Below are 355,116 nucleotides of genomic sequence, written 5' to 3'. Positions count from 1 at the left end.
ACGACGGCGATGACGACGACGGCGATGACGACGACGGCGATGACGACGACGGCGATGACGACGACGGCGATGACGACGACGGCGATGACGACGACGGCGATGACGACGACGGCGACGCGGATGACGACGACGGCGATGACGACGACGACGACGATGACGACGACGATGATGATGATGATGATGATGATGACGATGACGATGATGACGACTGATCGGCTATCGGCGATCGCGTCCTGATCCCATGCGTTCGGCGTCCTCCTCGATCCTGCTGCGGCGTATGCCGTGGGAGAATATCCTCTTGGCGGCCCTCCTGATCTTCTCGATCGGGTCGGCAGCCCAGTCGGGCGCGTTTCGTGATCTGGACAATGGTCTCAGGAGTTTCAGCTTTGCACTGAGGAGCAGCACGGCAAGCGGACAAATTCACGTCGTCGAAATGGACGCCGCAAGCGTCGCCCAGATCCAGCGCTGGCCGTGGCCGCGCAGCAATTACGCCGGTGTTGTTACAGCGCTGGATGCGGCGGGGGCCCGCTCGATCATTTTCGATGTCGACTTCTCCTCGGCTTCTGACCCGGTCGAGGATGCCACGCTGGCGCGCAGCCTTAACAAGGCCGCCGCGCAAATTATCCTTCCGACATTCGCCCAGAGCGAAAGCTTCGGATCCGATCGGCAGATCGACGCCTTGCCCATCGCCGCCTTGCGGCAGCATGCTTCTTTGGCATCGGTGTCGGTCATCCCAGACAGCGATGGCGTGGTGCGTAACATGCCCCTGGGAACGATAACCGCCGATGTCCCGCGACCCTCGCTGTCGGCGCAGGCCGCCGGGGTGGCCGGAAAAGCCGGAGAACACTTTCCCGTCGATTTCGCGATCAACCCCGCGTCGATACCCCGCTACAGCTTTATCGATATTGCCGACGGACGGTTCGATACTTCAGCGGTCCGCGGCAAGGACATCCTGATCGGCGCAACCGCGATCGAGATGGGAGATCGATACGCCACGCCGCGGCATGGCGTATTGCCCGGTGTAATAGTCCAGGCGCTTGCTGCGGAAACCTTGCTGGGCGGGATTCCCATCTTCGGGGGGTGGGAGTTCCCGTTGCTGGTCGGGGCAATGGCTGCCGCCCTGATCTTTGCGCAGAAGACCTATCGGCGCGTAGTCATGGCCTCCGGCATGGGCGCGGTGCTGCTCTTCGTTGCCGACATCGCATCGTACAGTCTCGTCAATGTGGAATTCCGGATCGTCGCGGGCCTGCTTCTGATCCTCGGGTCGGGTGTCGCACGCGCGGGTCTGTTGCTCTATCGCGATCTGTATCGCGCACAGCGCATCGACCAGGAAAGCGGCTTGCCGAACCGCCGTGCATTGCGCGAGGCCGACGGTTCACGTGAACACGCGCAGACCATCGTTGCCATGGTTGCGAATTTCGATGCGATCAAATCGGTAATCGGCGCAGAAGCCATCGGGTCGCTGATGCAGAGCCTCGCCGCGCGAATGGGTGATCAGGACCTGATATACCGCGTCGATGATCGCTGTCTGGCGTGGATTTCCGAAGAAGGTCACGAGACGCGGTTGGAAAAGCTCACCGAACTGCGGCGCGAATTGCGCCGTCCGCTCGAGGTCGCCGGCAAGCGTGTCGATCCTGCCATCGTTTTCGGCATCGCCGCGGCCGGTGCCACTGCCGAAGCTTCGCTGGCTGCCAGCACCGCGCTGGCGAATGACAAGGTGTGGCACATGCACGAGGCTGCCGAGCAGGACCTCCTCGAGCAACAGGTTTCGCTGATGGGCGAACTGGCGAACGCGATCGAGAACCATCAGCTCGAGGTGCAATACCAGCCCAAGCTCGACCTGAAGACGAACCGGATCGCCAGCGTCGAGGCGCTCGTCCGGTGGCACCATCCAACGCGTGGCTATCTCAGTCCCGACAGTTTTATTCCATTGGCCGAGAAGAGCGATCACATTGCGGATATGACGCTGTTCGTCCTGCAACGTACGTTGCGCGATCTCTCGCAGTGGCAGGCAGCCGGCATGGAGGTGAAGGCGGCGGTGAACATATCGGCGCGCCTGCTTACCTCGCAGGTCTTCTTCGAGGCGGTCCGTGCGGCACTTGCGGAAAGCGAGACCTCGGCCTCCCATCTCATTTTCGAGGTTACCGAATCGGCAACCATGGCCGATCCGTCGGCCGCCCTGCGCGCACTGGATGGATATCGGCAGATGGGGATCATGATCTCGCTCGACGATTATGGCACTGGCCAGTCAACCCTGACCTATCTCAAGACCCTGCCGATCGGCGAGCTCAAGATCGATCGAAGCTTCGTCGAGAATGCGCATGAAGACAGCAGCGATGCGCTGTTGGTACGTTCTACCGTCCACTTGGCGCACGCGCTTGGTCTGCAGGTCGTTGCAGAGGGAATCGAGACAAAGGAATGTCTCGACTTCCTGCGCGAAGTCGGATGCGATCTTGCACAGGGTTATCACGTTTCCCGTCCGCTGCCGGCGCCGGACCTCCTTGCGCTTTGCCAGCGTTACACGGGCGTTGCGAGCCTGCCCCAACGATCCGCAGCATAGGAATGATGACGATACTGATCTACGGGTATTCCCTTAGATCGGTCTCCTGCCTATAGGCCCGCTCGAGGCGATGAGCTGATTCTCTCCGCGACCCCCGCGTCTCCTGGACGCCCGGAGTGCTCATCGCCTTACCATCTTCCGGAACTGTGCGTAATATCGTTCGCAAACGCGAAACGGGCGGCTGCGAGGCCGCCCGTATGTGAGGTTCGAAACCTGCGAGCGCTGGTTCAGCTGGCCGACTTGGTCCAGGCGAACTTGGCGAAAGGTTCGTCTACCGGCGTTTCGGCGAGATGATTGGTGTAATTGCTCATTACCTTCTGCGCGAGTCCAAGAACGATCTCGAGCAATTGGCGCTGGGTGTAACCGGCGTCGAAGAACGCCTGCACCTCGTCGTCGCTCACATTGCCGCGATTGCGCACCATTGCGAGCGTGAATTCACGGAGCGCCTCGAGACGCGGTTCGGCCAGCGGGGTTTCGTTGCGCAGGGCCTCGGTGATGGCGGCGTCGACCTTCATCGAGTGCGCGATCCCGGTATGTGCCGGAACGCAGTAGTGGCAAGCATGTTCGACGTTGATCGTTTGCCAGACAACCGTCTTTTCCTCGTCATCGAAGCTGGAAGCGAGAAACAGCTCGTGCAGCTTTTGATAGCCTTCAAGCAGGCCCGGGGCTTCTGCCATCACCGCGTGCAGATTGGGGATCATGCCGAAGGCCTTTTGCGATGCGCCGAGCAGCGGCTGGCTTTCTTCAGGAGCTGTTCGCGGAGTGTGGAGCGTCAGTTCGGTCATTGAAAATCCTTGTTTGTCATCCCGTCGGCAGCCCATCTGGGAATGCTTGAGTGATTGCTCAAGATGCAATTTGAATGAACGCTCAAGAATGCCTATGTGGATTGCATGGTAAAGTTGACGACCCATGACCGGGCCGCAGCCCTTGCGGCCGGGCTCGACGCTTTCTGGCAGTGGGGTTTCCACGGCACCTCGATGAAAGACCTGGAACGCGCTACGGGAATGCATCCGGGCAGCATCTACGCAGCCTTCGGCAGCAAGCGGGGTTTCTATGTCGCCGCGCTGGATCGCTATACCGAGGACGTGCTGGCGGATTTGCGCAGGCATGCCTCGGAAGCGGCCTCACCGATCGAAGGACTTGCCGGGTTCGTCGAAGCGGTCGCGCTGGATGAAGACCGTTCGGCGCGTTCCTGTATGCTCGTCAAAACGCTGCTCGAGCATGGGGAGGGCGACGAAACGCTGCGTCGTAGCGCCGAAAGCGGCATTGCCGCGATCGAGACCGAGATCGGCAACAATCTGCGCCGCGCGCAGCAGAGGGGTGAGGCTTCAGCATCGCTTGAAGTAGAGCATGCGGCCAGACGCATACAGCTCAACATCATGGGCTTGCGCAGTTTCGCTTGCCGACCCGGCGCGAACGAGTCCGTAGCCCTCATGGCGCACGATATCGCCAGCGAGATCCGCAAGCTCAAACAAGTGCCAAGCTGAACAAAAATAGCCCTTGCTAAGTATCGGTTATTGAAACACACTGAACTATGTTTTGCGGCTCCATCAGCGGGCGAATACAGGCCGACACAGAGACGGGTAGAAAAGAGCCCAGGCTTACCTTGAATATTGCCGCGTCGCTGCGCCAAGGCGAGCAGTCGGGTAATGTTCAAGTGCTGAATATTTCGCGAAGCGGCCTTCTTCTTCGGACAGATTTTGGTCCCTTGGACGAGCAGGCAATCACAATCACCATTCCCAATGTCGGCGACATAGATGGCCGCATAGTCTGGAAGTCTTCCGATTTTGTTGGTTGCCAGTTCGATCGACCGCTCAGGCGGGCAGATCTGCTCGCAGCACGCATTCGAAATGGCGGAGCTGATGTGCTTGGGACGGAACCCATGGGGAGCCGGATCAAGCGCTTGCGAGAGGCATCGGGATTGTCCTTGGTGGCTCTTGCCGAACGGGTAGGAACGAGCAAGCCCACCGTGTGGAAGTGGGAGACGGGGAAGATGTTGCCTTCGCGAGAGTCGTTTCTCAGGCTTTGCGAAGTTCTGCGTGTGGGCCAAGTAGAACTTGCGTATGGCGAAGCCGACCGCATGACCTCGCAAGCCCCCTTGCCTGAACTCTCGCAAGGACTGCCGTTCGAAGAATTGGTGCAGCGCTATCGCGAACTGATTGCTCACGCGTTAGAATGCGAAACGGATCAGGTAGAGATTGTCATCCGCAATCGGAGTTCGGATTGACCGCTAATCGCCGGAGCCGGCCAGTGCCTGTCCAAGCACCGGTCAAGCGCTGCACGATGCTCCCCTTGTGTAACGGTAATTTCGACCGTTCTCTTCGGTTACGTCGATAGTTACGCACCAATCGCCGGCGGTCTGCATCCTCATTGTCGATAGGACTACCGGAACGTTCGCCGTGAGCGATGTCTTGCCGCGATGCCGACTGGTCGATGAACCCGTCATCTCGATTGAATATTCGACGCGCTGATCGACCGGCGAATTGCCTTCCAGCGATACTTCCGTGACATCGCCCCGCGGCTGAATGCTGAGCGTTATCGCTTTCGGCGGCTCGGATATGCCTTCGGGCATGGTGCCTCCAATGCTGGCAATGAACAGTAGGGCAGGTCCCATGGCTAACCTTCCGGAAGCGTGGTCAGCTGGTTGACGATCGCCTCGATCATCGATTGCGTTTCCACGGGCAGCTCGTTTGCACCGGAATCGGCCGTGGCAGCGGTGTCTCCGCTGTCCGGAGCGGCAAGCGTTAGCGACGCCAAGGCCTGAAGGTCGCTGTCACCAGCCGAAGCGGTCTTGCCGGTGACATTCTTCGATGCAGATGCAACGTCGCCTGCGGAACGCCTTATCGAGTTCTCGGCGAAAAGCACTTCTTCGGCAGAAAGCTTGCGGCGCTCGGGTGTGAAGTCTGCGGAACGCGTTTCCAGGCGGCGCGCGCAAAATTCCTGATCTTGCTCGGAAAGCAGCTCAGCACTGCAGCGATCAAGACCTTCTACCCTGTCGAGTTCGAGCGCGGTATCGCCATCGGAGACCTGCAATACGCTGTCAGCAGCCTCGTCGGAATTGTTGGTCTCGGCGACCTCGACCGTCGATTCCTCGCGTGAGCTGAGCTGCTCTAGCACAGGATCCTCCGCCGAGTTGCTCGCGACCTGCTCCATCGCTATTTCGGGTTGGGCCAGCAACAGGATCGCCAAGGTCGATACGAAAACCATCGATAAGCCTCCCGTCAGTTTCCACCACCATTTGTCTGTAGGACATACATCGTGCTGCCGCCAGTCTGCTCGATCGCGAGATCGGACAGTCCGTCACCGTTCTGTGCCCATTCCAGTCGGTTCGAGGCACCCAACTGGGTAGCGGTCATCGCATTGCCCGATCCGTCCTGCGACAGGCGAGCTTGGTTGTCTTCGCCATCCTGGACGAGCATCAGGCTATTCGCTTCACCGGTTTGGCTGATTGCGGCGGCTGAGTAGCTCGTCCCGGTCTCCGACTGGAAAACACTCGCCCCGTTGTTGATACCCTGTTGAGACAGGATCAGAATGGCTCGACCTTCGCCGGACTGTTCGACATCGGCGGAATTCCGGTCGCCATCTTGAGCGACGACCGCATAGTGCGGGCCATTGCGCTGGAGGATATCAACGGTATTCTCGTCCCCCTGCTGCACCATGCGCGCATAACCGCGGCTGTTTTCCTGCTCGCTCGAAGCAAGATTATCGAGGCCGATCTGGTCGATGAAGACGCCGCTGCCGGCGTCTTGCGGTACCTCGATCGGCTCGAATGCGGGAATGCTGGCAGCGGACGCGTTTCCGTTCGCGCCCGAATTGCCCTTGTTGCCACCGCAAGGATTTCCGGTGCCTTTGCCTAGTCCGGTTCCGCACGGATTGCCCGGGGGCACATGGCCGTCGGCGCCAGCACCTTGGGTTGAACTGGGATTCGCATGAGCGCTCGCGGCAGTAAGAACCGCGCTGACTACGATCGCTACCTGCAAGAATGTGCTGACTTTCATGGCGGGGTCCTGTCGTTTCGCAATTACGGTAGCAGGCGCGAGCGAGATGGGGCCGGACCGATCTGTACGCTTCGCCGGGAAGTTAGGGACCGGGCGTGCGAAGTCACCCGGCCCCCTCGGTGTGGCTCTTACGAGCCTGACTGGGTTACGACGGCGGTGTGACCGCTGCCGTTCTGGTCGATCGTGGAAAGCGCGTCCACACCACTCTGCGTTACCGTAGCCGAGTGGTCGGCGCCGGTTTGCGTGATGAAGGATTCATTGCTTTCGCCCGACTGGGTCACGTCTGCGAGACTGTCCTCGCCAAGCTGCAGAACGGACGAGAAATCCCCGTCGCCGCTCTGGCTGACCGTGGCTGAATTGCCCGAACCAACGTTGATACCAGCGGTAAAGAACCCACTGAGTACCTCGCCTTGAGTGACGACCGACTCGTTGCCGGTGCCGCTCTGGTTCACGTCGGCAGTCTGCGCTTCGCCACGCTGGGTCACCGTCGACATACTGCCGATGCCGTTCTGGGACACATTGGCGACCTGGAACGAACCGGCGCCCAGGCCCGGGATGAAGGCGCTACCGTTGGTGCCTTGGTCGACCACGGACGTGTCACCCACGCTGTCGCTTAGCTGCTCGACATAGGCGGACTGGAATCCGCCGGTTTGCGTAACGGTCGAGCTGCCGTTTTCACCAGTTTGCAGCACACCGGTGTCGGTTTCATCGAGATAGCTGCCGGCCGAATTGGCCAGGCCACCCTGCGAAACGGTCGACGTGTTGTTCAGATTGGCCTGCACGACATTGGCCTGATGGCCTCCGATCGGGTTCTGGTCGATCGTCGAGCGCTGACCCGATCCCGACTGGCTCACGATCGCGCCGCTTAGCACCGTGGCACTCTGGACGATATCCGACTCATTGTCCGACCCGGTTTGCGTGACGTCGGCCCCGTTCAAGGTGCCGGTTTGGGTCACGCGTGACGTCAGATTGGTGCCGTCCTGGGCAACGCTGGCAGTCGTGAAATCGCCGCTCTGATCGACATCGGAGAGGTTTTCGTCGCCGATCTGTCCCACGATAGCAGAGTTGCTGTCTCCCGACTGGGCAACAAAGCTTACATTGGTCGGTGCATTCGCGGGCGGCGCGAGGTTCGAACCGTCCTGCGTGACGCTGGCGAAGCTCGACGAACCGGACTGTTCGATGACCGAAGCGTTACGTGCATGCGAGCCGCTCTGATCCACGATAGCCTCAGCCGTACCGCTCTGGTTGACGATCGAGGTGTTGTAGACCCCGGCCTGCGAAACATCGGCCGAAGCTTCCGCGGTCTGGATGACATTCGACCGGTTGATGATGCCATTCTGGTTGACTACCGCATCCGCACCGTCCGCCGACTGGTCGATCAACGAGACGTTGTTTGCGAAACTTTCGCCACCACCTGCGGGCGGGGGCAGCTCGCTGCCGTCCCAGTCGCGCGGTCCCAGCGGATTTGCACCACCGCCCTGGGTAACTTCGGCATTCGCACCGGCGCTCTGCGTGATGCGGCTCGTGTTGCCGTCGCTCAGCTGCGTGGTCGAGGCATAGGCACCCGAAGCCGTATTGGTCTGGTCGATGGTCGAAGCGTTCTCGTTGCCCGTCTGGACGATCGATGCGAACGCGGGAACTGCATCCTGCGTGATCGAGGCCTCATTGGCATCGCCCGTCTGGGCAATCTGCGCATCGGCATAAACGTCCGGGACAACCGGCTGGCTCGCGGGGCTGGCGTCGCCGGTTCCGTCCGCGCTCTGACGTACGACCGTGGCCGAGTTCAGATTGCCGGCCTGGCTGACGACCGCATTCGAGAAATCGCCCGACTGATCGATCGAGACGGTGTTGTCGTCGCCGATCGATGCTACGTCCGCGACCGTGTTGTCGCCGCTCTGGACGATGTAGCTCGCATTGGCATTCCCGGTCTGGCTCACGCCTACGCGACCATCAGGGTCTGCATTCTCAAGATCGTTGTCTGGGTCGCCCACAGCGCCGTTGACGCCGGTCTGAATGACCGACGAGAAGTTGGCGTCACCGGTCTGGCTGACGCTCGCTTCGTTGAAGCGCTGGCTTTGCGAGATCTCCGAAATGCTCGATCCATCCTGGTAGACCGACGCATTCTGAGGACCGCCCGACTGAACAATGTCGGATTCGGCAGCACCGCTGACTTGTATGACGCTCGCGCGTTCATTGGTTCCGGTCTGTTCGATAGTGCTATTGGCAGTATCGGTAGCGGACTGCTGGTCTACCAGCGCTGTATTGTCCGCGTTCGACTGGTCGACGAGTGAGATCGAGTCTTCGCCTTCCTGCGTTACCGTTGCCTCGTGCCCGTTGCCATTCTGGTTGACGGTGCTGTTGTTGGATTGTGCATGAGCAGTCCCGGCCACGGCCATAGCCAAGGCAGATGCTCCGATGATCGTACGCAATTTCATAGTCCTTCTCCTCGAAAGGATGCAGGTCGCCCGTCAGGACGACCCGCATGGTCCACTTAGTTGACGATGCCACCCGTGCCGTTTTGGCTTACGCTGACCGAATTGCCGTCACCGTTCTGGCTGACGAACGAAGTGTTGTTCGCTCCGCCCTGCGTGACGCTGGTCGTATTGAAATTGCCCATCTGATTGATGGTGCTGTCGTTGAGATCACCCGCATCGGCGAGCGAAGCGCTGTTCTCGTGACCGTTCTGCTCGATCAGCGATTCACCGTTGGTGCCCGTCTGCGAGACCGAGGCGAAATTCGCCGAAACCGCTGGATTGCCGAGCGTGTTCGTTTGCGAGATCTCGCTATCGTTGCTTGCACCGTCCTGGGTGACCTCGGCCACCATGGTGAAAGCCGGGCCGCCACCGCCGGGGGCCGGTGCATCCTGAACGATCCGGCTTTCGTTGTCGAAACCGGTCTGCGTGACGGTGGCGTCTGCAAAGTTGGCGCGGCCCGATTGGGTCACGTAACTACGCAACTCGTCACCGATCTGGCTGACGTAGGCCGAGCCGAAGTTCGCCGTCTGCGTCAGCGTCGAGCTGTTGTTCGTACCGTCCTGAACGATGCCGGCCGAAACGACATCACCCGCTCCGTCGAAGCCACCAGCGGCGTTGTCGAATCCGGGCTGATTGACCAGCGAGTTGTTGCCGGAACCTGTCTGACTGACGACCGCATCGTTCTGCGAACCGAACTGCTTGACGTCCGAGAAGTTGTCGGTTCCGTCTTGCGTAACGGCAAGGCGCTGCAATTCGGTAACCCGATTGGGTGCGCCCTGTACGGCGACGCTTTCATTGTCGCTTCCGGTCTGGGCGACGCTGGCCACGCCTTCCTCGCCCTGTTGCGTGAGATAGGACCGGTTACCGATGGCGCCGGTTGCGTTCTGGCTGACGGTGGCCTCGTTGTCCTGGCCACTCTGGTTGATGAACGATCCATTGTCGTCGCCGGTTTGCGACGAGGAGGCCGAAAGGCGGGCAGGCTGTGTCGCACTGAGCTGGTTGATTTCGGCAACATTCGAATTGCCGGTCTGGTCGATCAGCGCATCGCTGCGACCGGCGCCCGCGCTGCCACGGATCTCCTGGCGGATCTGAGCAGAGTTGAAGTCGCCGAACTGGTCGACATTGCCGTTCGCATAGGTTGCGGGATTCTGGTCGATGCTCGAGAAGTTCGATGTGCCGTTCTGGGTCACGCCAGCATGGATGTCGCGATCATCGAACGCCTTGCCGACGCCGTTGCTGTTGCCGTTCTGATCGACGTAGGATTCGTTGAGATCGCCGGTCTGGTCGACATTGGCTTGTTGTGCGCGACCGTCCTGGATCACGCTCGAAAAGCTGGCGCCGTCCTGGTAGACATCCGCCTTGTTGCGGCTAGCTTCGGTGTCGGTTGTGCCGAGCTGGGTAACCTGCGAGATAGCGCCATTCCCGCGCTGTTCCACTTCGGCGCGGTTTGCGCGATCCGAATTTTCGCCATTGCCCGACTGGTTGATGGTCGACTGTGCATTCGATCCGCTCTGCAGGACCACGGCTTCGTTGAACTGGTTGGTCTGGTCGACGTCCGAGATGTTGTTTGAGCCCGTTTGGGTAACATCGGCCCCGTGATCGACGCCGCTTTGATCGATGTCACTCACATTCTGGGCCGAGGCTGGAACCCCGATCGCGAGAGCAAGAACCGATGCGCCGGTAAGGATATTATTCTTCATTTGTTTTCTCCTGGTACGGAACGGGCCGGGCGGTTTCAGTCCGCCCGGCCCATCGTGCTGATCAGCTACCTTGCGTAACCGTTGCGGTGTTGCCCGAGCCGGACTGGTTCACGGTCGAGACGTCGAAGGCACCCGTTTGCGTGACCGTTGCAGTGTTGCTGTCACCCGTCTGATCGATGGTGCTTTTGTTATCTGCGCCGCCCTGGAACAGGGTGATGCTGTTGCTGGAGCCCTGCTGGTCGATCAGGGACACATTCCGATCGCCGTCCTGCGTTGCGGAAATGCTGTTGGCATCGGCGAAGATGCCCGACGCCTGGGTGATGGTGCTCTGGTTGCTGTCTCCGATTTGCGTCAGCGCGATCGAATTTCCGGCTGCGGCACCGGAACCCTGCGCAATAAGGCTGGTGTTGAGCGTCCCCGTCTGATCGACATCGACCGTATTCGAGCCGTCACCGTTCTGCGCGTCGACAGTGGACGAATTCGCGACCCCGATCTGGGTCACGAAAACATCGTTCGGGACGCCGGTGAAGAAAGGATTGCCCTGCTGGACGACCTGTGAATCGTTATCGTCGCCAGTCTGGTCCACATCCGCCGAATTGCCGGCGCCGCTCTGCGTGATGAGCGAGCTGTTCCCTGAACCGCTCTGGTTGGCATCTGCAAACTGCTCGAAACCAGACTGCGTGGTGGTTGCGGTATTCAGCGAGCCGCCACCCTGCGTGATGTTGGCCTCGCTGCGGTTCTGCGGCGCACCCGTGCTGCCGTCACCCGTCTGGTTGATCGTGGCCGAATTGTTGGCCGCTGTTGCCAGCTGGATGATGTTTGCCTCTTCGCCACGGGCGTTGCCGCTCTGGTCGACGCGGGCGGAGCTATCCGTGCCGGCTTGGTTCACGTTGGCATCGTTGTTGCCATCGCCGAACTGGTCGACGTCGGCGTTGTTGTTGATGCCAGTCTGCGAGACGTTGGCGAACTGGCCGAAGCCACCTTGGTTGACGTCCGAGGTGTTGAACGAACCCGACTGCGAAACCGCTGCGGTGTTGCTGTTGCCATTCTGCACGATGGTCGAGGTTTCATCCGAACCGGTCTGGACGACGGTCGCCGTGTGACCACGATTGAACTGCTGGACCGACGAGTCGTTGTCGCTGCCGCTCTGGGTGACCGAGGCGGTCAGGCCACTGTCCGGATTGCCTGCGGGGGCCCCGCCGAAATCTTCCTGAAGCACGCTGGAGGTATGGCCGTTACCGGTCTGGTCAACCGTGGCGAGGAAGGTGTTCGAATCGGTATTGTTGAACGTCTGTGTGATCGTCGAGCCGCTGGCGCCATCCTGCGTTACGATCGCGTCCTGCGTCATCGAGCCGTCGCCGAATGCGTTCTGGTTGATGGTTGACGTTGCGCCGTTATCCTGTGTCACATCGGCGTTCAGGTCACCCGTCAGGTCGCCGGTCAGGGTCTGGAAAACGTCCGAGGTCGAACCACCGTTCTGGACCACACGCGCATTGGCGGAAGGGTTGAACCCACTGGTGTCGGAAGCGGTCTGCTGGACATAGGAGGTTGAGGAGTCCTGGGTGACCGAGGCGCGCATGTTCTTACCGCCATTGGAGCCGGTCTGCAGGATATCCGAAGTGGCTGCGCCGGTCTGCGTCACTGTGGCGATGAGGCCGCCGGTGTATCCCGGTCCGTCCGAGTTCTGGTCGATCGACGAAAGGTTGTCATCGCCGCTCTGGTCGACGTTCGCGGTCTGGTTGAACCCGCCACCCGCTGCGATGGTCTGATTGATGGTGGAAGTGTTCGCTACGCCATTCTGGCTGACGGTCGCATCGGGATCGTAGTCTGCAACGCCGATCGTGCCACCTTGGCCCGGCGCGACATCGGGATCATCCTGATCGATCGTCGAGCTGTTGCCAGTGCCGGCCTGAGTCACGTCGGCCGAGGCGAGAAAGGCATCCTGATCAATGGTGGAACTGTTGCCGCTGCCGCTCTGCGTGTTGGCGGCAATGTTGCCGTCGCCGTCCTGATCGATGTCCGACGTGTTCGAACCCGTCTGGTTTACGGTTGCATCGTTGCTGTTGCCGAGCTGGTCAACATCGCTGACGTTCTGGGCAAGGGCCGGGGCGCTGACTGCCAGCGCAAGGGCCGAGGCCGAGATTGCTAGAATATTCTTCATGTCGAGATCTCCAGTGAGTGGGGAAAGGGGCGGGCCCGTGTCGGTCCCGCCCCATCGTCGGTTAGAGGCTTGTGCCCTGCGTAACGGCCGCGCTGTTGCCGGTACCGGTCTGGTTCACCGTCGAGGTGTTGCCGGACGAGTACTGGTTCACGGTCGCCGAGTTGTCCGACCCGACCTGGTTGACGAGCGAAGTGTTGAGATCTCCGGTCTGCGTCACCGAGGCGGTGTTCCCCAGTCCATCGACCGTGCCGGTCTGATTGATCTCGCTGGAGTTGTCGGAACCGGTCTGGAATGCGGTGGCCGAGCTGTTGAAGCCGTCCTGCGTGATCTCGGAGGCGTTCAGCAGGCCGCCCTGCGTGACGCTTGCGAAATTTTCCGACCGGTCGCCTCCGGCGCCATTCTGGGTGATCAGCGACGACGCGCCATCGGCATCGGCGAGCTGAACGACGAACGCCTGGTCGTTCCGGGCCGGTGAGATCTGGTCGATCGTCGACGACGAGTTCACACCAGCCTGACTGACGTTTGCAAGATTGTTGAGGCCGGTCTGGGTTGAATTCGACGTGTTGTTGTCACCGGTCTGGCTTACGATCAGGTCGTTGCCCGCAGCCGATTGATACCCGACGACGGTATTGTTGTCGCCCGACTGGTTGACATCCGCAAATGCCGACTTGTTGACCTGCTCGAGGTTCGAACTGTTATTGAAACCCGACTGGGCGACATTCGCGACATGACCGCCATCCGAGTTGCCGATGATGCCGAAACCTTCATCACGCTGGAGGATAGTCGATTCATGGCTGTCGCCCGTTTGGCTGACGTTTGCCGAGAAAGTGTTCGAACCGTCGTTGTTGAAAGTCTGCGTGATCGTCGAACTGCTGGCGCCGTCCTGAAATACGACTGCGTCCTGCGTGACCGAAGCTTCACCGAAGGCATCCTGCGTGATGGTGGACGTCGCACCATTGGACTGGGTCACGCTGGCGGAAAGCTCGCCCGAGTCATCGCCACTGGCGGTCTGGTCGATGTCCGACGTCGAACCGCTCGACTGCGAAACGCTGGCGGACAAGCCAACGGCGTTCTGCCCCGATGCGGTCTGATCGATGTCAGAGGTCGAGGCGTCTTGGACGACCGTCGCGAACAGGTTGCGCGAACCGGGGTTGGTCGCCGACTGCGTCACGGACGAATCCGAGCCGTTGGCCTGCGTCACATTGGTGCGCAGCGTGCCGGTAAACCCGGGCCCGTTCGCATCTTGGTCGATCGTCGAGAGGTTCACATCGCCGGTCTGCGTCGCATTGGCGACGAGATTGAAGCTTCCGGCCGCCGAATACTGATTGACGGTGGAGGTGTTCGCTTCACCCGATTGGACCACGGTCGATTCAGGATCTTCAGGCAGGTTGATCGTGTTGCTTGTTGACGAATCCACCTGCACGATCGTGGACGAGTTGTCGCTACCGTCTTGCTCGACGAACGCGCCTGCGCCGTTCGAATCCTGATCGATGGTTGAAGCGTTGTTCGAACCGTCCTGATCGAGGGTCGCGCGGTTGTCGGCGCCGTCCTGATCGATATCGCTCGAGTTGCTGCCGACCTGCGCAACCACGGCATCATTGCCGGTGCCGTTCTGGTCGAGATCGCTGACGTTCTGGGCCATGGCCGGAGCACTGATCGTCAGCGCAGCGGCGGAAGCCGTTAGGAGCAGTACATTCTTCATGGTTGCATCACCTTTTGATTAAGGCGATAACCATCGTCGACCACGGCGCGTTCAGACGCCGGGCATCACCAGGTTATCGCAGCCTATTTCCTTGCACGTTCGAGAGTTGCCGCTCTCGCACGTGCGTTTTTTTGCGACTTATGCCGGCGCCTTATACTGCGGCGCCCATTGAACGGTTCAGGTCCTCCTGCCCTTGCAAACAGGCAACTGACACGCGGTCAGGTGCCCTCGTTCTCTTCCTCTTGCTCGATGATACGCAGGTCGGAGAGAGATCCGGCCTTGCGAACGGCGCGTTGCACGTCGCGCGCCTCGTAAATCCCGTCGCGCTCGTTGCGGTAGAGTTCCATCAGCGGTTCGGCGGCCTGCACATCTGCAAACTGCCACAGATTGAGGTCGACGCCTTCCATGATAAGCCCGAAAGTCGCCTTCTCGACTGCCTGCTGGAGCGCCACCTGGTCGGGTTCGTTGCTGGTGATTCCGGCCTCGAACTCGAGAAGCTCCTTGAAAGCAACGAACTTGTAAGCGCTTGCCCCGATCGCGCGCGAGGCGATGGTCTTCGAAGCGGTTACCGTTGTGAGGACCTCGCCCGTCCGGACGGACACGGCCCGCAGATAGACCGTTACCGTATCTTGGCGGTATTCTGTGCGACCGCCGATGCCCAGGAAGGCTGCGCCTGCGCCGCCCGTCACGGTATTCGTGTCATAGCCGACAATACCGCCTTCCAGCAGCACTCCGGCAAAAAGCAGCGCGGGCAGCGCCTGCGGATTGGTCGTTTCCTCGCCGAGGTAACGCTTGCGCATCTCGGAGATGATCTGTCGCTCCTTGAGCAGATTGTCGAGGCGTTCGCGTTCGACAATCGTGAACCATTGCCGGCTGCCGGCATCCTGCAGCGCCTTAACCAGCATCGAGCTGGCCCCCTGGGTCACTGCACGCGAGAGCGTCTGGCCGGCTTCCGTAGGCTTGAACTGGCCGGTCTGGTCGCTGAAGCCGTAGACCGCGACTGCTACCTGCCGCTGCGGTGCCGGCAATTGCTGCAACAGAACCTGCGTCTGAGTGCGCTTGGGGAAATAGGCCAACGATGTCTCGGTAGGCAGCATGTCGCGGCCGCTGCCGGTTACCGACATGCAACCGCCCAATGCGATCGGCGCCAGCAGGGCGAGGGTTGTATTCGCAAGGCAACGCATCAGTTCACCTCCACGAACAGCGGGACCACGATCCGGGTCTCTTCGCCGGTGTCGTCATTGGTAATGATCAGCGTTACCGAATCCAGCGAACGGAAGAATTCGATAGTCTGTCCACCAAAGCTCACCACGCCGCTTTCCTGCGGGTTCTCGCCGAAAATGGCGTCCACGATCTGCGAGGAGAGCGAAGACAAGAGGCGCGATTGGAGTTGCCTTGCGAAAATATCGGCCTGCGAGCTCGAGGTCGAACTGTTAGGGTCCTTTTCCTTGTTCTGGGCGTTGGCAGTGCCGAGGATATGATTCGAGTTGAATGGATTGCCGCCGAATGTCGGGCTGATAGGTTCGTGAACCAGATCCTGAGCCTGTACCGGGACGGCAAATGCCGCCGCGGTCATAGCCACCACGCCTATCGAAAAACTTCTGCCCACGTTTCCTCCCTAAAATCGAGCAAAGCACAGCATCTCAAGACCGCGTAAACCCCTACGCGGCGCAAGAATGCGAAACTGTATGTTGTCTTTTTGTGTGCGACTCGACCGAGAAGGTTGCTACCCGATTAACCGTTTCGGTTGAAGCCCTATACTTCTCGGCCAACAAACTGCTCAACTTCGGGACACATTTTTACTTCGGGGGTGATCCTAAGGGTAAACCCTAGGAAAAGCGTCGTTTTTTGGTCCGGTTCGAGCGCGCTTACCCGCCTCTCCTTCCTCGAATTTGTCGTTTTCTTACAAGGGTCGAGGGCAAAAATGTACCGTCGTTCGTGAGAGGCGACACGTTTAGTCCTGCATTCTGCGGTACCCACGGAAGCGAATCATGGCCATGTCGCTTCATCAGAAGTGTGGCCAAATTTTGCAGGAGCGAATGTTTGCTGCAATTGCGAGACAGCCTTATTGCTGAAGTAATTTATAGTGTCGAAAAGTATTTTCATGTAGATGTGTATAATATCTGGGCACAAGGGCATGCATTTCTGTTTGGGGTTATTTAGGGTCGATCGATGATCCGTCTCGGAACGAGACTCTCTCGCCCCCGTTACATTGCTGAACTTGCAACCTGTCGCAGCGCCAAGCTTCCGCGCTCGCGGCTCCTCCCGAACGCGAGAAAGCTATCTATGTCCCAGATCACCACAATGAACCCCGCAACGGGCGAAACCCTGAATGCATACGAGCTGATGAGCGAGGCGGAGGCCTTCGGCAAAATCGAGGCCGCGCACGAGGCCTTTCTCGATTGGCGGACCAAGTCGCATGAAGAGCGCGCGCCCTATCTGCGCAAGATCGCCGACGTACTTCGCGCCAATGCCGACCGTTTCGCCGAGTTGATGACTCGCGAAATGGGGAAGCTTCTGCGCGATGGGAAAACCGAGGTCGAAATCTGCGCCCAGATCTTCGAATACACGGCCGACAACGGACCGAGCGAACTGGCCGACGAGGAGCGTACCCACAGCGGCGGCAGGAAGCGCGGTATCGTGACCTATTCGCCTATCGGCGTCATCTACAGCGTTCAGCCGTGGAATTTCCCGGTCTACCAGCCGGTGCGCGTACTTGCGGCAAATCTGATGGCGGGCAACTCCGTCATCCTCAAACACGCCTCCATCTGCACCGGAAGCGGGCTGTTGCTGCGCGACCTGTGTCTCAAGGCAGGGCTTCCCGAAGGTCTGTTCGACGTCGTGCTCATCGATCACGATTTGTCCGACAAGATCATCGAGCATGATCTGGTCCGCGCCGTGACCATGACCGGCAGTGATGGTGCGGGCAGCCATATCGGCGAACTGGCTTCGAAGAACCTCAAGAAGACCGTGCTCGAGCTGGGCTCGAACGATGCGTATCTCGTGCTCGAGGACGCGGACATCGAGACCGCAGTCAAAACCTGTGTGCAGGGACGCCTCTACAACAATGGCGAGACCTGCGTCTCCGCCAAACGCTTCGTCGTGACCGACGCGGTTTACGACGAGTTCGTTTCGGCCTTCGTCGAAGCGATGAAAAACGTGACGATGGGCGATCCGACGAAGGACGAGACCCAACTCGGCCCGCTATCCAGCCGCGAACAGTTCGATACGATTGTCGAGCAGGTCAACAAGAGCCTCGAGGCCGGGGCCAAGTTGTTATGCGGCGGCGATCCCATAGATGGCGAGGGGTGCTATTATCCCGCAACGGTATTGGCCGAATGCAAGCCGGGCATGCCCGCTTACGACGATGAGCTTTTCGGGCCGGTGGCCTCGGTCATTCGCGCGAAGGATGATGAAGATGCGATGCGTATCGCGAACGACAGCCGTTACGGTCTCGGCGGCGGCATTTTCACCAAGGATGAAGAGAAGGCGATCCGCCTTGCCCGCGACCATTTCGATACGGGCATGATCCGCATCAATTCCTTCGGCGCGGCCGATCCGAATATGCCTTTCGGGGGCGTGAAGGACTCGGGCTACGGTCGTGAACATGGCGGCTTCGGGATGAAGGAATTCGTCAACGCCAAGGCGATTTTCCTGCCTTCGTGACGCGTGCACAAGTGCCAAGCCAACAGAATTACGGAGAACGACAATGAAAGTACTCGTAGCCGGTGCGACCGGAAACACGGGCCAGCGCCTCGTCCGCGAGCTGAACGACCGCGGTCTCAATCCCGTGGCGATGGTTCGCGACAGTTCGGACACTTCGGGTCTTCCCGAAGGCGTCGAGCAGCGCAAAGACGACCTCACGCAGCTCGACGATGATGTAACCAACGGATGTGACGTGGTGGTATTTGCTGCCGGATCGGGCGGGAATACGTCGGATGAGATGACCGACAAGGTCGATCGCGACGGCGCGAAGCGTTTGATCGATCTGTCGGTGGCCAGCAATGTGCGGCGGTTCGTCATGCTCAGCAGCATCGGCGCGGGTGACCCGGATCCCGATCATGAACTGGCAAATTACCTTCAGGCCAAGCACGAGGCAGACGAGCATCTCATGGAGACCCAGCTCGAGTACGCGATCCTGCGCCCGGTCGCGTTGACCGACGATGAGGGAACGGGCGAGGTCCGCCTCGGCGAGAATGTCGATCCCAAGGGAGAGGCCGCGCGTGGGGATGTCGCACGCTTGCTCGCCGATGCCGCTGAATCGCCCGAGTGGGTGGGCAAGGTGCTCCACATGGAAACCGTCGCAAGCTAGGCGCGAATTTTACCGGACATCGATAAAGGAAAGGCCCCGTCGCGCGATCGCGCGACGGGGCCTTCGAAGATCTCACCGAAGACGGGAGAGGGTCAGATTTCGGTGATGACCTCCGCTTCGGGGAGCCGCGACTTGGGCAGCGCGGCATTGAAATCGTCTGCTGCGCGGTAACCGAGGGAAACGACGACCAGCGCGCGGAAACCCTTTTCGCGCAGTCCGAACTCGGCATCGAGGGCATCCAGGTCGACCCCTTCCATCGGCGTCGCATCGATGCCCAGCGAAGCCACACCAAGCATGAACTGACCGATATTGAGATAGGTCTGAGCCTGGCTCCAGGCATCGAGATCGCCGGCTTCCTTGTGCATGTCGACAAACATCGACCGCGCCCCGTGCATCTGTTCGCGCAATGCCTGCGGGTCAGCGACGAAGCGGCCGTCGGCTTCCTCGACATCGAGGATGTGCTGCAGGTATTCCTCTTCGATCGCAGTCCGCGCGGCAAACACCACGACATGGGAGGCGTCGACGATCTTGTTGCGGTTGAAGGAATAGGCCCCCGCGGTCGCCCCGGCCACGCGCTCCTTGCCCCCGGGCGTACCGGCCAGAATGAAATGCCACGGCTGGGCGTTGGTGCTCGACGGGCTGAAGCGGAGCAGGTCGCGAATGGCTTGCACGTCGCTTTCCGATATCCGCTTGTCGGCATCGTAGAACTTGGTGGTGTAGCGGGCCTTGGCAGTGTCGACGATCGCATCGCCGGTCCGCACGAGAGGGGTGAGGGCGGTCATGATATGGGGCTCCTGAAAGCGTGTCGGAATTGCGCCCTTGCGGGCTTCCCGACACAGCTAGCAATTGCCGTTACCAATTAAACCGACGCCTTTTGGCAAACAGTATTCCGAAATCGAATATAATTGCGGGCTTTCCGGGGCGCATCAGAGCGACTGATACATCACCAACGCGTCGACCATTCCGTGCCGGGGATGGTTGAATGCCCCGGGCAGCGTTCCGACAGTCGCGAAGTCGAGCGTTTCCCATAGGTCAATCGCGCGGGTGTTAGTGGCAACCACGAAGTTGAACTGCATCGCGCGATAGCCGCGGGCACGCGCCTGGTCGAGCGAATGAAGGCACATGCGCCGGGCAATACCGCGCCCCGCTGCCGCCGGCGCGGTTATGTAGCCGCAATTACAGACGTGCGAGCCCCCGCCGCCTGCATTGGTGCGCAGGTAATAGGTCCCGAGAACTGTGCCGTCCTGCTCGAATACGAAAGATTTCCGGTCCGAGCCAAGCCAATAATCCAAAGCGTCCTCGCGTGAGATGTCAGGGTCGATCGCATAGCTTTCACCCGCGCTGAAAACCGGTTCGAGGATGGCCCAGATGGCCTCGTGGTCGGCAGGAGTGGAAGGACGGATCGGCATGGATATCAACCTCTCTGGCAGCGCGTCGCTCTTATGTCTGCCAAGGTGGATTGCGACCGATCTTCTCCACGAGGAAATCGATCAGTACGCGCACCTTGGCGGTCAGGACATTGGTCTTGGGGTAGACCAGCCAGAGCGCGGTGTCGTCTTCCACATGCCATTCCGGCAGCACCCGGACCAGCGACCCATCGCGCAACGCGCGGTCGATGTTCCAGTCGGCATGCGTGGAAATGCCCAGCCCCGCCATCGCGGCGAAGCGCATGCTGGCCCCGTCGTCGATCATGACCCGGCAGTTGTGGTCGCCACAGGAAAACTCGGCCCGCTCGCCGGAAGCAGATACCAGCGTGCGCGTACGCAGACTGCGGAACGCCATCAGCTGATGGCGATCGAGGTCTGCGGGAACCTGGGGGGTACCATGGCGTGCAAGATAGTCGGGCGAAGCGCATAGCAAGCCCGCGACATCGGCCAGTTTGCGCGCTTTCAGACTGCTGTCGTCGAGCACGCTATTGCGCAGCGCGAGGTCGAAACTGCCTTCGAGCAGGTCGAACGGCGTATCCGAGAACCGCAGATCGAGACGCAGACCCGGATTGAGCGCGAGGAATTCGGGAAGCAGCGGTGCGAGATAGAGCTGCGCGAATGTGCTCGAGGCTGCGAAGCGGATCGTGCCCTCAGGCTGCGCCTTGCCATGACCCAATGCGGCCATGGCAGCATCGCGCTGCGCCAGGATCTCGCGTGCGAAGGGCAGGAACTCCGCCCCCTCGATCGATACGGAAACTTTGCGGGTCGAGCGATGGAGCAATTCGGCACCGACTTCGCGTTCAAGCTTGGCCAGCCGTGCGCTCGCGACGGCAGGCGCAAGACCGAGATCGCGACCCGCAGCACTGATGTTCAACCTTTCGGAAGCGCGCACAAACAGACGGAGGGCCTCGGTATCCATCGATTATATCCGAATCGCGAAAACTGTAGCCTGCAATGGCGCATTCTTGGCGAGGCGTCAGTAGAATATATGTCCCCGTAGCCTTCGGAACAATCGCCCAGGAGCCTTACCGATGCGTCTTCTTACATATTGGACCACCGCCGTGATCTCGGGCCTACTGGTCGTGCCCCCGGCAATTGCCCGAGCCGAAACGCGCTATGAGGAGGTGCCTTATGAAGACATCGATTGGGGGGCGCTCAATCCAGCGCGAGGCGATGAGAGCCCTCGTGCGGGTGATCTGTGGGGCGACCGGACCGGCGAAGGTGCAACGGGCTTTCTTGTCCGCTTCGACCAGGGCTTTTCGTCGCCATCACACATTCACAACGTCACTTATCGCGGTGTGGTCATCCGCGGGGAGGTGCACAATGACGATCCGGACGCGGCACCATTGTGGTTGCCTGCTGGATCCTTCTGGGTGCAACCTGCCGGAGAAGTCCATATCACCGCCGCGCGCGCGTCCTTCAATCTTGCCTATATCGAGATCGACAGCGGGCCCTACCTCGTAGAACCCGGTTCCGAGGCCTTCGACAACGGCGAACGTTCGATCAATGTGGCGCCGTCGAACTTGGTCTGGCTGGACGGGGACGATGTGGAGTTTCTTCCAGCCGGGAACGGTACAGGCGCCGAAATGGCATTTCTTTGGCAGGATGCGGAGAATGGTGAGCGGGGCATGTTGCTCCGTCTCGCGGCGGGATATCGCGGCGAAATAGCCACCGCGCCGGGCCATCTGCGCGCCGTCGTCGCCTCCGGCAGCATCGATTACACGTCGGGGGATGCGGGGATCGCGCAGCCGCTAGGCGCGGGTAGCTATTTCGGCTCTGCGGGGAAGGCGGTTCACAAAATCGGCTGCGACACGGAGAGCGAGTGCACAGTCTACCTCCGGTCCGACGCTCCTTTCACGCTCAGCAACTGAGAGGGCGTCCGGCAATGGTAGCGCGAGACTCCGAATGACAAAAACCATCCTGATTACCGGGGCAACCGACGGCATCGGCCTCGCAACCGCCGAACTGCTTCATGCCAGAGGGCTCGATTTGCTCCTCCATGGCCGCAGCGAAGCCAAGCTGGAAAGAACCCGTGCTTTGCTGAACGGCAGCCCGGGCAGGGGACGCGTCACGACCTATCGCGCCGACCTGTCATCCGTGGTTTCTGCAAGAGGGTTGGTCGACAAGATCCTGCGTGAAGAGCCGCAACTTGACGTGCTCATCAACAACGCCGGGGTTTTCGCCATGGCCGATCCGGGTACGGACGAGGGGCTTGATGCGCGCTTCGCGGTCAACACCCTCGCGCCATATGTGCTGGCATGCGGGCTTGCCGGACGGTTAGGGCCGCAGGGCCGGATCGTAAACCTGTCGTCAGCTGCGCAGGCTCCCGTCTCGATAGACGCGTTGACGGGGCGCGAGCGACTTTCGGACGATCAGGCCTATGCGCAAAGCAAGCTCGCGCTGACGATGTGGACACGCGCGCTCGCAGCCCGGTAGGGCGAAGACGACCCGCTCCTAGTCGCGGTCAATCCCGGCTCGCTGCTGGCGAGCAAGATGGTCAGGGATGCTTATGGCATGCAGGGCAAGGACATTTGCATCGGCGCCGATATCCTCACGCGTGCGGCGCTGTCGGATGAATTCGCTTCTGCCTCCGGGCAGTACTTCGACAACGACCGCGGCCGGTTTGGCGACCCGCATCCCGATGCGCTCGACCCCGCCAAGGTCGCGCAGATGATGGACGCACTAGAAGGGCTGGTCGCGAAGTTGAGCGGCTGATCTTGGTCGCGGACATGACGATTATGCCTCGATCGATACGTGCGACAAGGGCGTCCAATTGCGAACAGGTTAACCGTTTGGCCTTGCCTTGCTGACCTCGATAGGTTCCGGGCGGCCCCCGCGTAAGAAGGCAGGCCCGAACCGGTCTGACAAGTTGCTGTCTCCATTAACGTTTTCAACCCGCCGTTTCCGGGTGATGCACAAACGGATGACCGTAATCACACGGAGAAGCCATTTACCATAGTTTGCGGCAGAGGCTGCTACACCGGGCAAAGTTGGAGGCTCGAGTGGATTTATTGCGGCATATCGACAGGATGATCGGGTTCGAATCCGACAATCCGGTTGCTGCCAAGTTCAGCCGCGAGCGGATCAAGTCGGTGCGTTCGACGATCGGCGTATATTACTTGGCGATCATTGCGCCCTTTCTGGGCATCGCGACCGTCACCTGGAATCATACCTCGACCCGGATCGTCGCCGGTGTGCTCATTGCCGCAGTCGTCCTGCGCTTCCGGCACTGGGTGTTGCCCGTGTCCGACGAACAGTCGGAAGCGCTGAACCCGGTCGCCGCGCGAATGACCGGTTTCATGGTGACCTTGCTGTCCTGCGCGCAGTCCTATTTCTATTTGTCGTTGGCACTGCGCAGTAACGGCTTGCCGCGACCCGACATGGAATGGTCGCAGATCCTCTCGCTCGGCCTGCTCGCGGCGCTGACGCAGGGTGCAGCGCTCACAGGAATCATATTCGCCTCGCGCGTCATTTTCTTTGCCTTTGTTCTGCCGTTGGTCTTGGCGGTGCTCTATCTCTTCGGCTCAGCCAACCCGCCGGCTTCGGCCTCGGTCGTTATCCTTACTGCGGTCAGCCTGTTCCTCGCGGAGAACAGCCACAGGATCCAGCTGCGCCTGTTCAAGGCGCAGTACGATGCGGACGCCGCGCTGGCGCGGATGGAACGGACTAATCTCGAACTTATCGAAGCGCGTCGCGGTGCGCAGCACCAGGCCGAGACCGATAGCCTTACTGGATTGCGGAGCCGGTTGGCCTTCATTCACGATATCGAGGCAAAGCTCGATGGCGGCCAGTGCGGCCTGCTGGCCGTGATCGATCTCAACCGGTTCAAACCGATCAACGATCTTTACGGGCACTATGCAGGCGACGTCGTCCTGCGCCAGGTGGCACGGAGGCTACAACGCGCGACGCCAGCGGGTACGGTGGTCGGCAGGCTTGGCGGCGACGAGTTTGGCGTGTTTATCGGTGGCAGTTCCTGCCTTGAAGAACTGCCCGACCTGTTGGGGACCTGCGACAGCGCCCTTGTACAGTTGCGCAAGCCCATGCGTCTGTCGAATGCGCTGGTAACCGTCGGCGGATCCGCCGGAGCATGTGTTCTCGATGGCGATGCGCCGGACGTGGGCCAAGCGCTGCGAGACGCAGATGCCGCGCTCTATGTTGCCAAGCGCGAGGGGTTGCTCACCACGAAACTGTTCGATCGCGAAATCCGCGAGGAGCACCAGCGCATTCATGCTATCGAGGCCGCATTGATGGAGGCGGCTTCGATCGATCAGATTTCGCTCGCTTACCAGCCGATTTTCAATCTGAGGACGGGCGAGCTCTCGTCATTCGAAGCGCTGGCGCGCTGGGATCACCCGGAACTGGGCCACATCTCGCCGGCGCAGTTCATTCCGATCGCCGAACGGCTGGGCACAATCCGGGGCCTCACCTTGGCATTGCTCGAGAAGGCGCTCGACTTCGCGAGCGGGTGGGGGACACCGCATCGACTGTCGTTCAATCTCAGCGCCGTGCATATCTGCAGCGCAGATGCGGCGCAGGAGATCGTGGACCTGCTGAAGCGCAAGGGATTCCCGACAGCGATGCTTCAGTTCGAGATCACCGAGACCGCCATGCTGGTCGATTTCGATGCCGCACGGCGAAACGTCAACCTCCTGCGTGAGAGCGGATGCCGCATTGCGCTGGACGATTTCGGCGCCGGTTTCGCGTCGCTGGTCTATCTGCGTGAAATCCCCTTCGACAAGGTCAAGATCGACGGCTCGCTGATAAAGCGGGCACGCGGCCAACAGGGGCGCGACATGCTGCGTGGCGTGATCAAGATGATCGCGGCGATGAAGCTCGAAAGCGTCGCCGAATATATCGCGACGATGGATGATCGCGATACGGCACGCGAACTGGGGGCCGAGTATGGGCAGGGCTTCCACCTTGGCAGGCCGCTGGACAAAGAAGCTACTCTGGAACTGCTGTCCCGGCACCGCGACGAGCCGATCGCCAACATCCATACGTTGACCAATTGGGAGTTGGCCCAGCATGAGGCGCGCATTCTCGATGCGACAGACGGCGCGCACTCCTTCCCGCGAAACGGAAGCAGATAGCTCATTGCAGGACACCGGGAGCTTCAAGGGCATGAGCACTGAAGCATAGACAGTAAGAGCGCATTGAATGGAGCGCTCCGGCAGGACCTCACTTCAAGTCTGGAGTGCTCTGTACTACGCATTCCCGCTCGACATCGTGTGGGCGAAGGTGCTCAAACGCTGCCCCCACCCAATTGCAGATGGAAACAGGCTTGGCCGACTTATCGCATATCGACGAACACGGCAGGGCTCGCATGGTCGATGTCGGCGACAAGCCGGTGACGGCGCGGCGCGCGAAAGCCAGTGGCCGATTGACCTGTACGCGTGAGACACTTGAGCTGGTACGCGCAGGAAAGGCACCAAAAGGCAGCGTCATTGCCACCGCTGAACTCGCCGGGGTGATGGCAGCCAAACGGACCGCCGAACTCATTCCGCTTTGTCACCCTCTCGCGCTTTCAAAGATCGAAGTCACCGTGACCGCTGATGACGAGCTGCCCGGCTTCGCGGTCGATGCCATGGTGCGCACCGAAGGGCGCACCGGGGTTGAAATGGAAGCGTTGACCGCGGTGTCGGCCACCTGCCTGACGCTGTTCGACATGCTCAAGGCAGTCGACAAGACTATGTCCATTGACGCGCTTCGGGTCACCGCCAAGGAAGGCGGGCGGTCGGGCGCGTGGCGCGGGGAATGATCACGTTCGACGAGGCCCTGGCGCTAATCGACAGCAGAGTCGCACCGCTGGGCTGCGAGCGCGTGTCGATGGAGGAGGCCGCCGGACGTATTCTGGCCACGGATGCAGTCGCCGCGTTGCCATCGCCGCGGCATACGATTTCGGCGATGGATGGTTATGCCGTCCGCCTCGACGAGGTTGAACCGGGCATGCCGCTGCGGGTGACGGGCAAGGTTCGTCCGGGGCAATCGGCAAATCCGCTCGCATCAGGTGCAGCCGAACGTATCTTCACCGGAGGTGTGTTACCCGAGGGCGCGAACTGCGTCATCATGCAGGAATATGCGACGCGGGACGGGGACAGCGTGCGCTTTGCCCCCGGATTCGGACCGGCGCGGCACGTCCGGCAGAAGGGCAGCGATTTCGACCGCGGCGATGTGGTGTTGCCACGTGGAACGAAGCTCGATGCCCGCTCGCTAGTCGCCGCGGCGGCCACGGATGCAAAGCAGTTGGAGGTCTATCGGCAACCAAGCGTGTCGGTTTTGGCGACGGGCGATGAACTTGTAGCGTCGGGTTCTGCGCATGAATCCGCCTATGCTATCCCCGATTCGATCGGCCCGGCGCTTGGCGCCATGATCCAGCATGCTGGGGGCAAGGTTGTTTCGCGCGGGTTTGCGCGGGATGATCTCCCCGCGCTGGAGCGATTGGCGGGTCAACTTGCGCAGGACGTCGATCTGGTCGTTGTAACCGGGGGCGCGTCGGTCGGGGAACGCGATTTCGCAAAACCCATGTTTGCGGCGCATGGCCTCGAATTGCAGTTCGACCGCGTCGCGATGAAGCCGGGCAAGCCGGTATGGTTCGGGCGCGTGAAGGATTGCTGGGTGATCGGACTACCCGGAAATCCGACGTCGGCAATGGTCACGGCGCGACTGCTGCTCGACCCTGTCCTCGGGCGATTGCAGGGGGCGGCCATGGGCCATCTCTGGCGGTCGATGCCGCTTGCGTCCGCGCTGCCCGCGACGGGCGACCGCGAATCCTTCGCGCGCGCGCGCTGGGACGCCACCGGGCTGACGGTTCTCGGCAATCAGGATAGCGGCGTACAGGGCGGTTTGGCCAAGGCGGACTGGTTGATCCGTTGTCCTTCCGATCAGAGCGAACTGGCTGCAGGAACGATGGTTTCCGCGCTGCAATTCTAGGCTGCGTACTCGGTTCAGCCCAAACGCCAACGCGCCAAGCCTTCCGCGTCGCGTTCGATCCTCCCCGCGGTGCCCACGGCCTCGCATTTCCCATCGGTCAGGAAGGCAATTGCGGCTTCGTCGCTCGCAGGGATTGCGGCCAGGGTCCGCGCGCCCGCGGGCGTTTGCGCAACGACGACGCCCGATCGCGCAGAGCCGTCACGTCCATAATGGACCGTATAGGTTTCGATCTCGGCAGGGCCGGCGTAATCCTTGTCGAGTTCGGGCACGGTGCCGCGGCGAGAATCGGCTTCGGCCTGATAGTCGAACTCCTGTGGGAAGGTTGCCCCGGTAGGCGCACCCGCCAGCAGGATCGTGTGATTATGGGTGGCATATCCGCCATTGGCGAACAACAGGCCCTTGTCCGATGTACCGCGCAGTTTCTCGACCATCGCGACCACCGCATGGCTCATGTAGTTTCCGATCGGTCCTCCGCCGAAGGTAAGCCCGCCGAACACGGTGGTCGGCTTGTCGAGCGGCCAGTCGAGCACGCGTCGCGCCATCTTGGGAACGCACGGGAAGCAACTGTACAGTTCGACATGCGCGAGATCTTCGCTGTTCGCACCGTTGAGTTCCATCGTTCGCTCGATCGATGTGGCGAGGCTGGGCGAGGCGTCATAGCGATCACGCGCGAGGAAATTGTCGCTTTCGTGCGCTGCCGCACCATAGCCCAGAAATACCAGCCGGTCCTCCGCGATGCCCCTGCGCCGCGCTTCGGCAAGCGAAGTAACAATGAAGCCTGCGCCCTGATTGACCGAAGAATTGGCGACCTGGAGCTTGGTGTAGGGGAAGGCGATCGCGCGATTGCTATCGTCGGGCGTAATGATGTCATCGGCACCGACTGGCTTGCGGAGCCACGCGCCCGTGCTGGCCGCGGCGACTTGGCTCATTGCGGCCCAGATTGTGCCGCTTTCGGCTTGTCCCTCCTCGAGCGTCTGGCCGTAGGCGGCCCGCCCTGCATTCTCGTAGAGCGGATAGACATCCGTCGGCACGACGAGCCCGTAGCTCTGGGCATAGCCCTTGCGAACGCGGTGGCTTGCATCGCGCAGCGCGTTGGGTTTGTCGCCATCCTCGCGCTTCTTCATCGCCGCAAGCTGGCCCGCGGTGCGCAGGGCTTCGCCCCCGGTCACCGCACAAATCCTGGCTTCTCCGCGACCGATGCGATTGGCCGCCTCGTGCAGCAGCAGAATCGGACTGTCCCCATTGGGCATTGCGGTCTGCATGCGATGCGCGGGCTCGATACCGAGCGTTTCGGCGACCTTCCCATCCACCGGATTGAGCTGGGGCCATGCCAATTGCGCGACCACGGCGAGTGAATCGCAATTTGACAGGAGATCGCCACCTGCGTCGGACTCGGCACGTCGCAACGCCTCCGTCATAAGACCCACCGGATCCAGTCCATCGCCCGGATGATCGGGTCGGTCGTTTATTTGACCGACACCTGCAATGACGGGCGTCAGTTCCGGATCCGCTTGCGACATTCATACTCTCCCTTGGACATCGAGCCTAGCAAGCGAGTTGCATGCTGCAACCGGATTTTCGATCCAACCGAACGCTGGCACTTCCAGCATCTTTGAGCGCAATTGAAGTTGGCATCCCGTAGAAGAAAGCGTTTCTCTCTTTCTGGTTTGGTAATCAGGGCGCTTTACTTGATCGCGCCAAGTCCTCAGTCGGATGGCGGGCTGAAATGGCACGGCCTCCAGTTTATTCAGATGGACGAAAAATAGCCCGAGGGGGGAGGTCTGCATCCACTTGTGCAATGCCTCGCTTTCACGTCTTCGCAAGTCAGGTCGAGCCGTTTCAATGCTGCAAAGAAACATTGCGCAAATGATGCTGATACTCAGCCCGCCACTGGTATGGCTGACCTATCTTGAGTTCTTCGTGCATGCGGGGGCGAATGTCGGCATCCGACAGGCATGCGTGGTCCTGACCGCAGTGTTGATGTCCGGCAGCAGCATCCTGTTTCGAAAATGGCCCTTCGACGGCTGGCCGCGTTATGCCGAGGCGCTTGCCTATGGCACTTGCGGTATCTCGGTGCTGTTGCTGATAGTCTTCCTCTGCACCTCGGGGATCGCGCTGCTCTGAAGGCCGCGTTTCCATTCCGATGCCGAAGATAGGGAATCGGCTGGGGTGGCAGGGACCTCAGCCAAAAAATTCACGCCTCGAAAACCGCAGAAATGCGTCGGACAGTCGTCACCCAACGGGCGATATGGGGCACCTACTTGGGACAGTCGGGGAGGGCAACCACAGGCGCCCAAATTGTCCCAAACCGAGTCATATCTCGGGGGGATGGGTAGCCGTCGGGGACTGTCATCGGGGTGAGCATTTTCCCGAGCGGCTCCGTCGCCATAGCCGTGGCAGCTGGTTAGAGGCCTTTTTTGCCAATCTCGTTCAGTAGCTTTCTGATGTGCTCCCGATTGATCGCCCGGCCCTGAATAGCAGTCATGCCTTCCTCTTGGCATTTCTCGACGAACCGCCGGACGTAATCCGGCACCGGCTCTTGCTCCAACGTCAACTCGAAGAGCTTATGCCGTACTTCCTCCATGTGCGTGTCGAGTTCACGCAACGCCTGGTCGACCTCATTTCGAGCTTCCTCGAGCGAGCGGTGGAGTGCGCGCAGGCAGGAGTAGTCATCGGCCGCTGCGAGCCGCCTTTCGGCCAGCGAACCCTGCCGGGTTGAAGGCAAACTCCCATCGTCTTTCCGAACTTCCATCTTTTCCAGCGCATCGGCGAAGTCGTGCATGGCCTTATCCGCCGAAATTTCTGCGGCGGCTACCTCGTCGATCAATTTCGTCCAATCGGGGAAGCCTTTCCGATACCTTTCTCGGGCAGCGGCAATGGCGGGTCCTCGTTCGTAATTGTTCTTCCGCCCACGCGGATCGATGTAGGGGCTCATGTGCTTTTCCAATCCTTTCATGAAATTACAAAACAGGTGGTGATTTTTGTTTTTGTGAAACTGCAGTCGAACTTTCCAAAACCATTGCGTGGACACTGCAGTCCCGATGGTCGCGCCCCTTCACTGGCGCGAGGAAAGGAAAACGAGATGAGTTTATCAAAACGCGCGTTGGCAAGGGCCGCGTCCCGGACCCCCATCCGCAACGAGGTCGAGAAGGTGTGGCCGGACATCGTCGAGGCCCGTGACGCTGGCGCGTCACTCAACGCCATCTTCCGTGAGCTGAAGGCCGACGGAAAGAATGTGGGCGCTGGCTACAGCAGCTTTCGCAATGCGGTCCGTTATTTCGATGAGAACCCGCCGACGACGTCGGGAGCGAAGCTCCTTGAGCAAAGGACTCAAGATCAGGCCGATACTCCGCCAGCCAAGCCATCGCGCGATCGATTCTCAGATCAGCGCCATCTGAGCGATTGGGGGTGAGCCATGACTGGTATGCAACAGCTCATTTTCATCCTTATCGTCACCAACGCCGGCGGTCAGGGCAAGACCACCCTTGCGAGGGTGCTGAAGACGCTCTTCGGGCTCGTGGGGCAACCGGTCCAGCTGCTTGATTCAGACGCCGGCAACGCCGCAGCAAAGGTGATCGACGCTTCGGCAAAGAAAATCGGTTGGGGTGTCGATACTCTCGTCGCTCCGGAGATCGTAACAGCTTGCGCGGGACAACACGTCATCCTCGACCTGGGCGCCAACGCGCTCGCATCGGCGCGAGAGATTGCGGCCCTGACGCCGGAACTGGCTAAGCGCTTCGAAGCGGCGGGCTACCGGAACGTGGCCTTCTTGCCCGTCACGCCGAACAAGCCAGGCGCTACTGAGGCTGTTCTTCATCTCGCCGAAAAGCTTCCGCCCATGCAGCGAATCTTGGTGCGCAACGATATCGATGGCTCCGGCCAGTTCGAGGCCATCGCGACCAGCGATCCCGTGGTTGACCTCAAGCATCTCCCGCCTGGTTACATGTCGTATGTCAACGAAGGCGGGCTAACCTTCCTTGACGCCGTTCAACGGCCGACACCGGATCGAACCGAGGCTGGACGCATAATCGCGGAATGGCTGCGAGATTTCGCCAAGCAGACCCAGAAACACGGCCTGTTCGTCGTTCCTGCGGCGAAGTTGGAGCTCCATCCTCGTCCGCGGGGTATCGGCCGGTTTGCCGTGAAGACTGCTGCGGCGGCAACGGATGAATCTCTTTTCAGGAACCACCGCAAAACCCGTGTGATAGAACTGCTCGACCAACACGGATGGAGCCCTGATGGTCTCAGGACGGTAGCGGATGAAATCACCGAGCGGTTCTGAGCGAGAGCTATTTGCCGAAACCAAAGTCCGACCGCTGGCAGCTCCGCGGTCGGGCCTTCCCCTTGGCAGCTCATGATCAATGTCATGACATTGCGATGACATTGATGAAGGATTTACATGAGTAATGGTAAATTACTGCTATATCATTGGTTTTAGGCGCAATACCGCTAACCTGGCGTGCGCCAAGTTAGCTTGCGTCAGTGGGATCCTGATGTGTGAAACAGACGCCGCGTGGCGTGAGCACGTGTGCTGCAAACTTAACCCCGAGCCGGAGCAGAATGCCGACCTCCCCCGTGACCAAAAATAGAGTACGTCGATCCACATGAATTTCGCAAGAAATCGGAAAAATTGAAATTTGTGTAACCAGGCTTGCTTGTCCCAAGACAATGCATGAACACCAAGACACCCACCAACCGACAGCTGGAAGTTGCTGCGGAATTCGAAGCGGCGCGGATCCGTATTAAGTTGATCCGCGAAGGCATCCTTGAGGACATCAACCAGCAATCCGGGTTATCGATGAAACCGGTTCGGCGCGGCTCCCCACTGCTTGTTAAAGAGGGTCCTAGGAAAGAGGTGCCTCGCTTCGACATACCGGCCACGCGCATCTACAGGTTCGCGACAGCTGCAGGTGTAACCTCTCTCCATTTCGCGCATCGTGGCATCGCCAAGGTGACCTATGCGATCTGCCATGATGGACTTCGCGTCAAACCCGGCGCCGCGCGAGCGCATTCAAACTACATTGAGCGCGATGGCGGGGTGGCAGAGTTTGACGCCAGGCAGGTCTGTTCTCCAGAGCAGAATGCCCAGCCATATGATGTGGAGGGATGTCGCCCGGCCCACTCCGCAACGACTTCGGGGCAGGACGAATATGTTAGGCGAACGTCTGCTATCGCGATCCAGCCGGACGGGAATCGAGCCCTAATCACGAGCATCGACGACGATGATGTCGAACGGTCAGAATTCTGGTCGGAGGTCGAGAAACACGAGCGAACCGCGTCGCCAGACAAAATGTCGTTCAGGGTATGTGATGACCAGGAATTCTGGCTCCGTGTGGCTGACGTGCCTGAATGTCCGGCCAAGCTGCGACAGAAAATCGTGGGACCGCTTGCAGACAATGCGGACAAATTCGTCATTGAAAACGGCAAGAAAACGCGGGCGTTTCTTCGCGACCAGGAGGGATGGAAAGGGCCGGGGGATGGCATCACAGCGGCAAATGACAAATCTGCGATGGCAAAATTCTCGGATGGCCGAGGCGGACGCACTCAGTATCGCAGCGAGTTCTCGCTTCCCGCCGAACTCACGCCAGAGCAGAACTTCGAGCTCCTCAGAGAGTTTACGCGCGAGTTCGAAAGGCGTCGTTTACCCTTCGTTGCCGTGATTCACCGACCAGACGAACACAACGATCCGACGAATTGGCACGGCCACCTCGTCTATTATGATCGGCCGTGTCGGAGGATCACGCAGGAGGATATCGAGCGCCTTGGGAAGCGGGGCTTCGATGTAACGGGCCTAACCCCCGGCGCCTGGGACTTCACCGTTTCGGTGCCAACTCCAGGCCGACCGGGGCGTTTTTCCTATCCCTTGCGTCAAAACAAGGTTGCCGTGGTGTCACGGTCGCAAGATTGGCCGAAGACACTGCGCGTTCGGCTCGCGCAGGTGACGAACCGGCATCTGGAAATGGTCGGCATAGCCAGGCGTGTCAGCCCGGAAACCTACAAGGATATGGGGATCGCGGCCGATCCTCAGCAACATCTTGGGACCAATCAGAGCGCCGCGGAAACGATAGGCCAGGTAACTCCCCTCGGTCGCGACAACGAAAAGACGCAATGGGAAGGCATTCAAAACGAGCTGCAGGCTCGCATGAACCTCGAGCTTGCTGAGAGCCTCAAGCGGGTGGCTACCGCTACGCCGGACCTTCGCGAAGCGCTCAAGGCCGCGCTGGATGAGGCAACACAGCTCCGAAGGCATATTCTGCTCCTCGAGCAGGAAATAGAACGAGGCAGGTCTCGTGCGGAAATGGTCGTCCAGCGTAACGAAAGGCTCCTCGCCGCGGACAAGGACAACGACGATGATGATGCCGATCTCGTGAGGAACGAACGCGCTTGGCTCGTTCAACAGGGTAAGAGGTACCTCGACGAGCTTCACGGTCGGACGAAGAACGAACAGGAGCTCTTGCGGCGCTGGCGGAAAGAGGTGGGTGAAAAGGAACAGCTCGCGGACAGCATCGAGAAGGGAGAGTGGCCCACCATTGATAGCGAGTCTGATCAGCGTACCTCGGCCAGCGATCCGATGGGGACCCGCACCGACGTAGAAGTTTCAGATGCGGCGCCTACCCCAACGCCCGCTCCGCCGACCCCTCCTGACCCCAGTGAAAAAGGGACCGAACGGAAAAGGCCTTTCCCGTCCGGATACCCCACTGATCTCGGGCTGGAGCGTTAATTCGTTCGTGGAATTTTCAGTAAGCGGCGCGGTCTCGTCGGCCTGTTAGAATTCGAATGATGACGCTGTCGCTGGGACAGCGGAGAGAAGGAAAAAGGCCTTCGGCTGTCCTCGTTCACCCAAAACGAGGAACATCAAATGAATACACCTACCACTTCGGCCGCCCTCGGTGGCGCCGACGACCAGATCCGTGTGCTGCATCGGATCACTCCGCTGGAGGATTGGCAGTCACCCGCCAACGCGAGGTCACCGTTCATGAGGATCGCGGTGCTCGACCTCGAAACAGACGGTCTTGATCCCCTATACAACGAGATCCTCGAGATCGCTGTTGCGATGATCGTCGTCGATCGGAACGGACGCATTATCGAGGTCGAAGGGGTGAGTGGCGGGCTGCAGCAGCCATCACGGCCCATTGAGCCGGAGATCGAAAGGATCACTGGCATCACCGACGCCATGGTCGCGGGAAAAAGGCTCGTCCCGCAGAAGATCGCCAAGCATCTCAAGACAGCTGATGCATGTCTCGCTTTTCACGTGGCCTTTGATCGGCGGCATCTCGAAATGCTCGTCCCGGAGGTCGGCGAGATGCCGTGGATCTGCGCCATGGCGGATGTCGATTGGCACGCCTTGGGCTTCGACGGTCGCGCGCAGGGGCATCTTCTGATGCAAGCCGGTATGTTCAATCCGGTGGCTCACCGCGCGGCCGACGACGTCGCAAGCCTGATCCATTTGCTCGCGCACGAATGCCGCGACGGACGTACGGTGATGGCCCATGCGCTTGGCGGTGCGCGATCGCCAACCTGGCGCTTCGAGGCGAGCGACCTGCCGTATCGCCTGCGAAAAGACGTGTATCGCCGCGGATATCGCTTTTCGGATCGCGGCGTGAATCACAAGCTTGTGCGCGAAGCGGACTATGACGCCGAGGTCGCGTGGTACCGCGAACTGGTGGGCCGCGATCCCACCATCGTCCCCGTCGATTGGGCCGAACGGTATCGAGCAGATTGGACCTGGGAGCCGGTAGAACGGAAGGTCGAAGTGGTGTCTTGGAGGCGCTGATTACGAGCTTCCCGGTTGAGGGAAAAGCTCCGGCCAGCATGGCCGTCACCTAAAACAAGGAACAGAATGATGAATGATACCCTAGTCGGTGGGCTACCAGCCCACCGGGCGAACGCGCTCGCCCTCCGCCTTGAACTCGGTTTGCCGAAAACCGGTACCGGGACCTCGGCGATCACCTTCGGGTGCGTAAGCGCCGCGACCCTGCCTGTCATGGAGGCTTTAGCCTGCAAGGCCGCCGAAGATCGCCAAGATGCGGTGTTCGCGGTTTACACCTCGCCGAGCGACACCTCTCCCGCCTGGTACTTCTTGGTCTTTCGAATGCTGGACGGTATCGGCCTGGTGCGGGTCGAGCCGACCTGCGTTGGCGACGAGAAGCCGCTGGTCCTCGTTACCCTGGATCGCAGCCGTCAGTTCGACATCGACGAACGGGGAGTGCTGCGAGAGGTCGCGGTCGAGAAGGTTGCAACGCGCCGGCAGGCGCGCGTCCGTGCCGAGAGCCGCATCGCGGCTGCGGTCGAAGCGGTCGGTCCCTTGCTCGAGTCCGGTGCGTGGGAGGAAACCACATTCGCCTTCCATGCCGATGGCACTGCAGTCCCGGTCGACACCGCCGCGGCCTGACCGCGTCCATGTTCACCAACCACGAGAGGGCGGCGCTTCCAGCGGGAGCGTCGCCCTTCGTGTTCTCCAGGAAGGGACAATTTCCATGACCACCAATTCCAGGCGGCACCCAGACACCCTGTGCTCGCTCGTCATCATCCGCGATGCCAGCGAGCACGCCGCGCGCTCCGCCATCCGGTCGACCGCGCTATTCACCGTCACCCGGTGCCGAAAGGCCGGCGCCCGGTTCACCGTCGATCATGCTGCGTTTGATCGGACGGCCACGCGCGCCTCGATCCTCGACGGAATCGCAGCGCGAATTCCGGGGGGCGCGACGGTAATCGCGCGGGCCTCGCGCACCTCGCGACATTATCTGCGGCACAGCTTCGCTGCAGGTGGCCCGCTTCCTCCGGCTGACCTGCAACTGCTGCAGCGCGAGCGCGCGGATCTCGACATCCTGCCGCTCGAGTGCGCCAACAGCGTGCTGGAGGAAATCGCCGCCGCGTATCGGATCGAACGCGCCGGCCCCGGCTCGAACATCCTGTCGCGGTCTCGCCATGCGCCAGACGAGGCGGAGGCCCTCTGGCTGGCCTTCCTGTGGTCCCAGTTCTCCCCGGACCAGCGAAACTCGCTCTCGACCGCATGGGAGGCGTGGAGAGCAATCGAGCGGGCCCGCCCGCTCCCCTTCTGACGAAGCGTGAAGGTGCCAACAGCTAAGGAAAGGAAAAAGCACTATGGCAAAAACGTATATCGCGCTCGACGCGGAATTCTTCTGGGACCGGGACTTGCACGAGCTGCACCGGGCCATGGACCCTGCATCGCAGCGCCGCGCGGTCGCGGTGAAACGCGTCATGGCAGCTGGAGTGTTCCAGTTCACCATCGACGATGAGGGCAGGGTTAGCACCGGCGAAATCGGCAGCTGGAGCGAGCGGGACTGGGGGGACGAAGAAGGCGTGATCCGCCAAGCCTTCGACTATCTCCGCTCGAACGAAGACAAATCGGTTCTCACCTTTGGCGGGCTTGCAGTGGATATTCCTATCCTGCTGCAGGCATGCATGGCCCACGGGCTACGGCTTCCGCCACAACTCATTGACCAGCCCGGCCGAAAAGGCCCTCGGCCTCACATCGACCTCGGCTTGATGCTCAAGGGGGGAGGCCGAACCTGGACCCACCTTAGCCAGCTCCTACTCAGAATGGGCGTGCCGTTTGACCTCGTCGCAGCGAAGCCAAGCGTGCCGCGTCCGGCCAGCGATGCTGCGTGGCAGAACCTGCGCGATCACGTCGAACTCGACTGCCTGCTGCTTGCCATTGCGAAGATCGGCTGGCTCGTCGCCCAGGGCACGAATGGACTGCGGCTCGAGCCCGCGATCATCGCGCTGGTCGAGGGCTTCCTGCGGCGGCGCCCGGACCATACGCTCGCAGGAGAATTGCGAACCTACGCCAATAGCCTGCACGACGTGATTGCCGCAGGGTTCGAAGACGCGGCCTAAGCCACAATCCTATATACGCCGGACCGGTGAAATTCAGACACCACCGGTCCGGCACATAGAAAAACCCACCGCCGCCGATGCGGAAAGGCGACGGTAACCACTTCTTAAATCATCCCATGGCAAAGCAGGGTCGCGATGCAGCGTGCCGGGACAGAACCCCGAGCCGGAGACCTTGATTCGAGTCGCGCTAACCCTGTGAACCCGCACGAAACCCGTGCGCGTTCGAATGGCGCTCGAGGTCACGAAATGACATTTTCGACATTGCTTTCCACGCCCGTGGTCTCGCTCGCCCAGCGAGGAAACCATGGCAAAGGCACCCGCCGGTAACGGCACCACAATCAAAAATTCGACGAGCGCCTGTCCGAATCTCGGCAGTGCTGCGCATACATCATCGAGCAGCGCGGGTGGTTCGTACCTTACAAAGGCGCAGGTTCGTGCAGCGATCGCGGCGATCGACACGCGGGCTAACTCAAAGCTGATGCGCGTCGCGCGATTCCGTGCCTTCACTGCCGGCATCGACGCGGACGACCTTCTGCAGGAGGCAATCCTGCGAGCGCTGACCTCGCGCAGTTGCCCCATTGAGCTGAAGATCGAACACTTTTTGATGGCGGTCATGCGCTCGATCGCCAGCGCGGTCATTGCCAAACGAGAGAGGGATGAGGGACCCTATCGTGAAGCATTCGAGCAGCTGACGCCGCCTTGCGCGCCAGACAAAGCCTACGAAATCGCCGTGCGCGCCGAGGCCTGCCGAAAAGCCATAGAGGACGTGGCCGGGAGCTCGCCAAAGACCGAAGCAGTGATCGACGGTATTGACCAAGGCCTTTGCGGAAAGGCGCTCGCCAATTTTGCGGGTGTAGAGCAGGCCGAACTGGCGACCGTTCGTCGCTTGATCAAAAGGCGAGCCGCGAAGTTCTGGAACGGTTACGAGGACCTGGATTTCGCCGCATGAGTGCGTGGTGACAAGGGATCAGCTCTTACTGGCTGAGATGGGGCCGACTGCGAACTGTAGGCCTTTTATCGCATGTTGCATGAAAACTGCCACTTGATCAGCGGCCCTAGGTTCGCGCCCTAGCGCGTCCACAATTGTCCCTAGATCTTTGACCAAATTGCAAGGGATGTTTCCTCCCCGTGATTTTCAATCCGCTTTTCCGCAAGCAAATCATAAGCGGCTCCCGGTGCTTCTAGACATTTTCTTCGATAAGGCGAATTAGCCAACTGCGGTCTTGGATCACTTTACCTTGCACCCGGTCGAACAACTCTCTCGGCAGTTGTAAAGAAAGTGTCATGCCGAGTTCTCCGGGAAACGCCCACGGACATTTGTAGCAATCGAGTTCACAGTTTTGGCACGCACGACGTTTCGCGACGTTGCATACGTTGCAAAGAGACTGCCAGTTAGATTCGTCATGGCTACCTCCTCGAATGAGCGGAACTTTGTGGTCAGCTTGCAACCCTCTCACGCCTGCTTCCACTCGGGCACCGCAGACTTGGCACGTGTTTTCCTCTCGCCTAAATAGTGCCTTTTTCTGCGCTTCCGAGAGGTAGAGCCTTGGATTTGCTGCCTTTATGTTATCGGAAAGGAGGCGATAGTGATGCTCACCATGGATATGCTTCGTTTCGATATCGATGCCTAACTCATCTCGAAGCTCTCGAACACGACGGTCGAAGTATTTTTGGCCTGTCAGTTCCAGAAGGTGCGAGGAAGCAACCCAACCACGTGGAAACTCGCCTCCCGCATCCCAAAGCGTAGACAATATCTGATACTTCACAGCACTCAGCTTGCCCTTAATCCGCTCAAGAATGAATTGATCAACACTCATGTCTTCTGAACTCCCCTCCGCGAATTTTGAGTGAGATATCAGTACTTCGTGGACGAATCTATTGCCGAATCTTTCTGGCGAAAACTGCCATTGCCCCCTTGGCCCCACAAGGTTTCTGCCCTATCTCGTGGGTACATATGGAGAACGAAATGACCCTTAGTGCTCTTGAGATCTGTGCTGGCGGAGGAGGGCAGGCACTTGGACTCGAAGGAGCAGGCTATGAATGCAGCGCGGTATTGGAAATTGACGCTTATGCGTGTCAAACCCTTCGAGACAACAGACCGAACTGGAATGTTCTTGAGGCTGATCTCAAAGAGTTTGAGGCGAAGTCATTCAGAGGCATCGACCTCTTCGCTGGCGGTGTACCTTGCCCACCTTTTTCAGTTGCCGGGAAACAGCTGGGCGCGGATGATGAGCGTGACCTTTTTCCAACCGCGCTCCGGCTGATAAGCGAATGCGAACCCGCAGCAGTTATGCTCGAGAACGTGCGCGGCTTGGCCTCAAGTCGCTTTGACGACTATCGCAAGGGTATTATGACGCAGCTCGTAAAGTTGGGTTACGAGCCGTCATGGCAAGTTCTCTATGCTAAAGACTTCGGCGTGCCGCAGTTGCGCCCACGCTTTGTCCTTGTCGCTGTGAAACAAAAGTTCGCGGAAAATTTTGCGTTTCCACTTCCTCTGGAAAATGAGTGTACGGTCGCCGACGCACTTTATGACTTGGTGGCTGCCCACGGTTGGGAGGGCGCATTCGCATGGAGGCGCAAAGCCGATAAGGTGGCTCCGACTATTGTGGGCGGCTCAAAAAAGCATGGCGGCGCAGACCTTGGTCCGACGCGAGCTAAACGTCAGTGGGCAGAGCTTGGTGTTGATGGGAAGGGTATCGCAAACACGCCACCGGATAGCTCAATGGAGAAAGATCACCTGATTAGGCTTACAATCCCGATGGTAGCTAGAATCCAAGGGTTTCCGGACGACTGGAAGTTTAGTGGCGGTAAGACCGCGCAGTACCGTCAAATCGGCAATGCATTTCCTCCCCCAGTTGCAAAGGCGGTCGGCGTTTCCATTCAGCAAGCCCTTCATGGCATCCCACGGAACTACCAGGAAGGCGATCAGATCGACTTTCCGCTTGCTGCGAACGGTTGATGGGGGGGCGCTACCCCTAGAGTTCAATATTTTTGGACTGCGGCCTCATACTCTTTCAGGGCGCCATAGATTCTGTTGAACCTCCCGATGGTGACAGACGGTGCGTCAATATTGGCTGTGACACCTTTTACATACGTGTGCGCTAGTCGATTTCGCGAAATATGTAGGGTGCCGAGTTCGCTCTCCAATTGAGCTTTGCTGACGGCACTTACCACCGATTCAAGAGCCTCCACCCCCTGAAGGCCGACCGAAGCCATCAGCATGTTCCTGAAGTGCTTCTTATAATGGAATCCATAGTTTTTATCGACCACAACAGTTTCAATGTGATGTAGATTCCCACTCTCTCTCACTGCTTTTTTGGCCAGCCGGACAACCAAATCATCTAGAGAAACCTCAATCCACCCGCAAAGTTCTATGATAGCGAGCTTGGAGAGCCATAGCGGTTCCTTTTGCGTTTTTGCCGACCGATAGCGGTGCTGCAATCCCTTTAGGGTGCGTTCGATCTCTGTTTTGGCGATCATCGCTTAGCTGGAGAAAATTTGCCTGGCCGCGGCGAAGCGATTGGTCACCTTTTCGATCTTCGAAAGTCCTTCCGCCACAGCTTCGTCGCGGAAATTATCATCGGCTCTCAGCGCGTCATAATTCGCTTTCACTTTTGCCGGTTCTTGGGCTTCTACATGCTCGATGTTATCTGCAACTGCGACCAGCATCGCTTCAAGTACGCTAGTCGGAATGCGGCCCTCGGGTCCGTTGGGGAAGATATTCTTTACGACAGCATCAATAGTGCGCTTAAAATCCTTCTCCATTTCATTCAATCGCTCCTGGGGAGGTGATTGGTTCTCATGCATGTAGTCGTTGAGAAACTTAGCAACCTGCCCCTTATATTTTCCAAGATCGTTCTTGAATGCGAAGTATCGCAAAATCATTTCCTGCTTTACGAAGCGATAGTTCTTATCAGGCTCCATGCGATTTAGCTTTCGCCAAGCTGGGTAAGTGTCCAAATCCTTTAAAAGGTCGTTCAATGGACCGCCGTAAATGCAGTTTCTGATTTCTTGATTGTTGAGTTTTGAACCTCCGGAGTTGAGCCGGTGAAAAATTGTAAAGAGATACTCTTTGTGCGCCTTCTTGCTGAAATCACATCGCAGAACGTTGATCGGCAAAGACTGATTTTCGACGCGAGAGAAAAGCGCCTTATCAGCCCCCTCAGCGTTCTTGAAATGCGCTGCGCTCTTTCCCCCGAGGCGAGGGTCGGTGTCATCCAATTTTGACAGGCGCCAGTCAGATCCTTGGAGAAATCTCGTGATCGTTGACATCCTCTGAAGTCCGTCGATCACGATCCAACGGTCCCTCTTGTAGTCCAATGCAAAGCACATGCTCGGAATGGGCAATTGCTTGATTAGCGAGTCAATAAAGCGAGTTTGGGCGCCTGCAGGCCAGACGAAATCTCGTTGAAATTCGGGTTGGATGTCGAGGATGCCCTTATCGAACATGCGATAGAGATCAGCACACGAGCGTAACTCATTGAACGCCACGATGTCGCTCGGTGGCGCTTCATTTGTGTCGTCTTCGGTGAAATCTGGATCGTCCAATTCCTCAATTTCGAGTTCTGGTTGTTCGTCCATCTAGCAAGCCTTCTCTTTCTCAGTTTCCCTGCACTCCCATCATTTTGACGAGTCTTCAAGCACATGCACAATTATTCCCACGCTCATCAAAATTGCACAAAATACCCGAAAGGACGGATGCTAGTTTTGCAATATCTCGCGTGCGACGTACGGTAGGCTTACGGGCCCAAAGATGTTGCGGGATCGGATTCAAAATCAAAAAAATCTCTGTTCGCCGACCTACAAATAAGGTGTTTGCGGTGCTTTCGCGGAACGTCAGTTATCGGGCTACGGATCCAGATCGTCTAATGCCCGATTTCAGGGCGCAGAGCCGCCAATCACCTCGTCCGAGCGGGGCGCGCGACTCTTAGCTCCTTGGGCAGCAAGTTGATCGTCACGACATCGTCCAAATGGCCGGTCACCTTTGGGATCTCCTCGACCATCGCTTTCATATTCTTGAGGGCGACCGGTTCGGAGTAAGTCGATGCTCCCTCGCCAAGTGCCTTCTGGCTATGCCCCAGAACATCGTTCCGGGCCTCCAAATCGATACCAGCCTGCTTAAGAGCGTCGGAGACGGTATGCCGTGCGGCATGCATGGCTTGGCCACGTTTAAGATCAGGCACGAACGGCCGAAGGTAGATCCACCAGATTTTGTAAAAGACGTCTCCGATTTTGCGCTTGGTTTTTCCAGACGGATACATTTCGGGGAAGAACAGGGTCTCTCCCGTATGCTTCATCGCTTCGACATATTTTAGCAAGCCGAGCCTCAGCAATTCGCTGTGAAGAGGAATTTTTCGCTTCGAGCTCTTGCACTTAATTCGGCCAGTGTCAGTTGGCCGAATGAAAATATAAGGTACGTCGTTATCTACGGTGATGTCGTCGAGCTTGAGCTTGCAGATCTCTTCCCTGCGCGCCCCCGTATACCAGACCAGCAGGAGGATGAAGAACAGGGCGTCGTGAATGATCTCACTGCCTGCCTTCAACCTGTTGCTGAGGCCAGCGCAGCCCGTCCAGGGCGGTAGACTGAAAATCGCCTCTCCCTGTTCCTTGGTATATGCGTCTCGAGCCTCTCGTTCGTCCTTTGTCTCAGGCGTGATGAACTTCGCAACGCACACTTCCAAGAGGCCAGGAACGACCGACCGCAGGTGTTTGTGCAGCCGCGCGAAATTCTGCCAGTGCTTGTTGCTAGTATTGGTGCCCAACCCGATCTGATCGGCACTGAGTTCGCCATTCTCAATCCGCTCGAGAGCACGCTCCCGGATCATCTCGAAAGTAGTTTCAGGATCCCTATCCTTCGGCGACTTTCCTATGGTCGTTGGGATAAGGTCGAACCAGCGGTCGAGCTCGGTAACGTGCTCGATGGTCACCTCGGAAAATGGGGTGCCAGTCGGCATCGCTTTTTCCAGCAGTACAGCGACCCAGCGGATGTCGCGAAGGGTCGAGTCCTGCACAATTTCGCGCTGGCGTTTGCTGCCCTCGCGCTGCTCCAGACCGCCAAACTTCTCCTTGATGAACTCCTCGGCGAACTCCCTCGGCGTCATCGCTGCACACCGCTGCTGTTCTGCATTGAGCGGAGCTGCCAAGAGGGACGAAGCGTTAGAAAACCGGCTAGCGGCGCAGGGCCCGGCTTCCTGAGGCATGACCGCCTTCGCAAACGAGGTGGCGAGAGATGCGAGCTTGGCCAGGTCATCGAAATCGACATTGTCTTTCACACGCCGGGCCGCCTCGGCGCGCGCTCGAGCGATGGCATCGATGGCAACCGGAATGCTTATGGAGTTAGAGGGAGCGCCAGCTTGTTCGAGGCGAGCCTGCGCTGTCAGGCGGAGCGATTCCGGCAGGTCGCGATGCTCGCGAAGCAGATCGCGTACACGGCACTGCATCTCGTCGTCGAATTCCGCGAAATGTTTCTCGACGAAGTCCCAGTCACGAGGAACGCCGAGCCCTTCATCGGCAATCCCCTTCCAGAGCGCCTGGAACATCGCCAGATCGGCATCGCGGTTCGACACGCTGCTCCAGGCCGGGTGCGCCTTCCAGGCAGCCTCGAGATGAACCAGTTCGTTGCGGTAGCTGCGCACTTCCTCGAGAAAAATCGTGCTGATGGCCTGCTCGTCGAGTCCGAACTTTGCCACGTTGTCCCGGAAACTCATCCTCAATCTCTCACTATAAGCGGTCATCGCCGCGGCACGTCCGCGGGCGGTGTCCAGCTCTTTTGTGAAGAGACTGAACTCCAAGCTTATGAGTCGAGAATCCGAAAAACCCAAACGGGTGAGCGAAATTTTTCGCCGCCACCAGTAAACGGCACCGCGGCGCTTGAGGTTCTGAGCGGGGGATCGGGGCATATTGGCAAGCCTTTTTCGGCCTGCTGTCATCCCTGCCTTGGGACAGCTGCTTGGGACAGTTGCTGGGGGCAACTGTGAATCCGCATTTGGAAAAAGCACGGATTTCCGTGCTTTTCGGCTGGTCTCAAGGCTAGTTGGCTGGGGTGGCAGGGATCGAACCTGCGAATGTCGGTACCAAAAACCGATGCCTTACCACTTGGCTACACCCCAGCAGTTGCGCGCCCCTATAACGTCTCGGGCGCGGAAGGGAAGGGGGGCATCGCGGATTGCGACCGACGTTGTGCGAGTTCGCTCTCGAAACGCGCGATGGTCGCGCGGTCGAGACGGTAGAAGAGCATTGCCACCGCAGCAGGCACGATCATTGCCGCCGGCACGATCGCAAAGGCAAGGTCGATACCGTATTTAGCGGATTCGCTCTGGACGGCACCTGCTTCGAAACCCGTCATGGCAAACAGAAGGCCCGGCAGCGCGGCGCCGATGGCGACGCCGGTCTTGATCGCGAACACCGCGCCCGACACGGCGAGACCGGTCATTTGCCGCCCCGTCGACCATTCCAGATATTCGGCGATATCGGTGAACATGGAATAGGCCAGCATCATCATCATGCCCAATCCGACGCCGACGAAGACCTGCGCCGCCGTTTGCGGCCACACGGCGTCGATCGGCATCAGATGGAAGGCGATGATCGCGGCGACCTCGATCGTCCCTGCCAGAATCAGGAGGCGCGACTTGTCGAAACGCCGGGCCAAGGCGGCTGCAAACACTACCCCGAGCAACTGACCGATCGCGAAGGCTGCATAGAACAGTCCGATCCGGTCGAGGAACAGGAAGATGGGCTGCCCGTCGTCGCCTGCGACATAGCGAAACCAGAACAGCGCGCTCCCGGCCCTTGAAGCGATCGCCACGGGGGTCAGCACAGCAGCCAGCGCCACCGCGATCCAGGCGGGCGTGCGAATCAGCAGCATCAGGTCGTCGCGTACGCGGCCGTTGTTTGTTGCAGGGGGAATGCGCTCGCGGCTTGAGGCAAAGGCCACGAGCAACGCTAGCGTGCCTGCCCCCGCGAGGATGAACATGGTCAGCATGATGCCGCGGCATTCGTCACCCGCGCCCAGTTCGCGTACCAGCGTGGTCGCGACGATGGCAACGCCCACTACCGCGAGAGCGGAGAAGACCATGCGATAGGCGGCGACCGATGCCCGCGTGTCCGCGCTGGGCGAGATCACTCCCATCAGTGCGGCGTAGGGCACATTTGTCGCCGTAAAGGCCAGCATGGTCAGCGTGTAGGTCACATAGGCCCAGACCAGCATGCTGCCCGGCGACAGATCGGGAGCCGCGAACAGCGCGGCGCCGCACAGGCCGAACGGCACCGATCCCCACAGCAAATAGGGTCGATACCGGCCCCAACGGCTCCGCGTTCGGTCGCCCAGCGCGCCCATGACGGGATCGGTAATTGCATCGAAGAACTTGGTCAGCAGCAGCATCAGCCCCATCGCCGCAGGGCCGACGCCGCCCAGTTCGACGAAGAAGTAGAGCAGGTAGATGTTGAAGAAGTTGACATAAAAGGACGACGCAAGGTCGCCTACGCCATAGCCGAGCTTTTCCAGCCGCCCGACGGGTGGTGCCTTTTCTGCCAACGGTTTCCCCTCTCCTCGCTCGCATCAAGGAGAGGGAAGCGCTCGGGTCGAGTCAAGCGCAAGCCGACGAACGGCTCACGGCGAGTTCAGAAGGTCTTGCCTTCGAAATCGGCCGCCGAGTGGCGTTCGAGCAGCTGTTCGTCGTCCTCGCCCCAGGCCTTGTTGACGATCCGGCCGCGGCGAACTGCGGGGCGCTCGGCAAGCTGCTTCACCCAGCGTTCGACATGGGCGTATTCGTGGATCGAGAGGAAGGTCTGCGCGTCGCCGTAGATCCCGCCGAAGACGAAGGGGGCAAGCCAGGGGAAGGTTGCGATATCGGCAATGGTGTAATCCTTGCCGCCGAGAAATTCCTGTTCTGCCAGCCGCTGGTCCGCGACATCGAACAGTCGCTTGGTTTCCATCGCGTAACGGTTGATCGGATATTCGTACTTCTCGGGCGCGTAGGCGTAGAAGTGACCGAAGCCGCCGCCGATAAACGGGGCGCTGCCCACCTGCCAGAACAGCCAGCTAAGCACTTCGGCCCGTGTGTGATCGGTCGGCAGGAAGGCACCGAATTTCTCGGCCAGATGCATCAGGATCGCACCGCTCTCGAACACGCGAACGGGTTCTGTGCCGCTGCGGTCGAGCAGGGTGGGGATCTTGGAATTGGGGTTGAGATCGACGAAGCCCGAACCGAACTGGTCCCCATCAGAGATGTTCACCGTCCAGGCGTCGTATTCCGCCTCTGAATATCCCGCTTCGAGCAATTCCTCGAACATGATCGTCGCCTTCACGCCATTGGGCGTGGCCAGCGAGTAAAGCTGGAAATCATGATCGCCGAGGGGCAATTGCGAAGTTTGGCGCGCCCCTGCGGTCGGGCGGTTGATGCTCGCGAACCGCCCGCCGTTCTCGGCGTCGTGAATCCAGACTTCGGGCGGCGTGTAGGTCGGGTCGGCCATCTCGTTCTCCTTTGCTGCAGGGGCTAGTTCACCCCTCCGTTCGTCGCAAGGTGGGGAACCGTGACAGCGCGACCAAGGTTCTTGCCTTCACCATGACCAAGCTCATCTATGTCGACGACGACCTGCCCGGTATCACCCGCAAGGGGGCAGGCAGGGGATGGGCCTATTACGATCCCGAAGGCGCGCTGATCGCCGACCCGCAGGAAAAGCGGCGCCTCAATGCGATCGCGTTGCCGCCCGCTTACACCGACGCGTGGTTCTGCCCCGCACCCAACGGGCACATCCTCGCGACCGGGGTCGATGCGAAGGGGCGCAAGCAATATCGCTATCATCCCGATTTCCGCGCCGCGCGCGAAGGCGAAAAGTTCGACAGCTGTGTCACCTTCGGGAGCCTGCTGCCATTGGTGCGCAAGCGTGTCGAGGAAGACCTGCGCGGTCGCAAACTGACGCGTGAGCGTGCGATCGGAAGCGTTATCCGGCTGCTCGATCTGGGGGCGGTGAGGGTGGGGAACGAGGGTTACGCCAAAACCAACAAGAGCTTTGGCGCGACGACCCTGCGCAAACGGCATGCGGAACTCACCGGCAAGACGCTGCGCCTGCGCTACAAAGGCAAGGGCGGGAAACTGCGCGAGGTGACCCTGTCCGATGGAAGCCTTGCGCGCATGGTGCGCAAGATGCAGGACCTGCCCGGCCAGCACCTGTTCGCCTATATCGACGAAGACGGCGATCGGCACGCGGTCGGGTCGAGCGACGTGAACGCCTATCTGCGCGAGACCATGGGGCAGGATTTCACGGCCAAGAATTTCCGCACCTGGCACGCCAGCGTAAAGGCACTGTCCTGCCTGCTGGACGGCGAAGGTACACTGCCGATGAAAGCCCTGCTCGAATGTGTGGCGGATCATTTGGGCAACACGCCCGCCGTAACGCGCAAGAGCTATATCCACCCTGCCGTTTTCGAACTGCTGGACGGGCAGGAGGATTGGCGGGCGTCCGTCCGATTGCCACGCGCGACCCGTTGGTTGACGAAGCAGGAACGCGCCCTGATCGATTTGCTGCAGGAAAGCCCGACGGCCCGCGAATTGCTCGCGGGCCCGACGGCCCGCGAATTGCTCGCGGCGTAGAACGACCCGCGCAATCTGCTTTTGCTTTTCCGCAGCCTGGGGTAGATGGGTAGCGTCGATGGTGCGGAGCTATCGCGTGATCGCCCTTGCAACGGTGTAGCGGCGGGCTCTTCTCCTCCGCAGACGGGGTCCCATCATGCATCGATTGGCCAATTTCGATGTCAGCCGCCAATTCCTGAGCCGTAGGGGCAAGATTGCTGCGCAGCTCGTCTTCGGCGGGTTGTGCGGGGCTGCCATGATTGGCCTGCGCACGCTGATCGATGTGTGGGCGCCGGGTTCCGGGCCATTCGCGCTGATTTATCCGACCGTCCTGCTGGCCACGCTCTATGGCCACTGGCGTGCGGGCCTCGTCGCGTTGGTGGTCGGTTTCTTCTGGGCGTGGTTCTTTATCCTGCCGCCTGCCGGTGCATTTGTTTTCGGTGAGCCAAGCGATCCGGCAAGGGTGGCGCTCAACGCGGCAAGCGCGCTGATCGTGCTCGTCTTCGCCGAGGGGTTCCGTCGTGCGGCGCATGCAACCATGGCCGAAATCCGCGAGCGTGCGGACCGTCGCCTGACGCTGCTGGCCGAGCTCGAGCATCGCACGAAGAACAATTTCGCGCTGGTCGCGAGCATGCTCGAACTACAGAAACGACGCATCCCCCAAGCCGAGCTGCATGCTCCGCTGGACGATGCGGTGGGGCGCGTGCGGACCTTCGCCGATGCTTATTCGGCGCTGTCGCTCGAACAATCGGACGAGCCCAATGTCTCGATGAAGCCCTATCTCGAGTTCTTGCTGAACCGGATCGAAGCGGCGAGCCTGCCACCTTCGGTCACACTGTTCCGCGAGATCGAAGACGCGGTCCTGACCCCGGAAGAGGCGGTGGCGATCGGGCTCTATCTCAACGAAGCTGTCGCCAATGCGTGCAAATACGCCTTTCCCGAAGGCGCGACGGGCACGATCGCCGTGTTCTTCAACGTAAACGGCGACGGCTGGCGGTTCACCATCGAAGACGATGGTGTGGGTGCGGATGCCTTTACGGACCCGGGTGGCGGGCTCGGCAGCCAGTTGCTCTCGGCCTTTGCCACGCAGGCGCAGGCGACGCACCATGGCGGACCGATCCTCAACGGCTATCGCACCGAAATGCGGCGCGAGAGCCAGACTGCGCTTGCCTGAGGTAGCCTAAAAGGATACCCGGCCTGAATGCACCTGGCCGGCTATAAACTCCGTCGATGGCGTGGAACGCATCAGCCGCCGCTCAGCGCGGCGCAATTCGGTGTGCGGTACGGTCAGCCCAAGCCCTGGCCCAGCCGCACCGTCTATGGCTGGGAAGCCAAGGGCAAGATCGCGCGCGCTTCGGTTCAGAAACGACTGGCCAACTTGGGCGTATGCGAACCAGCGGATTGGCTCGAGCCCGCTCCCGCCGATCATAACCGGAAAGGCCTTGCCCCCATGAGTGGCCGCGACACGCATCCTTTTTTCAACATGCATACGCATGGGTTCGTCCGCGTGGCGACCGGCACGCCCAAAGTGCGTACGGCCGATGTCGCCCATAACGCGGAAGGCATACTCGAAACCGCGCGAGCCGCGCATGATCGCCATGTCGACCTGCTGCTCTATCCCGAACTTGCGCTTTCCTCTTACGCGGTGGACGATCTGCACCTCCAGGTGGCTTTGCTCGATGCGGTCGAAGCGGAAATCGCACGGATCGTGGAGGTGTCGCGCGAGCTCGATCCGGTGCTGGTGTTCGGCGCGCCGTTGCGGCGCAATGGCCGGATCTACAATTGCGCGGTCGTCATAGCTCGCGGCGAAGTGCTTGGGGTCGTGCCCAAGAGCTTCCTGCCGAATTACCGCGAATATTACGAGAAACGCTGGTTTGCGCATGGCCGCGATTGCATCGGCCTGACGATCAAATGCGGAGCCCGCGAAGTACCCTTCGGTACCGATCTGCTGTTCGAGGCGTCGGATCTCGCGGGTTTCGTTTTCGGTGTGGAAATCTGCGAGGATTTCTGGTCGCCCAATCCGCCGGGTACGCTGGCCGCTCTGGCGGGCGCGACGATCCTGCTCAATCTGTCGGCCTCCAACATCGTCATCGGCAAATCCGACGAACGTCACATGCTGACCCGTGCGAGTTCGAGCCGCTCGGTTTGTGCTTACGCCTATTCGGCCAGCGGCCATGGCGAAAGCACCACCGATCTCGCGTGGGACGGGCAGGGGATGATCTACGAACTGGGCGACCTGATGGCCGAGAGCCAGCGTTTCGATCTCCAGCCCGAGCTCTGCGTCTGCGACATCGATACACAGCGGATCCTCGCCGAACGTATGCGCATGCAGACCTTCAACGATGCGGGCGAGGCTGCAGGGAGGCCTGAGGATTGGTACCGCAGCGTGCGTTTCGAGCACGGGCGCAGTGGGGCGGACATCGAGCTGGAACGCCCGATCCGCCGGTTCCCGTTCGTCCCCAACCGCGCGGACAAGCTGGACGAGGATTGCTACGAGGCGTTCAACATCCAGGTCGATGCGCTGATGCGGCGAATCCAGGCGACCAATCCCCGATGCCTGACGATCGGAATTTCGGGCGGGCTGGACAGCACACATGCGCTGATCGTCGCGGCAAAGGCCATGGACCGGTTGGGCCGTCCGCGAACCGATATCCGCGGCTACACCATGCCGGGCTTCGCGACTTCGAGTGATACCAAGTCGAACGCCTGGCGGCTGATGAAGGCATTCGGCATCGCCGCCGAGGAGATCGATATCACTGGCACCGCACGGTTGATGCTGGAGAATATCGGGCACGCCTTCGCCGATGGCGAACCGGTCTACGACACCACTTTCGAGAACGTGCAGGCCGGTCTGCGCACCGATTATCTTTTCCGCCTTGCCAGCCAGCACGGTGGCTGGGTGATCGGCACGGGGGACCTCAGCGAACTGGCGCTCGGCTGGTGCACCTATGGCGTGGGTGACCAGATGAGCCATTACGGGGTCAATGCCGGTGTGCCCAAGACGCTGATCCAGTATCTGATCCGCTGGACGACGCAGACCGCGCAATTCGACGAAGGCGTCGATGCGGTTCTGGCAGATATCCTCGACACGGAGATCAGCCCGGAACTGGTCCCGGCGGGCGAGGACGGCCAGATTCAGAGCACGCAATCGATCATCGGTCCCTACGAGCTGAACGACTTTTTCCTGCATCATGTGGTTCGCTGGGGGCAGCGTCCCAGCCATGTCGCCTTCCTCGCATGGCATGCATGGAAGGATTCGGAAGCGGGACTCTGGCCGATCGATTTCCCCGAAGAGGCGAAGAACCAGTACGACCTCGCGACTATCGCGGACTGGCTGGAGAAGTTTCTCAAGCGGTTCTTCGGTTTCAGCCAGTTCAAGCGCTCGGCATTGCCCAATGGGCCCAAGGTCAGCGCAGGCGGGGCACTGAGCCCGCGCGGCGACTGGCGTGCGCCTAGCGATTCGGTCGCCGACACCTGGCTTGCCGAACTGGCCGCCGCATTGCCGCCGCTGGACGACTGACATGCCCGCGCGTGCCCTGTTCGTGATGATGCTGTGCAACGTGGTGTGGGCGCTTAACGTCGTCGTCAGCAAGGTGGCGATCGTCGATCTGGGGTCGCCGCCGCTGTTCTATGCGCTGCTGCGCTCGGTCATCGTGGCCGCAGTGCTGGTGCCACTGCTGCGACCACTGCCCGCGAAATTGTGGCAGGTACTGGTGGTCGGGTTGGCGATCAGCGGCGGGTCCTTCGCGTTGCTGTTCATGGGGCTCGAGACCGCGAGCCCCTCTGCGGCAGGAGTCGTCAGCCTGAGCGGTGCGCCCATGACCGTCTTGTTTGCGATCCTGTTCCTCGGCGAGCGCGTGCGCTGGCGGCGCGGGCTGGGGATCGGGCTGGCGTTTGGCGGCGTATTGTTCGCCATGGCGGGAGAAAACCAGATGGAGACCAGCACCGGCCTGTTGCTGGTGTTTCTGTCCGCAGTGGTGGGCGCGCTCGGAACGGTGTTCGTCAAGCGTATCGACCTGCCATCGATCCGCTTGCAGGCATGGGCAGCTGTCGCGTCGGTCGCCGTTCTGCTGCCGTTGACGGCTACGCTCGAAACCGGACAGATCGCTTCGCTGGCCACCTCGCCCTATAAGCTCGCGGCTTGCCTGCTGTTCGCCGGTATCGTGGTGTCGGTCGGGGCGCACACCGCCTATTACCGGCTGATGCAGGAATACGATGCAAACATGATCGTGCCCCTGACGTTATTCACGCCGATCCTGACGATCCTGTTCGGTGCATGGCTGACGGGCGATGCAATCGGCGAACGCCTGATCATCGGCGGCGCAATTGCGCTCGCAGGCGTGGCGATCATCGTGCTGCGACCCAGCGAAACCTTCACCCGCCGCTTCCTGGTGCGGCCGCGCTTCTGATCAGTTGAGGCGCAGTGTCCAGCCGTGGCTATCGTCCACGGTGCCCTTCTGGATGCCGACCAGCCGCTCGCGGATCTTATTGGTCATCTGGCCGATCCCGCCGCTGCCGATCGTGAATTCGCCATCGGGGCCGAGCACGGTTCCGACCGGCGTGACAACCGCGGCGGTGCCGCAGGCCATCGTCTCGAGCAGGCGGCCCGTGGTGGCATCGGCACGCCACTGGTCGATGCTGTAGGGTTCCTCGCGCACCTGCAATCCTTCCTCGCGTAACAATTGGATCAGGCTGTCGCGGGTGATGCCGGGCAGGATTGTGCCGGTCAGCGGAGGCGTGATCACCGTCCCGTCGTCAAAGACGAAGAACAGGTTCATCCCGCCCAGTTCCTCGACCCATTTCTTCTCGACCGCGTCGAGGAAGACCACCTGGTCGCAGCCATTCTCGATGCCTTCGGCCTGGGGCACGAGGCTGGCCGCGTAATTGCCGCCCGTCTTGGCGGCACCGGTGCCGCCAGGCGCAGCGCGGGTATAATTGCGGCTGACCCAAATCTTTACCGGCTTGGCGCCCCCCTTGAAATAGGGCCCGACCGGCGATGCGATGAGGATGTACTTGTACTGCCGAGCGGGGCGCACGCCGAGAAAGGCTTCGGAAGCGAACATGAAAGGGCGCAGGTATAGCGAACCATCAGGATCGCCCGGAACCCAGTCGCGGTCCTTGGCAACCAGCTGACGGATCGATTCGAGGAACAGGTCTTCGGGCAGTTCGGGCATCGCCATACGGCGCGCGCTTTCGTTGAAGCGGCGCGCATTCTGCTCGGGCCGGAACAGCGCGAGCGATCCGTCCTCGCGCTTGTAGGCTTTCATGCCTTCGAAGATTTCCTGCGCATAGTGCAGCACAGCAGCCGCGGGATCGAGGCTGATTGCTTCGCGCGGGCCCAATCTCGCCTGGTGCCAGCCGCCCTTGTCGGCATCGTAGTCGATCACGACCATGTGATCGGTGAACAGCGTTCCGAAACCGGGATTGAGCAGGGCCTGCTGGCGGGTCTCGCCGGGCACGGGGGCGGGATGGGGGAGATGCGCAAAATCCATTTGCGCGCGGGTAATGGGAAGCCGCGCAAGTGGCAAGGATTTGGCGACGGGCGAGCGTTGCCGCCCTTCGCGGCGACGTGTCGGCTCGACTGGCAGCCCACAAAATGAGAAGGGCAGCGCCACCCTCGGGTGATGCTGCCCTTCGCATGGTCAGCGGCGGGAAGTGCCGCTCACGAAGTCTCTATCGGGTGTTGCCTACCGATAGTACCTCGCGCGGAAACTTGCCGACCTCTCTGCTGAACCATGAGACATCGGATCACCTCCTTTCGCGCTAGTGAGCTAAGAACCGCCGTATCACCGGGGTCCAAGACCGCGTTTCGCCGCTGATCTTGTGGATATATTTGAGTCTTCCAGAGGCTCAAAACAACCCTTGAAAAAAAGTTATCCCACGTCAGAATTGGCGTTTCTGGCTCGGGGTCGAACCCGGGCCTTTTTCGTGCCCGCAGCCGCCTCACCTGCCGGAGGGAGCGGGGCGAGCGACTCTATCAGCGGCAGGATTCGATAGCGCGGGTCACTTCGGCCCACGGCGGCAGGTAAAGTGTGGACAAGCCGGTTGTTTCCACAGCGAATCGCCCGCGGGTCACGGCCATCGCGTCGAGCAGCGGATCGCTCGCAGCGAGTGTCGCCATGACCTGCTGACTGCCGCTACCCGTTGGCGTTGCGGCAAGCGTACGATCCACGGTTTCGGTTCGAATGGTCATCGAGGTCGAACTCGCCGCACGCCCACTGCGCAACAGTGTGATGCGCCCCGCACGGCGATCGCATTTGATCGCGAACAATGCTTCGCCGCCGCGCGGTCCATACAGCGCTTCGCCTCCCGACATGTCGGCGCGATAGCTCCAGTCCCCTGCTGTGCGCGGCTCGTCGATCCAGTTCTCGGCTAGTGGTGCGGGCGGCGGGGGAGGCGGTGTCGTCTGTACAGGCTCGGGTGTCGGGCTGGGCCTCGGTGCCGGGGTCGAATCCGGTGCCGGAACGCATGCCGCGATGGTGAAGCTCAGCGCCAACGCGCCACCCAGATGCAGATAGATCGGTTTCATGCAGGCACAATGATCGCTAACGCCCATGTTTCCAATGCCGAAAAAGATGCGCCTCGATCAAATATTGGTGGACCGCGGGCTCGTGGAGAGCCGCACGCGCGCGCAGGCGCTGGTCATGGCGGGGCTGGTGTTCAGCGGCGAACAGAAACTGGCCAAGCCCGGCCAGCAATTGCCCGTGGAGGCGCCGCTCGATGTGCGCGGGCGCGATCACCCCTGGGTTTCGCGCGGCGGCATCAAGCTTGCGCATGCGATCGAGCATTTCGACCTCGACCCTCGCGGCGCGGTTGCAATGGACATCGGCAGTTCGACCGGCGGCTTCACCGACGTATTGCTGCAGGGCGGGGCGGAGCATGTCTTCGCGATCGACAGCGGCACCAACCAGCTGGCGTGGAAGCTGCGACAGGACGAGCGGGTCACCGTGCTCGAACAGACCAGCGCGCGCGTGCTGACTCCCGAAATGATCGACCGGCCGGTAACCTGGGTGGTCTGCGATGCGAGCTTTATCGGTTTGTCCAAAGTGCTCGAGCGCCCGCTCGAGCTTGCGCAGCAGGATTGCCGTCTCGTCGCGCTGATCAAGCCGCAATTCGAGGTCGGGCGCGAGGAAGTGGGCAAGAAGGGTGTGGTCAGCGACCCCGCATTGCACCGCCGCGTATGCGACGAGGTGCGCGCCTGGGTCGAGGGGCTGGGCTTTGAGGTACAGGGCATCGTCGAGAGCCCGATCACCGGCCCAGAAGGCAATGTCGAGTTCCTGATCAGCGCCGAGAGAAGCGCGCCGCGCGATTGACCTTGCGCCTCGCTTGGCACTAGTCGCTCATCAAAACCTATTCACGGAGAGAGCATGTCCGCCAATATCGCCGAAATGGAACGCCGCCGCGATGCCGCCAAGATGGGCGGCGGGCAGAAGCGCATCGACGCGCAGCACGCCAAGGGCAAGCTGACCGCGCGCGAGCGGCTCGACATCCTGCTCGACGAAGGCAGTTTCGAGGAACTCGACACCTATGTCGAACATGACTGCGTCGATTTCGGCATGCAGGACCAGAAGATCCCCGGCGACGGCGTGGTCACCGGGTCGGGCACGATCAACGGCCGGCTGGTCTATGTCTTCAGCCAGGATTTCACCGTCTTCGGCGGCTCGCTGTCGAAGCGCCATGCGGAGAAGATCTGCAAGGTCATGGACACCGCTATGAAGGTCGGCGCGCCGGTCATCGGCCTCAACGACAGCGGCGGCGCGCGCATCCAGGAAGGGGTCGCCAGCCTCGGCGGTTATGCCGAAGTGTTCCAGCGTAACGTGCTCGCCAGCGGCGTGGTGCCGCAGATCAGCCTGATCATGGGGCCGTGCGCGGGCGGGGCGGTCTACAGCCCGGCGATGACCGACTTCATCTTCATGGTGGAGGATTCAAGCTATATGTTCGTCACCGGCCCCGACGTGGTCAAGACGGTGACCAACGAGGTCGTGACGCAGGAAGAGCTGGGCGGCGCGAAGACGCATACGACCAAGACCTCGGTCGCCGACAACAGCTTCGAGAACGACATCGAGACCCTTCTCGCGACGCGCGATTTCTTCGATTACCTGCCGCTATCGAACCGCGAGGACGTGCCCGAGCGCCCGACGAGCGACGCCTGGGACCGCGAGGAGCCGAGCCTCGACACGCTGATCCCCGACAATGCCAACCAGCCCTACGACATGCATGAAGTCATTCGTAAGACGCTGGACGAAGGCGATTTCTTCGAAGTGCAGCCGGGCCATGCCGCGAACATCATCTGCGGCTTCGGCCGGGTCGAGGGGCGCACGGTGGGCGTGGTCGCCAACCAGCCGATGGTGCTTGCGGGCGTGCTCGACATCAATTCCTCAAAGAAGGCCGCGCGCTTCGTGCGCTTCTGCGATGCCTTCGAAATCCCGATCCTGACCTTCGTCGACGTGCCCGGCTTCCTTCCTGGCACCAGCCAGGAACACAATGGCATCATCAAGCACGGGGCGAAGCTGTTGTTCGCCTATGCCGAGGCGACCGTGCCCAAGATCACCGTGATCACCCGCAAGGCCTATGGCGGCGCCTATGACGTGATGGCCTCCAAGCATTTGCGCGGCGACCTCAACTACGCCTGGCCGACCGCCGAGATCGCGGTGATGGGCGCAAAGGGCGCGGTGGAGATCATCTTCCGCCAGGACCGCGACGATCCCGACAAGATCGCCGAGAAGACCAAGGAATATGAAGACCGCTTCGCCAACCCCTTCGTCGCTGCCCAACGCGGCTATATCGACGAGGTTATCTACCCGCACTCCACGCGCCGCCGCATCGCGCTGGGGCTGCGCAAACTGCGGACGAAGCAGCTCGAGAACCCGTGGAAGAAGCACGACAATATTCCGTTGTGAGTAGGACGTTTTGGAGAAATGCATATTTCTACCTGCTCTGCGGGGCGTTCCTATTTGGGTTTGCCTATTATGCGCTCGCAGTCTTTGAAGGTCGCGAGGAACCGCTTACGCTTTGGCAGGCAATTGGTTCGATAGCCTGCGGTCTGCCGCTGGTGGTTTTGGGCTTGTGGATTCTCAAGACGGGAACGGTGAACACGAACCCGTTGGTAAGCCGACGCGAGACACCGTGGTTGTACTGGCCTACACTAGCTTTTGCGGTACTGAGCGGGGCGATCTTTTCCGCTCTTGGCCTCTGGTCGCTTGTTTGAGGATTTGTGAATGAAACTCGGCCGTCTCAACCACATCGGCGTCGCGACGCCCTCGATCGCGGAATCGCTGCGCTATTATCGCGACGTCATGGGCGCGACGATCACGCATGAGCCTTTCGATCTCGAGGAGCAGGGCGTGAAGGTCTGCTTCGTCGACACGCCGGGCGAGAACGGCACCCATGGCACGCAGATCGAGCTGATCGAGCCGCTGGGGGAGCAATCCACGCTGACCGGCTTCCTCGCCAAAAATCCGGCAGGCGGGCAGCACCATGTCTGCTACGAAGTCGAGGACATCGAGGACGCGCGTCAGTGGTTCGAGGACATGGGTAAGCGGATCCTCGGTCCCACACGTATCGGTGCGCATGGCACGCCGATCTTCTTCCTTCACCCCAAGGACATGATGGGCCAGCTGACCGAGATCATGGAAACGCCCAAGGACGACGCGCACTGGTCGAACTAAGCCGCCATTCCGTCATCCCAGCGAAAGCTGGGATCGGGTGCGGACAGGCGCTACGCCGATAGCGATCCCAGCTTTCGCTGGGATGACGAGGGAGAGACAATGCTATTCTACGACAGCCCGAACCCGGCGCCCAATCCGCGCCGCGTGCGTATCTTCGCCGCCGAGAAGGGCATCGATCTGCCGAGCAAGGAAGTGTCGATCCCCAAGCGCGAGCAGAAAGCGGAGGACTTCGTCGCCAAGAACCCGCGCGGACAGACGCCGATCCTCGAATTGGACGACGGCACGGTGATCGCCGAAAGCGTCGCGATCATGCGCTATCTCGAGGCCGAGCATCCCGAACCGCCGCTGTTCGGCACCACGAGCCGCGAAATCGCGGAAATCGAGATGTGGTGCCGCCGGGTCGAGATGATCCTCATGCCGCCGGTGGGCGCGGTGTGGGTGCATACGCACCCCTTCACCGCCGCGCTCCCGGGCCGCAATACGGAGTGGGGCGAGGCCAATCGCCCGCGCGTGGCCGAGGCGATGCGCTTCTTCGACGAATCGCTCGAAGGGCGCGACTATCTTGCCGGCGACGCTTTTTCCGCAGCGGATATCCTGCTGCTGACCACACTCGATTTCGCCAAGTTCGTCGGGCTCGAAATGCCCGGTGAATGCGCGACGCTGGCCGCATGGCATGAGCGGGTATCGGCACGGCCGAGCGCGTCCGCCTGAACTCCGTTCGCTGCGCAAGCCCCTTGCGCGCAAGCGTCATCGCAGCCAAGGTCGGTGGCGAAAAGAAACCTTTGGGAGAGACGCGTGAGCTACGAAACCATCATCGTCGAGAAGGACGGCCCGCTGACCACCATCACGCTCAACCGGCCCGACCGGCTGAACGCGATGCCGCCGCAGATGGCGGATGAAATCGGCGCAGCGTTTTACGATCTGGGCGACAGCCGCGCGGTGCTGATCACCGGTGCGGGCAAGGGCTTCTGCTCGGGCGCCGATCTCGCCGCGCGGGGCGAGGGTAGCGCGCTGCAGAACAAGGGCGGGAGCCACCGTGCGCTGCAGAACCACTACAATCCGGCGATCAACCAGGTCTTACGCGCCGATGTGCCCGTGATCTGCGCGGTCAACGGCCCCGCCGCGGGCGTCGGCTGCAGCCTTGCGCTGGCGGGCGACTTCGTGCTCGCAGGCAAAAGCGCCTATTTTCTGCAGGCTTTCGTCAATATCGGCCTCGTGCCCGATGGCGGGTCGACCTGGCTGCTCAGCCGCGCGATCGGCCGCGCGCGCGCCACGCGGATGATGATGCTGGGCGAGAAGATCGGCGCCGAACAGGCAGAGGATTGGGGGCTGATTTACAAGGCGGTCGATGACGATGCGCTGCTGGCAGAGGCCAAGGCGCTGGCGCAAAAACTCGCCAACGGCCCGACGGTCGCTTACGCCACCATGAAGCGCAACATCGCCACCGCGCTCGACGGCGATCTGACGCAGGTCCTGCTCGCCGAGGCCGAGGGCCAGCGCACCGCCGGTGCGAGCAAGGATGCGACCGAGGGCGGCATGGCCTTCCTCCAGAAGCGCAAGCCGGAATTCAAGGGCGAGTAAGAGGCGGACACCGCAAGTCTTCGTCATCCCCGCGAAGGCGGGAATACAACTGCCTTCGCTATCGATAGCAATGGCATCTGGACCCCCGCCTACGCGGGGGTGAGGGCGGGAGAGAACGGTTTGCACCGCGCCCGCCCTTTCCCTGTGCATACGATTGTGGTTTAGGACCGCGCATGACCGACAAGCCGACCTATGAAGACTGGAAGCCCCTCGCCGACAAGGAAGTGAAGGGGCGCGATCTCACCTGGCACACCCCCGAAGGTATCGCGGTGAAACCGCTCTACACCTCGGAGGACACGGCCGCGCTCGACGATCCAGGCGTCCCCGGCATCGCGCCGTTTACGCGTGGACCCTACGCCTCGATGTACACCGGGCGCCCATGGACCATCCGACAGTATGCGGGCTTCTCTACGGCCGAAGAATCGAATGCTTTCTATCGCCGTAATCTTGCGGCGGGGCAGAAGGGCCTCTCGGTCGCTTTCGATCTCGCGACGCACCGCGGCTATGACAGCGATCACAGCCGCGTGGTCGGCGATGTCGGCAAGGCGGGCGTCGCGATCGACACTGTGCGCGACATGGAAATCCTGTTCGACCAGATCCCGCTCGACCAGATGAGCGTATCGATGACCATGAACGGCGCGGTCATCCCGGTCATGGCGTTCTACATCGTCGCGGGCGAGCGTCAGGGCGTGGCACAGGAGAAGCTGTCGGGGACCATCCAGAACGACATCCTCAAGGAGTTCATGGTCCGCAACACCTATATCTATCCGCCCGAACCAAGCATGCGGATCATCTCGGACATCATCGCATATACTTCGGCCAACATGCCGAAATTCAACAGCATTTCGATCTCGGGCTATCATATGCACGAGGCGGGGGCGACTGCGGTGCAGGAACTGGCCTTCACCATCGCCGACGGCAAGGAATACGCCAAGCGCGCGATGGAAGCTGGCCTCGACATCGATGCCTTCGCGCCGCGCCTGTCCTTCTTCTGGGGCATCGGCATGAACTTCTTCATGGAGATCGCCAAGATGCGCGCCGCACGCCATTTGTGGCACGATGTCATGGAAGGGCTGGGGGCGCAGAACCCCAAGTCCAAGATGCTGCGCACGCATTGCCAGACCAGCGGCGTCAGCCTGCAGGAGCAGGACCCCTACAACAATGTTATCCGCACCACGGTGGAAGCGATGGCGGCGGTGCTGGGTGGAACGCAAAGCCTTCACACCAACGCGCTGGACGAAGCGATCGCACTACCGACCGATTTCAGCGCCCGCATCGCGCGCAACACGCAATTGGTGATCCAGGAAGAGACCGGCATCACCAATGTCGCCGATCCGCTCGGGGGCAGCTATTACATCGAAAGCCTTACGTCCGCGCTGGTCGAACAGGCGCGCGCCATGCTCGAGGAAGTCGAGGCGGCGGGCGGGATGACCGAATATGTCGCCAGCGGGAAACCCAAGGCGCAGATCGAGGAAGCCGCGGCAGCCAAGCAGGCCAGCGTCGATCGCGGCGAAACCGTGATCGTCGGTGTGAACAAGTATCGCCGCGACAAGGAAGACGAGATCGACACGCTCGATATCGATAACCACAAGGTCCGCCAGAGCCAGATCGCGCGGCTGGAGGAAGTGCGCGCCAAGCGCGATGATTTTGCCTGCCGCGCTGCGCTGGACGCGCTTGCACGCGGGGCCGCCCAGCGCGAGGGGAACCTGCTTGCCCTTGCGGTCGAGGCGGCGCGTCACGATGCGACGCTGGGCGAGATCAGCCAGGCGATGGAAGACGCCTATGGCCGCTACGACACGATCCCCAAGCCGGTCCGCGGGGTCTATGCCGCCGCCTATGCCGAAGACGATCGCTACCAGCAGGTCGTCGAGGGTGTGCAGGCGGTCGAACGCCGGCTCGGACGTGCGCCCCGGCTGATGGTCGCCAAGATGGGCCAGGACGGCCACGACCGCGGCGCCAATGTCATTGCCAGCGCGTTCACCGACATGGGCTTCGAAGTCCTCTCGGGGCCGCTGTTCCAGACGCCGTCCGAAACCCGCGACATGGCACTGGAGAACGACGTCGATGCGATCGGAGCGAGCAGTCTCGCGGCGGGGCACAAGACGCTGATCCCCGAACTGATCGGCCTGCTCAAGGAAGCCGGTCGACCCGACATCAAGGTCATCGCAGGCGGGGTGATCCCGCAGAAGGATTACGATTTCCTGCGCGATGCCGGGGTCCAGGGAATCTACGGTCCGGGCAGCAATGTGGTCGAATGCGCTGCAGATGTGCTGCGTCTGTTGGGGCACAATATGCCCCCTGCCGGCGAGAACCTCGACGAGGCAGCGGAATGAAGTCCATCGCCGCAGCGGGGGCGGCTTTGGCCTTCGTCTGGGCAGCGTCCGCATCTGCGCAGCATGTGTCCGACGCCGAACCGATAACGATCGGTGAGGCGCTGACGGTCATGACGCACGACGCCGACCGGAAACTCAATGTCGTGCTCCCGCGCGGCTATGAACAGGCTGAAGAGCGCTTTCCACTCGTGCTGGTTCTCGATGGCGGGATCGGGCAGGACTTTTTCCTCTCTCTGGGTGTCGAGCGCTGGAACCAGCTCTGGGGACGGAGTGAGCCGGCAATCCTGATCGGCGTCGAGACGGTCGACAGGCAGCGCGAACTACTGCCTCCCACGCAAGTCGACGAGGAACGCGAGCGCTATCCGAGCGCGGGCGAAAGCGAGGCTTTCCGCACGTGGCTGGCCGAGACGGTCCTTCCCATATTACGCGCCCGCTATCGTCACGATGGCCGTGCGATGATCGTCGGCGAGAGCGCGGCGGGGCACTTCGTCGTCGAAACCTGGCTGGCACAACCCGATTTGTTCGATGGCTATGCTGCGCTTTCGCCCAGCCTGCAGTGGAACGACAGCGCGCTGGCAGGAGCGGCGCCGGCGGATGACGGAACGCCGCGACCGCCGCTGTTCCTCTCGCTGGCCGATGAAGGTGGCGCCACCGAGACCGGGGTGATGGAATTGCGCGAGACACTGGGTGCGCGCTTTTGCTTCGCCGATTATCGTGTATCGCATGTCCACCATTCGAACAGCCTGCACCAATTGCTGCCGCAGGCCCTGCAGTACCTTCTGCCGACCGAGGCGGATTGGCTCGGCGAATATGGCTTGACCGTGGAATGCGAAATGCGGGAAGCGGACGCCGAATGACACAGCTTCCTGCCGTCTTCGCGGGCTGGCTCGCATGAGCGCGCCGACCTCCAGCGCCTTCGTACCGATCGCGGCTATGATGTTCGCCGCGGGACTCGGCATTCCCGTTTTTGCCGCGCTGAATGCCGCGCTGGGCCAGCAACTTGGCGGCCCCGTCGCCGCAACCGCAGTGACTTTCGCGGTTGGATTCGTGATCGCCAGCGCGATGCTGGCCTTTACCGGCTTCCCCGCTGCCAGTGCCTTCACCTTCGAACGGCCGTGGTTGTGGATCGGGGCGCTCGTGATGTTGTTCTACGCCACTTCGGTGGCATTCTCCGCCCCGCGTATCGGCCTCGGCAATGCGATCTTTTTCGTGCTGCTCGGCCAGATCGTCGCCGCGGCAATCATCGATCATTTCGGCCTGCTTGGCTCCATCCAGAGTGCGATTACCCCCAAGCGTGCGCTGGGCCTGATAGTCATGGCAGTCGGCCTCTACCTAGCCAGGAAACCCGTATGACCAATATCCGTACCGACTGGAGCCGTGACGAGATCGCGGCGCTGTTCGATCTTCCGTTCACCGAACTGCTGTTCCAGGCTGCGACGGTCCATCGCGAATTCCATCCGCCCGAGCAGGTGCAGCTCTGCACATTGCTTTCGATCAAGACCGGCGGATGCCCGGAAGATTGCGGCTATTGTTCGCAGAGCGTGAAGGCCGACAGCGGGGTCGAGGCGACCAAGCTGATGGAGGTGCAATCGGTCCTCCAGCGCGCGGCGCAGGCGAAGGATCAGGGCAGCCAGCGCTTCTGCATGGGCGCCGCCTGGCGCAATCCCAAGGACCGCGACATGCCCGCGATCGTCGAGATCGTGAAGGGCGTGCGCGCGATGGGGCTGGAGACCTGCATGACGCTGGGCATGCTGACGCCGAAACAGGCGGACATGCTGAAAGAGGCGGGCCTCGATTACTACAATCACAATGTCGACACCGGGCCGGAATATTACGAGCGGGTGATCTCCAGCCGCAAGTATGAAGACCGGCTCGACACGTTGCAGAACGTGCGCGATGCGGGAATCAACGTGTGCAGCGGCGGGATCGTGGGCATGGGCGAGACGCGCGACGACCGCGTCGGCTTCGTCCACACGCTCGCCACGCTCGAACGCCATCCCGAAAGCGTGCCGGTCAATGCGCTGGTGCCGGTCAAGGGCACGGTTCTGGGCGACATGCTCGTCGACACGCCGCTTGCGAAGATCGACGATATCGAATTCGTCCGCACGGTCGCGGTTGCGCGCATCTGCATGCCGATGAGCATGGTTCGCCTCTCCGCCGGGCGCGAAAGCATGAGCGAGGCGGCGCAAGCACTGTGTTTCATGGCCGGGGCGAATTCGATTTTCACGGGCGACAAGCTGCTGACCGCGCCCAATGCGGGCGACGACACCGACGCGGCGCTGTTCGCCAAGCTCGGCCTTACCGCTCTGCAACAGGAAGAGCCGATGCGTGCAGCGTCCTGCCAAGGCGCCTGCGAACCAGCCGAATAGAGGAAACTGCCGATGACCGAACAGAAGCTGGAAACGCTGACGATCCATGCCGGGCAGGAGCCCGATCCGACGACGAAGGCGCGGATTACGCCGATCTACCAGACGGCGAGCTATGTGTTCGATGATCCCGACCACGCCGCGCGACTGTTCGGCCTGCAGGAATTCGGCAACATCTATTCGCGCATCATGAACCCCACCAATGATGCGCTGGAAAAGAAAATTGCCGCGCTCGAAGGCGGGGTGGGTGCTCTAGGCGTGGCGTCGGGCCATGCCGCGCAATTGATTGTATTCCACACGCTGATGGAGCCGGGCTGCAACATCGTCGCCGCGAAGAAGCTTTATGGAGGCTCGCTCAACCAGCTGGGTGAAAGCTTTCGCAAGTTCGGCTGGGAAACGCGCTTCGTCGATGCCGACGATCCTGCGAATGTCGCTGCGGCAATCGATGACAACACCCGCTGCGTGTTCATCGAAAGCCTGGCGAACCCCGGGGGCGTGGTCAGCGACATTGCCGCAATTGCCGAGGCTGCGCATAATGCGGGGATCCCGCTGATCGTCGATAACACCATGGCGACCCCGGCCCTTTGTCGTCCCTTCGATCACGGTGCGGACATCGTCGTCCATTCTTGCACTAAGTTCCTCAATGGGCACGGCAATGCGGTCGGCGGGCTGATCGTTGATTCGGGCAAGTTCGACTGGAAGGCGAGCGACAAGTTTCCCAGCCTGACCCAGCCCAACGGTTCCTATCACGGCGCGGTGCTCGCCGACGCGCTCGAACCGATCGGACCGATTGCATTCATCACCGCGTGCCGCGTGCTGGGGCTGCGCGATCTTGGTCCGGCGATGGCTCCGATGAATGCATTCCTCGCGCTGACCGGCATGGAAACGCTGGCGCTGCGTATGGAACGGCATTGCAGCAACGCGCTGGCGGTTGCGCAATGGCTGCAGGATCATCCCAAGGTGGCCTGGGTGTCCTATGCGGGGCTCGAGAGCGACCGCTACAAGAGCTTGGCGGATCGCTACATCGGCGGGAAAGGCGGCGCCGTCTTTACCTTCGGGCTGACGGGCGGATTTGCGGCAGGCAAGGCGCTGGTCTCGCGCGTGGCGTTGTTCAGCCATCTCGCCAATATCGGTGATACCCGCAGCCTCATCATCCATCCGGCATCGACCACGCACAGCCAACTGGATGAAGAGGAACTGGTCGCAGCCGGGGCCGGACCGGACGTGGTTCGGCTGTCGATCGGTATCGAGCATGTCGACGATATCATTGCCGACCTTGAACAGGCACTGGCGGCGATTTGACGATGCTTGTTGCCGTCCTGATGCTGATGCAAGGCGCGCCGCTCGATTGCGCGGATCCCTATACGCAGATGGCAATGAACCGTTGTGCGGTGCTCGAATTCCAGGAAAACGATGCCGAGCTCAATGCGCAATGGAAGCTTACTGCAGCCGAGATGAAGCGCCGCGATGCCGAGCCCGTCGACGACGGACGGCCGGGCTATTTCGAAACGTTGCTGGCTGCCCAGCGCGCCTGGATCGCGTACCGGGATACGCATTGTACCGCCGAGGGTTACTATGCCCGTGGCGGAAGCATGGAATCGCTGCTGGTCTCGACCTGCATGACCGACCTGACCAAGCAGCGCACGCGCGACCTGCGCGACCTGATAACCCAGTAGACAAGAATTACGGGACGAGAGATGTTTACCAAAATCCTCATTGCCAACCGCGGCGAAATCGCCTGCCGGGTCATCAAGACCGCCCAACGCATGGGTATCGCCACCGTGGCGGTCTACTCCGATGCGGATGCACGTGCGCCCTTCGTCCGCATGGCCGACGAGGCGGTTCATATCGGCCCCGCTCAGGCGTCGGAAAGCTATCTGGTTGCCGACAAGATCATTGCGGCGTGCAAGCAAACCGGCGCGGAGGCGGTGCATCCGGGATATGGCTTCCTGTCCGAGCGCGCGAGCTTCGTCGAAGCGCTGGCGAAAGAGAACATTGCCTTCATCGGTCCGCCGGCCGAGGCGATCGCCGCGATGGGCGACAAGATCGAGTCCAAGAAGATCGCGCGCGAGGCGGGAGTGAACGTCGTCCCCGGCTTCGTCGGGGAGATCCGCGATACCGACCATGCGGTCGAGATATCCAATGACATCGGCTACCCGGTGATGATGAAGGCGAGCGCGGGCGGCGGCGGCAAGGGCATGCGGCTCGCCTATAGCGAAAAGGACGTGCGCGAGGGATTCGAGGCGACCAAGCGCGAGGGCCTGAACAGCTTTGGCGACGATCGCGTCTTCATCGAGAAGTTCATCGAGGATCCGCGCCACATCGAGATCCAGATCCTCGGCGATACGCATGGCAATGTGATCTATCTCAACGAGCGTGAGTGCTCGATCCAGCGCCGTCACCAGAAGGTGGTCGAGGAAGCGCCTTCGCCATTCGTCACCCCGAAAATGCGCAAGGCGATGGGCGAGCAGTGCGTCGCGCTGTCGAAAGCGGTCGGCTATCACAGCGCGGGTACGGTCGAGCTTATCGTCAGCGGCGCGGACAAGACCGGCGAGAGCTTCTATTTCCTCGAAATGAACACGCGGCTGCAGGTGGAGCATCCGGTTACCGAGGCGATCACCGGCGTAGACCTTGTCGAGCAAATGATACGCGTTGCAGCGGGCGAAAAGCTGGCCATGATGCAGGACGATGTCGGTATCGATGGCTGGGCGATCGAGAACCGCGTCTATGCCGAAGATCCCTACCGCGGCTTCCTGCCTTCGACCGGGCGTCTCGTACGCTACCAGCCGCCGGTCGAGCCCTGGACCGACGACGGCGAAGCGAACGGCCGCCGAGGCCAGCATGGCGTGCGGGTCGACGATGGCGTCTTCGAGGGCGGCGAGGTGTCGATGTTCTACGACCCGATGATCGCCAAGCTTGTGACCTGGGGCAAGACCCGCGACGAGGCGGCCGATCTGCAGATCGCGGCGCTCGATGCGTTCCGGATCGAAGGGCTGGGGCACAATGTCGATTTCCTCAGCGCGATCATGCAGCACGAGCGGTTCCGCTCGGGCGAACTGACCACGGGCTTCATCGCCGAGGAATATCCCGAAGGCTTCACCGGTGCGCCCGCGTCGCCGCAGTTGACCAAGGTGCTGGCGGCGGTCGCCGGCGTCATCGCCACGGCCGATGCCGATCGCGCCCGGCGGGTCGAAGGGCAGCTGTCCGATGATCTCTATGCGCCCGGCGACTGGACCGTGCGTATCGGCGAGCGCGAAGAAGGTTCGACTTCGCACGAGGTCCGGCTCGAGGAGAATGCGCTGACCGTCGACGGCGAACAGGTCACGATCGAGATGCAGTACACGCCAGGCGAAGCCATGGTCGATGTGGCGCTCTACGCGAACGATGCGTCGGAGGATGCCGCGCCGGTCGAGAGTTACACTTTGCAGCTCAAGCCGACGCGCACCGGTTATGCGATCACCACGCGGGGGGCGACACATCACCTGCGCATCCTGCAGACGCGGGTCGCGCATCTTGCTGCGCACATGATCGAGAAGACCCCGCCCGATCTGTCCAAGATGCTGATCTGCCCGATGCCGGGGTTGCTGGTGAAACTGCATGTGGGCGAAGGCGAAGAGGTCCAGCCGGGGCAGCCGCTCGCCACGGTCGAGGCGATGAAGATGGAGAACATCCTGCGCGCCGAGAAGCAGGCGACGGTTAGCAAGATCAACGCCGAGGAGGGCGAAAGCCTTGCGGTCGACGCGGTGATCCTCGAACTCGAGTAAATTACCTCCTCACCTCATCCGGAAAGCGCCGCGAGAGCGTTCCTGCGCGGCGCTTTTCGCTTCGCCCTACATTCTCGGGACCAGCGGCCTGATCGCGAATGTGCCTCGCAGCAGGGCGAAGACGATCAGGCTGCGGCTTCGCCGAGTTCGAGATGGTAGCACTGGTTGTGCGGACCATTGGCATAATGTGCGAAAGCCTCGCCGGCGACGAAGCCGCGCCTGGTATAGAGCGCGATTGCCGGCGCGAACCGTTCATTGGTACCCGTCTCCAGGCTCAGCCGCGCCAGTCCGTCAGACCGGGCGATGGCGATCAATTCCTCCAAGATCGCCCGCGCGATGCCGCGACCGAGATGATCGGAATGGGTCCGCATGGATTTGAGTTCGGCACAGTTGGACGACAGGCGCTTCATCGCCCCGATGCCGACCAGCATGTCGTCATCCCACGCCCCCAGCAGTGTCACATCGGGACCGGATAGCCCGCTGACGTCGAGCGCGAAGCTGGTCCCCGGCGGGGAAACGGCGAGCATGTCGCGCTGGTGAAAGCCAACGAGATCACGCACAGCGGGATCGGCAACTCGGGCAGGGCGGATATCGAAAGCCATGCCCGGCACGATGTGCGCGGAGCTGGCCGCGGTCAATGCGCCTGCAATTGCTCGTCGAGAAAAGCGGCCACATCGGTCAGTTCTACGTCGCGCGCGAGATAGGCATCGCCGATCTCGCGCAGCAGGATGAAGGGGAGTTTGCCCGCGTCCATCTTCTTGTCATGCAGCATGTGATCGGCCAGCGCTTGCCCATCGCAATCCAGACCCAACGCTGCGATCTCGGAGGGCAGGCCCGCAGCGTCGACAGCCCGGGTGACCCGCTCGGCATCGGCCAGCGCGATCGTGCCGCGCCGCGCCGAATAGCGCGCTGCCAGCACCATCCCCAGTGCCACGCCCTCGCCGTGCAGCAGACGGTCGGAAAATCCCGTTTCGGCTTCAAGCGCATGGCCGAAGGTATGGCCAAGATTGAGCAGTGCGCGAGCGCCGCTGGTCTCGCGCTCGTCTTCGGCGACGATGCGCGCTTTCGCCGCGACGCTCGCCGCGACCGCATGTTCGGTCTCGGCGCGTGCGAGCCCGACCACCGCGCTGCCAGACTGTTCCAGCCAGTCGAAAAAGGCGCGATCGCCGAGCACGCCGTATTTGAGCACTTCGGCGTAGCCGGCGCGCAGTTCGCGCGCGGGAAGCGTGCCGAGCGCATCGGGATCTGCCAGCACCAGCGATGGCTGGTGGAAGGCGCCGATGAGGTTCTTGCCCGCAGCAGTGTTGATCGCGGTCTTGCCCCCGACCGAGCTGTCGACCTGTGCCAGCAAGGTGGTCGGCAGCTGGACGAAGCCGCAGCCGCGCTTGAGTATCGCGCAGGCAAATCCGGTGAGGTCGCCGACAACGCCCCCACCGAGCGCGAAAACGTGATCGCCGCGCTCGACTCCCTGGCCGAGCAGCCAGTCGGTTAGCCGCGCGAGACTGTCCCAGCTTTTCGACGCTTCGCCCGGGGCCACGTCGTACCAGCGAGCCTCAATGCCCGCAGAGGAAAGCGACCGGGCGAGGCTTTCTCCCCAATGTGCACGTGCGTTCGCATCGGCCACGATGCAGACATGCGGCTTGCGGATGGTAGCACCCGCTTCTTGTGCGATATTGGCCAGCAGCCCACCCGCGACGCGGACTTCATAGCTGCGTCCGGCCAGTTCGACGGGGATTACAGCCATGCGTCGATCGCCCTCAATATGCGTTGTGCGGTTTCCGCATGCGGCGCATCGTCGGTGACCACATGGATCTGCGCTTCGGCATAGGCCGCGCCGCGCCGGTCTTTCAGCTCGGTCAGGATCGTGCGCGGGTCGCCGGTGCGCAGCAGTGGCCGGCTGTCGCGCCGCGCTGTGCGTTCGACCAGTGTGTCGATATCGCAATCGAGCCACACCGCAATCCCGCGATCGATGATCAGCGCGCGCGTCTCGTCGTCGACAAAGGCGCCTCCGCCGGTGGCGATCACGCCATGGCGTTCTTCCATCAGGCGGGCGATCACGCGTCGCTCGCCGGCGCGGAAATAGGCTTCGCCGTGAGCTTCGAAAATTTCCGCCACGCTCCGGTCGGCAGCGCGTTCGATTTCCTCGTCGACATCGATGAAATCGCTGTCGAGCATCGCCGCCAGCCGCCGGCCGACAGTCGATTTGCCCACGCCCATCAGTCCGACCAGTACCACGGGGCGGTCGATCCGCCGGGCGAGTCCCCCGATTTCGGCGGAGGTAAGGCTGGTTGCATGGGTCATTGCCGCAGTGCCTAGAACTGGGCTAGGGCGCGGGCAAGGTATCAGCACTTGAAGCGGGACGCGAAAATCTTGGCGATGAGCGGGCGAAGGCTAGCAGGTCTCTTGGCAGCGGGGTTCATTATCCTGTTGGTTGCGGCGCTGATTGACGGCGGCGAGGAGCCTTTGCGCCCGATCGAGCAAGCAATCGATCTCCCGGGCGGTTCGAAATGAAAGCTGCATGGATGATCGGCGGCGCGGCACTCGCGCTCAGTTCGGCGATGGTGCTCGCGCAGGAAGCGCCGGTCGACTTGCTGCCGCCGGGCTTTGACGATCCCGCTCCCGCACCGACGCCCACACCGCGCGCCACGCGTGCGCCGACACCCACGCCGACGCAGGCTTCGCCGGGTGAAGCCGCGGATCCGGGAACGGTCAGCCAGCAGCCGGGCGAAATCGTCCAGCCGTTGCCGCTGCCTGGAGCAACGCCGAGCGCCAACCTCGATCTCACGAACCTGCCTACGCTCGAAGAACTTGAGTCGATGTCGACCGACGACCTCGACGAATTGCTGGGATTGAAGCCTAAGTTCGACATCCCCCCTGCCGCGCGGCGGTCGATGGAGCGGGTAGGATTGCTCGATGTGCAAGAAGGCGGCCTTCCTGCGGGCTCGTTGGCGCGCCAACCTGCCGGGCTGGTGCGCGCAGTCCTGGCGGGGACCACGCAGCCGATGGTCTCGCGCTGGGGCCATATTCTGTTGCGCCGCGCGCTGGCCAGCCGGCTCGCGGCGCCCGAAGGCATGAGCGCGGTCGAGTTTGCGACCTTGCGTGCGCGGGCGCTCAATGCGCTGGGCGAACACGTGGTGGCGCGCGCGCTGGTGCAGGATATCGATACGGCGAACTATTCCCCCGCGCTCACCAATGCGGCGATTGATGCCTACATTGGCAGTGCGGATATCGTGGGAGCCTGTCCTGCGGTACGGCTGGTCGAAACCCCGCGCGACGATGCGCAGTGGCAAATGCTCGCGGGGATCTGCAATGCCTATGCGGGTGAGGCGACGCGTGCGCAGAACGATCTACGCCGCTTGCTGTCGCGTACCGAGGAGGACCGGATCGACGTGTTGCTCGCGCAGCGTTTTGCCGGTTCGGCAGGGCGCGGGCGCCGTGCGGTGACGATCGAATGGGACGATACGGGGACGCTCACCCCCTGGCGTTTCGCGATGGCCAATGCGCTTGGCGAACCCGTGCCCCAAGGGCTCCTCGAGGACGCGGCGCCGGAATTGCTGCGCACTGCGGCGCTGACCCCCGCGCTCACCCCGGTGCAACGCGCGCGCGGGGCGGATATCGCTGCAAGCAGCGGCGTCCTGTCATCCTCGGCGATGGTTGACCTCTATAGCCAGATCTTCGCCGAAGAGGGTGTGCAGGGCGATGCCGCCATCACCGCCTCACGGTTGCGCGAAGCCTATGTCGGTGCCGATCCGTTGCGCCGCCTTTCGGCGATCCGTGACATCTGGTCGGGCGGCGGAGACTATTCCTACGGCCGCATGGTGCTGACTGCCTATGCCGCAGCGCGGCTGCCGGTCACCGAAGAGATTGGCGAGGAAGCGGACGGCCTGATCGCATCTATGCTGGCAGCGGGGCTCGATGGTGACGCCATGCGCTGGGCATCGCAGGTCGACAACGGCAGCGAGGCTTGGGCACTTCTGGCGCTGGCCAATCCCTCATCTGCAGCGATGGTGAGCGGCGGGGATCTCGACAGCTTTGTCGACGACGACGAATCGGCGCGCCAGCACAAGTCGCGCATGCTACTAGCGGGCCTCGCAGGACTGGAGCGCATCGCCAGCGCGGACGTCGCCCAGTTCAGTGAGCGCCTTGCGGTGGAATTTGCCGCCCCTACGCGCTGGACGCGACTGATTGATCGCGCGGCGGAGGTCGACAATGCCGCATTGGTGGCCATGCTCGCCGGCCTCGGTATGCAGGGCGAGGGCTGGGATCGCATGACCGCACGGCATCTGTTTCATATCGTGTCGGCGCTGCGCCGTGTAGGTCTGGAAGCCGAAGCCCGGATGATCGCCGCGGAGGCGGTCGCGCGCGCCTGACGTGGGCGGGCAGGGATCGTCGATCGCCGATTTTCTCGCGATGCTGGCGAGCGAGCGCGGCGCGGCCCGCAACACGCTGCTCGCCTATGGGCGCGACCTCGAACAAGCCGAGGAATTGATCGGCACGGCGCTGGAGGCCGCCAGCGCGGCGCAACTGGCGAAACTGGGAGAGGCGTGGTCGGCGCTGGCGCCAGCCACACTGGCGCGGAAGATCTCCGCTCTGCGGCAGTTCTTCGGGTTTCTCGTCGACGAAGGCCTGCGCGATGACGACCCGACGCATGCCCTGCCACGGCCGGCGACCCGGCGGCCACTGCCCAAGATCCTGACTCATGCGGAGATCGAAAGGCTTTTCGCCACCGCCGAGGCCGAGGCGCAGAGCGATTCGCCCGCCGCTGTGCGCATGCTGGCCTTGCTCGAACTTCTCTATGGCTCGGGCCTGCGGGCGACCGAGCTGGTTTCTCTTCCGCTGTCTTCGGTTCCGCGCGATGCGCCTTTTCTCACCGTCACGGGGAAGGGCGGCAAGACGCGGCTCGTCCCGATCAGCCAGCGCGCGGGCGCCGCACTGCAGCGCTGGCTCGGCCTTCGCCCGGCGGATTCGCTTTGGCTGTTTCCGTCGCGAACCGGCCATATCTCGCGAGTCAGGCTTTTTCAGATGCTCAAACAGCTCGCCACGCGAGCCGACATGGCGCCCGAAAAGCTGAGCCCGCACGTGCTTCGCCACGCTTTCGCCACGCATCTCCTCGAGGGCGGGGCGGACCTGCGCGCGCTGCAGACTCTGCTCGGCCATGCGGATATCTCTACCACGCAGATCTACACGCATGTCGATGCCGCGCGACTGGTGAAGCTGGTGAACGAGCGGCACCCGCTTGCGCATGCGCGCGCTTCGGACTAGCGCCGTGGCATGATTTCCTACCTCGAATTCGAGAAGCCGGTCGCCGAGCTCGAACAGCGTATCGCCGAACTGCGGAGCGCCGCAGAGGGCGACGACGTCGATATTTCCAACGAGCTGCAGCGGCTCGAGCTCAAGAGCGCGAACCTGCTCGCAAGCACCTATCAATCGCTCACTCCGTGGCAGAAAACGCAGGTGGCGCGGCATCCCTCGCGCCCGCATTTCCGCGATTATGTCGAGCAGATTTTCGAGGAGTTCGTTCCGCTCGGCGGCGATCGTACCTATGGCGACGACGAGGCGATCCTCGGCGGTTTCGCCAAGCTCGACGGGCGCAAGGTGGTGCTGATCGGGCACGAGAAGGGCAACGACACCGCCAGCCGGATTCGTCACAATTTCGGCATGGGCAAGCCCGAGGGCTATCGCAAGGCGATCCGATTGATGGAACTGGCGGGGCGGTTCGGCCTTCCGGTGGTCACGCTGGTCGATACCTCGGGCGCGTTCCCAGGGGTCGAGGCGGAAGAGCGCGGCCAGGCAGAAGCCATCGCGCGTTCGACGGAAGCCTGCCTCGCGCTGCCCGTCCCGATGGTGGCGGCGATCGTCGGCGAGGGCGGATCGGGCGGGGCCGTGGCATTGGCCAGCGCCGAGCGCGTGCTGATGATGGAGCACGCGGTCTATTCGGTGATCTCGCCCGAAGGCTGCGCCTCGATCCTCTGGCGTACGGCTGAGAAGGCTCCCGATGCAGCCGAAGCCATGAAGGTGACAGCGCAGGACCTCGCGGAATTGGGCGTCATCGACCGCATCGTTCCCGAGCCCGTCGGTGGTGCGCATCGCGATCCGCGTGCCGCCTCGGCTTCGCTGGGCAACGCGATCGGCGAAGAGCTCGACCAATTGGCAGGGTATGCCCCGCACGAGCTCAAGCGACTGCGTGAAGAGCGTTTCCTCGCGCTGGCGGGATGATCCCATCCGCTGTCAAGCGGGAACAAACCCCAGCTTGATAAGGTTCTCCGAGGGTTAGATGACCAGCGAGCGCACGGGCCCGGTAAAGGCCTGTGCGCGGACGCAATCGGGGAGACCGCTTTCATGACGCGCATCAAGCTTGCCGCCACCGCCACCGTTTCCACCCTCTCGCTGGCGCTTGCCGGCTGCATGGGCGGAGGAAATATCCCCAGCGCCTCTGCGCCGATAACGCAGAGCGAGGCGCAGATGGGCGCCGAAGCGCACCCGCAACTGCTCGCCGAATTCGGCGGGGCGATGAGCGGCAGCCATGCGCAGTATGTGCAGCAGGTCGGCCAGAACATCGCCGTCCAGTCGGGCCTCGGCAATGCACGTGAATCGTTTACCGTTTCGCTTCTCAACAGCCCGGTCAACAACGCCTTCGCCATCCCCGGCGGCTATGTCTACACGACGCGGCAGCTGGTCGCGCTGATGAACAATGAGGCCGAACTCGCGGCGGTCCTCGGACATGAGGTCGGTCATGTGGCGGCGCGCCACTCGCAGCGGCGCCAGGCTGCGGCGCAACGCAACACGCTGCTCGGCGCGGCCGGAGCGATCCTGTCGGGCGTTCTGCTCGGCAACAGTGGGCTCGGCCAGCAGCTCGGCCAGGCCGCGCTGCAAGGCTCGCAGCTGCTGACGCTCAAATTCTCGCGTTCGCAGGAACTCGAAGCCGACGAACTCGGGATCCGCTATCTCAATTCGGCAGGGTACGATCCGCGCGCGATGGGGACGGTCTTGCAGAGCCTCGCGCTGCAGAACGCGCTCGACGCGCGCGTGCAGGGCCGCGACAATGCCAGCATCCCCGAATGGGCGTCGACCCACCCCGACCCTGCGAGCCGGGTCCAGAGCGCGCTTTCCAAGGCCCAGGCAACGGGTGTCAGCGGCGGAATCACCAATCGCGACACCTTTCTGACCCGGATCGACGGGCTGACCTATGGCGACGATCCCGCGCAAGGCGTGGTCGAAGGGCGTCAGTTCATCCACCCGGAGCTGCGTCTCGCTTTCACCGCCCCGCAGGGCTTCTACATGGTCAACGGGACACGCGCGGTCAGCGTCAACGGACAGAGCGGGCAGGCGCAGTTCTCGCTCGCGCCCTACAACGGCAATCTGGAAAGCTATGTCGCCAGCGTATTCGGCGGCGTTAGCGAACAGCAGCAGATCCGCCCGCAGTCGATCCAGCGCACGACGGTCAACGGACTTCCCGCGGCCTATGGAACTGCGCGCGTCAATTCGGGCAATGGGCAAGTCGATGTGACGGTCTTCGCCTATGAGTTTGCGAACGACCGCGCCTATCATTTCGTGGCGATTACCCCGGCGGGAAATGCCTCGGTGTTCAACGCAATGTTTGGCTCAATGCGCCGTATCGATTCGCAAACCGCAGCCAATGTGATTCCACGGGTCATCGATGTCGTGACTGTGCGGAGCGGCGATACCGTCAATTCGCTGGCGAGCCGGATGGCCTATAGCGACAATCAGGTGGATCGTTTCCGCGTTCTGAACGGGCTGACATCCAGTGAAGGCGTCAGCGCGGGCCAGAAGGTGAAGCTGGTCGTACGCGGTCGCTGAACTGCGCCAGGCCACATCATTCATAACGGGCAACGAAAAAGGGCGGCGGGAAAACCCGCCGCCCTTTCATTTCGGACAGTGCCGAAACTTAGACGCTCGAACCGCTCATGGTGGTCGAGACGGTGTTGAAGGTCGAGCTCAGCTGGCCGCCGAGGCTCTGCATCGCGGTGATCGCGGCAACGGCGATCAGGGCTGCGATAAGGCCGTATTCGATTGCGGTTGCGCCTTCTTCATTGCGGCGCAGCTTGCGGAAAAACTTCATGATTAGTCTCCTGGTTCAGTCTTCGTACCCGGCCCAACCCACGAATGCGGTTCAGGCAATTTGCGTTCTGCAGCGAAACGGTTGAAAAAATCCTAACCGCTTTCTTCAGCCGCCCATCACAGCGGCTGCCGCGTCGGCGATGTCGGACCACAAGGTCGTCGCAACCGCACCGAAAGCCTGGATCCCGCCAATCATGGCGAGAAAGATCAGAGCGAGGATCAGCCCGTACTCGACTGCGGTGGCACCACGGGTGTCGCGTTCCAACGTGCGCAGGAATTCGATCATTGTCCGTGCCCCACTCGCTGCTTGTCTAAGCTGACGGTGACTGGTTACGGCTCGGGGAGTTAAGAAACTGTTGAGGGCGGGCACGAAAGTGAAAGAAATTCCGACATGGACCTGCGTGGCTGCGCTCGCCCTAAGCGATGGAAACGGGCGCTGGCTGATGCACAAACGGCCGATCGGCAAGCATCATGGCGGCCTGTGGGAGTTTCCCGGCGGAAAGGTCGAAGCGGGCGAAACGCCCCGGAATGCGTTGGTTCGGGAGATATCCGAAGAGCTCGGTCTGGCGCTTGATCCCGCTGCCTGCATGCCGGCATGCTTCGCCGAGGGGAAGGGTGCAACAGGTGCGGGCGAGATTGTCATAATGCTTTACACGGCGGAATGGGACGGCAACCCGGTGGCGGCATTGGAGGGCGGCGAAGTTGACTGGTTTGTGGTGCCCGAGATAGCGCGGCTGGCGAAGCCGCCGCTCGATGTCGCGTTGGTGCAGGGTTTATTCGCCAAAGCGTAATTTTGTTATTGCCAACCTTGTGGGCCCTGCCTATGTGGCGCCCTCCAAGCGCGCCCGTAGCTCAGCTGGATAGAGCACCAGACTACGAATCTGGGGGCCGGAGGTTCGAATCCTTCCGGGCGCGCCATTCTTCAAAAGCCCGCTTCCCCCTCACAGGGAGCGGGCTTTTTGATTCCCCGTTTGCGCTGATCTCCGCTTAATCTGCGGAATCCTCGAGCCAGTGCATGTCATCGTCACTGAAACCGAAGTGATGACCGGCCTCATGCACCACCACATGGCGCACAAGATCGTCCATTCGGACGCCGGTCTCGTGCCATTCGGCGATAAGGGGTTTGTGGAACAGCCAGATTCTCGGTGGCATCCGGCCGCTCTCCCATATCGATCGATCGGGCAAAGGTTCGCCCTCGTAGAGCCCCGTTAGTTGCCAGCGGTCATCCATGTCGACCGAGCCGAGTTGTGCTGGGGTGGCGAAATCCTCCACCCGCAAGATCACCTCGCCCAGCGCGTTGCGGAATTGGGCGGGCAGCGCGGCGAGCGCGGATTCGGCCATCAGCTGCATTTCTTCCCGGGAGGGCCCACGCGTTCTGTCCATCATCGGATTGATATGGGGCAGGGGACGTACCCGGCAAGAGCGGAACCCGCGCCCTGCTGACAGGTTCATTGGTCAAAGGAGATCGAACCCATGACCGACGCCACTGAAATCTTCGAGCGACTCAAAGAAGATCACGACCGCCATCGCGAACTGCTCGACAAGCTGCTCGAAACGACCGGTGATAGCCCTGATCGGCAATCGCTGTTCGAAGAGTTGACGAAAGAGCTCAAGAGCCACGCCGCCGCCGAAGAGCAAGCGCTCTATTCCACCATGCTTCGCAAGCCTCCGACCACGGGTGAGACCCGGCACTCGGTCGCCGAACACCACGAGATCGACGAGGCACTGAACGACCTCGCTGCGACCGACATGTCCGAGGGCGGCTGGCTGACGAAGTTCAAGACCTTCGAGCACCAGTATCGTCATCACATCGACGAGGAAGAAGAGGACCATTTCCCCGATTTCGAGCAGTATCTCGACAAGGACGATATGAAGCACATGGAGCAGGTCTTCGACCGGCGAAAGGACAAGGAGATGGCGGAAGCCGAAGTCACGCCGGAAAAGAAGGAAGACGCGAAAGAATAGGGCTGGCGGGGGGCAGGCGAAATGGGTGCGGACAAGAGCGGCGATCCGAGCCGTACCTCGGGTCTGGAGCCTTCGGTCGAACCGGGTGTCTGGCGTTATGCTCGAGCTTCGCGCGCGAGCGTGATCGTCGACGCTGCGGACTATTTCGCATTCATGCAGGAGGCGATGCTCAATTCGCGGCGCCGGATCCTGCTGATCGGGTGGGATTTCGACACACGCATTCATCTGCAACGTGGCAGGCGATGGTGGCAGCGCGCGTGGAAACGCGGCTATCCGGCAAGGCTGGGCAGCTTCATCGCTTGGCTCGCACGCCATCGCAAGAAGCTCGACATCCGCATTCTCAAATGGAGCGTGGGCGCGCTATCCACCATCGGCCGTGCTTCGATGTGGTGGGATCTGGCGCGCTGGGTACGACACCGGCGTATCAATTTCCGCTTCGATACCGCGCATCCCGTCGGGTGTACGCATCACCAGAAGATCGCCGTGCTCGACAACAAGGTCACGGTATGCGGCGGTATCGACATGACTGACCAGCGCTGGGATACGCGCGAACACAAGGAAAACGATCCGCGCCGCAAGACTCCGCACGGACTTCAATACGGCCCATGGCACGATGCGGCGATGATGATGGAAGGTGACATCGCCACTGCGCTGGCGGAACTGGGGGACGATCGCTGGACCTGTGCCGGGGGTAGTTGCCTGCCTGAGGTGGAGGAAGCACCCGGAAGCCCTTGGCCCGAAGCGCTCGAGCCGCAATTCGAGAATGTCGAGATCGGCATCGCACGGACGCGAGCAGCTTATCGCGACTGGGATGCGGTGAACGAAATCGAGCGCCTCTATCTCGACCAGATCGGTGCGGCGAAGCGCTTCATATATGCCGAAAGCCAGTATTTCGCCTCGCGCTCCATCGCCGAGGCGATCATCGCTCGGCTGCAGGAGGACAACCCTCCCGAGATCGTGATCGTGCATCCCAGCCATGCGGATGGCTGGCTCGAACAGCAGGCGATGGACCACGCCCGTGCCGAACTCGTGCGGGCGATACAGGAAGCGGATACCAAGGGATGCTTCACGATCTGGTCGCCGCTGACGGGCGCAACGCCGATTTATGTCCATGCGAAGATCATGGTCGTCGATGACGAGGTTCTGCGGATCGGTTCAGCCAATCTCAACAACCGCTCGATGGGTCTCGATAGCGAATGCGACGTGTTCATCGATGCGACGCGCCCCGGCAATGAGCACGCGCGTGAGGGGATCGCGGCGTTGCGGTATTCCTTGCTCGCGGAACACTGCGGTCTCGAACCCGAAGAGGTGCCCGAATTGCTCGAAAAGCACGGGTCGATGGCTTGCCTCATTGACCATGCGTGTACCGAGGGCGGACGCAACCTCGTACGATACCATCCGCCAGAGCTGAACGATGTGGAGCAGAAGCTGGCCGAAAGCGCCTTGCTCGATCCGGAAGATCCCGAGGACATGTTCGAGCCGTTTGCAAAGGGCGGCCTTTTCCGCGAAGGGAGCAAGCTCGCGCGGTTTCGCGAAAAGTTCAGGAGGATCAAGCAGACGTGAGCAGCCTAGTGGGCCCCGACGAGGACGATCCGCGCGGCAAGCCGCCGGTTCCGGAGCACGTGCAGGACGCCATTCGCACGCTTATCGAATGGACTGGGGACGACCCGGAGCGCGAAGGGCTGCTCGATACTCCCAAGCGTGTCGCGCGCGCGTGGAAGGAGTATTGCATCGGCTATACCGAGGACCCTGCGGTGCATCTGGACCGGGTATTCGAAGAGGTCGGCGGCTACAACGAGATCGTTCTGTTGAAGGATATCCCGTTCCAGTCGCATTGCGAACACCACATGGCGCCGATCATCGGCAAGGCTGCGATCGCCTATCTGCCCAATGACCGTGTCGTCGGCATTTCCAAGCTTGCGCGGGTGTTGCACGGCTTCGCCCGTCGGCTGCAGGTGCAGGAACGCCTGACCGCCGAAGTGGCCGATTGTATCTGGGAGAATCTCCAGCCGCAGGGCGTGGCGGTGGTGATCGAGGCATCGCACAGCTGCATGACCGCGCGCGGTGTCCGCACGCCGGGTGTGGGGATGATTACCAGCCGCATGATGGGGACCTTCCTCGACGACCAGCGCAGCCGCAAGGAAGTGCTCAGCCTTATGGGCTACGGCTAGGCAAGGCCGCAAAGGCAGACGCTGTCGGCCCGCAACGAAAAGCCCCGCTCGGCGCCATGCCGGTCGGGGCTTTCGCTTGCTACCGAGGCCGATGGCCCCGTTTTACATCTGGCCGAGCATGTGTTCCGCGCTGGAAACCGAGAAATCGCCCGGCGCTTCGACATTGAGCTGCGTCACGACACCGTCTTCCACCACCATCGAATAGCGCTGGCCGCGCTTGCCGAGACCGAAGCCCGAACCATCCATGGTAAGTCCCACGGCTTCGGCGAAATCGCCATTGCCGTCCGCAAGCATGGTGATGTCGTCCGATCCAGCGGCGCTCTTCCACGCGCCCATGACGAATGCGTCATTCACCGCGGTCGCCACGATCTCGTCGACACCCTTGGCCTTGAGGTCTTCCGCCTTCTCGACGTAGCCGGGCAGGTGACGCGCCGAACAGGTCGGCGTGAATGCGCCCGGGACCGAAAACAGGGCGATCTTCTTGCCCTTGAAATACTCGCTCGAGCTGACCTGCTCGGGTCCACCTTCGGTCGCCTTGACCAGCTTCACATCGGGCAGCTTGTCGCCCACCGAAATCGTCATGTTCGAAACTCCGTCTTTCCCGTCTGCGGTGTGACCTAGGATGCCGTGGGGCGTGGTGCAAGCTCCCCGTAGATCGCTGCGAACCATCGCGCGCATCCACCCGGTGGGCCGGGGCAATGTTGCTCTCCCGGTGAGGGCAGTCTAGGGGCGGCGCCATTATCCGGCTGCGACTGTCTCGCGCGTAGCCGCCTTTACCGACAGATTGAGGAACATCACGTGGCCGAATTCACCGATTACGTCATCAAGGACATTGCGCTGGCCAAATACGGCCGCGATGAAATCGCCATTGCCGAAACCGAAATGCCGGGCCTGATGGCGCTGCGCGAGGAATATGCCGACAAGCCGCTGAAGGGCGCGCGCATAACCGGTTCGCTGCACATGACGATTCAGACCGCCGTGCTGATCGAGACGCTGGTCGCATTGGGCGCCGACGTGCGCTGGGCGACATGCAACATCTTCTCGACGCAGGATCACGCCGCCGCGGCTATTGCGGCGCAGGACATTCCCGTATTTGCGATCAAGGGCGAGAGCCTGTCGGACTATTGGGACTACGTCGGCCGAATCTTCGACTGGTCGAATGAGGACGATGCGGACCGTACCGCCAACATCATTCTCGACGATGGCGGCGATGCCACCATGTTCGCGCTGTGGGGCGCGCGCATCGAGGCGGGCGAGGAACTCCCCGAACCGCAGAATGCCGAGGAAATCGAATTCCAGCGCGCGCTCAAGGCCTTCGTCGCCGCCAAGCCGGGCTACCTGACCAAGTCGGTCAAGAACATCGTCGGCGTGTCCGAAGAAACCACCACCGGCGTCCACCGTCTCTATCACCTCGCCAAGCAGGGCAAACTGCCCTTCCCCGCGATCAATGTGAACGACAGCGTGACCAAGTCGAAGTTCGACAATCTCTACGGGTGCCGTGAGTCGCTGGTCGATGCGATCCGCCGTGCGACCGACGTGATGCTGTCGGGCAAGGTCGCCTGTGTCGCCGGCTTCGGCGACGTCGGCAAGGGCTCGGCGCAGTCGCTGCGCAATGGCGGCGCGCGCGTGCTCGTCACCGAAGTCGACCCGATCTGCGCGCTGCAGGCGGCGATGGACGGTTTCGAGGTCGTGACGATGGAAGAAGCGGTCAAGGTCGCCGACATATTCTGCACCGCGACGGGCAACGAGCACGTCATCACCGCCGAACACATGAAGGCGATGAAGGACAAGGCAATCGTCTGCAACATCGGCCATTTCGACAGCGAGATCCAGATCTCGGCGCTCGACAATTACGAATGGAACGAACTCAAGCCGGGCACCGACCTGGTGAAGTTCCCCGACGGCAAGGAAATCATCGTGCTGGGCAAGGGCCGGTTGGTGAACCTGTCCTGCGCCACGGGGCACCCCAGCTTCGTGATGAGCTTCAGCTTCACCAACCAGACGCTGGCGCAGATCGAACTGTGGACCAAGGGCGATGAATATAAGAACGACGTCTATGTTCTGCCCAAGCACCTCGACGAAAAGGTCGCCGCGCTGCATCTCGACAAGCTCGGCGTGAAGCTCACCAAGCTCAGCCAGAAGCAGGCCGACTACATCGGTGTCCCGGTCGATGGCCCGTTCAAGCCGGAACATTACCGCTACTGAGCTGCACCGATCGCACGAATAGCGTGCGTGATCGCGCGCGGGGGCATTGCATCCCCGCGCGCGTCCGCATAGCTGGCGGGTGATGGAAATTTCACCCGCACTGCTGGCCGTCTTCGGCCTCCTGCTGGCATTGTGGACCGCGGGCGCGGTGTGGGTCATGCTGCGCGCCAGCACGCGCGAGCAGAAATCGGTGGCCGCACGCAAGACCGCACAGCGGCTGTCGCGCCTGATCGAAGAGGGCCCGGCCATCCCTTTGCTGGTCAGGGCAGACGGACGGATCGAGGCGCCCGAGCGGCTGGCTCGCTGGATCGGACTCGATCGCGTGCCCGAATATCTTAGCGAGCTCGCGGGTAGCGATGGGCGCGGACTGAGCGAAGATCAGGTGGACGAGCTGAACCAGCACGTCCGGCGAACGCAGAAGACCGCCAAGCCTTTCCGCATGGCGCTGACCGTTTCGCCCAGCTCGGGAAAATCGCTGGCGATGCAGGGTTCGCTGGCCGACCCGGCAGTTTCGCCCGGCGGTGCGGCATTGATCTGGATCTTCGACTTCAGCGACAGCCAGGCAGAACTTTCGCATCTACGCGAAGAAGCCGCGCGTGCGCGCGAGGATTTCGGTGCCTTGGTAGGCCTGATCGAAGCAGCGCCGATGCCGATGTGGTTCCGCGGCGCGGACATGCAGCTCCGTCTGGTCAACCAGGCCTATGTCGCTGCCGTGGGTGCGGAAAGCGCGGATCAGGTTGTTTCCGACCAGGTCGAACTGGTCGAAACGGTGAATGGCAGGACCGCTGCCGAAGTCGCGCAGCAGGCAGCCGATCGCCGCCAGCCGATCGAGCGCATCCTCAGCGCCACGATCGACCGCGCACGGCGTACCATCCGGGTCACCGATCTTCCGCTGATGGGCGAAGGGATTGCAGGCTACGCGGTCGATATCGAGGAAATGGAAGAGCAGGCACGCGAATTCCGCGCCTTCCGCGAAGCGCAACGTTCGATGCTCGACCAGCTTTCTATCGGTGTCGCGCAGTTCGATGCGGCGCATCGCATGACCTTCGCCAACCAGCCCTATCACCGGGTGTTCTCGCTGCCGCCCGGGGTGGTCAATGAGCGCACCACGTTCGAGCAGATGCTGCTGATCGCGCGCGAAAACGGCCGCATTCCCGAGGTTCGCGATTTCCCTGCGTGGCGCAACGAGCTGGCCGAGTGGTTCCAGCGCGACGAACCGCACGAGGAAGCCTGGTCGCTGTCCGACAGCACGCATCTTCGCGTCATCGCGCAACCCTTGCCCGATGGCGGTCTCGTGATGATCGCCGAAGACAGGACCGAGCAACTCGCCTTGTCGGCCACGCGCGACACGCTGCTGCGCACCCGCACGGCCACTTTCGACAATCTTTTCGAAGCGCTCGCCGTATTTGCGCCAGACGGCCATCTCGAGCTGTGGAACCGCGGGTTTCCCGGCGCCTGGGGTATCGATCCCGAAGTGCTCGACGGGCATCCGCAGGCCGAAGACCTGTTGCGCGCCATTTCACAGAACCTTGCCGATCAATCGGCTATCTCGCGGCTCAATCAGGTAATTCGCGCGGCGACACTCGATCGCCGGAAGAGCGACGGCCGGATCGAGCTGGCAGATGGCCGCACGCTCGACTTTGCCGGGGTGCCGCTGCCAGACGGGAACGGCATGCTCACCGTTCTCGACGTGACCGCCTCGCGCCAGGCCGAAGAAGCGCTGCGCGAACGCAACCGTGCATTGGAAGAGGCGGACGCGGTGATGACGCGCTTCCTTGCCAATATGAGCTATGAGTTCCGCACCCCGTTGACCTCGATCGGCGGGTTCGCCGAACTGCTGACCAGCGGCATCGCCGGGGAACTGACACCCCAGGCGAAGGAGTATGCGCAGGCGATCGCGCTGTCGGTCGGCAAGCTGACCGAACAGGTGGAGAATGTGCTGGACCTGTCGCAGTCCGAAGCGGGCCTGATGCCGCTGCGCGAAAGCAAGTTCGAACTGCTGCCTTTCATTACCCAGATCGTGCGCAAGCAGGAGCGCCGCATTCTCGACGGCGGGCTCACGCTCGATCTCAATGGCAATCCGGACAAGGTGGTGCTGGCCGATCCACACCAATTGCGGCGGGCGATCTCGCAATTGCTCGACAATGCGATCAACGGGACGCCGCGCGGAGGCCGCATCGCGATCGATATCGGTCGCAAGCGGGACGAGACGCGGATCGTCATCTCGGACAATGGGCAAGGTATGAGCCAGCACGAGCTCGCGCGTGCGCTCGAAGGCATTCGCATGGCACCCGATGGCAAGGGCATCGAACGGCGCCACGGGCTGGGCATTCCGTTGGCGCGCCAGCTGATCGAAGCGCATGGCGGTACGCTTGAGATCCGCAGCCGCAAGAACAGCGGCACGACCGCGACGATCATCCTGCCATGACGATGGCCTTGGCCTTGCCCGATCTGGCCGCGATGGACGCTTTGGGGCAGCGAATCGCTGAAAAACTCGCTCCGGGCGATGTGATCGCGCTTATCGGCACACTGGGGACCGGCAAGACCACGCTGGCGCGCGCGATCATCGCCGCGCTCGGGCATGCGGGTGAAGTGCCGTCGCCCACATACACGATCATCGAAACCTATGACGATCTTCGCATTCCTCTGGTCCATGCCGATTTCTATCGGCTGGACGATCCCGGTGAGACGGATGAACTGGGCCTCGACGACTATCGCGAAGGCGCCGTGCTGCTCGCGGAATGGCCGGATCACGCGGGCGGGTTCGCGCATGAGCCGGGTTGCCTTGCAATCGCGCTGGAAAAAGTGGGTGATGGCCGCGAGGCCGTTGTAACCCCCGGCACATCTTGGCAAAGCCGCTGGCTATGAGCGATGCGCCTTTCGACGAGATTCACCAATTCCTGAGCGGTACCGAGTGGGAAGGCGCGGAAATCGCGCCGCTCGCGGGCGATGCCAGTTTTCGCCGCTATTTCAGGCTCCGGAAAAATGCGCAAAGCGCAATGCTGATGCATGCACCGCCGCCGCATGAAGACCCCGCGCCTTTCCTGCACGTCGCTGGCTGGCTCGATGCAAACGGCATGCGCGCCCCCGCGGTCATCGCCGAGGACGCGCCCAAGGGATGGGTGCTGACCGAAGATTTCGGCGACCATCGCATGCGCGAGTGGATCGACCAGCGTCCGGAGGACGAGCGCGCAATCTATGCGGAGGCGATCGACACGCTGGTGCGGCTGCATCGTCTGCCGGCGGGGCCCTTCGCACCCTACGATATGGCGGTCTATCTGCGCGAGGCGCTGCTGCTGGTCGAATGGTATTGCCCGGCTATGGGGCTGGAAGTGGATGGCGAAGGCTATCGATCGGCCTGGGAAGCCGCGCTCGGCCCGCTGATCGAACGGCAGCAATCCGGTGTTACCGTACTGCGCGATTATCATGCGGAGAACATCATGCTGCTTGAACCCGGCGCGGCGGCGGGGACGCAAGGGTTGATCGATTTCCAGGACGCGCTTGCGGGCCATCCGGCCTACGACCTCGTCAGCCTGCTGCAGGATGCGCGCCGCGACGTGTCGCAGGAAATCGAGCGCGAAATGCTCGACCGCTATCGCGCGGCGGCCGGGCCGGACAAGCATTTCGAGGCGGATTACGCCACCCTCGGCGCACAGCGGAATGCAAAGATCGTCGGCATATTCACGCGTCTGTGGAAGCGCGACGGCAAGGCGCGGTATCTCGCAATGGTTCCGCGGGTATGGGAAGCGATGGAGCGCGATCTCACCCATCCTGCCTTGCAGCCGGTTGCCGAGTGGTTCGCGGCCAATATCCCGCAGGAAGTCCGGGATACCTTTGGCGGAGAGATCCAGTGACCGGGCTTGCCAGCGATACTGCCATGCTGATGGCTGCTGGGCTGGGCAAGCGGATGCGGCCCCTTACCGCGACTACGCCCAAGCCGCTTGTGCGCGTCGCCAGCCGCCCATTGATCGACCGCGCGCTCGATCGGCTCGAGGAGGCAGGCGTCGCAAAAGCGGTGGTCAACGTCCACTATCTCGCCGACGCGATCGAAGCGCACCTTGGCGCCCGCCAACGGCAGCCGGCCATCGCCTTCTCGGACGAGCGCGAGCATTTGCTCGAAACCGGCGGCGGAATGGTCAAGGCGGCCACCGATGGCCTGCTTCCCGACCCCTTTTTCGCCTGCAATGCCGACAGCGTCTGGCTGGACGGGCCGCGCAACGCCTTCGCAGATCTCACTGCGCGCTGGGATTCCGAGCGGATGGATGCGCTGCTGCTGGTCGTCACGCATGCCCGCGCGTACAATTTCGATGGATCGGGCGATTTCTACATGGATGGCTCGGGCCAGTTGAGGCGCAAGCTGCCGGGGCGGATTGCGCCTTTCATCTACACCGGTATCCAGCTGGTTTCGCAGCGCCTGTTGCGCGATGCGCCCGAGGGCAAGTTCTCGACCAATATCCTGTGGGATCGCGCGATTGCCGAAGGGCGCCTCTTCGGCGTCGCCTTCACCGGTCAGTGGTACGAAGTCGGCACGCCTGCGCATATTCGGCCGACCGAGGAGGCGCTCAGGGGTGGCTGAGCGGCAGCGGCCGAAGGTCTATTCGATCGCGGCGCATCGCGGGTTTGCCGATGCGCTGGTTGCAGGACTGGTCCCGCGCTATTCCGACCCCCAATTCGGGTTAGCCCGCCTGACCCTGCTGGTGCCAAGCAGCCGCGCGCGCCGCACCATTTCCGAGGCATTCATTCGCCATGCCGGTGAGGTCGGGACGCCGGGACTGCTGATGCCGCGGATGGCGGTGGTGGGCGACCTCGATCTCGACGAAACGCTTGGCCCGCTGCTCGATCCGCTTGGCGCAGCCGACATTCCGCCCGCCATCGATCCGCAGCGCCGGCTGTTCGCCCTCGCCGGACTGATCGCCGATACGCTTGGCGATGAGGCGCCCGGCGGGGCAACGCTGTTGCGTCTCGCGCGCGAGACCGGAGCCACGATGGATCGGCTGCTGGTCGAGGATACAGGTCCTGAAGAATTGGTCGGCGAGAAGGTGCTCGACCTTTTCGGTTCGTTGTCGCAGCATTGGCAGCGCAGCCTTCATATGTTTGCAACTGTGCAGGCCAAGTGGTTGGCACAGTTACAGGAATGGGGCGCACTCGACGCGGCGGCGCGACGCAATCGGCTGTTCGACTGGACTGCGGCCAGGTGGCGCCAGACGCCTCCCGAAACGCCGGTGGTCGCGGTCGGCGTGACCAGCGCCGCGCCCTCGCTCGCGAAATTGCTCCGGGTTGTCGCGGAGCTTGAGAACGGCGCGGTGATCCTGCCCGATTTCGATCTCACCATGCCGCCTGCAGTTTGGGACGAACTGGGGCGCGCGGGGAATGCGCCCGGGCCGGGTGAAACGCCCTTCGCCCGGGAAGATGCGGTGACGCATCCGCAATATCACCTCAAGCTGCTGCTCAACCGCATGGGGATGGCGCGCGAGGAAGTTCAGCCGTGGCATCGCCGGGGGCTGGCGGCTGCACCGCCCGAACGCAGCCACGCGATCGGCTCGCTGTTCCTGCCGCCCGAAGCGAGCAAGAGCTGGGTCGATCTGCCCGCGGAGAAGCGGCGTATGGCAGGGGTGCGGATCATGACCTGCGCAAACCCCGAGGAAGAGGCCCAGGCTATCGCCCTGCTGGTGCGCAATGCGCTCGAGCAGCCCGAAAAGCGTGTCGCGGTCGTGACTCCCGACCGCTCGTTGGCACGGCGCGTGGTGCATCATCTCGACCGGTGGAACATCACTGCCGACGATTCGGGTGGTCGCCCGTTGTCGCAGACCCCCGCTGGTCGGGTATTCCTGTTGCTGGCCGAAGTGATGGCCGACGGTGCCGCCCCGGTACCGCTGATGGCCTTGCTGGGGCATCCGCTGGTTGATGGCGGGATGGAGCGCGGACGCTGGCTCAGCCAGCTACGTCGGATCGAGCGCGCCTTGCGCGGACCACGCCAGGCGGGCGGGTTGGTGCCAGTCGTCCGCATCGTCGAGAGGCTAAGCGACCGGCATCCGCAAATGAACGAATGGTATGCCTTCGTAGAGAAGGCGTTGGCGCCGCTAATCGCGCTTGGCGGGGACGGCGAGCTTGCCTTGGCCGATCTTCTCGAAGCGCTGATCGCGAGCGGCGAGGCATTGTGCGGTGACAAGCTGTGGGCGCGGGAGGACGGCCGGTCGCTGGCGGCATTCGTCGAGGACCTGCGCGAATATGCGCGCGAGGCGGGCTTCAGGCTAGCTCCCGGAGATACCGGCATCGCACTGCGCGATGCGATGGAACAGCAGGCCGTGCGGCCGCCCTATGGCGGGCACGCGCGCGTGCAGGTGCTTGGCCTGCTCGAAAGCCGGATGAATCGTGCCGAGCTGGTGATTTGTGCCGGTTTGAACGAGGGCGTCTGGCCCGCCCGCGGTGCAGTCGATGCCCTCCTGGCGCCGCCGGTCCTGCGGGCCTTGGGCGTACCCGGCGGTGATTTCCGCATCGGCTTGTCGGCACATGACCTTGCCGGAGCGATGGGCGCGCCCGAAGTCGTCCTGTCCCGCTCCGAGCGCGACGAGGCGGGGCCCGCGATCCCTTCGCGCTTCCTGATGCGTGTCGAGGCGCTGCTTGGCGACTTGCTTGCGCGGCACGAGGAAACCGCCATGGTCGAGCTTGCCCGCGCCATCGGCCGGGCACCGGCTGCCGAACGCTACGCACGTCCAGCGCCCATGCCGTCGCCCGATCAGCGCGATGTCGACATTTCCGCCACCGCGCTCGACCGGCTGCTGGGCGATCCGTACCAGTTCTATGCCGGCAAGATCATGGCGCTGTCGGACCTCGACGCGCTCGATGCAGAGCCTTCCGCGCCGTGGCAGGGCACGGTGGCACATACGATCCTCCAGCGCTGGCACGAGGCGCGCGAGAAAGACGACAGCGCAAGGCTGGCGCCAATCATGGCGCAAGTGCTCGACGAGGAGAATGCCGACCCACTGATGCGCGGCCTGTGGCAACCGCGGCTCGAAGCGGCACTGCGCTGGATCGAGGAGCAGGTCACCGGCTACGAGGAACGCGCCGTGCTCGCGGTCGAACAGAAGGGGGCTATGACCTTCGAAGGCGTGCACGTGCATGGGCGCGCCGATCGGATCGACCGGCTTGGGGACGGGAGGCTCGCGATCATCGATTACAAGACCGGCAAGCCGCCAAGCGCCGCCATGGTCGAGGAAGGCTTCGCGCTGCAACTTGGCATACTCGGACTGATCGCCGAACGTGGCGGGTTCGGCGGGCTGGCGGGGGATCCGGGCGCCTACGAATACTGGTCGCTCGGCAAGGCCAAGGACGACAATCCGCATGGCTTCGGTTATGTCGAGGTTCCGCTGAAAGTCGGGCGCAAGACGTCGGGTCTCGAACCTGACGCTTTTCTTCCTACGACCGCCGATAAGCTGGCGGGGGCAATCGGGCGTTTCATCAAGGGCGACGATCCCTTCACGGCGCGCGAGAACCCGAACTATCCGGCCTATGACACTTACGACCAGCTCATGCGCCTGGACGAGTGGATCGCGCATCAGGACGACGGAGAGGACGCATGAGCGGCACCGTCTACGAACTACAGGACAAGCAGCGGCTGGCGGTCGAACCGAAGGATAGCGTGTGGCTGTCGGCCAGCGCGGGCACCGGTAAGACGCAGGTACTCTCCGCACGGGTGTTGCGATTGCTGCTCGAACCGGGCGCGGACCCTTCGCAGGTGCTGTGCCTGACCTTTACCAAGGCGGGCGCGGCCGAAATGGCAGTGCGGGTCAATGCAGTGCTCGCCCGATGGGTGCGCATGGACGAGGCGCAACTGGGGCGTGAACTCGCCTATCTCGGCGCGTCCGCCGATCCCGATACGCGCGCCCGCGCGCGCTCCTTGTTTGCCCGCGTACTCGATTGTCCGGGCGGGGGGCTGCGGATCGACACGATTCACGCATTCGCGCAATATCTGCTCGCTGCCTTCCCGGGCGAAGCTGGCATGCTGCCCGGCGCACGGCCGATGGAAGACCGCGAACGCGACCTGCTGAGCCGCGAAGTCCTGTCCGACCTCTTGGCCGGAGGATCGCCGACGGTGGTCGAAGCAATCGCCGAGATGAGTCGTCGCAAAGGCCCCGACGCCGTGCGCGGCTGGCTGATGCGCTGCGCCCGGCACATGGACCTGTGGCAGGGTAGCGGAAGCTGGCAGCCACCGATGCAGCCGCGCGTTCACCGCCTGCTGGGCATTCCCGCCGATGCCGACGAAAGCTGGATTGCCGAGGCGTGTTCGGACGAGGCGTTCGACTTGGTATCGATGCGGCGGTGCCTGTCGACGCTGGAGGACTGGGACACAAAGGGGGGGCGAGACGCGAGCGCGGCGATCAAGGCCTGGCTGGCGGCTGATACGGCCGGGCGTGCCTCGACTGTAGGAAGTTTGCACGGGACGCTGTTTACCGCAGACGGTTCCAAGGCGAAGAACCTGCATCACATTGCCAAGCGTGACCCGGAATTCGAGGAATACGCCGAGCGTGTGCGGCATTGCGTTGGCTCCGTAAACGAGCGCGCGGCTTTGATCAGCCTCGCCGGGTTCCTCGCGCCGCAACTTGAAGCCGGCCGCGCCTTCGCGCTGGCGTGGGACAAGGCCAAGGAACGCGAAGGGTTGGTCGATTTCGACGATCTGATCGCGCGTGCTGCCAGCCTGCTTGCGGATGGCGCCATGGCGGATTGGATCCGTTACAAGCTCGACCGCAGTTTCGATCATATCCTCGTCGACGAAGCGCAGGATACCAATGCGGCGCAATGGGCGATCGTGAAGGCGCTGACCGACGATTATTTCGACGGCGCGGGTGCGCGCGGTGACGCCGTGCGGACCATCTTCGCGGTCGGCGATTACAAGCAGGCGATCTTCGGCTTTCAGGGTACCAGCCCGGAAAATTTTCGCGAAGCGCGCGATTACTTCCGCGACAAGATGAATGCGGCGGCGCAGGCGGCGCGCGAGATGCGCGGCGGGCCGGATGCCCGAGGCCTCGAGGAGTACGGTCTGGGGCGCAGCTATCGCACGAACCAGCGGGTCCTCGGTTTCGTGGATCAGGCGATCGATGCGATCGGCCATGAAGCGTTCGGCTTAGACCAGCGTGGCGAGCCGCACGAGGGCAGTGGCGAGCCCGGTCTGGTTGGCCTCTGGCAGGTAGTGCGCGTCGCGGAAGACAAGGACGACTCCAGCGAGAACAAGGGGTGGCTGGCGCGCCACGATCGCCGGCTGGCGGATCGCATTGCGCGGCAGATCGCGCAATGGCTCGACCGTGACGGCGACGGCTTCACGCTCTCCAAGGGCACGCCCAGGCGGGCTACGGCAGGCGACATCATGGTGCTGGTGCAGAAGCGGCGCGACCTGGCCTCGCTGATCGTCGCACGGCTCTATCGTCATGGTGTGCCTGTCGCCGGGGTCGATCGGCTTCGGCTCGGCAATCCGCTGGCGGTCAAGGACTTGATGGCCGCGCTGCGGTTTGCAGCACAGCCACTCGACGACCTGACGCTTGCCAGCCTGCTGGTCTCGCCACTGCTTGGCTGGTCGCAGGAAGACCTGCTTGCGCATGGCTACCGTTCGAAAGGCGTGCGGCTGTGGGAACATTTGCGCGACAGCGATGACGATCGAGTGCGGGAGACGGTCGACAGCCTGCGCGAAATCCTGCGGCGAGCGGATTACGACAGCCCGCAGCAATTGCTGCACTGGATTCTGATCGGACCCCTTGATGGGCGACGCCGACTTGTCGCACGGCTCGGGCGCGAGGCAAACGATCCGATCGACGAATTGCTCAACGCAGCCAATGCATATGCCGCGGCGCATACCGCGAGCCTGCAGGGCTTCATTCGCTGGTTCGACGCCGGAGACGGCGAGCTGAAGCGCGAGGCAGGCGAGGGCGGGGACCAGGCGCGCGTGATGACGGTGCACGGCTCCAAGGGATTGGAAGCGCCGATCGTCATCCTTGCCGATGCCGCGATCAGACCCGATGGAGCGGGCGATCTGGTGCTTTCCGAGGACATTCCAGGTGCGAGCGCGCGTATGGTTCCGCTCCCTGGCCTGACCAAGGAAGAAAAGGTGGGGCCTGTCGCGACGGCGGATTCAACGGAAAGCGCCAAGGCGATGCAGGAGCACTGGCGGTTGCTGTATGTGGCGTTGACCCGCGCGCAGGAAGCGCTGTTCATCACCGGCTCGCTGGGGCCGCGCGATGCTCGCAACGGACCGCATGAAGACAGCTGGTATGCGCGGCTGGCATCGCTATTTGACGCGGACGAGGCGGTCGAAGATCCGATCTGGGGCGCGCGCTGGGAGCTGGGCGAACGGGCACCGTCCGTCGCGCTCGAACCGACTTCGCTATCGGTCCAGGAAGCCATGCCACCGGTACCGGAATGGGCCACCCGCCCGGTTGGTCCCGAGCCGCGTCCGCCACGGCCTCTTGCGCCCTCCGGGCTCGGTGAAGTGGAGGGCAGCGACCCGCCGCTGCCGCCTTCGGTAGCGGGCGCTGCCGCACGCCGCGGCACGCTGATCCATGCGCTGCTCGAGCGCTTGCCGCAACGCAATGCTACCGACCGCGCAGGTGCGGGATCGGCATGGCTTGACCGGATTGCCGCCGATCTCACGCGTGGAGACCGCGAAGAAATGCTCGAGAGCGCGCTTGCAGTGCTTCGCGATCCCGACTTCGCCGCGGTTTTCGGGCCCGATGCCCTGGCGGAAGTGCCGCTGGCCGCGACGGTCGAAGGCCAGGTGGTGATGGGGACCGCCGACCGCCTGCTCGTCACCGAAGAGGCGGTGACCGTGATCGATTTCAAGACTGCGCGCCGCCCACCCGCGAGGCTCGAAGACATTCCCGACAGCACGATGAAGCAGATGGCTGCGTATGTTGCCGCGCTGGAAATCATCTATCCGGGCCGGCGGGTGGAGGCGGGCGTACTCTATACGCAGACCCCGCAACTCTTCGCCTTGCCTGCCCAGCGACTGGCTGCCTACAAGAGCGCGTTTGCAGCGCCGCAGGAAAGTTTTGCCCTTCCACCGGTTGAGTAAACGCTACGGCGGCCCACATCGCGGGTCGAACGTTTTTCAGGAGAATACCATGGCCACCACCGCCGTCACCGACGCCAGCTTCAAATCCGATGTGCTCGAAAGCGACAAGCCCGTGCTCGTCGATTTCTGGGCCGACTGGTGCGGTCCGTGCAAGATGATCGCTCCGGCGCTCGAGGAACTGAGCGAGGAACTGGGCGACAAGGTCACCATCGCCAAGATGGACATCATGGAAAATCCCGACGTACCCGGCTCGATGGGAGTCCAGTCGATTCCCTATCTCGTCCTTTTCAAGGATGGCGAACCCGCAGCACAATTGCGCGGTGCAGCCCCCAAGGGCCAGCTCAAGCAGTGGCTCGAAGGCGCGCTCTAATCGAGCCGCGCATATAGGTCGGCCAACTCGTCCCACAGGGCGGGGCTGGCTGCACCCAGAAGGCCCGTTCGGCCCACCTCGTCGACGCGATAGGGTGAGCCGTCGGGCCTTGCTGCTTTTCCGCCCGCTTCATTGAGCCACAGCACGCCCGCAGCATGGTCCCAGGCCAGCGTGCGCTCGAATATCGACACGTCGTTCTCGCCCAGCGCCAGCCGCGGATATTGCTCCGCCGCGCAATAGGGGATGTCGACCAGATCGTAGGCAGGGGTAATATGCCGCCGCGTCGCTTCGCGCCGGGTTTCCTGCATGAAGATGAGCGACAGGGCGGCGACGGGCGGGGTCTTTCCCGTGGGACGGGCAACGATGCGTTCGCCGTCGATGAATGCCCCGCTGCCGAGATGCGCGGTGCAGAACCGTCCGGTCAGGCAATCGTAGATCCAGCCCGATCGCGCCACCCCGCCATCGGCGCGCGCGACGATAATGCCGAACGGTGGCTTGCCGCTTGCGAAGTTGCGTGTGCCGTCGATCGGATCGACGATCCAGCAGGGCTGGTCGAGACGGTCGAGGATCGACGGGTCCGCATGCGCAGTTTCCTCGCCCACGAAGGCGAGACTGTCATCGAGTTCGGCAAGGCCTTCGCGCAGCAGCTTCTCGCTGTCCTTGTCGGCCACGGTGACTGGATCGTTGCCGCCCTTGTCCTCGACCTCGCCCGAAGCGAGATTGCGGTAGCGAGGCATGATCGCCTCCGCGGTCACGCGTTGGAGCAATGCGCGCATGGCGGTGTCGAGATGGGCGTCGGCAGCACCGGTCACGAACGGTAATCCGCGTTGATCGCGATGTAACCATGCGTGAGATCGCAAGTCCAGACGGTGGCGCGTCCGTCACCCATGCCCAGATCGACGTCGATGCGGATTTCCTCGCCAGCGAGATGCTCGGCGATGGGGCGCTCATCGTAATCGGCAAGTGGCTGGCCATCGCGCGCGGCCCAGGTGCCGCCGAAGCCGATCGAAAGCCGATCGCGGTCGGCGGGTTCGCCGGCCTTGCCCACCGCCATGACCACACGACCCCAATTGGCATCGCCGCCCGCAATTGCGGTTTTCACGAGGGGCGAGTTTGCGATCGCCAGCCCGACATGCCGGGCGCTCTCATCGCTCGCTGCACCGGTGACGGCGATCTCGATGAATTTCTGCGCGCCTTCGCCGTCGCGAACTACGAGCTGTGCAAGGTCGCGGCATACCTGCAGGAGCGCGGCATAGAAGGCATCCGCGCCGGGATCGTCCCACGACGATCTGGTTGCGTGACCGGCTTTGGCCGTGGCGAAGGCCAGGACGGTGTCGCTGGTCGAGGTGTCGCCATCCACGGTGATGCAGGAGAAGCTCGCCGCGTTGGCCTTGGCGAGCATCTCCTGCAGCAGCGCGGGCGCTATTGCGGCATCGGTGAATATGTAACCCAGCATCGTCGCCATGTCCGGCGCGATCATCCCACTGCCCTTGATGAAGCCCGCCAGTTCGACACGTGTCGCCCCGATCATAGCGGATGCGCCCGCGCCCTTGGTGAAGGTATCGGTCGTGCCGATCGCGCGTGCCGCGGTTTCCCAGCCGCAGGGATCGGCCTGCAGCACCGCGGCGACGCCTTCGCGCGCCTTGTCGCGCGGCAGCGGGACGCCGATGACACCGGTCGAGGACACGAAGACTTCCTCGTCGCGGCATCCCAATGCTTTGGCGACCTGCGCCACGATCTGTTCCACCGCCTCGCGTCCACGGTGGCCGGTAAAGGCGTTGGAATTGCCCGCGTTGACGATCAGCGCACGGGCGCTGCCTTGCCTTACCTGGATGCGGCCCATCTCGACCTCGCTCGAAGCGCAGGCCGATTTGGTGAAAACACCCGCGACCGCTGTCCCTTCGGCCAGTTCGGCAAAGGTCAGGTCCGCCCGGTCCCAATCCTTGTACCCGGCCCGCGCAACGCGCAACGTAACCCCGTCGATCGACGGCAGTTCGGGAAAGGTGCGGGCGAGCGGGGAAGGCGACAGGTCCATGTTGTTCCCGATAGGCGCACTGCGGCCTTGGGTAAACGGCGAAGCGGGGTGGACGCGCGGGGTGCCACGCCCTATCTGCACGATGCAATGCTACGCCGCATTCTGACCCTTCTCGCCTTGCTTACCGGCCTTGCTGCTGTCGGCACGCCGGCGCATGCGTTGGTCCACCAAGCGGAAGCGGGAGTCGAACTGGCTTCGGGCAGCGAACGCGCGATCAAGCGTGAGGCGTGCGCACGGGTCTCTGCCGTGCGTCAGGCACTTGCTGCGCCGCGGCGCGAACCCGATTGCCGCGACGTACGTGGTGTCACGATCGTCATTCCGACCGTGCAGATGGGCAGCGACCGCGCCTACGAATAGGCGCCCATTCGCTCGCATATCCGATTGTTCGCGGCCGTGCCCAAGCGCGCGCCTGCATCCCGTCACAGAACCCATTCCGGAAGGCTCGAAGGCCCCTCTTATGTTCAATACGCTCATGAAAACCATGTTCGGTTCGTCGAACGACCGCTACGTGAAATCGATCGGCAAGATCGTCGACCAGATCAATGCGCTCGAGCCGCAACTGCAGGCGTTGAGCGACGAGGAACTGGCAGCACAAACCGACAAGTTCCGCGGGCAACTGGCCGACGGCAAGACGCTCGACGATATCCTGCCCGAAGCATTCGCCACCGTTCGTGAAGCGTCGGTCCGCGTGCTCGGCATGCGCCATTTCGATGTCCAGATGGTGGGCGGGATCGTGCTGCATCGCGGCGAGATTTCCGAGATGCGGACGGGCGAGGGCAAGACGCTGGTCGCTACGCTGGCCACCTACCTCAATGCGATCGAGGGCAAGGGCGTCCATGTGGTGACGGTGAACGATTACCTTGCCGCACGTGACGCCGAATGGATGGGGCGCCTGCATCGCTTCCTCGGCCTGACCGTGGGCGTGATCGTGCCCAATCTCAGCGAGCCCGAGCGGCGTGAAGCCTACAATTCGGATATCACCTATTCGACCAACAACGAACTCGGCTTCGATTACCTGCGCGACAACATGAAGCATGAGCGTGGGCAGATGGTGCAGCGCCCATTCAATTTCGCGATCGTCGACGAAGTCGATTCGATCCTGATCGACGAGGCCCGTACGCCGTTGATCATCTCCGGCCCGACCGAGGACAAGTCGGACCTTTACATTGCGATCGACGAGGTGGTGAAGACCTTCCCCGACGACTGGTACGAAAAGGACGAGAAGCAGCGCAGCATCCAGCTGACCGAGGAAGGCACCGAGGAAGTCGAGAAGCTGCTGATAGAGAAGGGTATTCTCGAGACCGAGAACCTCTACGACGTCGAGAATACGCAGGTCGTGCACCATCTCGATCAGGCGCTGCGCGCGGTCCATATGTTCAAGCGCGACACCGATTACATCGTGAAGGACGACAAGGTCGTCATCATCGATGAATTCACCGGTCGCATGATGGAAGGTCGCCGCTGGTCGAACGGTCTGCACCAGGCGGTCGAGGCCAAGGAAGGCGTGAAGATCGAGCCCGAGAACCAGACGCTCGCCTCGATCACTTTCCAGAACTATTTCCGCATGTATCCCAAACTGTCGGGCATGACCGGCACCGCCGCCACCGAAGCGGCGGAATTCTGGGACATCTACAAGATGAATGTGGTCGAGATCCCGACCAATGTCCCCGTCGCGCGCATCGACGAGGATGACGAGTTCTACAAGAACACGCAGGACAAGTTCAAAGCGATCGCCAAGGCTATCGCCGAGAAGAACGCGATTGGTCAGCCGGTGCTGGTGGGTACGGTGACCATCGAGAAGTCGGAAATGCTCAGCGAATTCCTCAAGCAGGAAGGCGTCGAGCACGAGGTCCTCAACGCTCGCCAGCACGAGCGCGAGGCGCATATCGTGGCGCAGGCGGGCCGTATCGGCGCGGTGACCATTGCCACCAACATGGCGGGGCGCGGCACCGACATCCAGTTGGGCGGCAACGCGGACTTCCGCATCGAAGACGAGCTTGCCGGCATGGAAGACGGCGCTGCGAAGGACCTCGAGATCGAGCGGATCAAGGCCGAAGTCGCTGCCGAACGCCAGAAGGTGCTGGACGCGGGCGGGCTTTTCGTGCTCGGCACCGAACGCCACGAAAGCCGCCGGATCGATAACCAGTTGCGCGGCCGTTCGGGCCGTCAGGGCGATCCGGGGCTCAGCCGCTTCTACCTTTGCCTCGAAGACGATTTGCTGCGCATTTTCGGCCCCGACACGCTGTTCTCGAAGATGATGAATTCGAATCTCGAAGATGGCGAGGCGATCGGTTCGAAATGGCTGTCGAAGGCCATCGAGACCGCGCAAAAGAAGGTCGAGGCGCGCAATTACGAGATCCGCAAGCAGGTCGTTCAGTACGACGACGTGATGAACGACCAGCGCAAGGTCATCTACGAGCAACGCGCGGAAATCATGGACAGCGAAGCGGTCGACGACGTGGTCGTCGCGATGCGCCACGATGCGATCAACTCGCTAGTCAGCGAAGCTTGTCCGCCGGGATCCTATCCCGAGCAGTGGGACATTGAGGGCCTCAAGACGCGGGTCGATGATGTTCTCGCGTTCGATGCGCCCATCGAGGAATGGGTCGAGGAAGACCAGGTCGAGCCCGAGATCATCGAGGAGCGGCTGGTCGAAGAGGCCGACCGCATCATGGACAACAAGATCGCTGCGGCAGACCCGGCGTTGTGGCGTCGGATCGAGAAGAGCGTGCTGTTGCAGGAGTTGGACGGGCAGTGGAAGGATCACCTCGCTACGCTCGACGCGCTTCGCCAGGTGGTGGGTCTGCGTGCGCATGCGCAGAAGCAACCGCTCAACGAATACAAGCAGGAGGCCTTCAGCCTGTTCGAAACCATGCTCGACAAGCTGCGCGAAACGGTGACCAACAAGCTGATCCGGCTCGAGCTGGTCGAACCCGCGCCACTACCGCCGGTCGACCTTCCCGAATTGCCCGATTTCCTCACCGGCCATATCGACCCGCTTACCGGGCTCGACAATTCGAACGATGGCGACGGTTCTTCCGAGCGTCCTGCGTTGTTCGGCGCGCTGGCAGGTAGCTCGCGCGCAGCGGTAGGCCCCGGCGGGGCGGTGAGCGAGAACCCCTATGCGGGGATGGATATCAGCCGCAACGCACCTTGCCCCTGCGGTTCGGGCAACAAGTACAAGCATTGCCACGGCGCGATCAGCGGCGGTGTGAATGCCTGAGTGATGGCCGGCTCCGCGGTTACTTTCCGCGGGGCCGGCGCACCATCGGTACCAGCGGCGGGCTGCCTACTCCGGGATAGATCGGTTCGCCGTGCGGCTCGAACCCGCAGGTTGCGTAGAAACCCGTGTTCGCGGGATTCGAATTCTCGAGATAGGCGGGCACGTCGTGTCGGTCGCAGGCGTCGAGCACGGGCCGGATCAAACGCCGCCCGAGCCCGGTTCCGCGCGACGTCGCGCCGACGCCGATGCTGAACAGATAGGCATGCTGGAAGCGAGGGTGCCTGCGTTCCATCAGCTCGCCGGTGCGAATTCCCCGCGTTACCGCGCGCGGGCCGCAACGCAGCAAAGTGGGCGCGAGGAATGCCGCGTAGTCCGCCAGACCGAAGCTATTGTCGCCGCCGGGCAGCATCCACATGCACGCACCCTCGTTTCCCGCAGTGTAGCAGAAGCCGCGGAGCGCGTAGATCCGCTTCGCTTGGAGCTGGAACAGGTTCTCGATGCCGGCAAAGTTCCCGAACAGCCAGAGATTGAATGGATCGTGACGAAAGGCATCGGCGGTAATCGCGCCAAGCTTGCGCGCCTGCCGAGGGCCCGCGCGGTACATCTCTTGGGGCAATGCAATGTCAGTGTCGCGCATTCGGCTCCCCCGCTGCAGGACCGGACGCTAGCCCGGGAACCGAGAGCGGTCTAGGCGGGGGGAATGGTTCCACTCGCTATCGCCTTCCTGGTCACCGCGCTGCTGTACGCCAGCGTCGGCTTCGGCGGTGGCTCGACCTATACCGCGCTGCTCGCACTGGCCGAGGTCGACTACCGCGTGCTGCCGTTGCTCTCGCTAGCGTGCAACCTAGTGGTCGTCGCGGGCAGCACGGTGCGGTTTGCGCGTGCGCGCGTCACACCCTGGGGTCGCGCGCTGCTGCTGACGGCAATCGCCGCGCCGGCAGCTTTCCTCGGTGGGCTGACCCCGATCGCCGAACAGGGCTTTGTCGCGCTGTTGGGCACCAGCTTGCTCTTTACCGCGCTGACCATGATGTTGCCCGTCGCGAAGAGGCCCGAAGGCGAAGGTGAACGCGGACGCGTTGCGCGATATGCGCCGCTTGCAGCATTGCCGCTCGGCTATATCTCGGGCTTGGTCGGAATCGGTGGCGGGATATTTCTTGCCCCCTTGCTGCACCTGGTGCGCTGGGACAGCGCCCGCGCGATCGCTGCGACCGCCAGCCTGTTCATCCTCGTGAATTCGCTGTTCGGGCTGGCGGGGCAAGTGCTCAAGGGCGGGGAAGGCAGGTTCGCCGCGGCAGTTGATCTCGGATTGCCGCTCCTGATCGCGGTTGCGATTGGCGGGCAGATCGGCAGCCTGCTCGCGCTACGCTATCTGCCGCAACGCTGGATCCGCTGGGGCACGGGCGCGCTTACCGCCTTCGTCGGCGGACGCTTGTTGTTGAATTTGTGAGAAAAGTGGCTCCCCGAGTTGGATTCGAACCAACGACCAAGTGATTAACAGTCACCTACTCTACCGCTGAGCTATCGGGGAGCAGCCCGCTGGGCAGGGGTGCGCCTATATGGGGGCGATTCCGGTTTGGCAAGCGGGTATTTGGCAGAAAAATGCACTGTCCCCGGAACGGGCCCGATTCAGACTACGAATTGCTCGGCAACGATGCGCTCGTCGAGTGCGTGGCCGGGATCGAACAGCAGAGTCAGCTCGCTATCGCGGGCGATCTCGAGCTTTACCGAAGCGACGTCGCGCAATTCGCGCTGGTCGGCCACCACCGAGACGGGACGCTTCTCGTGTTCGAGCACGCGCAGCCCGATCCGGCTGCGATCGGGAAGGATCGCGCCGTGCCAGCGGCGCGGACGGAACGGGCTGATCGGGGTCAGCGCGAGCAGGTTGGAATCGAGCGGCAAGATCGGGCCATCCGCCGAGAGATTGTAAGCGGTCGATCCGGCAGGTGTCGCCACCAGAACGCCGTCGCACACCAGTTCTGGGATGCGTACCTTGTCGTCGACGGTGACTTCGAGCTTTGCGGTCTGGCGCGTTTCACGCAGCAGGCTCACCTCGTTGATCGCGCAGAACGTGTGGGTCTTGCCGATCTGCGTTTCGGCTTCCATGCGCAAGGGAGCGATATGGTGCGGCTTGGCCTTCGCGATCCGCTTGAGCAAGGTTTCGGGATTGCGGTTGCGATTCATCAGGAAGCCGACGGTGCCAAGGTTCAGTCCGTAAGCCGGGATGATCCGACCGCGATCGAGCATAGCGTGCAGCGTCTGCAACATGAAGCCGTCGCCGCCGAGTACGACAACGGCATCGGCCTCTTCCAACGGAACCCAGTCGGCCACCGCGCGGAATTCGTCCGCTGCCGCTTCCTGCGCGCGCGGAGCATCCGAGACCAGCAGGGCCAGGCGGTTGAACTCGGACATCTTTCCGTGATCCTCCCCTTGCGGGCAGGTCATGCCCGCCGGCTACGGCGCGCTACCTATGGACGCCCGTCCCATTTGGCAACACACTCGAAATACTGATAACCCAAGACCGGTGTCACGATAAGGACGCTCGCATGGCCACTTTGCCCCAGGAACCGATCGTCGACCGGCGCGATGCGCTTACCGGACTTGCGGACCTCTCCACAGCGCGAGCGACTATCGGGCAGTGGCAGGCCGACTGGCCTGCAGACACGATTGCGTGCCCGGTTCATGCAATGCTGATTACCCTTGGTCGTATCGACACTGTCAACGTTGCCTTTGGCGAATTGGCGGGGGATGGCGCGCTGGTCGAAGTGGCGCAAAGGATCAAACATTTCGCCGCCGACGAGCTTGAGTCGAACGGGGCCTGGATCGCCGCGCGGCTGAATGGGGGCAACTTCCTGCTGGTTGCGCGTGAACCCTGCAGCCGCGAGCGCTGGCAATGGCTGGCCGAAGCGCTCGCGGATGCTATCGCGCTGCCGATCCCCAATCCGGAGGGTGGGCCGACATTGCGGCTATGGCCGCGGATTGCTCTGGTCCGGATGACTGCGGACGACGATCCCGACAGCGTGCTCGACCGGCTTTCCAATCTTGCCGAACGTATGCGCGAGAACAACCGCCGCAGGATCGACTGGTCGACCGGCGAAGTCGCGCGCGCTGGCCATTCGAACCATCAGCTCGAAGCGGACCTGCTCAACGCGATCGATCGCAACGAGATCGAGATCTTGTTTCAGCCGCAGTATTCGCTCGAAGACGACCGCCTGATCGGCGCCGAGGCATTGGCGCGCTGGGATCACCCCGAGGTCGGACGGATCGGCGGAGGGCCGCTGTTCCAGATTGCCGAACGCGCCGATCACGTCGCGCATCTGTCGCGGCATATCATCACTCGCGCGCTCGAGCATGCGCGCCACTGGCCCGAACACCTCCAGCTTTCGCTCAACATCACGCCGGCCGATCTCGGGGTGGAGAATTTCGCGATCGATTTCGCGCAGACGGCGGATCGGATCGGCTTCCCGCTGGCGCGAGTCACGCTGGAGATCGTCGAACAGGTGCTGCTGGCAGATCTCGACCGGGTCAGCCGCGTGCTCGACCAGTTGAAGCTGTTCGGCGTGTCGATCGCGCTCGACGATTTCGGCGCGGGCTTTTGCAACTTCCGCTACCTCAAGATCCTGCCGATCGACTACCTCAAGCTCGATCGTTCGATGCTGGATGGAGTGCTCGAGGATGAGCGCGACCAAGCAGTGTTGCGGGCCATCATCGCCATGGCACGGGCGCTCGAACTGGAGGTGCTGGTCGAGGGCGTCGAAGAAGAGGCGCAGCGCGATCTGATGCGCGACATCGGCTGCCGCTACTATCAGGGTTTCCTGCGCGCCAAGCCGGTTAACGCCGAGTTCTTCCTCACGCTGGCGAAGGTCTAGGCCGCCGCTTTGGCGTTTTTGCGCGACTTGCGAACTACGCCTGACAAGCCCTTGGTAAGCTGGAACAATCCATTTATCCGGCTTTCGGGCGAACCCCAAGCACGACTGATGACGAGCTTCATGTCGGGGCGCAGCTTCGCAGTGCCCTTGAGCCGGTCGACATAGGCCAGCAGCCCCGCCGGATCTGGGAAATCGTCCTGGTGGAAGGTGACCAGCGTACCCTGTGCGCCGACATCGATCTTCGCGATGTTCGCTTCGATCGCCTGATGTTTGATCTCGATAAGCCGGACGAGGTTGGCCGTAGCGGCGGGCAGGTCGCCGAAGCGATCGATCATCTCGGCCGCCAGCGCCTCGATCTCGGCCTTGTCTGCCGCATCGTTGAGACGGCGGTACAGGGCCATGCGGACCGCGAGATCGGGCACGTAGTCTTCGGGGATCATGATCGGTGCATCCACGGTAATCTGCGGGCTCACGCGTTCGGGCTTCGCCTCCAGCCCCATGTCGCCGGCCTTGGCGGCGAGTATCGCATCCTCGAGCATCGACTGGTAGAGCTCGAACCCGACCTCGCGGATGTGGCCCGACTGTTCGTCGCCCAGCAGATTGCCTGCGCCGCGAATGTCGAGATCATGGCTGGCGAGCTGGAAGCCCGCACCGAGACTGTCGAGATCGCCAAGGACCTTGAGCCGCTTTTCCGCCACCTCGGAAAGTTGGGTGTCCGCGCCATAGGTGAGATAGGCATAGGCGCGCAGTTTCGAGCGCCCCACACGCCCGCGAAGCTGGTAGAGTTGTGCAAGGCCAAAGATGTCGGCGCGGTGGATGATAATCGTGTTTGCGCTCGGCAAATCGAGCCCGCTTTCGACGATCGTCGTCGCGAGAAGAACCTCATACTTGCCCTCGTAGAAGGCGCTCATGCGCTCCTCGATTTCGCCAGCGCTCATCTGGCCATGGGCAGCAACGAACTTCACCTCGGGCACGTTCTCGTGCAGCCAGTCGGAAATCTGTTCCATATCGGAGATGCGCGGGACAACGATGAAACTTTGCCCCCCGCGATGGTGTTCGCGCAGCAGCGCCTCGCGCATAACCATGTCGTCCCATTCCATGACATAGGTGCGCACCGCCAACCGGTCGACGGGCGGGGTCTGGATGGTCGACAGTTCGCGCAGGCCAGTCATGGCCATCTGCAGCGTACGCGGGATGGGCGTAGCGGTGAGCGTCAACATGTGCACGTCTGCGCGAAGCTGCTTTAGCTTCTCCTTATGCGTGACGCCAAAGCGCTGTTCCTCGTCGACGATGACAAGACCCAGTTCCTTGAACTTGGTCTGTTTCGACAGGATCGCATGCGTTCCAACGACGATATCGACCTGGCCGCTTTCGAGCCCCTCGCGCGTCTCTTTCATCTCCTTGGCCGATACCAGTCTCGATAGCCGCCCAACTTTGAGTGGAAAGCCCTTGAAGCGATGCGAGAAATTCTCGAAATGCTGGCGCGCAAGCAGGGTGGTTGGCGCGACCACTGCAACCTGCTGGCCGTTCATAGCCGCGACGAAGGCGGCGCGCAGCGCGACTTCCGTCTTGCCGAAGCCGACATCGCCGCAGACCAGCCGATCCATTGGCTTGCCGCTTTCCAGATCGCGCAGGAGGTCTTCGATCGCGCGCTCCTGATCATCGGTTTCTTCCCATGGGAAGCGATCGAGGAACTGATTGTATGAGCCGTCTTCGACTTCGAGCACGGGCGCCTTCTTGAGCGCACGCTGCGCCGCGACCTGCATCAGTTCGCCCGCAATCTCACGGATCCGCTCCTTCAGCCGCGCGCGCCGCTTCTGCCAGGCTTCACCGCCCAGCCGGTCGAGCATCACCGCCTCTTCGCTGCTGCCGTAACGGCTGAGGACATCGATATTTTCGACCGGGATAAACAGCTTGTCGCCGCCCTTGTATTCGAGCTGGACGCAATCGTGCTTCGACTTGCCCACCGGAATAGGTTCGAGCCCGAGGTATTTGCCGATCCCGTGCTCGGTATGCACGATCAGGTCGCCCACGCTGAGTGCCTGCAACTCGGCAAGAAAGGCGTCGGCATCCTTGCGCTTCTTCTTGCGGCGGACAAGGCGGTCACCGAGGATGTCCTGCTCGGTCAGCAGTTCCATCTCGTTATTGGCGAAACTGGCCTCGACCGGCAGGATCATCGCCGCGGGCTTGCCCTTGGCCGACAGTCCGAGCGCTTCCTGCCACGTTTCGGCCAGTTGAACCGGCGTACCGGCTTCTTCGAGGATCGAGGCGATGCGCGAGCGGCTGCCTTTCGAATAGGCCGCGAGCAGCGGGCGCTTGCCGTCCTTCGCGAGCTTGGCGAGATGCTCTGCGAGAATGGGATAAACATTGTCACCGCGCGCGCGCTCGGGGGCGAAGTCGCGGCCCGAGCGGAACCCGAAGCCGACGACACCATCGCTTTCGGGCTCGTCGAATGCCGTCGCGCGGTGCGCGGGCGCTGCGGCGAGCGCCTCGCGGAACTCGCTATCGGAAAGGTAGAGCGCATCGGGCGCAAGCGGGCGATAATTGCCCTTCGCCTGTCCGGTGATCGCCTTGCGCTGGTCGTGATAGTCCGAAATGTCCTTCACGCGCTCGTCGGCGGCGGCCAGCGCGCCCTGATCGATCACCACCAGATCGTCCTTGCCGAGATGATCGAACAGCGTGGCAAGCTTATCCTCGAACAATGGGAGCCAGTGCTCCATGCCCGCCAGACGGCGCCCTTCGCTGACCGCTTCGTACAACGGGTCCTGCGTGGCATTGGCGCCGAACATCTCTCGATAGCGGCTGCGGAAGCGCTTGATGCTGTCGTCATCGAGCAGTGCTTCGCTTGCGGGAAGCAGCAGGTGCGAATCCAGCCGCCCCGTGCTCATTTGCGTATTCGGATCGAAAGTACGCAGGCTCTCCAGCTCGTCGCCGAAGAAATCGAGCCGCAGTGCCTCATCCATGCCGCTGGGAAAGATGTCGACGATCGAGCCGCGCACGGCATATTCGCCCTTGTCGATGACGGTGTCGGAGCGGCCATAGCCTTGCCGTTGCAGCAATGCGCCGAGGCTCTCGCGTCCGATTTCGGCCCCTGGTTTGAATTCTCGAACGCTTTCGCGGATCCGGAACGGAGTGAGCACGCGCTGGAGCACGGCATTGGCGGTGGTGACGACCAGCTGCGCCTTGGCCTTGCCCGCTTGCAGGCGGTGCAGCGCCGCCAACCGCTTGGCGCTGATCGACAATGCGGGACTGGCACGATCGTAGGGGAGTGAATCCCATGCCGGAAATTCGATGACCTCGAGTTCGGGCGCGAAGAAGGTTGCCGCATCGACCACACCGCGCATCGCGGCGTCGTCGGGCGCGATGAATACCGCACGGCCGCTGCTGGCCCGCGCGAGGTCGGCCATGACCAGCGGCTGCGCGCCGCGCGCAACCTGAGCCAGAGTGAGCGGCTGGCGGGCTTTGAGAATAGTGGAGAGGTCGGGCATGATGTTCCTAGCGTTCGTCCGCGCACTGCGTTCGGCACACGCAGCGATGCCCCCATCCCGGTCGGGAAGGGGGTTCGGCAATCGTGTAGGTGAAATAGGCGCTAGCGCCGGGTCGTCAACGCGGAATGTCCACGTAATCGAGCCGCTGCATCGCCTCGATCAGCGGACCCTCGAAACGCGCGGGAACGGGCGCGGTCTTGAGCGCCCAAGCCATGACATCGACGTCGTCTTCCTCGAGCAGGGCTTCGAACCAGCCCAGCTCCTCTTCGCCCCAAGCGGCGTGATAGCGATCGAAGAAACCGCCGATCATGAAATCGGCTTCGCGCGTGCCGCGGTGCCAGGCACGGAACTTGGCGCGCTGCTTACGGCCTTCGAGTGTCAGGGCTTGAACCATGGAAGCCCCATAGCCCCGAAGCGTCGCCTCGTCATCCCTGCGCATTCACTCATCCGGCGAATCTCTACCGTTCAAACGTACCCTGCGAGCGATATCGACAGCTTATCCGTACCCCCGCCCGTGGAGGGGTGACGGCACGTTTTTCGTTGGTCTAGGGGATGGCTATGCGCCCGGACATTCTCAATCCGCTGTTTGCCGAGACGGAGACACTCGACGGCGTTGGGCCCAAACTGAAAAAGCCATTGGATCGGCTCGGCCTCACACGGGTGCGCGACCTAGCTTATCATTTGCCCGAGCGGTTCGTCACGCGGCGCGCGGTGGACAATGCGGACGAGGTTGGCGAGGGCGAGCAGATCGTCATCAGGCTGACCGTCACCGAGCATCGCGGCGGCCGAAGCCCGCGAGCGCCATACCGCGTGCTGGCACAGGACACACTCGGCAATGTCCTGGCGCTGACCTATTTTGGACGCGCGTCCTATACTGCGAAGAAACAACTTCCCGTAGGCGAAACGCGCTGGGTGGCGGGAAAGCTCGAACGGTTCGGCGACATGCTGCAGATCGTCCATCCCGACCATGTGGTGGAGGAAGGCGGCGACACGTTGCAACGTTTGTGCGAGCCGGTTTACCGGCTGTCCGAAGGGCTCACGCAGCCGCGCTTGGCGGGGCTGATTGCGCAGGCACTGGGCAAGGCACCCGAATTGCCCGAATGGATCGAGGGAAGCCAGCGCGCAAAGCATGACTGGCCGTCATGGCGCGAAGCGATCGGACAGGCGCACAAGGCGGACCACCGGGATGCGCGCGATCGGCTGGCCTATGACGAACTCCTTGCCAACAGCCTCGCGTTGATGCTGGTGCGTGCGGACAATCGCAAACGCAAGGGGCAGCCGCTCAAGGGCGACGGCAGCTATCGCAGTCGGCTCGACCTGCCGTTCCCGCTTACCGGTGCGCAGAAGCGCTCGATTGCCGAGGTCGAAAGCGACATGGCGCAGGAAGCGCCGATGCTGCGCCTGCTGCAGGGCGACGTCGGGGCGGGCAAGACCGTGGTCGCGCTCCAAGCGATGCTGATCGCGGTCGAAGCCGGGACTCAAGCGGCATTGCTGGCGCCAACCGAAATCCTCGCGCGTCAGCACTTCGAAAGCTTGCGTCGCATGGCGGAGCCGACCGGCGCGCGCGTCGCGCTGCTGACCGGGCGTGACAAGGGCCGGGCGCGCGAAGCGACGCTGATGGGGCTTCTCGATGGCAGCATCGACATTGTCGTCGGCACTCATGCGATTTTCCAGGACAAGGTCGCTTACCGCAATCTTGCCACGGTGGTGATCGACGAACAGCATCGCTTTGGTGTGGGCCAGCGGCTGATGCTGGCGAGCAAGGGTAAGCGCGCGCCGCATGTGCTGGCGATGACGGCTACCCCGATCCCGCGCACGCTGACGCTCGCACAATATGGCGAACTCGATGTGAGCAAGCTGGACGAATTGCCGCCCGGGCGGCAGGCTATCGACACGGTGGTGTTGGGGCAGGACAAGCTCGGGGCACTCGTCGAGCGACTGGCTGCGCAGGTCGCCGAGGGCCGGCAAGCCTATTGGGTTTGCCCCATGGTCCGCGAAATGGACGGACCCGAGGACATCGCCGCTGCCGAAGCGCGCTACGCGGCACTGCACGAGCGCTTCGGCGACGATGTCGTGATGGTCCATGGGCAGCTCGCGGGCGAACTCAAGGATGCGGCGATGGAGCGTTTCGCGCGCGGAGACGCAAAATTGCTGGTCGCGACCACGGTGATCGAAGTCGGGGTCGATGTGCCCAATGCCACGCTGATGGTCATCGAACAGGCGGAGCGGTTCGGTTTGGCGCAATTGCACCAGCTTCGCGGCCGGGTAGGGCGGGGCAGCCAGAAGTCCTTCTGCGTCCTGCTGCATGGCGAGACGCTGTCCGAAACGGCGCAGGAACGGCTCAAATTGATGCGCCAGACGCAGGATGGTTTCCTGCTTGCAGAAGAGGATTTGCGCCTCCGGGGCGGTGGGGAATTGCTGGGCACGCGCCAGTCCGGCGACACACCGTTCACTGTCGCTTCGCTCGAACAGATCACCGAATTGCTGCCCAAGGCCTACGACGATGCGCGTTTGCTGATGGAGCGTGATGGCGGGCTGGAAGGCAAGCGAGGCGAAGCCGCGCGCGTGCTGCTCTATCTGTTCGAACGCGATTTCGGCGTGAAGACCCTGCGCGGGGGCTAGAAACCCAGACGATCGAGGTCGGCCTCTGCCGCTGGACGATAACTTTCGCCGAACAGGCGTACATGCGTCAACCACATCCACAGGCGATAGACGGGAAGGCGTGCGCGCCAGCCGGGCGACAGCTCGAGACGATCGAAGAACGCCTCGGGCGGCGCGTCGAACACCGTCATCGCTGCCACATCGACCTCGCGGTCACCGTAATAGGCACAAGGATCGATCAGCGAGGCGCGCTCGCCGTTCCAGACCACATTTCCTCCCCAAAGATCGCCATGAACAAGCGCAGCCGGCGGACTCGCCGGAATGATGTCGGCAAGCTTGACGGTCAGCGCTTCGACCCGTCGTGCCAGAGCCGGTGCGAGACCGGGGCAGTGGCACACGAGCCGGTTGTCGCGCCAGAAGGCGGCCCAGTCGGTGGTGCGTGTATTGGATACGGTTACATCGCGCAAAGCGTAGTCTTCGGGCCAGCCATAGGTTTCGTCCTGATCGGCCGAACGCAGCGGTTCGAGCGCCTGCGGAATTTCCTCCCAGGCGCGCGCGTCGAAGGGCCGCGAAGGGCCGACATCTTCCAGTACCAGCCAATCGTCTGCCTGTCCGATTACCGCCGGGGCCGGGGCTCCGAGCGTGCGGATCGCTGCGAGCATGCGCGCTTCACGGGCCACCACCGGGCCGCGTTTGGCGATGACGGTCCTTCCATCAGCCAGCGCTATCCGGCTGGCTCCGGATATGTCGCCCCCCGCCAACGGTTCGCGCGCGACGATCTGCGCGCCGCATAATTCGGCGAGTTTGGCCTCAGCCGTACTCATCGAGCAGCACCGCGAGCAATGCGCGCGCGCCCGCGTCGACTTCATGCCAGGTCACGGCAAAGCCATCCTCTTCGCCAAACCACGGATCGGCGACCTCGCGGCCCTTCTGGCCCGGTACGATGTCGAGCAGCATCGCGGTTTTCGCCTTGCCGTCCCCCGGATCGACGCGCGCGATATTGGCCATGTTCGAGCGGTCCATTCCGAGGATGTAGTCGAACCGATGGAAGTCGTCCGGCACGAGTTGCCGGCCGCGGTAGCCCGACACGTCGATACCGCGACGCTGCGCTTCGGCTATGGTGCGAGGGTCGGGGGCTTCGCCGACATGATAATCGGCAGTGCCTGCGCTATCGATCTCGGCCGCAAAACCGGCTTCCGCCGCGGCTTGGCGAAAAGCCGCTTCGGCAAGGGGCGAGCGGCAGATATTGCCGAGGCAGACGAACAGAATGCTGGGTTTGGCCATGCCTCGGGCCTAGGCTGTGCCAGACCGGTTTTGCAAGGTTTCAGATGCCCGTGCGCACCTGGTTCCGTCCGCCAGTCTTCGCATCGTACAGCGCGACATCGGCGCGCGTGAGCAAATGGTCGGCTTCGTCGCCCGCTTGGAACTCGGCAATCCCGATGCTGGCGGTAAAGGCGATGATTGCGTCTTCGCGGACCACCGGATTGCCCGCGATCGCCTGCCGCAACCTCTCGCATATCGCAGTCGCTGCAGCGAGATTGGCTTTGGGAAGGATTACGCCGAATTCCTCTCCACCTATCCGGCCGACCAGATCGCGCTTGCGTAGGGCCTGTTTGGCGCGTTTGCCGACGTCCTTGATCACTGCGTCGCCCGCCGGGTGTCCGAAGCGGTCGTTGATGCGCTTGAAATGGTCGATATCGAAGATCGCCAGGCTCAAGGTCCGGTCTGGTTTTGCCTGCGCCCGCTCTATCGCGCGATCGAGTTCCTTCATGAAGGAACGCCGGTTGGGCAACGCGGTGAGGGCATCGGTCATGGCGAAGTGCTGCATTTCGCGGCGAGCCAGACGCTCGCGTTCGAGCGCCCTTCGAACATAGATGGTGGTGACGATCGACAGTGCGAGCAGCAGCAAGCCGATTGCCGCGAGCAGGTATTGGTAGCGTTCGTTGGCGATGGCGCGGTGCTTTGCCGTCGCGGTGCGCTGCGCCAGCTCCGCGCGTTCGCTGGCCTGCAAGTCGTCCAGCGTACGCATGATTCCCTCGATAGCATCGCGATCGCTGCCGCTGCGCATGAGTTGCAGCGCATCGGCCTGGCTGCCCTCGCTCGCGCGCGCGACCATCGAGTCCACCACCAGTCGGAGGTGAGCGAGGTCCGTGCCGAGAGCCTTCACCCGCAGGACCTGTTGGGGATTGTCAGCCAACAGGCTGGCGAGTCGGGCATGCGCCATCTCCGCTTGCCGTTTCCCCGATATATGCGGCCTGAGGAACATTTGCCGGCCAGTCAGCAGGTAGCCCCTGCCACCGCGAATTTGCTGAAGCGCTGCAGAACGCAGCCGGTCGGTTTCTATGAGGACCTGCAGCGTGTGGTCCTGCCGCTGTTCGGCAGCGGCGCGTTCGACCGAGGAGCGCCATGCGCTCCAGCTTGCCCCCGCAAGCAGCAACGCCAGCACGATGACGCAGCCGATCAGGAAATAGCTGCGCCAATCGGAGCGAAATGAGCGCGCGGTAAACTGCCTGATCACCCACATATTGGCCGGTCCACTGTCATGCGGCAATTATCCGGCCGGTCTGGTTAACCTCGCGATAATGCTACACTGGGCCAATCCCGAAGTCCGATCGGAGGATATCAGCGGTTGCGCCGTCCTTCGATCAGGGCATCGACAACCCCGGGATCGGCCAACGTCGAGGTGTCGCCGAGTGCGCCATAGTCGTTCTCGGCAATCTTGCGCAGGATTCGCCGCATGATCTTGCCACTGCGCGTCTTCGGCAGGGCGGGGGTGAAATGGAGGTGGTCGGGCGTGGCGATCGGGCCGATTTCGGTGCGTACATGCGTGCGCAGTTCTGCGGTCAGTTCCTCGCCTTCGGCCTCGTCGGCATTCAGCGTGACATAGCAATAGATGCCCTGGCCCTTGATGTCGTGCGGGAAGCCGACGACCGCCGCTTCCGACACCTTGGGGTGCAGCACCAGCGCGCTTTCCACTTCCGCGGTACCCATGCGGTGGCCGGACACATTGATCACATCGTCCACCCGGCCGGTGATCCAGTAATAGCCGTCCTCGTCGCGTCGGCAGCCGTCGCCGGTGAAATACTTGCCCTTGTAAGTGCTGAAGTAGGTCTGCACGAAGCGGTCGTGGTCGCCAAAGACGGTACGTGCCTGACCCGGCCAACTGCGCGTGATACACAGATTTCCTTCGGTCGCACCGTCGAGCACTTCGCCGTCATTATCCACCAGTTGCGGACAGATGCCGAAGAAGGGGCGCCCTGCGCTCCCGGGCTTCATATCGTGCGCGCCCGGAAGGGTGGTGATCATCACGCCGCCGGTCTCGGTCTGCCACCAGGTGTCGACGATCGGCAGTTCGGACTTGCCGACATTCTCGTGATACCAGCGCCAGGCTTCGGGATTGATCGGTTCGCCGACGCTGCCCAGCAGCCGCAGCGCGGAAAGATCGTGCTTGGCGACGTGCGCTGTGCCTTCGCGCATCAGCGCGCGAATGGCGGTGGGAGCGGTATAGAAGATGTTGACCTTGTGCTTCTCGCACACCTGCCAGAACCGGTCGTGGTCCGGATGGTTCGGTACGCCTTCGAACATGACCGCCGAGGCGCCGTTGAGCAGTGGACCGTAGACGATGTAACTGTGTCCGGTGACCCAACCGATATCGGCAGTGCACCAGAAGACCTCGCCTTCGCGATAGTCGAAGACATATCGGAAAGTGGTCTCGGTCCAGACCGCGTAACCGCCGGTTGTGTGCAGCACGCCCTTGGGCTTGCCGGTGGAGCCCGAGGTGTAGAGAATGAACAAGGGGTCCTCGGCCCGCATCGGTTCGCAGGGGCAGTCGGCTGTGACATCGGCGGACAGTTCGTGATACCAGTGATCGCGGCCATCGGCCATCGCAACCTTCCCACCGGTATGGCGCAGCACGAGCACCGCCTTTGCGCTCACCTTTTCGAGCGCAGCGTCGACATTGGCTTTCAGCGGAATCCTTTTTCCGCCTCGAAGGCCTTCGTCGGCGGTCACGATCCAGTCGCTACGACAGTCTTCGACCCGACCGGCGATGGCCTCGGGGCTGAACCCGCCGAAAATCACCGAATGCACCGCGCCGATCCGCGCGCAGGCGAGCATGGCGAACGCGCCTTCGGGCACCATCGGCATGTAAATGGTTACGCGATCGCCTTTCTGCACGCCCATCGCCTTCAGCGTATTGGCCATGCGGACAACCTCGGCCTGCAATTCGGCATAGGTGATGCGCCGGACCTCGCCATCTGGGTCATCGGGCTCGAAGATCAACGCAAGTTGATCGCCGCGACCCGAGGCGACATGCCGGTCGACCGCATTGTGGCAGATGTTCAGCACACCGTCCTCGAACCACTTGATCGCTACCGGATCGAATGACCAGTCGGCGATCCTGGTCGGCGGGGTCATCCAGTCTATCCGTTCGGCCTGACCGGCCCAGAAGGCCTCGCTGTCCTCGATGCTGCGCGCATAGAGCGCCTGGTACTGCTCCAGCGTGCAGCCGGTCCGTTCGATCGCCGCTGCGGGCCGTTTCACCCAGTCCGAACGATCCTGTGCCTCAGTCATGCCGATTGTCTCCTCTTCCACGGGCAACTCTAGGCATTCGGCACGCTGCTGCAATCGCTTAGTCGGCTCTCGCAATCGCGAAGCGTAGGCGATAGGGACCGCCGCCATGAATAGATCGATCACCCTGCTGGCCGGGACGGCCCTTGCTTGCGCCCTCGCACTCCCGCTTTCCGCACAGGAAGCCAAAGCGCCGGTCATCGTGGTTACCGGCGAAGGGCTCGACGAGACTCCGGCGACGCCCGCCTATGACCAGCAGGTCATCGATCGCGAGCAACTGGTCTCGGTGCCTTCGGGGCGGATCGAGGATGCGCTGGCTTCGGTCGCGGGATTCCAGCAATTCCGCCGCTCGGACAGCAGATCGGCAAACGCTTCCGCGCAGGGCGCCACGCTGCGGGCGCTAGGCGGCAATGCCACCAGTCGCGCACTGGTGTTGCTTGACGGCGTACCGATGAGCGATCCCTTCTTCGGCTATATTCCGTTCAGCGCCATCGCGCCCGAGCGGCTTTCGCAGATTCGCGTGACACGCGGCGGCGGGTCGGGGCCCTTCGGCGCGGGTGCGCTGGCTGGCACTATCGAGATGGAAAGCGCGGGAATCGACCAGCTCGACGGTTTCGCCGGTCAGGCCCTGGTCAACGATCGCGGGGAAACCGAACTGTCGGGTAGTGCGGGTGCACGGCTGGGCAGCGGCTTTCTCGTGGCGTCGGGCCGGTGGGATCGCGGCAAAGGCTTTTACACCACGCCAGAGGCGGACCGCGTGCCGCTAAGCGCGCGGGCTGCGTTCGACGGTTGGTCGGCGCAGATCCGCGGCGTCGCACCCGTCTCAGACGAAATCGAATTGCAGGTCCGCGGGCTGGCATATCGCGATGAACGCATGCTGCGCTTCAAGGGAGCCGACAACAGCATCGAGGGGCAGGATGCGAGCCTGCGGCTGGTTGGTCGCGGCGAATGGGAATTCGATGCGCTGGCCTATTTGCAGGCGCGCAATTTCACCAATGTCGTGGTTAGTTCGACGCGGTTCGTCCCTGTGCTCGACCAGCGCAATACGCCGGCTACCGGGCTGGGCGGCAAGCTCGAACTGCGACCGCCCGTGGGGGACGCCCATGTCCTGCGGGTCGGCATGGATTTTCGCCGCGCCGAAGGTGAGCTCTTCGAGACCGCAATAAGTGCTTTCTCGGGCAACGTCACCGCGCGGCGGAATGCCGGCGGGACCAACACAGACCTAGGATTGTTCGTGGAGGACGACTGGTCGCTGGGGGACCTTGTCCTGACATTGGGCGCGCGGCTCGACCGGTGGACCATTCGCGACGGTTTCTATACCGAACGGGATGCCAGCGGTGAGCTGCTTTCGACCGACAGCTTTGCGGACCGCGCCGGATGGGACGCTTCGTTTCGCGGCGGCGTGCTTTACCGCGCGAACGATGTCGTGGCTCTGCGTGCGGTCGCCTATTCCGGGTTGCGCCTACCCACGCTCAATGAGCTCTATCGGCCTTTCGTGGTCTTCCCCGTGGTTACTCAAGCCAATGCCGCGCTTGAGAACGAACGGCTGGAGGGTTTCGAGGCCGGCATCGAACTGACCCCGAACCCCGCTGTAGCGCTGTCGCTGACCGCGTTCGACAACCGCGTGAAAAACGCCGTCGCGAATGTGACAATCGCCGAGAACCTGCGCCAGCGGCGCAATATCGACGCGATCCAGTCGCGGGGACTGGAAGCATCTGTGAGCGCAACGCTGGGGGCCTTTTCGCTTGATGCCTCGGCAGTGTGGACCGATGCCGAAGCAAAAGGATCTGGCTTTGCCGTTGCGCTGGACGGCAACCGGCCGTCGCAGACGCCGCGGTTCACGGGTGGCGCGACGCTATCATGGACCCCGGCAGACGACTGGCTGCTGTCGGCGACCGTGCGCCATGTCGGCGCGCAGTTCGAGGATGATTTGGAAAGCAATGTCCTACCAGCGGCCACGACACTCGACGCCTTCGTCCAAGTGCCGATGACGCCCGACATTGCGCTTGTGCTGCGCGGCGAAAACCTCACCGACGAGACAATCGTCACGCGCAACCAAAGCGGGTCGATCGACCTGGGCGTGCCGCGCACGGTCTGGGCCGGGGTGAAGGTCGGCCTCTAGATCCGATCGCTAGTTTGCGGAGCAGGGGGCATTGCGCCCCCTGTCGACTTATTGGGCCGCGGGCATGAGTTCGACTGCGAAGCCCCCGGCGCGCGCCATGCGCAGGTCGAGCGTGTCGCCGTGCCGCACGGTCACCTGGCGAACATCCATCGCGTGCCGATCGTGGCCCAGACCATCGGCCTGTTCGCCGTCCTCCCAGATGGTCGCGACGAAGGTGCGACCTTCGGGCAGGAAGTCGAGTGCGATGTTCGGACGACGCGGGGTCTCGTCGGTCACCCCACCGATGAACCATGCATCGCTGTCGCGGACCTGCCGCGCAATGACGGCATATTCACCCACCGCCCCTTGGAGCAGGCGGCTGTCGTGCCAGTCGACCGCGACCCGTTTGACGAAGTCGAGCGCCTGCGGATACGCCGTGATGTTCTCCGGCAGATCGGCCACCATCTGGATCGGCGAATAGATCGCGATGTAGAAAGCCAGTTGGCGCGCCAGCGTGGAGGGGATGTCGGGCGCAACGGCGTCGCGGCCTTCGAGTGAGAAGACGCCTGGCGTATAATCCATCGGCCCCGAAAGCAGGCGCGTAAAGATCAGTTCGGGAACGTGGTCGGGGCCATTCTTGGGTTCGGCCCAGGCATCGTATTCGCCCCCGCGCGCGCCTTCGCGGCTGACCCAGTTCGGATAGGTCCGGCGCAGTCCGGTGTCCTTCACCGGTTCGTGCGGATTGACCGCAATCCGGTTTGCGGCCGCGGTTTCGACGACGCGCAGGTGATGGTTCACCTGTTCCTGCCCGTCGTGCCAGACGAAGATTTCGTTACCATCGGCATCGCGCGAAATAACCCCGCCGGCGTCCGCGACATAGCCGGTCTTCACCGCGTCGATGCCGAGTTTGCCATAGAGCGCCATCGCGTCATCAAGCTGGCGCTCGTAGACATCGATATTGCCACCCGTTTCGTGATGGCCGATGATGCGCACGCCCTTCTGGCGCGCGTACCGAGCGACTTCAGCGATGTCGAAATCGGGATAGGCGGTGGTAAAGTCGTAGTCGCGGCCATTGCCGAACCAATTGCCGTCCCAGCCTAGGTTCCAACCTTCGATCAGCACGCCACGGAAACCATGCTCGGCGGCGAAATCGATATGGCGTTTGGCGTTTGCCGTCGTGGCGCCGTGTTTTTCGCCCGATGCCCAACTGCTCTCATCGAGGTGCATCTCCCACCAGATGCCGATGTATTTGTGTGGGACTACCCAGCTGACATCGCCCAGGGCGTTGGGTTCGTTGAGGTTGAGAATCAGCGCGCTTTCGAACAGGCCTGCGGGCCCATCGGCGATCTGTATTGTGCGCCACGGTGTGTTGAACGCGCCCTTGTGCACGACCTTGGGGCCGCGCGGGCTGGGGCTGAGCTGCGCGCGCAGTCGCGTGCCTTCCATCCGTCGCAGCCACATTCCCGAGTAGTCGACCAGGGCGGCTTCGTGAAACGACATATGCGTGCCGTTCTCCAGTACCATCGTGACCGGCGTGTGCACGGTGGACAGCGCGCTGATCGGCGTACGCTCATAGAGATATTCGTAGCGATTCCAGTCGCCCGCGGGGATCGACCATGCCTCGCCATCCGAGGCAATCCGGAACTCGGTCAGTTCCTCGGCGATGTTTGCCACCGGCATGCCGTCCTGTTCGGGAAACTCGACGCGGAAACCGAGCCCGTCGTCGAACACGCGCATTCGCACTGTCATTTCGCGCGCGGCCGCATCGCGCTGGCGGAAAGTCACCGCCAGTTCGTTGTGGCGGTCAGTGACGAAGCGCCGTTCACCCCAAGGCTGCTCCCACCGCGTATCCACGCTGGCGGTCTTTTCTTCGAGCACGGTGAAATCGCGCCGCATCGGGTTGCTGTCGGTGAAGATGAAACCGATCGCGGAAGGATCGATCACCTGCTCGCCATCGAAGCTGACCGAATAGGTCGGGGTTCCCTCGCCGCTGGTGTCCAGCGTCGCCACGATGCGCCCGTCGGGGGATGCGACGCTGCCAGCATGGGCCGTGGTCGGGGCCAGTATCGCGAAGGCTAGCGGGACGAAGGCGCGGAGGATGTTCATGGTTTCACCACCAGGGCTGCATGGGAAGGAAGTTCGTCTGGCGTGGCGCCGTTCACCGCGGCGATGATTTCGCCGGCGGTTTCATCGCCATCGAGTGTGCATGTCGTTTCGCCCAGATTGACGAAGAGACGCACCGTTTCGCCTTCGGCTTGCCGTTCGAGCACGAGCAAGTCGCTGCGCGCCTCGCAGTGCGTGACTGCACCATGGGTGAGCGCCGGCTGCGCCTTGCGCATGGCAATCATCTCGCGCGTGTGATGCAGCAGCGACCCGTGGTCGTCATGCTGCGTTTCGACCGCGCGCGTCACGTTATCTTCTCCAAGCGGCAGCCAGGGTATGCCGCTGGTGAAGCCGCAATAGGGCGCGCCCGCTTCCCAAGGCATCGGCGTGCGTGCGCCATCGCGGCTGAGCGTCAGCGGCCAATTGGCAATCGCTTCGGGATCATGCAGCTGGTCGAAGGGAATATCGACCTGCGTGAGCCCGAGTTCTTCTCCATAATAGAGGATGATATTGCCGCGCAGGCAGGCGAGCAGCGTCATCTTCATCCGCGCCGCGCGGTCGCGATGAGCGGCGTTCCACCAGCGACTGACTGCGCGTGGCGCGTCGTGATTTTCGAAGGCCCAGCTTGGCCAGCCTACGCCATCCTGGTCGGGCCATTCGGCCAACGCCGCGCAGATCGCGCCGGGGGTCAGTCGGTCGGCGTAGAGGAAGTTGAAGCCGTAAGCCGAATTGAGACGGGTCTCGCCCTCGGTGAAGGCCTTCATCTCGACTTCGGCTTCGTCCCCGCCGACCTCGGCAACGGTGAAGATCCCGTCATACCGGTCGGTCAGCGTGCGGATGCGTTCGATGAAGCCCGGGATGTCGGGATGCGACATATTGTGCTTCTTGAGCTGGAAATCGAACGGGCGGGTACGCGGTTTGTCCGTCGGAGGGGCGGGCGGATTGTCGCGCAGTTGCGGGTCGTGCATCGCGAAATTCAACGCATCGATGCGGAAGCCGTCGACGCCGCGTTCGAGCCAGAAGCGCATCACCTCGAGCACGGCATCCTGCACCGCGGGGTTGTGCATGTTGAGCTGCGGCTGCGAACTGAGGAAATTGTGCAGATAGTACTGGCCGCGGCGTGCGTCCCAGGTCCAGGCGGGGCCGCCGAATACGGACTGCCAGTTCGAAGGCGGCGACCCATCGGGCTTGGCATCGGCCCACACGTACCAGTCCTGCTTCGGGTTCGACCGTCCCATGCGGCTTTCGGCAAACCAGGGGTGTTCGTCAGAAGTGTGCGAATAGACCTGGTCGATCAGGACTTTGAGTCCCAGTTCGTGGGCGCGGGCAATGAGCGCGTCGAAATCCGCGAGCGTTCCGAAAATCGGATCGACACCGCAATAGTCCGCCACGTCGTAGCCGAAATCCTTCATCGGCGAGGTAAAGAAGGGCGATATCCAGATGGCATCGACCCCCAGGCTGGCGACATGCGGGAGGCGCTGCGTAATGCCCGGCAGATCGCCGATCCCGTCGCCGTTCGAATCCTGGAAGCTGCGCGGATATATCTGGTATATTGTCGCCCCCTTCCACCACGGGCGCGTGGTGGCGGTAGCGGTTGCAGTCTCGATCGGATCGGCGCGGTTCATTCGGCGATCTCCGCCACGCGGCATATCGCCCAACCGAAGGCGGGTAGGGCGAGCGGTGCGCTCCCCGGTGCGGCAACGGCGGCAGGGCAATCGCCTGCAAGCGTTTCGAAGCTGCGCGCATCGTAGCCGACCAGAACATTCGCTTCCTGCGACTGATCGGCCGTGTTGAAGGCCAACAGATATTCGCCGCCGGTTTCCGGGTCGAAGCGGCTTACCGCGAAAATTCCTTCCTTGTCGCCATAGTGGCGCACCATCTGGCGTCCGCGCGACAGTGCGGGATGCGCGCGACGAACCGCCGAGAGTCCGGCGATCTGCTCGTACAGCGGATGCGCGGCGTCGAAATTGCTCTGCGCAGTCGTCGCGTCGGTGCCGATCAGGGCGTTGTCGTTGTAGCTGGCGGTCTGCGAAGCGAACATGTCTTCGCGCGCCGCCTGGTCGTTGCCGTCGCCGACGAATCCCTGTTCGTCGCCGTAGTAGACCACCGGGCTGCCGCGCAGTGTCAGCAGCATTGCATGACCAAGCTTGACGCGCGCAAGCAGCTCTTCCTGGCCGATCTCGGGCCGGTCCCATTTCACGATCGTCGAGAAGCGACCCATGTCGTGATTGCCGAGGAATGTCGGCATGCCGAGCGCGGCTTCCTCACCGCCCTCGTAAAGCACGTCGCCGTCGAACAGTTCGTTGAGGACATGCGTTCCCTTGCCCTGTGCCACGGTTTCGCGGATCGCCTGAGCGAAAGCGAAATCGAGCACTGCGGGAAATCCGTCACGGCGCGTGTACTGCGCGATATAGCCATTGTCCGAACTATCGCGGTAGACCTCGCCGAAGATGTGGAAGTTGGGAATGCCCGCTTCGCGCGCAGTTTCGAGCATGGCGGGAACGAAGGCCTGCCAGAATTCGGGGTTCACATGCCGCGCTGTGTCGACGCGGAAACCGTCGATGCCGAAGTCGCGGATCCATGCCGCGTAAATGTCGATCATTCCTTCGACCACGCGCGGATGCTCGGTGTAGAGATCGTCGAGCCCCACGAAATCGCCGAACCGGCTGCTTTCGCCACTGAAGGTCGTGTCGCCGCGATTGTGGTAATAGATCGGGTCGTTGAGCCAGGCGGGAACCTTGATCTCGGCTTCCGCCTTGGGGACTACGGGTGTGTAGGCATAGGACGGATCGCTCAGCCGAGCGAAATTCTCGGCGCTGCGGTCGGCATCGCCCATGAAGCCGGGATTGATCGGCTCGCCCCCGATACCGCCCTTTCGCGAATAGGGATAGTCGCCGCGGCTGCGATAAACGTAGCCGGTCTCGTCACCCTCGGCATAGCGGATGACATCGGCTGTGTGGTTGGTGATGATGTCCATATAGACCTTCATCCCGCGGGCGTGCGCCGCTTCGACGAAGGCCTTGAACTCGGTACGCGTTCCGAAATGGCTGTCGGGCCGGGTGAAATCGGTCACCCAATAGCCGTGATAGCCAGCGCTCTCGGAGCCCGGGTCGCCCTGTACGGGCTTGTTCTGGAAGATCGGAGCGAACCAGATCGCGGTTACGCCCAACTGTTGGAGATAGTCGAGTCGCGCGGTCAGACCCTTGAGGTCGCCGCCATGGAAGAAACCCTTGTGTTCGGGATCGAACCCATGCGCTAGCCGGTCACCTTTGAAGCCGCCCTTGTCGTTAGCGCGGTCGCCGTTCTCGAACCGGTCGGGCAGGACGAAATAGACAATCTCCTCGCTGGGCAGGCGCTCGCGGAAGTGGGCTTCCGCATCGCCATCTTGCGGTTGCGCATGGACAACCCCTGCGAGGCCGAGGGCGATGAGGGGGAGGGCAGGTCGTATCATTATGCGGTTTCCAGTTTGCGGCGAGCCTGGTCGGCGAGCCGGCGGACATAATCCTGATGGGATGGCATGCGTGCGACGTCGCGCTCGTAGGCGCTCTTCACCGTCGCGAGGAATTGCTCGAGCTGGTCACGCGGAAGTTCGTCCGCGAGCGGGTGCCAGCCTTGCGGTTCGACGCCCTGACCAAGCATCACCTGCACCCAACCGGGCACGTCGAAGAGCTCGTCCTGGTCGCGCACGACTTTCCCGCCGGCACGGAACATCTCGATCTTTTCCGCCAGCGTGTCGGGAACCGCCATGGTGCGAAGCATATCCCAGAACGGCTGACCTTCGCGTCCATTGGCGTGATAATGCAGGATGATGAAATCGCGGATGCGTTTCATCTCAAAGGCTGTGCGGCGGTTGAAGTTTTCGCGGTCGCGCGAGCCGAACCCGGATACGGGAAGGTAGTCCAGCAACCGGTTGATCCCCGTCTGGATCAGATGAATGCTGGTCGATTCAAGCGGTTCGAGAAAACCCGATGACAGCCCGATCGCTACGACATTGCGGTTCCATGCCTGTTTGCGCATCCCGGTGGTGAAGCGCAGCAACCGCGGTTCGGCTGTGGGTTCGCCGTCGAGGTTGGCGAGCAGCGCTTCTTGTGCGGCGTCCTCACTCATATGCGCGGAACTGAACACGTGGCCATTGCCGATGCGGTTCTGCAGCGGGATGCGCCATTGCCAGCCGGCTTCGCGGGCGGTGGACCTCGTGTAGGGAAGCGATGGCTCGCTCGGTTCGCACGGTACGGCAATGGCCCGATCGCATGGCAGCCAGTGCGACCAGTCGGTCCATCCGGTCTGAAGCGTGTCCTCGATCAGCAGGCCGCGAAAGCCCGAGCAATCGATGAACAGATCGCCCTCGACGACGCGTCCGCCGTCGATGCGGACCGAGGCGATGTCACCTCCGTCGGCCCGTGTTTCGACGTGGTCGATGCGTCCTTCCTCGCGCAGGACGCCACGCGTCTCCGCATACCGCCGCAGAAAGGCGGCGTAGAGCCCCGCATCGAAATGATAGGCGAACGGCATCGGGGGCAAGGCGCTGCCCGGCTGGCGCTCGACATGGGCAAAGCGTTCTTCGCGACAGGCGATTGCATTCAACACGTAGTCGCCGATCGGGCCGCCGAATCCTTCGGCACGTGCGCGCAGCCAGTAATGCTGGAAGGGCAGCAGGCCGAGCCCGCGCCCGACCAGCCCGAAAGCGTGGAGATAGCGGCTTTCGGGCGCTCCCCAGCCGACAAACTCGATGCCCAGCTTGTAGGTACCATTGGTGGCGGCGATGAATTCGGCTTCGTCGATCCCGAGCGCCGCGTTGAAGTTGCGGATCATCGGGATGGTGGCCTCGCCTACGCCGACCGTGCCGATCGCGTCGGATTCGACCAGCGTGATCCCCCAGTCGCGACCGCAGAAGCGCGACAGCGCAGCGGCAGTCATCCATCCGGCCGTACCGCCGCCGACAATGACGATGCGATGGCCCGGCCGCGGACTGCGGGCACGGTTGGATTGCGGTTGCTCAGCCATCACCTATCCCCCACGAAAGGTTCGGGAATTCCCCGGTACTGTGCGCACCGGGGAATGACGACCCGGGGATCAGAACTTGTAGGTGAAGCCGCCCATGAAGCGGCGCCCGTAGTTCTGGTAGTTCATCACCTGCAGCGGTTCGCCCGGATTGATTGCGACGAAGGGCTCGTTCGTCAGGTTGAAGCCCTGGATGAAGAGCGAGAGGCCTTCGAGCGCACTGTCGGACTGGAAATCGTAGCCGATCTGCGCGTCGATGATCGTCTCTGCCTTCGCCCGGCGCCGCACGCGGTTCGCGCCGAAGCCAGAGAAATCGCCGAGGAAGGTCGAACGGTAGCGCATCGAGCCGCGGACCGAGAAGCCACCCTTCTCGAAATAGGCCGTGCCGTTGGCGACCCAGCGCGAATAGCCGGGGATGTCCGATGCCGGCGTGTTCGGGTCGGGCTGGATCTTCGACTTGGTGTAACTGACGCCGCCGGTCACGCCGAAGCCCTCAAGCGCGGAGACGAAGGTCTCGAACGGCAGCGTACCGGCTGCCTCGATCCCGTAGATCTCGCCACCATCGCCATTGATCGGAGCGCTGATGCGACCCTGGTAGCTGAAGGCGTAGCCTGGATCGACGACGGGGTAGCTGCTGTAATCGAACGGGAATTCTGCCGTGTAAATGTAGTTGTGCAGCTTCTTGTAAAACAGCTGCGCCGCGAGATAGCCCTTGTTGCCGAAGTACTTCTCGAAGTTGAGATCGAATGCGGTAGCACGGTAGGGGCGCAGCGAAGGGTTGCCGCCTGAACCGGTCACGATGCGCTCGATCGGGTCGACGCCGTAGCTGAAATTGACGCGCATGTCGTCGAGACGCGGGCGCTGGATTTCGCGGGCTGCGGCAAAGCGGATCACGAAATCGCTGTCGAAGCGCAGCGACAGGTTGAGGCTGGGCAGGATGTCCCAGTAATTGTCGCCGATCGTGCGCTCGATGATGCCCTGTGCGGCACCGGTGTTAACGAAGCCGGTCGAGCTCTGGTCGGTATGGATCGCCTGGACGCCGAAGTTGCCGGTGAGCAGCGCGTTGCCGAAATCGCTCTCGATGTTGCCCTGGACGAAGAAGGTCATGATGTCCTCGTCGATCGAGAACGTCTTGAACAACACGTCTTCTGCGGTGTTCGGGACGATGACGTATTCGCCACCCTCCAGCAGGTCGAGCGGGTTGTAGCTGACCATCGGGCCGAGGCCGAGATAGTCGAGATTGGTCGGCGAGAGCAGGTACTGGCTGGGTACCTGAGCCTGCAGGCGATCACCCGAAAGCTGCAGGAAGTATTCGTCGGGAACCAGCGACTTGCTGCGGGTCACGTAATCGAAACCGGCCTGGACCGAGCTGAGGAAGCCGCCGTCGAGTTCCTTCTCGATGTCGGCCTGGAACTGCCACAATTCGTCTTCGACGATCCGGTCGTTGTAATAGCCGTGCTGGCGGCCGCCCGGTGCGCCGCCGCCCCAGCCGAGCGGGTCGGTCAGCTGGATCAGCGTCGGGTCGCTGTAGTCGAGCACCTGGTCGGTGAAGAAGGTGCCGCTGGGGGTCGAGCGGAAGGTCAGCGTATCGGTTGCGCCGGTGCCGCCGCCGGGCGCAGTGCCGGCGTTCGATTCGAGGATCAGCTCGTTGCGGTCGGTGCGCGAGAAGCTGATGTCGGCATTGACGTTCCAGCCGTCTTCACCTTCGTGTTCGACATTGAGGCCACCCGAATAGAGCTTCGCCTTGCGTACGTAATTGTGGTTGTTGACCACGGCCTCGACGCCCGAGAAGGTGCCGCCGGTGATCACGCCGTCGGTCGATTCAAGCCCGGTGGGCGAAAGCGCGGCGCCCGACCATGCCAGCGGGATTTCGATGCCACGCTTGATGTTGGTGTCATCGAAATCCGAATAGAAGCCATCGAGCGTCAGCATGGTCGAGGGCGATGCCTCGTATTGCACGGTGCCGTTGATGCCGAGCCGCTTGAGGTTGGACGAAGTCACGAACGGCTTCACGCCGCCGACGATCTTGTCGCCGTCCGGACCATCAGCGTAGCCCCAGGCTTCGAATTCCTCGGTCTGGTAGGGCTCTTCGGAATAGGCGACCGAAAGCGCAAGCCCGACGGTGTCGCCGAGGAACTGGTCGACATAGGTCCCGAAGACGCGGTAGCCGAGGTCGTCCGAACCGCTGTTGAGCTTGCCGAGATCGGCATAGACCCCGCGGGCCCCGAAGGCGATGACCTGCTCGCCCTTTTCGAGCGGGCGGATGGTGCGGATGTCGATGGTGCCGACGAGCCCCTGTCCGACGAGGTCGGCCGATGGCGACTTGTACACATCGACCGAGCTCACGACTTCGGAAGGGTACTGGTCGAACTCGATGCCGCGGTTGTCGTTGGTCGACGTCTGCTGGCGGCCGTTGAGCAGCGTGCTCGAGAAGTCGGGGCCGAAGCCACGGACCGAAATGTAACCGGCACGGCCGGAGATACGCTGCGAGGTCAGGCCGGGAAGGCGGGCGATCGATTCACCGATCGAGGCGTCGGGGAGCTTGCCGATGTCCTCGCTCGAGACCGATTCGATGATCTGGTCCTTTTCGCGCTTTTCCGCGATCGCGCTTTCCAGCGAGGCGCGATAGCCCGAGACGATGATTACATCGCCCTCATCGGCCGCCTCTTCGGCGTCCTGCGCCCAGGCGGGCGTCGCCAAACCGGTCAGGGCGACCGCACATGCCGACAGGCTGACGGTTGCAGAAAGCTTGCTGCGAATTGCCATTTCAATGCACTCCCCAAGTGGCCCGGAACCCTTTGCGGTTGCCTGGGCAGAATTCTTTAGTCCCTTCGGATGCCGCGTCCCTGCAGCGTCCGATCTGAGCGCCGCATAGGTCGCTCGCTGCAGCCTGCGGAAGAGAGCATACGTATGTTGTTGCGCTGCAACTGTGCGCGATGCATATTTGCAATAGTGCCACAGGACCGCCGGTTTCCTGCGCCTTTCAGAGACTCGGCGTTGCCTGACCGCCGCCGGCTTTCTATGCAAGCTTGGGAGAGTACCCGGGGCGACCCGGCACAGGAGACGCGTGATGGGTCGCAAGCCGACGGGTCGACCGACCAGTTTCGACATTGCTTACGCCGCGGGGGTTTCGCAGCCGACCGTCAGCCGTGCTCTGCGTGGGGACAAGGCAGTCAGCGCCAAGACGCGCGCCAGGATCGAACAAATTGCCCGCGACCTCAATTACACGGTCGACAAGAACGCGTCGTCGCTGCGTAGCCAGCGCTCGAACACGATAGCACTGTTGTTCTTCGAAGACCCGACTCCCGACGAAAGCATGATCAATCCGTTCTTCCTGGCGATGCTCGGGTCGATCACGCGCGCGTGCGCGGACCGGGGGCTCGACCTGCTGATCTCGTTCCAGCGAATGGAGGACGATTGGCACGTCCAGTACCAGGACAGCCATCGCGCCGATGGGCTGATCCTGCTCGGCTATGGCGATTACACGCAATATCGCGAGCGGATGGAACAGCTTGGGCGCCAGGGGACGCATTTCGCGCGCTGGGGATCGGTTTCGAGCGACAGCAGCGGTGTCACGGTGGGCACCGACAATGTCGCGGCGGGGCGGCTTGCGGGTGAACATCTGATCGCGGGGGGGCGCAGCAGGATCGCTTTCCTGGGCCATGCCGACGACCATTATCCCGAGTTCGCAGGGCGTTATCGCGGATTGGTCGAGGCGTTACGCGGGGCAGGTCTTGGCCCCGATCCGGCAATGCAGTTCGACGCGCTGACGACCGAGGAAGAGGGGCGTTCCGCGGCGCAGGCACTGCTCGAAGGCGGGGCGCGGTTCGACGCAATCTTTGCCGCCAGCGACCTGATCGCGATCGGCGCCATGCGCGCCCTGGCCGATGCCGGCCTGACCGTCCCCGAAGACGTTGCCGTTGTCGGGTTCGACGATATTCCTGCCGCCAGCCTGACCACGCCGCCGCTCACCACGGTGATGCAGGACATCCGCGGGGCGGGGCAGGCGCTGGTCGAGACATTGCTCGCGCAGATCGAAGGGCGCGACCTGCCGCCGCGCAAGCTGCCTGGTACGCTGGTCGTGCGCCGCAGCAGCGGAGCGGCCTGACCGCGCACGTATTCGTATACGCACTTGGCGGGCGGCGGCAGCCATGCAAGCGCCCGGCGGGTGGTATCGAAACGGGCAGCAAGATCCGTTGCGACAGGGACGAGGGACTTTTCATGGATCAATTGCTGCAGCAGAAGCCGCGTCAGAATTTCGCGGGGCTGTGGAACATCAGCTTCGGTTTCTTCGGCATCCAGATCGGCTTTGCGCTGCAGAATGCCAATATGAGCCGCGTCTTCCAGACGCTGGGTTCTAGCATCGACGACCTGCCCGCGCTGTGGGTCGCTGCACCGCTGACCGGGCTGCTGGTCCAACCGATCATCGGGCATTTGTCCGACCGCACCTGGAATCGGCTCGGTCGTCGGCGTCCCTACTTCCTGACCGGCGCAATCCTGTCCGCGCTCGCGCTGTTCCTGATGCCGCTCAGCCCGGCCTTCGGTGCCCCGCTACTGTTCGCCGCGGCGATGCTGTGGCTGCTCGATGCCTCGCTCAATATCTCGATGGAACCGTTTCGCGCTTTCGTGGGCGACATGCTCCACACCGACCAGCACGCAGCGGGCTATGCGGTGCAAACCGCGTTCATCGGGGCAGGCGCGGTGGTCGGTTCGATCTTCCCGTGGTTCCTCGAACAGCTCGGGGTAAGCAATCTCGCTGCCGACGGCGGAATTCCCGACACGGTAAAATGGAGCTTCTGGGGTGGCGGGCTGGCGCTCTTCTGTGCGGTTTTGTGGACCATCGTCACCACGCGCGAATACAGTCCCGAACAACAGGCCGCCTTCGCGCATGCCCAGGAAGCGGCGCCCCAGCACCCGGTTCGTGCGCTGGCAAGCAAGAGCTATGTAGGGGGCGCGGTATGGATCGGGGCCGGCCTCGCCGTGATGCTGGCGGTCGACCGGCTTGCCTTGGAGAAGGAAGTCCTGCTGCTGGGCGCGTTACTGGCAGCCTACGGCGTCATCAGCGGCATTGGCATTGCGCTGGCCAGGCAGGGGCGCAGCGCCAATATGCTGTCGAGCATCGTCGGCGATTTCGCAGGCATGCCCGACGTGATGAAGCGGCTCGCGCTGGTGCAGTTCTTCAGCTGGTCGGCATTGTTCATCATGTGGATCAACACCACGCCGGTGGTGACCCAATACGTGTTCGGCAGCACCGACACGACCAGCGCGGCCTATAACGAAGGCGCGAATTGGGTGAACGTGCTGTTCACGGTCTACAATGCAGTGGCTGCGGTGGCAGCGCTCGCGCTGTTGCCATGGCTCAGCCGCCGCGTCGGGCAGGTGATGACGCATTCGATCTGCCTCACGCTTGGCGCCGGCGGGTTCCTTATGTTCGTTTTCGTCCGCGACGCCACGCTGCTGCTGCTCGCCGAAGTCGGCATCGGCATCGCCTGGGCCAGCATTCTCGCAATGCCCTACGCCATTCTCGCGAGCAATCTGCCGCAAGCGAAGCTGGGCATCTACATGGGGCTGTTCAACGTCTTCGTCGTCGTGCCGCAATTGCTGGTGGCGACCGTCATGGGCTCTATCATGCAGGCCTTCTTTCCCGGTGAACCGGTATGGACCATGCTGTTCGCCGCAGCGAGCTGGCTGGTGGCGGCATTGGCCATGCAGCGCGTCAAGGCGGCGATTCCCTCGTAAGGAGGCAACCTGCTCACGCTACGAGGCATCAAGGGCGCGACCCGTGACCGCCAGCCCTCCCGCTGGGTGCGGGCGGCGGGCGGCGGGCGGCCGCGGACGCGGAATGGTATCAGCGAAAGGCTAGCGGTCGAAGAAGTCGACCGCGCCGCTCCCCAGATTGTAATGCGCGCCGACCACCTTCAGCTTGCCGGTCTTCTGCGGGTCGAGCAGCAAGGGATCGGTTGTCGTGCGCAGCTGGTGCACCACGCGCGAGACATTGTTGCGGATCGCATGGTCGAGCATGTCGCCTTCGCGATCGCGCACTTCGAGCACGGCAGGAATGATCGGTTCAATCATGCGCCCGATGCTCCCGGGGAAGGTCGCGTTGTCATCGACCACGGCCTTGGCCGCTTTCACCGCGCCGCAGGATTCGTGCCCCATGACGACGATCAGCGGCACGCCCAGTTCGGCAACCGCATATTCGATCGATCCCAGCGCGACGGTGTCCACCGTGTTGCCCGCATTGCGGATGATGAACAGCTCGCCCAGGCCGCGGCCGAAGAGGATTTCGGGCGATACGCGGCTGTCGGAACAGGTAACATAGGCCGCGAAGGGCGCTTGGCCCTGCGCGATCTCCAGCCGTCGCTCACGTCCCACCGGGGCCGAGGTAGGCACGTCGTTAAGGAAGTTGCGATTGCCCTCGATCAGGAGATCGAGCGCCTCGTCGGGCGACAGAGCGGTCTTGCCGTCGATCACAGGGGCAAGCCGCGCGGGGATCGGGGCTTGAGCCGCAGCCGCGCCGACCCCGGTCGCCATGGCACCTCCCGCAGCAGCCGCACCGGCGAGAACATTGCGTCGTGACATCATTGTATGCTCCTTGAAGTCATGCATTGGAAACGAGGTAGGCGAGATAGGCCGCGTAACCGGCCAGCAGGGCCAGCGCGGGAATACGTGAAACGCCGCGGAGTAGGGTGAAGCCGAGGATGATCGCTGCGCTGGTAGCCACGAGGCCGAGGTCGACGGGAAGCAGGTCGGCGGGGATCGGCCCGGGGGCGAACAGCATGGTCGCGCCGCCGATGCCCAGAAGATTGTAGATATTCGATCCCACGACATTCCCGAAGGCGACTTCGGTCTCGCCCTTGCGTGCGGCGATTACTGAAGTGACCAGTTCGGGCAGCGAGGTGCCGATGGCAACGATCGTCAACCCGATCAGTGTCTCGGTCAGACCCGCCATCCGGGCGAGGTCGATCGCGCCGAGCACCAGCATGCGGCCGCCGGCGATCAGCACGCCGAGCCCGACCAGTGTCAGCAAGATCGGCTTGGCCCAGCCGTTGCGCAAATCGTGCAAATGCGTGTCCGTGAGCTCGAGCGCCTGCGCCCTGTCGAACGGTGCATTGTGCACGCTGACGGGTTGGGCAAGGCGCTCCTCGCGATAGCAATAGGCGATGTAGCCCGCGAGGCAGGCGAGCAATACGAGGCCCAGCGGCGCGGATCCCGCACCGCTCGCCGCCAGCGCCAGCACGATCACGCTTGCACCCACAGCAACCAGGGGGTCGCGCCAGCGATTGCGCGAGACAATCGCGATGGGTGCTACCAGCGCCGCAGCTCCAAGGATCAGCAGGCTGTTGGCAATGTTCGAACCGGCGATATTGCCCCAGGCGATGGCAGGTGCGCCCGCCAGCGCGGCCTCGATACTGGTTACCAGTTCGGGCATGGACGTGCCGAGACCGACGATGACGACCCCGATCACCAACGCGCTGACCCCTGCCTTCTCGGCCAGCGCCACAGCACCGCGGACGAGTACGTCGCCGCCAACGACCAGCGCGACGAGTCCTGCCGCGACAAGCGACAGCGCAATCGTCATGCGGCCAACTGCGTCTGCTTGCGCGGGCTCGCGAAGCGCAGCACCACGATACCCGTGATCGCCGAGACCAGCGATCCACCCAGCACCCCGAACTTGACCGCGGCGATCTGCTGCGGATCCGCGAAAGCGAGGTTGCCGATGAACAGGCTCATGGTGAAGCCGATCCCGGCGAGGCAGGACAGGCCGTATACATGGCGGAAACCGACGCCTTCGGGCAGCCTAGCCCAGCCGGCCTTCACGGCGAGCCAGCAGGCGCCGAAAATACCCAGCTGCTTGCCGATGACGAGGCCCGCCGCAATTCCCAGCGACAGCGGGGCGAGCAGCGCGTCCAGCCCTGCACCGGCAAAGGACACGCCGGCATTGGCGAAGGCGAAGATCGGCAGGATGAGGAAGGCCACCCACGGGTGCAAGACATGCTCGAGCCGTTCGAGCGGCCGCTCTTCGCCCGTCGCGATGGGCACGAACAGCGCGGTCACCACGCCCGCCAGCGTCGCATGGACACCGGATTTTAGGACGCAGATCCACAGCAGCGCGGCGAACAGGAAATACGGTATCGTCCGTGCCACGCCCGCGCGGTTCAGGAGCAGCATGGCGGCGGCGGGGATCAACGCCAGCGCGAGCGCGGCGAGATTCATGTTCTCGGTGTAGAAGATCGCGATGATCGCGATCGCGCCGATATCGTCGATGATTGCAATGGCGAGCAACAGGGCCTTGAGAGCCACCGGAACGCGCGAACCGAGCAGGGCAAGCAGGCCCAGCGCAAAGGCGATGTCGGTGGTGGCGGGGATCGCCCAGCCGCGCAAGTTCTCCGGCGAGCCAAGATTGAGCGCTACGAAGACGATCGCCGGGATCGCCATGCCGCCGATTGCAGCGATGATGGGGAGCGAGGCCTGTTTCCAGCTGCGCAGCTGACCGGTCACGATCTCGCGCTTCACTTCCAGCCCGATGAGGAAAAAGAACAGCGCCATGAGCCCGTCGTTGATCCACAGCAGCAGCGGCTTGTCGATCGCGACGAGGCTGCCTGCGCTGAACGCCACCGGCGTCGACAAGAGCTTCTGGTAATCGGGGAGGAGCGGGGAATTGGCGATCGCCAGCGCCAGCGCAGCAGCCACAATCAGGATGATGCCGCCCGCGCTTTCGCTGGCGATGAAGGCGCGCAGGCGCTCGGCGGGGCTGATCGGACTCATGATGGCTATCCCTTCGAAAATGGCGGGGTGGCGACGACTGGCCCCTGGTCTTGGGGAGGGGGGAGAGGAGCCGGTCGCCGCCTGCGGGTCAGCCCGCGAGGCTGCGCCCGTAATAGTGGCGCTGGAGCGCGGCGATCTTGTCTTTCAGTCGCAAGCGAAGGCGCTTCATTGCTTTAATGTCCTCGCTCGCGCCCACCGCTTTGGTGGTGTCGATGAGGCGGTTCAGTGCGCGATGCTCGCGCAGGAGTTTGCGCAAGTAGGGTTTCATGATCTTTTCGTCGGGCGAACTGGTCATCGCTCTCTCCTTCGTCTGTCTTCAGAAAAGGTATGAGGATCGCCTGAGCGATAATCCAATTCGAAACATTGCGGCGAAGCGATAAGTAATGCTAATGGGGCGGGATGATTACCCTCAGGCAGATCGCGATTTTCGCCAGGCTTGCGGAAACCCGCAACATGGGCGAGGCAGCGGTGACGTTGGGGCTGACGCAGCCAGCGCTGAGCCAGCAATTGCGCACACTCGAAACCCGCCTTGGCGTGAAATTGTTCGAGCGGGTCCCCAAGGGCATGCAGCTTACCCCGGCGGGGCGCGACCTGTTGGCTCCCGCGCGCAGCGTGTTGAGCGCGCAGCGCGGCTTCGAAGATGCCGCAGATCGCGCAGCGGAGCGGTTCGTCGGTTCGATCCGTTTCGGCGTAACGCCCACCATCGGCCCCTATCTGATGCCCAGCGTGATCAAGACGCTGCACCGGCGGTATCCCGATCTGCGGCTGTTCATTCGCGAAGGCATCCCCGATATCCAGCACGGCGAACTGGCGGCGGGCGAACTCGACATGGTGCTCTCGCCACTGCCGGTCGCGGGGCACGGTTTGCATGTCGAACCCCTGTTTCGCGAACGCCTGCGGATCGTCGTCCCACCCGATGATCGCTTGGGTGACCGCGTCGTACTATGCCCAGATGACTTCTCGGGGCGGACCTTCCTCACGCTCGACCATCGCCATCACTATCACCGCCAGCTCGTTGAGATCTGCACAGCGCTCGGCAGTTCGGTGCTGGCTGATTACGAAGGCACCAGTCTCGACGCGCTGCAGCAGATGGTCGGCTCCGGAGTGGGGCTGGCGATATTGCCTGAACTCTATATCCGTTCGGATGCGGGCGGGCTCGACGTGGTGCGGATCGCCGAACCCGATGGCTGGCAGGAATATCGCAGCATCGGCGCGGCATGGCGCCAGTCTGCCGCTTTCGCCGATCTCTATGCCGAGATCGCAGCGATCATCGCCGAAGAAGCTCGAGGCCGCTTGGGGGACATGTCGGCATGATCTCCCGGACGCGGTCCGGTGTCCCCGCAACCGCAGGTCCGCACCATCAAGCGATTCCCGCTTGAATGAGCTCCAAATACGAAAAAACCCAGCGTTTCCGCTGGGTTATCGTGGTCGGGGAGAGAGGATTCGAACCTCCGGCCCCTGCCTCCCGAAGACAGTGCTCTACCAGGCTGAGCTACTCCCCGACCGGATCGGCCCGGACCGTTCTGGACGGTGCGGGTGCGAAGCAGGCGCGCCCTATAGGTGTGGATTGCGATGCACGCAAGCGGGCATTTGCGACAATTTCGGGTTAGGGCGGCCCGACCTTCAGAAAGGGCGGAAGCGCGTGTCCCAGCCGCATTACGAACAGCAATATCTCGATCTTATGCGGCGTATCTGGGACGAGGGCGACCAGCGCGTCGATCGTACCGGGATCGGTACGCGCTCGGTGTTCGGCGCAATGCTGCGGTTCGACCTAACCAATGGCGCGATGCCGCTGATCACCACCAAGCGCGTTTACTGGAAGACCGCGACACGCGAATTGCTGTGGTTCCTGACCGGCGAAACCAACATCCGCCCGCTGGTCTTGCAAGGCGTCAAAATCTGGAACGAGTGGCCGCATGCCCGCTATGTCAGGGAAACGGGCGAGCCGATCGCACTGGAGGATTTCGTCGCGCGGATTGCCGAGGATGAGGACTTCGCCATGCGTTGGGGTGACCTCGGTCCTGTCTATGGCAAGCAATGGGTCGACTGGCCGACATATGAAGCGCAGGGCGATGGCAGCTATCGTGCGGGGCCGGGCATCAACCAGGTCGCTCAGGTGATCGCTTCGCTGCGCGACAATCCGGGGAGTCGGCGCCACATTATCGAGGGCTGGAACGTCGCCGAGCTCGATGCGATGGCGCTGCCGCCGTGCCACAAGACCTATCAATTCCACGTCGGCGCGGACGGCACGCGGCTGAACTGCCTGCTCTACCAGCGCAGCTGCGATGTCGCGCTGGGGCTGCCGTTCAACCTGTGGTCCGCTGCGCTGCTTACGCGGATGATTGCGCAGCAGGTCGGGCTGGAGCCGGGTGAACTGGTATGGACCGGGGGCGATACGCATCTCTATCTCAATCACGAAGCGCTCATCACCGAGCAACTGGCGCGGGAACCACGCGGTCACCCACGGCTTGAGATAATGCGGCGCCCGGACACTGTCTTCGACTACGCTATCGAGGATTTCGCAGTGCACGATTACACGCCGCACGGGCCGATTAAGGCGCCCGTCGCGGTGTGAAACGAGCCTGACTTGACCGTTTCCCATCCGTGAAATAAAATAACGCTTAAGCGTAAGATTGCGTCTGGGAGACGATTCTATGGCCGACAGGCCCGAGGGTAGTGCAGCACAGGGCGACAACCGCCCCAAGCTTTCGCTGCATGTTCCCGAACCCAAGTTCCGGCCGGGCGACACGGTCGATTTCTCGCATATAGATGTGCCCGCGGCGGGCAGCACCCCGCGACCCGACGAAGCGTGCGATCCAGCTGAAATGCGCGATCTCGCCTTCGGGCTGGTCCGCGTTCTGGGTGATGACGACAAGGCGCACGGCCCGTGGGATCCCAAGCTCGATCCCGACACGCTGCGCAAGATGCTCGGCCACATGGCGATGACGCGCGCATTCGACGAACGCATGTTCCGCGGACAGCGGCAGGGCAAGACCAGCTTCTACATGAAGTGCACCGGCGAGGAGGCGACCAGCGTCTCGGCCTCGATGGCTCTGGCGGGGGACGACATGGTCTTTCCCAGCTACCGCCAGCAGGGCATCCTGATCCAGCGCGGTTACCCGCTGATCGAAATGATCAACCAGATCTATTCCAACAAGGGCGACAAGCTGAAGGGCCGCCAACTGCCGATCATGTATTCGAGCCGCGAGCACAGCTTCTTCACCATCAGCGGCAACCTTGCCACGCAGACGCCGCAGGCGGTGGGCTGGGCGATGGCCAGCGCGATGAAGGGCGACAGCCGCATCGCCGCGACCTGGGTTGGCGAGGGCAGCACTGCGGAAGGCGACTTCCATTCGGCCTGCACCTTCGCGACGGTGTATAATGCACCGGTTATCCTCAATGTTATCAACAACCAGTGGGCGATCTCCAGCTTCAGCGGTTTCGCCGGGGCGGAGCGCACCACCTTTGCCGCGCGCGCGCTGGGCTACGGTCTTGCGGGTCTGCGGGTCGACGGCAACGACGCCCTCGCCTGCTATGCCGCCGAGCGCTGGGCAGCCAATCGCGCGCGGGCCAATGCCGGACCGACGCTGATCGAGTTCTTTACCTACCGCGCTGAGGGGCATTCAACCTCGGACGATCCCAGCGGCTACCGCAGTGCGCAGGAGCGCAGCGAATGGCCGCTTGGCGATCCGGTCATGCGGCTCAAGAACCACCTCATCGCAATCGGTGAATGGGACGAGGAGCGGCAGGAGAAGATGGACTTGGAAGCGGCCGAGCACGTCAAGAAGGTCACCAAAGAGGCCGAGGCCAACGGTATCCTCGGCCACGGCCTCCACCACCCGTTCCGCACTATGTTCGAAGATGTCTTCGAAGAGCTTCCCTGGCACCTGCGCGAGCAGGCCGATCAGGCGGTGCATGAACGCCAGACCAAGTTTCCCGAAGGACTGCCCGAGGCATGAGCGAGACCGAGACTAAGGAACTGCCCGCCGCCGAGCAGCAGGATGAACGCCGCCTCAACATGATCGAGGCGATCAACGACGCGCTGGACGTGTCGATGGGCCGCGACGACGATGTCGTGGTGATGGGCGAGGACGTCGGCTATTTTGGCGGCGTCTTCCGCTGCACCGCGGGGCTGCAGGAGAAATACGGCAAGACCCGCGTGTTCGACACGCCGATCAACGAATGCGGGATCATCGCGGTGGCAGTGGGCATGGGCGCCTATGGCCTGCGTCCGGTACCTGAAATCCAGTTTGCCGATTATATCTATCCCGGGCTCGACCAGCTGATCTCGGAGGCGGCGCGCCTGCGGTACCGTTCGGCGGGCGAATATATCGCGCCGTTGACCGTCCGTTCGCCTTTCGGCGGCGGCATCTTCGGCGGCCAGACGCACAGCCAGAGCCCCGAAGCGATCTTCACCCACGTCTCGGGTCTGAAGACCGTGATCCCGGCCACGCCCTACGATGCGAAGGGGCTGCTGATCTCCTGCATCGAAGACAATGACCCAGTCATCTTCTTCGAGCCCAAGCGTATCTACAACGGCCCTTTCTCGGGTTATTACGACAAGCCCGTGCAGCCGTGGAAGAAGTTCGACGCCAGCGTGGTCCCCGAGGGTTATTACAAGATCCCGCTGGGCAAGGCGCGACAGGTGACCGAGGGCGAGCAGCTCACCATTCTCGCCTATGGCACTATGGTCCATGTGGTCGAGGCGGTATGCCGTGAAAAGGGCGTCGAAGCCGACATTCTCGACCTGCGTACGCTGGTGCCGCTCGACATCGAGACGATCGAGGCTTCGGTCGAACGCACCGGGCGCTGCCTGATCGTGCACGAAGCGACCCGTACGAGCGGGTTTGGCGCGGAACTTTCCGCACTCGTGACGGAACGCTGCTTCTACCATCTCGAAGCCCCGGTGGAACGCGTCACCGGTTTCGACACACCCTATCCCCACAGCCTCGAATGGGCCTATTTCCCCGGCCCGATCCGCATCGGCGAGGCCATCGACAAGATCCTCAAGGACTGATCCCCATGGCGAAATTTACCTTCAACATGCCCGATATCGGCGAAGGCATCGCCGAGGCCGAAATCGTGCAATGGCACAAGCAGGTCGGTGACACGGTCAATGAAGACGAGGAATTCGTCGACATGATGACCGACAAGGCGACTGTCCCGATGGAAAGCCCGGTGACCGGCAAGATCCTCGAGATCGCCGGCGGCGAAGGCGACATGGTCTCGATCGGGTCGATGCTCGTGGTGATCGAGGTCGAGGGCGAAGTGCCCGACGATGTTGCTGAAGAAAGCCAGGCTGTTGTTGAAGCAGCACCGGCACCAGAACCGGCGCCCGCTCCCAAGGCGGAACCGGTCGAGGAACGGATCGAGGTCGAGACTTCCGATGCGTCGGACGCGAATGATGCGCTGGCAGCCGATCCCGATCCGGCACCGCAGCCCGAACCGCGCCCGGCACCCGAACCCTCCGCACCGGCCAAGGTGCTCGCTACTCCGGCAGTGCGCAAGCGCGCCAAGGATCTGGGTGTCGATCTCGCGCAGGTAAAGCCTGCCGAGGACGGACGTATCCGGCATGGCGATCTCGACCAGTTCCTGTCCTACAATGCGGGATATGGCGCTGCCGCCAAGCCCCGCGCGGACGAAGAGAAGAAGGTCATCGGCATGCGTCGCCGCATCGCCGAGAACATGGCCGCGTCGAAGCGCAACATCCCGCACTTCTCCTATGTCGAGGAAGTCGACGTTACCGATCTGGAAGTGCTCCGCGCGCAGCTCAACAGCAATCGCGGCGAGAAGCCCAAGCTGACGATCCTGCCGTTGCTGATCACTGCCATCTGCAAGACGCTGCCCGATTTCCCGATGATCAACGCCCGCTATGACGACGAGGCGGGCATCGTGACCCGTCACGGTTCGGTGAACATGGGTATGGCGGCGCAGACCGATGCGGGCCTGATGGTCCCGGTTATCCGCAATGCGCAGGCGCAGAACCTCTGGCAATTGGCCAACGAGATCGCGCGTCTGGCTGAAGCTGCGCGGACCGGAACCGCCAAGTCGGAAGAAATGCAGGGCGGCACGCTGACCGTGACGTCGCTGGGTCCGCTTGGCGGTGTGGCGACGACACCGGTTATCAATCGCCCCGAAGTGGCGATCATCGGACCGAACCGTATCATCGAACGGCCGATGTATGTGACCGGTGCGGATGGAGTGGAGCGGATCGAGAAGCGCAAGCTGATGAATATTTCGATCAGCTGCGATCATCGCGTGGTCGATGGCTGGGACGCGGCGAGCTTCGTCCAGGCGCTCAAACGCCTGCTTGAAACGCCCGCATTGATCCTCGTCGACTGAAGGCCTTTCGCAGCGCTTGCTGCGGGCCGCGACGACACAGGGCTCCCGGACCATGGGTTCGGGGGCCCTTTGCGTGTTGTCATGTGGTAAAAACGCGCAGAAATCGGCGGTTTTGCGGTAAATAGAGAAGCCGATTGCCGCTTTGTAAAAAAGTTCGAAAAAAGCAGCGAATCTGCGTTGACAGGAATCGGAGCCGCCCGTAGATGCGCGGCTCCCAAGTGGCTGCGCGGGTGTAGCTCAGTTGGTTAGAGTGTCGGCCTGTCACGCCGAAGGTCGCGGGTTCGAGTCCCGTCACTCGCGCCACTTGGGGATTTTCCTTACAAGCGAATAGGTTGTCAGTCGGTTGCAGCTGCACGCGCTGCAGCAAGCCGCCGCAGGTTCTCCTCGTGCTCGGCCTTGTCGATCCGATAGCGCGCAATGCAGAACAGCGCCGCGAGATAAATGGCCAGCAGCGCGGGTGCGTAGAGCGCGCCCAATTGCCACAACACTTCCTGCGACACGCTGGAGGGCTCGGCACCTTCGGGGAAATCGATGAACGACAGGATCAGCCCCGCGGCCAGCACCCCGAGCCCCTGCGTTGTCTTCCGCGTGAAGGTCACCGCCGCGTAATAGACGCCCTCGGATCGTCGGCCGGTGCGCACTTCGTTCGACTCTACCAGATCGGCAATCATCGAGAAGGCCACGGCCTGCACCGCGATGATGAGCGACAGGTCGACGACGTTGATCGCAAGCACCAATGGAAACAGCAGCGGATCGCCATTTTCGGGCATCAGCCCGGCAAGGCGCAGAAGCACCGGCATTGGCTGAATGGTGAAAGCCAGCAGCCCCAGCACGATAGTCGCGCGCTTCTTCCCCAGCCGCCGCGTGGTCCATGGTGCGACCAGAAATCCCAACAGGGCGGAGAGAAACACGGTGCAGGTCCAGATGAAGATCTGGAATTCGCTGAAGCCCCAGAAATAGTTGAGCATGAGGAAGGCGAGCGCGGCCGAAAGCCCGCTGGCTACCGCGAACAGCATGGTGGCGAAGAACAGCGCCACAAAGCTCTTCTCGCTCAACGTCTGGATCATTTCGCGAAAGATACGCGCGACGCTGTAGCGTTCGCCTGTCTCGACCGGTCGGTGGAGGTCGGGAATCTTGTGGTGCGTGCCGAGCGCCGAGATCATGATGGCCGCGAAGATCAGCACCGAGGCGATGATCCCGTAAGTGGCATAGGCATCGCGGTCGCGCATGCCGAGCGGACCGGTGAGCAAGACGCCGAACATGACGATCGTCATCAGGTTTCCGCCCGACCAGCCGAACAGCAACCGGTAGGATTGCAGGCTGGTGCGTTCCTCGTAATCCGCCGTGATCTCCGGGATGAGCGCCGAGCTGGGGGTCTCGTAGAAGGTGATGAAGGTGCGGATCAGAACAGCGATGAGCGTGAGGTAAAGGAACAGGCCCGTCTGGCCCCAGTCTGGTGGGTTCCAGAGCAGGAAATAGCTCAGCGCGACAGGCATTGCGGCGGCATACATGAAGGGATGGCGGCGGCCCCAGCGGCTACGGAAATTGTCCGACCAATAGCCGACCAGCGGGTCGCTGATCGCGTCGATTACCAGTGCGATCAGGATGGCAAGGCCGACCAGCCCCGGCTCGAGCCCGACGACCGTCCCGTAGAACAACAGCAGGAAGTAATCGAAGCCGCCGTTCTTGATGCCGAACGCCGCGGCGCCCGATCCATGCGCCAGCTTGAGCCAGACCGACGGCCGCGTGGCCGTGCCCTCTCCTGATGTCATGATTTTCCCTCTCCGCGGGAGAGGCTAGGGCAAGGCCCTCCGCTTGGCAATCAGCCCCAGCGTCCGGTTTCCATCCAGATCAGGAAACGGCGCAGCGGCAGCAGCCAGATCAACCCGAGCACGATGTAGATCACCGTCTGCACGAGCGTCGGCCAGTCGCCGATCAGGTCGGGTGCGTAGCGCGCGATTACCACGCCATAGACCGCCAGCACGAAGAGCAGGCCGAGAATGCCGACCGGGATGCGCCACGTGGGTTCGTTCCTCATGCGAAAGGTCCATAGATACGGGTGGGGGTTATGATCGCGGTCAACGGGATATCGTGCGGCTCGACCGGCAATGCGTCGACGAGCTGGCAATCCCATGCCAGTCCGATCGCCACTGTATCGGGGTGATCGGCCAGCCAGCGATCATAGTGTCCGCCGCCCTGTCCGAGGCGAGCGCCCTGGCTCGTGAAGCCGACCAGCGGAACGAACAGCACCTGCGGCTGTACGAGCGGTGCGTCGGCAAGGGGCTGCGGTTGCCCGTAGGGCCCCTTTTCCAAGTCGCTGTCGTCGAAGGGATCGATGAAGCGTGCAAATCGCATGGCTTCGCCGCGACCGGCGAAGCGCGGCAGGGCCAGTTCGTGACCCTGCTCGAAGAAATGGCGCGCATAGGCTGCGGTGGGCGCTTCGTAGGGATTGGCGTGGTAAAGGCCGATCGTCGCGCCCTCGGGTACCAGCGCGCCAAGCGGGGCAGGCGGTCGCATGAAGACCAGCGTCCGCATCGATGCCGGGAGCGCGGTGACATGGTCGCGGCGCGCGATGCGCAGATCCTTGCGAAGATCGTCCTTGGTCACGCTGCGTTCCTCCTGGGTGAAAGTGGCGGGACCACCATGGGTCGTTTCCGGCGAAATCCTCTGACGCCTAAAACGTCAGGTGGGTACCGTATGCCCCGATCCCACGGCCGAACCGGTGGACCAGGGCAGGGACAGCTCCCATGGATTGCTTATAGCCTCAGGGATATTCATGCGGCTCGTGCCGGGCAGCCCCGCCACCGCGCTATCTAGGATGCGCTGGTGCCGTCCTCAAGGGTCGATGCCGCATTCTCCAGTGCGGCCGCGATCCTTTCGAGCTGTCCGGCCAGCCTGTCGGCATCGAAGGCGGGCTCGGGTGGTGCAGCTTTCTGTTTGGCCTCGTCCAGTTCGTCCGCCAGCAACAGCGCCGCGAACAACAGGTTCTTCGCTTCCTGGCTCGACAGATTGGCGCCCATCGACCCGAGCTTGCCGTCGATCACCGCAGCCAGGCGCTGCACGTGTTCCTCCTGCCCGTCGGCGCAGGACACGGTATAATTGCGGCCACCCACCGCCAGAGTGACATCGCTCATTGCGGCAGGCCTTCGATCAGCGAGTCGAGCTGGGCAATGCTGTCGGATACGCGTTCGCGCAGCGCCTCGTGGCGCGCGACGAGTTCGGCATTCGCTGTGCCGCCCGGTTTCGGGGCACTGCGGGCAAGCGCCGCCTGCGTTTCGATCCGCGCAAGCGCGCGATCGATCCGGTCGAGCGCATTTCCGATACGGTCCGTAGTCATGACCGGTTCGAAATACCAAGATTGCTTCGCCATGGCAAAGGTTTGGCGTTCGCTGTTGATAAGTGGCCTGAGCCGCGCGCGGGGCGCAAAGGGGCGCGGGCGCGGGTTGACCTCGCGCGCCGCCTCCGCGAAGGCTTCGCGCGCGTCGAATCGGCCCAGTTTTCCGGAGAAATTGTTCAATGAGTCTCGCCACCGCTCGCATGGTCCCGATGGCCAACGCCATCAGGGCGCTCTCGATGGATGCGGTCCAGTCGGCGAATTCGGGTCATCCGGGCATGCCGATGGGCATGGCCGATGTCGCGACCGTGCTTTGGAGTGAATACCTGAAGCACGATCCCGCGGTTCCCGACTGGGCCGATCGCGACCGTTTCGTGCTGTCGGCGGGGCATGGTTCGATGCTGATCTACAGCCTGCTGCATCTGACCGGCTATGCGGCACCGACGATGGAAGATATCCGCAATTTCCGGCAGATAGGCAGCCCCTGCGCCGGCCATCCGGAGAACTTCCTGCTCGACGGCGTCGAAGCGACCACCGGCCCACTGGGTCAGGGCCTGGCCATGGGTGTCGGCATGGCGATGGCCGAACGCCATCTCAATGCGACTTTCGGGGACGAGCTTGTCGACCACCGCACTTGGGTGATCGCCGGCGACGGATGCCTGATGGAAGGCATCAATCACGAAGCGATCGGCCTCGCCGGGCATCTCAAGCTCGGCCGGATGACCGTGCTGTGGGACGATAACAATATTACCATCGACGGCACGACCGACCTGTCGACCAGCGAGGACATCAAGGCGCGCTATGAAGCGACCGGGTGGCACGTCGTCAGCTGCGACGGGCATGATTTCGACGACATCCGGCGCGCCATCGACGAAGCGATCGCCGACGACCGTCCCTCGCTGATCGCGTGCAAGACGGTGATCGGCAAGGGATCGCCCAACAAGCAAGGTACCAGCGCGACGCATGGCGCGCCGCTGGGCGATGACGAAATCGCCGCTGCCCGCGAAGTGCTCGGCTGGGAATCTGCCCCATTCGAAATTCCCGAAGACGTCGTGTCGGACTGGCGCGGCACCGCGGATCGCGGCGTGCAGGCCCGCGCCGATTGGCGCAACCGGCTCGAGCAGCATGGCGATCGGGACGAGTTCCTGCGCCGCATGGCCGGCGATCTCCCCGAAAGCTTCAGCCTCGATGGTTATATCCAGTCGCTGATCGACGAACCGCAAAAGGTCGCGACCCGCAAGGCGAGCGAAATGGCACTGGCGGAGATCAACGCCAATTTGCCCGATACGATCGGCGGCAGCGCCGATCTGACGGGATCGAACAACACCAAGGCGGGCGGCATCGGGCCGTTTACCGCCGACGACTACAGCGGTCGTTACGTCTATTACGGCATTCGCGAATTCGGCATGTCCGCGGCGATGAACGGCATGGCGCTGCATGGCGGGGTGATCCCCTATGGCGGCACCTTCCTCGTCTTCACCGACTATTGTCGCGCGGCGATCCGCCTGTCGGCGTTGCAGCAGGTCCGCACTGTCTATGTGATGACGCATGACAGCATCGGGCTGGGCGAGGACGGCCCGACGCACCAGCCGATCGAGCATGTCCAGTCGCTGCGCATGATGCCCAACGTCCTCGTTATGCGACCGGCCGATACGGTCGAGACCGCCGAGTGCTGGGAAATTGCCTTGCGTCAGAAGGACCGCCCAACGGTTCTCGCGCTGACCCGTCAGGGGCTGCCGCAGGTCCGCACCGAAATGGCCAGCGAGAATTGCAGCGCGCGCGGCGCCTATCGCGTCAAATCGGCGGATGCGGACCGCAAGGTCATCCTTATCGCCACCGGTTCTGAAGTCAGCCTTGCGCTCGAATGCGCCGCGCGGCTCGAAGCCGACGGGATCGGCGCGGACGTTGTATCGATGGTGTGCACGCAGCTCTTCGATGAACAGGACGATGCCTATCGCGTGGATATCCTTCCCGATGTCGCGCCGGAGCAACTTCTGCGCGTCAGCATCGAGGCGGGCACCACCTTCGGCTGGGATCGCTACACCATGACGCATGGGCTGCGCATCGGCATCGACCGCTTCGGCGCCAGCGCGCCGGCGGGCGATCTCTTCGAGAAATTCGGCCTTACTGCGGATGCTATCGTGCCGCAGATCATGAACAAATTGAACGGTTAAGCAGGAGTTTTTGCAATGTCGACCAAGGTTGCAATCAACGGTTTCGGACGCATCGGCCGCCTCGTGGCGCGCGCCATTCTCGAACGTGACGACCACGATCTCGATCTCGTCAGCATCAACGACCTGGCCGACACCAAGTCGAACGCGTTGCTGTTCCAGTACGATTCCACGCATGGCCGTTTCCCCGGCACCGTCGAAGTGGGCGACAACGCCATCATCGTGAACGGCAAGTCGATCGCGGTGACCAGCGAGCGCGATCCGGGCAATCTGCCGCATGCCGACCAGGGCGTCGACATCGTCCTCGAATGCACGGGCTTTTTCCAGAGCCACGAGCAGGCCGAACCGCACCTCAAGGCCGGCGCCAAGCGCGTGCTGATCTCGGCCCCGGCCAAGAACGTTTCGGCCACGATCGTCTACGGCGTGAACCACGAAACGCTCACCGCCGAGGACGTGATCGTCTCGAACGCAAGCTGCACCACCAACTGTCTCTCGCCGATGGCCAAGGTGCTGCATGACACGGTGGGTATCGAGCGAGGTTTCATGACCACGATCCATAGCTACACCAACGACCAGCGCATGCTCGACCAGATGCATGGCGACATGCGCCGTGCTCGCGGTGGTGCGCAGAACATGATCCCGACCACCACCGGCGCTGCCCGCGCGGTCGGCCTCGTCCTGCCCGAACTGGCGGGCAAGCTCGATGGTTCGAGCGTTCGCGTACCGACGCCCAACGTCAGCCTCGTCGACCTCGTCTTCACCCCCGGCCGCGACACCAGCGCCGAGGAACTGAACGCCGCTCTGAAGGAAGCGGCCGAAGGCAAGATGAAGGGCGTGCTCGACTATACCGACCAGCCGCTCGTTTCGAGCGACTTCAACCACTACCCGGCCAGCTCGACCATCGACAGCCTCGAAACCAGCGTGATGGAAGGCAAGCTTGCCCGCGTCGTCAGCTGGTATGACAACGAATGGGGCTTCTCGAACCGCATGATCGACACCGCCGGCGTGATGGCGAAGTTCCTCTAAAGGACGACACGATGAGCAGCTTCAGGACCCTAGACGATCTCGGTGACATCACCGGCAAGGTCGCGCTGGTGCGCGTCGACCTCAACCTGCCGATGAAGGATGGTTCGGCCACCGACGTCTCGCGCGTCGAGGCGGTCAAGCCGACCATCCTCGAACTCACCGAAAAGGGTGCCAAGGTCCTGTTGCTCGCGCATTACGGGCGTCCCAAGGGCCAGCGCTTCTCGACCATGAGCACCAGCTTCGTGCAGGGCGATGTCGAGAAGGTGCTGGATAAGGAGATCATGTTCATCCCCGAGGTGATGGGGCCCGTCGTCGAACAGTCAATCGGCATCCTCGGCAATGGCGATATCGGCCTGCTCGACAATGTCCGCTTCTGGCCGGGCGAGGAAGCCAACGATCCCGAATTCGCGCGGGGCATGGCTGTGCATGGCGACTTCTACGTCAACGATGCATTCAGCGCGGCGCACCGCGCGCATGCCAGCACCGATGGGCTGGCGCATCACCTGCCGGCCTATGCGGGCCGCGCGATGGAAGCCGAACTGAAGGCGCTCGACGCTGCGCTGGGTAATCCCGAAGCGCCGGTCGCCGCGGTGGTCGGCGGGGCCAAGGTCTCGACCAAGCTCGACGTGCTGACCAACTTAGTCGGCAAGGTGCAGCACCTGATCATCGGCGGCGGGATGGCCAACACCTTCCTCGCCGCGAAGGGTGTCGATGTCGGCAAGTCGCTGTGCGAACACGATCTCACCGACACCGCCAATCGCATCATCGACGAAGCGGCGCATGCGGGCTGCACGGTTCATTTGCCCTATGATGTCGTGGTAGCCAAGGAATTCGCCGCCAACCCCGCGTCGCTGCGTACCTGCAACGTGCACGAAGTGGCCGCAGACGAGATGATCCTCGACGTGGGCCCGCTCGCGACCGAGGCTCTGGGCGATGTGCTCAAGACCTGCAGCACCTTGGTGTGGAACGGCCCGATGGGGGCGTTCGAGACCGAGCCCTTCGACACCGCAACCGTGGCGCTGGCCAAGACCGCTGCGGCCCTGACGCAGGACGGCTCGCTGACCTCGGTCGCAGGTGGGGGCGACACGGTTGCCGCGCTCGCACATGCCGGGGTGAAGGACGAGTTCACCTTCGTCTCCACTGCAGGCGGTGCCTTCCTCGAATGGATGGAAGGCAAGGATCTTCCCGGTGTGGCGGCGCTGATCGCATGAGTGAGAACGAAGCAGTCGGCGCGAGCGGCGGGCTTGTACCTGTTACCGAGGGCGAATGGGCGGGCTGGTCGACCTGGCAGAGCGATGCCTTCGAACAGCGCGCGGGCCCGTTCTACGAACGGCGCGAGGCCGATGGTGGCATGGTCGCCGCCTTTCGCGCGGAAGAGCGCCACATGAATGGCGCGGGCTTCATGCACGGCGGCTGCATGATGACCTTTGCCGACAGCGCGATATTCACGATCGCGACCGACGAACTCGCCGGATCGCATGGCGTCACCATGCATCTCGCGGGCGATTTCCTCGACCCGGCCAGCGTCGGCCAGCTGATCGAGGCGCGCGGTGAAGTCGTCCGCGCGGGCGGCAAGACGATCTATGTCGTCGGCATGATCCGCGCCGATAGCAAGCCGGTACTAAGCTTCAACGGCATCATCCGGAAGATCACTCGCCGTTAGGGCGGTGTGCCGCGTCTGCGGATCAGCGATATTCGGGATTGGGGGCGTCGAAACGGCGGCCTTCCTGCCACAGATCGAGCGAATTGCCCCACGCGGGAATGCCGCCCGCATCCTTGAGCATGCGGGCAAAATGCATCAGGTTCCACGTCATGAAGGTGGTATTGCGGCGGGTGAAGTCGTTGTCGAAGCCTTCGTATCCCTCGCCATTCTCCTTCGGGTCGCCATAGCTGGGCCCGGGTCCGGCCTCGCCGACCCATCCGGCGTCGGCCTGCGGCGGTATCGTGTAACCGACATGCTGCAGCGAATAGAGCACGCCCATGCCGATGTGCTTTATGCCGTCCTCATTGCCGGTGACCACGCAGCCGCCGACCTTGCCGTAGAAGGCATATTGCCCCTTGTCGTTGGTCTGGCCCGAATGCGCATAGAGCCGTTCGATCAATCGCTGGCAGACCGAACTTTTCTCGCCCAGCCAGATCGGCGTGCCCACGATGAGGATATCCGCGTCCGCGACCTTTTCCCAGATCGCAGGCCAGTCGTCGCGTTCCGCACCGTGTTCGGTCATGTCGGGATAGACCCCCGGCGCGATGTCGTGATCCACCAGCCGTACCTGCTCGAGGGTGATGCCGTTGCGCACTAGGATCGCTTCGGCAACGCCCAGCAACTTGTCGGTATGCGAGCCGCCGGGGCTAGGCTTGAGCGTGCAATTGATCGTCAGCGCCTTCAGATCGGAATAATCGGTCAGATTGTCGTCGCACAGCTTTTCCTGGGTCGCATCGAGCATGAAGCATCCTTTCGCCTTTGCGCCATCTACGCGTGGGCAGGCGGATTGGTGCCCGCACGCTTGTCGGCCGTTGCGGGTCTGGTAAGCCGGGGCCATGACGGAGCGGGCGCAGACAATTAGGAATGTGGTGATCGTCGGCGGGGGGACCGCGGGCTGGATGACCGCCGCCGCGCTTGCGCGGTTGCTTGGCGGCACGGGACTGGCGATCACGCTGGTCGAATCTGCGGCGATCGGCACGGTCGGCGTCGGCGAAGCGACCCTGCCGCAAATCCGCCGATTCAACAGCCTGCTGGGGATCGACGAGCGTGAGATGATGGCGCGCACTGCGGCGACCATCAAACTGGGGATCGAGTTCCGCGACTGGGGGCGGGTGGGCGACAGCTACATCCATCCCTTCGGGCGCTTCGGGCAGGAGATCGGGTCCGCATCGTTCGTTGATTACTGGGCGCGCGCGCATGCGCGGGGGATGGTCGCGCCGATCGGCCAATATTGCCTGCCGATCATGGCCGCGCTGCAAGGCCGTTTCGAACCGCCTGATGCCAGTGGAACGCGCCAGCCCTATGACTACGCTTTCCAGTTCGATGCCGGTCTTTATGCGGCCTGGCTCTCGGAACATGCGCAATCGGCGGGCGTGGTGCGGCGCGAAGGCCGGATCGTCGATGTCGCTCGCGACAGCGAGAGCGGCGCCATTTCAGCGGTCAGCCTCGAAGATGGGGCAGCCATAAGGGGCGATCTGTTCATCGACTGCTCGGGCTTTCGCGCGCTTCTGATCGGTGAGACGCTGGAAACAAGCTTCGAGGACTGGAGCAACTGGCTACCCTGCAACCGGGCCTTCGCCGTGCCCTGTGCGAATGGCGGCGATTATGGGCCTTACACGCGGGCGACCGCGCGGGCTGCGGGGTGGCAGTGGCGCATCCCACTGCAGCACCGCGTGGGCAATGGCTTGGTCTATTGCGACGCTTTCTGGGACGATATGGACGCGGCCGAGGCCCTGATGGCCAATCTGGAGGGAGAGCCCGGCGCAGAGCCGCGCCAGCTCCGCTTCACCACCGGACGCCGCAGCGCGTTGTGGCGTAGTAATTGCGTGGCGATAGGGCTTGCGGGCGGGTTTCTCGAACCGCTGGAATCGACCAGTATCGATCTCATCCAGAGCGGCATTCTCAATCTGGTCGAGCTGTTCCCCCATACTGCCATCGAGGAGGCTGACCGGCGCGAATACAATCGGCTGATGGACCTTGAGTTCGAGCGCATCCGCGACTTCCTCGTGCTCCACTATGTCGCCAACCAGCGCGAAGAGGAATTCTGGCAGGCTATGCGCGCTATGCCCCTGCCTGACAGCCTCTCGGCACGGATAGAGGATTTCCGTGAGCGGGCGATCCTGCCCGATTACGCCGACGGCCTTTTCCAGCCGGTCAGCTGGATATCGGTATTCCTCGGTCAGAACGTGGTCCCCCGCAGATGGGACCCGCGGGCCGATGCGATGAATGCGGACGAACTGGGCAAGAGGCTGACTGCCATTCACGGTAAGATCGCCGATGACGCCGCCGCAAGGCCACTGCATCTGGACTTTCTGGAGCGGGCAGGGGCTCGTTATGTTTACAGGGCCGGGCAATGACGGGCGAATGCGGCACGATCGTGGTCGTTGGCGGCTACGAGGATATCTGGCCGGTCGCGGGTTTGCTCGCCTCGCAGCTACCGCCGCATTTGACGGTCCACGTGATCGAGCAGTCGGCATCTGCCTCTTCGCTTGCATTGCTGCCGGTGGACGATCGCTACTTCGGCGCGCTGGGCTGGGGAGTTGCCGAACTGGCCGCGGCCGGGGCGCGGTTCACGCTCGGCTTCGCGCTCGACGGACTGCGCGAGGACGGCAAACCTATCGTTGCTGCGCCCTCGGGAGACCTGCCCGCAATCGCCGGACTCGCGCTGCACCAAATTCTGCGCCGCGTCGCAGCGCAGGCGGGCGCGCTCGACCGGCTGGCCGAGCTTTATCGCGGCTTTGGCTTTTGCGCGCGCGCGGCGGAAAGCGGGAAGATGGCGCTGCCCGCCGACGGCCCCGACACGCCGCTGGCCATGCTAGGCCCGCTCGCATTACTCGATCGCGCGACGTTGGCAGAGGCGCTGGACAGGGGCTGCGCCGCGCCAAATGTCGTGCGGCACAAAGCTACGGCTATCGCGTTGGAGAGAGGGGAAGGCGAAATCGTCAGTACGGTCCGCCTGGAAGGCGGCGAGCGGCTCGAAACCGGCCTCCTGGTCGACCTTCGCCCGCTCGATCCCGACTCGGCCCGAGGTGATGCGATTCCACTGCCGCTGCTGGAAACAGCGCAGTCGCGCGGTATCGCTTTCGAACTGCGCGCGGGGCAGCCGCTGCCAGCATATCACCTGAAGCCGCGTGGTGAGGGGGACCTGTCGCGCCCCTTTGCGCTCGCGGCTCCATGGCAAGGCAATCACCTCCGCCTTGGTCCTGCCGCTGGGCAAATAAGCGGGCTGTTCTCGGCCGATAGCCGCCTGTTGCTCGCACACGCACTGCATCTGGTGCAATGCCTGCCCGCCACGCGGGATATGACCGTGGAGGCGCGCCGGTTCAACGCGCTGCATGCGCGAACGATCGAACGCCTGGGCGAACTCGTCGCCGCGCCACTGGCGTTGAACACGCGCAGCGAGCAAGAGTGGCAGGCGGTGCGCGCGAGCCCGGTTCCCGAAGCCTTGCGGCTACGAATCGACCAGTTCCGCAACCGGGGGCGGCTGCCCGAATTCGATGGCGAGATCGTCGACCGGCAGTTCTGGATCGATCTGCTGATGGCCTCCGGCGTTGTCCCGCGAAGCCACGACCGCCGCGCCGATGCCTTCGATCCACGCCAACTCGATCGCGCCCTCGGCACCGTGCGTGCCCAACTCGACCAGACCCTGCGGGAAATGTCTTCGCAGGCAGAATTCGACGCGCGCATCGCACGGGGCTGACGGACTGACCGCAATTAGTTGCCGCCCCCAGTTGCAGGGTCAAAGAACCCTTTGTATGCGGCGCAGCATACGAATTCATACCACTCTTTAGCGACGGGGTTTCCAGATGACGTTCGATGACATGAAGGCACGAATTGCCGACGGCCAGGGCTTTATCGCAGCGCTCGACCAGTCGGGCGGTTCGACCCCCAAGGCGCTCAAGGGCTACGGTGTCGCGGATGACGCCTGGACGACCGAAGACGAAATGTTCGGCCTGATCCACGAGATGCGCCAGCGGATCATCGAAAGCCCGTGCTTCGGCAATGGCAAGGTCATCGGGGCGATCCTGTTCGAGAAGACCATGGAAGGCCAGAGCGGCGGCAAGAGCGTGCCCGCGCGGCTCAAGGAGCGCGGCATCGTCCCCTTCCTCAAGGTCGACAAGGGCCTCGAGGACGAGCGTGACGGTGCGCAGCTGATGAAGCCCAATCCGGGCCTGGAAGAGATGTGCAACCGCGCGCGCGAACTGGGCGTCTTCGGCACCAAGATGCGTTCGGTGATCAAGTCGGCCAATCCGGCCGGGATCAAGGAAGCTGTGCGGCAGCAGTTCGCAGAAGGCGCGCGCATCCTGTCCTGCGGCCTTGTCCCGATGCTCGAGCCGGAATACGACATCACCGCCGCCGACCGTGCGGAGGGCGAGAAGATCATGCTCGAAGCGATCGAGGAAGGCCTTGTTTCGCTGCCCCAAGGCCAGCAGATCATGCTCAAGCTGTCGATCCCCAAGGAAGCCGGGATCTATGGCGGGCTGACCAACCATCCCAAGGTCCTGCGCGTGGTCGCGCTGTCGGGTGGCTATTCGACCGAGGAAGCCTGCAGCGAACTGGCCAAGAACCCCGGCATGATCGCCAGCTTCAGCCGCGGCTTGCTGCAGGATCTTCGCGCCACGCAGAGCGACGAGGAATTCGACGGGACGCTGTCGGGCGCGATCGACCAGATCCACGCCGCCAGCGTCGCCTGATCGCCTAGCGTCGCTCGAATACGAAACGGTAGTCGCCGGCCGGGATCTCCCGGTCGGCGGTCTGCCCCGGCGTGGCTGATACCAGTACATAGGTGCGACCCATGACCGTGTAGGGCTCACCCAGTGTAAGCGGGGCGGTCTGCACCCAGTGCGTGGCCGCGACACGCGTCGAGACGGTAATCTTGCCGGGCCAGACGCAGCGCGCATTTGCAGGACAACGGCTGTCCTCGGTCACGGCGAGCGGGGTCAGGATCGTATCCCCCGCCCAGACGGGGGCGTTGATCGCCACTGCCGTGCCCTGCCGGGCGGCATCTCCGTTCGAACGCGGCGTGTCGGGAATGATCGCGCAGGCGGCGGTCAGCGGGGCGATCAATGCGGCAGCGAGATAGGCTTTCATAGGAGTGCTAGAACGCGCCTGCGCTTTCGCATGCCTGAACAGGTGACGCGGTGCGCGAACCGCTTTAATGACCGGCACCAATGACCGATTGCCAACTCTATCTCATTTCGCCGCTCGACGTGTCGGGCGAGTTTCCCCTGCGGCTCGAACGCGCGCTCGATGCAGGTCCGGGGATCATCACCGCCTTCCAGTTCCGCGTGAAGGGCGTTGACCAGCACGAGGCGGCGCGTCTCGCAGAGCCGTTGCAAACCATCTGCGCCGCACGCGAGGTGGCGTTCATCGTCAATGACGATGTGGCACTGGCGAAACGGCTTGGCGCCGACGGCGTTCATCTGGGGCAGGGAGACGGAGACCCGCGAGAGGCGCGCGAGGAACTGGGCCGCGAAGCGCAGATCGGGGTAACCTGTCACGCGTCGAAGCATTTGGCGATGGAAGCCGGCGAAGCAGGGGCCGATTATGTCGCGTTCGGCGCCTTCTTCGCAAGCACGACCAAGCAGAGCGAACACCGCCCCGCACCCGAAATCCTCGAATGGTGGAGCACGCTGTTCGAAATACCCTGTGTCGCGATCGGTGGGATCACGCCCGAGAACTGCGCGCCGCTGATCGCTGCGGGAGCCGATTTTCTCGCCGTATCGGGCGCGGTCTGGAACGGCGACGAGGTCGCTGCGGTGAAAGCCTTCGCGGAGCAAATCGGCAAGGCATGAGTTGGTTCTGCTGAAAGGGGCGGGCGGGTCGCGCTCCTCCATCAGCAGAGGTATTCTATGCATCGCACCCTGTTCGTCGCCGCTTCTACATTCGCGCTTGTTGCATGCGGGATGCAGGGCCAGGACAATCCCGAGCAGGCCGAAACCGGCAGCGCCGCCACCGTCGATCCGAGTGGCGGCCCCGGTTACGAAACCTACAGCGACGACAATCATGCCGACAGCATGGCATCGAACGACGGTGCCATCGCCACATCCGACCGTTCTGATGAACAAATTGAAGATCCGGAAGATCGTCCGGTCATGCGCGCGCAGGTCGTTCTCGATAGGATCGGTTTCGGACCCGGTGTGATCGACGGCAAGATGGGCATGAGCACCGAGAACGCGTTGTCCGGGTTCCAGGAAGCAAACGACCTCGCGATAACCGGCAAGCTCGATGATGAAACCAAGCGCGCCTTGGCCGATTGGGACCGCATTGCGGCTACGCGAGTGGTGACGATCCCGGCAAGCTGGGGAGATGCGCAGTTCAAGCCAATTCCCAAAGATCCGGCCAGGAAGGCCGAGGCGGACAATCTCGGATACACGTCGCTGGATGAAAAACTGGCGGAGCGTTTCCACACCACCGTCGAGGTATTGCGCCAGCTCAACCCCGATGGCCGTCCTGCGGGTGTTTCACCTGCCGCGCGGTCGGGGGCGGCCCGGGACCAAGCCGATGCCCGGCCGACCGAACGACCCGGTGATGGGTATTTCAGACCCGGGCAGCAAATCCGCGTGCCGAACATCGGTGGCGATGCAATCGAACCGGGTGCGATTGCCGACAAAGGCTGGCAACAGACGTTGGCCGCGCTTGGCGTTGGAAGCGACCAGCCGGAGATCGATCGCATCGTCGTGAGCAAGTCGGCAGACACGCTCAAGGCCTATCGGGGGGACAAATTGGTCGCCATGTTCACCGTCAGCTCCGGTTCCAGTCAGTTCCCGCTCCCGCTGGGCGAATGGGACATTCTCGGCGAAGCCTACAACCCTCCCTACAGCTATGATCCCGCGGTGCTGGGGCAGGGGGACGGAGCGACCTATAAATTGCCCCCGGGCCCCAACTCGCCCGTCGGCGTCGTGTGGATCGATCTGAGCAAGGAGCATTATGGAATTCACGGCACGCCCGATCCGGAAACCATTGGCCGCGCCCAGTCGAGCGGCTGTGTTCGCCTGACCAATTGGGATGCGGCACGGCTGGCGGGAATGGTTTCGCAGCCGACACGCGTGATTTTCGAGGCGTGACGGGCTAGGCTGTACCCATGAACATCGTCGATCGCATTCTCACCATCGTCATCACCGCTACGATCACCAGCGCAATCTGGATTGTCGCGGGCGGCAGTCTGATCGAGAATGCGACCAGCGCCAGCCAGCGCGGAACGACCCGCCCTGCCGAGGTGGCACCAAGCCCCGAGACGACCGATCAGAATGCGGCGAACGCCGAAGGCGAAGGCGAAACCGTTCCGGCCACGTTGCTCGACCTCGATGCGCCCACCGCCAGCAAGACCGGGCAGCCGCGCCAGCTGGTTATCCCGGTGCAGAACATCCGTCCCTCGGACCTGACCGATACCTATAGCGATTCGCGCGGTGACAACGCGCGGCTGCATGAGGCGATCGATATCATGGCACCGCGTGGCACCACCGTGCTTTCGGCCGCCCCGGGCAAGGTCGAGAAACTGTACCGCTCGGATGCGGGGGGCAACACGATCTACGTGCGTTCAGTCGACGGGCAGACGATCTACTATTACGCGCATCTCGATGGCTATGCTGAGGGACTGCGCGAGGGACAGCGCGTGCGCCGCGGCCAGCGGCTTGGCGAAGTGGGCAGTTCGGGCAACGCGTCCGACGACACGCCGCATCTGCATTTCGCTATTCTGCAGACGACCACAGATGCGGAATGGTGGGAGCCCGCGAATGCGGTGAACCCCTATCCGCTGCTGACCGCTCGCTGATCAGCGCTTGAGCGGACCCGAGCGGTGGCAACGCAGCCGCCCCAGCTTGCCGTCGCGCCCGACCTCCTGCAGCATGCCCGAACCCAGCCGCAGCATCTGCACACCGCGCATCGGTCCGCGCGTGAAGATCACGTTCTTGCCTTCCATCAAATAGGTTCCGCTGCCGCGCACGGTGCGATAGCTCGATCCTCCAGTGATCGCGAAATCGCGCCCTTCCTGTTCGACCCACGCCGCTCCGGTCGCATCTCCGGGAAGCGCACAGACATATTCGCCCTGATCGAGCAGCAGCAGGCGCCCCTGCGCCGAAGTGGGAGCATGGGCGAGGCTGGCCGCGAGAGCGAGAAGGGCGAGGGGGCGCAAATGTTTCATGATCATGATCCATCGCGTGATATAGCGATTGCCCGCGCGATTTTCCACTCGCTTGCCCGCGCGGCTTCGCTCGGCTAAGGCGCGCGGCACATGCCGCCCGCGGGGCGGTGCGCTCTTTTACAAGTCGAAGGTAGCTTCCCCATGAAGATCAGCGGCGTGGACATCCGTCCCGGCAACATCATCGAATATGAGAACGGCATCTGGAAAGTTGCCAAGATCCAGCACACGCAGCCGGGCAAGGGCGGCGCTTACATGCAGGTCGAGATGAAGAACCTGCAGGACGGCCGCAAGACCAATGTCCGTTTCCGCAGCGCGGACACGGTCGAAAAGGTGCGGCTCGATACGGCGGATTACCAATTCCTTTACGAAGACGGCGACATGCTCGTCTTCATGGACCAGAACACCTACGAGCAGATCAACCTGCCGAGCGACCTTCTGGGCGATGCCCGTCCGTTCCTTCAGGACGGCATGCAGGTGAAGCTCGAGCTGTGGGAAGAAAAGCCCATCTCGGTCGAGCTGCCCGCGCAGATCGAAGCCGAGATCGTCGAGGCCGACGCGGTGGTGAAGGGGCAGACCGCGTCCTCCAGCTACAAGCCCGCCGTGCTCGACAATGGCGTGCGCATCATGGTTCCGCCGCATATCGAAAGCGGCACGCGGATCGTGGTCGATGTCTACGAACAGAGCTACGTCGGCAAGGCGAACTGAGCCTATGGGAAAGTCCATCGCCAGCCGCTTTGACAACATCGATGTGACCCGCAGCGTCCTGCGCGCGGTGATCATCAATGACGACGAACTGACGCTGGAGATGGACTTCTGTCTCGAACCCGAGCACGCGGATTACGAAGCGCCGGGCGCGGGCGAGGAATGCTGCTTCCACCCCGGACTGCTCAAGTTCGCGGGTATTTCCAAGCTTGGCCTCGATCGCGCCGAGCAGACGGATCCGGCACGGCGCCGGTTCGCCATCCAGTCCTTCCATATCGAGGGCACGAAGTTCGACATGGCCTGCGAATGGGGCACGATCCATTTGCAGGCACGTTCGATACGCGTCCTGACCGAATAAGAGAGTTTCCATGGCCGTTCTATCGGGTGTCATCCGCGTAATGGAGAAAGCCGCGCGCAAGGCGGGCGGTCGCCTGCGTCGCGATTTCGGCGAGGTCGAGCACCTCCAGGTGAGCCGCAAGGGCCCGGCGGACTTCGTGTCCAAGGCCGACCGTATCGCCGAACGCACGATCTATGACGAATTGCTCAATGCGCGCCCCGACTGGGGTTTCGTGATGGAAGAGGCAGGTGTCATCGAAGGCGATGCAAACAAGCCCCGCTGGATCGTCGATCCGCTCGATGGCACCAGTAATTTCCTCCATGGCATTCCGCATTTTGCGATCAGCATTGCGGTGCAGGAGCCCAAGCTGGGCGGGGGCGGCTGGGGCGATGTCACCGCTGCAGTCGTCTACAACCCGGTCACCGACGAGACCTTCTGGGCCGAAAAGAGCCGCGGTGCGTGGCTGCATGACGGTCGGCTGCGCGTTTCCGCGCGCGGCCAGCTTTCCGAAGCGCTGATCGCCACCGGCATTCCCTTCTCGGGTCATGGCGACTTCGGCGAGTGGACCAGGATTTTCGGAGCGATTGCACCGCAGGTCGCGGGCATCCGTCGTTATGGAGCGGCCTCGCTCGATCTCGCCTGGCTCGCGGCGGGCCGCTTCGATGGTTTCTGGGAAAGCGATCTGAGCGATTGGGATACCGCAGCGGGCTGCCTGCTGGTGCGCGAGGCGGGCGGTTTCGTGTCCGATTTCCGCGGCCGATCGCAGCCGATCCATGCGAAACAGGTGCTGGCGGCGAACGACACGCTGCATTCCAAGCTGCACAAACTGCTGGCGGGCGCATTGAAAGCTTGATGCGCGTCCGGGGCGCGGCTAGGTCCCGCGCTCCCGACCCGTTGCCCCTGTGGCGGAATTGGTAGACGCGCTCGACTCAAAATCGAGTTTCTTTGAAGTGCCGGTTCGAGTCCGGCCAGGGGTACCAAACTAAAACCTTGCACATCACCGGATAAACTGGGATTTCCTGCGCCGGATGATCGGGGTTCCTTCCTACCATGCAATAGCGGCGATGGGCATCACTCTCGCCATGTTCATCGCTTTCGCGCGTGGACGCATGTCGGTCGAGATTATCTCGCTGATGACGATCGCGGTGATCGCGGTCGGCCTCTATTTCTTCCCGCTGCCCGAAACCCAGCCGACCGACGGGCTCAGCCTCGCCTTCTCCGGCTTCGGCCATTACGCGCTGATCACTATCTGCGCCTTGATGATCATGGGCCGCGGGCTGGTGGTGACCGGTGCGCTCGACCCGGCCGCGCGGTTCCTCGAGCGACTGTTCAAGGTCAACCTGCAGCTTGGCCTGTTGTTCTCGCTGGTGGTGACTTTCCTGCTGTCGATGGGCGTCAACAACACGCCCGTGCTGGTTCTCCTGATGCCGATCTTCGTGCAACTGGCAATGCGCGGGGCGATGGCGGCTTCGAAGACGCTGATCCCGCTCAACGCCGCGTCGTTGATGGGCGGGATGGCGACCACGATCGGCACGTCCACCAATATCCTCGTGGTGTCGATCGCCGTCGATCTCGGCATGCCCGAAATGGGCGTGTTCCATTTCACCCCGATCGTACTGATCGCCTCGCTGGTGGCTCTGCCTTTCGTGTGGATCGTGATGCCGCGTATGCTGGGCGACAACCGGATCGAGACCGTCCACGCGCAGCGCCTGTTCGAAACGCGGCTGCGCGTAACCGAGGATTCGATCCTCAATGGCAAGCAATTGTCCGAACTCGAAACGCGTTTGCCCGCCGGGGTCGAGTTCCACGAAGTTCCGCCAGGCCTGTTGCGCCCGCAACACCGCCTGCGCATGACCGGCACGCATGAGGCGATCGAGGAGGCGATGGCCACTTTGCGCGGGGACGCGGCGCCCAGCTGGGTAATCGACCGGATCCGCCGGCGCTCGCGTGAAACCGCCATCGACATCGCCGTGGGCGAGATGATCGTCACCGCCGATTCGCGCCTGATCGGCCGGACCTTGCCCAGCTCGGGGATCGCCGATCTTTACGGCGTCGCGGTGATCGGGACGCACCGGCCCGAGCGGCTGGTGGGCGAGAAGGACCAGTTTTCCGAGGGCGGCGATCTGCGGTTCGCCGAAGGCGATGTCCTACTGGTCATGGGCCTGCCTGACGACATGGAGCATTTCGCCCGGTCGGACAGCCTGCTCCAGCTCGAAGGCATGCGCGAATTGCCCCGGCGTTCGAAAGCGACGCTCGCGGCGGCGATCATGGGCGGGTCGATCGCTCTGGCTTCGGTCGGGCTGATCCCGATCGCGATCGCGTCGCTTGCGGGTGCGATCCTGATGTTCGTGACCGGCTGCGTGCGGTTCGATCGTGTGGGCCGGGGACTGTCGGGCAGTGTCATCGTGCTGGTCGCCGCCAGTATTGCTCTGGGCCGCATCATCCTCGACAGCGGGGCCGCCGAATGGATTGGTACAGTGATGGCCGTCGGCCTCGAATACCTCTCACCCGCAGCCGCGCTCGCCGCGATTATGCTGACGATGACCTTCCTGACCAATTTCGCGTCCAATGCGACCGCAGCAACGGTGGGGACGCCGATCGCCTTCGCCATCGCTGCCAAGCTGGGCCTGCCGCCCGAGCCGCTGGTGCTGGCAGTGCTGTTCGGCTGCAACCTGTGCTACGCGACCCCGATCGCCTATCAGACCAACATGCTGATCATGGCGGAAGGCTCCTACGAGTTCCGCGACTACGTCCGCACCGGCGTGCCGCTGGTGCTGATCATGGTAACCATATTGTCGGTCGCGCTGGCAGTGACCTATCGGTTGTGAGAGCGACGCGCGAACGGTTGCGCTTCTTTGCCAAGCCCGTCTTGCTTGCAGCCTCTTGCGCGCTCTTCCTGAATCGCACCGTCCCGATTGACGCTTTGCAGATGCGGTGCCCACGGTACTGAGCCAAGCAATAGCTGATCCGTTTCACGTCACAGGGAGAGTCCACATCATGACAAAATCGATTCCCACCAGCTTTGCGGCATTGGCGATGCTTATCGCCGCGCCTGCGCAGGCCAATGCGTTGCGCGACGATCTGGCGGCTGACATGCCGGGCCTGATGGAGCTCTATCGCGATCTCCATGCCAATCCGGAACTGAGCTTCGAAGAGCACGAAACTGCCGCGAAACTGGCAGCGCGAATGCGCGATCTCGGCTTCGAGGTGACCGAGAAGGTCGGCCGGACGGGGGTGGTCTCGGTGATGCGCAACGGCGATGGGCCGACCGTGCTGCTGCGCGCAGACATGGACGGGCTGCCGGTGGTCGAGCAGACCGGACTGCCCTATGCCTCGAAGCAGACCACCACGACCGAGAACGGCGTCACCACCGGGATCATGCACGCCTGTGGGCACGACACGCATATGGCGGGGTTCATCGGTGCGGCGCAATTGCTGGTCGATCACAAGGACAAGTGGCAGGGCACGCTCGTGATGGTGCTGCAGCCAGCCGAAGAGATTGGGCTCGGCGCGCTCGCCATGCTCGAGGACGGGCTCTATTCCGATTTCCCCAAGCCCGACTATGCGCTGGCATTCCACGATGCCGCCGCGCCTGCACCCGCAGGAACAATCGGCTACACGCCCGGCTATGCGCTGGCCAATGTCGATAGCGTCGATATCACGGTAAAGGGCATCGGCGGGCATGGTGCCTATCCGCACACCACGGTCGACCCGGTGGTGCTCGCCAGCGCGATCGTGATGAAATTGCAGACCGTTGTCAGCCGCAATTCGTCGCCGCTCGATCCCGCCGTGATCACGGTGGGAAGCTTCCACGCAGGCGCCAAGCACAACATCATCGGCGATGAAGCCAAGTTGCAGCTAACGGTGCGCAGCTACTCGGATGCCAGCCGCCAGCAATTGCTCGACGGCATCCGTCGCGTGGCGCGGGGCGAGGCGATTACCGCCGGACTGCCGGAGAACATGATGCCCGAGATCACGGTCGAGGATCCCTATACGCCGTCGACCTTCAACGACCCTGGCTTCACCGAGGCGATCGCGGCGGGCTTCAAACAGCGTTTCGGTGATGAGCGGGTGATGGAATGGCCTGCGGTCATGGGCGGCGAGGATTTCAGCCAGTTCCGCCGCGCAGCGCCCGAAGATGTCCAGTCGATGATCTTCTGGATCAGCGGCACCCCGCAGCCGATGCTCGAGGCGCTCGAGCGCGACGGCACACCATTGCCGTCCCTGCATTCGCCCTTCTGGGCGCCCGATGCGGAAAAGGTGATCGCGACCGGGGCAGAAGCGCTGGCGGGCGCGGCGATCGAACTGATGCCCGCCGCAGAGGACTGAACGCAATTGGGGCGCTCCCGCAAGGGAGCGCCCCGAAAAGTGTGGCCGCCGGAGCGTTTGGGGTCGCTCCGACGGCCGTATTCTCCTCCCCAGGAGAACTTGGTGTAGTGGTCAGCCGTCCGCGGGGACGTAGGTGCCCAGGCGGTGGTGCAGGGCATTGATCCTGGCCAGCTCTTCGCGGTCTTCCGTCGCCCGTGCGTAATGCGTCAGTGCGGTGCGCAGGAGGCGGAAATCCGCGGTCGAGAAGAGCGCGCGGGCTCGGCCCGGTTCGGTCTTGGGAGCGTCGTCTGTCATAGTCGTCATCCTTCCTCTCCTTAGGCGGCAGCGAACTGGTTCATCGTGTTGTCCTTGCCGCCGGCCTTGAGGGCCGCTTCACCGGCGAAGTACTCCTTGTGGTCGTCGCCGATGTCCGAACCAGCCATGTTCTGGTGCTTGACGCAAGCGATACCCTGACGGATTTCCTCGCGCTGCACGTTCTTGACGTAACCGAGCATCGCCTGTTCCCCGAAATATTCGCGGGCAAGGTTATCGGTGCTCAGGGCAGCCGTATGATAGGTCGGCAGCGTGATGAGGTGGTGGAAGATCCCTGCGCGCTTCGAGCCATCGGCTTGGAAGGTGCGGATCTTCTCGTCGGCTTCGGCGGCGAGTTCGGTGCCGTCGTAGTCGACGCTCATCAGCTTGTCGCGATCGTAGGCGGAGACGTCCTTGCCCGCTTCTGCCCACGCATCGTAGACCTGCTGGCGGAAGTTGAGCGTCCAGTTGAAGCTGGGCGAGTTGTTGTAGACCAGCTTGGCGTTGGGCACCACTTCGCGGACCCGGTCGACCATGCCGGCGATCTGTTCGACATGCGGCTTCTCGGTTTCGATCCAGAGGAGGTCAGCTCCCGCTTCCAGCGCGGTGATACAGTCGAGCACGCAGCGGTCTTCGCCGGTTCCGGGACGGAACTGGTAAAGATTGCTGGGCAGGCGCTTGGGCGCCAGCAGCTTGCCGTCGCGGCTGATGAAGACCTGGCCGTTCTTGATGTCGCCGGCATCGACTTCGTCGCAATCGAGGAAGCTGTTGTACTGGTCGCCGAGGTCGCCGGGTTCCTTCGAATAGGCGATCGACTTGGTCAGGCCGGCGCCGAGGCTGTCGGTGCGGGCGACGATGATGCCTTCGGGAACGCCCAGTTCGAGGAAGGCATAGCGGATCGCGCGGATCTTCTGGTGGAATTCCTCGTGCGGCACGGTGACCTTGCCGTCCTGGTGGCCGCACTGTTTCTCGTCCGACACCTGGTTTTCGATCTGCAGCGCGCAGGCACCCGCTTGGATCATCTTCTTGGCGAGCAGGTAAGTTGCTTCGGCATTGCCGAAGCCGGCATCGATATCGGCGATGATCGGAACGACATGCGTTTCGTGCTCGTCGATTTCCTTGATCAGACGCTGCGTGTTGACCGCGTCATTGGCTTCCTTGGCGGCATCCAGTTCGCGGAACAGGCCGCCCAGTTCGCGGGCATCGGCCTGGTTGAGGAAGGTGTAGAGTTCCTCGATCAGCGCCGGGACCGAAGTCTTCTCGTGCATCGACTGGTCGGGCAGCGGGCCGAATTCGCTGCGCAGCGCGGCGACCATCCAGCCCGACAGGTAAAGGTAACGGCGCTTGGTGCTGCCGAAATGCTTCTTGATTGAGATCATCTTCTGCTGCGCGATGAAGCCATGCCAGGTGCCAAGCGACTGAGTGTAGTTGGCAGGATCGCGATCGTAGGCATCCATGTCCTCACGCATGATCTTCGCGGTGTAGCGCGCTATGTCGAGCCCCGTGCGGAACCGGTTCTGGACGACCATGCGGGCAGCGCTTTCGGCATCGATGGCACCCCAGGGCGCGCCATTGGCAGCGATGGTCTTGTTCAGTTCTTCGATCCGGGCCGAATAGGTCACGGGGAAACTCCTTGTCGTAATTGCATCTGTGCTTGGCCATCGTGATGCCGCATCGGCGGCCTTGCGAACAGGAAAATTGACAAACATTCTTGTGTTTGGGGCTCATTCCCGGCTAATCGGAGTGTAATGTTGTGAAGAAAGTTACAAATGGCCGATCAGTCCCTATTCGCCGGACCCGCGATCCGTCGCCTGCGCAAGCGGGAAGGCATGACGCAGGCATCGACTGCCGCGCGGCTTGAGATTTCGCCCAGCTATCTCAATCTGATCGAGCGCAACCAGCGTCCGGTAAGTGCACGCGTGATGATGCGGTTGGTCGAACAGTTCGATTTCGATCCGCGTTCCTTGCGCGCGGATGAAGCGATCGGCGGCGTCGACGGGCTCGCCCGGCGTTTCGCGGATGAACGGTTTGCCGATCTGGGGATCGACCGCGACGAGTTGCAGGAATTCCTCGCTTCGTCGCCGCAGGTCGCCTCCGCCTTCGCCCGTCTTTATGACAATGCCGGTCCCGCCGGCGGCGCAGCGGATCCGTTGGCCGCCTCGCGCGCCGAGGTGGAGCGATGGCGCAACCATTTCGCCGATCTCGACAGCGAGGCCGAAGCCATGGCCGACGAGATGCGCCTGTCGCGCGGGGATATCGGCATCGCGCTGGCCGACCGGCTGCGCGAACGCCACCAGCTTTCGGTACGGATCCTCCCGCGCGAGGTGCTGCCCGACAGCCTTCGGCGGCTCGACCTGCACGCGCGGCAGGTCCAGTTGTCAGAGATGCTCAGCATCCCCTCGCGCAATTTCCAGCTGGCGATGCAGCTCGCGCAACTCGAGTTTGCGGATGGCATTCAGGCAGTGGCTAGCGGGGCGCGTTTCGATGACGAAGCGGCCCGCGGATTATTCGCGCGACACCTTCAGGGCTATGTCGCAGCCGCGCTGATCATGCCCTATGGCCGCTTCCTGCGTGCCTGCGAGGCCACCGGATACGATCTGCCCGTGCTTGAACGACGCTTCGGGGTCAGTTTCGAACAGCTCGCGCACCGCCTGACCACGCTCCAGCGGGTCGGGCAACGTGGCCTGCCATTCTTCATGATGCGGATCGACCGTGCGGGTCAGGTCTCAAAGACGCTGGCCGGCGGCAGCACCGCGCGCTTCGTTGATTCGATCCAGACCTGTCCGTTGTGGGATGCGCATCGCGCCTTCGACCGCGCGGGCGAGCTGCAGGTACAGTTCGTCGCGCTGGACGATGCGGGCGAGCGCGAGGGCGGCTGGCTCACCATGGCGCGCACCGTCGAAGGGGCGGGCGCTCCCGGCGAAGCGCAATTCGTGGTCGCGTTGGGGATCGAGGCGGTGCTGGCCGACCAGCTTGCGCAGGCACGCGGCGTCTCGCTGCGTAGCGGCGATGCGCAACCCATCGGTCCGGGCTGCGCGCGCTGTCACCGCGAGGCGTGCAGCCAGCGTTCGCTGCCGCCAGCCGGTCGCAAGCTCGCCTTCGATCGCTCCCGTCGCGGCGTGACGCCCTTCGAATTCGAGCGCAGCTAAGCGCAGATCGCGCTCCAGTGGAACCGCTGGGCCTGCAGCGGCGTTTCCCGAGACACCAGATACGTCTCAGGAACGCAGATCCCATGACCGAAGAACGCATTACCGAAACCACCGATGCAGCGGGCAACACGCATACCACGCATACGGTGGTTACCGAGAGTGAGAAGGGCGGGATCAACTGGATCGTTGTCCTTCTGGTTCTGGGCGTGGCTTTCGTCGGAGTCGTCTTCCTGACTCAGGTCAGCGATGCGGAAGTTGCCAAGGACAATGCGATCGCCGGGGCGGCCGAGGAAGTCGGCGCGGCTGCCGAACAGGTGGGCGAAGCCGCACAGAACGCGGGCGACGCGGTAGAGAACGCGGTCAACGAATAGCGAGCGCCAGTCGCAGTAGCACCGCGCTGCGGCGCATCCGGATAATCCCCGGGGTGGTGTAAAGTTTACCGACAATTCACCCCTTTTTGCTAGTCAAGCATTCCGACACTAGCAATTGGCGAGCCCGCCCGGATGATCCGCCTGTTCAAGCACTACATTTCCTACAATGTGGTGCTGCTTTCCCTGATCGATTTGATGCTGCTCGTGCTGGCAGGCGAACTCGCGTGGCGTTTCCGCGTTGCGCAGATCGGTGCTGCCGTCGGCCATATTTCAGATCGCGCGCTGGAGATCGTGGCCTTTTCGGCCGTTATCTGGGTCGCGATGATCGCCGTGGGCTCTTACGGCCACCAGGCATTGCGCTCGATCCGTTTCGCGACCGCGCGGCTGCTGGTCGCAGTCAGCCTTGGCGTGCTCGCGATCGCGCTGATGAATTTCGTCTTCCCCGGATCGGCACTGTGGCGGTCGGTCCTGCTCTACGCAATGGGGCTGGCGATCCTGTTCCTCGTCGGCAACCGTGTGCTCACCGGGCGCTTGCTCGGGGTGGAGAACTTCCGTCGCACGGTGCTGGTCCTTGGCGCCGGCGAGCGCGCGCAGCGTCTTGAACGTCTCGCCGCGCGACCGGAAAGCGGCTTCCGGGTCGCGGCCTTCATCGCGATGGGCGATGCCGAACCAGTCGTCGTTTCGGCGGTGCGGCGCGAGACGATCGCGGATCTGGGTCGCTATGCCGATGGTCTCGGTGCCAGCGAAGTGGTCCTTGCCCTACAGGAACGCCGCAATTCGCTGCCGCTCAAGGATCTCTTGCGGGTCAAGACGAAAGGCGTCGACGTCGCCGATTTCTCCAGCTTCCTCGAACGTGAAATGGGGCGTGTCGATCTCGATACGCTCAATCCAAGCTGGCTCATTTTCAGCGACGGTTTCTCCGCCGGACGCAGGCTTTCGAGCATCGCCAAGCGCGCCTTCGATATCGTTGCCAGCCTCCTGCTGCTGGTCGTGGGTTTGCCATTGATCGGCCTGTTCGCCCTGCTGGTGAAGCTCGAAAGCGACGGCCCGGCCTTCTTCCGGCAGAAGCGGGTGGGCTTGTACGGGCAGGAATTCACGCTGATCAAGCTGCGTTCGATGCGCAGTGATGCCGAGGCGGGTGGATCGAAATGGGCGGAGAAGGACGATCCCCGCATCACGCGTGTGGGGCGCTTCATCCGCATGGTCCGGATTGACGAATTGCCGCAGGTCTGGAGCGTGCTGAAGGGCGAGATGAGCTTTGTCGGCCCGCGCCCCGAAGTGCCCGCATTCGTTACCATGCTCGACAAGGAACTGCCGTACTATGCCGAGCGCCACGTGGTGAAGCCGGGCATTACCGGCTGGGCGCAGATCAACTATCCCTATGGTGCGAGTACCGAGGACGCGCGGCACAAGCTCGAATACGACCTCTATTACGCCAAGAATTACACGCCCTTCCTCGACCTGCTGATCCTGATCCAGACCGCGCGGGTGATCCTCTGGCCCGAGGGCGCGCGCTGATGGAACTTCTCGGCGGCCTTTCGTATGTCAGCTATACCATCGGTGCGGTGGTGTGCGGGCTGGCGGCGATCTGGATCGGCCGCAAGGGCGACAGCGCGCGCGCGGACCGCACTCCTGCGGTCGTCGCTCTGGCACTCACTGCCAATTGGTGTTTTGCCGCCGCCAGTTTCGTGCCCGGCAAGCCGATCGTCGAACTGACCGAGATTGCCCGCAACCTATCGTGGCTGTTCCTCCTGTTCCGTCTGTTCGGCAATGACGGGCGTGATGAGACCCTGCGACTGGTTCGTCCCGCGGCCGCCGCGCTCGCCTTCGTCGAAGTCCTGCAGTTCCTGCTGCTGCTGATTTCGCGCAATTATGCAGTCACCCCTGAACTGGCGGCGCTCACATTCGAGACCGCGGCGCTGTTCCGCATCATGGTCGCGGTCGGGGCGCTCGTGCTGCTGCACAACCTTTATGTCGGGGCTGCCGTGACTTCGCGGCAGATCCTGCGCTGGAGCGCGGCGGCACTGGCGGGTTTATGGGCTTTCGATCTCAACTATTTCACCATCGCCTATCTGGTGGGCGCCGTGCCCGGCGAACTGTCGATCCTGCGCGGCATCGCCGCTGCGATCTTCGCGGTGCCCTTCGCCTTCGGTTTTACCGCCAGCACTTCGGATCTCGAGTTTCGCCCTTCGCGTGCTGTCACCTTCCGGTTTCTCTCGCTGCTGCTGATCGGGGGCTATCTTGCCGCCATGCTCGCGCTGGCGCGCTGGCTCGACATGCTGACGGGCGATCTGGCGCGGTTGACGCAAGTGGGACTGATCATCGCCGCCAGCGCGCTTGCACTGATCTGGATGCCGTCAAACCGCTTGCGGGGCTGGTTGCGGGTTACGGCGATCAAGCACCTGTTCAAGCACCGCTACGACTATCGTAGCGAGTGGATCCGCTTCACCAGCACCATAGGAACCACCGGCTTCGACAATATCCCGTTGCAGGAACGGGTAGTGAAGGCATTGGCGGACATCACCGACAGCCCTTCGGGCTTACTTCTGGTGCCCGATGAAGAAGGCCAGTTCGAATTGGCCGCGAACTGGTGCTGGGAGGGGGCCGAGGTTCCGCTGCAAGCGGCGCCAGCAGTGCTCGGCAAGTCGCTGGAGACAAGCGAACTTATCCTCGATTTCGACGAGGCGCGCGCCGGGATCGATCGGCAGGGCGAACTGGCGCATATTCCCGACTGGCTGCTGCATGACACGCGGGCATGGGCGGCGGTACCGTTGCTGCATTTCGACCGGCTCGTCGGCCTGGTCGTGCTCGCCCGGCCGCTCGTGGCGCGCAAGCTCGATTGGGAGGATTTCGACCTGCTCGGCGTCGTCGGGCGCCAGCTTGCGAGCTATCTCGCCGAACAGGCGGGACAGACCGCGCTGCTCGAGGCGGGTCGCTTCGACGAGTTCAACCGTCGCATGGCGTTCGTCCTGCACGACATCAAGAATTTGTCGAGCCAGATGTCGCTGCTGCTGCGCAATGCCGAGAAACACGCGGACAACCCCGAATTCCGCAAGGATATGCTGGTCACGCTGCGCAACAGTTCGGACAAGCTCAATGCACTGCTTGCGCGGCTCGGACGCTATGGCGGGGGAAGCGCTGAAAAGGCACGACCGTTCGACCTCGCTGAAATTGCGCGCGGCGTGGCCGACCGCCTGCAGCGCCTGCATCCGGTGGCTGTTCTGCGAACCGAACCGGTTGCAGTGGAGGGCAATCCCGAAGCGCTCGACCAGGCGCTTGCGCATCTGGTGCAGAACGCGATCGACGCCAGCGATGCTGAAAGTTCGGTCATGCTGGAAATCTACAGCGACGGCCTGTCGGGCAAGGTGACCGTCATCGACAGCGGGCACGGAATGACCCCGCATTTCATCCGCAACAGCCTGTTCAAGCCATTCGTTTCTTCCAAGGCGGGCGGGTTCGGCATCGGTGCTTTCGAGGCACGCGAGCTGGTGCGTTCGATGGGCGGACGGCTCGACGTCGAATCCCGCGAGGGGTTGGGCACGCGCTTCACCATCAGTCTGCCGCTCAGGGCGGCCCATTCGCTGATCGGTCGCGCACCTTCCGCAGAGAAAACAGAGGTCGTATAATGGCGGATAGCAAACCCAAGCTGCTCATCATCGAGGATGACGAAGGGCTGCAAGCGCAGCTCAAATGGGCGTATGAGGATTTCGACGTTGTGCTGGCCGGCACGCGCGACAGCGCGCTGGCGGCGCTGCGGTCCGAAGAGCCGGCGGTGGTCACACTCGACCTCGGTCTGCCGCCCGATCCCGACGGCGTGACCGAAGGCTTCGCTGTACTCGAAGCAATCATGGCGATGAAGCCCGATACCAAGGTGATCGTCGCCTCGGGACATGGTGCGCGCGAAAGCGCCCTGCGTGCCGTCGAAGAGGGCGCTTATGATTTTTACCAGAAGCCGGTCGATATCGACACGCTCGGGTTGATCGTGCAGCGCGCCTATCGCCTGCACCAGATCGAGGCGGAGAACCGGCGGCTGGCCGACAAGGTCGGCGAGGATCGTACCGTGCTGGGATCGATGATCACCGCCGCCCCCGAAATGGCGAAGGTCGCGCGCACGATCGAGCGCGTCGCGCCGACGAATGTGTCGGTCATGCTGCTCGGCGCGAGCGGGACGGGCAAGGAACTGCTGGCGCGCGGCGTCCACGATTCGAGCGACCGTCGCGACGGCCCGTTCATGGCGATCAATTGCGCGGCAATTCCGGAGAACCTGCTCGAAAGCGAACTCTTCGGCCACGAGAAGGGGGCCTTCACCGGTGCGGTCAAGACCACCGAGGGCAAGATCGAACTGGCCGCAGGGGGCACGCTGTTCCTCGACGAAGTGGGCGACATCCCGCTGCCCCTGCAGGTCAAGCTGCTGCGTTTTCTGCAGGAGCGCACGATCGAGCGCATCGGTGGTCGCAAGGCGATCGGCGTCGACACGCGGATCGTCTGCGCGACCCATCAGGACCTCGAAACGATGATCGGCGAGGGCACGTTCCGTGAAGACCTGTTCTACCGCCTCGCCGAGATCGTGGTGCGGATCCCCGCACTGGCCGAGCGACCCGGTGATGCGGTGCTGCTGGCCAAGCACTTCCTCGCGCGGTTCGCCAAGGAAATGAATCCGCAGGTCCGGGGATTTGCGCCCGACGCATTGGCCGCGATCGACAATTGGAACTGGCCCGGCAATGTCCGCGAACTGGAGAACCGCGTCAAACGCGCGGTAATCATGGCGGATGGCAAGCTGGTATCGGCCGAGGATCTCGATCTCGCGGCGGGCTCGGGTGAAGAGGCGGATATCGCGCTGAACCTCAAGGCCGCGCGTGAACAGGCCGACCGGCGGATGATCCGCCAAGCCTTGTCCCGCAGCGAAGGCAATATCTCGAACACGGCGAAACTGCTCGGGATCAGTCGTCCCACCTTGTACGACCTGCTCAAGCAGTATGATCTCAGCGCGTGATCTCCTTCCGGCTCTTGCCCTGACATTCTCCTTGTCCGCACTGGGCGGATGTGGCGAGAGCGAGGATGCACCGACCCCGATCGAGGCCGCGCGTGCCGAACTGGCGCAGGGCGACGGTGCGGCGGCGCGCATCTATCTTGATCGGGCATTGGATAGCGGCGAGAACCGCAGGAACCTCGCCGTGATGATGGGTGAGGCCGCCCTGCTCGAAAAGGACTTCGCAGCAGCGCGCGAGTGGCTCGGCCCCGGCGAATTCTCGCCCGAAAGCGCGGCGGTCGGTTTCCGTCTGCTGGGGCGACTGGAAATGGCGCAGGGCAATTTGCCTGCTGCGGGGGCGGCACTCGACCGCTCGCACCGTCTCGCGCCCGAAGACGCTGGGCTGTGGGTCGATATCGCGCGGCTGCGTTATCAAGGTGGCGAACATGTCCAGGCGATCGCGGCAGTGGACCGCGCGCTTGCGTTTGAGCCGGCGCATGCGGAAGCCTTGCGTTTCCGCGGCCAGCTTGTGCGCGACGCGCATGGCATGGAGGCCGGGGCCACCTGGCTGAGGCAGGCACTCGACCGTTGGCCCGACGAATTGGAAATACGGCTCGATCTGGCCGCCACGCTTGCCGATGCGGGCCATGCGCGCCGGGCGCTCGCAGTGTTGCGCGAAGCGGGCGGCGCTGCGGTCGATCATCCCCGCGGATTGTTCGTACAGGCGGTCATCGCCGCGCGCGGGGGCGAATTGGGCGTCGCGCGCGATCTGCTCGCGCGATCGGGTCTGCAGCAGGAAGCGCATCCGGCGGCGCAGATGCTGGGCGCGATCCTCGATCTGGATCGCGGCAACCTAGCCAGCGCGACGCTGGCGTTCGATCGCCTGTATGCGCGCCAGCCGGACAATTCCCGCATACGCGACCTGTTTGCCTATGCCCTTGCGCGCAGCGGGGCCGAGCGCGAACTTGTCCATCGGTTTGCCGCCGTCGCACAGGGTGGAACCGGCTCGCCCTATCTTCGCCTGCTGGTCGGACGCGCGTTCGAAGCGCTGGATGACCGAGCACGCGCCGCGTCCTATCTTGACCGCGCGACCGCGGCGGAAACCGGGCTCGCCGTTTTACCTGTTCGCTCACCCTCGGCGCAATTCGCAATGGGCGACCTTGGTGACGGGATCGCGCTGCGCGATTTCGTCCGGCATGCCATTGCGATCGGGGACACGAGCGAGGCAGCGCGTCGTGCGCGCTCCTTCGCTGCCCGGGTGCCCGGCTCCGGCGATGCGAGCGCAATCCTCGGCGATGCCGAACTGGCGAATGGCGATCGCGCAGCAGCGCGCGCGGCCTATGCGCGATCGGCGCGTGTCAGGCAGTCGTGGCCGCTCGTTGTGCGTCGGCTGCGGGCAGAAGAGGACGGCGCGAACGCGCGTGCGATACTGACACGTTATCTGGCCGCAAATCCGCTCCGCGCGGACGCGGCACTCGCGCTGGCGGAAGCGCTGGCGCTGGAAGGCGAATGGGAGCGTACTGCCGCGCTGCTCGATCACGCGCTGGAACTGGGAGCCGCGCGCAATCCTGCCGCCCTGGCCGCGCGTAGCATTGCAGCGCGCGAGCTGGGTGAAGCACAGATCGCGTTCGATTACGCGCTCGCGGCTCACGAACTGCAACCAATGAATCCGCTCGCGATCAGCGCGCTTCTCGTCACGCTGCCTGCCGACGATGCCGGCACCCGCGCCGAACTCGAAGCGAAGCTGGCTTCGTTGCGCGCACGTTGATCCGCTCGACAAGGCACGTCGCTCCGGGCAGGGGCAGAACATGAGTTGCCGCACCGTTCTGGCCGATCCGATGCTGCGCATGCTGGTTGCCGCGATCGCGCTCGCCGCGCTCCTGCCTGCTACGGGCGATGCGCGTTCCGCCGCGCAGATGATTGCCAATGCAGCAATTTTCGTGCTGTTCCTGCTCAACGGAATGCGCATTGCACGCCGCGACATTACAGCGGGTATCGCCAACTGGCGCTTCCTGTTGCCGCTGGTGCTGTGGGTTTTCGGGGCGATGGCGCTGGCGGGTCTGGCGCTCGCGGCGCTGGGTGGCGGGTGGCTGACGCCCGCGGTCGCCCTTGGGTTTCTCTATCTCGGCACGCTGCCCTCTACCGTGCAGTCGGCAACTTCCTACACTTCGCTTGCGGGGGGCAATGTCGCGCTCTCAGTGGTCGGTGCGGCGCTGCTCAACATCCTCGGCGTTTTCGTCACCGTGCCGCTGTTCCTTGCGCTTGGCGGAAGCGGCAGCGGGGCAGTGGGGATGGATGTCATCGGCAAGATCATGCTGCTGCTGATCCTGCCCTTTGCAATCGGGCAGATGGTTCAGGGCCGCACCGGTGCCTTCATCGCCCGATACAAGCCCAGGATTGCCTGGATCGACCGGTTTGCGATCTCGGCAGCGATTTACGTCGCCTTCTCGGGCGCGGTCGAGCAGGGCATCTGGCAACGCGTCGATGCATTCGACTGGGTGGTGATCGGCGCGCTGGTCGCGGGCTTCCTGCTGATCGGCAATTACGGCGCGTGGCTCGCGGGCGGCCTGCTCCGCCTGCGCCACGGCGATCGCATCGCCTTCCTGTTCGCGGGGGCGCAGAAGAGCGCCGCCGTCGGCGCCCCGCTGGCGACCATCCTGTTCCCGCCCGAAGAGGCCGGTTTCATCGTGATAGCGCTGCTGCTCTACCACTTCTTCCAGTTGGTCGTTGCCGCGCCGATCGCTAGTCGGCTGGCTGCGTCATCGAATCTTCAGGATGGCGCCGATTGTGCCGCACCGACCACAGGAAGCTGAGCCCGATCAGCACCGCGCCGAGCAATCCGGTGATCGTCTCGGGGATGTGGTAACGCGCCGAGAGCAGCATGATGACGCCGAGCACGATGATCGCCCAGAAGGCGCCGTGCTCGAGATAGCGGTATTGTGCCAACGTCCCGGTGCGCACCAGGTGGATCGTCATCGAACGCACGAACATCGCACCGACCGAAAGACCGAGGGCGATGATGATCATGTTGTTCGACAGCGCGAAGGCGCCGATCACGCCATCGAAACTGAAGCTGGCGTCGAGCACTTCAAGATAGAGGAAACCTCCGAGGCCCGATTTGACGATCTCGCCCGAGGCTTTCTTGGCGGCTTCGCGCGCCTCGATGATGGCCGCGATTGCATGCACGGCAATGAAGGTCACCAGTCCGAGAATGGCCGCGGTCAGGAAGGTGATTGCCTCGTCCGGCGCGAGCATGGTCGAGACCGAATAGACCAGGATGAGCACCAGTCCGATTTCCACCGCGGGTACGTTGGAGAATTTGTTGATCGTCTTCTCGATCGCGGCGATCCAGTGCACTTCCTTGTCGTTGTCGAAGAAGAAGGTCAGCCCGACCATCGCCAGGAAAGCGCCGCCAAAGCCGGCGATGCCGATATGGGCTTCGGACACGATGCGCTCGTATTCGGCCGGATTGTTGAGCGACAATGAGACTGCCTCGACCGGTCCGACCTGCGCCGCAATCGCGACGATCGCGATGGGGAAGACGATCCGCATCCCGAAGACCGCGATCAATATCCCGATCGTCAGGAAGCGTTGCTGCCAGACCGGGTCCATATCGCGAAGCACGGTGGCGTTGACCACCGCATTGTCGAAGCTAAGCGACACCTCGAGGATCGAGAGCACGACGACGATCCACAATATGCCCAGCGTGGCAGTGATCGATCCGGTGCTCGTCCAGCCATACCAGCCTGCCAGCGCGAAGCAGACGGCCGTGAAAGCGAACGAAAAGGCGTAGTAATTGCGGATGGTTTCCATGGAAGGCGCCCGATTGATCAGCCCTTGGGCTGGTAGGTCTGGTCCGGAGTGGGGAAGCTGCGCGCGCGCACTTCCTCGGCATATTGCGCGACGGTCTTCTCGATAACCGCGGCAATGTCCTCATATTTCTTCACGAAGCGCGGCACCCGATCGAACATGCCGAGCATGTCCTCGGTCACCAGCACCTGTCCGTCGCATTGCGCGGAAGCACCGATGCCGATGGTCGGGCACGAAACCGCCCCGGTGGCTTCTATCGCAATCGGTTCGAGCACGCCTTCGAGCACGATGGCAAAGGCGCCTGCATCGTCCAGCGCCCGGGCGTCGCCGACGATCTTCTTCGCCTCGGCATCGCTGCGGCCGCGCGCGGCATAGCCCCCCAACACGTTGACCGCCTGCGGGGTCAGGCCGACATGGCCCATCACGGGGATGCCGCGCTGGTTGAGGAACGCCACCGTCTCCGCCATCTGCTCGCCGCCCTCGAGCTTCACCGCCGCGGCGCCCGATTGCTTGAGCAGGTAGGTCGCGCTTTCGAAGGCCTGTTGCGGCGATTGTTCGTAGGAACCGAAAGGCATGTCGACCACCACCACCGAATGGAAGCTGCCGCGCACGACCGCGGCGGCATGGTTGGCCATCATGTCGAGCGTGACGGGAATGGTGGTGGGCAGGCCGTAGATCACTTGCGCCAGCGAGTCCCCCACCAGCAGGATATCGCAATGTGCATCAAGTAGTTGCGCCTGCCGCGCGGTGTAGGCGGTCAGCATGACCAGCGGTTCGCCCGTCTCGCCATTGGCCTTGTGCGCGCGGATCTTGGGCACCGTGAGCCGCTTCATCGGCTTGGGCGTGGGATTGGCGCGGCTCGTGCTCGTATCGAGCTGGAAGGTCGTGGACATGGCGATCCCACTAGCAAGCGCGTGGACGAGAGCAAAGCGAAGCTTGGAATTGCGCGAATTTGTGTGTTTAAGGACGCGCAAATTGCGCGCGGCAGGGGGTCGCCGCTGCTGGAGAGGAAACAGAACGATATGGTCGCCACGACGGTTTCGACGGGTGAGGGCTGGTCTTCGCGGTCCGCTTTCATTCTTGCTGCGGTCGGAGCCGCAGTGGGGCTCGGCAATATCTGGCGCTTCCCTACGCTGGCCGGAGAAAGCGGCGGCGGCGCGTTCGTTATCTTCTATATCGCCTGTGTGTTCCTGCTCGGCCTGCCGCTCGTGCTGTCCGAGATCTTCATCGGACGCGTCGGCCAGACCGATGCGGTCGGGTCGATCCGCCGCGTTGCGGCGCAATCGCAGGCGAGCCCCGGTTGGTCGGTGTTCGGCGCCATCGGCGCGCTGGCGGCTTTCCTCATCGTGGCCTTCTATTCGGTGGTTGCAGGCTGGGTGCTCTATTACGTGAGCGTGATGGGCTTGGATCTCGTCCAGGCCGTCGTGGAAGGCGATCCGCTGCGCGGCGCGCTGGCAGGTGAAAGCCGCGAGCAGATCCAGCAACGCCTTGGCGACATGTTCGCCAATCCGCTGCTGCTGATCGTGGTCCACTTCCTCTTCATGGGCCTCACATTCTACATCGTCGCGCGCGGCGTAAGCTCTGGTATCGAGAAGGCGGCGACCTATCTCATGCCGCTGTTCTTCGTCCTGCTGGTGGGACTGGTGATCTACGGTGCGATCGAGGGTGACATCGGCGACGCCGTGGCGTTCCTGTTCACACCCGACTGGTCCAAGCTGACCCCGCAAGTGATGAACTCGGCGCTGGGACAGGCGCTGTTCTCACTGTCGCTCGGTGTCGCGGGCCTGATCACTTATGGATCCTATATCAAGGAAGGCAGCGGCCTCGGGCCAACCGCCGGGCTGATCGCTATCGCCGATACCACGGTGGCGCTGCTTGCCGGCTTGATGATCTTCCCCATCGTCTTCGCGGTCGGTCTCGACCCCGCGGCTGGACCCACGCTGGTCTTCCAGACATTGCCCTTCGCATTCCAGACGATGCCGGGCGGCGCATTGTTCGGCTTCCTGTTCTTCCTGCTGATCCTCGTCGCTGCGGTGACCAGTTCGATCTCGCTGCTCGAGGTGCCTACGGCATATGGCATCGGCGAGCGCGGCTGGACCCGCCCCAAGTCGGCGGCGATCTTCGGTGGCGGGGCGTTCCTGATCGGGATCGCCTGCCTGCTGGGCTACAATGTCTGGGCCGATGTCCGCCCGCTGGGCTTCTGGAGCCTGTTCGCGGAAACCGACATCCTCGATACGGTCGACGGCTTCACCGGCAAGGTCATGCTGCCCGTCGGCGCGCTGTTAACTTCGCTGTTCATCGGCTGGAAGGCGGATGAGAACCTGCTGCGCACCACCACCGGCCTGTCGCCCTGGGCCTTCGGTCTGTGGCGTTTCTTGCTGGCGTGGTTGTGCCCGCTGGCCGTCGCCATCATTCTCGTCACCGGCCTGTTTCCGTCGATCCTCGGTAGCTGATGCAGAATCCTGCTTCCCGTTAGCCGGAAACCCGCGTATTCGGCGCGCTTCCGGCTGGCGGAGCAGGGCAGTCCTGCGGCGGGCCTGGGGAGGCCGCAGGCCGCATGATTTTCGACAGGGTGAAGCCGCTGGATGCAATCCTCGCGGCTGCTGAGAAGAAGTCGCTCAAGCGTTCGCTGGGTGGCATACAGCTGATGCTGTTCGGCATTGGCTGCATTATCGGGACGGGCATTTTCGTGCTGACCGCTGCGGGCGCCCAGAAAGCGGGACCGGGGCTGATGCTCGCCTTTGCGATCGCGGGGGCGGTCTGCGTTGTCGCCGCGCTATGCTATGCCGAGATTGCCGCCACCGTACCGGTGTCGGGATCGGCCTATACCTACACCTATGCAACGATGGGCGAATTCCTCGCTTGGACCGTCGGCTGGGCGCTGGTGCTCGAATACGCCATCGCGGCCAGTGCGGTCTCGGTCGGTTGGTCGGGCTATTTCGTCGGGAGCATTCTCGACGAGACGCTGGGTGTCACCTTGCCCAACTGGCTATCGGCCGGTCCACTCGCGCTGGGCGGCGCGGAGGGAGGGCTGATCAACCTGCCGGCAATGGTCATAGCCTTGCTGATTACCGGCCTGCTGATCATCGGCACCAGCGAAAGCGCCAAGTTCAATGCGGTGCTGGTGGCGATCAAGGTCACCGCGCTGACCGCGTTCATCGCGCTGACGCTGACCAGCCCCGCCTTCGAGGCGGAGCGGTTCAATCCCTTCCTCCCCGCAGGCGTGTTCGGCGGCTTCGGTTCAGGTCTGGGAGCGGTCGGCGCTGCGGCGACGATTTTCTTCGCTTACGTGGGCTTCGACGCGGTCTCGACGGCAGCGGAGGAAACCAAGGACCCGCAGCGCAACGTGCCGCTCGGACTGGTCGGCTCGCTGCTGTTCTGCACCCTGTTCTACATCCTCGTAGCGGCGGGTGCGATCGGGACCATCGGCGGCCAGCCGATCATGGGCCCGGGCGGGATACCGTTCCCCGCGGGGTCGGAAGAACTCGCACGCCAATGCGCGCTGCCCGCACACGCCGACGCGCTCGTCTGCTCGAACGAGGCGCTGGCGCATGTGCTGCGCCAGATCGGCTGGTCGGGCGTGGGCAATGTCCTTGGCGTGGCAGCCTTCCTCGCGCTGCCATCGGTCATTCTCGTGCTGCTGTTCGCGCAGACGCGTATTTTCTTCGTGATGAGCCGCGACGGGCTGCTGCCCGAATTTCTCAGCCGGGTGCATCCCCGGTGGCAGACGCCGCATGTCGTGACCGCGCTGACGGGGATCGTGGTGGCGGTGGGTGCGGCGTTCTTCCCGGTGGGCCAACTGGCCGATATCGCCAATGCGGGGACGCTCTATGCCTTCGCCATGGTTGCAGTGGCGGTGATGGTATTGCGGCGCCAGCGTCCCGATGTGCACCGCCATTTCCGGGTCAAGGGGCTTTGGTTCGTGGGGCCTGCGACCATTGCGGGATGCCTGTTCCTGTTCCTCAACCTGCCGGGCGAGGCGATGGTCGTGCTGCCGGCCTGGACTGCGATCGGCTTTCTTGTCTACTTCCTCTATAGCCGCCGACGCAGCCATCTGGGGCAGGGCATCGTCGAAGTGGTCGATGCCGTTGCGGGGGAAGAAACGGCCATTCCGATCCATCCGCCGCTACCGCGCGACTGAGCCTTGGCCTGAATCGAGAAAGGGCCGCGCTCCTTCTGGGAACGCGGCCCTTTTCGGGTGGAATCGGATCGGATCAGAGGTCGACTGCCTCGGCGTGGCGTTCTTCGGCTTCGTCGCGCACGGTCTGCCCTAGCGCCATTTTGGCGGTGTTCAGCAAGCCGAGGTCGCCGTCCCAGATCTCGGCATCGCCGAGGTCCATGCGCAGGAAGACGATATCGGGATCGTCCTTGCCGCCATCGTACCAGGCCTCGACGAAGTTGCTCCAGAACTGGTCGAAGCGTTCTTGGCTGGTTTCGCGCGTCAGCGTGCCATCGAAACGGGCGAAGAGTTCGTGTCCCTTGCTCTCGAAGGTTGCGGTGGCGCGGCCGAGCTTGGCGAAATCGCTCTTGGTATGGGTGAAAAACCAGATCGAGCTGTTGGCGTCCTTGTCGAGCTGCGGGCTCATCGGGACCGCGGTTGCGCTCTGACCGTCGAGCTGGAGGAAGAGGAAGGGCGAATCGGCCAGCGCCTTCCAGAACTTGGTCTTGAGTTCGTTGGGATTACCTTGCGCATGTTTCATCGGGGACTCCTTGATTGCGTGTTACCCGGACAATGGATGAAGCGCGGGTTCGGTCCCGCGGGCTGCGATGACGGGACAAATGCGTACGCCGAATTGCGAATCGGTCCGATATGGAACATAAAGAGAACAACCGAGTCGTTCCATCATGCCCCACACCGATCCTGCCTCCTTGCCAACTGCGGCGTTTGCCGATGTCGCCGCGTTGTCCGCGCAGCGCAGCGCGCGCTGGCGGCCGGGTCTCGCGGCGCAGCAGGGTCCGGCGCTGCATAGCGAGTTGTTCGCTTCCTCGCGCGAGGGCGGTGGGGCGGCAGCCGCGCTCGCATTTGCGCTCGACGATATCCGCCATGTGCCGCGTGCCGAAGGCAGCGAGGCGCGCGACCGGCGCAGCGTGTTGTGGGTCCAGACGCGCGAGGCGGCACGCCGTGTCGGGCGTCCCTATCGTGCAGGGCTGCCACACGCGCTGCAGGGACGGGTGATCCACGTGCTCGCGGAAAAGGCCGAGGACGCGTTGTTCGCGCTGGAAGAAGGGCTGCGGTGCCGCGACTTCGCTTTCGTGCTGGGCGAGATCGCGGGCAATCCCGGCGCGCTCGACTTCACCGCTTCGCGGCGGCTGACGCTGGCGGGCGAACGCCACGGCGTGCCGCTGTTCCTCGTCCGACTCGACGCCGCGCGCGACCTGTCCTCCGCCCGGATGCGCTGGGAGATCGCCTCGGCCCCGTCGCCCGCACCGCGCTGGAATCCGCAGGCGCCGGGTGCCCCGCGCTGGCGTGCCGACCTGTTCCGCGCCCGTGCGCTTGCCCCCGGCGAATGGGTGCTGGGCGAGGGCGGTGACGGCCTTGAGGCGCAGCGTCCCGCGCGAGCCGCAGACCATGACGGAGGCGATACGGCGGCCAGCTGGACCGCGGGGCTGCGCCAGCGTCCCCCGCCGCGGCGGGCATGAGCGGGGCGTCGGCGGCCTCCACTGCCCCGCGCCGCATCCTGTCGATCTGGTTGCCCTCGCTGGCGATCGACCGCTGGCGGCTGGTGATGGGCGAGCAGGCGCGCGCTCTCGTCGATGCGCCGCTGGTGCTGATCTCGGACACAGCGCATGGCCCGCGGATCGAAGCGGTCACACAGATCGCCGCCGCGGCGGGGGCGCAGCGCGGCATGATGCTCGCCGATGCGCGCACGCTGTGTCCTGCCATCGCCACCGCGCCTTCCGATCCCGCAGGCGATCTCGCCTTTCTCGAGCAACTCGCGCTGTGGGCGCAGCGCTGGGGGCCATGGTCCGCGCTCGATGCGCCCGATGGCCTGCTGGTCGACGTCACCGCGGTGCCGCATCTGTTCGGCGGCGAGACGCTGCTGCTCGAGGATGTCCGCGAAGCCTTCGCCCGTCGCCGACTGGCGGTGCGCATGGCGATCGCGCCCACCGCCGGGGCGGCCTGGGCGCTGGCGCATCATGCGCCCGACGGGACGATCGTCGAACACCATGACGATATCGAGCGCGCATTGTCCGACCTGCCCGTGGCCGCGCTGCGGCTCGACCAGGACGTGGTCACCGTGCTGCGCCGTCTGGGGCTCAAGCGGCTGGGCGATATCACCACGATCGGGCGCGATGCGCTCCAGCGGCGGTTCCGCAACCGCAAGTCGCCCGCGGCCAACCCGCTGATCCGGCGCGACCAGCTGCTCGGCCGCGTACCCGAACCGCTGCTGCCGGTCATCGCGCAGCAGGTGCCGCTGGTCCAGCGCCGGCTGATGGAGCCGATCCGTCACCGCCAGCTGCTCGACCAGGTGGTCGCCGATCTCGCGCAGGACATGGCCCGCGAGCTCGAGGGGCAGGGGCAGGGTGCACGGCGGCTTGAACTGGGGCTATGGCGGGTCGATGGCGAGGTCATCGTGCGACGTCTCGAAATGGCCGCGGCCACGCGCGATCCGGCGCATATGCTGCGGCTGTTCGCCGCACGGCTCGACGACATCGAAGCCGGCTTCGGGATCGAGATGGTGCGGCTGCGCGCAAGCTGGGCCGAGCCTCTCGCGCTGGCGCAGGGCGATATCGAAAGCGCGGCCGAGGACCACGGCACTTCGCTGGCGGCCTGTATCGACCGGCTGACCGTGCGGCTCGGTGCGCAGGCGATCAGCCGCCCGGTGCCCTTCGCCAGCCATATCCCCGAACGCGCCCAGCGCTGGCGCAAGCCGCTCGAACCCGAACCTTCCTCGCAGGGGCAACTGGCGTTCCATGCGCGCCCGCTCAAGCTGCTCGACAGCGCGGAGAAGATCGCCGTGCTCTACGCAACGCCCGACGGCTATCCGCAACGCTTCCGCTGGCGGGGCGAGGTACACGAGGTCGTCCGGGTCGAGGGGCCCGAACGGATCGCCCCCGAATGGTGGCGCGAGCGCAGCGGTGCGCGGCTGCGCGACTATTATCGGATCGAGGATGGGCAGGGACGCCGCTACTGGATTTACCGGCAGGGCATTATCGGCGACGGGCGCGGCGGCGCACCCGACTGGTACCTGCAGGGATTATGCGCCTGAATTAACATCGATGCATCATTCGACATTGGCAGCGGGTGCAGTAGAACATATAAAGAACGAATGACTGCCCAAACCATCCAGCAGAAGCTCGAGATTCTCGCCGATGCGGCGAAATACGATGCCTCCTGCGCGTCTTCGGGCACCGCCAAGCGCAACAGCATGGGCGGCCCCAATGGACGTGGCGGGATCGGCTCGACCGAGGGGATGGGCATCTGCCACGCCTATGCGCCCGACGGCCGCTGCATCTCGCTGCTCAAGATCCTGCTGACCAACCATTGCGTGTTCGACTGCCATTACTGCGTGAACCGGAAGAGCTCGAACGTGCCGCGCGCGCGCTTCAGCCCGCAGGAGGTCGTCGATCTCACGCTGTCCTTCTACCGCCGCAATTACATCGAGGGGCTGTTCCTCTCCTCGGGCATTGTGAAAAGCTCGAACCACACGATGGAGCAGATGGTAGAAGTCGCTCGTATCTTGCGGGAAGAACACGATTTTCGCGGCTATATTCATCTCAAGACCATCCCCGAGGCCGACCCCGAGATCGTCCATCAGGCCGGGCTTTACGCCGACCGCGTGTCGATCAATGTCGAACTGCCGACCGACAGCGGGTTGACGCGGCTCGCGCCCGACAAGGATGCGCGCCAGATCGAAGGCGCGATGGGCAAGGTCAAGGAGGACATCAGCGAACTGAAGGATGCGCGCAAGCGCTTCAGACACGCGCCGCGCTTCGCCCCTGCGGGCCAGTCGACGCAGATGATCGTCGGCGCCGATGCCGCGACCGATGCCGATATCGTCGGCAAGGCCAGCCGGCTGTACGACAGTTTCCGCCTGCGCCGCGTCTATTACAGCGCTTTCTCGCCGATCCCCGATGCCAGCGCAGTGCTGCCGCTGAAGCGTCCGCCGCTGATCCGCGAACACCGGCTCTACCAGTCCGACTGGCTGATGCGTTTCTACGGTTACAAGCCCGCCGAGGTGATGCAGGCGACCGAGGCGGATGGGAACCTGCCGCTCGATATCGATCCCAAGCTCGCCTGGGCGCTCAAGTTTCGCGAACAGTTTCCGGTCGACGTCAACCGCGCCACCAAGGAACAATTGCTGCGCGTCCCCGGGCTGGGGGTGAAGGCGGTGGGCAAGATCCTCGCCAGCCGTCGTCACCGGGCGTTGCGTCTGGACGATGTCGCGCGGCTGACCCAGTCGGTCACCAAGGTCCGGCCGTTCATCTGCACATTGGATTGGCGCCCGGTGCTGCTGACCGATCGCGCCGATTTGCGCAGCCTGCTCGCGCCCAAGACCGAGCAGTTGGAACTGTTCGCGGCATGACCGCGCTGCAGCATGTCAGGCTGGGGACCTATTACGTGGTCAATTTGCCCGAGCCGGACGATTTCGAGTTCTGGCGCGAACGCGCGCGTGCGCTGGTGCAATGCGAGGTTCCCCCCGACCGGGTGGCCTGGATCGAACCCGGCGGCAGCGGGAATCTGTTCGCAGCATCCTCCTCCGCTGCCTTCCCCGGGGGCGAGCGGCGGGCACCGGTTCCGCCGGCCGATGCCCGGGCGGTGCGGGCGAGCAAGCGCTTCGTGACGCTGGCGCGCAACGCCATCCTCCATTCCGATCCCGAACGCTTCGCGCTGCTCTACCGGCTGCTGTGGCGTTTGCAGGCGAACGGGCGGATGATGGAAGACAAGGCCGATCCCGATGTGCGGCGGGTGGAGGAGCTGGCCAAGAACGTGCGCCGCGACAGTCACAAGATGCACGCCTTCGTGCGCTTCCGCCTGGTCGAGAAGGAAGAAGACGGCACGGGCGGCGATGGGGCCGGGGGCGAGCATTACGTCGCCTGGTTCGAACCCGAACACCATATCCTGCGCGCCAATGCGGGTTTCTTCATGCGGCGGTTCGCGAACATGCGCTGGTCGATCCTGACACCGCGTGGATCGCTCCACTGGGATGGCGACACCATGTCCGAAGGCCCGCCTGCGCAGCGTTCGGATGCGCCGCAGGGCGATCCGACGGAGGAATTGTGGCGCAGCTACTATGCCTCGATCTTCAACCCCGCGCGGCTGAAGGTGGGGGCGATGCTGAAGGAAATGCCACGCAAATACTGGAAGAACATGCCCGAGGCCGCGCTCATCCCGCAGTTGGTGGCGGGTGCACAGCAGCGCGAGGCGCAGATGGTCGACAAGGGCAAGTCACTGTTCGACGACGAACTGGACGACCGGCCCGATACGCTGGAAGCGATCGACCGGGCGATCCATGCTTGCCGCAAATGTCCGATCGGTCAGCTCGACAACCACGCGGTGATGGGCGAGGGCCCGCGGGATGCGGCGCTCATGATCGTGGGCGAACAGCCGGGCGACCAGGAGGATCTGTCGGGGCGCCCCTTCGTCGGTCCCGCCGGGCAATTGCTCGACGTGCATCTGGAGAAGGTCGGGATCGATCGCCGCGCCGCCTATGTCACCAATGCGGTGAAACATTTCAAATATGTCCAGCGCGGCAAGCGACGGCTGCACCAGAATCCGGGCGCGAAAGAGATCGACACCTGCCGTTGGTGGATCGAGAGCGAGCGGGCGATCGTGCAGCCCAAGCTGGTGCTGGCCATGGGAGCGAGCGCGGCACGCGGCATGCTGGGCAAGACGGTCAGCATATCGCGCGTGCGCGGGACGCCGATTGCGCTGGAAGATGGCAGCGAACTGTGGGTCACTGCGCACCCGTCCTATCTGTTGCGGCTCGACGGAGCGGCACGCGAGGAACAGGCGCGGCTGTTCGATGCGGACCTTGCCGCGGTGAGGGAGCGGCTTTCGGAATTGGCCGGGTGAGCCCATGCCCGAGAACGACCTCCAGATTCCCAAGCGCACGATCGAACTCGATCCGGCTGGCATTTCGCCGCCGCCGCGCGCGCCCTATGTCGAACTGGGCATTTTCTCGTGCTTCAGCTTCCTGCGCGGCGCGTCCGATGCGGTCGATCTCGTGCTGCAGGCCCGCGCGCTCGGCTACGATGCGATCGGGATCGCGGATGCCAATACGATGGCCGGAGTGGTCCGGCTGCATACGGAATCGAAAACCCTTAAACTCAAGCCACTTATCGGTTGCAGGATAGAAACGGTCGAGGGGCTGTGCTTCCTCGCCTATCCGCGCGATCGCGCTGCCTATGGGCGGCTATGCCGGCTGATTTCCGCGGGGCGGATGCGCACGCTCGATGGCGAGTGGCAGGAAAAGGGCGCCTGCGACATCAGCCTCGCCATGCTCGCTGCGCATGGCGAAGGCGTGCAACTGGTGCTGCTGCCACCTCGCGATCTCGATCAGCGCTTTACCGTGGAGGTGGAGAGCAATGTGGTCGCCTTTCCGGCGCGGGAGCCGCGCGAAGAGACGGAACTGGAGACGGAGGATCGTTCGCGCGCCGCGCCTGCATCTTCGCGTGACATCACCGGCTCGTTCGAAGAACTCCTGCCGCATCTTGTCGTGCTGCTTCCCACGCTGCGCCATGTTGCTGCGGCTTTCCTCTACTTCGAGAACGACATCGCGCGGATCGAGCGGCTCGATGCGCTCGCGCGCGAACACGGCCTGTCGATCCTCGCGACCAACGACGTCCACTACGCCACGCCCGACCGGCGGCCGTTGCAGGACGTGATGACCGCGATCCGTCACAAGACCACGGTCGCCGCGGCAGGTCACCTGCTGCACGGCAATGGCGAACGCTATCTCAAGCCGCCCGAAACGATGGTGCGGCTGTTCGAGCGCTGGCCGCATGCCATCGCCGCGACGCGTGCATTGGCCGACAAGTGCAATTTCAGTCTCGACGAACTGGCCTATGAATATCCCGAGGAAATCCATCCCGACGGGCAGAACCCGCAGCAGTTTCTCGCGGCGGAGACATGGAAGGGGGCCGCCTGGCGTTATCCCGGCGGCGTGCCCGAAAGCGTACGCGAAACGCTCGAACGCGAGCTGGCGCTGATCGGCAAGCTCGATCTGGCGCGCTATTTCCTCACGATCAAGGATATCGTCGACTACGCCCGCGGGGTCGATCCGCCGATCCTGTGCCAGGGACGCGGCAGCGCGGCCAATTCGGCGGTGTGCTATTGCCTCGGCATCACCAATGTCGACCCGGCCAAGCATGCGTTGCTGTTCGACCGCTTCATCTCGGAAGAGCGCAAGGAGCCGCCCGACATCGATGTCGATTTCGAGCATGAGCGGCGCGAGGAGGTGATCCAGTACATCTATCGCAAATATGGCCGCCACCGCGCCGGACTGTGCGCCACGGTGATCCACTACCGCCCACGCATGGCGATCCGCGAGGTGGGCAAGGCGATGGGGCTGACCGAGGATGTCACCGCCGCGCTGGCCAAGACCGTATGGGGGGGCTGGGGGCGCGAGATCAGCGAGAAACACGCCGCGGAAACGGGGATGGACGTGTCCGATCCACACTTGCGCCGCGTTCTCAAGCTGACCGAGCAAATGATTGGCATGCCCCGACATTTGTCACAGCATGTCGGCGGATTCATCCTCACCGAAGGGGCGCTCACCGAAACCGTGCCGATCGGCAATGGGGCGATGCCCGAACGCAGTTTTATCGAATGGGACAAGGACGATATCGAGGCACTGGGCATCCTCAAGGTCGATGTGCTCGCGCTAGGCATGCTGACCTGCATCCGCAAATGTCTCGACCTGGTCGACGAGCATCACGGCCGCACGCTGACGCTGGCGGCGGTCCCGCGCGAGGATCCCGAAACCTATGCGATGTTGCGCAAGGGGGATTCGCTGGGCGTGTTCCAGGTGGAGAGCCGTGCGCAGATGAACATGCTGCCGCGGTTGCGCCCGCGCGAATTCTACGACCTCGTAATCCAGGTCGCGATCGTGCGTCCCGGGCCGATCCAGGGCGACATGGTGCATCCCTATCTCAAGCGGCGGCGCGGAGCCGAGCCCGTGGTGATCCCCGCGCCGAGCCCGCGGCACGGGCCGCCCGACGAGCTGTCGAGCATTCTCGGACGTACGCTGGGGGTCCCGATCTTCCAGGAACAGGCGATGAAGATCGCGCTCGATGCGGCGAAATTCTCCTCGCTCGAGGCGAACCGGCTGCGCAAGGCGATGGCCACCTTCCGCAGCCGCGGGATGGTCGACGAACTGCAGGACATGATGGTCGAACGCATGGTCGGGCGCGGCTACGATCGCGATTTCGCGCAGCGCTGCTTCAACCAGATCCGCGGCTTCGGCGAATACGGCTTTCCCGAAAGCCACGCGGCCAGCTTCGCGCATCTCGTCTACGTATCGAGCTGGTTGAAATGCCACTTCCCCGCAGCCTTCGGCTGCGCCCTCCTCAATTCGCAGCCGATGGGTTTCTACGCTCCGGCACAGATCGTCCGCGACGCCCGCGAACATGGCGTCGTGGTGCTGCCCGCCGACGTCAACCATTCGCAATGGAACTGTACGCTCGAACCGCTCGCGCCCGGTGACGAGATCGTGCAAAATCCATCCGATGATCGGGGACGGCAGGACCGGCATATCGCGCTGCGTCTCGGATTGCGGCAGGTCGATGGCCTGCCCGAGGCGACCGCCGCCCGACTGATCACCGAACGCGAGGAGCGGGGGGAGTACACCGACGTCACGGTATTGCGGGACCGCGCCCGCATCGCGCCTGCGCATGTCGAGCGGCTTGCCAGCGCCGACTGCTTCGGGTCGATCGAACTGTCGCGGCGCCAGGCGCTGTGGCAGGCGCGCAGCATCGTCGGCGGGGCAGACCTGCCGCTGTTCGCCGCTGCTGCGGCGCGCGACGAAGGTGCCGAGGTCGCCCAGACGCAACTCCCGGCAATGCCGCTGAGCGAGGAGGTGGTGGCCGATTACCAGACCACGCGCCTCAGCCTGAAAGCGCATCCGATGGCCTTCCTGCGCGCGAGCCTGGCCGAACGCGGCTTCGTGCGCGCCTGCGACCTGCGCGATCGCAAATTCCGTTCGATGGTCCATGTGGCGGGCGTGGTGTTGATCCGCCAGCGGCCGGGCAGCGCGAAGGGAGTGTGCTTCATAACGCTCGAGGACGAGAGCGGGGTCATCAACCTCGTCGTCTGGCCCGACCTCAAGGAGAAGCAGCGCCGGGTGGTAATGGGCGCACGGTTGATGGAGGTGCGCGGGCGGGTGGAGTACGATGACGAGGTGATCCACGTCATCGCGCATCACATGGAAGATGCGACGCACCAGCTGTACCGGCTGTCCGACGACATGCTGAATGCGCCGGTGGCGCGCGCGGACCATGTGACCTCGCCGTTGCCCGACAAGTTCAACCCGCGCGACAATCTGCGTGAGGGTGCTGCCGATCCCTATCGACCGGTCGAACCGTGGGAAGAACCGCCGCCGGGCAATCGCGAGTGCGGGTGGTTCGGTCCAAATTCGGGCGGACATCCGCGCGACGTCCGCATCGTTCCCCCGAGCCGCGACTTCCACTAAAGCGCGGCGCGATGATCGATGCCGAGAAACTCGCCGCATTCGCGCTGGTAACCGCGACCACCAGCCTCGTGCCGGGCCAGTCGATGATGTTCGTCATGGGGCAGGCGATCTGGCGCGGCGCACGTTCGGGCTGGGCGGCGCTGCTGGGCATGCAGATCGGCTATCTGCTGTGGTGGCTCTTCGCCGCCCTCGGTCTGGGAACGCTGGCCGAGACATATCCGCTGGCCTTCCGCCTGCTGGCATTCGCAGGCATCGCTTATCTCGCATGGCTTGGGCTGCAGGCCATCCGGCACAGCTTCCAACCCGACCAGGACACTGCAAACCCCCGCGCGAGCCGTCGCGTCATGCGTTCCGCGATGGCATACTGATCGCAATCGGCAATCCCAAGTCGGTGATCTACATGATCGCGATCATCCCGCCTTTCATCGATGCCTCGGTCCCGATCGTCCCGCAGATAGCCATGCTGGCACTGGTCGCGCTGCTGATCGACCTGCCCGTAGGAGCACTTTACATCGGGGCGGGGCAGAGGGTGGCCCGGGCAATGGAACGCGCCGCCACGCGTCGCTGGATCGATCGCGGGATTGGCGCGCTGTTCCTCGTGATAGCCGTGCTGGTGCTCGGCGAGTTGCTGGGGACCGAATTTTGAACCGCAGATTGTCGCGCCGGATCGGACGCTTCGAAAGCGATCGCCGCGTCGTGCTCCTGCTCGTATTGTCCGGACTGCTGCTGGCTGCTCGCACCTGGCTGGCACAGCATCCCCAACACAACCCCTGGGCGCCACTCGATTTGCGTGATCCGGTGGGCTGGGCGACAGCCAGCAAGCTGAATGCATTGCGCGACGACGTTGCCGAATGCCGCGCCGTGCTTGATCGCAGTGCCGTGGCACACGACGTGCTCGAACCCGCAGGCGAGGGCGCGTGTCGCCGCGAGGATCGCACGCGTCTCGGCGACTATCCGCTGAGCCCATCGACCCCTCCCGTAACATGCGCGACCGCTGCGGGAATGTTCCTGTGGGAGCGCGACGTTCTGAACCCCGAGGCCGAACGAATGTTCGGATCGAAAATCGAGGTGATCGAGCACCTTGGTGCCTATTCCTGCCGCCGCCTCTATGGACGGGACAGCGGTGCCTGGAGCGAGCACGCCACTGCGAATGCCATCGATATTACGGGTTTCGTCCTGGCGGATGGAACGCGGATCAGCGTGCTGCGCGACTGGGATGGAGACGGCGACAAGGCAGCCTTCCTGCGAGCCGCGCGCGACGGTGCCTGCAGCAATTTCGCGACCGTGCTATCACCCGATTACAATTCTGCGCACGCCGACCATTTCCATTTCGACATGAGCGCACGCTGGAACAGCGTCTGCCGGTAATTCAGGCTTCGAGCGAATAGCCGGCGCTCCGGACGGTGCGCACCGGATCCTTGGCGCCTTCGATCTCGATTGCCTTTCGCAGGCGACGGATATGCACATCGACCGTGCGCAATTCGATCTCGCTCTCGGTCCCCCAAACACCATCGAGCAGCTGCCCGCGACTGAAGACACGCCCCGGGCTCTCCATGAAGAATTTGAGCAGGCGGTATTCGGTCGGGCCAAGCTGCAGCGTGCGGCCGCGGCGGGTGACCTTGTGGGCCACGGGATCAAGCGTGATGTCCCCCACCTCGATGCTTTCGCCCGCCAGCGCAGGTCGGATGCGGCGCATCACCGCGGCGACCCGCGCAAGCAGTTCACGGGGCGAGAAGGGCTTGGTCAGGTAATCGTCGGCCCCGGTGTCGAGCCCGCGAACGCGATCGTCCTCGGCCTCGCGCGCGGTCAGCATGATGATCGGGACATGCGCGGTTTCCTTGTCGCGGCGCAGGCGGCGACAGACCTCGATCCCGCTTGTGCCCTCGATCATCCAATCGAGGATAACGAGGTCGGGTACGTCTTCCGAGGCAAGCAAGAGCGCTTCGTCGCCATCCGCAGTCGTGCGAACGTGATAGCCCTCGTTGGTGAAACGGTATTCGAGCAGTTCGGAGAGAGCGGGGTCGTCCTCTACCAGCAACAGTTTGGCGGCGTGCAAGTCCATGCCTTTCCGGGAATTTCCAACCTCGGTCGACACGGCTTTATGACCCTCGCACTACAGTTTTGTGTCAACCGTCTTCGTCGAGCGGATAAGTCCCGGTTGCCGCGAAGTGCACCATTTCCGCCACATTCGTCGCGTGGTCGCCGATCCGCTCGAGATTGCGCGCAACGAACAGCATCTGTGCCGCGCTCGAGATGGTCGAGGGGTTCTCGACCATGTGGCTGACAAGGTTGCGGAAGATCGAATTGTAGAACGCGTCGACCTTCTCGTCGGTGGCAATCACCTCGCGCGCCAGCTCGGCATCGCGCGCGGCATAGGCCGTGAGCACGTCATGCACCATCTCCGCGGCAACTTCGGCCATTGCCGGCAGCAGGGTAAGCGGTTCGAACTGCTTGCGATTCCCGCCGATTTCCTTGCTCGCCTTGGCGATGTTCTTCGAATAGTCGCCGATCCGCTCGACCACGCCCGCAATCTTCAGCGCGGCGATGACTTCGCGCAAGTCGTCCGCCATGGGCGCGCGCAGTGCGATGATGCGCACTGCGAGCTTGTCGATCTCGCTTTCGAGCGCGTCGATCTTCTTGTCGCCCTTGACCACGCGGTCGGCCAGTTCGTCATCGCCCTTGATGAGCGCTTCCAGCGACTGTGCAATGGCGGCTTCGGAAAGGCCGCCCATTTCGGCGATCAGTCCGCGGAGGCGCGTGATGTCCTCGTCGAATGCCTTGACGGTATGTTCCTGCATCGAATTCATAGCCTTAACCGTAGCGACCCGTGATGTAATCCTGGGTGCGCTGCTCAAGCGGATTGGTGAAGATATCGGACGTGCGGCCATATTCCACCATTTTCCCAAGATGGAAAAAGGCGGTGCGCTGGCTGACGCGCGCGGCCTGCTGCATCGAGTGGGTCACGATCACGATGGCATAGCGGCCATTGAGTTCGGCGATCAGTTCCTCGATCTTCGCAGTGGCGATCGGATCGAGCGCCGAACAGGGCTCGTCCATCAGGATGACTTCGGGGTCGACCGCGATAGCGCGCGCGATACACAGGCGCTGCTGCTGGCCGCCGGAGAGTGCCGTGCCACTGTCCTGGAGGCGGTCCTTGACCTCTTCCCAAAGCCCAGCGCGCTTGAGCGAACGTTCGACGATCGCGTCGAGTTCGTCCTTGCCCTCGGCGAGGCCGTGGATCTTGGGACCGTAGGCAATGTTCTCGTAGATCGACTTGGGGAAGGGGTTGGGCTTCTGGAACACCATTCCCACGCGTGCCCGCAACTGGACCACGTCCATGCCCGAGGCATAGATATCGTCGCCGTCGAGCTTGATGCATCCCTCGACCCGCGCCGAAGGGATCGTGTCGTTCATGCGATTGAGCGTGCGCAGGAAAGTCGATTTTCCGCAGCCCGAGGGGCCGATGAAGGCGGTCACATATTCGGTCGGAATGTCGATCGAGACCTCGTTGATCGCCTTCTTGTCGCCGTAGAATACGGAGACCGCTTCGGCGCTCATCTTGGCTTCGGTTTTCTCGAGGTTGTCGTGGACTACGGTCACCAGGTTTTCTCGAACTTGTTACGCAGGTAGATGGCGAGCCCGTTCATCACGAGCAGGAACAGCAATAGCACGATGATCGCCGCGCTGGTGCGTTCCACGAATCCGCGGTCGATTTCATCGGACCACAGGAAAATCTGCATCGGCAGCACGGTGGCGGGCGATGTGAAGCCGTCGGGCGGGGTGGCTACGAAGGCGCGCATGCCGATCATCAGCAGCGGGGCGGTTTCGCCGAGCGCGCGTGCCATGCCGATGATCGTGCCGGTCAGGATGCCGGGCAGGGCAAGCGGAAGCACGTGGTGGAACACCACCTGTACCGGAGAGGCGCCCACCGCCAGCGCTCCGTCGCGAATGCTGGGCGGTACCGCCTTGATCGCATTGCGGCCGGCAATGACGATGACCGGCATGGTCATCAGAGCCAGCGTCATGCCGCCGATGATCGGGGCGGAACGCAGGTTGGGGAAGATGGTCAGGAACACCGCGAGACCGAGCAGGCCGAAGATGATCGAGGGAACTGCTGCAAGATTGTTGATCGACAGTTCGATCAGGTCGGTCCACCGGTTCTTCGGCGCGTATTCCTCGAGGTAGAGCGCGGCGAGCACGCCGATCGGGAAGGCTAGCAGAAGGGTGATGACCATGGTTAGCAGCGAACCCTTGAGCGCACCCCAGATCCCGACCTGCTGCGGATTGGTCGCATCCGACCGGATGAGGAAACCGGGGTCGAAGTTCTTCGCCAGGCGTCCCTGTTCGTAGAGCTTCGCCGCCAAGGCGCGCATCTCGGGCGAACCTTCGCCCTCGTAACCCGATGCGAGGTTGGCGGTGGCAGGCAGCCAGAAGCTTTCCTCGCGCTGCAGCATTGCGGGATCGGCGATCACTGCTGCGGCGACGTCGCGCCATGCCTGCGCGCCAAGTTCCTCGGCCGCTTCTTCGCCCAGCTCTTCCTCCGCGAAGTATCCGACCACGTCGCGCAGCCCCTGCGCTTCGAGCGAGGCGAGCGCATCCGATGGCCGCACATCTGCGGGCGCGGTCGCAATTCCCGCCTGCGTGAAGTCGATTGAGACCTGCATCTCGACGCGCTGGAAGCCGCCGATGCCATTGAAGGTCATCGTGCCGAGCAGGAACACCAGCACGGCAATGGAGAACAGGATGGCCGACAGGCCGAGCGCGCGGAACCGCCGTTCGGAAGCGTAACGCTTCTTCAGGCGAGCCTCGAATGCGGGCGTGCGCGTGGGGGCGATACGCTCACTCATATGCTTCGCGATACCTTTTGACGACGCGCAGGGCGACGAAGTTCAGCCCGAGCGTCACCATGAAGAGGACGAAACCCAGCGCGAAGGCGCTGAGAGTCGCGGGATGGTCGAAACTGCCTTCGCCGGTCAGCATGGCGACGATCTGCACGGTGACCGTGGTCATCGCCTCGAGCGGGTTGCCCGACAGATTCGCCGCGGTCGAGGCGGCCATGACGACGATCATCGTTTCGCCGATCGCGCGGCTGATCGCCAGCATGATGCCGGCGACGATGCCGGGCAGGGCGGCAGGAATCATGACCCGCTTGATGGTTTCCGAACGCGTTGCCCCCATGGCGAGGCTGCCATCACGCATTGCCCCGGGCACCGCGGTGATCGAATCGTCGGCCATCGAGGAAACGAAGGGAATGATCATCACGCCCATGACGAGGCCAGCGGCCAGCGCGCTCTCGCTCGACGGGTTGGAAACGCCCAGGCTCAGCGCGAGATCGCGGATCGCTGGGGCAATCGTCAGGGCCGCGAAATAGCCATAGACCACGGTCGGGACACCGGCGAGGATTTCGAGCGCGGGCTTGATCCACTTACGCAGCGCCGGGTTGGCATATTGCGTAAGGTAGATTGCGCTCATCAGGCCCAGCGGGATGGCGACGATCATCGCGATGATCGCCCCGATGAACAGCGTGCCCCAGAACAGGGGAACCGCACCGTAGCGATTGCCGTCGGGATTGTCCGGATTCGACATGGGGTCTGGCCCCCAATGCGTTCCGAAAAGGAAATCGAGCGGAGAGACCATGCCGAAGAAGCGGACGGTCTCGAACACGAGGCTGGCGAGAATGCCGATAGTCGTCAGGATGGCGACCAGCGATGCACCGAGCAGGATGGCCATGACCATCCGTTCGACCTTGCTGCGAGCCGCGAAATCGGGCTTCAGCCGAAGGAAGGCATAGGCGCCAGCGAGGAAGGCAATCAGCAGCGCGACGACGATGCCGATCGTGTTGTAGTAGGACAGCGCGTCGCGATAGGGTTCGACGAGCGCCGAGGCCTGCGGATTGAACACCGCCGATGCCGAGCCCGACGCGACTGCGCGTGCTTCGTTGAGGATGGTCTGACGCTGGAAGCCGAACGCAGGGAGCTCGGCCGCGGCGGGACTGGCGAGCACTTGCTGCGTCACCAGACCGGGGGCGATCGAACTCCACAATGCGATGAAGGCCACCATGGGCAGCACGATCCACAGTGCGACGTACCACGCATGGTAGCTGGGCAGGCTGCGCAGGCGGCCATCGGCGCTTTCGCGCCGGAAGGCCCATGCGCGCGCTCTGGCCGCCAACCATCCGGCGAGCCCGAGCCCAAGGGCCAGGAGGAGCAGGATAGCTGGCGACATAGAGTGCTTTCAGACCTTACTTGAGCTGTGCGCCGTCGAGCGTGGTGTACTCGGTGGCCGCTTTCTGGTTGGTCGCCATAACGTCCTCGGGCGAGGCGACAAGGCCGATCTTGGCGAGATCACCATCCTTGGCCCACATCTTGGTCCACTGAACCAAATATTCTTTGAGGCCCGGGATCGCGTCGAGATGCGCCTTCTTGACGTAGACGTAGAGCGGACGCGCGCCGGGATAGTCGAAGTTGGCGATGTTCTCGTAGGTCGGGGCAACGCCGTTCATTTCCAGGCCCTGGACCTTGTCGGCATTCTCTTCGAGGTAGCTGTAGCCGAACACGCCTACGGCGTTGGGGTTGCCCTCGATCTTCTGGACGATGAGATTGTCCTGTTCGCCCTGATCGACATAGGCGCCGTCCGAACGCACTTCGGTGCACAGGCGTGCGTGGCGGTCCTCGTCGCTGTCCTTCAGCGCCTTCATCTCGTCACTGGTGTCGCAACCGGCCTCGAGGACGAGTTCCTTCAGCGCGTCGCGCGTACCCGAGGTGCTCGGCGGACCGTAGACGAGGATGGGCTGGTCAGGCAGCGAGGGATCGACGTCCGACCAGGTCTTGTTGGTTTGCTCACCACCATAGGGCGAAGCAGCCAGCGCTTCGTAAACCTGCTTGGGGGTCAGGCTCATGCTGATGCCACCCTTGGCCGACGCGAACGCAATGCCGTCGAGCCCGACCTGGATCTCGATCACGTCGGTGACGCCATTGGCCTGGCAGTCGGCATATTCGCTTGCCTTCATGCGGCGCGACGCATGCGTCATGTCGGGCGTGTCGGCTCCAAGCCCTGCACAGAACAGCTTCATGCCGCCGCCAGTGCCGGTCGATTCGATGATCGGCGAACGGAAATCGGGCTGGGCACGGACGAACGCTTCCGAAACCGCCTTGGCGAAGGGGAAGACGGTCGACGAGCCGACCGCGCGGATCGAATCGCGCGAACCGCCGTCGGCGCCATTGCCGCCGCAAGCTGCGAGAGCCGCTGCCGAAACCGCAGCGAAGATGAGGGATTTGGTCTTGGTCATGATAAGCCCCTTGGATGTGTAGCTAGCGGCGCAAAAGCGCCTCAATGTTACATGGTTGCGACAAAAAATTGACCGGGAAAGTTGAAGGTCCGTTTTCGGCTTCGTGGAGCTGGCCCTAGAAGTCGATCTGGGCGCGCATGCCGATCGCATCAACGCCATAGGATGTGTCGCCGCTGGCGGTCGGAAGGATCGCGTCCTTATACTGAAGGTGGCCGTAGTTGAGCATCAGCGCGGTATATTCGGTCGGTTTCCAGACCAGCGCCGCGAAATAGCCGGCCTGGCGTCCGCCCAGTATGCCCGCGTCGTTGAGGTCGAGGTGATCGTAGCGCAGCGTGAACTGGACCGATCCGATGCCCCCTTCGCCAACCGGGCTGGAGGGCTTGGTGCGGTCGAACTTGCCGCCCTTATAGCCGCGCGTGTCATCGGTCAGGAATACACCCGCCTCGAAATAGCCGCCGAAAAAGGTGGGGTCGTCGGCAACGCCGGGCATGTCGACCGACTGCCAGTATCCCTCGGCCGCTGCGTGGAAACGCCCTGCGATCGCGGCTGCCTCGAGCCCGTAACCGGTTTCGCTGTTCGCCCCCATGCTGCGCGTGTCGATGAAGCGCTGCGAGGTGAAATGGACCAGCGGACGTTGGCGATAGCGCAGCTGGGCGGCGGGATCGTCGAGATCGTTATAGTGAAACGAGCTGCCGAAATGCAGCTGGGTGTCACCGGCCCTGGGCATGAGCACGATACGCGCATCCGCGCCGCGGTTCTTGCTGTCGGTATCTTCGAGATTGTCGGTGAATATTCCTGCCTGGGCGAGAAAATCGCCGCGGGCGTAGGTGACCGATGCGCCGAGGCGACGCTCGAAGCCGAATGCATCGGTAAATGCAGCGCGTTCGATGAACGTCGTGTGGAGGCTGCTGGTCAGTTCTTCGAGCGACTGGAAATTGTTGTGCTGGCCGATGGCGATTTCGACCGGCCCGTTCTCATAGCTCAGGATCGCGTCGGCGACCGAAATCTCGTTCCCTGCGAAATCGACCTCGAACTTGTAGCCAAAGCCGCCGGGCATATCCCCCGACGCGCCGAGACGGGCCCGGCGCACTTCATTGCCGAAACCGTCGCTTGCTCCGGTCGAATCGGGCGCATTGGTGAAGCCGGCATCGAACATCAGTCGGCCGCGCGGCTTGAAGCTCCAGCCATCCGATTTGGCAAGCGTTGAAACCGGCTCGCTATCTGCAGCGGGGGCGGGCGCATCAACGACCTGTCCGGCCTCGGCCGCTTCGGCCTTGGTCGCGGCCAGTTCGCCTTCGAGCTGGTCGATACGCGCGTTCATCGCCGCAAGCTGCGCGCGCATGGCGGCCAGCTCGTCGGCGGGCAGGGTCACGTCCTGAGCAAGCAGCGGCGTGCTCATGGTGCAGGAAAGGGCGGCGGCCATCAGCGAGAGGCGCGTGGTGCGATGCATCGATGCGAATCCGGTTGAGATTGGGTTACGTTCCGGCGACGCCACTATGACCGTCATATTTCGGTTATGTGACACTTTGTTCGCATCCGTATGACCACGCAGATCGCTTTGCAGCGTCCAGCCATACTCGAGTCTTAGTCCTGACCTTCGTCCTTTTCGACGGGCAGCGTAACAGTGACGCGGGTCCCTTCGCCAAGCATGCTGTCGATGTCGAGCCGTCCGCGGTGGCGCTCGACGATATGCTTGACGATCGCCAATCCGAGCCCGGTCCCGCCAGAGGCGCGGCTGCGCCCGGGGTCGGTCCGGTAAAAGCGCCGGGTCAGGTGCGGAATGTGTTCGGGTGAGATGCCTTCGCCGCGATCGCTTACCGTAAGCCGCAAACGTCCCTGCCCTTTGGGGTGGATCCGGACCGTGACCGGTTCGCCCGAGGCACCGTACTTGAAGCCGTTGTCGACGAGATTGCGTACCAGCTGTTCCAGTTGCTGGCGGTCTCCGCGAACCGTGAATTCGCCCGCGGCCTCGAAATCGAGCAGTTCGGCAGCGTGGCCATTGGCCGCATCATGCGCTGCGCGTTCCACAAGCCGGGAAAATTCCAGCGTCGATTCGGGCAGGTCGTGCTTTTCCGCTTCAATCCGGGAGAGCGACATCAGGTCGCTGACCAACTCCTGCAACCGCTTGGCTTCGCGCTGGATCGTACCGAGAAACTTGTCGGCCATCTTCGGCTCGAGGCTCTCGACGTCTTCGCGCAGGGTTTCGACATAGCCAATGATCGAGGCCAGCGGCGTGCGCAGTTCATGACTGGCATTGGCGACGAAATCGGTGTGCGCACGTGCGATGTCGGCTTCTGCGGTGCGGTTGACGAACTCGATTACCGCGAGTTCGCCCGGAAGCGTCTTGCGGTTGATCCGCCAGATGTCCGTGCGCCGCGCGAGTCCGCGAACGATCACGGCACCATCGGCTTCGCGGCCGAGCAGGCGGATCGCTTCGGGCTGTCGCAACGCCATGCGTACGTCCTGCCCTACGATGTGGCCGCCCAGCAGCTTGCGCGCCGACAGATTGGCAATGATCACCCGGTCGCGTTCGGTGATGACGACGGGGGTTTCGGAATGCTCGAACAGGTCGGCCATGTTGTCGCGGGTAAAGGCTGGGCCTGCAGGGGCGGGCCGCGCTTCTTCCGGACGGGCGGTGACAAGGTAAAGCGACCCGAGCCACACGATCAGCACGAGGGCGACATAGCCCAGATCGACGCCGAGAATGGCGATGATGATGCAGACGACGACCGCCAGGGCGAATCCGTGCCAGGGGAAGCTGCGCTCGCTCATTGCCGCGCGGCTTAGCCGGGCGCGGTCGAGCGCGCCAGCCGGTTTTCCCGATTGTCAGAAAGTGGTGACCCGTACGGGAATCGAACCCGTGTTTCAGCCGTGAAAGGGCCGCGTCCTAACCGCTAGACGAACGGGCCACATCCGTGGCACTTTGTGCGGATTGCCGAAGCAATACCGCCACCGTGGTGACCCGTACGGGAATCGAACCCGTGTTTCAGCCGTGAAAGGGCCGCGTCCTAACCGCTAGACGAACGGGCCACACCCGCGTTGCGGGTTGGTGGCGTGGCGGGCCAATTAGGCGCGGGGCTGCGGGCCGTCAACCCTCGATTGCACGCAAAATCGTCAATCGGCCCAGGCAGCGTCCTCGAGGTGCAATTCCGCCTGCGGCCGGCTGCCCCAATCGTCGATCTTTACCCGTCCGGCCAGCCATAGGCGGCGCCCCCGTGATCCGTGGAGCAAGGCCTGACCCATGTCGCTTTCGGCGGCGCGAAAGGCGATCCCCTTGAAGCTCTTGCCGTCATCCCCCGCCGCGATCAGTCGCACGTGATCGGTGCCCACGATATCACACTTAACGAGCCTCACGGGCCCGACCGCGACGCGCGGGCCGGGCCAGCCGACGCCGTAGGGCCCCGCAGCTTCGAGCGATTCGACGAGCTCGGGAGTGAGGCCACCCGGAGCCACTGCGAGGTCGAGGGCCATTTCACGACTGGCCGAGGCCCGCGCCACCTGCGCTTCGAGCGTGCTGTCGAGCCATTCGGCCAAGGCATCGATCCTGTCGGCAGGGACGGTGAGCCCTGCCGCCATGGCATGGCCTCCGCCTGCAACCAGCAGACCCTCGTCGCGCGCGCGGATGATCGCTGCGCCCAGGTCGACACCCGCGATCGACCGGCCCGAGCCCTTGCCCGTGTCACCATCGAGTGCGATCACCAGCGAAGGCTTGCCGGTCTTTTCCTTGATCCGTCCGGCCACGATCCCGATTACCCCGGGGTGCCATCCTTCACCCGCTACGAGGTGCACGGCACGATTGTGCTGCGAGGCGAGCTGCGCTTCGGCGGCTTCCTGCACTTCCGCCTCGATAGCGCGGCGTTCCTCGTTGAGCGCGGATAATTGTGCAGCGATCTCGCGCGCCTCTTCCGGATCACGCGTCGTCAGCAGGCGCACCCCCAGTGTCGATTCGCCAACCCGGCCTCCGGCATTGATTCGCGGGCCGAGCGCGAAGCCGAGGTCCGAACAGGCTGGTGAACGTTTCAGCCTGCTCACATCGATGAGCGCCGCCATGCCGATATTGTCGCGCCGCGCCATGACCTTGAGGCCCTGCGCGACGAATGCGCGGTTCAGCCCGTGCAGCGCCGCGACATCGGCCACTGTCCCCAAGGCGACGACATCGAGCAGCGCCAGCAGATCGGGCTCGCGCCGATCGGCGAAATAGCCGCGTTCGCGCAGTGTGCGGACGAGGGCGATGGCCAGAAGAAAAGCCACACCGACCGCGGCGAGATGACTGTGCGCGGCGGCATCGTCTTCCTCGTCCAGCCGGTTGGGATTGACCAGCGCCACGGTGCGCGGAAGCTCTGCGGCGCATTTGTGGTGGTCGACCACAATCACGTCGACGCCAGCATCATGCGCCATCGCCAGCGCTTCATGCGCCATCGCGCCGCAATCCACCGTGACGATCAGGCTGGAGCCCGACTGGCCCAGTTTCACCAGTGCCTCGCCCGAGGGGCCGTAACCTTCGAGCAGGCGGTCGGGAATGTAATAACCGGCCTCGATGCCGAGGTCGCGCAGCAGCCTGATCAACAGAGCCGAACTGGTTGCTCCATCGACGTCGTAATCGCCGTAGATGGTGATTTTTTCGCCGGCGATGACCGCCTGCGCCAGACGATCGGCTGCGACGTCCATGTCGCGGAAACGCGACGGATCGGGCAGAAAGTTGCGCAAGGTCGGCACGCGATGCCGCTCGATGTCGTCGAGAGCAACGCCGCGCGACAACAGCAATTGGCGGACAATGTCGTCTCCCAACTGCTGCTGTGCACCAAGCTGCATATTGCCGCCGCGCCAACGCCAGGCGCGACCGGTCAGCGAAGCCGCGACGCCGAATACGTGGGAAAGGGCCTGCGATGCCATGGTGCGCGCAATACCGCAGGTCGGCGGTAGGTGGAAGCAGTGCGGATTGACAATCGACAGGCGCGGGCGAAGGTGTGCGCATGGCTTCCCCACCGCTTCTGATCATCTGGCACAGCCGTACGCGCACGAGCGAGCAATTGGCGCGTTCGGCAGCGCACGGTGCGGGCGAGAATGCCTGTCTGCTGCGCGCCGAGGAAACGGAGCCGGAGGATTTGCTGTCGGCGGGCGGATATCTGTTCTGCTGTCCGGAGAATCTGGCCAGCATGAGCGGCGCGATGAAAGAGATGTTCGACCGTTGCTATTACCCCGTCCTCGGACGCATCGAAGGGCGCCCCTATGCCACGATCATTGCGGCGGGTTCGGATGGCGAAGGTGCGCAGCGACAGCTCGACAGGATTGCCAAAGGCTGGCGCCTCAAGCGCGTGGCCGAGCCCTGGATTTACAATACGGCCGCCCAGGAACCCGAACCGATCCTCGCGCCCAAGACGGTTGACGAGGACGCGCTTCAGCGCGCGCGCGAATTCGGGGCAGGCTTGGGCGAAGGCATAGCGCAGGGCATCTTCTGAAACCGCATCCGAAATCGAGCAATTGTTCGGCTGAAAGGTCGACGCGGCGGGCGTGGTGGCGCACAAGGCCACGCGTGAGACACGGGTTATGACGAACGGACACTACGGGGATGCGAACGGTCGCCCCCATGGGCTGGTCTTCCTGTTCGAGCGCGGTAACCGTCCCGACCGCGCGGCTATGCTCGCCAAGCTGACAGACCTGCCGCGCGTATCGGTCTCGCATGATCCTGCGTCCGGAGGGGTCGACCAATCCCCATCGAGTGAGGGGGAAACGTCCGAGGACTGGCTCGAACTGTTGCTCGATGGTCTGACTTTCGACCTCATCGGTTTGCCGCCCGGACCTGCGCTACCGACGCCCGGAATAGACTATCATTTGAATTGCGAGGCGGCCGGCCTCGACCGCACCGAAGCGTTCGGCCTGTTTCCCGGCCCGCATATCGCATCGGGTCTGCATAGCCTTCCCGTGTTGCGAACCTTGCTGCGGTTGGGCGCGGCCTTGGCTGACGGGACCCGCGGTCTGCGGGCCGTCTGCTGGACCCCCGCAGCCACCGCCATAGCTCCGCAGTTCTTTGTCCGCACGGCAAGGGCATGGCTCGAAGGCGGCGCTTTCCCCGCCTTAGGCATGATGGGGCTGTTCGTTGCAGCCGATGGAACGATGCGGAGCCACGGACTTGCCTTTTTGATCGGTCAGGAACTTGCGCTCGATCCGGTGTTGGCCGCAGACAGGACAGCGGCGACGCGGCTAGCGACGAGGGTGGTGCACGAACTGGTCGGCTATGAGCTTCCCTCCGAGCCACTGCGCTTCGTGATCGACGGGAGCGGTGAGCTCGAACTCGTGCCCGATCTTGCAGCTGGGTTCGTGCGCGTCCGCCCCGCCTAGGATGGCGGCAGGCCGATTGTCGTCCGCAGCCTGCCTACCGCGACGTCGCCTGCCGTTCAGCGCGGTGAACCGGTGCGGGATGCCAGGGCACGATCCGGCTTTACAGAAACATCACTTGCTACCGTGCCAGCTGTTGTCGCGTTCCTGCTTTGCGGCGATGTTCGAAACGCTCGACGCGCGGCGGATCGGTTTCAACGATTTCCGTCGCAACGGATTGCTGCTTCCTGCACGCGAAGAAGCGGCGCAGCGGCTGGCGCTACCGCTGCATCGCGGACCGCATCGCACTTACAACCAGATGGTCATCCAGCGGGTCGGCGAAATCGAGCGCGGATGGTCCAGGCTCGCCCCTCGCAGCCCGGGGCTCGCCGCCGAAACCGCGCTGATGAGACTCGCCCTGTTGCAACGCGCGCTACGCCGTCGTCTGCTCGATCATCGCCGGCCCTTGCGGCTGAACCGCTCCGACCGGCTTGGCAAGGAAGTCGATTTCTCGGATCTCGACGCGATGGCCAATAGCCTGTGGCGCGCGACGGCGCCCTAGGCTGTCGCTTTAGCGAGTGCTTCCTTCGCTGCGATATACTCGCGTTCGAGACGGGCAACGGTTTCTTCGACGGGGGCGCTCTTGGTCACCGTGCCGATACCCTGGCCCGATCCCCAGATGTCCTTCCACGCCTTGGCCTTGGTGTTGCCGCCACTGCCGAAGTTCATCTTGCTGGGATCGCTTTCGGGCAGATTGTCCGGATCGAGACCGGCACCGACGATGCTTGAGCGCAGGTAGTTGCCGTGTACGCCGGTAAACAGGTTCGTGTAGACAATCCCTTCGGCGCGACCTTCGACGATCGCCTGCTTGTATCCCTCGTCGGCATTGGCTTCGGTCGCAGCAATCCAGGGGGAACCGATATAGGCGAAGTCGGCCCCCAGTGCCTGCGCACCGAGAATGGACCGGCCATGCGCGATCGAACCCGACAGGGCGACCAGCCCGTCGAACCATTCGCGGATTTCCTGCATCAGTGCGAAGGGGCTGAGGACGCCGGCATGGCCGCCTGCGCCAGCAGCAACCGGGATCAGCCCGGTAGCGCCCTTTTCGATCGCCTTGCGGGCGAAGCGGTCGTTGATCACGTCGTGCAGGGTGATTCCGCCCCAGCCCTTGACCGCGCTGAAGACTTCCTCACGCGCGCCCAGCGAGGTGATTACCATCGGAACCTGCCACTTGGCGCAGGTCGCCATGTCGGCGTCGAGCCGGTCGTTCGACTTGTGGACGATCTGATTGACCGCAAAGGGCGCGGCCGGCCGGTCGGGATTGTCGCGATTATGCGCGGCCAGTTCCTCGGTTATCTGATGCAGCCATTCGTCGACCTGGCTCTGCGGCCTTGCATTGAGCGCCGGAAAGCTGCCGACGATGCCCGCCTTGCATTGCGCAATGACCAGTTCGGGACCCGACACGATGAACAGCGGGGATCCGATGACGGGCAGGCGCAGGCGGTCGAAAGGTGCGGGCAGGGGCATGACAGTCGGGTTCCTCTCTCGATGGATGTCACGCGGGCGTATGGCCCATCGCAAGACTTGTCGAGCGTGACGTTACGTAAACGTCAAGCGGACGCGGCAGGCAGGTCGAGAAGATGCTCGATATCGTAGATGCGCGCTGCAGTACCCGCGAAGAGCGCGCGTTTCTCGTCCTCGCTGTGGCCCGTCGCCAGGCGTTTGAAGGCGTTCCACAACACGGGGTAACTGGCCCCCCAGCGATCAACGGGATAGTTCGATTCGAACATCGCGCGGTCAGTCCCGAACGCCTCGATGCAGGTTTCGATATAGGGACGCCACAGCCCGGCAAGATGTTCGGAACCGTGACCCTTGTCGGGGCCGTCCTCGGGCAAGCCGCAGAACGCCATCGCCAGGCCACCCAGCTTGACCGCAACATTGGGACATTCGGCAAGCGCGCGGATGGAGCGTCTCCAGCTATCGAAGCGCTCGTACTGTTTGCCGCGATAGCAGGCGATCCCGAGTGGTGTGCCGCAATGGTCGAGCACGATCTGCTGGTCCGGGAAGGCCTTGGCGAGGTCGAGCACGTCGCCGAGCTGCGGCTCTAGCAACCAGGCATCGAAAGTGAGGCCGTAATCAGCATAGGCGGCGTACCCCTCACGAAAGCTATCCGCAGCGTACAAACCTTCGGGCGCATGAAAGGGAGGGCCGAGCACTTCGGGATCGGCATCCCACGCGCCGGCATGGCGGATCCCCTTGAAGCGTCCATTGCCGGCCGCGAGGAGTGCCTCGACCACCGGACGAACGCCATCGCCGCGAGTAAGGTCGGCATGTCCGATGATTGCCGCGCATGGCCGGTAGTCGCCGTAAAGCCCGCTGGCCCCCTGCGCGGCGACTCCATTCACGAACTCCACTTCTCCCACAGGCTTGAGGGCGTCGGCGCGGCTCGCATCGTAGAATGCGCCGCATTCCATGAAAACGGTACCCACGACATTGTGACCCGAGTGCGTATCGGCGTGCAGTTCGTCGAACGTATAATAGGCGGCACCGGCGATCGCTTCGATGAAAGCGTGGCGCGGTTCGGGGAAAGCAGGGACAAGAGGCCGCAGATCCCACAAATGGTGATGCGGATCGATGATCGGCAGTTCGGGTTCGAGGATTTCTTCGGTCATCGGCGGCACTCCCTCCCTTGCTGCCCATTGATGTGCCCGATCGCGCGGGGCTTTCGCGATGGAACACGGACCGGTGCCTGCTGACAAGTCAATTCGGCCCGCAAGGGCATGCGCTGTACGCCACTATCGGACTAAGGGGCATTCCTGAGCGAGAATCTTTAGGACCGTTAACCTTGTCGGGCTAACGCTGGCGTATGCGACGGGATATCAAATGATGCACCCTGGCCTGCGGATAGCCATTTATGGCGTGCTGTTCTTCAGCGTGACCTCGTTGACGATCTTCTCGACGCGGTTTGCGGGTGGCCTCGCCTTGGTCTGGCCGGGCACGGCATTGGCTACGGCCCTGTTCCTGACCTTGCCCACTGAACGTCATGTCCATGCCGGAGCCGTACTGGTCGCTCTCAGCACGAGCGCGACCGCGCTATTCGGATTCGGCCCCGACTGGTCCTTTCCCCTGGGACTGGTGAACATATTCGAAGGGTGGTTTGTCGCCTTCCTGCTGAAAAGGGCGCGTCCGCAGCGCGATTTCGTGGAAAGCGAAAGTGGGGTGGTCTGGCTCGGCTTTCTTGCGGGAATCGTCGGCATCATACCGTCGGCCGTGGTTGGCGGGGCGATCGCTGCGCAGATCGTTGGGGGGAATGTCTTCGAGCATGCAGCGTCATGGCTGGTCGGTCACGGACTTGGGACGCTGCTCGTCCTGCCGCTGGCGCTGCTGCTCGAATCCTATTCGAGGGCGGATTATCGCCACGTACGCGACTGGCGCCGCGTGTTGCGGTTTATCGCGATCCTCTCGTTCACCACTCTCGTTTCTGTAGCCGCGTTTTCCCAGTCGCTTCTGCCGGCCCTGTTCCTTCCGATCGTACCGCTGGTTCTCGCCAGTTTCCGCTTCCGGCGTTTCGGGGCGGCGATCGCGGTGCTGATCATTACCGCGGTTGCAGCAGGAACTCTTGCCAGCGAAACGGGCACCTTCGCTGAGCTCGCGATACCGCTGTGGCAAAAGGCCCTGTTCCTACAGTTCTATGTGGTCATCCTGCTGTTAATCGCATTCCCGATGGCCGTTGCCATCCAACAGCGCCAGCGCGTGATGGACGAACTGGTCGATCGCGAGGCGATGCAACGCCTTATCGCTGACCATTCAGACGACGCGCTTCTGCAATTGGACGGCGCTGGAACGATCCGCTTTGCCTCGCCCGCCTCGCGGCGGTTGAGTGGGCGCGATGACGTGGAGGGCCTGCATGTGGCAGCGTTCTTCAGCGCATTCGATCGCGATATGGTGGCCGCCTCGCTCGAGAAAGCTGCCGAACAGCCCGGTCAGACCAGGATCCTCGAACGATCGGTCGAACACGACGGAGAGACCCGCTGGCTGGAGGCGAAGCTGCGGGCTATCGAAACGTCGCGAAGCAAGGCCTCGGGCTTCGTTGTGACCATACGCGATGTGACCGAACGCAAGCTCGACGAACTGCAGGCCTCTCGCGAAGCACGCACCGATCCGCTCACCGGTCTCCCCAACCGCCGAGCGTTTCTCGACATGCTCGACAGCAAGCTCCGGACCGCGGAGCAGGCGCCCTTCGCTTTCGCGCTGGTGGACCTCGACCATTTCAAGCGGGTCAACGATTCCTACGGTCACACAGTGGGCGATGCGGTGCTGACGCAAATCGGTCGGATCATGCATGACATGGCCTCGGAAGACTGCTTCTTCGCGCGCCTCGGGGGTGAGGAATTCGGGATCATCGCGACAGGGCCGGTGGCAGAGATCGCCCCCACGATTTGCGAGAGGTTGCGGCTGGCAATCCAGCAGAAACCCATGAGCGACAACGATGGGGGTTCATTCCACATCACCGCGAGCATCGGGGTGGCGGCGATTGGCGAACGGTGCAGCTCGTCCATGGCGATGCAAGCCGCCGATGGCCCGCTCTACATGGCGAAGGCCTCGGGCCGCAACTGCACGCGCCGCGCACAGGACATGGGCGCCCTCGCTTCGCTGGGAACGCAAGTGCGCAAGCCGCAGGTCAAGATCGCCGGCTAATTTGGTTCGATCGCGGAATTGGCGGCGCTGAGCACTGCACGGACGCTGGCCGTTGCAACGTCCTCGTCGATCCCGCACCCCCAGATCGTCCGCCCGCCAGCATCGCGGCATTCGAGATAGGCGGCCGCACGGCTATCGCGTCCGGTGGTCAGCGCATGTTCGGTATAGTCGACCACTTCGAGGCTCAGACCGAAGGCGTCCTCGATCGTCGTCAGCACCGAAGAGATCAGGCCATTGCCGCGGCCCGACACGGTCTGTTCCCGACCTTCGACCGCAATCGTGCCGGTGAACAGGCGGGTGCCGTCGCTGCCGCGCCGTTCCTCGTAATCGACCAGCTGGAAATGCTTGTCCGACGTCTGGACGTGATAGGCCCCTTTGAAGGCTTCCCAGATATCCGCTGCGTTGAGCTCTCGCCCAACGGCATCGGCCATGCGCTGGACGTGCGGGCTGAAATCGGCCTGCATCTTCTTGGGCAGCTTCAGGCCCTGATCCTGTTCCAGGACCCAGGCGAAACCGCCTTTCCCCGATTGCGAATTGACGCGGATGACGGCTTCGTAGCTGCGGCCGAGATCGGCGGGGTCGATCGGCAGATAGGGTACGCGCCAATGCGGGTCGTTTTGCGATTCAAGCGCGGCAAAACCCTTCTTGATCGCGTCCTGGTGGCTGCCCGAGAAGGCCGTGTAGACCAGTTCGCCGCCATAGGGATGCCGTTGGTGAACGGGCAGTTCGTTGCAATATTCGACCGTCTCGATAACGCGGTCGATATCGGAAAAGTCGAGCTGCGGATCGACGCCTTGCGTATACATGTTCAGCGCCATCGTCACGAGGCAGCAATTGCCCGTGCGCTCGCCATTGCCGAACAGGCAGCCCTCGACCCGGTCGGCACCCGCCATCAGCGCAAGCTCGGCCGCCGCGACCCCGGTGCCGCGGTCATTGTGCGTATGCAGGCTGATGACCGCGCTGTCGCGATTGGGCAGGTTGCGGATAAAATACTCGACCTGGTCCGCGTAGATGTTGGGGGTCGCCGCTTCGACCGTGGCGGGCAGGTTGAGGATGATCGGGTGGTCGCGTGTCGGGGCCAGCACCTCCATCACTGCCTCGCAGACCTCGAGGCTGAAATCGAGTTCGGCGGTGGAGAAGGTCTCCGGACTGTACTGGAAATGCCAGTCGGTCGCGGGTTGCTTGCCCGCTTCGTCGCGCATGACCTTGGCGCCATGCACGGCGATATCGCGAACTTGGTCGCGGGTCATGCCGAACACGACTTCGCGCCATGCGGGGCTCACCGCATTGTAAAGATGCACGATCGCCGCATGCGAGCCCGACAGGCTGGCGAAGCTGGTGCGGATCAAGTCCTCGCGACTTTGCGTCAGGACCTGGACCAGGACATCTTCCGGCACCCGCCCGGACTGCACCAGACCCGAGATGAAATCGAATTCGGTAGCGCCCGCACTGGGGAAACCGACCTCGATCTCTTTCACACCGACTTCGACCAGAAGATCGAAAAAGCGGGTCTTCTTATGCGCATCCATCGGATCGACGATGGCCTGATTGCCATCGCGCAGATCGGTGCTGAGCCAGCGGGGCGGGGCGGTGATGGTGCGCGTGGGCCATTGCCGGTCGGTCAGCGGAACCTGCGGAAAGGGCGAATATTTGGCGCTCGGGTTGCGGAGCATGGGCATCGGGAAACTCGGTGTCTGCGGTGGGTCTGGGTGAGGTTCGGTCCCTTGGGCGCTCAGCGCACCCGAATAGGCACGCCAGCTATCACGCCCAAGGGCGCGTAAGTCGCAGGATGATCAGGCCGAGTGCGTTGTGCATAGGGGATGCTATGCGAAAGCGCGTCAGGGTTGTAAAGCAAAACAGTCTTGGGCATCGCCAGAAATTATATTTCAAGGCGGGCGGGAGAGAGCATGGCCGAGACACATTCGCTGTATGAGACGATGGGCTTGGTGCGGGTCGTTTCGACCGATCCGGCGGGGCGCGCGTCGATCGAGTATGAAGCCAAGATCGAGCAATGCCATTCGGGCGGAGTGGTGCAGGGAGGTTTCATCAGCGGGTGGATCGATGCGGCCATGGCACATGCGGCAATGGCAAAGAATGGCGCCGGCATCGTGCCGATGACGCTAGAACTGAAGGTCAGCTTCTTCGCGCCCACGCGGCCCGGTCTCGTGATCGCCGAAGCCTGGGTCGAACGGCACGGCAAGCGTACCAGTTTCTACGAGGGGCATCTCAAGGACGCGCAGGGTACGGTACTGGCGAAAGCGACCAGCACGATCCTGCTGGCCGACATGACGCGGGTCGTCGAAGCTTCGCGCAAGGCCACCGCCGGAGAGGTGACGTGAGCGACATTCGCGCCTTTACCCTGTCCGTCGCCGAAGACGAGCTGGTAGCGCTGGCGGACCGCCTCGACCGGGTCCGTTGGCCCGAACAGGAACCCGTGGCCGACTGGTCTCAGGGCACGAAGCTGACGGTGTTGCGCGAACTGGTCGCCTATTGGCGCATCGAATACGACTGGCGCCGCTGTGAGGCACGCTTGAACGCGCTGGGCCAGTTCAAGACCGAGATCGATGGGCTGGATATCCACTTCCTTCATCGACGCTCATCGCGCGCTGGCGCTGTCCCCTTGCTGCTAACGCATGGCTGGCCCGGATCGGTGGTCGAATTCTTCGGGGTGATAGACGATCTGGTCGAACCCGAAGACCCCGACGCCATGGCGTTCCACGTCATCGCGCCCTCGCTGCCAGGCTACGGCTTTTCGGACAAGCCCGCGAACACGGGCTGGGGCGTCGAGCGGATCGCCCGGGCATGGACGGAACTGATGTCCCGCCTCGGTTACACAGAGTGGCTGGCACAGGGGGGTGACTGGGGCGCCGCGGTGACCACCGCGATCGGCCAGCTCGCACCGGAAGGCTGTCGTGGTATTCATCTCAACATGCCGATCGGACGGCCCGGTCCCGACGACATGAACAGCCAGGATCCGGACGTTCTCAAAGCGCTCGAACGTCTCGGTTTCTACCAACAATGGGATTCGGGCTATTCGAAACAGCAGAGCACGCGGCCGCAAACCATCGGCTATGCCTTGGTGGATTCCCCGGTGGCACTGGCGGCATGGATATTAGAGAAAGTCTTCTACTGGACCGACAATGACGGTTCGCCATGGGATGCGCTCTCGATGGACCAGGTGATCGACGACGTGATGCTATACTGGCTGCCTGCGACCGGCGCTTCCGCCGCGCGGCTGTATTGGGAAAGCTTTGCCGATTTCGGCGATGGGAAGGTGACCATCCCTGCCGGCGCGAGCGCGTTCCCCAAGGAAATTCTGCCCGCCCCGCGCGAGTGGGTCGAACGAACGCTGACCAATCTCGTCTATTGGAACGAGGTCGAGAAGGGCGGGCACTTCGCGGCGTGGGAGCAGCCGGAGCTTTTCGCGCGCGAGTTGCGTGCCTGCTTTGCGACGATGACCTGAACACAGAACCCAGTCATTGCGAGGAGCCGCAGGCGACGCGGCAATCCAGAAGGTGCGCTATCCTTAGAGGGTAGGACTGGATTGCTTCGCTGCGCTCGCAATGTCTGGGTGAGCGCTTACCGCCAGCGCAGCCGATCAGCGGTCAGCTGGTCGATCGACGCCACGCCCATCAGGCGCATCCCGCGTTCGATCTCTTCCTTGAGGATCGATATGGCGCGTTCGACTCCCGGCTGGCCGGCCGCCGCCAGCGCATAGAGATAAAGCCTGCCGCCCGATGCGGCGGTGGCTCCCGATGCGAGGCTCTTGAGGATATGTGTGCCGCGGCGCACCCCGCCATCGAGAATGATCTCGATTTCTCCGCCGACCGCGTCGACGATCTCGTCGAGTTGGTCGAATGGCGCGCGACTGCCGTCGAGCTGGCGACCGCCATGGTTGGAAATCCAGATCGCGTCGGCACCGATCTCTACTGCGCGGCGCGCGTCGGCGGCGCTCATGACGCCCTTGAGCGCAAAGGTCCCGCCCCAGTCCTGCCGGATACGCGCGGCGGTATCCCAGTCCATCCCGGTATCGAGCATGGTGTTGAAATAGTCCTGGATGCTGACCGATTTCCCGCTGCCTTCCTGCACATGCCCGTCGAGGTTGGGCAGGCGGAATTTCGGCCCAAACACATAATCGAGCGTCCAGCGCGGGCGCGTGGCATAGCTCCACAGCGAAGAAGCGCTGAAGCGGGGCGGGGTGGTGAATCCCGATCGCAGGCATCGCTCGCGCTTGCCCGAAACGATCGTGTCCACCGTCAGCGCCAGCGCATCGAATTGCGCTTCGCGGCAGCGTTCGATCATCGACGCGTTCAACCCCTTGTCCTTGTGGACATAGAGCTGGAACAGCTTCGGACCGTTGGTGAGCGCTGCGATTTCCTCGATCGAATGGGTGGCGAGGCTGGAGATGCCGAACCATATTCCGAACTTGTCCGCCGCGCGCGCGACCGCCCGTTCCCCATCGCGATGGAAGGCGCGCTGCAGGGCAGTGGGGCTGAGCACGAGGGGCAATGCGCTGTCGCGCCCCATGATTTGGCGGGAGGTGTCGATGTCGCTCACCCCGGCGAGCACATCGGGGACAAGGTCGACCTCGTCGAAGGCACTCGTATTGCGCGTCTTGGTGATCTCGTCATCGGCTGCCCCGTCGATATAGTCGAACACGGGCCACGGCAGGCGCTGCTTCGCGAGCCGGCGGAAATCATCGATATTGTGGCAGTCTGACAAGCGCATGACGGCAACCGTGACGGCTCGCCATGCGCTTGTCGAGAGGCGTCAGTCGCGCTCGAAGGCGGCGCTGATCTCGAGACCGACCATATTGTCGACCAGCGGGGCGGCGTAATCGATGCCCCAGTCGGTGCGGTCGATCTGCGCGCGGGCGTGGAAGCCGACCGTCTGTTTCTTGTTCATGGGGTTTTCACCCGCACCGCTGAATTCGACCAACATGGTCACCGGGCCGGTCTTGCCATTCATGGTCAACTGCCCGGTGGCCACCGCAGTGGTTTCGCTGGTCTTGCGCACGGAGGTGGAGGTGAACTGCGCAGGGGCGGGTTCGGAGCCGAAGAAGTCGGGTGCGCCGCCGTCCTTGCCCGGACGCAGCAGATGGTCGCGCAGCCCGTCGCTGGGCACCGACACGCTGGTGATGGGCACGGTGATGTCGAACTCGGTCGCCTCGATATCGGCGGGATCGAGCCGCATCGTGCCCTTGATCTGGCCGAACAGGCCGAAATAATCGTTGAAGCCGAAATGGCCGACCTGCCAACTGACGAGCGTATGCGAAGCGTCGAGTGTGTAATTGCCGGCAGTGACGCGCGCAGGGTCGACGACGCCGGGTACCTGCGGTTGTTCCTGCGCGGAAATCCCGGTGAGCGCGAGCGTGCTGCCCGCAGCGAGCGCGAGGGCGAGGATCGGTTTGTTCAAATTGGCCTCCTGTTGAAACTCGTCCTGCAACGGTTTGTGCAGTTTGCGGGTTCCATCGTCGCAACCGCCGACCGGGCGGTGCAACCAACGCAGGGCGTGAATTACTATCGCAATCGGCGTACGGCATCGAAAGGGTCGGCGAAGGCTTTGGCAATCGCCGCAAGGGCAGGCGAGGCGATCGCCTTGCTGCGGCATTGCGTTGAGGACCGCCCGGTCACGGTACCGCAGGCGCAGGAAGAATTTAGCGTGGCATCGGCATCCATCGGACGTCTCGCGTCGATGGATGCCGATGGCGATGCCTAGTTCTTGTCCTTGTCGACCAGCTTGTTGGCGCCGATCCAGGGCATCATCGCCCGCAGCTGCGCGCCCGTCTGCTCGATCGGGTGCGCGGCGGCCGCCTTGCGGCTGGCTTTCAGTTCGGGCTGGCCCGCCTGGTTGTCGAGCACGAAGTCCTTCACGAAGCGCCCCGACTGAATGTCCTTGAGAACGCGACCCATTTCGGCCTTGGTTTCCTCGGTGATGATCCGCGGACCCGTCTTGATGTCTCCGTATTCGGCGGTGTTCGAGATCGAATAGCGCATGTTGGCGATGCCGCCCTCATAGAGCAGGTCGACGATCAGCTTGGTTTCGTGAAGGCATTCGAAATAGGCCATTTCGGGGGCGTATCCGGCCTCGACCAACGTTTCGAACCCGGCCTGGATGAGGTGGGTGATCCCGCCACACAGCACCGCCTGTTCGCCGAACAGATCGGTTTCGCACTCTTCCTTGAAATCGGTTTCGATGATGCCCGAGCGACCGCCACCGACCGCACTGGCATAGGACAGCGCGAGCTGCTTGGCGAAGCCGTTGCCGCCTGACTGGTTCGATTCCTGCTGGACGGCGATCAGGCAGGGAACGCCACCACCCTTGATGTATTCGCCGCGTACCGTGTGGCCCGGGCCCTTGGGTGCGATCATGATCACGTCGACCTCGGCCGGCGGATCGATCAGTCCGAAATGAATGTTGAGCCCGTGCGCGAAGGCGAGCGCGCTGCCCGGTTTCATCTTGCCCGCGACTTCATCGGCATAGATCGCCGCCTGGTGCTCGTCGGGTGCGAGGATCATCAGGACGTCGGCCCATTCGGCGGCTTCGGAGACGGTCTTTACCGTGAATCCCGCCCCTTCGGCCTTCTTGGCACTGGCCGACCCCGCGCGCAGCGCGATGGCGATCTCGCCCACACCGCTGTCGCGCAGGTTCTGCGCATGCGCGTGACCCTGGCTGCCATAGCCGACAATGGCGACCTTCTTGTCCTTGATCAGCTGCTGGTCGCAATCGGCGTCGTAGTAAACTTGCATTGTTCTTCCCTCGCGTTGCCCCTGTGGAAGCAGAGGCCCAGATAAGGTCGCCCGTTGGCGATAGGTTGGATAGGCCCCTGCCTGTGCAGGGGCGACGAAATTCTTCAGGTCAGTCGGTACCGGCCCCGCGCATCATGCCGACAATGCCCGACCGGCCGACCTCGACCAGACCGAGTTCCCGCATCAGGGCGATGAAGCTGTTGATCTTGTCGGGCGATCCGGTGAGTTCGAAGACGAAGCTGCCGGTGGTGGTGTCGACGACATTGGCTCGGAACAGTTCGGCGATGCGTAGCGCTTCGACCCGGTTGTCGCCTTTGCCGGCGACCTTGATCAGCGCCAGCTCGCGCTCGACATGTTCGCCGCTCTCGGTGAGGTCGATGACCTTGTGCACAGGGACGAGCCGTTCGAGCTGTGCGCGGATCTGGTCGATCACCGGCTCGGGTCCGCGGGTCACTATGGTAATCCGGCTGATCGCGTGATCTTCCGAGATATCCGCCACGGTCAGGCTGTCGATATTGTAGCCGCGCGCGGTGAACATGCCCGTGATCTTGGCGAGGATGCCGGGCTCGTTGTCGACGATGACGTTGAGAACGTGGCGCTCTTGCGCCTGTTGCGTGATTTTCATTGCTCGCGGTCCTGCCACACGGGTTCGAACATGCGGCCAGCGCCGTCATATTCGGCGAGGAACACGCGGCCCATGCGGATCGCTTCGAAATTGTCGGTCTGCCGCGGCAGATCGAGCGAATCGGGTAGCAGCGTCCAGCTGCCATCCTCGCGCTTCTGCGCGACATCGAGGCCGATGAAGCGATGGCCGGCGTCTTCCAGCCAGTCGAGCAGGGCCTCCGCATCGCCGCGTGCGAACCAGCTGCGCCGTTCCGCGCGCTGTTCGAAGCCGTTTGGAAAACGTACCATCATGCCCATCACACCAGCGCCTTTGCTTCGTCGTCCATCGTCCCGCCGACCTGATCGCCATACAGCAGCATGTCGGTATGCGCCGCGCCGCTCGGGATCATCGGAAAGCAGTTGGCTTCCTTGGCCACCTGGCAATCGACGATTACCGGCCCGTCATGCGCAAGCATCGCCTCGATGCCGGCGTCGAGCTGGCTCTCGTCCTCGATCCGGATGCCCTTCCAGCCATAGGCCTCGGCCAGCTTGACGAAATCGGGCAGGCTGTCGGAATAGCTGTTCGAATAGCGGCTTTCATAGGTCAGTTCCTGCCACTGGCGGACCATGCCCATATATTCGTTGTTAAGGATGAAGACCTTGACCGGCAGGCGGTACTGGCTTGCCGTGCCCAATTCCTGGATATTCATCTGGATGCTGGCCTCGCCCGCGATATCGATCACGAGGCTGTCGGGATTGCCGAGCTGCGCCCCGATCGCGGCGGGCAGGCCGTAGCCCATCGTCCCGAGGCCGCCGCTGGTCAGCCACTTGTTCGGATCGAAAAAGCGAAAATACTGGGCCGCCCACATCTGGTGCTGGCCGACCTCGGTGGTGATGATCGGGTTATGGTCGCGGGTGAGCGCGAACAGCCGTTCGATGCTCTTCTGCGGCATGATCTGCTCGCTTCCGTGCTCGGGATAGGCGAGGCAATCGCGGGCTTTCCAGCCGAGAATGCGGGCCTTCCATTCTGACAGGTCCTGTGGCTTGCGACCGCCCCAAGCTTCGACCATCTGATCGAGCACCTGCGCGCAATCGCCAATAATGCCGAGATCGACCGGCACGATCTTGTTGATGCTGGCGCGGTCGATATCGATGTGGATCTTCTTCGCTTCGGGCGCGAAAGCGTCGAGCCGGCCGGTCACGCGATCGTCGAAACGCGCACCGATCGCCACGATCAGGTCGGCGCGGTTCATCGCCATATTGGCTTCATAGGTGCCATGCATGCCGAGCATGCCCAGCCAGTCGGGATGCTCCGCCGGGAAAGCGCCGAGCCCCATTAGCGTGCTGGTGACCGGTGCGCCGGTCGCATCCTGCAACTTGCGCAGCAGGGCGCTCGCGCGCGGGCCGGCATTGATCACGCCTCCTCCGGTATAGAGGACGGGGCGCTCGGCCCGTGCGAGCATGTCGATCGCTTCGGCGATCTCGTCGGCCGCGCCGACCATGCGGGGCTGGTAGCGATGCGAAGGCAGCGGGGTCTCATCCTGACTATCCCAGCTGGCGAGGGCGATTTGTACGTCCTTGGGAATGTCGACCACGACGGGACCCGGCCGACCCGTGGTGGCGATGCGGAAGGCCTCCTCGATCGTTGCGCCCAGACGCTCCGGGTCCTTCACGAGGTAATTGTGCTTGGTGCAGTGCCGCGTGAGACCGACGGTGTCTGCTTCCTGGAATGCATCGGTGCCGATCAGTGCAGTCGGCACCTGACCGGTGATGACGACGAGCGGGATGGAATCCATATAGGCATCGGCGATGCCGGTGACAGCGTTGGTCGCACCCGGACCGCTCGTGACCAGTACGACCCCGGGCTTTCCGGTGGAACGGGCGTAGCCTTCGGCGGCATGCGCCGCGCCCGCTTCGTGGCGCACCAGGATATGGCGGATGTCCTCATCGGCGAACAGTTCGTCGTAAATCGGCAGAACCGCGCCGCCGGGATAGCCGAAGACGAATTCCACGCCCTGCCGCTTGAGGCATTCGATTAGGATGGCAGCGCCGCTGCGCTCGGTACTCACACTCGCCTCCGGCCCCTTTGGGGCATTTCAAGACACAAGTCGGCCCGACGCTGGGGTCTGTAGCGCCGGGCCGACCGCATCCAAATACGCCCACCCCATTGCGTGGTCAATCGTCTTTTTGAAACAAAGAAACAAAAAAATCGTGTTCGGCGATAGTTTTGTTATTCGTGCGGGGCCATGAGGCGGGCGGTTGGTTTCGAAACCACGTATATTGCCGCTTGGCATACTGACGTGTCGCGGTCTGACCAGCCGCGATAGCTTCAGCGCGCGATAGTTCGCCTTGGATCATGCCCGCAATTTCGGGCACGCCGATGGCACGCATGACGGGCAATGCCGGATCAAGACCGCGTGCGAGCAGCGCTTCGACCTCGGCGATGGCGCCGCCATCGAGCATCAGTTCGAAACGTCTGTCGCAGCGTTCGTTGAGCCATTCGCGCTCGGGCAGCAGGACCAGCGGATGCAATGCAATCGTAGCGCCGATCCCGCCGCTCTGGCGCGCCTGCCAGTACGCGATGGGCCGGCCCGTCGAACGGATGACTTCCAGCGCGCGCGCCATCCGCTGGCTGTCGCGCGGACCCAGACGGCCCGCCGCCTCGGCATCCTCGGCGACCAGCCGCGCGCGCAGGTCCTCGGTTGCGAGGGCGCGCACCTGTTCGCGAATTCCCGGATCGATGGCGGGGATTGGCGAAATCCCGTCGAGCAGCGTGCGCATGTACAGCCCGGTCCCGCCAACCAGAATGGGCACGGCTTGCGTGGCATGTGCCGCGGTTATTTCGGCCTTTGCGGCCTGCGCCCAGTCCGCCGCGGAGCAGGCCGCTTCGCCATCCCACGTGCCGAACAGCCGATGATCGATCCCTCGCATCTCGGACTCGTCGGGTCGCGCGGAGAGAACGCGCAGGTCGCGATAGACCTGCTGGCTGTCGGCATTGATCACCACGCCGCGACGGCCCGCATCTGCGAGGCGTTCGGCGAGGGTCACCGCGAGATCGCTCTTGCCGCTGGCGGTCGGTCCTGCAATGAGCGCGACCGGTTTCCGATCGGGAGGTTTTCGAGTGCTCATTGCGCGGCTGATAGCAGACATGGACGGCGTGGAAACACGGCTCGATGCGGCACTCGAAGCCTGCGCTGCCGCCGACATGCCGGTTGCGCTTGCGGGGATGCTCGATTTCTGTGGCGATGTGCTCCAGCTGTCGCTGCCGCATGGCGATGCATCGCGCCTGACCGCAATCCTCGCCGAGCTTTTCTCAAGTGCCGACCTGCTGGTTGCAGACCATGAGATAGAGGTGCCGCGGCTGTTCGTCTCCGACATGGACTCGACCATGATCGGGCAGGAATGTATCGACGAACTGGCCGATTTTGCAGGGCTCAAGGATCGCGTTGCCGACATTACCGAGCGGGCAATGCGTGGCGAGCTGGAGTTCGAAAGCGCGCTGCGCGAGCGTGTCGCCTTACTCGAGGGGCTCGAGGAAGGCGCGATCGCGCAGTGCCTCGACGAGCGAATCCAGCCGGTCGAGGGCGCGCGTACGCTGGTGGCAACCTTGCGCAGCAAGGGATGTCGAACCGTCCTCGTGACCGGCGGTTTCCATCATTTCGCCGACCGCTTGGCCGATCGGTTGGGGTTCGAGCGCGTGGTGGGCAATCGCCTTGCAGTTTCCGGCGGCCGGCTGACCGGCGAACTGGCCGGCCCGGTCAGCGATGCCTCGACCAAGCTTGCGACATTGCAAGAGGAACGCGATCGGCTGGGCGAGGGGACGCGCGTGCTGGCGACGGGCGACGGGGCCAACGACATCCCGATGATCGCCGCAGCGGATTACGGCATCGCCTACCGCGCGAAGCCGAAAGCGCGCGAGGCGGCGAACGGCCGGATCGAGCACGGCGATCTTACCAATCTGCTCAAGCTCTTCGGTATCCCCGAGAGCGATTGGATCGAGGCACCGCCCAGCCGCGCCTGATGGCGAGCTTTTCCAATCCGCCACCACCGGCTGTCATTAAACTGCAACCGGTCATGAACGAACGCGTCTCCCCCAGATCGTATGAGTTCGCCAACTTCGAGCTGGCGAGCGACGGCACTCCGCTTCGTCATCCGGATCGCCCTCGAGCCCGGTATCGCCCCTTCGCCGCCTTCCGTCATTTTCGCGAGTTGCTGAAGGACAAGGAAAATACCGCCGAGGTTTTCAAGATCTACGACGCGCTGCCGTCAGCGCGTTTCCTGTCGCGGGTGCGCGCGGTGACGTTGAACCCGCAAGGGGAAGCGCTGCGCGAAAGCGAACCGTACCTCCCGCCGATCCTCGACGATCACGACGCGCTGCGGAAAATGCCCAAGGGTTCGGTGGCGCATGCCTATTGCGATTTCATGGAGCGCGAGGGCCTATCGGCGGCGGGCCTGGTCGAGGAATCGGCCAGATCGGGCAGCCCGAGCTATGATGATCTCGTCCAGTGGTTCGGCTATCGTCAGCGCGACACGCATGACCTGATGCATGTGCTGACCGGTTATGGGCGCGATGCGCTGGGTGAACAATGTGTTTTGCTGTTCACGCATGGGCAGGCGCCCAGCCAGGGCCATTTGTTGCTCGGCTATGCCGGATCGCTGCATCTCAAAAGGCTGGTGAAGAGCGAGGCTCCGGTCATGCGTGCAGTGCGTCAGGCGCACCGCACGGGCAAGGCCTGCCCGACGCTGGCTGCGCAATCGATCCGCGAATTGCTGGCCTGCAATCTGTCTGAAGTGCGCGCCCGGTTCTCGATCCCCGACCCGCACTGGTACCGTGTTTGCCATCATGTCTGGCGGCAGGAAGGGGTTGATCCCTACGATCTGCTCGCCTCGCGTGCCGAACCCGGAATGCCGGCGACCGCCTGAGATCAGAGCCAGCTGGCGATCTGCTCCAACGGCTTTTTCCGGAGCGCGTGTGCGGGAACGGTCGCACCTTCGGAAGGATGCCCCACGACCAGCACCATGACCGGCTTTTCATGGTCCGGCCGCCCGCAAATCTCGCGCAGGAACCCCATGGGCGAAGGCGTATGCGTAAGCGTCGCCAGACCCGCCTCGTGCAAGGTTGCGATCAGCATGCCGCAGGCAATGCCCACGCTTTCACTGACGTAATAGTTCTGCGTTTCGCCGTCCTCGGCGATACCGCCTTTTCGTTGCGCGAATACGACGATTAACCATGGCGCGGTTTCGAGGAACGGCTTGTCGGCATCGGTACCCAGCGGACCCAGCGCTTCGAGCCACTCTTCGCTCGCCTTCCCCGAATAGAAGTTGCGTTCCTCCTCCTCGGCAGCCTCGCGGATGGCGCGCTTGGTTTCGGGCGATGCGACGGCAACGAAATGCCACGGCTGATGATTGGCACCATTGGGTGCAGTACCCGCAGCCTCGATCGCAGCTTCGATGACGGCGCGCGGTACGGGGGCGTCGGAGAAATAGCGGCAGGTGCGGCGCTGTTTCAACCGGTCGCGCATGGCGCGCGCACGCGCGATGCTGTCCTCGACGGGGAGGGCGGGTAGCGAGTAGGGGACGGTATCGTGATCGCGCATGGAATGCTCCTGACCGGGCCGTTGTTCAGCGCAATTCCTTGCGGATCACCAGTTTGAGGCCCGACCAGACCTCGTCCACTGCGCAGACCTTGGTGTCGACAAGGCCAAGCGGTAGAGCGATCTCGCGGATCGTGTCTTCGCTGATTTCGCTGGGTACGCCGGAGGCTTGTTTCGGCCAGCTCACCCAGACATGGCCGTCGGGCGCCATATGCGCGCGCAGCCGTTCGAGCCTGTCTTCCAGATCGGCGCGCTTCGTCACGAAGACATGCGCCGCATCGGGCGCTTCCTCGGGACCGCCGACAAACAGCAACTCGAGTGCATATTCGCCGATTTCGTCCTGGACGCTTTCGGGCATGGCATCGAACCACACCCGCTGCCCGTCGCGCAGGCTCAGTTTTTTCGCCAGCGGCGTCTCGGAATAGCCCGCCGCCATCGCGGTCAGCCTTCCATCCAGTCTGCGAAGAAGCTGTGGTGCGCGGCGCGCATCGCATCGATCGAATTGCCGAACAGCGTATTACCACCGGTCCGGCCGATACGGCGAAAGCCGATCGATGCGGTTTCGTCGTCCTCGGTGCCCTTCGCGAGTGCTGCGTTTAGAGCATCGGTATCGGGCACGGTCACCACGTACCGACCCTGGTCTTCGCCGAACCACCACTGCGCCTGCGTGTAGTCCTGGTGCCATTCGACCTCGGCTCCGATGCCGCCCGCCATTGCCATTTCCGCGAGCGCGATGGCGAGCCCGCCATCCGAGACGTCGTGCACTGCGCTGACCAGCCCGTCGGCGATGAGCTGGAGGACGATCTTGCCCGCATTCTTCTCGACGGTCAGGTCGGTCGGCGGCGTGCGCCCTTCGTCGCGGCCGTGGATTTCGCTGAGCCATAGTGACTTGCCGAGATGCGAGCGTTCCGGGTCGGGCGTCGCCCAATGTTCGGCCCGGATCAGGTAGATCGCCTCACCCTCTGCCTTGAACGGCATCGTCATCATTGTGGCGTAATCGTCGATCAGCCCGACGCCGCCGATCGCGGGCGTTGGCAGGATGGCGCTGCCACCGCCGGTCGCCTTGCTCTCGTTGTAGAGCGAGACATTGCCAGAGACGATCGGGAAGTCGAGCTCGCGACAGGCCGCTCCCATGCCTTCGAGGGCATGGACGAACTGGCTCATGATCTCGGGCCGCTGCGGGTTGGCGAAATTGAGGCAGTTGGTCACTGCCAGAGGACGTGCGCCGACCGCGCAAAGATTGCGATAGGCCTCGGCGATCGCCTGCTTGCCGCCTTCATAGGGATCTGCATGGACATAGCGCGGAGTACAATCGGTGGTGATCGCGAGCGCTTTTTTGGTGCCATGCACCCGGACCACGCCCGCATCGCCGCCGGTCTGCAGCGTGTCGGCACCGACCTGACTATCGTACTGTTCCGCAATCCAGCGACGCGACGAGAGGTGGGGCGAGGCAAGCAGCTTCATCACGTCGCCACCGACATCGCTGGTGTCGGGACGCTGTTGCATCGGCTTGATGCCGGCCCAGGCGGTATAATCGTCCTTCGAAAGGTAAGGCCGGTCGTATTCGGGCGCATCCGCCGCCAGCGGCCCCAGCGGGATGTCGCAAACGACCTCGCCATCGAATTCGAGAACCATGTGCCGCGTGTCGGTGACTTCGCCGATGACAGCGAAGTCGAGTTCCCACTTTTCGAAAATGGCGGCGGCCATCTCTTCCTTGCCCGGCTTCAGCACCATGAGCATGCGCTCCTGGCTTTCGCTGAGCATCATCTCGTAAGGCGTCATGCCTTCTTCGCGGCACGGCACCTTGTTCATGTCGAGGCGAATGCCCGCCTTGCCGTTGGTGGCCATTTCGACGCTCGAGGAGGTGAGGCCGGCTGCGCCCATGTCCTGAATGGCGACGATCGCATCGGTCGCCATCAATTCGAGGCAAGCTTCGATCAGCAGCTTCTCGGTGAACGGATCGCCCACCTGCACGGTGGGGCGCTTGGCGTCCGCGTCCTCCTCGAAATCGGCGCTGGCCATGGTTGCACCGTGGATCCCGTCACGGCCGGTCTTCGACCCGACATAGACGATCGGATTGCCCACGCCGGTCGCGGCCGAATAGAAGATCTTGTCGGTATCGGCGACGCCCACGGTCATCGCATTGACGAGGATGTTGCCGTCATAGGCGGGGTGGAAATTGGTTTCGCCCGCGACGGTCGGGACGCCTACGCAATTGCCATAGCCGCCGATGCCCGAAACCACGCCCTTCACCAGGTGCTGCATCTTGGGATGTTCGGGGCGGCCGAAGCGCAGCGCGTTGGCGTTCGCCACCGGGCGCGCGCCCATGGTGAAGACATCGCGCAGGATGCCCCCCACGCCGGTTGCCGCGCCCTGATAGGGCTCGATATAGCTCGGGTGGTTGTGGCTCTCCATCTTGAAGATGGCGGCCTGTCCGTCCCCGATATCGATAACGCCGGCATTCTCGCCCGGCCCGCAGATTACCCACGGCGCCTCGGTCGGCAGCTTTTTGAGGTGCAGCCGCGAGCTCTTGTAGCTGCAGTGTTCGGACCACATGACCGAGAAGATACCCAGCTCGACGAGATTGGGCTCGCGGCCCAGTGCGTTAAGCACGCGCTCGTATTCTTCGGGGCTGAGGCCGTGCTGTTCGACGACTTCGGGGGTGATCGCGGATTCGACTGTTGCCATGCGCGCGCGCTTAGCCTCGCTAGCCCGCGACCGCCAGACCCACCGTGTTTTTATGCCAGCGCGTCGACTGTACCCAGAAGGCCATCGTGGTGAGCAAACCGAAGGCGAGCAGTGCCATGATCGAGAATCCCGGGCCCACGGCCACCGGTTCAGGTCCGAACCAGTCGAAGGCCTGCAGCAGCATCATCGTGGTCAGCAGGATCAGCGGCGGCACCAGCGGCCCCTTGGTGCGCGCGATGTAGAACCAGTAGGCGCCGAGCACCAGGATCAGTTCGACCGGCATGGCAAGCGCAGGCGAATTCCACAGTCCGACGCCAAGACGGTAATCGCCACCCGCGATGGTGAGGTCGGGGCGGTGCACGAGCAGGTCGAGCAGCCAGTGACTGACGACGACGATGCCCGCCCACGTTGCAGCCACCATACTGCTCGACACCAGCCATACGATTGCACCGAAGCCCAGCGCCCAGATAGCGCTCGCAAGCAGGCTGTGCGTATAGGGCATGTGGTACAGGTCGAGCGGGCTCATCGCGGTAATGCCTGGGACGATCCGGAGCTTTTCGACCCCCACGATCGCCAAGGTGAAGAATGCCCAATCGACAAGTTGTGCAGCGATGAACAACACGCCGAGCTTCGGCGCATCCTTGGTTATGCCGCGTGCCACGAAGGCAGGGGCGAAATGGCCGATGAACACCGTTCAGGCGAACTTGGCTGCGGCAAAGCTCGCCGCAGCTGCCGCGACAGCCGTGGCGAATGCGCCCCACGCTATGTCCGCCACGGTGACGGTGGTCGACCAGGTCCGCATCGTCGCCTGATTGGTCAGGTCGTAGGTCGCGTAGCAGATTGCGCCCAGCAATGCCCCGTTGAGCGCGGCTGCGCCGATACCGAGGGAGAGGCCAGGACGGACAGCGAGCCAGACGATCGCCGCAATATAGGCCGCGTAGAATACCAGCGCCGGCATCATGCGGAAACTGTCGGCAAGGATATCGCCGAGCCTGGGGCGGTAGAAATTGGGGCCCGCCCAGCTCAACCAGACCGCGTCGAGCGCTCCGAACACCAAGGCAGCAGTGATTGCGGCGACAATCCACGTCATATTCGCGTTCCCCCTTTTTGGTTTACTTGACCGGGCGCAGGCGGACCGTCAATGCTTCCCCGCGATGGCAGAGGAACAGTCACAGATTTCGGATTTGAGCTTCGAGCAGGCCCTGCGCGAGCTCGAAGGCGTGGTGCGGCGGCTTGAAAGCGGCGATGTGCCGCTCGACGAGAGCATCGATCTTTACGAACGCGGCGAACAACTACGCAAAGCCTGCCAGAAGCGGCTCGACGCGGCGCAGGCACGGATCGAGAAGATCGTGGCGGGACCCGATGGCAAGCCTGCGGGCACCGAGCCTTTCGACACGGGCAACGCCGCGTGAGCGTGACCATGGCCATGCCCGACCTTCTGGGCGAAGCCTTCGAGCGGGTACAGGGTGAAGTCGACAGCGCTTTCGATGCGTTTCTTCCTGTGCCCGACGATACGCGCGCACGATTGGTCGAGGCGATGCGCTATGCCACGATCGGCGGCGGCAAGCGTGTGCGCCCGTTGCTGCTGGTTGCCACGGCGGAGCTCTACGGCGTCAATCGCAACGCGGCCATCAATGCGGGCTGTGCGGTCGAGGCTATTCATGCCTATTCGCTGATCCATGACGATTTGCCCTGCATGGACGATGACGAATTGCGTCATGGCAAGCCGACCTTGCACCGGGCTTTCGACGAAGCGACCGCAGTGCTCGCGGGCGATTGTCTGCACGCTTTGGCGTTCGACATCCTGACGCAGCCCGACACCAGCACCGATCCGTTTACGCGCGCCGAACTGGTGGCGACGCTTGCCAAGGCGAGCGGGCACGAGGGCATGGCGGGCGGGCAGATGATGGACATCGTCTCCGAGGAACAATCCTACGATCTGCGCCAGGTCACCCGGCTGCAGCAACTCAAGACCGGCGCGCTGCTGGCGGCAAGCGTGGAGATGGGCGCGGTGCTCGGCCGCGTTCCGCCCGAGGGGCGCACGCATCTGCGGGCATATGCCCGCGACATCGGACTGGCCTTCCAGATCGCCGACGACCTGCTCGATGTCGAAGGAGACGAGGCCAAGGCGGGCAAGGCGCTGCGCAAGGACGAAGAGCAGGGCAAGCAGACGTTCGTCACCCTGATGGGGGTCGAGCAGGCACGCGCACAGGCTACCATGCTGGTCGAACAGGCAGGGCACCATCTCGCGGGGCACGGCGAAGACGCCCGCCTGCTGGTCGAGCTTGCACATTTCATCGTGAAGAGGGATCACTAATGGCCAAGCGGATCGGCATCTATCCGGGGACTTTCGATCCCATCACGCTCGGGCATATGGACATCATCGAACGCGGCGCGAAGCTGGTGGACGAACTGATTATCGGCGTCACGACCAATATTGCGAAGTCGCCCATGTTCGACGATGACGAGCGCATCGCCATGGTCGAGCGCGAAGTCGCCGGGATCAAGAAAGATTCTATTCGCGTGGTCGGCTTCAATTCGCTGCTGATGGATTTTGCCGCGCAGATGAGTGCGGACATCGTGATCCGCGGCATCCGCGGCGTGACCGATTTCGAATATGAATACCAGCTCACCGGGATGAACCGCCAGCTCAACGATCAGATCGAGACCGTCTTCCTGATGGCCGATGTCGAATTGCAGCCGATCGCCAGCCGCCTGGTCAAGGAAATCGCCTTTTACGGCGGGCCGATCGAGAAGTTCGTCACCCCCGCGGTGCGCAGCGATGTCGAGGCCCGAGTCCAGAAGATCGGGCCGCGCGGCGGTTGACGCGGCGGTCGACGGCCAAGCTATTCATTGAACCGACAGTCCCCGCTCGCTAGGGGCTGCGCAATCCAGGACATTGCCACGGAATGACGATGCTCAAGACTTCGCTTGCCCTCGCTGCCGCGCTGACCTTTGCCGCTTCTTCCTCTGCCGCATTGGCGCAGGACGGGGCTGCCGGTGCCGCGACCGAAGAGTCTGTCGCCGATACGCGCGTGTACACGCCGGTCGATTTCAATCTCGAGGAGGACCGCGAGAACATCCTGCTGCTCGACCTCTCGAACGGCGAGCGGGTGGCGATCCGGCTCAAGCCCGACTGGGCTCCCAATCATGTCGAGCGGGTGAAGACGCTGACGCGGCAGGGGTTCTATGACGGGATCATCTTCCACCGCGTGATCGACGGCTTCATGGCGCAGACCGGCGATCCCACGGGAACCGGCACCGGCGGGTCGGAGCTTCCCGACATCGCGGAGGAATTCAATCCGATGCCGCATCTACGCGGCACGGTCTCGATGGCCCGTTCGGCCAGCCCCGACAGCGCGAACAGCCAGTTCTTCATCGTGTTCTACCCGCGCTTCAATCTCGACGACAATTACACCAATTTCGGCCGGGTCATCTCCAACATGGCCGGCGTCGATGCGATCCAGCGGGGCGAGCCGCCTGCCAATCCCACGCGGATCCTGCAGGCCTCCATCGCGGCAGACAACAAGCCGGTTCCGGCCATGCCCGCCGCGCGGGCCGCGGATGCCGACATCTCGATTGACGATCTGAACGCGCCGCTCGGCAACTGACTTCCCATCGCGCCGCACCCGGACTAGGGGCGGCGCGATGAAAGTCGACCTTTTCGATTTCGAACTTCCGCCCGAACGGATCGCGCTGCGTCCAGCGCGGCCGCGCGATGCCGCGCGCATGCTCGTGGTGCGCAACGACGGAGCGTTCGAGGATCGCGGCGTACGCGACCTGCCGGGGCTGCTGCGCGCAGGCGATGTGCTGGTGTTCAACGATACGCGCGTGATCCCCGCGCAGCTCGAGGGGCGTCGCGGCGAAGCGCGCATCGGCGCGACGTTGCACAAGCGGATCGACCTGCGCCGCTGGCAGGCCTTCGTACGCAATGCCAAGCGCCTGCGCGTGGGCGACATTGCCGAGTTCGGCGGCGGGGTCACCGCTGTGGCGGAGGACCGCCTCCCCGATGGGAGTTTCGTGCTGGCCTTCGAAGGCGAGGAACCGGTCGAGGTTCTACTCGAACGGGCAGGGCGGATGCCCTTGCCTCCCTATATCGCAGGCAAACGCGAGACCGATGCGCGCGACCGCGAGGATTATCAGACGATGTTCGCCGCCGAAGACGGCGCGGTCGCGGCGCCAACCGCTGCACTCCATTTCACACCCGACCTTATTGCCGCGCTTGATGCAGCGGGCGTTGCCCGCGAAACGCTGACGCTGCATGTCGGGGCGGGGACTTTCTTGCCCGTGAAGGCCGAAGATACCGACGATCACGCGATGCATTCGGAATGGGGTCGGATCGAGGCGGATACGGCGCGGCGGCTTAACGCGGCGCGCGCGTCCGGTGGCCGCATCATCGCGGTCGGTACCACCAGCCTGCGCCTGCTCGAAAGCGCAACGGGTGATGATGACGTCATCCGGGAGTTTGCAGGCGACACCGACATTTTCATTACCCCCGGCTATCGCTTCCGCGCGGTCGATGGGTTGATGACCAATTTCCACCTGCCCAAGTCGACGCTGATGATGCTGGTCAGTGCACTGATGGGGCGCGACCGGATGATGGCCGCCTATGCGCATGCCATCGCGCGGGAATACCGTTTCTACAGCTATGGGGATTCCTCGCTGCTGCTGCCCTGAAGGTCAGGGAAACAGGCTGTCCGTGGCGAGCATCCGGTCGATCAACGCATCATCGGCGGGTATGCGGCCATCCAGCATCAGCATGGCGATCCCATGCGCGATCGACCATGCCTGCAGTGCGAGCGTTTCGGCGCGTTCGGGATCGCTCGCAAGTGCCTGCGTATTGGCAGTGAGCAGCGCGCGGGCTTCGTCGGGCGTTCCCGTATCGTCGACGGGGCTGCCTTGCGTGAACATCAGCCGGAACAGGGCCGGGTGCGCTAGCGCGAAGCGGACATAGGTGCGGCCCGTCTCGGCGAAACCCTCGGCCCCGCCACCTGCGCGCTTGGCCGCTTCGGCCTGTTCGCTGCCGAGGCGCTTTAGGCCTTCGCGCGCAAGCGCCTTGTCGAGCGCCTGCTTGTCGGGGAAATGGCGATAGACCGCAGTTGCGGAGACACCCGTTCGCCGCGCCAGTTCGCGCAGCGAAGGTGCCTGGCCATCCGGACCTTCCAGCGCTGCCAGCCCTGCGGAGAGCAGCGCGTCACGAAGATTCCCGTGATGGTAGTTCGCAGTCGATGTTGACACTGTTATCTCGGCCTCTATGTTTACGGCGTTCACTTAACCGGAGCGAATCGGTCATGACAAGCGTCATAGAGAAAACCATCCGTAAGGCAGTCACCCCCGCCATCCAGGCTGTGGCAAGTCTCAACCGCACCCGCTTGCAGGGCGAAGATGCCAATCCCTTTCTCCATGGCGTGCACGAGCCGCTGCGCGAGGAGCATACGCTCACCGAACTCGCCGTCACGGGCGCAATCCCGACCGAACTCGATGGTCGCTATGTCAGGATCGGGCCTAATCCCCACGGCTCGGCAGGCAGGGGGCACCACTGGTTCCTGGGCGACGGAATGGTCCACGGCGTCCGTCTGCGTGACGGCCGGGCCGAATGGTATCGCAACCGGTTCATTCGGTCGCGCGACCTGGAAGCCAAGGGCGGACCTGCGGCGGTGGGCGGTCCACGGCGCGGTTTCGGGGACACGGTGAACACCAACGTAGTCGATATCGGCGGCAGGATCATGGCTCTGGTCGAGGCCAGCAGCTTCCCGGTAGAGCTCGACGGGGGGCTGGACAGCGTCGCCTATTCCGATTTAGGCGGCGGGCTGACCGGCTCCTTCACTGCACATCCGCATCGCTGTCCGCGTACGGGAGAGTTCCACGCGATCTGCTACGAAGGCACTTCGCAGGACACCATCCGTCATGTTGGGATGGACGCCAGCGGAAAGGTCTTGCGCGAGACCCCTATGAAGGTTCGCAACGGGCCCTCGATCCACGATTGCGCGCTCACCGAAAACTTCGTCGTCATTCTCGATCTGCCGGTGACGTTCTCCATGTCGGCGCTGATTGCCGGCCACCGGTTCCCCTATCGCTGGAACCGCGAGCATCGCGCACGTGTCGGCCTGCTGCCGCGCGGCGCAAGCGGGGACGCGGTGGTGTGGCACGAGGTAGACCCTTGCTACGTATTCCACGTCGGCAACAGTTTCGAAGACCAGACCGGCCAGGTGACCATCGACCTGTGCGCCTACGAAACGATTTTCGATGGCGAGATGCCCGGGCCCTATGGCAAGGCGCTCGGTCTCGAACGCTGGACTGTCGATGGCAAGGGCGGGAAAGTGGTTCGAACCACGCTCGATCCGGCAGGGCAGGAATTTCCGCGCCCCGACGAACGCTTTTTTGCCGGAGACTATCGTTATTTGTGGACCATGGGCATGCCCGAGGATGGCGATCTCGAATTCGTCGCCCCCATGCCGCTCTATCGCCACGATCTCGCCACCGGCGAGCGGGTGCAGCGTGATTTCGGCGAGGGTCGCATTCCCGGCGAGTTCGTCTTCGTCCCGCGCAGCGGGGATGCGGCTGAAGGGGATGGCTGGGTGATGGGCTACGTCATCGATCGCAATCGCCGCACCAGCGCGCTCGAGATCCTCGATGCGATGAGCCTCGATTTGGTCGCTACGGTGCAAATTCCGCATCTCATCCCTCCGGGCTTTCACGGCAACTGGATCACCGCTAGCTAGGAGCGCGTGGAGCCGATTCTCGAACTCGCGGGCCTTTCCAAGGTCTATCCCGGTGGCCTGAAGGCGCTCGACGATGTCGATCTGACCATCCGCAAGGGCGAGATTTTCGCCCTGCTGGGCCCCAATGGGGCGGGCAAGACCACGCTGATCGGTGCGGTTTGCGGACTGGTTCGGCCCAGCGCCGGAACGATCACCGCATTCGGGCACGACATGGCGCGTGACTGGCGCCGCGCGCGCAGCCGGATCGGGCTGGTGCCGCAGGAACTGAGCACCGACATGTTCGAGCCGGTCGAACGCGCGGTCAGCTATTCGCGCGGGCTGTTCGGGCTGGCTCCGGACAAGGCGCGCATCGAGGAAATTCTCCGCTCGCTTTCGCTGTGGGAGAAGCGCGACGAGCGGATCATGGCCTTGTCGGGTGGCATGAAGCGCCGCGTGCTGATTGCCAAGGCGCTGGCGCACGAACCCGACCTGCTGTTCCTCGACGAGCCCACCGCAGGCGTCGATGTCGAACTGCGCAAGGGCATGTGGGCGGTCATCGATTCCATGCGCGAACGCGGCGTGACCATCATCCTGACCACGCATTACCTCGAGGAAGCGGAAATGATGGCCGACCGCGTCGGCATCATCAATCGCGGCAAGCTGCTGATGGTCGACGAAAAAGACGCGATGATGGCACGACTGGGACGGACCGAGGCACATATCACGCTGGCCCGGCCGCTCGACATGATTCCCCCGGCGATCGCGAAATTCCCCGTCGAGCTCGAAGCGGACGGCGCATCGCTTTGCTATCGTGGCGGCGACGGCACCGGCAAAGGCAAGGCCGAGGTTGCCGAACTGACCAAGGCGCTGATCGGTTCAGGGATCGATTTCACGGGCATCGAGACGCGCGAGAGCAGCCTCGAGGACATTTTCGTTTCCCTGCTGGGTGAAGAAGGAGGCGCGGCGTGATTTCGTGGCGTTCGACCTGGTCGATCTACACACGCGAACTGATGCGTTTCTTGCGCACGGCCTTTCAGTCGGTGCTTGCGCCGGTGCTGACGACTTCGCTCTATTTCATCGTTTTCGGTGCGGCGATCGGCGGGCGGATGCCCGACCTCGGCGGGGTCGATTACGGCGCGTTCATCATTCCCGGCCTGCTGATGCTGACGCTGCTGGGCGAAACCACGAGCAATTCGAGCTTCGGCATCTACATGCCGCGGTTCACCGGGACGATCTACGAATTGCTCAGCGCGCCCGTCGGCGTGGCCGAAACGCTGCTGGGCTTCGTCGGCGCGGCAATGACCAAGAGCCTGCTGCTCGCGGCCATTATCCTCGTTACCGCGCGATTGTTCGTCGACTATTCGATCGCGCATCCGGTGCTTGCCGTGCTCTACATCATGCTGGTCGCGTCGGCGTTCAGCCTGTTCGGTTTCATTCTCGGCATATGGGCGGACAATTTCGAGAAGCTCGGGATCATCCCGATGCTGTTTCTCACCCCGCTGACCTTCCTTGGCGGCACCTTCTATTCGATCGACATGCTCCCCAAGCCGTGGGACACGATCGCGCTGGCCAACCCGATCGTCTACCTGGTCAGCGGGCTGCGCTGGACCTTCTACGGATCGAGCGACGTCGATATCGGTGTCAGCTTTGCGATCACACTGGGTTTCCTTGCCTTTTGCGTTGCAGTGATCGCCTATATCTTCCGCACGGGCTGGCGCCTGCGCGCCTGACACGATCCATCGCTTGGAGGGTGGCGAGGCGCGAAACAAGGCGCTAGGCGCAGCGCATGCGTTTTGTCTCCCTGATCCTTTCCGTCCTCCTGGGTTGCACCGCAACCGCCGCACAGGCCGAGCTTCCCGAGGGTGCCCGCGCAATGATCGATGCGGCGATTGCCAGCGGTGACGAGAAGAAGGTGGCTACGGTCATCGGTCTCGCGCGCAGCACCTGGCCCGAAGAACGCAGCACGATCGATGCCATCAACGACCAGTGGAAGATCACGCTGGCGGCGCGCCGCGCAGCCGAGGCCGAGGCGGAGCGAACCGCGCTGATCAACGCGGACATGTTCGACCGCTGGACGGGCGAGGGCGAACTGGGTGCCTTCCAATCGAGCGGCAATACCGAATCGGTCGGGGTAGCGGCCGCTTTGCGGCTCGATCGCGAAGGCATCGACTGGACCCATTCGATCCGCCTGCGCGCAGATTACCAGCGTCAGAACGGCTCCACCAGTCGCGAACAATTCGCCGCCTCCTACGAGCCGCGCTGGCAATTCGACGAGAACATCTTTGCCTACGGCCTGGCACAATACGAACGTGACCGGATACAAGGTTTCTCTTCGCGCTATTCGGTGTCGGGGGGCCTTGGCTATCGCATCCTCGACAATCCGAAGCTCAAACTCTCGCTCAAGGCGGGCCCCGCCTATCGCGTGACGGATTTCACCGACGGGACCAGCGCAGATCGGCTCGCCGGATTGGTCGGGATCGATTTCGACTGGCAAATGCTCGACCGTCTCAAGCTGACGCAGGATGTCGAAGCGCTAGCGGAAACCGGCGGCGAGGCAACGCTGATCTTCGACGGGGCCAACACCACGATCAATCTGGTGACCGGCCTCGATTTCCGGGTCAGCAACCGGCTGCGTTCGCGTCTTTCCTACAAGGTCGAGTACGACAGCAATCCGCCAGCGGGGTCGGAAGGCACCGACACGCTGACCCGTGCCACCCTCATCTACGGCTTCTGACAATGAGCGAGCGTTTCGCCTTCACCATCGATGCGACCGACGGCGCCGCGCGGACCGGCAGCATCGCGATGCGGCGTGGGACGATCCGTACCCCGGCCTTCATGCCGGTGGGTACGGCGGCGACCGTCAAGGCGATGAAGCCCGAAACCGTCCGCAAGACCGGTGCCGACATCATCCTCGGCAATACCTATCACCTGATGCTGCGTCCGGGCGCCGAGCGCGTGGCACGGCTCGGCGGGCTGCACCAATTCATGAATTGGGACCGCCCGATCCTGACCGACAGCGGCGGGTACCAGGTGATGAGCCTGTCCGACCTGCGCAAGCTAACCGAGAAGGGAGTCGAGTTCCGCAGCCATATCGACGGGTCCAAACACATGTTGACGCCCGAACGCAGCATGGAAATCCAGCGGCTGCTGGGCAGCGACATCGTGATGGCGTTCGACGAATGCCCGCGTGCCGACCGCCCGCGCGACGAGATCGCGGCGAGCATGGAAATGAGCATGCGCTGGGCGAAGCGCAGTCGCGATGGCTTCGATGGCGGCGGCGATCATGCCGAACGCTCCGCCCTCTTTGGTATCCAGCAGGGCGCTCTCGACGAGGATCTGCGCCAAATCAGTGCCGAGAAGCTCACCGAAATCGGCTTCGACGGCTATGCCATCGGCGGGCTCGCGGTGGGCGAGGGGCAGGAGGCGATGTTCGCCACACTCGATTTCGCGCCCCGGCAATTGCCGCAGGACCGCCCGCGCTATCTGATGGGAGTGGGCAAGCCCGACGATCTGGTCGGCGCGGTCGAACGCGGCGTCGACATGTTCGATTGCGTGCTGCCGAGCCGTTCGGGCCGCAACGGCCAGGCGTTCACCTGGAACGGTCCGATCAACCTGCGCAACGCGCGTTTCGCCGAGGATCAGGAGCCGCTCGACAGCCGCTGCGCCTGCGACACTTGTGGCACCTACACGCGTGCCTACCTGCACCACCTGATCAAGTCGCAGGAAATCCTCGGCGCCATGCTGATGACCGAGCACAACATCGCCTTCTACCAGCAATTGATGCAGACCATGCGCGACGCGATTGCGGAAGGGCGCTTCGCCGCCTTTGCCGCGCAGTTTCGGAGCGAATACTTGGGCTAGCGCGTAGGTACGGCAGGCCCGGCGCGATAACGCCCACCCCCGAAGCGCTGGTTGCGCCTCAGATTGGGTATTCTCGATGCGGAGGATGAAGTGAAACGGTCGTTCAAGCGCGAACAGAGCAGCATCCTCGCCTTTGCCGTGCTGACGATTCTCGCCTGGCAGACGCAGACCGGGACGATGCTGCTGCTTCCGTTCACATTGCTGTCGACCTGGTGGCACGAGATAGCGCACGGCCTGACCGCTGCAGCGCTTGGCGCCGAATTCGAACGGCTCGTCATCTATGCGAACGGTTCGGGCTACGCGGCCTATTCCGGGCGGTTGTGGGGGGTAGAGCAAGCCCTGGTGGCCGCTGCCGGCCTGCTGGGGCCGACGCTGGCGGGCTGTGCCTTGATTATCGCCGCGCGATCGCGGTGGGCTACGCGCTGGGCTTTGTTCGCGCTCGGAGCCGCGCTGCTCGCGAGCACCATCATCTGGGTCCGTTCGCTGACCGGTTGGCTCGTCTTGCCCGCCTTCGCCCTCGCAGCGTTCTACATCGCGCTCCGCGGCAATGCGAAATGGCGGCGCATCGCTGTCGAGTTCCTTGGCGTACAAGGCGCGGTGAGTGTCTATCAGGACATCGGCTATCTCTTCAGTCCCGGTGGGGAAGTCGGCGGTAGCACCGTGCCGTCGGATACCGGACAGATCGCGGCTGCCCTGTTCCTACCTTACTGGTTCTGGGGCGGCCTCATTACCGTGGCGATCGTGCTGATGGTGTGGAAATCGCTGCGGATCGCTTCGAAATAGGCCGCCAACGTCTTTCGGGATAAGTGCGAGATAAACCCCCTGTAGATGGTTGCAACAACGTTTGGCGACGTTAGTCTTCGTTGCACCACTTCTTGGGGGTCGTTTATCATGAGAAAGTACTTCGCTGGCGTCAGCGCCATTTCGCTGTGCGCGTTGGCCGCGCCCGCTCTTGCCGAAACCGCAGAGGAAACCGCTGCCGTTTTCGGAGCCCGCCAATCGGTTTTGCATGTCAGTCTGTCGCCTTCGGGCAACAAGCTTGCCTATGTCGCTCCGTTCGGTTCGAACGGCGAAACACTTTATTCGGTCGACCTCGAAGCCGGCACGCCGCCGCAACGCTCGCTCGTTTCGGATGATATCTCGGGCGATCTTACATCGTGCCGCTGGGTCACCGACGAGCGACTTATCTGTCGTCTCTACATGACGACTAAGGATGCCACGCTGGGCAAGTTTCTCGGCGGGACCCGGCTCATTGCGATCGATGCCGATGGACAGAACGCGCAGTCTATCGAGGCACCGCGCAACCTGCGCGCTTTGGCAGGTATCTGGAATGGCGGATCGATCATTTCGCTTAACTCGGAATCCAGCGACAGCTCGATTCTCATGTCTCGCCAATATGTGAAGGAAGAATCCTTGAACACGCGCTTGGCGAACAGCGAGGACGGGATCGGTGTGATCTCGTACGACATCGTGAGCGGAAAGGAACGCAAGGTAGAAGGCCCGGACAAGGATGCGCGTTTCTACCTCGCGGACGATAGCGGACGGATCCGGATCAAGGCGACGCAGAACCTGAACCCTTCAGGATATTATGATGACACCGTCGCCTATTTCTATCGAACGGCGGATTCCGATCGCTGGCTACCCCTGTCGCGGGTCGAGGTGGCCAAAGGCTATACCCCGGGATTCCGTCCCCAGGCGGTCGATGCCAAGAGCAATCTGGCGTATGGCTACGACGTCGATGAGAGCGGCCACTACGCGCTTTATTCGATGAGCCTCGACGGTGCGAATACCCGGACCAAGGTTTTTGCGGTAAGTGATTACGACGTTGACGATGTCGTGACGCTGGGACGCCGGGGGCGGGTAATCGGGGCCAGCTATGCGACCGAGAAGCGCTACGTGCGCTATTTCGATCCGGTGATGGACGAGCTTGCTACCGCGCTGGCCGGCGCGCTGCCGGGCAGACCGCCGATCAATATCGCCGGTGCCAGCTCGGATGAAAACGAACTTCTCGTAATAGCGGCCAGCGATACCGATCCGGGCATGCTCTACATGTTCGATCAGACGGCGAAATCGCTCAGCCCATTGCTGCCAATTCGCGAAGAGACGGTGGGACGTCAATTGGCTTCGATGAAGGCGGTTACCTATACCGCAGCGGATGGCACACGCGTTCCAGCCTATCTCACGCTTCCCCCCGGATCGGACGGAAAAAACCTGCCGGCCGTTGTCATGCCGCATGGTGGGCCATCGGCAAGGGACGAATGGGGTTTCGATTGGCTCGTGCAGTTCTTTGCCGCCCGAGGATACGCGGTGCTCCAGCCCAATTTCCGCGGTTCTGCAGGCTATGGCGCGAACTGGTTCGGGGAGAACGGCTTTCAGAACTGGCGGACTGCGATCAGCGATGTGAACGACGCGGGACGTTGGCTAATTGCTGAGGGAATCGCCGATGCCAGCAAGCTATCGACAGTGGGCTGGTCTTACGGTGGCTACGCGGCGCTGCAATCGCAGGTCCTTGATCCGAGCCTTTACAAAGCGGTCGTGGCCATCGCGCCGGTCACCGATCTGCGCCGTCTGCGCGAGGAAGATCGCGAATTCTCGAGCTATAGCCTGATTGCGAAGCAACTGGGTGATGGTCCGCATCTGGTCGAGGGAAGTCCCACTCAGAACGTGGCACGGTTCGCTTCGCCGGTGCTAATCGTTCATGGCGACGCGGATCAGAACGTCAACGTCGAGCAGGGGCGCCGGATGAACGAGGCGCTGGTGAAGGCCGGCAAGACGGTGGAGTATATCGAGTTCGATGACCTCGCGCACGATCTGGATGACAGTGCGGCGCGTAAGGAAATGCTGGTGAAGATCGACCAGTTTCTGGCCGCTAGCCTGCGGAACTGAGCTCCTTCAATCTGGCAAAGAAAAAAGGGCGGCCCCGCGAGGGACCGCCCTTTTTTCTGTGTCGTTGCCGTAAGGCTTAGCGCGAATAGAACTCGACCACGAGGTTCGGTTCCATCGTGACCGGATAGGGCACTTCGTCGAGCTTCGGCACGCGGGTGAAGGTCACCTTGTCGTTGCCGTCAGGTGCGACATAATCGGGAATATCGCGCTCGGGCAGGCTCTGTGCTTCGATGACCAGAGCCATTTCCTGGGCTTTCTTGCCAAGCGAAACGACGTCGCCGACCTTGACGCGGGCCGAAGCGATGTTGGTCTTCACGCCGTTGAGGTAGATGTGGCCGTGGCTCACGATCTGGCGGGCCGAGAAGATCGTCGGGGCGAACTTGGCGCGATAGACAACCATGTCGAGGCGCTGTTCAAGCAGGCCGATCAGGTTCTGACCGGTGTCGCCCTTCATCGCCGACGCTTCCTTGTAGGTGCGCTTGAACTGCTTCTCGGTCACGTCGCCGTAGTAGCCCTTGAGCTTCTGCTTGGCGCGCAACTGCAGGCCGAAGTCGCTCATCTTGCCCTTGCGGCGCTGGCCGTGCTGGCCGGGGCCGTAGGAACGCTTGTTGACCGGGGAATTCGGGCGGCCCCAGATGTTTTCGCCCATCCGGCGGTCGAGCTTGTACTTGGCGCTGGTGCGCTTCGTCATGGTATCTTCCTTCAATTTGCTGAGCCATCCGGACGATGGCCATCCAACCCGGCATCGCACCGTCGATGCGAACATCGACGCGGCTGCCGCTTCACCGGGGTGCGGAGCCAATTCGCGAAGGCGCGCCAATAGCAATATCGTACGCGCCGTCAAGTCTGAACATAGGCGCTCGACAAGCGCCCGTGGGCGGGGCAGGGCGCTCTACCATGAATGACACGATCAAACTGCCCGAAGATTGCACCGACATGCGGGATGTACGGCGCGGGGTCGACGCGACCGATCGCGAATTGATGAAACTGCTGGAGCGCCGGTTCGGCTACATGCGGGCCGCAGCGCGGATAAAGACTGACCGCAACGTTGTGCGGGACGAAGCGCGCAAGCAGGAGGTTATCGAAAACGCTCGCGCGGATGCGGAGGACAGGAGGCTTCCGTTCGAAAGAATAGCGTCGATCTGGGACGCTCTGGTCGAAGCTTCGATCGATTACGAGCTCGACACTTGGGATCGGTTACGCCGTACCGATTGAGCCTATGCGACTGGCTGCCGCGGGTTTCCCGTATCGCTATGCTGGCTCACTTGGCGTTTTTTGCGAATTTCTTGCGTAGCGTCCCTGGCCGGCCCCGCCTTGATTTGGAGGGCCAGCCAGGAAGTTCGCGCCTACGATAGCTGCGACGCAGTATTGCTTCGTAGGATGAACTGTTGCTCGGGCATCTCGCCGAACAAGGTGAACCAAGAAGCAGCGGCTGAAAGAGGGGCTCTAGGCCCGATCAGCCGTTCGAGCGGGTGTTGCCGGTAGCGCTGCGATCCTGGCTTTCACGCGCGGCATCTCGGGCTGCTTCCTTTTCGAGGCGCCAGGCCGCGTTGGTTTTACAGACTTTCTTTCCCGGCATGCGCGTTCCGACCGGCGGAGCGAGGCGCTTGCAGCGGACAGTCGCATCGTGATCCGCTTTTTCGCTGCCTTCGCTAACGATTTCAGCCTTTTCGCCATCACCGGCAAGAACTGGCGACGTGATGAAAGCGGCTGCGCTTGCCGCAAGAAACAGTTTGATCGGGGTCATGCGATTCTCCAATTGGTAAAAGGTAATGAAATCAATTAGGCCGTGGTTTTCACCATCGGTATCACCCTATGACATCGACATCTAGATGCCCATTCGCGATGCAATTACGACACGAATGGCTCCCCCAACGACCGGTAGAGCGCAATATCCTAACAAGCGATGGAGCGCGTGTCAGGCCTCAATTGTTACGAATGCGCCCACGCATCTCAATGTCGCGTGCGGTTTCGCGCGTGGTTTCGTCCCACTCATCCCACTTGTACTGGGGCAAACATACGCGGCGTCCGGGGATCCTCGTTCCGGCCTTGGGCGCGAGATCGCGGCAACTAACGCGTTCGTCTCTCCGCTCTACGGATGCAGTCTTCAGGCTCTCCTGCGTGGAACTGCTAGTCGCGACTGCATCGTTTTCCTCGTTATCCTGTGCGACCGCCGGGCCGATACAAAGAAAAGCGCCAGCGATACCGGCCGCAATTGTCTTCGTGTTCATCGTGATCTCCCCAATTAATGGCTACCCAAGCAGCCATTTCAAAAGCATACCACAAGAACTCAATTATCTGAAATCGGCATCTTCTAGGTCTTAGGTCCGCGGCCGAGCGAGGACAGAACTCCGCGCAGGGTGCGGACTTCGAGATGGTTCCAGCCAGGCTTGGTCAGCACGCCGCGAAGCGTCCGGCGGGTTGCCTCGGCGCGCGACTCGGGGAGAAAATAGCCCTTGGGTTCGAGCATGCCCTCGAGGTGGCCGATCAGCCCGTCGAGGTCTTCCTGCGGCGCCGGGGGGAGCAACTCCTCTTGCGTAGGCTGGACCAGATGTTCGTGTTTCGACCATTCATAGGCACACAGGATCACGGCCTGCGCGAGATTCAGCGAGCCGAATTCGGGATTTATCGGCACGGTGAGGATTGCGCGGGCAAGCGCGACGTCCTCGGTTTCGAGACCCGAACGTTCCGGGCCGAACAGGATCGCGCTGCGGCCCTGCGCACCGGCGATCTCGCGGCTCGCTTCCTCGGGCGTGACGACCGGCTTGGTGACGCCGCGCTTGCGCACGGTGGTGGCGTAGACATGCGCGCAATCGGCCACGGCTTCGGCCGTACTGGGATATACCTGCGCCCGGTCGAGGATGATGTCGGCTCCGGCCGCGGCAGGGCCGGCGGAGGGATTGGGCCATCCGTCGCGTGGTTCTACCAGCCGCATCTCGGTAAGGCCGAAATTGAGCATGGCGCGCGCCGCCTTGCCGATGTTTTCGCCCAATTGCGGGCGCACCAGCACGACGATCGGCTTGCGTTGGTCAGCCGCGCTCATGGTTGGCCGCTTCCTGTACAGTGCTGGCAAAGGCTTCGAAGTCGCGGGCTTCGCTGAAATCGCGATAGACCGAGGCGAAGCGGATATAGGCGACGCTGTCGATTCCGCGCAGCCCGTCCATCACCATTTCGCCGATCCGTTTGGAGGCGATTTCCGCTTCGCCCGCGGTTTCGACTTGCCGCTGGATCCCCGAGACGAGCTGGTCGATCCGCTCTTGCGGGACATCGCGCTTGCGGCATGCGAGCGCAATCGACTGTTCGAGCTTGCTGCGTTCGAAGGGCTGGCGGCGCTCGCCCGATTTGACCACCGTCACTTCGCGCAATTGCACGCGCTCGAAAGTGGTGAAACGCGCACCGCAGCTCGAGCACTGGCGCCGGCGACGGATCGAGGTGGAATCCTCGGTCGGACGACTGTCCTTTACCTGGCTGTCGTCATGGGCACAAAAGGGGCAGCGCATCTACGGTCGGAGGCGCTTGTAGAGCATGAAGCCGGCGCCCGCGACGAGACCCAGCGGCCAGGTCACCACCGGCAGCACGCCACCGGCGATCGCGCCGATCGCCGCCCCGGTCAGCACCGGCTTGGTCGAAGGGTGCTTGAGGCCGTCCTTGGCCATGCCCTTGATCTCGTCTCCTGCGTCGGAAACCAGATCGTGATCCTGATGCTGCGGTTCGCGGTCGTCCATTGCCTGTCTCCTCAGCGCCCCGGGTAGACGGGGAAGGCCTGACACAATTCGGCAACCTTCCCGCGGACCTGTTCCTCGATCTGGCCGTCACCTTCGGGGCCATTGCGCCCCATACCATCTACCACGTCGCAGATCAGCGCGCCAATGGTTCGGAATTCGTCGGGGCCGAAGCCCCGCGTGGTGCCTGCGGGGGTGCCGAGCCGGATGCCGCTGGTCACGAAGGGGCTGCGCGCATCGTAGGGGATGCCGTTCTTGTTGCAGGTCAGCCAGGCGCGGTCGAGCCCGGCTTCGGCGGCCTTGCCGGTGACGTCCTTCGCAGTGAGGTCGACCAGCATCGAGTGATTGTCGGTGCCGCCAGACACCACGCGCAGCCCATTGGCCTCGATGCCTTCGGCCAGAGCGCGCGCGTTCTCGACGACGCGTTTCGCATAATCCTTGAAATCCGGACGCAACGCTTCACCGAAAGCAACCGCTTTCGCTGCGACGACATGCATCAGCGGCCCGCCCTGCATGCCGGGAAAGACCGCCATGTTGATCGGCTTGGTGAATTCCTCGTCGTTCCACAGGATCACGCCCGAGCGCGGCCCGCGCAGCGACTTGTGCGTCGTGGTGGTGACGATATGTGCGTGCGGGAAGGGGTTGGGGTGCGCACCGCCTGCCACGAGACCCGAAATGTGGCTCATGTCGACCATGAGGTAAGCCCCCACTTCGTCGGCGACCTTGCGGAAGGCTTCCCAGTCCCAGACCCGAGAATAGGCAGTGCCGCCAGCGATGATGAGCTTGGGTTTGTGCTCCTTCGCGATCGCCATGACCTCGTCCATGTCGATCCGCTCGTCGTCCTTGCGCACGCCATAGCTGACCGGATTGAACCACTTGCCGCTCATGTTGACCGGCGACCCATGCGTCAGGTGTCCGCCCGAATTGAGGTCGAGCCCCATAAAGGTGTCGCCCGGCTGCAGCAGGGCGAGGAACACCGCCTGGTTCATCTGGCTGCCCGAATTGGGCTGCACGTTTGCGAAGGCGCAGCCGAACAATTGCTTGGCGCGTTCGATCGCCAGCGTCTCGACGACATCGGCATAGTCGCAACCGCCATAATAGCGCTTGCCCGGATAGCCTTCGGCATATTTGTTGGTGAAGACCGATCCGGTCGCTTCGAGCACTGCAGCCGAAGCGATGTTCTCGGACGCGATCAGTTCGATTTTGTCCTGCTGGCGAGCCAGTTCCTTGCGAATGGCGTCGTGGATCTCGGGATCGGCTTCGGCCAGCGAGTCGTGCCAGAAGCGGTCGGTCGGGCTGCGGTGCGCGGGGGCGGGCTGGGTGGCCAAGTCAGATCTCCGGATTGGATAGCTTGTCGACGCGGCGCTGGTGGCGGCCGCCGGCGAATTCGGTGGTCAGGAAGGCCTCGAGGCAAGCCTTGGCCATGTCGCTGCCGGTGAGGCGGGCACCCATGGCGATGCAATTGGCATCATTGTGTTCGCGCGCCAGCGCCGCGGACAGCGGCTCCGATACCAGCGCGCAGCGCATGGCGGGATTGCGATTGACGCTCATGGAAATGCCGATTCCGCTGCCGCAAAGAGCGACGCCGCGTTCGGCGGTGCCGTCGCCGACGACACTTGCCAGCCTGTAGCCGAAATCGGGATAATCGACGCTGTCTGCAGTGTCCGGACCGAGATCGGCGACCTCGTGTCCCTGTTCGATCAACCAGTCGCGCAGCTCGGCCTTGAGATCGAGTGCGGCATGGTCGGAAGCAATGGCGATACGCATGCGCAGCCCCATAGTCGTTTCCGCCATCGCTCGCCACCACCTTGTCGGGGCTTGCCCACGACTTGTGTCGCGGGCCTATCCCGCGACCGCCATGTCCCTTATCTCGGCCAGCACATAGGGTTTGGTCAGCGTGGTCACATGTGCGAGCTCGCTGGGGTGCTCGGCGTCGCCATAGCCGCTGGCGAAGACGAATTTCACACCCTTGCGCCCCAGTTCATGCGCGATCGGATAGCTCTTTTCGCCATGCAGATTGATATCGAGAATGGCGAAATCGAACCGCTCGTCGCGAGCATTGGCGAGACCATCCTGGAGCGATCCGACCGCGATAACGTCCGCCCCATCCTCGATCAGCATGTCTTCCAGCGCGAAGGCGATGATCGGTTCGTCCTCGACGACAAGGATACGCTTGCCTTGCAGGATCATACGAGCCCCTCCAGCCGGCAATGCAGGCCGTCGGGCAGGTACTCGATGGCCGTCCGGCTACCGGGAGTTCCGAGACCACGCCTGATGAGGCGCGAGCCGAAGCCGGTCTTCTCGGGCTCGGCAACCGGCGGTCCGCCGCGTTCGGTCCAGTCGACTTCCAGGCGACGTTCCTCGCCTTCCTCTCGTAGTGTCCAAGTGATGTCGACGGCACCTTCTTCGGTGGAAAAGGCACCATATTTGAGCGCATTGGTCGACAATTCGTGAATGACCATGGCCAGCGCCACCGCGGGTTGGGGTGCCAGCGTGATTGCGGGTCCGCGCAGGTTGTACCGGGTTTCGCTGGTCCCTGCGGTCGCTTGCAGCGAACCTTCGACAATGGTGCGGAAGTCGGCCGATTCCCAGCGTCGATCCGTCAGCAGATTGTGCGCACTGGCTAGCGCAGCAAGCCGTTCGGTGAAAACGGCCAGACTTGGGGTGTCGCCTTCGCTCTTGAAGCTCTGTTGTGCGAGGCCCTGGACCACCGCGAGTGTGTTCTTCACGCGATGATTGAGCTCGTTGATGAGGATCCGCTGGCTTTCTTCTGCGGCGACTTCTTCGGTTACGTCGTAGCCTTGAATGAGGATGCCATCGAATTCGTCCGGTCCGCTGATGGGCTGGAAGATGAATTCGAGGTGCCGTTCGAGCAGATTCTCTTGGCCGGCAGCTTTCAGCAGGACGCGTTCGCGACGCCCGAAATAGGGTTCGCCGGTTTTGATAACGTCATCGAGAACGTCGACGAAACCCTGTTCCACGATTTCCGGCAACGCTTCGCTTACCCGGCGCCCTTCGAGTTCGCGTTCACCGGTAAGGCGACGATAGGCGGCGTTGGCCATTACGAAACGGTGGTCGGACCCGGCGAGTACGGCGACGAAACCGGGAGCCTGCTCGAGCAGGGCGCGCAATCGTTCGAGTTCCTTCGACGCGCCTCGCAGCCGTTCCTGGACCACCTCCGCACGGCGCACCACGCTGGCGGTGTCGCGTTCCTCGATAGTCGTGATCTGGACCGTGTGCTGCAGGATGAATTCGACCGCGCCGGCGTCGTCGAGGAACGGGACATGCGTCGCGCTCCAGACATGCGTGTCCATGCCTCCCGTCGCATTGGGAATGGCATAATGGATATGCGCGATCTCGTCGGTCTCACCGGTGGCGAGGACGTGTTCGAACGAGCTCTTGAGCTGTTCGTGGCTTTCGCCCTCACTGGGGAATGCCTCGAACAGTTCGCGGCCACGAATGTCGTCCCATTGGCGATCGGTAACCTTGAGATAGGCCTCGTTCGCCCACACGAATTTGAGCTCGCGGTCGAGCAACATGTAAGGATTGGGCGAGTGCATGAGCACCCGCTCGAAATCGATCGTCACCGCAGTCACCGATGAATGCTGGCTATCGGCCCGAGACCCGACCGCGTGCCCTGAAACTTCTCCCGCATGGCGGATAAATACAGGGGAGGTGCTCCGGTTCCCGAATTATCGAATGATTTCGGGAACGCGGACACCTGTGCAGGAAGCATCACCTATTGATCGAGGAACGAGCGCATCTTGCGGCTGCGGCTCGGGTGCTTGAGCTTGCGCAGCGCCTTGGCTTCGATCTGGCGAATACGTTCGCGGGTCACCGAGAACTGCTGGCCGACTTCCTCAAGCGTGTGATCGGTATTCATGCCGATGCCGAAGCGCATGCGCAGCACGCGTTCTTCGCGCGGGGTCAGGCTGGCGAGGACGCGGGTGACCGTTTCCTTGAGGTTCGCCTGGATCGCGGCATCCACGGGGATGATCGCATTCTTGTCCTCGATGAAATCGCCGAGATGCGAATCCTCCTCGTCGCCGATCGGCGTCTCGAGGCTGATCGGCTCCTTCGCGATCTTCATCACCTTGCGTACCTTCTCGAGCGGCATGGAGAGTTTCTCCGCCATCTCTTCGGGCGTCGGTTCGCGCCCTTGGTCATGCAGGAACTGGCGGCTGCAGCGGACCAGCTTGTTGATCGTCTCGATCATGTGGACCGGAATGCGGATCGTGCGCGCCTGGTCGGCGATCGAGCGGGTGATCGCCTGCCGGATCCACCACGTCGCATAGGTGCTGAACTTGTAGCCGCGGCGGTATTCGAACTTGTCGACCGCCTTCATCAGGCCGATATTGCCTTCCTGGATGAGATCCAGGAACTGCAGCCCGCGGTTGGTGTATTTCTTGGCGATCGAGATCACGAGGCGCAGGTTCGCCTCGACCATTTCCTTCTTGGCGATACGCGCTTCACGTTCGCCCTTCTGGACCATGTTCACGATGCGGCGGAATTCTTCCAGCGCCATGCCGGTCTGGCTGGCGATGTCCGAAATCTCGGCGCGAATGCGTTCGACGGCTTCGGCTTCCTTCTCGGCGAAGGCTGCCCATTTCTTGTCCTTCTTCGCGCGCTCCTTGAGCCAGCTATCGTCAAGCTCGTTGCCGATATAGGCATCGAGGAAGTCGATCCGCTTGACCTTGTGCCGTTCGGCAAGGCGCAGCATCTGGCCGCCCAACGCGGTCAGGCGGCGATTGAAGGCGTAAAGATTGTCGACCAGGAACTCGATCTTGGTCGCATGGAACTGGACGCTCTCGACCTCGGCAGTGAGCTGCTCGGACAGAGCTTCGTATTTCTTTTCCTTGGCCGCGGTGAAGGTTTCACCCTTGGCCATCAGGTCGACGCGCTCCTTCTGTAGCTTTTCGAACTTGCCGAACAGATCGGTGATGCGGGCGAAACGCTCGATAGCGTCGGGCTTCAGCGCGGCTTCCATCTGAGCAAGGGACATGGTGTTGTCCTCTTCCTCTTCGTCGTCGCTCTTGGATGACCCTTCCTCGCCCTCTTCGCCGTCCTCGTCCGAATCGTCTTCATCGTCGTCGCGGATCGTCGGGCCAGCGGTTTCTTCCGAAATCTCGCCGTCGTCGTCTTCTTCTTCCTCCGCCATTTTCTCGGGCGGGGGTTCCTTCGAAAGCATTGCGTCGAGATCGAGGATTTCGCGCAGCTGCATCTCCTCGGCGTTGAGCGCCTCGGACCACTGGATGATAGCGTGGAAGGTTATTGGGCTCTGGCACAGGCCCATGATCATCATGTCGCGGCCTGCCTCGATGCGTTTGGCGATGGCGATTTCGCCTTCGCGGCTGAGCAGCTCGACCGCGCCCATTTCGCGCAGGTACATGCGCACGGGGTCATCGGTCCGCTCGCCGGTCGCGGTTTTCTTCGCTGCCGGCTTGGCTGCGGCCTTGGTGTCCTTCTTGGCACCCGCGATTTCTTCGACTTCCTCGGCTTCTTCCGCCGCGGCCTCGGCTTCCTCGTCACTCTCGACGATCTGCACGCCCATGTCGGACAGCGCGGACTGGATGTCCTCGATCTGGTCGGAACTCATTTCGCCCTGCGGCAATGCGTCGTTGAGTTCGTCGTAAGTGACGTAGCCCTTGCGCTTCGCCTTGGTGATGAGCTTCTTGATCGAGGCCTCATTGAGATCGATCAGGGGAGCGTCGCCATCGTCCTTGGTCTTCGACTTGGTGGCCATGAGGTTGTTCAGTCCAGTCCGTTTATTCCCGCGGGCCGCGCACCCGTGGGGATCATGATTCCGATTCGTCGGCCGCAGCCGCCTTCTTGCGTCCGAAACGCTTCAACCGCTCGTTAAGGGCCAGCAACCGCTCACGCAATCGGGCCTGATCGGCGATGGAGCCTTCCGGGTCGCGTTCGAACCGCGCTGTAGCCTCCGCCAAAGCGGATTCCAGCGCCGGCCTTTCGACCAGCAGCGACACGGCTTCGGCCAGATCCTCGCGCGCATCACCCGGGTCGGTGCCTTCATCGAGGAAGGCGAAGGAAGTTTTTTCCGGTGGGGCGGGAAGGCCTCTTTCGAGCGATATGGTCGATTGCGCCGACAAATCAAGCGTCTCGGCCGCTTCGAGCAACGAATCGATGGCCGGGCCGACATTTTGGTCACGCCGGGCAAGTTCGGCCAGCGCGTCTTCGTGCGGCAGGATCTGGTCGGGGAAGCGGACCAGTCCGGCAATTACCGCGCGGGTCAGGGCGTCGCGGGCGCCGCCCTGCATGGCGCGGGTTAACCGGTCGCGCGCCTCGTCCGACAGTGTCGGTGCCGGGCTGCGAAACCCACCCTTCTTCCATTCGCCACGGGGCTTGAATTCGCGCGGCGGCCGCGGGGGAAAGGCGAAACGGGAAAAGCGTTCGAGCAGTTCGCGCTTGTACAAGGCGCGGATATCGGGGTGCTGGATGGCCTCGACATGGTCGAGCAACCGCGCCTTCAGCCCCGCCTTGTCTTCGGGCGAATTGAGCGGTGCCGCGGCTTTTTCGAACTCCCACAGCGTGTCGAGCAGCGAAGCGGCATTCGCCAACGCTTCTTCCATCGCCGCGAGGCCGTTTTCGCGGATCAGGTCATCGGGATCCTTGCCCGCGGGCAGGCGCACGATGGCCAGCGAATGCGCCGGGCGGAGCATGGGCAGGGCACGCGATATGGCGCGCATCGCGGCGCGCTGGCCCGCATTGTCGCCGTCGAAGCAAAGGGTAGGCCGTTCGACCTGCCGCCACAGCAATTCGAGCTGGTTCTCGGTCAGCGCGGTGCCAAGCGGCGCGACCGCTTCGTCGATCCCGGCGTTCGCGAGCGCGATCGCGTCCATATAGCCTTCGACCACGATCATCCGTCCGCTCTGGCGCGCGGCGGGGGCGGCGCGGTGCAGATTGTAGAGCGTGCGGCCCTTGTCGAACAGCGGCGTGTCGGGGCTGTTGAGGTATTTGGGCGCGTTGGGATTGGCATCGCTGTCGAGGATTCGCCCACCGAACGCGATGACACGCCCGCGCGTATCGTGGATCGGCAGCATCAGCCGGCCGCGGAAACGGTCGTAGGGATCCTTGCCCTCGACCTCGATCCGCATTCCAGCCTCGAGCAGCATGGGTTCCTCGAACCGCTCGAGCGCCCGCTTGAGTGCCTGGCGGTCGGTAGGCGCGTAGCCGAAGCCGAATTCGCGGATCGTCGCCTCGGAGAAGCCCCGACGGCCCAGATAGGCACGCGCCTGCGCACCCTCGGCACTGCGCAAATTGCCCTCGAACCATTGCTGCGCCGCGCCGGTCACATCGTGCAGGCTCGCGCGCTTCTCGGCGCGTTGCGCCGCGCGTGGATCGGGGGCGGGGACTTCCATGCCCGCTTCGGCCGCCAGTTCCTTCACCGCGTCCATGAAGGGCATGCCGCGCTGGTCGGTCAGCCAGCGGATGGCATCGCCATGCGCTTCGCAGCCGAAGCAATGGTAGAAGCCCTTCTCGTCATTGACGTAGAAGCTCGGCGTCTTCTCGTTGTGGAAAGGACAGCAGACCTTGAACTCGCGCCCTGCCTTGGTCAGCCGCAGGGTACGACCGATCACAGCGGACAGCGTGGTCCGCATGCGCAATTCGTCGAGCCATTGGGGAGACAGAGCCATGAGGCTGCGGACCTTACCCGCCCCGGCCATGATCGGCTAGCGCTGCGTCGTGCGCTCTACGGGCTTATCCTCAGGCGGGAAGGGGCCGCTCGCTTCGATCTGCGCTCCGTCGATCTCGAAGACAAAAGCTCGCGCCGGGCCCTGCGGCGGGGTGGTCGATTGCCACCACAGCGTAACCGTCTTGCCGGGCTGCCAGCCGGTGCCGCGGACCACGCGCCAGATCAGTGCGCCATTGTCGTTGACGATCGAAATCGCGTCGGGATCGCCCAGCGCATCGGCGGCTTCGTCGGTGGAGAAGCCGATCGCCTGGTTGAAGCCGGTCGCCTTGCGCGTGGTGCGGAACAGCGTCGGCGGCGCTTCGGTCGCGGTTTCCGGCGCTTCGGTGGTCTCTGCCGCCCCGCTTTCGGCCAGCGTGATGCGATGGACGTAGGTATAGGTCGTGTCGCCAGGCAATTCAGCGGGATTGCAGCTCTCGAGGCCTGCAGGGCAGGCGACATAACTCACCAGCGTCCCGACCTGGCGATTGTTTGCGCTGAGCACCGTCTCGACCTCGTCCCCCTGCGGCCCCTCGATCCGCGCGCCGAGCGTGGACAGATCGAGGTTCGCGCCCACCAGCGTCCGCGGGGTCGCGACCGTGGGTGTCGGCGATGGGGCAGGTTCGGGCTCGCCTTGCCCGCAAGAGGCGAGCATGGGGCACAGGAGCGCGAGAAGGGTGAGGCGTGAAGCCATGCGTGCGCTCAGCCCTCCGCGCCGGCGAGCTTCGGCGCAACGCAGGCATTGGTCTTATCGTTCGCCGCACCCGGATAGGGTCCGGAACCGGTCGCCTGCGTGTAATTGGCATCGATCGCATAGGCCTGCGCCGGACTCGCGGGTGCGACGGTCGACTGCCACCAGAAGGTGATCGGTTCCGCCTGATCCCACTGGTCGCCGCCATCGCCTGCGGACACGGTCCACACCAGTGCGCCGTCATCGCAAGTGACCACGACATCGGCCTTGGCGCCGATCGCAGCCATCGCCTCGTCCTTCGAATAGCCGACCGCACCCGTAAAACCGGTGGCGGGGCGCGTCATGCGGAATGCCGTTGCACGCTCGACATCGGAGGAATCATTGCCTGCGCCGCTGCCGCTGCCCGCTTCGTTGTCTTCACCGGGATAGACGACATGAACATAGGTATAGATCGTGCCCTGAGGCGCGGTTGCCGGATCGCACGGGTCCATTCCTGCGGGGCAGGCAACGAAACTGCGCAGGTCGGCGAAATTGCCTTCCGCATTCGCCAGCGCGCTCTCCACCTCTTCACCCTGCGGCCCGACGATCTTGGCACCGAGCTGAAGGTCGAGAAAATCGCCGGCCTCGAAATTCCGCGCCAGCGCTTCGGCTGCGCCATCGCTTTGCGCGCTTTCGAGGTCGGTGGGCGGTTCGTCCGCGCCGCCGCCGCAAGCGGCAAGCGCAAAAAGAAGGGGGAGGGCGACGATTGTCCGGTTCATGAAAGCGCTTCCTTTACCAGCCCGCTGGCCTTGCTCATGTCCAGAGTAGCGCCGTGCCGGGCTTTCAGTTCCCCCATCACGCGGCCCATGTCCTTCATGCCCTCCGCGCCGAGGTCGGTCTTGATTTGCGCGATGGCAGCGCGGGTTTCTTCCTCGCTCATCTGCTTGGGCAGGAATTCCTCGATCACCGCGAGTTCGCTCTTTTCCTTTTCGGCGAGCTCGGTGCGGCCACCGTCCTCGTACATCTCGATCGATTCGCGACGCTGCTTGGCCATCTTGAGCAGGACGTCGGTGACGAGTTCGTCGTCCTCGGGCTTTGTGTCTGCGGTGCGCAGCTCAATGTCGCGATCCTTGATCTTGGCCCCGATCAGGCGCAGCGCGGCGGTGCGTTCCTTGTCCTTGGCCTTCATGGCGGTGACGGTTTCGGACTGAATCTGGTCGCGGAGCATGCTGCCTCTTTACGCTAAGCTGTGGATGGGTTGCCCCTCCTGTAGAACAAGCTGGCGCAAAGCCAAGTGTTCCGCTTGACGGGACTCGCACACGTCTCTAGCGGCTGAGGCTTAGCAACATCGCCGGAAACCACTTTACTCGGAGCGCCCATGGCCCTGTCCGCATCTTCGCACGCGCAACCCTCTGGCGCGACGGGAGTCCTCGTGCTGGGTGACGGCACCGTCATCTGGGGCAAGGGCTTCGGTGCCACCGGCAGCGCGGTGGGCGAAGTCTGCTTCAACACCGCGATGACCGGCTATCAGGAAGTGATGACCGATCCGTCCTACGACAGCCAGATCGTCACCTTCACCTTCCCGCATATCGGCAATGTTGGCGCGAACGAGGAAGACCACGAAAGCCGCGGCCTCGGCGCGGTCGGCTGCGTGGTGCGGCAGGAGGTGACCCCGCATTCGAACTTCCGAGCGCAGAACGAATTCGTCGAATGGATGAAGGACCATGGCAAGATCGGCCTGTCGGGCATCGATACCCGCGCGCTGACCCGCCGCATCCGCATGTCGGGCGCACCCAATGCGGTGATAGCGCACAGCCCGCGCGGCGAATTCGACCTTCCGGCACTGAAGGCACAGGCCGCCGAATGGAGCGGGCTCGAAGGGCTCGACCTTGTCCCCGGCGTGACCCGCAACGCCAATGAAGACTGGACCGGCGGCCATTGGCAACTGGGCTTCGGCTATGGCGAAGGCAAGGCCACCAAGCCGCATGTCGTTGCGATCGACTATGGCGCGAAGGACAACATCTTCCGCAACCTCGTGCAGGCGGGGGCGAAGGTCACCGTCGTGCCCGCGCGTACCACGCTCGACGAAGTGCTCGCGCTGGAGCCCGATGGCGTGTTCCTGTCGAACGGGCCCGGCGACCCGGCGGCGACGGGCGAATATGCGGTGCCGGTGATCAAGGGCCTGCTCGAACGCGACGTGCCGCTGTTCGGCATCTGCCTCGGCCACCAGATGCTCGGCCTCGCGGCAGGGGCGAAGACCGCCAAGATGTTCCAGGGCCACCGCGGCGCCAACCACCCCGTCCAGCGTGTCGGGGAAGGGTGGGGCGAGAGCACCGGCCTCGTCGAGATCACCAGCATGAACCATGGCTTCGCGGTCGATGGCGAGACTTTGCCCGATGGGGTGGAGCAAACCCACGTCTCGCTGTTCGACGGCACCAATTGCGGGATCGCGATCACGGGCAAGCGGGCGTTCGGGGTGCAGTATCATCCGGAGGCGAGCCCCGGCCCGCAGGACAGCTTCTACCTGTTCGAGAAATTCGTGGGGATGTTGGGGTGAATATCATCCCAAAGCTCTCCACTCGCGAAAAGGCGATATTTCTCGCCATCTACGAAAGCGATCTCAGCCAAGAACCTCACTTCGTCTATCCGCTTCCGCCAATTCGGGAACAGTTGAACCTACTCAATTCTGGGAAACGATTTTCTCTCGAAGAGCTCGAAGCTGCAGCGAAACACTTTGAACAATTACGACTAGGCGGGTTTTATCCGCAGAAACAAGAATCAGCAGAACGGGTTTACCCCAGTCGGTTTCAGATTTCGCCGCGCGGGCTGAACGTTGCAGGCGCTATGCTCGACGAAAAACAAAAATCACTCGGCGACCGTATCACGGGCTGGCGTTGGTGGATACCTATCGCTGGTTTGGCAAGTACAGCAGCAGCCCTTTTGGCTCTTTTATAGAGGCTAATAATGCCCAAACGCACTGACATCTCCTCGATCCTCGTTATCGGCGCCGGGCCGATCATCATCGGCCAGGCTTGCGAGTTCGACTATTCCGGCACGCAGGCGATCAAGGCGCTGAAGGAGGAGGGCTACCGGGTCATCCTGGTCAACTCCAACCCCGCCACGATCATGACCGATCCGGAAATGGCCGATGCGACCTATATCGAGCCGATCACGCCCGAGATCGTCGCCAAGATCATCGAAAAGGAACGCCCCGACGCGGTGCTGCCGACGATGGGCGGGCAGACCGCGCTAAACTGCGCGCTCGCGCTGTTCGGCGATGGCACGCTGGACAAGTACGGCGTCAAGATGATCGGCGCGGATGCCGATGCCATCGACAAGGCCGAGAATCGCCAGCGTTTCCGCGAGGCGATGGACAAGATCGGCCTCGAAAGCGCGCGCAGCGGCGTGGCGAACACGGTGGACGAAGCCTATGCGGTGCTCGAACGCACCGGCCTGCCGTCGATCATCCGCCCCAGCTTCACGCTGGGCGGCACGGGCGGCGGCATCGCCTACAACAAGGCCGAGTTCGAACGCATCGTGCGCGAAGGGCTCGACGCCTCGCCCACCACCGAAGTCCTGATCGAGGAATCGCTCCTCGGTTGGAAGGAATACGAGATGGAGGTGGTGCGCGACCGCAAGGACAATTGCATCATCATCTGCTCGATCGAGAATGTCGATCCGATGGGTGTGCATACGGGCGATTCGATCACCGTCGCGCCCGCGCTGACGCTGACCGACAAGGAATACCAGATCATGCGCACCGCCAGCATCGAGGTGCTGCGCGAGATCGGTGTCGAAACCGGCGGCTCGAACGTCCAGTTCGCGGTCAATCCGGCCGATGGCCGCCTGATCGTGATCGAGATGAACCCGCGCGTGTCGCGGTCTTCCGCGCTGGCATCGAAGGCCACCGGCTTCCCCATCGCACGCGTCGCTGCCAAGCTGGCGGTGGGATACACGCTCGACGAAATCCAGAACGAGATCACCGGCGCGACCCCGGCCAGCTTCGAACCGACGATCGACTATGTCGTCACCAAGATCCCGCGCTTCGCGTTCGAAAAGTTCAAGGGATCGAAAAACGAGCTGTCGACCGCGATGAAATCGGTCGGCGAGGTCATGGCGATAGGTCGCTGCTTCGCCGAATCGATGCAGAAGGCGCTGCGCGGGCTCGAAACCGGGCTCGACGGGTTCAACCGCATCACCGAATTCGAAGGCGTCAGCCGCGAGGTGATCACTGCCTCGCTGTCCAAGCGTACGCCCGACCGCATCCTCAAGATCGCGCAGGCCTTCCGCGAGGATTTCACGGTCGAGGAGATCGCGCGGATCACCGGTTTCGACCCGTGGTTCCTCCGTCAGATCGAAGCGATCATCTACGAAGAGAAGATGATCGCGCATAACGGCCTGCCCAATACGGCGGACGAAATGCGCCGACTGAAGGCGATGGGCTTCTCCGACAAGCGGCTCGCCACGCTGGCGGTCCGCTCGGTCGGCGTGGCCGGCGGGCTCGGCGAAACGCAGGCCAAGCGTTCGGGGCTGCTGCATGACGCGCTGCGCGCCATGGCGGGCGCCACCAGCGAGCAGGAAGTGCGCGACCTGCGCCGCAAGCTGGGCGTCTATCCGGTCTACAAGCGGATCGACAGCTGCGCCGCCGAATTCGAAGCGATCACGCCCTATATGTACTCAACCTACGAAGCGCCCAGCTTCGGCGAGGCCGAGGACGAGGCAATGCCGTCCGATCGCAAGAAGATCGTCATCCTGGGTGGCGGGCCCAACCGCATCGGGCAGGGCATCGAGTTCGACTATTGCTGCGTCCACGCCTGTTTCGCGCTAGCGGAAGCCGGGTTCGAAACGATCATGGTCAATTGCAATCCGGAAACAGTCTCGACCGATTACGACACCTCCGACCGCCTCTATTTCGAGCCGCTCACCGAAGAAGACGTGCTCGAGATCATGCGCGTCGAAATGTCGAAGGGCGAGGTCGTCGGGACCATCGTCCAGTTCGGCGGGCAGACCCCGCTCAAGCTGGCCGCGGCGCTCGAACGCGAAGGCATTCCGATCCTCGGCACTTCGCCCGATGCGATCGACCTTGCCGAAGACCGCGAACGCTTCGCCAAGCTGGTCAACAAGCTCAAGCTGATGCAGCCGATGAACGGCATCGCCAAGAGCCGCGACGAGGCCGCCGCGGTCGCCGCGCGGATCGGCTATCCCGTGCTGCTGCGCCCGAGCTACGTGCTCGGCGGGCGCGCGATGGAAATCGTCGACAGCGAAGCGCAGCTCGATGATTACATCGCCACTGCAGTGAACGTGTCGGGCGACAGCCCGGTGCTGGTCGACCAGTATCTGCGCGATGCGGTGGAATGCGACGTCGATGTGGTCGCCGACGGTTTCGAAGTGCGCATCGCGGGTGTGATGCAGCATATCGAGGAAGCCGGCGTGCATTCGGGCGACAGTGCCTGCACATTGCCGCCTTACAGTCTGCCGGCGGACATCATCACCGAAATGGAACGCCAGGCCACTGAACTGGCCAAGGCGCTCAAGGTCCGCGGCCTGATGAACGTCCAGTTCGCGGTCAAGGACGGCGATGTCTATCTGATCGAAGTGAACCCGCGCGCCAGCCGCACGGTGCCCTTCGTCGCCAAGGCCATCGGTCAGCCGATCGCCAAGGTCGCCGCGCGCGTCATGGCGGGCGAGGGGCTGCACACTTTCGAGCCCTTCGATCTCAACCCCGACCACATGGCGGTGAAGGAAGCGGTCTTCCCCTTCGCGCGCTTCCCCGGTTCGGATCCGGTGCTTTCGCCCGAGATGAAATCGACCGGCGAAGTAATGGGGATCGACCGCGGTTTCGCTGCGGCCTTCCTCAAGTCGCAGCTCGGTGCAGGCATGAAGCCGCCGCAATCGGGCACGCTGTTCGTTTCGGTGAAGGACACCGACAAGCCGCTGATCGTGCCCGCCGTGCAGACGCTGCTCGACAAGGGCTTCCGCGTGATCGCCACTGGCGGGACGCAGACCTATCTTGCCGAACAGGGGCTTGCGGTCGAGCCGGTCAACAAGGTGGCCGAGGGACGCCCGCATATCGTCGATGCGATCATCGATGGCGACGTGCAGCTGATCTTCAACACCACCGAGGGCTGGCAGTCGCTGCTCGACAGCAAGTCGATCCGCGAGGCGGCACTCGAGAAGAAGCTGCCTTACTACACCACCGCTGCGGCATGCCTCGCGGTGGCGCAGGCGATCGCGGAGGTTTCATCCGAGCAGCTTGAAGTGCGTTCGTTGCAAGACTATTATAGCTGACGAAGAACACGCGTATCCCTCCCGAAATTCGAACCGGACAGGTTCCGCATGCCGCGGGCCGGGGTCGAATTGTCCGGGAGCGGAGCTGTAACAGGAAGGAACGAGCCCATGGAAAAAGTGCCGATGCTGGCCGAGGGCTATGAAAAGCTGACTGCGGATCTCAAGGCGCTGCGCGCCGAACGCCCGTTGATCGTCGATGCGATCGAGGAAGCGCGTGCGCATGGCGATCTCTCGGAGAACGCCGAATACCATGCAGCCAAGGAACGCCAGGGCCAGGTAGAGGCGCAGATCGCCGAGATCGAGGACAAGGTCACCCGTGCGCAGATCATCGATCCGTCGACCCTGTCGGGCGATCGCGTGATTTTCGGCGCCACAGTGACGCTGCTCGACGAGGACGACAAGCCGATCAAGTACCAGATCGTCGGCCAGACCGAGGCTGATGCGTCGAAGGGACGGATCAGCTACAACTCGCCCATCGGCCGTGCGCTGATCGGCAAGCAGCTCGAGGAAGAGGTCGAAGTGACGGTCCCCTCGGGCGATAAGTTCTACCTGATCGACAAGATCGAATTCATCTGATCACGCACCCGCTTCTGCGCGATGCAGGGGCGGGTCAAAGCGGCTTCTCCATCGCCCAGTTGTGGATCGGAACATCGCGGTCCTCATGCGCGATGGCGAATTCGCGCCTGTGCGTGACAGCATATCCGGTGCGCTCGAAGGCGGGGCGGGCGAGGTCGCTTGCCTCAGTGTAAAGGCGGGTGATCCCGTGATCGCGCGCATGCATTTCGATCATAGCGAGCAATTGAGCTGTCAGCCCGCGCCGCGTGTGGTCGGGATGCGCGTAGAGATGATCGATATGACCGTCGGCTTCGAAGAGGACGTAAGCCACCGGGCTGTCATCTTGGTCCGCGGCGACGAAAATCACGTCACCCGTGCGGATACGTTCGCGGTACCGCCCTGCGCCCGGATGGCGGGCGGCCCAGGCGGCGACCTGGTCCGGTGAATAGGCGTGGGGGCCGATCGCGCGGATTGCCTCTTCGAGGATCCGCGCGAGGGCTTCGGCATCTGTGTCGCGATATGGCCTGATCGAATAGGCCACGAAGCGATCAGGCGCTCGGGTCGAGCAGCTTGTGTAGGTGGACGATCACGTATTTCATTTCGGCATCGTCGACCGTACGCTGTGCGTTCGAACGCCATGCGTCGACTGCGGTTTCATAGGTGCTGTAGACGCCGGCGACGTGCAGGCTCTCGGGATCGGCAAAAGTGACGCTGCGCGGATCGGTTACGCGGCCGCCCATGACGAGGTAGAGCGTCTGCTTGCTCTCTTTTTCTTCCATGACTGTTTCTTTCTCGATGGGGAGGGAGGAATCGCTGCGGCACATAGCGAAAGCGGCGCGACAGGCAAGCCCATCGCGCCGCTACGGCATCCTGCGGGAATGTAATCAGTGCTTGATGCGCGTGCGCATTGCGCGAAAGGCACGGTTGCCCTTGCGCCCCGCCTTGCGGCCCGAAGCGCGCAGCGCGTCACCCGCGACGTCGAACTTGTACGAGGCATCACGGCGTAGCCCACGCGCGGTTGTGGCGGCGTTGTCGCCGAAATCCTCGATGCGGTCACCCGCATACTGCGCACCGTCGAGCACGCCATCGACCATGCGGGCCCCATAGGCGAGCGCCGCATCGGCGGCGAGCGTGGCGAAAGCCCCGCCTCGACGGCCGAGGCGACGGCCGCGACGCGTCATCGCGCCAATCGCGATGCCCGCAACAAGTACGCCGCCCACAACCGCGAGCGGATGCTTCTTGGTGAATTCGATCGCGCCGTCGGCTACTTCCTTGGCTTGAGCGCCCAGGCTGCGTTCCTCATTGCGTTTCTCGCCCTCTTCGATCCGAGCGCGCAACTGGTCGCGCTTCTGTTCGTCGGTGAGCTTGCTGTCTGCGCTGATCGGCGTGACATTGTTTTCGGCGGCTTCGGCCATGGATATTTCCTCCGGAATTGGTGTTCATCGATCCAACGGACCGCCTGCGGCTAATGTTCCGCGGCTTCGTCCGACGGTTCGGTGCGTTCATCGTCCTGCTCGATACCCAGCCCGACCATGTCGAGAATGGGATTGCGCGCGAACCAGACAACCAGTGCGGCGAACACCGCCGCGACTGCGCCCTTGTTGCTATTGGCAACGTCGAGCGCCTCGTCATAAAGCTCGCCAGCGTTCTCGCGTAGCCTGAACAGCGCGCGTTTCGCCATGCCCTTGTTGGCAAAGTCGGCCTTGATGTGCTCGACATCGGCCTCGACCAGAGCGCGGGCGGAATCGCGCAGGTGCTTGTCTTCGAGCATGCGCAGACGGCGATCGGTCATTCGCTGTCTCCGCTGTCGAAAGTCTCGCGAATATCGTCCAGTCGTCCCTTGAGCAGCCAGACGAAAACGCCTGCTGCGGCCAGCAGGACGAGGGTTACGATTGCCGTCGCGCCCCACGCGCCGACCAAGGGAACAAGCGAAAGCACTGCGCCGACGGTGAGTGCGATCAGCGCAAGATGCAGAACCCCGAAGGCGCCCATCGCAAAGCCGATGGCACCCTTCAGGCGGTTGCTGACGTAGCCCGCTCGGCTCTTCTGGTAGCGCAGCTCGGCTTCCGCATAAGTCTTGCCATCGGCGAAAAGCGCGAGCGCATCGTCGATGACCGAGTGGGTAGGCGAATTGCTGCCGCCTACCTCATCGACGGGGTCGTGGTGGTCGGGCAGATCGAGCGGACCAGTGTAGTCCTCGGCCCGCTCGGGTTCATCGTCGCGCATGCAATCCCCCGGTGTCGCGCGGCTTAGCGCGAGCCGCGGAACAGGCGCGAGAGCATGAAGCCCACGACTGCCGCGATACCGATCGCCTTGCCGGGGCTCCGGCGCACGAATTCGCGGCCGTCCTCGACCAGATCATCGACGCTCTTCTCGTCGAGCTGCTTGGCGTACCCGTCGAGCGATTGCGAGGCGCTGCGGGCGTAATCGCCATATTTCGCACCAAGCTTTTCGTCGACCTGATGTGCGTTCTCGTTGACGAGCTTGCTCAGCGACCGCAGGCCTTCCCCGGCCTTCACCTTGCCTTCCGTGGCAAGCTCGCGGCCCTTGACCTTGGCTTCTTCGCCATAAGCGCGTGCTTCACCTACCCAATCATCGCCCTTGCCCTTGGCCTGTTCGCGATAGGCGGCAGCGCGGTCGCGACCTTCGGCCTTCAGCGCCGCGGCACCAGCCTTTGCTTCCTCGAGCGCGGCGTTGAACCGCGACTTGGCTTCGGTGCGGTTGTCTGCGGTCTTGGCGTTATCGGTCATGGAAGCGGTCTCCTTCGCTGCGCCCTTAGTTGCCGTGCCCTTGCGCGGCGTCTTGGCGGATGTGGTTTTCTTCGCGGCGGTCTTCTTTGCCGGCGCCTTGCGCTTCTTGGGCGCGTTGTCGGTCTGTGTCTCTGCCATGGTGGTCGTCCTTGCCCTCACTAGCTTTTCGTTCGGCGAATTCGCCTTCCATGTTGCAACGCAACTTGCGCCCCAATGTTCCGACGCATAGAGCGCAACGGACTCCCCATCTGGGGGTGTTTTAGCCGTTTACAACACCTTTGCCCGGAGCGCCAGCACCCATGACCGCGATCATCGACATCCACGCACGCGAAATTCTTGATTCGCGAGGCAATCCCACGGTCGAAGTCGACGTCCTTCTCGACGACGGGAGTTTCGGCCGTGCAGCTGTGCCAAGCGGTGCCTCGACCGGGGCGCATGAAGCGGTAGAACTGCGCGACGGCGACAAGGGACGGTATCTGGGCAAGGGCGTGATCAACGCCGTGAATGCGGTGAACACCGAGATCCGCGACATGCTGGTCGGGGCATTCGACGCCGAAGACCAGCGGGATATCGATCTGTCGATGATCGCGCTCGACGGCACGCCGAACAAGGGCCGGATCGGTGCGAATGCGATCCTCGGCACCAGCATGGCGGTTGCCAAGGCGGCCGCGAATGCGCGCGGCCTCCCGCTCTACAGCTATATCGGCGGTGTTTCGGCGCATGTCCTGCCCGTGCCGATGATGAACATCATCAATGGCGGCGAGCACGCGGACAACCCGATCGATATCCAGGAATTCATGGTCATGCCGGTCGGGGCGGACAGCGTTGCCGAAGCGGTCCGCTGGGGCGCCGAAGTCTTTCACACGTTGAAGAAGAAGCTGCACGAGAAGGGCCTCGCGACCGCGGTCGGCGACGAGGGCGGCTTCGCCCCGGATCTCGCCAGCACGCGCGATGCACTCGACTTCATCATGGCTTCAATCGAACAGGCGGGCTTCAAGCCGGGCGAAGATATCGCGCTCGCGCTCGACTGTGCCTCCACCGAGTTCTTCACGAACGGCAAATACGAGATCTCGGGAGAGAAACTCTCGCTCGACGGTGCAGGGATGGCTGAATATCTCGACAAGCTGTGCCGCGATTATCCGATCCGCTCGATTGAGGATGGCATGGCAGAAGACGACTTCGAAGGCTGGAAGGCACTGACCGACCGGGTCGGCAAGAACGTCCAGCTGGTAGGTGACGACCTGTTCGTGACCAATCCCGAGCGCCTGAGCGACGGGATCGCGCAGGGGCTCGCAAACTCGCTGCTGGTCAAGGTCAACCAGATCGGCACGCTGTCCGAAACGCTCGACGCGGTGAGCATTGCCAATCGCGCGGGCTATACCGCGGTGATGTCGCACCGTTCGGGCGAGACCGAAGATGCGACGATTGCCGATCTCGCGGTCGCCACGAACTGCGGGCAGATCAAGACCGGCAGCCTCGCGCGCTCGGACCGGCTTGCCAAATACAACCAGCTCATCCGGATCGAAGAGGAGCTGGGTGGCAGCGCCGTCTATGCCGGGCGCGGCTGTTTCGGGCGCATCGGCGCCTGATCCGCAGCCGGTGCGAATACGCCCGTAGGGCCGCTAGTTGCGGTTCTTCGGGTGGAACCAGTATTGGTATACGCCCCAGGCGTTGATGAGCAGCAGTACGCCGTTCATCGCCGCAAGCGGGAGCGCGTCTTCGGTAAGGCCGATATAGATCCACAGCGCCGATACAGCGCAAAAGAGAACGAAGCCCCAGGCAGTCGCCCTGCGCCCCATGTCGAAAGCGATCATCGATGCGGCCAGTACCGTACCGATCGAAGTAATCCATTCGAGCGTACCGTTCATTGGTGTTCCCCTTGCATGATTGTCAGGACGCTCGGCGCTCGCTAGCGTTCCGGCAAATGCTTCTTGTGGGAGGGGGGCTTGGCAGATTTTCCGGCACATCCGGATGAGGTGAGCGCTGCGTGGCTCGGTGCGCAGATCGGCGCGCAGGTCGACGATCTTCGCTGGGAACCCATCGGGACCGGGCAGGTGGGCGACAGCGTCCGCTTTCATCTTACGGGTGGGGATGTCCCGCCGACGCTCGCCGGGAAATTCGCTGCGGCGGATGCAGCCAGCCGCGGGACTGCCGCGATTTTCGGCCTGTATCGCAAGGAAGTCGAATTTTACCGGCAGATAGCTCCGCTGGTCGATTGCCGCGTCCCGCGCGTATATTTCGCCGAGGTCGATGAGAGCGGCGCAAGTTTCATCCTGCTGTTCGAGGATATGGGGCCCGCGCGGCAGGGGGACCAGATCTCGGGCTGCGCGCTCGCCGACGCCCGTGCTGCGATAAGGCAGGCGGCAGCGCTTCATGCACCAAGCTGGCAGCGGCGCGATCTGCTTGAAGCCGAGTGGATAGCCCCTCCGGCCGACCTGCGTGAACGGCTCGGCGCGATGTATCCGCAGGCGCAGGCCATCTTCCACGAACGCTACGCCGAACTGCTCGAACCGGAATATATGACGCTGTGTCATCAACTGGCGGAAGCCAGTGCTTCCTGGTTCGGTCGCGAAGCCGAACCGCAATGCATCGTCCACGGCGACTTCCGGCTCGACAACATGCTGTTCGATATTCGCGGCGGCAGCGAACCGATCGCGGTGCTCGACTGGCAGACCGTCGCGACCGGGCGGCCGATGACCGATGTGGGCTATTTCCTCGGTTGCGGCGTAGGCGAAGCCTTGTGGCGCGATCATGAAGAGGATCTGCTCGCCCTGTGGCTTGGAGAAATGGCCGCACGTGGCGTGTCGCTGTCGCGCGACGAGATCGAGCAGGACTATCGGCTCGGCATCCTGCACGGCGTTTCTACGGCGGTGTTCAGCGCCGCGTTCGTCGAACGGACCATACGCGGTGACGCGAATTTCCTGTCGATGGCGCGTGGCGCCTGTTCGCTGGCGCTTGCCCGCGAAAGTATCGAAGCGCTGAAGGAGGCGATCTGATGGTTTTGAGCCGCGGGGATGATTACCCGATCCACCAGGCCCCGGAGCCGGTTGCCTATGCCGGCACCGACCGCAATTTCTACGACCGTTACTTCTTCAACGGTTATGCCCCCGATGGCAGCGGCTTCTTTGCCGCGGCACTGGGGATCTACCCGCATCTCGACATCATCGACGCGCATTTCACCGTGGTCCGCAAGGGTGTGCAGCATTGCATCCATGCCAGTGCCGAATTGCGGATGGAGCGCATGGCCATGGCGGTAGGACCGTTCTCGGTCGAGATCGTCGAGCCTCTCAATGTGCTGCGGCTGCGCCTCGAACCGTTCGATGGCATGGCGGCGGATATTACCTTCACCGGTCGGGCTTTTCCGATCGAGGAACCGCGTTTCACCCATCGGATCGGGCCGCGCGCCTTCATGGACTACACGCGGCTGACGCAGAACGGCCGCTATACGGGCTGGATCGAGGTGGATGGCGACAGGCAGGACCTCGCCGAGGGTTCGCTGGGCACGCGAGACCGAAGCTGGGGTATCCGCCCGATCGGCGCACGCGATCCGCAACCGATGCCGGGTGCGCCATTACCGGGGTTCTTCTGGCAATGGACGCCGATCAACTTTCCCGCGGGAAGCCTGTTCTTTCATGTCAACAACGACGAACAGGGCGAGGCGTGGAACACGCGCGCGGCCTGGGCGGGCGAGGGCGCCTTGCCGAGCGAGGTCGAGGAGGGTCACGGCAGCATGCGCACCCGGCTCGAGCCGGGTACGCGGTGGCCCGCGGGCGGTACGCTGTCGCTCGCGCTACGCGGAGCTCCCGAACAGGTGACCTTCGAACCGCTCGGGCGCTTCCAGATGCGCGGTCTCGGCTACACCAGCCCCGAATGGGGGCATGGCATGTATCACGGCCCGCTCAAGGTAGAGCGCGAGGATATCGACCTCGAGGAGCTCGATCCGCTCGCACCCGAGAACCTGCATGTACAGGTCCCGGTGCGCGTGACGGGCAGCGATGGTAGCGCGGGGATCGGCGTGTTCGAGCAGCTGATTATCGGGCGTTTCGCGCCGCTCGGCCTGAAGGAGTTGCTCGACGGAGCGCGTTAGCGGACGAACCGATCCTGCAGTTTCAGCAGCGCCAACGCGGCCTGCGCCGCTTCACCGCCCTTGTTCTTCTGCGCCGGATCCGCGCGGACCAGCGCCTGATCCTCGTTTTCTACTGTAAGGATGCCATTGCCGATGGCCATGCCATCCATCGTCAACGCCATGATGCCGCGCGCGCTTTCGCCGGCGACGATTTCGAAATGGTAGGTCTCGCCGCGGATGACGACTCCGATGGCGACATAACCGTCGTAAAGGGCGCTTTCGGACGCGAGCGCGATCGCGCCGGGAATTTCCAGCGCACCGGGTACGGTGAGCACCTCCACCTCATGCCCCGCGCCTTCGAGCGCGGCGCGTGCCCCGGCAATCAGCTGGTCATTAAGATGATCGTAGAAACGGGCTTCGACGATGAGAAAACGGGCCATGGACTTACTCCGGGATGGGCATGTGATCGACGATGTTGAGGCCGTAGCCCTCGATCGCGACGACGGTGGGCTGTGAGTTGCTGAGCAGGATCATGTCGTCGATCCCGAGGTCGGCGAGAATCTGCGATCCGATGCCGACATTGCGCTGCGCATCACTCTCGCTGTAGCCGCGATTGCCCGCAGGCCGACCGGTAATCAGCACGATCACGCCCGAGCCATGTTCGCCGACCGCTTGCATCGCGCGTTGCAGCGTGCGCTTGCGCGGACCGGGCTTGCCGAGCACGTCATCGAAGATCGAGATCGGGTGGACGCGCGCCAGCGTGGGCTGCGTTTCGACCACGTGCCCTTTCTGCAGCACGTAGCTTTCGCTGCCGTCGACGGTGTTGCGATAGGTGAGAAGTCGCCAGTCGCCGCCATAGTCGGACTCGAAAGCGTCCTCGGCGATGCGTTCGACCAGATGATCGTGACGCATGCGATATTCGATGAGATCGCGGATCGTCCCGATCTTCATGTCATGCTTGCGCGCGAAACCGATAAGGTCGTCGAGGCGGGCCATGGTCCCGTCCTCGTTCATGATCTCGCATATCACTCCCGAAGGATTGAGCCCCGCGAGACGCGAGATATCGACCGCAGCCTCGGTATGGCCCGCGCGGACAAGCACGCCGCCATCGCGCGCCGCCAGCGGGAAGACATGGCCTGGAGTTACGATGTCGTCGGGACCCTTCGACGAATCGATCGCGACGGTGACGGTGCGCGCCCGATCGGCGGCGCTGATACCAGTGGTGACGCCTTCCTTGGCTTCGATCGAAGTCGTGAAGGCGGTCTGCATGCTTTCGCGATTATCGCGGCTCATGGGCTGCAGGCCGAGCGCTTCGACCCGCTTGCGGTCGAGCGACAGACAAATCAGGCCCCGGCCGTGCGTTGCCATGAAATTGATCGCGGCAGGCGTCGCCATCTGCGCGGGGATGATCAGATCGCCCTCGTTTTCCCGATCTTCGTCGTCGACGAGGATGTACATGCGGCCATTGCGCGCTTCGTTGATGATCTCCTCGGCACCGACGATCACGGGTGTGTCGTCATTGGCTTCGAGAAAGGCCTCGAGCTTGGCCAGAGTGTCCGAAGTGGGGTTCCAGCTATCCTCGTTGCAGTCGCGCAAGGTGTTGGCGTGGAGACCCGCGGCGCGGGCAAGACCGGCGCGGGTCATGAGACCTTGCGAAACCAGCGTGCGAACTTTTTCGATCGTATCCATGGCAGCACGGCTATCACATCATAATGTGACTGCCAATGGCCTCGTCACATCGGATGTGGGTGCAGGCACAATTAACCCGGTGAAGCTGGCTTGGCTATAGAGGAGAGAAGGTGGTGGTGGACGCACTAGGGCTCGAACCTAGGACCCGCTGATTAAGAGTCAGCTGCTCTACCAACTGAGCTATGCGTCCACACTGCGGCTTGCCGCGGCCTCGTGGAAAGAGGCGTTCCCGACTCGGGAGGCGCCCATATAGCGGGCTCTCGAACAATGAAAAGGGCTAAATGCCGATCCCTCGAAAATTCGCCGATCAGGCTACACGGGACTTCGGAAAATCACTGGCTTCGCGTTCGCGCAGGCTCAGCGTTCCGCCAAGCGGGTCGCAGGGATTGTCGCGGATGACCAGCCGGCGCTGCGATTCGAGCGCACGCGCGACCGCGAAGGAAAGGCGGAATGGCAGGCCGGTCAGTTGCGAGAGATCGGCCAGCGTGACGCGGGCGCCGTTCGCTTCGCCCTTGCGCACGAGTTCGAGAACCTGATTGCAAATGTCGCTCGAGAGTCGTTCTGCGACCGCTCCGGAAAATTTACCGCCAACATCGTCTTCGCGGTGGCGTGGTGCGTTGCCATTCATTTCGCGTAGTCCCTGCTGCGCCAGCGACTTGCCCCAACTCAATCGCTTATTAACCAAACAATGTGCAATTACTATAAATTCAGCTAGAAAGACAGTCATTCGGACTGAGGACAAACGCGTAGGTAGAACCATTTATGTGGGATTTCGCAGCGCATATCGCGAGAATGGCCGATTGCGAGGCCATCCTCGAATATGTCTACGCTTCCTGCATCGATCGCGGCGCAACCTGGTTCAGCTATCATTTCACGCCGGCATTCGAATCGCAGACCTCGAAGAAAACCTTCATCTGGGCGCGCGATCTCCCGTTCGAATACCAGAAGCGCTACATTAGCGGTAACTGGCGCGCGCTTGACCCGGTCCCGCGGTTGACCTTCGAACACGGGCCCATCCTTGACTGGAAACGGGCGATCGACCTGGGGCGGTCCGATGCCTCCGCTGCGGCTTTTTTTCGCGAGATCGAACTGGCGGGAGCGGACAATTGGGTCGGATTCGCATTGTTCGGCCCGCACAATCGCGACGGTTACGTCTCCATGCGGTTCGGGACCGACCCGGTGGGGTTCACCCAGGGCGAATTGCAGGAAGTGCATTCGCTACTGCTCGCTGCCCATCTCCAGATCTGCAAGATCATGGACGGGGGCCGCAGTTCGGTGTCGCTGTCTGACCGCGAGCGCGAAGTGCTCGAATGGATGGGGCGGGGCAAGAGTTCGGGCGACATCGCCACGATCCTCGAAATCTCCCCCGAGACGGTGCGGACCTACACGCGGCGGATCTACGACAAGCTGCAAACCAACGACCGGGTCACCGCCACCGTCCGGGCGCTCAAGCTGGGGCTGGTCGATCTCTAGCGGATGAGGCCTGTGCGCGGCGCGGTCTGGTTCCAGCGATTGACCATCATCAGCCCGCCGATACAAAGCATGTTGGTCAGCATAGAACTGCCACCGTGGCTCATGAAAGGCAGCGGGATGCCCACGACCGGGGCAAGACCCATCACCATCATCAGGTTGATGGCGACGTAGAAGAAAATCGTCGCGGTCAGTCCCAGGGCGACCAGCTTGCCGAAGCGGTCGGTGCTTGCGCGTGCGACCGCGAGCCCCCAGCGCAGGATCATCGCGAAAGCGCCGAGCACCACGAGACCGCCGATGAAGCCCCATTCCTCCGCCATAGTGGCGAAGATGAAGTCGGTGTGCGGCTCGGGAAGATAATTGAGGTGGCTTTGCGATCCCTCGTTGAACCCCTTGCCCGAAAACCCGCCCGAACCGATCGCGATCTTCGACTGCGTGATGTGATAGCCATCGCCCAGCGGATCGCTCTCTGGATCAAGGAAAGTAAAGACCCGTTTCTGCTGGTAGGGCTGGAGCCCGAAGAAGAAGGCTACCGGGGCCAGCACCGCGCCAGCCGCTGCTGCGCCGACGAACCACCTCAGCGGCAGGCCCGCGGCGAACATCACCATTGCTCCGCCGAAGACAATCGCCAGCGACGTGCCGAGATCGGGTTGCAGCAGAACGAGCGCAACGGGGGTCAGGATCATTGCACCGGGGGCGATCAACGCGCTCCACGTCGGGATCATGCCCACGGGAAGCGACGCATAATAGCGCGCCAGGATCAAGACGACTGCGGGTTTCATGAGTTCTGACGGCTGCAATTGCATGAAGCCGAGGTTCAGCCAGCGCTGCGATCCGCCCCCCACGAAGCCGATTGCTTCCACCGCCAGCAGCATGAGCAAGACAACGACATAGACGGGCAGGGCCATGAACTGGATGAAATCGCGTGGGAAAAGGCTCAACACGATTGCCATGACAAGGAAGACGCCGAAGCGCAGCAGGTGCGAAGAGGCGTAGGGATCCCAGCTGCCCGCGGCTGCAGAGAAGAGCACCAGCGCGCCGAAGCCGATCAGCGTGAACAGCGGGAACAGCATCTGCCATGGTTGCCGCGCGATCGGCGCGGGGACGATGCCGCTCATTCCTGCGGGCTCCCGGTGAAACTGGACGTGGGTGTAGGGGCGGGTGCCGGTGCTTCGGCAGCCGTCGGATCAGCGGAGGCCGATGCGCGCGAAACTTCTTCGGCCGAGCGCGTGTCCACGCGTGAAGGGCTGGATTCTTCGGCGATGCGCTGTGGTTGCCGGGCAGCGACGCGCGCCTCGGCCTCGACCTGATCGAAGATGTCTTCGTCGCGCGAGGGTGCTGGGGGCACGGATTCTCCCTGTGCCATGGCATAGGCGCGGTACTTGGCGTCGAGCCGCTGCTGCGCGGTACCGCCCCATTGCTGCTCGAGCGGGCGCAGCGCGTCCATGCCCTTCGCTGGATCGAACAGGAAGGTCATGACATCGCGCGCAATGGGATAGGCGGCACCCGAACCGCCGCCATGCTCGATCACCACCGCGCCGGCATATTTGGGCTTGTCGAAGGGCGCGAAGAACACGAACAGCCCGTGGTCGCGATATTTCCATGGCCCGGTGCGGCCGTTCGACACACTCAGCGAAACGACCTGCGCGGTGCCCGTCTTGCCCGCCATCTTGATGTCGTCGAACGGCAGGCGCGCACGTCCGGCAGTGCCGGGGCCGTTGACCACATCGCTCATCGCCTGTCGGACATAGCCGATTTCGTCGGGGCTGAAATCGAAATGCTCGAACTGCGGGGTTTCGCTGCTCAGCCGAAGCCGTGGCATGACCTTGTTGCCAGTGGCCATGCGCGCGCTCATCACCGCGAGTTGCAAGGGATTGGTCAGGTAATATCCCTGCCCGATCGAGGAATTGACCGTGTCGTAAGGCTGCCACGCGCTGTCATGGCGACGCTGCTTCCATTCGGGCGACGGCACGGTGCCGTAAAACTGGCTGGTGACGGGCAGGGGAAACTCCTCCCCGAGCCCCATCTTGTGCGCCCATTCCGCAACCTTTGCGAAGCCGATCTGCTGCGCGAAATGGTAGAAATAGCTGTCGCAACTCTGGTAGATCGCCTTGGCCATATCGACGCGGCCATGGTTGCTCCAGCAATTGAAGAAGCGATTGCCGATCCGGCGCCCGCCATTGCACATGATCGCCTCGTCGGGTTTGATACCCGCATCGAGAAAGGCCATGCAGTGCATCGGCTTCACCGTCGAACCCGGTGGATAGAGCCCCTTGAGAACCTTGTTGCGAAGCGGCACCCGCTCGTCCTCGCGCAACATGCCGTATTCGACGCGTCCGATGCCCTGTGAGAAGCTGTTGGGATCGAAACTGGGCATGGAAGCCATGCACAGCAGGTCGCCGGTGTCGCAGTCCATGACCACGACCGATCCGCTCTCGAGCCCGATGCGGCGCGCGGCGTAGTCCTGCAGCGGGCCGTCGATGGTAAGGCGAACGGGATCGCCCTGGACATCCTCGCGGGTTTCGAGGTCGCGCACGATCCGGCCCGAGGCGGTGACCTCGACCCGGCGTGCCCCGGGTATCCCGCGCAGGTCGAGTTCGAATTGCCGCTCCAGCGCGTCCTTGCCGATCTTGTAGCCCGGCGTGATCAGCAGCGGATTGCGGTCCTGCTCCTCGTATTCCTCCGCATTGGCAGGGCCGACATAGCCCAGCAGGTGCCCGACGCTCGGCCCGGTCGGATAGAAGCGCGAGAAGCCGCGCTGCGGGACGACCCCGGGCAGGTCGGGTAACCGCACACTGATCGCGGCGAACTCGTCATAGCTGATGCCCGAGGCGATCTCGACCGGCTGATAGCCCGGCCCGTCGTTCACCCGTTTGCGGATGTCGGCGGACTGGTTCTCGTCGAGGTCGAGGATGCGGGTCAGTTCGGTGATCGTCGCATCCGCGTCGGGTGTGCGTTCGGGAATGATGTCGACACGGAAATCGGCGCGGTTGGAAGCGAGCGGAGCGCCGTTGCGATCGAGGATCCAGCCACGCCGCGGCGGGATCAGCGACAGGTTGACGCGGTTGCTCTCGCTCTCCAGTTCGTAACGCTCGTTCTCGGCGATGGCGATATAGCCCATGCGCGTCGCGAGCAGTACGCCCAGTCCGCCCATCGCGGTGCCGATGACGAAGGTGCGCCGGTCGAAAGCGTTGTCGAGTGTCGACTGGGTCACGACTTCGCGGGGCCGGGCGCGGCGGCGCAAGCGCATTACAGCACCTTCCAGCGGGTGAGCCGGACCCGGTCGAGCATCGCGACAAGCCGCGCGGCGATTGGAAAGATCAGAACGGTCAGCACGAATTGCGGAAACAGCGCGACGAGCGAATGGACGGTGGGCTGGCCACCCGACAGCAGCCAGCCGGCGAGAAGATAGGAGACGATTACCATAGCCGCAGTGAACCAGTCCTGCCAGTAAGACCGCCATGGCATGCGGGTCTCGAGGATCTCGATACCCAGCATCACCAGCGACCAGGTGAACACCGCGAAACCGAAGGGCTGGCCGCTGTACAGGTCATCGAGCAGGCCTAGCGGTACACCGGCCCATACGGGCAGCAGGCCCGGGCGCACGAGACGCCAGGCGAGCAGCATGACGAGCCCGAGCGGCGGGACAAGCGGCATGGCCGTGGCGATCGGAAAGACAGGCAGCACGATCGCGATGACGATCGAAGCCCAAGGCACGAAATTGGCGAGCAGCCGCGAATGCGAACGGTTGATGCGGCTGCCATAGGCATCGGTACGCGAACGGGGATCGTTGCGCTCCATCACTCGTCCAGTTCGCGCTCGATCGGCGTAGCGGCACCAACGGCCGCTTCGGGCTCGTAGATCGGCTCGACTGCGACATAGTCGGTCGCTGCCGGATCGCTGATGATGCGCGCAAGGCCGCCATCGTCGGTCGTTTCGGTGAGAATCGCCACCGCGATACCGGGCGGGTAATAACCGCCGGCACCGCTGGTGACGAAGACGTCACCCGGCTCGAGCGGATTGATGCCGAGATTGATCAGCTTGATCCGTAGCAGGCCGTCGCCGCGGCCTTCGGCGAAGGCTACGATTTCGTCCTTCGCGCGACGCACGGGCAGCACGCTCTCGGTATCGGTCAGCAGCAACACGCGCGAACTGTCGGCAGCCACTTCGAGAATGCGCCCGACGACGCCGCGCGGCGAACGAACCGGCATGCCGATCGCCACGCCGTCGCGCGCGCCCGCGCCGAGATAGGCGAAACGTCGCGTGCTCGAAGCCGACGAGCCCACGAGGCGCGCCACCGCCACCGGCTTGGTTTCCTTGTCCTGCAATTCGAGCAGGCCTTTGAGGCGCGCATTCTCCTGCCTGACCGCATCGGCTTCGGCGAGGCGAATGCGGGCAAGCTCATTCTCGCGCTTCAACTCGGCATTCTTCGAACCGGCGCGGTAGTAGCCGCTGATCGCTTCCCAAACCCCCTTCGAGCCCGTCCGCACGCTGGCGGCGGTTTCGGTCGCGGGAGACACGCCGCTCTGTGCAGTGCCGCGCAGGCCACCGAACAGATGAGGCTGGAAAAAGGACAGGGCGAGCAGGATCGCGCCGATCAGCGCGCCGATCCCCGCAATCACATACCCGGTAAAGAGATTGTATTGCGCCCTGCGGGAATACCCCGAGCGCCGTGAACCTGTCGGCGCCATTCCCCCTGCCTTCCTATGCCGTCATCAGGACGCCGCGATAAATCGGGTCCTCCATCGCGCGACCGGTACCCAGCGCCACGCAGGACAGCGGATCTTCCGCGATGGTCACCGGCAGGCCGGTTTCCTCGCGCAGGTAGTCGTCCAGTCCGCCGATCAGCGCGCCGCCGCCGGTGAGCACGATGCCCTGGTCCACAATGTCGGCGGCCAGTTCGGGCGCGGTGTTTTCGAGCGCGATGCGCACGCCTTCGACGATCGCGCCGATCGGCTCGGACAGCGATTCCGCGATGTGGCCCTGGTTGATCGTGATTTCCTTGGGCACGCCGTTGACGAGGTCGCGGCCCTTGATGGTGATGCTTTCACCCACGCCGTCTTCGGGCGGACGGGCAACGCCGAAATCCTTCTTGATCCGCTCGGCGGTGCTGTCGCCGATCAGCAGGTTGTGATGTCGGCGGACATAGGAGACAATCGCCTCGTCCATCTTGTCGCCGCCGGTGCGGACCGAGGTGGTGTAGGCCAGGCCGCGCAGCGACAGAACGGCGACTTCGGTGGTCCCGCCACCGATATCGACGACCATGCTGCCGACCGGCTCGGTCACCGGCATGTCGGCGCCGATCGCGGCCGCCATGGGTTCGAGGATCAGATAGACCTGCGAGGCGCCGGCGTTAGAGGCCGCATCGCGGATCGCGCGGCGTTCGACCGAAGTCGAACCCGAAGGCACGCAGATGGTGATTTCCGGATAGCGCATCAGGCTCTTGCGGCCGTTCACCTTGCGGATGAAGTGCTTGATCATTTCTTCAGCGACATCGAGATCGGCGATCACGCCGTCGCGCAGCGGGCGGATGGCTTCGATGGAATCGGGCGTCTTGCCCATCATCATCTTCGCATCGTCGCCCACGGCCTTGACGCGCTTCATGCCGTTGATCGTCTCGAGCGCAACCACGCTCGGCTCGTTCAGGACGATGCCCTGATCCTGCACGTAAACCAGCGTATTGGCGGTCCCCAGGTCGATCGCCATGTTCTGCACGCCGAATTTGAAGAGATTGTTCCAGAAGCCCATTTTAATTCGATTTTCCGTTGTGTCGCGTGATCCGGCGAGAGGCAGGCGGCCTGCTCGCACCGCTCCGCAGGGGAATGGTGGCGGTGCCTTAGCGGGAATGTGGTAGGAATGCCAAAATTTTCGGCGTGTCCTGCGGGGGATAGTATGGCGCGCCGTCTCGGATTCGCGCCGCTTCATCGCTAGATTGCAGCAACCATGCCGCAAATACGACGCCTGCCCGAGAATCTGGTCAATCGCATCGCCGCCGGCGAGGTGGTCGAACGGCCATCGTCCGCGCTCAAGGAACTGGTCGAGAACGCGATCGATGCGGGCGCTACGCGCATCGCGGTCAAACTGGTCGAAGGCGGCCTGACCAGCCTCGAGGTGACCGATGACGGCTGCGGCATGTCGCCCGACGACATGAAGCTGGCGCTGGAACGACACGCGACATCCAAGCTGCCCGACGAGGCGATTGAACAGGTCGCCACGCTGGGTTTCCGCGGGGAAGCGCTTCCCAGCATAGCCAGCGTCGCGCGCTTCACGATCGAAAGCCGTCCGGCCGGTGTCGATCAGGGATGGAAACGCGTGGTCGACCATGGCGAGCTGACGGGCGAGGGCCCCGCCGCCTTGCCACCCGGTACACGCGTGCGGGTGGAAAACCTGTTCGGCAAGATCCCCGCGCGGCGGAAATTCCTGCGCACGCCGCGCAGCGAATATGCCGCCTGCAAGGACGTGGTGCTGCGGCTCGCGATGGCGCGCCCGGACGTGGCGATCACGTTCGACCACGGTGACCGCCGAATTTTCGGCCTTCAGGGCGGGGAAGGGCTGGCCAACCGCGTTGCCCAACTGGTCGCGCGCGAGCTGAAGGAGAACGGTCTCGCGCTCGACATGGAGCGCGGCGCCATGCGGCTGACCGGGATAGCGGGCTTGCCGACCTACAACCGGGGCGTGGCCGACCACCAGTACCTGTTCGTCAACGGACGCCCGGTGAAGGATCGGCTGCTGACCGGCGCGGTGCGGGGGGCTTATGCCGATATGCTTGCACGCGACCGGCATGCGGTGCTGGCGCTGTTCCTCGACATTCCCTGCGAGGATGTCGACGTCAACGTGCACCCGGCCAAGACCGAGGTGCGCTTCCGCGATGCGCAGGGGGTGCGCGGCTTCATCGTGTCCGGGTTGCGGCAGGCGCTGGCAACGGGTGACAAGCGCAGCGCGCAAAGCCCCGATGCAGGGGCGATGGGGCGCTGGCAGCAGGAGCCTGTGTCACCGGAGCGCGACGAACCAGCGCCCGCGCTGCGCTCCATCTTCGAAGGCCGCGACTGGTCGGCACCGCAACAGCGCGTGTCCGAGACCGGTTCCGCGTGGCGCGGAGCGGAACCCGATGTGATGGCGGAGCCGCAGGGCCGCGCCGAGAAGGCGGCCCCGGTCGCGGCGGAGGCGAAGGATTACCCGATGGGTATCGCGCGGGGACAGGTGGCCAACACCTACATCGTCGCCGAAGCGAAAGATGGGCTGGTGCTGGTCGATCAACACGCAGCGCATGAGCGCCTTGTGCTCGAGCGGCTTCGCGCCGCTGGCGCGGAGGATGCGGTTGCGCGCAGCCAGGCGCTGCTTATTCCCGAAGTTGTCGAACTCGACGAAACCAGCTGCGACCGGCTCGAGGAAGCGGCGCTGCGGCTTGCCGAACACGGGCTAGCGCTCGAGCGGTTCGGTCCCTCGGCCATGCTGGTTCGGAGCCTGCCGCATGCCATCGCGCGCACCGACCCCGAGAAGCTGCTGCGCGACATCGACGATGATCTCGCGCTTAACGGCGAAGCGCTGCTGCTCGGTGAAAAGCTCGATCTCGTCCTCGCCACGATGGCCTGCCACGGATCGGTGCGCGCCGGCCGCGTGCTGCGCGTCGACGAAATGAACGCATTGCTGCGCGAAATGGAACGCACCCCGCGTTCAGGCCAATGCAATCACGGACGTCCGACCTGGGTCAAACTGTCGATGGATGACGTCGAGAAATTGTTCGGGAGACATTGATGCGCAGCCTTGCCCTGACCCTCGTGGCGGTGCTCGCCGCCTGTTCGAGCGAACCCACCGAGGAGGAACGAGCAGCGGCGGTGGCCGAGGTCGAGGCGCACCAGACCCCGCCCGCGCAACCGCTCGAACTGGGAGCGATCCGCTATCGCGAGATAGAGAAGCACGAGCTATACGGGGCGGGATGCAGCTTCGCACCCGCGGGTGGGGGATTGGCTGCCGTCGCGCTCGCCATGCCCGACACAGGGCACATCGTCGTCGATGGCGAGATGCTGACACTGGCGGCGGACAAGGGGAGCGCGGAATTGCCCTACCTTGCGCGGAGCAAGTATGATGGCACCGAGCATTCGATGGAGCTCGATCTGGATCAAGATGCGGGTGAAGAGGTGGGTGCGGAAGTGAGCGACTATCCCGCCACGCTGACGATCCGCAATGCGCGTGACCAGATCGTCTACAACCAGTCCGGCATCGCACAGTGCGGGGTGTGAGCTAGTCGGTTCCCTCGGGGTCGCGCGTACGGATCAGCCCGTTGGAAATGAAGGTCATCACGGGCAGATCGTCCTGATTGAGTACCCGGACCCTGCTGCGGTATACGCCCATCTCGGGGCGCGACGCGCTGCGGCGTTTTTCGATCACTTCGGTCTCGCAGCGCAGCGTATCGCCGGGATAGACCGGCTTTTTCCAGCGCAGCTCGTCCACCCCGGGTGACCCGAGCCCGGCCTGCTTGTTCGCGGTGAGATTGGCGACCAGCATCGACATGGTCATCGCGCAGGTATGCCACCCGCTGGCCGAAATGCGGCCGAAATGGGTCTTCGCCGCGGCCTCATCGTCGAGATGAAAGGGTTGCGGGTCGTATTTCCGTGCGAAGTCGATCACTTCCTCGCGGGTGACCTCATACTGCCCGAAAGCGCTCTTCTGCCCGACGGCAATGTCTTCGTAAAACTGCATTGCAAAATGCAATGTATCAAACCGCGGGTCGAAGCAACATCCAAATTCCCATGCCCACCATGGCGAGGTTCTCGGTCAAAGAGACAAAGCCGAGAGGGACATTGCCGCTGCCGCCGACGCAGGCGCACTTGATGCTGCGTTTCTGGATGTAGACCGCGTAGAACACGCTCACTGTCCCGATCGTGCCGATGGTCAATGCGATGGGGATCGACAGCCAGGGCAATTGTCGCCCGGCCATCAGCACCGCCGCCCCCGCCTCGAGGAAGGGATAGGCATAGGCGTAGGGTACCCAGCGCTGGCCAAGCAGGTCGTAGCCCACGAACATGGTCGAGAACTGTTCGACATCCTGCAATTTCAGCATCGCTAGCATGGCCATCGAGAAAGCGACGAACCATTCGGCAGTCCGCACCGTAAAGGCAGCTTCGAAGACATACAGGCTGAGCGTGATGGCCAGCGTTGCGCCGACCGCGAAAACCGCGATCACCGGCGTGTAGCTGGTTTCGTCCTCTGCGGGGTCGCTACGGCCGAAATATGCACGGAGTTCGCTGTAACCGCCGATCCGTCGGCCACCGATGAAGGTTTGCGGCGTGGTTGCAACACCGTGTTCCGCCTTGAACGCATCGGTCTGTTCGCGGGTCGTGAGCCAATTGTCCTCAACCACGAAACCCTCGCGTTCGAGCAGCCACTTGGATTTCGTCCCATAGGGACAGACATGTTTGTCCATCACCATGCGGTAAAGGCGCGCGGTCTTGCCGCCGTTGGTCGACCCGATACCCGCGCTCATGCGCGGAAGCTGGGTACGCGCCCTTCGGCGCCCAGGTCGGGAATGATCCGATAGCGGGCAAGCACGAGGCTGAAGAGCCCGAAGGCGAGAATGCCGATCGCGACGAGCGTGAAGACGATACCTTCGCCTGCGAGGCTCGCCACCGCGTCGCCGAGCGTCTTGATCTGGTCCGAACCACCGCTCATGAAGCCGGCCTTGAACAGCGACCAGCCGATGATGAGGAAGACCACCGCGCGGGCGAGGTAGCCTACGCCGCCAATCCAGCGTGTCTGCGAAGGGGCGCGGTGGCTGATACGGTTCATGAAGCTGCCCGTGATGCCCTTCCTGGCCTGGAAGACTGCGGTGGCGAAGAAGGCAATGCCCAGCAGGCCGAGTACGATCCCGCCGAATTCGACTGTCAGTACGCCCGACGCCGCTTCCTGCGCACCACCACCGTTGTCGCTGCCGCTGGTTGCGAACTTGTAAGCCGAATAGGCCAGCGCAAGGTGGCCGATCGCGCTGCCCGCATGGCCGATCCGCGTGGCCCAGCCGGTGCTGTCGGTACCGTGGTGTTCGACATCGAGCGCGGTCGAGGCGAAGCGGAACAGTGCATAGGCAAGCAGGCCGACAACCATTAGCCAGAGGATCGCGGTGCCAAGTGGGAAGTCGCGAATGGCCTGGAAGATGCCATTGGTGCCTTCGCCTATCCGACCCGCGCTGGTCAGCGCGATCAGGCCAAGGACCGAATAGAGGATCGCGCGGCTGAAATAGCCGATGCGCACCAGCGTGCTGAACTTTTCCGACTTGTCGACCACGATTGTCTCCCCGTTGAGTTGCATAGCCAACGGGGGTGGGGCGTGCTCGTTCCGCCGACGCTCTACTTTTGCGGCGCGAGCGCTCCGGCGACCTCGGCGAGCGAACCATCGGCCCGCTGTGCCTGTGGCAGGCCGATCAGGTGCCGCAGCAGCGGAGTGATCGCGGTGTTCTGGAAGCTGTCGATCGTCACGCCGCTGCGAAAGGCGGGGCCATGCGCGATGAACAGAGAGGCCATTTCGGGGGCATAGGGATCATAGCCGTGATTGCCTCCGCTCCATTCGGAATCCGACGCGCGATTGGTGATCGTCCAGCCGGTATCGGGGAGGCAGAAATAGGGCGGAATGCGGCGGTGCGTGCCGTATTGGAAGCGCGCCGGGATATCCTCCTTGCGCCAGCATTCCATGTGATCGTGTTTGCGCAGGATGGCCGCCTCGAGCGCCTCGACATTGCCCTCGGTCGCCTCGAAGCTGGCATAGGCACCGGCCTCGACCGCACGATAGAGCGAAGCGTCGACGATCTCGTCGAGCACGATCATCTTGTCCGAACCCGTCGGCGCCATGCCGTGGTCGGACACGAGCACGAGGTTGGCGGGCTGGCCAAGCCGCTCGAGCCCGGCGACGAGCGCGGCGACATGCGCATCGATATCGCGCAGCGCGTCCTCGATCACCTCGCCTTCGGGCCCGCCGCCATGGCCGGCACTGTCGACCGTATCGAAGTAGAGCGTGACGAATTCGGGCCTGATGTCCGCCGGACGACGGAGCCAGTCGAGCACCGAGTTCACCCGCTGCGTATTCGACACCTGCATGCTGAAGGCCTGCCAGTCGCTCGGCAGCGTGCCGTCGGTGATCGGGCCGTAGCGGACCGCGGTGCCGCCCCAGGCGACCGCCGAACCGGGCCAGAACATCGCCGCGCTGCGTATGCCTGCCTCTTCAGCCTCGACCCAGATGGGTTTGGCCTCGCTCCACCAGTAGGGATCGACGGTGGCCATGGTGAAGGCCTCGTCGGGCCGATCGGCGTCCTCCATCCGGTTGGCGATGATGCCGTGATGGTCGGGGACCAGCCCGGTCACCAGCGTCCAGTGGTTGGGAAAGGTCTTGGTCGGGAAGGACGGGCGCATGGCCGCACTCGTGCCCTCGGCCGCCAACCGCGACAGCGTGGGCGTAAAGCCGCGTTCGAGATATTGGGGATGGAAACCGTCGATCGAAACGAGGATGGTGACCGGCTCGCGTTGCTCAGCCACCGCAGCGGACGCCACGGGTGTGTCGGCATAGGAAGCGCAGCCTGCCGCCAGGGGAGCGAGGCCGAGCGCCAGCGCAGCGGCGATCCGGTTCATGCGATAATCCTCAGACGTTGAACTTGAACAGCATGACATCGCCATCCTGCACGAGGTATTCCTTGCCTTCCTGGCGCAGCTTGCCCGCTTCGCGCGCTCCGCTTTCGCCGCCCAGCGCAACGTAGTCATCGAAGGCAATTGTTTCAGCGCGAATAAACCCGCGTTCGAAATCGGTGTGAATCTCGCCCGCCGCCTGCGGTGCTTTGGCCCCGGTGGGGAATGTCCAGGCACGCGCTTCCTTCGGCCCTGCGGTAAAGAAGGTCTGCAGTCCGAGAAGCTTGTAGCCAGCGCGGATCACCCGGCTGAGGCCCGATTCGTCGAGCCCGAGTTCAGCGAGGAATTCGGCGCGGTCCTCGACCGGCATGGCGACCAGTTCGGCCTCGATCGCTGCGGAGACGACCACCGCCTCGGCGCCTTCGGCAGCGGCCTTGGCGAAGACCTCCTCGCTCAGCGCATTGCCGCTGGCGGCATCTTCTTCGGCAACGTTGCAGACATAGAGCACCGGCTTGGCGGTGAGCAGTTGTGCCTGGCGGAAAACGCGCGCCTCTTCCTCGTCCTTGGGTTCGGTCAGCCGCGCAGGCTTGCCGTCCTTGAGCAGGTCGAGCGCCTGGCCCAGCACGCTGGCCATCAACTTGGCTTCCTTGTCGCCCCCGGTGGCGCGCTTGGCCGCCGCAGGGACGCGCTTCTCGAGGCTTTCGAGGTCGGCGAGGAGCAGTTCGGTCTCGACCACCTCGGCATCGGCGAGCGGATCGACCTTGTTCGAGACATGCTGGATGTCGTCGTCCTCGAAGCAGCGCAGCACGTGGACGATGGCATCGACTTCGCGGATATTGCCGAGGAACTGGTTGCCTAGGCCTTCGCCCTGGCTCGCACCCTTAACCAGACCCGCGATATCGACGAACGCGAGCTGGGTCGGAATGACCTTGGCCGACTTCGCGATCTCCGCGATCTGGTCGAGCCGCGCATCGGGCACCGCAACCTGCCCGACATTGGGCTCGATCGTGCAGAAGGGATAGTTCGCGGCCTGCGCGGCCTGCGTCTCGGTCAGTGCATTGAACAGGGTGGACTTGCCGACATTCGGCAGGCCGACGATCCCGCAGCGGAAACCCATCAGAAACTCCGGAAATAGTGTGTGGCGCGCGCCTTAGCCGCGCCGCACACGAAATGCCAGAGCATCAGGGCTTGTGCACCGCCCTGATCAGCGGGCCGTAGCCGCTTTCGCCGAGCCAGTTGACCTGTGTCTTCGCCGCTACCGCGTTGATTTCGGTCTGCGGGATGCTGCCGCCGCTCACCGGCATGCGCAGCGGTCGCGTGCCCGGCGGCATTGCCAGCACCTTCGCCATGGCGCGCGGAACGTCCATCGGATCGGCGCTGCGACCGGAGCCATCTTCCTCGCCCATCCGCGCGACGATTTGCGGATAGCCATCGAGATGCTCCTGATCGGCGCGCGCCTTGAGTTCCTGCGAATATCGATTGCGATTGACCCAGACCTTGGTTGGGTAGCCGCCCGGTTCGATAATGGTGACGCCGATATTGTGCGGTACCAGTTCGTAGGCGAGTTGTTCGAACATCGCTTCGACTGCGAATTTCGTCGCGGAGTAATGGCCGGCGTAGGGTACGATTACGCGTCCGAGCTGGCTCGAGATGGCGAACAAGTGCCCTTGCTTCCGTGCCCGCATCCCAGGAAGGACGGCACGGGAAAGGCGATGATAGCCGAGCACATTGGTGTCGAAAGCGAGCCTGGTCGCTTCCATGTCTTGCACCTCGACCGGGCCAGTGATGCCGATTCCCGCATTGTTGACCAGCACGTCGAGCCCGCGACCGATCTCCTGTTCGGCATCGGCCACGGCCTTCTCGACTTCATCGTCAAGCAAGACGTCGAGTTGGCGGACGCGGATGTCGAGTTTTTCGTTGCGCGCCAGCTTCTCGAGGTCTTCCGCTTCGGGGCGCGGGGTGTTGCGCATGGTGGCAAAGACGGTTGCTCCCAGGCGGGCGAAATGTTCGCTCGCCAGCTTGCCGAACCCGGAAGACGTGCCGGTGATGAGAATGGCCTTGCCACTAAGGTCGGGCCGGGCGGCCGCCATATCGCCCTGCGCACGCGAGGCAGTGGCGGCCAGCGCGCCGGTGGCGGCGGCTCCGGCAAGCAGGGTGCGGCGGGTCAGTTCGGACATGCTCAATCTCCTCTCGGATCCGCGATCATGCGGGGTCGGGAATCACGCGTATGGCAAGGTGGTTGCCCCCGCGCGGCAATAGTCTAGATTTCCGCGCAGAACACAAGGGACCGGGTCGCGCGTAACCGCCAATGAGGTCCTTCATTCATGACCACACTAGTGCTGGACGAGCGCGATCCGATCGCGCCCGATACGGTTTCCGAGCGACAGGCCGACGATACCGTCGCCTGCCTGATGGAGCCTGTCGTCGGGACCTGCGCGCCGAGATTGACGGTGCACGAAGCGACCGAGACCTTGCGTGAGCAGGTGCGCAACGCGTTTATAACCTATCTCTACATCGTCGACGGGCAGAACCGTTTGCTCGGTTTGGTGGTGATGCGCGAGATGCTGCTGGCGACGCCCGATACGCTGCTTGAAGAGATCATGATCGCGGATCCTTTTGCCCTGCGCGAGGATATGTTGCTCGACGATGCACTGAAGGCAGCGCTGCACAAGCATTTCCCGGTCTACCCGGTTGTCGATGACCACTATCGCCTGGTGGGGCTGGTGCGCGGACCCGAACTGTTCGCCAATCGGGCGATCGAGCTTTCGGCGCAGGCGGGTGAGATGGTCGGCGTCGAGAAGGAAGAGCGGCTGTTCACCCCGCTGTCGACCAGCCTGAAGCTGCGTCATCCGTGGCTGCAGGTAAACCTGTTGACCGCTTTCGTCGCGGCTGCGGTGGTGGGTGTTTTCGAAGATACGCTGAGCCGGCTCGTCATCCTCGCGGTGTTCCTGCCGGTGATGGCGGGACAGACGGGCAATACCGGGTGCCAAGCGCTCGCTGTCGCCTTGCGCGGCATGACGTTGGGCGAAGTGAAGGCCGAAAGTGCAGGCCATCTCGTACGCAAGGAAGGGGTGCTGGGTTTTGCCAACGGTCTGTTGGTGGGACTGACCGCAGGGGCGGGCATGTATGCCTACGCGCTGCTGCAGGGCGAGGCCGACCCGGCCCGGTTCGGACTCGTGGTGCTGGTTTCCATGGTGCTGGCCTGCACCATTAGCGGGATAGCCGGCGCACTGATCCCGCTGACGCTTAAAAGGCTCGGTGCAGATCCGGCAACCGCGTCGAGCATTTTCCTGACGACGATGAGCGACGTCGCCAGCATGGGAGTGTTCCTCGGGCTGGCGACCTTGTTGCTTTAGCGCTGCTTGCGCTTCTTGCGGCGGTAAAGCGCCACGGCAGCGCCATAACCCGCAATGCCCGTGCCCATCATGGCGAAAGCGCCTGGCTCCGGCACGGCGGTACCACCGCTGCTACTGCCGCCGCCCGAATCGCTCGGCGGGCGGGTCATTGCGGTGGCGGAAGTGGCGGTGACGAGGAGCGAGGCCGAGATCATGGCCATCTGAAGCAAGCGCATAGTCATTCCCAAGTGTTCGAGTTGTGTGCCGGATAGGCCGGCAGCGCGGCAAGTCCATGCGATTTGGCGGGGATGTTTCATCATGAGACGATCCGCCCGCGGTCGCATTACTGACGCAGTGCTAAATCGCTCATGAACCGCGGATCGTCGCCCTTGGCGAGCCATTCGGCTTCGGCCGCGATGCCGGCCAGCATGTCTGTCAGCGGGTCCATTTCCGACTTGGCGTAATTGCCCAGCACATGTCCGTGAACCCGCTCCTTTGCCCCGGGATGGCCGATGCCGATACGCACCCGGCGAAAATCCGGACCGCAGTGCTGGTTGATCGAGCGCAGCCCGTTGTGCCCGGCCAGCCCGCCGCCCATCCGCACCTTCACCTTGAAGGGGGCGAGATCGAGTTCGTCATGGAACACGGTCAGCGCATCGGGTTCGAGCTTGTAGAAGCGCAGCGCTTCGCCCACCGCGCGGCCGCTCTCGTTCATGAAAGTGGCGGGCTTGAGCAGCAGGACCTTGTGCGTGCCGATGCGGCCTTCCTGCACCCAGCCGGAGAACTTCTTCTGCACCGGACCGAAGCGGTACATTTCGGCAATCACATCGACTGCCATGAAGCCGACATTGTGCCGGTTCAGCGCGTATTTGGGTCCGGGGTTTCCGAGGCCTGTCCAGATCTGCATGCGCGCTCCTCTAGCGGCGGGTCGCCCAAATGCAAAACGCCGGCCCGCGGGGGACCGGCGTCATGCTTTTCGGGACGATGCGATCAGTCGTCGGACTGTTCGGCTTCGCCTTCGACGGTTTCGGCGTTCTGCTCGGTGACTTCGGTTTCACCGTCGGCCTGCGTCGTGTCGCCTTCGGCCTTCTTGAGCGCCGAGGGAGCGACCAGCGTGGCGATGGTGAAGTCGCGATCGGTGATCGCGCTTTCGCTGCCGGCGGGCAGCTTCACTTCGCTGATGTGGATCGAATCGCCGACTTCCTTGCCGGTGACGTCGATTTCGATCTCGCTCGGGATCTTGTCGGCTTCGCAGACCAGTTCAAGTTCGTGACGGACAACGTTCAGCACGCCGCCCTTCTTGAGGCCCGGCGAAGCTTCTTCGTTGGTGAACACGACCGGGACGCTGACTTCGACCTTGGCGTTCTTCGACAGACGCAGGAAGTCGACGTGCTCGGGGCGGTCGTTGACGGGGTGCAGAGCGACATCCTTGGGAAGGGTCCGCAGTTTCTTGCCACCGAGTTCGATCTCGACGATCGAGTTCATGAAGTGACCGGTCATCAGCTGTTTGACCAGTTCCTTCTCCTCGACGTGGATCAGGGTGGGTTCTTCCTTGCCGCCGTAGATCACGGCGGGGATACGGCCTTCACGGCGCAGTTGACGGGAGGCTCCCTTGCCAGCCCGTTCGCGCGCCTCGGCCGGCAGGGTCAGAGCGTCGCTCATGGCACTTACCTTTCGAATGCAAATTGGTTGCTCGGTCCACCACGCCTCCAGGGATGACCATGGTGCCGAAGGCGCGGCGCATAGCAGGACCCGCGCGAAAGGCAAGCGCCAAGGCGCGCGGGACTGCGCCTATTCGACGCGGCGAACGCGGTAGCCGCGCTGCTCGAGCAGGGCGGGCAACCCGCGCTCGCCGATCAGATGCCCTGTCCCAACCGCGATCAACGGCCTTTCGCGCGCGCTCAGCAGGTTCTCGACCTGCAGCGCCCAATCGGCGTTGCGATCGTGCAGCAATGCCTGCGCCAGTTCGGGATCGGCGAGAATGCCGCGGCGGGTCAGCGCGATCAGCCGCTCGGTATCGCCAGCGAGCCAGGCATCCGCCAAGGGCGCGATCTCACCGTCATACTGCTGCGATTCCTCCAGCACGGCGTTTAGCAGGTCGCGTTGCTCCTTCTCGGGAAGCGTATCGAAGATCGTCAACTGCTCGCGCGCGCCTTCGAGCTCGACCACCTCGCGCTGGTCGAATGCCGCCAGGAGCGCGCGGTCGGCGCCATTTTCGGCCTTGCCCGTCTGCGCGACCTGCGCCAGCGCGAGCGCGGCGGCCCAGCTTTCCATCGGGTCGAAATAGGTTCGCCGGACCTTCGCCTTGACCAGCAGTTCCTCGAACTCGCCGCGCATTTCGGGCGCGATACGGTCGATGATCGGGCCCGCGGGCCGATCGAAGGCCAGTTGCTCGAACAGCTTGGACAAATCCTCGCCATTCTCCAGATCGGCCACTTCCACCACAAGCATGTCCGCGTCGCGCAGCACCGTGTCGAGCTGCGCCGAGCGCCATTTGCTGCCGTCGGGAAGCGCGTGGATCGTGCCGAACATCCACCCTTCGACCGTGCCCTCGCTATCCGCGATTTCCCACAGTGCGGGGAAGGGGCCGTCTTCCTTGGCAGCATCCTGCTGCGTGTCGCAAGCGGCGAGCAGCAGCGCGAGGCCGGCGGCCAGCAGGAGGGGAAGGCGCGAGATCACATCGCCTGTCTGCACGGAACCGGAGGCTTGGCAAGTTCGGAATTGCGCGTGCCCGGAAGCGGGATCGCTATTGGACGCGGTCCACGGTGAACCCGCGCGCAGTCAGGTAATCCTGAACGCTCTTGGCGCCCGCGAGATGTCCTGCGCCGACCGCGACGAACACCGTGCCGGGGCTGTCCATGCGCGTATCGATCCACTCCGCCCAGCGATCGTTGCGGGCGTAGAGCAGCGCCTCGGCCAGCACGGGATCGGTCAGGCCTTCGTTGAGCAGGGCTGCAAGTCCGTCCGCATCGCCCTCGAGCCATTCGTCGACCATCCGGTCCATCATCGGGACGATCTCGTCGATACTGTCGGCCGAGACCATCAGGAAAGCAGTCTGCGAATCGGTGGGCAGGGTATCGAACAGCGCGATTTGCTCGTCGAGCGTCTCGAGCGCGCCGCGCCGGGCATTGGCGGGGGCCAGTTCCTCCAGCTTCATCTCGACGCCGCTCTCGGCCTTGTAGCCCGCCTGCACCAGCGGGAGGACCGAAAGCGTCATCGCCGCGAACCACGGCTTGAAGCGGTCGAAGCTGGCGGGCGGCATGCCCAGCGCGGTGAGCGCGGCTTCGTAGGTGGCGCGGTCGCTCTCGCCCAGCAGGTCGCGCAGCGATTGATCCGCGGGCAGTACCGCGCTGGCCATGACCATCTGCTGCATCGCCGGGTCCTGCGCCGCGCCTGTGGGAATCTCGGTGACCAGTTCCTGCGTTTCTGCCAGCGCTTCGCCGATCGGCCCGCGATACCATTCAACCGTTTCGGGCAGGGCGTGGATCGTGCCGAACAGGTAGATCGTCGTGTCCTCGTCCGCGACCTTCCACAGGCCCGGGCCCACGGGTTCGGCAGGCGCGGCAGGCTGCGCGACCGGCGCATCCGGCTCGGCGACCGGGTCGGAATAGGTGGCGCATCCCTGCAGCGCGAGAGCAAGGGGGGCGAGGGCGAGCATCGCCGGGCGAAGCGAGAAGGCGGTCATGTGATGCGATTCCATTCGGGACAGTTGCCTAGCAGGATACCGATGCAACCCCGTGCTTGCCAAGCAGCGCTGCGGCATTGACCGGTGAAACATCGTGCGCCATTGCCCCGCGCCATGGACCGCAATCCGCAAAATTCTTTTCAGGACATGATCCTCGCGCTGCACGATTTCTGGAGCGCGCAGGGCTGCCTCATCCTGCAACCCTACGACATGCGCATGGGCGCAGGCACATTCCACACCGCGACGACGCTGCGCGCGCTCGGGCCCGAGCCGTGGAATGCGGCTTTCGTCCAGCCCTGCCGTCGCCCGACCGACGGGCGCTATGGCGAGAACCCGAACCGGCTGCAGCATTATTACCAGTACCAAGTGATCCTCAAGCCGAGCCCGCCCGACATCCAGGACCTCTATCTCAAGAGCCTCGAAGTGATCGGCATCGATCCGCTCAAGCACGATATCCGCTTCGTCGAGGACGACTGGGAAAGCCCAACGCTGGGCGCCTGGGGGCTGGGCTGGGAAGTCTGGTGCGACGGCATGGAAGTTACCCAGTTCACCTATTTCCAGCAGATGGGCGGGTTCGACTGCAAGCCGGTGGCGGGCGAGCTGACCTACGGACTCGAACGCCTTGCGATGTATATCCAGGGTGTCGACAACGTCTACGATCTCGCCTTCAACGATCGCGGCGTGAGCTATGGCGACGTCTTCCTCGAGAACGAGAAACAGATGTCGAAATGGAACTTCGAAGTCGCCGAGACCGACGCGCTGTTCGACCTGTTCAACAAGGCCGAGGCCGAGTGCCGGAACGCACTCGCCAATGACGTGCCGATCGCCGCCTATGAACAGGCGGTGGAGGCCAGCCACATCTTCAACCTGTTGCAGGCGCGCGGCGTGATCAGCGTGCAGGAACGCGCCAGCTACATGGGCCGCGTCCGCGATCTCGCGCGCGGCAGCTGCGAAGCGCATATGGCCAAGGAAGCGCCCGCCTGGGCCGAGAAATATCCGGAGTGGTCGAAATGAGCCTGACCATTCAACCTATCCGCCGTCATTGCGAGCGTAGCGAAGCAATCCAGTTCCGCGCCGTCTTGATTGCCGCGGCGCCTGCGGCGCCTCGCAATGACTGGGAGAGCGGGCAATGAGCGATTTTCTCCTCGAACTGCGCAGCGAAGAAATTCCCGCGCGCATGCAGGCTGGCGCGCGCGCCGAACTGGAAAAGCTGTTCCGCCGCGAACTGGACGCCGCCGGTGTCGAAGCGGGCGAAATCACCGTCTGGTCGACCCCGCGCCGCCTTGCGCTGATCGCGCGCGGCCTGCCGCTGGCGACCGAGGCTGTCAGCGAGGAACTGAAGGGTCCGCCGGTTGGCGCGCCCGATCAGGCAGTGGAAGGCTTCTGCCGTAAAGCCGGTGTCGACAAGGGCGATCTGGAAACGCGCGACGTGAAGGGCAGGGCAACCTACTTCGCGGTCAAGAACATTCCGGGCCGCGCGACGGCGGATCTGCTCGCCGAAGCGATCCCCGCGATCGTACGGGACTTCAGCTGGCCCAAGTCGATGCGCTGGGGTGGTGCCTCGATCAGCACCGAATCCCTTCGCTGGGTGCGCCCGCTGTCGGGCATCGTCGCGCTGCTTGGCGACGAGGTGGTCGACTGCGAAGTGCACGGCGTTACCAGCGGTGCGGTCACGCTGGGGCACCGCTTCCACCACTCGGGCGACATCACCATCGGCAATGCCGACGATTACGCGGTCAAGCTGCGTGCTGCCCATGTCATCGTCGACCATGAGGAACGGCAGGACCTGATCCGCTCGGGCGCCGCCAAGGTCGCCAGCGAAGCCGGCCTCCGCCTCGTCGAGGACGAAGGGCTGGTGATCGAGAACGCGGGCCTGACCGAATGGCCGGTCCCGCTACTCGGCCGGTTCGAGGAGGATTTCCTCGAGGTCCCGCCAGAGACGATCCAGCTGACCGCGCGCGTCAACCAGAAGTATTTCGTCTGCGAGGACGAGAAGGGCGAACTCGCCAACGCCTTCATATGCACCGCCAATATCGAGGCGGAAGACGGCGGGGCGCGCGTGGTCGACGGCAACCGCAAGGTCCTCGCCGCGCGCCTGTCCGACGCACGCTTCTTCTGGGACGTCGATCGCAAGAAGACGCTCGCCGAGCACGCCAAGGGTTTGGAACGGATCACCTTCCACGAAAAGTTGGGCACCGTCGCCGACAAGGTCGAACGCGTAGCCAAGCTGGCGCGCTGGCTGGTCGAAGAGGGTATCGTCGTCCCAGCAGAAGCTGGGACCGCTACCGGCCAAGGCGCTACCTCGACAGCGATCCCAGCTTCCGCTGTATTGACGAAGGATCAGTTGGCCGACATGGCCGAACAGGCCGCACGCCTCGCCAAGGCCGATCTGGTCACCGAAATGGTCGGCGAGTTTCCCGAACTGCAGGGGCTGATGGGCGGCTATTACGCCCGCGCCGAGGACCTGCCCGACGCCGTCGCCGACGCGATCCGCGATCACTACAAGCCGGTGGGGCAGGGCGACGATGTTCCGACCGCACCGGTGACGGTGGCGGTGAGCTTGGCGGACAAGCTGGATACGCTCTTCGGCTTCTTCAACATTGGGGAGTTGCCGACCGGCTCCAAAGATCCGTTTGCGCTTCGTCGCGCCGCAATCGCAGTTATCCGGCTGATCGAGGCCAATGGAATCCGCGTGCTGGTGAGCGAAATGGCCCGGTATTGGAACACAGGCGATACCGTGGGCCCAGGTCTGCAAGTTGAAGATTTCCTTCACGATCGGCTCGGTGTGATGATGAAGGAAGCCGGTGTCCGTTATGACGTGGTACAGGCCTCGACCGACCTCGGCACGCGTCTGGATGGCGATATTTGGCGGGTTCGGCGACGTGCTGCGGCTCTGCAGGGATTTCTGGGCACCGAAGACGGCGCCAACCTCCTCGCTGGCTACAAGCGCGCCGCCAATATCCTTAAGAAGGAAGACTGGCACGGCGCCGAAGGCGAGATCGCGCGAACTGGCGAGGAAGACCCGCTTGCGATCGTCGACGATCCCGATCTGCAATCGGTGGTCGCGGCCAAGATGGAGCAGCGCCGCGCCAGCGAGCTTTCCTACGCGGCCGAACCGGCCGAAAAGGCGCTCATGGATGCCTTGGCAAATTCGGAACCGGCAGCGAGCCGAGCCATTGCAGCGGAAGACTTCTCCGCCGCCATGGCCGCACTGGCCGCTTTGCGGGCGCCGATCGACCGTTTCTTCGAAGAAGTGACGGTAAATGCCGATGAAGAAAACAAGCGGGCACACCGGCTCGACCTGCTTGCGCGCTTCCGTGCTGCGGTGCACAAAGTCGCCGATTTCAGCCGCATCGAGGGCTGATGGATTATTGCTTCATGGACTGTGGTCCATGTGGTCCAAGTTGTAGGGATTGCCTTGATGAGTAACGACACGGTCTTCACCTTCGGCGGGAACGCGCCGCATACGAATGCAAGGCAGAAGGACAAGACCGTGACCGGCGGCAAGGGCGCCAATCTTGCCGAAATGGCGAGCATCGGCTTGCCGGTCCCGCCGGGCTTCACCATCGCTACCGAGGAATGCCTCAGCTACCTCGCTGGGGGCAGCGACTTCACTGCCAAGCTGCGCAGCGATGTCGCCGCCGCGCTGAACCATGTCGAGAAGACGGTGGGCAAGGGCTTCGGCGACGCCGCCGATCCGCTGCTCGTCTCGGTGCGCTCGGGCGCGGCGGTGTCGATGCCCGGCATGATGGATACCGTGCTCAACCTCGGCCTCAACGACGAGACCGTGGCCGGGCTGGCGAACACCAGCGGCGACGAACGCTTCGCTTGGGACAGCTACCGCCGCTTCATCCAGATGTATGGCGATGTCGTGCTCGGCGTCGATCACGGCCTGTTCGAGGAAGCGCTCGAAATTGCCAAGGAAGACCAGGGCTATTACGCCGATACCGAACTGAGCGCCGAAGAATGGAAGACGCTGGTCGCCGAATACAAGGCGATCGTCGAGCGCGAGCTCGGCTCGCCGTTCCCGCAGGACCCGGTCGAGCAGCTGTGGGGCGCGATCAGCGCGGTATTCGACAGCTGGGATACCGAGCGCGCCAAGATCTACCGCCGTCTCAACGACATCCCGCATGACATGGGCACTGCGGTCAATGTGCAGGCGATGGTATTCGGCAATATGGGCGATACCAGCGCCACCGGTGTCGCCTTCACCCGCGACCCCTCGACCGGCGAGAAGGCCTATTATGGCGAATGGCTGGTCAATGCGCAGGGCGAGGACGTGGTCGCGGGCATCCGCACGCCGCAATACCTCACCAAGGCGCGGCGCGAACTGGCCGGGGCGGACAAGCCGAGCATGGAAGAAGCCATGCCCGAGGCCTTCGCCGAGCTTGGGCGCGTGTTCGACCTGCTCGAAAACCACTACACCGACATGCAGGACATCGAGTTCACCGTGCAGCAGGGCAAGCTGTGGCTGCTCCAGACGCGCAACGGCAAGCGCACCGCCAAGGCGGCGCTCAAGATGGCGGTCGACATGGTCGGTGAAGGGCTGATCGACGAGAAGACCGCGATCCTGCGCGTCGACCCGATGGCGCTCGACCAGCTGCTCCACCCGACGCTCGATCCCGATGCACCGCGCGACGTGCTGACCACCGGCCTGCCGGCTTCACCAGGCGCGGCCAGCGGCAAGATCGTGCTCGATGCGGACACCGCCGAACTGTGGGCCAATCGCGGCGAAAAGGTCGTGCTCGTGCGCGTCGAGACCAGCCCCGAGGACATTCACGGCATGCATGCCGCCACCGGCATCCTCACCGCGCGCGGCGGGATGACCAGCCACGCCGCAGTGGTGGCGCGCGGCATGGGCCGTCCCTGCGTGTCGGGCGCATCGCAGGTGTCGATCGCGCGCGAAGGCCGCACGCTGACGATCGGCGACCGCGAGCTCAAGGAAGGCGATGTCATCACCATCGACGGCGCCAACGGACAGGTGATGGCGGGCGAGGTCGCCACCATCGAACCCGAACTGGCGGGCGATTTCGGCACGCTGATGGAATGGGCCGACCAGCACCGCCGCATGCGCGTGCGCACCAATGCCGAGACCGAGACCGAATGCCGCATGGCGCGCCAGTTCGGTGCCGAGGGCATCGGTCTGTGCCGCACCGAGCACATGTTCTTCGATGCCGGGCGCATTAGCGCGGTGCGCGAGATGATCCTCGCCGATACCGAGGCCGGCCGCCGCGCCGCGCTCGACAAGCTGCTGCCCGAACAGCGCAGCGACTTCGTGACCATCTTCGAGGTCATGGCGGGGCTGCCGTGCACGATCCGCCTGCTCGACCCGCCGCTGCACGAGTTCCTGCCGCATGGCGACACCGAGTTCGAGGAACTGGCCGAGGCGACCGGTGTCGACATCGAGAAGCTGCGTCGCCGCGCGGGCGAACTGCACGAATTCAACCCGATGCTGGGCCACCGCGGCTGTCGCCTGGGGATCACCTATCCCGAGATCTACGAGATGCAGGCGCGCGCGATTTTCGAGGCCGCCTGCCAGGTGGCGAAGGAGAGCGGCGAGGCGCCGGTGCCCGAGATCATGATCCCGCTGGTGGCGACCAGGCGCGAGCTCGAACTGCTCAAGGATGTGGTCGACCGTGTTGCGCAGGAGGTCTTCGCCGACACGGGCACCACGCTCGAATACCTCGTCGGGACGATGATCGAACTGCCGCGCGCCGCGCTCATGGCGGGCGAGATCGCCGAGGTCGGCGAATTCTTCAGCTTCGGAACCAACGACCTGACACAGACGACGCTGGGCGTGAGCCGCGACGACGCGGGGCGCTTCCTGACGACCTATGTCGACAAGGGCATTTTCGCGCGCGATCCCTTCGTCAGTCTCGATGTCGACGGGGTCGGCCAGCTGGTCGAACTTGCCGCCGAACGCGGTCGTGCGACCCGCGATGGTCTCAAGCTCGGCATCTGCGGCGAACATGGCGGCGACCCGGCCAGCATCGCTTTCTGCGAGAAGACCGGGCTCGATTACGTCAGCGCCTCGCCCTACCGCGTGCCGATCGCGCGTCTGGCGGCGGCACAGGCTAGCCTGCGCGCAGGCTAGTCCTTCCAGCCGGTAAGGGTCAGGATCTCGAAGCTTTCGAGCACCCGGCCCTTGGCGTTGGCCGACTTCATGAAGGCCATCTCCGCGCGTTCGAGCGCGGCCTTGCCCAGCGGCGGGGCGGCGCTCGCCAGCACGCTCCCAAGCCCCTGATCGCGCAGGTCGGACACCAGCCGAGCGAGCGACCCGAAGGAGACGGTGAGCGTGTGGCTGTCGACCACCTGCCGCTTGAATAGCGCACGCTGGAGCAGCGCGGACGCGGCCTGGTTGTCGACCAGCGGATGCATCCGCGCCGCAGGTCGGTCGGGTTCGGCAGCAAGAATCGCTTTGCGCAATTGCGGCAGGCTGCCCGCGCCGACGATGCTGGCGATCATTAGTCCTTCGTCCGCCAGCGCGTTGCGCATGTGAAGCAGCGCACCGGGAAGGTCATTGACCCGGTCGAGCGAGGCGAGGCTGACGACGAGATCGTAGGGTGCGCCATCGATCGGGCTTTCCTCGTCGAGGCTCGCCGCGTCATGCTCCTCCACATGCGCACCCGCGCCACGCAGCGACAGTGCCAGCGTACCTGTCCAGTCGCCGATCACCAGCACGCGTCTGGGGGCCAAGCGGATGAATTCGAGCCGGTCGAGCACGTCCTCGACCATGTCGTCGAGGATGTAACGCGCGGCGTCGCTATGCGCCTGGCGAATCCTTGCGCGGCGCAAACCCGTGATCCGGCGGTCGCGCGAAAAGATGCGGGGCGGGGCAGTGGTGGCCATGGGGCGGTGCCCTGCCGTGCTTGCCACCCGCGTGCAAGCGATGCAGCATGCGAACATGTCGACAAGCGGCCTCTTCATGCGGAGCATCGCGCCCGTGCTCGACTTCGTCTATCCGCCGCGCTGTCCGGCCTGCGGCGGTGCCGTGGCGGAGCAGGGTGGATTGTGTGGTGCGTGCTGGGACGACCTTGTCATCCCATCCGATCCAGGCTGCGCGGCCTGCCAGCGGCCGTTCGGTGAAAATGGACCGACAGAAGGGGCGATCTGTGCGGTCTGTCTTGCCGATCCACCCAATCACGACGGTATTGCCGCTGGGACGCTCTACACCGAAACCGCGCGCAAGTTGGTGCTGTCGTTCAAGCACGGGCGCCGGATCGCGCTTGCGCCGCTGCTGGCGCGGATGATCTCGGCGCGCTTGCCGCCCGCGGAAGGTGAGCGGGTCATCGTTCCCGTGCCCCTGCACCGCCGGCGGTTATGGGAGCGTGGCTTCAACCAGGCCGGACTGCTCGGGCGAGAACTGGCGAAACAGGGGTACGGAACACTGTGCGTCGACGCGCTGGTGCGCAACAGGCCGACGCCGAGCCTTGGCGGGCTGGGACGCAAGACCCGTGCACGGGTGCTGCAGGGGGCGATCGGCATCAGGAATGCCCGCCGGTCTCGCGTCCAAGGGCGAGACGTGTTGCTGGTCGACGATGTGCTGACAAGCGGTGCGACCAGTCGGGCCTGTGTCAAAGTGCTGAAGCGCGCCGGTGCGACGCGGGTAACGATAGTCTGTTTTGCGCGGGTGCTGGACGAGGCACTGCCGCATTCTGCCGCGAGTTCGGGTGGCCCCAAACGAAACGCCCGGGACCTTTCGGTCCCGGGCGCCACGTGACGAATATAACCGGACCTGCCTCGCGGCACGGGTGCAGCCCCCCAGCATGCACCTTGGGTCCATCCCTCATCGTTGCGGATGCGCCGCGTAAACCCTCGTTCGCGGCAGCGGATCCGTTGACCCCCTGAACCTGGCGCTCTGTTGGCACCTGCTCCGGTGGGCAGGCCTCACTTGCCTGCACGCACGTTTGTTCCCGAAACTTCGCTGTTATCAAACAGACATTTGCGCAAAATGGGAAAATAGCTCGACTTTGTGGTTATCGTGCAACAACAAGACGCCACATCGGATCAGGAAAGGCCATACAGTAGTGGGCGACACAACCGAACGCGAGACCGGATCGCGGTTCATGCCGAAATTCGACGACCAGGGATTGCTGACCGCGGTGGTGGTGCATCACGAAACGCGTGCCGTATTGATGGTTGGCTTCATGGACCAGGTAGCGCTCGATGCCACGCGCGAAACGGGACTGGCGCATTTCCATTCGCGGTCGCGTGGCAAACTTTGGCAGAAGGGCGAGACATCCGGTCACGTTCTGCGCGTTCAGTCCATCTTGGTAGACTGCGATCAGGACGCGCTGGTCCTGTCCTGCATCCCTGCCGGCCCGACATGCCATACCGGCGTGCCGAGCTGTTTCTACCGCGTCCTCGATGATGGTGCTCTCCAACCCGTCAAGTCTTGACGCTTACGTAAACGTGCGATTATGTGCAGCGCATGACACAGCCGCTGCACAACGACTATCCTGCCGCAAATGGCGATCGTCGCCATGCCGGGGCGCATATCGAGCGCCCGGACGAACTCGGTCGCGAACAATATTCGATCTCTGACCTCACGAGCGAATTCGGCTGCACCGCGCGTGCGCTGCGATTTTACGAGGATGAGGGCCTGATCGCGCCATCGCGTATCGGCCTCACGCGGATTTATTCGAAGCGTGACCGTGCGCGGCTCGCGTGGATCATGCGGGCCAAGAACGTCGGTTTCTCGCTCACCGAAATCCGCGAGATGATTGACCTCTACGATCTGGGTGACGGCCGCGTCGAACAACGCCGTGTCACAATCGAGAAATGCAAGACGCATGTCGCCAAGCTGAAAGAACAGCGTGACGATATCGACAGCTCGATCACCGAATTGACCGAGTTCATCGACCATATCGAAACCCTCGATCTCGACTGAATTGCCTCCCCGGCGAGATCCGGAACCGACCTTCAAGACCCAAGGACCCCACAATGCCCAGTTATACCGCGCCGACCCGCGACACCCGCTTCATTATCAATGAGATGCTCGATCTCGAAAGCTATGCCGAACTGCCCGGTTTCGAAGCGGCCAGCGCCGACGTGACCGATGCCGTGATCAACGAAGGCGGCAAGTTCTGCGCAGAAGTTCTCGCCCCGATCAATCAGTCGGGCGACCAGGAAGGTTGTACCCGCCACGAGGACGGTTCGGTCACTGCACCCAAGGGGTTCAAGGAAGCCTTCGACCAGTTCCGCGAGGCGGGCTGGGGCACGCTTTCGCAGCCCGAGGAATTCGGCGGCCAGGGAATGCCGCACGTTCTTGGCTTCGCATTCGAGGAATTCGTGTCGAGCGCCAACCAGGCCTTCGGCATGTATCCGGGCCTGACCAACGGCGCGGTTTCCGCACTGCTCGCCAAGGGCAGCCAAGAGCAGAAGGAGAAGTATCTTCCCAAGATGATCTCCAACGAATGGACCGGCACGATGAACCTGACCGAGCCGCATTGCGGCACCGATCTGGGCATGATCCGGACCAAGGCCGAACCGCAGGCCGATGGCAGCTATGCGATCACCGGCACCAAGATCTTCATCTCGGCCGGCGAACACGACATGGCTGACAACATCATCCACCTTGTTCTCGCCAAGACTCCCGGCGCGCCCGACAGCACCAAGGGCATCTCACTGTTCGTTGTGCCCAAGTTCCTCGTCGAGGAAGATGGCTCGATCGGCGAGCGCAACGGCGTTGTCTGCGGTTCGATCGAACACAAGATGGGCATTCACGGCAATGCCACTTGCGTGCTCAATTACGATGGCGCGAAGGGCTGGCTCGTCGGCGAGGAGAACAAGGGTCTTGCCGCCATGTTCATCATGATGAACGCCGCGCGTCTCGGCGTGGGGATTCAAGGCCTCAGCCAAGCCGAAGTGGCTTACCAGAACGCAGTGGCCTATGCGCTCGATCGGCGCCAGGGCCGCGCCTTGACTGGTCCGGCAGAGCCCGAACAGCAGGCCGACCCGATCTTCGTGCATCCCGATGTTCGCCGCATGCTGATGGACGCGAAGGCCTTCACCGAAGGCATGCGCGCACTGTGCCTGTGGGGCGCGTTGCAGGTCGACCTCAGCCACAAGGCTGCAATCGAAGAAGAGCGCGAGCAGGCCGACATGCTCATTGGCCTGCTGACCCCGGTCATCAAGGGCTACGGCACCGACAAGGGCTATGAAGTCGCGACCAACATGCAGCAGGTCTTCGGTGGTCACGGCTACATCGAGGAATGGGGCATGAGCCAGTTCGTTCGCGACGCCCGTATCGCCCAGATCTACGAAGGCACCAACGGTGTGCAGGCGATGGACCTGTGCGGCCGCAAGCTCGCGCAGAAGGGCGGCGCTGCAGTACAGGCCTTCTTCAAGGTGGTGGGCGATGACATTGCCGAAGCCAAGGGAGACGAGACGCTGGCTCCGCTGGCCGAAGCACTGGAAAAGGCCCTCGGCCAGCAGCAGGCGGCCACCATGTGGTTCATGCAGAATGCCATGCAGAACCCCAACCATCTCGGTGCCGGCGCGCATCACTACATGCACATCATGGGCATCGTGACGCTGGGCTGGATGTGGCTGCGCATGGCCAAGGTCGCTCAGGCGGCGCTTGCTGCAGGAACCGACGACAAGGCGTTCTACGAAGCGAAGCTTACAACCGCGCGCTATTACATGGATCGCTATCTTCCCGATGCGGGCGCGTTGCGGCGCAAGCTCGAATCGGGCAGCGACAGCATGATGGCGCTGGGCGAAGACGCCTTCGCAACCGCCGCCTGAGCGGTTCGAAATAGTAGCGGAAAGGGCCCGGGCGGAAACGTCCGGGCCTTTTTGCGTCAGGCGAGAACTTCGTCGAACAGGCTGTGCATAGCGGCCCAGCTCTGGCGCTCGGCACTTGCGTCATGCGCAGGATTCGCGCTGCCACCGGGTCGATGCGACATGGTGAAGCCGTGTTCGACCCCGGCATAGCTGTGGAAATGCCAGTCGGCCTTCACAGCGTCCATCTCTTCCCAGAAACCGATGACCTGCTTACGGGGGACCATCGCATCGGCATCACCGTGGCATACGAGAATGCGCGGCGTGATCGGCTTTGCGGCGGGCAGCGCGGTTTCGAGCAGGCCATGAAAACTGGCGACGGCGAGCAGGTCCTCTCCCGCGCGGGCCATTTCCAGCACCGCCATTCCCCCGAGGCAGAACCCGATCGCCAGGTGCGGAATGCCGGGATGCCGGCTGCGCAGCAGATCGAGTGTCGCCGCAAGCCGCCGCCGCATGGCGCGCGGGTCGGATCGTAGCCTGGCCATCGCCACGAAAGCGGCGTCGAAATCGGCCGGCGTTTCAGGACCGTAGAAATCGCCGATCAGAACCGCATAGCCCGCATCGACAAGCGCCTGTGCCTTGGCCTCGACCCCCGGCGTTGTGTTCATGAAGGTCGGATAGATTGCCACGGCTCCGCGCGGCGTGCCTTCGGGGCGAGCGGACAGAGCGGTCAGTTCGACCGCCCCATCCGCATAGCCGACCTTCTTGAACGCCATCACTCAGGCAGGAAATCCGGCACTGAGAGGTACCGCTCGCCGGTGTCGTAGTTGAAGCCCAGCACGCGCGAACCAGAGGGCAGATCGGTTAACTTCTGCTTGATCGCGGCGAGCGTCGCACCGCTCGAAATCCCCACCAGCAAGCCTTCTTTTGCCGCGCACTGGCGCGCCATTTCCTTCGCCTCTTCGGGCTCCACCTGAATTGCGCCATCGATTGCCTGCGTATGCAGATTGTCGGGGACGAAACCCGCGCCGATGCCCTGAATGGGGTGCGGACCGGGCTGGCCGCCGCTGATGACGGGCGAACCGGCCGGCTCGACCGCATAAGCTTTCATTTCGGGCCATTCGGCCTTGAGGACTTCGGCGCAACCGGTCAGGTGGCCGCCGGTCCCGACCCCGGTAATCATCACGTCGATCGGATCGTCGGCGAAGTCAGCGAGGATTTCCTTGGCCGTGGTCCGCTTGTGGACCTCGAAGTTGGACGGGTTGTCGAACTGGCTCGGCATCCAGGCCCCTTCGGTCTGTTCCACGAGTTCCTGCGCGCGCTCGATCGCGCCCTTCATGCCCTTTTCCTTGGGCGTCAGGTCGAAGGTGGCACCATAGGCGAGCATCAGGCGGCGGCGCTCGACACTCATGCTCTCGGGCATGACGAGGACGAGCTTGTAGCCCTTGACCGCAGCAGCCATCGCGAGGCCGATACCGGTGTTGCCGCTGGTCGGTTCGACGATCGTTCCACCCGACTTGAGCTTGCCCGCGGCTTCCGCATCCTCGATCATCGCGAGCCCGATGCGGTCCTTGATCGAACCGCCCGGATTGGCGCGCTCGTTCTTCACCCAGACTTCGTGATCGGGAAACAGTCGCGAGAGGCGAATATGGGGGGTGCCGCCAATGGTGGCGAGGACGGAGTCGGCTTTCATGGCATCTGCTCCTGCAGTTTCTGCTCGGGGGGAGTGTCTAGCAATTCTTCGGGAGGGTCAAAGGTCCGCGTTGTTCGCAGGACGGGGAAAATTTTCGCCCAGAGCGCGACCGTGACGATAGCACCCACGCCACCGCCGACCACCGCCAGCACCGGGCCGAGGAGAAAGGCGAGACTGCCCGAGAAGAAATCGCCGAACTCGTTCGATGCGCTGATCGTCAGCAGGCTGACGGAGGACACCCGGCCGCGCTTGTCATCGGGCGTATGCAGCTGGATCAGCGACTGGCGGATATAGACGCTGAACATGTCCGCCGCGCCGACGATGAACAGCATGGCAAGGCTGAGCGGCATCGATTGCGACAGGCCGAAGATGATCGTCGCGAGCCCGAACACGGCCACCGCCAGCAGCATCTTCGGCCCGACATTGGTCTTGAGCGGCCGAAAACTGAACCACAGAGCCGTAAGTGCCGCGCCAACCGCAGGGGCCATCGCCAACTGTGCCAGGCCGGTTTCGCCTACCTCCAGGATGTCGCGGGCGTAGACCGGGAAAAGCGCGGTCGCCCCGGCGAGAAAGACCGCGAACAGGTCGAGTGTGATCGCGCCGAGCACCATCTTGTTCCGCACCACGTAACGCAGGCCCTCGACCATCTGGTGGATCGGCCGCCGGTTCGCTTCGCGCGGAGGCTGCGGCACCCTGCCGATGAAGGACAGCGCGATCAGCGAACATGCGAACAGCCCGAGCGCCACGAAATAGGGCAGGGCAGGGAAAATGGCGTAGGTGTAGCCACCGATAGCAGGGCCTACGATCATCCCCACCTGCCAGGCTATGCTCGACAGCGCGATGGCATTGGGAAGGATGGTCTTGGGTACCAGATTGGGGGCGAGAGCGGACAGGGCGGGGCCGTTGAACGCGCGGACGATGCCGAGCACCACCGCGACCGAAAACAGAGTCGGCAACGTCAGATTGTTGCTGGTAGTCAGCCAGGCCAGCGTGGCAGCGCAGCCAAGCTGGGCCAAGACGGTAAGGCGCGCGATGTTGCGCCGATCAAAATGGTCCGCCGCCCAGCCCGAGAAGGGCGTAAGCAGGAAGAGCGGCACGAATTGCAGCAGCCCGATAAGGGCCAACTGTCCCGAGGCCGCGCCGACACCCATCCCGCCATCGCGCGCAATGTTGTAGGCCTGCCAGCCGATGATCAGCATCATCGCATATTGCGCCAGCGTCATCGACAGGCGGCTGAACCAATAGGCGCGGAAATTGGCGATCCGCAGCGGCGATCGGTCGGCGTCGGGGAGGGTGGTCTCGGTCACGCCGGACGCATGACAGGCCCGCCTCCACTTGTGAAGACGAGCCTGCTTCTCGTTCTAGTAGAAGGCGTTGCGGCTTAGCGCATCTTGCGCAAGCGCGGATTGGGCTGGAGCGTGTCGATCATCGCGAGGAAATCGTCGACGCGGATGATCCGTTCGAATTGGAAGCCCGCACGGTTGTCGCGTACCCAGATGCAATAGGCCTCGATGCGGCCGATGACCGGCAGCCGGACGATAACGCGCTCGCCGCGGCCGATCGCTTCGGCATTGTCGATCATGAACCCGTTCGCGGAAATGTTCGCGATGTGCAGGCGAACGTCGCCCTTGCCGAAATGCTCGGCAATCACCGGATGGTCGACCGGGTGCCGGGCCATCCGCCGCTGATCGGTGACGCTCAATTGTGCTCCGACAGTCATGGCTGGCGATCCTCCGCGATTGGAACTGGGTAAACGCTTTGCACCCAAAAGGCTGCGAATTGGTAAACCTCTATACGTGATTTACCGTGTCGCGTTCCTTCCGCTGCAGTTCAGCGGCGGATGATCGCGTGTTTTTTCTTGCCGAGACTGAGCTTCGCCTCGGTTCCCGCAGTCACTGTGACGAGGTGGCCGGGATCGGTGACCGCCACGCGATCGAGCTTCACGGCACCTTCTGCCAGTTTCCGTTTGGCTTCGCCGTTGGAAGCAGTGAAACCCAGTGCAGTAAGCACCGCGCCGATACGCATGCCGTCCTCCCCGATTTCAAGCGTCGGAAGGTCCTCGCCTGCTCCACCGCCGGCGAAGGTATCGGCCGCAGTGCGTTCGGCGGTCGTCGCAGCCTCGCTACCCCGAACGAGTGTGGTTACCGCATTGGCGAGAACCGTTTTCGCGTGGTTGATCTCGGCGCCTTCGAGTGTTTCGAGGCGTGCGATCTCGTCGAGCGGAAGATCGGAGAACAGCCGCAGGAAGCGGCCGACATCGCGATCGTCGACATTGCGCCAGTACTGCCAGAAGTCGTAATTCGGCAGCTGCGCCTCGTTGAGCCAGATAGCCCCCGAGGCCGTCTTGCCCATCTTGCCGCCATCCGCGGTGGTCAGCAGCGGCGTGGTCAACCCGAACAGGTCGCTGCCATCCATCCGGCGGCCGAGTTCCATCCCGTTGACGATATTGCCCCACTGGTCGCTGCCGCCCATCTGCAGGCGCACGCCCATTTCCTGCGCCAGATGGCGGAAATCGTAGCCCTGCAGGATCATGTAATTGAACTCGAGGAAGGTCATCGGCTGCTCGCGCTCAAGCCGCAGGCGGACCGAATCGAAGGTCAACATGCGATTGACCGTGAAATGCGTGCCGACCTTCTGCAGCATCTCGATATAGCCCAACTCGCCGAGCCAGTCCTGATTGTCGACCATGACCGCATCGGTCGGTCCGTCGCCGAACGTCAACAGGCGCTCGAAGACGGTGCGAATCCCGGCGATATTGTCCGCGATGGTCTCGTCGGTCAGCATCTTGCGGCTCTCGTCGCGCCCCGTGGGATCGCCGATCCGCGTGGTCCCGCCGCCCATCAGCACGATCGGCTTGTGGCCCGTCTGTTGCAGCCGCCGCAGCATCATGATCTGGACCAGGCTGCCGATATGAAGCGAGGGCGCAGTGGCGTCGAAGCCGATATAGCCCGGGACGATCTGCGCCGCGGCGAGCTTGTCGAGGCCTTCGGCGTCGGTAAGCTGGTGGATGTAGCCGCGCTCATCGAGAACGCGCAGGAGATCGGAATTGTAGTTGGTCATGACGCAGCGCCAGCTAGCAGCTAGGAGGCGGCATGCAAGTCTGTCGATTGGAACCGCACGAGGCGCATCCCCCGTTGGCGGTCACCGCCATCGAAGCGCGGATCACCCATGACGATCCCAACTGGCTGGGTCTGCGTTGGCGGATCGAGACGGCGAGCGAACTTGTCCTGCCCGTGCCAGCGGGCAAGCGGCGCGAGGACGGCTTGTGGCAGACCACCTGTTTCGAACTGTTTCTCCAGCCCGATGGCGGCAGCGCCTATTGCGAATTCAATCTTTCCCCCTCGGAGCGCTGGGCCGCGTATGATTTCTCTGCGCCCCGGACGGGCATGGCGCAGCGCGCCCTTCCGCGTGAGCCGGTTTGCACGATGCGCGCGGGCAGTCGCTTTGCGATCTTCGACGCGGCTATTCCACGTGGGGGTCTGCCGTCGGGGCAATCCGCCATGGGCGTGACCTGCGTGATCGAGGAAAGCGGGGGCCGGAAGAGCTATTGGGCACTGGCGCACGGCGGCGATGCACCCGATTTCCACGATCCGGCTTGCTTCGCTGCGCAGCTTGCGGCACCGAGCGCGGCATGAAATTCGGCATCGATCGGCTCATCACCGAAGAAGATCTGCGCAAGCGCCTCGAGGGGCGCCGTGTCGCGCTGGTGGCCCATCCGGCATCGGTCACCGCGGGGCTCGTGCACTCGCTCGACGCGCTGGTTGCCCGCGAGGTGAACGTCACTTCGGCTTTCGGGCCGCAGCACGGGCTGAAGGGCGACAAGCAGGACAATATGGTCGAGACCGGCGACGAGATCGACGCGCAATACGGCATTCCCGTCTTCAGCCTTTATGGCGAAGTGCGCCGCCCGACCGAGCGGATGATGGACAGCGCCGATGTCTTCCTGTTCGACCTGCAGGACCTCGGCTGCCGCATCTACACCTTCGTGACGACGCTGCTTTACCTGCTCGAGGAAGCAGCGCGCGCGGACAAGGCTGTATGGGTCCTTGATCGGCCCAACCCCGCGGGCGGCCCGGTCGAGGGCACACTCTTGCGCGCGGGGCAGGAAAGCTTCGTCGGCGCGGCCGAGATGGTCATGCGTCACGGCATGACCATGGGCGAGATGGCGCGTTGGTTCGTCGACCATTTCAAGCTCGATGTCGAACTCGAAGTCGTCGAAATGCGCGGTTGGTCGCCCGGCAAGGCTCCCGGATACGGATGGCCCGAGGATCGCGTCTGGATCAACCCGAGCCCCAATGCCGCCGGCCTGAACATGGCGCGGGCCTATGCCGGCACTGTCATGCTCGAGGGCACCAGTCTGAGCGAGGGCCGCGGAACGACGCGTCCGCTTGAAGTGCTGTTCGGCGCGCCCGATGTCGATGCCAAGGCGGTGCTGGCCGAAATGGATCGTCTGGCACCTGTATGGATGCGCGGCTGCGCGATCCGCGAATGCTGGTTCGAGCCGACATTCCACAAGCACGCCGGGACGCTTTGCAACGGGCTGATGGTGCATGCCGAAGGGCAGTTCTACGACCATCACGCTTTCCGCCCATGGCGGTTGCAGGCGCTCGCCTTCAAGTCGATCCGCAGCCTCTATCCCGACTATCCGCTGTGGCGCGACTTCGCCTACGAGTACGAATACGACCGACTCGCGATCGACGTGATCAACGGCGGCCCCGCGCTCCGCGAATGGGTCGACGACAGCGAGGCCCATCCCGACGATCTCGACACGCTCGCAAGCGCGGACGAGGCCAGCTGGCGCGAGACCATCGCCCCGCACCTAATCTACGGATAATGGCGGTCGATGCCGACGCGCTGTCGCGTCGCGCGGCCACGTTGTATCGCGCCTCGCGCTTCGAGGCCGCTTTACAGGCCTACCGAGAGGTGCTGGCGATCGATCCGGATCGCCCGGATGACTGGCTTAATCTCGGCCTGCTGTTGCGCCAAGCCGGCCGCGCCCACGATGCGCTTGCAGCCTATGACCGAGCGCTCGAGGCGGGGGTGTGCAACCCCGAAGAGGTGCATCTCAACCGTGCGGTGGTGCTGAGCGACGATCTCCTCGATACTGCGGCGGCACGCGCATCGCTCGAATCGGCACTCGCGATAAATCCGGAATTCGTCCCTGCGCTGCTCAACCTGGGAAATCTGTTCGAGGACGAAGGCGATCGGAAAGCTGCCAAAGCGACCTACGCGAAAGCGCTCGCGCTCCAGCCAAGGAATATTCTCGCGCTAACACGCGTCGCGGAAGTCACTCGGATTAGTGATCCGAACGACCCGCTGATTGCGCGCCTTTCCGCCGCTGTTTCGCGGCACGGCCTGACGCCGATCGAGCGCGCCGACGTAGGTTTCGCACTCGGTCGGGCTCTCGATCAGGCGAAGCAGTTCGACTTGGCATTCTCGGCCTACGCCGAGGCCAACAAGGCCAGCCGTGCGCTCGCACGTCACGCCTATGACCCGCTGGCGGCCTGCAGCTTCGTCGATGCCCTGATCGAGGAGTTCGACAGCACGGTACGGACCGAGGCGGGCGATTGCGACGAGCCGCCTATCTTCATTTGCGGCATGTTCCGTTCGGGCTCGACCCTGGCGGAGCGTATTATCTCTTCGCACAGCCGGGTTTCCGCTGGGGGCGAACTCCCGATCCTCCCGCAATTGGTTCGAAACCGGCTGCAACCCTACCCGACTTCGCTCACCGGCTGCCCGGAAGCATTCTACGCGGAACTGCGTTCGCAGTATCGCGATGCAATCGAGGTCATGGGGTTGGGGGGGAGGCAATTGACCGACAAACGACCCGACAACTTTCTCCATGTCGGCTTGATCAAGCGCATGTTCCCAAACGCCAAAGTCGTCCTCACGCGGCGCAATCCATTCGACAATTGCCTCTCGGTTTTCTTCGCGCATCTTGCGCCCGAACTGACCTATGCGTCGTCATTGGATAGCGTGGCGCACTGGTATGACCAGTACGAGCGCCTAGCCGCGCATTGGCAATCCACCTTCCCGCATGACATCTACGTGATGGATTACGATCGCCTCGTCACGGATTCACGTGAAGAGATTGAGCGGCTGCTTGGGTTCCTCCGGCTGGAGTGGGAAGATGCCTGCCTGAACCCGCATAGGGGAGAAGGTCAGGTCCGCACCGCGAGCGCATGGCAGGTGCGGGAGCCGCTTTACACGGGTTCCTCGGGTCGCTGGCGCAATTACCGCGATCATATCGATCCGCTGATGGACGCTTTCGGCCCCCCGGAGGATGCTTGACCTGACCCTCTTGCTAGCGGAATGTCACCGTTACACTCGGAACGGGATCGAACATGCCAACCACCGCTACGCCCACGATGACGATCGCCGAGGCCGATCAGAGACTGGCACGAGACGAATATGACTTCGTTGCCCTCATGGCCAAGGGTGACCACCACTTCGGCCTGGGAGAATTGCGCGCAGCGGGATCATTCTTCGGGATGGCGGTGTCGGTCGCGCAGAGTGGGCGGCCTGCAGACGGACGGGAAGCCCAGCGGGCCATCCGTGCGATGCAGGACATCCAGCAGCAGTTTGTCCGGCATCTGGTCGGATCCCTCGCCAGTTCGGGGCATTCGCGGGCCGACTGGCACCCGCGTTTCGCCCAATCGATCGCCATGATGGTAGGTGTTGCCGAGAGGCCGGCCGAAAACCGGACTTACCCGGCAATGCCAAGCGTTTACTACTATCCGGGACTGCCACATGTGGAGTTCGCTGATACCAAGCAGTTCGCATGGCGAGAAGCCGTCGAGGGAAAGGTCGAGCAAATCGCGGAAGAGGCACGCACGCTGCTTGCGGGATCGGGATCGTTCAAGCCTTACGTACAGGCCGAAGCCGACCGCGCCCAGGGCGATATGCACGGAATGCTGGATAATGACGACTGGAGCTCACTCGATCTCATAGAGAAGGGCGAACCGGTCGATGACCATGTCCGCCACGCACCGGTGGCCTACAAAACCATTACAGAGGAAGTGCCGGTCTGCACGATCCCGAACCGTGCGCCCACGCTGCTCTTGTCTTTGCTCAAGGCAGGAAAACGGATCCCGCCGCATCACGGCATGCTCAACCCGCGCTATATCTGCCATCTGCCGCTTATCGTCCCGGGTGACGGTGCACTGAGGCTGGGGTCGCAGAAGCGGGAATGGCGGTTCGGTGAACTGATCGCGTTCGACGACACGATCGAACACGAAGCCTGGAACCATTCCGCAAAGGACAGGCTGGTTCTGTTGTTCGACGTTTGGCGACCGGAGCTCGAAGAAATCGAGCAAGCGCAGATCGCCGCGCTATTCACCGCGGTAGACAGCGCGCGCTGAAGACAATCTTCGCCCAACCCTTTATTCGATTTTCGATCAACGCCCTTGACGTAAGGGTGCGAGTCAGAGAGCTTGGCCGAAAGTGACGGGCATACCCGCGCTTCGGGAGAGTTTTGAATGGCGACTGCGGCAGCACGGCAGACCGGCGGATCGGTCAGGGTTACCCTGTGGATCCTGCTGGTCGTCTATATCTTCAATTTCATCGACCGGCAGATCGTCAATATCCTTGCCGAACCGATCAGGCTCGAACTGGGGCTGAGCGATACTGAGATCGGCCTGATGACCGGTCTCGCCTTCGCGCTGTTCTACACCGTGCTCGGCCTGCCGATTGCGCGTTTCTCGGACCGGGCAACGACCAACCGCCCGTGGCTGATCGGCGGCGCGCTGGCGATTTGGTCGGCGATGACCGCGCTGTGCGGGCTGGCGCAGAACTTCATCCAGCTGCTGCTCGCGCGGATCGGCGTGGGGGTAGGCGAGGCGGGTTGCACACCGCCGGCGCATTCGTTGATCGCGGACATGGTGGAACCCGCCAAGCGCGCTTCGGCGCTTGCCTTCTATGCGCTCGGTATCCCGATCGGGACGCTGCTGGGCATGCTCATCGGTGGCCTGCTTGCCGACACGGTGGGGTGGCGCAACGCGTTCCTAATCGTCGGCCTTCCGGGAATCGCGCTCGCCGTCATCGTGTTCATGCTGCTCAAGGATCCGCGAAGGACCGGAATGGTGCATGCCAGCGCCGCACAGCAGGGTACCGAACAAATGCCGATGGGCACGGCCCTCAAGGCGATGTTCAGTTCGCGCGCTTTCGTCCTGCTGCTGGTAGCCGGCTCGGCCGCTGCGTTCCTTGCCTATGGCAAGATCACCTGGATCACGATCTTCTTCCAGCGCACGCATGGGCTGACCCCGGGCGAAACGGGGTTCTGGTTCGGGGTCGTCAACGGCGGTGCCGGTATCGCGGGCACGGTGCTGGGCGGATATCTTGCGGACCGCTTCGGTTCGACCAACCGCCGCCACGTGCTCACCGCGCCGGCGGTCGGCATGGTGGTGACCATTCCCTTCGCGCTGCTGGCCTTCTGGAGCGACAACTGGATGCTGGCGCTCGTCCTGCTGATCGTCCCGACATTGTGCAATTCGCTCTATTACGGACCGACCTATTCAAGCGTGCAGGGCCTCGTCCCGCTGCGTGCGCGAGCCATCGCCGCGGCGGTGTTGCTGTTCTTCCAGAACCTTGTCGGGCTTGGTCTCGGGCCGTTGTTCTTCGGTATCCTGTCGGACCTGCTCCAGCCAGCCTATGGCGAAGACAGCGTGCGCTATGTGCTCTATGGTGCGACTTTCCTGGGACTGGTCCCGGCCTTCTTCTTCTGGCGCTGTTCGCTGCGTCTCAACGAAGAACTCGACCAGAAGGACTAGCGGATGATCGTCGGAACGTCCGGGAGTTCGGGGATCGGTTTCGTTCGCCCGGTAAACATGACCAAGAGTGGACAGCCATTCTCGTGGTACATCACCGGCCTCATGGGATAGCCGGGCCTGGCGTCAGCCTCGTCTTCGATGGCCGGCTCTACCGCTTCGGCGTTCGCTGGACGGAGCTGGTCCTCGCATGCGGCGGTTGCTTCCCGATCAGTGGGCAAGACGCGCAACGTGGCCTCGGGAACGACTGCTTCAGGCAGGGCTCCGGGCGCCGGATCCACCGCCGCCGCCGGGGCAAGTGCCGACAGTGCTGCCAGTGAGGCAAGAAATTTAATCATCGCGATCCTCCAACAATTGTCCGAAGGATATCACAACAACGTTTTCAAGTCCCCCCAGGTTGCCGGCAGGCCCCCTGCGGCACTACAACCGGCTTGATCAGGCGCCGTTCTTGCGGCTCAGTTCGCGCATCGCGTCATCGAGACCGTCCAGTGTGAGCGGATACATCCGGTCGTTGACCAGCTGCTTCATCACCTTGGTCGACTGCGAATAGCTCCATTGCTTCTCGGGCACGGGATTGAGCCAGACCGTGGCAGGATAGGTGTTGGTCAGCCGCTGCATCCAGGTCGCCCCGGCTTCCTCGTTCATATGTTCCACGCTGCCGCCCGGGTGCGTAATTTCATACGGGCTCATCGCGGCATCGCCGACGAAGATCACCTTGTAGTCATGCCCATATTTGTGGAGCACGTCCCACGTCTTGGTGCGTTCCTGCCAGCGACGGCGGTTGTCCTTCCACACGCCTTCATACAGGCAGTTGTGGAAGTAGAAGAATTCGAGGTTCTTGAATTCGGCGGTTGCTGCGCTGAACAGCTCTTCGCACAGCTTGATGAAGGGGTCCATCGAACCGCCGACGTCGAGGAACAGCAGCAGCTTGACCGCATTGCGCCGCTCCGCGCGCATGTGGATGTCGAGCCAGCCCTGCTTGGCGGTGCCTTCGATCGTGGCATCGAGATCGAGCTGGTCCTGCGCGCCTTCGCGGGCAAAGCGGCGTAAGCGGCGCAGCGCCATCTTGATGTTGCGCGTGCCCAGTTCTTTGGTGCTGTCGAGGTTCTTGAACTCGCGCTTGTCCCACACCTTGAGCGCACGCTTGTGCTTGCTTTCGCCGCCGATCCGCACGCCTTCGGGGTTGTAGCCCGAATTGCCGAAGGGTGAGGTGCCACCGGTGCCGATCCACTTATTGCCGCCCTGATGGCGCTTTTCCTGTTCCTCGAGGCGCTTCTTCAGCGTCTCCATGATCTCGTCCCAGTCACCCAGCGACTTGATCTTTTCCATTTCCTCATCGGAAAGGAATTTCTCCGCCACCGCCTTGAGCCAGTCTTCGGGGACATCGACGGGGTTCTGCCCGTAGTCGCTCAGGATCCCCTTGAAGACCTTCTGGAAAACCTGGTCGAACCGGTCGAGCAGGCCTTCATCCTTCACGAACGTCGAGCGGCTGAGGTAGTAGAACGCCTCGGGCGACTGCTCGATCACGTCGCGATCGAGCGCTTCGATCAGCGTGAGGTGTTCCTTGAAGCTCGCGGGAATGCCCGCCGAGCGGAGCTCGTCGACGAAATTGAAGAACATGGACAGGGGTCTAGCGCGTGCGGGCGGGCTGCACCAGTGCGTGAATCGAAACCTTTTTTACCTCGCGCTAACCATCGGCGGGTAAGGGTGTGGGGTCAGAATATACAGGGGGTCTAGCAACTTATGGAAATGGGCAGCATCGATGCTCGAGGCGCGTCGGCCCTCGACCAGATTCCGGAGGCCTGCGGCAAGGTAACCGTGGGCTGTTCGGATGTGGCCGGGATCGTTCAGGGGGTAATCGATTCCTTCGGGCACCTGCGCAGCGAATATGTCGAATTGCAGGGTACGGTGACCGCGCTGGACGAAGACCAGCGCAAGGTTCTGGAGGCCAGCGACGAGGCCCGTCTGCTGTCCGAACGGGCAATCGAACGGCTCAACCACGGTTCGATGATGATCAGCAATTCGCTGAACGAGATCGGCAATCTCCTCAGTCTGGTCGAGACGCTGACCGGGCATGTCACCGGTTTTGCCGCGGCGATGGACCAGGTGCGCCGGTCGAGCCAGGAAATCGACCAGATCGCGGAGACGACCAATATCCTCGCGCTCAATGCCACGATCGAAGCCATGCGCGCAGGCGAGCAGGGGCGGACCTTCGCGGTTGTCGCAAATGAAGTGAAGTCGCTCGCCAGCGAGACACGCAAGGCGACCGAGGAAATCGGCCGGACGATCGATACCCTCGGCAACGAAGCCAATCTGGTGATCGAGAAGATCGAGAGCGGCGCCGCGGCAAGCAGCCAGGCGAAGAACTCGGTCGGTTCGATCGAGGACACGATGCGCAGCGTCACCGAACTGCTGACCGAAGTCGATGGTCAACAGGACCTCATCGCGCGCAACACCGCCACGATTTCGGATCATGTCCACCGGGTGCAGGACGTGCTCGGCGATTTCGACGGCGCGGTAAGCGAGAACGAAAGCAAGCTCGCCACCGCGCATGATCGGATGGAAGATCTCGAACTGATCGCCAGCGACATGTTCGACAAGCTGGTCAAGGCCGGGTTGTCACCGCAGGACAGCGCGATGGTCGAAAAGGCGCAGCAACACGCCGCGCAGGTCGTCGCGGCGGCCGAGGAGGCGATCGCTTCGGGCGAGCTTTCGATGGAGGCCCTGTTCGATCGCGAATACCGGCAGGTCCCGGGCACCAACCCGCCGCTGTTCCGTACCGGGTTGAGCGACTGGGCCGATGCGCACTGGCGTCCGCTCAACGATGCGGTCAGCAATTCGGGCCGTCCGGTGATCATGTGCTCGCAATCGGACACCAACGGCTTCCTGCCCACGCATGTCACCGAACATTCGCGCGCACCGACAGGCGATCTGACGCATGACACAAAGCACTGTCGCAACGGGCGCATCATGCTCTACACGATCGACAAGAAGGCCAAGAAGCAGACCGACCCCTATATGATGGCGGTCTATCGCCAGGAAGGCGACGGCCGCAATTACCTTGTCGTGCGCAATGTCTATGTGCCGCTGTTCATCAACGGCCGCCGCTGGGGCGATTTCGAGCTGGCCTACAGTCTCGACTGATCGAGCCGCTGAAACGAAAAGGGGCGCATGCCGGTTCTGGCACGCGCCCCTTTTCCCGGTCTGGCTGCAGCGGATCAGCTTTGCCGGCGGGCCATGAAGGCAAGGCGTTCGAACATCATCATGTCCTGCTCGTTCTTGAGCAGCGCACCGTGCAGCGGCGGGATTGCGGCGTTGGGATTGGCGTCCTGCAGCACTTCAAGCGGCATGTCTTCGTTGAGCAGCAGCTTGAGCCAGTCGAGCAATTCGCTGGTCGACGGCTTCTTCTTCAGACCCGGAACGTCGCGGATTTCGTAGAACACTTCCATCGCCTTGGTGACGAGCGTCTTCTGGATGCCGGGGAAGTGCACCTCGATGATGTCGCGCATCGTCTCGGTGTCGGGAAACTTGATATAGTGGAAGAAACAGCGGCGCAGGAAAGCGTCGGGCAATTCCTTCTCGTTGTTCGAGGTGATGACCACGATCGGGCGTTCCTTGGCCTCGATCCGCTGCTGCGTCTCATAAACGTCGAAGCTCATGCGATCGAGTTCCTGCAGCAGGTCGTTGGGAAACTCGATATCGGCCTTGTCGATTTCGTCGATCAGCAGGACGGGGAGCTTCTCGGAGGTGAAGGCTTCCCACAGCTTGCCCTTCTTGATGTAGTTCGAAATGTCGTGGACGCGCTCGTCGCCCAGCTGGCCATCGCGCAGGCGGGCGACGGCGTCATATTCATACAGGCCCTGCTGCGCCTTGGTGGTCGATTTCACATTCCATTCGATCAGCGGCGCATCGAGCGCTTTCGAAATCTCATGCGCCAGCACGGTCTTGCCGGTGCCCGGCTCGCCCTTGACGAGCAGCGGGCGGCGCAGCGTCACCGCCGCGTTGACCGCGACCTTGAGGTCGTTGGTGGCAATGTAGGATTTCGTACCTTCGAAACGGGTGGGTTCGGTCATCGGTTTTCCCTTGCAACTTGACGCAAGCGTTAGGGACCGGGCACCGCTCGTGCAAGGGGCCGTTGAGCGAAGACCTACCGAGGGAGCTTTCATGCCGACCGAATCGATTTCCATCATCACCGATGCGGGCCATACGCTGACCGGATCGCTCGAGTTGCCTACCGGGCTGGTGCGCGGCGCGGCGCTGTTTGCGCATTGCTTCACCTGCACCAAGCAAAGCCGGGCCGCGGTCAGCGTGGCGAGGGCATTGGCGGGTGAGGGCATCGCCTGCCTGCGGTTCGATTTCACTGGGCTTGGCGACAGCGAGGGCGAATTCGGCCGGGCCGGCTTCGCCACCGATGTTGCCGACCTCGTTGCTGCAGCCGAGGCTTTGCTCGAACGATTCATGCAACCGATCCTGCTGGTCGGCCACAGTCTCGGCGGGGCGGCGGTATTGGCTGCGGCCGACGATCTCGGCTTCGACAAGGTTGCCGCGATCGCCACGATCGGCGCCCCCAGCGATGTTCCGCATGTGTTGCAACGGATCGAGGGCGATATCGAGGCCATCCATCGCGACGGCGAGGGCACCGTGACCATCGGTGGCCGCGATTTCGCGCTGAGCCGCGACTTTCTCGCGAAAGTCGAGAATATCGACCTGCTCGAGGAAGTCGGGCGGCTGAAGCGCCCGCTGCTGTTCCTGCATTCGCCAACCGATGCCGTGGTCGGAATCGAGAATGCCAGCGCGCTGTTCGGCGCGGCGCGCCATCCGAAGAGCTTTGTCAGCCTCGAGGGGGCGGATCATCTGCTACTGGATGATGCCGATGCGCGTTTCGCCGCGGGAGTGATCGCTGCCTGGGCCAGTCGCTATCTGCCCATGCGCGAGGACTGGCCGCTGCCCGCCGAAGGCGTGGTCGCCAAGACGGGCCACGGCAAGTTCGGAACCGAGGTGCATACCACCAGCCACCGTTTCATCGCCGATGAACCGCGCAGCTATGGCGGCGACGATACCGGGCCTACGCCCTACGACCTGCTCAATGCCGCGCTGGGTACCTGCACTGCGATGACGATGAAAATGTATGCCGATCGCAAGGGCTGGCCGCTCGAAGGCGTAACCGTCGAGGTCACGCACGAACGCGAGCACGCGACGCGTTGCGACCATGCGGAGGCGATGGCGGAAGGCAAGCAGATGCAGGCGCTGCATCGCAGGATTACGGTCCAAGGCGAAGCGCTCGACGCCGAGCAGCGCGAGCGGATCATCGCAATCGCCGACAAATGTCCCGTACATCGCACGCTCGAAGGCGAGCTGCATGTACATACCGAAAGCGCCGACTAGGCGTCGATCATATCGCGATCCATGTCACCGGCATTGTTCTGGATGAAATTGAACCGGTGTTCGGGGTTGCGCCCCATTAACTGGTCGACCAGTTCCTTCACCACCGCGCGCTGTTCGAATTCCTGCGGCAGGGTGATGCGGACCAGGCTGCGCGTGTCCGGGTTCATCGTGGTTTCGCGCAATTGCGCGGGATTCATTTCGCCCAGGCCCTTGAAGCGGCCGACATCGACCTTCTTTCCCTTGAACACCGTGGCTTCGAGTTCGGCGCGGTGTGCGTCGTCGCGGGCGTAGCGGCTCTCCTTGCCCGCGGTCAGGCGATAGAGCGGGGGCTGGGCGAGATAGAGGTGCCCGCCGCGCACGACTTCGGCCATTTCCTGGAAGAAGAACGTCATCAGCAACGTGGCGATATGCGCGCCATCGACATCGGCGTCGGTCATGATGATGATCCGGTCGTAGCGCAGGTTTTCGGGGTCGCAATCCTTGCGCGTCCCGCACCCCATGGCGAGCGTCAGGTCGGCGATCTCGCTGTTTGCACGGATCTTGTCGGCAGTGGCGCTGGCGACATTCAGGATCTTGCCGCGGATCGGCAGGATCGCCTGTGTCTTGCGGTTGCGCGCCTGCTTGGCACTCCCGCCTGCGCTGTCCCCCTCGACGATGAAGAGCTCGGTTTCACCTTCGCCTTCACCCGAACAATCGGTGAGTTTCCCCGGCAGACGAAGCTTCTTGGCATTGGTCGCGGTCTTGCGCTTGATCTCGCGTTCCTGCTTGCGCCGGAGCCGCTCGTCCATCCGCTCCATCACCTGCCCGAGCAATGCCTTGCCGCGGTCCATATTGTCGGCGAGGAAGTGATCGAAATGGTCGCGCACCGCATTTTCGACGAGCCGGGCAGCCTCGGGCGACGTCAGGCGGTCCTTGGTCTGGCTCTGGAACTGCGGATCGCGGATGAACACGCTCAGCATGACTTCCGCACCGGTCATCACATCGTCTGCGGTCAGGTCCTTCGCTTTCTTGACTCCCGTCAGATCGCCGAATGCGCGCAAGCCCTTGACCAGTGCGGCGCGCAGGCCCTGTTCGTGCGTTCCGCCATCGGGGGTGGGCACGGTGTTGCAGTACCAGCTTGTCGAACCGTCCGAATAGAGCGGCCAGGCGATCGCCCATTCCACGCGGCCCGCTTCCTCGGGGAAGTCCTGATTGCCGGCGAAGGGCTGGGCGGTCACGCATTCGCGCCCGCCGAGCTGTTCGGCCAGATGGTCCGCAAGCCCGCCGGGAAATTTGAACACCGCTTCGGCGGGCACATCGTCGCCCGCGAGGCTTTCGGCGCATTTCCAGCGGATCTCGACCCCGGCGAAGAGATAGGCCTTCGACCGCGCCAGCTTGAACAGCCGCTTGGCACTGAACTGGCGCTCGCCGAAGATCTCGGTGTCGGGAACGAAGCTGACCGTGGTGCCGCGGCGATTGGGAGTGGGACCGAGCTGTTCGATCGGTCCGAGCGTCTGCCCTTTCGAAAAACTTTGTGCGTAGAGCTGCTTGTCGCGCGCGACTTCGACCCGTGTATCGCTCGACAAGGCATTGACCACCGAAACGCCGACGCCGTGCAGGCCGCCGCTGGTCGCATAGGCCTTGCCCGAGAACTTGCCGCCCGAATGGAGCGTGGAGAGGATGACTTCGAGCGTCGACTTGCCCGGATATTTCGGATGCTCGTCCACCGGAATCCCGCGGCCGTTGTCCGCAACGGTTATCCGATTGCCTTCTTCCACGCGGAGTTCGATCCGCGTGGCATGACCCGCGACGGCTTCGTCCATCGCATTGTCGAGCACTTCGGCAACGAGGTGGTGCAGCGCGCGATCGTCGGTCCCGCCGATATACATCCCCGGGCGGCGGCGCACGGGCTCGAGCCCCTCGAGAACCTCGATCGAGGAGGCATCGTAATCGCCGCTGGAGGTGGGCGTGTTTTCGAACAGATCGTCGGACATGGTCGCAGCTATATCGTGCGCTCCCCGTCGGTCACAAGCGCGCCCGACGGGTTATCCGCGCCGCTCAGAACCGTGCCGGCGCGTTCTCGATGACCACCACCGATCCATCGCGCACTTCGCGCACCTCGAAAGCGCGTTCGACCAGGCCATTGCGGTGGAAGCGAAACGCGCCGTCGAGCCCGAGGAATCCGTCCTCGTTGCGCAGCGCTCCATCGGGGAAATCGCGACCGACCCGCCAATCGCGCGCGACGCGCAGCGTCAGCAGCACCGCGTCGTATCCCAGCGTCGCAATACGGTAGGGCTGGCTGCCGAAGCGGGCTTCATAGCTGTCCACGAACCGCTTGTAGCGATTGTCCGACACGGCGGAGAACCAGGCGCCGCGCAGCGCCGAAGCGCGGGTCACCGACCCTTCGCCGCTCCATAGTTCGGTGCCGAGCAATTGCGTCGTACCATTCCCGTCCGACTTGAGCACGCGGGCTGCTTGCGCCGCGAGGCGTGCGCCGTCGGCAATCAGTACCGTGTCAAAGCCGCCATGCGCCTTGAGCCGTTCGGCTGCGCTTACGATCGAGGTGTTTCCGCGCGTGAAACGTTCGGTCCAGACCAGGTTACCACCATAGGCCGCGACCGCGCTGCGCGCGGCCTGTTCGGCGCGGGCACCGTATTCGCCGTCGGGTGCGATGATGGCGAAGTTCTGGGAGCCCTGCGTACGCGCATACTGGATCGTGCGCGCAATCGACTGCTCGGGAACATGGCCCATGATGAACACATCGGGTCCCGCTGCACCGGTATCGTTCGAGAAGGAGATCACCGGGACGTCCGCCGCACGCGCCGGGGCGGTCACCGAAGCGATATTCGAACCCAGCAGCGGGCCGAGGATCAGCTTGTTGCCCTCGGCGATCGCCTGCCGGGTTGCCGCTTCGGGGCCTTTCGCCGTGTCGTAGGTTGTGATCCGCAGATTGTCGGCATTCGTGTCGAGCAGCGCCATGGTCGTGGCATTCGCGATCGACTGCCCGACCGCGCCGTTGCGGCCGGACATGGGCACCAGCAGAGCGATGCGATGACGGGTCTCGTCGCTCGGCAGGCTCTGCGTCGGTTCGGGGGTGGGAGTGTCCACCGGTCCGGGACGCTCCGCGCCCTTTGGAATGACCGAACAGGCGCCCAGCAGGGCCGCGAGGCCCACGGTTACCATTGCCCGACGGTCGAAAGTCCAGCGCTTCATCTTGCCGCGTCCCTCTCTCATGGTTCATGGGGTGAGGGTGACCGATGCGACCCTACCCGAAACTGCCCTAACTCCCGGGCTCTATATCGTTGCCACGCCGATCGGCAACCTTGGGGACATCACGTTGCGCGCAATCGACATTCTTAAGCGCTGCGACGGCGTGGCGTGCGAGGATACCCGCGTGACGGGCAAGCTGCTCAAGCACCTGGGGATATCGAAACCGCTGTGGCGGTACGACGACCATAGCGAGCATCGCGATCGCGGCAGGCTGGTCGAATCGATGCGCGATCGTGCGGTCGCACTCGTCAGCGACGCGGGTACCCCGATGGTTTCCGATCCCGGTTATCGCCTCGTCAACGATTGCCGTGCCGAGGGTATTCCCGTCACCGTGCTGCCGGGGGCTTGCGCCGCAGTAGCCGGATTGGCGCTGAGCGGGCTACCCAACGACCGTTTCCTGTTCGCGGGTTTCCTGCCAAGCAAGGACAAGGCACGGCGCGAGGTGCTGGCGGAATTGGCCGACATCGACACCACGCTGGTCTTCTACGAGACCGCGCCACGCCTGACGAAGGCTCTGGCTGCGATCGGCGACGTACTCCCCAATCGCGATGTCGCCATCGCGCGCGAACTGACCAAGCTGCACGAGGAATTGCGGCGCGGCCTGCCGCACGGCCTGATCGCCTATTACGAAGCGCATCCACCCAAGGGCGAAATCGTCCTTCTTATCGGTCCGCCACCCGAACTGATCGCCAGCGAAGCCGATGCCGATGCACTGCTGGCCGAAGCGCTGACGACGCTTAAGCCCTCGCAGGCAGCGGCGCAGGTTGCGAAGGTCACCGGGGTCGATCGCAAGACCTTGTACGCGCGGGCCATGGAACTGCGCGCGGGATGAAGCGGCAGCGTGCCGAGCGCAGCGGCCGCGAAGGCGAAACCCGCGCCGCGCTGTGGCTTCGCGCGAAAGGCTGGCAAATTCTCGATCGCAGGGTCAGAACATCCGCAGGCGAGATCGATCTGGTGGCCAAACGTGGCAGCATAATCGCTTTTACCGAAGTGAAGTGGCGGCGAAGGGCCGCCGATCTCGATCATGCGATCGACGAGTATCGATTGTCGCGCGTGGCCGCGGCGGTCGAGGCCATCGGGCATCGTTATGCCACCGCCGGGGAAGACATTCGCATCGACGTGATCCTGCTTGCACCGGGCAGCTTCCCTCGCCACATCGCCAATGCGTGGCAGCCCTAGGCAAGGATTCAGCATGGTTCTCAAAGTCGCCGTCCAGATGGACCCGCTCGAAAGCATCAACATCGCGGGAGACAGCTCTTTTGCGCTGATGATGGCCGCGCAGGCGCGGGGGCATGAAATCTGGCATTACGATGTCGCCAGCCTCGCTTACGAAAGCGATGGCACCCCGCAGGGCCGGATTACCGCGCATGCCGCGCCGGTCACCGTCCAGCGCGTGCAGGGCGAGCATTTCACTGCGGGAGAACGCCGGCGGATCGATCTGGCGCACGACATCGACGTGGTGCTGATGCGGCAGGATCCGCCATTCCACCTCGGCTATATCAGCGCCGCGCTGCTGCTCGACCGGTTGAAGGGCACGACGCTGGTGGTCAACGACCCGCGCGAAGTGGTGAATGCACCCGAGAAGATGTTCGTGCTCGATTACGCCCGCTTCATGCCGCCCACCCTGGTCGCGCGGCATCTCGATGACCTGCGCGATTTCCAGCGGCAACATGGTTCGGTCGTGGTCAAGCCGCTGCATGGCAATGGCGGCAAGGCGATCTTCCGGATCGACGAGAATGGCACCAATCTCTCGGCCTTGTCGGAAGTCTTCGACCAGACCTGGCCCGAGCCGCACATGGTCCAGCCTTTCCTTCCCGAAGTCAGCGAAGGCGACAAGCGGATCGTGCTCGTGGATGGGGAATTCGCGGGCGCAATCAATCGGTTTCCGGGCGAAGGTGAGTTCCGTTCGAATCTCGCGCAGGGCGGTCATGCCGAAGCGACCACGCTTACCGAGCGCGAAGAGGAAATCTGCGCCGCCATGGGGCCCGAGCTCAAGCGTCGTGGCCTTGTCTTTGTCGGCATCGACGTGATCGGCGGCAAGTGGCTGACAGAGATCAATGTCACCTCGCCGACGGGTATCGTCGCGATCGACAAGTTCAACGGCAGCGACACCGCCGGGCTGATCTGGGATGCGATCGAACGACGGCACGCGGCAATGTAAGGACCGGGACCGGTCTGGTTCCTCGCACGTTACGCGGCCATGCACGAACTGATCCTCCGCATCATCGAGCAGGGCGGCCTGCTGGGCATCTTCGTGCTCATGGCACTGGAGAATATCTTCCCGCCGATCCCCTCTGAAGTCATCATGGGGCTGGGCGGGGTCGCCGTTTCGCGTGGGACAATGGATTTCTGGCCGTTGATGCTGGTGGGTACCGTCGGCTGCACCGCGGGCAATTACATGTGGTACTGGCTGGGCGACCACTGGGGCCGAACGGGGCTCGAACCCTTCGTCGATCGGTGGGGCCGCTGGCTGACGATGGAATGGGAAGATATCGAGAAGGCACGCGGGTTCTTCCAGCGGCATGGCCCCTGGGTGGTCTTCGTTTTCCGCTTCACCCCGGTATTTCGCACCATGATCTCTCTGCCCGCCGGGCTAGCGCATATGGGTGTGGGGCGGTTTCTCGTCTTCACCTTCGCAGGCGCTTTCATCTGGAACCTGCTGCTGGTCGAGGGCGGACGCCGGCTGGCGCTATGGCTGGCCGATTCGCAGGAGGTCCTGGGCTGGCTTATCCTTGGATCGCTCGGGGTCGGGCTGCTGATTTATATCTGGCGGGTGATTACCTGGAAGCCGCGCGCCGAACGCTAGTCGCGCTCGCGCGGATGCGCATTGCGATAGGTGTCGAGCAGGCTCGCGGCATCGACTTGCGTATAGATCTGGGTCGAACCGAGGCTGGCATGGCCCAGCAATTCCTGCAGGCTGCGCAGATCGGTGCCCGCGCCGAGCAGATGCGTCGCAAAACTGTGCCGCAAGGCATGCGGCGTTGCACTGTCGGGCAGGCCGAGCGCGCGACGTGCGCGCGCGGTCGCCTTCTGCACCATGCCCTGCGCCAGCGGTCCGCCCTTCGCTCCGCGGAACAGCGCTTCGTCGCGCTGCAACGGCCAGGGACAGCGCGTTGCATAGTCCGCGACCGCCTCGCGTACGATCGGCAGCAAAGGCACCACGCGCTGCTTGCCTCCCTTGCCTGTGACCGTGAGCCGGTCGCCCAACGGCAGGGCATCCGCCTTGAGCGATAGCGCCTCGGCGATCCGCAGTCCTGCCCCATAAAGCAGCAGCAGCACGGCCCGGTCGCGTGCGCCTACCCAGTCCTCGACGGCGAGCGCATCGACCGTCTCGGCCAGTCCGATAGCATCGTCGGGCGTGACCGGACGAGGCAGGCCCTTGGCGATCCGTGGTCCACGCATCCGCGGCGCGTCCGACACCTCGCGTCCTGCCTGCGTGCGCGCGAAGGCGATGAAACTCTTGAGTGCGGAAAGCTCGCGCGCGGCGGAAGCGTTGGACAATCCCTGCTCGCGGCGCGCTGCGAGATGGGTGCGCAAATGCCCTGCCGAGAGATCGGCAACCGCGTCCCAGTCGGCAATCCCCTGTCCGACGAGCAGGCGTTGTGCGGTACGCATATAGGCTCGCACCGTATGCTCCGAGCGACGCAGCCCCAGCGCAAGGTGGTCGTGCCAAGCCTCGAGCAGCGCGGCCTGTGTCACGACGCGACGAGGTCGGACGCGACCAGCTCGCCCAGCAAGGCTTCGAGGAGCGGCATGCCCTGCTCGGTCACACCGAAGCGGTCACCGTGCGACCACACCATGCCGAGATCGTGATAAAGCTGCGCCTTCGCCTGGTCGATGAGCGCAGCAGGATTGCCCCCGAAGCGCCGCGCCATGTCGGCAAGATCGACACCTTCCGCCAGTCGCAGCCCCATCAACAGCGCTTCGCTCGCCTGTTCGGCCCGGTCGAGCGCGCGGGCCTCTGCGATTCCGTGCCGCTGTGCGGCTACCGCGGCGAGGTAGTTTTCGGGCTTGCGGTGGCGCACGGTTGCCGTTTCGCACCTGCGACCGTGGGCTCCGGGGCCGATGCCGAGATAGTCTTGGTAGCGCCAGTAGGTGAGGTTGTGGCGGCTTTCCTGCCCGGGGGCGGCGTGGTTGCTGATCTCGTAGGCGGGCAGGCCGGCGGCCGCGGTCATCGCGCGGGTCAGCCCGAAGAGATCGGCGGCATTATCATCATCGAGCGGCTCGAACACGCCTTGGCGGACATCGGTGGCAAACCGGGTCGAGGGCTCGATAGTGAGTTGGTAGAGCGACATATGCGTCGTCCCCAGCGATAGGGCGCGGGCGAGTTCGGCGTGCCAATCGGCCTCGGACTGGCCGGGGCGTGCATAGATGAGGTCGATCGATACCCTTTCGAAACGGTCCTGCGCGACAGCGACCGCTTGCAAGGCCTCGTCTGCGCCATGCAACCGACCGAGGAAACGCAACGCCTCGTCGTGCAGGCTTTGAACCCCCAGCGACACGCGATTGACCCCCGCAGCTGCGAGATCGGCGAAATTCGCGGCTTCGACGCTGCTGGGATTGGCTTCGAGAGTGATTTCGATGTCATGCGCGAAGCCCCACAAATGCTCCGCCTCCTGCAGCAAACCGGCGACGAGGGCAGGGGGCATGAGCGAAGGCGTTCCTCCGCCGAAAAAGATACTTGTGAGCGGTTCTTCAGAAACTGCCTGAAGATGCTCGTGGTGCATATCCGCTAGCAGGGCATCGCGCCATTGGTCCGTGTCGGCCGTTTTGCGGACATGGCTGTTGAAATCGCAATAGGGGCATTTGGCGATGCAAAAGGGCCAATGGATATAGAGCGCGCGGGCCAAAAGAGCGTTTACCCATTCTTAACTGTCGGTCTGCTTTCCGGAACTTCATGAACTGTCCGACGAAACGGAAAGCACCCATATTCGGTACGGTTGCGCTGCTTTGTGCCATGGCGGCAGGGTTCGCGGCAAGCGGATCCTCGACGCCCGCGGCGGCAAACAGTGGTTCGGTCCGTCACGATGTCGAGCGCGGTTCGGCCGATACGCATCTCGCAGCGCGCATCCTGCGCACGCACAATGACGAGCGTAGGCGGCTTGCGCTGCGCCCGCTCAAGTGGAACGTTCATCTCGAACGCGAAGCGCGCGATTGGGCGCACCACCTTTCGCGTCGTGGCATGCTGCAACATGCCAGCCAGAAGGGGCGAAACCGCACCGGCGAGAACCTCTGGATGGGCACCTCCGGGCACTGGCCGGTCGAAAACATGGTCGGCATGTTCATCGAAGAAAAGAAACACTACCGCCACGCCCGTTTTCCCGACATTTCGCATACCGGGAACTGGGCGGATGTCGGCCATTACACACAGGTGGTGTGGCGCGACACGCAGGAGGTCGGTTGCGCGGTCGCCACCGCTCGCGGGAATGACGTGCTGGTCTGCCGTTACTGGCCGGCTGGCAATGTCTGGGGCCAGAAAGCGTACTAAGGACTAGCCGAACTGTTCGGCGACAAGCTTGGCGAAGGCATCGGCGCGATGGCTTATCGCGTGCTTCTCCGAAGGATCGATTTCAGCAAAGGTCTTCTGACGGCCCTGCGGCACGAACACCGGGTCGTAACCGAAACCCATTTCCCCGCGGGGCGGCCAGGTGAGATTCCCGGGGGCCGTGCCTTCATAGACCGCATGCTCGCCATCGGGCCATGCGATTGCGAGGACGCAATGGAACGCGCAGGAGCGGTCTACCGACGCGCCCTTCTCCTGCAGCATCCCTTCGACCTTGCCCATCGCCATGTACCAGTCGCGCCCCGGCTCACCCTCAAACCATTGCCGTTCGGCCCAGTCCGCGGTGTAGACCCCGGGACGACCGTCGAGCGCATCGACCGACAGGCCGCTGTCGTCGGCCAATGCCACCAGTCCCGAAGCTTCAGCCGCAGCGCGCGCCTTGATCAGCGCGTTCTGCACGAAAGTGGTGCCGGTCTCCGCCGGTTCGGGAAGTCCGAGCGACCCGGCGGAGATGCACTTCAGGCCATGGGGTTCGAGCAGCGCGGAAATCTCCTTCAGTTTCCCCGCATTGTGCGTGGCAATCACCAGCGATCCCGAACCCAGGCGGCGCGTCATATGCGAGTTGCCTCGTCCTGCGCCTTGAAGATTTGCGCGCAGCCCATCTGGGCGAGGCGCAGCAGGCGCAGGAACGCCTCCTCGTCATAGGGCGCGCCTTCGGCGGTCGCCTGTGCCTCGGCGATCTTGCCTCCCTCGATCAGCACGAAGTTCGCATCCGCATCGGCATTGCTGTCTTCGGGGTAGTCGAGGTCGAGCACCGGCGTGCCCTGATAGACGCCGCAGGATACGGCGGCGACCTTGGCCGTGATCGGGTCCTGCGTGATGTCGCCCGATTTCATCAGTCCATCGACAGCAAGCCGCAAGGCCACCCAAGCGCCGCTGATCGATGCGGTGCGAGTCCCGCCATCCGCCTGGATCACGTCGCAATCGAGCGTGATCTGCCGTTCGCCGAGCTTTTTGTGATCGACCACCGCGCGCAAGCTTCGCCCGATAAGGCGCTGGATTTCCTGCGTGCGCCCGCTCTGCTTGCCCTTGGCCGCCTCGCGCTGGCCGCGCGTGTGCGTGGCGCGCGGAAGCATCGAATACTCGCCGGTGACCCAGCCTTCGCCCTTGCCACGCAGCCACGGCGGGATGCGTTCTTCGACGCTCGCGGTGCACAGCACGCGCGTTTCGCCGAAGCTGATGAGGCAGCTGCCTTCGGCGTGCTTGGTGTAACCGGTTTCGATGGTGATGGCGCGCATTTCGTCGGGCGCACGGCCGGAAGGTCGCATGAGGTACTCCATTGCAGTCGAATCTCAGGCGGTGCCTGTGGCGCATGGGTCTTGAGGCCGCAAGGGGAGTGGCTAGATAGGAAGAATGAATTCGCCTCCGCTCACCGATTTGTCCGACCGTGCCCGCGAGATTTTCCGGCTTGTCGTCGAAGGCTATCTCGACAGCGGCGCGCCGGTGGGTTCGAAAGCGCTGTCGGGCGACGCGCGTGTGAATTTGTCGCCCGCGTCGATCCGGAACGTCCTCGCCGATCTCGAGGCGCGCGGACTGCTCGCGGCGCCACACACCAGCGCGGGGCGCATGCCCACGGAAACCGGCCTGCGCCTGTTCGTCGACGCGATGATGCAGGTTGCGGAACCGACCCGCGAAGAACGCGAGGCGATCGAACAACGGCTTGGCGAACCGGGCCCGATAGAACGCGCGCTTGAGGAAACCAGTGCCCTGTTGTCCGACCTTTCCGGGGCAGCAGGCATGGTCATGGTGCCGACACGCGAGCCGCGATTGGCACAGGTATCGCTGACCGCGCTCGACGCGCAACGCGTCCTCGCCGTGCTGGTGGGCGAGGACGGCCATATCGAAAACCGGATTCTTGCCATGCCGCCCGACGCGCTGGGCACATCGCTCGAACAGGCGAGCAATTACCTTACCGCCCGCAGTTCGGGCCGGACGCTGGCAGAAGCCGCGGGGGCGATGGAGAAGGAGATCGCCAGCGGGCGTTCGGCGCTGGACGAAGCAAGCCGCGACCTCGTGCAGCGCGGCATCGCCACGTGGAGCGAGGACGCGACCAATCGCCCGGTGCTGATCGTGCGCGGTCAGTCCAACCTGCTCGATGAAACCGCTCTCGGGGACATCGAGCGTGTCCGTTCGCTGCTCGACGACCTCGAGAGCAAGCAATCGGTCGCCACATTGCTCGAACGCGCACGCCAGGCCGATGCGATGCGGATTTTCATCGGCAGCGAGAACCGGCTGTTCTCGCTCTCGGGCTCTTCGGTGATTGCTTCGCCCTATCGCGATCGCGAGGGCAGGGTGGTCGGCGTACTGGGCGTGATCGGCCCCACGCGGTTGAATTACGCACGGGTCGTCCCCATGGTGGATTTCACCGCCCGATCACTGGGCAAGAGATTTGGCTGACAGGGTTTATACGTGAACGACGAGAACAAGAACGAACCGCAGGACAAGGCGGTCGATGCCGAAGTGGCGCGCGAAATGGAAGGCGTGCCCGAACACCTTCGCGATGATGGCGATGCTGGCGAAGGCGATGGGCCCGAAACCCCGGTCGACGATGCGCTCGCCAAGCTCAAAGGCGATCTCGAAGCGGCGATGCAGGACGTGCTCTACGCGCGCGCCGAAACGCAGAATGTGCGCCGTCGGCTCGAGAAGGATGTGCAGGATGCGCGCAATTACGGCGCGACCAATTTCGCTCGCGACATCCTCAGCGTGGCGGACAACCTTTCGCGCGCGCTCGATCATGTTCCCGAAGAGCTGCGCGAAAGCGACAAGGCCAAGAATTTCCTGGCCGGAATCGAAGCGACGCAGCGCGAACTCGACAAGGTGTTCAACAGCAATGGCATCACGCGCATCGCAGCCAAGGGAATGCCGCTCGACCCCAACCAGCATCAAGCGATGATGGAAATCCCGACCGACGAGGCCGAGCCCGGCACCATCGTTCAGGAAATGCAGGCGGGTTACATGATCAAGGACCGCCTGCTGCGTCCGGCCATGGTCGGCGTGGCGAAGAAGCCCGACTGAATTCCAGAACCCCGGGGAGCAAGCATGAGAACTGCCATATACGGAGCGGCGGTTCTCGTCGCTGCTGCTTTCGCCACACCGCTTTCGGCTCAGTCGTCGGCCGAAGAGCGGCTGGGCGAGCTGGCCGATGCCTTCTACGATTACAGGCTCGAACAGTTCGGGCTGACCGAGTCCGCGAATGGTGCGGCCGAGCAAGGGGCGCACCTTCCATCGGTCACGGCGGCGGCGCACCGCGAACGGACCAAGCGTTACGCCGATTTTCTCGCTCGGCTCGACGGGATCGATCGTGCCAAGCTGACCGAAAACGCGCGTACCAATGCGCTGGTCCTACGCACGCTGCTCGAGGCCGAGATCGGCGATGCGCGCTTCGCCGAATGGGAAATGCCCTTCGACAGCGACAGCAATTTCTGGTCCTACCTCGCACCGCGCGGCGGGTTCACCAGCGTCGAGCAGTACGAGAACTACATCGGGCGAATGCGCGATATCCCGCGCTATTTTGCCGAGCATACCGCCAATTCGCGCGCCGGGCTTGCTCGAGGCTTCTCGGTTCCGCGGGTGACGCTCGAAGGGCGCGATGTCTCGATCGCATCCTACGTCGTCGACGATCCCGAGCAGAGCCCCTTTTGGGCGCCCTTTGCCGACATGCCGCGCAGCATTCCCGCCGATGAGCAGCAGCGTCTGCGCAAAGCCGGACGCGCGGCCATCGCGCAGCAGGTGACGCCGGCCTATGCCAAATGGCTGACCTTCTTCCGCGAGGAGTTCCTGCCCAATACGCGCACAACCCTCGGCGCGAGCGAGTTTCCCGAAGGCGCCGCTTATTACGCGCAGCAGATCCGCCAATACACGACACTCGACCTGACCGCCGAACAGATTCACGAGATCGGACTGGCGGAAGTCGCGCGCATTACTGCCGAGATGGAAAAGGTGAAGGCCGAGGCGGGCTTCGCCGGCACGCTGGCGGAATTCGTCAGCTTCCTGCGCACCGATCGGCAATTCGTGGCGCGCAGCGGCGATGAACTGATGGGCGTTTCCGCCTATGTCGCCAAGCGTGTCGACGGCAAACTGGCCGATTACTTCGGCTTCCTGCCGCGCCATCGTTACACGATCCGTCCAGTCGATCCGGCAATCGCGCCCTTCTACACCGCAGGGCGTGGCGGGCTCGATGCCTGCCAGATGAACACTTACGACCTGCCGTCACGGCCGCTGTACAATATTCCCGCACTGACGCTGCACGAATGCGCGCCCGGGCACAGTTTCCAGGCGGCTGTGGCGCTCGAACAGGAAGAGGCGCCACGCTTTCGCCGGCGGACCTACTTCTCCGGCTTCGGCGAGGGCTGGGGACTCTACGTCGAGTATCTCGGCGAAGAGATGGGGATCTATCGCACACCCTATGAGAAATTCGGTCGGCTGTCCTACGAGATGTGGCGCGCGGCGCGCCTGGTCATCGACACGGGCATCCACCATTACGGGTGGGGCCGCGAACGCGCGGTCGATTACCTTTCCAGCCATACCGCGCTGTCCGAACGCGAAGTTGGTACCGAGATCGATCGTTATATCAGCTGGCCGGGGCAGGCGCTCGCCTACAAGCTCGGCGAAATGACCATGCGCCGCGTGCGCGCCAAGGCGGAAGCCGAACTCGGCCCGCGCTTCGACATTCGCAAGTTTCACGATGTCGTGCTGTCGCTTGGCTCGGTCCCGCTGCCCGCGCTCGAAGCGCGGATCGATGCTTTCATCGCCGATGGAGGTGAGGGCCTCCCTGGCGTGACCTACGACTGAGGAACATGCGCGGTGTTCGTCCGTAGGCCTACCGACAGGGAAGCCAACGGAGAGACATGATGAATACCAAGCTGTTACTCGCCCCCGCGCTGGTCGCCTCGAGCCTCGGACTGGGTGCCTGCGCGCAGAATTACGCGGTCGAGGGCGCAGCTGCCGGGGCGGCTGCCGGTGCCGGTCTGAGTGCCTTGCTGGGCGAAGACCTCGAAACCTACGCCCTGGCCGGTGCGGCGATCGGCGGGGTGATCGGCTACGTCAGCGACAAGAATGACGATTGCGACGGCTATTATGGTGACGGCCGCTATGTCGACGACGACTGCCGTAATGACGATCGCTATGCCCGTTACTGGCGCTGATTTTCTAACCAAACACACAAGAAGCCGTCCATGAGGGGACGGCTTTTTTGTCTCGAAAACCGGGCTGAGCTAGAGCTCGGCCCCGGGGAAACGGACCAGCAGGTCATAGGCCGCGGGATCGGCCGCGCCTGCGACCCTGACGCCGTTGCGCAGCCAGAACGCGTGTTTCACGATCTCCGCCTGCTGCTCGATTCCGTATTTCTCGAGTGGCCAACCCGGCCTGAGCGCGTAATCGTAGCGCGCCCATGGCATGCGGCGCGTGACAAGGAACCATTTCCCGCGTGTGTGGACCTGCCAGACATGCACGAGTTCATGGATGAACAGTCCCTGCCGCAGCACATGCGTGGCGGCGAAATCGTCGCAATAGGCTTCGCTGCGTGGATGAAAATGCAGGTGCCCGCGCGGCGCCATGGTGATCCGGCGCGGCTGGAAGGGGAACCATTTGCGCCGGCGGATCCGCACGCTGTCGTAATCGATCGCATGCCCGAAAACGCTGCGCGCAAGGGCTACCTCTCCCGGTGTCAGGCAGCGTTCGCCGCCAGCGGGGCATGAGGGCGCGGCTGCCGGTTCGCGATTGTCGGTCACCGGCAGGCCGCGCCCCACGCTCAGCGTTCGTCGCCCGCGGCGCGAATTTCGACGGGGAAGCTCTTCTTCTTGCCTCCGACTACGGTCAGCGTCATTTCGGTCGAGCCGCCCGCTTCAAGCGCAGGGTCGAGGTCGAACACCATCACGTGAAAGCCGCCGGGCGCAAAGCTCTCGCTCTCGCCGGCATTGACCAGCACCTGGCCGACGCTGTCCATCATCATCTGGCCGTCCATTTCCATCGACCCGTGCAGTTCGGCATTGCCCGCACCTTCGACATCGGCCCGGCGGATCGCGTAATTGCGCTCACCCGTGTTGGCTACTTCGAAGTAGATCGCGCCGGGGCGTCCCTCGACCGCCGGCAGCATCAGGCGGGCATCACTCACTTCGAGTGCAACTTCGTCGACTGCCGGAGCCGTCGTTTCCTCGGCTCCCCCCGAACAACCCGCGAGTGCGACCGTCGCCAGGCCCAGCGCCAGCGGCGCGAAACGTGTGATTTTCATTGGTTTGATCCCCTCTTCTTGGTGCGGAAAAACTAGCGCGCCGCCTCCCTTGTGCCAAGAAAAACCGCACCTATATCGCTCGTGTAATACACCACCGGATAGAGCCGCCAACCGGTTCCGCCTCGCTAAGGGGGGCCGATCGCGCGGTGTCCAACGACTTGAAACAGATGGGGAAACCATGAGCAAAGTTATCGGTATCGACCTTGGCACCACCAACAGCTGTGTCGCCGTTATGGACGGCGGCAAGCCCAAGGTCGTGGAAAATTCGGAAGGCGCCCGCACCACGCCTTCGATCGTCGCCTTCACCAAGGACAGCGAACGCCTGATCGGTCAGCCGGCCAAGCGCCAGGCTGTCACCAATCCGGACAACACGCTGTTTGCGATCAAGCGCCTGATCGGCCGCCGGTTCGACGATCCGCTGACCAAGAAGGACATGGAGTTGGTCCCCTATGACATCGTCAAGGGCAAGAACGGCGACGCCTGGGTCGAAGCGGGCGGCGAAGACTATTCGCCCAGCCAGGTTTCCGCCTTCATCCTGCAGAAGATGAAAGAAACCGCCGAGAGCTATCTTGGCGAAACCGTGACGCAGGCGGTGATCACCGTTCCCGCATACTTCAACGACGCGCAGCGCCAGGCGACCAAGGACGCCGGCCAGATCGCGGGTCTCGAAGTCCTGCGCATCATCAACGAACCCACGGCCGCGGCGCTCGCCTATGGCATGGACAAGGAAGACGGCAAGACCATCGCGGTCTACGACCTCGGCGGCGGCACCTTCGACGTCTCGATCCTCGAGATCGGTGACGGCGTGTTCGAGGTGAAGTCGACCAATGGCGACACCTTCCTTGGCGGCGAGGATTTCGACAGCGCGATCGTCGAGTACCTCGCGGACGAGTTCAAGAAGAAGGAAAACATGGACCTGCGCAGCGACAAGCTCGCGCTGCAGCGTCTCAAGGAAGCCGCGGAAAAGGCCAAGATCGAACTGTCGAGCTCGGCCCAGACCGAAGTGAACCTGCCCTTCATCACCGCGCGCATGGAAGGCGGCAGCTCGACCCCGCTGCACCTCGTCGAAACGATCAGCCGCTCGAAGCTCGAACAGCTTGTCGGCGATTTGATCAAGCGCACGCTTGAGCCCTGCAAGAAAGCGCTGGCCGATGCCGGCGTCTCGAAGGACGAGATCGACGAAGTGATCCTCGTCGGCGGCATGACCCGCATGCCCAAGGTCCGCGAAGTTGTCGAAGAGTTCTTCGGCTCGAAGCCGCACACCGGCGTGAACCCCGATGAGGTCGTCGCCATGGGTGCAGCCATCCAGGCTGGCGTACTGCAGGGCGACGTCAAGGACGTGCTGCTGCTCGACGTGACCCCGCTCTCGCTGGGTATCGAAACGCTAGGCGGGATCATGACCAAGATGATCGACCGCAACACGACGATCCCGACCAAGAAAACGCAGACCTATTCGACCGCCGAGGACAACCAGAACGCGGTGACGATCCGCGTTTTCCAGGGCGAACGCGAAATGGCGGCGGACAACAAGATGCTCGGCCAGTTCGACCTCGTAGGCATTCCCGCCGCGCCGCGCGGTGTCCCGCAGATCGAGGTTACCTTCGACATCGACGCCAACGGCATCGTCAACGTCTCGGCCAAGGACAAGGGCACCGGCAAGGAACAGCAGATCCGCATCCAGGCATCGGGTGGTCTGTCCGACGACGACATCGAGAAGATGGTGCAGGACGCCGAGAAGTTCGCCGACGAGGACAAGAAGCGCAAGGAAAGCGCCGAAGCGCGCAACCAGGCCGACAGCCTCGTCCATGCGACCGAGAAGCAGCTGGAAGAGCATGGCGACAAGATCGACGCCGCGCTCAAGAGCGAAGTCGAAGAAAAGCTCGGCGCGCTCAAGACGGCGCTTGAAGCCGACGATGCGGCGGATATCAATGCCAAGGCGCAGGACCTGTCGCAGAGTGCGATGAAGATGGGCCAGGCCATCTACGAGCAGGAACAGGCGAACGCCTCGACCGACGCTCCGGAAGGTGACGCGGCGTCCGATGCCGGCGCGGAGGAAGAGGTGGTCGACGCCGAATTCTCCGAAGTCGACGAAGACGCGAAGAACTGATCCGAAGATGAGAAACCAGTCGCCACCGGTGCCCCCGCGCACCGGTGGCGATTAGTCATTGGGAAGCCATGTCGACGACCGAAACCGATCTCTACGAACTGCTCGGCGTGAGCCGCGATGCCGACGGCGCGACGATCAAATCCGCCTATCGCAAGCTCGCAATGAAGCACCACCCCGACCGCAATCCCGGCTGCACCAAAAGCGAGGGCAAGTTCAAGGCGGTGAGTGCCGCCTATGAAGTGCTCAAGGATCCGCAGAAGCGGGCGGCCTACGATCGCTTCGGCCACGCCGCCTTCCAGCAGGGCGGACCTGGCGGCGGAGGCCATCCCGGGGCCGATTTCGGCGATATCGGCGATATCTTCGAAACCATCTTCGGCAGCGCCTTCGGTGGCGGCGGGCGAGCGCGTCCGCGCCGCGGTGCCGATCTGCGCTATGACATGCAGATCGAGCTCGAGGATGCCTTCAACGGCAAATCGACCGAAATCGAAATCGAAGTGTCGCAGAATTGCGAAACCTGCCATGGCACCGGCGCCACGCCGGGCACCCGTGCACGCACCTGCAACCTCTGCCACGGTCAGGGCCAGGTTCGCGCCAAACAGGGTTTCTTCGTAGTCGAGCGGCCATGCCCCAACTGCCATGGCAGCGGCGAAGTCATCACCTCGCCGTGTCGCGATTGCCGCGGCGAGGGTCGGATCGACAAGGCTCAGGCGCTCGCGGTCGAGATTCCGCCGGGTGTCGATACGGGCACGCGCATCCGTCTGTCGGGCAAGGGCGAAGCGGGGCCGCGCGGCGCACCGCCGGGCGATCTTTATATCTTCCTCCATGTGAAGCCGCATGCGATCTTCGAGCGCGAGGGCACCACGCTCGCCACGCGGGTCCCGATCAGCTTCACGCAGGCCGCGCTGGGCGGATCGATCACCATTCCCAACATCGATGGCGAAGAGGTCACGGTCGAGATTCCCGCCGGGATCCAGTCGGGCAAGCAATTGCGCCAGCGCGGCGCGGGGATGCCGGTCCTGCAGGGCCGCGGTCGCGGCGATCTGGTGATCGAGATCGCGGTCGAAACACCCACCCGGCTGAGCAAGGAACAGCGCGCGCTGCTCGAACAGTTCCGCGAACTGGAGACTGGCGACGAATGCCCCGAGAGCCGGGGCTTCTTCAACAAGCTCAAGGATGCGCTGGGCGGGTGATTGCCAAGCGGCACGGCGCCCGCGATAAGCGCGTCCCATGCTGCCTTCGCTGATGATTATCGATGATTTCCTGTCGGACCCATGGGCGGCCCGGCGGGCCGCGCTGGCGCTTGACTATGCGCCGCCGGGTGCGCGCGGCAATTATCCCGGTCGCGATTCGACCAAGCCCTTGCCGATGGATGGGACCAACCAGGCCGTGTCGCGCCGGCTCGGGGTCGATCTCGTCGCCGCACCCGATACCGAGCACGGCCATTGCCGGATTACGCGCAAGGCGGACAAGGGCCGCAGCGGGGTGCATATCGATCCGGCCTATTACTCGGGTATCCTCTACCTCTCCCGCCCCGAGGATTGCGCAAAGCCCGGCTCGGGCGGTACCGATTTCTTCCGTCACAAGCGCACCGGGCTCGAACGCGTGCCCGCCAATGGCGCGGAACTCGCCGCCTCGGGCTACGACACGCTCGACGCGCTGGTGGAAGACGTGGTCAATCGCGACACGACGCAGCCCGCCAGATGGGAGCGTGTTATGCGCGTGCCGATGCGGTTCAACCGGCTCGTGTTGTTCTCGCCCTGGCAATTCCACACCTCCGCTCCCGGTTTCGGGACCGATGACGAGAATGCGCGGCTGGTGATGCTGCTCTTCTTCGGCCGCGCTGCGGGCTAGGGCAGGCATTCGACCACTTCGCGGCGGATCTCGTCGATCATGCGCTGGTTGCAGCGTTCGGCGCGCTGCTCCTCGTCGAGAATGGCGTGGAACGCTTCGCGCTTGAAGTGGCGGCATGTCTCGACCGAAAACGGCCGGTCGAGCGTCGAACATACCAGATCGACCATGCGCTCGGCACCGTGCAACCGCCCCCACAGGTAGTCGTTCTCGCGATAGGCACGGCTGAAGAACGCGCCGAAATTGTAGAACTCGATCCCGCGCAGCGTGGCGCGCGTCCCTCCTTCGCGAATGCTGCGCGCATCGTCGGGACTGATGCGATCGACCTTCACCGGGTCGAATTCGGTCAGGCTCTCGTTGCGCAGCAGGGGCAGGGTGGCGACGTCGTAATAGGGGAAGCCGAGATAGGTCAGCAGCATTCGCCGCTTCAGGTTCTTGGGCATCGTTTCCAGCGCCTCGGCAAGCATCTCCTCCGCTCGATCATCGAGATCGGGCAGCAGGCGCTGCGCCTCGATCATGTCGAGCAAGGTACCCGGATCGCGCAAAACGTTCTCCGCCAGCGGTTCGAACCCGAGCCCGAGCGCCGCGGCCCCCTCTTTCTCGAAATAGAGCGCAAGGATCCGGTAAACCGCGTCGCGCCCCCGCTCGAGCGCGGCGTCGGAGATGTCCGGATCGGCTTCCCAGTCACGCGCCAGGCGGCGCGCCAGCAGCCGCAACCTTCGGATGCGGAACCCGATATCGTGCTCGCGGAAGAAGGCGATTGCTTGCGGCGACGCACCCCCGGACGGGGCGGATAGCGTGTCGAGCCCGCGGCGAACCAGTTCCTCGCGCAGTACGGCCTCGATCGGGGCAGGATCGTCAATCCCCAACTTGGGCGCCGCGGTCATCGCGAGCCGGGCGAGGCGTCCGACGATGCCCGTGAACTTGGCCTGCGCGTAGGCGTGAAAGGCATAGCCCGCGCTTTCGGCGGCCGATTGCTGCGCCTTCTGGCGCCAGTTCTTGAGGCGCGCGGGCGTCGGCCGATCGAAGAACAGCGTGCGCCCGAACAGCTTCTCCACCGCGCCGTCCACTTCGGGTCGCAGCGCGGCGACCATCCGGCTCAACCGCTCGGCCTCGCGGCTCTGTTCCTCGAGCTGTTCGAGATTGTCGCGGATGGGCTGTTCGCGGGGCAGCGTCGAAAGCGATCCGAAAATGGCCGAAAAGAAACCGACCGGTTCGCCCTTGTCCTCCAGTTCCTCACCATAACGGTCGGGGCGCGGGTCGACATAGAGGAAGCGTCGGTCGACCTCGCGCTGCGCGGGGCGCCCCTGCAATGCGGCAATGGCCCCGGCGAAGGGCTTGTTCACCAGCACCGACCCGTCGATGAGCGACACATTTCCAAGCGTTTCGCGCGCGGCATGGACGGGCATCACGCGGTCGAGAAAAGCCTCGCGCTCGGGCCAGGTGCGCTCGGTCAGATCGGACAGGCGATCGATTTCCTCGATCCGCAGCGGCGGAAAGGCACCCGGGAAGCTGGCTGTGGCCCGCGCGGCGAAGACAAGCTCGAGCGGATTGGCGAGATCTTTCCCGCCCTGCATCGGCGTGCGCGAACGGAAGGAAATCGGCATACGGTGTTCGGTATCTTCGACCACCGGTGGACTGTGGAGCCGCAGCAATTCCTGATAACCATGGAAATCGGTGGCAGTGACATAGAGATCGAGCGGGTGACCCGGCGGCAGCAGCGGTTCCTCGATCGGGCTCCTTGCCATGGCCGAGAAGGCGCGTTCGAGCAGGCGCGAAAAGCCGATGCCCGAGAAGGGCGGTTCGAACCAGCGTCCGCGGATGAGGTGCGAAACCTTGCGTTCGACCTCGACCCGCGTTTCCGGTGCCACCGCATCGGCGATGTCGCTGCCCGGCCGACTCAGCAGCCAGTTCGCGAAGGGCTGGGCCCATAACTTGGAAAAACGCCATTTGAGCCGCGCAGCCGGATCCACCAGTTCGTCGACATCCGCGACTTCAAGCCACAGATCCGTCAGCGGTTCGAGCGATTGGCCCGAATGGACCGCCTGCGCGAGGAATACCGCATTGATCCCGCCCGCGCTGGCGCCGCTCATGATGTCGGGCAGCACGCGGAGGCGCAGGTCCTGTTCCTCTGCAATGCGCTCTATCAGCGCGCGATAGACCGCCTCCACGCCATCGCGTGCGGGCTTGCCGGCGTGGAAATCGCGGCTCGCGCGCGCCAATTGCCACAGCTCGCGCGTGACGCCGTGCATGTAAATTGCCAGGCTCACCCCGCCGTAGCAGACCAGCGCTATCCGCAGTTCTTTTTGCCGCATGCCGCGCTCATGACGGGATAAATCGCCAATGGCAATTGCGTTCGCGAAATGTTCCGTTTAGCGGAGGCGCATGGCGAAACCCAAGAAACGCTACATCTGCCAGGCTTGCGGCGGAGTCTCGCACCGCTGGCAGGGCCAGTGTCCCGATTGCGCAGAATGGAACACGCTGGTCGAGGACGCGCCGGCCACGGTCTTCTCGATGAAACACGATCTGTCGAGCGGGGGTCGGGCGGTCCAGTTCGTCGATCTCGACAAGCCCGGCCCGCTGCCGACACGCCAGCCCACGGGACTTGCAGAATTCGATCGCGCGCTGGGCGGCGGGCTGGTCCCCGGCTCGGCGATCCTGCTCGGCGGCGATCCGGGTATCGGCAAGTCGACCCTGCTTCTGCAGGCTGCCGCGAAAATCGCGCGCGAAGGGCGCGGAGTGGTCTATGTCAGCGGCGAAGAGGCCTCGGGGCAGGTGCGTATGCGCGCGGCCCGGCTTGGCCTGTCCGATGCGCCGGTGAAGCTCGCTTCGGCAACGGGCGTGCGCGACATCCTCACCACGCTGGGCGCGATGGATGCGCCGGGCCTGCTGGTGATCGATTCTATCCAGACAATGCATTCGGACACGATCGAAGGTGCCCCCGGGACGGTCAGCCAAGTCCGCGGCTGCGCCTTCGAATTGATCCGCTATGCGAAAGAGAACGGCGTTGCGCTGGTGCTGGTCGGTCATGTCACCAAGGACGGCAACATCGCGGGCCCGCGCGTGCTCGAGCACATGGTCGATGTGGTCATGAGCTTCGAGGGCGAGCGGAGCCACCAGTATCGCATCCTGCGCGCGCTCAAGAACCGTTTCGGCGCAGTCGATGAAATCGGCGTGTTCGCAATGGCGGGCGAGGGGCTGGAAGAAGTCGACAACCCTTCCATGCTGTTTCTGTCGGGTCGCGACGAGCCGATGGCCGGCAGCGCGGTGTTTCCCGCGATCGAAGGCACGCGCCCGGTGCTGGTGGAAATCCAGGCGCTGATCGTGCGGCTGCAATCGGGTGCTACCCCGCGCCGCGCGGTGGTCGGGTGGGACAACGGCCGCCTCGCCATGCTGCTCGCCGTGCTCGAATCGCGCTGCGGGCTCAATTTCTCGTCGGCAGAGGTCTATCTCAACGTCGCGGGGGGCTATCGCCTGGGGGACCCCGCCGCCGATCTGGCGGTTGCGGCCGCACTCGTCAGCGCGATGGCCGACCGGCCGCTTCCCCCGCGCAGCGTGTGGCTGGGCGAAGTTTCGCTTGCGGGCGAAATCCGGCCCGTCGCGCATGGCGGGCTGCGGCTGCGCGAAGCCGCCAAGCTCGGCTTCGATCGCGGTTTCGGCCCGGCGCACGTGAAGGGCGGGGGCGACGCGCTCGCCTATGACGGCTTGGGACAACTGGCCAATCTCGTTGACCGGATAATCGGGAATTCATAAGTCGGAGCCCAAGGAAGGTTCATGACAGCTTTCGATTATCTCGTTCTGCTGATTGTCGGTGTCGCCGCCGTGGGCGGTTTCATGCGCGGATTCCTGCAGGAAGTGCTGTCGCTCGCTGCATGGGTGCTCGCCGCCTTCGCGATCCGTGCCCTGCATACGCCGCTGACGCTCGCGCTGCAGGACCACATCGGTACCGACATCACCACCGCGCTGCTGGCCTTCACCCTGCTGCTGCTGATTCCCTATGCGGCGATGAAGGTCATCGCCAACAATGTCGGCAGCGTGTCGCGCAACTCGATGCTCGGCCCGGTCGATCGCGTACTGGGTTTCGGTTTCGGCGCGCTCAAGGGCACCTTGATCGTGGTGATCGCCTTTTCGCTGCTGGTGCTCGGCTACGACAGCGTGTGGAGCTACAAGGGGCGTCCCAACTGGATTACCACCGCGCGCAGCTACGAACTGGTCGATTCCAGTTCGCGCGCGCTGGTCGAGGAACTGGCGGAGCGCCGGGCACGGCTACGCGCGCAGGCCGCCGACGAAAGCTGATGCCTACCTCGCGCACGGCCGCGCTCTACTCGCCCGAACTGCTTGCGCTCGCGATCGAGCTGGCCGATTTCCCTTTCGACCCGCAGGCACCCGTGACTGGCGAAGCGCGTTCGCGTTCGTGCGGGAGCACCATCGCCCTGTCCTCGGCGCGTCCGGATCGTATCGAACGGCTTGGCCTGCGCATCAGCGCTTGTGCGGTGGGGCAGGCGAGCGCGGCGATCTTCGCCCGCGAGGCTCCGAACATGACCGGCGAGACGCTGGCGGCGACGCTCGAGGAACTGCGTTTGTGGCTGGCGGACGATCGCGACAGCACGCTTCTGCCGCGCCTGGAATTGCTCGAGCCGGCACGGCCGCATGCCGGCCGCCACGAAGCAATCCTCCTGCCGTGGAAGGCCGCGCTCGACGCGCTTTCCAACCCCCGCAGCGCAGGCTAGACCTTCGAACGAGACACGAACAATCGCGATGCAGGGGGAGCGCGAAATGGCCACGGGTGCCGTCACACCACAAAGGGAACCGACCGAAAAAGAGATACGTCTCGTCATCGCCGCGAGCAGCGCGGGGACGATCTTCGAATGGTACGATTTCTTCATCTACGGGACGTTGGCCGGACTGATCGGCGCGGCCTTCTTCCCAAGCGATAACGAAACGCTGGAGATCCTGCTGGTGTGGGCGGGCTTCGCGGTCGGGTTCGGCTTCCGTCCGCTCGGTGCGATCCTGTTCGGTTTCCTGGGCGACCGGCTCGGTCGCAAATACACCTTCCTCGTGACCGTGACGCTGATGGGCATCGCCACAGCGGGCGTTGGTCTCATACCCAGCGCGGCCAGTATCGGACTCGCGGCACCCTTGATCGTGATTTGCCTGCGTATTCTCCAGGGACTCGCGCTGGGCGGCGAATATGGCGGCGCGGCGATCTATGTCGCCGAGCATGCCCCGCCCGAAAAACGCGGGTTCTACACCAGCTTCATCCAGGCCAGCGTGGTCGGCGGCTTCGTGCTCTCGATCCTCGTCGTCATCGCCTGCCGCGCGCTGATCCCGGCCGACGATTTCGCCGAATGGGGATGGCGCATTCCCTTCCTGCTCTCGATCGTGCTGTTGTTCATCTCGCTCTGGATGCGGTTGAAGCTGTCTGAGAGCCCGGTCTTCCAGGCCATGAAGGCGGCGGGCGAGACCAGCGCCAACCCGTTCAAGGAAAGCCTGACCTATCCCGGCAATCCGAAACGGATCTTCGTGGCGTTGTTCGGCATAACCGGCGTGCTGACGACGATCTGGTACACCGCCTTCTTCTCGGGCCTGTCCTTCCTGCGCGGGCCGATGCGCGTCGACGAGGGCGTGGTCGAATGGATGCTGCTGATCGCCGGGACGATCTCGATGAGCTTCTACGTCTTCGTGGGTCGCTGGTCCGATCGCGTCGGGCGGAAGAAGCCGATCATCATCGGCGCGCTGGCATCACTGGCGTTGCTGTTCCCGGTTTTCTGGGGAATCGGTTCGCTTGCCAATCCCGGTCTGCAGGACAGCGCCAGTGCCGCGCCGGTCACCGTGAACGGACCGGCTTGCGAATACGACCCCTTTGCCGAAGTCCAGGCCAGCGCCTGCGGCCGCGCGCTGCAGGACCTGACCGCGCTGGGCGTGCCCTATGCCATCGGCGACGGACCCGAAGCCGAGCTGTCGATCGGTGGCTCCCGGCACAGTTATGTCGACCTGCCCGGGGATACGCGCCGCGCGATCATCCAGGGCTGGCTCGAGACCAGTGGCTATTCCTTCGAACGCCAGGTCCCGCCGCTGGCCAGCATACTCGGCATCATCGGCCTGCTGCTGGTGCTGGGCATGCTCTCGGCGCTGACCTACGGCTCGGTCGCGGCATTGCTGTCGGAGATGTTTCCCGCCAAGATCCGCTACAGTTCGATGTCGATCCCCTATCACATCGGCGCGGGCTATCTGGGTGGCTTCCTGCCGCTGATCGCGGGCTATATTGTGGCGATGACAGGCAATGCCTATGCCGGCCTGTGGTACACGATGGCAGTGGTCGGTTTCGGGCTGATCGTGGCGTGGTGGGGCCTGCCGGACGGGCCGCCCCGCGATTTCGAGGACAGCGGTCAGGGTCCGCCGGTTTCCCCCGCACTTCCATGAGTGTTGCATGACCCAACTTCCGCCGCCCAGCCTGCGGCTGATCATCGATAACCAGGCGCTGGCGAATAACTGGCTGGCGCTCGATCGGATGTCGGGCACGGCGCGCGCCGGAGCGGCGGTCAAGGCGGATTGCTACGGCCTCGGCGTGGACCGCTGTGTCCCGGAGCTGTGGCAGGCCGGGTGCCGCGACTTCTTCGTCGCGCACTGGAGCGAGGTGCCCGGCGTCATCGCCCATGTGCCCGCAAACCGTGTCGCGGTGCTCCACGGCCCGCAAACCCCCGAGGACGCCGCTTTCGCGCGCGAGACCGGGGTCCGTCCGGTGATCGACAGCCTGCGACAGGCGCGGCTGTGGGGTGAGGCGGGGGGCGGTCCCTGCGACCTGATGATCGACAGCGGCATAAACCGCCTCGGCATCGCGCCCGAGGAATTGGCCGATCCTGCCGTGCAGGCGCTCGACGTCCATACCCTGCTCAGTCACCTGGCCTGCGCGGACGAGGATGTCGCGATGAACGCGCGGCAGCTCGCCGTCTTCCGCGACTGCCTGCCCGCTATTTCGCATCGGCAGGCAAGCCTTGCGAACAGCGCGGGAATCGCCCTTGGCAGCGATTATGCGTTCGACCTTACCCGGCCGGGACTGGCGCTTTATGGCGGGGTTCCGCGGCCGGAGCTGGCAGGCCGCATCGCGCAGGTCGCCTTCCCGCAGGCCGCGCTGATCCAGACGCGCACGATCGGGGCAGGGGCGAGTGTCGGGTACAATGCGACCTTCACCGCGCCTGCCGACATGCGCATCGGTGTCGTGTCGCTCGGCTATGCCGACGGCATATTGCGCAGCTGGGCGGGCGCGCATTTCGTGCATGGGGAACGCAAGCTGCCGATCCTCGGCAAGGTGTCGATGGACATGATCGTCATCGATCTGGCAGCCGCGCCCGAACTTGGCGATGGCGACTGGGTCGAGCTGCCCTATCACTTGCCCGATGCTGCGCAGCAAACCACTCTTTCGCAATATGAATTGCTCACGATACTGGGTAATCGCTTCGGTTGACCCTTACGTCATGTTGCGCCGCACTTTCCGCACGTGCTAATCGTCTTGCAACGCACAATTGGGAGCAGGTGAGTATGGCGAGAAAGACTGCCGAGGGCGAACCGATAATCATCAAGAAATACGCCAACCGGCGGCTCTACAATACCGATACCAGCAGCTACATCACGCTCGACGATTTGGCGAAGATGGTCCGCGAGAATATCGACTTCAACGTGCTGGACGCGAAGAGTGGCGACGACATCACCCATACGATCCTGACGCAGATCATCGTCGAGGAAGAAAGCCATGGTTCGCAGATGCTGCCGGTCAGCTTCCTGCGCGACCTGATCGGCATGTATGGCAATTCGATGCAGGCGATGATGCCCAGCTATCTCGAAGCCAGCATGGCGAACCTGCGCAAGAACCGCGAACAGATCCAGTCGGCTTTCACCAAGGGCATGGAAGCCAACCCTCTGGCCGCGATGGCCGAAGCCAATTTCAAGATGATGCAGAACGCTGCGGAAGCCTTCATCCCGGCGACCCGCAAGGCCGACCCGGCAGAAAAGGCGGGGCAGGAAGACGATTTGGCCGAAATGCGCGCACAGATGGCGGCGATGCAGAAGAAGCTGGACGAAATGAGCAAATGACGGCATCGGCCCGCGCGCCGATCCGACCAGCAACAACGGGAATATCTACATGGCCCAGATCCGCCATGCGCTGACCGCGCGCCGCGAAGACGATTTCGCCGCCTGGTATCAGGAAGTCATCAGCGCTGCCGAAATGGCCGAGGAATCGGGCGTGCGCGGCTGCATGGTGATCCGCCCCTGGGGCTTCGGCATCTGGGAGCGGATGCAGCGCCTGCTCGACGACCGGATCAAGGCGACGGGCCATGAAAACGCCTATTTCCCGATCTTCATCCCGCTGTCGAATTTCGAGCGCGAGGCCGAACATGTCGAAGGTTTTGCCAAGGAAATGGCGGTGGTCACGCATCACCGGCTGATCGCGGGCAAGGATGGCGGCTTGATCCCCGACCCCGAAGCCAAGCTGGAAGAGCCGCTGGTCGTGCGTCCGACGTCGGAAACGATCATCGGCGATGCCATGGCGCGATGGGTGCAGAGCTGGCGTGACCTGCCGCTCAAGCTCAACCAATGGGCCAATGTCGTGCGGTGGGAAATGCGCACCCGCATGTTCCTGCGGACCAGCGAATTCCTGTGGCAGGAAGGTCATACGGCGCATGCCGACGAGACCGAGGCAAAGGACCACACGCTCACCATGCTCGAGGTCTATCGAGCGTTTGCGGACGAAGACCTCGCGCTGGCGGTGGTTCCCGGCGAGAAGCCTGAGAACGAGCGCTTCCCGGGCGCGGTCGAAACCTGGTCGATCGAGGCGATGATGCAGGACGGCAAGGCGCTGCAGGCGGGCACCAGCCATTATCTCGGCACCAATTTCGCGCAGGCTAGCGGCATCAAGTACCAGAACCGCGAAGGCGGCGAGAGCCTGGCGCATACCACCAGTTGGGGTGTTTCGACGCGGATGGTCGGCGGTGTCATCATGACGCATGGCGATGATGATGGCCTGCGCCTGCCGCCCAAGATCGCGCCGCAGCAGGTGGTGATCCTGCCGATGCTGCGCGACAAGCCCGAAGACGAGGCGCTGATCGCTTATTGTGAAGCGTTGCGCGCGACGCTGGCCAGCCAGACCGTGCTGGGCGAACCGCTGCGCGTCCTTCTCGACACACGCCCCGGCAAGGCAGCGCAGAAGCGCTGGGATTATGTCCGCAAGGGCGCGCCGGTAATCGTCGAGGTCGGTGGGCGCGACATGGACAATGGCGTGGTCAGCATGTTGCGCCGCGACCGGCTGTGGGATGCGGAAACGGGCAAACCCGCGTTCCAGAACCCGTCCCGCGAAGTGGCCGGGCAGACGATCCCCGACGTTCTCGCCGACATGCAAAGCGTGCTGCTGACCGAAGCCGCCGAGCGGCGAGACGCCAACATCACACGCGGCGTGACCGAGTTTGCCGACGTCGAGCAGCACTTTGCCGCTTCGCGCTATCCGGGCTGGGTGGAAGTCCAGTGGTCGAAGCCTACGGGCGCGGCGCTGGAGAAGGTCGTCGAGCGGCTGAAGGAACACAAGCTTACCATCCGCAACGTGCCGATGGATGCCGCGCCGGTGGATGGAGCGTGCATCTTCACCGGTGAAGCAGCGGTCGAGCGCGTGCTGCTGGCAAAGGCGTATTAGGCACCCCGTGACATGGGGACCTGGCGTCCCCATATGACGGCCATGACAAAACAGAACAAATTCCGGAAGCCGCAGGGGCTTCCGTCGAAACAGCAAATACTCGAATTCATCCAGACCTCCGATACCCCCGCCGGCAAGCGCGAAATCGCCAAGGCCTTCGGGCTCAAGGGGCAGGAAAAGATCGCGCTCAAGAAGCGCCTCAAGGACATGGCCGAGGAAGGCCTGATCGATGGCAAGCGCACCGCCTATCACCGCATGGGCGGCGTGCCCAAGGTGACCGTGCTCAAGATCGTCGCGATCGAGGATGGCGAAGCGATCGCCGAGCCCGAGAACTGGGCGCCCGACAGCAAGGAAAAGCCGCCGCGGCTGGTGGTGAAGGACAGCAAGAAGATCGCCGCGGTCAAGCGCGGCGACCGCATCCTTGCGCGCAACGAGGAAACCGCGCGCGGCTGGATCGCGCATCCGATGAAGAAGCTGCCCGCACGCACCGAAGGCCTGATGGGCGTTGTCGAAATGGACGGCGCGGGCAAGCCGTGGCTCGCCCCGGTCGACAAGCGGGTACGCGACAGTGCGCCGATCGGCGAATTGGGCGAGGCCGAGGCAGGCGACCTCGTGCTGGCCGAACGCATGGGCAAGTCCGCGCGTTCGAAGGTCAAGGTGGTCGAGGTCATCGGCGATCCGCTGGCGCCCAAGGCCTTCAGCCTGATCGCCATCGCCAAGCACGGCATTCCGCATGTCTTCCCGCAGGAAACCATCACCGAGGCCGAGCGCGCGGTCGACCTGCCATTGTCGAGCGAGCACCGTGAAGACCTGCGCGACGTGCCCATCGTCGCGATCGACCCCGCCGATGCACGCGACCATGACGACGCGATCTGGGCCGAACCCGACGGGAAGGGCGGTTACCGCGCGATCATCGCGATCGCTGATGTGAGCTATTACGTCCGCCCCGGCGGCGATCTCGACCGCGAAGCGCGCAAGCGCGGCAATTCGGTCTATTTTCCCGACCGCGTCGTCCCGATGCTGCCCGAAGTGCTCAGCGCGGATGTCTGCAGCCTCAAACAGGATGTCGACCGGGCGGCGATGGCCTGCCACATCCGCATCGACAAGGACGGCAAGGTCAGCGACTGGCGCTTCACCCGCGCCATCGTGCGCTTGGCGAAAAACATCGCCTATGAGGACGCGCAGGCGACGATCGATGCCGGCGACCCGCCCGAATACCTCCAGAATCTGTGGGGCGCGTGGAAGCTGCTGTTCAAGGCGCGGCAGGCCCGCGACCCGCTCGATCTCGAACTGCCCGAACGGCAGGTCCGCCTCAACGACGCGGGCGTGATCGAGGAAATCGCGGTCCGCGAACGGCTCGATGCGCATCGCGTGGTCGAAGATTTCATGATCGCTGCCAATGTCGCGGCGGCCAAGGCGCTCGAAGCCAAGGCCGCGCCGGTGGTCTACCGCGTGCACGAACAGCCAAGCCGCGAGAAGCTGCTCGCCTTCCGCGAATATCTCGCCACGCAGGGCAAGAAATTCGCACTGGGGCAGGTGATCACGCCGGGGCTGTTCAATCGCATGCTCAAGGACATTTCGGACCCGGCCGAAAAGGCGCTGATCATGGAAGCGGTGCTGCGCAGCCAGACGCAGGCCTTCTACGGTCCGCAGAACGCCGGCCATTTCGGCCTTTCTCTCGGCAGTTATGCGCATTTCACCTCGCCGATCCGGCGTTATGCCGACCTGCTGGTGCACCGTGCGCTGGTCGATGCTTACAAGCTCGAACAGCCTAGGCCCGAGCCAGCGCTCGAAATGCCCGAGGCCTCGGGCCTGTCCGACCGCGACAAAACCGCGTTGCACCAGATCACCGATGCGATCAGCCAGACCGAACGCCGCGCGATGGAGGCCGAACGCGACACGATCGACCGCTATGTCGCGGCCTGGCTGTCGGGCCGCGTGGGCGAAACCTTCGACACGCGCATCACCGGCGTGCAGGGCTTCGGCTTCTTCGCGACGATCGAGAAGCTCGGCGGCGACGGGCTGGTCCCCGTCAGCACGCTGGGGCGCGAATATTTCACCTATGACGAAGCCGCGCAAAAGCTCGTCGGCGAACGCAGCGGCACCGAATATACCGTGGGCGACCGGCTCAAGCTCAAGCTGGCCGAAGCCAACGCACTGACCGGGGCGCTCAAGTTCGAAGTGCCCGACAGCGATGGTGCGGGGATCGAGCCGCGCGGCAATCGCGCGCCTTCGAAGAAGCGCAGTCACCAGAAGAAAGGACCACGCAAGGGTCCTGCCGGGGGCAAGGGCCAGGGCGTACCGCGACAGTCGCACGCGCAGGGCCAGCGCGGCCGCCCGGGGAACATCCGCCACCAGGGGCGCAAGAAGAAGTAGGGAACACAGGCGGGCTTTCGCCCATTGGCCGGGTAAAGGAGACACCATGACCCAGCTCGTACCCGGCCAAGCCGTTCCCGATCTCGACCTGCCACTGACCATCGACGCGCGCTTCGAACTGTCGCAGCAGCATCCCGATACCTTCACTATGCTGGTGTTCTATCGCGGGAAGCATTGCCCGATCTGCAAGAAATACCTCACCGAGCTCGGCAGCAAGCTGGGCAAGTTCACCGACAAGGGCATCAACGTTTTCGCCGTGTCGATGGACAGTCCCGAGCGAGCGGCAGTCAGCCATGAGGAATGGGAAACCGGCGACCTTCCGATCGCGCATTCGCTGAGCGAGGAGAAGGCCCGCGAATGGGGCCTTTACATTAGCAAGAAGCGCGAAGGCAGCGAAGAGCCGGACATCTTTTCAGAACCCGGACTGTTCCTCGTCAAGCCCGATGGCACACTGCACTTTGCCGTGGTGCAGAATGCGCCTTTCACGCGGCCCGACCTCGATGATCTGCTGAGCGGTTTGAGTTTCACGCTCGAGAACGATTATCCAACCCGCGGGACGCTGAGCTGAAGCCGGCTTTCCGTTCGCACACTTAGCGAGCGATATGGCCCCGTCCGGTTCTGCCGGACGGGGCTCTTTAACATTAAGCGAGCGCGTCGATCTGGTCGCGGCTGAGCCCGCCGGGCACGAGGTAGAGCGGGCAGGGCAATTGCCCTGCATGGCCCGCGAAATGCGTCACCAGCGGCCCCGAACCGCCCTCGGCGCTGGTCGCCAGCACCAAAGCGGCAATGTTGCCGTGCTCCTCGATATACTTGCGGATCACGTCGGCGGGCGGGCCGGGCCGCACCGCGATGGTCGGCATCTTGCCCATTTCGCCGAAGATATTGCCCGCCGCGCTGTTCGCCATCACCTCGGCCCGCTCGCGCGCTTCCTGCTCGATCGTGGCCTGCACGCCGCCGAAGGCGTTGAAGGTCTGCTGCGGCACCAGCGCGAGGATATGCACCGACCCGCCGGTCTTGTGCGCGCGCAGCGATGCGAAACGCAGCGCCTGCTTGGCCTCTTCGGTTTCGTCCATGACGACAAGGTAAGTACGCATAAGTGCTCCCGGCTCCCTTTCGCGCGGACTATCCGGTAATTCGTATTCTGCGCAAGGACCTTGCTTGCGCTGTGCATCTTCGGCAGAGGTCGCGACACAACTCTCTCCCCAGCGAGGACGTAACGTCACACCATGCCCACGCCGATCAAGATGCCCGCCCTGTCGCCCACCATGGAGGAAGGCACGCTCGCCAAATGGCTGGTGAAGCCGGGGGACAAGGTGGAAGCCGGCGACATCATGGCCGAGATCGAGACCGACAAGGCGACGATGGAATTCGAGGCCGTGGATGAAGGCACGATCGCCAGCATCGCGGTGGAAGAGGGCACCGAAGGCGTGAAGGTCGGCACCGTGATCGCGATGCTCGCCGAAGAGGGCGAGAATCTGGACGAGGCAGCCGCTGCGACACCGTCGGATGCGGCGGAAGCCGGAGATGACGAGGCAGCAGATACGGCAGAAGCCGACACCGGGGCCAAGGATGAACCGACCAAGGCGGCGCCCCGTGCAAGCGCCGAACCCGCCCGTGCCGCGATCGAAACCGACGCCAAGGCGCCCGCTGCCCCCAAGGACGACAGCGGCGGGCGTATCATCGCGTCCCCGCTCGCCCGCCGGATCGCCGAGCAGAAGGGCGTGGACCTTGCGGGCGTGACAGGCTCCGGCCCGCGCGGCCGGATCGTCAAGGCCGATGTCGAAGGCCTCGAAACCGGGGCAGCCCCTGCCAAAGCCGAAGCGTCTTCGCCCGCGCCCAGCGCGCCGCCCAGGCCCGCCACGCTCGGCGGCGATCTCGATGCGCCTTACGAAGCGCAAAAGCTCAACAATGTCCGCAAGGTCATCGCGCGTCGCCTGACCGAGGCCAAGCAGACCATCCCGCACATTTATCTCACCGTCGATGTCCGGCTCGATGCGCTGCTCGACTTGCGCAAGCAGCTCAACTCCAGCCTCGAAGCGGACGGCGTCAAGCTTTCGGTCAACGATTTGCTGATCAAGGCGCTCGCCCGCGCGCTCCAGCGTGTTCCGGCATGCAATGTCAGCTTCCAGGGCGACGAGCTGTTCCAGTATGCCCGCGAGGATATCTCGGTCGCGGTCGCCGCGCCCTCGGGCCTGATCACCCCGATCATCCGCGACGCAGGAAAGAAGGGGCTCGCGCAGATCAGCACCGAGATGAAGGAATTGGCGGCCAAGGCGAAGGACAACAAGCTGCAGCCGCAGGAATACCAGGGCGGCACCGCCAGCCTGTCGAACCTGGGCATGTTCGGCACCAAGCAGTTCGACGCGGTGATCAACCCACCGCAGGCGATGATCCTCGCGGTCGGCGCGGGCGAGCAGCGCCCCTGGGTGGTCGACGGCGCATTGGGCGTCGCCACCGTGATGAGCGCCACCGGCAGCTTCGACCACCGTGCGATCGACGGCGCCGATGGCGCGCAGTTGATGGAAGCCTTCAAGCAGCTGTGCGAGAACCCGATGGGGCTGGTGGTCTAATTGACCGAACTGCCAGATCTCGGTCTTTGGGGCGATGGTGATGAGATTTGGGCCATCGAAGGTGCTTTTGGTGCGATCGATATGGAAGTCCAGGTTGAAGATGCATCACAGTGGCTGACTGTCGGCGATGTGTGGCGGTCCGCTGTCTCAAGCCGTGCAGAATTGGCTCATGATGAGTCAGGATGGGACCATTTTCGAAGGGCCATCTCAAGCGAGACTATGGTCGATTGGAAATTGGTCGGTCAGCAGACCCAGCTGATTGACGGCAAAGGACACAGTATCTTGTCGCGCTTGTTGAAGGGCATTTGGAGAAAGATCAAAGCGGATGCCTGACCGCTCCCCTCAAATCCGCGTCACCGCGATGCCGACCGATCTCAACCCCTATGGCGGGGTGTTCGGCGGGTGGCTCATGAGCCAGATGGCGCTCGGCGCCGGTTCACTCGCCAGCCGCGAGGGCAAGGGCAAGGCGGTGGTCGTCTCGGCCAGCGATTTCGCCTTTCCCGGCGTCATGCAGGTGGGCGACGAGCTGTCGGTCTATTGCGAGATCGTCGCCACCGGCACCACCTCGCTGACCATCTCGGCCGAGGCCATCGCGCGTGAGCGCAACGGCACCGCCGAGACCAGGGTCGCGCAGGGCACATTCAAATTCGTCCTGCTCGACGACAACAACCGCCCGCGCGCAGTGGCCCAATGGGCGTGATGGCGCGCTCGCAACCCCCTCTCCCCGACCCTCTCCCGCAAGGGGAGAGGGGGACGGTGAACTCCTCTCCCCTCGCGGGAGAGGAAGGGGCCCGCCGCGCAGCGGTGGGAAGGAGAGGGGGCAAGCGCGACCTCCTTTCTCTCGCCAAACGTATGCGGCGCGAGCCGACCGAGGCGGAGGCGCGGCTGTGGTCGATCCTGCGCGCAGGCCGGATGGATGGTGCCAAATTCAAGCGGCAGGAGCAGATCGGCGATTTCATCGTCGACTTCGTGTGCTTTGCCGAGAGGCTGATCGTCGAGGCGGACGGTTCGCAGCATGTCGAGAACGAGGCGGATGAGGCGCGCGACGCCTGGCTGAAATCTCAGGGCTTTCGCATCCTGCGGTTTTGGAAAGACGATATCCTGCGCGACACCGATGCGGTGGGTGAGGCGATCCATGCTGCGCTTCGGCCCCCTCTCCCCAACCCCTCTCCGGCGAGGGGAGTGGGGCTTTGAGGGCTGTCCTACAGGCCCGGGCCCATGCGATACGCAGCCACATGACCCGCACGCATTCCCCGCTCCGGACCGACGTAAAACACGGCTCCGCGCGACCCGGATTTTCTTCGCTTGAACCGTGTAACACCCGGTCCATGTCTGCGACCAAACGAGAGACTACAGAGACGAATCATGGCTGACACCAATTACGACGTCATCGTGCTCGGAAGCGGCCCCGGCGGCTATGTCGCGGCGATCCGCTGCGCGCAGTTGGGCCTCAAGACCGCCATCGTCGAACGCGAACTGCTCGGCGGTATCTGTCTCAACTGGGGCTGCATCCCGACCAAGGCGCTGCTGCGCTCGGCCGAGATCCTCCACTACGCCCAGCACGCCGAGGATTACGGCCTCAAGATCGCCGGCAAGATCGAGGCCGATCTCGAAGCGGTGGTGAAACGCAGCCGCGGTGTCGCCAAGCAGCTCAACCAGGGCGTCACGCACCTGATGAAGAAGAACAAGATCGCGGTGCATATGGGCGAGGGCACGCTGACCAGCCCGACCAGCCTCACTGTGAAAGGCGAGAAGGGCGAGGAAAAGCTCACCGCCAAGCATGTGATCGTCGCCACCGGCGCGCGCGCGCGCGACCTGCCCTTCGCCAAGGCCGACGGGAAGCGCGTGTGGACCTATCGCCACGCGATGACTCCCAAGGAAATGCCCAAGAAGCTGCTGGTCATCGGCAGCGGTGCGATCGGGCTCGAGTTCGCCAGCTTCTACAACGACATGGGCGTCGATGTGACCGTGGTCGAAATGCTCGACCGCGTGGTTCCGGTGGAAGACAAGGACGTCTCCGCCTTCCTCGAAAAGAGCCTGACCAAGCAGGGCATGACGATCATGACCGGCGCGGGCGTCGAGGACCTCAAGGTCACCGACAAGGGCGTGACGGCCAAGATCAAGGACAGCAAGGGCAAGGTAAGCGAGACCGAGTTCAGCCATTGCATCACCGCGATCGGCATTGTCCCCAACACCGAAAACGTCGGGCTGGAAAAGCTGGCCGATATGGACCGCGGCTTCATCCAGATCGACGACTACGGCCGCACCAGGTCGAAGGGGCTGTGGGCGATCGGCGATTGCACGCCAGGCCCGTGGCTGGCGCACAAGGCGAGCCATGAGGGCGTCACCACCGCCGAAGCAATCGCCAAGGAACTGGGTAACAAGGACGTTCACCCGCACCCGCTCGACCGCGCCAACATCCCGGGCTGCACCTATTGCCACCCGCAGATCGCCAGCGTCGGCCTGACCGAGGCCAAGGCGAAGGAAGCGGGTTACGAGGTCAAGGCGGGCACCTTCCCCTTCATCGGAAACGGGAAGGCGATCGCGCTGGGCGAGGCCGAGGGCTTCGTGAAGACCGTGTTCGATGCGGAGACGGGCGAACTGCTGGGCGCGCATATGGTCGGCGCGGAAGTGACCGAGATGATCCAGGGCTTCGTCGTCGGCAAGACGCTGGAAACGACCGAAGCCGAGCTGATGCAGACCATCTTCCCGCATCCGACAATCAGCGAATCGATGCACGAAAGCGTGCTTGCGAGCTACGGGCGCGCGCTCCATATCTGAGGCCTGACACGCGCCACCGCGCGAGGGGGATGACAGCGTGACCGGTTTCCTGATCCTGGCCTTCCTGATCCTCGTGGCCGGGGTCCTCGCGGTTCCGCTGGCCACGCGCCTCGGGCTCGGTTCGGTGCTCGGCTACCTGCTTGCCGGCATGGCGATATCGCCGTTGCTCGCCGCGCTCTCGGTCGATGTCGAGGCGCTGCAGGTCTTCGCCGAGTTCGGCGTGGTGATGATGCTGTTCATCATCGGACTGGAGATGGAGCCCAAGCGCCTGTGGGAGATGCGCGGCAAGCTTGCCGGGCTCGGCGGCGGACAGGTCGTGCTGACCACGCTCGTGCTGACCGGGATCGCGCTGCTCGCCGACCAGCCATGGCAGACCGCGCTGGCGATCGGCATGGTGCTGGCGCTCAGTTCGACCGCGATCATCGTCCAGACGCTCACCGAGAAAGGGCTGATGCGCACGCAGGGGGGCGAAGCCAGCTTCTCGGTGCTGCTGGTGCAGGACGTCGCAGTGATCCCGATCCTCGCGCTGGTCCCGCTGCTGGCTCTGCCCGAGCTCGCATCGCTTGCCGCGGGACATGGCGAGGGCGGGGCGCATGGCGGGATCGACCTCACCGCGCATATGTCGATCTGGCTGGCCGCGGCGACTCGTATCGCGGCAGTGGCAGCGGTGATCGCCATCGGCATTTTCGCGATCCGGCCGCTGTTCCGCTACATTGCGCGCGCCAATCTGCGCGAGCTGTTCACCGCCGCAGCATTGCTGGTGGTGATCGGGATCGCGCTGCTGATGTCGCTGGTCGGCCTGTCGCCCGCACTTGGTGCTTTCATTGCAGGCGTGGTACTGGCCACCAGCGAGTACCGGCACGAGCTCGAAAGCGACATCAACCCGTTCAAGGGACTGCTGCTGGGCTTGTTCTTCATCACCGTGGGCGCGGGGATCGACTTCGGCCTCGCCGCGACGATCTGGGATTCGGTGCTGTTCTGGGCCGCGGTCACCATCGCCGCGAAAATGGCAGTGCTGCTCATCGTCGGCTGGCTCTACGGACTGCGCAAACAGGCGCTATGGCTGTTCTGCCTCAGCCTTCCGCAGGCCGGCGAATTCGCCTTTGTCCTCATCGCCTTCGGTGTCGCCAATGCGGTCTTCGCGCCTCAGTTCGCTGCGCAGCTCCTGCTTATCGTGGCGCTGACCATGCTGGTGACGCCGCTGCTGTTCATCCTCTACGACAAGCTTATCGCGCATGCCTATTGCGCGGGGCAGGGCGGGCGCGAAGCCGATGCGATCGAGGAGGAGAACCCGATCATCATTGCCGGTCGCGGCCGTGTGGGCGGGATCGTCGATCGCATGCTCGACGCCTCGGGTCACCGCGCGACGGTGATCGATTACAACAGCGACCATCTCGAAGTTCTCAAAAAGTTCGGCGTCTCCACCTATTACGGCGATGCCACCAGGCCGGACCTGCTCGCCAGCGCGGGGATCGAGCGCGCGCGCATCCTCGTAGTGGCGCTCGATGAGCGCGAGCAGATCGACAAGCTCGTGCGCTATGCCTGCGGCAACTTCCCCGATCTGCATGTCGTGGCTCGCGCCAAGGACCGCGATCACGTGTACCATCTGTGGGCTATGGGCTGCCGCGACATCGTGCGCGAAACCTACGACAGCAGCCTGCGCATGGGCCGTTCGGTCTACGAAGCGCTCGGCTACGATCGCCAGGCAGCGATAGCGATGGTCGAGGCATTCGAGACGATGGACCGCACTTCGATGCGCGAAGTCGCGGACACCTACCGGCTCGACATCCCCGCCTATGAGAATGAGGAACTCCTCGCCAAGATCAGGGAACTGAAGGCCGAATGGGATCCCAAGTTGCGCGAGGCGATGGACGAGATCGCCGCGCGCGGTCGCTGATGGCAACCAGTCGGCATGCCGTGCGTTGACCGGGAAAGGAGATCGACATGACCATTCCCGAACGCGATACGCCGCAGGCGCAGGACCACGCCGCGCAGGACGACGAGGACAGCGAAGTGATCAAGAAGCACAAGGCGCTGCGTCACCAGTCCTCGATCGATCCGCAGGATTACCCCAAATCGGATCGCAAGGATCAGTCGCTGGTCCGCAAACCCGGAGATGACGACGGCTGATGCGCAATGTGGCGGAGAGGGTGGGATTCGAACCCACGAAGGGCTTGCACCCTTGCCGGTTTTCAAGACCGGTGCATTCAACCGCTCTGCCACCTCTCCGCGAGCGCGGGGCTAGCTAGTCAAAACCTGCATACTTGTCACGCATTTCCGCGAAGGAGGATGGGCTGTGCCCCGCAAACGCCGAATGACACTTGCCGTTAAGCTACGCTCTGCAACAATTGCAGCATGATATCCCGCTCGTTCTTCGCCGCCATGGGCGCGCTCGCCCTCGCTCTCCCCGCTGTGCCTGCCCAGGCACAAACCGATTTGAGCTTCGATTCCTATGTCCAATTGCTCATGGCGCGGGCACGCGCCGAGGGCGTCAGCGAAGGCACCTTGCGGCGGATGACCGCAGGACTCGAACCCAATTCGCGAGTCATCAGCCTCGACCGGGCCCAGCCCGGCACGCCCACCAGCACCGGCTATCCCCCGCTAGCCCCTTACATATCGCGCCACGTCGATGCCGCGCGGATACGCGGTGGCCGCGATGCGCGCGCCAGCTGGTCCGGGACGCTCCGCGCTATCGAGCAGGAATACGGTGTTCCCGCGGAGATTTTGGTGGCGATCTGGGGGCACGAGACGGCCTACGGCGCAGTGAAGGGCGGGTTCGACTTGTCGCAGGCGCTTGCCACGCTGGCCTGGGAAGGGCGTCGGCGCGAGCTCTTCGCGAGCGAATGGGTTGCGCTGATGAAGGTGGCCGACAAGGGCTATTCGCGAAGTGAACTCAAGGGCAGCTGGGCAGGTGCTTTCGGCAATCCGCAGTTTCTGCCCTCGGTCTATCTGCGGCTCGCGACCGACGGCAATGGCGACGGCCGTGCAGACATCATGAACAACGGCGCCGACGCGCTGGCGTCGATCGCGAACTACTTCCGCGACGCGGGCTGGCGCGTCGGACAACCTTGGGGCGTGGCCGCCTATGTCCCGTCGGGCTTTGATGTCGGCGCCTATCGCACCCCGATTGATGCGCCCGTATGCTCGCGCGTGCATGAGCGGCATAGCGTGTACAAGCCGGTCAGCGAATGGCGCGCCCTGGGTATCCAGCCGCAGCGCAATATCGCCGACGACACGCTGGTCACGCTGTTCCAGCCCGATGGGCCGGGGACGTCCGCATGGCTGTTAACCTCGAATTATCGGGTTATCCTCGAATACAATTGCTCGAACTATTACGCCATGAGTGTGGGGCTGCTTGCCGATGAGATCGCCAATTAGGGCCTGTTTTTCGCTGGGAACCGCCGCGACGGCGCTTGCGCTGGGCGCCTGCACCGGCATTGCGCAGGCTGCGCCGGAGCCGGCTTCGCGCAGCATCGCCAACGATCCCTCGGCGGATTACCCGGTGGTCATCGGGGAGCCCTTTACCATCGACGGAGTGACTTATACGCCCGAAGATACACTTAATTACGACCGCGTGGGCTATGCGACGATAGACGAAAATGCGGGCGAGGGCGTGACGGGTGCGCATCGTACGCTGCCCTTGCCGAGTTATGTCGAGGTGACATCGCTCGATAGCGGGCGCACGATCCTCGTCCGGATCGAAAACCGTGGCCCGATGAGCAATGATCGGCTGCTCGCACTATCACCTGCGGCGTTGAACCAACTGGGCGTCGAAGAAGGCGCACCCGTTCGCATGCGGCGCGTCAATCCGCCCGAAGACCAGCGCGCGGAACTGCGCGCGGGACGTACGGCGCCGCTGCGCATGGCGACGCCCGAAGGCTTGCTCGAAGTGCTCAAGCGGCGTTTGCCGGCACGCGGCTCGGCTCCGCTGGGTGATCCGCGGCAAGCCACGGTAAGTGGTAGCGTGCCGACACCGGGAGCCATTGCCTCGCTCGATCCCGACCAGGAGGCAGCGATGGCCGAGGCCCCGCCTCAGCCGAAAGCTCCCCAGACTGCACCAGCACCGGAAGCCGATACGGCCCCACCGTCCGTATTGCGTCCTGAACTACCGGCTGCGGTGCAGGGCGGGCCAGCACGCGCGCCATTAATGGTGCCTACCGAAGCGGACGGAAAATTCGCGGTCCAACTCGGGGCTTTCTCGGTTCGCGCGAATGCCGATCGGCTGGCGCGCGAGGTGCAGGGCAATGTCGCGATGCAAGGCAATCTGGCACTGGTTCGGGTTGGACCCTTCGCTACCCGTGGACAGGCGGAGCAGGCGCTCGCCAAGCTCCGCGCGCGCGGTTATAGCGACGCCCTGATACGACCAATCGACTGATAAGCCGTGGCGCTCGCCCGGCACGGGAGCGCAATTGCCCAATCGCATGATTTCGCTGGCCGTCCTCGCAACGGCTCTGCTTACGGCCCCGCTCGGCGCACAGCGTCCTGCGGCTGTCGCGCCTGCGATCCCGAGCGAATACGCAGCGCCGATCGCCTATCTGCTCGATGCGGGCAGCGGTCAGGTCCTGTATCAGCGAGAAATCGACCGGCGCTTCATGCCGGCCTCGATAACCAAGGTCATGACGACGTTCCTCGCCTTCGAATGGATGGAGGAAGGGCGGCTGTTCCCGCAACAGGTCTACTCGGTACGGCCGGAGACCTTCCGCACATGGCATCGCAAGGGTTCGACCATGTTCCTGCCCGCCGATGCGCGCGTCACCGTCGACGATCTGCTGCATGGCGTGACGACGGTTTCCGCCAATGACGGCGCCATCGTACTCGCCGAAGGCGCGGCGGGTTCGGTGGAGGATTGGGTCGCGGCAATGAACGCCAAGGCACGCGAAATCGGCATGGCGGACAGCCACTTCGGCAATCCGAACGGGTGGATGGACGACGGCAAGACCTTCGTTACCGCGCGCGATCTTGGCACGCTGGCGCAGGCCATGGTCACCCGCCATCCATCGAAATACCGGCATTTCGTCGGCATGAAGGAACTGAGTTTCAACGGGATTTCCCAGCGCAATCACGATCCGATATCGGGGACCGTTCGTGGTGCTGACGGGATCAAGACGGGTTACACCAATCAGGCGGGCTTCGGCTTTCTCGGTTCGGCACAGCGTGACGGACAACGGCTGGTCATGGTTATTGGCGGAAGCCCGGGCGGTCGCGAGCGACGGGATGCATCGCGGCAGTTCATCGAATGGGGCTTTGCGAATTTCGAGAGCCGCCTGCTGTTTCCCGGGAGCGCGCGGATCGGCTCGGCCCGCGTCCAGCAGGGCGGGGCGGATGCGGTCGGCCTCGTCGCACGCGGTCCGCTGCGCATCGCGGTGCCGCGCGGCGAGAATCCCGACATCACGCTTGCCCTATCTTATGAAGGACCGCTCCAGGCGCCGATCGCCAAGGGTGAAGAGGTTGCCGAACTGGTGGTATCGATTGCTGGCATGCCCGAGCATCGGGTGCCGCTCTACGCCAGCGAGGAAGTGCTCGAAGCAACACTGGTCCAGCGCGTGTTCAATGCGCTCGGGAGCTGGGTGGCATGACGCGGGGGCGGTTCATCGCCTTCGAAGGCGGCGAGGGCATGGGCAAATCGACCCAGGCACGGATGCTCGCCGAGTCCCTTCGTGAAAGCGGGCTGACGGTCACGCAGACCCGGGAACCGGGCGGAACACCGGGTGCAGAAGCCGTTCGCGAGCTGTTGCTGGCTCCCCCCGGTTCAGGCTGGACCATGGAAGCCGAGGCGCTGCTGTTCGCCGCCGCGAGGGCGGATCATGTCGCGCACAGCATCCGCCCGGCGCTCGATAGTGGCGGGTGGGTGATCTGCGACCGCTTCATCGATTCGAGCCGAGCCTATCAAGGCGTTGCAGGGGGAATGGGCGACGACGCGATCATGGGGCTGCATGCCTTCGGCAGTGCCGGGCTGATGCCCGACCTCACAATCATGATCGAGGCGCCGCAGGACATCGTGTCGGCGCGATTGGCGGCACGCGACGGCGATGATAGCGACGCGATCGGCGGCCGCACTTCAGCCTATCATGCCGCCGTCAACGAGGCGTTTCGCGATTTCGCCTCCCGCGACCCCGCGCGCTTCGCCATCGTCGATGGTGCCGGATCGATCGAGGACGTGCACCGCCGCGTCCTTTCCGAAGTCGCACGGCGGCTGGGGGCGTTCGAGTGACGCTGCTCGGCCACGACCAGCCATGGCGCGAATGGCGCAAGGCCATGGGCGGTGAGCGGATGCATCACGCTTGGCTATTGGCCGGCCGGCGCGGTGTAGGGAAGGCAAGCTTCGCGCTGGCAGCGGCACGCGAGCTGATTGGTGCTGCTCCGGGTGAGGGGGGCAGCCATCCCGACATCATCACGCTGACCTACGGGCCGAAGGACGACAAGGAAGAACGCAAGCGCGCAGACGGCAAGCCTTACGAACAGGCGCGCAGCATCCGTATCACACAGATCCGCGCGATGCAGGCGCGGCTGGGGACGCGACCCACGCTCGGCGACAAGCGGGCAATCATCATCGATCCGGCCGACGATCTCGAGCGGAACGCCGCCAACGCACTGCTCAAGAGTCTCGAGGAACCTCCGGTCGGGACCTACTTCCTGCTGGTTGCGCACAGCCCCGCACGCCTGCTCCCGACGATCCGGTCGCGCTGCCGCGTGCTGCGTTTTCCGACGATCGCCGATGCGGAGATGGATCGGCTATTGCGCGAGCTGTCGCCCGGCGCGGACGATCCCACCCGTGCGGCCGCAATCGCGGCGGCAGCCGGGTCGCCCGGGGCCGCGCTGCAATTCGTCGAGCTCGAACTGGGCAAGGTCGCGCGGGCAATGACCGATATCCTCGATCGCGGCGATCCGGGGTTCCAGCTTCGCGGGACGCTCGCGGGGCTGATCGGCGCGCGGCCCGACCGCGAACGCATTCGCGCGGTGCTCGAACTGGCGCGTTCGGTCGTGGCGCAGCGGCTCGACGGCGCGCTTGCCGACCCGCGCCCGATCATCGACACGCATAGCGAGCTTGTCAGGCTGACCGGCGAACAACCAACCTACAATTTCGACGCCGGATTGCTGGCGATGGAAATCGGCACCTTGCTCGCACGCGCGGCGGGCGCTAGCGAGCGGGCCAATGGCTGAACCCTACTACCTCACCACCGCGATCCACTATCCCAATGGCAAGCCGCACATCGGCCATGCCTATGAAACGATCGCGGCCGATGTCGTCGCCCGCTTCCAGCGCTTGCGCGGACGCGAAGTGCGGTTCCAGACAGGGACCGACGAGCATGGTCTGAAGATGGCCCAGAAGGCGCGCGACCTGGGCAAGACCCCGCGCGAACTGGCGGACGAGATGTCGGGGCACTTCAAGGATTTGTTCGATGCACTGAACATCTCTTACGACCGCTTCATCCGCACGACAGACGCCGATCATCATCGCGCCAGCCAGGCGATCTGGCAGGCAATGGAGGCCAAGGGCGATCTCTACCTCGATCGCTACGAAGGCTGGTACTCGGTTCGTGACGAAGCCTATTACGACGAGAAAGAACTGGTCGAAGGCGAGGGAGGCGAAAAGCTGTCCCCGCAGGGGACTCCGGTCGAATGGACCGAGGAAGAGACCTGGTTCTTCCGCCTGTCTCGCTATGCCGAGCCGCTGCTCGAACTGCTGAACACACCGGGCTTCCTCGAACCCGTAAGCCGCCGCAATGAAATGGTGGCCTTCATTGAGCGCGGGTTGCAAGATCTGTCGGTGAGCCGGACCAGCTTCGATTGGGGCGTGAAAGTGCCCGGCAGCGACGGCCACGTCATGTATGTCTGGGTCGATGCGCTGACCAATTACATCACCGGCCTCGGCTATCCCGATGGCGGTCAGATGTGGGACAAGTTCTGGCCCGCCGACCTTCATCTTATCGGCAAGGACATCGTCCGCTTCCACACGATCTACTGGCCGGCCTTCCTGCTGAGCGCGGACCTGCCGCTGCCCAAGAAAGTGTTCGGCCACGGTTTCCTGCTCAACCGCGGCGTCAAGGAATCGAAATCGGCGGGCAATGTCACCGATCCGATGGAACTGGCGGAGCGGTTCGGGGTCGATGCGCTGCGGTACTTCCTCATGGCCGAAGTTACCTTCGGGCAGGATGGGAGCTATTCCGCCGAAGCGCTTATAAACAAGGTCAATGCCGAGCTTGCGAACAGCTTTGGTAACCTTGCGCAGCGCACCCTGTCGATGATCGCGAAGAACATGGACGGAAAGCTCGAGCGCTTCACCAGGGAGGGCACCGACAAGGCGCTGCTCGATACGGTAACCGAAGCCTGCGCGGTGAAACTGCCGCGCGAATTCGAGAACCTCAACTTCTCGGTCGGGATCGAAGCATGGCTGAGGGCCGTTTATGCCTGCAATGCCTACGTCGATGAACAGGCGCCCTGGGCGCTCAAGAGAACCGATCCGGAACGGATGAAAGCGGTACTGCAAACGCTGTTCATCGCCATTCGCGATCTCGCGATTGCCATCCAGCCCGTCGTTCCCGAAAAGGCCGCCGCCGTGCTCAATCAGCTGGGTGTCGCAGGCGAAAACCGCAGCTACGCCGACCTCGGCGATGCGGAGTGGTTCGGCGCACTCGTTGCGGCGGGCCATGCGATCGACAAGCCGACCCCGATCTTTCCGCGTCTCGAGCTGCCCGAAGCGGAGCCTGCCTGATGCTGGTCGACAGCCATTGCCACCTCGAATACGAAGGTCTCGTCGAAGACCAGGCGGGCGCACTCGATCGCGCGCGCGAAGCCGGTGTGGAGCGTTTTCTCAACATATCGACCAAGCAGGCTGAATGGGCGCAAGTCGTCGGCACGGCGCGCGCCACGCCCGATGTGTATGCCAGCGTGGGAATTCACCCGCACAATGCGGACGACCATGTCGATCTGACCCGGGAAGAGCTTCGCGCCGCGACCGACGAACCGAAGGTCATCGGCATCGGCGAAACCGGGCTCGACTATTATTACGACCATTCGGATCGCGAAGCACAACAGCGTCTGTTCCGTCTGCATATCGATGTTGCGCGCGAAGTGCAGCTTCCGGTCATCATTCATACGCGCGATGCCGAGGACGATACGCTGGCGATCCTCCAGGACGAGATGGGGAAGGGCGCCTTTCCGGCGCTGATCCACTGTTTCACTGCCTCGGCCGACTTTGGGCGGGCCGTTCTCGATCTGGGCCTCTCGGTCTCGATCTCGGGGATCGTAACCTTTAAGAGTGCCAGAGATCTGCAGGAATTCGCCCGGGAAATTCCGCGCAACCGTTTGCTGGTCGAAACCGACAGCCCGTTCCTTGCACCGGTCCCACATCGCGGCAGGCCGTGCGAACCTGGCTTCGTACGCGACACGGCACGGTTCCTCGCAGACTTGCGCGGCGAGAGTCTCGAAGAGCTTGCCGGCCATACCACGCGCAATTTCCATTCCTTGTTTGCGAAAGCTTCCGCGTGAAATTCCGGATGCTCGGCTCGGGCACTTCGACCGGGGTGCCGCGGATCGGCAATGACTGGGGCGAATGCGACCCGCTCGAGCCGCGCAACCGCCGCTCGCGCGTGTCGATCATAGTTGAAAACGATGCCGGACAACGCATACTCGTCGACACCTCCACCGATCTGCGCGCGCAACTGCTCGCCAACGACATCGGCAAGGTCGACGCGGTTTTCTGGACGCATGACCATGCAGACCACTGCCATGGTATCGATGACCTGCGGGTGATGCGCTACGATCGGAGTAATCCGCTGCCCGGGTTCGCCAGCAGCAAGACCTGTGCAAATCTCAGGCGGCGGTTCGACTACATCTTCGAAGGGCAGCATGGCTATCCGACCTTGATGTCATTGAAAAATGTCGAGGACACCCAGTTGGTTGCCGGGTTTTCCTTCGATCATGTCGAGATGCCGCACGGGCCTGTCACCAGCACCGGATTCCGGTTCGAGGCCGATGGCAAGTCGATCGTCTACGCGACGGATTTCAGCGAAATCACGCCAGCCATGCTCAAGTGTTTTGATCGAGCCGACATCCTCGTGGTCGATTGCCTGCGCCGTAGGCCGCACCCGACACATGCGCATCTCGATATGGCGATCGACCTTGCGCGCAAGGCAAAGGTCAGGCGCGCGGTACTGACGCATATGGACAAGAGCATGGACTATCGCAGCCTGTGTGCCGAGGTTCCCGATCATGTCACCGTTGGTTTTGACGGGCTGGAGATGGCAGCATGAACGAATATCAGATCGTATCGCTGATCTCGCTCCTTGGCTTCCTCATTCTTGTCGGTTCTGCTTTCGGTGCCCGCGACGTAAGCTGGAAGAAGGGATTATACATGGCCGGAGCATGGGCCGGGATCTTCGCAATCGTCATCCTATTCATTGACATAGTGCGCTGACTCCCTCGACGGTCTCCGCCTTCAATTTAACATAATATATATTATCATCTTCAATGAAGCGCGTGGCGAAGAGCCTTACCCTCTTATCCGGTCCTGCTAGAGTTTCGGCATGAGTGATCAAACAGACAGACTGCTGCGCATCATGGCACGGCTTCGTGATCCCGAGCATGGATGCGAGTGGGACACAGCCCAGACCTTCGAAACGATTGCACCTTACACGATCGAAGAAGCCTACGAAGTCGCAGACGCGATCGAACGCGCAGACATGAACGACCTGCGCGGTGAACTTGGCGATCTGCTGTTCCAGGTCGTATTCCATTCACAAATGGCCGAGGAATCCGGAGATTTCGCCTTCGAGGACGTCGCACGCGCCATCTCGGACAAGATGGAGGCCCGCCATCCGCATATCTTCGGTGACGAAGGTGGCGTGATGGAGGATAACCGCTGGGAAGACATCAAGGCGGCCGAACGCACTGCGGCAGGCCAGGAAAGCACGATGGATGGCGTCGCGACTGCGCTCCCGGCGCTGCTGCGCTCGCACAAGCTTCAGAAGCGCGCTGCGCGGGTCGGCTTCGAATGGCCCGACGTCGAAGGGCCGATCGCGAAATTGCACGAAGAACTGGCCGAACTGGACGATGCCGAGACGCCCGAGGAACGTGTTCTCGAGGCCGGTGATGTGCTGTTCGCCGCCGTCAACATCATCCGCCGCTACGGTGTAGAACCGGAGCAGGCGCTGCGGGCATCGAACGCCAAGTTCGAACGCCGTTTCAGGAAGATGGAGGAACTGTCCGACAAGGACGGTGAGACGTTCGGCGACCTCGATCTGGATACACAGGAACGTTACTGGCAACGCGCCAAGCGCGAGTTGGGTTAGGCCAGAGCCTCGTACTGGCCCAGTTCCTTCGGGTTCAACCGGACCGTGATGAGGCGCGTCGAGCCCCCCTCTTCCGCTTCGATATCCTCGATGACTTCGCCGTGCGCGTGCAGCCACGCAATTCGCCGGCCGTCACCGGCAGCCACTTCGAAGGTGCGCAGCGCGGCATTTCGGGTGAGCATTTCACCCAGCCTGTCGAGCAACACATCGACCCCCTCGCCGGTCACTGCCGAGGTCGCCACGATATCATCATTCGCTTCTACCTGTGCCGCCAGGTCATCGGCATCTTCGTGATTGAGCTGGTCCCACTTGTTCCAGATTTCCAGGATCGGGATCGACGCCTCCCCTTCCCCGTCGATCACGCCGAGATCACGCAGGACATGAAGAACCTGCGCTTTCTGCGCAGCGCTCGACGGGTTGGAAATGTCGCGAACATGGCAAATCACGTCCGCTGCGGTGACTTCCTCCAGCGTCGCACGGAATGCCGCGACCAGCTGGGTCGGGAGGTCCGAGATGAAGCCCACAGTATCCGAGAGGATCGCCTTCTCGACGCCCGGCAGTGCAATTGCACGCATGGTCGGATCAAGCGTGGCGAACAGCAGGTCCTCCGCCATTACGCCGGC

Annotated in this window: 332 protein-coding genes, 10 tRNA genes and 1 other RNA gene (1 of these 343 cut by a window edge); 187 read left to right on the top strand and 156 right to left on the bottom strand. The window is 63.3% G+C overall.

The features are described 5' to 3' along the window. Both FHS69_RS13775 and FHS69_RS04170 read left to right on the top strand, forming a co-directional pair. Window positions 1–212 (top strand): hypothetical protein (locus FHS69_RS13775; RefSeq protein ID WP_208380066.1); only part of this gene is annotated, 212 nt, incomplete at its 5' end. Window positions 213–241: 29 nt separating this feature from the next. Continuing rightward, window positions 242–2,560 carry an EAL domain-containing protein gene (locus FHS69_RS04170; protein ID WP_166776654.1) on the top strand — a complete coding sequence of 773 codons (2,319 nt, stop codon included), beginning with the start codon at window positions 242–244 and terminating at the stop codon, window positions 2,558–2,560. A 227-nt stretch (window positions 2,561–2,787) separates the two neighbouring features. Here the strand turns inward: FHS69_RS04170 and FHS69_RS04165 are convergent, their stop codons facing one another. Further along, window positions 2,788–3,345, bottom strand: a complete 558-nt coding sequence (locus FHS69_RS04165) for a carboxymuconolactone decarboxylase family protein (protein ID WP_166776653.1) — start codon at window positions 3,343–3,345, stop codon at window positions 2,788–2,790. A 105-nt stretch (window positions 3,346–3,450) separates the two neighbouring features. Between FHS69_RS04165 and FHS69_RS04160 the strand changes: the two genes are divergently transcribed. Then, on the top strand, window positions 3,451–4,047 hold the full coding sequence (locus tag FHS69_RS04160) for a TetR/AcrR family transcriptional regulator (protein WP_166776652.1): 597 nt from the start codon (window positions 3,451–3,453) through the stop codon (window positions 4,045–4,047). 47 nt (window positions 4,048–4,094) lie between these two features. Next, complete coding sequence (locus tag FHS69_RS04155) at window positions 4,095–4,787, top strand: helix-turn-helix domain-containing protein (RefSeq protein WP_279588303.1); 693 nt, start codon at window positions 4,095–4,097, stop codon at window positions 4,785–4,787. Between the two features lie 42 nt (window positions 4,788–4,829). Here FHS69_RS04155 and csgH read toward each other — a convergent pair whose 3' ends face one another. The 9 genes from csgH to FHS69_RS04110 all read right to left on the bottom strand — a co-directional run bounded on the left by csgH (window position 4,830) and on the right by FHS69_RS04110 (window position 16,171). Next, the gene (csgH, locus tag FHS69_RS04150; protein ID WP_151885648.1) at window positions 4,830–5,132 is read right to left on the bottom strand and encodes a curli-like amyloid fiber formation chaperone CsgH; all 303 of its coding nucleotides are present in this window, start codon (window positions 5,130–5,132) and stop codon (window positions 4,830–4,832) included. 44 nt (window positions 5,133–5,176) lie between these two features. Further along, window positions 5,177–5,749, bottom strand: a complete 573-nt coding sequence (locus FHS69_RS04145) for a hypothetical protein (RefSeq protein WP_166776650.1) — start codon at window positions 5,747–5,749, stop codon at window positions 5,177–5,179. 32 nt (window positions 5,750–5,781) lie between these two features. Then, complete coding sequence (locus FHS69_RS04140) at window positions 5,782–6,558, bottom strand: hypothetical protein (RefSeq protein ID WP_166776649.1); 777 nt, start codon at window positions 6,556–6,558, stop codon at window positions 5,782–5,784. A 128-nt stretch (window positions 6,559–6,686) separates the two neighbouring features. Then, a complete protein-coding gene (locus FHS69_RS04135) occupies window positions 6,687–8,993 on the bottom strand; it encodes a beta strand repeat-containing protein (RefSeq protein ID WP_166776648.1) in 2,307 nt (768 codons plus the stop codon). 56 nt (window positions 8,994–9,049) lie between these two features. Then, a complete protein-coding gene (locus FHS69_RS04130; protein WP_166776647.1) occupies window positions 9,050–10,732 on the bottom strand; it encodes a hypothetical protein in 1,683 nt (560 codons plus the stop codon). A gap of 61 nt (window positions 10,733–10,793) precedes the next feature. Next, window positions 10,794–12,893, bottom strand: coding sequence for a beta strand repeat-containing protein (locus tag FHS69_RS04125; RefSeq protein WP_166776646.1), 2,100 nt, complete (start codon window positions 12,891–12,893; stop codon window positions 10,794–10,796). 61 nt (window positions 12,894–12,954) lie between these two features. Further along, window positions 12,955–14,595, bottom strand: coding sequence for a beta strand repeat-containing protein (locus FHS69_RS04120; protein ID WP_166776645.1), 1,641 nt, complete (start codon window positions 14,593–14,595; stop codon window positions 12,955–12,957). Between the two features lie 218 nt (window positions 14,596–14,813). Then, a complete protein-coding gene (locus tag FHS69_RS04115) occupies window positions 14,814–15,779 on the bottom strand; it encodes a CsgG/HfaB family protein (protein WP_166776644.1) in 966 nt (321 codons plus the stop codon). Continuing rightward, the gene (locus tag FHS69_RS04110) at window positions 15,779–16,171 is read right to left on the bottom strand and encodes a curli assembly protein CsgF (protein WP_166776643.1); all 393 of its coding nucleotides are present in this window, start codon (window positions 16,169–16,171) and stop codon (window positions 15,779–15,781) included. The genes FHS69_RS04115 and FHS69_RS04110 overlap by 1 nt, the downstream gene beginning before the upstream one ends. Before the next feature lie 710 nt (window positions 16,172–16,881). On the opposite strand from FHS69_RS04110, the gene FHS69_RS04105 reads away from it, so the two are divergent. Then, window positions 16,882–18,261, top strand: coding sequence for an NAD-dependent succinate-semialdehyde dehydrogenase (locus FHS69_RS04105; RefSeq protein WP_166776642.1), 1,380 nt, complete (start codon window positions 16,882–16,884; stop codon window positions 18,259–18,261). A gap of 43 nt (window positions 18,262–18,304) precedes the next feature. Continuing rightward, on the top strand, window positions 18,305–18,907 hold the full coding sequence (locus FHS69_RS04100) for an SDR family oxidoreductase (protein WP_166776641.1): 603 nt from the start codon (window positions 18,305–18,307) through the stop codon (window positions 18,905–18,907). Window positions 18,908–18,999: 92 nt separating this feature from the next. Here FHS69_RS04100 and nfsB read toward each other — a convergent pair whose 3' ends face one another. The 3 genes from nfsB to FHS69_RS04085 form a co-directional block, all read right to left on the bottom strand. Beyond that, window positions 19,000–19,689, bottom strand: a complete 690-nt coding sequence (gene nfsB, locus FHS69_RS04095) for an oxygen-insensitive NAD(P)H nitroreductase (protein ID WP_166776640.1) — start codon at window positions 19,687–19,689, stop codon at window positions 19,000–19,002. 144 nt (window positions 19,690–19,833) lie between these two features. Next, the gene (locus tag FHS69_RS04090; RefSeq protein WP_166776639.1) at window positions 19,834–20,316 is read right to left on the bottom strand and encodes a GNAT family N-acetyltransferase; all 483 of its coding nucleotides are present in this window, start codon (window positions 20,314–20,316) and stop codon (window positions 19,834–19,836) included. Window positions 20,317–20,347: 31 nt separating this feature from the next. Continuing rightward, window positions 20,348–21,253 carry a LysR family transcriptional regulator gene (locus FHS69_RS04085; RefSeq protein ID WP_166776638.1) on the bottom strand — a complete coding sequence of 302 codons (906 nt, stop codon included), beginning with the start codon at window positions 21,251–21,253 and terminating at the stop codon, window positions 20,348–20,350. Window positions 21,254–21,458: 205 nt separating this feature from the next. Here FHS69_RS04085 and FHS69_RS04080 point away from each other — a divergent pair, with 205 nt between their 5' ends. The 6 genes from FHS69_RS04080 (at window position 21,459) to FHS69_RS04060 (ending at window position 27,264) form a co-directional block, all read left to right on the top strand. Beyond that, window positions 21,459–22,205: a DUF4437 domain-containing protein gene (locus FHS69_RS04080; RefSeq protein WP_208380065.1), complete on the top strand. Its 747-nt coding sequence runs from the start codon at window positions 21,459–21,461 to the stop codon at window positions 22,203–22,205. 34 nt (window positions 22,206–22,239) lie between these two features. Continuing rightward, window positions 22,240–22,770, top strand: coding sequence for an SDR family NAD(P)-dependent oxidoreductase (locus tag FHS69_RS04075; RefSeq protein WP_208380064.1), 531 nt, complete (start codon window positions 22,240–22,242; stop codon window positions 22,768–22,770). 57 nt (window positions 22,771–22,827) lie between these two features. Next, window positions 22,828–23,049: a hypothetical protein gene (locus tag FHS69_RS13770; protein WP_208380063.1), complete on the top strand. Its 222-nt coding sequence runs from the start codon at window positions 22,828–22,830 to the stop codon at window positions 23,047–23,049. Window positions 23,050–23,363: 314 nt separating this feature from the next. Next, window positions 23,364–25,424: a putative bifunctional diguanylate cyclase/phosphodiesterase gene (locus FHS69_RS04070; RefSeq protein WP_166776636.1), complete on the top strand. Its 2,061-nt coding sequence runs from the start codon at window positions 23,364–23,366 to the stop codon at window positions 25,422–25,424. A 233-nt stretch (window positions 25,425–25,657) separates the two neighbouring features. Beyond that, complete coding sequence (gene moaC, locus FHS69_RS04065; RefSeq protein WP_243844519.1) at window positions 25,658–26,092, top strand: cyclic pyranopterin monophosphate synthase MoaC; 435 nt, start codon at window positions 25,658–25,660, stop codon at window positions 26,090–26,092. Beyond that, window positions 26,089–27,264: a molybdopterin molybdotransferase MoeA gene (locus FHS69_RS04060; protein WP_166776635.1), complete on the top strand. Its 1,176-nt coding sequence runs from the start codon at window positions 26,089–26,091 to the stop codon at window positions 27,262–27,264. The genes moaC and FHS69_RS04060 overlap by 4 nt, the downstream gene beginning before the upstream one ends. A gap of 14 nt (window positions 27,265–27,278) precedes the next feature. Here FHS69_RS04060 and FHS69_RS04055 read toward each other — a convergent pair whose 3' ends face one another. Beyond that, the gene (locus FHS69_RS04055) at window positions 27,279–28,784 is read right to left on the bottom strand and encodes an acetyl-CoA acetyltransferase (RefSeq protein ID WP_166776634.1); all 1,506 of its coding nucleotides are present in this window, start codon (window positions 28,782–28,784) and stop codon (window positions 27,279–27,281) included. A gap of 346 nt (window positions 28,785–29,130) precedes the next feature. Between FHS69_RS04055 and FHS69_RS04050 the strand changes: the two genes are divergently transcribed. Continuing rightward, on the top strand, window positions 29,131–29,388 hold the full coding sequence (locus tag FHS69_RS04050) for a hypothetical protein (protein ID WP_166776633.1): 258 nt from the start codon (window positions 29,131–29,133) through the stop codon (window positions 29,386–29,388). A gap of 280 nt (window positions 29,389–29,668) precedes the next feature. Here FHS69_RS04050 and FHS69_RS04045 read toward each other — a convergent pair whose 3' ends face one another. After that, window positions 29,669–30,199 carry a hypothetical protein gene (locus FHS69_RS04045; protein WP_166776632.1) on the bottom strand — a complete coding sequence of 177 codons (531 nt, stop codon included), beginning with the start codon at window positions 30,197–30,199 and terminating at the stop codon, window positions 29,669–29,671. On the opposite strand from FHS69_RS04045, the gene FHS69_RS04040 reads away from it, so the two are divergent. From FHS69_RS04040 to FHS69_RS04005, 8 genes are all read left to right on the top strand, one after another. Further along, the gene (locus tag FHS69_RS04040) at window positions 30,200–30,676 is read left to right on the top strand and encodes a hypothetical protein (protein WP_166776631.1); all 477 of its coding nucleotides are present in this window, start codon (window positions 30,200–30,202) and stop codon (window positions 30,674–30,676) included. A 3-nt stretch (window positions 30,677–30,679) separates the two neighbouring features. Continuing rightward, window positions 30,680–31,546, top strand: a complete 867-nt coding sequence (locus FHS69_RS04035; RefSeq protein WP_166776630.1) for a hypothetical protein — start codon at window positions 30,680–30,682, stop codon at window positions 31,544–31,546. A 390-nt stretch (window positions 31,547–31,936) separates the two neighbouring features. Beyond that, on the top strand, window positions 31,937–33,985 hold the full coding sequence (locus FHS69_RS04030) for a MobA/MobL family protein (protein ID WP_166776629.1): 2,049 nt from the start codon (window positions 31,937–31,939) through the stop codon (window positions 33,983–33,985). Window positions 33,986–34,123: 138 nt separating this feature from the next. Further along, on the top strand, window positions 34,124–35,038 hold the full coding sequence (locus FHS69_RS04025; protein WP_166776628.1) for an exonuclease domain-containing protein: 915 nt from the start codon (window positions 34,124–34,126) through the stop codon (window positions 35,036–35,038). Between the two features lie 66 nt (window positions 35,039–35,104). Continuing rightward, entirely contained in the window at window positions 35,105–35,656 is a 552-nt protein-coding gene (locus tag FHS69_RS04020; protein ID WP_166776627.1) for a hypothetical protein, read from the top strand. Between the two features lie 85 nt (window positions 35,657–35,741). After that, window positions 35,742–36,326, top strand: a complete 585-nt coding sequence (locus tag FHS69_RS04015) for a hypothetical protein (RefSeq protein ID WP_166776626.1) — start codon at window positions 35,742–35,744, stop codon at window positions 36,324–36,326. A 43-nt stretch (window positions 36,327–36,369) separates the two neighbouring features. Beyond that, window positions 36,370–37,125: a 3'-5' exonuclease family protein gene (locus FHS69_RS04010; protein ID WP_166776625.1), complete on the top strand. Its 756-nt coding sequence runs from the start codon at window positions 36,370–36,372 to the stop codon at window positions 37,123–37,125. A gap of 304 nt (window positions 37,126–37,429) precedes the next feature. Continuing rightward, on the top strand, window positions 37,430–38,074 hold the full coding sequence (locus FHS69_RS04005; RefSeq protein WP_166776624.1) for a sigma-70 family RNA polymerase sigma factor: 645 nt from the start codon (window positions 37,430–37,432) through the stop codon (window positions 38,072–38,074). Window positions 38,075–38,306: 232 nt separating this feature from the next. On the opposite strand, the gene FHS69_RS04000 is transcribed toward FHS69_RS04005, so the two are convergent. Next, complete coding sequence (locus tag FHS69_RS04000) at window positions 38,307–38,942, bottom strand: HNH endonuclease (protein ID WP_166776623.1); 636 nt, start codon at window positions 38,940–38,942, stop codon at window positions 38,307–38,309. Between the two features lie 149 nt (window positions 38,943–39,091). Between FHS69_RS04000 and FHS69_RS03995 the strand changes: the two genes are divergently transcribed. Then, window positions 39,092–40,084, top strand: a complete 993-nt coding sequence (locus tag FHS69_RS03995) for a DNA cytosine methyltransferase (RefSeq protein ID WP_166776622.1) — start codon at window positions 39,092–39,094, stop codon at window positions 40,082–40,084. A 23-nt stretch (window positions 40,085–40,107) separates the two neighbouring features. On the opposite strand, the gene FHS69_RS03990 is transcribed toward FHS69_RS03995, so the two are convergent. From FHS69_RS03990 to yghU, 6 genes are all read right to left on the bottom strand, one after another. After that, window positions 40,108–40,605 (bottom strand): hypothetical protein, encoded by a 498-nt coding sequence (locus FHS69_RS03990; protein WP_166776621.1) that lies wholly within the window; start codon window positions 40,603–40,605, stop codon window positions 40,108–40,110. A 3-nt stretch (window positions 40,606–40,608) separates the two neighbouring features. Beyond that, on the bottom strand, window positions 40,609–41,706 hold the full coding sequence (locus FHS69_RS03985) for a DUF262 domain-containing protein (RefSeq protein WP_166776620.1): 1,098 nt from the start codon (window positions 41,704–41,706) through the stop codon (window positions 40,609–40,611). A gap of 317 nt (window positions 41,707–42,023) precedes the next feature. Then, window positions 42,024–43,916: a site-specific integrase gene (locus FHS69_RS03980; protein ID WP_166776619.1), complete on the bottom strand. Its 1,893-nt coding sequence runs from the start codon at window positions 43,914–43,916 to the stop codon at window positions 42,024–42,026. Window positions 43,917–44,159: 243 nt separating this feature from the next. Next, window positions 44,160–44,234: transfer RNA gene (locus FHS69_RS03975), tRNA-Gln, on the bottom strand. 14 nt (window positions 44,235–44,248) lie between these two features. Continuing rightward, window positions 44,249–45,658, bottom strand: a complete 1,410-nt coding sequence (locus FHS69_RS03970) for an MFS transporter (RefSeq protein ID WP_166776618.1) — start codon at window positions 45,656–45,658, stop codon at window positions 44,249–44,251. Between the two features lie 86 nt (window positions 45,659–45,744). Continuing rightward, window positions 45,745–46,596 (bottom strand): glutathione-dependent disulfide-bond oxidoreductase, encoded by an 852-nt coding sequence (yghU, locus tag FHS69_RS03965; protein ID WP_166776617.1) that lies wholly within the window; start codon window positions 46,594–46,596, stop codon window positions 45,745–45,747. Between the two features lie 92 nt (window positions 46,597–46,688). Here yghU and FHS69_RS03960 point away from each other — a divergent pair, with 92 nt between their 5' ends. From FHS69_RS03960 to FHS69_RS03945, 4 genes are all read left to right on the top strand, one after another. After that, entirely contained in the window at window positions 46,689–47,717 is a 1,029-nt protein-coding gene (locus FHS69_RS03960) for a DNA topoisomerase IB (RefSeq protein WP_166776616.1), read from the top strand. A gap of 136 nt (window positions 47,718–47,853) precedes the next feature. Continuing rightward, the gene (locus tag FHS69_RS03955; RefSeq protein WP_166776615.1) at window positions 47,854–48,870 is read left to right on the top strand and encodes a sensor histidine kinase; all 1,017 of its coding nucleotides are present in this window, start codon (window positions 47,854–47,856) and stop codon (window positions 48,868–48,870) included. A 276-nt stretch (window positions 48,871–49,146) separates the two neighbouring features. Beyond that, window positions 49,147–51,216, top strand: a complete 2,070-nt coding sequence (locus tag FHS69_RS03950) for an NAD(+) synthase (protein WP_166777057.1) — start codon at window positions 49,147–49,149, stop codon at window positions 51,214–51,216. 1 nt (window position 51,217) lies between these two features. Continuing rightward, the gene (locus tag FHS69_RS03945) at window positions 51,218–52,105 is read left to right on the top strand and encodes a DMT family transporter (RefSeq protein WP_166776614.1); all 888 of its coding nucleotides are present in this window, start codon (window positions 51,218–51,220) and stop codon (window positions 52,103–52,105) included. Here FHS69_RS03945 and FHS69_RS03940 read toward each other — a convergent pair whose 3' ends face one another. Together FHS69_RS03940 and FHS69_RS03935 are read right to left on the bottom strand one after the other, a co-directional pair. Further along, window positions 52,106–53,188, bottom strand: coding sequence for a branched-chain amino acid aminotransferase (locus tag FHS69_RS03940; protein WP_166776613.1), 1,083 nt, complete (start codon window positions 53,186–53,188; stop codon window positions 52,106–52,108). A gap of 485 nt (window positions 53,189–53,673) precedes the next feature. Beyond that, complete coding sequence (locus FHS69_RS03935; RefSeq protein ID WP_166776612.1) at window positions 53,674–54,225, bottom strand: hypothetical protein; 552 nt, start codon at window positions 54,223–54,225, stop codon at window positions 53,674–53,676. Between the two features lie 34 nt (window positions 54,226–54,259). On the opposite strand from FHS69_RS03935, the gene FHS69_RS03930 reads away from it, so the two are divergent. The 12 genes from FHS69_RS03930 (at window position 54,260) to FHS69_RS03875 (ending at window position 67,408) form a co-directional block, all read left to right on the top strand. After that, window positions 54,260–55,009 carry a TlyA family RNA methyltransferase gene (locus FHS69_RS03930; protein ID WP_166776611.1) on the top strand — a complete coding sequence of 250 codons (750 nt, stop codon included), beginning with the start codon at window positions 54,260–54,262 and terminating at the stop codon, window positions 55,007–55,009. A gap of 54 nt (window positions 55,010–55,063) precedes the next feature. Beyond that, the gene (locus FHS69_RS03925) at window positions 55,064–56,596 is read left to right on the top strand and encodes an acyl-CoA carboxylase subunit beta (RefSeq protein WP_166776610.1); all 1,533 of its coding nucleotides are present in this window, start codon (window positions 55,064–55,066) and stop codon (window positions 56,594–56,596) included. 318 nt (window positions 56,597–56,914) lie between these two features. Further along, window positions 56,915–57,364 carry a methylmalonyl-CoA epimerase gene (gene mce, locus FHS69_RS03920; protein ID WP_166776609.1) on the top strand — a complete coding sequence of 150 codons (450 nt, stop codon included), beginning with the start codon at window positions 56,915–56,917 and terminating at the stop codon, window positions 57,362–57,364. Window positions 57,365–57,463: 99 nt separating this feature from the next. Next, a complete protein-coding gene (locus FHS69_RS03915) occupies window positions 57,464–58,075 on the top strand; it encodes a glutathione S-transferase family protein (protein ID WP_166776608.1) in 612 nt (203 codons plus the stop codon). Window positions 58,076–58,159: 84 nt separating this feature from the next. Next, window positions 58,160–58,945, top strand: coding sequence for an enoyl-CoA hydratase-related protein (locus tag FHS69_RS03910; RefSeq protein ID WP_094063247.1), 786 nt, complete (start codon window positions 58,160–58,162; stop codon window positions 58,943–58,945). A 173-nt stretch (window positions 58,946–59,118) separates the two neighbouring features. Beyond that, window positions 59,119–61,278 carry a methylmalonyl-CoA mutase gene (scpA, locus tag FHS69_RS03905; protein ID WP_166776607.1) on the top strand — a complete coding sequence of 720 codons (2,160 nt, stop codon included), beginning with the start codon at window positions 59,119–59,121 and terminating at the stop codon, window positions 61,276–61,278. Further along, window positions 61,275–62,135: an alpha/beta hydrolase gene (locus FHS69_RS03900; protein ID WP_166776606.1), complete on the top strand. Its 861-nt coding sequence runs from the start codon at window positions 61,275–61,277 to the stop codon at window positions 62,133–62,135. Before scpA ends, FHS69_RS03900 begins: the two co-directional genes overlap by 4 nt. Window positions 62,136–62,169: 34 nt before the next feature. Then, on the top strand, window positions 62,170–62,631 hold the full coding sequence (locus FHS69_RS03895; RefSeq protein WP_067467360.1) for a DMT family transporter: 462 nt from the start codon (window positions 62,170–62,172) through the stop codon (window positions 62,629–62,631). Continuing rightward, window positions 62,628–63,647, top strand: a complete 1,020-nt coding sequence (gene bioB / locus FHS69_RS03890) for a biotin synthase BioB (RefSeq protein WP_166776605.1) — start codon at window positions 62,628–62,630, stop codon at window positions 63,645–63,647. Before FHS69_RS03895 ends, bioB begins: the two co-directional genes overlap by 4 nt. 12 nt (window positions 63,648–63,659) lie before the next feature. Further along, on the top strand, window positions 63,660–64,946 hold the full coding sequence (locus FHS69_RS03885; protein ID WP_166776604.1) for an O-acetylhomoserine aminocarboxypropyltransferase: 1,287 nt from the start codon (window positions 63,660–63,662) through the stop codon (window positions 64,944–64,946). Between the two features lie 2 nt (window positions 64,947–64,948). Further along, entirely contained in the window at window positions 64,949–65,320 is a 372-nt protein-coding gene (locus FHS69_RS03880) for a lysozyme inhibitor LprI family protein (protein WP_166776603.1), read from the top strand. 21 nt (window positions 65,321–65,341) lie between these two features. Next, entirely contained in the window at window positions 65,342–67,408 is a 2,067-nt protein-coding gene (locus FHS69_RS03875; RefSeq protein WP_166776602.1) for an acetyl-CoA carboxylase biotin carboxylase subunit, read from the top strand. 125 nt (window positions 67,409–67,533) lie between these two features. Here FHS69_RS03875 and FHS69_RS03870 read toward each other — a convergent pair whose 3' ends face one another. The 3 genes from FHS69_RS03870 to FHS69_RS03860 are packed head-to-tail and all read right to left on the bottom strand — an operon-like array spanning window position 67,534 to window position 69,709. Next, window positions 67,534–68,010: a GNAT family N-acetyltransferase gene (locus FHS69_RS03870; RefSeq protein WP_166776601.1), complete on the bottom strand. Its 477-nt coding sequence runs from the start codon at window positions 68,008–68,010 to the stop codon at window positions 67,534–67,536. A 32-nt stretch (window positions 68,011–68,042) separates the two neighbouring features. Next, entirely contained in the window at window positions 68,043–69,152 is a 1,110-nt protein-coding gene (gene aroB, locus FHS69_RS03865) for a 3-dehydroquinate synthase (protein ID WP_166776600.1), read from the bottom strand. Continuing rightward, complete coding sequence (locus FHS69_RS03860; RefSeq protein WP_067673461.1) at window positions 69,143–69,709, bottom strand: shikimate kinase; 567 nt, start codon at window positions 69,707–69,709, stop codon at window positions 69,143–69,145. The genes aroB and FHS69_RS03860 overlap by 10 nt, the downstream gene beginning before the upstream one ends. A gap of 206 nt (window positions 69,710–69,915) precedes the next feature. On the opposite strand from FHS69_RS03860, the gene FHS69_RS03855 reads away from it, so the two are divergent. The 4 genes from FHS69_RS03855 to FHS69_RS03840 all read left to right on the top strand — a co-directional run bounded on the left by FHS69_RS03855 (window position 69,916) and on the right by FHS69_RS03840 (window position 75,226). After that, window positions 69,916–71,778, top strand: a complete 1,863-nt coding sequence (locus tag FHS69_RS03855) for a hypothetical protein (RefSeq protein WP_166776599.1) — start codon at window positions 69,916–69,918, stop codon at window positions 71,776–71,778. 1 nt (window position 71,779) lies between these two features. Continuing rightward, a complete protein-coding gene (locus FHS69_RS03850; protein ID WP_341801660.1) occupies window positions 71,780–72,670 on the top strand; it encodes a tyrosine recombinase in 891 nt (296 codons plus the stop codon). A 9-nt stretch (window positions 72,671–72,679) separates the two neighbouring features. Then, window positions 72,680–73,624: an acetyl-CoA carboxylase carboxyltransferase subunit alpha gene (locus tag FHS69_RS03845; RefSeq protein WP_151885683.1), complete on the top strand. Its 945-nt coding sequence runs from the start codon at window positions 72,680–72,682 to the stop codon at window positions 73,622–73,624. 123 nt (window positions 73,625–73,747) lie between these two features. Then, window positions 73,748–75,226 (top strand): M48 family metalloprotease, encoded by a 1,479-nt coding sequence (locus tag FHS69_RS03840; protein WP_166776598.1) that lies wholly within the window; start codon window positions 73,748–73,750, stop codon window positions 75,224–75,226. Between the two features lie 88 nt (window positions 75,227–75,314). On the opposite strand, the gene FHS69_RS03835 is transcribed toward FHS69_RS03840, so the two are convergent. Together FHS69_RS03835 and FHS69_RS03830 are read right to left on the bottom strand one after the other, a co-directional pair. After that, window positions 75,315–75,488 carry a Flp family type IVb pilin gene (locus tag FHS69_RS03835; RefSeq protein ID WP_067467328.1) on the bottom strand — a complete coding sequence of 58 codons (174 nt, stop codon included), beginning with the start codon at window positions 75,486–75,488 and terminating at the stop codon, window positions 75,315–75,317. 105 nt (window positions 75,489–75,593) lie between these two features. Next, window positions 75,594–75,773: a Flp family type IVb pilin gene (locus tag FHS69_RS03830; protein ID WP_067467324.1), complete on the bottom strand. Its 180-nt coding sequence runs from the start codon at window positions 75,771–75,773 to the stop codon at window positions 75,594–75,596. A 115-nt stretch (window positions 75,774–75,888) separates the two neighbouring features. On the opposite strand from FHS69_RS03830, the gene FHS69_RS03825 reads away from it, so the two are divergent. Beyond that, window positions 75,889–76,278, top strand: a complete 390-nt coding sequence (locus FHS69_RS03825; protein ID WP_341801659.1) for an NUDIX domain-containing protein — start codon at window positions 75,889–75,891, stop codon at window positions 76,276–76,278. Window positions 76,279–76,328: 50 nt separating this feature from the next. Beyond that, window positions 76,329–76,405, top strand: a tRNA-Arg gene (locus tag FHS69_RS03820). A 69-nt stretch (window positions 76,406–76,474) separates the two neighbouring features. Here the strand turns inward: FHS69_RS03820 and FHS69_RS03815 are convergent. After that, window positions 76,475–76,837, bottom strand: a complete 363-nt coding sequence (locus FHS69_RS03815) for a metallopeptidase family protein (protein ID WP_243844518.1) — start codon at window positions 76,835–76,837, stop codon at window positions 76,475–76,477. 123 nt (window positions 76,838–76,960) lie between these two features. Between FHS69_RS03815 and FHS69_RS03810 the strand changes: the two genes are divergently transcribed. Genes FHS69_RS03810 through folE form a run of 3 tightly spaced genes read left to right on the top strand, consistent with a single transcriptional unit; the run spans window position 76,961 to window position 79,623 of the window. Then, the gene (locus FHS69_RS03810) at window positions 76,961–77,452 is read left to right on the top strand and encodes a hemerythrin domain-containing protein (protein ID WP_130586439.1); all 492 of its coding nucleotides are present in this window, start codon (window positions 76,961–76,963) and stop codon (window positions 77,450–77,452) included. Window positions 77,453–77,473: 21 nt separating this feature from the next. Then, window positions 77,474–79,015 carry a phospholipase D-like domain-containing protein gene (locus tag FHS69_RS03805; RefSeq protein WP_166776597.1) on the top strand — a complete coding sequence of 514 codons (1,542 nt, stop codon included), beginning with the start codon at window positions 77,474–77,476 and terminating at the stop codon, window positions 79,013–79,015. Continuing rightward, entirely contained in the window at window positions 79,012–79,623 is a 612-nt protein-coding gene (gene folE / locus FHS69_RS03800; RefSeq protein WP_067673478.1) for a GTP cyclohydrolase I FolE, read from the top strand. The genes FHS69_RS03805 and folE overlap by 4 nt, the downstream gene beginning before the upstream one ends. Window positions 79,624–79,725: 102 nt before the next feature. On the opposite strand, the gene FHS69_RS03795 is transcribed toward folE, so the two are convergent. Further along, on the bottom strand, window positions 79,726–80,205 hold the full coding sequence (locus FHS69_RS03795; protein WP_166776596.1) for a peroxiredoxin: 480 nt from the start codon (window positions 80,203–80,205) through the stop codon (window positions 79,726–79,728). 216 nt (window positions 80,206–80,421) lie between these two features. Here FHS69_RS03795 and ahcY point away from each other — a divergent pair, with 216 nt between their 5' ends. The 8 genes from ahcY (at window position 80,422) to trxA (ending at window position 93,257) form a co-directional block, all read left to right on the top strand. After that, window positions 80,422–81,828, top strand: coding sequence for an adenosylhomocysteinase (ahcY, locus tag FHS69_RS03790; protein ID WP_166776595.1), 1,407 nt, complete (start codon window positions 80,422–80,424; stop codon window positions 81,826–81,828). Window positions 81,829–81,910: 82 nt separating this feature from the next. Beyond that, window positions 81,911–84,256 carry a sensor histidine kinase gene (locus FHS69_RS03785; RefSeq protein ID WP_166776594.1) on the top strand — a complete coding sequence of 782 codons (2,346 nt, stop codon included), beginning with the start codon at window positions 81,911–81,913 and terminating at the stop codon, window positions 84,254–84,256. A 2-nt stretch (window positions 84,257–84,258) separates the two neighbouring features. Beyond that, window positions 84,259–84,696 (top strand): tRNA (adenosine(37)-N6)-threonylcarbamoyltransferase complex ATPase subunit type 1 TsaE, encoded by a 438-nt coding sequence (tsaE, locus tag FHS69_RS03780; protein ID WP_166777053.1) that lies wholly within the window; start codon window positions 84,259–84,261, stop codon window positions 84,694–84,696. After that, entirely contained in the window at window positions 84,693–85,682 is a 990-nt protein-coding gene (locus FHS69_RS03775; protein WP_166776593.1) for an aminoglycoside phosphotransferase family protein, read from the top strand. The genes tsaE and FHS69_RS03775 overlap by 4 nt, the downstream gene beginning before the upstream one ends. Then, entirely contained in the window at window positions 85,679–86,404 is a 726-nt protein-coding gene (locus tag FHS69_RS03770) for a sugar phosphate nucleotidyltransferase (protein WP_166776592.1), read from the top strand. The genes FHS69_RS03775 and FHS69_RS03770 overlap by 4 nt, the downstream gene beginning before the upstream one ends. Further along, on the top strand, window positions 86,397–89,408 hold the full coding sequence (gene addB / locus FHS69_RS03765) for a double-strand break repair protein AddB (RefSeq protein ID WP_166776591.1): 3,012 nt from the start codon (window positions 86,397–86,399) through the stop codon (window positions 89,406–89,408). The genes FHS69_RS03770 and addB overlap by 8 nt, the downstream gene beginning before the upstream one ends. Next, window positions 89,405–92,887: a double-strand break repair helicase AddA gene (gene addA, locus FHS69_RS03760; protein ID WP_166776590.1), complete on the top strand. Its 3,483-nt coding sequence runs from the start codon at window positions 89,405–89,407 to the stop codon at window positions 92,885–92,887. The genes addB and addA overlap by 4 nt, the downstream gene beginning before the upstream one ends. A gap of 49 nt (window positions 92,888–92,936) precedes the next feature. Continuing rightward, window positions 92,937–93,257 (top strand): thioredoxin, encoded by a 321-nt coding sequence (trxA, locus tag FHS69_RS03755; protein ID WP_067467283.1) that lies wholly within the window; start codon window positions 92,937–92,939, stop codon window positions 93,255–93,257. Here trxA and FHS69_RS03750 read toward each other — a convergent pair. Next, entirely contained in the window at window positions 93,254–94,033 is a 780-nt protein-coding gene (locus FHS69_RS03750) for an inositol monophosphatase family protein (RefSeq protein WP_166777052.1), read from the bottom strand. The genes trxA and FHS69_RS03750 overlap by 4 nt on opposite strands. Window positions 94,034–94,065: 32 nt before the next feature. Continuing rightward, entirely contained in the window at window positions 94,066–95,292 is a 1,227-nt protein-coding gene (gene argJ / locus FHS69_RS03745; protein WP_166776589.1) for a bifunctional glutamate N-acetyltransferase/amino-acid acetyltransferase ArgJ, read from the bottom strand. Window positions 95,293–95,319: 27 nt separating this feature from the next. On the opposite strand from argJ, the gene FHS69_RS03740 reads away from it, so the two are divergent. Together FHS69_RS03740 and secA are read left to right on the top strand one after the other, a co-directional pair. After that, window positions 95,320–95,649, top strand: coding sequence for a hypothetical protein (locus tag FHS69_RS03740; protein WP_166776588.1), 330 nt, complete (start codon window positions 95,320–95,322; stop codon window positions 95,647–95,649). 100 nt (window positions 95,650–95,749) lie between these two features. Continuing rightward, window positions 95,750–98,515: a preprotein translocase subunit SecA gene (gene secA / locus FHS69_RS03735; RefSeq protein WP_067673496.1), complete on the top strand. Its 2,766-nt coding sequence runs from the start codon at window positions 95,750–95,752 to the stop codon at window positions 98,513–98,515. A gap of 19 nt (window positions 98,516–98,534) precedes the next feature. On the opposite strand, the gene FHS69_RS03730 is transcribed toward secA, so the two are convergent. After that, window positions 98,535–99,152, bottom strand: coding sequence for a GNAT family N-acetyltransferase (locus FHS69_RS03730; protein ID WP_166776587.1), 618 nt, complete (start codon window positions 99,150–99,152; stop codon window positions 98,535–98,537). Between the two features lie 63 nt (window positions 99,153–99,215). On the opposite strand from FHS69_RS03730, the gene FHS69_RS03725 reads away from it, so the two are divergent. Continuing rightward, window positions 99,216–99,962 (top strand): sulfite exporter TauE/SafE family protein, encoded by a 747-nt coding sequence (locus tag FHS69_RS03725; protein ID WP_166776586.1) that lies wholly within the window; start codon window positions 99,216–99,218, stop codon window positions 99,960–99,962. A gap of 6 nt (window positions 99,963–99,968) precedes the next feature. Here FHS69_RS03725 and FHS69_RS03720 read toward each other — a convergent pair. Both FHS69_RS03720 and FHS69_RS03715 read right to left on the bottom strand, forming a co-directional pair. Continuing rightward, a tRNA-Asn gene (locus FHS69_RS03720) sits at window positions 99,969–100,043 on the bottom strand. A 98-nt stretch (window positions 100,044–100,141) separates the two neighbouring features. Then, window positions 100,142–100,924 (bottom strand): NAD kinase, encoded by a 783-nt coding sequence (locus FHS69_RS03715; protein WP_166776585.1) that lies wholly within the window; start codon window positions 100,922–100,924, stop codon window positions 100,142–100,144. 134 nt (window positions 100,925–101,058) lie between these two features. Between FHS69_RS03715 and FHS69_RS03710 the strand changes: the two genes are divergently transcribed. Continuing rightward, window positions 101,059–102,381: a bifunctional diguanylate cyclase/phosphodiesterase gene (locus FHS69_RS03710; protein ID WP_166776584.1), complete on the top strand. Its 1,323-nt coding sequence runs from the start codon at window positions 101,059–101,061 to the stop codon at window positions 102,379–102,381. Here FHS69_RS03710 and mfd read toward each other — a convergent pair. Together mfd and FHS69_RS03700 are read right to left on the bottom strand one after the other, a co-directional pair. Beyond that, window positions 102,378–105,869: a transcription-repair coupling factor gene (gene mfd, locus FHS69_RS03705; protein WP_166776583.1), complete on the bottom strand. Its 3,492-nt coding sequence runs from the start codon at window positions 105,867–105,869 to the stop codon at window positions 102,378–102,380. The genes FHS69_RS03710 and mfd overlap by 4 nt on opposite strands. Before the next feature lie 115 nt (window positions 105,870–105,984). Next, complete coding sequence (locus tag FHS69_RS03700) at window positions 105,985–106,263, bottom strand: FAD assembly factor SdhE (RefSeq protein WP_067467256.1); 279 nt, start codon at window positions 106,261–106,263, stop codon at window positions 105,985–105,987. Between the two features lie 164 nt (window positions 106,264–106,427). On the opposite strand from FHS69_RS03700, the gene recG reads away from it, so the two are divergent. Next, entirely contained in the window at window positions 106,428–108,491 is a 2,064-nt protein-coding gene (gene recG / locus FHS69_RS03695; RefSeq protein ID WP_166777051.1) for an ATP-dependent DNA helicase RecG, read from the top strand. Here recG and FHS69_RS03690 read toward each other — a convergent pair. The 4 genes from FHS69_RS03690 to acs form a co-directional block, all read right to left on the bottom strand. Next, window positions 108,488–109,294 (bottom strand): fructosamine kinase family protein, encoded by an 807-nt coding sequence (locus tag FHS69_RS03690; protein ID WP_166776582.1) that lies wholly within the window; start codon window positions 109,292–109,294, stop codon window positions 108,488–108,490. The genes recG and FHS69_RS03690 overlap by 4 nt on opposite strands. Then, complete coding sequence (locus tag FHS69_RS03685; RefSeq protein WP_166776581.1) at window positions 109,281–109,754, bottom strand: low molecular weight protein-tyrosine-phosphatase; 474 nt, start codon at window positions 109,752–109,754, stop codon at window positions 109,281–109,283. Before FHS69_RS03685 ends, FHS69_RS03690 begins: the two co-directional genes overlap by 14 nt. Before the next feature lie 40 nt (window positions 109,755–109,794). Further along, entirely contained in the window at window positions 109,795–110,994 is a 1,200-nt protein-coding gene (locus FHS69_RS03680) for a GGDEF domain-containing protein (protein ID WP_166776580.1), read from the bottom strand. 98 nt (window positions 110,995–111,092) lie between these two features. Further along, complete coding sequence (gene acs, locus FHS69_RS03675; protein WP_166776579.1) at window positions 111,093–113,042, bottom strand: acetate--CoA ligase; 1,950 nt, start codon at window positions 113,040–113,042, stop codon at window positions 111,093–111,095. A 106-nt stretch (window positions 113,043–113,148) separates the two neighbouring features. Between acs and FHS69_RS03670 the strand changes: the two genes are divergently transcribed. Further along, the gene (locus FHS69_RS03670; protein ID WP_166776578.1) at window positions 113,149–115,161 is read left to right on the top strand and encodes a TonB-dependent receptor; all 2,013 of its coding nucleotides are present in this window, start codon (window positions 113,149–113,151) and stop codon (window positions 115,159–115,161) included. A 48-nt stretch (window positions 115,162–115,209) separates the two neighbouring features. Here FHS69_RS03670 and FHS69_RS03665 read toward each other — a convergent pair whose 3' ends face one another. From FHS69_RS03665 to FHS69_RS03645, 5 genes are all read right to left on the bottom strand, one after another. Beyond that, window positions 115,210–117,246: a glycoside hydrolase family 97 protein gene (locus FHS69_RS03665; protein WP_166776577.1), complete on the bottom strand. Its 2,037-nt coding sequence runs from the start codon at window positions 117,244–117,246 to the stop codon at window positions 115,210–115,212. Continuing rightward, entirely contained in the window at window positions 117,243–118,868 is a 1,626-nt protein-coding gene (locus FHS69_RS03660) for an alpha-amylase family glycosyl hydrolase (RefSeq protein ID WP_166776576.1), read from the bottom strand. Before FHS69_RS03660 ends, FHS69_RS03665 begins: the two co-directional genes overlap by 4 nt. Further along, window positions 118,865–120,694 (bottom strand): alpha-amylase family glycosyl hydrolase, encoded by a 1,830-nt coding sequence (locus FHS69_RS03655; protein WP_166776575.1) that lies wholly within the window; start codon window positions 120,692–120,694, stop codon window positions 118,865–118,867. Before FHS69_RS03655 ends, FHS69_RS03660 begins: the two co-directional genes overlap by 4 nt. After that, the gene (locus FHS69_RS03650) at window positions 120,694–122,247 is read right to left on the bottom strand and encodes a tryptophan halogenase family protein (RefSeq protein WP_166776574.1); all 1,554 of its coding nucleotides are present in this window, start codon (window positions 122,245–122,247) and stop codon (window positions 120,694–120,696) included. The genes FHS69_RS03655 and FHS69_RS03650 overlap by 1 nt, the downstream gene beginning before the upstream one ends. Before the next feature lie 69 nt (window positions 122,248–122,316). Then, window positions 122,317–125,010 (bottom strand): TonB-dependent receptor, encoded by a 2,694-nt coding sequence (locus FHS69_RS03645; RefSeq protein ID WP_166776573.1) that lies wholly within the window; start codon window positions 125,008–125,010, stop codon window positions 122,317–122,319. Window positions 125,011–125,314: 304 nt separating this feature from the next. Between FHS69_RS03645 and FHS69_RS03640 the strand changes: the two genes are divergently transcribed. Together FHS69_RS03640 and FHS69_RS03635 are read left to right on the top strand one after the other, a co-directional pair. After that, window positions 125,315–126,352, top strand: a complete 1,038-nt coding sequence (locus FHS69_RS03640) for a LacI family DNA-binding transcriptional regulator (protein WP_166776572.1) — start codon at window positions 125,315–125,317, stop codon at window positions 126,350–126,352. A gap of 113 nt (window positions 126,353–126,465) precedes the next feature. Then, entirely contained in the window at window positions 126,466–127,983 is a 1,518-nt protein-coding gene (locus tag FHS69_RS03635) for an MFS transporter (RefSeq protein WP_166776571.1), read from the top strand. A gap of 120 nt (window positions 127,984–128,103) precedes the next feature. On the opposite strand, the gene FHS69_RS03630 is transcribed toward FHS69_RS03635, so the two are convergent. From FHS69_RS03630 to FHS69_RS03615, 4 genes are all read right to left on the bottom strand, one after another. Next, window positions 128,104–128,829, bottom strand: coding sequence for a carbonic anhydrase (locus FHS69_RS03630; RefSeq protein ID WP_216082338.1), 726 nt, complete (start codon window positions 128,827–128,829; stop codon window positions 128,104–128,106). 16 nt (window positions 128,830–128,845) lie between these two features. Next, complete coding sequence (locus FHS69_RS03625; protein WP_166776570.1) at window positions 128,846–129,826, bottom strand: calcium/sodium antiporter; 981 nt, start codon at window positions 129,824–129,826, stop codon at window positions 128,846–128,848. After that, window positions 129,823–131,013, bottom strand: a complete 1,191-nt coding sequence (gene nhaA, locus FHS69_RS03620) for a Na+/H+ antiporter NhaA (RefSeq protein ID WP_166776569.1) — start codon at window positions 131,011–131,013, stop codon at window positions 129,823–129,825. Before nhaA ends, FHS69_RS03625 begins: the two co-directional genes overlap by 4 nt. An 88-nt stretch (window positions 131,014–131,101) precedes the next feature. Next, a complete protein-coding gene (locus FHS69_RS03615) occupies window positions 131,102–131,308 on the bottom strand; it encodes an HP1242/YdcH family protein (RefSeq protein WP_166776568.1) in 207 nt (68 codons plus the stop codon). 104 nt (window positions 131,309–131,412) lie between these two features. Between FHS69_RS03615 and FHS69_RS03610 the strand changes: the two genes are divergently transcribed. Beyond that, window positions 131,413–132,327, top strand: a complete 915-nt coding sequence (locus tag FHS69_RS03610; protein WP_166776567.1) for a hydrogen peroxide-inducible genes activator — start codon at window positions 131,413–131,415, stop codon at window positions 132,325–132,327. 111 nt (window positions 132,328–132,438) lie between these two features. Here the strand turns inward: FHS69_RS03610 and FHS69_RS03605 are convergent. Continuing rightward, window positions 132,439–132,515, bottom strand: a tRNA-Pro gene (locus FHS69_RS03605). A 140-nt stretch (window positions 132,516–132,655) separates the two neighbouring features. Here FHS69_RS03605 and thyA point away from each other — a divergent pair. The 5 genes from thyA (at window position 132,656) to FHS69_RS03580 (ending at window position 137,658) form a co-directional block, all read left to right on the top strand. Then, window positions 132,656–133,588 carry a thymidylate synthase gene (gene thyA, locus FHS69_RS03600; RefSeq protein ID WP_166776566.1) on the top strand — a complete coding sequence of 311 codons (933 nt, stop codon included), beginning with the start codon at window positions 132,656–132,658 and terminating at the stop codon, window positions 133,586–133,588. A gap of 79 nt (window positions 133,589–133,667) precedes the next feature. Next, a complete protein-coding gene (locus tag FHS69_RS03595) occupies window positions 133,668–134,972 on the top strand; it encodes a 3-methyl-2-oxobutanoate dehydrogenase (2-methylpropanoyl-transferring) subunit alpha (protein WP_166776565.1) in 1,305 nt (434 codons plus the stop codon). Continuing rightward, window positions 134,969–136,030, top strand: a complete 1,062-nt coding sequence (locus FHS69_RS03590) for an alpha-ketoacid dehydrogenase subunit beta (RefSeq protein ID WP_166776564.1) — start codon at window positions 134,969–134,971, stop codon at window positions 136,028–136,030. Before FHS69_RS03595 ends, FHS69_RS03590 begins: the two co-directional genes overlap by 4 nt. Before the next feature lie 5 nt (window positions 136,031–136,035). Continuing rightward, window positions 136,036–137,355 carry a dihydrolipoamide acetyltransferase family protein gene (locus FHS69_RS03585; RefSeq protein ID WP_166776563.1) on the top strand — a complete coding sequence of 440 codons (1,320 nt, stop codon included), beginning with the start codon at window positions 136,036–136,038 and terminating at the stop codon, window positions 137,353–137,355. A 226-nt stretch (window positions 137,356–137,581) separates the two neighbouring features. Continuing rightward, a tRNA-Asp gene (locus tag FHS69_RS03580) sits at window positions 137,582–137,658 on the top strand. A gap of 32 nt (window positions 137,659–137,690) precedes the next feature. Here FHS69_RS03580 and FHS69_RS03575 read toward each other — a convergent pair. The 6 genes from FHS69_RS03575 to FHS69_RS13815 form a co-directional block, all read right to left on the bottom strand. Next, complete coding sequence (locus FHS69_RS03575) at window positions 137,691–139,127, bottom strand: MFS transporter (RefSeq protein ID WP_166776562.1); 1,437 nt, start codon at window positions 139,125–139,127, stop codon at window positions 137,691–137,693. A 50-nt stretch (window positions 139,128–139,177) separates the two neighbouring features. After that, entirely contained in the window at window positions 139,178–139,393 is a 216-nt protein-coding gene (locus FHS69_RS03570; RefSeq protein WP_067501347.1) for a DUF2842 domain-containing protein, read from the bottom strand. Then, entirely contained in the window at window positions 139,390–139,962 is a 573-nt protein-coding gene (locus FHS69_RS03565) for a 5-formyltetrahydrofolate cyclo-ligase (protein WP_226697589.1), read from the bottom strand. Before FHS69_RS03565 ends, FHS69_RS03570 begins: the two co-directional genes overlap by 4 nt. 24 nt (window positions 139,963–139,986) lie before the next feature. After that, window positions 139,987–140,157: non-coding RNA, 6S RNA (ssrS, locus tag FHS69_RS13965), on the bottom strand. Window positions 140,158–140,168: 11 nt separating this feature from the next. Further along, window positions 140,169–140,489: a cell division protein ZapA gene (locus FHS69_RS03560; protein WP_067467182.1), complete on the bottom strand. Its 321-nt coding sequence runs from the start codon at window positions 140,487–140,489 to the stop codon at window positions 140,169–140,171. Further along, complete coding sequence (locus tag FHS69_RS13815; protein ID WP_243844516.1) at window positions 140,486–140,872, bottom strand: hypothetical protein; 387 nt, start codon at window positions 140,870–140,872, stop codon at window positions 140,486–140,488. Before FHS69_RS13815 ends, FHS69_RS03560 begins: the two co-directional genes overlap by 4 nt. Here FHS69_RS13815 and tkt point away from each other — a divergent pair. From tkt to FHS69_RS03535, 4 genes are read left to right on the top strand one after another with little or no spacing between them, the layout of a single operon-like run. Further along, window positions 140,872–142,863, top strand: a complete 1,992-nt coding sequence (tkt, locus tag FHS69_RS03550) for a transketolase (RefSeq protein ID WP_166776561.1) — start codon at window positions 140,872–140,874, stop codon at window positions 142,861–142,863. The two genes, FHS69_RS13815 and tkt, sit on opposite strands and share 1 nt — an antisense overlap. Before the next feature lie 15 nt (window positions 142,864–142,878). After that, entirely contained in the window at window positions 142,879–143,886 is a 1,008-nt protein-coding gene (gene gap, locus FHS69_RS03545) for a type I glyceraldehyde-3-phosphate dehydrogenase (RefSeq protein WP_166776560.1), read from the top strand. Window positions 143,887–143,897: 11 nt separating this feature from the next. Beyond that, complete coding sequence (locus tag FHS69_RS03540; protein WP_166776559.1) at window positions 143,898–145,097, top strand: phosphoglycerate kinase; 1,200 nt, start codon at window positions 143,898–143,900, stop codon at window positions 145,095–145,097. Then, window positions 145,094–145,549: a PaaI family thioesterase gene (locus FHS69_RS03535; RefSeq protein WP_166776558.1), complete on the top strand. Its 456-nt coding sequence runs from the start codon at window positions 145,094–145,096 to the stop codon at window positions 145,547–145,549. Before FHS69_RS03540 ends, FHS69_RS03535 begins: the two co-directional genes overlap by 4 nt. Before the next feature lie 22 nt (window positions 145,550–145,571). Here the strand turns inward: FHS69_RS03535 and FHS69_RS03530 are convergent, their stop codons facing one another. Then, window positions 145,572–146,330, bottom strand: a complete 759-nt coding sequence (locus FHS69_RS03530; protein ID WP_166776557.1) for a flavodoxin family protein — start codon at window positions 146,328–146,330, stop codon at window positions 145,572–145,574. Between the two features lie 94 nt (window positions 146,331–146,424). Between FHS69_RS03530 and FHS69_RS03525 the strand changes: the two genes are divergently transcribed. From FHS69_RS03525 to FHS69_RS03515, 3 genes are all read left to right on the top strand, one after another. Further along, a complete protein-coding gene (locus FHS69_RS03525; protein WP_166776556.1) occupies window positions 146,425–147,945 on the top strand; it encodes a tryptophan halogenase family protein in 1,521 nt (506 codons plus the stop codon). Further along, a complete protein-coding gene (locus FHS69_RS03520) occupies window positions 147,942–149,288 on the top strand; it encodes a tryptophan 7-halogenase (protein WP_166776555.1) in 1,347 nt (448 codons plus the stop codon). The genes FHS69_RS03525 and FHS69_RS03520 overlap by 4 nt, the downstream gene beginning before the upstream one ends. A 106-nt stretch (window positions 149,289–149,394) precedes the next feature. Next, complete coding sequence (locus FHS69_RS03515; RefSeq protein WP_166776554.1) at window positions 149,395–150,282, top strand: fructose bisphosphate aldolase; 888 nt, start codon at window positions 149,395–149,397, stop codon at window positions 150,280–150,282. 4 nt (window positions 150,283–150,286) lie between these two features. Here the strand turns inward: FHS69_RS03515 and FHS69_RS03510 are convergent, their stop codons facing one another. After that, window positions 150,287–150,679, bottom strand: a complete 393-nt coding sequence (locus FHS69_RS03510; protein WP_166776553.1) for a hypothetical protein — start codon at window positions 150,677–150,679, stop codon at window positions 150,287–150,289. An 80-nt stretch (window positions 150,680–150,759) separates the two neighbouring features. Here FHS69_RS03510 and thiE point away from each other — a divergent pair, with 80 nt between their 5' ends. The 3 genes from thiE to FHS69_RS03495 are packed head-to-tail and all read left to right on the top strand — an operon-like array spanning window position 150,760 to window position 153,362. Next, the gene (gene thiE, locus FHS69_RS03505) at window positions 150,760–151,383 is read left to right on the top strand and encodes a thiamine phosphate synthase (protein ID WP_166776552.1); all 624 of its coding nucleotides are present in this window, start codon (window positions 150,760–150,762) and stop codon (window positions 151,381–151,383) included. A gap of 57 nt (window positions 151,384–151,440) precedes the next feature. Beyond that, window positions 151,441–152,655: a L,D-transpeptidase family protein gene (locus tag FHS69_RS03500; protein WP_243844515.1), complete on the top strand. Its 1,215-nt coding sequence runs from the start codon at window positions 151,441–151,443 to the stop codon at window positions 152,653–152,655. A 17-nt stretch (window positions 152,656–152,672) separates the two neighbouring features. Beyond that, window positions 152,673–153,362: a M23 family metallopeptidase gene (locus tag FHS69_RS03495; protein WP_166776551.1), complete on the top strand. Its 690-nt coding sequence runs from the start codon at window positions 152,673–152,675 to the stop codon at window positions 153,360–153,362. On the opposite strand, the gene FHS69_RS03490 is transcribed toward FHS69_RS03495, so the two are convergent. Next, window positions 153,363–153,731: a hypothetical protein gene (locus tag FHS69_RS03490; protein WP_067502252.1), complete on the bottom strand. Its 369-nt coding sequence runs from the start codon at window positions 153,729–153,731 to the stop codon at window positions 153,363–153,365. Between the two features lie 141 nt (window positions 153,732–153,872). Here FHS69_RS03490 and efp point away from each other — a divergent pair, with 141 nt between their 5' ends. The 6 genes from efp to FHS69_RS03460 all read left to right on the top strand — a co-directional run bounded on the left by efp (window position 153,873) and on the right by FHS69_RS03460 (window position 159,099). Further along, window positions 153,873–154,436, top strand: a complete 564-nt coding sequence (efp, locus tag FHS69_RS03485) for an elongation factor P (protein WP_067467141.1) — start codon at window positions 153,873–153,875, stop codon at window positions 154,434–154,436. A gap of 4 nt (window positions 154,437–154,440) precedes the next feature. Further along, a complete protein-coding gene (locus FHS69_RS03480; RefSeq protein ID WP_067467138.1) occupies window positions 154,441–154,791 on the top strand; it encodes a hypothetical protein in 351 nt (116 codons plus the stop codon). Window positions 154,792–154,801: 10 nt separating this feature from the next. After that, window positions 154,802–155,623: an inositol monophosphatase family protein gene (locus tag FHS69_RS03475; protein ID WP_166776550.1), complete on the top strand. Its 822-nt coding sequence runs from the start codon at window positions 154,802–154,804 to the stop codon at window positions 155,621–155,623. Window positions 155,624–155,666: 43 nt separating this feature from the next. Beyond that, window positions 155,667–155,750: transfer RNA gene (locus FHS69_RS03470), tRNA-Leu, on the top strand. A gap of 48 nt (window positions 155,751–155,798) precedes the next feature. After that, on the top strand, window positions 155,799–157,598 hold the full coding sequence (locus FHS69_RS03465) for an SLC13 family permease (RefSeq protein WP_208380062.1): 1,800 nt from the start codon (window positions 155,799–155,801) through the stop codon (window positions 157,596–157,598). Between the two features lie 169 nt (window positions 157,599–157,767). Further along, entirely contained in the window at window positions 157,768–159,099 is a 1,332-nt protein-coding gene (locus tag FHS69_RS03460) for an amidohydrolase (protein ID WP_166776549.1), read from the top strand. A gap of 111 nt (window positions 159,100–159,210) precedes the next feature. Here FHS69_RS03460 and FHS69_RS03455 read toward each other — a convergent pair whose 3' ends face one another. Both FHS69_RS03455 and FHS69_RS03450 read right to left on the bottom strand, forming a co-directional pair. Next, window positions 159,211–159,402, bottom strand: coding sequence for a hypothetical protein (locus FHS69_RS03455; protein ID WP_370301069.1), 192 nt, complete (start codon window positions 159,400–159,402; stop codon window positions 159,211–159,213). An 11-nt stretch (window positions 159,403–159,413) separates the two neighbouring features. After that, window positions 159,414–161,012 carry an isocitrate lyase gene (locus FHS69_RS03450; protein WP_166776548.1) on the bottom strand — a complete coding sequence of 533 codons (1,599 nt, stop codon included), beginning with the start codon at window positions 161,010–161,012 and terminating at the stop codon, window positions 159,414–159,416. A gap of 147 nt (window positions 161,013–161,159) precedes the next feature. Between FHS69_RS03450 and FHS69_RS03445 the strand changes: the two genes are divergently transcribed. The 7 genes from FHS69_RS03445 (at window position 161,160) to FHS69_RS03415 (ending at window position 170,692) form a co-directional block, all read left to right on the top strand. Continuing rightward, complete coding sequence (locus FHS69_RS03445) at window positions 161,160–162,539, top strand: helix-turn-helix domain-containing protein (RefSeq protein ID WP_067467122.1); 1,380 nt, start codon at window positions 161,160–161,162, stop codon at window positions 162,537–162,539. Between the two features lie 83 nt (window positions 162,540–162,622). Continuing rightward, window positions 162,623–162,910, top strand: coding sequence for a hypothetical protein (locus tag FHS69_RS03440; protein WP_067673567.1), 288 nt, complete (start codon window positions 162,623–162,625; stop codon window positions 162,908–162,910). A 132-nt stretch (window positions 162,911–163,042) separates the two neighbouring features. Further along, complete coding sequence (locus FHS69_RS03435) at window positions 163,043–164,428, top strand: TIGR03013 family XrtA/PEP-CTERM system glycosyltransferase (RefSeq protein ID WP_166776547.1); 1,386 nt, start codon at window positions 163,043–163,045, stop codon at window positions 164,426–164,428. Further along, a complete protein-coding gene (gene prsK, locus FHS69_RS03430; protein ID WP_166776546.1) occupies window positions 164,428–166,536 on the top strand; it encodes an XrtA/PEP-CTERM system histidine kinase PrsK in 2,109 nt (702 codons plus the stop codon). Before FHS69_RS03435 ends, prsK begins: the two co-directional genes overlap by 1 nt. Next, the gene (gene prsR, locus FHS69_RS03425; protein ID WP_166776545.1) at window positions 166,536–167,903 is read left to right on the top strand and encodes a PEP-CTERM-box response regulator transcription factor; all 1,368 of its coding nucleotides are present in this window, start codon (window positions 166,536–166,538) and stop codon (window positions 167,901–167,903) included. Before prsK ends, prsR begins: the two co-directional genes overlap by 1 nt. A 31-nt stretch (window positions 167,904–167,934) precedes the next feature. Beyond that, window positions 167,935–169,647 (top strand): tetratricopeptide repeat protein, encoded by a 1,713-nt coding sequence (locus tag FHS69_RS03420; protein ID WP_166776543.1) that lies wholly within the window; start codon window positions 167,935–167,937, stop codon window positions 169,645–169,647. A 40-nt stretch (window positions 169,648–169,687) separates the two neighbouring features. Beyond that, window positions 169,688–170,692 (top strand): bile acid:sodium symporter family protein, encoded by a 1,005-nt coding sequence (locus FHS69_RS03415; RefSeq protein ID WP_166776541.1) that lies wholly within the window; start codon window positions 169,688–169,690, stop codon window positions 170,690–170,692. Here FHS69_RS03415 and FHS69_RS03410 read toward each other — a convergent pair. Beyond that, on the bottom strand, window positions 170,622–171,692 hold the full coding sequence (locus FHS69_RS03410; protein ID WP_067467104.1) for a DUF475 domain-containing protein: 1,071 nt from the start codon (window positions 171,690–171,692) through the stop codon (window positions 170,622–170,624). The two genes, FHS69_RS03415 and FHS69_RS03410, sit on opposite strands and share 71 nt — an antisense overlap. Before the next feature lie 17 nt (window positions 171,693–171,709). After that, complete coding sequence (gene panB, locus FHS69_RS03405; RefSeq protein ID WP_094063163.1) at window positions 171,710–172,582, bottom strand: 3-methyl-2-oxobutanoate hydroxymethyltransferase; 873 nt, start codon at window positions 172,580–172,582, stop codon at window positions 171,710–171,712. 129 nt (window positions 172,583–172,711) lie between these two features. Here panB and FHS69_RS03400 point away from each other — a divergent pair, with 129 nt between their 5' ends. Together FHS69_RS03400 and FHS69_RS03395 are read left to right on the top strand one after the other, a co-directional pair. Continuing rightward, window positions 172,712–174,142 (top strand): sodium-dependent transporter, encoded by a 1,431-nt coding sequence (locus FHS69_RS03400; RefSeq protein WP_166776539.1) that lies wholly within the window; start codon window positions 172,712–172,714, stop codon window positions 174,140–174,142. A gap of 104 nt (window positions 174,143–174,246) precedes the next feature. Further along, on the top strand, window positions 174,247–175,830 hold the full coding sequence (locus FHS69_RS03395; protein WP_166776537.1) for an amino acid permease: 1,584 nt from the start codon (window positions 174,247–174,249) through the stop codon (window positions 175,828–175,830). Window positions 175,831–175,903: 73 nt separating this feature from the next. Here FHS69_RS03395 and FHS69_RS03390 read toward each other — a convergent pair whose 3' ends face one another. Beyond that, the gene (locus tag FHS69_RS03390; protein ID WP_166776535.1) at window positions 175,904–176,389 is read right to left on the bottom strand and encodes a pyridoxamine 5'-phosphate oxidase family protein; all 486 of its coding nucleotides are present in this window, start codon (window positions 176,387–176,389) and stop codon (window positions 175,904–175,906) included. 145 nt (window positions 176,390–176,534) lie between these two features. Between FHS69_RS03390 and FHS69_RS03385 the strand changes: the two genes are divergently transcribed. From FHS69_RS03385 to FHS69_RS03350, 8 genes are read left to right on the top strand one after another with little or no spacing between them, the layout of a single operon-like run. Further along, window positions 176,535–177,329: a hypothetical protein gene (locus tag FHS69_RS03385; RefSeq protein WP_166776533.1), complete on the top strand. Its 795-nt coding sequence runs from the start codon at window positions 176,535–176,537 to the stop codon at window positions 177,327–177,329. Further along, a complete protein-coding gene (locus FHS69_RS03380; RefSeq protein ID WP_166776531.1) occupies window positions 177,326–178,900 on the top strand; it encodes a DUF6504 family protein in 1,575 nt (524 codons plus the stop codon). Before FHS69_RS03385 ends, FHS69_RS03380 begins: the two co-directional genes overlap by 4 nt. A gap of 60 nt (window positions 178,901–178,960) precedes the next feature. Beyond that, a complete protein-coding gene (locus FHS69_RS03375) occupies window positions 178,961–180,217 on the top strand; it encodes a putative DNA modification/repair radical SAM protein (RefSeq protein WP_166776529.1) in 1,257 nt (418 codons plus the stop codon). Further along, on the top strand, window positions 180,214–181,707 hold the full coding sequence (locus FHS69_RS03370; RefSeq protein WP_166776527.1) for a UdgX family uracil-DNA binding protein: 1,494 nt from the start codon (window positions 180,214–180,216) through the stop codon (window positions 181,705–181,707). Before FHS69_RS03375 ends, FHS69_RS03370 begins: the two co-directional genes overlap by 4 nt. Before the next feature lie 4 nt (window positions 181,708–181,711). Beyond that, on the top strand, window positions 181,712–185,323 hold the full coding sequence (locus FHS69_RS03365; RefSeq protein ID WP_166776525.1) for an error-prone DNA polymerase: 3,612 nt from the start codon (window positions 181,712–181,714) through the stop codon (window positions 185,321–185,323). Between the two features lie 11 nt (window positions 185,324–185,334). After that, entirely contained in the window at window positions 185,335–185,691 is a 357-nt protein-coding gene (locus tag FHS69_RS03360; protein ID WP_166776523.1) for a LysE family translocator, read from the top strand. A gap of 32 nt (window positions 185,692–185,723) precedes the next feature. Then, entirely contained in the window at window positions 185,724–185,969 is a 246-nt protein-coding gene (locus FHS69_RS03355; RefSeq protein WP_425128217.1) for a hypothetical protein, read from the top strand. Further along, window positions 185,966–186,691 (top strand): extensin-like domain-containing protein, encoded by a 726-nt coding sequence (locus FHS69_RS03350; RefSeq protein ID WP_208380061.1) that lies wholly within the window; start codon window positions 185,966–185,968, stop codon window positions 186,689–186,691. Before FHS69_RS03355 ends, FHS69_RS03350 begins: the two co-directional genes overlap by 4 nt. 1 nt (window position 186,692) lies before the next feature. On the opposite strand, the gene phoB is transcribed toward FHS69_RS03350, so the two are convergent. The 11 genes from phoB to recJ form a co-directional block, all read right to left on the bottom strand. After that, on the bottom strand, window positions 186,693–187,379 hold the full coding sequence (gene phoB, locus FHS69_RS03345; protein WP_166777046.1) for a phosphate regulon transcriptional regulator PhoB: 687 nt from the start codon (window positions 187,377–187,379) through the stop codon (window positions 186,693–186,695). Window positions 187,380–187,449: 70 nt separating this feature from the next. Beyond that, the gene (gene phoU / locus FHS69_RS03340; RefSeq protein ID WP_067467070.1) at window positions 187,450–188,121 is read right to left on the bottom strand and encodes a phosphate signaling complex protein PhoU; all 672 of its coding nucleotides are present in this window, start codon (window positions 188,119–188,121) and stop codon (window positions 187,450–187,452) included. 13 nt (window positions 188,122–188,134) lie between these two features. After that, window positions 188,135–188,881 carry a phosphate ABC transporter ATP-binding protein PstB gene (pstB, locus tag FHS69_RS03335; protein WP_219149951.1) on the bottom strand — a complete coding sequence of 249 codons (747 nt, stop codon included), beginning with the start codon at window positions 188,879–188,881 and terminating at the stop codon, window positions 188,135–188,137. Between the two features lie 38 nt (window positions 188,882–188,919). Continuing rightward, a complete protein-coding gene (gene pstA / locus FHS69_RS03330) occupies window positions 188,920–190,170 on the bottom strand; it encodes a phosphate ABC transporter permease PstA (protein WP_166776519.1) in 1,251 nt (416 codons plus the stop codon). Continuing rightward, a complete protein-coding gene (pstC, locus tag FHS69_RS03325) occupies window positions 190,163–191,548 on the bottom strand; it encodes a phosphate ABC transporter permease subunit PstC (protein ID WP_067673591.1) in 1,386 nt (461 codons plus the stop codon). The genes pstA and pstC overlap by 8 nt, the downstream gene beginning before the upstream one ends. A 16-nt stretch (window positions 191,549–191,564) precedes the next feature. Then, entirely contained in the window at window positions 191,565–192,611 is a 1,047-nt protein-coding gene (locus FHS69_RS03320) for a substrate-binding domain-containing protein (RefSeq protein WP_067467056.1), read from the bottom strand. A gap of 115 nt (window positions 192,612–192,726) precedes the next feature. Further along, a complete protein-coding gene (locus FHS69_RS03315) occupies window positions 192,727–194,061 on the bottom strand; it encodes an OprO/OprP family phosphate-selective porin (protein ID WP_166776518.1) in 1,335 nt (444 codons plus the stop codon). Between the two features lie 134 nt (window positions 194,062–194,195). After that, on the bottom strand, window positions 194,196–195,383 hold the full coding sequence (locus tag FHS69_RS03310) for a sensor histidine kinase (RefSeq protein WP_166776516.1): 1,188 nt from the start codon (window positions 195,381–195,383) through the stop codon (window positions 194,196–194,198). A 62-nt stretch (window positions 195,384–195,445) separates the two neighbouring features. After that, window positions 195,446–195,520, bottom strand: a tRNA-Glu gene (locus FHS69_RS03305). 46 nt (window positions 195,521–195,566) lie between these two features. Next, window positions 195,567–195,641, bottom strand: a tRNA-Glu gene (locus tag FHS69_RS03300). A gap of 84 nt (window positions 195,642–195,725) precedes the next feature. After that, the gene (recJ, locus tag FHS69_RS03295) at window positions 195,726–197,504 is read right to left on the bottom strand and encodes a single-stranded-DNA-specific exonuclease RecJ (RefSeq protein ID WP_166776514.1); all 1,779 of its coding nucleotides are present in this window, start codon (window positions 197,502–197,504) and stop codon (window positions 195,726–195,728) included. An 80-nt stretch (window positions 197,505–197,584) separates the two neighbouring features. Between recJ and FHS69_RS03290 the strand changes: the two genes are divergently transcribed. The 3 genes from FHS69_RS03290 (at window position 197,585) to FHS69_RS03280 (ending at window position 199,488) form a co-directional block, all read left to right on the top strand. After that, a complete protein-coding gene (locus FHS69_RS03290; RefSeq protein ID WP_166776512.1) occupies window positions 197,585–198,070 on the top strand; it encodes a flavodoxin family protein in 486 nt (161 codons plus the stop codon). 88 nt (window positions 198,071–198,158) lie between these two features. After that, entirely contained in the window at window positions 198,159–198,950 is a 792-nt protein-coding gene (locus tag FHS69_RS03285) for a hypothetical protein (RefSeq protein ID WP_166776510.1), read from the top strand. 1 nt (window position 198,951) lies between these two features. Next, window positions 198,952–199,488, top strand: coding sequence for an AHH domain-containing protein (locus tag FHS69_RS03280; protein WP_243844514.1), 537 nt, complete (start codon window positions 198,952–198,954; stop codon window positions 199,486–199,488). Here the strand turns inward: FHS69_RS03280 and FHS69_RS03275 are convergent. Together FHS69_RS03275 and FHS69_RS03270 are read right to left on the bottom strand one after the other, a co-directional pair. Beyond that, window positions 199,485–200,453, bottom strand: a complete 969-nt coding sequence (locus tag FHS69_RS03275; RefSeq protein ID WP_067504875.1) for an NAD(P)H-dependent flavin oxidoreductase — start codon at window positions 200,451–200,453, stop codon at window positions 199,485–199,487. The genes FHS69_RS03280 and FHS69_RS03275 overlap by 4 nt on opposite strands. 83 nt (window positions 200,454–200,536) lie before the next feature. Continuing rightward, complete coding sequence (locus tag FHS69_RS03270) at window positions 200,537–201,598, bottom strand: amidohydrolase family protein (protein ID WP_166776508.1); 1,062 nt, start codon at window positions 201,596–201,598, stop codon at window positions 200,537–200,539. A 211-nt stretch (window positions 201,599–201,809) separates the two neighbouring features. On the opposite strand from FHS69_RS03270, the gene FHS69_RS03265 reads away from it, so the two are divergent. Further along, window positions 201,810–203,624, top strand: a complete 1,815-nt coding sequence (locus FHS69_RS03265) for a sensor domain-containing diguanylate cyclase (RefSeq protein WP_166776506.1) — start codon at window positions 201,810–201,812, stop codon at window positions 203,622–203,624. Here FHS69_RS03265 and leuA read toward each other — a convergent pair. Next, window positions 203,621–205,303 carry a 2-isopropylmalate synthase gene (leuA, locus tag FHS69_RS03260; RefSeq protein ID WP_166776503.1) on the bottom strand — a complete coding sequence of 561 codons (1,683 nt, stop codon included), beginning with the start codon at window positions 205,301–205,303 and terminating at the stop codon, window positions 203,621–203,623. The genes FHS69_RS03265 and leuA overlap by 4 nt on opposite strands. Window positions 205,304–205,531: 228 nt before the next feature. Here leuA and FHS69_RS03255 point away from each other — a divergent pair, with 228 nt between their 5' ends. Next, window positions 205,532–205,963, top strand: coding sequence for a PaaI family thioesterase (locus FHS69_RS03255; protein WP_130586504.1), 432 nt, complete (start codon window positions 205,532–205,534; stop codon window positions 205,961–205,963). Then, complete coding sequence (locus FHS69_RS03250) at window positions 205,960–207,087, top strand: alpha/beta fold hydrolase (protein WP_166776501.1); 1,128 nt, start codon at window positions 205,960–205,962, stop codon at window positions 207,085–207,087. Before FHS69_RS03255 ends, FHS69_RS03250 begins: the two co-directional genes overlap by 4 nt. 116 nt (window positions 207,088–207,203) lie before the next feature. Here FHS69_RS03250 and FHS69_RS03245 read toward each other — a convergent pair whose 3' ends face one another. Next, entirely contained in the window at window positions 207,204–208,352 is a 1,149-nt protein-coding gene (locus FHS69_RS03245) for an alpha-hydroxy acid oxidase (protein WP_166776499.1), read from the bottom strand. A gap of 42 nt (window positions 208,353–208,394) precedes the next feature. After that, window positions 208,395–209,039 (bottom strand): YceI family protein, encoded by a 645-nt coding sequence (locus FHS69_RS03240; protein WP_243844513.1) that lies wholly within the window; start codon window positions 209,037–209,039, stop codon window positions 208,395–208,397. A gap of 36 nt (window positions 209,040–209,075) precedes the next feature. Between FHS69_RS03240 and FHS69_RS13810 the strand changes: the two genes are divergently transcribed. Beyond that, on the top strand, window positions 209,076–209,342 hold the full coding sequence (locus tag FHS69_RS13810; RefSeq protein ID WP_243844512.1) for a hypothetical protein: 267 nt from the start codon (window positions 209,076–209,078) through the stop codon (window positions 209,340–209,342). Here FHS69_RS13810 and ilvC read toward each other — a convergent pair. The 5 genes from ilvC to miaA form a co-directional block, all read right to left on the bottom strand. Then, entirely contained in the window at window positions 209,339–210,373 is a 1,035-nt protein-coding gene (ilvC, locus tag FHS69_RS03235; RefSeq protein WP_166776495.1) for a ketol-acid reductoisomerase, read from the bottom strand. The genes FHS69_RS13810 and ilvC overlap by 4 nt on opposite strands. A gap of 109 nt (window positions 210,374–210,482) precedes the next feature. Next, complete coding sequence (gene ilvN, locus FHS69_RS03230) at window positions 210,483–210,998, bottom strand: acetolactate synthase small subunit (RefSeq protein WP_067467010.1); 516 nt, start codon at window positions 210,996–210,998, stop codon at window positions 210,483–210,485. Continuing rightward, on the bottom strand, window positions 210,995–211,294 hold the full coding sequence (locus FHS69_RS03225) for a hypothetical protein (RefSeq protein WP_166776493.1): 300 nt from the start codon (window positions 211,292–211,294) through the stop codon (window positions 210,995–210,997). The genes ilvN and FHS69_RS03225 overlap by 4 nt, the downstream gene beginning before the upstream one ends. Further along, window positions 211,294–213,045 (bottom strand): biosynthetic-type acetolactate synthase large subunit, encoded by a 1,752-nt coding sequence (gene ilvB / locus FHS69_RS03220; protein WP_166776491.1) that lies wholly within the window; start codon window positions 213,043–213,045, stop codon window positions 211,294–211,296. Before ilvB ends, FHS69_RS03225 begins: the two co-directional genes overlap by 1 nt. A gap of 106 nt (window positions 213,046–213,151) precedes the next feature. After that, window positions 213,152–214,105 (bottom strand): tRNA (adenosine(37)-N6)-dimethylallyltransferase MiaA, encoded by a 954-nt coding sequence (miaA, locus tag FHS69_RS03215; protein WP_166776489.1) that lies wholly within the window; start codon window positions 214,103–214,105, stop codon window positions 213,152–213,154. Here miaA and serB point away from each other — a divergent pair. Then, window positions 214,098–214,997, top strand: coding sequence for a phosphoserine phosphatase SerB (gene serB / locus FHS69_RS03210; protein WP_166776487.1), 900 nt, complete (start codon window positions 214,098–214,100; stop codon window positions 214,995–214,997). The two genes, miaA and serB, sit on opposite strands and share 8 nt — an antisense overlap. 53 nt (window positions 214,998–215,050) lie before the next feature. Further along, window positions 215,051–215,899 carry a Coq4 family protein gene (locus FHS69_RS03205; protein WP_166776485.1) on the top strand — a complete coding sequence of 283 codons (849 nt, stop codon included), beginning with the start codon at window positions 215,051–215,053 and terminating at the stop codon, window positions 215,897–215,899. 2 nt (window positions 215,900–215,901) lie between these two features. On the opposite strand, the gene FHS69_RS03200 is transcribed toward FHS69_RS03205, so the two are convergent. The 5 genes from FHS69_RS03200 to FHS69_RS03180 are packed head-to-tail and all read right to left on the bottom strand — an operon-like array spanning window position 215,902 to window position 220,348. After that, window positions 215,902–216,573: a nitroreductase family protein gene (locus FHS69_RS03200; RefSeq protein ID WP_166776483.1), complete on the bottom strand. Its 672-nt coding sequence runs from the start codon at window positions 216,571–216,573 to the stop codon at window positions 215,902–215,904. A gap of 25 nt (window positions 216,574–216,598) precedes the next feature. Then, window positions 216,599–217,006, bottom strand: a complete 408-nt coding sequence (locus FHS69_RS03195; RefSeq protein ID WP_166776481.1) for a DUF3052 family protein — start codon at window positions 217,004–217,006, stop codon at window positions 216,599–216,601. Between the two features lie 5 nt (window positions 217,007–217,011). Then, complete coding sequence (gene purL / locus FHS69_RS03190; RefSeq protein WP_166776478.1) at window positions 217,012–219,258, bottom strand: phosphoribosylformylglycinamidine synthase subunit PurL; 2,247 nt, start codon at window positions 219,256–219,258, stop codon at window positions 217,012–217,014. A 19-nt stretch (window positions 219,259–219,277) separates the two neighbouring features. Beyond that, entirely contained in the window at window positions 219,278–219,949 is a 672-nt protein-coding gene (locus FHS69_RS03185; protein ID WP_166776476.1) for a hypothetical protein, read from the bottom strand. Window positions 219,950–219,952: 3 nt separating this feature from the next. Beyond that, on the bottom strand, window positions 219,953–220,348 hold the full coding sequence (locus tag FHS69_RS03180; protein WP_166776475.1) for a DUF2177 family protein: 396 nt from the start codon (window positions 220,346–220,348) through the stop codon (window positions 219,953–219,955). A 64-nt stretch (window positions 220,349–220,412) separates the two neighbouring features. On the opposite strand from FHS69_RS03180, the gene FHS69_RS03175 reads away from it, so the two are divergent. From FHS69_RS03175 to queA, 5 genes are all read left to right on the top strand, one after another. After that, window positions 220,413–220,670 carry an exodeoxyribonuclease VII small subunit gene (locus FHS69_RS03175; RefSeq protein WP_067502358.1) on the top strand — a complete coding sequence of 86 codons (258 nt, stop codon included), beginning with the start codon at window positions 220,413–220,415 and terminating at the stop codon, window positions 220,668–220,670. 14 nt (window positions 220,671–220,684) lie between these two features. Next, complete coding sequence (locus tag FHS69_RS03170) at window positions 220,685–221,575, top strand: polyprenyl synthetase family protein (RefSeq protein ID WP_166777044.1); 891 nt, start codon at window positions 220,685–220,687, stop codon at window positions 221,573–221,575. After that, entirely contained in the window at window positions 221,575–222,084 is a 510-nt protein-coding gene (gene coaD, locus FHS69_RS03165) for a pantetheine-phosphate adenylyltransferase (protein WP_067466978.1), read from the top strand. The genes FHS69_RS03170 and coaD overlap by 1 nt, the downstream gene beginning before the upstream one ends. 89 nt (window positions 222,085–222,173) lie before the next feature. Then, on the top strand, window positions 222,174–222,869 hold the full coding sequence (locus FHS69_RS03160; RefSeq protein WP_166777043.1) for a peptidylprolyl isomerase: 696 nt from the start codon (window positions 222,174–222,176) through the stop codon (window positions 222,867–222,869). A 37-nt stretch (window positions 222,870–222,906) separates the two neighbouring features. Continuing rightward, window positions 222,907–223,935, top strand: a complete 1,029-nt coding sequence (gene queA / locus FHS69_RS03155; RefSeq protein WP_166776473.1) for a tRNA preQ1(34) S-adenosylmethionine ribosyltransferase-isomerase QueA — start codon at window positions 222,907–222,909, stop codon at window positions 223,933–223,935. Window positions 223,936–223,938: 3 nt separating this feature from the next. Here queA and FHS69_RS03150 read toward each other — a convergent pair whose 3' ends face one another. Then, window positions 223,939–224,496 (bottom strand): TetR/AcrR family transcriptional regulator, encoded by a 558-nt coding sequence (locus FHS69_RS03150; RefSeq protein WP_067466971.1) that lies wholly within the window; start codon window positions 224,494–224,496, stop codon window positions 223,939–223,941. A gap of 53 nt (window positions 224,497–224,549) precedes the next feature. Here FHS69_RS03150 and FHS69_RS03145 point away from each other — a divergent pair, with 53 nt between their 5' ends. The 7 genes from FHS69_RS03145 (at window position 224,550) to FHS69_RS03115 (ending at window position 232,706) form a co-directional block, all read left to right on the top strand. Then, complete coding sequence (locus FHS69_RS03145; protein ID WP_166776471.1) at window positions 224,550–225,980, top strand: 8'-apo-carotenoid 13,14-cleaving dioxygenase; 1,431 nt, start codon at window positions 224,550–224,552, stop codon at window positions 225,978–225,980. A 6-nt stretch (window positions 225,981–225,986) separates the two neighbouring features. Further along, entirely contained in the window at window positions 225,987–226,928 is a 942-nt protein-coding gene (locus FHS69_RS03140) for an ATP-binding cassette domain-containing protein (RefSeq protein WP_166776469.1), read from the top strand. Further along, entirely contained in the window at window positions 226,925–227,689 is a 765-nt protein-coding gene (locus tag FHS69_RS03135; protein WP_082892350.1) for an ABC transporter permease, read from the top strand. Before FHS69_RS03140 ends, FHS69_RS03135 begins: the two co-directional genes overlap by 4 nt. A gap of 56 nt (window positions 227,690–227,745) precedes the next feature. Continuing rightward, window positions 227,746–228,693 carry a DUF481 domain-containing protein gene (locus FHS69_RS03130; RefSeq protein WP_166776467.1) on the top strand — a complete coding sequence of 316 codons (948 nt, stop codon included), beginning with the start codon at window positions 227,746–227,748 and terminating at the stop codon, window positions 228,691–228,693. Window positions 228,694–228,695: 2 nt separating this feature from the next. Next, a complete protein-coding gene (tgt, locus tag FHS69_RS03125; RefSeq protein ID WP_166776465.1) occupies window positions 228,696–229,820 on the top strand; it encodes a tRNA guanosine(34) transglycosylase Tgt in 1,125 nt (374 codons plus the stop codon). Window positions 229,821–229,883: 63 nt separating this feature from the next. Further along, window positions 229,884–230,603 carry a M50 family metallopeptidase gene (locus FHS69_RS03120; RefSeq protein WP_243844511.1) on the top strand — a complete coding sequence of 240 codons (720 nt, stop codon included), beginning with the start codon at window positions 229,884–229,886 and terminating at the stop codon, window positions 230,601–230,603. Between the two features lie 108 nt (window positions 230,604–230,711). After that, window positions 230,712–232,706: an alpha/beta hydrolase family protein gene (locus FHS69_RS03115; RefSeq protein ID WP_166776463.1), complete on the top strand. Its 1,995-nt coding sequence runs from the start codon at window positions 230,712–230,714 to the stop codon at window positions 232,704–232,706. 76 nt (window positions 232,707–232,782) lie between these two features. Here FHS69_RS03115 and rpsD read toward each other — a convergent pair whose 3' ends face one another. Continuing rightward, complete coding sequence (gene rpsD / locus FHS69_RS03110) at window positions 232,783–233,397, bottom strand: 30S ribosomal protein S4 (RefSeq protein WP_067466956.1); 615 nt, start codon at window positions 233,395–233,397, stop codon at window positions 232,783–232,785. Between the two features lie 206 nt (window positions 233,398–233,603). On the opposite strand from rpsD, the gene FHS69_RS03105 reads away from it, so the two are divergent. Then, window positions 233,604–233,921, top strand: a complete 318-nt coding sequence (locus FHS69_RS03105; protein ID WP_166776461.1) for a chorismate mutase — start codon at window positions 233,604–233,606, stop codon at window positions 233,919–233,921. Between the two features lie 241 nt (window positions 233,922–234,162). Here FHS69_RS03105 and FHS69_RS03100 read toward each other — a convergent pair whose 3' ends face one another. From FHS69_RS03100 to FHS69_RS03035, 14 genes are all read right to left on the bottom strand, one after another. Further along, window positions 234,163–234,453 carry a hypothetical protein gene (locus FHS69_RS03100; RefSeq protein WP_166776459.1) on the bottom strand — a complete coding sequence of 97 codons (291 nt, stop codon included), beginning with the start codon at window positions 234,451–234,453 and terminating at the stop codon, window positions 234,163–234,165. 178 nt (window positions 234,454–234,631) lie between these two features. Further along, window positions 234,632–234,937, bottom strand: a complete 306-nt coding sequence (locus FHS69_RS03095) for a hypothetical protein (RefSeq protein WP_166776457.1) — start codon at window positions 234,935–234,937, stop codon at window positions 234,632–234,634. Window positions 234,938–235,020: 83 nt separating this feature from the next. Further along, window positions 235,021–235,749, bottom strand: coding sequence for an RNA methyltransferase (locus FHS69_RS03090; protein WP_166776455.1), 729 nt, complete (start codon window positions 235,747–235,749; stop codon window positions 235,021–235,023). After that, complete coding sequence (nrdR, locus tag FHS69_RS03085; RefSeq protein WP_094063133.1) at window positions 235,736–236,206, bottom strand: transcriptional regulator NrdR; 471 nt, start codon at window positions 236,204–236,206, stop codon at window positions 235,736–235,738. Before nrdR ends, FHS69_RS03090 begins: the two co-directional genes overlap by 14 nt. Next, window positions 236,207–236,431, bottom strand: coding sequence for a hypothetical protein (locus FHS69_RS03080; protein WP_094063132.1), 225 nt, complete (start codon window positions 236,429–236,431; stop codon window positions 236,207–236,209). 11 nt (window positions 236,432–236,442) lie between these two features. Beyond that, the gene (gene glyA / locus FHS69_RS03075) at window positions 236,443–237,756 is read right to left on the bottom strand and encodes a serine hydroxymethyltransferase (RefSeq protein WP_166776453.1); all 1,314 of its coding nucleotides are present in this window, start codon (window positions 237,754–237,756) and stop codon (window positions 236,443–236,445) included. A gap of 1 nt (window position 237,757) precedes the next feature. Then, complete coding sequence (gene rpiB, locus FHS69_RS03070) at window positions 237,758–238,195, bottom strand: ribose 5-phosphate isomerase B (RefSeq protein ID WP_166777041.1); 438 nt, start codon at window positions 238,193–238,195, stop codon at window positions 237,758–237,760. 75 nt (window positions 238,196–238,270) lie between these two features. Beyond that, window positions 238,271–238,618, bottom strand: coding sequence for a response regulator (locus FHS69_RS03065; protein WP_067466933.1), 348 nt, complete (start codon window positions 238,616–238,618; stop codon window positions 238,271–238,273). After that, a complete protein-coding gene (locus FHS69_RS03060; RefSeq protein ID WP_341801657.1) occupies window positions 238,615–240,024 on the bottom strand; it encodes a sensor histidine kinase in 1,410 nt (469 codons plus the stop codon). The genes FHS69_RS03065 and FHS69_RS03060 overlap by 4 nt, the downstream gene beginning before the upstream one ends. Window positions 240,025–240,167: 143 nt before the next feature. Continuing rightward, window positions 240,168–242,171, bottom strand: coding sequence for an RNA polymerase sigma factor RpoD (gene rpoD, locus FHS69_RS03055; protein ID WP_067466930.1), 2,004 nt, complete (start codon window positions 242,169–242,171; stop codon window positions 240,168–240,170). Window positions 242,172–242,223: 52 nt separating this feature from the next. Beyond that, on the bottom strand, window positions 242,224–244,110 hold the full coding sequence (dnaG, locus tag FHS69_RS03050) for a DNA primase (protein WP_243844510.1): 1,887 nt from the start codon (window positions 244,108–244,110) through the stop codon (window positions 242,224–242,226). Window positions 244,111–244,116: 6 nt separating this feature from the next. Further along, the gene (locus tag FHS69_RS03045; RefSeq protein ID WP_166776451.1) at window positions 244,117–244,809 is read right to left on the bottom strand and encodes a hypothetical protein; all 693 of its coding nucleotides are present in this window, start codon (window positions 244,807–244,809) and stop codon (window positions 244,117–244,119) included. Between the two features lie 8 nt (window positions 244,810–244,817). Then, window positions 244,818–245,564 (bottom strand): hypothetical protein, encoded by a 747-nt coding sequence (locus FHS69_RS03040; RefSeq protein ID WP_166776449.1) that lies wholly within the window; start codon window positions 245,562–245,564, stop codon window positions 244,818–244,820. Beyond that, entirely contained in the window at window positions 245,561–246,013 is a 453-nt protein-coding gene (locus tag FHS69_RS03035; RefSeq protein ID WP_166776447.1) for a GatB/YqeY domain-containing protein, read from the bottom strand. Before FHS69_RS03035 ends, FHS69_RS03040 begins: the two co-directional genes overlap by 4 nt. Before the next feature lie 150 nt (window positions 246,014–246,163). Between FHS69_RS03035 and carA the strand changes: the two genes are divergently transcribed. The 4 genes from carA (at window position 246,164) to greA (ending at window position 251,649) form a co-directional block, all read left to right on the top strand. Continuing rightward, the gene (carA, locus tag FHS69_RS03030; protein ID WP_166776445.1) at window positions 246,164–247,342 is read left to right on the top strand and encodes a glutamine-hydrolyzing carbamoyl-phosphate synthase small subunit; all 1,179 of its coding nucleotides are present in this window, start codon (window positions 246,164–246,166) and stop codon (window positions 247,340–247,342) included. Continuing rightward, window positions 247,339–247,740, top strand: coding sequence for a hypothetical protein (locus tag FHS69_RS03025; RefSeq protein WP_166776443.1), 402 nt, complete (start codon window positions 247,339–247,341; stop codon window positions 247,738–247,740). The genes carA and FHS69_RS03025 overlap by 4 nt, the downstream gene beginning before the upstream one ends. A 9-nt stretch (window positions 247,741–247,749) precedes the next feature. After that, window positions 247,750–251,073, top strand: coding sequence for a carbamoyl-phosphate synthase large subunit (carB, locus tag FHS69_RS03020; protein ID WP_166776441.1), 3,324 nt, complete (start codon window positions 247,750–247,752; stop codon window positions 251,071–251,073). Between the two features lie 108 nt (window positions 251,074–251,181). Continuing rightward, window positions 251,182–251,649: a transcription elongation factor GreA gene (gene greA, locus FHS69_RS03015; protein WP_067671226.1), complete on the top strand. Its 468-nt coding sequence runs from the start codon at window positions 251,182–251,184 to the stop codon at window positions 251,647–251,649. A gap of 34 nt (window positions 251,650–251,683) precedes the next feature. Here the strand turns inward: greA and FHS69_RS03010 are convergent, their stop codons facing one another. The 6 genes from FHS69_RS03010 to FHS69_RS02985 form a co-directional block, all read right to left on the bottom strand. Continuing rightward, complete coding sequence (locus tag FHS69_RS03010; RefSeq protein ID WP_166776439.1) at window positions 251,684–252,169, bottom strand: GNAT family N-acetyltransferase; 486 nt, start codon at window positions 252,167–252,169, stop codon at window positions 251,684–251,686. A gap of 7 nt (window positions 252,170–252,176) precedes the next feature. After that, complete coding sequence (locus FHS69_RS03005) at window positions 252,177–252,407, bottom strand: DUF4170 domain-containing protein (RefSeq protein WP_067467676.1); 231 nt, start codon at window positions 252,405–252,407, stop codon at window positions 252,177–252,179. 105 nt (window positions 252,408–252,512) lie between these two features. Further along, window positions 252,513–253,043 carry a hypothetical protein gene (locus FHS69_RS03000; RefSeq protein WP_166776437.1) on the bottom strand — a complete coding sequence of 177 codons (531 nt, stop codon included), beginning with the start codon at window positions 253,041–253,043 and terminating at the stop codon, window positions 252,513–252,515. A gap of 50 nt (window positions 253,044–253,093) precedes the next feature. Next, the gene (locus FHS69_RS02995; protein ID WP_166776435.1) at window positions 253,094–253,420 is read right to left on the bottom strand and encodes a hypothetical protein; all 327 of its coding nucleotides are present in this window, start codon (window positions 253,418–253,420) and stop codon (window positions 253,094–253,096) included. Next, window positions 253,417–253,854, bottom strand: coding sequence for a phage holin family protein (locus FHS69_RS02990; RefSeq protein WP_082834499.1), 438 nt, complete (start codon window positions 253,852–253,854; stop codon window positions 253,417–253,419). The genes FHS69_RS02995 and FHS69_RS02990 overlap by 4 nt, the downstream gene beginning before the upstream one ends. Before the next feature lie 23 nt (window positions 253,855–253,877). Further along, window positions 253,878–254,516 carry a hypothetical protein gene (locus FHS69_RS02985; RefSeq protein WP_172603171.1) on the bottom strand — a complete coding sequence of 213 codons (639 nt, stop codon included), beginning with the start codon at window positions 254,514–254,516 and terminating at the stop codon, window positions 253,878–253,880. 161 nt (window positions 254,517–254,677) lie between these two features. On the opposite strand from FHS69_RS02985, the gene eno reads away from it, so the two are divergent. Next, window positions 254,678–255,967, top strand: coding sequence for a phosphopyruvate hydratase (gene eno / locus FHS69_RS02980; protein ID WP_166776433.1), 1,290 nt, complete (start codon window positions 254,678–254,680; stop codon window positions 255,965–255,967). Between the two features lie 33 nt (window positions 255,968–256,000). Here the strand turns inward: eno and FHS69_RS02975 are convergent, their stop codons facing one another. After that, on the bottom strand, window positions 256,001–256,246 hold the full coding sequence (locus FHS69_RS02975) for a hypothetical protein (protein ID WP_067671234.1): 246 nt from the start codon (window positions 256,244–256,246) through the stop codon (window positions 256,001–256,003). 78 nt (window positions 256,247–256,324) lie between these two features. Between FHS69_RS02975 and FHS69_RS02970 the strand changes: the two genes are divergently transcribed. Next, window positions 256,325–257,374, top strand: a complete 1,050-nt coding sequence (locus FHS69_RS02970; protein WP_166776431.1) for a phosphotransferase family protein — start codon at window positions 256,325–256,327, stop codon at window positions 257,372–257,374. Further along, complete coding sequence (locus FHS69_RS02965) at window positions 257,374–258,465, top strand: Rv3169 family protein (protein WP_166776429.1); 1,092 nt, start codon at window positions 257,374–257,376, stop codon at window positions 258,463–258,465. Before FHS69_RS02970 ends, FHS69_RS02965 begins: the two co-directional genes overlap by 1 nt. On the opposite strand, the gene ribH is transcribed toward FHS69_RS02965, so the two are convergent. The 4 genes from ribH to FHS69_RS02945 form a co-directional block, all read right to left on the bottom strand. Then, on the bottom strand, window positions 258,462–258,884 hold the full coding sequence (ribH, locus tag FHS69_RS02960; protein ID WP_166776428.1) for a 6,7-dimethyl-8-ribityllumazine synthase: 423 nt from the start codon (window positions 258,882–258,884) through the stop codon (window positions 258,462–258,464). The two genes, FHS69_RS02965 and ribH, sit on opposite strands and share 4 nt — an antisense overlap. 4 nt (window positions 258,885–258,888) lie before the next feature. Next, window positions 258,889–260,133: a 3,4-dihydroxy-2-butanone-4-phosphate synthase gene (ribB, locus tag FHS69_RS02955; protein WP_166776426.1), complete on the bottom strand. Its 1,245-nt coding sequence runs from the start codon at window positions 260,131–260,133 to the stop codon at window positions 258,889–258,891. 114 nt (window positions 260,134–260,247) lie between these two features. Continuing rightward, window positions 260,248–260,323 (bottom strand) — tRNA-Lys (locus tag FHS69_RS02950). Window positions 260,324–260,440: 117 nt separating this feature from the next. Continuing rightward, on the bottom strand, window positions 260,441–260,803 hold the full coding sequence (locus FHS69_RS02945; RefSeq protein ID WP_166776424.1) for a hypothetical protein: 363 nt from the start codon (window positions 260,801–260,803) through the stop codon (window positions 260,441–260,443). Window positions 260,804–260,925: 122 nt separating this feature from the next. Here FHS69_RS02945 and FHS69_RS02940 point away from each other — a divergent pair, with 122 nt between their 5' ends. Then, a complete protein-coding gene (locus tag FHS69_RS02940) occupies window positions 260,926–261,606 on the top strand; it encodes a helix-turn-helix transcriptional regulator (protein ID WP_166776422.1) in 681 nt (226 codons plus the stop codon). On the opposite strand, the gene rodA is transcribed toward FHS69_RS02940, so the two are convergent. From rodA to FHS69_RS02915, 5 genes are read right to left on the bottom strand one after another with little or no spacing between them, the layout of a single operon-like run. Next, a complete protein-coding gene (gene rodA / locus FHS69_RS02935; RefSeq protein ID WP_166776420.1) occupies window positions 261,603–262,721 on the bottom strand; it encodes a rod shape-determining protein RodA in 1,119 nt (372 codons plus the stop codon). The two genes, FHS69_RS02940 and rodA, sit on opposite strands and share 4 nt — an antisense overlap. Beyond that, window positions 262,718–264,853 (bottom strand): penicillin-binding protein 2, encoded by a 2,136-nt coding sequence (gene mrdA / locus FHS69_RS02930; protein ID WP_166776418.1) that lies wholly within the window; start codon window positions 264,851–264,853, stop codon window positions 262,718–262,720. The genes rodA and mrdA overlap by 4 nt, the downstream gene beginning before the upstream one ends. Then, on the bottom strand, window positions 264,853–265,404 hold the full coding sequence (locus tag FHS69_RS02925) for a rod shape-determining protein MreD (protein WP_166776416.1): 552 nt from the start codon (window positions 265,402–265,404) through the stop codon (window positions 264,853–264,855). The genes mrdA and FHS69_RS02925 overlap by 1 nt, the downstream gene beginning before the upstream one ends. Then, complete coding sequence (locus tag FHS69_RS02920; RefSeq protein WP_166776414.1) at window positions 265,404–266,294, bottom strand: rod shape-determining protein MreC; 891 nt, start codon at window positions 266,292–266,294, stop codon at window positions 265,404–265,406. Before FHS69_RS02920 ends, FHS69_RS02925 begins: the two co-directional genes overlap by 1 nt. Before the next feature lie 13 nt (window positions 266,295–266,307). Next, entirely contained in the window at window positions 266,308–267,351 is a 1,044-nt protein-coding gene (locus tag FHS69_RS02915; RefSeq protein WP_067504594.1) for a rod shape-determining protein, read from the bottom strand. A 195-nt stretch (window positions 267,352–267,546) separates the two neighbouring features. Between FHS69_RS02915 and mutL the strand changes: the two genes are divergently transcribed. Further along, a complete protein-coding gene (mutL, locus tag FHS69_RS02910; RefSeq protein ID WP_166776412.1) occupies window positions 267,547–269,358 on the top strand; it encodes a DNA mismatch repair endonuclease MutL in 1,812 nt (603 codons plus the stop codon). After that, window positions 269,358–269,843 carry a hypothetical protein gene (locus tag FHS69_RS02905; RefSeq protein WP_067504589.1) on the top strand — a complete coding sequence of 162 codons (486 nt, stop codon included), beginning with the start codon at window positions 269,358–269,360 and terminating at the stop codon, window positions 269,841–269,843. Before mutL ends, FHS69_RS02905 begins: the two co-directional genes overlap by 1 nt. Before the next feature lies 1 nt (window position 269,844). Here the strand turns inward: FHS69_RS02905 and FHS69_RS02900 are convergent, their stop codons facing one another. From FHS69_RS02900 to FHS69_RS02875, 6 genes are all read right to left on the bottom strand, one after another. Further along, window positions 269,845–270,303, bottom strand: coding sequence for a MaoC family dehydratase (locus FHS69_RS02900; RefSeq protein WP_130586537.1), 459 nt, complete (start codon window positions 270,301–270,303; stop codon window positions 269,845–269,847). Between the two features lie 16 nt (window positions 270,304–270,319). Beyond that, on the bottom strand, window positions 270,320–271,087 hold the full coding sequence (locus FHS69_RS02895) for a MauE/DoxX family redox-associated membrane protein (protein WP_166776410.1): 768 nt from the start codon (window positions 271,085–271,087) through the stop codon (window positions 270,320–270,322). Beyond that, window positions 271,084–271,881, bottom strand: a complete 798-nt coding sequence (locus FHS69_RS02890) for a DUF1206 domain-containing protein (RefSeq protein ID WP_166776408.1) — start codon at window positions 271,879–271,881, stop codon at window positions 271,084–271,086. The genes FHS69_RS02895 and FHS69_RS02890 overlap by 4 nt, the downstream gene beginning before the upstream one ends. 62 nt (window positions 271,882–271,943) lie before the next feature. Continuing rightward, window positions 271,944–273,215 (bottom strand): alkaline phosphatase family protein, encoded by a 1,272-nt coding sequence (locus FHS69_RS02885; protein ID WP_166776406.1) that lies wholly within the window; start codon window positions 273,213–273,215, stop codon window positions 271,944–271,946. A gap of 10 nt (window positions 273,216–273,225) precedes the next feature. Further along, window positions 273,226–274,326 (bottom strand): redox-regulated ATPase YchF, encoded by a 1,101-nt coding sequence (gene ychF / locus FHS69_RS02880; protein WP_166776404.1) that lies wholly within the window; start codon window positions 274,324–274,326, stop codon window positions 273,226–273,228. A gap of 64 nt (window positions 274,327–274,390) precedes the next feature. Beyond that, entirely contained in the window at window positions 274,391–275,386 is a 996-nt protein-coding gene (locus FHS69_RS02875; RefSeq protein ID WP_166776402.1) for an SDR family oxidoreductase, read from the bottom strand. A 147-nt stretch (window positions 275,387–275,533) separates the two neighbouring features. On the opposite strand from FHS69_RS02875, the gene FHS69_RS02870 reads away from it, so the two are divergent. Next, on the top strand, window positions 275,534–276,565 hold the full coding sequence (locus FHS69_RS02870) for a magnesium transporter (RefSeq protein WP_166776400.1): 1,032 nt from the start codon (window positions 275,534–275,536) through the stop codon (window positions 276,563–276,565). On the opposite strand, the gene FHS69_RS02865 is transcribed toward FHS69_RS02870, so the two are convergent. From FHS69_RS02865 to FHS69_RS02845, 5 genes are all read right to left on the bottom strand, one after another. After that, on the bottom strand, window positions 276,562–276,765 hold the full coding sequence (locus tag FHS69_RS02865) for a PEP-CTERM sorting domain-containing protein (RefSeq protein WP_166776398.1): 204 nt from the start codon (window positions 276,763–276,765) through the stop codon (window positions 276,562–276,564). The two genes, FHS69_RS02870 and FHS69_RS02865, sit on opposite strands and share 4 nt — an antisense overlap. A gap of 122 nt (window positions 276,766–276,887) precedes the next feature. Then, on the bottom strand, window positions 276,888–277,451 hold the full coding sequence (pth, locus tag FHS69_RS02860) for an aminoacyl-tRNA hydrolase (RefSeq protein WP_166776396.1): 564 nt from the start codon (window positions 277,449–277,451) through the stop codon (window positions 276,888–276,890). Between the two features lie 83 nt (window positions 277,452–277,534). Continuing rightward, the gene (locus tag FHS69_RS02855) at window positions 277,535–278,206 is read right to left on the bottom strand and encodes a 50S ribosomal protein L25/general stress protein Ctc (RefSeq protein WP_166776394.1); all 672 of its coding nucleotides are present in this window, start codon (window positions 278,204–278,206) and stop codon (window positions 277,535–277,537) included. 129 nt (window positions 278,207–278,335) lie between these two features. Then, window positions 278,336–279,238 carry a TraB/GumN family protein gene (locus tag FHS69_RS02850; protein WP_166776392.1) on the bottom strand — a complete coding sequence of 301 codons (903 nt, stop codon included), beginning with the start codon at window positions 279,236–279,238 and terminating at the stop codon, window positions 278,336–278,338. A 52-nt stretch (window positions 279,239–279,290) separates the two neighbouring features. Beyond that, the gene (locus FHS69_RS02845; RefSeq protein WP_166776389.1) at window positions 279,291–280,229 is read right to left on the bottom strand and encodes a TraB/GumN family protein; all 939 of its coding nucleotides are present in this window, start codon (window positions 280,227–280,229) and stop codon (window positions 279,291–279,293) included. Window positions 280,230–280,343: 114 nt separating this feature from the next. Here FHS69_RS02845 and FHS69_RS02840 point away from each other — a divergent pair, with 114 nt between their 5' ends. The 3 genes from FHS69_RS02840 (at window position 280,344) to ppdK (ending at window position 286,323) form a co-directional block, all read left to right on the top strand. Continuing rightward, window positions 280,344–281,243, top strand: coding sequence for a glycine--tRNA ligase subunit alpha (locus FHS69_RS02840; RefSeq protein ID WP_067671288.1), 900 nt, complete (start codon window positions 280,344–280,346; stop codon window positions 281,241–281,243). Between the two features lie 115 nt (window positions 281,244–281,358). Continuing rightward, window positions 281,359–283,593, top strand: a complete 2,235-nt coding sequence (glyS, locus tag FHS69_RS02835) for a glycine--tRNA ligase subunit beta (RefSeq protein WP_166776387.1) — start codon at window positions 281,359–281,361, stop codon at window positions 283,591–283,593. 57 nt (window positions 283,594–283,650) lie between these two features. Continuing rightward, window positions 283,651–286,323: a pyruvate, phosphate dikinase gene (gene ppdK / locus FHS69_RS02830; protein ID WP_166776385.1), complete on the top strand. Its 2,673-nt coding sequence runs from the start codon at window positions 283,651–283,653 to the stop codon at window positions 286,321–286,323. Here the strand turns inward: ppdK and FHS69_RS02825 are convergent. Then, a complete protein-coding gene (locus FHS69_RS02825; protein WP_166776383.1) occupies window positions 286,320–287,078 on the bottom strand; it encodes a class I SAM-dependent methyltransferase in 759 nt (252 codons plus the stop codon). The two genes, ppdK and FHS69_RS02825, sit on opposite strands and share 4 nt — an antisense overlap. Window positions 287,079–287,133: 55 nt before the next feature. Here FHS69_RS02825 and FHS69_RS02820 point away from each other — a divergent pair, with 55 nt between their 5' ends. From FHS69_RS02820 to FHS69_RS02805, 4 genes are all read left to right on the top strand, one after another. Next, complete coding sequence (locus FHS69_RS02820; protein ID WP_166776381.1) at window positions 287,134–287,949, top strand: ComF family protein; 816 nt, start codon at window positions 287,134–287,136, stop codon at window positions 287,947–287,949. A gap of 307 nt (window positions 287,950–288,256) precedes the next feature. Further along, window positions 288,257–288,628 carry a phosphoribosyl-AMP cyclohydrolase gene (gene hisI, locus FHS69_RS02815; protein ID WP_341801656.1) on the top strand — a complete coding sequence of 124 codons (372 nt, stop codon included), beginning with the start codon at window positions 288,257–288,259 and terminating at the stop codon, window positions 288,626–288,628. 32 nt (window positions 288,629–288,660) lie between these two features. Next, a complete protein-coding gene (locus tag FHS69_RS02810; protein ID WP_067466811.1) occupies window positions 288,661–289,119 on the top strand; it encodes a MerR family transcriptional regulator in 459 nt (152 codons plus the stop codon). Between the two features lie 53 nt (window positions 289,120–289,172). After that, window positions 289,173–290,978, top strand: a complete 1,806-nt coding sequence (locus FHS69_RS02805; RefSeq protein ID WP_166776379.1) for an acyl-CoA dehydrogenase C-terminal domain-containing protein — start codon at window positions 289,173–289,175, stop codon at window positions 290,976–290,978. Between the two features lie 56 nt (window positions 290,979–291,034). On the opposite strand, the gene FHS69_RS02800 is transcribed toward FHS69_RS02805, so the two are convergent. The 5 genes from FHS69_RS02800 to tyrS form a co-directional block, all read right to left on the bottom strand. Continuing rightward, entirely contained in the window at window positions 291,035–291,730 is a 696-nt protein-coding gene (locus FHS69_RS02800; protein WP_166776377.1) for a dienelactone hydrolase family protein, read from the bottom strand. After that, entirely contained in the window at window positions 291,730–292,647 is a 918-nt protein-coding gene (gene cysK / locus FHS69_RS02795; protein WP_166776375.1) for a cysteine synthase A, read from the bottom strand. Before cysK ends, FHS69_RS02800 begins: the two co-directional genes overlap by 1 nt. After that, window positions 292,644–293,870 carry an MFS transporter gene (locus FHS69_RS02790; protein ID WP_243844552.1) on the bottom strand — a complete coding sequence of 409 codons (1,227 nt, stop codon included), beginning with the start codon at window positions 293,868–293,870 and terminating at the stop codon, window positions 292,644–292,646. The genes cysK and FHS69_RS02790 overlap by 4 nt, the downstream gene beginning before the upstream one ends. 158 nt (window positions 293,871–294,028) lie before the next feature. Then, on the bottom strand, window positions 294,029–294,367 hold the full coding sequence (locus FHS69_RS02785) for a PilZ domain-containing protein (RefSeq protein ID WP_067466797.1): 339 nt from the start codon (window positions 294,365–294,367) through the stop codon (window positions 294,029–294,031). Window positions 294,368–294,477: 110 nt separating this feature from the next. Next, window positions 294,478–295,707, bottom strand: coding sequence for a tyrosine--tRNA ligase (tyrS, locus tag FHS69_RS02780; RefSeq protein ID WP_166776371.1), 1,230 nt, complete (start codon window positions 295,705–295,707; stop codon window positions 294,478–294,480). A gap of 74 nt (window positions 295,708–295,781) precedes the next feature. On the opposite strand from tyrS, the gene FHS69_RS02775 reads away from it, so the two are divergent. From FHS69_RS02775 to FHS69_RS02755, 5 genes are all read left to right on the top strand, one after another. Beyond that, window positions 295,782–296,282, top strand: coding sequence for a DOMON-like domain-containing protein (locus FHS69_RS02775; RefSeq protein ID WP_341801655.1), 501 nt, complete (start codon window positions 295,782–295,784; stop codon window positions 296,280–296,282). Further along, a complete protein-coding gene (locus FHS69_RS02770) occupies window positions 296,279–297,481 on the top strand; it encodes an exo-beta-N-acetylmuramidase NamZ family protein (protein WP_166776367.1) in 1,203 nt (400 codons plus the stop codon). Before FHS69_RS02775 ends, FHS69_RS02770 begins: the two co-directional genes overlap by 4 nt. Next, window positions 297,481–298,938 (top strand): tetratricopeptide repeat-containing sulfotransferase family protein, encoded by a 1,458-nt coding sequence (locus tag FHS69_RS02765; protein WP_166776363.1) that lies wholly within the window; start codon window positions 297,481–297,483, stop codon window positions 298,936–298,938. The genes FHS69_RS02770 and FHS69_RS02765 overlap by 1 nt, the downstream gene beginning before the upstream one ends. A gap of 77 nt (window positions 298,939–299,015) precedes the next feature. Further along, the gene (locus FHS69_RS02760; RefSeq protein ID WP_166776361.1) at window positions 299,016–300,008 is read left to right on the top strand and encodes an aspartyl/asparaginyl beta-hydroxylase domain-containing protein; all 993 of its coding nucleotides are present in this window, start codon (window positions 299,016–299,018) and stop codon (window positions 300,006–300,008) included. Between the two features lie 117 nt (window positions 300,009–300,125). Then, entirely contained in the window at window positions 300,126–301,415 is a 1,290-nt protein-coding gene (locus tag FHS69_RS02755; RefSeq protein WP_166776359.1) for a spinster family MFS transporter, read from the top strand. Here the strand turns inward: FHS69_RS02755 and FHS69_RS02750 are convergent. Both FHS69_RS02750 and FHS69_RS02745 read right to left on the bottom strand, forming a co-directional pair. Further along, window positions 301,412–301,750, bottom strand: coding sequence for a hypothetical protein (locus tag FHS69_RS02750; RefSeq protein WP_166776358.1), 339 nt, complete (start codon window positions 301,748–301,750; stop codon window positions 301,412–301,414). The genes FHS69_RS02755 and FHS69_RS02750 overlap by 4 nt on opposite strands. Window positions 301,751–301,847: 97 nt before the next feature. Then, window positions 301,848–303,032 carry a vWA domain-containing protein gene (locus FHS69_RS02745; RefSeq protein WP_166776356.1) on the bottom strand — a complete coding sequence of 395 codons (1,185 nt, stop codon included), beginning with the start codon at window positions 303,030–303,032 and terminating at the stop codon, window positions 301,848–301,850. Between the two features lie 129 nt (window positions 303,033–303,161). Here FHS69_RS02745 and FHS69_RS02740 point away from each other — a divergent pair, with 129 nt between their 5' ends. Then, window positions 303,162–304,556, top strand: a complete 1,395-nt coding sequence (locus FHS69_RS02740; protein ID WP_243844509.1) for a methyl-accepting chemotaxis protein — start codon at window positions 303,162–303,164, stop codon at window positions 304,554–304,556. Between the two features lie 74 nt (window positions 304,557–304,630). Here FHS69_RS02740 and FHS69_RS02735 read toward each other — a convergent pair whose 3' ends face one another. Then, window positions 304,631–305,485, bottom strand: a complete 855-nt coding sequence (locus tag FHS69_RS02735; RefSeq protein WP_166776352.1) for an AAA family ATPase — start codon at window positions 305,483–305,485, stop codon at window positions 304,631–304,633. 91 nt (window positions 305,486–305,576) lie between these two features. Between FHS69_RS02735 and FHS69_RS02730 the strand changes: the two genes are divergently transcribed. Beyond that, window positions 305,577–306,797, top strand: a complete 1,221-nt coding sequence (locus FHS69_RS02730) for a bifunctional alpha/beta hydrolase/OsmC family protein (RefSeq protein ID WP_166776350.1) — start codon at window positions 305,577–305,579, stop codon at window positions 306,795–306,797. Here the strand turns inward: FHS69_RS02730 and parE are convergent. Then, window positions 306,794–308,770 carry a DNA topoisomerase IV subunit B gene (gene parE / locus FHS69_RS02725; RefSeq protein WP_094063098.1) on the bottom strand — a complete coding sequence of 659 codons (1,977 nt, stop codon included), beginning with the start codon at window positions 308,768–308,770 and terminating at the stop codon, window positions 306,794–306,796. The two genes, FHS69_RS02730 and parE, sit on opposite strands and share 4 nt — an antisense overlap. 64 nt (window positions 308,771–308,834) lie before the next feature. Next, window positions 308,835–309,989, bottom strand: a complete 1,155-nt coding sequence (locus FHS69_RS02720) for a penicillin-binding protein activator (protein WP_166776348.1) — start codon at window positions 309,987–309,989, stop codon at window positions 308,835–308,837. A 19-nt stretch (window positions 309,990–310,008) separates the two neighbouring features. On the opposite strand from FHS69_RS02720, the gene rsmI reads away from it, so the two are divergent. Genes rsmI through FHS69_RS02700 form a run of 4 tightly spaced genes read left to right on the top strand, consistent with a single transcriptional unit; the run spans window position 310,009 to window position 312,852 of the window. Beyond that, on the top strand, window positions 310,009–310,878 hold the full coding sequence (gene rsmI, locus FHS69_RS02715) for a 16S rRNA (cytidine(1402)-2'-O)-methyltransferase (protein ID WP_166776346.1): 870 nt from the start codon (window positions 310,009–310,011) through the stop codon (window positions 310,876–310,878). Then, window positions 310,875–311,225 (top strand): YraN family protein, encoded by a 351-nt coding sequence (locus FHS69_RS02710; protein ID WP_151885822.1) that lies wholly within the window; start codon window positions 310,875–310,877, stop codon window positions 311,223–311,225. The genes rsmI and FHS69_RS02710 overlap by 4 nt, the downstream gene beginning before the upstream one ends. Window positions 311,226–311,238: 13 nt before the next feature. After that, window positions 311,239–312,207, top strand: coding sequence for a glutathione synthase (gene gshB / locus FHS69_RS02705; RefSeq protein ID WP_166776345.1), 969 nt, complete (start codon window positions 311,239–311,241; stop codon window positions 312,205–312,207). Between the two features lie 39 nt (window positions 312,208–312,246). Next, window positions 312,247–312,852 (top strand): DedA family protein, encoded by a 606-nt coding sequence (locus FHS69_RS02700; RefSeq protein ID WP_166776343.1) that lies wholly within the window; start codon window positions 312,247–312,249, stop codon window positions 312,850–312,852. Here the strand turns inward: FHS69_RS02700 and FHS69_RS02695 are convergent. Next, complete coding sequence (locus FHS69_RS02695; RefSeq protein ID WP_166776340.1) at window positions 312,849–313,745, bottom strand: tyrosine-type recombinase/integrase; 897 nt, start codon at window positions 313,743–313,745, stop codon at window positions 312,849–312,851. The two genes, FHS69_RS02700 and FHS69_RS02695, sit on opposite strands and share 4 nt — an antisense overlap. After that, the gene (hemW, locus tag FHS69_RS02690) at window positions 313,742–314,896 is read right to left on the bottom strand and encodes a radical SAM family heme chaperone HemW (protein WP_166776338.1); all 1,155 of its coding nucleotides are present in this window, start codon (window positions 314,894–314,896) and stop codon (window positions 313,742–313,744) included. Before hemW ends, FHS69_RS02695 begins: the two co-directional genes overlap by 4 nt. Window positions 314,897–315,003: 107 nt before the next feature. Between hemW and FHS69_RS02685 the strand changes: the two genes are divergently transcribed. After that, window positions 315,004–315,534 carry a CAP domain-containing protein gene (locus FHS69_RS02685; protein WP_166776336.1) on the top strand — a complete coding sequence of 177 codons (531 nt, stop codon included), beginning with the start codon at window positions 315,004–315,006 and terminating at the stop codon, window positions 315,532–315,534. 3 nt (window positions 315,535–315,537) lie between these two features. Here FHS69_RS02685 and rdgB read toward each other — a convergent pair whose 3' ends face one another. Together rdgB and rph are read right to left on the bottom strand one after the other, a co-directional pair. Beyond that, complete coding sequence (gene rdgB / locus FHS69_RS02680) at window positions 315,538–316,164, bottom strand: RdgB/HAM1 family non-canonical purine NTP pyrophosphatase (RefSeq protein WP_166776334.1); 627 nt, start codon at window positions 316,162–316,164, stop codon at window positions 315,538–315,540. Continuing rightward, window positions 316,161–316,877, bottom strand: coding sequence for a ribonuclease PH (gene rph, locus FHS69_RS02675; RefSeq protein WP_166776332.1), 717 nt, complete (start codon window positions 316,875–316,877; stop codon window positions 316,161–316,163). The genes rdgB and rph overlap by 4 nt, the downstream gene beginning before the upstream one ends. A gap of 85 nt (window positions 316,878–316,962) precedes the next feature. On the opposite strand from rph, the gene hrcA reads away from it, so the two are divergent. Genes hrcA through FHS69_RS02655 form a run of 4 tightly spaced genes read left to right on the top strand, consistent with a single transcriptional unit; the run spans window position 316,963 to window position 320,753 of the window. Beyond that, complete coding sequence (gene hrcA / locus FHS69_RS02670; RefSeq protein WP_067466732.1) at window positions 316,963–318,006, top strand: heat-inducible transcriptional repressor HrcA; 1,044 nt, start codon at window positions 316,963–316,965, stop codon at window positions 318,004–318,006. Between the two features lie 12 nt (window positions 318,007–318,018). Continuing rightward, complete coding sequence (gene grpE / locus FHS69_RS02665; protein ID WP_224801196.1) at window positions 318,019–318,624, top strand: nucleotide exchange factor GrpE; 606 nt, start codon at window positions 318,019–318,021, stop codon at window positions 318,622–318,624. Between the two features lie 24 nt (window positions 318,625–318,648). After that, window positions 318,649–320,400 (top strand): DUF885 domain-containing protein, encoded by a 1,752-nt coding sequence (locus FHS69_RS02660; protein WP_166776330.1) that lies wholly within the window; start codon window positions 318,649–318,651, stop codon window positions 320,398–320,400. A 56-nt stretch (window positions 320,401–320,456) separates the two neighbouring features. Beyond that, window positions 320,457–320,753, top strand: coding sequence for a hypothetical protein (locus FHS69_RS02655; RefSeq protein WP_341801653.1), 297 nt, complete (start codon window positions 320,457–320,459; stop codon window positions 320,751–320,753). A gap of 69 nt (window positions 320,754–320,822) precedes the next feature. On the opposite strand, the gene FHS69_RS02650 is transcribed toward FHS69_RS02655, so the two are convergent. Together FHS69_RS02650 and FHS69_RS02645 are read right to left on the bottom strand one after the other, a co-directional pair. Further along, window positions 320,823–321,338, bottom strand: coding sequence for a vgr related protein (locus FHS69_RS02650; RefSeq protein ID WP_166776328.1), 516 nt, complete (start codon window positions 321,336–321,338; stop codon window positions 320,823–320,825). Window positions 321,339–321,358: 20 nt separating this feature from the next. Continuing rightward, window positions 321,359–321,838, bottom strand: a complete 480-nt coding sequence (locus FHS69_RS02645; RefSeq protein ID WP_166776326.1) for a copper chaperone PCu(A)C — start codon at window positions 321,836–321,838, stop codon at window positions 321,359–321,361. 178 nt (window positions 321,839–322,016) lie between these two features. Between FHS69_RS02645 and dnaK the strand changes: the two genes are divergently transcribed. From dnaK to FHS69_RS02630, 3 genes are all read left to right on the top strand, one after another. Then, on the top strand, window positions 322,017–323,945 hold the full coding sequence (dnaK, locus tag FHS69_RS02640; protein ID WP_067671374.1) for a molecular chaperone DnaK: 1,929 nt from the start codon (window positions 322,017–322,019) through the stop codon (window positions 323,943–323,945). Between the two features lie 68 nt (window positions 323,946–324,013). Next, entirely contained in the window at window positions 324,014–325,135 is a 1,122-nt protein-coding gene (gene dnaJ / locus FHS69_RS02635; protein WP_166776324.1) for a molecular chaperone DnaJ, read from the top strand. A gap of 37 nt (window positions 325,136–325,172) precedes the next feature. Further along, window positions 325,173–325,796: a DUF6445 family protein gene (locus FHS69_RS02630; protein WP_166776322.1), complete on the top strand. Its 624-nt coding sequence runs from the start codon at window positions 325,173–325,175 to the stop codon at window positions 325,794–325,796. Here the strand turns inward: FHS69_RS02630 and FHS69_RS02625 are convergent. Beyond that, the gene (locus tag FHS69_RS02625) at window positions 325,793–328,108 is read right to left on the bottom strand and encodes a patatin-like protein (RefSeq protein ID WP_166776320.1); all 2,316 of its coding nucleotides are present in this window, start codon (window positions 328,106–328,108) and stop codon (window positions 325,793–325,795) included. The genes FHS69_RS02630 and FHS69_RS02625 overlap by 4 nt on opposite strands. 70 nt (window positions 328,109–328,178) lie before the next feature. Between FHS69_RS02625 and radA the strand changes: the two genes are divergently transcribed. The 9 genes from radA (at window position 328,179) to FHS69_RS02580 (ending at window position 338,419) form a co-directional block, all read left to right on the top strand. After that, a complete protein-coding gene (gene radA / locus FHS69_RS02620; RefSeq protein WP_166776319.1) occupies window positions 328,179–329,546 on the top strand; it encodes a DNA repair protein RadA in 1,368 nt (455 codons plus the stop codon). A 21-nt stretch (window positions 329,547–329,567) separates the two neighbouring features. Beyond that, window positions 329,568–330,089, top strand: coding sequence for a CvpA family protein (locus FHS69_RS02615; RefSeq protein WP_067505841.1), 522 nt, complete (start codon window positions 329,568–329,570; stop codon window positions 330,087–330,089). Then, window positions 330,089–330,523 carry an iron-sulfur cluster assembly scaffold protein gene (locus FHS69_RS02610; protein WP_166776317.1) on the top strand — a complete coding sequence of 145 codons (435 nt, stop codon included), beginning with the start codon at window positions 330,089–330,091 and terminating at the stop codon, window positions 330,521–330,523. Before FHS69_RS02615 ends, FHS69_RS02610 begins: the two co-directional genes overlap by 1 nt. A gap of 46 nt (window positions 330,524–330,569) precedes the next feature. Beyond that, window positions 330,570–332,216: an MFS transporter gene (locus FHS69_RS02605; protein ID WP_166776315.1), complete on the top strand. Its 1,647-nt coding sequence runs from the start codon at window positions 330,570–330,572 to the stop codon at window positions 332,214–332,216. Between the two features lie 7 nt (window positions 332,217–332,223). Beyond that, a complete protein-coding gene (locus tag FHS69_RS02600) occupies window positions 332,224–333,258 on the top strand; it encodes an alanine racemase (RefSeq protein ID WP_166776313.1) in 1,035 nt (344 codons plus the stop codon). Between the two features lie 74 nt (window positions 333,259–333,332). Beyond that, on the top strand, window positions 333,333–333,884 hold the full coding sequence (phaR, locus tag FHS69_RS02595) for a polyhydroxyalkanoate synthesis repressor PhaR (RefSeq protein ID WP_067466701.1): 552 nt from the start codon (window positions 333,333–333,335) through the stop codon (window positions 333,882–333,884). A gap of 49 nt (window positions 333,885–333,933) precedes the next feature. After that, window positions 333,934–335,475 (top strand): proline--tRNA ligase, encoded by a 1,542-nt coding sequence (proS, locus tag FHS69_RS02590; RefSeq protein ID WP_166776311.1) that lies wholly within the window; start codon window positions 333,934–333,936, stop codon window positions 335,473–335,475. Between the two features lie 33 nt (window positions 335,476–335,508). Then, window positions 335,509–337,851, top strand: coding sequence for a ribonuclease R (gene rnr / locus FHS69_RS02585; protein ID WP_166776309.1), 2,343 nt, complete (start codon window positions 335,509–335,511; stop codon window positions 337,849–337,851). A gap of 46 nt (window positions 337,852–337,897) precedes the next feature. After that, window positions 337,898–338,419 carry a peroxiredoxin-like family protein gene (locus tag FHS69_RS02580; protein ID WP_166776307.1) on the top strand — a complete coding sequence of 174 codons (522 nt, stop codon included), beginning with the start codon at window positions 337,898–337,900 and terminating at the stop codon, window positions 338,417–338,419. Window positions 338,420–338,492: 73 nt separating this feature from the next. Here FHS69_RS02580 and FHS69_RS02575 read toward each other — a convergent pair whose 3' ends face one another. Further along, window positions 338,493–338,945: a universal stress protein gene (locus FHS69_RS02575; protein ID WP_067466691.1), complete on the bottom strand. Its 453-nt coding sequence runs from the start codon at window positions 338,943–338,945 to the stop codon at window positions 338,493–338,495. A gap of 132 nt (window positions 338,946–339,077) precedes the next feature. On the opposite strand from FHS69_RS02575, the gene FHS69_RS02570 reads away from it, so the two are divergent. The 7 genes from FHS69_RS02570 (at window position 339,078) to FHS69_RS02540 (ending at window position 345,332) form a co-directional block, all read left to right on the top strand. Then, window positions 339,078–340,421 (top strand): pyruvate dehydrogenase complex dihydrolipoamide acetyltransferase, encoded by a 1,344-nt coding sequence (locus tag FHS69_RS02570; protein ID WP_166776305.1) that lies wholly within the window; start codon window positions 339,078–339,080, stop codon window positions 340,419–340,421. Next, on the top strand, window positions 340,422–340,754 hold the full coding sequence (locus FHS69_RS02565; RefSeq protein ID WP_166776303.1) for a hypothetical protein: 333 nt from the start codon (window positions 340,422–340,424) through the stop codon (window positions 340,752–340,754). Next, window positions 340,747–341,121: an acyl-CoA thioesterase gene (locus tag FHS69_RS02560; protein ID WP_166776301.1), complete on the top strand. Its 375-nt coding sequence runs from the start codon at window positions 340,747–340,749 to the stop codon at window positions 341,119–341,121. Before FHS69_RS02565 ends, FHS69_RS02560 begins: the two co-directional genes overlap by 8 nt. Before the next feature lie 152 nt (window positions 341,122–341,273). Then, on the top strand, window positions 341,274–341,615 hold the full coding sequence (locus tag FHS69_RS02555) for an endonuclease domain-containing protein (protein ID WP_243844508.1): 342 nt from the start codon (window positions 341,274–341,276) through the stop codon (window positions 341,613–341,615). 171 nt (window positions 341,616–341,786) lie between these two features. Continuing rightward, window positions 341,787–343,202 (top strand): dihydrolipoyl dehydrogenase, encoded by a 1,416-nt coding sequence (gene lpdA, locus FHS69_RS02550; RefSeq protein ID WP_166776299.1) that lies wholly within the window; start codon window positions 341,787–341,789, stop codon window positions 343,200–343,202. Window positions 343,203–343,239: 37 nt separating this feature from the next. Then, window positions 343,240–345,099, top strand: a complete 1,860-nt coding sequence (locus FHS69_RS02545; RefSeq protein WP_166776297.1) for a cation:proton antiporter domain-containing protein — start codon at window positions 343,240–343,242, stop codon at window positions 345,097–345,099. Window positions 345,100–345,146: 47 nt separating this feature from the next. After that, entirely contained in the window at window positions 345,147–345,332 is a 186-nt protein-coding gene (locus FHS69_RS02540) for a hypothetical protein (RefSeq protein ID WP_067505866.1), read from the top strand. Window positions 345,333–345,341: 9 nt separating this feature from the next. Here the strand turns inward: FHS69_RS02540 and FHS69_RS02535 are convergent. Then, window positions 345,342–345,431: transfer RNA gene (locus FHS69_RS02535), tRNA-Ser, on the bottom strand. A gap of 126 nt (window positions 345,432–345,557) precedes the next feature. Here FHS69_RS02535 and FHS69_RS02530 point away from each other — a divergent pair. From FHS69_RS02530 to mazG, 10 genes are all read left to right on the top strand, one after another. After that, window positions 345,558–346,580, top strand: a complete 1,023-nt coding sequence (locus FHS69_RS02530) for a lytic murein transglycosylase (protein WP_166776295.1) — start codon at window positions 345,558–345,560, stop codon at window positions 346,578–346,580. Continuing rightward, window positions 346,564–347,577: an SPOR domain-containing protein gene (locus tag FHS69_RS02525; RefSeq protein ID WP_166776293.1), complete on the top strand. Its 1,014-nt coding sequence runs from the start codon at window positions 346,564–346,566 to the stop codon at window positions 347,575–347,577. Before FHS69_RS02530 ends, FHS69_RS02525 begins: the two co-directional genes overlap by 17 nt. 46 nt (window positions 347,578–347,623) lie before the next feature. Further along, window positions 347,624–348,778, top strand: a complete 1,155-nt coding sequence (locus tag FHS69_RS02520) for a D-alanyl-D-alanine carboxypeptidase family protein (protein WP_166776291.1) — start codon at window positions 347,624–347,626, stop codon at window positions 348,776–348,778. Beyond that, window positions 348,775–349,413 carry a dTMP kinase gene (tmk, locus tag FHS69_RS02515; protein WP_166776289.1) on the top strand — a complete coding sequence of 213 codons (639 nt, stop codon included), beginning with the start codon at window positions 348,775–348,777 and terminating at the stop codon, window positions 349,411–349,413. The genes FHS69_RS02520 and tmk overlap by 4 nt, the downstream gene beginning before the upstream one ends. Then, window positions 349,410–350,363 carry a DNA polymerase III subunit delta' gene (locus FHS69_RS02510; protein ID WP_166776287.1) on the top strand — a complete coding sequence of 318 codons (954 nt, stop codon included), beginning with the start codon at window positions 349,410–349,412 and terminating at the stop codon, window positions 350,361–350,363. The genes tmk and FHS69_RS02510 overlap by 4 nt, the downstream gene beginning before the upstream one ends. Then, a complete protein-coding gene (gene metG, locus FHS69_RS02505; RefSeq protein ID WP_166776285.1) occupies window positions 350,356–351,915 on the top strand; it encodes a methionine--tRNA ligase in 1,560 nt (519 codons plus the stop codon). Before FHS69_RS02510 ends, metG begins: the two co-directional genes overlap by 8 nt. Next, window positions 351,915–352,691: a TatD family hydrolase gene (locus FHS69_RS02500; protein ID WP_166776283.1), complete on the top strand. Its 777-nt coding sequence runs from the start codon at window positions 351,915–351,917 to the stop codon at window positions 352,689–352,691. Before metG ends, FHS69_RS02500 begins: the two co-directional genes overlap by 1 nt. After that, complete coding sequence (locus tag FHS69_RS02495; RefSeq protein ID WP_166776281.1) at window positions 352,688–353,455, top strand: MBL fold metallo-hydrolase; 768 nt, start codon at window positions 352,688–352,690, stop codon at window positions 353,453–353,455. Before FHS69_RS02500 ends, FHS69_RS02495 begins: the two co-directional genes overlap by 4 nt. Beyond that, a complete protein-coding gene (locus FHS69_RS02490) occupies window positions 353,452–353,619 on the top strand; it encodes a hypothetical protein (protein WP_166776279.1) in 168 nt (55 codons plus the stop codon). Before FHS69_RS02495 ends, FHS69_RS02490 begins: the two co-directional genes overlap by 4 nt. 109 nt (window positions 353,620–353,728) lie before the next feature. After that, on the top strand, window positions 353,729–354,493 hold the full coding sequence (gene mazG, locus FHS69_RS02485) for a nucleoside triphosphate pyrophosphohydrolase (RefSeq protein WP_166776277.1): 765 nt from the start codon (window positions 353,729–353,731) through the stop codon (window positions 354,491–354,493). Here the strand turns inward: mazG and hflX are convergent. Then, window positions 354,490–355,116, bottom strand: partial view of a GTPase HflX gene (gene hflX, locus FHS69_RS02480; protein ID WP_166776274.1) — the 3' end only. It continues 669 nt past the right edge of the window; the window shows 627 of its 1,296 coding nt (coding positions 670–1,296); the start codon falls outside the window, past its right edge; the stop codon is at window positions 354,490–354,492. The genes mazG and hflX overlap by 4 nt on opposite strands.

The organism is Qipengyuania flava (assembly GCF_011762005.1).
GTDB lineage: Bacteria > Pseudomonadota > Alphaproteobacteria > Sphingomonadales > Sphingomonadaceae > Qipengyuania > Qipengyuania flava.
This window is presented reverse-complemented; position numbering and strand designations above follow the sequence as displayed.

What these genes read in the sequence shown, in the direction of transcription:
- tsaE (WP_166777053.1), top strand. Translation starts at nt 84,259, where the DNA reads ATGGCCTTGGCCTTGCCCGATCTGGCCGCGATGGACGCTTTGGGGCAG.
- FHS69_RS03315 (WP_166776518.1), bottom strand. Translation starts at nt 194,061, where the DNA reads ATGCATCGCACCACGCGCCTCTCGCTGATGGCCGCCGCCCTTTCCTGC.
- FHS69_RS02765 (WP_166776363.1), top strand. Translation starts at nt 297,481, where the DNA reads ATGGCGGTCGATGCCGACGCGCTGTCGCGTCGCGCGGCCACGTTGTAT.
- FHS69_RS02770 (WP_166776367.1), top strand. Translation starts at nt 296,279, where the DNA reads ATGAAATTCGGCATCGATCGGCTCATCACCGAAGAAGATCTGCGCAAG.
- FHS69_RS04165 (WP_166776653.1), bottom strand. Translation starts at nt 3,345, where the DNA reads ATGACCGAACTGACGCTCCACACTCCGCGAACAGCTCCTGAAGAAAGC.
- FHS69_RS02885 (WP_166776406.1), bottom strand. Translation starts at nt 273,215, where the DNA reads ATGAACCGGATCGCCGCTGCGCTGGCGCTCGGCCTCGCTCCCCTGGCG.
- nfsB (WP_166776640.1), bottom strand. Translation starts at nt 19,689, where the DNA reads ATGACCGCCCTCACCCCTCTCGTGCGGACCGGCGATGCGATCGTCGAC.
- mce (WP_166776609.1), top strand. Translation starts at nt 56,915, where the DNA reads ATGAAACTCGGCCGTCTCAACCACATCGGCGTCGCGACGCCCTCGATC.
- FHS69_RS02600 (WP_166776313.1), top strand. Translation starts at nt 332,224, where the DNA reads ATGACCCAACTTCCGCCGCCCAGCCTGCGGCTGATCATCGATAACCAG.
- FHS69_RS02570 (WP_166776305.1), top strand. Translation starts at nt 339,078, where the DNA reads ATGCCCACGCCGATCAAGATGCCCGCCCTGTCGCCCACCATGGAGGAA.
- ribB (WP_166776426.1), bottom strand. Translation starts at nt 260,133, where the DNA reads ATGGATACGATCGAAAAAGTTCGCACGCTGGTTTCGCAAGGTCTCATG.
- FHS69_RS03490 (WP_067502252.1), bottom strand. Translation starts at nt 153,731, where the DNA reads ATGAAACATTTGCGCCCCCTCGCCCTTCTCGCTCTCGCGGCCAGCCTC.
- FHS69_RS03440 (WP_067673567.1), top strand. Translation starts at nt 162,623, where the DNA reads ATGACCGAAGAACGCATTACCGAAACCACCGATGCAGCGGGCAACACG.
- rpiB (WP_166777041.1), bottom strand. Translation starts at nt 238,195, where the DNA reads ATGCGTATCGCCATTGCTTCCGACCATGCCGCACTCGATCTCAAGGCC.
- argJ (WP_166776589.1), bottom strand. Translation starts at nt 95,292, where the DNA reads ATGGACCTGTCGCCTTCCCCGCTCGCCCGCACCTTTCCCGAACTGCCG.
- FHS69_RS03815 (WP_243844518.1), bottom strand. Translation starts at nt 76,837, where the DNA reads ATGCAGCTGATGGCCGAATCCGCGCTCGCCGCGCTGCCCGCCCAATTC.
- recJ (WP_166776514.1), bottom strand. Translation starts at nt 197,504, where the DNA reads ATGGCATCGCAGGCCCTTTCCCACGTATTCGGCGTCGCGGCTTCGCTG.
- FHS69_RS02870 (WP_166776400.1), top strand. Translation starts at nt 275,534, where the DNA reads ATGACCACACTAGTGCTGGACGAGCGCGATCCGATCGCGCCCGATACG.
- FHS69_RS03355 (WP_425128217.1), top strand. Translation starts at nt 185,724, where the DNA reads ATGATCGCGATCATCCCGCCTTTCATCGATGCCTCGGTCCCGATCGTC.
- FHS69_RS04160 (WP_166776652.1), top strand. Translation starts at nt 3,451, where the DNA reads ATGGTAAAGTTGACGACCCATGACCGGGCCGCAGCCCTTGCGGCCGGG.
- FHS69_RS03090 (WP_166776455.1), bottom strand. Translation starts at nt 235,749, where the DNA reads ATGAGCGCGGCTGACCAACGCAAGCCGATCGTCGTGCTGGTGCGCCCG.
- csgH (WP_151885648.1), bottom strand. Translation starts at nt 5,132, where the DNA reads ATGCCCGAAGGCATATCCGAGCCGCCGAAAGCGATAACGCTCAGCATT.
- ychF (WP_166776404.1), bottom strand. Translation starts at nt 274,326, where the DNA reads ATGGGTTTCCGCTGCGGGATCGTCGGCCTGCCGAATGTCGGCAAGTCC.
- FHS69_RS02760 (WP_166776361.1), top strand. Translation starts at nt 299,016, where the DNA reads ATGACGATCGCCGAGGCCGATCAGAGACTGGCACGAGACGAATATGAC.
- FHS69_RS03575 (WP_166776562.1), bottom strand. Translation starts at nt 139,127, where the DNA reads ATGACATCAGGAGAGGGCACGGCCACGCGGCCGTCGGTCTGGCTCAAG.
- FHS69_RS03100 (WP_166776459.1), bottom strand. Translation starts at nt 234,453, where the DNA reads ATGACCCCGATCAAACTGTTTCTTGCGGCAAGCGCAGCCGCTTTCATC.
- FHS69_RS03785 (WP_166776594.1), top strand. Translation starts at nt 81,911, where the DNA reads ATGGAAATTTCACCCGCACTGCTGGCCGTCTTCGGCCTCCTGCTGGCA.
- secA (WP_067673496.1), top strand. Translation starts at nt 95,750, where the DNA reads ATGTTCAATACGCTCATGAAAACCATGTTCGGTTCGTCGAACGACCGC.
- queA (WP_166776473.1), top strand. Translation starts at nt 222,907, where the DNA reads ATGAAAGTCGACCTTTTCGATTTCGAACTTCCGCCCGAACGGATCGCG.
- FHS69_RS02855 (WP_166776394.1), bottom strand. Translation starts at nt 278,206, where the DNA reads ATGAGCGACGCTCTGACCCTGCCGGCCGAGGCGCGCGAACGGGCTGGC.
- FHS69_RS02560 (WP_166776301.1), top strand. Translation starts at nt 340,747, where the DNA reads ATGCCTGACCGCTCCCCTCAAATCCGCGTCACCGCGATGCCGACCGAT.
- FHS69_RS04105 (WP_166776642.1), top strand. Translation starts at nt 16,882, where the DNA reads ATGTCCCAGATCACCACAATGAACCCCGCAACGGGCGAAACCCTGAAT.
- FHS69_RS03475 (WP_166776550.1), top strand. Translation starts at nt 154,802, where the DNA reads ATGGCCGTTCTATCGGGTGTCATCCGCGTAATGGAGAAAGCCGCGCGC.
- FHS69_RS04130 (WP_166776647.1), bottom strand. Translation starts at nt 10,732, where the DNA reads ATGAAGAATAATATCCTTACCGGCGCATCGGTTCTTGCTCTCGCGATC.
- rph (WP_166776332.1), bottom strand. Translation starts at nt 316,877, where the DNA reads ATGCGACCTTCCGGCCGTGCGCCCGACGAAATGCGCGCCATCACCATC.
- FHS69_RS04085 (WP_166776638.1), bottom strand. Translation starts at nt 21,253, where the DNA reads ATGGATACCGAGGCCCTCCGTCTGTTTGTGCGCGCTTCCGAAAGGTTG.
- FHS69_RS03040 (WP_166776449.1), bottom strand. Translation starts at nt 245,564, where the DNA reads ATGAACCGGACAATCGTCGCCCTCCCCCTTCTTTTTGCGCTTGCCGCT.
- FHS69_RS03805 (WP_166776597.1), top strand. Translation starts at nt 77,474, where the DNA reads ATGGGTGCGGACAAGAGCGGCGATCCGAGCCGTACCTCGGGTCTGGAG.
- FHS69_RS03265 (WP_166776506.1), top strand. Translation starts at nt 201,810, where the DNA reads ATGATGCACCCTGGCCTGCGGATAGCCATTTATGGCGTGCTGTTCTTC.
- FHS69_RS02785 (WP_067466797.1), bottom strand. Translation starts at nt 294,367, where the DNA reads ATGACTGTCGGAGCACAATTGAGCGTCACCGATCAGCGGCGGATGGCC.
- FHS69_RS04030 (WP_166776629.1), top strand. Translation starts at nt 31,937, where the DNA reads ATGAACACCAAGACACCCACCAACCGACAGCTGGAAGTTGCTGCGGAA.
- FHS69_RS02630 (WP_166776322.1), top strand. Translation starts at nt 325,173, where the DNA reads ATGCTGCCTTCGCTGATGATTATCGATGATTTCCTGTCGGACCCATGG.
- FHS69_RS02710 (WP_151885822.1), top strand. Translation starts at nt 310,875, where the DNA reads ATGAAGCGGCAGCGTGCCGAGCGCAGCGGCCGCGAAGGCGAAACCCGC.
- FHS69_RS03685 (WP_166776581.1), bottom strand. Translation starts at nt 109,754, where the DNA reads ATGGCCAAACCCAGCATTCTGTTCGTCTGCCTCGGCAATATCTGCCGC.
- FHS69_RS03915 (WP_166776608.1), top strand. Translation starts at nt 57,464, where the DNA reads ATGCTATTCTACGACAGCCCGAACCCGGCGCCCAATCCGCGCCGCGTG.
- FHS69_RS03225 (WP_166776493.1), bottom strand. Translation starts at nt 211,294, where the DNA reads ATGGGCATGATGGTACGTTTTCCAAACGGCTTCGAACAGCGCGCGGAA.
- FHS69_RS03595 (WP_166776565.1), top strand. Translation starts at nt 133,668, where the DNA reads ATGGCCGACAGGCCCGAGGGTAGTGCAGCACAGGGCGACAACCGCCCC.
- FHS69_RS04120 (WP_166776645.1), bottom strand. Translation starts at nt 14,595, where the DNA reads ATGAAGAATGTACTGCTCCTAACGGCTTCCGCCGCTGCGCTGACGATC.
- parE (WP_094063098.1), bottom strand. Translation starts at nt 308,770, where the DNA reads ATGTCCGACGATCTGTTCGAAAACACGCCCACCTCCAGCGGCGATTAC.
- FHS69_RS04015 (WP_166776626.1), top strand. Translation starts at nt 35,742, where the DNA reads ATGACCACCAATTCCAGGCGGCACCCAGACACCCTGTGCTCGCTCGTC.
- thiE (WP_166776552.1), top strand. Translation starts at nt 150,760, where the DNA reads ATGACCGATTGCCAACTCTATCTCATTTCGCCGCTCGACGTGTCGGGC.
- FHS69_RS04045 (WP_166776632.1), bottom strand. Translation starts at nt 30,199, where the DNA reads ATGAGCCCCTACATCGATCCGCGTGGGCGGAAGAACAATTACGAACGA.
- FHS69_RS03690 (WP_166776582.1), bottom strand. Translation starts at nt 109,294, where the DNA reads ATGAGTACGGCTGAGGCCAAACTCGCCGAATTATGCGGCGCGCAGATC.
- FHS69_RS03830 (WP_067467324.1), bottom strand. Translation starts at nt 75,773, where the DNA reads ATGATCGAATTCCTGCGCACGTTGGAACGCGACACCCGTGGTGCCACC.
- FHS69_RS02540 (WP_067505866.1), top strand. Translation starts at nt 345,147, where the DNA reads ATGACCATTCCCGAACGCGATACGCCGCAGGCGCAGGACCACGCCGCG.
- FHS69_RS03105 (WP_166776461.1), top strand. Translation starts at nt 233,604, where the DNA reads ATGAATGACACGATCAAACTGCCCGAAGATTGCACCGACATGCGGGAT.
- scpA (WP_166776607.1), top strand. Translation starts at nt 59,119, where the DNA reads ATGACCGACAAGCCGACCTATGAAGACTGGAAGCCCCTCGCCGACAAG.
- FHS69_RS04140 (WP_166776649.1), bottom strand. Translation starts at nt 6,558, where the DNA reads ATGAAAGTCAGCACATTCTTGCAGGTAGCGATCGTAGTCAGCGCGGTT.
- FHS69_RS02660 (WP_166776330.1), top strand. Translation starts at nt 318,649, where the DNA reads ATGAGAACTGCCATATACGGAGCGGCGGTTCTCGTCGCTGCTGCTTTC.
- FHS69_RS03645 (WP_166776573.1), bottom strand. Translation starts at nt 125,010, where the DNA reads ATGGCAATTCGCAGCAAGCTTTCTGCAACCGTCAGCCTGTCGGCATGT.
- FHS69_RS03700 (WP_067467256.1), bottom strand. Translation starts at nt 106,263, where the DNA reads ATGGTTCAAGCCCTGACACTCGAAGGCCGTAAGCAGCGCGCCAAGTTC.
- FHS69_RS03795 (WP_166776596.1), bottom strand. Translation starts at nt 80,205, where the DNA reads ATGACGATTTCGGTGGGCGACAAGCTGCCCGATGTGAAGCTGGTCAAG.
- FHS69_RS03680 (WP_166776580.1), bottom strand. Translation starts at nt 110,994, where the DNA reads ATGTGGGTGATCAGGCAGTTTACCGCGCGCTCATTTCGCTCCGATTGG.
- FHS69_RS02625 (WP_166776320.1), bottom strand. Translation starts at nt 328,108, where the DNA reads ATGCGGCAAAAAGAACTGCGGATAGCGCTGGTCTGCTACGGCGGGGTG.
- dnaJ (WP_166776324.1), top strand. Translation starts at nt 324,014, where the DNA reads ATGTCGACGACCGAAACCGATCTCTACGAACTGCTCGGCGTGAGCCGC.
- FHS69_RS02895 (WP_166776410.1), bottom strand. Translation starts at nt 271,087, where the DNA reads ATGAGCGCGGGTATCGGGTCGACCAACGGCGGCAAGACCGCGCGCCTT.
- mfd (WP_166776583.1), bottom strand. Translation starts at nt 105,869, where the DNA reads ATGCCCGACCTCTCCACTATTCTCAAAGCCCGCCAGCCGCTCACTCTG.
- FHS69_RS03880 (WP_166776603.1), top strand. Translation starts at nt 64,949, where the DNA reads ATGCTTGTTGCCGTCCTGATGCTGATGCAAGGCGCGCCGCTCGATTGC.
- nrdR (WP_094063133.1), bottom strand. Translation starts at nt 236,206, where the DNA reads ATGCGCTGCCCCTTTTGTGCCCATGACGACAGCCAGGTAAAGGACAGT.
- FHS69_RS03460 (WP_166776549.1), top strand. Translation starts at nt 157,768, where the DNA reads ATGACAAAATCGATTCCCACCAGCTTTGCGGCATTGGCGATGCTTATC.
- FHS69_RS02580 (WP_166776307.1), top strand. Translation starts at nt 337,898, where the DNA reads ATGACCCAGCTCGTACCCGGCCAAGCCGTTCCCGATCTCGACCTGCCA.
- FHS69_RS03170 (WP_166777044.1), top strand. Translation starts at nt 220,685, where the DNA reads ATGCCCGACCTTCTGGGCGAAGCCTTCGAGCGGGTACAGGGTGAAGTC.
- FHS69_RS02915 (WP_067504594.1), bottom strand. Translation starts at nt 267,351, where the DNA reads ATGGGCTTCTGGAACAATCTCTTCAAATTCGGCGTGCAGAACATGGCG.
- rnr (WP_166776309.1), top strand. Translation starts at nt 335,509, where the DNA reads ATGACGGCCATGACAAAACAGAACAAATTCCGGAAGCCGCAGGGGCTT.
- FHS69_RS02995 (WP_166776435.1), bottom strand. Translation starts at nt 253,420, where the DNA reads ATGACCGATCGCCGTCTGCGCATGCTCGAAGACAAGCACCTGCGCGAT.
- FHS69_RS02840 (WP_067671288.1), top strand. Translation starts at nt 280,344, where the DNA reads ATGGACCGCAATCCGCAAAATTCTTTTCAGGACATGATCCTCGCGCTG.
- FHS69_RS03650 (WP_166776574.1), bottom strand. Translation starts at nt 122,247, where the DNA reads ATGGCTGAGCAACCGCAATCCAACCGTGCCCGCAGTCCGCGGCCGGGC.
- dnaG (WP_243844510.1), bottom strand. Translation starts at nt 244,110, where the DNA reads ATGGCCGGGGCGGGTAAGGTCCGCAGCCTCATGGCTCTGTCTCCCCAA.
- FHS69_RS02875 (WP_166776402.1), bottom strand. Translation starts at nt 275,386, where the DNA reads ATGTCCGAACTGACCCGCCGCACCCTGCTTGCCGGAGCCGCCGCCACC.
- leuA (WP_166776503.1), bottom strand. Translation starts at nt 205,303, where the DNA reads ATGCCCATGCTCCGCAACCCGAGCGCCAAATATTCGCCCTTTCCGCAG.
- FHS69_RS02845 (WP_166776389.1), bottom strand. Translation starts at nt 280,229, where the DNA reads ATGACCGCCTTCTCGCTTCGCCCGGCGATGCTCGCCCTCGCCCCCCTT.
- FHS69_RS03115 (WP_166776463.1), top strand. Translation starts at nt 230,712, where the DNA reads ATGAGAAAGTACTTCGCTGGCGTCAGCGCCATTTCGCTGTGCGCGTTG.
- FHS69_RS03390 (WP_166776535.1), bottom strand. Translation starts at nt 176,389, where the DNA reads ATGAAACATGCGCAAGGTAATCCCAACGAACTCAAGACCAAGTTCTGG.
- FHS69_RS03670 (WP_166776578.1), top strand. Translation starts at nt 113,149, where the DNA reads ATGAATAGATCGATCACCCTGCTGGCCGGGACGGCCCTTGCTTGCGCC.
- FHS69_RS04110 (WP_166776643.1), bottom strand. Translation starts at nt 16,171, where the DNA reads ATGACCGCGGCGGCATTTGCCGTCCCGGTACAGGCTCAGGATCTGGTT.
- FHS69_RS03005 (WP_067467676.1), bottom strand. Translation starts at nt 252,407, where the DNA reads ATGGAAGAAAAAGAGAGCAAGCAGACGCTCTACCTCGTCATGGGCGGC.
- FHS69_RS03990 (WP_166776621.1), bottom strand. Translation starts at nt 40,605, where the DNA reads ATGATCGCCAAAACAGAGATCGAACGCACCCTAAAGGGATTGCAGCAC.
- FHS69_RS03510 (WP_166776553.1), bottom strand. Translation starts at nt 150,679, where the DNA reads ATGAAAGCCTATCTCGCTGCCGCATTGATCGCCCCGCTGACCGCCGCC.
- FHS69_RS02610 (WP_166776317.1), top strand. Translation starts at nt 330,089, where the DNA reads ATGCCTACCTCGCGCACGGCCGCGCTCTACTCGCCCGAACTGCTTGCG.
- FHS69_RS03465 (WP_208380062.1), top strand. Translation starts at nt 155,799, where the DNA reads ATGATCGGGGTTCCTTCCTACCATGCAATAGCGGCGATGGGCATCACT.
- FHS69_RS03515 (WP_166776554.1), top strand. Translation starts at nt 149,395, where the DNA reads ATGACGTTCGATGACATGAAGGCACGAATTGCCGACGGCCAGGGCTTT.
- panB (WP_094063163.1), bottom strand. Translation starts at nt 172,582, where the DNA reads ATGTCCACGACCTTCCAGCTCGATACGAGCACGAGCCGCGCCAATCCC.
- prsK (WP_166776546.1), top strand. Translation starts at nt 164,428, where the DNA reads ATGGAACTTCTCGGCGGCCTTTCGTATGTCAGCTATACCATCGGTGCG.
- moaC (WP_243844519.1), top strand. Translation starts at nt 25,658, where the DNA reads ATGGTCGATGTCGGCGACAAGCCGGTGACGGCGCGGCGCGCGAAAGCC.
- FHS69_RS03715 (WP_166776585.1), bottom strand. Translation starts at nt 100,924, where the DNA reads ATGTCCGAGTTCAACCGCCTGGCCCTGCTGGTCTCGGATGCTCCGCGC.
- FHS69_RS03750 (WP_166777052.1), bottom strand. Translation starts at nt 94,033, where the DNA reads ATGCGCGCATTGCTCCAACGCGTGACCGCGGAGGCGATCATGCCTCGC.
- radA (WP_166776319.1), top strand. Translation starts at nt 328,179, where the DNA reads ATGGCGAAACCCAAGAAACGCTACATCTGCCAGGCTTGCGGCGGAGTC.
- FHS69_RS03655 (WP_166776575.1), bottom strand. Translation starts at nt 120,694, where the DNA reads ATGATACGACCTGCCCTCCCCCTCATCGCCCTCGGCCTCGCAGGGGTT.
- rpsD (WP_067466956.1), bottom strand. Translation starts at nt 233,397, where the DNA reads ATGACGAAGCGCACCAGCGCCAAGTACAAGCTCGACCGCCGGATGGGC.
- FHS69_RS03195 (WP_166776481.1), bottom strand. Translation starts at nt 217,006, where the DNA reads ATGGCGGCGGGCTATTCCGAGACGCCGCTGGCGAAAAAACTGAGCCTG.
- FHS69_RS03320 (WP_067467056.1), bottom strand. Translation starts at nt 192,611, where the DNA reads ATGACCAAGACCAAATCCCTCATCTTCGCTGCGGTTTCGGCAGCGGCT.
- FHS69_RS03395 (WP_166776537.1), top strand. Translation starts at nt 174,247, where the DNA reads ATGATTTTCGACAGGGTGAAGCCGCTGGATGCAATCCTCGCGGCTGCT.
- proS (WP_166776311.1), top strand. Translation starts at nt 333,934, where the DNA reads ATGGCCCAGATCCGCCATGCGCTGACCGCGCGCCGCGAAGACGATTTC.
- FHS69_RS03520 (WP_166776555.1), top strand. Translation starts at nt 147,942, where the DNA reads ATGACGGGCGAATGCGGCACGATCGTGGTCGTTGGCGGCTACGAGGAT.
- efp (WP_067467141.1), top strand. Translation starts at nt 153,873, where the DNA reads ATGAAGATCAGCGGCGTGGACATCCGTCCCGGCAACATCATCGAATAT.
- FHS69_RS03400 (WP_166776539.1), top strand. Translation starts at nt 172,712, where the DNA reads ATGGTCGCCACGACGGTTTCGACGGGTGAGGGCTGGTCTTCGCGGTCC.
- FHS69_RS03160 (WP_166777043.1), top strand. Translation starts at nt 222,174, where the DNA reads ATGCTCAAGACTTCGCTTGCCCTCGCTGCCGCGCTGACCTTTGCCGCT.
- FHS69_RS03290 (WP_166776512.1), top strand. Translation starts at nt 197,585, where the DNA reads ATGGCTTCCCCACCGCTTCTGATCATCTGGCACAGCCGTACGCGCACG.
- tyrS (WP_166776371.1), bottom strand. Translation starts at nt 295,707, where the DNA reads ATGACCAACTACAATTCCGATCTCCTGCGCGTTCTCGATGAGCGCGGC.
- FHS69_RS03495 (WP_166776551.1), top strand. Translation starts at nt 152,673, where the DNA reads ATGAACATCGTCGATCGCATTCTCACCATCGTCATCACCGCTACGATC.
- FHS69_RS03835 (WP_067467328.1), bottom strand. Translation starts at nt 75,488, where the DNA reads ATGAAGTTTTTCCGCAAGCTGCGCCGCAATGAAGAAGGCGCAACCGCA.
- dnaK (WP_067671374.1), top strand. Translation starts at nt 322,017, where the DNA reads ATGAGCAAAGTTATCGGTATCGACCTTGGCACCACCAACAGCTGTGTC.
- FHS69_RS04075 (WP_208380064.1), top strand. Translation starts at nt 22,240, where the DNA reads ATGACAAAAACCATCCTGATTACCGGGGCAACCGACGGCATCGGCCTC.
- ribH (WP_166776428.1), bottom strand. Translation starts at nt 258,884, where the DNA reads ATGGCCCGTTTTCTCATCGTCGAAGCCCGTTTCTACGATCATCTTAAT.
- FHS69_RS03570 (WP_067501347.1), bottom strand. Translation starts at nt 139,393, where the DNA reads ATGAGGAACGAACCCACGTGGCGCATCCCGGTCGGCATTCTCGGCCTG.
- FHS69_RS03625 (WP_166776570.1), bottom strand. Translation starts at nt 129,826, where the DNA reads ATGACGATTGCGCTGTCGCTTGTCGCGGCAGGACTCGTCGCGCTGGTC.
- FHS69_RS04005 (WP_166776624.1), top strand. Translation starts at nt 37,430, where the DNA reads ATGGCAAAGGCACCCGCCGGTAACGGCACCACAATCAAAAATTCGACG.
- pth (WP_166776396.1), bottom strand. Translation starts at nt 277,451, where the DNA reads ATGCAGATCTGGACAGGCCTCGGAAACCCCGGACCCAAATACGCGCTG.
- FHS69_RS03275 (WP_067504875.1), bottom strand. Translation starts at nt 200,453, where the DNA reads ATGCCCCTGCCCGCACCTTTCGACCGCCTGCGCCTGCCCGTCATCGGA.
- FHS69_RS03855 (WP_166776599.1), top strand. Translation starts at nt 69,916, where the DNA reads ATGAAAGCTGCATGGATGATCGGCGGCGCGGCACTCGCGCTCAGTTCG.
- FHS69_RS04035 (WP_166776630.1), top strand. Translation starts at nt 30,680, where the DNA reads ATGACTGGTATGCAACAGCTCATTTTCATCCTTATCGTCACCAACGCC.
- FHS69_RS04020 (WP_166776627.1), top strand. Translation starts at nt 35,105, where the DNA reads ATGATGAATGATACCCTAGTCGGTGGGCTACCAGCCCACCGGGCGAAC.
- FHS69_RS03630 (WP_216082338.1), bottom strand. Translation starts at nt 128,829, where the DNA reads ATGATGTCACGACGCAATGTTCTCGCCGGTGCGGCTGCTGCGGGAGGT.
- FHS69_RS03860 (WP_067673461.1), bottom strand. Translation starts at nt 69,709, where the DNA reads ATGACCCATGCAACCAGCCTTACCTCCGCCGAAATCGGGGGACTCGCC.
- mutL (WP_166776412.1), top strand. Translation starts at nt 267,547, where the DNA reads ATGCCGCAAATACGACGCCTGCCCGAGAATCTGGTCAATCGCATCGCC.
- pstA (WP_166776519.1), bottom strand. Translation starts at nt 190,170, where the DNA reads ATGAGTGAGCGTATCGCCCCCACGCGCACGCCCGCATTCGAGGCTCGC.
- FHS69_RS03385 (WP_166776533.1), top strand. Translation starts at nt 176,535, where the DNA reads ATGCCCCACACCGATCCTGCCTCCTTGCCAACTGCGGCGTTTGCCGAT.
- trxA (WP_067467283.1), top strand. Translation starts at nt 92,937, where the DNA reads ATGGCCACCACCGCCGTCACCGACGCCAGCTTCAAATCCGATGTGCTC.
- cysK (WP_166776375.1), bottom strand. Translation starts at nt 292,647, where the DNA reads ATGAAAGCCGACTCCGTCCTCGCCACCATTGGCGGCACCCCCCATATT.
- gap (WP_166776560.1), top strand. Translation starts at nt 142,879, where the DNA reads ATGTCGACCAAGGTTGCAATCAACGGTTTCGGACGCATCGGCCGCCTC.
- FHS69_RS02940 (WP_166776422.1), top strand. Translation starts at nt 260,926, where the DNA reads ATGGCCGATTGCGAGGCCATCCTCGAATATGTCTACGCTTCCTGCATC.
- FHS69_RS04055 (WP_166776634.1), bottom strand. Translation starts at nt 28,784, where the DNA reads ATGTCGCAAGCGGATCCGGAACTGACGCCCGTCATTGCAGGTGTCGGT.
- FHS69_RS03285 (WP_166776510.1), top strand. Translation starts at nt 198,159, where the DNA reads ATGACGAACGGACACTACGGGGATGCGAACGGTCGCCCCCATGGGCTG.
- FHS69_RS03145 (WP_166776471.1), top strand. Translation starts at nt 224,550, where the DNA reads ATGACAAGCGTCATAGAGAAAACCATCCGTAAGGCAGTCACCCCCGCC.
- FHS69_RS02750 (WP_166776358.1), bottom strand. Translation starts at nt 301,750, where the DNA reads ATGATTAAATTTCTTGCCTCACTGGCAGCACTGTCGGCACTTGCCCCG.
- FHS69_RS03530 (WP_166776557.1), bottom strand. Translation starts at nt 146,330, where the DNA reads ATGCTCGATGCGACCCAGGAAAAGCTGTGCGACGACAATCTGACCGAT.
- FHS69_RS03435 (WP_166776547.1), top strand. Translation starts at nt 163,043, where the DNA reads ATGATCCGCCTGTTCAAGCACTACATTTCCTACAATGTGGTGCTGCTT.
- FHS69_RS02530 (WP_166776295.1), top strand. Translation starts at nt 345,558, where the DNA reads ATGATATCCCGCTCGTTCTTCGCCGCCATGGGCGCGCTCGCCCTCGCT.
- FHS69_RS04115 (WP_166776644.1), bottom strand. Translation starts at nt 15,779, where the DNA reads ATGCGTTGCCTTGCGAATACAACCCTCGCCCTGCTGGCGCCGATCGCA.
- FHS69_RS03885 (WP_166776604.1), top strand. Translation starts at nt 63,660, where the DNA reads ATGACCGAACAGAAGCTGGAAACGCTGACGATCCATGCCGGGCAGGAG.
- coaD (WP_067466978.1), top strand. Translation starts at nt 221,575, where the DNA reads ATGGCCAAGCGGATCGGCATCTATCCGGGGACTTTCGATCCCATCACG.
- FHS69_RS02790 (WP_243844552.1), bottom strand. Translation starts at nt 293,870, where the DNA reads ATGACGCTGGCGCAATATGCGATGATGCTGATCATCGGCTGGCAGGCC.
- FHS69_RS03955 (WP_166776615.1), top strand. Translation starts at nt 47,854, where the DNA reads ATGCATCGATTGGCCAATTTCGATGTCAGCCGCCAATTCCTGAGCCGT.
- FHS69_RS02985 (WP_172603171.1), bottom strand. Translation starts at nt 254,516, where the DNA reads ATGGCAGAGACACAGACCGACAACGCGCCCAAGAAGCGCAAGGCGCCG.
- nhaA (WP_166776569.1), bottom strand. Translation starts at nt 131,013, where the DNA reads ATGAGTCCGATCAGCCCCGCCGAGCGCCTGCGCGCCTTCATCGCCAGC.
- miaA (WP_166776489.1), bottom strand. Translation starts at nt 214,105, where the DNA reads ATGAGCACTCGAAAACCTCCCGATCGGAAACCGGTCGCGCTCATTGCA.
- FHS69_RS02805 (WP_166776379.1), top strand. Translation starts at nt 289,173, where the DNA reads ATGCCCAGTTATACCGCGCCGACCCGCGACACCCGCTTCATTATCAAT.
- FHS69_RS03660 (WP_166776576.1), bottom strand. Translation starts at nt 118,868, where the DNA reads ATGAACCGCGCCGATCCGATCGAGACTGCAACCGCTACCGCCACCACG.
- FHS69_RS02685 (WP_166776336.1), top strand. Translation starts at nt 315,004, where the DNA reads ATGGCGGCAGGGTTCGCGGCAAGCGGATCCTCGACGCCCGCGGCGGCA.
- FHS69_RS03875 (WP_166776602.1), top strand. Translation starts at nt 65,342, where the DNA reads ATGTTTACCAAAATCCTCATTGCCAACCGCGGCGAAATCGCCTGCCGG.
- FHS69_RS02905 (WP_067504589.1), top strand. Translation starts at nt 269,358, where the DNA reads ATGCGCAGCCTTGCCCTGACCCTCGTGGCGGTGCTCGCCGCCTGTTCG.
- FHS69_RS03000 (WP_166776437.1), bottom strand. Translation starts at nt 253,043, where the DNA reads ATGGCCGAAGCCGCCGAAAACAATGTCACGCCGATCAGCGCAGACAGC.
- ilvC (WP_166776495.1), bottom strand. Translation starts at nt 210,373, where the DNA reads ATGCAAGTTTACTACGACGCCGATTGCGACCAGCAGCTGATCAAGGAC.
- FHS69_RS03380 (WP_166776531.1), top strand. Translation starts at nt 177,326, where the DNA reads ATGAGCGGGGCGTCGGCGGCCTCCACTGCCCCGCGCCGCATCCTGTCG.
- FHS69_RS03365 (WP_166776525.1), top strand. Translation starts at nt 181,712, where the DNA reads ATGCCCGAGAACGACCTCCAGATTCCCAAGCGCACGATCGAACTCGAT.
- FHS69_RS03560 (WP_067467182.1), bottom strand. Translation starts at nt 140,489, where the DNA reads ATGAGCGATGTCACTCTGGCGGTGGGTGGCCGCAATTATACCGTGTCC.
- FHS69_RS02575 (WP_067466691.1), bottom strand. Translation starts at nt 338,945, where the DNA reads ATGCGTACTTACCTTGTCGTCATGGACGAAACCGAAGAGGCCAAGCAG.
- bioB (WP_166776605.1), top strand. Translation starts at nt 62,628, where the DNA reads ATGACCAATATCCGTACCGACTGGAGCCGTGACGAGATCGCGGCGCTG.
- mrdA (WP_166776418.1), bottom strand. Translation starts at nt 264,853, where the DNA reads ATGCGCTTGCGCCGCCGCGCCCGGCCCCGCGAAGTCGTGACCCAGTCG.
- FHS69_RS03375 (WP_166776529.1), top strand. Translation starts at nt 178,961, where the DNA reads ATGACTGCCCAAACCATCCAGCAGAAGCTCGAGATTCTCGCCGATGCG.
- FHS69_RS03840 (WP_166776598.1), top strand. Translation starts at nt 73,748, where the DNA reads ATGACGCGCATCAAGCTTGCCGCCACCGCCACCGTTTCCACCCTCTCG.
- FHS69_RS03280 (WP_243844514.1), top strand. Translation starts at nt 198,952, where the DNA reads ATGGCGGCAGGCCGATTGTCGTCCGCAGCCTGCCTACCGCGACGTCGC.
- gshB (WP_166776345.1), top strand. Translation starts at nt 311,239, where the DNA reads ATGGTTCTCAAAGTCGCCGTCCAGATGGACCCGCTCGAAAGCATCAAC.
- FHS69_RS03065 (WP_067466933.1), bottom strand. Translation starts at nt 238,618, where the DNA reads ATGATCCTGCAAGGCAAGCGTATCCTTGTCGTCGAGGACGAACCGATC.
- FHS69_RS03035 (WP_166776447.1), bottom strand. Translation starts at nt 246,013, where the DNA reads ATGCTCCGCGACCAGATTCAGTCCGAAACCGTCACCGCCATGAAGGCC.
- FHS69_RS03730 (WP_166776587.1), bottom strand. Translation starts at nt 99,152, where the DNA reads ATGCGCGACACTGACATTGCATTGCCCCAAGAGATGTACCGCGCGGGC.
- FHS69_RS03500 (WP_243844515.1), top strand. Translation starts at nt 151,441, where the DNA reads ATGCATCGCACCCTGTTCGTCGCCGCTTCTACATTCGCGCTTGTTGCA.
- FHS69_RS04100 (WP_166776641.1), top strand. Translation starts at nt 18,305, where the DNA reads ATGAAAGTACTCGTAGCCGGTGCGACCGGAAACACGGGCCAGCGCCTC.
- FHS69_RS03935 (WP_166776612.1), bottom strand. Translation starts at nt 54,225, where the DNA reads ATGAAACCGATCTATCTGCATCTGGGTGGCGCGTTGGCGCTGAGCTTC.
- glyS (WP_166776387.1), top strand. Translation starts at nt 281,359, where the DNA reads ATGAGCGATTTTCTCCTCGAACTGCGCAGCGAAGAAATTCCCGCGCGC.
- FHS69_RS02900 (WP_130586537.1), bottom strand. Translation starts at nt 270,303, where the DNA reads ATGCAGTTTTACGAAGACATTGCCGTCGGGCAGAAGAGCGCTTTCGGG.
- FHS69_RS03180 (WP_166776475.1), bottom strand. Translation starts at nt 220,348, where the DNA reads ATGACGTGGATTGTCGCCGCAATCACTGCTGCCTTGGTGTTCGGAGCG.
- FHS69_RS03255 (WP_130586504.1), top strand. Translation starts at nt 205,532, where the DNA reads ATGGCCGAGACACATTCGCTGTATGAGACGATGGGCTTGGTGCGGGTC.
- FHS69_RS02820 (WP_166776381.1), top strand. Translation starts at nt 287,134, where the DNA reads ATGTCGACAAGCGGCCTCTTCATGCGGAGCATCGCGCCCGTGCTCGAC.
- phaR (WP_067466701.1), top strand. Translation starts at nt 333,333, where the DNA reads ATGGCGAGAAAGACTGCCGAGGGCGAACCGATAATCATCAAGAAATAC.
- FHS69_RS03455 (WP_370301069.1), bottom strand. Translation starts at nt 159,402, where the DNA reads ATGACGACTATGACAGACGACGCTCCCAAGACCGAACCGGGCCGAGCC.
- FHS69_RS03525 (WP_166776556.1), top strand. Translation starts at nt 146,425, where the DNA reads ATGACGGAGCGGGCGCAGACAATTAGGAATGTGGTGATCGTCGGCGGG.
- aroB (WP_166776600.1), bottom strand. Translation starts at nt 69,152, where the DNA reads ATGGCTGTAATCCCCGTCGAACTGGCCGGACGCAGCTATGAAGTCCGC.
- FHS69_RS03775 (WP_166776593.1), top strand. Translation starts at nt 84,693, where the DNA reads ATGAGCGATGCGCCTTTCGACGAGATTCACCAATTCCTGAGCGGTACC.
- FHS69_RS03945 (WP_166776614.1), top strand. Translation starts at nt 51,218, where the DNA reads ATGCCCGCGCGTGCCCTGTTCGTGATGATGCTGTGCAACGTGGTGTGG.
- FHS69_RS04070 (WP_166776636.1), top strand. Translation starts at nt 23,364, where the DNA reads ATGATCGGGTTCGAATCCGACAATCCGGTTGCTGCCAAGTTCAGCCGC.
- FHS69_RS03480 (WP_067467138.1), top strand. Translation starts at nt 154,441, where the DNA reads ATGGGAAAGTCCATCGCCAGCCGCTTTGACAACATCGATGTGACCCGC.
- FHS69_RS04010 (WP_166776625.1), top strand. Translation starts at nt 36,370, where the DNA reads ATGGCAAAAACGTATATCGCGCTCGACGCGGAATTCTTCTGGGACCGG.
- FHS69_RS03535 (WP_166776558.1), top strand. Translation starts at nt 145,094, where the DNA reads ATGAGTGAGAACGAAGCAGTCGGCGCGAGCGGCGGGCTTGTACCTGTT.
- FHS69_RS04155 (WP_279588303.1), top strand. Translation starts at nt 4,095, where the DNA reads ATGTTTTGCGGCTCCATCAGCGGGCGAATACAGGCCGACACAGAGACG.
- FHS69_RS03615 (WP_166776568.1), bottom strand. Translation starts at nt 131,308, where the DNA reads ATGACCAGTTCGCCCGACGAAAAGATCATGAAACCCTACTTGCGCAAA.
- FHS69_RS03895 (WP_067467360.1), top strand. Translation starts at nt 62,170, where the DNA reads ATGAGCGCGCCGACCTCCAGCGCCTTCGTACCGATCGCGGCTATGATG.
- FHS69_RS04050 (WP_166776633.1), top strand. Translation starts at nt 29,131, where the DNA reads ATGATGCTGATACTCAGCCCGCCACTGGTATGGCTGACCTATCTTGAG.
- FHS69_RS03710 (WP_166776584.1), top strand. Translation starts at nt 101,059, where the DNA reads ATGGCCACTTTGCCCCAGGAACCGATCGTCGACCGGCGCGATGCGCTT.
- FHS69_RS03410 (WP_067467104.1), bottom strand. Translation starts at nt 171,692, where the DNA reads ATGGAAACCATCCGCAATTACTACGCCTTTTCGTTCGCTTTCACGGCC.
- FHS69_RS04135 (WP_166776648.1), bottom strand. Translation starts at nt 8,993, where the DNA reads ATGAAATTGCGTACGATCATCGGAGCATCTGCCTTGGCTATGGCCGTG.
- pstB (WP_219149951.1), bottom strand. Translation starts at nt 188,881, where the DNA reads ATGAGCGCCGAAGCGGTCTCCGTATTCTACGGCGACAAGAAGGCGATC.
- FHS69_RS02730 (WP_166776350.1), top strand. Translation starts at nt 305,577, where the DNA reads ATGCCGACCGAATCGATTTCCATCATCACCGATGCGGGCCATACGCTG.
- FHS69_RS03270 (WP_166776508.1), bottom strand. Translation starts at nt 201,598, where the DNA reads ATGACCGAAGAAATCCTCGAACCCGAACTGCCGATCATCGATCCGCAT.
- ilvN (WP_067467010.1), bottom strand. Translation starts at nt 210,998, where the DNA reads ATGAAAATCACGCAACAGGCGCAAGAGCGCCACGTTCTCAACGTCATC.
- FHS69_RS03370 (WP_166776527.1), top strand. Translation starts at nt 180,214, where the DNA reads ATGACCGCGCTGCAGCATGTCAGGCTGGGGACCTATTACGTGGTCAAT.
- FHS69_RS04125 (WP_166776646.1), bottom strand. Translation starts at nt 12,893, where the DNA reads ATGAAGAATATTCTAGCAATCTCGGCCTCGGCCCTTGCGCTGGCAGTC.
- FHS69_RS03810 (WP_130586439.1), top strand. Translation starts at nt 76,961, where the DNA reads ATGACCGACGCCACTGAAATCTTCGAGCGACTCAAAGAAGATCACGAC.
- FHS69_RS03900 (WP_166776606.1), top strand. Translation starts at nt 61,275, where the DNA reads ATGAAGTCCATCGCCGCAGCGGGGGCGGCTTTGGCCTTCGTCTGGGCA.
- FHS69_RS02800 (WP_166776377.1), bottom strand. Translation starts at nt 291,730, where the DNA reads ATGGCGTTCAAGAAGGTCGGCTATGCGGATGGGGCGGTCGAACTGACC.
- FHS69_RS02925 (WP_166776416.1), bottom strand. Translation starts at nt 265,404, where the DNA reads ATGGAGCGCAACGATCCCCGTTCGCGTACCGATGCCTATGGCAGCCGC.
- FHS69_RS02555 (WP_243844508.1), top strand. Translation starts at nt 341,274, where the DNA reads ATGCGGCGCGAGCCGACCGAGGCGGAGGCGCGGCTGTGGTCGATCCTG.
- FHS69_RS03540 (WP_166776559.1), top strand. Translation starts at nt 143,898, where the DNA reads ATGAGCAGCTTCAGGACCCTAGACGATCTCGGTGACATCACCGGCAAG.
- FHS69_RS03130 (WP_166776467.1), top strand. Translation starts at nt 227,746, where the DNA reads ATGCGTTTTGTCTCCCTGATCCTTTCCGTCCTCCTGGGTTGCACCGCA.
- rdgB (WP_166776334.1), bottom strand. Translation starts at nt 316,164, where the DNA reads ATGACGCGCCGCCTGGGTTCGGGATCGCTGGTGATTGCCACGCACAAT.
- FHS69_RS02865 (WP_166776398.1), bottom strand. Translation starts at nt 276,765, where the DNA reads ATGGCCATGATCTCGGCCTCGCTCCTCGTCACCGCCACTTCCGCCACC.
- FHS69_RS03245 (WP_166776499.1), bottom strand. Translation starts at nt 208,352, where the DNA reads ATGCGCTTGTCAGACTGCCACAATATCGATGATTTCCGCCGGCTCGCG.
- prsR (WP_166776545.1), top strand. Translation starts at nt 166,536, where the DNA reads ATGGCGGATAGCAAACCCAAGCTGCTCATCATCGAGGATGACGAAGGG.
- FHS69_RS03415 (WP_166776541.1), top strand. Translation starts at nt 169,688, where the DNA reads ATGAGTTGCCGCACCGTTCTGGCCGATCCGATGCTGCGCATGCTGGTT.
- FHS69_RS02700 (WP_166776343.1), top strand. Translation starts at nt 312,247, where the DNA reads ATGCACGAACTGATCCTCCGCATCATCGAGCAGGGCGGCCTGCTGGGC.
- FHS69_RS03995 (WP_166776622.1), top strand. Translation starts at nt 39,092, where the DNA reads ATGACCCTTAGTGCTCTTGAGATCTGTGCTGGCGGAGGAGGGCAGGCA.
- FHS69_RS03950 (WP_166777057.1), top strand. Translation starts at nt 49,147, where the DNA reads ATGAGTGGCCGCGACACGCATCCTTTTTTCAACATGCATACGCATGGG.
- FHS69_RS02740 (WP_243844509.1), top strand. Translation starts at nt 303,162, where the DNA reads ATGGGCAGCATCGATGCTCGAGGCGCGTCGGCCCTCGACCAGATTCCG.
- FHS69_RS02490 (WP_166776279.1), top strand. Translation starts at nt 353,452, where the DNA reads ATGAACGAATATCAGATCGTATCGCTGATCTCGCTCCTTGGCTTCCTC.
- FHS69_RS04060 (WP_166776635.1), top strand. Translation starts at nt 26,089, where the DNA reads ATGATCACGTTCGACGAGGCCCTGGCGCTAATCGACAGCAGAGTCGCA.
- rodA (WP_166776420.1), bottom strand. Translation starts at nt 262,721, where the DNA reads ATGAGCGGCATCGTCCCCGCGCCGATCGCGCGGCAACCATGGCAGATG.
- FHS69_RS03205 (WP_166776485.1), top strand. Translation starts at nt 215,051, where the DNA reads ATGAACGAACGCGTCTCCCCCAGATCGTATGAGTTCGCCAACTTCGAG.
- FHS69_RS02655 (WP_341801653.1), top strand. Translation starts at nt 320,457, where the DNA reads ATGATGAATACCAAGCTGTTACTCGCCCCCGCGCTGGTCGCCTCGAGC.
- metG (WP_166776285.1), top strand. Translation starts at nt 350,356, where the DNA reads ATGGCTGAACCCTACTACCTCACCACCGCGATCCACTATCCCAATGGC.
- FHS69_RS02965 (WP_166776429.1), top strand. Translation starts at nt 257,374, where the DNA reads ATGGTTTTGAGCCGCGGGGATGATTACCCGATCCACCAGGCCCCGGAG.
- FHS69_RS03635 (WP_166776571.1), top strand. Translation starts at nt 126,466, where the DNA reads ATGGATCAATTGCTGCAGCAGAAGCCGCGTCAGAATTTCGCGGGGCTG.
- FHS69_RS03445 (WP_067467122.1), top strand. Translation starts at nt 161,160, where the DNA reads ATGGCCGATCAGTCCCTATTCGCCGGACCCGCGATCCGTCGCCTGCGC.
- FHS69_RS03590 (WP_166776564.1), top strand. Translation starts at nt 134,969, where the DNA reads ATGAGCGAGACCGAGACTAAGGAACTGCCCGCCGCCGAGCAGCAGGAT.
- FHS69_RS03985 (WP_166776620.1), bottom strand. Translation starts at nt 41,706, where the DNA reads ATGGACGAACAACCAGAACTCGAAATTGAGGAATTGGACGATCCAGAT.
- carB (WP_166776441.1), top strand. Translation starts at nt 247,750, where the DNA reads ATGCCCAAACGCACTGACATCTCCTCGATCCTCGTTATCGGCGCCGGG.
- FHS69_RS03360 (WP_166776523.1), top strand. Translation starts at nt 185,335, where the DNA reads ATGATCGATGCCGAGAAACTCGCCGCATTCGCGCTGGTAACCGCGACC.
- FHS69_RS13770 (WP_208380063.1), top strand. Translation starts at nt 22,828, where the DNA reads ATGGTCAGGGATGCTTATGGCATGCAGGGCAAGGACATTTGCATCGGC.
- carA (WP_166776445.1), top strand. Translation starts at nt 246,164, where the DNA reads ATGGCCCTGTCCGCATCTTCGCACGCGCAACCCTCTGGCGCGACGGGA.
- tkt (WP_166776561.1), top strand. Translation starts at nt 140,872, where the DNA reads ATGAGTCTCGCCACCGCTCGCATGGTCCCGATGGCCAACGCCATCAGG.
- FHS69_RS03640 (WP_166776572.1), top strand. Translation starts at nt 125,315, where the DNA reads ATGGGTCGCAAGCCGACGGGTCGACCGACCAGTTTCGACATTGCTTAC.
- lpdA (WP_166776299.1), top strand. Translation starts at nt 341,787, where the DNA reads ATGGCTGACACCAATTACGACGTCATCGTGCTCGGAAGCGGCCCCGGC.
- pstC (WP_067673591.1), bottom strand. Translation starts at nt 191,548, where the DNA reads ATGTCGCCAGCTATCCTGCTCCTCCTGGCCCTTGGGCTCGGGCTCGCC.
- rpoD (WP_067466930.1), bottom strand. Translation starts at nt 242,171, where the DNA reads ATGGCCACCAAGTCGAAGACCAAGGACGATGGCGACGCTCCCCTGATC.
- FHS69_RS03925 (WP_166776610.1), top strand. Translation starts at nt 55,064, where the DNA reads ATGTCCGCCAATATCGCCGAAATGGAACGCCGCCGCGATGCCGCCAAG.
- FHS69_RS03310 (WP_166776516.1), bottom strand. Translation starts at nt 195,383, where the DNA reads ATGAGCGAGCGCAGCTTCCCCTGGCACGGATTCGCCCTGGCGGTCGTC.
- tmk (WP_166776289.1), top strand. Translation starts at nt 348,775, where the DNA reads ATGACGCGGGGGCGGTTCATCGCCTTCGAAGGCGGCGAGGGCATGGGC.
- eno (WP_166776433.1), top strand. Translation starts at nt 254,678, where the DNA reads ATGACCGCGATCATCGACATCCACGCACGCGAAATTCTTGATTCGCGA.
- FHS69_RS02810 (WP_067466811.1), top strand. Translation starts at nt 288,661, where the DNA reads ATGACACAGCCGCTGCACAACGACTATCCTGCCGCAAATGGCGATCGT.
- FHS69_RS03080 (WP_094063132.1), bottom strand. Translation starts at nt 236,431, where the DNA reads ATGGACGACCGCGAACCGCAGCATCAGGATCACGATCTGGTTTCCGAC.
- FHS69_RS04170 (WP_166776654.1), top strand. Translation starts at nt 242, where the DNA reads ATGCGTTCGGCGTCCTCCTCGATCCTGCTGCGGCGTATGCCGTGGGAG.
- mazG (WP_166776277.1), top strand. Translation starts at nt 353,729, where the DNA reads ATGAGTGATCAAACAGACAGACTGCTGCGCATCATGGCACGGCTTCGT.
- FHS69_RS02615 (WP_067505841.1), top strand. Translation starts at nt 329,568, where the DNA reads ATGACAGCTTTCGATTATCTCGTTCTGCTGATTGTCGGTGTCGCCGCC.
- recG (WP_166777051.1), top strand. Translation starts at nt 106,428, where the DNA reads ATGCGCCCGGACATTCTCAATCCGCTGTTTGCCGAGACGGAGACACTC.
- FHS69_RS02745 (WP_166776356.1), bottom strand. Translation starts at nt 303,032, where the DNA reads ATGTTCTTCAATTTCGTCGACGAGCTCCGCTCGGCGGGCATTCCCGCG.
- FHS69_RS02825 (WP_166776383.1), bottom strand. Translation starts at nt 287,078, where the DNA reads ATGGCCACCACTGCCCCGCCCCGCATCTTTTCGCGCGACCGCCGGATC.
- FHS69_RS02755 (WP_166776359.1), top strand. Translation starts at nt 300,126, where the DNA reads ATGGCGACTGCGGCAGCACGGCAGACCGGCGGATCGGTCAGGGTTACC.
- FHS69_RS02520 (WP_166776291.1), top strand. Translation starts at nt 347,624, where the DNA reads ATGATTTCGCTGGCCGTCCTCGCAACGGCTCTGCTTACGGCCCCGCTC.
- FHS69_RS03930 (WP_166776611.1), top strand. Translation starts at nt 54,260, where the DNA reads ATGCCGAAAAAGATGCGCCTCGATCAAATATTGGTGGACCGCGGGCTC.
- FHS69_RS02920 (WP_166776414.1), bottom strand. Translation starts at nt 266,294, where the DNA reads ATGGCGCCGACAGGTTCACGGCGCTCGGGGTATTCCCGCAGGGCGCAA.
- greA (WP_067671226.1), top strand. Translation starts at nt 251,182, where the DNA reads ATGGAAAAAGTGCCGATGCTGGCCGAGGGCTATGAAAAGCTGACTGCG.
- FHS69_RS02735 (WP_166776352.1), bottom strand. Translation starts at nt 305,485, where the DNA reads ATGACCGAACCCACCCGTTTCGAAGGTACGAAATCCTACATTGCCACC.
- FHS69_RS03665 (WP_166776577.1), bottom strand. Translation starts at nt 117,246, where the DNA reads ATGAACATCCTCCGCGCCTTCGTCCCGCTAGCCTTCGCGATACTGGCC.
- FHS69_RS03870 (WP_166776601.1), bottom strand. Translation starts at nt 68,010, where the DNA reads ATGGCTTTCGATATCCGCCCTGCCCGAGTTGCCGATCCCGCTGTGCGT.
- FHS69_RS03045 (WP_166776451.1), bottom strand. Translation starts at nt 244,809, where the DNA reads ATGGCTTCACGCCTCACCCTTCTCGCGCTCCTGTGCCCCATGCTCGCC.
- phoU (WP_067467070.1), bottom strand. Translation starts at nt 188,121, where the DNA reads ATGCAGGAACATACCGTCAAGGCATTCGACGAGGACATCACGCGCCTC.
- ppdK (WP_166776385.1), top strand. Translation starts at nt 283,651, where the DNA reads ATGAGTAACGACACGGTCTTCACCTTCGGCGGGAACGCGCCGCATACG.
- FHS69_RS02605 (WP_166776315.1), top strand. Translation starts at nt 330,570, where the DNA reads ATGGCCACGGGTGCCGTCACACCACAAAGGGAACCGACCGAAAAAGAG.
- FHS69_RS03610 (WP_166776567.1), top strand. Translation starts at nt 131,413, where the DNA reads ATGATTACCCTCAGGCAGATCGCGATTTTCGCCAGGCTTGCGGAAACC.
- acs (WP_166776579.1), bottom strand. Translation starts at nt 113,042, where the DNA reads ATGACTGAGGCACAGGATCGTTCGGACTGGGTGAAACGGCCCGCAGCG.
- FHS69_RS03960 (WP_166776616.1), top strand. Translation starts at nt 46,689, where the DNA reads ATGACCAAGCTCATCTATGTCGACGACGACCTGCCCGGTATCACCCGC.
- FHS69_RS03585 (WP_166776563.1), top strand. Translation starts at nt 136,036, where the DNA reads ATGGCGAAATTTACCTTCAACATGCCCGATATCGGCGAAGGCATCGCC.
- FHS69_RS02975 (WP_067671234.1), bottom strand. Translation starts at nt 256,246, where the DNA reads ATGAACGGTACGCTCGAATGGATTACTTCGATCGGTACGGTACTGGCC.
- FHS69_RS03845 (WP_151885683.1), top strand. Translation starts at nt 72,680, where the DNA reads ATGATTTCCTACCTCGAATTCGAGAAGCCGGTCGCCGAGCTCGAACAG.
- rsmI (WP_166776346.1), top strand. Translation starts at nt 310,009, where the DNA reads ATGGTTCATGGGGTGAGGGTGACCGATGCGACCCTACCCGAAACTGCC.
- FHS69_RS03725 (WP_166776586.1), top strand. Translation starts at nt 99,216, where the DNA reads ATGGTTCCACTCGCTATCGCCTTCCTGGTCACCGCGCTGCTGTACGCC.
- FHS69_RS02645 (WP_166776326.1), bottom strand. Translation starts at nt 321,838, where the DNA reads ATGAAAATCACACGTTTCGCGCCGCTGGCGCTGGGCCTGGCGACGGTC.
- purL (WP_166776478.1), bottom strand. Translation starts at nt 219,258, where the DNA reads ATGGCAACAGTCGAATCCGCGATCACCCCCGAAGTCGTCGAACAGCAC.
- FHS69_RS04000 (WP_166776623.1), bottom strand. Translation starts at nt 38,942, where the DNA reads ATGAGTGTTGATCAATTCATTCTTGAGCGGATTAAGGGCAAGCTGAGT.
- hrcA (WP_067466732.1), top strand. Translation starts at nt 316,963, where the DNA reads ATGAATTCGCCTCCGCTCACCGATTTGTCCGACCGTGCCCGCGAGATT.
- addA (WP_166776590.1), top strand. Translation starts at nt 89,405, where the DNA reads ATGAGCGGCACCGTCTACGAACTACAGGACAAGCAGCGGCTGGCGGTC.
- FHS69_RS03175 (WP_067502358.1), top strand. Translation starts at nt 220,413, where the DNA reads ATGGCAGAGGAACAGTCACAGATTTCGGATTTGAGCTTCGAGCAGGCC.
- tgt (WP_166776465.1), top strand. Translation starts at nt 228,696, where the DNA reads ATGAGCGAGCGTTTCGCCTTCACCATCGATGCGACCGACGGCGCCGCG.
- FHS69_RS04025 (WP_166776628.1), top strand. Translation starts at nt 34,124, where the DNA reads ATGAATACACCTACCACTTCGGCCGCCCTCGGTGGCGCCGACGACCAG.
- FHS69_RS03940 (WP_166776613.1), bottom strand. Translation starts at nt 53,188, where the DNA reads ATGGATTTTGCGCATCTCCCCCATCCCGCCCCCGTGCCCGGCGAGACC.
- FHS69_RS03095 (WP_166776457.1), bottom strand. Translation starts at nt 234,937, where the DNA reads ATGAACACGAAGACAATTGCGGCCGGTATCGCTGGCGCTTTTCTTTGT.
- FHS69_RS04090 (WP_166776639.1), bottom strand. Translation starts at nt 20,316, where the DNA reads ATGCCGATCCGTCCTTCCACTCCTGCCGACCACGAGGCCATCTGGGCC.
- FHS69_RS02720 (WP_166776348.1), bottom strand. Translation starts at nt 309,989, where the DNA reads ATGAAGCGCTGGACTTTCGACCGTCGGGCAATGGTAACCGTGGGCCTC.
- FHS69_RS03200 (WP_166776483.1), bottom strand. Translation starts at nt 216,573, where the DNA reads ATGCGCGATCACGATACCGTCCCCTACTCGCTACCCGCCCTCCCCGTC.
- yghU (WP_166776617.1), bottom strand. Translation starts at nt 46,596, where the DNA reads ATGGCCGACCCGACCTACACGCCGCCCGAAGTCTGGATTCACGACGCC.
- FHS69_RS02525 (WP_166776293.1), top strand. Translation starts at nt 346,564, where the DNA reads ATGAGATCGCCAATTAGGGCCTGTTTTTCGCTGGGAACCGCCGCGACG.
- FHS69_RS02990 (WP_082834499.1), bottom strand. Translation starts at nt 253,854, where the DNA reads ATGCGCGACGATGAACCCGAGCGGGCCGAGGACTACACTGGTCCGCTC.
- FHS69_RS02500 (WP_166776283.1), top strand. Translation starts at nt 351,915, where the DNA reads ATGCTGGTCGACAGCCATTGCCACCTCGAATACGAAGGTCTCGTCGAA.